General features: G+C 32.2%; 396 protein-coding genes, 10 tRNA genes, 3 rRNA genes, 1 other RNA gene and 9 pseudogenes (1 of these 419 only partly in view). 219 read left to right on the forward strand and 200 right to left on the reverse strand.

The window, feature by feature from the left end; genetic code table 11:
* The first annotated feature begins 91 nt into the window (after positions 1-91).
* Genes dnaA through GQR95_RS00015 form a run of 3 tightly spaced genes read left to right on the forward strand, consistent with a single transcriptional unit; the run spans position 92 to position 2,745 of the window.
* On the forward strand, positions 92-1,519 hold the full coding sequence (dnaA, locus tag GQR95_RS00005) for a chromosomal replication initiator protein DnaA (protein WP_159021226.1): 1,428 nt from the start codon (positions 92-94) through the stop codon (positions 1,517-1,519).
* Positions 1,520-1,546: 27 nt separating this feature from the next.
* Entirely contained in the window at positions 1,547-1,984 is a 438-nt protein-coding gene (locus GQR95_RS00010; RefSeq protein WP_159024184.1) for a low molecular weight protein-tyrosine-phosphatase, read from the forward strand.
* A gap of 44 nt (positions 1,985-2,028) precedes the next feature.
* Entirely contained in the window at positions 2,029-2,745 is a 717-nt protein-coding gene (locus GQR95_RS00015; protein ID WP_159021227.1) for an SAM-dependent methyltransferase, read from the forward strand.
* Between the two features lie 4 nt (positions 2,746-2,749).
* Here the strand turns inward: GQR95_RS00015 and GQR95_RS00020 are convergent, their stop codons facing one another.
* From GQR95_RS00020 to dapF, 4 genes are all read right to left on the reverse strand, one after another.
* Positions 2,750-3,421 (reverse strand): peptidoglycan-binding protein LysM, encoded by a 672-nt coding sequence (locus tag GQR95_RS00020; protein ID WP_159021228.1) that lies wholly within the window; start codon positions 3,419-3,421, stop codon positions 2,750-2,752.
* A gap of 222 nt (positions 3,422-3,643) precedes the next feature.
* Positions 3,644-4,687, reverse strand: coding sequence for an endolytic transglycosylase MltG (gene mltG, locus GQR95_RS00025; protein WP_159021229.1), 1,044 nt, complete (start codon positions 4,685-4,687; stop codon positions 3,644-3,646).
* On the reverse strand, positions 4,687-5,211 hold the full coding sequence (locus GQR95_RS00030; RefSeq protein WP_159021230.1) for a GNAT family N-acetyltransferase: 525 nt from the start codon (positions 5,209-5,211) through the stop codon (positions 4,687-4,689). The genes mltG and GQR95_RS00030 overlap by 1 nt, the downstream gene beginning before the upstream one ends.
* Positions 5,205-5,984, reverse strand: coding sequence for a diaminopimelate epimerase (dapF, locus tag GQR95_RS00035; RefSeq protein ID WP_159021231.1), 780 nt, complete (start codon positions 5,982-5,984; stop codon positions 5,205-5,207). Before dapF ends, GQR95_RS00030 begins: the two co-directional genes overlap by 7 nt.
* A gap of 148 nt (positions 5,985-6,132) precedes the next feature.
* Between dapF and GQR95_RS00040 the strand changes: the two genes are divergently transcribed.
* The 9 genes and pseudogenes from GQR95_RS00040 (at position 6,133) to GQR95_RS00080 (ending at position 15,521) form a co-directional block, all read left to right on the forward strand.
* Positions 6,133-7,536: a trypsin-like peptidase domain-containing protein gene (locus GQR95_RS00040; protein WP_159021232.1), complete on the forward strand. Its 1,404-nt coding sequence runs from the start codon at positions 6,133-6,135 to the stop codon at positions 7,534-7,536.
* A gap of 396 nt (positions 7,537-7,932) precedes the next feature.
* Complete coding sequence (locus GQR95_RS00045) at positions 7,933-8,553, forward strand: tRNA (guanine-N1)-methyltransferase (RefSeq protein ID WP_159021233.1); 621 nt, start codon at positions 7,933-7,935, stop codon at positions 8,551-8,553.
* A gap of 144 nt (positions 8,554-8,697) precedes the next feature.
* The gene (gene trmD, locus GQR95_RS00050) at positions 8,698-9,375 is read left to right on the forward strand and encodes a tRNA (guanosine(37)-N1)-methyltransferase TrmD (RefSeq protein WP_159021234.1); all 678 of its coding nucleotides are present in this window, start codon (positions 8,698-8,700) and stop codon (positions 9,373-9,375) included.
* 125 nt (positions 9,376-9,500) lie between these two features.
* Positions 9,501-9,854, forward strand: coding sequence for a 50S ribosomal protein L19 (gene rplS, locus GQR95_RS00055; RefSeq protein ID WP_159021235.1), 354 nt, complete (start codon positions 9,501-9,503; stop codon positions 9,852-9,854).
* A gap of 842 nt (positions 9,855-10,696) precedes the next feature.
* Positions 10,697-12,922 (forward strand): NADP-dependent isocitrate dehydrogenase, encoded by a 2,226-nt coding sequence (locus tag GQR95_RS00060; RefSeq protein ID WP_159021236.1) that lies wholly within the window; start codon positions 10,697-10,699, stop codon positions 12,920-12,922.
* A 111-nt stretch (positions 12,923-13,033) separates the two neighbouring features.
* Positions 13,034-13,855 carry an N-acetylmuramic acid 6-phosphate etherase gene (gene murQ, locus GQR95_RS00065; RefSeq protein WP_159021237.1) on the forward strand — a complete coding sequence of 274 codons (822 nt, stop codon included), beginning with the start codon at positions 13,034-13,036 and terminating at the stop codon, positions 13,853-13,855.
* Positions 13,842-14,078 carry a DUF6095 family protein gene (locus tag GQR95_RS00070; protein ID WP_159021238.1) on the forward strand — a complete coding sequence of 79 codons (237 nt, stop codon included), beginning with the start codon at positions 13,842-13,844 and terminating at the stop codon, positions 14,076-14,078. The genes murQ and GQR95_RS00070 overlap by 14 nt, the downstream gene beginning before the upstream one ends.
* Before the next feature lie 112 nt (positions 14,079-14,190).
* Positions 14,191-14,532 carry a transposase gene (locus GQR95_RS00075; RefSeq protein ID WP_159021239.1) on the forward strand — a complete coding sequence of 114 codons (342 nt, stop codon included), beginning with the start codon at positions 14,191-14,193 and terminating at the stop codon, positions 14,530-14,532.
* A 10-nt stretch (positions 14,533-14,542) separates the two neighbouring features.
* Positions 14,543-15,521: pseudogene (locus GQR95_RS00080) on the forward strand (transposase).
* 695 nt (positions 15,522-16,216) lie between these two features.
* Here the strand turns inward: GQR95_RS00080 and rrf are convergent.
* From rrf to GQR95_RS00110, 6 genes are all read right to left on the reverse strand, one after another.
* A 5S ribosomal RNA gene (gene rrf, locus GQR95_RS00085) occupies positions 16,217-16,323 on the reverse strand.
* Between the two features lie 211 nt (positions 16,324-16,534).
* Positions 16,535-19,368 (reverse strand): 23S ribosomal RNA (locus tag GQR95_RS00090).
* Positions 19,369-19,558: 190 nt separating this feature from the next.
* Positions 19,559-19,632 (reverse strand) — tRNA-Ala (locus tag GQR95_RS00095).
* Between the two features lie 79 nt (positions 19,633-19,711).
* Positions 19,712-19,785, reverse strand: a tRNA-Ile gene (locus GQR95_RS00100).
* Between the two features lie 91 nt (positions 19,786-19,876).
* A 16S ribosomal RNA gene (locus tag GQR95_RS00105) occupies positions 19,877-21,396 on the reverse strand.
* The 16S, 23S and 5S rRNA genes sit together here with 2 tRNA genes alongside, the layout of an rRNA operon.
* Before the next feature lie 795 nt (positions 21,397-22,191).
* On the reverse strand, positions 22,192-23,067 hold the full coding sequence (locus tag GQR95_RS00110; RefSeq protein ID WP_199269623.1) for a hypothetical protein: 876 nt from the start codon (positions 23,065-23,067) through the stop codon (positions 22,192-22,194).
* Positions 23,068-23,686: 619 nt separating this feature from the next.
* Between GQR95_RS00110 and thrS the strand changes: the two genes are divergently transcribed.
* From thrS to rplT, 4 genes and pseudogenes are all read left to right on the forward strand, one after another.
* The gene (thrS, locus tag GQR95_RS00115; protein WP_159021240.1) at positions 23,687-25,621 is read left to right on the forward strand and encodes a threonine--tRNA ligase; all 1,935 of its coding nucleotides are present in this window, start codon (positions 23,687-23,689) and stop codon (positions 25,619-25,621) included.
* An 86-nt stretch (positions 25,622-25,707) separates the two neighbouring features.
* Positions 25,708-26,202: pseudogene (gene infC / locus GQR95_RS00120) on the forward strand (translation initiation factor IF-3).
* Between the two features lie 60 nt (positions 26,203-26,262).
* On the forward strand, positions 26,263-26,460 hold the full coding sequence (rpmI, locus tag GQR95_RS00125; protein ID WP_159021241.1) for a 50S ribosomal protein L35: 198 nt from the start codon (positions 26,263-26,265) through the stop codon (positions 26,458-26,460).
* 103 nt (positions 26,461-26,563) lie between these two features.
* On the forward strand, positions 26,564-26,908 hold the full coding sequence (rplT, locus tag GQR95_RS00130; RefSeq protein ID WP_159021242.1) for a 50S ribosomal protein L20: 345 nt from the start codon (positions 26,564-26,566) through the stop codon (positions 26,906-26,908).
* Between the two features lie 1,156 nt (positions 26,909-28,064).
* Here the strand turns inward: rplT and dnaK are convergent.
* Positions 28,065-29,970: pseudogene (gene dnaK, locus GQR95_RS00135) on the reverse strand (molecular chaperone DnaK).
* Between the two features lie 623 nt (positions 29,971-30,593).
* Here dnaK and GQR95_RS00140 point away from each other — a divergent pair.
* The 15 genes from GQR95_RS00140 to GQR95_RS00205 all read left to right on the forward strand — a co-directional run bounded on the left by GQR95_RS00140 (position 30,594) and on the right by GQR95_RS00205 (position 52,264).
* Positions 30,594-31,637: an efflux RND transporter periplasmic adaptor subunit gene (locus tag GQR95_RS00140; RefSeq protein ID WP_159021243.1), complete on the forward strand. Its 1,044-nt coding sequence runs from the start codon at positions 30,594-30,596 to the stop codon at positions 31,635-31,637.
* 6 nt (positions 31,638-31,643) lie between these two features.
* Positions 31,644-34,724 carry an efflux RND transporter permease subunit gene (locus GQR95_RS00145; RefSeq protein ID WP_159021244.1) on the forward strand — a complete coding sequence of 1,027 codons (3,081 nt, stop codon included), beginning with the start codon at positions 31,644-31,646 and terminating at the stop codon, positions 34,722-34,724.
* Positions 34,725-34,728: 4 nt separating this feature from the next.
* Entirely contained in the window at positions 34,729-36,063 is a 1,335-nt protein-coding gene (locus GQR95_RS00150; protein WP_159021245.1) for a TolC family protein, read from the forward strand.
* A gap of 270 nt (positions 36,064-36,333) precedes the next feature.
* A complete protein-coding gene (locus tag GQR95_RS00155; RefSeq protein WP_159021246.1) occupies positions 36,334-36,984 on the forward strand; it encodes a response regulator transcription factor in 651 nt (216 codons plus the stop codon).
* A 121-nt stretch (positions 36,985-37,105) separates the two neighbouring features.
* Positions 37,106-39,364 carry a TonB-dependent receptor gene (locus GQR95_RS00160; protein ID WP_159021247.1) on the forward strand — a complete coding sequence of 753 codons (2,259 nt, stop codon included), beginning with the start codon at positions 37,106-37,108 and terminating at the stop codon, positions 39,362-39,364.
* Positions 39,365-39,729: 365 nt separating this feature from the next.
* Positions 39,730-40,164: a hypothetical protein gene (locus GQR95_RS17010; RefSeq protein WP_199269618.1), complete on the forward strand. Its 435-nt coding sequence runs from the start codon at positions 39,730-39,732 to the stop codon at positions 40,162-40,164.
* A 50-nt stretch (positions 40,165-40,214) separates the two neighbouring features.
* Entirely contained in the window at positions 40,215-41,030 is an 816-nt protein-coding gene (locus GQR95_RS00165) for an IS3 family transposase (protein ID WP_233266025.1), read from the forward strand.
* Between the two features lie 69 nt (positions 41,031-41,099).
* Positions 41,100-41,432 carry a hypothetical protein gene (locus GQR95_RS00170; protein WP_159021248.1) on the forward strand — a complete coding sequence of 111 codons (333 nt, stop codon included), beginning with the start codon at positions 41,100-41,102 and terminating at the stop codon, positions 41,430-41,432.
* A gap of 436 nt (positions 41,433-41,868) precedes the next feature.
* Positions 41,869-44,490: a glucosidase gene (locus GQR95_RS00175; RefSeq protein WP_159021249.1), complete on the forward strand. Its 2,622-nt coding sequence runs from the start codon at positions 41,869-41,871 to the stop codon at positions 44,488-44,490.
* A gap of 143 nt (positions 44,491-44,633) precedes the next feature.
* Positions 44,634-46,058: an L-serine ammonia-lyase gene (locus GQR95_RS00180; RefSeq protein ID WP_159021250.1), complete on the forward strand. Its 1,425-nt coding sequence runs from the start codon at positions 44,634-44,636 to the stop codon at positions 46,056-46,058.
* 137 nt (positions 46,059-46,195) lie between these two features.
* A complete protein-coding gene (locus GQR95_RS00185) occupies positions 46,196-47,638 on the forward strand; it encodes a lipase (protein ID WP_159021251.1) in 1,443 nt (480 codons plus the stop codon).
* Positions 47,638-48,933, forward strand: a complete 1,296-nt coding sequence (locus GQR95_RS00190) for a GDSL-type esterase/lipase family protein (RefSeq protein ID WP_159021252.1) — start codon at positions 47,638-47,640, stop codon at positions 48,931-48,933. The genes GQR95_RS00185 and GQR95_RS00190 overlap by 1 nt, the downstream gene beginning before the upstream one ends.
* Positions 48,926-50,584: an MBOAT family protein gene (locus GQR95_RS00195; protein ID WP_159021253.1), complete on the forward strand. Its 1,659-nt coding sequence runs from the start codon at positions 48,926-48,928 to the stop codon at positions 50,582-50,584. Before GQR95_RS00190 ends, GQR95_RS00195 begins: the two co-directional genes overlap by 8 nt.
* A gap of 126 nt (positions 50,585-50,710) precedes the next feature.
* The gene (panB, locus tag GQR95_RS00200) at positions 50,711-51,529 is read left to right on the forward strand and encodes a 3-methyl-2-oxobutanoate hydroxymethyltransferase (RefSeq protein ID WP_159021254.1); all 819 of its coding nucleotides are present in this window, start codon (positions 50,711-50,713) and stop codon (positions 51,527-51,529) included.
* Positions 51,530-51,565: 36 nt separating this feature from the next.
* Positions 51,566-52,264 (forward strand): RluA family pseudouridine synthase, encoded by a 699-nt coding sequence (locus GQR95_RS00205; protein WP_233265958.1) that lies wholly within the window; start codon positions 51,566-51,568, stop codon positions 52,262-52,264.
* Position 52,265: 1 nt separating this feature from the next.
* Here GQR95_RS00205 and GQR95_RS00210 read toward each other — a convergent pair whose 3' ends face one another.
* From GQR95_RS00210 to GQR95_RS00225, 4 genes and pseudogenes are all read right to left on the reverse strand, one after another.
* Positions 52,266-53,090, reverse strand: a complete 825-nt coding sequence (locus GQR95_RS00210; RefSeq protein ID WP_233265959.1) for a sensor histidine kinase — start codon at positions 53,088-53,090, stop codon at positions 52,266-52,268.
* The gene (locus GQR95_RS00215) at positions 53,087-53,812 is read right to left on the reverse strand and encodes a hypothetical protein (protein WP_159021255.1); all 726 of its coding nucleotides are present in this window, start codon (positions 53,810-53,812) and stop codon (positions 53,087-53,089) included. Before GQR95_RS00215 ends, GQR95_RS00210 begins: the two co-directional genes overlap by 4 nt.
* Before the next feature lie 9 nt (positions 53,813-53,821).
* Complete coding sequence (locus GQR95_RS00220) at positions 53,822-54,355, reverse strand: hypothetical protein (RefSeq protein WP_159021256.1); 534 nt, start codon at positions 54,353-54,355, stop codon at positions 53,822-53,824.
* A 362-nt stretch (positions 54,356-54,717) separates the two neighbouring features.
* Positions 54,718-54,834: pseudogene (locus GQR95_RS00225) on the reverse strand (ATP-binding protein); the annotation flags it as partial.
* Positions 54,835-54,917: 83 nt separating this feature from the next.
* On the opposite strand from GQR95_RS00225, the gene GQR95_RS00230 reads away from it, so the two are divergent.
* The 11 genes from GQR95_RS00230 to GQR95_RS00280 all read left to right on the forward strand — a co-directional run bounded on the left by GQR95_RS00230 (position 54,918) and on the right by GQR95_RS00280 (position 65,102).
* Positions 54,918-56,426 carry a recombinase family protein gene (locus GQR95_RS00230; protein WP_159021257.1) on the forward strand — a complete coding sequence of 503 codons (1,509 nt, stop codon included), beginning with the start codon at positions 54,918-54,920 and terminating at the stop codon, positions 56,424-56,426.
* 1,499 nt (positions 56,427-57,925) lie between these two features.
* Positions 57,926-58,513, forward strand: a complete 588-nt coding sequence (locus GQR95_RS00235) for a hypothetical protein (protein WP_159021258.1) — start codon at positions 57,926-57,928, stop codon at positions 58,511-58,513.
* Between the two features lie 100 nt (positions 58,514-58,613).
* Complete coding sequence (locus GQR95_RS00240; RefSeq protein ID WP_159021259.1) at positions 58,614-58,823, forward strand: hypothetical protein; 210 nt, start codon at positions 58,614-58,616, stop codon at positions 58,821-58,823.
* Between the two features lie 14 nt (positions 58,824-58,837).
* Positions 58,838-59,506, forward strand: coding sequence for a hypothetical protein (locus GQR95_RS00245; protein WP_159021260.1), 669 nt, complete (start codon positions 58,838-58,840; stop codon positions 59,504-59,506).
* An 84-nt stretch (positions 59,507-59,590) separates the two neighbouring features.
* Positions 59,591-60,160 (forward strand): hypothetical protein, encoded by a 570-nt coding sequence (locus tag GQR95_RS00250; RefSeq protein WP_159021261.1) that lies wholly within the window; start codon positions 59,591-59,593, stop codon positions 60,158-60,160.
* Between the two features lie 83 nt (positions 60,161-60,243).
* Positions 60,244-60,633: a hypothetical protein gene (locus tag GQR95_RS00255; protein ID WP_159021262.1), complete on the forward strand. Its 390-nt coding sequence runs from the start codon at positions 60,244-60,246 to the stop codon at positions 60,631-60,633.
* Positions 60,634-61,184: 551 nt separating this feature from the next.
* Positions 61,185-61,472: a hypothetical protein gene (locus tag GQR95_RS00260; RefSeq protein WP_159021263.1), complete on the forward strand. Its 288-nt coding sequence runs from the start codon at positions 61,185-61,187 to the stop codon at positions 61,470-61,472.
* Between the two features lie 363 nt (positions 61,473-61,835).
* A complete protein-coding gene (locus tag GQR95_RS00265) occupies positions 61,836-62,156 on the forward strand; it encodes a hypothetical protein (protein ID WP_159021264.1) in 321 nt (106 codons plus the stop codon).
* A gap of 462 nt (positions 62,157-62,618) precedes the next feature.
* On the forward strand, positions 62,619-63,575 hold the full coding sequence (locus tag GQR95_RS00270; RefSeq protein WP_159021265.1) for a hypothetical protein: 957 nt from the start codon (positions 62,619-62,621) through the stop codon (positions 63,573-63,575).
* 533 nt (positions 63,576-64,108) lie between these two features.
* A complete protein-coding gene (locus GQR95_RS00275; RefSeq protein WP_199269624.1) occupies positions 64,109-64,786 on the forward strand; it encodes a hypothetical protein in 678 nt (225 codons plus the stop codon).
* An 88-nt stretch (positions 64,787-64,874) separates the two neighbouring features.
* Positions 64,875-65,102, forward strand: a complete 228-nt coding sequence (locus GQR95_RS00280; RefSeq protein WP_159021266.1) for a hypothetical protein — start codon at positions 64,875-64,877, stop codon at positions 65,100-65,102.
* Here the strand turns inward: GQR95_RS00280 and GQR95_RS00285 are convergent, their stop codons facing one another.
* Both GQR95_RS00285 and GQR95_RS00290 read right to left on the reverse strand, forming a co-directional pair.
* On the reverse strand, positions 65,103-65,729 hold the full coding sequence (locus tag GQR95_RS00285) for a recombinase family protein (protein WP_159021267.1): 627 nt from the start codon (positions 65,727-65,729) through the stop codon (positions 65,103-65,105).
* A gap of 150 nt (positions 65,730-65,879) precedes the next feature.
* Positions 65,880-66,233, reverse strand: coding sequence for a hypothetical protein (locus GQR95_RS00290; protein ID WP_159021268.1), 354 nt, complete (start codon positions 66,231-66,233; stop codon positions 65,880-65,882).
* Positions 66,234-66,471: 238 nt separating this feature from the next.
* Between GQR95_RS00290 and GQR95_RS00295 the strand changes: the two genes are divergently transcribed.
* Complete coding sequence (locus GQR95_RS00295) at positions 66,472-67,290, forward strand: hypothetical protein (protein ID WP_159021269.1); 819 nt, start codon at positions 66,472-66,474, stop codon at positions 67,288-67,290.
* Between the two features lie 3 nt (positions 67,291-67,293).
* On the opposite strand, the gene GQR95_RS00300 is transcribed toward GQR95_RS00295, so the two are convergent.
* From GQR95_RS00300 to pabB, 4 genes and pseudogenes are all read right to left on the reverse strand, one after another.
* Complete coding sequence (locus tag GQR95_RS00300; RefSeq protein ID WP_159021270.1) at positions 67,294-68,139, reverse strand: hypothetical protein; 846 nt, start codon at positions 68,137-68,139, stop codon at positions 67,294-67,296.
* 109 nt (positions 68,140-68,248) lie between these two features.
* A pseudogene (locus GQR95_RS00305) lies at positions 68,249-69,676 on the reverse strand (YifB family Mg chelatase-like AAA ATPase); the annotation flags it as partial.
* A gap of 639 nt (positions 69,677-70,315) precedes the next feature.
* Positions 70,316-71,632: a tRNA lysidine(34) synthetase TilS gene (gene tilS, locus GQR95_RS00310; protein ID WP_159021272.1), complete on the reverse strand. Its 1,317-nt coding sequence runs from the start codon at positions 71,630-71,632 to the stop codon at positions 70,316-70,318.
* Between the two features lie 117 nt (positions 71,633-71,749).
* Positions 71,750-73,042, reverse strand: coding sequence for an aminodeoxychorismate synthase component I (gene pabB, locus GQR95_RS00315; RefSeq protein WP_233265961.1), 1,293 nt, complete (start codon positions 73,040-73,042; stop codon positions 71,750-71,752).
* Between the two features lie 216 nt (positions 73,043-73,258).
* On the opposite strand from pabB, the gene GQR95_RS00320 reads away from it, so the two are divergent.
* The 6 genes from GQR95_RS00320 to GQR95_RS00345 all read left to right on the forward strand — a co-directional run bounded on the left by GQR95_RS00320 (position 73,259) and on the right by GQR95_RS00345 (position 78,409).
* Complete coding sequence (locus GQR95_RS00320) at positions 73,259-74,149, forward strand: aldose 1-epimerase family protein (RefSeq protein WP_159021273.1); 891 nt, start codon at positions 73,259-73,261, stop codon at positions 74,147-74,149.
* Between the two features lie 41 nt (positions 74,150-74,190).
* A complete protein-coding gene (locus GQR95_RS00325; RefSeq protein ID WP_159021274.1) occupies positions 74,191-75,546 on the forward strand; it encodes a DEAD/DEAH box helicase in 1,356 nt (451 codons plus the stop codon).
* 16 nt (positions 75,547-75,562) lie between these two features.
* Positions 75,563-76,354, forward strand: a complete 792-nt coding sequence (locus tag GQR95_RS00330) for a S1/P1 nuclease (RefSeq protein ID WP_159021275.1) — start codon at positions 75,563-75,565, stop codon at positions 76,352-76,354.
* Between the two features lie 282 nt (positions 76,355-76,636).
* The gene (locus GQR95_RS00335) at positions 76,637-77,044 is read left to right on the forward strand and encodes a hypothetical protein (protein ID WP_159021276.1); all 408 of its coding nucleotides are present in this window, start codon (positions 76,637-76,639) and stop codon (positions 77,042-77,044) included.
* Positions 77,045-77,151: 107 nt separating this feature from the next.
* The gene (locus GQR95_RS00340) at positions 77,152-77,919 is read left to right on the forward strand and encodes a threonine/serine exporter ThrE family protein (protein ID WP_159021277.1); all 768 of its coding nucleotides are present in this window, start codon (positions 77,152-77,154) and stop codon (positions 77,917-77,919) included.
* Position 77,920: 1 nt separating this feature from the next.
* Positions 77,921-78,409 carry a threonine/serine exporter family protein gene (locus GQR95_RS00345; RefSeq protein WP_159021278.1) on the forward strand — a complete coding sequence of 163 codons (489 nt, stop codon included), beginning with the start codon at positions 77,921-77,923 and terminating at the stop codon, positions 78,407-78,409.
* A 128-nt stretch (positions 78,410-78,537) separates the two neighbouring features.
* On the opposite strand, the gene lpdA is transcribed toward GQR95_RS00345, so the two are convergent.
* Positions 78,538-79,938, reverse strand: coding sequence for a dihydrolipoyl dehydrogenase (gene lpdA / locus GQR95_RS00350; protein WP_159021279.1), 1,401 nt, complete (start codon positions 79,936-79,938; stop codon positions 78,538-78,540).
* A gap of 391 nt (positions 79,939-80,329) precedes the next feature.
* Here lpdA and GQR95_RS00355 point away from each other — a divergent pair, with 391 nt between their 5' ends.
* From GQR95_RS00355 to GQR95_RS00370, 4 genes are all read left to right on the forward strand, one after another.
* Positions 80,330-80,698: a 6-phosphogluconate dehydrogenase gene (locus tag GQR95_RS00355; protein ID WP_159021280.1), complete on the forward strand. Its 369-nt coding sequence runs from the start codon at positions 80,330-80,332 to the stop codon at positions 80,696-80,698.
* An 88-nt stretch (positions 80,699-80,786) separates the two neighbouring features.
* Positions 80,787-81,182 (forward strand): hypothetical protein, encoded by a 396-nt coding sequence (locus tag GQR95_RS00360; protein WP_159021281.1) that lies wholly within the window; start codon positions 80,787-80,789, stop codon positions 81,180-81,182.
* A 56-nt stretch (positions 81,183-81,238) separates the two neighbouring features.
* Positions 81,239-83,494, forward strand: a complete 2,256-nt coding sequence (locus tag GQR95_RS00365; RefSeq protein WP_159021282.1) for an FUSC family membrane protein — start codon at positions 81,239-81,241, stop codon at positions 83,492-83,494.
* Positions 83,495-83,576: 82 nt separating this feature from the next.
* Positions 83,577-84,815 (forward strand): DEAD/DEAH box helicase, encoded by a 1,239-nt coding sequence (locus tag GQR95_RS00370; RefSeq protein WP_159021283.1) that lies wholly within the window; start codon positions 83,577-83,579, stop codon positions 84,813-84,815.
* Positions 84,816-85,206: 391 nt separating this feature from the next.
* Here GQR95_RS00370 and GQR95_RS00375 read toward each other — a convergent pair whose 3' ends face one another.
* Positions 85,207-85,872 (reverse strand): M15 family metallopeptidase, encoded by a 666-nt coding sequence (locus GQR95_RS00375; RefSeq protein WP_159021284.1) that lies wholly within the window; start codon positions 85,870-85,872, stop codon positions 85,207-85,209.
* Between the two features lie 44 nt (positions 85,873-85,916).
* Between GQR95_RS00375 and GQR95_RS00380 the strand changes: the two genes are divergently transcribed.
* The 5 genes from GQR95_RS00380 to GQR95_RS00400 all read left to right on the forward strand — a co-directional run bounded on the left by GQR95_RS00380 (position 85,917) and on the right by GQR95_RS00400 (position 90,374).
* Positions 85,917-86,276, forward strand: coding sequence for a MauE/DoxX family redox-associated membrane protein (locus tag GQR95_RS00380; RefSeq protein WP_159021285.1), 360 nt, complete (start codon positions 85,917-85,919; stop codon positions 86,274-86,276).
* A gap of 35 nt (positions 86,277-86,311) precedes the next feature.
* Positions 86,312-86,875: an alpha-ketoglutarate-dependent dioxygenase AlkB gene (locus GQR95_RS00385; RefSeq protein ID WP_233265962.1), complete on the forward strand. Its 564-nt coding sequence runs from the start codon at positions 86,312-86,314 to the stop codon at positions 86,873-86,875.
* Positions 86,876-87,234: 359 nt separating this feature from the next.
* Positions 87,235-88,167 (forward strand): alpha/beta hydrolase, encoded by a 933-nt coding sequence (locus GQR95_RS00390; protein ID WP_159021286.1) that lies wholly within the window; start codon positions 87,235-87,237, stop codon positions 88,165-88,167.
* Positions 88,168-88,370: 203 nt separating this feature from the next.
* Entirely contained in the window at positions 88,371-89,636 is a 1,266-nt protein-coding gene (locus GQR95_RS00395; protein ID WP_159021287.1) for a DUF819 domain-containing protein, read from the forward strand.
* Positions 89,637-89,687: 51 nt separating this feature from the next.
* The gene (locus GQR95_RS00400) at positions 89,688-90,374 is read left to right on the forward strand and encodes a DUF4369 domain-containing protein (RefSeq protein WP_159021288.1); all 687 of its coding nucleotides are present in this window, start codon (positions 89,688-89,690) and stop codon (positions 90,372-90,374) included.
* 97 nt (positions 90,375-90,471) lie between these two features.
* Here the strand turns inward: GQR95_RS00400 and GQR95_RS00405 are convergent, their stop codons facing one another.
* The 3 genes from GQR95_RS00405 to GQR95_RS00415 are packed head-to-tail and all read right to left on the reverse strand — an operon-like array spanning position 90,472 to position 92,220.
* Positions 90,472-91,179, reverse strand: a complete 708-nt coding sequence (locus GQR95_RS00405; RefSeq protein ID WP_159021289.1) for an LrgB family protein — start codon at positions 91,177-91,179, stop codon at positions 90,472-90,474.
* A 9-nt stretch (positions 91,180-91,188) separates the two neighbouring features.
* Positions 91,189-91,551 carry a CidA/LrgA family protein gene (locus GQR95_RS00410; RefSeq protein ID WP_159021290.1) on the reverse strand — a complete coding sequence of 121 codons (363 nt, stop codon included), beginning with the start codon at positions 91,549-91,551 and terminating at the stop codon, positions 91,189-91,191.
* A gap of 15 nt (positions 91,552-91,566) precedes the next feature.
* Positions 91,567-92,220, reverse strand: coding sequence for an HAD family hydrolase (locus GQR95_RS00415; protein WP_159021291.1), 654 nt, complete (start codon positions 92,218-92,220; stop codon positions 91,567-91,569).
* Positions 92,221-92,543: 323 nt separating this feature from the next.
* Here GQR95_RS00415 and GQR95_RS00420 point away from each other — a divergent pair, with 323 nt between their 5' ends.
* The 3 genes from GQR95_RS00420 (at position 92,544) to GQR95_RS00430 (ending at position 94,893) form a co-directional block, all read left to right on the forward strand.
* Positions 92,544-92,921 carry a PH domain-containing protein gene (locus tag GQR95_RS00420; protein WP_159021292.1) on the forward strand — a complete coding sequence of 126 codons (378 nt, stop codon included), beginning with the start codon at positions 92,544-92,546 and terminating at the stop codon, positions 92,919-92,921.
* Positions 92,922-93,016: 95 nt separating this feature from the next.
* On the forward strand, positions 93,017-93,760 hold the full coding sequence (locus GQR95_RS00425) for a glycosyltransferase family 2 protein (RefSeq protein WP_159021293.1): 744 nt from the start codon (positions 93,017-93,019) through the stop codon (positions 93,758-93,760).
* A 194-nt stretch (positions 93,761-93,954) separates the two neighbouring features.
* Positions 93,955-94,893 carry a hypothetical protein gene (locus tag GQR95_RS00430; protein WP_159021294.1) on the forward strand — a complete coding sequence of 313 codons (939 nt, stop codon included), beginning with the start codon at positions 93,955-93,957 and terminating at the stop codon, positions 94,891-94,893.
* Between the two features lie 174 nt (positions 94,894-95,067).
* Here GQR95_RS00430 and GQR95_RS00435 read toward each other — a convergent pair whose 3' ends face one another.
* Entirely contained in the window at positions 95,068-96,108 is a 1,041-nt protein-coding gene (locus GQR95_RS00435; protein ID WP_159021295.1) for an oxidoreductase, read from the reverse strand.
* Positions 96,109-96,170: 62 nt separating this feature from the next.
* On the opposite strand from GQR95_RS00435, the gene GQR95_RS00440 reads away from it, so the two are divergent.
* The 5 genes from GQR95_RS00440 to GQR95_RS00460 all read left to right on the forward strand — a co-directional run bounded on the left by GQR95_RS00440 (position 96,171) and on the right by GQR95_RS00460 (position 106,280).
* On the forward strand, positions 96,171-97,382 hold the full coding sequence (locus GQR95_RS00440; protein ID WP_159021296.1) for an RsmB/NOP family class I SAM-dependent RNA methyltransferase: 1,212 nt from the start codon (positions 96,171-96,173) through the stop codon (positions 97,380-97,382).
* 112 nt (positions 97,383-97,494) lie between these two features.
* Complete coding sequence (locus tag GQR95_RS00445) at positions 97,495-99,732, forward strand: endonuclease (protein ID WP_159021297.1); 2,238 nt, start codon at positions 97,495-97,497, stop codon at positions 99,730-99,732.
* A 160-nt stretch (positions 99,733-99,892) separates the two neighbouring features.
* Positions 99,893-103,585 (forward strand): phosphoribosylformylglycinamidine synthase, encoded by a 3,693-nt coding sequence (purL, locus tag GQR95_RS00450; RefSeq protein WP_159021298.1) that lies wholly within the window; start codon positions 99,893-99,895, stop codon positions 103,583-103,585.
* A gap of 34 nt (positions 103,586-103,619) precedes the next feature.
* Positions 103,620-105,644, forward strand: a complete 2,025-nt coding sequence (locus GQR95_RS00455; protein ID WP_159021299.1) for a sensor histidine kinase — start codon at positions 103,620-103,622, stop codon at positions 105,642-105,644.
* A 3-nt stretch (positions 105,645-105,647) separates the two neighbouring features.
* A complete protein-coding gene (locus GQR95_RS00460) occupies positions 105,648-106,280 on the forward strand; it encodes a response regulator transcription factor (RefSeq protein WP_159021300.1) in 633 nt (210 codons plus the stop codon).
* Between the two features lie 265 nt (positions 106,281-106,545).
* On the opposite strand, the gene GQR95_RS00465 is transcribed toward GQR95_RS00460, so the two are convergent.
* The gene (locus tag GQR95_RS00465; protein WP_159021301.1) at positions 106,546-108,291 is read right to left on the reverse strand and encodes a chondroitinase-B domain-containing protein; all 1,746 of its coding nucleotides are present in this window, start codon (positions 108,289-108,291) and stop codon (positions 106,546-106,548) included.
* Between the two features lie 101 nt (positions 108,292-108,392).
* Positions 108,393-109,055 carry an RNA methyltransferase gene (locus GQR95_RS00470; RefSeq protein ID WP_159021302.1) on the reverse strand — a complete coding sequence of 221 codons (663 nt, stop codon included), beginning with the start codon at positions 109,053-109,055 and terminating at the stop codon, positions 108,393-108,395.
* Positions 109,056-109,116: 61 nt separating this feature from the next.
* Here GQR95_RS00470 and GQR95_RS00475 point away from each other — a divergent pair, with 61 nt between their 5' ends.
* The 12 genes and pseudogenes from GQR95_RS00475 (at position 109,117) to GQR95_RS00530 (ending at position 124,768) form a co-directional block, all read left to right on the forward strand.
* Positions 109,117-109,791 carry an NAD-dependent deacylase gene (locus tag GQR95_RS00475; protein WP_159021303.1) on the forward strand — a complete coding sequence of 225 codons (675 nt, stop codon included), beginning with the start codon at positions 109,117-109,119 and terminating at the stop codon, positions 109,789-109,791.
* A gap of 78 nt (positions 109,792-109,869) precedes the next feature.
* Entirely contained in the window at positions 109,870-112,086 is a 2,217-nt protein-coding gene (locus GQR95_RS00480; RefSeq protein ID WP_159021304.1) for a bifunctional (p)ppGpp synthetase/guanosine-3',5'-bis(diphosphate) 3'-pyrophosphohydrolase, read from the forward strand.
* 28 nt (positions 112,087-112,114) lie between these two features.
* Positions 112,115-112,570, forward strand: a complete 456-nt coding sequence (locus tag GQR95_RS00485) for a Fur family transcriptional regulator (RefSeq protein ID WP_159021305.1) — start codon at positions 112,115-112,117, stop codon at positions 112,568-112,570.
* A gap of 12 nt (positions 112,571-112,582) precedes the next feature.
* Positions 112,583-113,854 carry an adenylosuccinate synthase gene (locus tag GQR95_RS00490; protein WP_159021306.1) on the forward strand — a complete coding sequence of 424 codons (1,272 nt, stop codon included), beginning with the start codon at positions 112,583-112,585 and terminating at the stop codon, positions 113,852-113,854.
* Between the two features lie 129 nt (positions 113,855-113,983).
* A complete protein-coding gene (locus tag GQR95_RS00495) occupies positions 113,984-115,783 on the forward strand; it encodes an OstA-like protein (RefSeq protein WP_159021307.1) in 1,800 nt (599 codons plus the stop codon).
* 4 nt (positions 115,784-115,787) lie between these two features.
* Positions 115,788-116,969, forward strand: a complete 1,182-nt coding sequence (locus tag GQR95_RS00500; RefSeq protein WP_159021308.1) for an aspartate aminotransferase family protein — start codon at positions 115,788-115,790, stop codon at positions 116,967-116,969.
* 141 nt (positions 116,970-117,110) lie between these two features.
* Positions 117,111-118,496 (forward strand): tetratricopeptide repeat protein, encoded by a 1,386-nt coding sequence (locus GQR95_RS00505; RefSeq protein WP_159021309.1) that lies wholly within the window; start codon positions 117,111-117,113, stop codon positions 118,494-118,496.
* Between the two features lie 55 nt (positions 118,497-118,551).
* Positions 118,552-119,559: a DUF368 domain-containing protein gene (locus tag GQR95_RS00510; protein WP_159021310.1), complete on the forward strand. Its 1,008-nt coding sequence runs from the start codon at positions 118,552-118,554 to the stop codon at positions 119,557-119,559.
* Positions 119,559-120,578: a DUF368 domain-containing protein gene (locus tag GQR95_RS00515; protein WP_159021311.1), complete on the forward strand. Its 1,020-nt coding sequence runs from the start codon at positions 119,559-119,561 to the stop codon at positions 120,576-120,578. The genes GQR95_RS00510 and GQR95_RS00515 overlap by 1 nt, the downstream gene beginning before the upstream one ends.
* Entirely contained in the window at positions 120,547-121,308 is a 762-nt protein-coding gene (locus tag GQR95_RS00520) for a shikimate dehydrogenase (RefSeq protein ID WP_233265963.1), read from the forward strand. The genes GQR95_RS00515 and GQR95_RS00520 overlap by 32 nt, the downstream gene beginning before the upstream one ends.
* Positions 121,309-121,408: 100 nt before the next feature.
* The gene (locus GQR95_RS00525) at positions 121,409-123,328 is read left to right on the forward strand and encodes a DUF349 domain-containing protein (RefSeq protein ID WP_159021312.1); all 1,920 of its coding nucleotides are present in this window, start codon (positions 121,409-121,411) and stop codon (positions 123,326-123,328) included.
* 170 nt (positions 123,329-123,498) lie between these two features.
* Positions 123,499-124,768 (forward strand): annotated as a pseudogene (locus GQR95_RS00530) (NAD(P)/FAD-dependent oxidoreductase).
* Positions 124,769-125,008: 240 nt separating this feature from the next.
* On the opposite strand, the gene mazG reads toward GQR95_RS00530, so the two are convergent.
* The 4 genes from mazG to ruvX form a co-directional block, all read right to left on the reverse strand.
* Positions 125,009-125,782, reverse strand: a complete 774-nt coding sequence (gene mazG / locus GQR95_RS00535; protein WP_159021313.1) for a nucleoside triphosphate pyrophosphohydrolase — start codon at positions 125,780-125,782, stop codon at positions 125,009-125,011.
* A 96-nt stretch (positions 125,783-125,878) separates the two neighbouring features.
* Positions 125,879-126,325 carry a DUF5606 domain-containing protein gene (locus GQR95_RS00540; RefSeq protein ID WP_159021314.1) on the reverse strand — a complete coding sequence of 149 codons (447 nt, stop codon included), beginning with the start codon at positions 126,323-126,325 and terminating at the stop codon, positions 125,879-125,881.
* A 55-nt stretch (positions 126,326-126,380) separates the two neighbouring features.
* Positions 126,381-126,971, reverse strand: coding sequence for a peptide deformylase (gene def / locus GQR95_RS00545; RefSeq protein WP_159021315.1), 591 nt, complete (start codon positions 126,969-126,971; stop codon positions 126,381-126,383).
* A 506-nt stretch (positions 126,972-127,477) separates the two neighbouring features.
* A complete protein-coding gene (gene ruvX, locus GQR95_RS00550; RefSeq protein WP_159021316.1) occupies positions 127,478-127,888 on the reverse strand; it encodes a Holliday junction resolvase RuvX in 411 nt (136 codons plus the stop codon).
* Between the two features lie 141 nt (positions 127,889-128,029).
* Between ruvX and GQR95_RS00555 the strand changes: the two genes are divergently transcribed.
* Entirely contained in the window at positions 128,030-128,845 is an 816-nt protein-coding gene (locus GQR95_RS00555; RefSeq protein ID WP_159021317.1) for a 2,3,4,5-tetrahydropyridine-2,6-dicarboxylate N-succinyltransferase, read from the forward strand.
* Positions 128,846-129,122: 277 nt separating this feature from the next.
* Positions 129,123-130,061, forward strand: coding sequence for a Stealth CR1 domain-containing protein (locus tag GQR95_RS00560; protein WP_233265964.1), 939 nt, complete (start codon positions 129,123-129,125; stop codon positions 130,059-130,061).
* A gap of 50 nt (positions 130,062-130,111) precedes the next feature.
* Here the strand turns inward: GQR95_RS00560 and GQR95_RS00565 are convergent, their stop codons facing one another.
* Positions 130,112-130,945: a glycosyltransferase family 2 protein gene (locus GQR95_RS00565; protein ID WP_159021318.1), complete on the reverse strand. Its 834-nt coding sequence runs from the start codon at positions 130,943-130,945 to the stop codon at positions 130,112-130,114.
* Between the two features lie 113 nt (positions 130,946-131,058).
* Between GQR95_RS00565 and GQR95_RS00570 the strand changes: the two genes are divergently transcribed.
* From GQR95_RS00570 to GQR95_RS00580, 3 genes are read left to right on the forward strand one after another with little or no spacing between them, the layout of a single operon-like run.
* The gene (locus GQR95_RS00570) at positions 131,059-131,667 is read left to right on the forward strand and encodes a sulfotransferase family 2 domain-containing protein (RefSeq protein ID WP_159021319.1); all 609 of its coding nucleotides are present in this window, start codon (positions 131,059-131,061) and stop codon (positions 131,665-131,667) included.
* 41 nt (positions 131,668-131,708) lie between these two features.
* A complete protein-coding gene (locus GQR95_RS00575; protein WP_159021320.1) occupies positions 131,709-132,797 on the forward strand; it encodes a CDP-glycerol glycerophosphotransferase family protein in 1,089 nt (362 codons plus the stop codon).
* A complete protein-coding gene (locus GQR95_RS00580; protein ID WP_159021321.1) occupies positions 132,790-133,539 on the forward strand; it encodes a glycosyltransferase family 2 protein in 750 nt (249 codons plus the stop codon). The genes GQR95_RS00575 and GQR95_RS00580 overlap by 8 nt, the downstream gene beginning before the upstream one ends.
* A 2-nt stretch (positions 133,540-133,541) precedes the next feature.
* On the opposite strand, the gene GQR95_RS00585 is transcribed toward GQR95_RS00580, so the two are convergent.
* Complete coding sequence (locus tag GQR95_RS00585) at positions 133,542-134,300, reverse strand: lipopolysaccharide kinase InaA family protein (protein WP_159021322.1); 759 nt, start codon at positions 134,298-134,300, stop codon at positions 133,542-133,544.
* Between the two features lie 102 nt (positions 134,301-134,402).
* Here GQR95_RS00585 and GQR95_RS00590 point away from each other — a divergent pair, with 102 nt between their 5' ends.
* The 4 genes from GQR95_RS00590 (at position 134,403) to GQR95_RS00605 (ending at position 138,085) form a co-directional block, all read left to right on the forward strand.
* Entirely contained in the window at positions 134,403-134,963 is a 561-nt protein-coding gene (locus GQR95_RS00590; protein ID WP_159021323.1) for an L-threonylcarbamoyladenylate synthase, read from the forward strand.
* A 75-nt stretch (positions 134,964-135,038) separates the two neighbouring features.
* Positions 135,039-136,460 (forward strand): CCA tRNA nucleotidyltransferase, encoded by a 1,422-nt coding sequence (locus GQR95_RS00595; RefSeq protein WP_159024191.1) that lies wholly within the window; start codon positions 135,039-135,041, stop codon positions 136,458-136,460.
* Between the two features lie 52 nt (positions 136,461-136,512).
* Entirely contained in the window at positions 136,513-137,529 is a 1,017-nt protein-coding gene (locus GQR95_RS00600) for a COX15/CtaA family protein (RefSeq protein ID WP_159021324.1), read from the forward strand.
* Between the two features lie 37 nt (positions 137,530-137,566).
* Positions 137,567-138,085, forward strand: a complete 519-nt coding sequence (locus GQR95_RS00605) for a hypothetical protein (protein WP_159021325.1) — start codon at positions 137,567-137,569, stop codon at positions 138,083-138,085.
* Here the strand turns inward: GQR95_RS00605 and GQR95_RS00610 are convergent, their stop codons facing one another.
* On the reverse strand, positions 138,086-139,147 hold the full coding sequence (locus tag GQR95_RS00610) for a hypothetical protein (RefSeq protein ID WP_159021326.1): 1,062 nt from the start codon (positions 139,145-139,147) through the stop codon (positions 138,086-138,088). It lies immediately after the preceding gene.
* Between the two features lie 96 nt (positions 139,148-139,243).
* Between GQR95_RS00610 and GQR95_RS00615 the strand changes: the two genes are divergently transcribed.
* The 4 genes from GQR95_RS00615 to uvrB are packed head-to-tail and all read left to right on the forward strand — an operon-like array spanning position 139,244 to position 145,823.
* Positions 139,244-140,140, forward strand: a complete 897-nt coding sequence (locus GQR95_RS00615) for an ABC transporter ATP-binding protein (protein ID WP_159021327.1) — start codon at positions 139,244-139,246, stop codon at positions 140,138-140,140.
* A gap of 16 nt (positions 140,141-140,156) precedes the next feature.
* Complete coding sequence (locus GQR95_RS00620; RefSeq protein ID WP_159021328.1) at positions 140,157-140,981, forward strand: ABC transporter permease; 825 nt, start codon at positions 140,157-140,159, stop codon at positions 140,979-140,981.
* Between the two features lie 40 nt (positions 140,982-141,021).
* Positions 141,022-143,766, forward strand: a complete 2,745-nt coding sequence (locus GQR95_RS00625; RefSeq protein ID WP_159021329.1) for a T9SS type B sorting domain-containing protein — start codon at positions 141,022-141,024, stop codon at positions 143,764-143,766.
* A gap of 56 nt (positions 143,767-143,822) precedes the next feature.
* The gene (gene uvrB / locus GQR95_RS00630) at positions 143,823-145,823 is read left to right on the forward strand and encodes an excinuclease ABC subunit UvrB (protein WP_159021330.1); all 2,001 of its coding nucleotides are present in this window, start codon (positions 143,823-143,825) and stop codon (positions 145,821-145,823) included.
* A gap of 82 nt (positions 145,824-145,905) precedes the next feature.
* Here uvrB and GQR95_RS00635 read toward each other — a convergent pair whose 3' ends face one another.
* Positions 145,906-146,307 carry a TerB family tellurite resistance protein gene (locus tag GQR95_RS00635; protein ID WP_159021331.1) on the reverse strand — a complete coding sequence of 134 codons (402 nt, stop codon included), beginning with the start codon at positions 146,305-146,307 and terminating at the stop codon, positions 145,906-145,908.
* Between the two features lie 377 nt (positions 146,308-146,684).
* Between GQR95_RS00635 and GQR95_RS00640 the strand changes: the two genes are divergently transcribed.
* Positions 146,685-147,032, forward strand: a complete 348-nt coding sequence (locus GQR95_RS00640) for a DUF1456 family protein (protein WP_159021332.1) — start codon at positions 146,685-146,687, stop codon at positions 147,030-147,032.
* 45 nt (positions 147,033-147,077) lie between these two features.
* On the opposite strand, the gene sucC is transcribed toward GQR95_RS00640, so the two are convergent.
* Positions 147,078-148,268 (reverse strand): ADP-forming succinate--CoA ligase subunit beta, encoded by a 1,191-nt coding sequence (gene sucC / locus GQR95_RS00645; protein WP_159021333.1) that lies wholly within the window; start codon positions 148,266-148,268, stop codon positions 147,078-147,080.
* Between the two features lie 176 nt (positions 148,269-148,444).
* Here sucC and lysA point away from each other — a divergent pair, with 176 nt between their 5' ends.
* A complete protein-coding gene (gene lysA, locus GQR95_RS00650; RefSeq protein WP_159021334.1) occupies positions 148,445-149,650 on the forward strand; it encodes a diaminopimelate decarboxylase in 1,206 nt (401 codons plus the stop codon).
* A 135-nt stretch (positions 149,651-149,785) separates the two neighbouring features.
* Here lysA and nadB read toward each other — a convergent pair whose 3' ends face one another.
* The 5 genes from nadB to GQR95_RS00675 all read right to left on the reverse strand — a co-directional run bounded on the left by nadB (position 149,786) and on the right by GQR95_RS00675 (position 155,657).
* Positions 149,786-151,363 carry an L-aspartate oxidase gene (gene nadB, locus GQR95_RS00655; RefSeq protein ID WP_159021335.1) on the reverse strand — a complete coding sequence of 526 codons (1,578 nt, stop codon included), beginning with the start codon at positions 151,361-151,363 and terminating at the stop codon, positions 149,786-149,788.
* A gap of 8 nt (positions 151,364-151,371) precedes the next feature.
* The gene (nadA, locus tag GQR95_RS00660; RefSeq protein WP_159021336.1) at positions 151,372-152,361 is read right to left on the reverse strand and encodes a quinolinate synthase NadA; all 990 of its coding nucleotides are present in this window, start codon (positions 152,359-152,361) and stop codon (positions 151,372-151,374) included.
* A gap of 390 nt (positions 152,362-152,751) precedes the next feature.
* Positions 152,752-153,297, reverse strand: coding sequence for a hypothetical protein (locus GQR95_RS00665; protein WP_233265965.1), 546 nt, complete (start codon positions 153,295-153,297; stop codon positions 152,752-152,754).
* A 55-nt stretch (positions 153,298-153,352) separates the two neighbouring features.
* Entirely contained in the window at positions 153,353-154,723 is a 1,371-nt protein-coding gene (locus GQR95_RS00670) for a M28 family peptidase (RefSeq protein WP_159021338.1), read from the reverse strand.
* 55 nt (positions 154,724-154,778) lie between these two features.
* Complete coding sequence (locus GQR95_RS00675; protein WP_159021339.1) at positions 154,779-155,657, reverse strand: PPK2 family polyphosphate kinase; 879 nt, start codon at positions 155,655-155,657, stop codon at positions 154,779-154,781.
* 222 nt (positions 155,658-155,879) lie between these two features.
* On the opposite strand from GQR95_RS00675, the gene GQR95_RS00680 reads away from it, so the two are divergent.
* Positions 155,880-157,571 carry a CotH kinase family protein gene (locus GQR95_RS00680; RefSeq protein WP_159021340.1) on the forward strand — a complete coding sequence of 564 codons (1,692 nt, stop codon included), beginning with the start codon at positions 155,880-155,882 and terminating at the stop codon, positions 157,569-157,571.
* A gap of 88 nt (positions 157,572-157,659) precedes the next feature.
* Here the strand turns inward: GQR95_RS00680 and GQR95_RS00685 are convergent, their stop codons facing one another.
* The 6 genes from GQR95_RS00685 to GQR95_RS00710 all read right to left on the reverse strand — a co-directional run bounded on the left by GQR95_RS00685 (position 157,660) and on the right by GQR95_RS00710 (position 163,986).
* A complete protein-coding gene (locus GQR95_RS00685; protein ID WP_159021341.1) occupies positions 157,660-158,823 on the reverse strand; it encodes a sigma-54 dependent transcriptional regulator in 1,164 nt (387 codons plus the stop codon).
* 46 nt (positions 158,824-158,869) lie between these two features.
* A complete protein-coding gene (locus GQR95_RS00690; protein WP_159021342.1) occupies positions 158,870-159,724 on the reverse strand; it encodes a mechanosensitive ion channel family protein in 855 nt (284 codons plus the stop codon).
* A gap of 1 nt (position 159,725) precedes the next feature.
* Entirely contained in the window at positions 159,726-161,033 is a 1,308-nt protein-coding gene (locus tag GQR95_RS00695; protein WP_159021343.1) for an ABC transporter permease, read from the reverse strand.
* Between the two features lie 2 nt (positions 161,034-161,035).
* Positions 161,036-161,965 (reverse strand): ABC transporter ATP-binding protein, encoded by a 930-nt coding sequence (locus tag GQR95_RS00700; protein WP_159021344.1) that lies wholly within the window; start codon positions 161,963-161,965, stop codon positions 161,036-161,038.
* Between the two features lie 299 nt (positions 161,966-162,264).
* Positions 162,265-163,392 (reverse strand): molecular chaperone DnaJ, encoded by a 1,128-nt coding sequence (dnaJ, locus tag GQR95_RS00705; RefSeq protein WP_159021345.1) that lies wholly within the window; start codon positions 163,390-163,392, stop codon positions 162,265-162,267.
* Positions 163,393-163,449: 57 nt separating this feature from the next.
* Positions 163,450-163,986 (reverse strand): nucleotide exchange factor GrpE, encoded by a 537-nt coding sequence (locus GQR95_RS00710; RefSeq protein ID WP_159021346.1) that lies wholly within the window; start codon positions 163,984-163,986, stop codon positions 163,450-163,452.
* A gap of 152 nt (positions 163,987-164,138) precedes the next feature.
* Between GQR95_RS00710 and GQR95_RS00715 the strand changes: the two genes are divergently transcribed.
* Complete coding sequence (locus tag GQR95_RS00715; protein WP_159021347.1) at positions 164,139-164,813, forward strand: YceI family protein; 675 nt, start codon at positions 164,139-164,141, stop codon at positions 164,811-164,813.
* Positions 164,814-164,876: 63 nt separating this feature from the next.
* Here the strand turns inward: GQR95_RS00715 and GQR95_RS00720 are convergent, their stop codons facing one another.
* The 3 genes from GQR95_RS00720 to mnmD form a co-directional block, all read right to left on the reverse strand.
* On the reverse strand, positions 164,877-165,785 hold the full coding sequence (locus GQR95_RS00720; protein ID WP_159021348.1) for a TIGR01777 family oxidoreductase: 909 nt from the start codon (positions 165,783-165,785) through the stop codon (positions 164,877-164,879).
* Between the two features lie 94 nt (positions 165,786-165,879).
* Complete coding sequence (locus GQR95_RS00725) at positions 165,880-166,449, reverse strand: pentapeptide repeat-containing protein (protein ID WP_159021349.1); 570 nt, start codon at positions 166,447-166,449, stop codon at positions 165,880-165,882.
* A 12-nt stretch (positions 166,450-166,461) separates the two neighbouring features.
* A complete protein-coding gene (mnmD, locus tag GQR95_RS00730; RefSeq protein WP_159021350.1) occupies positions 166,462-167,139 on the reverse strand; it encodes a tRNA (5-methylaminomethyl-2-thiouridine)(34)-methyltransferase MnmD in 678 nt (225 codons plus the stop codon).
* A gap of 168 nt (positions 167,140-167,307) precedes the next feature.
* On the opposite strand from mnmD, the gene GQR95_RS00735 reads away from it, so the two are divergent.
* Positions 167,308-168,363, forward strand: coding sequence for a branched-chain amino acid aminotransferase (locus GQR95_RS00735; RefSeq protein WP_159021351.1), 1,056 nt, complete (start codon positions 167,308-167,310; stop codon positions 168,361-168,363).
* Between the two features lie 37 nt (positions 168,364-168,400).
* Here GQR95_RS00735 and GQR95_RS00740 read toward each other — a convergent pair whose 3' ends face one another.
* Positions 168,401-168,787: a nucleoside triphosphate pyrophosphohydrolase family protein gene (locus GQR95_RS00740; protein WP_159021352.1), complete on the reverse strand. Its 387-nt coding sequence runs from the start codon at positions 168,785-168,787 to the stop codon at positions 168,401-168,403.
* Positions 168,788-169,256: 469 nt separating this feature from the next.
* On the opposite strand from GQR95_RS00740, the gene GQR95_RS00745 reads away from it, so the two are divergent.
* The 3 genes from GQR95_RS00745 (at position 169,257) to crcB (ending at position 172,116) form a co-directional block, all read left to right on the forward strand.
* Entirely contained in the window at positions 169,257-170,564 is a 1,308-nt protein-coding gene (locus GQR95_RS00745; RefSeq protein WP_159021353.1) for a DUF5723 family protein, read from the forward strand.
* A gap of 97 nt (positions 170,565-170,661) precedes the next feature.
* Complete coding sequence (locus tag GQR95_RS00750) at positions 170,662-171,726, forward strand: SRPBCC family protein (protein WP_159021354.1); 1,065 nt, start codon at positions 170,662-170,664, stop codon at positions 171,724-171,726.
* A gap of 18 nt (positions 171,727-171,744) precedes the next feature.
* Positions 171,745-172,116 (forward strand): fluoride efflux transporter CrcB, encoded by a 372-nt coding sequence (gene crcB, locus GQR95_RS00755; RefSeq protein ID WP_159021355.1) that lies wholly within the window; start codon positions 171,745-171,747, stop codon positions 172,114-172,116.
* On the opposite strand, the gene GQR95_RS00760 is transcribed toward crcB, so the two are convergent.
* A complete protein-coding gene (locus GQR95_RS00760; protein ID WP_159021356.1) occupies positions 172,113-172,724 on the reverse strand; it encodes a DUF1684 domain-containing protein in 612 nt (203 codons plus the stop codon). The genes crcB and GQR95_RS00760 overlap by 4 nt on opposite strands.
* A 234-nt stretch (positions 172,725-172,958) precedes the next feature.
* Between GQR95_RS00760 and GQR95_RS00765 the strand changes: the two genes are divergently transcribed.
* A complete protein-coding gene (locus GQR95_RS00765; protein WP_159021357.1) occupies positions 172,959-174,170 on the forward strand; it encodes an MFS transporter in 1,212 nt (403 codons plus the stop codon).
* 9 nt (positions 174,171-174,179) lie between these two features.
* On the opposite strand, the gene GQR95_RS00770 is transcribed toward GQR95_RS00765, so the two are convergent.
* Positions 174,180-175,196, reverse strand: a complete 1,017-nt coding sequence (locus GQR95_RS00770; RefSeq protein WP_159021358.1) for a LacI family DNA-binding transcriptional regulator — start codon at positions 175,194-175,196, stop codon at positions 174,180-174,182.
* Positions 175,197-175,618: 422 nt separating this feature from the next.
* Between GQR95_RS00770 and GQR95_RS00775 the strand changes: the two genes are divergently transcribed.
* The 13 genes from GQR95_RS00775 to GQR95_RS00840 all read left to right on the forward strand — a co-directional run bounded on the left by GQR95_RS00775 (position 175,619) and on the right by GQR95_RS00840 (position 192,997).
* Positions 175,619-176,026 (forward strand): hypothetical protein, encoded by a 408-nt coding sequence (locus GQR95_RS00775; protein WP_159021359.1) that lies wholly within the window; start codon positions 175,619-175,621, stop codon positions 176,024-176,026.
* Between the two features lie 58 nt (positions 176,027-176,084).
* Positions 176,085-176,900: a hypothetical protein gene (locus tag GQR95_RS00780; RefSeq protein WP_159021360.1), complete on the forward strand. Its 816-nt coding sequence runs from the start codon at positions 176,085-176,087 to the stop codon at positions 176,898-176,900.
* 788 nt (positions 176,901-177,688) lie between these two features.
* Positions 177,689-179,488 (forward strand): long-chain fatty acid--CoA ligase, encoded by a 1,800-nt coding sequence (locus GQR95_RS00790; RefSeq protein WP_159021361.1) that lies wholly within the window; start codon positions 177,689-177,691, stop codon positions 179,486-179,488.
* A 311-nt stretch (positions 179,489-179,799) separates the two neighbouring features.
* Positions 179,800-180,516, forward strand: coding sequence for a VIT family protein (locus GQR95_RS00795; protein ID WP_159021362.1), 717 nt, complete (start codon positions 179,800-179,802; stop codon positions 180,514-180,516).
* Between the two features lie 150 nt (positions 180,517-180,666).
* Positions 180,667-182,532 carry a mucoidy inhibitor MuiA family protein gene (locus tag GQR95_RS00800; RefSeq protein WP_159021363.1) on the forward strand — a complete coding sequence of 622 codons (1,866 nt, stop codon included), beginning with the start codon at positions 180,667-180,669 and terminating at the stop codon, positions 182,530-182,532.
* A 55-nt stretch (positions 182,533-182,587) separates the two neighbouring features.
* Positions 182,588-183,274 carry a DUF4919 domain-containing protein gene (locus GQR95_RS00805; protein WP_159021364.1) on the forward strand — a complete coding sequence of 229 codons (687 nt, stop codon included), beginning with the start codon at positions 182,588-182,590 and terminating at the stop codon, positions 183,272-183,274.
* Between the two features lie 108 nt (positions 183,275-183,382).
* Positions 183,383-183,847: a hypothetical protein gene (locus tag GQR95_RS00810; RefSeq protein WP_159021365.1), complete on the forward strand. Its 465-nt coding sequence runs from the start codon at positions 183,383-183,385 to the stop codon at positions 183,845-183,847.
* A gap of 370 nt (positions 183,848-184,217) precedes the next feature.
* Positions 184,218-186,719, forward strand: a complete 2,502-nt coding sequence (locus GQR95_RS00815) for a TonB-dependent receptor domain-containing protein (protein ID WP_233265967.1) — start codon at positions 184,218-184,220, stop codon at positions 186,717-186,719.
* A gap of 67 nt (positions 186,720-186,786) precedes the next feature.
* Positions 186,787-188,565, forward strand: a complete 1,779-nt coding sequence (locus GQR95_RS16660) for a glycerophosphodiester phosphodiesterase family protein (protein ID WP_233265968.1) — start codon at positions 186,787-186,789, stop codon at positions 188,563-188,565.
* Between the two features lie 242 nt (positions 188,566-188,807).
* Positions 188,808-189,056 carry a hypothetical protein gene (locus tag GQR95_RS00825; protein WP_159021366.1) on the forward strand — a complete coding sequence of 83 codons (249 nt, stop codon included), beginning with the start codon at positions 188,808-188,810 and terminating at the stop codon, positions 189,054-189,056.
* A gap of 214 nt (positions 189,057-189,270) precedes the next feature.
* Positions 189,271-191,640 carry a TonB-dependent receptor gene (locus GQR95_RS00830; RefSeq protein WP_159021367.1) on the forward strand — a complete coding sequence of 790 codons (2,370 nt, stop codon included), beginning with the start codon at positions 189,271-189,273 and terminating at the stop codon, positions 191,638-191,640.
* A 29-nt stretch (positions 191,641-191,669) separates the two neighbouring features.
* Complete coding sequence (locus tag GQR95_RS00835; RefSeq protein ID WP_159021368.1) at positions 191,670-192,458, forward strand: DUF4625 domain-containing protein; 789 nt, start codon at positions 191,670-191,672, stop codon at positions 192,456-192,458.
* A 59-nt stretch (positions 192,459-192,517) separates the two neighbouring features.
* Positions 192,518-192,997 (forward strand): DUF4625 domain-containing protein, encoded by a 480-nt coding sequence (locus GQR95_RS00840; RefSeq protein ID WP_159021369.1) that lies wholly within the window; start codon positions 192,518-192,520, stop codon positions 192,995-192,997.
* A gap of 120 nt (positions 192,998-193,117) precedes the next feature.
* Here GQR95_RS00840 and GQR95_RS00845 read toward each other — a convergent pair whose 3' ends face one another.
* The gene (locus tag GQR95_RS00845; RefSeq protein WP_159021370.1) at positions 193,118-193,885 is read right to left on the reverse strand and encodes a DeoR/GlpR family DNA-binding transcription regulator; all 768 of its coding nucleotides are present in this window, start codon (positions 193,883-193,885) and stop codon (positions 193,118-193,120) included.
* 285 nt (positions 193,886-194,170) lie between these two features.
* On the opposite strand from GQR95_RS00845, the gene GQR95_RS00850 reads away from it, so the two are divergent.
* From GQR95_RS00850 to GQR95_RS00865, 4 genes are read left to right on the forward strand one after another with little or no spacing between them, the layout of a single operon-like run.
* Positions 194,171-195,730: a glycerol-3-phosphate dehydrogenase/oxidase gene (locus tag GQR95_RS00850; protein WP_159021371.1), complete on the forward strand. Its 1,560-nt coding sequence runs from the start codon at positions 194,171-194,173 to the stop codon at positions 195,728-195,730.
* Positions 195,731-195,758: 28 nt separating this feature from the next.
* Positions 195,759-197,255, forward strand: a complete 1,497-nt coding sequence (gene glpK / locus GQR95_RS00855) for a glycerol kinase GlpK (protein WP_159021372.1) — start codon at positions 195,759-195,761, stop codon at positions 197,253-197,255.
* A gap of 31 nt (positions 197,256-197,286) precedes the next feature.
* On the forward strand, positions 197,287-198,024 hold the full coding sequence (locus GQR95_RS00860; RefSeq protein ID WP_199269626.1) for an MIP/aquaporin family protein: 738 nt from the start codon (positions 197,287-197,289) through the stop codon (positions 198,022-198,024).
* A 22-nt stretch (positions 198,025-198,046) separates the two neighbouring features.
* Complete coding sequence (locus GQR95_RS00865; protein WP_159021373.1) at positions 198,047-198,814, forward strand: hypothetical protein; 768 nt, start codon at positions 198,047-198,049, stop codon at positions 198,812-198,814.
* 200 nt (positions 198,815-199,014) lie between these two features.
* Here the strand turns inward: GQR95_RS00865 and eno are convergent, their stop codons facing one another.
* Positions 199,015-200,304, reverse strand: coding sequence for a phosphopyruvate hydratase (gene eno / locus GQR95_RS00870; RefSeq protein WP_370514540.1), 1,290 nt, complete (start codon positions 200,302-200,304; stop codon positions 199,015-199,017).
* Between the two features lie 505 nt (positions 200,305-200,809).
* On the opposite strand from eno, the gene GQR95_RS00875 reads away from it, so the two are divergent.
* From GQR95_RS00875 to GQR95_RS00900, 6 genes are all read left to right on the forward strand, one after another.
* A complete protein-coding gene (locus GQR95_RS00875) occupies positions 200,810-201,139 on the forward strand; it encodes a hypothetical protein (RefSeq protein WP_159021375.1) in 330 nt (109 codons plus the stop codon).
* Between the two features lie 269 nt (positions 201,140-201,408).
* Positions 201,409-203,769 carry a TonB-dependent receptor gene (locus tag GQR95_RS00880; RefSeq protein WP_233265969.1) on the forward strand — a complete coding sequence of 787 codons (2,361 nt, stop codon included), beginning with the start codon at positions 201,409-201,411 and terminating at the stop codon, positions 203,767-203,769.
* Positions 203,770-203,794: 25 nt separating this feature from the next.
* Positions 203,795-204,382 carry a type 1 periplasmic binding fold superfamily protein gene (locus tag GQR95_RS00885; protein ID WP_370514516.1) on the forward strand — a complete coding sequence of 196 codons (588 nt, stop codon included), beginning with the start codon at positions 203,795-203,797 and terminating at the stop codon, positions 204,380-204,382.
* A gap of 610 nt (positions 204,383-204,992) precedes the next feature.
* The gene (locus GQR95_RS00890) at positions 204,993-206,168 is read left to right on the forward strand and encodes an efflux RND transporter periplasmic adaptor subunit (RefSeq protein ID WP_199269627.1); all 1,176 of its coding nucleotides are present in this window, start codon (positions 204,993-204,995) and stop codon (positions 206,166-206,168) included.
* A gap of 2 nt (positions 206,169-206,170) precedes the next feature.
* Positions 206,171-209,326 carry an efflux RND transporter permease subunit gene (locus tag GQR95_RS00895; RefSeq protein ID WP_159021377.1) on the forward strand — a complete coding sequence of 1,052 codons (3,156 nt, stop codon included), beginning with the start codon at positions 206,171-206,173 and terminating at the stop codon, positions 209,324-209,326.
* Positions 209,327-209,337: 11 nt separating this feature from the next.
* On the forward strand, positions 209,338-210,744 hold the full coding sequence (locus GQR95_RS00900; RefSeq protein WP_159021378.1) for an efflux transporter outer membrane subunit: 1,407 nt from the start codon (positions 209,338-209,340) through the stop codon (positions 210,742-210,744).
* A 102-nt stretch (positions 210,745-210,846) separates the two neighbouring features.
* Here the strand turns inward: GQR95_RS00900 and GQR95_RS00905 are convergent, their stop codons facing one another.
* From GQR95_RS00905 to GQR95_RS00940, 8 genes are all read right to left on the reverse strand, one after another.
* Entirely contained in the window at positions 210,847-212,106 is a 1,260-nt protein-coding gene (locus GQR95_RS00905; protein WP_199269628.1) for a DUF819 domain-containing protein, read from the reverse strand.
* A gap of 44 nt (positions 212,107-212,150) precedes the next feature.
* Positions 212,151-213,512 carry a serine hydrolase gene (locus GQR95_RS00910; protein ID WP_159021379.1) on the reverse strand — a complete coding sequence of 454 codons (1,362 nt, stop codon included), beginning with the start codon at positions 213,510-213,512 and terminating at the stop codon, positions 212,151-212,153.
* 4 nt (positions 213,513-213,516) lie between these two features.
* Positions 213,517-214,545, reverse strand: coding sequence for a dipeptide epimerase (locus GQR95_RS00915; protein ID WP_159021380.1), 1,029 nt, complete (start codon positions 214,543-214,545; stop codon positions 213,517-213,519).
* Positions 214,546-215,958, reverse strand: coding sequence for a RagB/SusD family nutrient uptake outer membrane protein (locus GQR95_RS00920; protein ID WP_159021381.1), 1,413 nt, complete (start codon positions 215,956-215,958; stop codon positions 214,546-214,548). It abuts the gene before it with no gap.
* Between the two features lie 12 nt (positions 215,959-215,970).
* Positions 215,971-219,225 carry a TonB-dependent receptor gene (locus GQR95_RS00925; protein WP_159021382.1) on the reverse strand — a complete coding sequence of 1,085 codons (3,255 nt, stop codon included), beginning with the start codon at positions 219,223-219,225 and terminating at the stop codon, positions 215,971-215,973.
* Between the two features lie 140 nt (positions 219,226-219,365).
* Positions 219,366-220,517, reverse strand: a complete 1,152-nt coding sequence (locus GQR95_RS00930) for a FecR family protein (protein WP_159021383.1) — start codon at positions 220,515-220,517, stop codon at positions 219,366-219,368.
* Between the two features lie 203 nt (positions 220,518-220,720).
* A complete protein-coding gene (locus GQR95_RS00935) occupies positions 220,721-221,284 on the reverse strand; it encodes an RNA polymerase sigma-70 factor (protein WP_159021384.1) in 564 nt (187 codons plus the stop codon).
* A 425-nt stretch (positions 221,285-221,709) separates the two neighbouring features.
* A tRNA-Ser gene (locus GQR95_RS00940) sits at positions 221,710-221,794 on the reverse strand.
* Positions 221,795-222,044: 250 nt separating this feature from the next.
* Between GQR95_RS00940 and GQR95_RS00945 the strand changes: the two genes are divergently transcribed.
* Together GQR95_RS00945 and GQR95_RS00950 are read left to right on the forward strand one after the other, a co-directional pair.
* Positions 222,045-222,674: an NAD(P)H-dependent oxidoreductase gene (locus GQR95_RS00945; protein WP_159021385.1), complete on the forward strand. Its 630-nt coding sequence runs from the start codon at positions 222,045-222,047 to the stop codon at positions 222,672-222,674.
* Between the two features lie 83 nt (positions 222,675-222,757).
* Positions 222,758-223,951: a DegT/DnrJ/EryC1/StrS aminotransferase family protein gene (locus tag GQR95_RS00950; protein WP_159021386.1), complete on the forward strand. Its 1,194-nt coding sequence runs from the start codon at positions 222,758-222,760 to the stop codon at positions 223,949-223,951.
* A gap of 475 nt (positions 223,952-224,426) precedes the next feature.
* On the opposite strand, the gene GQR95_RS00955 is transcribed toward GQR95_RS00950, so the two are convergent.
* Positions 224,427-224,500, reverse strand: a tRNA-Thr gene (locus GQR95_RS00955).
* A 61-nt stretch (positions 224,501-224,561) separates the two neighbouring features.
* Complete coding sequence (locus GQR95_RS00960; RefSeq protein ID WP_159021387.1) at positions 224,562-224,831, reverse strand: hypothetical protein; 270 nt, start codon at positions 224,829-224,831, stop codon at positions 224,562-224,564.
* 454 nt (positions 224,832-225,285) lie between these two features.
* On the opposite strand from GQR95_RS00960, the gene GQR95_RS00965 reads away from it, so the two are divergent.
* Positions 225,286-225,660 (forward strand): hypothetical protein, encoded by a 375-nt coding sequence (locus GQR95_RS00965; RefSeq protein WP_159021388.1) that lies wholly within the window; start codon positions 225,286-225,288, stop codon positions 225,658-225,660.
* A gap of 38 nt (positions 225,661-225,698) precedes the next feature.
* Here GQR95_RS00965 and GQR95_RS00970 read toward each other — a convergent pair whose 3' ends face one another.
* From GQR95_RS00970 to idi, 3 genes are read right to left on the reverse strand one after another with little or no spacing between them, the layout of a single operon-like run.
* On the reverse strand, positions 225,699-226,670 hold the full coding sequence (locus tag GQR95_RS00970) for a type I phosphomannose isomerase catalytic subunit (RefSeq protein WP_159021389.1): 972 nt from the start codon (positions 226,668-226,670) through the stop codon (positions 225,699-225,701).
* Between the two features lie 7 nt (positions 226,671-226,677).
* On the reverse strand, positions 226,678-227,088 hold the full coding sequence (locus GQR95_RS00975; protein WP_159021390.1) for a 6-carboxytetrahydropterin synthase: 411 nt from the start codon (positions 227,086-227,088) through the stop codon (positions 226,678-226,680).
* 4 nt (positions 227,089-227,092) lie between these two features.
* The gene (gene idi / locus GQR95_RS00980) at positions 227,093-227,614 is read right to left on the reverse strand and encodes an isopentenyl-diphosphate Delta-isomerase (RefSeq protein WP_159021391.1); all 522 of its coding nucleotides are present in this window, start codon (positions 227,612-227,614) and stop codon (positions 227,093-227,095) included.
* Between the two features lie 126 nt (positions 227,615-227,740).
* Between idi and GQR95_RS00985 the strand changes: the two genes are divergently transcribed.
* Both GQR95_RS00985 and GQR95_RS00990 read left to right on the forward strand, forming a co-directional pair.
* Positions 227,741-229,330, forward strand: coding sequence for a peptide chain release factor 3 (locus tag GQR95_RS00985; protein ID WP_159021392.1), 1,590 nt, complete (start codon positions 227,741-227,743; stop codon positions 229,328-229,330).
* 123 nt (positions 229,331-229,453) lie between these two features.
* Complete coding sequence (locus GQR95_RS00990; protein WP_159021393.1) at positions 229,454-231,073, forward strand: aryl-sulfate sulfotransferase; 1,620 nt, start codon at positions 229,454-229,456, stop codon at positions 231,071-231,073.
* A 40-nt stretch (positions 231,074-231,113) separates the two neighbouring features.
* On the opposite strand, the gene GQR95_RS00995 is transcribed toward GQR95_RS00990, so the two are convergent.
* The 24 genes from GQR95_RS00995 to GQR95_RS01110 all read right to left on the reverse strand — a co-directional run bounded on the left by GQR95_RS00995 (position 231,114) and on the right by GQR95_RS01110 (position 253,245).
* Complete coding sequence (locus tag GQR95_RS00995) at positions 231,114-231,431, reverse strand: DUF3467 domain-containing protein (protein WP_159021394.1); 318 nt, start codon at positions 231,429-231,431, stop codon at positions 231,114-231,116.
* 119 nt (positions 231,432-231,550) lie between these two features.
* Positions 231,551-235,855, reverse strand: coding sequence for a DNA-directed RNA polymerase subunit beta' (gene rpoC, locus GQR95_RS01000; protein ID WP_159021395.1), 4,305 nt, complete (start codon positions 235,853-235,855; stop codon positions 231,551-231,553).
* Positions 235,856-235,926: 71 nt separating this feature from the next.
* Positions 235,927-239,739 carry a DNA-directed RNA polymerase subunit beta gene (gene rpoB / locus GQR95_RS01005; RefSeq protein ID WP_159024197.1) on the reverse strand — a complete coding sequence of 1,271 codons (3,813 nt, stop codon included), beginning with the start codon at positions 239,737-239,739 and terminating at the stop codon, positions 235,927-235,929.
* A gap of 123 nt (positions 239,740-239,862) precedes the next feature.
* Entirely contained in the window at positions 239,863-240,234 is a 372-nt protein-coding gene (rplL, locus tag GQR95_RS01010; protein WP_159021396.1) for a 50S ribosomal protein L7/L12, read from the reverse strand.
* A gap of 63 nt (positions 240,235-240,297) precedes the next feature.
* Positions 240,298-240,819: a 50S ribosomal protein L10 gene (gene rplJ / locus GQR95_RS01015; protein WP_159021397.1), complete on the reverse strand. Its 522-nt coding sequence runs from the start codon at positions 240,817-240,819 to the stop codon at positions 240,298-240,300.
* A 19-nt stretch (positions 240,820-240,838) separates the two neighbouring features.
* Positions 240,839-241,528 (reverse strand): 50S ribosomal protein L1, encoded by a 690-nt coding sequence (gene rplA, locus GQR95_RS01020; RefSeq protein ID WP_159021398.1) that lies wholly within the window; start codon positions 241,526-241,528, stop codon positions 240,839-240,841.
* Positions 241,529-241,548: 20 nt separating this feature from the next.
* Positions 241,549-241,986: a 50S ribosomal protein L11 gene (rplK, locus tag GQR95_RS01025; RefSeq protein WP_159021399.1), complete on the reverse strand. Its 438-nt coding sequence runs from the start codon at positions 241,984-241,986 to the stop codon at positions 241,549-241,551.
* A 73-nt stretch (positions 241,987-242,059) separates the two neighbouring features.
* Positions 242,060-242,614 (reverse strand): transcription termination/antitermination protein NusG, encoded by a 555-nt coding sequence (nusG, locus tag GQR95_RS01030; RefSeq protein WP_159021400.1) that lies wholly within the window; start codon positions 242,612-242,614, stop codon positions 242,060-242,062.
* Between the two features lie 13 nt (positions 242,615-242,627).
* Positions 242,628-242,822, reverse strand: a complete 195-nt coding sequence (gene secE / locus GQR95_RS01035; protein WP_159021401.1) for a preprotein translocase subunit SecE — start codon at positions 242,820-242,822, stop codon at positions 242,628-242,630.
* Positions 242,823-242,843: 21 nt separating this feature from the next.
* A tRNA-Trp gene (locus GQR95_RS01040) sits at positions 242,844-242,916 on the reverse strand.
* Positions 242,917-242,980: 64 nt separating this feature from the next.
* Positions 242,981-244,165, reverse strand: a complete 1,185-nt coding sequence (tuf, locus tag GQR95_RS01045; protein ID WP_159021402.1) for an elongation factor Tu — start codon at positions 244,163-244,165, stop codon at positions 242,981-242,983.
* A 62-nt stretch (positions 244,166-244,227) separates the two neighbouring features.
* Positions 244,228-244,299 (reverse strand) — tRNA-Thr (locus tag GQR95_RS01050).
* Between the two features lie 9 nt (positions 244,300-244,308).
* Positions 244,309-244,381: transfer RNA gene (locus tag GQR95_RS01055), tRNA-Gly, on the reverse strand.
* A 67-nt stretch (positions 244,382-244,448) separates the two neighbouring features.
* Positions 244,449-244,530 (reverse strand) — tRNA-Tyr (locus GQR95_RS01060).
* 33 nt (positions 244,531-244,563) lie between these two features.
* Positions 244,564-244,637, reverse strand: a tRNA-Thr gene (locus GQR95_RS01065).
* A gap of 104 nt (positions 244,638-244,741) precedes the next feature.
* Positions 244,742-245,044: a ribosome hibernation-promoting factor, HPF/YfiA family gene (gene hpf / locus GQR95_RS01070; RefSeq protein WP_159021403.1), complete on the reverse strand. Its 303-nt coding sequence runs from the start codon at positions 245,042-245,044 to the stop codon at positions 244,742-244,744.
* Positions 245,045-245,083: 39 nt separating this feature from the next.
* A complete protein-coding gene (locus tag GQR95_RS01075; protein ID WP_159021404.1) occupies positions 245,084-245,974 on the reverse strand; it encodes a tyrosine-type recombinase/integrase in 891 nt (296 codons plus the stop codon).
* A 116-nt stretch (positions 245,975-246,090) separates the two neighbouring features.
* Positions 246,091-246,285: a 30S ribosomal protein S21 gene (gene rpsU, locus GQR95_RS01080; protein ID WP_159021405.1), complete on the reverse strand. Its 195-nt coding sequence runs from the start codon at positions 246,283-246,285 to the stop codon at positions 246,091-246,093.
* Positions 246,286-246,382: 97 nt separating this feature from the next.
* Complete coding sequence (locus GQR95_RS01085) at positions 246,383-247,804, reverse strand: carboxypeptidase-like regulatory domain-containing protein (RefSeq protein WP_159021406.1); 1,422 nt, start codon at positions 247,802-247,804, stop codon at positions 246,383-246,385.
* Between the two features lie 96 nt (positions 247,805-247,900).
* Complete coding sequence (locus GQR95_RS01090; RefSeq protein WP_159021407.1) at positions 247,901-249,067, reverse strand: acyl-CoA dehydrogenase family protein; 1,167 nt, start codon at positions 249,065-249,067, stop codon at positions 247,901-247,903.
* Between the two features lie 33 nt (positions 249,068-249,100).
* Positions 249,101-249,979 carry a helix-hairpin-helix domain-containing protein gene (locus tag GQR95_RS01095; protein WP_159021408.1) on the reverse strand — a complete coding sequence of 293 codons (879 nt, stop codon included), beginning with the start codon at positions 249,977-249,979 and terminating at the stop codon, positions 249,101-249,103.
* A gap of 9 nt (positions 249,980-249,988) precedes the next feature.
* On the reverse strand, positions 249,989-251,617 hold the full coding sequence (locus GQR95_RS01100; RefSeq protein ID WP_159021409.1) for a sodium:alanine symporter family protein: 1,629 nt from the start codon (positions 251,615-251,617) through the stop codon (positions 249,989-249,991).
* 113 nt (positions 251,618-251,730) lie between these two features.
* Positions 251,731-251,958: a PspC domain-containing protein gene (locus tag GQR95_RS01105; RefSeq protein WP_159021410.1), complete on the reverse strand. Its 228-nt coding sequence runs from the start codon at positions 251,956-251,958 to the stop codon at positions 251,731-251,733.
* A gap of 12 nt (positions 251,959-251,970) precedes the next feature.
* Positions 251,971-253,245, reverse strand: a complete 1,275-nt coding sequence (locus GQR95_RS01110; RefSeq protein WP_159021411.1) for a DUF2851 family protein — start codon at positions 253,243-253,245, stop codon at positions 251,971-251,973.
* A 96-nt stretch (positions 253,246-253,341) separates the two neighbouring features.
* Between GQR95_RS01110 and GQR95_RS01115 the strand changes: the two genes are divergently transcribed.
* Positions 253,342-253,737, forward strand: coding sequence for a DUF2721 domain-containing protein (locus GQR95_RS01115; protein WP_159021412.1), 396 nt, complete (start codon positions 253,342-253,344; stop codon positions 253,735-253,737).
* A gap of 20 nt (positions 253,738-253,757) precedes the next feature.
* Here the strand turns inward: GQR95_RS01115 and GQR95_RS01120 are convergent, their stop codons facing one another.
* The 3 genes from GQR95_RS01120 to GQR95_RS01130 form a co-directional block, all read right to left on the reverse strand.
* On the reverse strand, positions 253,758-256,388 hold the full coding sequence (locus tag GQR95_RS01120; RefSeq protein ID WP_159021413.1) for a carboxypeptidase-like regulatory domain-containing protein: 2,631 nt from the start codon (positions 256,386-256,388) through the stop codon (positions 253,758-253,760).
* 13 nt (positions 256,389-256,401) lie between these two features.
* Entirely contained in the window at positions 256,402-257,184 is a 783-nt protein-coding gene (locus GQR95_RS01125; protein ID WP_159021414.1) for a GLPGLI family protein, read from the reverse strand.
* Between the two features lie 245 nt (positions 257,185-257,429).
* Positions 257,430-258,665, reverse strand: a complete 1,236-nt coding sequence (locus tag GQR95_RS01130) for an ABC transporter permease (protein WP_159021415.1) — start codon at positions 258,663-258,665, stop codon at positions 257,430-257,432.
* Positions 258,666-258,674: 9 nt separating this feature from the next.
* Here GQR95_RS01130 and GQR95_RS01135 point away from each other — a divergent pair, with 9 nt between their 5' ends.
* A complete protein-coding gene (locus tag GQR95_RS01135; RefSeq protein ID WP_159021416.1) occupies positions 258,675-259,898 on the forward strand; it encodes an exo-beta-N-acetylmuramidase NamZ domain-containing protein in 1,224 nt (407 codons plus the stop codon).
* A gap of 76 nt (positions 259,899-259,974) precedes the next feature.
* Here the strand turns inward: GQR95_RS01135 and GQR95_RS01140 are convergent, their stop codons facing one another.
* From GQR95_RS01140 to GQR95_RS01150, 3 genes are all read right to left on the reverse strand, one after another.
* Complete coding sequence (locus GQR95_RS01140) at positions 259,975-261,225, reverse strand: outer membrane beta-barrel protein (RefSeq protein WP_159021417.1); 1,251 nt, start codon at positions 261,223-261,225, stop codon at positions 259,975-259,977.
* 83 nt (positions 261,226-261,308) lie between these two features.
* Positions 261,309-262,205 (reverse strand): hypothetical protein, encoded by an 897-nt coding sequence (locus GQR95_RS01145; protein WP_159021418.1) that lies wholly within the window; start codon positions 262,203-262,205, stop codon positions 261,309-261,311.
* A gap of 3 nt (positions 262,206-262,208) precedes the next feature.
* Entirely contained in the window at positions 262,209-262,700 is a 492-nt protein-coding gene (locus tag GQR95_RS01150; RefSeq protein WP_159021419.1) for a YkgJ family cysteine cluster protein, read from the reverse strand.
* Between the two features lie 68 nt (positions 262,701-262,768).
* Between GQR95_RS01150 and GQR95_RS01155 the strand changes: the two genes are divergently transcribed.
* Entirely contained in the window at positions 262,769-263,473 is a 705-nt protein-coding gene (locus GQR95_RS01155) for a bifunctional 2-polyprenyl-6-hydroxyphenol methylase/3-demethylubiquinol 3-O-methyltransferase UbiG (protein ID WP_159021420.1), read from the forward strand.
* On the opposite strand, the gene GQR95_RS01160 is transcribed toward GQR95_RS01155, so the two are convergent.
* The 4 genes from GQR95_RS01160 to GQR95_RS17015 form a co-directional block, all read right to left on the reverse strand.
* Positions 263,463-263,996, reverse strand: a complete 534-nt coding sequence (locus tag GQR95_RS01160; RefSeq protein ID WP_159021421.1) for a hypothetical protein — start codon at positions 263,994-263,996, stop codon at positions 263,463-263,465. The two genes, GQR95_RS01155 and GQR95_RS01160, sit on opposite strands and share 11 nt — an antisense overlap.
* Positions 263,997-264,155: 159 nt before the next feature.
* Positions 264,156-265,853 (reverse strand): TonB-dependent receptor, encoded by a 1,698-nt coding sequence (locus tag GQR95_RS01165; protein WP_159021422.1) that lies wholly within the window; start codon positions 265,851-265,853, stop codon positions 264,156-264,158.
* A gap of 84 nt (positions 265,854-265,937) precedes the next feature.
* On the reverse strand, positions 265,938-268,409 hold the full coding sequence (locus GQR95_RS01170; protein ID WP_370514518.1) for a tetratricopeptide repeat protein: 2,472 nt from the start codon (positions 268,407-268,409) through the stop codon (positions 265,938-265,940).
* An 89-nt stretch (positions 268,410-268,498) separates the two neighbouring features.
* Positions 268,499-268,957 carry a tol-pal system YbgF family protein gene (locus GQR95_RS17015; protein ID WP_370514519.1) on the reverse strand — a complete coding sequence of 153 codons (459 nt, stop codon included), beginning with the start codon at positions 268,955-268,957 and terminating at the stop codon, positions 268,499-268,501.
* Between the two features lie 186 nt (positions 268,958-269,143).
* Here GQR95_RS17015 and GQR95_RS01175 point away from each other — a divergent pair, with 186 nt between their 5' ends.
* From GQR95_RS01175 to GQR95_RS01185, 3 genes are all read left to right on the forward strand, one after another.
* Positions 269,144-269,830, forward strand: a complete 687-nt coding sequence (locus tag GQR95_RS01175; protein ID WP_159021423.1) for a cell division ATP-binding protein FtsE — start codon at positions 269,144-269,146, stop codon at positions 269,828-269,830.
* Positions 269,831-269,918: 88 nt separating this feature from the next.
* The gene (locus GQR95_RS01180) at positions 269,919-270,812 is read left to right on the forward strand and encodes a glycosyltransferase family 2 protein (RefSeq protein WP_159021424.1); all 894 of its coding nucleotides are present in this window, start codon (positions 269,919-269,921) and stop codon (positions 270,810-270,812) included.
* Positions 270,809-271,756 (forward strand): glycosyltransferase family 2 protein, encoded by a 948-nt coding sequence (locus GQR95_RS01185; protein ID WP_159021425.1) that lies wholly within the window; start codon positions 270,809-270,811, stop codon positions 271,754-271,756. Before GQR95_RS01180 ends, GQR95_RS01185 begins: the two co-directional genes overlap by 4 nt.
* Here the strand turns inward: GQR95_RS01185 and GQR95_RS01190 are convergent.
* Both GQR95_RS01190 and GQR95_RS01195 read right to left on the reverse strand, forming a co-directional pair.
* Positions 271,739-272,149 (reverse strand): FdtA/QdtA family cupin domain-containing protein, encoded by a 411-nt coding sequence (locus GQR95_RS01190; protein WP_159021426.1) that lies wholly within the window; start codon positions 272,147-272,149, stop codon positions 271,739-271,741. The genes GQR95_RS01185 and GQR95_RS01190 overlap by 18 nt on opposite strands.
* Positions 272,146-273,249: a glycosyltransferase gene (locus tag GQR95_RS01195; RefSeq protein WP_159021427.1), complete on the reverse strand. Its 1,104-nt coding sequence runs from the start codon at positions 273,247-273,249 to the stop codon at positions 272,146-272,148. Before GQR95_RS01195 ends, GQR95_RS01190 begins: the two co-directional genes overlap by 4 nt.
* Positions 273,250-273,282: 33 nt before the next feature.
* Between GQR95_RS01195 and GQR95_RS01200 the strand changes: the two genes are divergently transcribed.
* Positions 273,283-274,431 (forward strand): glycosyltransferase, encoded by a 1,149-nt coding sequence (locus GQR95_RS01200; RefSeq protein ID WP_159021428.1) that lies wholly within the window; start codon positions 273,283-273,285, stop codon positions 274,429-274,431.
* Here the strand turns inward: GQR95_RS01200 and GQR95_RS01205 are convergent.
* From GQR95_RS01205 to GQR95_RS01225, 5 genes are read right to left on the reverse strand one after another with little or no spacing between them, the layout of a single operon-like run.
* Complete coding sequence (locus tag GQR95_RS01205; RefSeq protein ID WP_159021429.1) at positions 274,428-275,771, reverse strand: O-antigen translocase; 1,344 nt, start codon at positions 275,769-275,771, stop codon at positions 274,428-274,430. The genes GQR95_RS01200 and GQR95_RS01205 overlap by 4 nt on opposite strands.
* Positions 275,772-276,872, reverse strand: a complete 1,101-nt coding sequence (locus GQR95_RS01210) for a DegT/DnrJ/EryC1/StrS aminotransferase family protein (RefSeq protein WP_159021430.1) — start codon at positions 276,870-276,872, stop codon at positions 275,772-275,774.
* Positions 276,869-277,846, reverse strand: coding sequence for a GNAT family N-acetyltransferase (locus GQR95_RS01215; RefSeq protein WP_159021431.1), 978 nt, complete (start codon positions 277,844-277,846; stop codon positions 276,869-276,871). Before GQR95_RS01215 ends, GQR95_RS01210 begins: the two co-directional genes overlap by 4 nt.
* 16 nt (positions 277,847-277,862) lie before the next feature.
* Positions 277,863-278,771, reverse strand: a complete 909-nt coding sequence (locus tag GQR95_RS01220; protein ID WP_159021432.1) for a hypothetical protein — start codon at positions 278,769-278,771, stop codon at positions 277,863-277,865.
* A complete protein-coding gene (locus GQR95_RS01225; protein WP_159021433.1) occupies positions 278,772-280,220 on the reverse strand; it encodes an MBOAT family protein in 1,449 nt (482 codons plus the stop codon).
* 325 nt (positions 280,221-280,545) lie between these two features.
* On the opposite strand from GQR95_RS01225, the gene GQR95_RS01230 reads away from it, so the two are divergent.
* Positions 280,546-281,835, forward strand: a complete 1,290-nt coding sequence (locus GQR95_RS01230) for a hypothetical protein (RefSeq protein WP_159021434.1) — start codon at positions 280,546-280,548, stop codon at positions 281,833-281,835.
* Positions 281,832-282,983 carry a glycosyltransferase family 2 protein gene (locus GQR95_RS01235; protein ID WP_159021435.1) on the forward strand — a complete coding sequence of 384 codons (1,152 nt, stop codon included), beginning with the start codon at positions 281,832-281,834 and terminating at the stop codon, positions 282,981-282,983. The genes GQR95_RS01230 and GQR95_RS01235 overlap by 4 nt, the downstream gene beginning before the upstream one ends.
* A 10-nt stretch (positions 282,984-282,993) precedes the next feature.
* Here GQR95_RS01235 and GQR95_RS01240 read toward each other — a convergent pair whose 3' ends face one another.
* Both GQR95_RS01240 and typA read right to left on the reverse strand, forming a co-directional pair.
* Complete coding sequence (locus tag GQR95_RS01240; RefSeq protein WP_159021436.1) at positions 282,994-283,224, reverse strand: YgjV family protein; 231 nt, start codon at positions 283,222-283,224, stop codon at positions 282,994-282,996.
* Between the two features lie 107 nt (positions 283,225-283,331).
* Entirely contained in the window at positions 283,332-285,131 is a 1,800-nt protein-coding gene (gene typA / locus GQR95_RS01245) for a translational GTPase TypA (protein ID WP_159021437.1), read from the reverse strand.
* A 580-nt stretch (positions 285,132-285,711) separates the two neighbouring features.
* Here typA and kdsA point away from each other — a divergent pair.
* The 4 genes from kdsA to GQR95_RS01265 are packed head-to-tail and all read left to right on the forward strand — an operon-like array spanning position 285,712 to position 288,680.
* Positions 285,712-286,530 (forward strand): 3-deoxy-8-phosphooctulonate synthase, encoded by an 819-nt coding sequence (gene kdsA, locus GQR95_RS01250; RefSeq protein ID WP_159021438.1) that lies wholly within the window; start codon positions 285,712-285,714, stop codon positions 286,528-286,530.
* Positions 286,531-286,548: 18 nt separating this feature from the next.
* The gene (locus GQR95_RS01255) at positions 286,549-287,406 is read left to right on the forward strand and encodes a hypothetical protein (RefSeq protein WP_233265970.1); all 858 of its coding nucleotides are present in this window, start codon (positions 286,549-286,551) and stop codon (positions 287,404-287,406) included.
* A 12-nt stretch (positions 287,407-287,418) separates the two neighbouring features.
* Positions 287,419-288,210 carry an META domain-containing protein gene (locus GQR95_RS01260; protein WP_159021439.1) on the forward strand — a complete coding sequence of 264 codons (792 nt, stop codon included), beginning with the start codon at positions 287,419-287,421 and terminating at the stop codon, positions 288,208-288,210.
* Positions 288,211-288,212: 2 nt separating this feature from the next.
* The gene (locus tag GQR95_RS01265; protein ID WP_159021440.1) at positions 288,213-288,680 is read left to right on the forward strand and encodes a GNAT family N-acetyltransferase; all 468 of its coding nucleotides are present in this window, start codon (positions 288,213-288,215) and stop codon (positions 288,678-288,680) included.
* Positions 288,681-289,098: 418 nt separating this feature from the next.
* Here the strand turns inward: GQR95_RS01265 and GQR95_RS01270 are convergent, their stop codons facing one another.
* Positions 289,099-289,461 (reverse strand): DUF1801 domain-containing protein, encoded by a 363-nt coding sequence (locus tag GQR95_RS01270; protein WP_159021441.1) that lies wholly within the window; start codon positions 289,459-289,461, stop codon positions 289,099-289,101.
* Between the two features lie 177 nt (positions 289,462-289,638).
* On the opposite strand from GQR95_RS01270, the gene GQR95_RS01275 reads away from it, so the two are divergent.
* The 7 genes from GQR95_RS01275 to GQR95_RS01305 all read left to right on the forward strand — a co-directional run bounded on the left by GQR95_RS01275 (position 289,639) and on the right by GQR95_RS01305 (position 297,466).
* Entirely contained in the window at positions 289,639-292,032 is a 2,394-nt protein-coding gene (locus GQR95_RS01275) for a TonB-dependent receptor (protein ID WP_159021442.1), read from the forward strand.
* Positions 292,033-292,040: 8 nt separating this feature from the next.
* On the forward strand, positions 292,041-292,757 hold the full coding sequence (locus tag GQR95_RS01280; RefSeq protein WP_159021443.1) for a DUF4198 domain-containing protein: 717 nt from the start codon (positions 292,041-292,043) through the stop codon (positions 292,755-292,757).
* Between the two features lie 60 nt (positions 292,758-292,817).
* Complete coding sequence (locus tag GQR95_RS01285) at positions 292,818-293,156, forward strand: hypothetical protein (RefSeq protein WP_159021444.1); 339 nt, start codon at positions 292,818-292,820, stop codon at positions 293,154-293,156.
* An 11-nt stretch (positions 293,157-293,167) separates the two neighbouring features.
* On the forward strand, positions 293,168-293,467 hold the full coding sequence (locus tag GQR95_RS01290; RefSeq protein ID WP_159021445.1) for a hypothetical protein: 300 nt from the start codon (positions 293,168-293,170) through the stop codon (positions 293,465-293,467).
* A 4-nt stretch (positions 293,468-293,471) separates the two neighbouring features.
* Positions 293,472-295,019, forward strand: coding sequence for a PepSY domain-containing protein (locus tag GQR95_RS01295; protein WP_159021446.1), 1,548 nt, complete (start codon positions 293,472-293,474; stop codon positions 295,017-295,019).
* Positions 295,020-295,322: 303 nt separating this feature from the next.
* Positions 295,323-295,718: a transfer-messenger RNA gene (gene ssrA / locus GQR95_RS01300) on the forward strand.
* Between the two features lie 512 nt (positions 295,719-296,230).
* On the forward strand, positions 296,231-297,466 hold the full coding sequence (locus tag GQR95_RS01305; RefSeq protein ID WP_159021447.1) for a site-specific integrase: 1,236 nt from the start codon (positions 296,231-296,233) through the stop codon (positions 297,464-297,466).
* A gap of 6 nt (positions 297,467-297,472) precedes the next feature.
* On the opposite strand, the gene GQR95_RS01310 is transcribed toward GQR95_RS01305, so the two are convergent.
* The gene (locus tag GQR95_RS01310) at positions 297,473-298,102 is read right to left on the reverse strand and encodes a TetR/AcrR family transcriptional regulator (protein WP_159021448.1); all 630 of its coding nucleotides are present in this window, start codon (positions 298,100-298,102) and stop codon (positions 297,473-297,475) included.
* A gap of 436 nt (positions 298,103-298,538) precedes the next feature.
* On the opposite strand from GQR95_RS01310, the gene GQR95_RS01315 reads away from it, so the two are divergent.
* The 4 genes from GQR95_RS01315 (at position 298,539) to GQR95_RS01330 (ending at position 301,372) form a co-directional block, all read left to right on the forward strand.
* Positions 298,539-299,384: an RteC domain-containing protein gene (locus GQR95_RS01315; protein ID WP_159021449.1), complete on the forward strand. Its 846-nt coding sequence runs from the start codon at positions 298,539-298,541 to the stop codon at positions 299,382-299,384.
* 301 nt (positions 299,385-299,685) lie between these two features.
* Positions 299,686-299,970, forward strand: coding sequence for a helix-turn-helix domain-containing protein (locus GQR95_RS01320; RefSeq protein WP_159021450.1), 285 nt, complete (start codon positions 299,686-299,688; stop codon positions 299,968-299,970).
* 3 nt (positions 299,971-299,973) lie between these two features.
* Complete coding sequence (locus GQR95_RS01325; RefSeq protein ID WP_159021451.1) at positions 299,974-300,726, forward strand: hypothetical protein; 753 nt, start codon at positions 299,974-299,976, stop codon at positions 300,724-300,726.
* Positions 300,710-301,372: an ATPase gene (locus GQR95_RS01330; protein WP_159021452.1), complete on the forward strand. Its 663-nt coding sequence runs from the start codon at positions 300,710-300,712 to the stop codon at positions 301,370-301,372. Before GQR95_RS01325 ends, GQR95_RS01330 begins: the two co-directional genes overlap by 17 nt.
* Before the next feature lie 109 nt (positions 301,373-301,481).
* On the opposite strand, the gene GQR95_RS01335 is transcribed toward GQR95_RS01330, so the two are convergent.
* Positions 301,482-302,066 (reverse strand): N-acetylmuramoyl-L-alanine amidase, encoded by a 585-nt coding sequence (locus tag GQR95_RS01335; RefSeq protein WP_233265971.1) that lies wholly within the window; start codon positions 302,064-302,066, stop codon positions 301,482-301,484.
* 236 nt (positions 302,067-302,302) lie between these two features.
* On the opposite strand from GQR95_RS01335, the gene GQR95_RS01340 reads away from it, so the two are divergent.
* From GQR95_RS01340 to GQR95_RS01380, 9 genes are all read left to right on the forward strand, one after another.
* The gene (locus GQR95_RS01340; protein WP_159021454.1) at positions 302,303-302,590 is read left to right on the forward strand and encodes a hypothetical protein; all 288 of its coding nucleotides are present in this window, start codon (positions 302,303-302,305) and stop codon (positions 302,588-302,590) included.
* Position 302,591: 1 nt separating this feature from the next.
* The gene (locus GQR95_RS01345) at positions 302,592-302,876 is read left to right on the forward strand and encodes a hypothetical protein (protein ID WP_159021455.1); all 285 of its coding nucleotides are present in this window, start codon (positions 302,592-302,594) and stop codon (positions 302,874-302,876) included.
* Positions 302,863-305,265, forward strand: coding sequence for a TraG family conjugative transposon ATPase (locus GQR95_RS01350; protein ID WP_159021456.1), 2,403 nt, complete (start codon positions 302,863-302,865; stop codon positions 305,263-305,265). The genes GQR95_RS01345 and GQR95_RS01350 overlap by 14 nt, the downstream gene beginning before the upstream one ends.
* Before the next feature lie 70 nt (positions 305,266-305,335).
* Positions 305,336-305,854 carry a conjugal transfer protein gene (locus tag GQR95_RS01355; protein ID WP_159021457.1) on the forward strand — a complete coding sequence of 173 codons (519 nt, stop codon included), beginning with the start codon at positions 305,336-305,338 and terminating at the stop codon, positions 305,852-305,854.
* 2 nt (positions 305,855-305,856) lie between these two features.
* Complete coding sequence (locus tag GQR95_RS01360) at positions 305,857-306,699, forward strand: hypothetical protein (RefSeq protein WP_159021458.1); 843 nt, start codon at positions 305,857-305,859, stop codon at positions 306,697-306,699.
* 11 nt (positions 306,700-306,710) lie between these two features.
* Positions 306,711-307,334: a conjugal transfer protein TraK gene (locus GQR95_RS01365; RefSeq protein ID WP_159021459.1), complete on the forward strand. Its 624-nt coding sequence runs from the start codon at positions 306,711-306,713 to the stop codon at positions 307,332-307,334.
* Positions 307,315-308,247: a conjugative transposon protein TraM gene (gene traM / locus GQR95_RS01370; protein ID WP_159024199.1), complete on the forward strand. Its 933-nt coding sequence runs from the start codon at positions 307,315-307,317 to the stop codon at positions 308,245-308,247. The genes GQR95_RS01365 and traM overlap by 20 nt, the downstream gene beginning before the upstream one ends.
* Complete coding sequence (locus GQR95_RS01375; protein WP_159021460.1) at positions 308,244-309,098, forward strand: DUF4138 domain-containing protein; 855 nt, start codon at positions 308,244-308,246, stop codon at positions 309,096-309,098. Before traM ends, GQR95_RS01375 begins: the two co-directional genes overlap by 4 nt.
* 97 nt (positions 309,099-309,195) lie before the next feature.
* Positions 309,196-309,471 (forward strand): hypothetical protein, encoded by a 276-nt coding sequence (locus GQR95_RS01380; RefSeq protein ID WP_233265972.1) that lies wholly within the window; start codon positions 309,196-309,198, stop codon positions 309,469-309,471.
* A 3-nt stretch (positions 309,472-309,474) separates the two neighbouring features.
* On the opposite strand, the gene GQR95_RS01385 is transcribed toward GQR95_RS01380, so the two are convergent.
* The 21 genes from GQR95_RS01385 to GQR95_RS01485 form a co-directional block, all read right to left on the reverse strand.
* Positions 309,475-310,212 (reverse strand): SOS response-associated peptidase, encoded by a 738-nt coding sequence (locus GQR95_RS01385; protein ID WP_159021462.1) that lies wholly within the window; start codon positions 310,210-310,212, stop codon positions 309,475-309,477.
* A 39-nt stretch (positions 310,213-310,251) separates the two neighbouring features.
* Positions 310,252-311,214, reverse strand: coding sequence for an endonuclease/exonuclease/phosphatase family protein (locus tag GQR95_RS01390; protein WP_159021463.1), 963 nt, complete (start codon positions 311,212-311,214; stop codon positions 310,252-310,254).
* Between the two features lie 1,012 nt (positions 311,215-312,226).
* Positions 312,227-313,585 (reverse strand): McrC family protein, encoded by a 1,359-nt coding sequence (locus GQR95_RS01395; RefSeq protein ID WP_159021464.1) that lies wholly within the window; start codon positions 313,583-313,585, stop codon positions 312,227-312,229.
* The gene (locus GQR95_RS01400; RefSeq protein ID WP_159021465.1) at positions 313,578-316,022 is read right to left on the reverse strand and encodes an McrB family protein; all 2,445 of its coding nucleotides are present in this window, start codon (positions 316,020-316,022) and stop codon (positions 313,578-313,580) included. Before GQR95_RS01400 ends, GQR95_RS01395 begins: the two co-directional genes overlap by 8 nt.
* Before the next feature lie 128 nt (positions 316,023-316,150).
* Complete coding sequence (locus GQR95_RS01405; RefSeq protein WP_159021466.1) at positions 316,151-317,803, reverse strand: type I restriction-modification system subunit M; 1,653 nt, start codon at positions 317,801-317,803, stop codon at positions 316,151-316,153.
* An 11-nt stretch (positions 317,804-317,814) separates the two neighbouring features.
* Positions 317,815-318,885 (reverse strand): AAA family ATPase, encoded by a 1,071-nt coding sequence (locus GQR95_RS01410; protein ID WP_047790785.1) that lies wholly within the window; start codon positions 318,883-318,885, stop codon positions 317,815-317,817.
* A 3-nt stretch (positions 318,886-318,888) separates the two neighbouring features.
* The gene (locus GQR95_RS01415) at positions 318,889-320,220 is read right to left on the reverse strand and encodes a restriction endonuclease subunit S (protein WP_159021467.1); all 1,332 of its coding nucleotides are present in this window, start codon (positions 320,218-320,220) and stop codon (positions 318,889-318,891) included.
* Positions 320,213-323,179, reverse strand: coding sequence for a type I restriction endonuclease subunit R (locus GQR95_RS01420; protein WP_159021468.1), 2,967 nt, complete (start codon positions 323,177-323,179; stop codon positions 320,213-320,215). The genes GQR95_RS01415 and GQR95_RS01420 overlap by 8 nt, the downstream gene beginning before the upstream one ends.
* A gap of 271 nt (positions 323,180-323,450) precedes the next feature.
* On the reverse strand, positions 323,451-323,867 hold the full coding sequence (locus GQR95_RS01425; protein ID WP_233265973.1) for a hypothetical protein: 417 nt from the start codon (positions 323,865-323,867) through the stop codon (positions 323,451-323,453).
* A gap of 110 nt (positions 323,868-323,977) precedes the next feature.
* Entirely contained in the window at positions 323,978-324,130 is a 153-nt protein-coding gene (locus GQR95_RS01430; RefSeq protein ID WP_159021469.1) for a hypothetical protein, read from the reverse strand.
* Positions 324,131-324,528: 398 nt separating this feature from the next.
* Positions 324,529-325,368, reverse strand: coding sequence for a class D beta-lactamase (blaOXA, locus tag GQR95_RS01435; protein WP_159021470.1), 840 nt, complete (start codon positions 325,366-325,368; stop codon positions 324,529-324,531).
* A gap of 131 nt (positions 325,369-325,499) precedes the next feature.
* A complete protein-coding gene (locus GQR95_RS01440; protein ID WP_159021471.1) occupies positions 325,500-326,759 on the reverse strand; it encodes a Y-family DNA polymerase in 1,260 nt (419 codons plus the stop codon).
* The gene (locus GQR95_RS01445; protein WP_159021472.1) at positions 326,759-327,205 is read right to left on the reverse strand and encodes a LexA family transcriptional regulator; all 447 of its coding nucleotides are present in this window, start codon (positions 327,203-327,205) and stop codon (positions 326,759-326,761) included. The genes GQR95_RS01440 and GQR95_RS01445 overlap by 1 nt, the downstream gene beginning before the upstream one ends.
* Positions 327,206-327,430: 225 nt before the next feature.
* Positions 327,431-327,829: a hypothetical protein gene (locus GQR95_RS01450; protein ID WP_159021473.1), complete on the reverse strand. Its 399-nt coding sequence runs from the start codon at positions 327,827-327,829 to the stop codon at positions 327,431-327,433.
* Between the two features lie 219 nt (positions 327,830-328,048).
* Positions 328,049-329,635, reverse strand: a complete 1,587-nt coding sequence (locus GQR95_RS01455; protein WP_159021474.1) for a type IV secretory system conjugative DNA transfer family protein — start codon at positions 329,633-329,635, stop codon at positions 328,049-328,051.
* Positions 329,636-329,642: 7 nt separating this feature from the next.
* On the reverse strand, positions 329,643-330,674 hold the full coding sequence (gene mobB / locus GQR95_RS01460; protein ID WP_159021475.1) for a MobB family relaxase: 1,032 nt from the start codon (positions 330,672-330,674) through the stop codon (positions 329,643-329,645).
* A gap of 11 nt (positions 330,675-330,685) precedes the next feature.
* Positions 330,686-331,066 (reverse strand): BfmA/BtgA family mobilization protein, encoded by a 381-nt coding sequence (locus GQR95_RS01465; RefSeq protein ID WP_159021476.1) that lies wholly within the window; start codon positions 331,064-331,066, stop codon positions 330,686-330,688.
* Positions 331,067-331,509: 443 nt separating this feature from the next.
* Positions 331,510-331,890 (reverse strand): DUF6876 family protein, encoded by a 381-nt coding sequence (locus GQR95_RS01470; RefSeq protein WP_159021477.1) that lies wholly within the window; start codon positions 331,888-331,890, stop codon positions 331,510-331,512.
* 80 nt (positions 331,891-331,970) lie between these two features.
* Positions 331,971-332,318, reverse strand: coding sequence for a single-stranded DNA-binding protein (locus tag GQR95_RS01475; protein ID WP_159021478.1), 348 nt, complete (start codon positions 332,316-332,318; stop codon positions 331,971-331,973).
* A gap of 1,106 nt (positions 332,319-333,424) precedes the next feature.
* Complete coding sequence (locus GQR95_RS01480) at positions 333,425-334,264, reverse strand: DUF932 domain-containing protein (RefSeq protein ID WP_159021479.1); 840 nt, start codon at positions 334,262-334,264, stop codon at positions 333,425-333,427.
* A gap of 273 nt (positions 334,265-334,537) precedes the next feature.
* Positions 334,538-334,921: a hypothetical protein gene (locus GQR95_RS01485; protein WP_159021480.1), complete on the reverse strand. Its 384-nt coding sequence runs from the start codon at positions 334,919-334,921 to the stop codon at positions 334,538-334,540.
* A 96-nt stretch (positions 334,922-335,017) separates the two neighbouring features.
* On the opposite strand from GQR95_RS01485, the gene xerA reads away from it, so the two are divergent.
* The 3 genes from xerA to GQR95_RS01500 all read left to right on the forward strand — a co-directional run bounded on the left by xerA (position 335,018) and on the right by GQR95_RS01500 (position 337,469).
* On the forward strand, positions 335,018-336,148 hold the full coding sequence (gene xerA, locus GQR95_RS01490; protein WP_159021481.1) for a site-specific tyrosine recombinase/integron integrase: 1,131 nt from the start codon (positions 335,018-335,020) through the stop codon (positions 336,146-336,148).
* A 127-nt stretch (positions 336,149-336,275) separates the two neighbouring features.
* Entirely contained in the window at positions 336,276-336,437 is a 162-nt protein-coding gene (locus GQR95_RS01495) for a hypothetical protein (RefSeq protein WP_159021482.1), read from the forward strand.
* A 315-nt stretch (positions 336,438-336,752) separates the two neighbouring features.
* Positions 336,753-337,469: a pentapeptide repeat-containing protein gene (locus GQR95_RS01500; protein WP_159021483.1), complete on the forward strand. Its 717-nt coding sequence runs from the start codon at positions 336,753-336,755 to the stop codon at positions 337,467-337,469.
* 79 nt (positions 337,470-337,548) lie between these two features.
* Here the strand turns inward: GQR95_RS01500 and GQR95_RS16665 are convergent, their stop codons facing one another.
* The 3 genes from GQR95_RS16665 to GQR95_RS01505 all read right to left on the reverse strand — a co-directional run bounded on the left by GQR95_RS16665 (position 337,549) and on the right by GQR95_RS01505 (position 338,824).
* A complete protein-coding gene (locus GQR95_RS16665) occupies positions 337,549-337,782 on the reverse strand; it encodes a hypothetical protein (protein ID WP_233265974.1) in 234 nt (77 codons plus the stop codon).
* A gap of 20 nt (positions 337,783-337,802) precedes the next feature.
* Positions 337,803-337,898 (reverse strand): group II intron maturase-specific domain-containing protein, encoded by a 96-nt coding sequence (locus tag GQR95_RS16670; RefSeq protein WP_233266026.1) that lies wholly within the window; start codon positions 337,896-337,898, stop codon positions 337,803-337,805.
* Positions 337,899-337,960: 62 nt separating this feature from the next.
* Positions 337,961-338,824: a reverse transcriptase domain-containing protein gene (locus GQR95_RS01505; protein ID WP_233265975.1), complete on the reverse strand. Its 864-nt coding sequence runs from the start codon at positions 338,822-338,824 to the stop codon at positions 337,961-337,963.
* 647 nt (positions 338,825-339,471) lie between these two features.
* Between GQR95_RS01505 and GQR95_RS01510 the strand changes: the two genes are divergently transcribed.
* The 3 genes from GQR95_RS01510 to GQR95_RS01520 all read left to right on the forward strand — a co-directional run bounded on the left by GQR95_RS01510 (position 339,472) and on the right by GQR95_RS01520 (position 341,714).
* Complete coding sequence (locus GQR95_RS01510) at positions 339,472-340,110, forward strand: hypothetical protein (protein WP_159021484.1); 639 nt, start codon at positions 339,472-339,474, stop codon at positions 340,108-340,110.
* A gap of 154 nt (positions 340,111-340,264) precedes the next feature.
* Positions 340,265-340,963 carry a hypothetical protein gene (locus GQR95_RS01515; protein ID WP_159021485.1) on the forward strand — a complete coding sequence of 233 codons (699 nt, stop codon included), beginning with the start codon at positions 340,265-340,267 and terminating at the stop codon, positions 340,961-340,963.
* 139 nt (positions 340,964-341,102) lie between these two features.
* Positions 341,103-341,714, forward strand: coding sequence for a hypothetical protein (locus tag GQR95_RS01520; RefSeq protein ID WP_159021486.1), 612 nt, complete (start codon positions 341,103-341,105; stop codon positions 341,712-341,714).
* Between the two features lie 98 nt (positions 341,715-341,812).
* On the opposite strand, the gene GQR95_RS01525 is transcribed toward GQR95_RS01520, so the two are convergent.
* The 5 genes and pseudogenes from GQR95_RS01525 to GQR95_RS17025 form a co-directional block, all read right to left on the reverse strand.
* A complete protein-coding gene (locus GQR95_RS01525) occupies positions 341,813-342,226 on the reverse strand; it encodes a transposase (protein WP_370514541.1) in 414 nt (137 codons plus the stop codon).
* Positions 342,217-343,389 carry a transposase gene (locus tag GQR95_RS01530; RefSeq protein WP_159021487.1) on the reverse strand — a complete coding sequence of 391 codons (1,173 nt, stop codon included), beginning with the start codon at positions 343,387-343,389 and terminating at the stop codon, positions 342,217-342,219. The genes GQR95_RS01525 and GQR95_RS01530 overlap by 10 nt, the downstream gene beginning before the upstream one ends.
* A gap of 913 nt (positions 343,390-344,302) precedes the next feature.
* Positions 344,303-345,439: pseudogene (locus GQR95_RS01535) on the reverse strand (IS91 family transposase).
* Positions 345,439-346,123, reverse strand: a pseudogene (locus tag GQR95_RS17020) (tyrosine-type recombinase/integrase). The pseudogenes GQR95_RS01535 and GQR95_RS17020 overlap by 1 nt, the downstream one beginning before the upstream one ends.
* The gene (locus GQR95_RS17025) at positions 346,083-346,355 is read right to left on the reverse strand and encodes a phage integrase N-terminal SAM-like domain-containing protein (protein WP_370514542.1); all 273 of its coding nucleotides are present in this window, start codon (positions 346,353-346,355) and stop codon (positions 346,083-346,085) included. The pseudogene GQR95_RS17020 and the gene GQR95_RS17025 overlap by 41 nt, the downstream one beginning before the upstream one ends.
* 249 nt (positions 346,356-346,604) lie before the next feature.
* Between GQR95_RS17025 and GQR95_RS01545 the strand changes: the two genes are divergently transcribed.
* Positions 346,605-347,156 carry a hypothetical protein gene (locus GQR95_RS01545; RefSeq protein ID WP_159021488.1) on the forward strand — a complete coding sequence of 184 codons (552 nt, stop codon included), beginning with the start codon at positions 346,605-346,607 and terminating at the stop codon, positions 347,154-347,156.
* A 104-nt stretch (positions 347,157-347,260) separates the two neighbouring features.
* Here the strand turns inward: GQR95_RS01545 and ltrA are convergent, their stop codons facing one another.
* Positions 347,261-348,541 (reverse strand): group II intron reverse transcriptase/maturase, encoded by a 1,281-nt coding sequence (gene ltrA / locus GQR95_RS01550; RefSeq protein ID WP_159021489.1) that lies wholly within the window; start codon positions 348,539-348,541, stop codon positions 347,261-347,263.
* A 648-nt stretch (positions 348,542-349,189) separates the two neighbouring features.
* On the opposite strand from ltrA, the gene GQR95_RS01555 reads away from it, so the two are divergent.
* Positions 349,190-349,993, forward strand: coding sequence for a DUF1963 domain-containing protein (locus GQR95_RS01555; protein WP_159021490.1), 804 nt, complete (start codon positions 349,190-349,192; stop codon positions 349,991-349,993).
* Positions 349,994-350,151: 158 nt separating this feature from the next.
* Positions 350,152-351,405 (forward strand): hypothetical protein, encoded by a 1,254-nt coding sequence (locus tag GQR95_RS01560; protein ID WP_111710331.1) that lies wholly within the window; start codon positions 350,152-350,154, stop codon positions 351,403-351,405.
* A 270-nt stretch (positions 351,406-351,675) separates the two neighbouring features.
* On the opposite strand, the gene GQR95_RS01565 is transcribed toward GQR95_RS01560, so the two are convergent.
* The 4 genes from GQR95_RS01565 to GQR95_RS16695 form a co-directional block, all read right to left on the reverse strand.
* Positions 351,676-352,815 (reverse strand): IS91 family transposase, encoded by a 1,140-nt coding sequence (locus GQR95_RS01565; protein WP_159021491.1) that lies wholly within the window; start codon positions 352,813-352,815, stop codon positions 351,676-351,678.
* Positions 352,815-353,579: a tyrosine-type recombinase/integrase gene (locus GQR95_RS01570; protein WP_159021492.1), complete on the reverse strand. Its 765-nt coding sequence runs from the start codon at positions 353,577-353,579 to the stop codon at positions 352,815-352,817. Before GQR95_RS01570 ends, GQR95_RS01565 begins: the two co-directional genes overlap by 1 nt.
* Positions 353,580-353,910: 331 nt before the next feature.
* Positions 353,911-354,543, reverse strand: a complete 633-nt coding sequence (locus GQR95_RS16690; RefSeq protein ID WP_233265978.1) for a group II intron maturase-specific domain-containing protein — start codon at positions 354,541-354,543, stop codon at positions 353,911-353,913.
* Positions 354,521-355,189, reverse strand: a complete 669-nt coding sequence (locus GQR95_RS16695) for a reverse transcriptase domain-containing protein (RefSeq protein ID WP_233265979.1) — start codon at positions 355,187-355,189, stop codon at positions 354,521-354,523. Before GQR95_RS16695 ends, GQR95_RS16690 begins: the two co-directional genes overlap by 23 nt.
* A 670-nt stretch (positions 355,190-355,859) precedes the next feature.
* Between GQR95_RS16695 and GQR95_RS01580 the strand changes: the two genes are divergently transcribed.
* Genes GQR95_RS01580 through GQR95_RS01590 form a run of 3 tightly spaced genes read left to right on the forward strand, consistent with a single transcriptional unit; the run spans position 355,860 to position 358,029 of the window.
* Positions 355,860-356,225: a transposase gene (locus GQR95_RS01580; RefSeq protein ID WP_159021493.1), complete on the forward strand. Its 366-nt coding sequence runs from the start codon at positions 355,860-355,862 to the stop codon at positions 356,223-356,225.
* Between the two features lie 50 nt (positions 356,226-356,275).
* Entirely contained in the window at positions 356,276-357,082 is an 807-nt protein-coding gene (locus GQR95_RS01585) for an IS3 family transposase (protein ID WP_233266030.1), read from the forward strand.
* A 53-nt stretch (positions 357,083-357,135) separates the two neighbouring features.
* Positions 357,136-358,029: an FRG domain-containing protein gene (locus GQR95_RS01590; RefSeq protein ID WP_159021494.1), complete on the forward strand. Its 894-nt coding sequence runs from the start codon at positions 357,136-357,138 to the stop codon at positions 358,027-358,029.
* Between the two features lie 91 nt (positions 358,030-358,120).
* Here GQR95_RS01590 and GQR95_RS01595 read toward each other — a convergent pair whose 3' ends face one another.
* Complete coding sequence (locus GQR95_RS01595) at positions 358,121-359,698, reverse strand: IS1182 family transposase (RefSeq protein ID WP_159021495.1); 1,578 nt, start codon at positions 359,696-359,698, stop codon at positions 358,121-358,123.
* Between the two features lie 210 nt (positions 359,699-359,908).
* Here GQR95_RS01595 and GQR95_RS01600 point away from each other — a divergent pair, with 210 nt between their 5' ends.
* The 5 genes from GQR95_RS01600 to GQR95_RS01620 all read left to right on the forward strand — a co-directional run bounded on the left by GQR95_RS01600 (position 359,909) and on the right by GQR95_RS01620 (position 364,350).
* Complete coding sequence (locus GQR95_RS01600; protein ID WP_159021496.1) at positions 359,909-362,023, forward strand: COR domain-containing protein; 2,115 nt, start codon at positions 359,909-359,911, stop codon at positions 362,021-362,023.
* Positions 362,024-362,244: 221 nt separating this feature from the next.
* Positions 362,245-362,610 (forward strand): transposase, encoded by a 366-nt coding sequence (locus tag GQR95_RS01605; RefSeq protein WP_159021497.1) that lies wholly within the window; start codon positions 362,245-362,247, stop codon positions 362,608-362,610.
* A gap of 5 nt (positions 362,611-362,615) precedes the next feature.
* Positions 362,616-363,338, forward strand: a complete 723-nt coding sequence (locus GQR95_RS01610) for an IS3 family transposase (protein WP_159021498.1) — start codon at positions 362,616-362,618, stop codon at positions 363,336-363,338.
* Positions 363,332-363,487 (forward strand): integrase core domain-containing protein, encoded by a 156-nt coding sequence (locus GQR95_RS17030; RefSeq protein ID WP_159024202.1) that lies wholly within the window; start codon positions 363,332-363,334, stop codon positions 363,485-363,487. Before GQR95_RS01610 ends, GQR95_RS17030 begins: the two co-directional genes overlap by 7 nt.
* Positions 363,488-363,549: 62 nt before the next feature.
* Positions 363,550-364,350, forward strand: coding sequence for a toll/interleukin-1 receptor domain-containing protein (locus tag GQR95_RS01620; RefSeq protein ID WP_159021499.1), 801 nt, complete (start codon positions 363,550-363,552; stop codon positions 364,348-364,350).
* 285 nt (positions 364,351-364,635) lie between these two features.
* Here GQR95_RS01620 and GQR95_RS01625 read toward each other — a convergent pair.
* From GQR95_RS01625 to GQR95_RS01635, 4 genes and pseudogenes are all read right to left on the reverse strand, one after another.
* Positions 364,636-365,772: pseudogene (locus GQR95_RS01625) on the reverse strand (IS91 family transposase).
* The gene (locus GQR95_RS16935) at positions 365,772-366,098 is read right to left on the reverse strand and encodes a tyrosine-type recombinase/integrase (protein ID WP_370514543.1); all 327 of its coding nucleotides are present in this window, start codon (positions 366,096-366,098) and stop codon (positions 365,772-365,774) included. Before GQR95_RS16935 ends, GQR95_RS01625 begins: the two are co-directional and overlap by 1 nt.
* A gap of 37 nt (positions 366,099-366,135) precedes the next feature.
* Positions 366,136-366,690: a tyrosine-type recombinase/integrase gene (locus GQR95_RS16940; RefSeq protein WP_370514544.1), complete on the reverse strand. Its 555-nt coding sequence runs from the start codon at positions 366,688-366,690 to the stop codon at positions 366,136-366,138.
* Positions 366,691-366,924: 234 nt separating this feature from the next.
* Positions 366,925-367,905, reverse strand: a complete 981-nt coding sequence (locus GQR95_RS01635; protein ID WP_159021500.1) for an IS110 family transposase — start codon at positions 367,903-367,905, stop codon at positions 366,925-366,927.
* 277 nt (positions 367,906-368,182) lie between these two features.
* On the opposite strand from GQR95_RS01635, the gene GQR95_RS01640 reads away from it, so the two are divergent.
* The 6 genes from GQR95_RS01640 (at position 368,183) to GQR95_RS01665 (ending at position 373,399) form a co-directional block, all read left to right on the forward strand.
* A complete protein-coding gene (locus tag GQR95_RS01640) occupies positions 368,183-368,434 on the forward strand; it encodes a hypothetical protein (protein WP_159021501.1) in 252 nt (83 codons plus the stop codon).
* Between the two features lie 937 nt (positions 368,435-369,371).
* Positions 369,372-369,737: a transposase gene (locus GQR95_RS01645; RefSeq protein ID WP_159021493.1), complete on the forward strand. Its 366-nt coding sequence runs from the start codon at positions 369,372-369,374 to the stop codon at positions 369,735-369,737.
* A gap of 50 nt (positions 369,738-369,787) precedes the next feature.
* Entirely contained in the window at positions 369,788-370,594 is an 807-nt protein-coding gene (locus GQR95_RS01650) for an IS3 family transposase (protein ID WP_233266031.1), read from the forward strand.
* A gap of 40 nt (positions 370,595-370,634) precedes the next feature.
* Positions 370,635-371,102, forward strand: a complete 468-nt coding sequence (locus tag GQR95_RS01655) for a hypothetical protein (protein ID WP_159021502.1) — start codon at positions 370,635-370,637, stop codon at positions 371,100-371,102.
* Between the two features lie 3 nt (positions 371,103-371,105).
* Positions 371,106-371,618, forward strand: coding sequence for a hypothetical protein (locus GQR95_RS01660; RefSeq protein ID WP_159021503.1), 513 nt, complete (start codon positions 371,106-371,108; stop codon positions 371,616-371,618).
* A 764-nt stretch (positions 371,619-372,382) separates the two neighbouring features.
* The gene (locus tag GQR95_RS01665) at positions 372,383-373,399 is read left to right on the forward strand and encodes a Gfo/Idh/MocA family oxidoreductase (RefSeq protein ID WP_159021504.1); all 1,017 of its coding nucleotides are present in this window, start codon (positions 372,383-372,385) and stop codon (positions 373,397-373,399) included.
* Positions 373,400-374,507: 1,108 nt separating this feature from the next.
* Here GQR95_RS01665 and GQR95_RS01675 read toward each other — a convergent pair.
* The 5 genes from GQR95_RS01675 to GQR95_RS01695 form a co-directional block, all read right to left on the reverse strand.
* Positions 374,508-374,966, reverse strand: a complete 459-nt coding sequence (locus tag GQR95_RS01675; RefSeq protein ID WP_159021505.1) for a hypothetical protein — start codon at positions 374,964-374,966, stop codon at positions 374,508-374,510.
* 12 nt (positions 374,967-374,978) lie between these two features.
* A complete protein-coding gene (locus GQR95_RS01680) occupies positions 374,979-375,341 on the reverse strand; it encodes a hypothetical protein (protein ID WP_159021506.1) in 363 nt (120 codons plus the stop codon).
* A gap of 6 nt (positions 375,342-375,347) precedes the next feature.
* Positions 375,348-375,665 carry a hypothetical protein gene (locus GQR95_RS01685; protein WP_159021507.1) on the reverse strand — a complete coding sequence of 106 codons (318 nt, stop codon included), beginning with the start codon at positions 375,663-375,665 and terminating at the stop codon, positions 375,348-375,350.
* An 18-nt stretch (positions 375,666-375,683) separates the two neighbouring features.
* Positions 375,684-376,304 carry a hypothetical protein gene (locus GQR95_RS01690; protein ID WP_159021508.1) on the reverse strand — a complete coding sequence of 207 codons (621 nt, stop codon included), beginning with the start codon at positions 376,302-376,304 and terminating at the stop codon, positions 375,684-375,686.
* 231 nt (positions 376,305-376,535) lie between these two features.
* A complete protein-coding gene (locus GQR95_RS01695; protein WP_233265980.1) occupies positions 376,536-376,760 on the reverse strand; it encodes a hypothetical protein in 225 nt (74 codons plus the stop codon).
* 466 nt (positions 376,761-377,226) lie between these two features.
* Here GQR95_RS01695 and GQR95_RS01700 point away from each other — a divergent pair, with 466 nt between their 5' ends.
* On the forward strand, positions 377,227-377,721 hold the full coding sequence (locus tag GQR95_RS01700) for a helix-turn-helix domain-containing protein (protein ID WP_159021509.1): 495 nt from the start codon (positions 377,227-377,229) through the stop codon (positions 377,719-377,721).
* Positions 377,722-377,724: 3 nt separating this feature from the next.
* A complete protein-coding gene (locus GQR95_RS01705) occupies positions 377,725-378,747 on the forward strand; it encodes an HNH endonuclease signature motif containing protein (protein WP_199269630.1) in 1,023 nt (340 codons plus the stop codon).
* Between the two features lie 470 nt (positions 378,748-379,217).
* Here GQR95_RS01705 and GQR95_RS01710 read toward each other — a convergent pair whose 3' ends face one another.
* The 8 genes from GQR95_RS01710 to GQR95_RS01745 form a co-directional block, all read right to left on the reverse strand.
* The gene (locus tag GQR95_RS01710; protein WP_159021510.1) at positions 379,218-380,597 is read right to left on the reverse strand and encodes a sugar porter family MFS transporter; all 1,380 of its coding nucleotides are present in this window, start codon (positions 380,595-380,597) and stop codon (positions 379,218-379,220) included.
* 114 nt (positions 380,598-380,711) lie between these two features.
* Positions 380,712-382,559 (reverse strand): family 43 glycosylhydrolase, encoded by a 1,848-nt coding sequence (locus tag GQR95_RS01715; protein WP_159021511.1) that lies wholly within the window; start codon positions 382,557-382,559, stop codon positions 380,712-380,714.
* A gap of 234 nt (positions 382,560-382,793) precedes the next feature.
* On the reverse strand, positions 382,794-385,142 hold the full coding sequence (gene bglX / locus GQR95_RS01720; protein ID WP_159021512.1) for a beta-glucosidase BglX: 2,349 nt from the start codon (positions 385,140-385,142) through the stop codon (positions 382,794-382,796).
* Between the two features lie 6 nt (positions 385,143-385,148).
* Positions 385,149-385,943 (reverse strand): prolyl oligopeptidase family serine peptidase, encoded by a 795-nt coding sequence (locus GQR95_RS01725; protein ID WP_159021513.1) that lies wholly within the window; start codon positions 385,941-385,943, stop codon positions 385,149-385,151.
* 22 nt (positions 385,944-385,965) lie between these two features.
* On the reverse strand, positions 385,966-387,330 hold the full coding sequence (locus tag GQR95_RS01730) for a glucoamylase family protein (RefSeq protein WP_159021514.1): 1,365 nt from the start codon (positions 387,328-387,330) through the stop codon (positions 385,966-385,968).
* A 57-nt stretch (positions 387,331-387,387) separates the two neighbouring features.
* The gene (locus GQR95_RS01735) at positions 387,388-388,800 is read right to left on the reverse strand and encodes a RagB/SusD family nutrient uptake outer membrane protein (protein WP_159021515.1); all 1,413 of its coding nucleotides are present in this window, start codon (positions 388,798-388,800) and stop codon (positions 387,388-387,390) included.
* Between the two features lie 20 nt (positions 388,801-388,820).
* The gene (locus GQR95_RS01740; RefSeq protein ID WP_159021516.1) at positions 388,821-391,919 is read right to left on the reverse strand and encodes a SusC/RagA family TonB-linked outer membrane protein; all 3,099 of its coding nucleotides are present in this window, start codon (positions 391,917-391,919) and stop codon (positions 388,821-388,823) included.
* 249 nt (positions 391,920-392,168) lie between these two features.
* The gene (locus tag GQR95_RS01745; protein WP_233265981.1) at positions 392,169-394,922 is read right to left on the reverse strand and encodes a helix-turn-helix transcriptional regulator; all 2,754 of its coding nucleotides are present in this window, start codon (positions 394,920-394,922) and stop codon (positions 392,169-392,171) included.
* Positions 394,923-395,456: 534 nt separating this feature from the next.
* Between GQR95_RS01745 and GQR95_RS01750 the strand changes: the two genes are divergently transcribed.
* Positions 395,457-397,679: a response regulator gene (locus GQR95_RS01750; protein ID WP_159021517.1), complete on the forward strand. Its 2,223-nt coding sequence runs from the start codon at positions 395,457-395,459 to the stop codon at positions 397,677-397,679.
* 86 nt (positions 397,680-397,765) lie between these two features.
* Here GQR95_RS01750 and GQR95_RS01755 read toward each other — a convergent pair whose 3' ends face one another.
* Positions 397,766-400,333 (reverse strand): chondroitinase-B domain-containing protein, encoded by a 2,568-nt coding sequence (locus tag GQR95_RS01755; protein ID WP_159021518.1) that lies wholly within the window; start codon positions 400,331-400,333, stop codon positions 397,766-397,768.
* Between the two features lie 481 nt (positions 400,334-400,814).
* Here GQR95_RS01755 and GQR95_RS01760 point away from each other — a divergent pair, with 481 nt between their 5' ends.
* The 9 genes from GQR95_RS01760 (at position 400,815) to GQR95_RS01800 (ending at position 408,832) form a co-directional block, all read left to right on the forward strand.
* The gene (locus GQR95_RS01760) at positions 400,815-401,762 is read left to right on the forward strand and encodes a sterol desaturase family protein (RefSeq protein WP_159021519.1); all 948 of its coding nucleotides are present in this window, start codon (positions 400,815-400,817) and stop codon (positions 401,760-401,762) included.
* Positions 401,763-401,816: 54 nt separating this feature from the next.
* A complete protein-coding gene (locus GQR95_RS01765) occupies positions 401,817-402,281 on the forward strand; it encodes a hypothetical protein (protein WP_159021520.1) in 465 nt (154 codons plus the stop codon).
* A gap of 204 nt (positions 402,282-402,485) precedes the next feature.
* The gene (locus tag GQR95_RS01770; RefSeq protein WP_159021521.1) at positions 402,486-402,884 is read left to right on the forward strand and encodes a VOC family protein; all 399 of its coding nucleotides are present in this window, start codon (positions 402,486-402,488) and stop codon (positions 402,882-402,884) included.
* A gap of 21 nt (positions 402,885-402,905) precedes the next feature.
* The gene (gene hpf, locus GQR95_RS01775; RefSeq protein WP_159021522.1) at positions 402,906-403,208 is read left to right on the forward strand and encodes a ribosome hibernation-promoting factor, HPF/YfiA family; all 303 of its coding nucleotides are present in this window, start codon (positions 402,906-402,908) and stop codon (positions 403,206-403,208) included.
* A 21-nt stretch (positions 403,209-403,229) separates the two neighbouring features.
* Positions 403,230-403,376 (forward strand): hypothetical protein, encoded by a 147-nt coding sequence (locus GQR95_RS01780; protein WP_159021523.1) that lies wholly within the window; start codon positions 403,230-403,232, stop codon positions 403,374-403,376.
* 351 nt (positions 403,377-403,727) lie between these two features.
* Entirely contained in the window at positions 403,728-404,384 is a 657-nt protein-coding gene (locus tag GQR95_RS01785; RefSeq protein WP_159021524.1) for a TetR family transcriptional regulator C-terminal domain-containing protein, read from the forward strand.
* A 9-nt stretch (positions 404,385-404,393) separates the two neighbouring features.
* Complete coding sequence (locus tag GQR95_RS01790) at positions 404,394-405,698, forward strand: AarF/ABC1/UbiB kinase family protein (RefSeq protein WP_159021525.1); 1,305 nt, start codon at positions 404,394-404,396, stop codon at positions 405,696-405,698.
* Between the two features lie 415 nt (positions 405,699-406,113).
* Positions 406,114-408,315, forward strand: a complete 2,202-nt coding sequence (locus GQR95_RS01795) for a heparinase II/III family protein (protein ID WP_159021526.1) — start codon at positions 406,114-406,116, stop codon at positions 408,313-408,315.
* 22 nt (positions 408,316-408,337) lie between these two features.
* Positions 408,338-408,832 (forward strand): DUF6265 family protein, encoded by a 495-nt coding sequence (locus tag GQR95_RS01800; protein ID WP_233265982.1) that lies wholly within the window; start codon positions 408,338-408,340, stop codon positions 408,830-408,832.
* 100 nt (positions 408,833-408,932) lie between these two features.
* On the opposite strand, the gene GQR95_RS01805 is transcribed toward GQR95_RS01800, so the two are convergent.
* Positions 408,933-409,622: a peptidoglycan DD-metalloendopeptidase family protein gene (locus GQR95_RS01805; RefSeq protein ID WP_159021527.1), complete on the reverse strand. Its 690-nt coding sequence runs from the start codon at positions 409,620-409,622 to the stop codon at positions 408,933-408,935.
* 213 nt (positions 409,623-409,835) lie between these two features.
* Between GQR95_RS01805 and GQR95_RS01810 the strand changes: the two genes are divergently transcribed.
* Positions 409,836-410,705, forward strand: coding sequence for an outer membrane beta-barrel protein (locus GQR95_RS01810; RefSeq protein WP_159021528.1), 870 nt, complete (start codon positions 409,836-409,838; stop codon positions 410,703-410,705).
* Between the two features lie 84 nt (positions 410,706-410,789).
* On the opposite strand, the gene GQR95_RS01815 is transcribed toward GQR95_RS01810, so the two are convergent.
* The 12 genes from GQR95_RS01815 to GQR95_RS01870 form a co-directional block, all read right to left on the reverse strand.
* Positions 410,790-411,152, reverse strand: coding sequence for a DUF1304 domain-containing protein (locus GQR95_RS01815; protein ID WP_159021529.1), 363 nt, complete (start codon positions 411,150-411,152; stop codon positions 410,790-410,792).
* A 63-nt stretch (positions 411,153-411,215) separates the two neighbouring features.
* A complete protein-coding gene (locus GQR95_RS01820) occupies positions 411,216-411,440 on the reverse strand; it encodes a hypothetical protein (RefSeq protein WP_159021530.1) in 225 nt (74 codons plus the stop codon).
* 550 nt (positions 411,441-411,990) lie between these two features.
* Positions 411,991-412,752 (reverse strand): SDR family NAD(P)-dependent oxidoreductase, encoded by a 762-nt coding sequence (locus GQR95_RS01825; protein ID WP_159021531.1) that lies wholly within the window; start codon positions 412,750-412,752, stop codon positions 411,991-411,993.
* 36 nt (positions 412,753-412,788) lie between these two features.
* On the reverse strand, positions 412,789-414,075 hold the full coding sequence (locus GQR95_RS01830) for an MFS transporter (protein ID WP_159021532.1): 1,287 nt from the start codon (positions 414,073-414,075) through the stop codon (positions 412,789-412,791).
* A 121-nt stretch (positions 414,076-414,196) separates the two neighbouring features.
* On the reverse strand, positions 414,197-414,901 hold the full coding sequence (locus tag GQR95_RS01835) for a FadR/GntR family transcriptional regulator (protein WP_159021533.1): 705 nt from the start codon (positions 414,899-414,901) through the stop codon (positions 414,197-414,199).
* Positions 414,902-415,018: 117 nt separating this feature from the next.
* Positions 415,019-415,939 (reverse strand): polysaccharide lyase family 7 protein, encoded by a 921-nt coding sequence (locus GQR95_RS01840; protein ID WP_159021534.1) that lies wholly within the window; start codon positions 415,937-415,939, stop codon positions 415,019-415,021.
* Between the two features lie 11 nt (positions 415,940-415,950).
* Complete coding sequence (locus GQR95_RS01845) at positions 415,951-416,889, reverse strand: PKD domain-containing protein (RefSeq protein WP_159021535.1); 939 nt, start codon at positions 416,887-416,889, stop codon at positions 415,951-415,953.
* A gap of 38 nt (positions 416,890-416,927) precedes the next feature.
* Positions 416,928-418,394 carry a RagB/SusD family nutrient uptake outer membrane protein gene (locus tag GQR95_RS01850; RefSeq protein WP_159021536.1) on the reverse strand — a complete coding sequence of 489 codons (1,467 nt, stop codon included), beginning with the start codon at positions 418,392-418,394 and terminating at the stop codon, positions 416,928-416,930.
* Positions 418,395-418,425: 31 nt separating this feature from the next.
* Positions 418,426-421,533 carry a TonB-dependent receptor gene (locus tag GQR95_RS01855; RefSeq protein WP_159021537.1) on the reverse strand — a complete coding sequence of 1,036 codons (3,108 nt, stop codon included), beginning with the start codon at positions 421,531-421,533 and terminating at the stop codon, positions 418,426-418,428.
* 642 nt (positions 421,534-422,175) lie between these two features.
* Positions 422,176-424,368: an alginate lyase family protein gene (locus tag GQR95_RS01860; RefSeq protein WP_233265983.1), complete on the reverse strand. Its 2,193-nt coding sequence runs from the start codon at positions 424,366-424,368 to the stop codon at positions 422,176-422,178.
* Positions 424,369-424,435: 67 nt separating this feature from the next.
* Positions 424,436-424,924: a hypothetical protein gene (locus GQR95_RS01865; protein WP_159021539.1), complete on the reverse strand. Its 489-nt coding sequence runs from the start codon at positions 424,922-424,924 to the stop codon at positions 424,436-424,438.
* Positions 424,925-425,262: 338 nt separating this feature from the next.
* The gene (locus tag GQR95_RS01870) at positions 425,263-426,603 is read right to left on the reverse strand and encodes a carboxypeptidase-like regulatory domain-containing protein (protein ID WP_159021540.1); all 1,341 of its coding nucleotides are present in this window, start codon (positions 426,601-426,603) and stop codon (positions 425,263-425,265) included.
* 339 nt (positions 426,604-426,942) lie between these two features.
* Here GQR95_RS01870 and GQR95_RS01875 point away from each other — a divergent pair, with 339 nt between their 5' ends.
* Positions 426,943-427,440, forward strand: coding sequence for a cytochrome c (locus GQR95_RS01875; RefSeq protein ID WP_159021541.1), 498 nt, complete (start codon positions 426,943-426,945; stop codon positions 427,438-427,440).
* Positions 427,441-427,506: 66 nt separating this feature from the next.
* Here GQR95_RS01875 and GQR95_RS01880 read toward each other — a convergent pair whose 3' ends face one another.
* A complete protein-coding gene (locus tag GQR95_RS01880) occupies positions 427,507-427,866 on the reverse strand; it encodes a hypothetical protein (protein ID WP_159024207.1) in 360 nt (119 codons plus the stop codon).
* Between the two features lie 231 nt (positions 427,867-428,097).
* Here GQR95_RS01880 and GQR95_RS01885 point away from each other — a divergent pair, with 231 nt between their 5' ends.
* Positions 428,098-429,120 (forward strand): LacI family DNA-binding transcriptional regulator, encoded by a 1,023-nt coding sequence (locus GQR95_RS01885; protein WP_159021542.1) that lies wholly within the window; start codon positions 428,098-428,100, stop codon positions 429,118-429,120.
* 14 nt (positions 429,121-429,134) lie between these two features.
* Here the strand turns inward: GQR95_RS01885 and GQR95_RS01890 are convergent, their stop codons facing one another.
* From GQR95_RS01890 to GQR95_RS01910, 5 genes are all read right to left on the reverse strand, one after another.
* Entirely contained in the window at positions 429,135-429,572 is a 438-nt protein-coding gene (locus tag GQR95_RS01890) for a universal stress protein (protein WP_159021543.1), read from the reverse strand.
* 100 nt (positions 429,573-429,672) lie between these two features.
* Entirely contained in the window at positions 429,673-430,671 is a 999-nt protein-coding gene (locus tag GQR95_RS01895) for a phosphotransferase (protein ID WP_159021544.1), read from the reverse strand.
* A 13-nt stretch (positions 430,672-430,684) separates the two neighbouring features.
* Entirely contained in the window at positions 430,685-430,930 is a 246-nt protein-coding gene (locus GQR95_RS01900; RefSeq protein WP_159021545.1) for a hypothetical protein, read from the reverse strand.
* Positions 430,931-431,069: 139 nt separating this feature from the next.
* A complete protein-coding gene (locus GQR95_RS01905) occupies positions 431,070-432,017 on the reverse strand; it encodes a hypothetical protein (protein WP_159021546.1) in 948 nt (315 codons plus the stop codon).
* Positions 432,018-432,019: 2 nt separating this feature from the next.
* Positions 432,020-433,438 carry an MBOAT family protein gene (locus tag GQR95_RS01910; protein ID WP_159021547.1) on the reverse strand — a complete coding sequence of 473 codons (1,419 nt, stop codon included), beginning with the start codon at positions 433,436-433,438 and terminating at the stop codon, positions 432,020-432,022.
* 443 nt (positions 433,439-433,881) lie between these two features.
* Between GQR95_RS01910 and GQR95_RS16700 the strand changes: the two genes are divergently transcribed.
* The gene (locus GQR95_RS16700) at positions 433,882-434,226 is read left to right on the forward strand and encodes a hypothetical protein (protein ID WP_233265984.1); all 345 of its coding nucleotides are present in this window, start codon (positions 433,882-433,884) and stop codon (positions 434,224-434,226) included.
* Between the two features lie 276 nt (positions 434,227-434,502).
* On the opposite strand, the gene GQR95_RS01920 is transcribed toward GQR95_RS16700, so the two are convergent.
* From GQR95_RS01920 to GQR95_RS01940, 5 genes are all read right to left on the reverse strand, one after another.
* On the reverse strand, positions 434,503-435,057 hold the full coding sequence (locus GQR95_RS01920; RefSeq protein WP_159021548.1) for an AraC family transcriptional regulator: 555 nt from the start codon (positions 435,055-435,057) through the stop codon (positions 434,503-434,505).
* Positions 435,058-435,170: 113 nt separating this feature from the next.
* The gene (locus GQR95_RS01925) at positions 435,171-435,518 is read right to left on the reverse strand and encodes a hypothetical protein (RefSeq protein WP_159021549.1); all 348 of its coding nucleotides are present in this window, start codon (positions 435,516-435,518) and stop codon (positions 435,171-435,173) included.
* An 89-nt stretch (positions 435,519-435,607) separates the two neighbouring features.
* The gene (locus GQR95_RS01930) at positions 435,608-435,814 is read right to left on the reverse strand and encodes a hypothetical protein (RefSeq protein ID WP_159021550.1); all 207 of its coding nucleotides are present in this window, start codon (positions 435,812-435,814) and stop codon (positions 435,608-435,610) included.
* Positions 435,815-435,839: 25 nt separating this feature from the next.
* On the reverse strand, positions 435,840-436,004 hold the full coding sequence (locus tag GQR95_RS01935) for a DUF1328 family protein (RefSeq protein WP_159021551.1): 165 nt from the start codon (positions 436,002-436,004) through the stop codon (positions 435,840-435,842).
* A 277-nt stretch (positions 436,005-436,281) separates the two neighbouring features.
* Positions 436,282-437,319, reverse strand: a complete 1,038-nt coding sequence (locus tag GQR95_RS01940) for an AI-2E family transporter (protein WP_159021552.1) — start codon at positions 437,317-437,319, stop codon at positions 436,282-436,284.
* 457 nt (positions 437,320-437,776) lie between these two features.
* On the opposite strand from GQR95_RS01940, the gene GQR95_RS01945 reads away from it, so the two are divergent.
* Positions 437,777-437,962 carry a CsbD family protein gene (locus tag GQR95_RS01945; RefSeq protein ID WP_159021553.1) on the forward strand — a complete coding sequence of 62 codons (186 nt, stop codon included), beginning with the start codon at positions 437,777-437,779 and terminating at the stop codon, positions 437,960-437,962.
* Between the two features lie 84 nt (positions 437,963-438,046).
* Here the strand turns inward: GQR95_RS01945 and GQR95_RS01950 are convergent, their stop codons facing one another.
* Positions 438,047-438,955 (reverse strand): YihY/virulence factor BrkB family protein, encoded by a 909-nt coding sequence (locus GQR95_RS01950; protein WP_159021554.1) that lies wholly within the window; start codon positions 438,953-438,955, stop codon positions 438,047-438,049.
* A 246-nt stretch (positions 438,956-439,201) separates the two neighbouring features.
* Between GQR95_RS01950 and GQR95_RS01955 the strand changes: the two genes are divergently transcribed.
* The 7 genes from GQR95_RS01955 to GQR95_RS01980 all read left to right on the forward strand — a co-directional run bounded on the left by GQR95_RS01955 (position 439,202) and on the right by GQR95_RS01980 (position 445,958).
* Entirely contained in the window at positions 439,202-439,483 is a 282-nt protein-coding gene (locus GQR95_RS01955) for a hypothetical protein (RefSeq protein ID WP_159021555.1), read from the forward strand.
* A 131-nt stretch (positions 439,484-439,614) separates the two neighbouring features.
* Complete coding sequence (locus GQR95_RS01960) at positions 439,615-442,452, forward strand: PAS domain-containing protein (protein ID WP_159021556.1); 2,838 nt, start codon at positions 439,615-439,617, stop codon at positions 442,450-442,452.
* Positions 442,453-442,592: 140 nt separating this feature from the next.
* Complete coding sequence (locus GQR95_RS01965; protein ID WP_159021557.1) at positions 442,593-443,039, forward strand: response regulator; 447 nt, start codon at positions 442,593-442,595, stop codon at positions 443,037-443,039.
* A 227-nt stretch (positions 443,040-443,266) separates the two neighbouring features.
* Positions 443,267-443,404: a hypothetical protein gene (locus GQR95_RS01970; RefSeq protein WP_159021558.1), complete on the forward strand. Its 138-nt coding sequence runs from the start codon at positions 443,267-443,269 to the stop codon at positions 443,402-443,404.
* Positions 443,405-443,462: 58 nt separating this feature from the next.
* Positions 443,463-444,485: a response regulator transcription factor gene (locus tag GQR95_RS01975; RefSeq protein WP_159021559.1), complete on the forward strand. Its 1,023-nt coding sequence runs from the start codon at positions 443,463-443,465 to the stop codon at positions 444,483-444,485.
* A gap of 172 nt (positions 444,486-444,657) precedes the next feature.
* The gene (locus GQR95_RS17035; RefSeq protein WP_199269631.1) at positions 444,658-445,092 is read left to right on the forward strand and encodes a hypothetical protein; all 435 of its coding nucleotides are present in this window, start codon (positions 444,658-444,660) and stop codon (positions 445,090-445,092) included.
* Between the two features lie 50 nt (positions 445,093-445,142).
* Complete coding sequence (locus GQR95_RS01980; RefSeq protein WP_233266025.1) at positions 445,143-445,958, forward strand: IS3 family transposase; 816 nt, start codon at positions 445,143-445,145, stop codon at positions 445,956-445,958.
* Between the two features lie 66 nt (positions 445,959-446,024).
* Here GQR95_RS01980 and rho read toward each other — a convergent pair whose 3' ends face one another.
* Entirely contained in the window at positions 446,025-447,770 is a 1,746-nt protein-coding gene (gene rho / locus GQR95_RS01985) for a transcription termination factor Rho (protein WP_159021560.1), read from the reverse strand.
* Between the two features lie 198 nt (positions 447,771-447,968).
* Here rho and GQR95_RS01990 point away from each other — a divergent pair, with 198 nt between their 5' ends.
* Positions 447,969-448,379: a DUF4293 domain-containing protein gene (locus tag GQR95_RS01990; RefSeq protein ID WP_159021561.1), complete on the forward strand. Its 411-nt coding sequence runs from the start codon at positions 447,969-447,971 to the stop codon at positions 448,377-448,379.
* A gap of 57 nt (positions 448,380-448,436) precedes the next feature.
* Here the strand turns inward: GQR95_RS01990 and GQR95_RS01995 are convergent, their stop codons facing one another.
* Entirely contained in the window at positions 448,437-448,928 is a 492-nt protein-coding gene (locus GQR95_RS01995; protein WP_159021562.1) for a metallophosphoesterase, read from the reverse strand.
* 74 nt (positions 448,929-449,002) lie between these two features.
* Between GQR95_RS01995 and truA the strand changes: the two genes are divergently transcribed.
* A complete protein-coding gene (truA, locus tag GQR95_RS02000) occupies positions 449,003-449,746 on the forward strand; it encodes a tRNA pseudouridine(38-40) synthase TruA (RefSeq protein WP_159021563.1) in 744 nt (247 codons plus the stop codon).
* A complete protein-coding gene (locus tag GQR95_RS02005) occupies positions 449,747-451,513 on the forward strand; it encodes an ABC transporter ATP-binding protein (RefSeq protein ID WP_159021564.1) in 1,767 nt (588 codons plus the stop codon).
* Here the strand turns inward: GQR95_RS02005 and GQR95_RS02010 are convergent.
* The 3 genes from GQR95_RS02010 to folP are packed head-to-tail and all read right to left on the reverse strand — an operon-like array spanning position 451,510 to position 453,750.
* Complete coding sequence (locus tag GQR95_RS02010; protein WP_159021565.1) at positions 451,510-452,295, reverse strand: diadenylate cyclase; 786 nt, start codon at positions 452,293-452,295, stop codon at positions 451,510-451,512. The genes GQR95_RS02005 and GQR95_RS02010 overlap by 4 nt on opposite strands.
* Before the next feature lie 35 nt (positions 452,296-452,330).
* Positions 452,331-452,975 (reverse strand): hypothetical protein, encoded by a 645-nt coding sequence (locus GQR95_RS02015; RefSeq protein ID WP_159021566.1) that lies wholly within the window; start codon positions 452,973-452,975, stop codon positions 452,331-452,333.
* Between the two features lies 1 nt (position 452,976).
* The gene (gene folP / locus GQR95_RS02020; protein WP_159024208.1) at positions 452,977-453,750 is read right to left on the reverse strand and encodes a dihydropteroate synthase; all 774 of its coding nucleotides are present in this window, start codon (positions 453,748-453,750) and stop codon (positions 452,977-452,979) included.
* Between the two features lie 131 nt (positions 453,751-453,881).
* Here folP and GQR95_RS02025 point away from each other — a divergent pair, with 131 nt between their 5' ends.
* From GQR95_RS02025 to GQR95_RS02055, 7 genes are all read left to right on the forward strand, one after another.
* Positions 453,882-454,421 carry a DUF1599 domain-containing protein gene (locus GQR95_RS02025; RefSeq protein WP_159021567.1) on the forward strand — a complete coding sequence of 180 codons (540 nt, stop codon included), beginning with the start codon at positions 453,882-453,884 and terminating at the stop codon, positions 454,419-454,421.
* Positions 454,422-454,462: 41 nt separating this feature from the next.
* On the forward strand, positions 454,463-455,569 hold the full coding sequence (locus tag GQR95_RS02030; RefSeq protein ID WP_159021568.1) for a BT_3928 family protein: 1,107 nt from the start codon (positions 454,463-454,465) through the stop codon (positions 455,567-455,569).
* Positions 455,570-455,579: 10 nt separating this feature from the next.
* Positions 455,580-456,656, forward strand: coding sequence for an ABC transporter permease (locus GQR95_RS02035; RefSeq protein WP_159021569.1), 1,077 nt, complete (start codon positions 455,580-455,582; stop codon positions 456,654-456,656).
* A 21-nt stretch (positions 456,657-456,677) separates the two neighbouring features.
* On the forward strand, positions 456,678-457,427 hold the full coding sequence (gene tpiA / locus GQR95_RS02040) for a triose-phosphate isomerase (protein ID WP_159021570.1): 750 nt from the start codon (positions 456,678-456,680) through the stop codon (positions 457,425-457,427).
* A 343-nt stretch (positions 457,428-457,770) separates the two neighbouring features.
* Positions 457,771-458,604: a 50S ribosomal protein L11 methyltransferase gene (gene prmA / locus GQR95_RS02045; protein WP_159021571.1), complete on the forward strand. Its 834-nt coding sequence runs from the start codon at positions 457,771-457,773 to the stop codon at positions 458,602-458,604.
* Between the two features lie 17 nt (positions 458,605-458,621).
* Entirely contained in the window at positions 458,622-458,897 is a 276-nt protein-coding gene (locus GQR95_RS02050; RefSeq protein WP_159021572.1) for an ATP-dependent Clp protease adaptor ClpS, read from the forward strand.
* Positions 458,898-459,053: 156 nt separating this feature from the next.
* A tRNA-Arg gene (locus GQR95_RS02055) sits at positions 459,054-459,127 on the forward strand.
* Positions 459,128-459,255: 128 nt separating this feature from the next.
* Here GQR95_RS02055 and GQR95_RS02060 read toward each other — a convergent pair.
* Positions 459,256-460,449: a WG repeat-containing protein gene (locus GQR95_RS02060; protein ID WP_159021573.1), complete on the reverse strand. Its 1,194-nt coding sequence runs from the start codon at positions 460,447-460,449 to the stop codon at positions 459,256-459,258.
* 401 nt (positions 460,450-460,850) lie between these two features.
* On the opposite strand from GQR95_RS02060, the gene GQR95_RS16570 reads away from it, so the two are divergent.
* On the forward strand, positions 460,851-461,373 hold the 5' portion of the coding sequence (locus GQR95_RS16570) for a hypothetical protein (protein ID WP_199269632.1). Its footprint extends 59 nt past the window's final position; only the first 523 of its 582 coding nucleotides appear in the window; its start codon is at positions 460,851-460,853; its stop codon lies beyond the right edge, outside the window.

Consider the following 461,373-nt stretch of genomic DNA (forward strand, 5'->3'; position numbering starts at 1 on the left):
TAAGATTTTTGTTCACATATTTGTCAAACTAAAAAACGAGGGAAAATTTTCAATATTCCTCACTAACTTTAACTAAATCTTTTAAAATATAATGAGTGTAACTGCGCAATCGGTATGGAGCAACTGTCTTGAATTTATAAAAGATAATATCCAACCGCAAGCATATAAAACATGGTTTGAACCTATTGCCGCAGTTAAATTAACGGACAATGCTTTAAGCATACAAGTACCGAGTAAATTTTTCTACGAATGGTTGGAAGAACACTATGTTAAAATTTTAAAAGTAGCTTTAACTAAGGAATTAGGTGAAAAAGCCAAATTGGTTTACATTATTAAAATGGAAAACACTTATGGTAATAAGCAACCTTTTACAGAACGTATTCCTAGTTCTAACAGATCTGCTGTAAAATCACAAAATGTAGACATCCCACTTAATAACAAAAATCCGGAATTACGTAACCCGTTTATTATTCCTGGTATTAGAAATGTTAAGATCGAATCTCAACTTAATCCAAATTACAGTTTCGAAAACTTTTTAGAAGGAGATTCTAACCGTTTAGCAAGAAGCGCTGGTTTAGCTGTTTCTGCAAAACCGGGAGGAACATCTTTTAATCCGTTATTAATTTTTGGAGGTGTTGGTCTTGGAAAAACACACTTAGCACACGCTATTGGTGTCGAAATAAAAGACAAATATCCTGAAAAAACGGTTTTATATATCTCTGCAGAAAAGTTTACGCAACAATACATAGACTCTGTTAAGAAAAATAATAGAAACGACTTTATTCATTTCTATCAAATAATAGATGTTTTAATTATTGACGATGTACAATTCTTATCTGGTAAAACAGGAACACAAGATGTGTTTTTTCACATCTTTAACCACTTACACCAAAACGGTAAACAAGTTATTTTAACAAGTGATAAAGCTCCTGTAGATATGCAGGATATTGAACAACGTTTATTATCACGTTTTAAATGGGGATTATCTGCAGAAATGCAAAGTCCAGATTTTGAAACTCGTGTATCTATTGTTAACAATAAATTATATCGTGACGGTGTAGACATGCCTGAAGAAATTGTTGAATATGTTGCAAAAAACATTAAAACAAATGTTAGGGAATTAGAAGGTGCTATTATTTCTTTAATTGCACAATCGTCTTTCAATAAAAAAGAAATCACTTTAGACCTTGCAAAACAAATTGTTGAAAAATTTGTAAAAAACACAAAACGCGAAGTCTCTATAGATTATATACAAAAAGTAGTGTCTGATTATTTCCAAATGAATGTAGACACACTGCAATCTAAAACAAGAAAACGTCATATTGTACAAGCAAGACAATTGGCTATGTTTTTTGCTAAGAAATACACCAAAGCATCTCTAGCGAGTATTGGATCGCAAATAGGAAAACGTGATCACGCTACAGTACTTCATGCCTGTAAAACAGTAGATAACTTATCTACCACAGACAAGCAATTTAAAAAGTACGTTGAAGATATTACTAAAAAGCTTTCGGTTTAAAACACATTTACAATGACTAAAATACTTATGGTTTGCCTAGGCAACATCTGCCGATCTCCATTGGCAGAAGGTATTTTAAGATCTAAATTACCTTACGAAGATTTTATTATAGACTCTGCAGGAACGGCAAATTATCACACAGGATCTAATCCAGATAATCGCTCTATAACTGTTGGAAATAAATACGGTATCAATATTTCAAAATTAATGGGAAGGCAATTTTCTGTTCGCGATTTTGACGATTTTGATATTATTTACGCAATGGATCGTTCTAATTTTGACAACATTATACGTTTAGCACGTAACCAAGCCGATAAGGATAAGGTAAAAATGATTTTAAACGAAGTTTATCCAGATCAAAATTACGATGTTCCAGACCCTTATCATGGCGGAGATCATGGTTTTGAAAACGTCTATAAAATGCTAGATGAAGCTTGCGATAATATTGCTGAAAAATTAAAATAACACATTTCAGTTTAACCTTATAAGCTGAATTAATCTATACAATTATGAAACCTTCTTTAGGAAAACTTTATCTTATTCCAACCACTTTAGGCGATAACGAACCTTTAGAAGTATTGCCTATCACTGTTAAAAACATTATTGACAATACAACTACTTTTATTGTTGAAAATGAAAAAACAGCTAGACGGTTTATAAAAAAGATTTCTCCAGAGAAAGTACAATCTTCTTTAGAAATGTTTTCTTTAAATAAGTTTACACAAGAAAGCGATTTACCTAGTTTTTTAGAACCTTGTTTAAACGGTACAAATGTTGGTTTACTATCGGAGGCCGGTTGCCCGAGTGTGGCAGATCCAGGATCTGATGTCGTAAAAATTGCACACCAACAAGGTATTCAGGTGGTGCCTTTAGTTGGCCCTTCTTCTATCTTACTTGCTCTAATGAGCTCTGGAATGAACGGACAAGGATTTTCTTTTAATGGGTATTTACCTATAGATAAAAGTGAAAGAAAACACGAACTAAAACGTTTAGAGCGTTTATCTTTAGAACACAATCTATCTCAAATTTTTATTGAAACACCATATAGAAATAATAAAATGCTTGAAGATATTTCTAATACCTTAAGTAGCGGTACTATGGTTTGCGTAGCTTGCGACATTACGTTACCAACAGAGTTTATTAAAACCAAGCCAGCTTCAGAATGGTCTAAAAACACTGAAGACCTTCATAAAAGGCCTTCAATATTTATAATTCATAAAAGTTAAAAACTTAAGCTTTATTTACTTTAGCTTTTTTGTTTGGTTTTACAAAAGAGGTATCATATCCAGAAAATTTCTTCATATAATGCTCTATTGATGTTCCGTAGGCATCAGAAAAACTTACAGAACCATAACTTCTCAAGTATTTCTTAACACTTCCTGGTCCTGCTAAATGTGCTGCTGCTAATATACCAGATTCGGTAATTACAACGCCATTTATTCTTTTACCTACAAACCTTTTAATGTCACGTCTTAAAATCCATTTATTACGTTCTGCATTTGCTAGAAATGCCTTTTCTTGTAATTCTGGATTTTTTAGAAACTGTACCGGATTATGAATACCGATAATTTTTAAAGTTTCTTTTCCAAATTGGTATTTTCCTAAATACCCCAGTGTATTCACTGTAAAATAATTTCCTCTAGATTCTTTAAAACCTAAAGCTTCTTTAAAACCTACATACGTTTTCCCTAAAGAAGGAGAAAACGAACTTGCAATATCTGTTTTTAATGCTTCTGCATTGTTATAGCTAATACTATCATTAACCATGTTATAGTTTAAGGCCAAGCCTGCTGTCAAATAACTGTCCCCTACTTTAAACGTTTCATCTGTTGAAAACGAAAAAAAAGCTAGAGAACATATTGCAAGGATTACGAATAAGTAACTTCCAATATTTTTTATCATACCATTTAATTTCTTCAGGTAGGTAATATATGTTTACCTGAAAATTTCAGTGTGCAAATGTACAACATATTTTATTAATCTGAAAACTAATCGATTAAGCACAAAACACCACCTATATCATGCTTAAAACCTACGTTTTAACCGAGTTTAGGTAGTGTTTTTAGATTATTTTACGAAAGAAAAATATTACATAATTTTTTGTTAAAATTCTAATTTAACAACTTAATGTGTAATTCCTTGACGATTTAGGTAACTTTGATATGCTCTTGCATTAGCATTATGCTGACTTAAATTTTTAGCGAATCTATGGTATCCCATGTGTTCTGCATCTGCAGCAAAATAATAATAATCGTGTTTTTCGGCATTTAAAACGGCTTTAATAGCTGTAAGATCTGCCATAGCTATTGGTCCTGGAGGCAACCCTTTATTTAAATATGTATTATAAGGAGACTCTATAGTTTTATGTTTATTTAAAACACGTTTTATAACAGTATTTTTATATTCTGGTAATTGGTAGGCTGCAAATTTTAAAGTAGGATCTGCTTGTAAAGGCATACCAACTTTTAACCTATTTAAATATACACCTGCAATTCTGGGTTGCTCGTCTGCTGCTTTAGATTCTTCATGTACTATAGATGCCAAAGTAATAACTTCGTTTTTAGACAAACCAATCGCTTTTGCTTTTGCAACTCTAGTTTCTGTCCAGAATCGTTTATATTCTGTTAACATACGATCTCTAAATTCTTCTCCAGAGGTATTCCAGAAAAACTCATAACTATTAGGAATATACATGCCTAACATCGTTGCTTTATTAAATTGGTTTTGCTTTAAAAACAAAGTGTCTTTCATGGCTGCAACAAGAGATAAACTATCTGCCTCAATTTGAGTTGAAATACGACCTGCTAATTTCTCTATACTTTCCTGATTATTAAAAGCCACTTGAATAGGAATATTATTAATACGTATAGAGTTTATAATATCGTTATTATTCATTCCTTTAGTAATACGAAACTTCCCAGCTTTAATATGTGTTATATATTGTTTACGTTCTGCCAAAGCATCAAACTTATCAATATCTTTTAAAAGGGGATTTAACTGTTCGCGAACATCTAGATAAGATGCTCCTGTTGGAATATAAATATATGCAGTCTCGTTATTAAAAGCCGTATTGGGCCTAAACATTGCAGAATACACAAAATTTGCAAAAAAAGCAGCAACTACAAGTCCAAGAAGCACTATGGCTACAATAATTTTTTTAATATACATTAGCTATTAATTAGTTGAAAAAGAAATTCGTTTTTATATGTTCCGTTTACAAAGTTCCAGTCTTTTTTTAATCCGACATTTTGGAAACCTTGATTTGTAAATAATTTAAGACTAGCCTTATTTTCTTCAGAAATATTACAATACACTTGGTGTAATTGAAGCTGAACAAAGCAATAATTTACCAATAAAGACAATGCTTGGCTACCATAACCTTTCTCGCGTTTCTCTACATCGTTAATTAAAATACCTACGCCTGCTTTTCTATTTCTAAAGTCGAAATCGAAAATATCTATCAAACCAATTGTATTATCTTCGTAGTCTGAAATCACTAAACGCAATTGTTTAACCTCGTAAATATCTAGATGTGCTTGTTCTAAATACTGTTTAATTAAATATCGAGAATATGGTGTTTGGGTATTACTTAGCTCCCAAATAGATTCGTCATTTTCAACTTTATGAATATAATCTAAATCTTCAGGCTCTAAACCGCGCAAATAAATATGCTCTCCTTTTAAGGTTACCATTCTATTTCGCCTTTAAAAACTTGTTTTGCAGGACCAATAAGCCACACATTATTATAACCCGCTTCTGTTTTAGTAAATTTTACTTTTAACGCACCACCCTGTACCTTTAAATTCACTGTGTTTTCTGGTGTTTCTCCTAAGAAATGCATAGCAATAGCGACAGCTGTTACTCCTGTACCACAAGATAAGGTTTCATCTTCTACACCTCTTTCGTAGGTTCTAACTTCAAAAGAATCATTAGATATTTTCTTTACAAAATTTACGTTAGTTCCTTCCTTATAATAAGGTGCACCATTTCTAATAGTCCGGCCTAAGGTTTTAATATCAAAAGTATCAATATTGTCTTCAAATTGAACATGGTGAGGAGATCCTGTATTTAAAAACACATATAATTTGTGGTCTTCTACCGCTGGCACATCTTGCATTTGTAATTGTACTAAATCACCATCAAAAACAACATGATGCATGCCATCTATCGCTTCAAAAGAGGCTTTATTATCTATTACCTTTAAATCTTTAGCAAACTGAGATAAGCATCGTCCTCCATTTCCGCACATGGTACTTTCATTTCCATCTGCATTGTAATACACCATCTTGAAATCTACCTCTGGATGATTTTCTAATAAAATTAATCCATCTGCTCCAATTCCAAATCGTCTATCACATAAGCGATTAATAAGTGCTGTATCTTGTTTATTGAATGTATTCTGACGATTATCTATCATCACAAAATCATTACCTGTTCCTTGATATTTATAAAATGTATGTGTCATAATTAGGCGCAAATATAGGAATATTAGATATTATTTCGAGTGTTAAAAACTCTTTAATAGTAAGTTAAATAGCGTTAAACTATTCCATCAATTACATTAAAGAATTAATTTTATTCATTATTACATAATAACCTAAATTACTTTTAATATGAAAAAAATATTAACCTTAGTCCTTGTGTCTGCCTTAGGAGGTATACTTACTCTTGGCGCATATAAAATGTTTTTAGAAGGTAACGATGCTCTCGTAATCACGAAAACAGAAAATTCATCTCAATTTATACCAACATCTAACGTTGCTAATACAAATGCTATTAATAACGCCCCCAATTTTACAACTGCTGCAGAAAATACTGTTCACAGCGTAGTTCACGTAAAAAATACATCTATTGTCTCTGGACAAATGACATATAAAGATTTATTCTTAGGAAGAAGCTCTGCAAGACCACAAGTAGGTACGGGTTCTGGAGTTATTATTTCTCCTGACGGATATATTATTACAAACAATCACGTAATTAATAATTCGCAAGAATTAACGGTTACTTTAAACGACAACAGGGAGTTTAAAGCTAAAATTATTGGTAGCGACGAAAAAACAGATATCGCATTACTAAAAATTGAAGCAGGTGAAGATTTACCATACACCGCTTTTGGAGACAGTGATCAAGCAAAACTTGGTGAATGGGTACTTGCCGTTGGAAATCCGTTTAATTTAACATCTACAGTTACTGCAGGTATTATTAGTGCAAAATCTAGAGATTTATCAGGAGATAGTTACCAATCTTTTATACAAACAGATGCTGCAGTTAATCCAGGAAACTCTGGTGGTGCTTTAGTAAATGCTAACGGAGATTTAATTGGAATTAATACTGCCATATCTTCGCAAACGGGTTCTTATATCGGGTATTCTTTTGCTGTACCTAGTAATATTGCAAGAAAAGTAATTGAAGATATTATGGAATACGGTAACGTACAAAATGGTATTTTAGGAGTTACAGGTGGCGCTTTAAATAATGCTTTCGCTGAAAAATTAAATATTGACGATACAGAAGGCTTCTATGTAGATGCTGTTGAAGAAGGCTCTGGAGCACAAATTGCAGGTATTAAAAAAGGCGATATAATAAAAAAATTAGATCAAGTAAAAATTACAAAATTTGCAGATTTAAGAGGTCATTTAAATACAAAACGTCCTGAAGATGTTGTTAAAGTAACCGTTTTAAGAGATGGCGATTTAAAAGAAATCCCTGTTACACTTATTAAAAATCAAACATTTACCATGCCTTTAGTTGGTGTGATTAAAAACACAGATAAAAAAGACTTGAAAAAATTCCATCTAGATAATGGTGTGAAAATTATCAGATTAAATGATGAATATGCTCAATATTGGAAACAAAACGGAATCATAGAAGGTACTATTATAACTGCCATAAACGCCCAAAAAGTAAACACTATTGATGATGTACAAAATATACTTAAAGAAAAATCGCCTAACGAACCTTTACAAATTGAATTAATTAATGCTAAAGGAGAAAAAGAGCGTTATAATTTTAGATAAAAAATACATCGTTTATCTATTTTAAGAAAACCCTGTAGAAAAGCTACAGGGTTTTCTTTTTATAAGACACTAATTAATAGTTACAGATATTTTTGTTGTTCTGCTACTCTTTTATCTAATAGTAAAACAACAATTCTGAGTCTAAAAAATAAAAAAAACATTTTTATATACCTGATACAATACCAAATACAGTCATAATCATTAAATAGTTAGACTCACAAAATATATGTATATAATTAGACGTTATACTTATTATTAAAAGCAATCATCCAAGCATTAATTTCTAACGTATATATAAAACCTCACATTTATGAGGTTTTTATAAATTATAATGCAGAACTTAAACATTATTTTTTAAATTCGTGACATCCTTAAAAACCAAATAAGATTTCAATAATGAATGTAGTAAAAACCATTACAACCACGCTAATTGCGTGTCTTCTTACCATTACTTTATCTGCTCAAACAAATAAAGAAAAAGATTCTAGTTCTAATTTATCTTTAAACGAAGGAACTTTAGACACCCAATTCGAATTTCTTATTCAAAAGTCTAATAACTATCAGAATTATAAGGTGGTTAAAAAAGCATGGTTACAAACATTAAAATCTCATACTCTAGATTCTTTACAAGCAATTAGAAAAGATTTAGTTGAAACACAAATTAATGTAGACCAACAAGCAAACGAAATTGCAACCTTAAAAACTAAATTAAACGAAACTCAAAACACCTTAGACCTTACTAACCAAGAAAAAGATAGTATGGAATTTTTGGGTATGCAATTAAGCAAGACAACTTATAACACGTTTATTTGGTCTATTATTGGCGGACTTCTAATATGCCTACTCTTCTTTATCTATAAATTTAAAAATAGTAACTCTATTACTAAAGAAGCGAAACGTATGCTTTCAGAAATTGAAGAAGAATTCGACGAACATAGAAAAACAGCTTTAGAAAGAGAACAAAAAGTACGCAGACAATTACAAGACGAATTAAACAAACAAAAAGGGAACTCTTAGTCCTTTAAATAAAAATACAATCGTTTATAAATTAAAGTCCATACAAAATGTATGGGCTTTTTTTGTAAATTGAATTTGGAGCTTAAATATCTTCGGATATTAAATCCATTCTTCGCATCTTTGCAATTGATTTAAAATGAAGCCATGCGTATAGATATTATTACTGTTTTACCGGAACTGCTTAAGAGTCCGTTTGAAGCATCAATTCTAAAACGAGCTATTGAAGCCAATTTAGTTGAAGTTCATTTTCATAATTTAAGAGACTATACTACAGATAACTACAAAACGATAGACGACTATCAATTTGGAGGAGGAGCAGGAATGGTAATGCTTGTAGAACCTATAGATAAGTGTATTACCAAATTAAAAGCAGAACGCGAATACGACGACATTATATATATGACGCCAGATGGTGAAACCTTAAAACAAGGTCTTGCTAACACATTATCTTTATCTGAAAATATTATTATTCTTTGTGGGCATTATAAAGGTGTAGATCAGCGTGTGCGAGATTTATTTATAACCAAAGAAATTTCTATAGGCGATTATGTCTTATCTGGAGGCGAATTAGGAGCGGCCGTTTTATGCGATTCTATAATAAGATTAATACCAGGTGTTTTAGGTAATGAAACCTCTGCCCTGACCGATTCTTTTCAAGATAATTTATTGGCTCCGCCTATTTATACGCGACCAAGAGAGTATAAAGGACTAAAAGTACCTGAAATATTATTTAGTGGTAATTTTCCCGAAATAGAGAAATGGCGTGAGAATCAAGCTTTTGAGCACACAAAAGAACGCCGTCCAGACCTATTAGAAGACTAATTAATTTTAATGCTAAAGTGTTGTAAATAAGAAATAAATCACTATTTTTGCAGCCAATTTCGAACCAACCTCTGGCGAAAATCGTGAATGTTGCTTTGGATTAACTATAATTAAACAATAAAGATATGGAATCTTTAATAAAATTTGTACAAGACGAATTTGTAACAAAAAAAGAATTCCCTGAATTCGGAGCAGGAGACACAATTACTGTATTTTACGAAATTAGAGAAGGAGAAAAAGTACGTACTCAGTTTTTCAGAGGTGTAGTAATTCAAAAAAGAGGTTCAGGTAGTTCTGAAACTTTTACTATCAGAAAAATGTCTGGTACTGTAGGTGTAGAACGTATCTTCCCTGTTAACATGCCTGCTTTACAAAAAGTAGAAATTAACAAAAAAGGTAAAGTGCGTAGAGCTCGTATTTTCTACTTTAGAGGTCTTACTGGTAAAAAAGCAAGAATTAAAGAAAGAAGAAACAAGTAGTAACCTACTTAATATATTAAAAAGTCCTAACAAAAATGTTAGGACTTTTTTTATGAACAAAAGTTAACAAGTATGGTTTATAACATGTTGATATATAAAACGTTAAAAAACATTGAAAAACTAAGAATATTCTTTATCTTTATAAAACAGATTAATACTCGAATATGATGTTTAAGTATTAAAATGTTCTTTGAAATTGTTTTTTGAGATTTTTAATAACATGTAGTGTTGTTAAAAATCATGAAGTTTTAAAAAGTAAAATTGCTAGACAATAAAAACTATTAAAACTGAAAGTTTTCGAAATATCAAAACAAAAGTTGATTTACAAATAAGAAAACAATGTTTGACCTCGTTTGTATAAAAAAAGGGAAACATCAAGAAAAACAATTAAAAGAGAAACATTTAGTAATTAGTAAATACATTTTGAACGTTACAGTAATAAATGTTTCATTTTTGAAATAGTTTATTTTAAATTAAACAAGTAAGATGTTAATCTGAACGTTATCAGAGTATAAAGATCTGATAAATTAAAATACTATTTCAGAGAAAGCCATATCAATATAGTTTATGCTATTGTGATATGGCTTTTGTTTTGTAAAAATGATATATAATTTATAAAATTAAAACGAAAAAAGCAATCATGTAATTATTGATAAATAAACTAATTACCCAAAATTATAATTTATCAATAACAAAAACATTAACTAAATAAATAAAAATTACATAAAAGCTATTTCTAATTTTAAATCGTTATAGTTAAACATTAGCTTTTTTGTATATTTGCATTCCACGAAAATTGTGTTACATTTTTCGTTCAAAAAAATTCTATAAAACAAATTAAAATGGCATACAGCTCTCGAATTATTTACACAAAAACAGACGAAGCTCCGGCTTTAGCTACTTATTCTTTTTTACCAATCGTTCAAGCTTTCTTAAGTCCTTCAGGTATCAATGTTGAAACTAGAGACATTTCTTTAGCGGGGCGAATTATTACTACCTTTTCAGATTTCTTAACTGAAGATCAACAATTACCAGATGCTTTAAAAGAACTAGGAGAATTAGTTAAAAACCCAGAAGCTAACATTATAAAATTACCAAATATTAGTGCTTCTCTTCCTCAACTTAAATCAGCTATTAAAGAATTACAAAGTGATGGATATAAATTACCTAATTATCCAGACGAACCTAAAACTGATGCAGAAAAAAAAATCAAATTAAGATACGACAAGATAAAAGGTAGTGCTGTAAACCCCGTATTACGTGAAGGAAACTCTGACCGTAGAGCGCCTAAAGCTGTAAAAAATTACGCTAAAAAATATCCACACTCAATGGGAGCCTGGAGTCCAGACTCTAAAACACATGTTTCAACAATGAGTGAAGGAGATTTTTACAATAATGAAAAATCTGTAACTCTAGACCACGCTACATCTATAAGTATCCAGTTAGAAGATAAAAATGGAAAAACAACAGTATTAAAAGATAAATTAGATCTATTAGAAGGTGAAATTATCGATGGTACTATAATGAGTAAAAAAGCTCTTTTAAAATTTTTAGAAGATCAAATTAAAGATGCTAAGGATAAAAACGTATTATTCTCTCTACACATGAAAGCAACTATGATGAAGGTTTCAGACCCTATCATTTTTGGTCATGCTGTACGTGTATTCTTTAAAAATGTTTTTGATAAACACGCTGAAACTTTAGAAAGTATTGGTGTAGACGTTAATAATGGTTTTGGAAACTTATTAAGCTCTATTGAAGTTTTACAAGAAGATAAACGTAATGAAATTCTTGCAGATATAGACGAAGCCTTTAAAAACGGACCTTCAGTAGCAATGGTAGATTCAGACAAAGGAATCACTAATTTACATGTTCCTAGCGATGTTATTATCGATGCATCTATGCCAGCGATGATACGTACTTCAGGACAAATGTGGAATGCAGCAGGCAAACAAGAAGACACGAAAGCTGTAATTCCAGATAGTAGTTATGCTAGTATTTACGAAGCAACTATTAATTTCTGTAAAGAACATGGTGCTTTCGATCCGACAACAATGGGAACTGTTCCTAACGTTGGTCTAATGGCTCAAAAAGCTGAAGAATATGGTTCTCATGATAAAACTTTTGAAATAGCAACAGATGGTGTTGTTCGTGTAATTGATGCAACCAATAACGTATTAATTGAACATACTGTTGAAGCTGGTGATATTTGGAGAATGTGTCAAGCAAAAGATGCTCCTATCCAGGACTGGATTAAATTAGCAGTAAATAGAGCAAGAGCTACAAACATACCAACTGTATTTTGGTTAGACAAAAACAGAGCTCATGATGCTGAATTAATTAAAAAAGTAGAAAAATATTTACCAAATCATGATACATCTGGATTAGACATTCAAATTTTATCTCCAGAAGAAGCGACTTACTTTACATTAGCTCGTATTAAAAAAGGAGAAGATGCTATTTCTGTTACAGGAAATGTTTTACGTGATTATTTAACAGACTTATTTCCTATTTTGGAATTAGGAACAAGTGCTAAAATGTTATCTATTGTACCATTAATGAATGGTGGTGGATTATTTGAAACTGGTGCTGGTGGATCTGCTCCTAAACATGTACAACAATTCTTAGAAGAAGATCATTTACGTTGGGATTCTTTAGGTGAATTTTTAGCATTGGCTGTGTCTTTAGAACATATGTCTGAAAAAACTAAAAATGATAAAGCATTAATTTTAGCAGATGCTTTAGATGAAGCTACAGGAAAACTATTAGATAACGGAAAATCACCTTCTCGTAAAGTTAAAGAATTAGATAACCGTGGTAGCCATTTTTATTTAGCATTATACTGGGCAGAAGCTTTAGTTAATCAAACTAAAGATGCAACTCTAAAAGCTACTTTTACAAATGTAGCAAAAGCTTTATCTGAAAATGAAGATAAAATTGTTGAAGAACTTAATAGTATTCAAGGTCAACCTGTAGATCTTAAAGGATATTATTTACCAAATATTAAATTAATTACAGAAGCAATGCGCCCTAGTGCAACTTTTAATTCTATATTAGAAACAATATAGGACGTAACAACTTAAATATACTATTAAAAAAAGACTCCTTCATAGGGGTCTTTTTTTTGCTAATTAATAATTAATTAGCATTCATTTTTTTAAAAATTTTATCTTTGCTCCATGAAATTTATTAAAACAACCGAAGCCAATTCTAAATATAATAATTTAGAAAACATGACTGTTTCAGATTTATTGATAAATATTAATAATGAAGATAAAACGGTGCCGCTAGCGATAGAAAAAGCACTACCTCAAATAGAAATAGTAATTCAACAAGCAGTTACTAAATTAAAAAAAGGTGGTCGTATTTTCTATATTGGAGCAGGTACAAGTGGTCGTTTAGGAGTTGTAGATGCTTCGGAATGTCCCCCAACTTTCGGAGTCGACTCAAATGTAATAATTGGTTTAATTGCAGGAGGAGATAAAGCAATAAGAGATGCTGTAGAATTTGCAGAAGATTCTAAAACTCAAGGCTGGCAAGATTTACAACAACATAATATTTCAACTAAAGATATTGTTATAGGTATTGCAGCATCAGGGACAACTCCTTACGTTATCTCTGCATTAGAGGAGTGTAATACTAATAAAATTATTACAGCATGTATTACATGTAATAAAAACAGCCCATTATCTTTAACAGCTCAGTATCCCATTGAAATTATAGTAGGTCCTGAATTCATTACAGGAAGTTCTAGAATGAAAGCAGGAACAGCACAGAAATTAGTCTTAAACATGATTTCTACAGCCTCTATGATTCAATTAGGCAAAGTGAAAGGAAATAAAATGGTAGACATGCAATTAAGTAATGATAAATTGGTAGACCGTGGTATAAAAATGATCATGTCTGAGTTACATATATCTTACACTGAAGCAGAACAGCTATTACACGAACACAAAAATGTAAGAGCATCCATAAATTATTATAACAATGGAAACAGATAAAACAAATAAAGAAATTCTTGTAAAAGGATTAAAAAAGATGGGGATTTCTTTAGCCTGTATGCTATTAGGCCCAACATTTCTACATATAGCACTTACAAACAGGGAAAAACCTTTATTTATACCTATATTAATATTTGGAATTATTATTTGCTTCTTAGCAATGTTTTTTGCTTTCAAAGGACTAATGACAATTATGGATAGCATTTTTAAGCCAAAGAAATAATACGACTTACATATTAAAACTAAAAGCCTAATACAATAATGTGTTAGGCTTTTTTGGGATCAAGTATAAAAGTTGGGGAGAATGTTATCTTTAAACAAAAAGTATTTCGATTTTGAATATAGAATTAGCCCGTTATTTATTGCCAGAAGGCCTGTTAGAATATTTTGATATTGTTTCTGATAAGAGCACATCACAGGAAACGCACTTCTACCTAGAAGAGAAAAATATACTTCCTCAAGAATATCAGTCAGAAATAGCGCAATCAAAAGGATTCTTGTCAGAAATCACTATTGAAGATTTTCCGCTTCGAGGAAAACCTGTACTTCTGCATATAAAAAGAAGGCGTTGGACACTCGTTGATACTGGAAAAATCATAAAAAGAGATTGGAATTTAGTCGCTAAAGGCACTCGAATTACTAACGAGTTTGCCTCTTTTTTTAAAGAACTCTCTTGATAATCATGCCATAAGCGCTAAACGCTTTGGTGATTATTACAAGATAAAAAGAAAAACACTTCAGTTTCACTATAAAAATCATCTCAGCGACTTTAAGGATTGGGCTCAAAAGGATCACGCTAGTGATTGGCTACTCTATGGTAAAAATCTAGGTAAATATCTGAGCTTAGATGAGACTTCGCTTTCTAATGGAGAACTTTACACCATTGTAACCAATAAGGATGCTCATGGTAAAAAAGGAAGTATTGTAGCTATTGTAAAGGGTACCAAAGCACAGGATGTCATCGATGTAATTAACCAAATCCCTATAGAAAGACGAAACATGGTTAGGGAAATGACTGTGGATATGGCGGGAAACATGAACTTAATCGCTAAAAAATGTTTTCCAAAAACAGATATCGTTACCGATAGATTTCATGTTCAAAAACTAGCCTCAGAAGCTGTTCAAGAAGAACGTATTCGATTAAGATGGGAAGTTATAGAGACTGAAAATAAAGTCATTGAAAAAGACCGAAATAGAGGAAAAGTATATCAACCTGAACTTCTTCAAAACGGGGACACACACAGACAGTTGCTTGCTAGAAGTCGATATTTGTTATTTAAACCAAGAAACAAATGGACTAAAACACAAATAGAAAGAGCTGAAATTTTGTTTCAACTATATCCAACTATTGAAAAAGCTTATAAGTTAGCTCAAGCACTAAGCTATATCTATGAAAACAACACCAATAAAGATGTAGCTAGACTAAAAATGGCACATTGGTACAACAAAGTAGAAAACTCAAGTTTTAAGTCATTCAATACCATTGCAAGATCTATACAAATGCATTACAAACCTATTTTAAACTATTTTAAACTATTTTAATAACAGAAGCACTAATGCTTCTGCCGAATCTTTTAATGCGAAAATTAAAGAATTTAGAGCGCAATTTAGAGGAGTCAGAGATGTCAAATTCTTCCTGTATAGACTAACTAAATTATATGCTTAATTTTCACTACTCCCCAGAAATATGTCTTGATCCCTTTTTTGTTATCCAGAAAGACAAATGAGTATAGTATATAATAAAAAAGAAGTTTAAACATAAAATTACTGTCAGAAACTAAACTAACAGCTATATATTAGATTATAATAGTTTTATAACCACCTATCATAATCTAATATATAGCCATAAAAACAATCATTAAATCAGTCTCATATAAATGATGTGTATTGTTATTAAAAGTAAACAGAAAGGAATCTCATCCATTAATATTGTTCAGCATCATTACATTATTTAAAGGGTGTAGAATAAAAAAATACAGAATAGGATTAGTATATTAAAACAAGTTTATAATAACCAATCATAATTTAATATATAGCAATATAGATAGCAGTTAAAGCTGTCTTAAATAAATGATGTCTATTCTTATTAAAATTAAATGAAGCATGATTAAAAGCTCTAAAATTAATTAAGCAGAAAAGGTTTACAATAAGGTGATACTATAACTAATAATGATAGTAAAAAATCTGTGTAACAACTCAACACACTAGAGAATGATGTGATTTAAAGTATTAGTAATTAATTCTAATAAGAAAGAGTAATAGATCTTTGGATAATAAAGGAAGGTAATAATCCAGGAGTTAAATTATTTGGGGTATAAACAAAAAAAATCCTGAACAAATTCATGTTCAGGATTTAATTAAAAAAGGCAACGTCCTACTCTCCCACAATGCAGTACCATCGGCGCTAATGGGCTTAACTTCTCTGTTCGGAATGGTAAGAGGTGAGCCCCATCGCAATAATCACCTTAAATTGTTGATCGTTAGTTGTATCATATACAATCTAATCAACCGCGCTCTTGCGCAAATATCTTAACATATTGAAAAAGGACGATAATCGTCTTTATTTTAAAAATACTACTTATAATAATTCTGTTATACTCTGTAAAAAAACAATGCGCCCCTCAGTATCTTTTCAAATACCTGTCCTCTATATTACTATAAAGTCAGAGGGGGCTTTTATACAATAAGCCTATGGGTTATTAGTACTACTCGGCTATGACATTACTGTCTTTACACCTATAGCCTATCAACGTGGTCATCTCCCACGACCCTTTAAAGAAATCTCATCTTGTGGTGGGTTTCGCGCTTATATGCTTTCAGCGCTTATCCCTTCCAAACGTAGCTACTCTGCAATGCTCCTGGCGGAACAACAGATACACCAGAGGTTTGTCCATTCCGGTCCTCTCGTACTAGGAACAGATCCACTCAAATTTCTAACGCCCACAGTAGATAGAGACCGAACTGTCTCACGACGTTCTGAACCCAGCTCGCGTGCCACTTTAATGGGCGAACAGCCCAACCCTTGGGACCTTCTCCAGCCCCAGGATGTGACGAGCCGACATCGAGGTGCCAAACCCCCCCGTCGATATGAGCTCTTGGGGGAGATCAGCCTGTTATCCCCGGCGTACCTTTTATCCTTTGAGCGATGGCCCTTCCATACGGAACCACCGGATCACTATGCTCTACTTTCGTACCTGATCGACTTGTAGGTCTCTCAGTCAAGCTCCCTTATGCCATTGCACTCTACGCACGATTACCAACCGTGCTGAGGGAACCTTTAGAAGCCTCCGTTACTCTTTTGGAGGCGACCACCCCAGTCAAACTACCCACCAAGCACTGTCCCTTCGTTGAAGGTTAGGCTCTAGATAAGCAAAGGGTGGTATTTCAACAATGACTCCACAACACCTAGCGATGCCGCTTCAAAGTCTCCCACCTATCCTACACATTACTTATCCAAAACCAATACTAAGCTATAGTAAAGGTGCACGGGGTCTTTTCGTCCCACTGCGGGTAATCGGCATCTTCACCGATACTACAATTTCACCGAGCTCATGGTTGAGACAGTGTCCAGATCGTTGCACCATTCGTGCAGGTCGGAACTTACCCGACAAGGAATTTCGCTACCTTAGGACCGTTATAGTTACGGCCGCCGTTTACTGGGGCTTCATTTTAGACCGTCGAGGTAAACCTCTAAGCCCACCATTTAACCTTCCAGCACCGGGCAGGTGTCAGGCCATATACGTCATCTTTCAATTTAGCATAGCCCTGTGTTTTTGATAAACAGTCGCCTGGACCTTTTCACTGCGGCCCCACCGAAGTGGGGCGACCCTTCTCCCGAAGTTACGGGTCTATTTTGCCTAGTTCCTTAACCATGAATCTCTCGAGCTCCTTAGAATTCTCATCCCAACTACCTGTGTCGGTTTAGGGTACGGGCTGCTTCTTTCGCTTTTCTTGGAAGTCGCTTTTCTGGATTATCACCTTGACCGTAGTCTCAGTGTACTATCGGAGTGTTACCACATCCTTCAACGAACTATTCCGTCAGTTCGCACCAAATTTACGCCTCCGTCACTTTTAGTAAGAGCAGGTACAGGAATATTAACCTGTTGTCCATCCACTACCCCTTTCGGGTTCGCGTTAGGTCCCGACTAACCCTCAGCTGATTAGCATAGCTGAGGAAACCTTAGTCTTTCGGAGTGCGGGTTTCTCGCCCGCATTATCGTTACTTATGCCTACATTTTCTTTTCTATCCGTTCCAGCATACCTCACAGTACACCTTCTACACAAATAGAATGCTCCCCTACCAGTTATAATAAATTATAAATCCATAGCTTCGGTAATATGTTTATGCCCGATTATTATCCATGCCGAATCGCTCGACTAGTGAGCTGTTACGCACTCTTTAAATGAATGGCTGCTTCCAAGCCAACATCCTAGCTGTCAAAGCAATTCAACCGCGTTTTTTCAACTTAACATATATTTGGGGACCTTAGCTGATGGTCTGGGTTCTTTCCCTCTCGGACATGGACCTTAGCACCCATGCCCTCACTGCTGATCAACATTTTATAGCATTCGGAGTTTGTCAGGAATTGGTAGGCGGTGAAGCCCCCGCATCCAATCAGTAGCTCTACCTCTATAAAACTATAAATCAACGCTGCACCTAAATGCATTTCGGGGAGTACGAGCTATTTCCGAGTTTGATTGGCCTTTCACCCCTACCCACAGGTCATCCGAAGACTTTTCAACGTCAACCGGTTCGGTCCTCCACTGTATGTTACTACAGCTTCAACCTGCCCATGGGTAGATCACACGGTTTCGCGTCTACCACTACTAACTAAAGCGCCCTATTCAGACTCGCTTTCGCTACGGATCCGTGACTTAATCACTTAACCTTGCTAGCAACGGTAACTCGTAGGCTCATTATGCAAAAGGCACGCCGTCACAACACGAAGTTGCTCCGACCGCTTGTAAGCGTATGGTTTCAGGATCTATTTCACTCCCTTATTCAGGGTTCTTTTCACCTTTCCCTCACGGTACTAGTTCACTATCGGTCTCTCAGGAGTATTTAGTCTTAACGGATGGTCCCGCCAAATTCACACAGGGTTTCACGTGCCCCGCACTACTCAGGATACCACTATCTTGCCAATCTTTACCTATACGGGACTATCACCCTCTTTGGTCTGTCTTTCCAAACAGTTCTAATTCATCATGGTTCAAATGTCGTGGTCCTACAACCCCAATAATGCCGTAACATCATTGGTTTGGACTAATCCGCGTTCGCTCGCCGCTACTTACGGAATCACTTTTGTTTTCTTCTCCTCCGGGTACTTAGATGTTTCAGTTCTCCGGGTTTGCTTCCCTAAGGATACTATATCTTCAATATAGTGGGTTGCCCCATTCGGATATCTGCGGATCAAATTGTATGTGCCAATCCCCGCAGCTTTTCGCAGCTTATCACGTCCTTCATCGCCTCTGAGAGCCTAGGCATTCCCCATACGCCCTTATTTAGCTTATTGTACTTTTTGCTTTTTTAATGAGTTTGTTATTAGTTAAAAGCTCGTAAACTTTAACTAACAACGAATTATTATTATTTTAAATAATTCCTGTTTAATACGTGCATACTAAACATTCGTTATTTAAATGTATTTTTATGTATCTTTTTCAATATGTCAATGAACTTTTTTCTATATTTAGAATATAGAATCGTGGAGAATATCGGAGTCGAACCGATGACCTCCTGCGTGCAAGGCAGGCGCTCTAGCCAGCTGAGCTAATCCCCCATGTAAAATCCTATCAATTAGTATTCTTCATGTGAATTTAGAATTCTCAGTTCTAGAATTTCCTCTTTATTATATTTAGTAGTCTCAGGCAGACTCGAACTGCCGACCTCTACATTATCAGTGTAGCGCTCTAACCAGCTGAGCTATGAGACTCTAACTATAATAAATTATATTTTAAATTAACAGCTAAGAATAAACAATCTCTTTTCCTTTTTTTTCAAATCCAATAGTCGTCTTTCTCTAGAAAGGAGGTGTTCCAGCCGCACCTTCCGGTACGGCTACCTTGTTACGACTTAGCCCTAGTTACCGACTTTACCCTAGGCCGCTCCTTGCGGTGACGGACTTCAGGCACTTCCAGCTTCCATGGCTTGACGGGCGGTGTGTACAAGGCCCGGGAACGTATTCACCGCATCATGGCTGATATGCGATTACTAGCGATTCCAGCTTCACGGAGTCGAGTTGCAGACTCCGATCCGAACTGTGATAGGGTTTATAGATTCGCTCCTGGTCGCCCAGTGGCTGCTCTCTGTCCCTACCATTGTAGCACGTGTGTAGCCCAGGACGTAAGGGCCGTGATGATTTGACGTCATCCCCACCTTCCTCACAGTTTGCACTGGCAGTCTTGTTAGAGTTCCCGACATGACTCGCTGGCAACTAACAACAGGGGTTGCGCTCGTTATAGGACTTAACCTGACACCTCACGGCACGAGCTGACGACAACCATGCAGCACCTTGTAAATTGTCCGAAGAAAAAACTATCTCTAGTCCTGTCAATCTACATTTAAGCCCTGGTAAGGTTCCTCGCGTATCATCGAATTAAACCACATGCTCCACCGCTTGTGCGGGCCCCCGTCAATTCCTTTGAGTTTCATTCTTGCGAACGTACTCCCCAGGTGGGTTACTTATCACTTTCGCTTAGCCACTCAGACCGAAGTCCGAACAGCTAGTAACCATCGTTTACGGCGTGGACTACCAGGGTATCTAATCCTGTTCGCTACCCACGCTTTCGTCCATCAGTGTCAGTTGATTATTAGTAATCTGCCTTCGCAATTGGTATTCTATGTAATATCTATGCATTTCACCGCTACACTACATATTCTAACTACTTCATAATAACTCAAGATAACCAGTATCAAAGGCAATTTTACAGTTGAGCTGCAAGATTTCACCCCTGACTTAATTATCCACCTACGGACCCTTTAAACCCAATGATTCCGGATAACGCTTGGATCCTCCGTATTACCGCGGCTGCTGGCACGGAGTTAGCCGATCCTTATTCTTACAGTACCGTCAAGCTGCTACACGTAGCAGTGTTTCTTCCTGTATAAAAGCAGTTTACAACCCATAGGGCAGTCTTCCTGCACGCGGCATGGCTGGATCAGGCTCTCGCCCATTGTCCAATATTCCTCACTGCTGCCTCCCGTAGGAGTCTGGTCCGTGTCTCAGTACCAGTGTGGGGGATCCCCCTCTCAGGGCCCCTATCTATCGCTGTCTTGGTAAGCCGTTACCTCACCAACTAACTAATAGAACGCATGCTCATCTTTTACCGATAAATCTTTAATATTTAAATGATGCCATTCAAATATACTATAAGGCATTAATCCAAATTTCTCTGGGCTATTCCTCTGTAAAAGGTAGATTGCATACGCGTTACGCACCCGTGCGCCGGTCGTCATCTGTGCAAGCACAATGTTACCCCTCGACTTGCATGTGTTAGGCCTGCCGCTAGCGTTCATCCTGAGCCAGGATCAAACTCTTCATCGTTAAATTTTTAAGTGTTTCCACTATTACTTTTAACAACTAATGGAATTAATTTGGTACTCAAAATGGTCTATTCTTTTTTGTTGACATTAACCGTTTCCAGTTAATATCTACGCTGTCAATTCAATATGTTAATGAACTTATTTCTCTGTGTGTCTTAACTCGTTGCCTCGTTAAGCGGGTGCAAATATAAAACCCTTTTTTATTCCTCACAATGTTTTTTTGAAGTTTTTTTTTAGTCCAGTTTCGCAACCTTTCCAACTCCAAACAAACACTAATTAAAGAACTTTTTTTGCTTAACTTACTACCGTAGTTGCGTCGCTAAGCGGGTGCAAATATACCACCTTTTTTCTTTACCAAACTAATTAATTTATAGCTTTTTTTGATTTATTTTGTAAACCATACGTTAAGAGTTTGTTACGCCTGCTTTTTATTTTTAAATAGTGTATCGCTATTGATTTTAAATAATAAATAAAGGTATTCCTCATACAAAACACACCTACTATACGGTTACTACATTATATAAGCAGGTAACAAACCTACACACAATACTCCTTATGTATCTTACTTAAGATAATCTTATTCTACATTTACAAAACCAAGGCATAACGACAAACACACATTAATTAAGTTACTTTAATAAGTGAGTCTATGAACTAACCTACAACAACTGTATCTATAGATAGACTATCTCTACTTCAACTTAAAATAAAAAAAGTATTCAGTTATACATAATATTAATCACACCTATATATAGGTAGCAAAAAAACTCTTTCGCTCTTATATAAAAGGACATTATTAAAACAATGCAATATCAAGTTGTAAAACTGTTTTCTCTTGCTCTGGATTCCACATACCTGTTACAGCAACAGGTAATTTATATTTTAGTACATTACAATCTTTAGTAAACGTAGCTCCAACATTAACAATGTTACCTACACCTTCTGTATAAAATGTCTTATCTGTAAAGAAAGACCAAGCACCTCCAACAAAAAGAGATAAATTAGAATTTTCATTTTCCCAAACCACACTGCTAACTTCTAAATATTGAGTCCAAGAATTTTTCAACTCTCCGTTATCTTGTATTTCATAATCACCGGCTCCTCCTCCAATTATAGTTGCTAGATAAAATAAAGTATTTGGATTTATATTATATCCAAAATTAACATCGACAAAATTATACCCTTGTGTTTTATCGTAACTCCAATAATGTAATTCATCTCCGCGCTCTTCTACTCCTGTATAATTGTTATGAGACACCGCTTCTACAAAGAAATTAGATGTTACCTTGTATTTTGCATATATAGAAAACTCTTTATAGTAAGCAGAAACATTTTCGGACAAACTCTCATTATAAACATCGACAGTAGAAAAACTAGCACCACCCCAAAAACCGAAAGTGAATTTTTCGTTACGCGAATTATATTCAATATTAGTTGCAATTACAGCACCGGGATGCACCACAGATCCATGCCAAGTATGCATGTTTTTTAAATGTCCGCCTATACTAAAAGGCTGATAATTCTCTGGAGTTGTTTCTATTTGAGCAGAAACAAAATTAAAACTGAATACAATTAACACATACACACTCCAAAGAGATGTCCGCTTTAAATACTCGACATTATACAATTTGTAAATGAAACAACCTCTTACGTGCTCTTTTTTAGTTCTCATGGTAGTTAGTTTTTAAATGTTTGTTTTACAAACGTCAATAACACGTTTGTTTTTCAAATATATTAAAACTAATCACTAAAAACCTAATTAACACCTAATAAACAGATGTTTTACAATGATTAAAGCAAGTTAATGATTTATAAAAACAGAAATTCACAATACAAATACACTCCAAAAAAAATGTCCATATAACGCTTAAAACAAAAACATTTAACTCTAAATTATTTATCCTAATTAAATCGGGTCACTTAATTCAAAAGTTTAGAAAACAAAAAATCACCTTCAAGTAGAAATTATAACTCTGTAATTTAAAAAGAAGTTATACTGATAATTAATCTAGCTTTTCTTTAATAATAATGAAAATTAAAAATATTAAATCAGCTTAAATTCAATTTTATAGAAATAGAAACACATTAAAATCTACAAAAAACACTTGATTGTCTCTTTTATAAAAACGTATCTATCACATTACATTACGATTACTTGTTATAGTTACTCCTGAAACAACATTTAAACCCCTATTAAATAAAACCTCCATTTAAATTGAATATAACATTAGATATTTTTGCATGAGTTTGATCATAGCATTATCTTTGTTAATTCAAATAAAATAATTAGTATGATACAAATCACTTTACCTGATGGAAGCGTAAAATCGTTTGAGCAAAACGCAACTCCAATGGATGTCGCTAAAAGCATAAGCGAAGGGTTCGCTAGAAATGTTATTTCTGCAAATTTTAATGGTACAACCATTGAAACCGTGACGCCTTTAACCACCGATGGTTCTTTGATTTTATATACCTGGAATAACGACGAAGGTAAAAAAGCTTTTTGGCATTCTTCTGCACACGTTCTTGCGCAAGCTATAGAAGAATTATACCCTGGAGCTAAACTTACTATTGGACCAGCAATTGACAATGGATTTTATTACGATGTAGATTTTGGAGAACACGTGGTGTCTGATAAAGACTTTAAAGCCATTGAAACTAAAATGCTAGAAATTGCTCGTGGTAAACATACCTTTAACATGAGACCTATCTCTAAAGCAGAAGCTCTAGAAACTTATAAAAATAATGAATACAAAACAGAATTAATTGAAAACCTAGAAGACGGTACAATTACATTCTGCGACCATTCTACATTTACAGATTTATGCCGTGGTGGACATATTCCTAATACAGGAATAATAAAAGCCGTAAAAGTATTATCTGTTGCCGGTGCTTACTGGAGAGGAGACGAAAACAAACCACAACTTACTCGTGTTTACGGAATTTCTTTCCCTAAACAAAAAGAGTTAACAGAATACCTTCACTTATTAGAAGAAGCAAAAAAACGTGACCACAGAAAATTAGGTAAAGAATTAGAGTTATTTACCTTTTCTGCTAAAGTAGGACAAGGTTTACCTTTATGGTTACCTAAAGGAGCTGAGTTAAGAGAACGTTTAGAAAACTTTTTAAAGAAAGCCCAAAAGAAAGCTGGTTACGAAATGGTTATAACTCCACATATTGGACAGAAAGAACTCTATGTAACTTCTGGACATTATGCTAAATACGGAGAAGACAGTTTCCAACCTATTAAAACACCTAAAGAAGGAGAAGAGTTTTTATTAAAACCTATGAACTGCCCACATCACTGTGAAATTTATAACAGCTCACAATGGTCTTATAAAGATTTACCTAAACGTTTTGCTGAATTTGGAACCGTTTACCGTTACGAACAAAGTGGAGAATTACATGGTTTAACTCGTGTAAGAGGTTTTACTCAAGATGATGCTCACATTTTCTGTACACCAGACCAATTAGATGAAGAATTTAAAAGTGTAATAGATTTAGTACTTTACGTTTTTGGATCTTTAGGTTTCGAAAATTTCACAGCTCAAGTATCTGTTAGAGATTTAGATAATCCTGACAAATATATAGGTAGTGTTGAAAACTGGGAAAAAGCAGAACAAGCCATTATTAGCGCAGCAAAAGACAAAGGACTTAATTACGTTATAGAATCTGGTGAAGCAGCCTTCTACGGACCTAAATTAGACTTTATGGTTAAAGATGCACTAGGTAGACAATGGCAATTGGGAACAATACAAGTAGATTATAACTTACCTGAACGTTTCGAGTTAACATATAAAGGAAGTGATAATGAAATGCACAGACCAGTAATGATACACCGTGCTCCTTTTGGAAGTTTGGAACGTTTTATCGCTATATTACTAGAACATACAGGTGGTAATTTCCCGCTTTGGCTAATGCCAGATCAAGCTATAATATTATCTATTAGCGAGAAATATGAAAAATACGCCGAAAAAGTTTTAAATGTGCTAGAAAATCACGAAATTCGCGCCCTCGTAGATCATAGAAATGAGACTATTGGTAAGAAGATTAGAGAAGCGGAGATGAAAAAAATCCCTTATATGATCATTATCGGTGAGAGTGAAGAGCAAGAGAATAAAATATCTGTACGTCAACACGGTGGGGAAGATTTAGGAAGTATTTCTATTGAAGAATTCGCCAAAATTGTCGAAACAGAAACGAATAAAACATTAAAACAATTTTAAATAAGTTTAACTAAAATTTTACAGCCATAGCAATACGTAGAAAAAAACAAGCCCCGAGAAGGGTTGAAAAAGAAGATCAGCATAGAATCAATTCTAAGATTAGAGTTGAAGAAGTTAGATTAGTAGGTGACAATATAGAAGTTGGAGTATATCCAACTCGAAAGGCCTTGGCCATTGCTGAAGAGCAGGAGCTTGACCTTGTTGAAATTTCACCTTAAGCGGTGCCGCCTGTTTGTAAGGTTATGGATTATAAGAAGTTTCTTTACGAACAAAAGAAACGAGATAAAGCTTTAAAATCCAAGGCGACTAAAGTTATAGTTAAAGAAATTCGTTTTGGTCCTCAAACCGATGACCACGATTATGAATTTAAAAAGAAGCATGCAGAAAAATTCTTAAAAGAAGGTGCGAAGCTTAAAGCTTTTGTATTCTTTAAAGGACGTTCTATTGTATTTAAAGAACAAGGTCAGATTTTATTATTGCGTTTAGCGCAAGATCTTGAAGAATATGGTAAAGTAGAACAAATGCCAAGATTGGAAGGTAAACGTATGACTATGTTTATTGCTCCAAAGAAATCGAAGTAAATCCTGAATAATATCAGGTTAAAAATAGTAAGCGAAATAATTTAAAACTAGGAGAACAAGATGCCTAAAATGAAAACAAAATCTAGTGCCAAAAAACGTTTCAAGTTAACAGGTACTGGAAAAATTAAAAGAAAGCACGCTTTTAAGAGTCACATATTGACAAAAAAATCTAAAAAACGTAAGCTTAAATTAACTCATGATGGTTTAGTTGCTAAAGCAGATGAGAGCAGTATTAAAGTAATGTTACGTTTAAAGTAATAGTATTTTAATCGGTTAAAACAATTTAATAACCCTGGAGTTAGGCAAAATTTATAAAAGAGTTAATTACAATTAACCGCCTACTACAAAACACATTTAAGAAATGCCAAGATCAGTAAACTCAGTAGCAAAAAGAGCCAGAAGAAAAAAGGTTCTTAAGCAAGCAAAAGGTTACTTCGGACGTCGTAAAAACGTTTGGACAGTAGCAAAAAATGCGGTTGATAAAGCAATGCTTTATTCATACAGAGACCGTAGAAATAAAAAGAGAACATTCCGTGCACTATGGATCACGCGTATTAACGCAGGAGCTAGACAATACGGATTATCTTACTCTCAATTCATGGGTAAAGTAAAAGCTAATCAAATCGAATTAAACCGTAAGGTTTTAGCAGATTTAGCGATGAACAATCCTGAAGCTTTTAAAGCAATAGTAGATAAAGTAAAATAAGGCGTTAGCCTAATTGTATAACATTTCGCTTATAAGATTAAACCGATTCTGAAAAGAGTCGGTTTTTTTTGTCTTTAATTTAAGTAGAGCTTCACATTGAAAACTTAATCATCGTTCCAATGGTATTCGAGCGGAGTCGAGAAATAATCCCGACAATCTAAAATTAAACAAATAACTTTCTATTTAAATATAACGCTACATACTCAGCATTAAATTAGAAGGGTTATACTTTGTTTTAATGTTCTCGACTCCGCTCGAACGCCATGTAACAACATCTGAACTTCATAATCTCAAATTTGATTTAAAATGGAAGGTTAAACAGTGTTCCAAGGGTATTCGAGCGGAGTCGAAAAATAATCTCGACAATCTAAAATTAAACAAATAACTTTATATTTTAAATATAACGCTACATACTCAGCATTAAATTAGAAAGGTTATACTTTGTTTTAATGTTCTCGACTCCGCTCGAACACACTACAATTACAAGAGATAACAATTTATATATAATACAAAACAGAAAGTAAAAGATTAAACATTGAAAACTTAATCATTGTTCCAATGGTATTCAAGCGGAGTCGAAAAATAATCTCGACAATCTAAATTAAACAAATAACTTTCTATTTTAAATATAATGCTACATATTCAGCATTAAATTAGAAGGGTTATACTTTGTTTTAATGTTCTCGACTCCGCTCGAACACCCTACAATTACAAGAGATAACAATTTATATATAATACAAAACAGAAAGTTAAAGATTAAACATTGAAAACTTAATCATCGTTCCAATGGTATTCGAGCGGAGTCGAGAAATAATCCCTACAATCTACAATTAAACAAATAACTTTCTATTTTAAATATAATGCTACATATTCAGCATTAAATTAGAAGGGTTATACTTTGTTTTAATGTTCTCGACTCCGCTCGAACACCATACAATTACAAGAGATAACAATTTATATATAATACAAAACAAAAAGTTAAAGATTAAACAATGAAAACTTAATCATCGTTCCAATGGTATTCTAAGAGACTCGAGAATGAACTACGATTATCTAAAATTCAATAGCCAATTAGCACCTATAACTTTAGAAACTCCTTAAACAAAAAAAGCAACCCAAATGGGTTGCTTTTAATATTATATAAAGGTGTTTTAGATTACTTAACTTCTTCGAAGTCTACATCTTCAACATCGTTACCTTCATTACCTTGTCCTTCAGTACTAGCGTCTGGTCCTGGTTGTGCTCCACCTTGTCCATCTGCTTGTGCTTTGTACATTTCTTCACTTGCTACTTTCCATGCTTCATTAATTTTTTCTAAAGCTGGATCGATTACAGTGATATCTTTAGTTTCAAAAGCTGTTTTTAATTCAGCTAAAGCATCTTCGATAGGTTGTTTTTTATCTGCTGATAATTTATCACCAAATTCTTCAAGTTGACTTTCTGTTTGGAAAATCATAGCATCTGCTGCATTTAATTTATCTGCAGTTTCTTTTGCTAATTTATCAGATTCAGCGTTAGCTTCAGCATCTGCTTTCATTTTTTGGATTTCTTCTTCTGTTAATCCTGAAGATGCTTCAATACGAATATCTTGAGTTTTACCAGTAGCTTTATCTCCTGCAGTTACATGGATAATACCATTTGCATCAATATCGAAAGTTACTTCAATTTGTGGAGTTCCTCTTTTTGCTGGAGGAAGACCATCTAAATGAAAACGTCCAATTGTTTTGTTATCTCCTGCCATAGCACGTTCACCTTGTAATACGTGAATTTCTACTGATGGTTGGTTATCTGCTGCTGTAGAGAATACTTGTGATTTCTTAGTAGGAATCGTTGTATTCGCTTCAATAAGCTTAGTCATTACATTACCCATAGTTTCAATACCTAAAGATAACGGCGTAACGTCTAATAACAATACATCTTTTACATCTCCAGTTAATACACCACCTTGGATACCTGCTCCTAAAGATACAACCTCATCTGGGTTAACACCTTTACTTGGAGATTTTCCGAAGAATTTCTCTACTGCAGATTGTACAGCTGGAATACGTGTAGAACCACCTACTAAAATAATTTCATCGATATCTCCTATAGATAATCCTGCTGCTTTTAATGCAGTTTTACAAGGATCGATAGTACGTTTTACTAAGTCAGAGATTAATTGTTCGAATTTAGCTCTTGTTAATGTACGTACTAAGTGTTTTGGTCCGCTAGCAGTAGCTGTTACGTAAGGTAAATTGATTTCTGTTTGAGCAGAAGATGATAATTCAATTTTAGCTTTTTCTGCAGCTTCTTTTAAACGTTGTAAAGCCATTGGGTCTTTACGTAAATCTATTTGTTCTTCAGATTTAAACTCTTCAGCTAACCAGCTAATAATTTTTTCATCTACATCATCACCACCTAAGTGAGTATCACCATCTGTAGATAATACTTCAAATACACCATCTCCTAATTCTAGGATAGATACATCATGCGTACCACCACCAAAGTCAAATACAACTATTTTTTGGTCTGTACCTTTTTTGTCCATACCGTAAGCTAAAGCTGCAGCTGTTGGTTCGTTTATAATACGACGAACTTTTAATCCTGCAATCTCTCCTGCTTCTTTTGTAGCTTGACGTTGGCTATCGTTAAAGTAAGCTGGGACAGTAATAACTGCTTCAGTAACTGTAGTTCCTAAATAGTCTTCAGCAGTTTTTTTCATTTTTTGAAGAATCATTGCTGATAATTCTTGAGGCGTATATAAACGACCATCAATATCTACTCTTGGAGTATCGTTATCACCTTTTACTACTTTATAAGGTACACGTTCTGCTTCTTTTAAAGATTCAGAATATTTATCCCCCCATAAAACGTTTAATAGAATAAACAGTTTTTGTTGGGTTAGTTACCGCTTGTCTTTTTGCAGGGTCACCAACTTTAATCTCACCGCCTTCTACAAAAGCAATTACAGATGGAGTTGTACGTTTACCTTCTGCGTTAGGAATTACTACAGGCTCGTTACCTTCCATTACAGACACACAAGAGTTTGTAGTTCCTAAATCGATTCCAATAATTTTACTCATAATTACTATATATTTTAATGTTGTTGAATTTATTTTTATTTCCCTTTGCTTATTTCAATCATTGTGCCAACTCTTTTTATACTGACAAGCTGTCACAAATCTATTTTGTCGTATTAGACATACAAGACAACATTGTCCTAACAGAGCTACATTAATCTTTAAAATATAATATACCTTAATTTATACTAAAAGTACACGCATGCTCTAGTAGTAAACACATATTAAAAGTAACATGCCTTTTGTCAGGATAAATGACAATACCCTTTTTGTTTTATTAAATATAGTTAACAAAACAAAAAACATACCTTATAATAAAACAAACACGTAGGTATTAAGCATACATTTTACGTGCAAGATTCTTCCTTTTTATAAAAACCAGGCAAATGCCTAGCATTATTAATAGTTCCTGCACAATTGATATGATAAAAACTGACAAAGTAGAGGTGATAAAACTGATGATAAAGTGTGATTATCTCTTCAATTTTGAACAAATAACAATAAAACAGCTTTCCGATAAAGAGGTTTTCTAATTCTACCTGTTTTTAAAATTCAACAAAAAAGTATTTATGCTATTTATATAGAAAATCGTACTTTTATGTGTCCTATTTAATGCAATATAAAAGATGCGATTAAACAAATTTACACCAATATTTACATTCTCCTTCATAACAATACTCTTGCTATGTTCTGGCTGTAAATCTAAACAAGAAGAACAAACAGAAGACGATCCTATTTATGTGGAGGTACTAAAAGTTAAAAACGATTCTGTTTTAAACACGATATCTTTAAGCGGAAATGTAGAAGCTAATACCACAATAAGGCTTGGCTTTATGGTTGCCGGTAAAATAAATTACATTGCCATTAACGAAGGAGAGTCTATAAAAAAAGGAGCTTTATTAGCGAGTTTAGACGATTCTGATTACCAAATCGGCTTAAAGGCTGCCAACGGAAAGCTGTTAGAAGTCCAGGACAAATACAATCGTTTAAAAATAATGCATGAACGCAATAGTTTAAGCGATGCAGATTTTGTACAAGTAAAAGCAGGATTACAACAAGCTGAAGCAAACCAGGAAATAAATACTAAAAACATTTATCACTCTAAAATTTACGCTCCAATTTCTGGTGTTCTTTTAAAGAAAGGCGTTTCTAAGGGAGAAGTAATAGATAAAGGCATGCCTGTTTTTGGTTTAGGAGATATAGATCGCGTAAAAATCAATGCTGCTGTTCCTGGAGATGAGATTAATTTAATTAAACTAAAACAAGATGCAGAAGTTACTATTTATGCTTTAGATTCTATATTTAAAGGAAAAGTAATTGAAGTAGGTTTAGCTGCCGAAGCAAAAACAAGAACCTACAATGCCAAAATAGAAATTGATAATCCGAATCATCAAATTTTACCGGGAATGATTGCTCAAATTGAAATTAATTCAGATTTAGAACAACAAAAACTTTTGGTTCCTGGACAAGCCATATTAAAAGACACAGATAATAAAGCCTATGTTTTTGTAGTAGACCAAGCCACTAATAAAGTTTTTAAGCGTGACATTTCTATAGGAAAACTCCATAAGAATAATATAGAAATCACTTCTGGATTAAAAGAAGGAGAAACTATTGTCACTTCCGGAGTACAAAAACTAACAGACGGAACGCTTGTAAACTATAATTAAGTTTCAATGAATTTAATAAAATCCTCATTAAAGTATAAACAAGTAACGATTGCAGTTTTAGCCATCATATTTGTAGTAGGTATTTTTTCTTTATTGACTATGCCAAGAAGAGAAGATCCTAAAATAACGGTAAGACAAGGTTTGGTACTTGCTTATTTTCCTGGTGCAAATTCTACTCAAGTAGAAGATCAGGTTACTAAAACCATAGAAAAAACATTGTTCCAATTTTCAGAAGTTAGAAAACGTAAAACATTTTCTACCTCTAGAGACGGGCTTATGGTTGTTCAAGTAGAATTAGAAGAATGGGTAAAAGATCCAGATGTATTTTGGAATAAATTAACCGTTGCACTTCAATTAACAAAAAAATTAGAACTTCCAAAAGGCGTTATTGGTCCCGTTATAAATTCAGATTTCGGAGATACAGAAGCTATTGTTTTAGGTATTACAGCTAAAAATGGTGACTATCTTGAGTTAGAAAATTATGCTAAAAAGATTGAAGACCAACTTAGAACGATAAGAGCTGTCTCTAAAATTAAACGTATTGGAGAACAAAAACAAGAAATTGTAATCACTTCTAGTTCGGAAAAACTGGCGCAATATGGTGTTAAATTTAACGATGTAATTAGAATATTACAGTCTCAAAACAATTTATATCCTTCAGGAAGCCTATCTACAGACCAAAACGAAGTTCCGTTTTACACCACAAGTTATTATGCTACAGAAGACGAAATAGCAGAACAAGTTATTGGTACTGCAGAAAATGGAGATGTAATACGAGTTAGTGATGTTGCCAATATAAAAAGACAATATGAAGAGCCTACCTCCTACACTGGAGTAAACGGAAGTCCTGCCATTATTTTATCTATACAGATGCAAGAAGGCAATAATATTGTAGATTTTGGCGAAGCTGTCCAGTCTAAAATTGATGATGCATTATCTCAAATGCCTTCAGATATTAAAATTGAAAAAATTATTGATCAGCCTACTATTGTAAATAATAATGTAGGCCATTTTATTAGAGAATTTTTTATAGCTATTGTAGCCGTAATTATTGTAATACTATTGCTTCTTCCTTTTAGAATAGCATTAGTAGCTGCCATGGCAATACCAATGACGGTGGCCATGACCTTTGCATCGCTTCATGTATTTGGTATTGAATTACACCAAGTATCTCTAGCTGCTCTTATTGTTGTTTTAGGAATGGTAGTAGACGATGCTATTGTTATAGCCGATAATTATGTAGAACTTTTAGATGAAGGTATGCCTCCGGCAACAGCTGCTTGGAAAAGTGCTACCGAATTAATTATTCCTGTACTTACAGCAACTATTACTATTATTGCTGCATTCTTACCTATGGTTATTTTAAGCGGATCTGTAGGAGAATTTATATTTGCACTTCCTATTACCGTAACTATAGCTTTAGGATCTTCCTTTATTGTAGCCATGCTATTCACACCTATATTATGTTATCAATTTATAAAAAAAGGATTACATCAGGAAGATGCAAATGAAGAAGATAAAAAGCCTTCGATTTTAGATCGTATGCAAAACATGTATAACATTATTATTGATAAATGTGTTACTATTCCTAAATCTGTAATAATAGGAAGTTTAATTGTTATTGCTGTTGGTGTTGGTATGTACTTTGTTATACCTCAAAAATTCTTCCCTGCTGCAGAGCGTAATCAATTTGTTGTAAACCTTTGGATGCCTACAGGAACTAAAATTGAAAAAACGCACGAAGCCATAAAAAAAATAGAAGAAACCATTAAGGGAGACGATAGAGTAACGTCTTACGCAACGTTTACAGGAAAAAGTGCACCGCGATTCTATTATAATTTTTCACCTGAAGTACCAACAACTAACTTTGCTCAGATCCTGATTAATACCACAGACGATCATACTGCAGAAACTTTAGCAGAAGATTTAACAGAAAGAACGAAACATTTAGTACCAAACGGACAACCAATAGTTCAGTTAATGCAACAAGGAACACCATATTTAGCTCCTGTTGAAATACGTGTCTCTGGAGAAGATATTAATACTATAGAAAAAATAAGTACTCAAGTTACAGAAATATTAAAACATACCGAGGGTCATTTAAATGTGCGTAATAATTTTCATGAGAATTATTATGGTATAGATATTAAGTTAAAACCAGAAGCTAGCCGATTAGGATTTACAACAGAAAGTATAGCAAAAACATTATATGTAGGATTTTCTGGGGCACCTATAAGTACAATATACGAAGGAAGCACTCCTGTTAGCTTGGTATTCAGATTAAGTGAAAACGATCGTAAAAACTTCGATAACTTAGCAAACACCTATTTACCATCTCCTGTTACAGGTGCTTCGGTTCCATTAAGACAAATAGCAACATTAACACCAAATTGGCATACCGGTCGTATTGTTCGCAGAAATGGAATTAGAACTATGTCTATTTTAAGCGATGTACAAAATGGGTATTTACCAGACAGAATTCGTAAAGTAGCTAAGAAAGACATTGAAAAAATTAAGCTCCCAAAAGGATATCATATTAAATATGGTGGAGAATATGAAAATAAAAAAGAAACCTTTAACCAAATGATTGTTGCTTTAGGTATTAGTATTGTTCTTATTTTTCTCATTTTATTATTTCAATTTAAAAATATAAAAGAAACCTTTTTAGTCATGCTTACTATTCCGCTAAGTCTCTTTGGAGCATTCCTTGGATTAGTAATTACTGGAAACGATTTTGGATTTACAGCTTTTGTAGGGTTAATAAGTCTCTCGGGAGTTGTCGTTAGAAATGCCATTATATTAATTGACTATACAAACGAATTATTAAAAAAAGGAGAAACAATCCCTCAGGCAGCTGTAGAAGCAGGAAAACGAAGACTACGTCCAATATTCTTAACAGCCATGGCTGCAGCAATTGGAGTATTACCAATGATTATATCTGGATCGCCAATGTGGAGCCCACTTGCTAGTGTTTTAGCTGTAGGCGTTATTTGGTCTATGGTAACAGCATTACTTAGCATACCTGTACTTTATATTTGGTTTATAAAACCTAAAGATCTGTCTCACCTTACCATCAAAGAATCTTAATATTATGATTAAGAAATCAATATACCATTTTTGTTTACTTTGTGTTACACTCCTATTTTCATTTGTAGTAAAGGCACAAACACAAGAGGTTTTATCTTTAGAAAAAGCAAAACAATTAGCTATATCTCAAAACAAATTACTTGAAATTCAGCAAGAAAAAGTAAACGAGCTAAATTTTAAAAAAGATGAAACAGGAGCAAATAGTTTGCCCATGCTATACCTAACAGGAAATTATGCACACACATTTAATGATGACAATAGTATAGTAATCCCTCAAGGTGCTTTAGGAAGTATTGGCGATTTTTCTATTCCAGGACAGAATTTAACCGTTTACGAAGGCAAGCAAAATATGCTTACAGGAGGCCTACTCGCCTACCAACCTTTAACACAATTATTACGCGTTAATAATGGAGTAAAAGCTATTGAAGCTCAAGCAAAAGTTGAACAATTTAAACTGAAGGCTGCACAATCTAAAATAGAAAATAGTATTGAAAAACTTTACTATGCTGTTAGGATTCAAGAAAAAAAATTAGAAACGGCCCAAACTAATATAGACTGGGCAAAAGCTAAACTTTACGATGCTGAAAGTGCTTTGCTTGCCAAACAAATTCAAAATGTTAACGTAATTGGACTTAAAGCAGACCTAGCAGATAAAAAACATGATTATTTAGTTGAAGAAATTGCATTAGATAATTATTTAGTAGATTTAAAAACAACACTAATGCTTCCCGACAGTGTAGATGTTAAACTTGAAGATCAGCCCATAAAAATCTATAATTTAAACTCTAAAGCATATTATTTAAGTCAAGCAAACAATAATAATGAACTCTTAGGTGCTAAAAAACAAATAGAAGCTGCAAACTACGGGACCAAAGCCGCTAAAAACGCATATTTACCAGATTTAGGTGTTATAGGAGGTGTTACTTATCAAAATGTAATATCAGAACTTCCTAGTACAAGCTACTACTTGGGAGTTAATTTTACTTGGAATGTTTTAGGTTTTGTAAAACACAGAGCACAGTTAGGAGAAAGTATATCTAAACAAAATCAAGCTAAAGCCTATGCCGAGCATACCATTTCTAAAATAAATGGAGCTATTGAAAAAGGATACCGTAATGCCATTCAGGCTCAGAAATTAATGGATGTTGCAGATGAAGCCTATAACTTTCGCTTAGAAGAATACAGAATTAAAAAAGACGGATTAGATTCTGGATTGCTTACTAAAAAAGAACTTTTAGAAACTAAATACACTTTAGATAAAGCAAAACAAGATGCTTTTTCTTCTCGCTTAAATTTTAATATGGCTGTTCTAGATTTAAATACACTAATTGGACTTTAAAAAATCTGATTAATTAAATTATAACACTTCAGTTAAAAACAGAAATCTCATTTCAACATTTCTATAATTTTAGACAACACTACAAAAGCGCAAAATATTAGCAGACCATATTCAGGAAAGGCTAATACTATTTTTAGTTAAGTAAGTAGTATAAACACATCTATGCTTATAAGCTAGATACAACACTAAAATTTAGAACAAAAAGAGCTTCAAAATTTAGATTAATTGTATAAAAAAACTGTACTTTGCAATTTACAATCATTCTAAATAATGCTTTCATTCAAAATATTAATAGCAGATTCACATACATTAACCCGAGAAGGCACTAAATCTCTCCTAACCAGTAAGAAGGATTTTAATATCGTGGGAGAAGCCATGGATAGTGAAGAGTTATTCGTTTTAATTCCTAAAACAAATCCAGATATACTTATAATAGATTTTAATATTCCTGAACATTTTAGTATTAATGATATAGCATCTGTTAGAGAAAAATATCCACAAATAAGTATACTAGTAATAACTACTAACACTTATAAAACGGATATTGTTAATGTACTTAACCACGGAATATATGCATATATTTTAAAAGATTGTGAGGAAGAAGAAGTAATACAGGCCATTTATGCATCGGCTAAAAAAGAAAAATTCTTTTGTAAACGCGTTATTAATGCTGTATTAAAAAAAGAAATCCAACCTAATAATACAGAAAACAATTGTCTTCCCATTTCATTAAGCGATAGAGAACTCGAAATTATAAAACACATTGCAGACGGTTATACCACTAAATGTATTGCATTAAAATTGTTTCTTAGTTTTCATACCGTTAACACACACAGAAAAAATATTTTTAAAAAATTAAACGTCCACAGTTCTTCAGAACTCATACTCTACGCTATTAATCAAGGCATTGTAAATACATAACTAACATATTAATTAAATTTATACTATTTGCTTAGTTATAAATATACCACATTAATGGTATTGTTTAAATTAATTCTAAATAAGAGCTTTGTCTCATCTTTAAAACTAATAATAAACAATAATGAATAGAATTAGAATTTGTATTACTACACTTTTAATTATGATTTGTGTAAATGGATTATTCGCACAAAACTCGAGTGTAATAACAGGTAAAATAACAGACCAACAAAACCAGCCGCTACAAGGTATAGATGTAAAAATAAAAAAAACATCATACGGAACTGCAACTAATGAGCAAGGATACTTTACAATTAAAAATATTCATGAAGGCACTTATACACTAGAAATATCTGCAATAAACTATCAAACTCAAAAAAAAGAATTTACAGTAACACATGGTAAAACAACAACTTTAAATTTCTCTTTAAAAGATAATACCTATAATTTAGAAGAAGTCACAATAACAGCAACAGGTGTAACAAAATCTACACAAAATATACCAGGTGCCGTTTCTGTTATAGATGCAAAAATAATTAAGGAATCTGGAGCACAAAACATTGGAGAAATAATATCTAGAGCACCAGGTGTAAATTTTCTAGATGAAGACGGTAGAGGTTTAAAACCTAATATTGGTTTAAGAGGATTAAACCCCAACAGAGACAGAAGTGCCTTGATTTTAAATGATGGAAAATTCCCTGTAGGAACCACATTATATGGAGATGTGGGAGCGTATTACTTTACACCTTTACAACAAATTGATAGAGTTGAAATAATAAAAGGTGGTGCTGCATCTGTTTTATATGGTGGATATTCTGTTGGTGGAGTTATAAATTTAATATCAAAAAAAGCGAGTTACAATCAAGAAACAAAAGCAGACCTTACTTTTGGAAGTTGGAATGGTTTAACTGCACAAATAACATCGGGACAAGACAATGGTAAATCTAGTTACTTTGTAAACGGAATACGAAGACAAGGAGATAGTTTTCGCGATAATGGCGATTTTGCTGTAAACGATGTATCTTTAAAATATGCTGTAAAACCAGATGATAGTTCTAAACTATCTGTATACCTAAACGGGTTTTCTGAAGATTCTGAAACACCAGGCGGACTTACTCAAGAACAATTTGAAGATGATATTACCCAAAGTAACAATCCCAACGATAACTTTTACAGTAAAAGATATAGCACAGCTATAGATTACTCTAAAAACTTTAATGAATTTAATAGTTTTAATGTCTCTGTTTATGGAAACTATTTTGAAAGAGATTGGTTTATTGCCTTACAAAAAGACACAAGAAGTGGTTATGTTCGTGATATTCATAATTTAGGAACTGTAGCAGATTATAAATTAACAAAAGATCTATTCGGGGCACAAAACTCATTAATCGTAGGAACAAGAATTCATACAGATAGAGTAAATAGTAACACGCTTCTACAAGAAACAGGAGACTTTTCTTCTAGAACAGGAACATTAACTGCAGCTACAGTAAGTACAAGTTTTATAAATGAATTTTATGCTTATGACGAATTTAACGTTACAGACAAGATAATTTTTTCTCCAGGATTAAGATATACTTCAATTAAATATAATAACAACAATTTATTTACAGCTACAGAAGACGAAACACATGTAGATGCTTTTGTGTATACTGCAGGTTTAGTTTATAAATTAAAGAATCACACTAGCATTTATGCAAATATATCTTCAGGATTTCAACCGCCACAACTTAGTAGTGCTTTAGCTCCAGGAACTGTTGCTGCAGGAGAAGATTTAGATTCTGAAACCTCTGTTAATTATGAAGCAGGAATAAAAACGAATCCAGCAAATTGGATTTCTGCAAGTGCAACAGCCTACTACATTCAATTTAAAAACAAAATTATTAGCGAAGGTGGTGTAAACACAAATTCAGGAGAAAGTTTACACAGAGGTATTGAAGCAGAATTAGAATTAGGTTCTTGGCATGGATTAAGTGTTTTTACCAATGCTACAATTCAGAAAGCTACATTTGCAAATAATGAAGAATTAGGAGGAAATATATTACCATATGCACCACAACAAATGTATGCCGCAGGTATTCGTTCTAAAATAAATTTAAAAAAGGGAGAACTAGTTACCAATATATTCGGAAACTATGTAGGTAAACAATATAACGATGATGAAAACACAGAAGCAGAAAGTGCAGATGGTATAGAAGGTGCAATTCCTTCTTACAAGGTAGTAAATGCAACCATAGGATATTCTCGAAAAAATTGGGGCGTTAACTTTTCAATATATAATTTATTAGATGAAAAATATTTTACACAACGTAGCTCATTCTTTGGAGGAATAATGCCTTCTCCCACTAGAAATGCACGACTTAATATTAGTTATAAATTCTAAAAAAACAAATTACATTACTCCAATATTCTTTTAGAATTGGAACTCATAATTAATTCAAAAAACACCTTCAGATCTGAAGGTGTTTTTTATATAGCCCTAACGTCATAAAGCTTACCAATATAAAATCATTATATTCATATTATATCGCGCTCTAAATAAGACCTCAACTTTATAAAAAAAACGTTACTCATTACCATACTCTTGTTAGCGAGTCTTAGTACTAGTTATGTTATGCCCAACAAAAACATACAGACCACACAAATAAAGCAGACCCTTAAAAGAAAAGCCTATTAACTTAACTGTAATGCCTTTTATAAGCTACAACTGTCCCGTCCTGAAATAGCGATACACTAAAATTTAGTGTAATGAAAACATCAGACCATTTAGGGCACACCAAGCGTACCCAAAAAGACTACTCTCTTTCTTTTAAACTTAAATTAGTTGAAGAATTAGAGCTTGGACTTCTTACAAAATCACAAGCTAAGCTTAAATATGGCATCCAAGGAGATTCTACAGTAACCAAATGGTTGCAAAAATATGGTAACTTTGATTGGGAACACCAATCTCCAAAAACGATGTCAAAAACTCCAGAACAAAAAATACTCGAATTAGAAGCTAAGGTTAAACTTCTAGAAAAGCAAAAGGCAAGAGCAGAACACCTTGCTGAACGTGCAGATAAGAAGGTTATAATTTTTGATATGCTCGTAGATATGGCTGAAAAGGAATATGATATCGAAATCAGAAAAAATTACAAACCCGAGTTATCAAAAACTTCAAAGAAGACCAAAAAGAGACCATAATCTCTTCCTGTGAATTACTCGGGGTAAATAGACAGGTTTATTACAGAGCTATAAAATCCAAAAAGCATAAGCAAAGCTTAGCAAAACAAGTTATAGCTATGGTACGTTCTGTTAGGAATTTAATGCCAAGGCTAGGCACAAGAAAATTATATTATATACTTAAAAATGAATTAAGCAAAGTACATGTAGGTAGAGATAAGTTGTTTAGAATACTCAAAGCAAACCACATGGTTATAAAACCTAAAAAGAGTTATCATATAACAACTGACTCTCATCATAGATTTAGAAAGCATAAGAATAAAATTAATGAGATAGAATTTAATCGTCCAGAACAGGTTTGGGTAAGCGATATCACCTACACTGGGAATAGAAAAAATCCGTCTTACCTTGCTTTAGTTACAGATGCATATTCAAAAAAAATAATGGGCTATGACATATCAAATAGTCTTGAAGTTGGAGGTTCTCTTAGAGCTCTTGAAATGGCTCTAAGAAAAAGAAGTTATAAAGACCAATCTTTAATACATCACTCAGACAGAGGTTTGCAGTATTGTTCTAATGATTATCAGAACTTGCTAAAAGACAAAAATATTATTACAAGTATGACAGAGAAATATGATCCTTATGAAAATGCTATCGCAGAGCGTGTAAATGGTATTTTGAAACAAGAATTTGCAATAGCAACTTACGATACCGATATAGAAACAAAGAAATTAATAATCAAAGATGCAGTCAATATTTACAATAGTTTAAGACCACATTTTTCTAATCATATGCGAACACCTGATATGATGCATAAACAACAAAAATTAAAAAGAAAACAGTATAAATCAAAAAAGCTGAACAATCTTAAGATTGTTCAGCTTTAATTAATATTTTTAATCCTTTAATAATCTGTATCGTTTATTCAGGACTAGACAAACAGAAATTTAAATTTTATGTTTGGAGCAATTCCTATGGCTATGTACAAATTAGATCGTACAGACACTATTTCTCCAAAATCATTATCAGGAATGTCTGCCGTTTATACTACAAACAGCTCTTATTTTATTTCTTTTTTCAATAAATGGTATTATAAAGAAGACACTTGGAAAGGTAAGTTTTTTGTAATGACAGGAGATAAGAATTCCCAATTTTACATGACTGATAATAAGCTCCACGGTTTTTACGATTACGGAATAGAAGTCACTTTAGTCAGTATTGGCGTACAAATAAAAATTATAGACAATTTATACGGAGGTGTTACATATACATTGGAAAGCCTATCCTAGCATAGGTATGGGTTATAGATATAGAGCTTTTGAAGCTGTAAAATTTAATATTGGTTTAGATGCTGCAATTGGTAAAGGAGATTGGGGAATTTACTTTAGAATTGGAGAATCATTTTAAACTATAAAAATCTAAAAAAGTAAAATTTTGTCTCCCTTTTGTCTATATAATGTATAAAGACACACTATTTTTAAATTGTATCACTTATACTTCTGAGCCTTTTTTTATAATTACTATTAGTTTTAGAAATTATAATATGACTTTTTTAAGAAAATGAAAACTATTTTATACTAACAATAGTAAATAAACAATACTGAGGTTGCATCTTATCTCATGTTTAAATAAATCTTACTTTTACCTATTACCAATTCATAAACTAAAATACGTTTTAAATGAAGTAGGTATCTAATTATTAATTCCAAAAAAATTAAAGTATATATGAGTAAAGTAACTCAGGAATCAGAACGATTAGCCGTTTCTGACACTTATAAAAATTGGAAAAAATGGGGACCATATCTTGCAGAAAGACAATGGGGAACCGTACGTGAAGACTATAGTGAACATGGCCATGCTTGGGATTTCGTAAACCATGAAAAAGCCCGTAGTAATGCCTACAGATGGGGAGAAGAAGGTATTGGAGGATTTTGCGATTCTAGAGAAATATTATGTCTAGCTCCTGCATTTTGGAACGGAAAAGATCCCATTTTAAAAGAGCGCTTATTTGGACTAACCAATAACCAAGGAAATCATGGAGAAGATGTAAAAGAACTATACTTTCATCAAGTCTCTACGCCTACCCATTCTTACTGTAAATACCTTTATAAATATCCACATAACGAATATCCTTACGACGATTTAGTCAATACAAAACGTAATCGAGAAGAATCAGAATACGAATTATTAGACACAGATGCCTTTAAAGATAATGCCTATTTCGATTGTTTTATTGAATATGCAAAAGCAGATGTAGACGATCTTTTAATGAAAGTTACCATTGTTAATCGTGGTAAAGAAGCTGCCGAAATTCATGTATTACCTCATCTTTGGTATAGAAATTTTTGGAAACACAACAAACGTTTTACGCGTCCAAGCATAGACTCTATTGCTAAAGATTGTGTAGAAACTAAAAGTGGAAGAAGCGGACGCTATTTTTTATATCACGAAAATGGAGAACAACTTTTTTGTGAGAATGAAACAAATAACGAGCGTATTTATGATGTTCCTAATATTGTAGACTATGTTAAAGATGGAATAAACGATTACGTAGTAAATAATAAACCAACCGTTAATCCTGAGAAAAAGGGATCTAGAATGGCGGTTTGGCATAAATTTAGTTTAAAAGCAGGTGAAGAAAAAAGTGTAAGAATTAGACTTAGTAAAAAACCTGTACAAGATCCTTGGTCTACCTTCGATAATATCTTTACACAAAGAATCGAAGAATGTGAAGATTTTTACAGTAGCATTATAAAAAAAGATATTCCAGAAGCACAACAAAACATTGCTAAAAAAGCATTCTCTGGATTATTATGGACCAAACAATTTTACTATTACGATGTCTTTAAATGGCTTTTTGGAGGGCCTACAGAAACACCTCCACATCGCGCTAGTGCAAGAAATTTTAATTGGCAACACCTTACAAATAGACATGTAATTTCTATGCCAGATAAATGGGAATATCCTTGGTATGCTGCCTGGGATTTAGCATTTCACATGGCTTCTTTTGCAGAAATAGATCCGTATTTTGCCAAAGAACAATTAATCTTGGTATTACAAGAAAACTACATGCATCCCAACGGACAAATTCCTGCTTACGAGTGGAACTTTAGCGATGTAAATCCGCCTGTGCACTCTTGGGCTGTATGGAATGTTTACGAAAAAGATAAAGAACGTACTGGTACAGGAGATACTGTGTTTTTAGAAAAAGCATTCCAAAAACTACTTGTAAACTTTACGTGGTGGGTTAACCAAAAAGATACCAACGGTACAGATCTTTTTGAAGGAGGATTTTTAGGCCTAGATAATATTGGCGTCTTCGACAGAAACCAGATGCCTGAAGGTATTACAAGAATGCAACAAGCAGATGCGACAAGTTGGATGGCCATGTTTACACTAAACCTACTACGCATGTCGTTAGAATTAGCAAAAACAAATAAATCTTACGAAGACTTTGCTGCCAAATTCTTCAGACATTTCTTAAATATTGCTTGGGCAATGCACCATATTGGTAAAAACAATATATCGTTATGGGATAATGAAGACAACTTTTATTACGATGTGGTAGAGATGTCTTCAGGCTTAACAGACCGTATGAAAGTAAGATCGTTAGTTGGAATTATTCCGCTTTTTGCTGTAGAAGTAATTAATAAAGAACTTTTTGATTCTCTAAAAGTATTTAAAGGAAAGGTTGCCGAAATAGTTAGAACACGTCCAGATTTAGCATCATTAATATCTCGTATTGAAGAAGCTAATCCTGATGAAAACTACCTATTTTCAATCATGCGTGGCTTTAGACTTGAACATGTTTTAAAACGCATGTTAGATGAAGATGAGTTTTTATCTGAGTACGGAATTCGTTCATTATCTAAATATCACGAAAAACATCCTTTTGTTTTTGAATATCACGGACATCACCAAATTCAATACGAACCAGGAGAAAGCAGATCTAATATGTTTGGAGGAAACTCTAATTGGCGCGGACCAATTTGGATGCCTCTAAATTATATGATTATCCAGTCGTTACGTAAATACTATTCTTTTTATGGCAATAAATATTTATACGATTTCCCTACTGGTTCTGGTAATAAAATGAATTTAAATGAAATAGCGAACGAACTTTCAGAAAGATTAATTAAACTTTTTGAAGTGAATGAAAACGGTAAATATCAATATCATTCAGACGATCCGAATCATTTATTTACTAAAGATGACGAATTTAAAAAACAGCATCTTTTTTATGAGTTTTTTGATGGCGATAGTGGAAAAGGCCTTGGAGCATCTCACCAAACCGGCTGGACAGCTTTAATTGCTAATTTAATCATGGATTTAGAAGAAAACAAATAATCAAATTATATTAAAAGGCCTGACCAGATAAGTATTGATTCGCTTATAAGGTCAGGCTTTTTTATTTCATATTTACACCTCAAATAACATATAATTCAAGAAAAAGTTCTTGTATATTTGGAAGCAACAAACAGATTTTGTAAATGGAAATTATTTCAGTTTTTGATATGTTAAAGATAGGCGTTGGCCCATCTAGTTCTCATACTTTAGGTCCTTGGCGAGCTGCCGAACGTTGGATTCTAGAGTTAAAATCAGCTAACAAATTTCAAAAAGTTGAAAAAATCACGATCGATCTTTATGGTTCATTATCATTAACAGGGAAAGGTCATGCTACAGATTTAGCCATTATGCTTGGTCTTACAGGAGCAGATCCTGAATATATTCCTACAGATTCTATTAACAGTATTATTACTTCAATTAAAACAGATCATATCCTTCATTTTAATAATGAAAAAGAGATTGCTTTTAATCCTGAAACAGATATTGTTTACAATAAGAAATTTTTACCCTTTCATTCAAACGGATTGTCTTTTTCTGCAACTATAAACGGACGAAAATCTAAATCTACGTTTTATTCTATTGGTGGTGGTTTTGTGGTCAAAGAAGAACGAAAATCTGCCAAAGCAAATAAAATTATTTTTTACTGTACACTCCCTTATCCTGTAGATAGTGGTGTAAAATTATTAGACTTTTGTAACCAATTAAATTTACCTATTTCTGGTGTTGTGCTTGAAAACGAAAAATCGTTACGAGACCCCGAGGTTATCGATTTTGAGCTAAGACGAATTTGGAATACCATGTTAGAGTGCATGTACACAGGTTGCCATACCGAAGGAAATTTACCTGGCGGACTTAATGTACGCAGACGTGCCTATGATATGCACAAAAAATTAAATGGCGATTTACCATATAGCGATCCAGAAGAATGGTTACAAACCATTAGAACAACAGAAGTAAAATTTAGACAAATTCTTAAATGGGTAAGTTGTTTTGCCCTAGCGGTAAACGAAGTTAATGCTTCACTTGGTCGTGTGGTAACGGCACCAACAAACGGAAGCGCTGGTGTAATTCCGTCTGTTTTAATGTATTATTTAGTTATTGAAAATCACGAGGCAAATTTCGAACACATTAAAAAATTCCTACTTGTTGCCGGAGAAATTGGAAGTCTCTTTAAAAAAGGAGCAACCATTTCTGCTGCTATGGGTGGTTGTCAGGCAGAAATTGGCGTATCATCGGCTATGGCGGCAGGTGCTTTAACCGAACTTTTAGGAGGCACACCAGAACAAGTTTTAGTCGCTGCAGAAATTGCAATGGAACATCATTTAGGTTTAACCTGCGATCCTATTGGTGGTTTAGTTCAAATTCCTTGTATAGAACGTAACTCTATGGGAGCTATAAAAGCCATTAACGCTGCAGAATTGGCTCTAGAAACAGACCCTAACAATGTAAAAGTTCCGTTCGACAAAGTTATTTCTACCATGTGGGAGACTGCTAAAGACATGAATTCCAAATACAAAGAAACTTCTGAAGGTGGTTTAGCCATAGGCGTGAATTTATCCGATTGTTAAACTATATTTTAATTTGTTTATATCTCGCATACATTATATATTTATAATATATAGTTATATAACATTCACTGCCTAATCTTTATATGAATTACAGTCCCTTTAAAATATGCTTATACATTAGTATCACGTTATTAATCATGTTTGGGGCCACATATTTTAGCACTTCAAAAACATTACCCAACGGAAAATCTGAAGAAGGAATTACACTTCTTGGACAAACTATAAAATACCCTACAACAGCTTCATTTTTACTAACTCCAAAGGCAGAAACTACTAAAAGTAAAATAAAAACGGTAGATAGTATTGTAAATAATATTGAAGTTATAATTGAAGAAGAGGAAGAAGATGTTTTTGTTGAAACAGAAAAAAAAGACACTGTTCCTAAAATCCCTAATCTTTCAAAAATTGATACCTCTAAAATCGAGCGTATTTCTTATCCAAAAAATAAGGATGCCTTTTTATCACATTTAAAATCACAACTTACAGCATCTACATGTCGTATTATACATTATGGCGATTCTCAAATAGAAGGCGATCGTATGTCTGGCTACATTAGAAATAAACTTCAAAATTTATACGGCGGAAATGGTCCTGGTTTTACTCCCATTGCTCAGGTTTACGATAATATAAGTGCTGTTGTTATAGCTTCAAACAATTGGACGCGTCATGCAATTTTTGATCGTAGAGCTGAAAAATTTGCTCATAAAAAGTATGGTGCTTACACAACATTTTCACGGTTTACACCTTATTATAATATTATAGCAGATAGTATTAATACAGATACATTACAACTTACAAAAGCTAAGATAACGGTTAAACCTTCTGTAAAAACGTATCGCCGTATGCGTAAATTTACCAATATTGGTTTTCATTACGGAAATGCCCAACTTCCTATAACTGTAAAAGTATTTGCAGATGGTACACTTATTAAAGAAGGCGTCTTGATTGCAGATGGAGAATATCACGATTTTAAAATAAAATTAGCAAAAACACCTAACGCACTAACTTTTGAATTGGAAGGAAAAATGAGTGCCGATTTTTATGGATTAACCTTAGACGGAGACAATGGTATTTTACTAGATAACGTAGCAATGCGAGGTTCTGCAGGAACTGTATTTGCAGGATTAAACAGTATAAACTTCTCTCAGATGTATAACGAATTAGATCCTAAAGTTCTAATTTTTCAATACGGAGGAAACTCGGTGCCTTATGTAAAGGATTCTTTAGAAGTAGAACAATATGTTGGTTATTTAAAAAACCACATCAATTGGTTAAGACGAAAAACCAATGATGCCAGCGTAATTTATATTGGCCCTGCAGATATGACTACCACAGAAAATGGGCAAATGAAAACGTATGCGCTTCTACCCTATTTAATAAACAGATTACAAGACATGTGTAAAAACAACAATGTAGCGTATTGGAATACTTATAATGCTATGGGCGGCGAAAATTCTATGCAATATTGGGTAGACCAAAAATTAGCAGCCAGCGATTACACACATTTTTCACTCTCGGGAACGAGAATAATTTCAGAATTATTCTACCTCTCACTATATATGGACTTAACAAATAAATAATGAAATTTAAAATCTTAGTACTTTCTCTTTTAATGTCTATGCCCCTTTTTGCGCAAGACTATATTTTAGACAGTATTACACCTAAGTACGGACATTTAATAAATTTTGAAGCAAACACCTTTCAATACGCGTCAGAATCACCTTATTTTAAAAAATTATTTAATGATTTAGATAGTGTTTACGCAGGTAAAAAGAAGAATATTCATGTTTTTCATATTGGAGGTTCTCATATACAAGCAGATATTTATTCAAATAAAATAAGAACCTATCTACAAAACATGAATGATGTCTCGTTGGGACAACGTGGTTTTGTTTATCCTTATCATTTAGCACATACCAACAATCCTACAAATTACAGAATTGAAGCCGATAAAAGCCAATGGCAAGGGTATCGCTGTTCGGTTAGAAAAGACAGTGTTGCTTGGGGATTATCTGGTGTAAGTGCTGCTTTTAGAGGAACTGAAGATAAAATTTATGTAAAAGCTAATTATAGAAACTATACTAAAAAACCCTACACGTTTAATAAGTTACGCGTGTTTTATAATACCTGGAAAGAAGACTACAATTTAAACATATCAGATTCTACTTTAGTGAGTTCAGACACTATAAATTATGATGGTATGTATAAAGAATATCGTTTTAACAGAACGGTAGATTCCGTTACTCTAGACCTTAAAATTAAAGACTCAACCTCTGTTTCTCCAGAATTTTTATTAATGGGGATGGAGTTTATGAATGACGATCCGGGAATTGAATACACAACTATAGGCGTAAATGGTGCTAGTTTTTACTGGTATGAACGTGCTGCCTATTTTGAAAAACAGCTTCAGTTATATAAACCAGATTTATTTATTATTTCAATAGGAACGAATGACGCCTATATGCCTAAAAAAGATTTTAATGCTGAAGAATTTAGAGCCTATTACGAAAGTTTTATACAAATGATTCAACGTGCCAATCCGGAATGTGCCATTTTACTCACTGTTCCTAACGACGATTATTATAAGAGAAGTTATGCAAACCCAAATACAGCAACTCAGCAAAGCATTATATTAGAGTTAACACGAAAATATAAAATGGCGGTTTGGGATTTATACAGTATTATGGGAGGTTTAGGATCTTCTAACAATTGGTATAAAGCCAAATTAATGCCTAGCGACCGTATTCACTTTACAAATTTAGGTTATAGTATAAAAGCCGATTTATTTATAAAAGCATTAGTAGATGCTTGGGCAGAATCTACAGGAAAAGACAAAACACTTTTACTAAAACATTTTAAAAATTTAGATGAATAGGTTATACGATATTTTTACCTTTTCGGAAGATTATCCTTTAATTTTTACGCAAGTAAATTTTTGGATTTTCTTTGCTGTGTCTTATTTTATATTCGCATTAGTTAATAAAAAAATACAGCTCCGTAATTCGTATTTATTTTTAATATCACTATTTTTCTATTACAAAACCAGTGGTTTATATATTGGAATTTTAATTTTTAGTACGCTAGTCGATTTTTTTATTGGAAAAACTATTTATAAAAGTGAAGGCAAAAATAAACGTTTAGCCCTCGTTACACTAAGTGTTTTTATTAATCTGTTTGTACTTTGTTATTTTAAATATGCATACTTTTTTACAGATGCATTTAACAGTCTGTTTAGTACAAATTATGAAGTCTTTAATCTTTTAGCACAATGGGGAAATAGCTTTAACGATCAGAATTATTTTACAGTCGATAAAATTATTCTACCCGTTGGGATTTCATTTTACACCTTTCAAACCATTAGTTACAGTGTAGATATCTACAGAAAAAAATTAAAACCATTACATTCTATTTTAGACTTTGGTTTTTTTGTTAGTTTTTTTCCGCAGTTAGTTGCCGGCCCAATTGTTAGAGCAGAAAGTTTTGTGCCTCAAATAACCAAACCAACAGTAATAACCAAACATCATTTTAATACAGGAACTTATTTAATACTAAAAGGACTTATTAAAAAAATGCTCTTTGCTGATTTTATTGCCATGCATTTTCTAGATCGTGTTTTCGATACTCCCGAAATGTTTTCTGGCTTCGCTAATATTATGGCCATGATTGGATATTCGCTTCAAATTTATGGTGATTTTTCAGGATATACAGACATTGCTATTGGGTTGGCTTTACTTATGGGGTTTGAGTTACCTGTAAACTTTAATTCGCCATATAAAGCTATTAATGCTGGCGATTTTTGGAAACGTTGGCACATCTCTTTATCTACATGGTTACGCGATTATTTATATATTCCGCTTGGCGGAAACAGAAAAGGAAGTTATGCATCTTTCATTATATTAAGCATTATTTTATTGGGTTGTATGATTGCTTTTAGAAACATGATTGTTGTATTTAGTATTCTAACCATATCATTTACTTTATTCATTATATCACTCTATAATTACAAAGTTAGAAATCATATAAATACCAATATAAACTTAATGCTAACCATGTTAATTGGTGGATTATGGCATGGCGCAGCTTGGAAATTTGTAATCTGGGGAGGATTAAACGGATTGGGTATTGTAGTTTATAAATTCTGGAGAAAAATAAGTCCTTACGAATTTAAAAATCAATGGTACGTTAGAGCCTGGAAAATATTAATCACCTTTATTTTTATCACGTTTACACGTATTTATTTTAGAGGAGAAAGTATGGGACACATTTCCAGATGGTTTTCTCAAGTTGCACATAACATGGATTGGGCACATGCCATAGATTTATTGGTACATTACCAAGCTGTATTTTGGGTTATGGCACTAGGCTATATTTCGCATTGGTTACCACAAAACGTAAAAAACGATATAGAAGCATTTTACGGTAAAAGCCCCGTTTTTGTAAAGATTATACTTGGTGCATGTGTGGGTATTATGTGTTATCAAGCATATTCAAGCGACTTTCAGCCTTTTATCTATTTTCAATTCTAAAAAACACCCTATTTAATTATTCATTATTTCACACCTATTTTTTTACACGATTTTTAAGGAATTAATAGAGATATTCTTTATTAATTCTCAAAAACTCAGTATTTTTACATTCTAAAAATTAAAAACATGTCTGCAGCACAAAAAGATTACAAAAAGGTCACTGTAAAAACATTAAGTGATATGAAAGCAAATGGAGAGAAAATTTCCATGCTAACGGCTTACGATTATACAATGGCTACAATTGTAGATGGTGCAGGATTAGATGTGATTCTTGTTGGTGATTCTGCAAGTAACGTCATGGCTGGTTATCAAACTACATTACCTATTACTTTAGACCAAATGATTTATCATGCCTCTTCTGTGGTTCGCGGTGTAAATCGTGCTTTAATTGTAGTAGATTTACCTTTTGGAAGCTACCAAAGTGACCCTAAAGAAGCTTTACGTTCTGCCATTAGAATTATGAAAGAAAGTGGCGCACATTCTATAAAAGTAGAAGGTGGTAAAGAAATTAAAGAATCTATTAAACGCATTTTAAACGCAGGTATTCCTGTTATGGGACATCTTGGTTTAACACCACAATCTATATATAAATTTGGTACGTTTACTGTTCGTGCTAAAGAAGAAGAAGAAGCTAAAAAATTAAAACAAGATGCTTTAATGTTACAAAAAGCAGGTTGTTTTGCTATTGTTCTTGAAAAAATCCCAGCTAAATTAGCTAAAGAAGTTGCCGAAAGTTTAACCATTCCTGTAATAGGAATTGGAGCTGGTAATGGTGTAGATGGACAAGTTTTAGTACTTCATGATATGATTGGAATGACTAAAGAATTTCATCCCAGATTTTTACGTCGCTATTTAAATTTATATGAAGATATGACTAACGCCTTATCTCAATATGTTACCGATGTTAAGTCTGTAGATTTCCCTAGCGAAGACGAACAATACTAGATTAATTAATCTCACAAATTAAACATTCGCAAATTAGTGGCTGATAAAATTCTATCCAACAAATCCAATCTCCAAATCTTATTTGAAGACAATCATATTATTGTAATTAATAAACGTGCTGGAGATCTTGTACAAGGCGATAAAACTGGAGACAAACCACTAAGCGATGTTGTAAAAGAATATATAAAAGTTAAGTACGACAAACCTGGAAATGTTTATTTAGGTGTTGTACACCGTCTAGATCGCCCAACAACGGGTTTAGTTATCTTTGCAAAAACAAGTAAAGCCTTAACACGGCTAAATGCCATGTTTGTAAAAAAAGAGGTAAACAAAACGTATTGGGCTTTGGTACATAATGCACCTCCAAAAGAAAAAGACACGCTAGTTAATTGGTTGAAAAAAAATCCGAAGAACAACAAATCTACAGCGTATATTAAAGAAATTAAAGATAGTAAAAAGGCTATTTTACATTATACGCTTCTAAAAAAATTAGATCGTTATATACTCCTTGAAATTGAATTAGAAACCGGTCGTCATCATCAAATTAGATGTCAGCTTTCTAATATGGGTTGTATTATTAAAGGCGATTTAAAATATGGTGCAGACAGAAGTAATAAAGATGCAAGTATACATTTACACGCTAGACACATTCAATTTGTGCATCCGGTAACTAAAGAAGATATTTATATTACTGCTCCGCTTCCTAAAGATCCTGTTTGGGATGCTTGCTTATAATTTAATTAGAACGGTACTTGTATTTTATTTCTAAATGCGTACCTTCTTTTAGTTTAGATGTTAAACTAAATTTAGCATCAATAAGTACTGCCCTGCTTTGCATATTTATTAAACCCGAGCCTTTTTCTATAGTATTTACATTAAACCCTACTCCATCATCATTTACGGTAATTAGTACATATTCTGGTTTAAAGTTAATATTTACATCTAGTAAAGCTGCTTCAGAATATTTAATGGTATTCGAGAAAAATTCTTGCAATATTCTAAATAGAATAATACTATCTTTTCCTTTTTTTAAATGACTAGAATCTCCATCAACAGTTAATTCGGCATTTATTAGAGCCAATTTATTAAACCTATGGATTTCTGTCTTTACAGATTCTTCGAGTCCACGATATACAATAACATCACTATTTAAGGATTTAGAGAGTGATCGTAATTCTTGTAAACTTTCTTTTACCAAGTTTTTACTTTCTGTAAAAGAAGGCTGTAATTCTGGAGCAACTTGTTGGGCTAACATACTAAGTTGCATATTTGCGACAGAGAGTAATTGACCTACGTTATCGTGTAAATCTTGTCCGATATTCTTTAAAATTTCTTCCTGAATTTCAATTTGCGTCTTAACTATTTCTTCTTCAAAAAGCTGCTGCTGTTTTAATTTTTCTTGTAATAATTTATTTTTTCGTTTTTGAAATACCAAAAAAAACAAAATCAACACACCAACTAAGATAATTAAAACACAAATCATATATATAAAAAAATGGCGTTGCGCATCGGTAATCATATCTATCTTCACATTAGAATTATTTAATATAGATAGTATCATACACGTAATGATTTTTCTGGTTTACAAAAAGCTAACGCTAAAACAAACGTGCCATACATTAACACATTAGCAAATAACCGCGTTAATTTTAATAAGTTAATAAGCGCTGTAGTATCTACAAAAACAAATTTTTGATAAAAATAAAGAGGCATTGTAATTATCCACCAAAAAAATAAAATCATACTTATATAAAAATAAATAGATTTATAAAACGATAAGATAATGTCACTCTGCAGCACATTCAAAAAATAGAGTACAATAGCCATTAAAATAATAATAGAACCAAATATTTTATTGAATGTGAGAACGGTTTTAAAAAATTGGTCGATATGCATTATGGTATAAATACTAATACAAACCACAAATATATAAGTGCTAATATTTAAAATTGTTCTATAGCTTTTAATATGTATAATTTGTTGATAAAAAAACGACCAAAATAAGACACTACCAATAGTCCAGAATAATCCATACCACCAATAGTTAGAGAAAAAAAACTTATAAGCTAACAAGTATTCATAATTTTCTAAAAGACCTCCAGGATATAACTGTCTAGGCACACTACCTCCCATCTCTACCAATACAGTGTAAAGTATAAATAATATAAAATATTTTATAGGTGTGTTTTTAAACTTCCTGTATGTTAAGAGCCCTGTAATAAGTGCAGCATACTCAAAAGCTTTAGTTAATACTGAATAGTTTTTAATAAGAAAATCGTCCATTATTTTATTCTAATTTGGATAAGCACTACTTGGAGGATCTCCAATTTCGCCTTCATTTAAAGGTGAACCTTCAGGAACATCGGCTATTTTTAATGCTGTATTTAAAGGTAAAGTACTGCTTTTAGAAATGGTAGCATCGTAAGTAGGTACCATAAATACAGTAGTATATCCTGCTTTGGCTTGATCTGTATTTTTATCGGGATAGGCTGCCAAGTACACGCGAATTCCATTTACAGTATATTTTTTATCTAATAAATTTTGAGCTTCATATTGTGTATATCCTAAAAACCCCTCCATCTCTGCTATAGAAAACCAAACCGAACGATTATCGTCTCTGTCTATACTATTACTTATTAATTTATATCTAGAGTCATAGCCCGCAGATAATTCTTTTGCCCGATCTTTTGTAATAATTCCGTTAGGCTTTTTTGCTACATGTTCTACTTTATCCTTCATTTCTGAATCAGGACGACTTTGTTCTATTAAATGAGATCCCAGTACGCCAATAAGAACACCAAATAACACAAATACTAATTTTTTCATTTCTGTTGGTTTTATTAATTATCCATTGTTGGCTCAACATTTATAAAAAACAATCACAAACTAAACTTTTACAAATCTGATTATGACCTATCTTGTTTATAAATTATATAACCTACAATCTTTTTGAAATGCTATTAATTAATCTGTATAAAAATGATTAAATATTTTCCAAGAGATTCCCTGAAAGATAACTGTATAAATATATGATTTTAAATTGAATAAAAAAGAAGATGTTAAGAGGCCGCATAACCATTAACTCCTTGTAAATCGCGCTATATAGAGATAATAGTATTGAAAAACATAAGCCAATAAGTAGATATAATTTCACTTTAAGCATAACACATGTTGTTTTGAAATCCCCATTACCCCAACCAACCATCGCGATCTAAACTTCTATACTGGATGGCTTCGCTTATGTGTGCTCCTTTTACATCTTCAGAATTTTCTAAATCCGCTATCGTTCTGGATACTTTAATCATTATTTTCTACATATAGCCGATAAAAAGTTTTTATCTTTATGATGAATTAAAGGTAAAACTTTAAAATTAAATCAGTTATAAAAATGGAGCACGCTGTAGCATATCTAAGAGTTAGTACAGAAGAGCAATCACTTGACAGACAATATGAAGAAGTAAAGGTCTTTGCTGAATCAAAAAATCTAAAGCTAGTTAAAATCTTTGAGGATAAAATTAGTGGGTCAAAAACTAAAGCGTCAGACAGAAAAGGTTTCAACCTCATGGAGAAACACCTTAATAAAAACGCAGATATAAAACATATTTTAGTTTTAGAAATTTCTCGACTAGGAAGAAAGAATTATGATATTCAAACGGTAATTGAGAAATATATTGAACTCGGTGTAAACATCCACATAAAAGATTTAGGACAATCTACACTTGATGAAAAAGGAAATAGGAATCTTGCAAGCGAATTAATTATATCTATGTTGGGTATCATGGCGGGTAATGAATCTCGTTTACTTTCGGATAGAATTAAATCGGGTAAGATGTCAAGAGCAAGACAAAACAAAGGATTTAATAGCAAGATAATTGGATATAAAAAAGGGGAAGACGAAACTCCAATAATTGACGAAGAACAAGCACCATTAATTAGAAGAATTTTTGAATTAGCTTGTCAAGATATGGGTATGAGAAGTATATCAAGCGTTATTCAATCTGAATTTGGTCAAAAATTTGCAATGGGAACTTTAGGTGGAATTATAAAAAACACGTTTCACAAAGGAGAGAGAAAATATAATGATTTGATATTAGAAGTACCTGCTATTGTTTCTCCAGAGATATGGGATAAAGCAAATAAATTAATACAATCGAGAAGCAAGTATGCTAGAAGAACGATTGTTAATCCAAATATAGTACAAGGTAAAATTTCATGTGGAGAATGCGGTAATATATTACATCAAAAAGTTATTCCTGATGCTAGATTAAATCAATTTATATGTAGTAATGATGATTGTAAAAATTCAATAAATCGCCCTTGGTTATTCACCATGGTAAAATTAGCTGTTGAAGAACATGGAAAACAGACAAGAGATAAACACGCTATTGAAAATTATAAAAACAAAATTTCATCAAATAAAGATATAATCAATCTTAATAAATTGGAGATAAAAAAGCGTGAAAAGAAATTATCTAAAATTCGTTTAATGTATGTAGATGATGAGTTTACAAAAGAGGAATATCAAGAATTAACCAAAGATGTTAAAGATGAAATTAAATCTCTTACAACAAGGATAAACACGCTTAATGATGAGATTACAGCGTATAAAAATGCTTTAACAAATCCGATTGAACATTTTAGTAATGATTACACAGTATTAAAAGATGAAATTAAAGATATCGTCCATAAAGTTGAAATATATAAAGATAGAGTTACAATCAATTTATTTGGTCACCGAATTTATGATTTACAAAAACCTAATAGTTCTAAACTTGGCTGGATGAGTAGGAAGATAAAAGAGGGTATTGAAATAAAATTAGAGCTTCCATTAAGAAAACCAATATCGGATGAACAAGTCGAATTAATGAAAGATGATTATATCCGTAACTTAAAATAACGTGTTTTAAAAGCGTTTCTTTTTGATTAAATATACTTAGCCATGTTTTACTATATCCTTTGTTAAAACATGGCTTTCTTATGTTAAATGCCTATTCTCCTTGCTTAATGATGGGTAAGAATATTCTTATATTATATATTATTTAAATCCTTTTCTTTTTTTCTTCTTTTTTGTTTTCTTCTATTACATTGAGTACAGATTTACAAAAGTTAAATTTTAAGAAATTCTCTTTAAAAATCACTTGTAAAATTGCCAAATAAAATCATTTGTTAACACATTGATTTTTAACGATATAATGTTGACTCAATGTAATAGAAGAAAGTAGTGCAAAGACAATCTGAAAAAAGTAAAACTTAAAAATCTACAACATCATGGCAAATTACGTGAATGAAAGTAAGACCACCGAACGTGGATTAGCACTCTTAGGATTATATTCAAATCATAGAAGAGTCATCCCGAGCATAGACATATTTGTGAGCGACTATTTTAAAATAGCTTCTCCATCCATGTCTAATAGAACATTGATTAGGGAGACCACGACCATACTAAAAGAAATTTATGAGGGATATAAAAAATGCCCTGATACAAAAATATCGATTTCCATAGTACTTTAAATTTCTGTTTTTAATTTAGTTTTAATTAAACTGTTTCCAGTTTATGGTTTAGCTGGAAGCTAGAAACCTACGTACGCCAAGCATTTTGACATAGATGTTTGGCGATGGTTTCTTTTTATATCAGATTTTTAAATCTCGAGTATTCAAAACATTATTAAATAATGTTTTTTGATATGATAGATGAGTTCTACTAAGTTTTTAGGTAATTATGACATAATAATGTAGCAAAAAATTTAAAACGTTTAAAAACGCTTTAAAACAATTTGCACACTAAATTTTTATAATGGCTTTATGAAAGGATTAGAAATAATATGTTTTAAATTCTGTATTTAAATATTTGACTTTATGAAATGAATTTAAAAGAGTGTGAACCTGACGAAGTCAAAAAGGTTCACTTCCTCTAATTGTTTTATTGTAATGATATCTGAATTTTTATGAAAGATATTATTATTATGAAATAATATATACATTAACTTTAATGGTGTGAACTCTCATGAAGTCAACAATAATGTGAGATAAACTACCGTATTAAAAATTATTCACAACATTAATTTTAATGGTGTGAACTTTTGAAACGCATAGTATCAGTGAGATTAACCGCTGTATCAAAAAATATGCAATTTCTATAAATAAATTATCAATTATAAACGGCTCTTCATGGAGCAAAAATCAATTTAACAATGAATGGTGAGAACACAAAAAAACAAACACACTATTACCTTTTCGCAGGAAAGCGTTATGAAAATATGAAAGATTGTCGAGAGGCAATCGGAGATGGAGTAAGCTCTAAATTTTTCAGACATTTAGTAATTAATGGAGTAGTACAGAAAGTACAAAAGGACGTCCACATAGACGCCGAATCAAAATCCCAAAGAAGAGAAACAAATGAATATAAAAAACAAAAAAAGACCGCCTAAGCAGAATTTTGATATTGAATTTTTTAAAATTGACGATAGTAATTTAACCAGAATAGAACAATCAATTTTAAAAACAATTCTCAACTGCCATAAAGCAAATTGTAAGAGAGAATATGAAAATATCTTGAATGATGACCTATGCAAATTCTCTAAAATAAGTGAAAATTCTATGCTTAAATATAGAAAATCACTAGAGCAAAAGAAATTTTTCACAATAGAAAAAAAGCGTGTTGGTAAATCGTTTGTATTGATATATAAACCCAATTGGAGTAAACTCGAAAGACTAAATTTCATCAAGACACATACGAAAAGTGAATTCTCTCCTGTCTTCAAAAAGAAAGATTCGGAACCAAGTTTAAAAAATGGTGATGAATTAACGTTGGAAAACACCAAGGATTTCGATGATGAGAAGACTTACAATGTCAAGATAATCTCTAATAGTTCAAATAGTAATCAGATGAAAACTATGTACGGAAGAGATATAAAGAGAGCATTAAAAGCTGAAGATAATAGATTGAAATATGGAGAGAGAGAAAATATTTATAAGTTAAAATAACACACACAAAACACACCTATTACCTTATGTCATGGGGTAGTATTAAAGGGCGATTCCATTAATTTGGGTCGCTCTTTTTCTTTTATAAAAAACTAAGATAATGCAAAATATAATTTTAAACGAAAACGAAACATCGGTTTATCTAGCGATATCAAATCAGCTAGAAAGGCCTAACAGGTTTCAACAAATTTCTGATGAAAAAATAATAGAGGAAAGTGGAATTGAACCAGATGGACTAATCCCGATTATAAAGAAACTCGTTTTAAATGGATTCATCCAAAAAGAAAATGGATGCTATCGTGTTGAATAAATAAAATCAAAATTATGAGTAACGAAATACAATTAAAAAAGCAAATCCCTTTAATGACCAATGACAGTTTAAAGGCGAAATTAGAATCAACCTGTAATATTATATTAGAAAAGATTGATACAGCAGTAAAACGCAGTAAAACGGACTTAGGAATCGATTTAAGCAATACTAATTACACAAAAGGATTCATAAAAAAATATAGTAAGTCAGAGGATAGCGAAAATATAGAATTTCAAAATGAATTACTCTTCATGAAATTTGAAAAGGAATTATCAAACTTTCAAAACGATTATCCAAGTGTTATCAAATCGAAAGCATTAGAAATGTTCAGCACCGATGAGGATAGAGAAAAAGCTAAAAGCATTATAAACCTATATGCTTCAATAAATCATAACATTAAACAACTAAGAATAGATGGACTTGATTTAGACACTTTCATTCTAGGAAATGAATTTATCTGGAATACGAAGATTGATACCAAGATTCGAAAAGCGACCACCACCTATTGCAAATCACAAAAGCAAGTAGATTTACTAGGTGTGGCTGAAAAAATTAGCGAAATAATTTTACACGCTCAAAAGATAGGATTGCTAGCTAATGACCGATTAGGAGTAAATGGTAGTAATCTCGTGGATATCGATACTGGTGAAATCAGATACAATGTAATTGGCTCGATTGAATAGCCAAATCAAAATATTCCCTTAACAAATAGATAATCGAGGGATATCTCATATAGCTATATGGGAACTAATTATTAATAAATAAATATGTCAAATTGTAATGGCTTATTAACAAAAGGTATCGGAAGAGATTGCGATACGGTTAACGCTGCTGTAGGCGTTGATAAGGATTTAATCCTAGTAAATTATGAAGATTTCGATAGAGAACTTACGTTTAATACTAGAGAGATCACAGACAGTAACAAAAACTTAGGTGGTTTAACAGCAATCGAATTAAAACAAGGTGCTGTACAATACATTTTCGAGGGTACAGATTACAGCGTAATTCCTAATATCACATCGGAGGTAAAAGATGATGGAGATTCATGGTTTTTACATTCATTAGCATTTACTGTTTACAGCAAAAAAGCTGACGATAGAAAAACATTAGAGAGTTTAGCAGAATCAAGAGTGATAGCAATCGCAGTAGATAGGTCTACAGGGTTATACGAATTATTCGGAGCTGACCAGGGATTAAAGTTAAGTGGATTAGAAAGAGCCTATACGGGTGCACAAAATTCAAACTTTTATACGATTACTATCGCAACACCTGATGTAGCGGTTATTCGTGAATCTACGATTGGAGAGTTAGCCGTTGGTGTTAATACAGCAGTTTAACGTCCTCTAAGAAATAAGGAACTCTAATAAGGAATATGCTACTTATTAGAGTCTCTTTTTTTAATTAAAACAAAATGAGAGTTATGAAAAGAAACGATTATAGAAAGAGGTTGTCGAAAGAAGCTAGAGAGGATTATTATATAATCACCAATAAATTACAACAGGTATTAAAAAACTTTGATTTCATAGCTAAGAAGGATGTAAGAATCTTCATAGAGTCGAACGGTGATTATGTAAGTTTAAATAAATTCCCCTATGAGCCGTATAATGAGGTACTGCTAATATTTGCCCAAATCGAAAAGGATAAACTACCACGTAATAAACAAGTTGATTACAAAAAATTCAGAGCAAGTGTAATGAATAAAGTGATTATGTATATCCACAAAGGGAAAAAGGAAAGGGTTCCAATATATAGACCTAGAAGAAAAAGGATTGGAACGGAGAAAATTAATATAGGAGAGTACCTAAATTAAATAAGGTTACAATAAAAAAAATCAAGAGAAAGAATACACCAATCATATAGACAAATCATATAGGATAACATAGAGGAAGTATAAAGCGTTTTTCTTTGTTTTAATAGGTTTTTCCCAATGGTTTTATCAAACATGAATATTTATACGAGATTTGAATTAAAATGGTATAAAACGCTTAATTTCAAGTCCTGTGTAAGCTACACTAGATAAAGGATAAATTATTTAAAATCACTGTGTTACAAAACATTATATGAAATCCTGATTTTGCCAGTGGGGGCGCAAAATTTTTTTTTATTTTCCAAAATCATTTTGTGATATTATTTTTCTCTCAAACCACACCCCACGTATAAAAAATTAATATCACAATTGGGATTCTTTTTCTCTATCGTGACACCAGTCATGAGAAAAAAATTCTATCACAAATACGATATTAATTTTTTATCATGAATAACACCACGAGTAGAAAATTCTATCATACTCCCCCATTCTATTTCTCTATCACTTTACAAAATCACAGAGAGAAATAATATCAATCCAAAAACACCAAAAATATGAGTGAAGAAAAAAAATCAGTCGGAAGACCAAGAAAATACGATAGAGCTCCAGATGATGTTCTAATACGTAGAAAAATGACAGGTGTCCTATCTAACTATTTTACGTCAGGACAATTTGTCGAAGATATGGAACTAGGTAAGGCTGGAGATAAAAGAATGAAAATTCATTTAGACTTACTTCCCTATGTCCTATCAAAGAAAGAGAGTATAAAATCATTAGTCCAAGGACTGGATGAAAAAGAGACCGACGACCTAGTTAAACGAATTAAAGCAGAAATAAAATAATGAGTTTAAAAGCTATCAGAAAAAAGTTGGAGGATTCCGAGATTATCGAAAACGATGGACCAAAAATAGTTTATCAACGTGGAGATAAGTACTACAGCGACATCCAAGGCGTGATTGAAATCCCCATTGAGCAAATCGAGGAACACCAACCAACCGTCCTACGATTTACAAAACAGTAAACGTTTAGAGTGTACGTTAAAAGTTAATATCACTTATATCAATTATGCATTGATTAGGCGACTAAAACCGTAGATAATATCCTAAACGTTTACACACCCTAAACGTTAATAACAATATTAACCAATCTGATTTTGGTAACCGCACTACTCCAAAATTGGGTTGGCTTAATTAATAAATACAAATATGACACCAGAACAATCAAGGTTAGTTAACCTAGCCGTAGGTCTTATCAATAAGACCAAACCTATTAACAGCGCACCTAAGGAAGATAATTCGTTAGACGAGCGTCAAAAACGTTTCCTTGATATAGTTGGAAAGGACTTGCAAGAGGATGAAAGAGAACAGCTAGAAACAAAGATTAAGTCCAATCCTGAGGTAATGGGTAATTACCAAAAGCGAAATATGCTAAAGGATGGAAAGACCAATAGATTATTAAATAGCAGACACTTTGCCTTTAACGTGGATTACCCATCAAGGGGATTCAAAGACGTGATTGCAAAATAATTGTGGTAAAATTAGGAATTGACATATCATGTGTTGATTCCTTTTTTTTACCTGTATGATTGAGAATAATACATTTTGATAAATTAACTTAATGAAATGATTTATCTCTCTTCATAAAGCCTAATACTTTAAATAATTGATTGTTTTTAAATGTTTTTACAAAGGTATTTATCAAACTTGGATAAGTATATCATTTTGAAAATACAATTCAGTAAAACGCTTTATAACAGATATTTGACAAGGTTTTTCAGAATAAAAAATCAGTATAAAAGCACTAAAAAATTTCGTTGAAATCAACCGATTACATGTATTTGGTGATATTCAATGGATTGTCTTTAATCATAAAAACAAAATACTTTAACTAAAGGTTATCATTGTCAATTTGATTATTAATAATAATCAGTACATTTAACAAAAGAGAATAATTAGGCAAAATTATAACTACTATTTTAATATTAATAAATGTCAAACGAAGTAATAAGATTTCATTTCTACTCATTAAGGTTTACCCCATACTCTGATTTAACACCTGAACACACTAGCTCTTCAATACTAAAAGATGTTATTATGTTCCTTACAAACGAATTAAAAGACGGAAAAGGTTATCTAATTGACAAGAATCGAAATAGACAGAAAGATGGCCCGAGAGAATTATTTATGACAAGTGCTGTTTTCATGCACAAAGAAAAAAGAATTAGATGTTCTTTTGCTCTTTTGCGTTCTGGAAGAATCCCTAAAATAAAGCCAGCCGATAAATTTGAATTAGTACCAATTGAAACTCTAGGTTCTATCGCAGAGGAAACTCATTTTTATATTGATTACAGTCGCAACTATGCAGTCGTGTGCATTGAATACAATCATTATGGACCGAGAATGTCTGATGTTGAGTATTATTTAAGAAATGTTGCAAAAGATAAGTTAAAACTTTCTAAAGCACTTGAAGTCAATTTATATATGACAAATACAATTGATAAGACTTTAGAAAACCTCAGAAATGTATTGAATATGCAAATTAAAATTCAACCCAATAAAATACCTCAAATGGATAATGACATTAAAGGTCAATTTTTTACAGGAATTAATACAATTGGCAATAGGTTAAAACCAAATTTTATAAAAGTGGAAACCTACTTCCAAACACCAGGTAGTAATGTAGAAAGTAAGGGATTAAATAAAGAAGCTAATTCTATGGTAGAAACTTTACTCAATAAATTTAAAACCCGCCCTTTTAACATTGATTGTTTTGACGATTTTGTCGTAAAGTATGAGGATAAGGAAGGTAATGAGGAAATATTTAACCTTTTAAAAGGTAAAAAAGAGTTAGAATACGACGTTGATATGAAGGCAATAAGCAAAAAACGCCAATTGTACGAATTGGTCGAAAAAGATTTTGATGAATTTATGATAACATTCAATTAATGATTTTAGACCTCTACTTTAAAAGGCCGATATTTTACGATTATATAATAGCTATTATAACAATTTCTTTTATATATATAATTGAAGTAAAAACTTGTTTTACTTTGCCAAAGTATGAACGTATATTAACAATTTCTTCCGATTTATCAAATATAAGTTTTACTGCTGCGGGGTTTATTCTAACACTTTTAACAGTATTGATTACTTTTAAAAGTAGTTCAACAATTTCAAAAAATAATTATAAAGAAGATGAATCTTTGTTCAATTTGTTTTTCGTTTCGAGTCTATATTTTCAGACAGTAAAAATTTTAAAGAACTGTATTAAGTCCTTAATTTTTATTTCTTTTATAGGTTACTCCCTAAAACTTGGATTACCCAAAAGTTATCTCACTTATATATTTTATTTTAATATTCTTGCCCTTATAGTAATAGTTCTAACTTTATATAGATGTTTATTATTACTTACAAAAATATTAAAAATGCAGGAGTGAGATTTACTTTTCCTCTTAAACCAATTATACCGAATAAAAAAAATGAATACACAAGAGAAATTGATTAAAAAACTCGAGGATTTACTTAATTTATCTCATAATTTATTGTCTAATATAACAGTAACAAAAAGCCAGTTTAACGACGGCTATGTAGATTCGGGAGGGTTTATAAAATTTAAAACCGCATCTCAATCATTTATAATCAACCTTTATCCTAATAAACATCCCTTCTTTACTGAGTTTTCTAGGCTTTGTATTAGACCAACACCCCACTCTGTGGAATGTGGTGTTGGAATATTGGAAGCTATAAAGGACGAGATTGAAAATGGTTGGTTGAATACTATTAAGGGAATCGTCTCTGCAGAAATCTTTACAGATTTCATTGAGGCAGCTGAACATTTATTAGAACAAGATTATAAAGACCCAGCTGCTGTTATGATTGGTAGTGTTCTTGAAGAGCACTTGAGACAACTTTGCTATAAAAATGGAATAGATACAACTGTTGAGAAACACGGGAAACAAATTCCTAAAAGAGCCGATTTACTAAACGCTGAACTATCAAAATCATTTATATATAATAAACTTGACCAAAAAAACATTATTGCTTGGTTAGATTTAAGAAATCATGCCGCTCATGGTAACTATTCAAACTATACGAAAGACCAAGTTAAAATTATGCTTAATGGGGTAATGGATTTTATAGCTAGAAACGGTATATAAAAATTTTTGAAGAGCATTTTTTTATATTCAATAATTAATTCTAATAAAGAAAAATCTTACTAATACATTCTACTAAAAAAGTAAAACTATGACACTACTAGAACTTGGTTCAAAACTTAGGGAGAACTACGATAAAGCACAAAAAGGAAATAAAGCATTAGCTATTTACCTATTTGGAATACAATATGCAAAAGAAATTAGAGGTAGCGAATATTCAATATTAGACATTTTAAAACAAGCAAATCTTCCCAAAGGTTATAATTCAATAATTAATGCAAGTATTAAATTAAGTGATTACGTGACTTTAAATAAATAATCAAACAGCATTTTCTAACCTTGTTTTTACTTTCTTGATTGTTACAAATGATTTCCCCGTATACTTAGAAATTTTATTAATAGATAAGCCATCTTTTAGAAGTTCTACGACATCTTTATGACGATTGAAATACTTATCATCTGATATTGTAGCACCTACCTTACGACCTTTATAAACGCCTTTTGCTTTAGCTATATTAATACCTTGTTTTTGACGTTCCTTAATAGCTTCAATTTCTAATCCAGCTACCGAACCAAGTAAATCGATAATCATTTTTGCGATACTATTCATAGAGCCATCATCATTCAATAATTCCATTCTGATGTTCTCCGCAAATATTTGCACACCATTTTCGATGAACCAATTAAGTTGTTTCTGCATTTCAACAACATTTCTCCCTAATCTGTCGACTGAATGAATAATGACGTAATTGATTTTTCCGTCTTGAATATCTTTAATTAATCTCTTTCCCGCTGGTCTTTCGTTGAATGGAATTAAACCAGATATCTTATCCTCATATAGCTTTACGTTATCATCTGTTTTTAGCTGTCTCCCTACATTTTGTTCCACAGTTGACACTCTAATGTATTTTGCTTTTTTAACGGCGTTTAAAACTTGATTTTCCATATATAATTTATTAAGGTGTTAATCTTTAGATTCTTATACCCTAAATATACATATAACAGATAGTTTAAAAAACGATTTTGTAAGAAAATACATCACCCATCATTACAAAATAATGACGAGTGATTTTTGGTTACTAAAATTTTATAAATTTTATAATTTAACAAACTCAAAATCAAATTTTCTCGGATATCTAATAAAACTCGGAGTCTCACCATTAATTTCCATTATATGAGAAAATCTATTTTCGATAAATAAAGCTACAGATTTATTACTCCCGTTACTATATCTTAAACTAATTCTTTTATCAAAAACTCTTCCCTTACCATCAACACCCATTTCTATAGGTTCACTGAAATATTTCGGATTTTTCTTACAACTCGAGATATGATTTTCGATACCTCTTTTAGTTTTCATTAATTTACTACAGTGAGGACATTGAAAAGCTGAAACCTTTACACCCATTTCTTTTACTTCTTTCCCTTCTTTTAATTCTAAATTTTTCATAAAAAAATAAATTTTAAATTTAAAATAAACACTTCGTTGCGCTTACCGAGGACAAAGGTATCAGCAACATGAAAAGAATCGATAAAATATAAGTGCCCTAAAAAATATAAAATAAGTAAAATTTCATAAAGTCAATTATAACAAGGGATTCAATATGCTATATATTAAAAAATATAAAAATTATCATATTTTATATATAGCATAAAATAAACTATATTTGACCTAAATAACATACTTTATGAAATCACGGGTAAGTTCAACAAGAGTAAATACTAATATCGTTCAGGGTAAAATATCATGTGCAGAATGCAATGAAATAATGCACCAAAAAGTAAATCAAAAAGCTAGAATTGACCTTTTTATTTGTAAAAATAAAGATTGTAAAAATACTGTTAACCGTTCGTGGTTATTTAAAATGATTCGACTAGCTATTGAACAACATGTAAATAAAGGGTATATCGATAATAAGATATATGAAAATGAAATTTTAAGAATACAGAAAGAATTAGAAGAAAGTTCAAATAATATTGAAAAGAAGAAAGCCGTTAAATTACGCTTATATATTGATAAAGCTGAAATAATTAGTTCTATTGATAGGTCTGCTTATGATCAAGCTTTAAAGGAAAAAGAAAATGATTTAACTAAATTAAAAAGTAAACATTCAAAACTAGCAGAACAATTACAATCGATTAAAGATGGTTTTAATTCTCGGAGAAAAAACTTTAGTAAATCATTAGATAAGTTTAAATTAGAAATTAAGGATATCTTACATTCAGTTCAGATAAATAAAGATGAAGCTATTATTAATATACATGGTTGGAGAATATACGATATCCCAAAACCTAACAACACTCATTTAGCTTGGAATAAACGAGAGGAAAACAAATTTGATATATATAGTTTACCTCTATGTAGATATGATACTGGCGATGAAAATTTAGACATGCTCGTTCATCAAGAAATAAACCCTAATTACGAAAATGAGCTTGATGAATATTTTCAATCAGAAGATTATAAAAGTAAAATAAAGGGTGTTAGCTCTTTAGGTTCTAATTAAAAATTATTTAAAATCCCAGCTTGAAGAATTATTAACTAAAAAATGTGAAGCATACTTATCCCAGAAATATTTTCCTTTTTTTGTTAGACTGAAATTATAATAACCACCTGATAATTTTGATTTTGCTAATTTTTCATATTCAAATTTCTCAGCCATATTGGAATCCATAAGTTCTCGTTTTATTCTCTCTTCAAAGAGTGAACTATAGCCTACTAATTTAAATTTCGGAAATAAAATAGACTTTTTAAACAATTCATATTCATTATCAAATTCCCTTTTTTCTTCATTGGAAACCAAGCGTTCTTCTACTTTTGTTTGAATTGCATAAATGTCATTATTTTTCCTATCAAGGTTACTTTTTAATTGCTTAACCTCGTTCTCCCTTTTTCCTAATTCAATATTTAGATTTTCGATTTTATCATTTAATTCTTGAGTTTCTTTATAATCAGCCTTAACATTTTCTAATATTAAACTTCTTCTTGTTATTTCAATACTTCGTTCAATTCTTTCTAAATCAGATTGCTTCTTATTATTTAACCTTTCTCTAATTGCTTTTATATACAGTTCCTCAAATAACCACATTAAATAAGGTAATACTATTATATAGATTAATGCAAAAAGCAAAGGATATATTAACGTATTTGTAATTGGCGAGAAGTATTGGGAAATTACTTGAATTCTTGACTCAATAGTATCTTTAGATAGGATGATATAAATAATAGGTTTCCAATTAAAGACAATCCAAGCAAATATAAATGAACCTATAAACGGGTTTTTTAATCTCTCTTTTGTAACATCTTTAAATGAATTTAGAATCTCTGTCATGCTAATTTTTATTATATATTTCAAAGTAAACTACTTTAAGCTAAACATCATGTTTAAAATCATTGATTTACTCAACAAGTTTTCAACAAAAAATCTCGTATTTTATCAACTATATATAGAAAAGTTTATTATTTAAAATACGGTCGTAGGCCCGAGCAGACAAGTTTAAACGCTCCATAGCAGTTTTTAATAACAATTTGGAAGTCTCGTCCATTTTACAATAAATACGAATATGTTTTGTATTCATTTGTGCATTATAATGTACGTTCTCGATATCTTTAAACCGTTCTGTTTGGCGTTCTCTTGCTTTGGTTACGCGTTCTCGAATAATAACCGAAGATTCTCCTTTTCGGTCTTCAGAAAGCTTTTCAAAAGGCACAGGAGTTACTTCTATATGAATATCTATACGATCTAATAAAGGCCCAGAAATCTTGCCTAAATACCGTTGCATTTCTGATGCAGAAGAAGTCACTGGCGCACTTGGATCGTTAAAATAACCACTCGGACTCGGGTTCATACTCGCAACCAACATAAAACTGCTAGGATACGTTACAGTAAATTTTGCTCTAGAAATAGTCACTTCCCGATCTTCTAGTGGTTGACGCATCACTTCTAAAACATCGCGTTTAAATTCTGGTAATTCATCTAAAAATAAGACGCCATTATGCGATAGAGATATTTCTCCGGGTTGCGGATAACTTCCGCCGCCTACAAGTGCAACATTAGAAATTGTGTGATGTGGACTTCTAAACGGGCGCTGAGACATTAATCCCAAATGGGCTTTTACACGACCAACTACAGAATGAATTTTAGTCGTTTCTAAAGCTTCATGCAACGTCATTGGTGGTAAAATAGAAGGTAAACGCTTTGCTAACATGGTTTTTCCAGATCCTGGCGGACCTATTAATATAATATTATGGCCACCGGCTGCGGCAATTTCCATACAGCGTTTTATACTTTCCTGACCTTTAACATCTGCAAAGTCGAATTCTGGAAAATCTAAGTTCTTATAAAATTCTTCTCGCGTATTAATTACGGTTTGTTCCAAAGGTTTTCCCTCTTTAAAGAAATCGATAACGTCTTTAATAGACGCGACACCAAACACTTTTAAATCGTTTACTATTGCTGCTTCTTTAGCATTTTGAATGGGTAAGATAAACCCCTTAAATCCTTCTTTTCTTGCCTGTAAAGCAATAGGCAAAGCTCCTTTTATGGGTTGTAATGTCCCGTCTAAAGACAGTTCTCCCATAATAATATAGTCTTCTAAACCTTCAGCAGGAATTTGTTTTGTGGCGGCTAGAATTCCTAAAGCAAGTGTTAAATCGTATGCAGAACCTTCCTTACGTAAATCTGCAGGAGACATGTTTATAATGATTTTCTTACCTGGAATTTTATAACCATTGTTTTGTAGCGCGGCGGCAATTCTGAAGTTACTTTCCTTAATGGCATTGTCTGGCAAACCTACCAAATGGTAACCAATACCAGAATCTACATTTACTTCTACCATAATGGTTGTAGCATCTACACCAAAGACTGCGCTTCCAAATACTTTTTTGAGCATAAAATAGTTCGTTTATCTAAAAATAGTGAAAAACAAACTAACTATCTGAATTAAAATAAATTAAAAAACAAAAATCAGATAAAAAATAGTTTTTATAAAAACATATTAATAACTATTTATAAACATTTTTAATTAAAATATTGGTGATAAATAATATCTAAATATTTAAACTCACTTATAGATTCAAATTATATTTGTATTATAAACATTTAGCTAATAAACATGGAGAAAAAAAAGAAGTCAAAATCTCAACCTTAATAAGGGATTATTAATTTAAATACTATCCAAAATGGATTCATTTAAAAGAAAAGACCACCCATGGTGGTACATTTTCAGAAAAGAGATAAAGCTGATATTGAGAATAACTATCAGCATTATCAAGACTATTTTTCTATAACTAGTCAATTCTGACCAAAATGGCAGAATTTAATTGTTAAACTATTAAATTTAGAGAAGTCTGTTGTTAGAGCAACAGGCTTTTTATTTTATAGTATCACAAATATATGATAGATGTGTGTTATATACAAGTATCATTTTTCTTTTAACAAAAAAATATTTAAAGAAAAACATTCTGTATCAAGTTGAATATAATATAAATAACTGATTAAATAATTTTTCAAGTAAACCTATTTAATAGGATTATTCAAAAGTCACTTTCAAAATCTGTTTTGTGTCTGCACTAACTTTAAATCTATTATCGCTTCGTCTTTTTATAACCCAAACAATATCTTTGCCAGAAGTTAATACCCAAACGTGTTCTTTTTCTAAAAGCGATAATTTTTCATCCTTAAAATATTTACTCAACTTCTTTTTTCCTCGCATTCCTAACGGAAAAAAATAATCGCCTTGCTCCCATTTACGAATGGTTAAAGGAAATTTCAGAAACTCTTTATCTACAAAAATAGTAGTATTTGGTGCAGCTTGTAATTCTGAAACTGTTTCAAAATGAAATGTTCCGAAAGATGTTTCTATAGAGTTTAAATCTTCTGAAATTTTATAATCTAATTCTAAAATGTTGTTTTGACTTCCTTTTAGACTTAAAATTAAAAAACCGCGATCTTTAAGCAATCTGTGCGTTTCCGAAAAGACTTGTTTTCCGGATTGTGCTTCTAATAGATTATAAATATCGTCCCAAGCGGTGAATTTATACGATTTAAGAAGTTCGTACAAATAAGGTTTTGGATTCGGAAATTTCAATAATTTAGAGATATTAAATTTTATATTATCTCCATCTAAAACAGCTATATCTTTATAGACTTGCGTCATATAATCATCTATTAACGTTTTAGAATCGTGTAAATGATCTTGAGTGTTTTTAAAATTCTGAAGCCATTTTAAATTAATCCCTTTTAATACAGGAATAACATCATGACGAAGTTTATTTCGTAAATATTTAGTCGAACTATTACTGCTATCTTCTCTCCACTTTATATTATTTTCTTTAACAAAATCAATGATTTCTGCTCTAGAAAACGGCAATAATGGACGTACAATATAATCGTTAACTTCAGGAATTCCGGTTAAACCTTCTATGCCTGTGCCTCGTGATAAATTAATTAAAAAGGTTTCAAGATTATCGTCTGCATGATGAGCCGTTAGTACATAATCGTAATGCTTTACGTTTACAAATTCTTCAAACCAACGATATCTTAGTTCGCGAGCAGCCATTTGTATAGATAATTTAGCATCTTCTGCGTACTGTTTTGTATTGAAACTTTCAATAAAAAGTTCTAAATCTAAATCTTTAGCTAACTGAACAAGAAAAGCCTGATCGCCATCGCTTTCTGCACCTCTTAAATTAAAATTACAATGTGCTAATGCTATATTTAATCCTAAATCGTGACATAAATGAGCCAAAACAACACTATCGATTCCGCCAGAAATTGTAAGAATTAATTTCTTGTTTTTCAAAAATGAAAGACTTTCATCTATATGCTTTTTAAATGTACTTATCATAACACAAAGATACACTTTTAAGAAAACGAGGATTTAAATATCAATCAATTTTACATCTAAAATTAATATACTTTTAGATCTTTTTTTTGAGGATTAAAAAATTAATAAAGAACACATCTAACGTTCCAAAACGTCTCGCATCGCTTTAGCTTTTACCAAACATTCTTCATACTCGCTTGCGGGATTGCTTTTAGACGTAATGGCACCACCAACAGAATAGGACACATATTTTTTAGACTGATTATACAAAATACTCCGGATAACGACATTAAAATCGAAATCGCCTTCTGGTGTAAAATAGCCAACAGTTCCTGAATATAAGCCGCGTTTGGTTGCTTCTAAATCTTCAATAATTTTTATAGCAGACAGTTTAGGAGCTCCAGTCATGCTTCCCATCGGGAATGTTGTTTTTAAAACATCGACGGGTTTTGTGTCTTCAGAAATTTTAGAAGTCACCGTAGAAATCATTTGATGGACCTGCGGAAACGTATACACTTTACATAGCTCTTCTACAGTAACAGATCCTTTAATGGCGGTTTTAGATAAATCGTTACGTACCAAATCTACAATCATTATATTTTCGGCACGTTCTTTTTCATTATGTTCTAAATTCTGTTTTAATTGTTCGTCTTCTAAAACATGCTCAGAACGTTTGGCAGTACCTTTTATAGGTTGCGAAATAATAGTCTTGTTTTCTTTTTTAATGTAACGTTCTGGAGAAGCAGACATTAAAAATTTATCGTATTGTTTTAAAAAGGTTGCAAATGGTGGTTTAGAGACAGAATTTAATTTTAAATAGGTCTCTAACGGATTAATTTTGGCATTTTCGGCATAAAACTCCTGACAAAAATTAGCTTCATAAATATCGCCACGATGTATATGTGCCAACATGTTATTTACCTTTTCAAAATAAGCTTCTTTATGAATGCGTAATTTTATTTTTATAGGACTAGATTCTGAAACCGTTTCTTGCTTCTTAAATTCACAAATCGCTTTAAAATCAGATTCAACTTCATCATCAACCATATTTAAATATTGAATTTCAAGCTGATTCCCTTTTATAATAAATATTTTTTTTGGCTGAAAAAAGAACACATCAGAAAAGTCTAAACCATCAAAATTATCAGATTTTAACCGTTCCATGCCATTCTTAACATCGTAAGTTAAATACCCAAAAATCCAATCTTTAGTAGATTCCTGATACTCTTGTAATTTATTAAAAGCGTCTAAATAATCTGTTTGTATACTTGTAAATCCATCTACTGCCAAAATAGCATCAAAACTAGAATACAACGTATTATATTGGTTAGAATCCATCCAAACAACCTCGTCGAACTGTTGGCTCCAATGCAAAAGTTTTTGCTTAAAGTCTGTTATATCCGGAATATGTCTGGTTGTTATGTGGCGCAAATTGTAAAAAATTTTAGATGTAAAGTTAGTTAGTTTCTTTAAAATAGAATCAGATTTGTATTTTTGTTTAAACCTTTTAACTAATAAATATAATTGGCTTTATATATTGTTACCTAAACTTGTTTCCGGATCTCACTTTAACAGATTTTAGTTATTCCACGAATAAGATGCAGAAATAAATTTAGCAAGACAACAGTTAATCAATACCCTTTTTAAATGTATACTTTAGAAAATAAATTATTAAAAATTGCAGTAAAACAAACAGGTGCAGAACTTTGCGAAATTAGTGCCGTAAACAATACTAATACCTTTATGTGGGATGCAAATCCGGATATTTGGGAAAACTTTGCACCTAATCTATTTCCTATAATTGGATCGTTAAAAGACGACACCATGATTTTTGAAGGCCAATCTTATAATATGACTAAACATGGTATTATAAGACACAATCCAGATATTAAGCTAGAAGAACAAACACCAACAAGACTTGCATTCTCTTTACTATATAGTGAAGCGTCTTTAAAAAAATATCCGTTTAAATTTAAGTTTACAATCACGTTCCAATTGACAGATAATACTATAAAAGTCTCTCATATTGTTGAAAATTTAGACGATAAAACATTATACTTTTCTGTTGGCGGACACCCTGCTTTTAAATGTCCTGTGTACAAAGATGAAGCTTACACCGATTATTATTTAGAATTTGAACAGAAAGAAACCGCTGAATCTTATGCCTTAAATATGGATTTAGGACTTGTTACAGACAACACTTTTCCGGTTATAACAAAAAGTAGTACCATACCATTGCACTACGATTTATTTAATGAAGATGCTTTAATTTTTAAAGATTTAAAATCTAGAAAAGTAGCCTTAAAAAGTAAAATTAACGGCACCATACTAACCGTAGATTATCCTGGTTTTCCATATTTAGGCATTTGGGCAAAACCACACGCTAATTATGTTTGTATAGAACCTTGGTTAGGAATTGCCGACAACGAAAACCATAATCAGGACTTTAAAAGCAAAGAAGGAATTCAAACTTTAGCGGCAAAACAAACATTTAAAGCCGCTTACACCATTGAAATAGACAAAAAGCATCTAGTTTAAAAGGAATAATAGTCCTAACTTCGCAGACTAAATTACAATACGTGAATTTTCAAGATTTAAATTTAAATACCCCATTATACAACGCACTAGACGATCTAGGCTTTACAACACCAACTCCTATACAAGCAGAAGCTTTTGGAGTGGTAAGTTCTGGAAAAGATGTAGTTGGTATTGCTCAAACTGGTACAGGAAAAACCTTTGCCTACATGCTCCCTATTCTTAAAAACCTAAAATTTTCTAAGCAAGATACGCCTAGAGTTTTAGTTCTAGTTCCTACTCGAGAATTAGTTGTTCAAGTGGTTGATGAAATTGAAAAACTTTCAAAATACATTAACACGCGTGTTTTAGGCGTATATGGAGGAACAAATATTAATACACAAAAACAGCAAATTGCTCAAGGTGTAGATATATTAGTTGCTACTCCTGGACGTCTTTACGACTTAGCAGTGAGCCGAGTATTACAATTAAAATCGATTCAGAAATTAGTGATTGATGAGGTTGATGTGATGCTAGATTTAGGATTTAGACATCAGTTAATTAATATTTTTGATATTCTTCCAGAACGTCGCCAGAACATTATGTTTTCGGCAACGATGACGCAAGATGTAGACGATTTAATTGACGATTTCTTTATATCTCCACAACGTGTATCTATAGCCATTTCGGGAACACCTTTAGATAATATTGAGCAAGAACGCTACAACGTCCCTAACTTTTATACTAAAGTTAACTTGCTAAACGCTATTCTTCAAGATAAAGAGACGTTTAATAAAGTATTAATTTTTGTTGGATTTAAACGCATGGCAGATCGCCTTTTTGAAGCTTTAGACGAGACCTTTAGCGAAGAAAGTTGTGTGATACATTCTAATAAGACACAAAATTACCGTTTAAGAAGTATCGAACAATTCAGAAATGGAGAAAATCGTATTTTGGTTGCTACAGATGTTATGGCGCGTGGTTTAGATATTGATAATATTACACATGTTATTAATTTTGACACACCAGATTATCCTGAAAACTATATTCATAGAATTGGTAGAACAGGTCGTGCAGAACGCGAAGGACATTCTATTTTATTTTCTACAGTTAAAGAACAAGATGCCTTAGAGCGCCTTGAAGAATTAATGAAAATGAAAATTCCTTTCACAGAAATTCCTGAAGACGTAGAAATATCTACAGAATTAATTGAAGAGGAACGCGTTAAAATTAAAGAACGTAATAACCCAACAAAACGTAAAGACCAAGATGCTCCTGGTCCTGCCTTTCACGAAAAGACAGAAAAAAACAGTAAAGAAAACTTAGGAGGTTCTTACCGTCGTGAAATAGCTAAAAAATACAAGAAGCCTAAAACACGAGGAGATAAAAATTACAATAAAAATAACAAATTCAAAAAATAAGTTAGATTTCACAATTATGAAATTAAAATATATTGCATTACTTAGTTTTGCCCTTTTAATAATTGCACCAATACAAGCCAATGTAAAACCAGCTCCAGAATGGGGACCAACAGGTCACCGTGTAGTTGGTAAAATTGCAGACACTTATTTAAAAGGAAGCACCAAACGTGCTATTGAAAAGCTATTAAAAAGACATTCATTATCTTTTGTGTCTACTTTTGGAGATGAAATAAAATCTGACGATCGTTATAGAGAATTCTATACTTGGCATTATGTTAATATGAAAGCCAATGAATCTTACGAAGACTCTGAAAAAAATCCGAAAGGAGATGCCGTTACAGGCGCAGAATATTGCATTAAAATTTTAAAAGATAAAAATGCAAGTGATGATGATAAGGCATTTTATCTAAAATTATTAATTCATATTATTGGAGATATTCACCAGCCTATGCATGCAGGATTAGCTGAAGATAAAGGCGGAAACGATGTTAAAGTAAAATGGATGGGGAAAGACACCAATTTACACCGCGTTTGGGATAGCGATATGCTTGAAGGCTATAATATGAGTTATACAGAATTAGCATCTAATGCAGATGCTTTATCTAAAGAACAAATTAAAGTTATAGAAGCAGGAACAATTACCGACTGGGTAAACGAATCTCATGCTTTAGCAAACACAGTTTATAAGAATGTAAAAAGGGGAGATAACTTAAGCTATAAATATGCTTACGACAATCTAACAATAGCACGCTCTCAACTTCAAAAAGGAGGTATTCGCTTAGCAAAATTGCTTAACGATATTTTCTAGTAAAACAGATTAATTATACAATACAAAAAAGCCAATGTAAAATATTTACATTGGCTTTTTTGTTGTCTTTTAGTTTTTATAAAACATATTTTTTAACCAAGTTAAAAAACTTAATCGCCTGACATGTTGCGAAAAACAATATTTTCTTAACAAAAAATACCATTTACCGACTAAAAACGTAAGATAAACAATTAAAATATATTAACCTATTTTTTTATTTTTAATCTTAATACCTTTGTATCATACACTTTAGCTATTAAATCAATTTTTTAAACCTTAAAAATGAAACGTTTACTTACATATGATTTTGGATCAGTAAAGCTTTATGATAATTATGTGTTATCACAAATTAATGAGGGCGCAATGATTACTATCAAAGACTGTGAGATTCTAGCAAAAATAGCTAAAGAACATTATAAAGGTTTACCATTTGCTTACGTTTCTATTAGAGACTCTTCTTACTCTGTAGATCCTGTAGTATATTTAGAGGCTTCAAAAATTGAAAATTTAGTTGGTTTTGCTATTGTAACACATATCCCTACAGCTTTAAATAATACTAAAATAGAGTGTATGTTTTCAAAAAAAATATTCACTACTTTTCAAATTATTTATGAAGCAAAAGTCTGGGCTAATTCTATAGTTAAGCAATCCAAGAAAAATTTAATGAAGCACAAACAAATATCTGCTTAATTGTACTATAATTAGACCAATTCTAACTTATTTTAAAAAATATTAAATCATTTAATTTATTCTAAACAAAAGGTTAAATTCGCGAGTAAACTGAATTGTTGCGTGATATGGATCCTTCAAAAGAAATAATAAAATCTACTACCCTACTTTTAGAAATCGCATCATTATTAATGGTTTCTGGAGCTAATACCATTCGTGTTAATTTAAACATTAAACGTTTTGCAGATAGCTTAGGCTATAGCGCCTCATTTTTTATCAGTCAGAAAAGTTTAATCATGACGTTGTACAAAGAAGATTCTTTAGAAAGTTGTACGCGTGTAAAAAACATTCCAGGACTAGCAATTAATTTTGCCGCAATTTCTGCTATTAGTAAAATAAGCTGGGAAGCCTTAAAAAATAATTGGAAGCCGAATAAAATTACAGAGGAAATTAAAAAAATAAAACAACTTAAAAGATATCCTCAAATTATAGTTACCATAGCGGTTAGTTTTGCTGGTGCTGGTTTTTGTAATATTTTTAAAGGAGATTATTTAAATATGCTTGTATCTTTTGTGAGTACCTTTATTGGTTTGCTCGTTTTACAATGGACACATAGAAAAAACTTTAATGTCTATCTCAGAATTTTTATAGGCTCTCTTGTAGCATCATCTATAGCTTCTATTGGAGTTAAATTAAATATCGGAGCAAAACCGTCTACAGCATTAGCAACTTCTGTTTTATACCTTGTACCCGGCGTACCTTTAATAAATTCATTTACAGATCTTATGGATAATAATATTATAAATGGATTAGTTCGGTTTACAACAGGCTCTATGATGGTTTTAGCAATTGCTTTAGGTTTATTTGTTTCAATGATAATTTTTAATTTAAACTAGCATGACAGAACTACTTTTAAAACTTGTTGAAGTTTCTATTTGGTCTGGAATTGCAGCTGTTGGATTTGGTATATTATTTAATATTCCAAAATCAACTATACTTAGTGTTTTCGCATTAGGCTTTCTTGCAGGGATAATAAAATTTACTTTAATACATTTTGGAGTGAGTATTATTCTAGCAACTTTTGTGGGTGTTCTTTTTATAGGCTGTATTGGCATGCCAATTGCTCATAAAATTCATCATCCGCCAGTTGTGTTTTGTATTCCTCCATGTATCCCCATGATTCCAGGATACTTTGCTTACGAAACGATTTTAGCCATTATGAACTTTTTAATTATTGAACAAGATGAAACTAAAAAAGCGGCATTAATTACAGATATGGTTTCTAACGGTTTTACCATGGTTTTTATATTAATCTCTATTGCAATAGGCATATCACTACCTCTACTTATATTAAGAAAAAACACTGTTAAAAAAATTGAAAAATAAAAACTCTTAACGCTACTTTATAGATTATAATACAAATCCATATTTAAATGTTAAGACGTACATTTTTATTATAAAAACATAAAAAAAGCGACCCAAATGGGTCGCTTGTATATTTATAAGAAATAGTCTTAAATATGTAAAGCACGATCTCCTGTTGCAGCTAAAGCCGCTTCTTTAATCGCTTCTGTAAATGTAGGATGTGCATGAGACATTCTAGATACATCTTCTGCACTAGCTCTATACTCCATAGCTACAACTGCTTCAGCAATCATATCTGCAGCACGAGCACCAACCATATGTACTCCTAAAATTTCATCAGTCGTTTTATCTGCAAGAATTTTTACAAATCCATCTAAATCCATACTTGCTCTACTTCTACCTAAAGCTCGCATTGGGAAAGATCCAACTTTGTATTCAACTCCTGCTTCTTTTAACTGCTCTTCTGTTTTACCAACAGTCGCCACTTCTGGCCATGTGTAAACAACTCCAGGAATTAAGTTATAATCTATATGTGGTTTTTGGCCCGCAATAGTTTCAGCTACAAATGTACCTTCTTCTTCTGCTTTATGAGCCAACATAGCACCTTTTACAACATCTCCAATGGCATAAATGTTAGATTCACTAGTTTGTAAATGATCGTTAACTTCAATTTGTCCTCGGTCTGTAAGTTTTACTCCTGCAGCTTCTGCGTTTAAACCATCTGTATATGGACGACGTCCAACAGATACTAAACAATAGTCACCTCTAAATTCTACTTCTTCTCCTTTTTTATTATCTGCTTTAACAATAACTTCATCGCCAACACGCTCTACAGATTTTACTTTGTGAGAGATATTAATTTTGAATTTTTGTTTCTTCAATACTTTATTAAGCTCTTTAGATAAACCCGCATCCATGGTAGGAATAATACGATCCATAAATTCTACAACAGAAACTTCAGCACCAAGACGTTTATATACTTGACCTAATTCTAAACCAATAACACCACCACCAATTACGATTAAATGTTTCGGAATTTCTTTAAGTTTTAAAGCTTCAGTAGACGTAATGATACGTTCTTTATCTAAATTGATAAATGGTAAATTAGAAGGCTTACTTCCTGTTGCAATAATTGTGTTTTTTGCTTCAATTTCTGTAGTTTCTTCTCCAGATATTGTAATATGAGTCGCATCTTTAAATGCACCAATACCTTGATAAACATCAATTTTATTTTTTTTCATCAAGAAGTCAATCCCACCTGTAGTTTGATCTACAACAGATTGCTTACGTTCTATCATTTTTTCTAGATTCACTTTCACGTCACCAGGTATTTCAATACCGTGTGCTTCAAAATGCTTAATAGCATCTTCGTAATGATGAGACGAATCTAGTAGCGCTTTACTAGGAATACATCCTACGTTTAAACAGGTTCCTCCAAGTGTTGAATATTTTTCTATAATTGCAGTTTTCATGCCTAATTGTGCGCAACGAATCGCTGCTACATATCCTCCAGGTCCTGCCCCGATAATGGCTACATCGTATGAATTCATAAAGTTATTTTTGATTCTTTTTTTATATGGTTAACAAAAATACAAATTTAGACAGCTTAAATAAGTTAAGATCATTAAAATTTTAAGCTATTTTTTCATAAATATTCAATGAAACACCTATTTGAACCAATATGTTCGTTTAATCTATATAAATCGTGTCTATTACATTTAAAAACAGAACATTATTACTGATTACAGAATAATATTATGCTACAAATTACAGACTTGCCATTTTATATAAAATAATGATTGATTGATTTTTACCTTAATTTATAATTAACAAAAAACCTTGTTATGTTATTAAAAAGATTAATTAAACACAAATAAAAAATTATCTGTGCTGAATGAAAAAAATACATTAGTTTTACTCTATATACCTTATATTTTTTTAATGAAGAAAACATTATTTTTAGTCGTTTTAGGCTTAGCAGTTATAGCCTCTGCATACATGGCTTTTATTTATTATGTCCCTTACAGTACTGGTACTCGAGCTGGCGAACTTATAAAAATAAGTCAAAAAGGAGTGTTTTTTAAAACTTGGGAAGGCGAAATAAGCCAAGGAATTAGCGGGGCTCAAATTTTTTCTTTTTCTATACTAGATGATGACAAAAAAGTCATTGAAAAATTAAACGAATTACAAGGACAATACGTTAAAATTAAATACACAGAACGTTACAGAACCTTTTTTATATGGGGAGATAGTAATCATTTTGTAACAGAAGTTGTTCCTGAAAAATCACCTCATATAGGTGATCGTTAATCTGATTCGAATATAAAAACTGAATTAAATTTTATTAGACTTTCTTTTATATTTTTCATAACTTTAAAACAATCAGCAATTTAAAGTTATGGAAACAATTATTCAAAGATTAAAACTATATAAACAAGATGAAGTTTTGGTATTAAACGAACCAGAAGAATTTTCTAAAATCACAAATTGTTTAGATTGTCCTGTAATAGGTTCTCTTATAAAAACATCTAGCGTGTCTTGCGCTGTATTATTTGTGACGAATAAAAAAGAATTGTTCGACCAAATGATAACACTATTCCCTAAACTTACAGACGATTCTATTTTCTGGATTGCCTACCCGAAGCAAACTTCTAAATCTTACATTTTAGAACTGTATAACCACGACGCCTGGGACGAAATTAAAGATTATAGTTTACAACCTATTCGTAAAATCGAACTTTCTGAACATTGGAATGCTCTTAGATTTAGAAAGATTCAATCTGTAAAAAACTAGAATTATTATATTGAAATAAAACTTTTGTAAGTTATCTTTACTCATGAATTACACACATGGTAGAGGACTATTTAAAATCAATCGAATTATTCTTTAAGGGATCCAATTTTTACAGAGGTCTGCTTATTACATTCTCTATCCTCATTCCCTTATTATTGTTTTACAGCATCGGCATATTTGCCTATGCCCCATCTGTTGCCATAGGTGTATTTTTAAACGCACCTAGTGATATTCCTGGCAGTTTAAAGCGTAAAATAAAGGGGATATTACTTAGTGTAATTATTACAACATTTACCACTGGCGCCATCCTTTTTGCTAAACCTTTTTTACCCACTTTAATTGTACTACTTACCATATTAACCTTATTTATTTCGTTAATTTCTGCTTATGGTTTTAGAGGTTCCTTAATTGCATTTTCCGGATTATTAGCTATAGTTATTGCTTTGGGTGTAAAAAAAGAAACACCTTCAGAAATTTTAATTCATACGGCTTTAACGGCTTGTGGTGGACTTTGGTATTTACTTTTTTCTTTGTTTTCGCATTGGATAAATCCTAAAAAAGATGAAGATCAGGTTATCTCGCAAACACTACTATTAACAGGAAAGTATCTTAAAATTAGAGCTAAGCTGCTCACAAAGAAAGCAAAGAAAACAGAACTTCAAAACCAATTATTTTCACTTCAAACCCAAATTAGTGAAAAGCATGAAACTCTAAGAGAAATGTTACTTACAGAACGTAAGCGCTCTGGACGTTCTCATTTTGATGAAAAACGATTATTAATTTTTATTTCTCTTGTAGATATTTTTGAATTAGCACTCGCAAACAATCTAGATTACGCTAAAATAAACACCCATTTTAGCGAACGCAAACAACATTTAAAACCCTTTAAGAATTTTAATTTTGTAATGGGAAATCATTTAATAATGCTTTCTGAATCTGTTATAAAAGGAGGCAAAATTCCAACAAAAAACAAATTACTAAAAGCGCTAAATAAAGCATCTAAAGGGATTAAACATTACGTAGACGATGTGCAACTTCCTAAAGCCAGAGAAGGCGCCATGATGTTACATAATTTATACGATTATCAGCAAAAATTACTTTACGAAATACGAGCTATAAGACGTGTTATGGCTAATGTAAATAATGCCTCAAATTTAAAATTAAAAAGCACAGAAGCGGTTCAGTTTATTACATCTCAGGAGTATTCTCCCACTATTTACTTTGAAAACATCAGTTTAAAATCACCTATTTTTAGACATACATTACGTTTAACCATTTCTATTTTAGTTGCTTTTTTACTGGGGCAATTTTTTGAAATTAGAAATGCATATTGGATTATTTTAACCATAATCGTGATTATGCGTCCAAATTATGGATTGACAAAAGAGCGTACAAAAAACAGAATAATAGGTACACTTAGTGGAGCCATTTTTGCGATAGTAATTATTATGCTCACTTCCAACCCAGCTGTATATGCCGTTTTAGCTGCTGTATCGCTTATGTTTGGTTTTTCATTAATTCAGCAAAATTACAGAGTTGGTGCTACCTTTATTACCATGTACATTATATTTGTATATGCCTTACTAGATCCTAATGCCATGAATGTTGTAAAATTCAGGGTTATAGATACATTAATAGGTGCTTTAATTTCGCTTTGTGCAACTTACTTTTTATGGCCAAATTGGGAATATAAAAACTTAAATGATGTGATTGAATCTGTGATTAAGAATAATACCATTTACTTAATTGCAACTAAAAATTTATATCACAGTAAAAAAACCGATAATATAAACTATAAAGTACCAAGAAAGGAAGCCTTTTTGGCTGTAGCCAACTTAAATGCGGCATTCCAAAGAATGACACAAGATCCTAAATCGAAGCAAATCGAATTAGATCTCTTTTATAGTATTGTAACTTTAAATCATACGTTTTTGGCTGCTGTAGCATCTTTAGGAAGTTTTATTCAGAATCATGATACGCGAGATGCTTCAAAACAGTTTGATACTTTTATCAATCATATTAAAAGGAATTTAGATTATACATTCGCTTTATTAAACAAGCAAGAGCCAAAGTCACTAGATGAAGACATTGATATTACTGAAGCTGAAGACAAACTGTTGTATAACTTTCAGAAGCTATCAAAAAAACGAAATAAAGAAATTGAAAAAGGTAAAACGAAAATCGACAAAGCATTACTAAACGATTTACAAGAAGCCTATTTAATTTATAATCAACTTATTTGGCTAAAAGGTCTTTCGGAAAATTTAAAAAAATCGACCGAAAAATACGTGAAGGTTTTTAACCAAATATAATCTCATTTTACCTAATTAATACAAAGTCACTATTTCTCTTGGCTTTTACACTATCTTTGCCGCAATCTTATTTATTAAATCTATGTCGTTTAAAGACTTACACCTTAACAGACCGCTTTTACGCGCTATTGCCGAATCTGGTTATAACGAACCAACATTGGTTCAAGAAAAAACTATTCCTTTTGTATTAGAAGGGCGAGATGTAATTACATCTGCACAAACCGGAACGGGAAAAACGGCTGCTTTTGCATTACCGATTCTTCAATTATTTTTCGATAATCAAGACGCGCCTAAACGTGGAAAAAAAATTAAGGCACTTATTATAAGTCCAACACGAGAATTAGCAATTCAGATTGAAGAGAATTTCAAAAAATATAGTAAATACACCAATCTAACAAGTACAGTTGTATTTGGAGGAACTGCTATAGAACCACAAATTGCGGACTTAAAAAAAGGGGTTGATATTTTAATTGCTACACCAGGTCGTTTGCTAGATTTACATAAACAAGATATTGTTAATTTAGATTTTGTTCAGACTTTAGTGTTAGATGAAGCCGATTTAATGTTAGACATGGGCTTTATAGACGATGTTAAAAAAATAGAACGCCTTTGTCCTGACGAAAAACAAGTTTTATTATTCTCGGCAACCATGCCTTTTAAAGTTGAGCAGTTAGCAAATACAATTTTAAAAAATCCAGAACGTATAGAAGTCTCTCCAACGTCTTCTGCTGCAAAAAGCGTTTCACAATTATTGTTTTACGTACCAAAACCTAAAAAAATAGAATTGTGTTTACACTTACTAAGAAACACAATAAAAGGAAACATGCTAATTTTTAGACGTACAAAATTTGGTGTCGATAAATTAGAACAAACCTTAACTAGAAATGGTTATAAGGTTGAAAGTTTTCATGGTGACAAATCACAAGAAGACAGACAAGCCGCTTTAACTAATTTTAAAAATGGTGATTCAAATATATTAATTGCAACCGATGTAGCTGCTCGTGGTATAGATATTGATAGTCTAGACACTGTTATTAATTTCGATATTCCTAACATTCCAGAAACCTATGTACACCGTATTGGACGTACAGGTCGTGCAGGAAATTCAGGAATGTCTTATTCTTTTTGCTCTGCAGACGAGAAAATGTATATTAAATCTATTCAGCAACTTATTCAAAAAGAAATAGCTGTAGAACAAGATCATCCCTACCTTCTTGATCCTAAAGCAAAACCAGAAGTTCACAAAAAACAAGGCGGAAGCAAATATAAAAAAGGACGTAAATCTGAAGCTTCTAAGAAGAAAAAGAAACGTTGGTATTAATTCCTTTCATTTTGAAGGGAAAACAATAAAAAATTAAAAAACGAGTAATCTTTTTCATGAAAAAGATTACTCGTTTTTTAGTTATTATTCTTCCTTTTAAACCGTTGAATAAATTTTATTATTCGAAACGTTATTCTAACGATATTTTTTTGCCATTTCTAACAAAGTAGAAGTAACATCTTTTAAACTTAATTCTAGATTTTTTTAGTTAACATAAACCTGCAACTGTACTTATTACGTAAATCGAGAACAAACTAATAGCAATTAAAACAACTATAACTGTGATAATTGTAGGTTTAATCCATCTTTTTTTACTCATTAAATAAGGATTTAATATTATAGAGATTAACAGTTGTAATTTTTTAATATTGCATAACTAAGCAATAATCTTTTACTCTACAGGAAAATTAAAATACTGATTTTTAAAAGGCTCATTTCTTAATGTAAAATGCCACCATTCTTTACTATAACTTCTAAATCCGTGCTTTTGCATAACACGTTGTAATAGTATTCTGTTTTGTTTTTGATCTGCTGTTAAATTAGCATAAACCACCCAAGAAGGTTCTCCAAAGAAATCGAAAGGCGATCCCATATCCAGGTTTTCACCAGTTTCTGCATTTACAATAGTTAAGTCTACTGTACTCCCGCTACTGTGTCTAGATTTAGAGGCAATATAACCATCTCTAAACAAATAGTGTTTATCTACATCTGGATAAAAATAAGGTTTCATTAATGTATCATTTACATTTTTTGCCCACTTTATAAAATGATTTACCGCTTCTTGTGGTCTATAAGCATCGTAAATTTTAAGAGATAAATTTTTAGTTTCTAGTTCTTCCTGAACAGCTTTTAAAGCTTCAGCGGTTTCTGCAGTAACAATACCTACAGCATTATAATAGCCATAAATAGGTTCTCCAACAAAATTATAATCAGTACAATAGCGCAATTCCAACTGTATGCTTGGCACTACATCATTTACATACACAAACCCTTTAGGCAATTGTGCAAAAACAGAACCACTTATTAGTAAACATAAAAAGGCAACTTTAAATTTCATGACATCGAGATTTAGCGCTAAATTAGATAAAATTATTTTCTTCTATGTTGTATCCTTGGCATTTATATCTCATGTCTTTTTTATATGTTGTGGCCGGAATTTTACATTTTGTAAAGCCTAAAACCTATTTAAGAATCATGCCAAATTATTTACCAAATCCAAAAGTATTGGTTGCTTTAAGTGGTGTCTTCGAAATTATTTTAGGTATTTCTATGTGCATTCCTAGTTTAAAAACCATTGCTATTTATGGTATTATCGCTATGTTATTGGTGTTTTTACTTGTTCATTTTTATATGCTGAAAAATGAACAAAACGGAGCAGGAATTCCGAAATGGATTTTAATTACTCGTATTCCACTTCAGTTTGTATTAATGTATTGGGCATATTCTTATTTAAACATATAATGATGTTGTTTGGAAATGACCCCATCATTTTAAACATGAAAGATGCAGAAGTAATCTATTTTCCCGAATTCTTCTCTCCTACCGAAGCAGATCAATTATATAATTCACTTTTAAATTCTATTGCTTGGCAACAAGATAACATCTCTTTATTTGGAAAAACACATCCTCAGCCACGACTTACCGCTTTATATGGCAATAATGAGAAACCATATACATATTCAGGAATACAGATGAAACCCAATACGTTTTCTGAAACATTATTAGATATTAAGATTAAAATTGAAACAGAAACACATCACAAATTTACAAGCTGTTTATGCAATTTATACAGAGACGGACAAGACAGTAATGGTTGGCATGCAGATAATGAAAAAGAACTAGGAACGCATCCTGTAATTGCTTCTATATCTTTTGGAGCAGAGCGAATCTTTCATCTTAAACATAAAGAAGATAATAGCCTAAAGCAAAAGTTAACTTTAAACCATGGCAGTTTATTACTCATGAAAGGCGAAACCCAACAGCATTGGCTGCACCAAATTCCTAAAACTAAAAAGAAGATTGGAAAACGAATTAATTTAACTTTTAGAACAATTTATTAAATAAAAAAACCGAGGTCCCTCAACCACGGTTTTCTATTATCTGCATGCTATATAATGTAGTTAGATTTGGGAATCCTCATTAACTATTCAATGCAAACATTAATTAATTAATCCGTTACTAAAATAATTTTAGTACACTGTAAAAATAAAACTTAAATTCAAAAACACAGACAAACGACGCCTTATTTCGATGAAATACATTTTATTTTAACAAAAATAGCCTTTAATAGAAGTAAAAACTTACAATACAGATTATATTGAATAGAAATAATTTTAAGATTTTTAATTTGATTATAACCTATTAGTTTAAATTTGATAAAACACTGATTTGCAATCTATTTAAAGCCCTTTTCAATACTATGAAATATCAAATTCTATTCATACTCTTAGTCTGTACGCTTATTGTACATGCCCAAGAAAAACAATTCAATACAGAAGATCTTAGTATAACAAACCTAATTGATGGTACATTATTAACACCATTAAATACACCAAAACCAAATCTTGCCATTATTATTGGAGGTTCAGGACCTACAGACAGAGATGGAAACCAAAGTTTCCTAAAAAATAATTCGCTTAAAAAATTAGCACAACAACTTACTCTAAATAATATTGCCTCATTTAGATACGATAAGCGTATTGTAAAGCAATTAAAGCATAACAACATTGATAAATCTATTACATTCGATGATTTTATAAGCGATGCAAAAGATGTATTAGACTATTTTAAATCTAAAAACACGTTTAATAAAATCTATGTTATTGGTCACAGTCAGGGTAGTTTAATAGGTATGATAATCTCTAAAGATAAAGCCGACGGTTACATTTCTATTTCAGGTCCAGGCGAACCCATAGATCAGGTTATTATACAACAACTTACCACTAATGCACCAATGTATCTTGAAGACTCTAAAAAAGTATTTGCTATTTTAAAAACCGGACAGACTACTACAGATTTTCCTGCTGCTTTGGCTTCTATCTTTAATATAGATGTACAACCTTTTATTTCAAACTGGATGAGCTATAATCCTCAAGAGGAAATAAAAAAATTAAAAATTCCCATATTAATTATAAACGGAACTAAAGACTTACAGGTAAAAGAAGAAGATGCAAATAAACTAAAAGCGGCTGCACCTCAAGCATCTATAAAACTGATAAAAAACATGAATCATATATTTGCTACAATTGAAGGAGAAAGTACAGAAAACTCTAAATCTTATAACGAACCAGAACGCGAAATAGCTCCTGAATTGGTTACTAGTATTGTTCAGTTTATTCAAAATAATAAGTAAAAAAAAAGCATCCTCTAGGGATGCTTTTTCACTAACTAACCAACCAATATGAAAAATTATTACTAAAATATTAAAGTAACCACACTCTAATATTTGTTATCATAATAATTGATATTTAAAAAGCAATCTTCGTGCCAAACTTTAAAACCAACTCCTTTTTTTTAATGCTCAAATTTGCTATTTTGCAACTTTAACAATTTTTTATGGAAAACACACCCCTATTTACTAATGATGCCATTGTGTTTGGTATTTTAATGCTTTCACTTGGATTCGTATTTTATACAGAAGCTAAAAAAACCAGGTTTTGGAAAACATTTTACAAGTACATTCCTGGCTTATTAATGTGTTATTTAATACCCGCCATTTTTAACTCTTTAGGGATTATTTCTGCAGACAGTTCGCAAACCTATTTTATTGCTAGTCGTTATTTTTTACCTGCAGCTTTGGTGTTAATGACTATTAGTATTGATTTAAAAGCTATTTTTAATTTAGGTTGGAAAGCTCTAATTATGTTTTTCACGGGTACTATTGGTATTGTAATAGGCGGACCTATTGCTATTTTACTTATTTCGGCTGTTTCTCCAACAACCGTAGGAGGCGCAGGTTTCGATGCAGTATGGCGCGGACTCTCTACACTTGCGGGAAGCTGGATTGGTGGCGGACCAAATCAAGCTGCAATGTTAGAAATTTACCAGTATAATCAAGAATTATATGGTGGTATGGTATTAGTAGATATTGTAATTGCTAATTTTTGGATGGCTTTAATTCTATTAGGAATTGGTAGACGTGAAAGTATAGACAAATGGTTAAAAGCAGATAATACAGCAATAGAAGAATTACAAAAGAAGGTTCAAAAATTTAGAGATAAGACAACTAAAATACCAACGCTAAATGATTACATGATGATTATTGTATTTGCCTTTGTAGCAGTAGGAATATCTCATCTTGGTTCAGAATTTATTTCATCCTTTTTAACAGAACATTTCAAAGCAGTAAGCGATATCAAAAGTCCGTTATCATCGTTTGGTAGTAGTTTCTTCTGGCTAATTACACTAGCAACAATTATAGGAATAGTATTATCCTTTACAAAAGCAAAAACTTATGAAGGCGCCGGAGCAAGTAAAATTGGAAGCGTTTTTATTTACATATTAGTAGCAACCATTGGAATGAAAATGGATTTAACTAAATTATTCGAGAACCCAGGATTAATCTTAATTGGTTTGGTTTGGATGACTATTCATGCCGTTTTACTTATAATAGTTGCCAAACTTATAAAAGCACCATACTTTTTCTTAGCAGTAGGAAGTCAAGCCAATGTTGGTGGTGCCGCCTCTGCTCCTGTTGTTGCGGCTGCATTTCATCCCTCTTTAGCTTCTGTAGGAGCACTTTTAGCCGTGTTTGGTTATGTTGTGGGTACTTATGGAGCTATTCTTTGTACTGAGTTAATGAAAATCGTAGCAGTGAACTAGTTTTTAACAAATAATTATAAGATATTTGCTTTCCAAAATTCAATAAAACAAATGAAAAACTTATCTATTTTACTCCTTTTACTCATCGTAGTTTCATGCGGAAAAGATCAGGGAAACTTAACGGTAAACGCACATGTTAAAGGTTTAAAAAAAGGAACTGTTTACCTTCAAAAAATAGAAGATTCAACTTTAATTGCTATCGACTCTATAAAAATTAATGGTAATGAAAATTTTGAATTACACGGACAAGTAGATTCTCCTGAAATTTATTATTTAGTATTAAACAAGCACGATAAATCTTACGAACGTGTACCCTTTTTTGCTGAAGCTGGATTAATAGATATAAAAACAACATTGAAACATTTTATTGTAGATGCTAAAATATCTGGTTCTAAAAATCAAGCGCTTTTAGACGATTACAATGCCTTTAATACAAAAATTAAAAATGCCCGTTTAGATTTAATTAAAGATAAGTTTGAAGCTGCTAAAGCAAAAGACTCTGTTAAAATAGACGAAATTAATAAATCCGATGCAAGTCTAATTAAACGTAAATACTTATTTACTGTTAACTATGCTATAAACCATAAAGACTCTGAAATCGCACCTTATTTAGCTCTTTCTGAAATTTATGATGCTAACATAAAATGGTTAGACACGATAAATGTATCGCTTACTCCAGAAGTTAAAGCTTCTAAATACGGTAAACAATTAGAAACATATATTGAAAGTATTAAGTAGGCATAAGTTTCTTTTAAAATTATAAAAAAGGCTTCACATTTTGTGAAGCCTTTTTTTATACCTAATATGTTCGTTTAGAACAGTTCGTTTTTTCAATCTAGAAATCGATCCAAATTCCTAAGAAGGCAATAATATAAGGCGCTAAAAAGGCTGTAAAAATTCCATTTACAATAAGGCCAATACTAGATAATGCACCAAAGTTTCCGCTAATTTCCATAGATTTTGAAGCTCCTAAAACGTGGGCAGCCGTTCCCATAGAAATTCCTTGAGCGATAGAACTTTTTATACGAGATATTTTCATGATTTCATATCCAAAAATAGAACCTAATATTCCAAATAAAATAACAACAGATGCTGTAAGCGGCGGAATACCTCCTAAAGTTTTAGACACCTCGATGGCGATGGGTGTTGTTACCGATTTTGGAGCAATAGAAAATATAATTTCTTTTGGAGCTCCCATAGCTTTAGCAATTAAGACTACAGATACAACTCCGGCTATACAACCTACTAATTGCGATACAATAATAGGAATAGCTTGTTTCTTGATTTTTCCTAGTTGCTGATACAAAGGAACGCCTAGCGCTACAATTGCAGGTTTTAGCAAGAATTCTATCATTCTACTTCCTTGATGATACGACTCGAAATCAATTTTAAAAACAGTTAAAAAACCAATTATAAATATAATTGCAACTAAAACCGGGTTTAAGAAAATTAATTTCGTTTTTCTCTGTATCCCTTGAGCCAAAAAATAGGCTACAAAAGTTAAGGTGAGAATAAAAATTTCTGAATTTAATATAGCATTCATAATTTGAAACTAAGATTTTTTACTTTTTTTAAATGTTATTTTGTGCTTAAGAAACAATTGATGTGTCCAACCTGTACACGCAAAAACTATTATTGTTCCTAAGGTAGATGATACAATTATTGGCCAAAAAGAAGCCTGAATCAAATCTAAATACAGCATAATAGCAACACCTGGTGGGACAAAAAAGAAAGCCATATTCTTGGTTAAAAAATCGCTTAAACCGCGAACCCATTCTAATTTTACCCATCCCATTTCTAAAGACACGGTTAAAAGCAACATACCTATTATACTAGATGGCATTTTAACGCCTGTGAGATACACGAAAAATTCACCAAAAAGTAAACATCCCGTAATTATTACAACTTGTCTCATATAACTTATAATTATTTATTCTAAAATTTTTAATATATCTAAAGGGTGCTTTACTATTGTTTTGGCACCATTAGCACGTAATTCTTTTTCGTCTCTAAAACCCCATAATACGCCAACAGCGTGCATACCTGCTTTTGTACCTGTTTGCATATCTACACCAGAATCGCCTACAAATAAAAAAGATTCGGGAGTCACACCAATAGCTTCACTAAATTGAATGGCTTTTAATGGATTTGGCTTTTTAAGAACTTCTGTGGTTAATCCGATAACAGCATCAAATGTCCATTTAGACAATACAACCTCAACAACGCGCTTTGTAAAATCTTCAGCTTTATTAGAAAACACACCTAATTTTAATCCTTTTTCAGATAGCGCATCTAATAAGTCTGAAATACCATTATATGCATGTGTTTTATTTGTACAATTTTCTGCATAAACGGCAATCATTTGGCTGTAATAAGTGTTAATTGCAGCTTCATTCCTTTCAGATTCTGGCAATGCCCTTTCTACTAAAGTGCGTATTCCATGTCCTATAAATGAAGGATAAGAATTAAGTAAATGGATTGGAAAATTGTTGTTTTTTAAAACGATGTTCATAGCGTCGGCTAGGTCTTGTATAGAATCTACAAGCGTGCCATCTAAATCGAAAATTACTGCTTCATACTTCATAAACAAAAATATATTTCGAAGTAAAACAGTCACATGAGATGTGATTATTTTACAAATCAAAAATACCGATTTATATACTAAAAAAGGGCTTTAAATCAATTGTTTTAGCCCGTTTTATAACTCTTGCATCAAAATAAATTGATTTTTAATCATATTCATTTTTTATGACTTTTAATTTTATTTTTTTCTGAATTTACTCATCAATACGACTTGAATCCTGTTAAAAAATCAGCGTTTATTTATTATAAAAAAAATATATTTGTAAGAAAGATTAAGATTACAACTAAGTGTAATCAAATCTTTTAAACAGAAACCAATACATTATGGGATTATTCAATAAAATATTAGGAAATGCTTCTGAAGTTTCTCCCGAGCAATTAAACGAAAAATACAGGCGATTACTTGTTGACGGTGAAGCAGTCGAATTAGGCTTTAAATTACTAAGAGATACGTTTATGTTTACAAATAAGCGCCTAATATTAATAGATGTACAAGGTCTTACTGGAAGCAAACAAGAATACAGATCTATGCCCTATAAAAGCATTTCTAGATTTTCTTTAGAAACAGCAGGAACCTTTGATTTGGATGCTGAATTAAAAATTTGGATTTCGAGTGAAAATTTACCTTCGGTAAGCAAAAAATTTAATAAAAGTATTAATGTATACGAGGTACAAAAATATCTTGCTCAAAAAGTGATGTAATTTATAAGCAGCTTTTATTACAAATAATGTATTTTAGTAACATTATAAATGTTGTTTACTTTTAACAAATTTTAGTTAGCAATTACAAAACCATAATGATATACAATAAAAAAATTGTTATTGTACTTCCTGCATTTAATGCAGAAAAAACACTTGAAAAAACCTTCAAAGAAATTCCTTTTGAAATCATAGACGATGTTATTTTGGTAGATGATTTTAGCAGTGATAAAACATTAGACATTGCAAACAAAATTGGTATAAACCATGTTATACAACATCAAAACAATTTAGGATATGGCGGAAATCAAAAAACGTGTTACAACAAAGCATTAGATTTAAATGCAGACATTATAGTAATGCTACACCCCGATTACCAATACACTCCAAAATTAATTCATTCTATGTGTTACTTAATTGCAAACGAGGTTTACCCTGTTGTTTTAGGTTCTCGTATTCTAGGCAGAGGCGCACTTGATGGCGGAATGCCAATGTATAAATATATTTCTAATAGATTTCTTACCCTATTCCAGAACATTTTAATGCGTCAAAAACTGTCTGAATACCATACCGGTTATAGAGCGTTTTCTTCAGAAGTTTTAAAAGAGATTAATTTTAATGCTAATTCTAACGATTTTATTTTTGACAATCAGTTACTTGCACAAATATGTTTTAAAGGCCATCATATTGCAGAAATTACTTGTCCTACAAAATACTTTAAAGACGCCTCTTCAATCAATTTAAAAAGAAGTTGTATTTATGGTTTAGGAGTTGTTAAAACTTCTATTCAATATTTCTTAGCCAAGAAATTAAATATTACTTCTAAAATATTTGTAAAATGAAAAGCTTAAAAATTAATATCTCTTTTTTTATTTTAATATTTATTAATTTTATTTTTCTGTACAAATACATTTCAAGATATTCGGAGTACGGATTATTAATTTCAATAATTTTATTAATTTTTCAATGTTTTGCTTTTAAGTTTAGCAATAAGATAACCTTACCACATAAGCTAAAGAACATTTTTTGCTACGGTTTGCTGGGACTTATAATAGGAGTAGCAATTATAAGTTATTTTAAAATCCCTTTAGAGACTTTAATGGTAGATAGATGGAGCGTTATTTCGTCATTCTTAACAGAACTCTACAACGGAAATTATCCTTACTTTGCAAAATCGCATAGAGGTAATTATCCGGGCCCAATGCCTATTTATTATTTAATTGCAGCACCTTTTCATTATATAGGAGAATTAAGTTTATTAAGTAGTTTAGGCTATTGCATAGTAACCGTAATACTAATAAAAAAGACGACAGCGACTAAACATCTAAATTTCTTAATTTTTTACATGTTCACTTCTGCTTATATGATCTGGGAAATTACAACTAGAAGTAATTTATTCACCTTTACAATGCTTGTTTTACTAGTACTAAATGCTTTTATAAATTTAGACAATAAGACGACGTTAAAATTTTACGGATTAGCTTTATTAACCGGTTTATTACTATCTACAAGAAGTGTTTATATCCTACCCTACGTTATCTTTTTTTTATCAAGCTTAGTAAATCAGGACATTACTTTTAAAAACATATTTCTTTTTCTTTCAATTGCCTTTATAGCATTTACAGCTACTTTTATTCCTTTTATTTATTTTTATCCTGACGATTTTTTTAAAATGAATCCTTTTATTATTCAGTCATCATTCTTAATTCCCACAGCATATACAATTGTATTTATTATAATAGCGATATTCTTAACTTTTTTAGTAAAAACAAAAACAGATAAATTTTTCTTTAGCGGTTTAAGTCTTTTTATTGCAATATTAATTTACGGAATTTATTATTTAGTTAATTATGGATTTGTAACCTCGTATATTAATAGTAAAATGGATATTTCTTACTTTATCTTTTGTATGCCCTTTTTTATAACGTATTTAATTTATGTTAATCCGGATAAAAAAACATTAGCAACACATTAAAGAATGACTGCTACATATACAAAACAAAACAGGCTTCAGAAGTAAAACTCTTGAAGCCTGTTTTATATGCTTTTAGTATTGATTTTTAAGCTTGCTACAACCAAAGCCTCATCATAACCAAACAACTCTATTTACTTAATAATATATTATCTGTATAGAAAGTTATAACAATATTTAATCTATAAAATCTATTTTAGAAATGCGTCCTTTTCCTGCTGCATACGCTAAAGAATCGTTTACAAATCGGATGGTATAAAACGATTCGTCACTAATATGTTTCCAAGATGTTCCGCCATTAACAGACACATCCATACCGTTAAAACTTACAGCGACTAAATTTTGTGCATCACTATTTGGCACATATTGTACGCAACTTTTATAAGCAGGAGCTTCACCATTTGCAACTATTTGCCATGTTTGTCCGCCATCTACAGTCTTCATCTTATTATTTGTATTCCCTTCAGGTTTAGTGTAATCTCCTCCAATAGCAAACCCCTTTTTATTATCGTAAAAATCTATAGAAAATATACCTTGGTTAGGTTCTGTATTCAACATGGGTGTATCAATTACAACCCAAGACTTTCCTTTATCTGCAGTATAGTAAATCGATCCGCTATTTGTAGCAACCCATGCTTCATCTCCTAAAACTTTAATATTTGTATTACTTGCCGCAAAGGCGCCTTCTCCTTCAATAGATTCTGGTAACACATCGCAAGCTAATTTTGTCCAAGTTTCGCCACCATCTCGTGTTATAATAATAGACAAACAACCATTAATACTATCTCCAACAGCAATTCCTTCTTTATCGTTCCAGAACGTCATGGCATCATAAAACACGCCTTCCCCGTCTTCTTTATAGACCAATTTCATTCGGCCATCGTCTCCCGTTTTATATAACAACGCAGGACTTTCAATACTCAGCATAAAAAAATCGTTAGTTGTATGTGCAACCGCTCTAAAATGTAATGGCACAGAATCGTGAAGTTGTTTAGAAGTTACCCACTGTTCCTTTTTTGAAAAATACAATCCATACATTCCCTTATCTGCTGCGAATGCTAAGGTTCCGTCGCCCATAAGCTCTATAGCACGTACACTTATAGAGTCATTATATATATCCTGAATTTTGATAGAATTATAAGTTTTAACAGGTTTTTGAACATCTTGTTTACAAGAACTTATCAAAAGAATAAGTAAAAGGCTAGCTATTAGTCGCATTTATTAAAATTTTCGCTAAAAATAATTAATTAAACTTACCTTTGTGTCCTTAAATACATAAAATGCGATTACATAGAAATTTATGCTTTGCGGTAGTAGACGGATTAATGCTAATTTTTAACGAAGGAATTTATGCCGACAAAGTAGTACAACAATTATTAAAACGCGATAAACGCTGGGGAAGTCGCGACCGTGGCTTTGTAGCCGAAACGACTTACGAAATCGTTCGCTGGAAACGCCTATATGCTGAAATAGCAGATGTAAAAGAACCATACGATAGAGATAATATTTGGAGAATGTTTGCAGTATGGGCTACATTAAAAGGTATAAAATTACCGGATTGGACCTATTTTGAAAACACACCTACACGTAAAATTAAAGGCCGTTTTGATGAACTTTCTAAAATTAGAAAATTCAAAGAATCTATTCCAGATTGGATGGATGAAATTGGGGCTAAAGAATTAGGAGAAGCACTTTGGACAAAAGAAATTGCTGCTTTAAACTTGCAAGCAGATGTTGTTTTAAGAACAAACACCTTAAAAGTTACAAAAGACAAGTTACAAGCAGATCTTTTTGATAACGATATTGAGACAGAATTTATTAAAGGTTATCCTGCTGCTCTTAAATTAAAAGAACGTGCAAACGTATTTACTACAGAATCTTTTAAAAACGGACATTTTGAAGTGCAAGATGCATCTTCTCAATTAGTAGCTGCTTATTTAGAAGTTAAACCTGGTATGCGTGTTATAGACACTTGTGCTGGTGCTGGTGGAAAAACACTACACTTAGCATCTTTAATGGAAAACAAAGGTCAGATTATTGCTTTAGACATTTACGCAAATAAATTGCATGAATTAAAACGTCGTGCAAAACGCGATGGTGCACATAATATTGAACCTCGCCATATAGATTCTTCTAAGGTTATTAAAAAACTTTACGACAAAGGAGACCGTGTTTTAATAGATGCACCTTGTTCTGGTTTAGGCGTTTTAAGAAGAAACCCTGATGCAAAATGGAAATTACAACCCGAATTTTTAGATAAAATTCGTGCAACACAACAAGAAATCATTCAAAAATATTCTAGAATGGTTAAATCTGGCGGACAAATGGTTTATGCCACATGTTCTGTATTACCTTCTGAAAACAGACAACAAGTTGATGTTTTCTTAACATCTGAATTTGGAAAAGATTTTACCTTAGTGCGCGACGAAAATGTCTATGCTCACAAAACAGGATTTGACGGATTTTATATGGCGTTACTTAAGAGACAGTAACTCTAAAAATATTCAACAATTATCACGAGCTAGTAAAGATTTTTCTTTACTAGCTTTTTTATTTTGTAAATTGATCAAAAATTTAAATTAATCTAACTTTAAACATCTCTCTATGAAACACTTTTACTTTTCTTTTTTACTACTTTTTACAACCTATTTGGGCTTTGCTCAATTAACTCCGCCGGATGACCTACAATCGTATTACAATACGGTTAATTTCTCTAACACAGGAGTAGACCTTAAAGCAGACTTAAGTGCTGTAACAATAGCAAAACACGTTAATGAATTATCATACACACCTGGTGTTTGGGAAGCTTTAAAAGTTACAGACCTTGATCCAGACAATAGTGACAATGTACTTTTAGTTTATGGATATGATGACACTGATGGAAGTACATCTACAGATAGAAGTCGTTCTAAAACGAATAACGGAGGAAGTACAGGACAATGGAATCGTGAGCACATTTACGCCAAATCCCTAGGAACTCCTAATTTAGGAACTAGTGGTCCGGGATCTGATGCACAAATGTTACGAGCTAGTGATATTGTAAGAAATTCTGACCGCGGAAGCTTAAAATTTGCAGATGGTACAGGAACATCTTTTGCAACTACAGATGGCTGGTACCCTGGAGACGAATGGAAAGGAGATTGTGCACGTATTGTAATGTACATGTATATTAGATATGGTGAACAATGTTTACCTTCAAACGTAGGTTTTGGTAGTTCTGCTAGCACTCCAGACGAAATGATTGATTTATTCTTAGAATGGAATGTTGAAGATCCTGTTTCAGAATTCGAAAAGCAAAGAAACACATACCACGGAAACACAGACAACACTTACGCACAAGGAAACAGAAATCCTTTTATAGACAACCCATACTTAGCTACTGCTATTTGGGGAGGAGATGATGCACAAAACTTATGGGATGGAAACACTGCTGTTGCTGACACAGAAGCACCAACAATGCCTACTGATTTGGCATATAGCGATGTTACAGAAACAAGCGCAACTTTAACATGGACAGCTTCTACAGATAATGTAGCTGTAGCGTCTTACAATGTTTATGTAGATGGAACATATTTAACAAAAGCATATACGAATACTATTACAATTTCAGATTTATCTGCTAACACAACGTATGAATTTTCTATCTCTGCAGAAGATGCAGCAGCAAACGTATCTGCAACAACAGCATCTGTATCTGTAACAACATCTGAAGCGGTAGTTTTTGATTACTGTACTTCTGAAAGTTTTGAGAATGTTTCTGGAGACATTAACACTTACTACGATGAGGTAACATGGACTGGAGACAATGGTTTAGAGTGGGCTGCTACAGACGCTAGGATTGATCAAACAATAGACGGTACTAAAACAATTTGTATTAGAGATGGTATTTTAACTGCTGCAGAAACTTCTGGTGGTATTGGTTCATTAACAGTAACAACTCTACGTGTGTTTGGTGGTGGTTCTGGAACGTTCGATTTAGTTGTAAACGGAACTGTAGTTGGACAAATTCCTTATACTGAATTTGCTGAAACGACTACTATCGACGATATTAATATTGCAGGTGATGTTTCAATAGTATTGAATAATAAAACAACATCTTCAGACCGTATTGCAATTGATGATTTAGCTTGGACGTGTTATGAAAATTCAAATTCAGATTTCTGTACAGAAGAAACATTTACAAACTTAACGTCTACTCAAGATGTAAACGATAGCCAATACGGAGCTAGAACTTGGACAGGAGATAACGGATTAGAATGGAATGCTACTGGCGCAAGAATAGATTTAAGTAATAATTCTAGTAAAGTAATCACTATTAAAAATGGTATTTTAACTGCACCTGAAACTTCTGGAGGTGTTGGATCATTAACAGTAACAACACTGCGTACTTTTGGTGGTGGTTCTGGAACATTCGACTTAGTTGTTAACGGTACTGTAGTTGGACAAATTCCTTACAGTGATGAAGAGCAAATTACAACTATTAAAGACATTAATGTTTCAGGAATAGTAACTGTCGTTTTAAACAATATATCTTCAGATTCTGATCGTGTAATGATTGATGATTTAAAATGGACCTGTTACGATGCTTCTTTAAGTGTAGAAGAAGATATTTTATCAAGCATTAAAGTATATCCTAACCCCGTAAATTCAACTTTAAATATTGCATTACCAAACGGTGAAGCAACACAAGTTAACATTTACAATATATTAGGAAAACTTGTTATTTCTAAAACCATACAAGCCAATACAAGTATCGATACTAGAAACTTGCAATCTGGTGTTTATATTTTAAGAATGACACAAAACAATGCAACAATAAGTAAGAAGTTAATTAAAAACTAACACCTACTCTAATTCATATAAAAGCGACCTTAACGGGTCGCTTTTTTTATGAAATAAAACCGCGTTTCCACTTTAAAAAAGACTGTATATTTTTTTAAAAAAATATCGCTAAAAAACACTAATTTTGTTCTTTCTAAAAACACAACACAAACCTCATTATATGATTCATTTCTTTGGAAACGTAAAAGGTAAATTATTTGCTGTACAAACAGTTAATGAATTATCTCCCGAAACCATTTCAAAATTAACATGGCTTTTTGGCAACCAGCCTAAGCTTGAGCAAGCATCTATCGATGCTTTTTTTGTTGGTCCTCGTGCGGCTATGATTACACCTTGGAGTACAAATGCAGTAGAGATTACTCAAAATATGGGTATTCAAGATATTATTCGAATTGAAGAATTTGAAGCTGTTGCTGAAGATTTCTCAGATTTCGATCCTATGATTTCTCATAAATACAACGCATTAAATCAGGAGTCTTTTTCTATTAATATTAAACCAGAACCGGTTTTAAATATTGAAGATATTGCCGCTTACAACACACAAGAAGGATTGTCTTTAAGTGATGAAGAAGTAGCCTATTTAGATGGTGTTGCTAAGAAAATTGGACGTCCGTTAACAGATTCTGAAGTCTTCGGATTTTCCCAAGTGAATTCTGAGCACTGTCGCCATAAAATTTTCAACGGAACATTTGTTATCGATGGTGAGGAAAAAGACGTTTCATTATTCAAAATGATTCGTGAAACATCAAACAAAAACCCTAACGATATTGTTTCGGCTTATAAAGATAATGTGGCATTTGTAAAAGGTCCAGTTGTAGAACAATTTGCACCTAAAACAGCAGACAAGCCAGATTTTTACGAAACTAAAAATTATGAATCTGTAATTTCATTAAAAGCAGAAACACATAATTTCCCAACAACAGTAGAGCCTTTTAACGGGGCTGCAACAGGTTCTGGAGGAGAAATTCGCGATAGACTTGCAGGAGGAAAAGGATCTTTACCTTTAGCTGGAACCGCAGTTTATATGACGTCTTATTCTCGTTTAGAAGAAAACCGTCCTTGGGAACAAAAATTAGATGCTCGTCCATGGTTATACCAAACACCAATGGACATCTTAATAAAAGCAAGTAATGGTGCTTCTGACTTCGGAAACAAATTCGGACAACCATTAATTACTGGTTCTGTATTAACTTTCGAACATAATGAAAATGCATCATCAAGCACAGCAAGCCCTAGAAAACTAGGTTACGATAAAGTAATTATGCAAGCTGGAGGTATTGGTTATGGTAAAGCAGACCAAGCTTTAAAAGACACGCCTAAAGAAGGTGATAAAATTGTAATTCTTGGTGGTGAAAACTACCGCATCGGAATGGGTGGTGCTGCAGTGTCTTCTGCAGATACAGGAGCATTTGCTTCAGGTATTGAATTAAATGCCGTGCAACGTTCTAACCCAGAAATGCAAAAGCGTGCTGCAAATGCCGTTCGTGGGATGGTAGAAAGCGAAGAAAATTTCATCGTTTCTATTCACGATCATGGTGCTGGTGGACACTTAAACTGTTTATCTGAATTAGTAGAAGATACAGGAGGAAAAATCAATTTAGACAGTTTACCTGTTGGAGACCCTACCCTATCTGCTAAAGAAATTATCGGAAACGAATCTCAAGAACGTATGGGATTAGTGATTGCCGAAAAGCATTTAGAAACACTTCATAAAATTGCAGACAGAGAACGTTCTCCAATTTACGATGTTGGAGAAGTTACAGGAAACGACCGCTTTACTTTTGAGTCCAAAACGACTGGTGAAAAACCAATGGATTTAGCTTTAGAAGATATGTTTGGGAGTTCACCAAAAACAATACTAACTGACAGTACGATTGTCAGAAAATATAAAAATCCACGTTATAAATCTAAAAACTTAAAAATCTATTTAGAGCAAGTGTTGCAGTTAGAAGCTGTGGCTTGTAAGGATTGGTTAACAAACAAAGTCGATAGATGTGTTGGTGGTAAAGTGGCGAAACAACAATGTGTTGGACCATTACAAATTCCGTTGAATAATGTTGGTGTTATGGCACTAGATTATAACGGAAAAGAAGGTATTGCAACCTCTATTGGGCACGCTCCTATTTCGGCTTTAATTCAGCCAGATGCAGGAAGTAGAAATGCCATTACAGAATCGCTTACAAACATTGTTTGGGCACCTTTAAAAGATAATTTAAAAAGTGTGTCATTATCGGCAAACTGGATGTGGCCTTGTAAAAATGAAGGTGAAGATGCACGTTTATACAAAGCGGTGCAAGCCGTTTCAGAATTTGCAATCGACTTGGGTATTAATGTACCTACAGGAAAAGATTCATTGTCTATGAAGCAAAAATATCCTAACGAGGATGTTATTGCTCCTGGAACTGTAATTATTTCTGCTGCAGGAAACTGTAATGAAATTTCTAAAGTTGTAGAACCTCTTTTAAAAGCTGACGGTGGAAATATTTACTACATCAACATCTCACAAGACGACTTTAAATTGGGTGGTAGTTCGTTCTTCCAAGCATTAAATGCCATTGGAAACGATACACCTGACGTTAAGAGTACAGATTTCGTTAAGAACGCATTTAATACGATTCAAGATTTAATTAAAGCGGATAAAATTGAAGCGGGTCACGATATTGCTTCAGGTGGATTAATCACAACTTTATTAGAATTGTGTTTTGCTGATGTGAATTTAGGAGCAGATTATGATTTCACATCTTTAAATGAAGAAGATTCACTTAAAATATTATTCTCTGAAAACGCAGGATTGGTATTCCAAGCAGATGCTTCAGTAGAAGAAAGCTTTGCTGCAAACGGTGTTGAGGTTTTCAAAATTGGAACAGCAAACAATTCAGGTCAAATAAATATTAAAAACAACGAAGACACTTTCTCTTTTAATGTTTCTGAAATGCGAGACGTTTGGTACAAAACATCTTACTTATTAGATAAAAAGCAAACAGCAAATAACGTTGCAGATGCACGTTACAAAAATTATAAAAATCAACCACTTCAATATACATTCCCTAAAAACTTTACAGGGAAGCTTCCTGTCATTGCGAGAGGAACGAAGCAATCTCGCCCTAAGGCTGCTATTCTTCGTGAAAAAGGAAGTAATTCTGAACGCGAAATGGCAAACGCGATGTATTTAGCTGGTTTTGATGTGAAAGATGTACACATGACCGATTTAATTTCTGGTCGCGAAACACTTGAAGATATTCAGTTTATTGGTGCTGTTGGTGGATTCTCTAACTCGGATGTTTTAGGTTCGGCTAAAGGTTGGGCTGGAGCATTTATGTATAACGAAAAAGCAAACACAGCATTACAAAACTTCTTTAAAAGAGAAGACACACTTTCTGTTGGAATTTGTAACGGTTGTCAGTTATGGATGGAATTAGAATTGATTAACCCTGAACACGACGTTCACGGAAAAATGTTACATAACGATTCTCATAAACACGAGAGTTCATTTACTTCAGTAGAAATTCAGAAAAACAATTCTGTGATGTTATCGAGTTTAGAAGGTAGCACACTAGGAGTTTGGATTTCTCACGGAGAAGGAAAATTCAACCTTCCTAAAGAAGAAAGCGAATACAATATTGTAGCAAAATACGGTTACGAAGGGTATCCTGCGAATCCTAATGGTTCTGACTTTAATACAGCCATGATGTGTGATGCTTCAGGAAGACACTTAGTAACAATGCCACATATTGAGCGTTCTACATTCCAATGGAACTGGGCAAACTATCCAGAAGGTAGAAAAGATGAAGTTTCTCCTTGGTTAGAAGCTTTTGAAAATGCTAAAAAATGGATTGATGGTTCTAAAGACTAAATTTTCACTACTTTAGTTTTCTCAAATCCCCTAAATGAAAACTATTTACATAGTATTTTTACTATTAATATATTCTATTACTTATGCACAAGACACAACGCATCAGCTTGAGGTTGATGCGTTGAAAGTGCAAATAAAATCTGAAACTAATAAAGGTCAGAAACTAAAATTACTTGATAGTTTAACAGACATTATTTATCAGAAAACAGAATTGGGTTTCGACTCTATCTCTAGATTCACTATAGATTATGCGATCCAATTAGATTCCTTTAATATTGCCTCTCGCAACACTCAAAGACTTATAAATTATTACAATAATGTTTTAGGACAACCCGAAGAAGGTGTTATACTTTTCAAAACCTATTTCAACACTTTTAAAAATCATTTAACCGACAGAAACCTTGCAGGAATCTACATCGATGCTGGAGATAGTTATTATTTCGTAAAAGAAGTCGACACCGCTATGTCTTATTATAGCAAAGCCAAAGACTACGCGACAAAAGCAGGTAACGATCACGTAAAGGCCTTTGCTATTTTATACCAAGGATACACCTACACCGACGAAGGTGATTTTGCTAAGGCATCTCAACACATACAGGAAGCATCAAAAATTTTTCAAAAAGTTAAGGACACCTTCAATATTATTACCTCAAGAAATGCCTTATCTACATTATATAGTGCCAACGGATTTTTAAAGGAAGCAGAGCTAGAACGTAAAGAAGCTATTGAGTTGGCAAAGCTTTCTAAAAATTACAAGGTATTAATTCCAATTTATCTCAATTATGCCATCGATAATAAGAAACAAGGTTTACAAAAAGAACGCTTAATTAATATACATAAAGCGGTTGTGGCTAGTGAAAAATCAGATCACCATGATTATTTTAGACCAATACTTCTACATGCCTTAGTTATTGCGTATGCGGAAAATGACAGTCTAGACAAAGCTAGATCGTATTATAAAACATTAAAAGCTGATAAAAGAAACACTGAAGGCATCTATGAAAGTAATTACTATAGAGCTTCTAGCCGTTTAGCTTTTGCTGAAAAGGACTATCCTTCTGCTGTAGAATGGGGTGAGAAATATCTCGATCTTGTTAAAGCGACAAACAACATTGACTACATAGAAGATGGCGAATCTTTTTTAGCTGATGTTTACGAAAAACTCAATCAATATAACGAAGCGTATACACATTTAAAAGCATCTAAAAAGATTGAAGATTCCTTAAAATCTGTTCAAAAAAACAATGCGTTAAGCTATTACCAAACACTTTACGAAACCAATAAGCGCGATCAGAAAATAAAGGACCAAAACAGTGAAATAAAATTATTAGACGAACAAAACAGTCGTGAAGCACAACTAATGTGGCTAAGCATCATTATTCTTATTGCTTTATTTTCAATTATTTATTTATGGCGTTCTCGTAAATATTCACGAAAAACAATTCAACTACAAAAAACTTTTGCTCAGGATTTAATACATAGTGTTGAAAATGAACGTAAACGTATTTCTAGTGAACTTCATGATAGTGTTGGACAAAGCTTACTACTCATTAAAAATAAAATTTTTCTAGAAAGTGAAAATAAAACCGATACGAGTTTAGTTGATAGTGCTATTGATGAGGTAAGAACGATATCGCAACAATTACATCCCTTCCAGTTTGAAAAACTAGGATTAATAAACTCAATAAAGAATACGATAGAAAGCTTTCAGAAAAATTCGACAATATTCTATTCGGAAGACATAGACCTAGAATCTTTAGATATTGAAAAAGATAAAGAGATTTTTATTTACAGAATGATTCAAGAATGCTTAAATAATGTTGAAAAACACTCTAAAGCAAAAGCTTGTATTATAAGTATTTATAATTTAAACAATGCTGTTATTTTTCAAATAAAAGATAATGGTATTGGTTTTGATGTTACAGAAAACACGAAACTACTTAATAGTTTAGGCATGAAAACCTTAAAAGAACGCGCAATACTTGTTAATGCACAATTAAGTATCGATTCAGTTAAGGGAAAAGGAACAACCATTCAAATAAAAATTCAAAAAAAATAAGTTATGCCTACCACTATTCTTCTTGCAGACGATCATCCTTTATTATTAAATGGCACCAAAGAGTTTTTAGAAAAAAAATGGTTTAAAGTTATCGCCACCGCAACAGATGGTAATTCAGCTTACAATAAAATTATAGAATTAAAACCAGATATAGCCATACTGGATTTTGATATGCCTAAATTAAACGGTTTAGAAATTGCACAACAAATTAAATGTAAAGGACTAAACACCAAAGTTGTTATATTAACGTTACATAAACAAGAATCAATTTTAAAAGAAGTTGGAAAATCCATTCATGGCTATGTGACAAAAGATAGTGCTTTAGAAGAACTAGAATCTTGCTTGGAAAGTCTAAAAAACAACACTAATTATATTGGTAAAAAACTACAAAGTAGTATCTCAGTAACTGGTGATTCAGATCCTATTCTTGAAAAAATGACACCTACCGAACTAAAAATTTTAAAGTATTTAGATAAGAATTTCAGCAGTCCTCAAATCGCAGAAGAATTGTTTATTTCAAAACGCACCGTAGAAAAACATAGAAGTAATATTATTAAAAAATTAGATATCGATACCTCTAGCCAAAATGCACTCTTTATTTGGTTAAAAAATCATCCAAATATTTTTAATACGTAAACCTACGCATTGTATCACCTATATAATATTTATACTTTAGCACTATCAAATAATACAAAAGTGCTATTAATCTATAAAAATCAGATTTGAACAATTTTGTTCGTAATCTGATTTTTTTATATATTCTAGTTTTAAGATCTAAGAACCTAAATGTAACAATCAAAAATTTTAAACGTATAAATCGATATATTTTGACATAAAAAAGGTGTTTTTATTCCCTCCCCTTTAACATTGATTAATTATTTTATTACAGCAAAAAAAAGACCTACTTAATTACTATCTTTTTAGAAACGTCTTGAACTTTCACTATATAAGTTCCCCTTTTAAGTGCATCAATATTTAGTTCTGCTTTAGTTGAATTAAAATATGTTTTTAGAATTAATCGTCCAGACATATCAGATATTTCTACATTTCCTAAAACCTGATTCCCTAAAGACAAGTTTATAAAATCACCATGTGATGGTATTGGATAAATAAGTAATTCGTTGTTCGTTTTAGTAGCTTCACCAATACCTAAAGTACTAGATCCTCCAAAACCAACAGCTACACCAACATCTGACTGGCTATATGGAAATGATGTTCCGCCTGCATTTAATTCTTCTGCACCAGCATCAAAATTGGTAGGTCTTGTACCACCAAGAATATCTTCAGTTAAAAAAGAATACGATCCCATTCCAGAATCTACAGCTGAACTCGTAGAAGTAATACGATAAAAACTAGAATTAGAAGCTAACAATCCTGATGACACAGAACTGTTTCCATCGTCTCCTGCGTCTATATCCCAAGATCCATTTTGTTTAATATTCCCTTCAAACTTAGACGAGGTTCCGATAGGATCTGTAGTGACTTGAATGGCTTTTGTTGTGTTTTCGTAAATCACGTTATTAGCTACAATTAAATTCTCTGGAGCCAGTGTATTTGTACTCTTAATTTTAGTCCCAATTCTTAATCCGTAATCACAATCTACAAATGTGTTGTTTACAATATTTACATTTTTAACCTGATAATATTCATTTAGAGCACTATTAGGTACTCCATTAGACACATTTATTCCGCCAGTTCCTCCAGATGTAGATCCGTCTAGTTTTTTAGAATTAACACCTTGAATATAATTATTATAGATATTATGATCTTCTCCCATAACACGAATTCCTCCGCTAAACACATTTTTATTCGCAAAAAAGAAATTATTATACACCTCACAACCATTTCCGTGACGTAAGGTTAAAGCACCCTGATAGTCTTCGAAGGTGTTATTATAGTATTTATTCTTTCCGCTTTTGTTTGAAATCACTTCAATTTCACCACTAAAATTATAGAAATAGTTATTGTAAACTTCGGTATAAGAATCTGATAAAGACGTCGAGCTACTTCCTAATCTAATAGCATCCTGATCGTTTAAATCATTGATCTCTCCTACGGGTGTTCTGTCGGCAAAATAATTATGATGAATTTTATGATAATTAGCAGCTGTAGAACTTCTGTTATCGTTAATAATACTACCAACGCCATGTTTACCTATAAAAGATGAATAACTCACTTCGTTATGTGTTCCTCTTAAGAGAATCCATTTAAAAGTGTCTTTTTCTTGAGACGTTGTGCCGTTGTACGAATCTATTTTAATATCTGTAACCGTACAATTATTACAATCTTGAGACGACTTAAACTCGATAACCGGAGTTTCTGTATCAATATTTGATGCATTCTGAAACACAACACCTTTAAAAATAACATAAGCGCCTCCAAGTCCTACATGCGAATTTCCTTCAAAAAACACGCTTCCAGACGTTTCTCCTTGAATAATTATAGGCTTATCTTCGGTTCCTGTTTTGTTAATACTTAACTCGACATCTGTCCATATTTTATTTGCTAATGTAATTGTAGTTCCTGCAGTTGCATTGGAAATTGCAGTCTCTAATTGAGCCGTTGTACTCACGACCTGACCGTAGGTAAAAACGGTAAACATAAGTCCAATGGCAGTTAAAATATTCGATAGTTTAGTTATAATCATAATAGTTAGTTTATAAATATAAAGTAGTCATTTTGAGACTTTAATAGAGGTTAAAGTTCATCCCGAAGGTAGATCAAAAATCGAACCATAATAACAAAGTACTATTTAGTCTTAGACTTATAATAGTGTTCAACAATCTCGTCGTAACTTTTAATTGTTTTTTTTATCCAATCCATACGTTTTTCCAGTTGTTCTTGCTCAGACAATCGCCACTCAATATTGGTCTGTTTTAGTTTGGTGGTTACATGCTGTAAAATAATAGCTGCAGAAACCGAAATATTTAAACTCTCGGTAAAACCAACCATAGGAATTTTTAAAAAAGAATCTGCTTCATCTATAACAATTTGCGACAAACCTTCTGTTTCTCTTCCAAAGAAAAAACAGGACGGTTTACTCACGTCAAAATCATGTAACTCACAATCGTTTTGATGTGGCGTAGTTGCTACAATTTGGTATCCTTTTTGTTTTAAATCTTTAATACAATCTTTCACGTGATTGTAGCGATTTAAATCTACCCATTTTTGTGCGCCCATTGCAATTTCCCGATCTATTCGTTTCGAGTTCTTCTCTTCAACAATATTTACTTCCTGAATACCAAACACATCGCAACTTCTAATCACAGCACTGGTGTTGTGTAGTTGGTAGACATCTTCTGTGGCTACAGTAAAATATTTGGTGCGTTCTGGTAACACAGTATCGAAACGGGCTTTGCGTTCTGGTGTAATAATAGACTCTAAATGCTCTAGAAGTTGTAAATCGATCATTAATATAAATTCAGGTTTATGAATCGTCGAATTTATAAAAATGATTTCTTATTTTTAAGTTATGAAACATATAGTTGTACTTAGCGGCGCCGGAGTTAGTGCCGAGAGTGGTTTAAAAACCTTTAGAGATGCAGATGGTTTATGGGAAGGCCATGACGTTATGGAAGTTGCAACACCAGAAGGCTTTGCAAAAAATCCCGAATTAGTATTAAATTTTTACAATGAACGCAGGAAACAACTGCTTGAAGTAAAACCTAATAGTGCGCATTACGACTTGGCCGCTTTAGAGAAAGATTACAAAGTAACCATTATTACTCAAAATGTAGACGATTTACATGAACGTGCCGGAAGCACAAACGTAATTCACTTACATGGAGAATTACTAAAAGCAAGACCTGTAAATAGTAATAACATTATACTTTGGAATACAGATATGAAACTTGGAGATGTAGATGAAAAAGGACGTCAAATTAGGCCTCATATTGTATGGTTTGGAGAAGCTGTACCTATGATAGATTTAGCTGTAGACGTTTGTAAAACTGCAGATATTTTAATTATTATAGGAACATCTATGCAAGTTTATCCAGCTGCTGGATTAAAAGATTATGTTAAAAAAGGAACACCTATATTTTATATAGATCCTAATCCTGCAGACATTCACGATAAACATGTTAAAACCATAAAAGAAAAGGCGTCTTCAGGTATGAAAACGGTAATAAAAGATTTAACTTCTTGATAAATACAACACAAAGCGCTTCTTTCAAAAAAGCTTAAAACTGTTGTAAATTAATATTCTTTAGACTACTTTTAATATATGACAGATGACGAAATAGAACAAGAAAACACAGCTATAGCAAGAGCTTATAAAGACCTTTTAAAAGTTAGTTACCGCACCCTGAGTGATGATGATAAGAAACTGATTCGGAAAGCGTTTGACGTCGCTGTTGAGGCCCATAGTGACCAACGTAGAAAATCTGGTGAAGCTTATATTTTTCATCCCATTGCTGTTGCTAGACTTGTAGCTAAAGAAATTGGATTAGACGCAACCTGTATTGCTGCGGCACTTTTACACGATGTTGTAGAAGATAATCCGAATTACACCATAAAAGACATAGAAAATCTTTTTGGAAAAACCGTTGCACGTATTGTAGATGGTTTAACAAAAATATCTTCCATGCAAAAGGATATGGAAGACGTATCCTTACAAGCAGAGAATTTTAGAAAAATGCTGCTTACTTTAAATGATGACGTCCGTGTTATAATTATAAAAATTGCAGACCGTTTGCACAATATGCAAACCATGGATTCTATGCGTCCGGACAAGCAAGTTAAAATTGCGAGCGAGACACTTTATATTTATGCGCCTTTAGCACACCGTATTGGACTTTATAATATTAAAACAGAATTAGAAGACTTAGGTTTAAAATACACCGAACCTGAAGTTTACTTCGATATTCTAAATAAAATAAAAGAAAGTAAAGAAGAACAAGACGAATACATTAGAGAATTTAACGAGCTAATCGAACACTCTTTAGATAAAGAAGGGTTACACTACACCATTAAAGGACGTCCGAAATCTATTTTTTCTATTCGTAGAAAAATGATGAAACAAGGCGTATCCTTCGATGAGGTTTACGATAAATTTGCCGTTAGAATTATTTACAAAAGCGATAAGGTTAACGAGAAATTTCTAGCCTGGAAAATATATTCGATCGTTACAGATCATTTCCGTCCAAACCCAATCCGATTACGCGACTGGATTTCTTCACCTAAATCTACAGGTTATGAAGCGCTTCATATTACCGTAATGGGACCAAAAGGACGTTGGGTAGAAGTTCAAATTAGAAGTGAACGCATGAACGAAATCGCAGAGAAAGGTTATGCAGCTCATTACAAATACAAACAAGGTACCAATAAAGAAGATAGTTTAGATACTTGGATTGCAAAACTGCAAGAAGCTTTAGAAAGTAACGAAACTAATGCCGTAGATTTTGTAGAACAATTTAAACTGAACTTATATTCTAAAGAAATATTCGTTTTTACACCTAAAGGCGATTTAAAATCGTTGCCAAAAGATGCAACACCTTTAGATTTTGCATTCAATATACATACCGAAGTAGGTATGCACACACGAGGTGCAAAAGTAAACGGAAAATTAGTCCCACTTAGTTACAAACTAAATAGCGGTGACCAAGTAGATATTTTAACTTCAGAAAACTCTAAACCAAATGCAAACTGGTTAGATTATGCCACAACAGCAAAAGCTAGAGGTAAAATAAAATCGGCTTTAAAAGAAGATAAAAAACTTATTGGAGAAGATGGTAAAGAAATTTTAAGACGTAAATTAAAACAACTTAAAATTGAACTCAACGAGAAATCTGTTAACGAGTTGGTTCATTTCTTTAAACTTAAAACCAGTTTAGATTTATTTTATCGCATAGGTTTAGGTGCGATAGACAACACCATGTTAAAATCTTATGCATCTTCTAGAAGTAATGCACTTGTAAGTTTCTTTAAAAATAAAATAACTAGACGTGCAAATGTATCTAAGGAAGATCTTGAGAAAGATGAAGTTATTGCAAAATACGATTTACTTGTTTTTGGAGACGAAGAAGAAAAACTAGATTATAAACTATCTAACTGTTGTAATCCTATTCCGGGAGATCAAGTATTTGGTTTTATTTCTGTGAATGAAGGTATTAAAGTACACAAGAAAAACTGTCCAAATGCCTTATCTTTGCAATCTAATTACGCATATAGAATAATTCAAGCCAAATGGATAGATTCGTCACAGCAAGCATATTCTGCGCAATTAATTTTATCGGGAATAGACAATATTGGTATCGTTAACGATATCACTAAAATCATTTCTTCAAACATGCATGTGAATATTAAAAGTCTAAGTTTTAAAACAAACGACGGCTTATTCTCAGGTAAACTGAATGTAATTGTTAAGAATAATTCAATGCTAAATAAATTAGTTACGAATCTTAAAAAAATTAATGGTATAGATAAAGTGTCTAGAGTCTAAAAATATACGTAAATTTACGGACGAAATTATGAGTTTAAAATCAGATACAAAAAATCAGGACATTGTAAAGAATGTCTTCATCAAATTCTTAGAAGAAAACGGGCACCGAAAAACACCGGAACGCTACGCTATACTTCAAGAAATATATGATAGTGAAGTGCACTTCGATATAGAATCTCTATATCTTAACATGAAAAACAAAAAATATCGTGTTAGTCGTGCTACTCTTTACAATACTATTGAGCTTCTTTTAGATTGTGGCTTAGTTAGAAAACATCAGTTTGGTCAAAATCAAGCACATTACGAAAAATCGTATTTCGACAAACAACACGATCACGTTATCCTTACAGACACCGGTGAAGTTATCGAGTTTTGCGATCCGAGAATTCAATCCATAAAAAAAACTATTGAAGAGGTTTTTGATATTGAAATTAAAAATCACTCGCTATATTTTTATGGCAACAGAAAAACAACAACCAAATAATATATCTTTAAAATGGCAGTAGATTTACTACTAGGGTTACAATGGGGTGACGAAGGCAAAGGAAAAATTGTTGATGTGCTTACCTCTAAATACAACATTATCGCACGTTTTCAAGGTGGTCCAAATGCAGGACACACTTTAGTTTTCAATGGTAAAAGACACGTTTTACACACTATTCCTTCTGGAATTTTTCATGAAGATGCTAAAAATTTAGTGGGTAACGGTGTCGTTATTGATCCAGTAATTTTCAAAAAAGAATTGGACAAACTTGAAGAGCAAAAAGTAGATTACAGAAAAACACTTCTTATTTCTCGTAAAGCTCATATTATTCTACCAACACACCGTTTATTAGATGCAGCTAGTGAAGCTTCTAAAGGAAAAGCCAAAATTGGTTCTACTTTAAAAGGGATTGGCCCAACTTATATGGACAAAACTGGACGTAATGGTCTACGTGTTGGAGATTTAGAATTAAGCGATTGGAAAGAACGTTACAGAGCTTTAGCAGATAAGCACGAAGCAATGATCGATTTTTACAATGCTGAAATTCAGTATGATTTAGCAGAACTTGAAACTGAATTTTTTGAAGCTGTAAAACTTTTAAAATCTTTAACTTTCATAGATTCTGAAGAATACGTGTACCAATCACAAAAAGAAGGAAAAACTATTCTTGCAGAAGGCGCACAAGGTTCTCTTCTAGATATTGATTTCGGAACATATCCTTTCGTAACATCTAGTAACACAACTGCAGCTGGAGCTTGTACTGGTTTAGGTGTCGCACCAAATCAAATTGGAGATGTATTCGGTATTTTTAAAGCGTATACTACTCGTGTAGGTTCAGGACCATTCCCAACCGAATTATTCGACCAAGATGGAGAAACTATGGCTCAAGTAGGACAAGAATTTGGAGCAACTACAGGACGTGCACGTCGTTGTGGTTGGTTAGATCTTGTGGGTTTAAAATATGCTTGTCAAGTAAATGGTGTAACACAACTTATGATGATGAAAGCAGATGTATTATCTGGTTTTAAAACATTAAAAGTATGTACAGCTTATAAATATAAAGGAGAAGTAATAGAACATTTTCCTTATAATATTGAGCCAGAAAATGTAGAGCCTGTTTACACAGAATTTGAAGGATGGAGTGAAGATTTAACAAAAATGTCTGAATACTCTCATCTTCCAAAAGCATTAAACACTTATATAGACTTTTTAGAAAAAGCCTTAGAAACACCTATTACTATTGTTTCTGTAGGTCCAGATAGAAAAGAAACTATTTTTAGATAAAATTTAGTTTTACAATCATTATAAAGACCTGTTTAAATTTACTTTAAGCAGGTCTTTTTTATCTTAAATGTTTTACAAATCGCTATCGAAAATCATTTATATCCTTATTTTTGCGACAAATATTTTAAATTGAAGACAGTTCAAATACGCTATATATATTTTATACTCTTTTTTATCTCGTTTATAAAACTGAATGCTCAGGAACAAAAACGAATTAAAATTGAATATTCTGGGTTCTTATCTTTTAGTGAGGAAAAATATCCTGATGCTAAAATTTTAACTCGAGATGATTCTGGCCAGATTCATATTATACACGAAGGTGTAAATATGTGGTGCGACCAGGCCATTTTTTACAGTAATGAAGATTTTATTGAAGCTTATGGCCATGTAAAAATGAAACAAGGTGACACCATTAATATGGACGCCAAATATGTAGAATATAGTGGAAAAACCAAATTAGCTTTTGCTAGTGGAGACGTTGTTTTAACAGAACCTAGCTCTGTATTAACAACAGACACACTATATTTTGATCGTGCAAAACAAGAATCTTTTTATAAAACAGGAGGAACTGTAGTTCGTGATTCTTCTGGAACTATAACGAGTAGAATTGGACGCTATTACATGAATACAAAAAAGTATCAATTTGTAAACGATGTTAAACTGGTAAACCCACAATATGTTCTAGAAACAGAACAATTAGATTATTACACCGAAAGTGCTTTGGCCTACATGTATGGTCCAAGCACAATTACAGGGTCTTCTTCTAAAATATATTGTGAACGCGGCTTCTACGACACCACAAAAGATATTGGTTATTTTATAAAAAATTCTCGCATAGATTACGATAACAGAACTATTGAAGGTGATAGTTTATACTTCGATAGAAATAAAAATTTTGCTTCGGCAACCAATAACATAATCGTAACAGATACTTTAAATAAAAGTGTTATTAAAGGACATTATGCAGAGGTTTACAAAGCAAAAGATTCCCTTTTTATTACAAAAAGAGCTTTAGCAATTTCTGTTCAAGAGAAAGATTCTTTATACATACATAGTGATACGCTTATGGTTACAGGAAAACCTGAACATAGAATTACACGAGCGTTTAGAAATGTTAGAATGTATAAATCGGATATGAGCGGAAAAGCAGATTCTATTCATATAGACCAACAAACCGGTTTAACTCAGCTTATAAACTTATCAAGATTATCTCCTAAAGATAATTTTGCGGTAAAACGCCGTCCTATTTTATGGAATTTTGATAATCAAATGACAGGAGATACAATTCATATTAGATCGAGTCCTAAAGAGGAAAAATTAGATTCTTTAATTGTATTCGAAAATGCTTTTATAATAAATAAGGATACTGTTGGCGATGGATTTAATCAAATAAAAGGACAGAGATTGTATGGATTGTTCAACGAGAAGAATCAATTATATCAAGTGGATATTATAAGGAATGCAGAATCTATTTACTACGCTAGAAATGACGAACAGGAATTAATTGGAATTGAAAAATCTAAATCGGCGAACATTTCCATGTACTTCGTTGGTAATGAAATTAATGAAATAAAAAAGATTAATCAAGTAGATGGTAGCCTATATCCTAAATCTAAATACCCAGAAAACTCAACAAAATTAAAAGGTTTTGATTGGCGAGAAGAAGAACGTCCAAAAAGTGTAGAAGATTTATTTAAAGACGATCCGCCGCTAAACCTTCCTGTTATAAAAGGGTTAGAAGATTATATTCCTCAAGAAGAGTTTTTTGATGACGAATTAATAAACCGTGCAGAAGAGGCAGAAGAGAACAATAAATCCAAAAACCTTAAAAACCCTTCTAAAGCATCAAGACACATACCTAGTAAAGATTCTATTCAAAACATAACAAAACCTATAAAGGAACCTGCAACATTAGAAAAAGCACCTTAATATAATGAAAGACGAATTTTTCAAATATCAAGCACAAACATCACCGTTTCCCTTGGCTATGGAAATATCTCACGCAAAAGGGTCTTACATTTACGACACGAAAAATAAAGCTTATTTAGATTTTGTAGCTGGCGTATCTGCATGTAGTTTAGGGCATTGCCACCCTAAGGTTATAAACGCCATAAAAGACCAATTAGAAAAGTACTTGCATGTTATGGTCTATGGAGAATACATACAAAAACCAGCTGTAGATGTAGCTGAATTTTTTGCCACTCACACTCCAGAACCTTTAGAACAAACTTATCTTGTAAATTCCGGAACAGAAGCCATAGAAGGCGCTCTAAAATTAGCTAAACGCGCAACAGGCCGCAGCGAAATTATAGCCGCAAAACATGCATATCATGGAAACACAATGGGGTCTATGAGTGTAATGGGATACGAAGATCGTAAACAAGCATACAGACCTTTAGTTCCTGGAACAAAATTAATTACTTTTAATAATGAAGATCATTTAAAAGAAATTACAACTAAAACAGCGGCTGTTATTTTAGAAACCATACAAGGAGGAGCTGGATTTATTGAACCTAAAAACGGATATTTAACTAAAGTAAAAGCAAGATGTCAAGCTGTAGGTGCTCTTTTAATTTTAGATGAAATACAACCCGGAATTGGAAGAACAGGAACCCTCTTTGGGTTTGAAAACTACAATTGCACACCAGATATATTAGTTACCGGAAAAGGCTTAGGTGGCGGTATGCCAATTGGCGCATTCACTGCATCTACAAAACTTATGAGTCTACTTAAAGAAGATCCAAAAATGGGGCATATTACAACCTTTGGCGGACATCCAGTAATTGCAGCAGCAGCTTTAGCAACATTAAAAGAAATTACAGAAACTAATTTAATGGCAGAAGCTTTAGAAAAAGAGCAACTGATTAGACAACTATTACAGCATCCATTAATTACAGAAATAAGAGGAAGAGGTTTAATGCTTGCTGCCTTAACAACAAGCGAAGACATTACAAATCAAGTTATCCTTGAGGCACAAAACCAAGGATTAATCGCTTTTTGGTTGCTTTTTGAACCTAGAGCAATACGCATTACACCACCTTTAACCATTTCTAAAGCAGAAATAGAAGCGGGTTGCAAGATACTTATCGACATTTTAAACACCATAAAACACTAAACCACAATAACATAAACAAAATAACATCTATAAAACAGCAACACTGTTCATTACTTTGTTGAAAACATTTACCCTTTTTTTTAATTATGCTTAAATTTGAGCATTACATTTAATGGTATAAGAAACCATATACAGCTGCCTATGGAGTTCAGTCCTAATAACAACGAATTACCTTTAACTAAATTTGAATCAATGCTTAAGACAAATCATGTCTTGTTTTTTGATTCTGAAGAGTTTGAAAATATCATCCATTATTATTTAGATTTAGGGAAAATTGCATTGGCTAAAAAAGCCATAAAATTAGGTCTAGACCAACATCCTACATGTACTAATTTAAAACTTTTTAAGATTGAAGTTTTTGTCTTCGAAAACAAATTAGAACAGGCAGACACGATGTTAAACGATTTGTATACGTTAGAGCCTCTTAACGAAGAAATTTATATTCAGAAAGCGAATATATTATCTAAAAGAGACCAACACGAACAAGCCATTAATGTCTTAAAAAAAGCACTTCATTTATCTGAAGAAACAGCAGATTTATATTCATTAATCGGAATGGAATATTTATTCCTTGATAAATTTGAAGAAGCAAAAGATAGCTTTATTAAATGTTTAGAGGAAGATCTTGACGATTACTCTGCGCTTTATAATATGATTTATTGTTTCGAATTTATGGAGCAATTTGAAGAAGCTATAAAATACCTTAACACTTATTTAGATCAGAATCCGTATAGCGAAGTAGGTTGGCACCAACTTGGTAAACAATATTTTGCACTAAAACGTTACAAGAAGGCGATATCTGCTTATGATTATGCTATTATTTCAGACGACACTTTTGTAGGTGCTTATATTGAAAAAGGGAAAGTTCTTGAAAAATTAAAACGTTTTGAAGATGCTATTGAAAGCTATTCTACGTCCTTAACTTTAGACGATCCTACATCCTTTGCATTATTACGTATTGGCCATTGTTACGAAAAATTAGGCAAGAACGTTCAAGCTATAAAATACTTTAAGAAAACAGTGCACGAAGACCCTTTATTAGATAAAGGCTGGGTTGCCATTACAAAATTTTACAGCAAACAAAAAAACTTTCAAAAAGCACTATACTTTATTAATAAAGCTATTAGTATTGATGGTGACAATGTAAAATATTGGAAACTATATGCTCAAATTAATCACCGTTTAAACTTTTTAGAAGAAGCTGAGAGTGGTTATAAAAAAGCAATAGAATTAGGTAACTACGAATTAAACACCTGGTTATCTCGTTGTGATATTTTAATAAAAATAGGAGAACCTGAAGCTGCTATTTACAATCTTTTACAAGCTGCAGAATTTTATCCTGAAAATGCAGAAATAGAATACAGACTAGCAGGTTTATACTTTAAAAGTAACGAGATAGAAAAAGCATCTTTTCATTTAAAAAACGGATTGCATTACGACCCTGAATATGTTTTTATTATAGAAGAACTTTTTCCTGAAACCTATAAATCTAAGCTCGTAAAAAAAGCACTTAAAGCTAAAGATTAGTTTATGCAATATGGGTAAAATTCATACCTTTGAATTTCGAATTTAAAACCTAAAAATGCAACGACAATTAAAAGACTATCTAATCATTTCTTTAAAAGGATTAGCAATGGGCGCTGCAGATGCTGTTCCTGGAGTTTCTGGAGGAACAATCGCATTTATTTCTGGAATTTACGAAGAACTTATCGCTACTATTAGCGGTGTAAATATTTCACTTTTTAAAACCTTAAAAGCTGAAGGTTTAAGTGCTTTCTGGACAAAACTAAACGGAAACTTCTTAGTCGCTTTACTCTCTGGAATTGTTGTTAGTTTTGTATCGTTTATGCGAGTTGCTAAATATTTATTAGAACACCACCCTATTCTTATTTGGTCTTTCTTTTTTGGATTAATTATAGCAAGTATATTCTTTGTTGGAAAACAAATTAAAAAATGGAATATAGCTACTGTAATTAGCCTTATTATAGGTACCGTTTTAGCATATTACATTACAACTTTACCTTCTTTAAATAGTACAGAAAATCCTTGGTTTTTATTTATTGCGGGAGCCATTGCTATTTGCGCCATGATCTTACCTGGAATTTCAGGATCTTTTATACTTCTTATTTTAGGCGCTTATAAAACACTAAGCGACGCTTTACATGATTTCGACATCAAGAAAATTATCTTATTTGCTGCCGGAGCATTAGTTGGTTTATTAAGTTTTAGTCATTTATTAAAATGGTTATTTAAACATTACCACAATACAACATTAGCCATTTTAACAGGATTCATATTTGGATCCTTAAACAAAGTATGGCCTTGGAAACTTACAACAACTGTTTTAGAGAAAAGCACAGGACATATTTTACCTTTTTCTAAAGTATCTAAATTAGGAACACTTTCTATCTTCGAACAACAAACGCAAATTAGCGATGTTTATAAAACAATTGTAGAACGTAGTACATTACCTTCTGTATATGCAGATATGAACCAGATTAATGCTCATCTAATTCCCGCAATTGCTCTTATGATTGCTGGTTTTTTAACTATCTTTATTTTAGAAAAAGTAGGAACTAAAAGAAGTTAATGGAAAGTACGAGAACATTATCAGATAAAATTTTCTTAGTTTTAAAAGGCTTAGGAATGGGAGCCGCAAATAAAGTTCCTGGAATTTCTGGAGGTGTCGTTGCTTTTGTGTCTGGTTTTTATGAAGAATTTATTTATTCGCTTCAAAAATTTAATGGTAAAGCATTAAAACTTCTAGTAAGCGGAAGGTTTAGAAGTTTATATCAATATATAAATGGTCGGTTTTTAACACTGCTATTTTCAGGAATGATTATTAGTTATTTTAGTATTTCTAAAATTTTAGACTACTTAATTAAGCATTACGAATTATATGTTTGGAGTGTCTTCTTCGGAATGATTATAGGCTCTATATACTACATTAGTAAAGATTTTAAAGATTGGAATTATAAAACAATAATTGCTTTAGTTATTGGTACTATTCTAGGAGTTAGTATTAGTTTTTTAGATCCTGCAAAAGAAAACGACAACCTTTGGTTTGTGTTTTTCTGTGGTATTATTAGTGTTTCTGGAATGACACTTCCAGGATTTTCTGGATCGTTTATTTTAATACTATTCGGAAATTATGTGCTTTTACTCGTAGATTCTGTGAATGCATTATACGATACTGTTGCAAATATTATTCAATGGAATTTCGAATTTATACACAACCCAATACGCATTAGACTATTAAAAGTTTTAACCGTTTTCACCTTTGGGTCTTTAACAGGACTGGTTACATTTTCTCATTTGTTAAGCTATATTTTAAAACACTATAAGAGTATTACAATGGCATCTATTATAGGATTTATTGTAGGATCTTTAGGTGTGGTTTGGCCATGGAAAGAAACTATTTTTAAAACATTACCATCAGGAGCGCTAGCTTTAGACTCTACAGGATCTAAAGTTATTACTAATTACACACGCTATATTCCGGAATTAAACTCTGAAACTTTTATTGCCATTTCTTTAATTATATTTGGAATTGGTATTGTATTGGCTTTAGAAATGTATGGCGAAAAGACACGATCAATTCATGAATAAACTAGGACTTTTAGGAAAGCAAATTTCATATTCATTTTCAAATACATATTTTAAAAAGAAATTTGAAGATTTAAATATTACAAATACGACGTATCAAAATTTTGATTTAGACAATATTTCTGAATTTCCTCTAATATTTAAGAACAATCCAGAGGTAAAAGGATTAAATGTTACCATACCTTATAAAGAACAAGTGATTCCTTTTCTTGATGAATTAGACGAACAAGCAAAAGAAATAGGTGCTGTAAACACCATTAAATTAACTAAAGATGGCAAGTTAATTGGGAGTAATACCGATTATTATGGGTTTAAAAAATCTATAGAACCGTATTTAAAACCCCATCACGACCACGCATTAATTCTAGGAACAGGAGGCGCAAGTAAGGCCATTGCATTTGCTTTAAAACATTTAAATATTAAATTTAAATATGTCTCTCGATCTCCAAAAAATGATAAAACAATAAGTTACAATACATTAATGTCTGAAGGTTTAGGAGAAAACAAATTAATAATTAACTGTTCTCCTGTCGGAACATTTCCTAATGTAGACGATTGTCCTAATATTCCTTATAGCGATATTACAGAAGATCATTTATTATTTGATCTTATTTATAACCCAGAAGAAACAACGTTCTTAAGAAAAGGAAAAGCACAAAAAGCAACCATTTTAAACGGGTATAATATGCTTGTTAATCAAGCAGAAAAATCCTGGGAAATCTGGGATTTATAAAACAATAAACAGTTTCATTTAAAATATAACAACACTTTGTAATTATAAGAGTTGTTAGTATCTTTAGAGACTAATAATAATGAACCAAACATTTTTTAAAATGTCAGAGCAAGATAACCTACAACACGTAGACGGAAACGAAGAGCAAGAAATAACAGCAATAACTTCGGAAGAAATATCACAAACAGAAACTACTACATCTCCAGAAGCAGATGTAAAAAATGAAGACGTAGTTTTTGAAGAGATAGAAGCTTCAAATGCAGAAGATGCAGAAGATGAAGGCAATAATGATAGACACACAATTCCTTTTTTGGAATACGGTGAAATGTCTTTAGAAGCCTTGGTTATAGAACTTGAAAAATTAGTTTCAAATGAAAAAGTTCAGGCAATTAAAGAACATGTTGATGGCATTAAAAATGAATTCAATTCTAAATTTAATACGTTAGTAGAGGAAAAGAAAGAAGAATTTTTAAACGAAGGTGGTAACGAAATAGACTTCTACTACTCTAGTCCTGTTCAAAAACGTTTTAAAGATGCGTATAAAGAATACCGTGGTAATCTTCATTCTCATTATAAAAACATAGAAAATAATTTAAAATCTAATTTAGATAATAGATTACAAATTATTGAAGAAATTAAAGGATTAATTAATGTAGAAGAAAACATTAATACAACCTATAAACATTTTAAAGATTTACAAGACCAATGGCGTAATGCTGGTCCTATTCCTAGAGATAAATACAATAATGCATGGAATAGCTACCACCACCATGTAGAGATTTTTTACGATTTTCTTCATTTAAATCGTGATCTAAGAGATTTAGATTTCAAACATAATTTAGATTTAAAACTAAAAATAATTGAACGTGCTGAAGAATTAGCTCAAGACGACGATACTAATCGTTCTTTTAGAGAATTACAAGTACTTCATAAAATGTGGAAAGAAGAGTTAGGTCCTGTCTCTAAAGAATATCGTGAAGAAATCTGGAATCGCTTTAAAGCCGCTACAAAAATCATACATAATAAGCGCCAAGCATATTATAATGAATTAGATAAGGTTTACGAAAAGAACCTAGAGAAGAAAACAGAAATTATTGAAAAAATTGAAGCTTTAACCGCTGCTGGAGCAAAATCTCATAACGGTTGGCAAGCTAAAATTAAAGAAATAGAGCAACTAAGAGAAACGTTTTTTAGTGCAGGAAAAGTACCTTTAAAAGTAAACGAAGCTACTTGGGCAAGATTTAAAGAAACAGTTAGAGCATTTAATCGTAAGAAAAATGTATTCTATAAGGACTTAAAGAAAGAACAATTTGATAATCTTCAAAAGAAATTAGATTTAATAAAAATCGCAGAAGAGAATCAAAACAGCGAAGATATAGAAGCGACTACTCCGTTAATGAAGCGCATTCAGAACGATTGGAAAAAAATTGGTCATGTCCCTCGTAAAGACAGCGACAAAATCTGGAAACAGTTTAAAGCTGCTTGTAACGGTTATTTTGACAAATTACATTCTAAAAAGAATGCAGAAAATGAAGTTGAAAACACAGCATTTAAAGCAAAAAGTGAGCTTCTAGACACTATAAAAACTATAGAATTTACAAACGACAAGGAAGCAGACTTAGAAACTATTAAAGCGCAAATTTCTGCTTGGAAAACAATTGGACGCGTACCAAGTAACAAACGCTTTATAGAAGGTAAATTTAATAAAGCTTTAGACGAACTTTTTAAACAAGTTAAGGTTGATAGTAACGAAGCCGAGCTCATTAAATTTGAAAACAAATTAGACGAGCTTAGTAACGCAGAAGATTCAAGATATTTAGATAACGAACGTTTATTTATTCGTAAAAAAATAGATGAAGTTAAAAGTGAAATTAATCAGTTAGAAAATAATTTACAGTTTTTTACAAATGTAAAAGATGATAATCCTTTAGTTAAAGAAGTACATGCAAACATTGCTAGACACAAAGATTCTTTAACCCTTTGGAAAACAAAACTTACTAAGATTAAAGCGCTATACTAAATCGCATATTTATACTATTAAAACGTCCATTAAATACAATTTTAATGGACGTTTTTTTATGGTTTAAAAACTTTATAAATATTTTATAATAATCTTATAACCAAGTATACTTTTTTTAGAAAAAACCACATTATCTTTGCGGCTAATTCAACTAAATTAACCTTATTATTATGGAAAATAAGAAAACAATTATAGTTGTTGGTGGTGGTTTTGCCGGTTTAGAATTCATTAATCAATTAAAACAAGCACATCAATACAAAATTATTTTAGTAGACTTAAACAATTATAATTTTTTCCCTCCTCTACTCTATCAAGTTGCCGCAGGTTTTATGGAACCTTCTGCTATTAGTTATCCGTTTAGAAAAATTTTAAGAAAGCATGACAATGTAAAATTCTACATGGGTGAATTACAAAAGGTAGTTCCGGAGGAAAACAAAATTATTTTAAGTAACGGAGAATTAAGTTACGACATTTTAGTTATGGCTTCTGGTGCCAGAAAGTAATTTCTTTGGCAACAAGAATATTGAAAAAAATAGTTTGCCAATGAAAACTATTTCTGATGCTTTAGCCTTACGTAATGTAATATTTACACGTCTAGAGCGCGCTACAAGGATACAAGACCCTGAAAGGAGAAAAACGTTACTATCGTTTGTTATTGCAGGAGCTGGCCCAACAGGAGTTGAGCTTTCTGGATTATTTTCTGAAATGCGTTCGCATATCTTAGAAAAAGATTATCCTGAGTTAAACACTTGCGATTTAGGTAACATTTACCTTATAGACGGACAAGATGCTGTACTGGCCGCAATGTCTAAAAAAACGCAAGGTTACACATACGAAAACTTAAAAAAATATGGTGTAGTTATAAAACTAAACACCTTTGTTAAGGATTTTAAAGATGATGTGGTTACGCTTTCAGACAATACAGAAATACATTCTAGAAACTTAATTTGGGCTGCAGGAATTTCTGCTAGAACATTTGAAGGTTTTAAAGAAGAAAATTACGGTCGCGGAAAACGATTAAAAACAGATGTAAATAATTTAGTAGAAGGATATAAAAATATTTATGCTATTGGAGATACATCTATTGTTATGGGAGATAAAGACTATCCTGGAGGTCACCCACAATTAGCACAAGTAGCAATTCAGCAAGCTAAATCTTTAGGTAAAAACTTAAAGAATAACACTTCAGAGCCCTTTAAATATACAGATAAAGGTTCTATGGCTATTATAGGTAGTAACAAAGCCGTAACAGACGGACCAGATCATAAATTCTTTTTAAAAGGATTTATAGCTTGGTGTGTATGGATTTTTGTACATATTATGTCTCTAGTTAATTTTAGAAACAGAATGCGTGCATTTTATGATTGGATGGGATATTACATTAATAAAGATCAATCTTTTAGAATGATTATTAGACCAAAAGAGAAAAACAAAAATTAATAACAAGACTTACAAAAGGCTTATAAAAACCAAATCCTACTTGATAACGTATCAAGTAGGATTAAATTATTAACTTAACTAAACCATTATTTCTTAACCTATATAGAAATAAAAGTGCTCTTAATGACATAGTTCTAATGTGAAGATTCTGCTATTAATCTCAATCTATAAAGATTTATGTCACTCTTATTATTATATACGCACAAATAACTGTCTTGGATTACGACTTATAAAAAATAATTATATTTTTTTCGCTTCTTCCCAAAACACATCCATTTCTGCAAGTGTCATATCCTTTAATGATTTGTTAATTAAAGCTGCTTGAACTTCTAAATATTCAAATCTTTTTTTAAACTTTTTATTGGTACGCTCTAAAGCATTTTCAGGATTAATCTTCAAGAAACGTGCATAATTAACAAGAGAGAACAAGACATCTCCAAATTCATTTTCCATTTCTTTTTGGTCGCCTTTATCTATTTCTACTTTTAATTCTGCCAGTTCTTCTTCTACTTTATCCCAAACTTGATGTGGTTCTTCCCAATCAAAACCAACTCCAGATACTTTTTCTTGAATTCGGCTAGCTTTTACTAAAGCAGGTAAACTATTTGGTACACCTTCTAGCACACTTTTATTTCCTTCTTTTAGTTTTAAGTTTTCCCAATTCCGTTTTACATCTTCTTCATTTTCTACTTTAACATCGCCATAAATATGAGGATGTCTGTGTATTAATTTTTCGCAAATTCCATTACAAACATCAGCAACATCAAAAGCTTCTTTTTCACTTCCTATTTTAGAATAAAAAACAATGTGTAATAGTACGTCTCCTAATTCCTTTCTAACTTCTTGTAAATCGTTATCTAAAATAGCATCGCCAAGCTCATACGTCTCCTCAATAGTTAAAGGACGTAACGTTTCCATGGTTTGTTTCTTATCCCACGGACATTGTTCTCGTAATTCGTCCATTATTGTTAATAATCTATCGAAAGCCTGAAGTTGTTGAGCACGTGTATTCATAATATTTTTAAATAAAATTATTTAGATTAGTTAAAGGTAATAAAAACAAAAGTCCGACTCTAGGTCGGACTTTAATATATTATATGAAGTTATAATTTATTCTTTTTCAGAAACAGCTTCTTCATTTACTTCTTCACTTTGCTCTTCAGATTCTGCTGTAAAATCTAAAAGATCATTTTTTTGAAGTAAATTATACCATTGTATTACTTTTTTAATGTCGCTTGGGTAAACACGATCTTCATCATATTCTGGTAAGATTTCGAAAAAGTACTCTTCTAATTTATCTTTACTGTCTTTATGACTAATACTTGAAGGGCCGTTACTCTCTTTATTAGCAATAGTTTCAAGTATTGTTTTTAAAGGCACTTCTTCTGTTAATGTATAAATAGCAATTTCGCTTAATACACTTACGTTATGATTCATTGTTACAGAAAGTCTTTTATTATCTAATAAAGATTCTGCAATAAATCCGTTTCGTGTTTGCATGATTAATTTATATAATCCTGGTTTTCCTGAAATAGCTAATACTTTATCTAAGCTCATAATTTATTTTTTAAAAGATGGCAAATATCTTGTGTTTGTATGTGTTATACAAATATTATCGTCTCTTTTTTTGCTTTGGGAAACGCATTTTGTAATCTACTCTAATTTTTCCTTTCGAAATATTATCTAAACGTCCTTTTATTAAACGTTTTTTTAATGTAGACAATTTTTCTGTAAACAAAATACCATCTATATGGTCATATTCATGCTGAATAACACGCGCCATAAGTCCGTCGTATGTTTCAACATGCTTTACAAAATTCTCGTCTAGGTATTCAATTTTAATAGAAGGTTTTCTAAATACATCTTCACGAACGTCTGGAATACTTAAACATCCCTCGTTAAAGGCCCATTCATCTCCTTCTTCTTCTATAATTTGTGCATTAATAAATACTTTCTTAAACCCATCTAAAGCTTTTTTCTCAGCTTCAGATAAATCGTCATCTTCTGCAAAAGGTGTAGTATCTAGAACAAATAAACGAATCTGTAAGCCAACTTGTGGCGCAGCAAGTCCTACCCCAAATGCATTATACATAGTTTCGAACATATTATCCAAAAGCTCGTTTAACTTCGGATATTCTGCATCAATATCTTCTCCTACTTTTTTTAATACGGGATCGCCATAAGCGACAATTGGTAAAATCATTTTTGTGCGTTGTAAAATTTGAAATACAAAAATACAACTCTTACCGTTAATAGCCTATAATATTAAATATCCTTTAAGATAGTGTTTTAAATTTTAAGAGCATTTTAGTGTTAGCAAGCCGCTATATCTCTTATTACAGTGAAAAAATTTAGAGAACATTTAATCTTAGAATTTACAATACTATTGATTAAATCTCGGTGTCTGTTTACTGTTTTTAGGGATTTGTTTTCTTTTACAAGAAAGGAATTAGAAAATAAAAGTTGTACATCTTCTATTTCTGTTGGAATTTTATTCTTTTTTTTAAAATCGATATTCTTAGCACTTAGCGGTAAAGCCGAAAAGCCTAAGACGATTATAAAAAAAAATAACTTATTATAGTTCATAGCATTAACTAATTTGAAACAAATATAGAGTCTAAAGGTCTGTTATTGTGAAAAATTTAGTTGAAGGCCATTTAAATACCGTTAAGTCGCTAAAAATTAACGAAAACAGGCTAAAATGTAGACTTATTTTGACGCCAAATAACTTTGTAATATTAATGTCGCACTAATTTCGTCTACTAGTGCTTTATTTTTACGTTGCTTTTTTTTCAATCCACTATCAATCATAGATTGAAAGGCCATTTTAGAAGTAAAACGTTCGTCTACACGTGCAACAGGTATTTGCGGGATGGCTTTAAGTAATTTTTGTAGAAAAGGTATAATTAAAGCTTCACTCTCTGAAGCTGTAGCATCCATTTGCTTAGGTTCTCCTACAACAAAAAGCTCAACATTTTCCTTAGAAATATAGTCTTTTAAAAACGGAATTAGCTCTTTTGTACTAACTGTAGTTAATCCAGAAGCTATCATTTGAAATTCATCGGTTATTGCAATTCCTGTCCTTACCTTTCCAAAATCTATCGCTAAAACACGTGCCATTCTTTATTTTTTTAAGCAAAGTTAGTGTTAAGAATTAAAAGTATAATAGATTCTATCTATAAAGATTTAGGTTTTTTTTATGTTTTCAGTTTCAATGAGATAAATTATAAAAGTATATTTGATAAATTTTAAAGATTAACAATGGAAGAATTACAATCTATCATAGAACAAGCTTGGGAAAACAGAGCTTTATTATCAGAAGAAAAGACAACAAAAGCGATTAGAAAAGTAGTTGCTCTCTTAGATGCCGGAGAATTACGTGTTGCAGAACCAACCGAAAATGGATGGCAAGTAAACGAATGGGTAAAGAAAGGTGTTGTACTTTATTTCCCTATTCAAAAAATGGAAACCATAGAATGTGGACCTTTAGAATTTCACGATAAAATTCCATTAAAAACAGGTTACGCAGAAAAAGGAGTTCGCGTTGTACCTCATGCAGTTGCTAGACATGGTGCTTACATTGCTTCGGGTGCTATATTAATGCCTAGTTATGTAAATATTGGTGCATACGTAGATGCTGGTACAATGGTAGATACTTGGGCTACCGTTGGTAGTTGTGCACAAATTGGTAAAAATGTTCACCTTTCTGGTGGTGTTGGTATTGGTGGTGTTTTAGAACCTTTACAAGCTTCTCCTGTTATTATTGAAGATAATGTTTTTGTTGGCTCTCGCTGTATAGTGGTAGAAGGTGTTCATGTAGAAACCGAAGCTGTTTTAGGTGCTAATGTTGTACTTACAATGAGTACTAAAATTATAGATGTTACCGGAGATACGCCAGTAGAAACTAAAGGTCGTGTTCCTGCACGTTCTGTAGTTATTCCTGGAAGTTATACTAAAAAATTCCCTGCTGGAGAATTTCAAGTACCTTGTGCTTTAATTATAGGTAAACGTAAAGAAAGTACAAATAAGAAAACCTCTTTAAACGATGCACTTCGCGATAACAATGTAGCTGTTTAATGTAATTATAAAAATTGTATTTTATAAAGAACCAGATTATTAAAATCTCAAATCAAAAAAGATTTGAGATTTTTTTTTTGATATCTTTGCACCCTTGAAATAAAATCCTTTTTAAGTCATATTTCTTTTACAAAAAGAATAATTATAACTTCTTCATAAATAATTAATTACTCCTAAGTTTACGTTGTAAAACAATTATTTAACAGATACACGAAGCACTGATTTTTTTTATGTATCTAAAAAAAGAGATCTTATTTCACGTATAAATAATAAAACTTTGGCAATAAATAATATACAACACCCTATAGATGCAGTAATTTTATGGGTAGATGGAAACGACAAAAACCATCAAGAAAAAATGTCTCAATACTTAGAGAAGACAGTTAACATTAATTCTACTAAAATAAGAACAAGATACGATCAGGTAAATGAAATTAAATTTACTGTAGATTCTATTTTAAAATACGCATCGTACATTAGGAATATTTATATCATTACAGATAACCAAACTCCTGATTTTTTAAAATTAAACACAACTAACCTTTACAAATCAGTAACTATTATAGACCATAAAACAATTTTTAATGGTTATGAAGAGTTTTTACCTACTTTTAATAGTATTTCGATAGAAACCTTAATGTTTAGAATTCCTAAATTAGCAGAACACTTTATCTACCTTAACGATGATTTTTTTCTAATAAATAAAACAGAGCCTACAGATTTTTTCAAGGAAGGCTTTCCCGTATTAAGAGGAAAATGGATAAACCTTGATAAAAATATTTTTTATAAAAAATTTATAAAACCTAGAAATGGACACAAAGCGGCTCAACAAAGAGCTGCACAAATGGTTGGTTTCAATAAATATTACAACTTTAAACATACACCTCACCCTTTTAGAAAATCGACATTCGAAACCTATTTAAAAAACAATGAACGTGTTTTTGTAAAAAATATTGATTATAAATTTAGAAGCAATGATCAATTTTTACTTCAAAGTTTAATTAATCATTTAGAAATAAAAAACAAGACTTGTATATTAAAAAAGAACTTACAATTAAAGTACTTCAGATCTTACAAGAAACCTTTACTTTGGTATAAATTCAAATTAAATCTAGAACACCCTAAAAAATTATTTTTAGGCTTACAAAGTTTAGATAGATGCCCTCAAAATAAGCTCGATTACATTATAGAATGGTTAGAAAATAGAATTGGATAATATATAAGAGTGTAACCTAACTTGTAAAATACTTTTTAGACCTTAAAATTTTAAGCAATAAGTATCATAATTTCTTTTTTAATTCCATTAGAAGTCCATATTGATTTAGAATCTCTTGTATATTTTCTAATGGCTTTATTTTTAGCGATAGATTCTTCAGTTTTATAACCTCTTTTATGGTCTAAATGTAAACAAACGGCACTATACCGTATTTGTTTAGACTTAATTCCGTAGTTAAATAAACGCTCGCCTAATTCTCTATCTTGGCCTCCGTATTGCATACGTTCATCAAAACCATTAACAGCTATAATATCGTCTTTCCACCCCGAAGAATTATGTCCGTTCCAACTTGTTTTTGTTGGTGTTACAGTATTTAAGAGTTCAGATTTAAACCCTTTCGCATTCAATTTATTATTTTTAAAAGAAGATTTTAAACCTTGTTTTTTAAGCCATTTTATTTTAAAACAAGACCCCGTGATTATATGTTTTTCTTTAATTTTTTTTGAAATCCCCATAGTCAACTTAAAATAGCCTCCAGATAAAAAATAACCCCGTTGTTTATATTTTGCATGCACTTCTAGAAAGTCTAATCTAGGAATGCAATCGCCATCACTCATTACAATATATTCGGCATCACAAGCAAGTATGGCTTTATTTAATATTTTAGATTTCTGGAATCCATCATCTTCTTGCCAAATATGAATTAATTGTAAACTCGTAGTCTTTTTAAACCTGTTTATTAAATCTTTGGTACTTGATTTAGAACCATCATCGGCAATTACAATTTCAAAATCTTTAAACGATTGAAGATTATAACCCCATAACACTTTTTCTAACCAAGCTTCTGCATTGTAAGTACTTATTATTACTGACATTTCGGGCATAAACAATTTCTTTAAGTTAAACACTAATCCAAAATCAAATTATATAAAGAACACCGTATTCTAAAAAAATAAGCTTAAACAATTTGTTATCTTTGCGTAACAATGTTATTAACATGAAGGCAAAACTTTATAAAAGAATTAATAACCGTATTGGTTTATTTTTCAACTCTCCTGTAAAAAGTGGAGAACATAAAAAATTTGTTTTTATACATATTGCAAAAACTGGAAGTACTAGTATTATTAGTATTACAGGGAAGGCACACCGCAAGCATTTAACAGTAAAGGAGGTTATTAAATACATTGGACAAAAAAAATGGGATCGTGTTTATAAATTTGCAGTTGTAAGAAATCCTTGGGCTAAGGTTGTATCTCAATATAAATTCAGAACAAAAACTAATAAATCTAATATGAAAGATACCCCAATATCCTTTAAAGATTGGGTAACAAAAGTTTTTGTAGAACAAGACGCATTTTATTATGGAAAAAGACCTTTATTATTTGCTCCGCAAGTATTTTGGCTTAAAAATAATAAAGAAGACATAGATTTAGATCGTATTCTGCATTTTGAGAATTTAAATGAAGAATTTAAGGCCGTTGCAAATACCATTGGGATAAACCCAGATTTACCACATCTTAATTCGACTAAACCAAATCATTACAAGGAGTATTATGATGAAGAAACAAAAAACATCGTTGCATCTTGGTTTACAGAAGATCTATAAACTTTTAATTATAAATTTTAAAGCACTTAATCAGTACATAGATGTCATATAATTTTTTAATATATATATCATATAGCTACGCTGTTCCTATTGGTAAGCCTTTAGAAAAAGAAATTAACAGACGTGGCCATACAGTATTCTGGTATAGTGATTTAGAAGACGGAAAAAAAGCACTAAAAGAAAAGAATAATCTTTTTATAGATATAAAAGATGTTGTAAAATATAAACCAGATATTGTATTAACGGCTACAAATGATGTTCCTGATTTTATTTCAGGGTTAAAAGTTCAAATATTTCATGGATTTAATGCTGAAAAAAGACCTGAAAAGAAAAATACATTTACACACTTTAGAATTCGTGGATTTTTCGATTTATACTGCACACAAGGACCAACAACTACCAAAGGCTTTTTAGAGCAACAGAAAAAAAACAACCATTTTGAAGTCATTGAAACAGGATGGAGTAAAGTAGATCCTATATTTCCATTATCCCAAATGGCACAAAGTACTCCTCCAGTGGTTATGATTGCAACAACATTTACAGAACGTTTAAGTTTAGCCTATAACGATGCTGTTTATAATGAAATTGAAAGACTCTCGACACATGGCATTTTTAATTTTATAATGGTATTACATCCAAAATTACCAGATGCTATTAAAAAGAAATGGAAAAAGCTGAATGGAGAATATTTTACATATCATGACACCACAGATTTAATTCCGCTTTTTAAAATTTCTGATATAATGTTTTCGGACACAACATCTGCAATTCAAGAATTTTTAATTCAAAAGAAACCTGTTGTTACATTTAACCATACTTTTAATCATAATTATTTAATTAACATTACAGATGCCGAAGCTATAGAACCAAGCATTAATTCAGCATTAACAAAACCTAAAACATTAATAGATAATATTAATACACTCGTTAATAATATACACCCTTATTTTGATGGCAAATCGAGTATGCGTATTATTGATGCTAGTATTTCTTTCTTACATAAAGACAAGAGTTACTTAAAAAACAAGCCCCTAAACCTAATAAGGAAATATAAAATAAGAAAACGTTTAGGTTATTTTACCCTAAAAAGTTTCAACACTCATTACACTATACCTACAAAAAATGACTAAAATCACAGCTATTATCCCCACAGGAAATGAAATTCATAATATAGATGCTGTTATTAAATCTGTAGATTTTGCAGATGAAATATTAATCGTTGATAGTTTAAGTACCGACGGTACTTTTGAAAAAGCACAAGAACTTGCAACTAAAGTTATCCGTCGCGAATACGAATATTCTGCGTCTCAAAAAAACTGGGCCATTCCGCAAGCAAAACACGAATGGATTTTATTAGTAGATGCAGACGAACGTGTAACTCCCGAATTAAAAACAGAAATTCTTGAGACGCTAAAATCTCCAGAACATGTTGCCTATTGGATTGGTAGAATGAACCACTTTATGGGAGAACGTGTACATTATAGTGGCTGGAAAAACGATAAAGTAATTCGTTTATTTAAACGCGATTTATGTAAATATGAAGACAAACATGTACATGCAGAGATAAAAGTAAACGGATCTATAGGAAAATTAGATCATAAATTTTACCACAATACCTATATCACCTTCGATAAGTATTTAGAAAAAATGAATCGTTATGCGTGGTGGCAAGCTAAAGATTACGACAAGAAAACAGGAAAATTAACGCCCTATCATTTTGTAATAAAACCGTTTTGGGGGTTCTTTAAACACTATATTATACAAGCAGGGTTTAGAGATGGTCTAGTAGGTTTTACCATTAGTAATCTACAAGCTTACGTTATTTTTATGCGTTATTTAAAAGTATGGTTATTAAGAAAAGGAAGAGAATAGACTTAGTTTTTCCAGAATCTTAGTTTCTTTTTCAAGGCTTTCTTCTGTTTAGATTTATCTTGAAATGCTTCCGTTTCTGTCCACATTAAAGAAAAGATCGCATTAAAATCTTCACCAGAAACTTTAGCATATTCATCGCTCATGGTTTCTACTATAGATTTATGAACCGTTAATCTCGAAAAGTTTTTAATGCGCTCTTCAAAAGACATGGGTTTAAATTCCATTCTATTTAAATCGACTAAATAAAAAGTATAATCAGCACCTTCTTTTTTAATCAATGTATTTCCGGGAGAATGATCTAAAAACTTAACATTACTCTCATGAAGTTTGTAAGTAAATCGTGTAAAAGCTCGTAAAACAGCTTCATGATCTGGATAATTTAAATCGCGTGTAAGTTCTCTATACGTTAAATCACAATCTAATTGAGCACTTATATAGTAACTCTTTTTAAACAAAAAAGGAGTAGAAAACTCGTAATAAGCAATAGGTTCTGGAGTATTAATTCCTAAACTTTTAAGCTTAGACGCATACTCGTAAGAACGTTGTGCTTTACTTTCTCTGAAAAATTTGTAAGCAATTTGATTAACTATATTGGGAACTTTAAAAGACTTAATATTAAAAGTCTCTGCTTCTAACTTAAATAATTTTAAAGAGTTTCTTTTTTGGTTACCAAAGTCCTCCCCTTTTGTATCAAAATTCACGATACAATCTGTTAAAAATTCTTGAGAGTTTAAATAGTTCTTATTTACTACATATTTCATAGCGCAAAATTACAATTACTTTTTTGCTTTTAACAACAATTGATTCTTATTTAAAATTGTTTTGGTTACTTTGTATTATAAAAATTACTTGTAATTAAAGTCATGAACACAGAAATAAAAAATGCAGTAGCCGTTCTTAAAGAAGGAGGCCTTATTCTATACCCAACAGATACCGTTTGGGGAATTGGTTGCGACGCCACTAATGCAGAAGCTGTAGATAGAATATTTAAACTAAAAAAACGTCAAGACAGTAAAGCACTAATTTGCTTGGTTGCAGACGATAGAATGCTAAAAAAATACGTAAAAGAAATACCTGAAGCCGCTTTTAGTATTTTCGATATTCATGAAGAACCTATTACAATTATATACGACCAACCTCAAAATTTGGCTCCTAATTTAATTGCAGAAGACAATACTATAGCTATTCGAATTCCAGACGACGAGTTCTGTTTTCAACTCTCACGAAAATTAAACGGTGCTATTGTCTCTACCTCAGCAAATATAAGCGGTTACTTTACACCAAAATCATTTAAAGAAATCGCTCCCGATATTTTAAAAGGTGTAGACTATGTCGTAAATTTGCACCACGAAAAAAAGAACACAAAACCATCGTCTATTATTAAGTTAAGCAACAGTGGTATTGTAAAAGTTATACGAGAGTAACGTCTAAAATTTCAGACACCAAGCCTCTAACTATTATATGTTAGAATTTTGGATTTGAAAATTGGAATTGAATACATGAATTACAAAGCAGCATTACAGAACCCCATATTTAAAATAATTTCGCAATCGGCTAAAGAATTGCATTTAGACAGCTACGTTATTGGTGGTTTTGTACGCGACTTTATATTAGATCGTGGTACAGCTAAAGACATCGATATTGTTGCCATTGGTAGCGGAATCGAGTTAGCCAGGCAAGTCGCAAAAAACTTACCTAACAAACCTAAAGTTCAAGTTTTTAAAACGTATGGCACAGCCATGTTACGTTATAACGATGTTGAAATAGAATTTGTTGGTGCTAGAAAAGAATCTTATAACGAAGATAGCAGAAATCCTATTGTTGAAGATGGAACACTTGAAGACGACCAAAACCGTCGTGATTTCACAATAAATGCTTTAGCTCTAGATTTAGACCAAGACCGTTTCGGAAATCTTTTAGATCCGTTTAATGGAATTCACGATTTAGAACATAAAATAATTCGTACACCGCTTAATCCAGATATTACATACAGCGACGATCCTTTACGAATGATGCGTGCCATAAGATTTGCAACACAATTAAATTTTATAATTGAAACCGAATCTTTAAATGCCATTACAAGAAATAGCGATCGTTTAAAAATTATTACTAAAGAACGAATTGTTGTAGAGTTAAATAAAATTTTAGAAAGTAGAGTGCCATCTATAGGTTTTTTACTTTTAGAACAAACCAAACTACTTTACTATATTCTTCCTGAAATTACGGCCTTAAAAGGAATAGACGAAGTTGAAGGACAAAAACACAAAGACAACTTTTATCACACTTTAGAAGTGGTAGATAATATTTCTGAGAACACAGATAATCTTTGGTTACGTTGGGCAGCATTACTGCATGACATAGGAAAAGCACCAACAAAAAAGTTTAGTAAAAAAGTAGGTTGGACATTTCACGGACATGAATTTGAAGGTTCTAAAATGGCTTTTCATTTATTTAAGCGTTTAAAAATGCCTTTAAATGATAAGATGAAGTTTGTTCAAAAAATGATATTTATGAGTTCCAGACCCATTGTCTTAGCTCAAGATATTGTAACAGATTCTGCTGTAAGACGCTTAATTTTTGATGCAGGAAATGCTGTTGAAGATTTAATGACATTATGCGAAGCAGATATTACAACCAAGAACCCGAAGAAATTTAAAAAATATCACAATAATTTTAAAATCGTAAGAGATAAAATTGTTGAAGTTGAAGCTCGCGATCATGTACGTAATTTTCAGCCACCAATTTCAGGTGAAGAAATTATGGAAACGTTCAATTTAAAACCGTCTAAAGAAATAGGTATCATTAAAGATGTTATTAAAGAAGCCATTTTAGAAGGCGAAATACCTAACGAATACGAAGCTGCTTTTCAATTAATGCTGAAAAAAGGTGAAAAATTAGGGTTAAAAGTTTCAAAAGAATAAGTTTCTAGAACATAAAAACAAACACAGTAAGCATAATTATAACCTTTTGGGCATGAAGACTAAAGACAACAAAAATGTAATATACTGGTTATTTACCGGGTGCTTTTTAATTTTTATTATGGTTATTGTTGGTGGTATTACACGCCTAACAGACTCCGGACTTTCAATTTCTAATTACAAACTTATTACAGGAACCATTCCTCCTATTGGAGATCTAGAATGGAAAGAGGCTTTTAAATTATACCAACAACACCCCGAATTTAAACAATACAATTCGCACTTTACAATAAGCGATTTTAAAAGTATTTACTTTTGGGAATGGCTACACCGTCTTATTGGGCGCGTAATTGGCTTAGTCTTTTTCTTCCCTTTTATGTACTTTTTAATTACAAAACAACTCAAAAAGTCGACTATAAAAAAATGTATTGTACTACTTTGTTTGGGTGCTTTTCAAGGTTTTTTAGGTTGGTATATGGTTAAAAGCGGATTGGTAGACATGCCAGATGTAAGTCACTTTAGACTAGCAGCACATTTAACAGCTGCATTTTTAACTTTTGCAGCAACACTTTGGGTTGCCTTAGATTTAATATTTACAGAGAAAAAAGTAGTAAATACTAAATATAGAAATCTTATTATTGGTACTTATATTGCATTATTAATTCAGATAATCTATGGTGCTTTTATAGCTGGCTTAAAAGCTGGATTACTACACAATCACTGGCCTCTAATGAACGATGGTAAATTTATACATCCAAGTGTATATGCTTATAATTCGTTTCTTGGCAACATTCTAGAAAACCCTAGTGGCATTCAATTTGTACATCGTATAATGGCTATTGTAGTAGTCTCTTTAATTGTAGCCTTATGGTATAAATCTAAAAAATTACAATTAACTAGTAATCAGAAAAAGGCTGTAAATGCATTACTTATTTTAGTATGCTTTCAGTTTTGTTTAGGTGTTTTTACACTTATTTTATACGTTCCCGTATGGCTAGGAGTTATGCATCAAGTAGGTGCTTTTTTCTTATTAACAGCCATGACATTTATGCTACATCGTTTTAGCAAGTAATCATAAAAATAGTATATTTGCCCATTAATTTTTCAGTATGATTTATAGATTTAGAGTAGTCTTAGACAACGACACAGAAGAGGATGTTTTTCGCGATTTAGAAATTCGAAAAGATGACACCTTAGAAGATTTACATAACATTATTACTCAAGCTTTTGGTTTTGACGGTAATGAAATGGCCTCTTTTTATAAAAGTGATGACGAGTGGAATCAAGGTGAAGAATTTTCTTTATTCGATTTAAGCGACGGACAAGACTCTGTTAGTTTAATGAATAAAATTACTCTAGATAGTATTTTAAATAGTACCGAAACTAAATTAATTTATGTTTACGATTTCTTCAACATGTGGACATTCTTTGTTGAGCTTGCTGAAATTGCAGAAATAGACGAAGGCGTAGATTACCCAAACTTAATGTTTGTTCATGGTCAAATCCCAGACGAAGTTCCTGAAAGAAACTTTGAAGCAGAAGATGACCTTGATGAGTTCGATGAATTTGAAGATGATCTTGATTTAGAGGATTACGACAATTTAGATTTCGACGAAAACTGGAACTAATTACATTAACTTTTTCATATTTACATCTTCATAATTACGTTTTATGAAGTCTAAACTATGCTTTAAAAGTTCTCCCATTGTTTCGCTATGTCTAAAATTCATATCTAACGTATAGTTGTAAATCACAGAGCGTAACTGCTCAAGATTTTCTTTTGTAGATAAGGTATCATTCATCATACAATAAATCAATTTTTTAAGGCGCTTATTATAACTTATAACACGTTTTGCTATAATAGAGCGCTCTTCAATTTTGTATTGATCTATAGAGGCGTCACTAATTTTTTCCTTCACCAATTTAACCATATCATGGTTTTCTTTAAAAAACTGAGGGCGATAAATATTAAACTTTCCTTCGTAACATTGCTGATCGAAATCTATAGCACGTACTTTATATACAATCTGATCGAAATCGTGGGTGGGAATTACTACATAATTATAAGAACGCATATCGCCTAATAAACGAATCATACAACGCTCATTAAACTTTACAAACTCTTTTGCAATTTGTGATTTTTCTGTTGGCGTACAATCTGGCAACATATCTTTTATAAATACGTCTCCAGGTATTCCTGCAATATGCTCTTCAATTAAAGTGTCTTTATAAACTAAAAAGTTAAGACTATTTGGAGATAGCATGTGCTCTAGCTCTAAACCATAAACACGAGAAGCATCTGCCTTTTTTATATAAAAATGAGTATAGTTATCATTTAAAATATTACGGACTTTAATACGAAATGGTTGCGAGTTTCCAAAAGTGCAGAAGTCTATAGTATCTACACTTAAAAACTGAAAAATCTTTTCATTACCATCAGACACCAAATTAGAATATACCCGTTTTAAAGCTAAATCTATTTCTGCACGTTCATGATCGTTATAATACACACGAAGCCAAAGCGTATCCTCATCGTCTTTATCATAGACTGTAATAGCACCTTGAAAACGCAATAAATCATCGTAAAAAATAGGCAACTCAAAATTTCTATTATATTCAGACAGATAATGATCTAACTTTTTAGTAATAGGAAATGAAGGTTTCTTTTTTGATATTTTTAAATCGTCCATAAATACAAAATTAATCAATTTTACGCTTTATTATAGTAGCTTGTAACAAATTTAATAGATATTCGTCTTACTAATATAACCACAAAACGATCCATTTTGGCAGGCATACTCACAATTCAGAATCTTACAAAAAAATTTGGTCCACTTACCGCTGTAAATAATCTTTCCTTTACCATAGAAAAAGGTAATGTTTATGGCATTCTAGGACCTAACGGAAGTGGAAAATCTACAACTTTAGGTATTGTTTTAAATGTTGTAAATAAAACATCAGGCGAGTTTAGCTGGTTTGGTGGTACTATTTCTACACACGAGGCATTAAAAAAAGTTGGAGCGATTATAGAGCGTCCCAATTTCTATCCGTACATGACTGCCTACCAAAACTTAAAATTAGTTTGTAAAATTAAAGGGATAGATTTTAGTAAAATTGAAGAAAAATTAGAAGTTGTTGGTCTGTTAGATAGAAAACACAGCAAATTCCAAACCTTTTCTTTAGGTATGAAACAACGTTTAGCTATTGCTTCGGCATTATTAAACGATCCTGAAATATTAATTTTAGACGAACCTACTAACGGATTAGATCCGCAAGGAATTCATCAAATTAGAGAAATTATAAGACAAATTGCACACAATGGAACAACAATTTTATTGGCTTCGCATTTATTAGATGAAGTTGAAAAAGTGTGTTCTCATGTCGTTGTACTGCGTAAAGGCGTAAAACTATATGCTGGCCGTGTAGATGAAATGATTGCTAGTCATGGTTTTTTTGAATTAAAATCTGATAACGAAACAGCTTTAAAAACATTTTTAGAAACAAATGATGCCTTCGGAACAATTACAGAAGAGCATGGTGTTTTAAAAGTCCTTTTAAATGAACCTTTAGAAGCCTTAGAATTAAATAAAATTTTGTTTGAAAAAGGAATTTTTCTATCACATTTAGTTAAACGTAAACAAAGTTTAGAAGAACAATTTTTACAATTAACAGATAACCAATAAGCCAAAAATCAAAATCATGTTAAGACTTTTAAATTTAGAATTACAAAAACTTCTACTTAATCGCGCCAGTAAAGTATTGATTTTTATTTCATTTATTTTACCTTTTACCGTATTAATATTATCATCTATAAAAATAAACTTCTTCGGCTTATTTACTTTAGAATTAGGCGAATTAGGCATCTTTAATTTTCCTATTATTTGGCACATCACCACCTTCTTTGCTTCACAATTTAAATTTTTCTTTGCCATTGTTGTGGTAAGTATGATAGGAAACGAATACAGTAACAAAACCATAAAACAAAACCTAATTGATGGGTTAAGTAAAAAAGAATTTATCTTATCTAAGTTCTATACCATTGTATTTTTCTCACTTATAGCAACCGTATTAATTGGCGTTGCTACATTATGCATTGGCTTATATTATTCAAGCTACACCGAATTAAGTATCATATTTAGAGAGACCAGCTTTTTACTTGCTTACTTTGTAAAACTTGTAGGCTTTTTTAGTTTGTGTTTATTTTTAGCCATGTTGGTTAAGCGTTCTGCTTTTGCTTTAGGAGCTCTTTTTGTTTTATATATAACAGAATGGATTGGTTTCGGAATTATAGCATGGCAAGCCGGTACTGATGTTGCAGAAAAGATTCAAGGTTTTTTCCCTTTAAAATCTATGTACAATCTTATAAAACAACCTTTCCAACGTGTAATGATGACTAAATTCCCTGATAAAACAGAAATGGTTTACGACTATGCGGTACATAGTACAGATATTCTTATTGTTTTAGTTTGGACTGCAATTTTTATATTTTTATCTCATAAATTATTAATGAAAAGAGATTTATAATATATTAGAGGAATACTAATAGCCAAGCTTCCTCTAATTTATGAAATACACTTTTATTGTTGTTGCATTCTTAATGCATGGACTTCTTTTTGCTCAATACGAAGCTGCCAATTGGTATTTTGGTGAGAATGCAGGAATACATTTTGATTCTAATACAGGAGACGTTTCTTCTTTATTAGATGGTAAATTAAACACTTTAGAAGGTTCCTCTTCTATTTCAGACAAAGATGGAAATCTTTTATTTTATACAGATGGTTCCATTATCTATAACAAAAATCATAATGTTATGGATAATGGAACTGGACTGTATGGAAACTCTTCAAGTACTCAATCTGCAATTGTGGTTCCTAAACCTAACGACGATACTATTTATTATGTATTCACTGTTGGATCTAGTGTAAATGGAGTAAGCTCTAATGATGGGTTTAATTATTCTATTGTAGATATTACCGAAAATGGGGGCTTAGGAAAAGTCACTTTAAAAAACCAGAAACTACTCGCTTATAGTTCAGAAAAAATAAGTGCCGTAGTTAAAGATTGCGAAACACAATCTATCTGGGTAATTACCTTGTCTACTGCCAACGGAACTAGCGGATCTGTATTTAACACCTTTTACGCCTATGCTATTACAGACAAATCTATAAATACAATACCCGTAAAATCTACAATTCCTGCGAACATATCCGATCCTCGTGGCGCATTAAAATTATCACCAGATGGTACAAAAATGGTAAGTGCAAACATGGATGATGGTTTATTTTTATACGATTTTAATTCAGACACTGGTTTAGTCACTAACCAGCAAGTACTCACTATAAACACCACATCAAGTAATAAATCTTATGGTGTAGAGTTTTCATCAAACAATAAATACTTATACGTAAATTCTTCAAACGATTATAATTTATCAGATTCTAATACTGCATCAAACCACAGATCTTCTTTAATTCAATACGACTTGGAAGCTGAAAATATTTCAGAATCGCAAGTCACTCTAGATAATAGAAGCCTATTTAGAGGCGCTTTACAATTAGGTCCTGATGGAAAAATTTACAGAGCACTTGCAGCATCTTATCTTGTTGGCTTACCATATTTAGGTGTGATAGAAACACCTAACGCGGCAGGAACAGCTGCCAATTACAAACACAATGCTATAGATTTAAACGGCAATAATTCTACACAAGGTTTGCCACCGTTTATTCAATCCTTTTTCAACCAAAAAATAGATATTATTCACGCTAGCGACGGTGTAGAAACAAGTATTTTACCTTTATGTACCGGAGACACTTATACACTACAAGCAGAAGAAATTACAGGCGCCAGTTACGTATGGTCTTTAAACGGAACAGCATTAACAAACACATCGGAACCTTGGTTATTAGAAGTGAGTGAAGATGGACTTTACAAAGTACTTATTACACCTAAAAACGCAACAATTTGCGAATTAATGGAAGGCGAAGCTTATGTAACGTATTACGATATTCCTGTAGCAAACTTAACCACAAGCTTAGAAAATATTTGTGATTTTGGTAATGATGGTTTAGAACAAATAGATTTAACCATTAAAGACGACGCTATTTTAGGCGATCAAGATCCGGAAAATTATCAAGTAGAATACTATGAAACACGAGCAGATGCAGAAGCTAATACAAATGTAATTTCGACACCTTCTAATTATGAAAACCTTTTTAATGAGCAAGATATTTATGCAAGAGTAGAGAATTTAAATAACACCAATTGTTACGCAATTACTACATTTTCTATTAAATTAATAGCATCTCCAGAACTACAAACACAAGACATCACAGCATGTGATATGCTTTCTCCTTATAATGATGGAATAACAGTATTTAATTTAACAAATAGCATAATAGAAACGAGTGCAGAGATCTCGTTTTATAATACCAACCCAGAAACAACATCTAGCCCTATCGCTATAGCAACTCCTAATGCTTATACAAATACCGTTAAAAATGAAACCATTTATGCTCGTGCTCTAAACAGTAAAACGGGATGTTACACAGACCAATCGTTTCTATTAATTTCTACAGATGCACCCACAACACTACAAACAATATATTATTGCACAGATACTTTAATAACTTTAGATGCAGGAATATCTACTTCCGAAATAAATAATTACACCTACCAATGGGTTAATAATAACGTGATAATTTCTGGAGAAACAAGTAATCAATACACAACAAATACTATAGGAGATTACGAGGTTGTTATTACAGATAAAGCCACTACTTGTGTGGCATTAACAACGTTTAACATAGAAGAATCTAGTCCTGCAACCATAACCAACATTGCAGTAAAAGATCTTACAGACATAAGTACAGTAACAGTTAGCGTTACGGGATTAGGTACTTATGAATATGCTTTATTTAAAGATAATATTAAATATACCTCTTACCAAAGCAGTAATTATTTTACAGACGTTTATCCGGGACATTATACCGTAAAAGTTAAAGATGTAAAAAACAATTGCGGAAATGCAGAAATGGATCTTGATATTCTAGGCTTCCCTAAATTTTTCACACCAAACGGAGACGGCTATCATGACACTTGGAAAATTAATAATGAATCTAATACACTAGAATTACAATCTACTATCTTAATATTTAACCGCTACGGTAAATTAGTGAAAGAATTAAAAACCACAGCAGAAGAATGGGACGGAACCATGAATGGCACACCTTTACCTACCGACGATTATTGGTTTACTTTAACATTAAAAACAGGAACCACATTTAATTCACATTTTAGCTTAAAACGCTAGTAAAACAGTCCGGCTTCTTTTATTTTTACTACACTCAAATTGTTTAAATTTGTACTATGCAATTTAAAATAAAATCTGAATTCGAACCTACGGGAGATCAACCTTCTGCGATTAAGCAATTAACTCAAGGTATAAACTCCGACGAGAAATACCAAACACTTTTAGGTGTTACTGGTTCTGGTAAAACCTTTACCGTTGCTAATGTTATTAAAGAAGTGCAACGTCCTACCCTAGTTTTAGCACACAACAAGACTCTGGCGGCACAGTTGTATTCAGAATTCAAGCAATTTTTCCCAGATAATGCTGTAGAGTATTTTGTTTCTTACTACGATTATTATCAGCCAGAAGCTTACATACCGGTATCAGGAACGTATATAGAAAAAGATTTATCTATTAACGAAGAAATTGAAAAACTACGTTTAAGTACAACCTCATCCCTACTTTCTGGACGGCGAGATGTATTAGTTGTTGCTTCAGTATCGTGTTTATATGGTATTGGAAACCCTGTAGAATTTCAGAAAAACGTGATTTCTTTAGAGCGAGACCAAGTTATTTCTAGAACCAAATTATTACACCGTTTAGTACAGAGTTTGTACTCTAGAACAGAAGCCGAGTTTAGTCACGGAAGTTTTAGAATAAAAGGAGATACTGTAGATGTTTTTCCAAGTTATGCAGACGATGCTTTCCGTATTCACTTCTTTGGAGATGAAATTGAAGAGATTGAAGCCTTTAATGTACAGACCAACGAAGTTATTGAAAAGTACGATCGCCTAACCATTTACCCTGCAAACATGTTTGTAACCTCTCCAGATGTACTTCAGGGAGCCATTAAAGATATTCAAGACGATTTAGTAAAACAATACGATTATTTTAAAGAGATAGGAAAACATTTAGAAGCGAAACGTTTAAAAGAACGTACAGAATTCGATTTAGAAATGATTCGAGAATTGGGATATTGTTCTGGTATAGAAAACTATTCAAGATATTTAGATGGAAGACAACCAGGCACACGCCCTTTCTGTTTATTAGATTATTTTCCAGAAGATTTTTTAATGGTCATAGACGAAAGTCACGTAACTATTTCTCAAGTGCATGCCATGTACGGAGGCGATAGAAGTAGAAAAGAAAACTTGGTAGATTACGGTTTTAGACTGCCTGCAGCTATGGATAACCGTCCGCTTAAGTTTGAAGAATTTGAGGCACTGCAAAATCAAGTTATTTATGTGAGTGCAACTCCTGCAGATTATGAATTAGAAAAAAGTGATGGTATTTTTGTAGAGCAAATTATTAGACCTACAGGACTTTTAGATCCTATTATTGAAGTACGACCAAGTTTAAACCAAATAGATGATTTAATTGAAGAAATACAGCTTCGCATAGAAAAAGACGAACGTACTTTAGTTACCACACTTACCAAACGTATGGCAGAAGAATTAACAAAATACCTAGACCGTATTCAAATTCGTTGCCGTTATATACATAGTGATGTAGATACTTTAGAGCGTGTAGAAATTATGCAAGATTTACGTAAAGGCTTGTTTGATGTTTTAGTGGGTGTAAACTTATTACGTGAAGGTCTAGATTTACCAGAAGTCTCTTTAGTAGCTATTTTAGATGCAGATAAGGAAGGATTTTTACGTTCGGCAAGATCATTAACACAAACGGTAGGTCGAGCCGCTAGAAACTTAAATGGAAAAGCTATAATGTATGCAGATAAGATGACGAAAAGCATGCAAAAAACAATAGATGAGACAAATTACAGACGAGAAAAACAAATTAATTACAATACAAAACATAACAAAGTTCCAACAGCACTAAACAAAAGTTTAGACAGTGCATTGGCAAAAAACTCGGTAAGTACGTATAGTTACGAATTAGAAGCTCTAAAAGCTGCAGAACCTGAAAGTGAATATTTAACTAAACCACAACTAGAACAAAATATAAGAGATAGACGAAAATTAATGGAAGCTGCTGCTAAAGATTTAGACTTTATGCTAGCTGCTAAAATTCGTGACGAGATAAAACACTATCAAGATAAACTCGACAAATTAAAATAACAGTTACGTTTTAAACGTATATAAAATAATTTTGATTTAGAGAGACGCCTCTTAGTAATCAAATCTATTTTATAACGTGATTTTAATTATACTGAACCTTAAAAATATCGATTAAAACATCTGGCGGAACAATTTTATTTGGAAAACCGTCCATTAAATACAACACCTTATTTATGCATTCATGACTTAATCCCATGCGCAATCCAAAGTTAAACAGTTTTATAACATCTTTTTTTGTACGTTCACGATCTAAGTTCATTAACAATACTAAACGATGAAACTGTACAATACGTTCACTATAAGACGCTATATGTTTGTAAGCGATAGGATGTTTCATTAAGTATTCGAAATCCTCTCGAGAGATATCTAATTGCTGAGATACACCTAATAGAAAATTATATTCTATAGATTTTATCTTGGTATCCGTTTTTGCAAATGCGATCATTTCAGACAGTAAACTCAATTTTTCAACACGATTTATCATAATGGAGGGCGTCTTTTTATTAATATTATAAAGTTAATTATAATAGATATTTTATAATCGTGGATATAATGTAACTTGTCGAAAAATTAAATGTATTTAATCGAATTTTATGAACCTTTATCTATCTCAAAGTTCTTAAAACATGATAGTTAGATTATTTTAATTAACGTATCTTAGTGTAATTAGCAACAAGAAAACAAACACAACACATTAATTACCAGCTAATTAGAATTATTTCGTTTTTGTAAAAATGAAATATATAAACGAATAAAAACACTGAAAAATTGGAATTATAATGAAAAAGCTATGAAACGTAGATTTACAAAATTTAAAATCCTTTTTTTGAAAAAAATAAATAAAAACTAAAACATAGTAATATGACAAATAATGATGTTCTTAAAAAATTACGTGTCGCTCTTAAGTTAAGAGATGATGATATCGTGAAGATTTTAGAATTAGTAGATTTTAGAATCAGCAAAAGTGAATTGGGAGCCTTTTTCAGGAAGGAAGATCATCCAAAATACATGGAATGTGGTGACCAGATTTTAAGAAATTTCTTAAACGGATTAGTTATTCATTTACGTGGGCCATTGCCTAAAAAAATAGCGCCTAAGGATAATGAAAACGCTAAAACATCAGATAAAAAAAATGAGGCTAAAAAAACGTCTTCAAGAAAATCTGATTCCAACAAAACATCATCAAAGAAAAAAGCGTCTAACAATTAAGTTAGACGCTTTAGTTTTATATAATAGTACTTACTTTATTTTAGACTATCCTAAAACTTGTTGTACTTTATCTGCAGCTTCTTGGAATTGAGTAGCACTCATTACATCCAATCCAGAATTATCAATTAATTCTTTAGCGATATCTGCGTTTGTTCCTTGTAAACGAACAATAATTGGCACAGAAATATTACCCATGTTTTTATAAGCATCGATAACACCTTGAGCAACTCTGTCGCAACGTACAATACCACCAAATATATTAATAAGGATCGCTTTTACGTTAGGGTCTTTTAAAATAATTTTAAAAGCAGCCTCTACACGAGCAGCATCAGCAGTACCTCCAACATCTAAAAAGTTAGCTGGCTCACCACCTGCTTGCTTAATTAAATCCATTGTTGCCATTGCTAAACCAGCACCATTAACCATACAACCTACGTTTCCGTCAAGATCTACATAGTTTAATCCTAGTTCTCCTGCTTCAACTTCAATTGCACTTTCTTCACGTATATCACGTAAAGCTAAATAATCTTTATGTCTGTATAATGCGTTATCATCAATAGTAACTTTAGCATCTACAGCAAGTATTTTATTATCGCTAGTTTTTAAAACTGGATTAATTTCAAATAAAGAAGAGTCAGACTTTACATAAGCTGTATACAGATTAGTAACGAATTTTGTCATTTCTTTAAATGCGTTTCCAGATAACCCTAAGTTAAAAGCGACGCGTCTTGCTTGAAAAGGTAATACACCTACAGCAGGATCTATTTCTTCAGTAAATATTAAATGCGGAGTTTCTTCTGCAACAGTTTCGATATCCATTCCACCTTCTGTAGAATACATAATCATGTTACGTCCAGTACCACGATTTAACAACACAGACATATAATATTCTTCTGTTTCTGTTTCTCCAGGGTAGTACACATCTTCTGCGACTAAAACTTGATGTACTCTTTTTCCTTCAGCAGATGTTTGTGGTGTAACTAAATCCATTCCTATAATTTCACCAGAAATTCTTTCTACTTCTTCTAGGTTTTTGGCTAATTTTACTCCTCCACCTTTACCACGTCCACCAGCGTGAACTTGAGCCTTAACAACAAACCAGCTAGTTCCTGTCTCTGTTGTCAATTCTTTTGCAGCTTCAACAGCGGCTTGAGCATTTTGTGCGACTTTCCCGCGTTGTATGCGTACGCCAAAACTATTTAAAATTTCTTTTCCTTGATATTCGTGTAAGTTCATTCGTTTTTAATTTATTGCCTCACAAATGTAAACAACCAATATGTTTTAACCAATATTTTTTATCATCTAATACATATATTATTAAAACTACATTCTTTTCTTTGATTTTTTGACAAATAATAAGTCCTAAACTGATAAAAACTTTATAAATTGCGGCGAATTTAATTTATCATAAAATGAATAATAACACTTTATTAAAAATTGCAAGCGACTTTGGAAGTCCGGTGTATGTGTACGACTCTGAAAAAATAGTGTCTCAGTATAAACGTTTAACATCTGCATTTAATAAGGTGAAACAGGTAAAGGTAAATTATGCTGTAAAAGCATTATCTAACCTAACGATCCTTAAATTGATGAAAAACCTTGGTGCAGGACTTGATACTGTATCTATTCAAGAAGTTCAATTGGGATTAAAAGCTGGTTTTTCTGCAGATCAAATTATATTTACGCCAAACGGTGTATCTCTTGAAGAAATTGAAGAAGCGTCTAAATTAGGTGTACAAATTAACATAGACAACCTTTCTATTTTAGAGCAATTTGGAACTAAGCATCCTGAAGTTCCTGTTTGTATTCGTATTAACCCACATGTTATGGCTGGTGGTAATGCTAATATTTCTGTAGGACATATAGATTCTAAATTTGGTATTTCTGTACATCAGATTCCTCATATTTTAAGAATTGTAGAAAATACAGGTATGCACATTAACGGAATTCATATGCATACAGGAAGTGATATTTTAGATATCGACGTCTTTTTATATGCTAGTGAAATTTTATTTGATACTGCTAAGCACTTTAAAGACTTAGATTTCTTAGATTTCGGTTCTGGTTTTAAAGTCCCTTATTCTAAAGGTGATATTGAAACTAATATTGAAGAATTTGGAACTAAATTATCTAAACGTTTCAACGAATTTTGTAAAGAATACGGTAAAGAATTAACTTTAGGTTTCGAACCTGGTAAATTTTTAGTGAGTGAATCTGGAGTGTTTTTAGCAAAAGTAAATGCGGTTAAACAAACAACTTCTACTGTGTTTGCACAAATAGATTCTGGATTTAATCACTTAATTAGACCAATGTTTTACGGGTCGCAACATGTAATTACTAATATTTCTAACCCAAAAGGGCGCGAACGTTTTTACTCTGTTGTAGGTTATATTTGCGAAACAGATACCTTTGCAAACAACCGTAGAATTAACGAAATTAACGAAGGAGATATTCTTGGATTCCAAAATGCAGGAGCTTATTGTTACTCTATGGCTTCTAACTATAATTCGCGTTTCCGTCCTGCCGAAGTACTTTGGCATAAAGATAAAGCGTTACTTATTAGAGCGCGAGAAACCTTTGAAGATATTATAAAAAATCAAGTCGAAGTGACTTTATAACTTATAAAGCGTTAACCTAAACAGTTAACGCTTTTTTTACATCTTTATTTAAAATAAAATATCCTGCTAGAAAAACAGCTGTAAGTACAACTTTGTTTTTTAGCAGGATTTATTTTTTATTGAATCTATAAGGAATTATTCCGTTTTAACTAAATCGGAATTATAAAAACCTCCCATATTTGTTTTACGACTTTCAGACTGCTCTACAATTAAATTTGCAATAGTATTTAAATTACGGAGTTCGCAAATCTGAACAGATAATTTAGATCCCACATATAAATCTCGTGTAGAATCTTCTACATAATGTAAATGTTTAGCAGCTTCCTTTAGTTTACTATTGGTTCTAACTATAGCCACTAAATCAGACATAATATGCTGAATCGTGTTTCTATAATGTGTAATTAAAATTAATTCCTTTGGTGTAGATGTTCCGTCGTCATTCCAATCGGGAGCACTTACATTAACAGGTTTAACCTCATCTACATGTTCTATAATATGGTCTGCAATATGATTTGCATATACCAATGCTTCTAATAATGAGTTTGAAGCTAAACGATTTGCACCATGTAACCCCGTACTTGTACACTCGCCTGCGGCGTATAAATCTTCAATCGTTGTTTCTCCTTCTGTATTAACCTCTACGCCTCCACATGCATAATGGCAAGCAGGAACCACAGGAATCATATGTTTTCTTATATCTATTCCTAAGCCTAAACACTTTTCATTAATATTAGGAAAATGTTTTAGAAAAGCATCATAATCTATATGCGTACAATCTAAATACACGTGGCGTTCACCAGTGGTATGTATTTCGTTATCTATGGCTCTAGCAACAATATCTCGAGGCGCTAATTCTGCGCGATCGTCAATAGCAAGCATAAATCGCTCTCCTTTTTTATTTTTAAGATAAGCACCAAATCCACGTACAGCTTCAGAAATTAAAAATGCAGGACTTTGCTCTGGCTCAAATAAAGCTGTAGGATGAAATTGAACAAATTCCATACCTCTAATATTAGCTAAAGCACGATACGCCATTGCAATACCATCTCCTGTTGCTATTAATGGATTGGTTGTCGAGGCATAAACCTGACCAATTCCTCCTGCACATAAAATAGTCTTACTTGCAATATAAGGCTCGATAGCATTTGTTTTCTGGTTCATAATATATGCACCATAACATCTAATAGTATCGTTACCAGATTCAGACTCTTTTAATTGATGATCTGTAATTAAATCTATTGCAAAATGATAAGGCAATACTTTAATATTATCTAAACTTGCTACCTGTTCTAAAAGCGTACGCTCAATTTCGAAACCTGTAATATCTTTATGGTGTATAATACGATTTGCAGAATGTCCGCCTTCTTTTCCTAAATCAAATTCTCCTGTTCCATCAGAATCAAAATCGGCTCCCCAAGACATAAGCTGTCGCATACAATCTGGAGCTTCTTCAATAACCATTTTTACAACCTCAAGATCGTTATGATATTCTCCTGCAATCATGGTGTCTTTAATGTGATCTTCGAACGAATCTAATTTATCCCAAACTACTGCAATTCCGCCTTGAGCATATTTTGTATTCGATTCGCTTTTATTCGCTTTAGTAACGACTAAAATTTCTTTATTTGGTAAAGATTTAGCCAAACGAATGGCTGTAGTAAGACCAGCAACACCTGATCCTAATATTAGGTAATCTGTATTATATTGACTCATTATTATTTTTAAGAAATTTCTAACATACGTTGAATAGGAACTAAAGCTTTTTTCTGAATAGCAGCATCAACCTTTACTTCTGGTAATTCATATTTCATACACGTGTATAATTTTTCAAGCGTATTCATCTTCATATAAGCACACTCACTACATGCACACGTATTATTCTCTTTTGCTGGCGCAGGAATTAAAAGCTTATTAGGGACTTCTTTATGCATTTCGTGTAAAATACCAACTTCTGTAGCTACAATAAACTCGTCTGCAGGACTATTTTTCACGTAATCTATAAGTCCAGCTGTAGACCCAACGTATTCTGCAATTTTCAATAAATGTGCTTCAGATTCTGGATGTGCAATAATCTTCGCTTTTGGATGTTCTTTATGAACCGCCAATATTTTATCCATAGAAAAGGCTTCATGCACAACACATGCCCCATCCCATAACACCATATCACGACCTGTTTCTTTTTTTATCCAAGCTCCTAAATTTCTATCTGGAGCAAAAATTATAGGCTGATCTAACGGTACAGAATCTACTATTTTTTTCGCATTAGACGATGTACAACATAAATCACTAATGGCTTTTACTTCTGCAGAAGTATTTACGTATGTAATGACAATATGGTCTGGGTATTTTTTCTTAAATGTTGCTAAATCTTCTGCAGAACAAGAATCTGCTAAAGAACAACCGGCATTTAAATCTGGTAAAACTACTTTCTTAGTCGGATTTAAAATCTTTGCGGTTTCGGCCATAAAATGCACACCTGCAAACACTATTAAATCGGCATCGGTTTCTGCTGCTTTATAAGATAATCCTAAACTATCTCCTACATAATCTGCTAGATCTTGAATGGCTGGTTCTTGATAATAATGCGCTAAAATAACAGCATTCTTCTCTTTTTTAAGCCTTTTAATCTCTGAGATATAATCAATATTCCTTGAGTCTTCCGACACTGGAATATACCCCAGTTCCTTTATACTTTCTTTTACAGAATCCATATTTGTTGTTAAATGAATGGTAAAATTAATGATTTTTATAATGTTTATTTAATGTTTTATTACAGTATTTTACTTTAACGAAAAATACTAACCGTTTTAAAAACAAATTTTAAAGTGTAGAAAAGAGTTTACAACAGTTTATAATATTTAGTATACTCATCGTTTAAATCATCCCGTTTAATTATAGATAAGATTTTTGTAAATCGGGATTTTCTTTTCCGACAGTAACCGGCTATCAAAATCCCGGACAAGTAGATCTCTTAAAAAATAAAGAAAGCGCTCTTGAATAGGTATCAAGAGCACTTTCTTTATATAAATAGTTTTCTACTTTATGTATTATATTGAAAATGAATTTAGTACAATACAAAAAACTCTAATCACAAATTAAATTTAATCTTTCACTGTTCCTGTAAAGTGATTTATGTTTGGATTAATCGGGTTTCCAGAAGCACGTCTAGACGCTGCTATTTGTCCGCAATGCCAAACGGAGTCTTCTATAGGACCATTTATTGCATTCCAAAACGGCACTATACGATTTTTTTCAACACCTTTAAATACAATATTAAATGATTCTAAATCGTCTGCTTCTTTAAAAATATCTGAAGCCGTTTTATAGTTATTTAATGTAAGCGTTCTTAATTCTGTATAAGACAAAGACTTTTTAAATGTTTCTCTTATATGTGGCACTTTTAAAGCAGCATCCCTAATGATACAAGACATGCTGTACACATGAGTCATTAAATCTAAAATGGGACGTCCATCTGCTTTTAATTTAAAATCTAAATCGGTTGGTGTTAAGCCTTCTGTTGCCCAATAAAACCGGAAGCCTAAACCATCAATCATTCGGGAAACAACAGTTCCTGCCGTATATGTTTCGGCATGCTTAGGAACTTCATGAAAAGGTAATTCGGTTGTGCTTTGAGCAAAAGTTGACATACTAAAAAAGAATAATGTTAGAAATAATAAAATTTTCATTTAGACTAATCGTTGATTAAATTCCATGAATATCGAATAAATACACAAGAGAAGCCATAGATGCTGCTCCCAATTCTAATTCACGTTTATTTACAGCATCAAAGGTATCGTTAGCTGCATGATGATGATCGAAATAACGCTGAGAATCTGGTCTTAGCCCAACAGTTACATTATCTGCCGTTTTTAATGGGCCAACATCTGCTCCTGTTCCGCCTTGCTCGAAATAGTGAATTAAATACGGTTTAAAAATGGGTTTCCAACTTAATACTTTATTAAAAGTAGCATCGCTACAATCAAAAGAAAATCCTCTTGGTGTAAATCCGCCAGAATCACTCTCTAAAGACACCACATGTTTTTCGCCTTTAGCCGTTGCCACTTTAGCATATTCTGTCGCGCCTCTTAAACCATTTTCTTCATTCATAAACATAACCACACGAATACTATGTTTTGGCTTAATTTTTAATGTTTTAAATAATCTAAGCACTTCCATAGATTGTACAATTCCTGCACCATCATCATGAGAACCGTCTCCTAAATCCCAAGAGTCTAAATGTCCTCCCACAATAATATATTCATCTGGATATTGAGATCCTGTAATTTCTCCTATTACATTGTATGTTTTCACATCTGCGAATTGTTTACAGTTTTGCTTAAAGTAAAATGTAAGTGTTTTATCTAACTTTAACATGCTACTTAAAAGGTTTGCGCCTTTAGTACTTATGGCTGCAGAAGGAATACGTTCAGACACCGGTAAGTCTCCATAAGTCATACTTCCTGCATGAGGTAAATCGTCTATATTTAAAGTCATAGAACGTACAATAACCCCACCCGCACCATATTTAGCAGCCTCTACAGCTCCCATATAACGTTGGTCTACACAACCACCATAAGCATCGAATGTATTAATTAAATCGGCTTGCATTGGTCTGTTATAAAATACTATTTTACCTTTTATTCCTGCTTCACCCAAAGCTTTTAAATCATCAAAGTTCTTAACCTCAACAACAGCTGCTGTTACTCCTAATGGATTTGTAGCAACAGAACCTCCTAATGCACAAATATTAACATCTGTAGTTTTGCCACTACCTGCTCTTATATAGGCAAACTCTTTTGCGCCTCTTACCCATTTTGGGACCATTACTGGCTGTAACCACACTTTATCTAGGCCTAATTCATCTAACTCTTCTTTACCCCAATCTACAGCGCGTTCTGCATTTAAAGATCCTGATAAACGACCACCAATATCTAGAGATAATGTTTCTAACCAATTGTAACTTTTACCTTCAAGTAAAGCCGATTTATAGATTTCTTTTACCATTTCGGCATCTGTTTGTCCGAAAACATGACAGCTCAAACTCAAAGCTATTAAGACTATTATTTTTTTCATAATTAAAAAAGGGGGTTGATAATTGTATGTATAAGACTAATTAGAGTTTACATTTTTACTCGTTCTCTAATTGTGTTTTATATAATTTAATATTAGAATGTGTTTCCTGATCTAATTCAGGTTCTTTAATATCCTTATATTTTTTAAGTGTATCGTAAATAATTTTTGCAACAATTAATCGCGCAACAGGCTTATCGTCTGCAGGAATATTATACCAAGGCGCCTCAGGTTTAGATGTTCTGTTAATAGCATCTTCATAACACACCTGATACTCGTCCCACAAGGCACGCTCTTTTAAATCGTCTGGAGAGAATTTCCAATTTTTATTCTTTTTATCTAATCTGCGAATTAATCTATCGCGCTGTTCGTCTTTAGAAAGGTTTAAGAAGAATTTAAAAATAATGGTTCCGCTAGCAGAAATATGTTTTTCAAAATTTATAATTTCTTCAAAACGTTTATTCCAAAAATCCTCATTAACATCAGACACCTCGTTTACAGTAGGAATATTTTCACCTAAAATATATTCTGGATGCACTCGAGTTACCAAGACGTTCTCGTAATGCGTTCTATTAAAAATTCCAAATTTACCACGAGCGGGCAAACGTGTATAATGGCGCCATAAATAATCGTGTTTTAACTCTAACTCTGTTGGAGACTTAAAACTATGGCAATCTATACCTCTAACATTAAAATCTTTAAAGACTTCACGAATTAAGCTATCTTTACCTGCCGTATCCATACCTTGAAAACATACTAAAACAGAATATTTACCATGTGCATACATCGTGTTCTGTAAGTCACCTAATTTCACCCTAATTTTCTCTAATTCCTTCTCGATCTTTTTATCTGAAGCAGATACATTAACTTTAGTTTCTAAGTCTTTTATTGAGATTTTTGAATCTATCTTGAAATCTTTAACGTGAATATCTTTCATAATATAAAAACGGTTTTAACCTTTAGTTCTACTAAAAAACGAAAATGCTTCTTATTAATAGCACGTTTGTTCATTTTTTTAGATTTTTTAACTAAACAATCTTTAAAAAATTATCGGATTGCAATTGTATTTATCTTTTATTCTTTCTCGAGAACTCTATAATCTATATCTTTAATTTTTAATACTTTTCATGATAAATATGAATATTTTTTAAGCCTAAAAATGAAGAAAAAACTACTATTTATATCAGTGTTATTACATTCTATAATTTGCTTTTCGCAAGTTTTAAATATTAACATTGAAGCACATAAATTTAATATAGATAAAAATGAAGCTTTAATTATTTCACAAATAGAACATATTGAAAATTATACCAACATAACCTCTGCATACAATGCAATTAGTATTACACTAAATAAAAAAGACTATCTTTTTACAGCCTTACCAGAGCAATTAACATACACAAATTCGTACACCGTTACAGATCCTGAAACCGCTACTAATTACACCTTATATTTTACGGCCTTACCACTTATAGCTATAACTTCGGAAAACACAATTGTAGACGAACCTAAAGTTTATGCCAATTTTTATTATGCAGATGATGAGCAAGTTCTAACATCTAAAATAGGTATAGAAATACGTGGTGGAATCTCTCAATATTATCCTAAAAAAACATACGATCTAGAGTTCTGGGAAGATGAATTGGGTGAAGAGACTCACAACGTTTACTTTGGAGATTTAAGATCTGATGATGATTGGATAATAGACGCATTGTACAATGAGCCATTAAGATTACGAAGTTATACGGCTAATAAATTATGGCTAGAAATACATACACCGACCTATTTAGATGAAGAACCCGATGCTAAATCTGGAGCAGACGTAAACTATGTAGAAGTGTTTTTAAACGGAAGCTATAACGGCGTTTACAATCTGTCTGAACAAGTAGATAAAAAACAATTAGAACTTAAAAGTTATAAAGATAATCTTAGAGGTGAACTTTTTAAAGGTGTAGGTAGAGGTGCATCTACATTCACAGACTTACCCAATTACGACAATTCCACAGACCTTTGGAGTGGTTATGAAGTAAAATACCCAAAAGCAGACGACATTATAGATTGGAGTAACATATATGGTTTTACAGATTTTGTAATGAATAGCACAGAAGCCGACTTTAAAACAAATATTTGGAACAGCTTTAACAACGATAATTATATTGATTATTTTATTTTTTTGAATCTAATTAGAGCCACAGACAACACCGGAAAAAATATTTACATAGCCAAATACACCACAGATGAACCTTATTTTTATGTGCCTTGGGATTTAGATGGTTGTTTTGGAACCATATGGGATGGATCAAATGAAAATATTACCAACGACATCTTAACGAATGGTTTTATGAGCCGAGTTTTAGAGTTAAATCCAGATAATATTGCCGATGATATTTCAAATAGATGGTTTACTTTAAGACAAGATTTACTTAGTAATGAAACTTTATTACAATCTATTTCTGATCGGTATAATTTTTTAAAGTCTAATAATATTTATGAAAGAGAAGCCTTAGTCTATTCTAACTACAACTTTAGTGAAGACGATTTATCTTATACCTTAACTTGGTTAGAAAACAGATTGACTTATTTAGACACTTACTTTGAAAAGGTATTATCGGTACAAGACACATCTTTAGAAACCAAAAAGCTAAACATTTATCCAAATCCAGCTAAAAACAGACTTAATATTTCCAATAACATAAAATTGAATGGTAAGACTTTTAAAATTTATAACAATATAGGACAACTTTCAAGCGAAGGTATAATTGATAATAATGCCATTACAATAGAAGATTTACAATCCGGACTTTACTTCTTAAACATAGAAAGCATCACTTATAAGTTTATTAAAAACTAAAATCTATAATTTAAATACACTTTTATAACACAAAAAAAGAGGTTCTAAACTTAAAGCTTAGAACCTCTTTTTAATGAAATAAATATTTTTATTTAGTCGCGTATAATTTTACGTCGCTTTCTTCTACCGTATTATCACTTAAAATAATTAAGCGTTCAACAACGTTTCTTAACTCACGAATATTTCCTGTCCAATCGTAAGACTGCAACAACTTTAAAGCAGATTTAGAAAACTCTTTTTTAGCGTTTCCATGCTCTTTTGCAATCTTGTCTGAAAAGAAATCTACTAACAACGGTATATCTTCTCTTCTATCGTTTAAAGTAGGTACCTGAATTAAAATAACGGCTAGTCTGTGATATAAATCTTCTCTAAAACGCCCTGCTTCTATTTCTTTCTTTAGGTCTTTATTTGTTGCAGCAACTACACGAACATCTACCTTAATATCTTTATCGCTTCCTACACGTTGTACACGACTTTCTTGAAGAGCTCGTAAAACTTTAGCTTGTGCAGACAAACTCATATCTCCTATTTCATCAAGAAAAATGGTTCCGCCATTGGCAGCCTCAAACTTTCCAGCACGATCTTTATTGGCACTAGTAAAAGCCCCTTTAACATGACCAAACAGTTCGCTTTCTATTAATTCGCTAGGAATTGCAGCACAATTAACCTCGATCAAGGCTCCTTTTGCGCGTTCACTTTTATCATGTAACCAATGTGCAACAAGTTCTTTTCCTGTTCCGTTTGCTCCCGTAATTAACACACGAGCATCTGTTGGTGCCACTTTTTCTATAATCTCTTTAATGCTTGCAATAGCAGGACTTTCACCAATCATTTGGTAATTCTTACTCACTTTAGTTTTAAGAATTTTGTTTTGCACAACTAATTCTTTTCTGTCTAAAGCATTTCTTACCGTATTTAATAATCTATTTAAATCTGGCGGTTTAGAAATATAATCGAAAGCTCCTAAACGCATAGTATGTACAGCGGTATCTAAATCGCCATGTCCAGAAATCATTACCATTGGAATTTCTGGTTTAATAAGTTTTGTAGCCTCTAAAACCTCTACACCATCCATTTTAGGCATTTTAATGTCGCATAACACTAAATCGTAATCGTTATTTTTAATCTTATCTATGCCTACTAAACCATCTTCTGCTTCTTCTAAATGATATGTTTCATTTTCTTCTGCTAAGATTTTAACCAAAACTCTACGAATGGCTGCTTCATCTTCAATAATTAAAATTTTTGGCATATACTTTATTTTTGGTATTGATTACACATCAATATAATATAACTTTTTAATTTTTTGTGTTTGGTTTTTCTAAACCAGGAGCCGTAACGACATGTAAATCGCGCTGTGGAAATGGTATAGAGATCTGATGTTCTCTAAACAATTTTTCTATTTTAAAACGTACATCGCTTCGTGGTCCTTCTCCTAAAAAACTTTCTCGTACGGTAAATACAACACGAAACATTAAAGCACTATCTCCAAAATCCATAAACAACACACGTGGAGTTGGTGTCTTTAAAATATCGGGATGATTTTTTACAGATTGTAATAATAATTTTTCAACCAATTCTACATTACTTCCATAAGCGACTCCTACGGTTACAGTGTCTTTGGTTTCATTTCCGTTTAGTGTCCAGTTATATAAACTACTGGTTAAGAAAATATGGTTTGGAATAATAAAGACTCTATTATTTAAAGTCACAGCTCTTGTTGTTCTTAGTTTAATTTCTTCAACACGACCAATTTTATTATCAATTTCTATAATATCTCCAACATGAACAGATTGATCTACAATTATAAAAACACCAGAAATAATATCCTGAATTAAGGTTTGAAGCGCCAAACCAACACCTATTAATAAGGCTGCTGAAGCTGCAAAAACAGCCGTAACATTTATACCAATAGAATCGAAAGTAATTAATAGAATAACCAGATAAACACCCCAGCTTCCATAAGAAAATAACATTTCAAATTTAATCTTATTTTCTTTAGGTAAATTTCTTGTAAGCAGTTTACTCAATAATTTAAGTAATCTAGAAGTTACTAAAATCACTATTATTATAACAAAAACAGCCTTTACAGACACCGAAATATCGTCTCCCAAATGGAATGTAAAATTTAGAAATTCTGAAAGCTGTTTCATTTTAATATTTAATCCATTTAAGTAATTCCTTGTATGTAGGTTTCTTTCCGTACATTAAAATTCCGACACGATAAATTTTTGCAGCAAACCAAACGGTTAACAAAAACGAACCTATTAAAAGCAATAACGACAATAGCTGTTGCCAAATAGGGACTCCAAACGGAATACGCATTAACATAACGACTGGAGATGTTAATGGAAAAAACGAAAATATAGTAGAAACTGTACCGTGTGGATCTTCTATAACAGTGAAAAATCCGATATAAACCGATAAAATTAAAGGCATTAAAATTGGAAACACAAATTGTTGTGTATCTGTTTCATTATCTACAGCAGCACCAATTGCAGCATACATAGAACTATATAATAAATATCCTGCGATAAAAAAGAATACAAAAGCAATAATTAAATTGGTTAGTGGTAAATGGTAGAACCCTGCTAAAACGGTTTCTATTTGTCCATTTAATTGCTGATCGAATATAGATTGCTGTATCACCTGTTGCTGCGGTGTTTGGCTCATATCTATTCCGAAAACAAATCCTACTAACCCAGTTAAAACGCCTCCTAAAATAATCCAAATAATTATTTGCGTGATCCCTGCTAAAGATGTTCCTATAATTTTACCTAACATAAGTTGCATAGGCTTTACAGACGAAATAATAACCTCGATAACACGACTCGTTTTTTCTTCAATTACACTTCGCATAATCATGTTACCATAAATAATAATAAACATGAATAGTAAATATCCTGCAGCACCACCAAAAGCAAGTTTTATTATACTTTCTATTTTAGATGTTTTCTCTCCAGAGAAGTTCTCTTGTATAATACTAACATCGATCTTAGCAGATTCTATTTTGTCTAAATCTACTCCAACCTGAACCAACTTTACATCGGTTAAAGATTTTTCAACCTTACTTTCTAAACCTGAAACTACAGATAACGAAGGTGAGTCTTCTGAATAAAACTTAACGTGATTTTCTAAATAATTTACATCAAGACTTTTTTCAACATGTAATAACCCATATTCGCCCTGAGCTTCAACCAATGCTTTTGCAGCTTCTAAATCTATATTGGTTAAGAATTTATACTTCGTTGTTTCTGTATCTTTAAAGGTATTTTTAATTAAACCCGATTCGTCTAAAATGGCTATAGTTCTAACTTTATTACTGCTTATTTGCGACAAATAGGCCACAGTAGCAATAAGAGCAATTAGCACAATAGGACTAATAATAGTCATTACAATAAATGCCTTATTTTTAACTTTCGTTAAATACTCTCTTCTTATAATGAGTGGTAAATGATTCATGATTAGCTATTATTCTGAATGGCTTTAATAAAAATATCGTTTGTGCTTGGCAACAATTCTACAAAATGAGAGACCTCACCTCTTGTGGTTAAATACTGTAAAAAATCGTTTGGCTTTTCTGTAGCTCCTAATTTTACATTTAACTTTAATTGATCGTCTATGGTTTTAAATTGTGCAGGAGACACTTCAAACTTTTCGGTTAATTCTTTATGCAGTGCTGCTATATTATCTGTTTTTACACCAACCTCGTAAGCATTATTTTTAAACTGGCGTTTTACCTCTGTTAGTTTTCCGTCTAATATTTTATTAGATTTATTAATTAACGCAATGTGATCGCACAACTCTTCGACAGATTCCATACGGTGTGTAGAAAAAATAATGGTAGAGCCATTATCTCTTAAACGTAAAATCTCGTCTTTAATTAAATTTGCATTTATAGGGTCGAATCCTGAAAAAGGTTCATCGAAAATTAACAATTTAGGTTCGTGTAATACGGTAACCACAAATTGAATTTTCTGTGCCATACCTTTAGATAGCTCCTGAATTTTTTTATTCCACCAATCTCCAATTTCCAATCGCTCAAACCAATAATGAAGACGTTCTTTAGCTTCGGCTTTACTTAACCCTTTTAATTGTGCTAAATATAATGCTTGCTCGCCAACTTTCATAGATTTATACAAACCGCGTTCTTCTGGCAAATATCCAATATCTTTTACATGATGATTTTTTAATGGTTCTCCATCTAAAATAACATGCCCTGAATCTGGCATTGTAATTTGATTTATGATTCTGATTAACGTAGTTTTCCCGGCACCGTTGGGACCTAATAACCCAAAAATACTTCCCTTGGGAACTTCTATAGAAACTTGATTGAGCGCTGTAAAATCTCCAAATTTTTTAGAAATAGTATGCGCCTCTAAAATATTATGCATTCGCGAATTTAGTTAATTATAAGGTGTAAATATATTAAATGTAAGACAAGAAGCTTAATATAAAATGCTAAAAAGAAGTTATTCCTAAAATCACAAAACCCATCCTTAAAAAAACTAAGGATGGGAAAAAAATTGCTATGAAAAAGAAAAACTTACTAAGTTCAATTAGTAATGTCTCAAATATAGCACTTTATATTAAAAATACTGTAATTATTTTAGATAAAATTTACGAAAAGCATAAAAACAAAAACATCCGCCTTAAAAAAGCGGATGTTTTATAAGTATTTTTAAGTTCACTTTTAAGAAAACATATCTTTTACTTTCTCGAAAAATGATTTATCTGTACTTTCTGGTTTTGGTGCGAAATGTTCATTTTCTCGCATCTCTTCAAAAAATTCTTTTTGTTGTTTATTTAACGTTTTAGGTGTCCATACATTTACGTGCACCAATAAATCTCCTTTGGCGTAACCATTAATGTTTGGAATTCCTTTTCCGCGTAAGCGTAATATTTTGCCAGATTGTGTACCTGCTTCAATTTTAATACGCACTTTTCCTGTTACAGTTTCAATCTCTTTAGAGGTTCCTAAAACAGCATCTGGAATACTTACGTATAAATCGAAATGAAGATTATCGCCTTCACGTTGTAAGCTGCTGTGATTTTCTTCTTCTATTGCGACAAGTAAATCTCCAGAAACACCCATTGCTCCTGGTGCTTCGTTTCCTTTTCCTGTAACCTTAAGTTGCATACCGTCTACAACTCCTGCTGGTATTTTAATAGATACAGTCTCTTCTTTTACAACTAACCCTTGTGCATCTGCATCGTTAGGTTTTTTATCTATAATCTGACCAGATCCACCACAAGATGTACAAGGCGAAGCTGTTTGCATACGCCCTAAAATAGTATTAGCAATACGTGTTACTTGACCTGAACCTTGACATGTAGGACATGTTTTATAAGATGTTCCTGGCGCTTGTACTTTACGTCTTACTTTTACTTTCTTTTCTACACCGTTAGCAATTTCTTCTAGAGTTAACTTTACACGAATTCTAAGGTTACTACCTTTTACTCGACGTTGACCGCCACCGCCGCCAAATCCTGAAAAGCCACCGCCGCCGAAGCCGCCGCCGCCAAAGATATCTCCAAATTGGCTAAAGATGTCGTCCATATTCATATGTCCGCCACCGTAATTACCACCGCCACCAGCTTCGAATGCTTGGTGACCAAATTGGTCATAACGTGCTTTTTTATCTTGGTCGCTTAAAATTTCGTAAGCTTCTGCAGCCTCCTTAAATTTATTTTCAGCGTCTTTGTTATCTGGATTTTTATCTGGGTGAAATTCTATAGCTTTCTTCCTGTATGCTTTTTTTATTTCAGCTCCAGTAGCATTTTTATCAACTCCTAATATTTCGTAATAATCTCTCTTCATGGTGTATGTGTCACTTTCGACCGTTAATATTTTTTACACTAGTATACAGTGTGTCTGTTATTGCCCAATTACAACTTTAGGAAAACGAATTACTGTTTCTCCTAATTTGTATCCTTTTTCAATAACATCTATAATTTTACCTTTTAATTCTGGTACTGGTGAAGGAATTTGAGTAATTGCTTCATGATGATCTGCATTAAATACATCTCCAGCTTTAACTTCTATTAATTCTAAACCTTTAGATTCTAATAGATTTTTTAGTTTATTACTAATTAATTCTACACCTTTTAAAAGGTCTTTTTCTTTAGTTTTAGCAATTTCACTATATGCGCGATCAAAATCATCTAACACTGGTAACATGGCTACCATGACATCTTTATTGGCAGTTTTAAACAAATCGATACGTTCTTTAGAAGTTCGTTTTTTATAATTTTCAAACTCAGCGAACAATCTTAAAAATTTATCTTTTTCTTCCTTCAATTTAACCTGTAATTCTTCCTCTACAGATACTTCTTGATTTTCAATAACTTGCTCTTCTACTTGCTCTTCTATATTTTCGACTTCAACGTCTTTTTGGTTCTCTTCTTTACTCATGTCTTCTAATTTAAAAATAAACACTATCCATTTAAGGCAAAAGTACTGCCATCTTTCAATATTTGCCAAAATGTCACAAATAAAATTCTTGTTTTTTTCTTGAAGCATTCAATTTTAATTATTTTTGAATATAAACATAAAAAACAATAATCATGAAAAATAAGATTTTAACCTTATGCGTTGCATTAGCTCTTGGAGCAACTGCAATATCTTGTAAAGAAAAAACGAAAGAAGCTGCAGAAGCTACAGCTGCAGAACCTGTTGCAGAAACAGTTATAACTGCAAAAAAATACAATGTAGATGTAAGTAACTCTACAATTGAATGGAAAGGTGCCAAACCTACAGGTGAACACTTTGGAACAATTGGTATTAAAACAGGAGAACTTAATACTGAAGACGGTGCAATAGAAAGCGGAACTATTGTTATAGATATGAATAGCATTACAGCTTTAGATCTTGAAGGTGATAAAAAGTTAAACTTAGAAGCACATTTAAAAGGTACAGTTGCAGGTAAAGAAGGCGACTTTTTTAATGTAAACGAATTTCCTACTGCTACATTTAAGATAACAGGAGTTGCTACTAATGAAGCTGGTAAAACAATACTTTCTGGAAATTTAAAAATGAAAGGTATTGAAAAAAATGTATCGTTTCCTGTTACAGTAACTTCTGAAGGAGATTCGCTAAGTTTAGTATGTGAAACTTTTGTAATAGATAGAACACAATGGAAAATAAACTTTGGTTCTAAATCTGTGTTTGATAATCTTGGAGACAAATTTATTAACGACGATATTACATTAACTATAAAAGTTAAAGCAACAAAAGCTTAAATTTAAATCTCTTAAATACGCTTTTAAATATAAAAGACTATCTGTAAAAAGATAGTCTTTTTTTTATTTTAATAATTCTAATAATGCGGGTTGCAGGTTCGGGTATTTAAACTCAAAACCTTGATCTTCTAATTTTTTACTACTTACACGCTGACTTGCATACATTAAATTATGCATTTCGCCTAAAACAAGTCTCATTACTCCTTTAGGAATTCCGGGTAAAAACATAGGTTTATCTACAACTTTAGCGATCGCTTTTATAAGCTCGCTTTGTGTTACCGGATTAGGAGCAACAGCATTAAAGGTTCCTTCGCCACAATATTTTAAAAGGAATATAAATACACGAACAACATCGTCTATATGCACCCAAGATTGCCATTGTTCTCCTGTACCAAAAACAGCACCTAAGCCTAAATCTATAGGTTTTTTAAATTCTGGTAAAACACCACCTTCTGTAGACAATACAAGGCCAATACGAACTTTAGCAACTTTAATGTTTAATCCAAAAAAAGTATCGACCTCGGCTTCCCAAGCTTTAACGACTTCGCCTAAAAATGAATGATCTATTTGAGTATCCTTCTCGTTATAGTATTTAGTTAACGAATCTGGATAAACACTAATACCACTTGCAGATATTATTTGAGCGACACTATGTTTAGGTAACGATTTTAATGCGCTATGTAATAATCGTGCAGATTGCACCCTACTATCTATAATTTCTTTTTTATTAGAAGATGTCCAACGTTTAGAAACAGTACCTCCGGCCAAGTGAATAATAACTTGCACGCCCTCGAAACAATCTGTATCTATTTCTTTGGTTTCTGGATTCCAATAATACCCTTGATAGTTCTTCTCACTTACAATCTTTTCTTTCCTGGTTGTTAAATATTTAACACTAACATCCTTGCGGAGACAACGTTCCACAATTTTAGTACCCAAAAGTCCTGTAGCGCCAGTTATTAAAACACCCATCTCTTAATTTTTTAACAAAAGTACAAATACATAAATACTTATAACTCACATTAAGTAAGGTTTAACACTAATCTGTAAAACAGCCTAATACGTATTAACTAATTTCAAGATGATATTTTTGTAGCAACCCTTCTAAATCATTCTTAGAAAACTTAGCCCCTTTCATTCTATTAAGTTCAGGATCGATATTAAAATTATATGCAGTTAAAAAAGTTACTCTTTCCAGATTAGAATCTATAAATTGAGTATTTAGCAAATTACATTTTTCAAAATCTGCACCTGTTAAATCACAGCCTTGAAAAGAAGCTTGTTGCAATTCACAATTTATAAACACACTGCGTTTAAGTTTTAAAAAATCGAATTGTGCCATTTGGAGATTACAATTACTAAATTTTATACGCATTAAAAACGTACTAATAGACTTAAAGTCTAATCCTAGTAATTTACAATCTGAAAAAACAACATCGTTAAAAGAGGTTTTTTTTAGTTTAGTATTGCTTAAGTTACAATCTATAAACTCACATTCGGTAAAGACAAACCCAGAAAGATCGCTATTAGACAAATCGCATTGCTCGAAAGAGCAGCCATCGTAATCGCCTAAAGGCAAAGGGTTAGTTTTATAGTCTTCATTTTTAAATAATAGGTCTTCAACATTTGTAGTCATATCGTCAATTTGTTAAATTTTACTTGCTCTCAACATCTCTCTTTTTCCTGGAGGTCCAGGAATACGAGCTACTGTAAACCCAACGGCTTGCATTGCTCTTCTAGCATTACCTTGTGCAGAATACGTTACTAATATCCCGCCTGGTTTTAAGGCATTAAACATAATTTTAAAAACAGCTTCTCCCCATAAATCAGGTTGTACTCGCGGGCCAAAAGCATCGAAATAAATAATATCATACAACGCATTGTCTGTGATATCATTAAAAGATTTTTGTTGTTTTAATAAAGAAAAATATTCTGAAATGTCTTGTTTTGACTCCCAAGCAACCTTATGAAGGGTATTAAAAACCGATTCGTTAGCGCCTTCGTTTATAGATTTCGAATAATTAATATGAAGTAAATCGTCTGCAGTTACAGGATATGCTTCTACACCTGTATAATCTATTTTGCAATTTAAATCTTTAGCTTGTAAACATGTTAAGAACGCATTAAGACCTGTACCAAAACCAATTTCTAAAATAGATATTGGGTTTAAATCAGGTTTTTGGTCTAAAGTATATTTTAATCCTTCCTTAATAAAGACGTGTAAGGCTTCTTGAATAGCACCATGTCTAGAGTGATACGTTTCGTCTAAATCTGGTAAATAAATGGTTGAAGAACCATCTGCTGTTGTAATATATTTGCGTTCCAAAATAATGAAGTTTGCGAAAGATTAATTAAAATATTAAAATCTCAAAAAGAAGGATTTACTAATTTAGATAATCAATTAATTCGAAACGTAAATATACGCGATTTTTAAAAATTTTATACTACTTTTATGCTATAATAAATACTGTTTAATCTAGTAAATTATAATATTTTGACAAATACGATTGAAATTACAAAAGCAAAAACAAGCAAGATACATGATGTGGATTTTGATAATTTGTCTTTTGGTAAAGTTTTCTCTGATCACATGTTTGTATGTGATTTTAAAAACGGCGAATGGCAGAAGCCAGAAATTACGCCTTATGCACCTTTAACTTTAGATCCTTCTGCTCGTGTTTTTCATTACGGCCAAGCTGTTTTCGAAGGCATGAAAGCATTTAAAGACGAAGCTGAAAATGTCTGGTTATTTAGACCTGAAGACAATCTGGAACGTATTAACAAATCTTCAGAACGTTTGGCTATACCTGCATTTCCAAAAGAAGTCTTTATGGAAGGCTTAAAAGCTTTGGTAAATTTAGACAAAGACTGGGTACAACCTGGCTTTGGAAACTCGCTATACATAAGACCTTTTGTTATCGCAACAGAACCTGCTATTGCAGCATCGCCTGCGTTAGAATACAAGTTCTTAATTATTTGCTCTCCTGCACAGTCTTATTACTCTGGAGATGTACGCGTTTTAATAGCTGAACAATTTAGTAGATCTGCTAACGGTGGTGTTGGTTACGCAAAAGCTGCAGGAAATTATGCTGCACAATTTTACCCAACAAGTTTAGCTAACCAAGAAGGTTTTCAACAAATTATTTGGACAGACGCAGACACTCATGAGTTCTTAGAAGAAGCGGGTACAATGAACGTCTTTTTTAGAATTAACGACACTTTAGTTACTGCGCCTACAAGCGAAAGAATTTTAGATGGAATTACGCGTAGAAGTATTATTCAAATCGCTAAAGATTCTAACATTGCTGTAGATGTAAGACCGATTAAAGTAAGCGAGCTAATAGAAGCTAGTAAAAATGGTTCTTTAAAAGAAATTTTTGGTTCTGGTACAGCTGCTGTAGTGAGCCCTATTTCTGCATTCTCTTATAAAGGGGATGTTTTTGAAGTTCCGAAAATAGATAAAAACTTCTCTGATATATTTAAAGAGAAATTATTAAATATTCAATACAACAAATCTGAAGACCCTTACGGTTGGAGACAAAGTATATAAAACTAAAAAGAGCGACTATTTTAAGTCGCTCTTTTTTTTACTTATCTAAAATAGATGCAATATCTGGTTTAAAATAATTTGGGCCTTTTAACACCTTTCCGTCTGCTCTATAAATAGGTTCTCCATCTGCACCTAGCTTACTCATATTACTGCGTTGTATCTCATTAAATACATCTTCAATTTTATGCTGTAAACCATGCTCTATTATAGTCCCACATAAAATATATAACATATCTCCTAAAGCATCTGCAATCTCTACAAGATCTTTATTATTGGCAGCCTCTAAATACTCTTCGTTTTCTTCTTTCATTAAATTAAAACGCAGCATATTTTTATCCGTTCCTAAATTGGCTAGCGGTGTTTCACTATACCCCAATTTATATGCGGTATGAAATGCTTTAACAGCTTCTATTTTATTCTTCATATTATTAAAATGTTATAATTTTGATTACATTTACAGACTTGATAATTTTGCAATTAGATTCTAATATTTACGCAACTTATCACGTTTTTTAAATTTTAGCATCATATTTTTAATTAATTCTCAGAGTACCCCATGTTTACAAAAGGTCAATTGATTTTTGGAGTCATATTTTTTATCGTTTTTGTTATCTCTATATTTTACACGTATAAAAAAGATTTCGCACTTCATAAAAAATATTACAATGGTAGTATCTGGGTGCTTGTTGCTTTTATTGCATTCTTGTTATTTATTATCAGTATAAAATTAATATTTAAAGGCTAACAATCTTTGCCTTTTACACAAAAAACAAACTGTTTTACTGATTTTTCATATTTTAAATCATAAAAAACCTATCTCTATCTTAAAAAACATCACTTTTTTTAGATAGCCTACATTTATTTTCCGTTCTTAATCAAAAAAAATAACGGATATGAAACCCTACTCCTCCCTTATAATCCTAGCTATTCTTATTTGTGCATGTAATACACTAAAAGCACAAAATTACATTGGACATACAATAGACAATTATGCAGGAATTCACAGCGTTATTTACAATCCTGCTACGAGTGTAGATTCTAAAATAAAATTAGACATTAATATACTATCTTTTAGTTCTTTTGCTGCAAGCGATTATTATGGAATTACTTTAAATGATTTAGTAAATTCCGAAAATCTTTTGGGCTCCGACCAAGACACTGAAACATTTCCAAAAAGCAAGAACAACTTCTTTGTGAATTTAAACGTTATGGGACCTTCTGTTATGTTTAATATTGATAAAAACAACAGTGTTGCTTTAATTTCCCGAGTAAGATCTTTTGTAAATATTAATAAAATTAATGGCGAATTGTTTGATAAAATTAAAAATGACTTCGATGAAACGGAAGATTTTAATTTTGAAAACGACGAATTTACAGGCTCAATACATGCATGGACAGAACTTGGTATTTCTTATGGTCGTGTTCTTCTAAATACTAATAATCATAAAATAAAAGGTGGAATAACCTTAAAATATTTACAAGGTATAGGATCTGCGTTTATGAGTACAGATCGTATGCAAGGAAACTACGATGCATCTGCTAACACACTTGAAACAAAAGGAAATTTAGCTTACGGTATAACTGGAGATTTTGATATTGAAAATCTTAAATATGAAAATTTAGGCACTGGTTTTGGTGCAGATATTGGATTTACTTACGAATGGAGCCAAAACAACTCTTTAGACAATATTCCGGCGGGCTACAAATTTAAAATAGGTCTTTCTGTTACAGACATTGGTTCTATAAATTATAAAGACACAGAAATATCTAATTACGATTTAAACGAAACCATAAATCCAGACGAATTTGATATTGATAATCTTGATGATTTATACGATTATACTTCGGTTATTAAAAATGCAAAAATAAAATTACCTACAGCCGTTCACTTACAAGCAGATTATAATATTGCTGAGCGTTTTTATATCGCTGCACAAGCAGATTTTTCTATTGCAGAATCAGATCAAGCTCAAACTTCTAACAGTTTAAACTCTGTTATATTTACGCCTCGATTTGAAATTAAAAGATTTAGCTTGTATTTACCGCTTGGTTTTAGAGAATATGCAGGTTTTGCAAGCGGGTTTGGATTACGAGCTGGACCGGTAACATTAGGATCTAGTTCTATTATTTCAAACTTAATTGCAAATACATCAAAATCTGCAGATGTATATATCGGTTTAAAAGTTCCTATTTATAGATAAAATGATTAAAAAGTATACATGTATAAAGAAGGATTAGGCTTTTTAAAAAATTGATGTAAAATTGATTACCTTTGATGTTATCACAATTTTTACATCAATGAAATCAACAAAATATATCTTGTTTTTGCTACTTATAGCGTTCATTGGATCTTCAATTTATATTGCTGTTCAACCAAACGAAATAAGCTTCTCAAGAACAAAAACAATAGAAGCTCCACAAGAAGTGGTATACGATTATCTTAATAATTTAAACCATTGGGAATCTTGGGTGCCTTGGAAAAAAATAAGCACAACAGACAATAACCAAAACAGCAAAGAATATACTTGGTTACAAGATAATTCTATAGGAAGAATTACGACTACAGAATCCTACAAACCTACACGTATACATCAAGAACTAATTTTTCACGAATACCCGAAATCTCAGTTAGATTGGAAAATTGATTCTATTTCAGAAAACACATCGTCTGTAACCTTAAGCATGACGAGTAAAAATATTCCGTTAAGAAAGAAAGCTTATTATGCTATTTTTGGCACACCAGAAGTAGATCTTGCTCCTAAATTTGAAAAAGGACTTACAAAATTAGATTCTGCCATTACAGAAAGTATGAAGGTGTATAGCGTTACAATAAATGGTATTACTAACCATAGTGGCGGTTATTACTTATACACAAAAACGTCTGCACGTATAGATAATTACAAAGATAAGGCAGAGATTATGATGTCTGAAATTACCAAATACGTAACAGAGAACCAAATTCCTATAGCTGGTTTTCCTTTTATTTTATTCAATAAATGGGATAAAGAGCACAACAGCGTAACGTTTTCTTGTTGTATACCTACAACTACAGAAATTACAACTACAGACAGTAAAATATTAACAGGTTTATTACCTGCTTTTAAAACACTTAAAACAACTTTAAAAGGGAATTATAATTATTTAGACAACGCTTGGAATACAACTTCGGAATACATGATTACAAACGACTTAGAAAAAGCAGAAAATAACATTATGTTAGAAAGCTATGTAACAAGTCCGAAACACAAAATTAATCCAGCAAATTGGGTAACAGAAATATATGTTGCCATTCATAGAGAGTCGGATTCTATTCCTATTACAGAAAATTTAGAAACTGTTATACCTCCTACAGAAGAAAACTAAATTTCTTAGACACAACAGATGAAGCAATTAATTTTGATTTTTATTGGTGGTGGCTTTGGTAGTGTACTACGGTTTATAGTGAGCAAATATTTAAACGATGCGAATACAGGCATCCCTTACGGAACCATGTTAGTAAATGTTACTGGAAGTTTACTTATTGGACTTGTATTGGGATTGGCTGCTAAAAATCATTATATAACCCAAAATCACACATTATTATTGGCAACCGGTTTTTGTGGTGGCTTAACAACCTTTTCTACTTTTGCTTTTGAAAATCATACCTTCTTAAAAACAGGTGATTTTTTAAACTTTACAATTTACACCTGTGCCAGTTTTGTACTTGGTTTTCTAGCTGTATTTTCGGGAGTGCATCTTGTAAAATATATCTAGTGTTTTTTAAAAACCTTCACTCCTGCTTTAATTTCTGTATTTAAAAAATTACTTCTAGGTACAATTGGGCACGAGAATTTTTCATTGTATGCACAATACGGATTATAAGCCGTGTTAAAATCTATAGTAATTACCGTATCCTTTTCTTTATTATTTACAAGCACTTCTATATAACGACCGCCTCCATAAGAAGAATCTCCGTTTGTTAAGTCTAGAAAAGGTAAAAACAAGTAATCTTCGTCTCCTTCTTGATCTAATAAATCTTGACTTTCGTAAATTTTAAGTTTAAAATCTTCACCCTTAATTTTAAAATTAACAATCCCAAAAACACGTTCTTTAGACATGCGTTCTGTTGTTGTTGGCATTTCAAAAAATGTACTATCCGGCGTATGCTCTAACCGCGCCTGAACAATGTATGTAGAATCTACTTCAAAAAAATCTAAACTTTTAAATACTTTTCTATCTTTCTTTTTTAACGGAGATTCGCTAGCGTCTTTAAAACTAGCATTTAATGCTTTTTGAAAAGGTGTATCTCCTATTAAAGGTTCTTTGTTTTGAAAACATGAACACAAACAAAAAAATAAGGCGATATATAAGAATGACTTCATTTTAAATAAATTTGAAATTCAAAAATACAACTTATCGTTTTTTTATCTAGATTTGAATCAGAAAATATATATAATCGTGTTAAATAGAAAAGTCTCTTATAAACTTACCCGCGTATCTTATTCAAGATACTGGACATGCTATATATAACACTTTCTAAATAGTATATAAAAAACGTCCAACCTAATTTATTAAGTTGGACGTTTTTTTTATTACACCAACCAAAACAAAAACCAATGAAAACTATTTTTAAAAATTACATAAACACCTTTAAAGGTCTATCTAACGAAGTTTGGTGGTTGGCATTTATTACATTAGTAAACAGGGCTGGCACCATGGTTATCCCGTTCTTATCTTTATACCTAACTAAAAACTTACATTTTACACTTATAGAAGTAGGTTGGATTATGAGTGCTTTTGGTGCAGGATCTGTGGTTGGATCTTGGTTAGGCGGAAAATTAACCGACAAAATTGGGTACTACAAAGTCATGGTTTTTAGTTTAATTACTTCTGGATTTTTATTTATTGCCTTGCAGTTCCTAACAACTTTTGTAGGTATAAGTATTGGTGTTTTTGTGTTATTAATGATTGCAGATATGTTTAGACCTGCCATGTTTGTAGCCTTAAGTGCTTACAGTAAACAGGAAAATAAGGTAAGATCTGTAACATTAATTCGTTTAGCAATTAACCTTGGTTTTTCTGCAGGCCCCGCAATTGGAGGATTAATAATTGTAACTCTAAGTTATGGTGGCTTATTTTGGGTAGATGGTATTACTTGCTTTTTGGCGGGTATATTATTACTAAACGTATTGCACCCAAAAAAGGTTAAAATTGCTGATGAAATTAGTGTTGAAAATCCAAAATCTGCATATAAGGATGTAAATTATATTATCTTCTTATTTGCCATGTTATTGTTTGGAATTGCTTTTTTACAATACTTCTCTACCGTACCATTATTCTACAAAGAAGTATATAGTTTATCAGAATTTGAGATTGGACTATTAATGGGAATGAATGGATTTTTAATTTTTGTATTAGAAATGCCACTTGTTAAATCTTTAGAAAAATCGATGTATTCTAAAACAGGATTAGTTGTTTTCGGAGCCATATTAACGGCCATAAGCTTTATCTTTTTAAATGTAAGCGGCTGGGCAGGCGTATTAGTAATAGGCATGTTATTTATGACTATTGGAGAAATGATTGCTTTTCCGTTTTCTAATGCCTTTGCCTTAGAACGCGCAAAAAAAGGAAATCAAGGCGAATATATGGCGTTGTATAGCATCTCCTTTTCTATTGCTCATATTATAGCACATAATTCTGGCATGCACTTAATTGCAAAATTGGGATACCAAGTAACATGGCACACCACAACCGTGATAATGCTTCTATGTATTAGTATTTTATACTATTTAAAATGGAGAATGATTAGACAAAAAGATAAGCAATAACAGTTTTAATTAACGTGTAGAATCACGTACAACAATATCTGTTTCTATAAATTCTGTAGTATAAGATTTTGCATCTTCTTTTTTCTCTAATTTATCGATTAGCTTTTTAGCAGCTACAGCTCCCATAATTTCACCATGCTGACTAACACATGTTAATCTAGGATTAGAATTACGAGCCAATATTCCGTTAGCAAAAGAAATGACAGCCAAATCTTCTGGCAATTTATAACCATCTTCTTTTGCTAATTTCATTGCTGAAAGCGCAGAAGATTCGTTCGTAGAAATTATTCCATCAATTTTATGATCAAACAACGGACTAATCATTGCATCGTAATCTTTGTAATTTACATTGCTCGTATTTATAACTAAATTAGAATCTAAAGCAATATTATTTTGCTCTAATCCTTTTTTATAACCTTCAAAACGTAAACGCCCAATACTTAAATTTTTAAGAGGAGATACAAATGCAATACGTTTACACCCTTGTTTTACCAAATAACTTACAGCGTCTGCAGAAGCATTTAAATCGTCTGTAATAATTTTATCACACTCTACATGTTCAGAAACACGATCGAACATAACAATTGGAAACCCAAACTTTACACTATCTGTAAAATGGCTATACTCACCATTCTCTTCCGTTTCTTTAGAAATAGCTAGTAAAAACCCATCAATACTTCCTGTAGATAACATATCTATAATTTCTACTTCTTTCTGGTAAGATTCGTTAGAAATACAAGTCATTATTCTATAACCATGGCTTGCAGCCTCCTTCTCTATACCTTGCAAGACTTGCATGTAAAAATAGTTAAGCATATTAGGAATAATTACACCAATACTTTTCGTTCTTTTATTCTTTAAACTTAAAGCATTATAATTAGGTCTGTAATTTTTTTCTTTTGCATAATTCTGAATTAAAATACGCGTTTCTTCGCTAATTTCAGGAATATCATGAAGCGCTTTAGATACTGTGGAAACCGATACATTTAATGCTTTTGCTATATCTTTAAGGGTGGTTTTTTTCATGAAAATGGCTATTAGTTTGAATTCGTGTTTTTAATAATCTGGCAAATTATACAAGAGCTAAAATTATAATAAATTTTTGGAACTAAAAAGCGTATAAATTTATTAATTCTTAAATTTTTGCCACTTTTAAAGAGACTTTACGGTACTATCTTTAAGTAATAGGTTATTTTTGATAGTATTAGCCTTTTCTTTTTGTGTTTTTAGTTTTTGGCATAGATTTACCCCGTTTATAAACAAGTCTAATCGATGCGTTTCTTTGAAAATTATTTCTAAAATTAGCATTCTATATCAAGCACTCTACTAATCTTTTATTAGCTTAAAAAATGTACTTCATTTTACTTGATAGGATTTATAATATTAAATTCAAATTTTAAATACATCGTTCCGGTTTAGTGTTTATTTTTGTACTAACTGAAAAGAAAATGGCCGAGTCACACAAAACAAACATTAAAGACTTAACAATCTACCAAAAGTCTTTAGAAATTTTTAAACTATCAAGACATATTGCATCTTACGTTACTCACGATAAAGATATTATAGCCATGCATACATCTAAAAATCATTTAGACAAATATGCAGACAAACTTGTAATTGATGCTTTAGAGTTAGTTCCTAAAATTATTGAGACGGAGAATGAAACAAATCATATTCAGAAATTAAAACATGCAAAATCTTTACGTTTCTTTATAGACAGATTATACACGAACACGAAATATTTAGATACCAATAAAACAAACAGCTCCGATTTTATAAAACTACTACGTATAGAACTTAAAAAGCTAAGAATTATACATAGACTTTATGTAAAGTCTTTAATTCAGCAAAATTAGATTTTAATTTTTTCGGAAGAATTCATTAAAAGCATTAAAACATGAATCAATAAAAAAAATGATAGAATTAATATTCTTAATTAAACTAATTGTAGCTATTGGTTTTGTTATTGGCTTATCTATTCTTGCAGAAAATGTAAGTCCTAAAGTTGCAGGAATATTATCCGGATATCCAACAGGATCTGCAATTACACTATTTTTCTTTGGGTTAGAAGTAAATCCAGAATATGCAGCAAAAAGTGCCGTTTTTAACATGGTAGGACTCGCAGCAACCTTAACCTTTGTGTACACATATTACATGGCATCTCGGTACTTTAATAAATACAATGTTATCTTATCGTCTTTGTCGGCTATATTAAGTTATTTTATAATAGTTTGGTTATTACATCATTTAGAAGTTAACACCTATATTGCTATATTAATCCCTATTGTATTTTCGTTTCTGTATCTCTATCTCTTCAAAAATATTAAAGAAATTAATATAAAAACAAAAGCAAAACTAAGTTATAAAACACTTTTTGTAAGAGCCTTTTTGGCTGCATTAATTATTTTAGTTATTACAAGTGTTCCCAAATTTGTTGGGCCGACTTGGGCCGGATTATTTTCTGCATTTCCAACTACCCTTTTCCCTTTACTATTAATTATTCATCTTACATACTCTAAAGAACACGTGCATACAGTTATTAAGAATGTGCCAATAGGTATGTTTTCTTTAATTATTTATTCCTTAACCATTTCAATAGTATACCCGTTATACGGTATATATTGGGGCACATTATTGTCTTTTGGAACAGCAACTGCTTACTTATTAATTTATAAAAAAATCAGAAGTCTAATAGATAAGTACAAACCTGTAGTTACTACAAAATCTTAATATTTATTAAACAACACATTCAACACCAACACAAAGAACATCTATTACAGATGGCTTATATTTGAGAAATGTAGTATGTGTATGTTATGTATTATTGTAAAAAACAAAGTTGAGAAATGGTTAAATTCAAATTTCAATAAAAATGAAAATTCAGAAATTAATCTAATACGTTTAGAGCATATTCCCAATGAAGTTTTTAGCGCTATATTTTAAATAAAGCTTAAACAAAATGCGTAGTATTACTAGATTAAACACAATCTAATTAATCTGTAAAAGCTATAAAACGTAGTACAAATAGAATCTCTAACTAATTATAAAAAACTAAAAAATGATATTAATTGCAATTTTACTTCCTTAGTTATCTTTCTTTTTAAGAGGGAAAATAATTTCAGGAATAGTCTGTTTAATTCTTCAAATAACAATTATTGGCTGGTTACCTGCTGACATTTGGGCTGTAGCATCAAGGTCTGATGGAAAAAACAAGAAAAGAATCGATCAAATGGAAAAAAGAATAATTAAGGCTCAGAACAACAAATAATGTAGAATTAGTTGATTTAAAATAAAACCTACTAAGTATGGTTTCTTATAAATAAAATGATCTGTATTCTAAAATAAAACACACCTTTTCCCCTATAAACGATAAGAAATGATTATCAAAATAATTATTTTAATAGTCTATAAAAATCTCAAACATTCATTTTAAGCAATAAGAAAACAATTATTCGTAACTTTGTAGCCATTAATTTAGGCAAAGTCCTCTTTTAATTTAGAACTACAATAATAGGGTCATGAATTACAAACATTTAGTAGAAGAGATAAAAGAAAATAGTCTGCGTTTTAAAAACAAGAACGCAATCTATTATAAAAATAATAAGCTTAACACATGGGAAGGTATTTCTTGGTTAGATTTCGAGTCTAGAATAGAAACACTTTCTAAGGCACTTTTAAACTATGGCATATCTGTACAACAAAACGTTGCCATTTTTTCTGAAAACATGCCAAATTGGATTATTGCAGACATCGCAATTATGCGTGTTAGAGCTGTAACTATACCCATTTATGCAACAAATTCTAAAAAAGAAGTTGAATATGTGGTAGATGATGCTGAAGTAAGTTTACTTTTTGTTGGCGACCAGAACGAATACGATAAAGCTTACGAACTTCTAGACACGTCCAAATATTTAAAATTAATTGTAGCGTTAACAAAAACAATTAAACTTCATGCCACAAATAATTCTGTTTATTTAGAAGATTTTATAGCATTCGAACCTAATGATAAAATAGAAACAGAACTTCAAAAAAGATATTACGAATGTGATTTTGAAGACACTGCAAGTATTATTTACACTTCTGGAACCACTGGAGAACCTAAAGGAGTGATGTTAGATTACACTAATTTTGGGGGCTCTTTAGTTGCTCATGATTATGAATTAGCTGTTTCTGATCAGGATGTATCGTTAAGTTTTTTACCATTAAGTCATATTTACGAGCGTAGTTGGGTATTCTTTTGTTTGAAAAAAGGAATTGAAGTATACTTTAATCAAGATCCTAAAAAGATTGTAGATGTTATAAAAGAAGTTAAACCAACCTTAATGTGTACAGTGCCTAGAATATTTGAGAAAATTTTTGCGGCAATTCAAGACAAAAGAAAAGAAGCATCTCCTACTAAAATGAAGATGGCAAGTTGGGCTTTGGGTGTAGGTAACAATTACTACAACAAGCACAAACGACTAGAAAAAGAAGTGCCATTCGGTTTAAATTTAAAATATAAAATAGCCGATAAATTGGTATTAAGCAAATTACGAGACGTATTTGGTGGACGCATAAAATTTATGCCTTGCGGAGGCGCACCTTTGGCTCCAGATATGGTTTCATTTTTTCATTCATTTGGTTTAAATATTAAATGCGGATATGGATTAACAGAAACGACTGCTACAGCTACTCTTTTTGGAGATACTAATTTCGAATTTAATTCTGCAGGAAAACCTATAGAAGGCACAGAAATTAAAATTAGTAAGAACAACGAAATTTTAATAAAAGGACCTGGAGTAATGAAAGGCTATTACAAAAAACCTGAAGCTACTGCCGAAGTTTTTGAAAATGGATGGTTTAAAACTGGAGATGCTGGTAAAATAGACGACAAAGGAAACTTAATTATTACAGATAGAATTAAGGATCTAATGAAAACTTCTGGAGGAAAATATATTGCACCTCAAAAATTAGAAACAGCCTTAATTACCGATTCATTTATTGAGCAAATTGCAGTTATTGGGGATCAACAAAAATATGTAACCGCATTAGCTGTTCCTAGTTTTGATAATCTAAAAAAATACGCTTTAGAACATAAAATTAACTTTAAAGACGTAGAAGATTTAATTACTAATAATCAGATTATAGCGCTGTTTGAAAAACGAATTGAAGAACTTCAAAAAGAATTTTCGAAATTTGAAAAAGTAAAAAGATTCACCCTACTACCTAAAGAATTTAGTATAGAAGCAGGAGAAATTACTGCGACATTAAAACTAAAACGAAAAGTAATTCAGGAAAAATATAAAGCACTTATTGACAAAATGTATTCTGATAAATAAATACTTTTAAAGAGTAACGTTATTGCTCTTTTTTTTAAAACACGATTAAAAGGTTATTGATATTTGTAAAACTTTATTACAAATATCAATAACCTTTATTTTTTTACCTCATCTAGTAGAAAACAAAATAGATTCGTGGAGTTAGAAAAACATAGAATTATAAAAAACCTATGCAAAACTCTGTATAAAAATCACTATTTTTAGTCTAACCAATGTAAGTGACTTTACGTATTTAATCTAGACTTATTTTTAGAAAACACGAACAAATAAGACAGACCGATAAACTATTATTAGTTACACAAACAGACTAAATGACTGAAAAAGAAGAAGAGTTAGATAATTATTTAGACAATCATTATATACACAGAAGTAATTGGTTAAGAGCAGCTGTGCTTGGCGCTAACGACGGTATTTTATCTACAACAAGTATTGCTATTGGAGTTGCTGCAGCAAGTAATATGCGAGAACCAATTATTTTAGCAACACTTGCTGGTCTTGTTGCGGGAGCATTATCTATGGCAGCTGGAGAATACGTTTCTGTAAGTTCGCAAACAGACATAGAACAAGCAGATATAGAGCGTGAAAAAATTGAATTAAAAGAGACACCCAAACTAGAATTACAACGTCTTTCAGAGATTTACGAAAAAAGAGGCTTAAAAAAAGAGACTGCACTAATTGTAGCTAAAGAGTTAACAGCGTTTGATGCATTAGGCACACATATTAGAGACGAATTAGGTATTAATGAAATTACTCAGGCAAAACCCTTTCAAGCAGCATCTGCCTCTGCAGCTTCCTTTACTGTTGGTGGCCTACTTCCTTTTTTGGTTTCTTTATTTCTACCATTAGAAAGCATGGAATATTCCCTTTATGGTTCTGCTTTATTTTTTCTTATTATTTTAGGAGCCTTAGCAGCAAAAGCAGGAGGTTCTAGTATAAAAAAAGCAATAATTAGAATTACATTTTGGGGAACTGTAGCCATGGGATTAACGGCTCTAGTTGGACATCTATTTAATGTAAACATTGTTTAAAACAAGAACACAATTCTTTATATATAACTCGCTATTTTTAGTTTAACCAACTTGAGTTCTTTTTTTTACTTGTTTTAAATTTTATTGTAAAAAATACACTCACAAAAACCGAACGCTTACCCTACACATAAGCTTCATCTTAAAAGTACTATGAAAAAAATTGCACTCATCATTCTATGTCTATCCTTCCACATTTCCTTCTCTCAAGAGATAGACCAAAAAATCATCAATTCTGAAATAAGTGAAGTCACCGTATTTATTAAGGGGGCTCAAATAATCAGAAAAAAAACTGTCGAATTAAAAAAAGGGAAGACTATATTAAAATTCAGCAATCTTTCTCCCTTCATTAATTCAAAAAGCATACAAGTAAAAGTTAACGGAAATGTAACGGTGCTGTCTGTAAATCATCAACAAAATTTTATTGACAAATTAGAAAAACAAGATGCACTTGTTAAATTAGAAACAGACCTAGAAAAAACAAAAGACGATTTAAAATTAGAAGAAACCTATTTAGAAATTTTAAAAGAAGAGTTATCCTTTTTACAAGAAAACAGAAATATTGGTGGTAAAAATGAAGAACTAAGCGTGACAAATCTTAAAGAAGCTTCTGTATTTTACAGTTCTAAACTCACCGCCTTAAAACTGAAAGAAATAGATAGAAATAAAAACTTAGCAAGCCTAAGAAAAAAAGAATTTGAGATTCAAAACCAGATAAAAACCATGACTAGCAAAAAAGCGTATGCTAATGGAGAAATTTTGGTTAAGGTAGAAAGTAAAAATGCTTCGAAATCTAATTTTGAAATTTCTTATGTTGTTGGAAATGCTGGCTGGTTACCAACGTACGATATTAGAGCAAAAAATGTAAACGAACCAGTAGAGCTTGTTTACAAAGCAAACATAAAACAGGACACTAAAATAGATTGGAAAAATGTTAAGTTAAGTTTATCGTCTGCAGATCCAAATTTATCTGGAGTTGCACCAGAATTAAAAACGTATTACTTAAATTATAATACAGCACCACCAAGTTACAACCGATCCATAAATCAAGTCACAGGAAAGGTTCTCGATAATGATTCACAACCACTGCCCGGTGTTAATGTTATAGTAAAAGGAACAACTATAGGCACAACCACAGATTTTGATGGTAATTACGCCATTACCATTCCCGAAACGTCTAGCCAATTAGAATTTACCTATTTAGGATTCGAATCTCAGGTTTTAAATACAAAAAAACCGATTCATAATATTCGTTTAAATGAAGACATCTTAGAACTAGAAGAAGTCGTTGTTGTAGGTTATGGAGCCAGTAAAAAAAGATCTGTATCAGACCAATTACAAGGGCGCGTTACAGGTGTTAACATTCGTGGCGCAAGTAGTACATCAATTCCGCTTGTACAAGTAGAAAATCAAACTACAGTTAATTTTAAAATAGAATTACCTTACACCATTGCGTCTGATAATAAAAGTTATGCAGTAAATATGGTAAGCTATAATTTACCTGCAGAATACCAATACTTTAGTGTGCCTAAAATAGAAAAAGAAGCTTTTCTTATCGCGAGTATAAAAGATTGGGAACAATACAATTTATTAGAAGGAGAAGCAAATATATTTTTTGAAGGTACTTATGTTGGAAAAACCATTTTAGATGTAAAATATGCTTCAGACAGTTTAGAAATTTCTCTTGGACGCGATAAAAATGTTGTTGTAGACAGACAAAAGGTCTCAGATTTTTCTTCTAAAAAATTAATTGGAAGTAAAAAAGAAGAAAATAGAGATTGGACCATTTCTGTTAAGAACAATAAATCTGAAACCATAAACATGCTAATTATGGATCAGATTCCTGTTTCTACATTAGATGAAATAAAAGTAGAACTATCAGAATTATCTAAAGGAAAACATAATTTAGAAACCGGAGAGATACAATGGCAGTTTAATTTAGAACCTAATAAAACTAAAAATATCGATTTAAAATATTCGGTTAAATATCCTAAAAGCAGAAATTTAATAATCGAATAAAACAATATTCAGTCTTAAAAAACCTCAACAGTTTTAACTTAAACGCATATATAAAATGAAAAACATAACCTTAGTCACATGTTTACTAATTAGTTTCTTATCGTTCTCCCAAGAATGGAGTTTTGAAAAACCTGATTACGAAACTATTGAAAAAAATATTCAAATTAACGACTCAAATCTATTTTACAAATCTTTAATGCAAAGGTATCAGGAAGCAGATTCTACCATGACATTACAAGAAAAAAGACACTTGTATTATGGGTACTCTTTTAACGAAAACTATGCCCCTTATTCTAGTTCAAACTACAGTGATAGTTTAAGCGTTGTATTACAAAAAAAGAAATTAGAACCTATCGATTTTAAAAATGTAATTACGTTTACAGACTCTATGCTTACAAACAATCCCTTCGATTTAAGAGCTATGGACTATCAGATGTATGCACTAAAAAAAACAGGAAATACAACTACTTATCAAAATAGAGTTATTCAATTCCGAACTACATTAGACGCCTTAATGAGTTCTGGAAATGGCGCAAGTAAAGAAGATGCTTTTTATGTTATTTACACCTCTCACGAATACGATTTATTGGGTGTAATTGGATTTCAATTTGCAGGTAGCCAAAGCTTAATTGAACACTACGATTATTTAACCGTTGCAGAAAATAAATCAAATATAGAGGGCTTATATTTTGATGTAAGTCCGTGTCTAAATGCTTTAAATAAAATGTTTGAAGAAGACTAAATGTTCTACAATAAAGTATAAAATTAATTACTAGTTTTAAGCATTAAAATACGTTCTAAAAGAAGACCAGCAAACAACTCGTACTCAATAGATACACTTTAAATTACAATGGTAAAACAACAAATAGTCTCTAATTTTAGTAATATAATTAGAGGAAAAATGTATTTCTTTCTAAAAAAATCAGTTTGGAAATATTTAATTTTAACTGGAATTATGGGATACGTAAATCCCATGCCAAATATGGGGCCTTTTGCAACAGCGGCACTGTATTTTCTAGGTGTTATGCTTATACTTTTACCTTTACAATATTTTAGTGCTAAAACCCTTGGTAAAAAAATTAATTTTGATGCCTTGGTAGAGTTCAATGAAGAAGATATTATAATAAATCACAATAATAAAGACGAGATTGAAACTAAAAACTGGAATTGGATAAGCGTTATAGATTTAAAAAAAGATAGAATTTGGCTAACTTTAAATCAGACTAGACCATTTGCAATCTCCATACCTAAATCAAAATTACAAGAATCGGAAATCGCCTTTTTTAAACAGAAACAAGCAGAAATAAACAAATAGCATACGGTTTTAATAGTACACCATTTATATTAAGCTTACAAATTCAAGAGATTGAAATTGTAAGCTTTTTTAATGATTAATTTTTTAAACATCTCCCTATTATATAATAGTAGTTTAAGTAAAAAACACGCTCCTATTTCAACAAAAAAAAACAAGTCCTTTAGTTATAAGCACATACATTTTCTTTAAAAACATTAAACATCAACCTAAAAGACAGACTAACAAATCATTTTATCTAATTGTTAATTATTTGTGAAAATCAGTCTGTATTCACTTCAAATAGTAATCATAGAATAATCTTGAATTCACACCAACATAATGTCTCATTAATAGTTTTGCAACGAATCAATCAACAATTAATTTAAACTAAATGAAGCTTAAAGTTATACTAACAATTTTAACCACATCCTTAATGCTTATTGTTAATGGGCAAAACAAAGGAGAATTAAACGGAACAATTAAAACAGAGCAAGGAGAGCCTGTAATTGGTGCTAATATTTCAATTAAAAGCATAAACACAGGAACCACAACAAATTTTGATGGTTATTATGCTATAAAATTAACAGAAGGAAAATCTTATAGTATAGAGATTTCATACATTGGTTACAACACCATTAATAAAACAGTAACAATTACTTCAGGAAAAACAACGCACGATTTCACATTATCAGAAAGCTCTTATATGTTAGAAGGCGTTTTAGTAACCTCTCAAAAAAGAGAACAAAAGAATAAAGATGTGCCCATTGCCATTACATCTTATGGTACAGAATTTATAGAAAACCAAGGTACTTTAGAATATGATGCTTTATCGGAATATGTTCCTGGCTTTCAAGTTCAAATTCAAAGTGTAAACAACCCTGGAATTGTAGTTAGAGGAATAACAAGTGATAGCGGAGATTCTAGAGTAGAACCTAGAGTATCTATTTTTCAAGACGGTGTATCTATTAGTAAATCTAGAGGTTCTGTAGTAGAACTTTACGATATAGAACGTGTAGAAATATTAAAAGGACCTCAAGGAACATTATTTGGTCGTGGTGCACAAATTGGTGCCATGCATATTATTCAAAATAAAGCTAAAAACGAAAATTCTGGATCTTTAAAAGTAGGATACGGAAACTTTAATCAGCTTTTAGCTACTGGAGATGCGAATACTATTCTAGCTAAAGACAAATTATTTTTACGTGTAGCAGGAATTTACAATAAAAGAGATGGTTATATAGAAAACCTTTCTGGAGGAGATTTAAATGGTAAAGAAACGTTAGCTTTTAGAACATCTTTAAAATATTTAATAAGTAATAACACATCTTTAGACGTTATTGCTAACTGGCAACAAGACACACCTCCTGGAACAGCTTTTAAAAGTGGAACTTTCGAACCAGCAGGCGGAGATTTAAGTCCGAATACTTTTGCCGATTTAGAACGTGGTGAAGACCTAGGAGTAGATAGAACGGTTTGGGGTGTTACAGGAATTTTAAAACATAATTTTAACGCTACTTGGGATTTAACATCTACTACTGCTTACAGAGAATTTGACTCTAATGAAGCTTTTGATGCTGACGGAACTGCTGCTCCTGCCCTATTTTTTAATGAAATATCTGAAGGAAAACAATTTAGCCAAGAATTAAGATTCAATTTTGATACTGATAATAAATTTAGAGGTTTTTTTGGAGCTAATTTCTTCTTCGAAGACGGTTCTCAAAGTGTACCATGGGAATATAATGAACAAAGTTTTGCTGTATTATTAGCGAGTCCAGAATTCTTTGTCATAAATGGAGTCCCTACATTAATACCAAGTATCCCTAACGATCCTGCTTACGGACCATTAGCCGGAGCACCTTTAAACGAATACAATACAGAAACATATACAAACTACGGAAAAAATTATTCTGGAGATATTTTTGCTGATGCCTCTTACGATGTTACAGACAAATTATCCTTAACCGTTGGTTTAAGAGCGACATGGGAAAACATTAATGCTGCATATGAAGTTACAGATGCAGAAACACCTTCTAACCTTGGCTTCTTAACAGGAAATTATCCTAATGTATTATACGCATCTACAAATGGCGAAAAAATAGAAGCTAGTGAAAACTTTTTATCTGCTGTGGGACGTTTTGCTTTAAATTACGACATTAATGATAACATTACATTGTTTGGTACAGCATCTAAAGGAAGAAGACCTAATGTAATTAATATTACTGCTACAGAAACAAACGTATTGTCTGATGAAACAGTATTATCTTACGAAATTGGAGCTAAATCGTTATTTTTAAATAACAGATTACAGTTTGATGTAAACGCATATATTTACGACTATTCAAACTTCCAAACTAGTGTAACAGAATTTGAAAACGGTACACTTACTGCAACAACTAAAGATAGTGGTAACGCAAGCACATTTGGTTTTGAAGTCGCAACACAATTTGCATTCACTAAAAACAGTAGTTTCTTTGCAAACTATAGTTATATAGATGCAAGTTTTGATGATAAAGATTCAGACGGAAATGAGCAAGAACTAGCAGGAAACACCTTTAGATTAACTCCTAAAAACTCATTCTCGTTAGGATTTAATATTAATCCTACAGTAAACAAAAACTTAGATGTATTTTTTAGACCATCGTACACTTATAAATCGAAAGTATTTTTTGAAGAAACCAACTTACCAGAAATATCTCAAGATGGTTACGGTTTATTAAACTTCAGAACCGGTTTACATTTGTATAAAAAATACGAAATCACATTCTTTATGAATAACGTATTAGACGAAGAATACATTATTGATGCAGGAAATACAGGAGAAGCTTTTGGTATACCTACTTACATTGGTGGTGCTCCAAGATTATACGGAATACAACTTAAAGCAAATTTCTAAAACAGAATACAAATCAATTGAAAACTACGCTACTAATAAGAGCGTAGTTTTTTAAATTTATATCATTATGAAAAAAACATATTTCTTTTTAATCCTTATCGTTGCATGTTTGTGTGTAACGACAGCTTTCTCACAGATACTGACTCCGCAAACAACGCTTTTAAATGTTGAAGCAGCCATAAAAACAGCAGAGCAACATACAGAAAACATAAAAACAGATAATGAAGCTCGAATTATTTGGGCTAAAGATTACAAGGCAAAACAATCGCCTATTGCATTTGTTTACTTACATGGTTTTGGAGCTAGTAACAGAGAAGGAGAACCTATTATGTCTATGCTCTCTAAGCAATATAATGCCAATGTATATCTGTCTCGTTTAAAAGAACACGGCCTAAATAGAGCAGATAATTACAAAAATTTAACTCCAGAGAACTATATTGCTACCACTAAAGAAGCTTTAGAAATTGGTAAATTATTAGGAAAGCAAATCATATTAGTAAGCACATCTACAGGTGGTACCTTAAGCTTAAAATTAGCTTCAGAAGATGCTTCTATTGCTGGTCTTGTTATGTATTCTCCTTTTATTGGTCTTAAAAATCCGGCCTTCAATGCCATTCTTACTCCAGAAGGAAAAGCTGGTTTTACACAAATGAATGGAGGAGAAATTATGAAACAAAACAGAGGCGAAGCCGAAAGTAAATATTGGTCTACATCTTACCATATTGATGGGTACGAAGCCTTAATTAAAATGCTTAATAGCACTGCAACTGTAGAGACCTTTAAAAAAGTAAAAGCTCCCGTTTTTGTTGGTTATTATTATAAAAACGAGAAAGAACAAGATCAAGTTGTTTCTGTTCCTGCAATATTAAATATGTATGACAACTTAGGAACTCCTAAAGACAAGAAAGAGAAAGTTGCTTTTCCTGAAGCAGGAAATCATGTTATTGCTTGCGATTTAAGATCTAAAGATTACATGAATGTTTACAATAAAACAGTAGACTTTATAGACACTGTTATTTTAGAAAAAGAACGTCTTTATAATTTCGAATTACAAGGACACAGAGGCGCAAGAGGTTTAGAACCTGAAAACACCATTCTTGCCTTTAAAAAAGCTTTAGACTTAAAAGTAAATACCCTAGAATTAGACGTTGTTATTACTAAAGATAAAAAAGTTGTAGTTTCTCATGAACCTTGGTTAAACTACGAAGTAACCTTAGACGCTAAAGGAAATAACATTACAAAAGAAGATGCTTTAGCATTCAACATCTATAAAAATAAATATAAAAAATTAAAACAATACGATGTTGGATCTCTAGGAAACCCTAAGTTTATTAAGCAAGAAAAAATTGCAGCACACAAACCTTTATTATCTGAGGTCATAACTTATGCTGAAGGAATAAATTCTGAAATTCTATATAATATTGAAATAAAAAGCACACCTACAGATGAAGCTAACGGATTTCAACCAAGTGTAAATGAATTCTCTGATTTATTAATTACAGAAATAAAGAAGGCAAACTTACCATTAAATAGGGTTGTAATACAAAGTTTTGATCCTCGCGTTTTAGAATATCTACATAAAACATATCCAGATTATACGCTATCCTTTTTAACGTATGAAAACGATTTTGAAACCAATATGAATATCTTAAGTTTTGTACCTGAAATTTACAGTCCGTATTACATATTATTAAATAATCAGGAGGTAAAAAATATTCACGCCAAAAACATGAAAGTATTTCCTTGGACCGTTAATACAAAAGACGACATGATTAATGTTCTAAAAATGGGTGTAGATGGTATTATTACCGATTATCCAGATATTGCGCTTCCATTAAGACAATAATATAAATATTAATTATCGCCTAAGAGCTACCTTTTTAAGTCTTTTAGGCGATAATTTTATCAACACCAATCTAACCAAGAGCACATTACACAACGAGCACTTCTAGCTCCTTTTATCTATTAACATTTCTTTAACATTTTATTTAATTTTTATTTAATGAAAATTGATATTTTCGCTCACTAATGAAACTCAGTTGCATTAAAAATAGCGTCACATATCTTTTCCTAGTCCTTTTTATTTCAATGAAATTGGTTGGGCTTCATGCTTTGTCTCATATTGATGATGACGATCATGATTTACATTGTGTGATTTGTCAGCACACAGCTACTCAGAATTTAACACCAGTATTAGCTCCAGATTTACATAATTACGACTTAGAAGTTCCTGTGTTTATTGTAGAAAAAGAGTTGACTAAAAATTATAGTTTCAGTATCTCTAACTCTCTAGATATACATCAGCTTTTTTCGCGTCCTCCACCATCTCTTATATAACTATTTCTATACATTTAATTATAATTATTTAGCAACAACACATTATCTAATGGTGCTGTGTTAGTTTGTTAAACGATGATACATACTTGTGTGTCATTATTATAAATATTAACTAGTTGTGGTGATTTTATAAATCTATCATCGTTATATGTGTAGGCACAGTGAATAGTTCTTATTTCCAGAACATTTTTTTCTAATCTTATAGTATTTTAATATGCTTAAAAAAACACTTAGTGTGTGGCTATGCTTTAGCCTATGCACTATTGCGTTTGCGCAAGACTCTTGGTTAATTAAGGGTGTTGTGTTAAATGCCAACACGTTACAGCCTATAGATGGGGCTTCAATAAGTAGAGGGAATTTATTCTCTATATCATCTGATACAGGCGAATTTACACTGAAAAACGTTAAACAAGGTAGTTATGATCTTGTTGTGTCTAGCATGGGATTTACATCAAAAACCATCACTATTCAGGTAGATTCTAAGCTAAAAGATGTCATTATTTACCTAGAAGAATCAGCTACAAATCTGGACGAAATTGAAGTACTCGGAAAGTCTAAAAAAAGAGAACGCATGGAAACTCCTGTCGTTTCTTATAATGTTTCTGAAACTTTTTTAGAAGAAAACAGAGAAAATAGTTTAATGCAAACCCTAAGTAAAATACCAGGAGTTAGCACCATAAATATTGGATCTGGACAATCCAAACCTGTCATTCGAGGTTTAGGATTTAATCGTGTTGCTGTTGTACAAAATGGAATAAAACACGAAGCACAACAATGGGGAAATGATCATGGTTTAGAAATAGATCAATACGGTATCGAGAACATCCAAATTATAAAAGGCCCCGCATCTTTAGTCTATGGCTCAGATGCTATTGCTGGTGTTGTAGATATTCAACCCAATGCGATTCCTGATATACATTCGTTTTCAGGAGATATAAATCTTTTAGGAGAAACAAATAATGATTTGTTAGGCGTATCTGCTGGTGTACAAGCTAGAACTCATAATTGGTTTTATCGCGGTCGACTTACCTATAGAGATTATGGCGATTATAAAGTACCAACAGATCAAATTAGTTACGAAAATTACATATTCAATTTACACGACAATAATTTAAGAAACACAGCTGGAAAAGAAGCAGATGCAAGTTTTAGTCTAGGTTATATTAATGATAATATACAGTCTGAAACTACTTTTAGTAATGTAAATGCTAAAAACGGTTTTTTTGCCAATGCACATGGTTTAGAAGTAAGAACTTCAGATATTGACTATGATAGTTCTAATAGAGATATTGATTTGCCTTACCATAAAGTAAATCATTTTAAAATTACTAATAACATAACTATTTTTAGTGAAGACCATACGTTTTATTTCGATTTAGGTTATCAAAACAATCTAAGAGCAGAACATTCAGAAGCTGTACCTCATGGCTATATGCCAAAACCAGCCAACACAAAAGAGCGAGTATTTAATAAAAACACATACGCCTTAAATGTTAGAGATGCTTTTAAACCTAATAATGCTCACGACATTGTTTTGGGCGTAAACATGGAGTTTCAGGATAATAACATTGGCGGCTGGGGCTTTTTAATTCCAGAATATAACCGTTTTACTTTTGGCGCTTTCGCGTTTGATACGTTTAAAATTAATTCAGACTTACACCTTCTAGCAGGTATTCGTTACGATTTTGGACGTGTAGATACTAAGGCGTATTACGATTGGTTTCCGTCTACAATCAATAATGAAGACGGATCGACATCTTATGTGTATTTGCAAAGAGCACAAGATAAATCTTTAGACTTCGGAAACTTTAGTGGCTCTGTAGGCTTGAGTTACATTTTAAATCATACCACATTTAAAATTAATGTTGGAAAAAGTTTTAGAATGCCTTTAGCAAACGAGTTGGCTTCAGACGGAGTGAATTACCACATGTATCGTTACGAAAAAGGAAATTTAGATTTAGATCCAGAAGCATCCTACCAAATAGATTTAGATATCGACCATACAACCAGTGCTTTTAGTATTGGCGTGAGTCCTTTTGTTAACTTTTTTGAAAACTTTATTTACCTAAATCCCACATCTGGTTATTACGAAACGCTACAAATTTACGAATACACCCAAAGTAAAGTTTTTAGAATTGGAGGAGAAATTAGAGCCAGTACTACGGTTTTTGAAAACCTAAAATTAGACGCTTCTGCAGAGTATGTGTATTCTAGACAAACTAGTGGTGCAAAAGAAGGGTTTACTATTCCGTTTTCTCCACCGTTATCAGGTTTGCTTTCTGCTAGATATCAATTTAAAGACCTATTGTTTTTAAGTAAACCTCAGCTTATAGCAGACTATAGAATTACAGCTTCTCAAGAGGAGATTGTTCCGCCAGAAGAAGTTACAGATGGTTATCAATTATTCAACATGTCTTTTCTAGCAGAATTAAATCTATTCAAAAATAATTCGCCTGTAGAAATGCGTGTAAAATTAAACAATGTATTCAATACAAAATATTTCGATCATACCAGTTTCTATCGCTTAATAGATGTGCCAGAAGCCGGAAGAAACCTATCCTTATCATTAACAATACCATTATAAATATTAACAATCAATTTAAATCAACAACAATGAAAACAAGAATTATGAAAACAAATTTTAAATTTTTAGCCATTGTCCTTTCTCTAGGATTATTTTTACAATCATGTAGCAGTGACGATGACAACGCTGTAACAAGTGCTCCCGAAGTTTCAGGTTTTGAATATGGCGCAGGTAGTGACCACTCTACAGATCAAGTGGCTTATAAAGGATCTAATATTCATTTAGAAGCAGAAATTTATGCAGAAGCTACAGTGAGTAGTATTACTGTGTCTATTCATGCACACGACTTAGAACTTGCAGATGGTGAGGTAGATTGGGATTTCGAACAAGTATTTACAGATAGTAAATATTTAGCCATAAACCCTACGTTTCATGAACATATAGATGTCCCTACAGATATTCCTGCAGGAGAATATCATGTTGAATTATTAATTACAGACGAAATTGGAAATAGTACAGAAGTAGAAGGTTACATCCAGATTTTAGATCTTATTACGTTAAGCGATATTTCTATAGATGAAACTGTAGTTCGAGGAGAAGATTTTCATACCGAATTTATGATTAATGCGTTTAATGGAATACATTCTATAACTGTAGATGCGCATGCACACGGACTTACTTTAGCTGATGGTGAAGTTGAATGGGATTACGAAGAAGAATTTTTAGAAGGTTACCATGAAGAAACAGAAGTAGAATTCCATGAGCATATTGATGTTCCTTTAACTGCTCCTGCTGGAGAATATCATATCATTTTTACAGTTGAAGATGAAGATGGTAATACAAAAGAGTATGAAACACATATAGATGTTACAGCTTAATTAAAAATTTACACCGCATAATATAACTTTATATTATGCGGTTCTTATACCCTTATAAAATGCAATTTACCTTAAAATATTATTACTTTATTTTATCTATGCTTCTAATAGCGTCATGTTCTAGTGACGATAGTATTGATAAAGATGAAGAAAAACCAACGATTACCGTTAATTATACAGATGGATTTCCGCAGGGCTGCTCAGTACTTACAAAAGGAGAAACTTACAATTTCAGAGCTCAGGTTACAGACAATAAAGCATTGGCATCTTATAGCATAGATATTCATAATAATTTTGATCACCACACACATGACGATCAAGTCACAGAATGTGATTTAGAAGAGATAAAAGATGCTGTAAATCCATTTATTTTAATGGAAAACTATACAATAGAGAACGGATTAACTAGTTATGAAATTAATGTTTCGGTAACTATTCCTAACGATATAGATGCCGGAGATTACCATTGTGCGTATTCCGTTACCGATGAAACAGGATGGCAAGCCAGAACATCTATCGATATAAAAATAACCGATTAGACAACTTTAACAATAGGCGCTTTAAAGTAAAATATTCAAATAAAAAGAAGCTTACAGGTTCAAGAGATTGAAATTGTAAGCTTCTTTTTTTATATGCTATAAAATATTTTTTGGATTCATTTATACAATAATCAATTCCATGCCCATATCAATCAATTTATTTTTAGTGCGTTCATCAATACCTGAATCTGTTATAATTTGATCAACATCATCAAGTCCACAAATTCTACCAAATCCTTTTTTATTGAATTTTGAAGAATCTGCTAACACTATAATTTTTTGCGCCGCTTTAATCATTTCTTTATTTAAAGACGCTTCCATTAAATTTGTAGTTGTAAGCCCATAATCAAGATCGATACCGTCTACCCCCAAAAACAATTTGGTAAAAGTAAATTCTGACAACATACGTTCTCCAATAGGCCCTATTACAGATGCAGAACTCGACCTTACCATACCACCTAGTTGCATAACATCAATATCTTTAATCGCTGCCAATATTACAGCAGTATTTAACGATGCGGTCAATACCGTTAACCCTTCTAAAGGTTTAATATGTCTGGCAAATTCAATAACAGAAGTCCCAGAAGCAATGATAACACTATCGTTTGCTTCCAATAGTTCTACAGCAGCCATCCCTATTTTCTTTTTTTCTTTAGCATGTATCTTCTCCTTAATATTTACAGGATTTTCTGTAATATATGGATTTACAGAAATTGCTTTTCCATGCGACCTAAATAACAATTTCTTTTCTTCAAGAAGTTTAAGATCCTTTCTAATAGTGACTAACGACACTTTAAACTCATCACTTAGCTCGTTAACGCTAACAAATCCCTCTGCTTCGAGTTTCTCTAATATAAATTTGTGGCGGTCTATAATATTTAGTGGCATCTGGTTTCGTTTTATACAAAAATAAAGATTACTAATATCATTACGAATACGAAAAGTACATTTTTTAATAAATTATCAATTTCAAAACGAAACTACAATTTCATATTTCAAACAAAAAGCACCATAAAAACAAAAATATGATAACCAAAGACCCTCATTTTTATTAAAATAAGTTAAAAAAACATAACAAATAAAAAAATAACAAATAAAAACTTTTGTTTTGTTTCGTTTTGTTGTAAATTTATTCAAAATTAAAAAGGCACTAAGAATATAAACTAAGGAATCATGAACAGAAAAATAATGATAGATAAGTTAAGAAGTAATTCTAAAACTTACGATTTCGTAATAATAGGAGGCGGAGCTACCGGTATTGGTATTGCGCTTGAAGCCTCTGCAAGAGGTTACTCTGTTGCTTTACTAGAAAAATCAGATTTCACAAAATCAACATCAAGTAAATCTACTAAATTAATGCACGGTGGAGTTAGATATTTAGCACAAGGTGATATTGCTCTAGTTCGTGAAGCCGCTGTAGAACGTGGTTTAGCACTAAAAAACGCACCACACATTACTAAAACACAGTCGTTTATAATCCCAACACATGGTTTGTACGATGAAATATTATATACTATTGGATTAACCTTTTACGATTTATTAGCAGGAAAACTTAGTCTTGGAAGATCCAGACGTATTTCGAAAGCCAAAACTCTAAAACGTATTTCACTTATAAATCCAGATAAAATTTCTGCAGGTGTAGTTTATTACGATGGTCAGTTTGACGATTCACGTATGGCTATCAATGTATTACAGTCTGCAGTAGAAATGGGAGCTGAAGTTGTCAATTATTGTGCTGTAGATAATTTAATAAAAGACGCAAACGGAAAAACCATAGGTGTTAAAGCTCACGATGAAATAGATGGAACACAATTCGAAATAAAAGGAAAGCAAGTAGTAAATGCTACAGGTGTCTTTGCAGATGATATACTACAAATGGATTCTCCTGGAGCAGAAAAAACAATTGCACCTAGTCAAGGTGTTCACTTAATATTAGATAAATCCTTCTTACCAGGAGACGATGCCATTACCATTCCTAAAACAGACGATGGTAGAGTATTATTTTTAGTCCCTTGGCATAACAGAGTTATTGTAGGAACAACAGATACTCCATTAGAAAAAGAATCTCTAGAACCTGTTGCTTTAGAAGAAGAAATAGGATTTATTTTAGCAACTGCTGGTAGATATTTAACAAAAGCACCTAAAAGAAGCGATGTCTTAAGTGTATACGCAGGTTTACGTCCGTTAGCTGCTCCAAAAAAAGAAGGAAGTAAAACAAAAGAAATCTCTCGTAGTCATAAAATTTACACTGCAGCATCTGGACTATTAACCATTGTAGGAGGTAAATGGACAACTTTCAGAAGAATGGGACAAGACCTTGTAGATAAAGCTGAAGAAAACCACAGCTGGAAACATATCCCTTCAAAAACAAGACATTTAAAAATTCACGGTTATAAAATCAACCCAGATTATAACAATCCGTTACATGTTTACGGAAGTGATGAAGCTAACATTTTAGAATTATCTAAACAAAACGGATGGGATACATCTATTAGTGATTCTATGGGTGTAATAGAAGCTCAAGTTATTTGGGCAGTAAGAAAAGAAATGGCTTTAAACATAGAAGATTTTCTAGCCAGAAGAGTGCGTTGTCAATTATTAGATGCAAAAGAGAGTATTAAAATGGCTCCTAAAGTTGCAAAAATAATGGCAAAAGAATTAGGTAAAGATGATGCTTGGCAAACCAAACAAGTAGCAAATTACATAGAGGTTACCTCAAATTACGTATTATAAGTTCAACAAATCAAACAACTACATTGACATGAAAAGTAAATTAATTTTAGCCTTTGACCAGGGGACTACATCGTCTCGAGCTATTTTATTTAACCATGATGGAGAAATCGTAAGAGTGTCTCAAAAACCATTCGAACAAATTTTCCCTAAACCAGGTTGGGTAGAACATAACCCTAACGACATTTGGTCTTCACAAATATCTGTAGCCGCCGAAGTTGTAGCGCAACAAGGTATTAACGGAACAGACATTGCCGCAATTGGTATTACCAATCAAAGAGAAACCGTTGTAGTATGGGATCGCGAAACCAGCGAACCTATTTATAACGCAATCGTTTGGCAAGACAGAAGAACATCTAGATACTGTGACGAGCTAAAAGATGCTGGACACACAGATCTTATTAAAGAAAAAACAGGTTTAGTTATTGACGCCTATTTTTCTGCAACAAAATTAAAATGGATTTTAGATAACGTAAAAGGCGCTAGAGAAAAAGCAGAAGCTGGAAAACTATGTTTTGGAACGGTAGATTGTTGGTTAATCTGGAAACTAACCAGAGGAAAAATGTTTATTACAGATGTTTCTAACGCAAGTAGAACCATGTTATTCAACATTCACACCATGTCTTGGGACAAAGAGTTAATGGAGTTATTTAATATTCCAGAATCTATGCTACCAGAAGTAAAACAAAGTAGCGAAGTTTACGGTACTACTGCAACTACACTATTCTCAACAAAAATTCCAATTGCAGGTATTGCCGGAGACCAACAAGCAGCTTTATTTGGACAAATGTGTACTAAACCAGGAATGGTTAAAAACACATATGGAACAGGTTGTTTCCTATTAATGAATACAGGTAATAAAGCGGTGTATTCTAAAAACAATCTATTAACAACTGTAGCTTGGAAAATTAACGGAGAAACAACATACGCCTTAGAAGGTAGTGTCTTTGTAGGAGGAGCAGCAATTCAATGGATACGTGACGGTCTAAGAATGGTAAGAACGGCTCCCGGAATAAATCATTTAGCAGAAATGGCTGAAGATAATGGTGGTGTGTATTTTGTACCTGCATTAACCGGTTTAGGTGCGCCTTATTGGGATCAATATGCAAGAGGTGCTATTCTTGGAATTACTAGAGGAACTACAGATGCACATATTGCACGAGCTACATTAGAAGGTATCGCTTTTCAAGTGTATGACATTGTAAAAGCAATGGAAGCAGATGCTGGAGAAAAAAGCATTGAACTTAGAGTTGATGGTGGTGCAACTGCTAGTAACTTATTAATGCAAATACAATCTGATTTATTTGGATTTAAAATTATAAGACCTAAAACTCTTGAAACTACCGCAATGGGTGCTGCATATTTAGCAGGACTAGCCGTTGGTTACTGGGACAACATAGACGACATACAATCGCAATGGATTGTTGATAAGGAATTCTTTCCAGAAGCTCCTAAGGAGAAAGTAGACAATATGTTACACTATTGGCATAAAGCCGTTAAATGTACACAAAATTGGATCGAAGAATAAACTATAATCAACAACCATAAAACTTGAAATTATGTCAATTTTAGTAGCTGAAATATTAGGTACCATGTTAATGATTCTATTAGGTAACGGTGTAGTCGCTAATGTCGTTTTAAAAGGGACAAAAGCAGCTGGAGCAGGATGGATTGAAATCACAACAGCATGGGCCTTAGCCGTATTCGTAGGTGTAATTGTTGCAGGCCCATACAGTGGCGCACATTTAAACCCCGCAGTAACCATAGGTTTAGCAATAGCCGGAAAAGTCTCTTGGGCTTTAGTTCCCGAATATCTTGCAGGAGAAATGATAGGTGCTATGTTAGGAGCCTTCTTTGTATGGTTATTTTACAAAGACCAATTCAAAGCAACCGATGACGAAAGAGGTATGTTAGATTGTTTCTGTACAGGACCCGCTATTCGAAATCCTTTATCAAACTTAACAAGTGAAATTATAGGAACGTTTGTCTTAATTTTTGTAATATTTTACATCACAGGTGCAAATGTTAATTTAGGAATAGAAGGAGATCCATTAACACCTATAGGTTTAGGTTCTATTGGAGCAATACCAGTAGCTTTCCTTGTATGGGTAATCGGTTTATCTTTAGGAGGTACAACAGGATATGCAATTAATCCTGCTCGAGATTTAGGACCAAGAATCATGCACGCTATACTACCTGTAAAAGGTGGAAGTGATTGGGGATACGCTTGGATTCCTGTAGTAGGTCCAATTATAGGTTGTGCTATTGCAGCATTCTTATATATGGCCGTAATGTAAATATTCCTTTAAGAAAAACACCATGAAAAAAATACTCATAATATTCGTAACACTGCTAGCTATGCAAATTAGCAATGCCCAAGAAACAGAACTTAAAGACAGCCCAATAGACTTTAATGTAGATGTGAAAACAAACCACTTATGGAGAGGTTTGGTAATTACAGACAAACCAATGGTTGCCGTTTTCTCAAAAGTAAATTTGGAAAAAACAGGTAGTTTTACAGCTGGATTTTGGGGTGGAATGTCCTTCTCTAATGAAAGTGACGGCACGTCGTATAAAGAAATAAACTACTATGCCCAATATGCAAAAAATGGATTCTCTATAGGAATTTGGGATTTATTTAATACCCGTAGTGTTGAAAACCCAGACGTCTGGAACTATGACAAAGAAACCACCACTCACCTATTAGACCTAAGAACATCTTATACTTTTAACGAGAATTTTCCTCTACGTTTAGAAGCAGATATTTTACTATATGGTAGTGGAGATTCTCAAAGAGATGATAATGGCGATTACGAACAACGTTACTCTACTTATGTAGAAGCATCGTACCCTATTATTAAAGACTCTAAAGTGAATTTAAATGGTTATGTAGGCGCTGGTTTTTCTCTAAATGGAGATACTCATTTATACGGAGATGGCGAACAAAATTTCGATTTAGTAAACGTAGGTTTAACAGCTTCAAAAACGCTTAGATTTTCAGATTTAGCTTTCCCTGTATCTGCAACAACAATGTGGAATCCTTCACTAAAAATTGCAAGAGTACAATTAGCGGTTAGTTTATTTTAAAATCATAAAGTAAATTCTTAAATATTAAAAAGTCCCTTTCTCTTTAAATTATTAATTAGAAAGGGACTTTTATTATTCTACAGCACACAAACTTCTATTTTGTATTTACAACAAAAGAGATTACAAACTGTACACAACTAAAAAGCCCTTAACAGGGCTTTTTTCATTATAAAATTATTATATAATGTTATCGCTATATTTTACAACCCTGCATTTTTAAAAGCTTTAAGACCTGCAAAACGAGATGCTTTTCCCAATTCGTTTTCAATACGCATAAGCTGATTGAATTTTTCAATACGTTCTCCACGACAACCACTACCTGTTTTTAAATGACCTGCATTAAGTCCGACTGTTAAATCGGCTATAAAAGTATCTACAGTTTCTCCACTTCTGTGAGAGACAAAACAGTTATATGCATTTTTATTAGCAAGCTCCATGGTTTCTAGTGTTTCGGTTACTGTTCCAATTTGGTTTAATTTAATTAGAATAGAATTTGCAACACCTTTATTTATCCCTTCTGTTAGAATTGCTTTATTTGTACAAAATAAATCGTCTCCAACAACTTCAATTTTATTACCAATAGACTGTGTCATGTTTTTCCAACCTTCCCAATCATTTTCTGCTAAACCATCTTCTAATAAAACAATAGGATATTGGTCTACCCAACTTTCCCACATTTTAATCATATCGTCACTTGAAACTAATTTCTGAGAACTTTTAAAAAACTTATACTTACCATCTTCCCACATTTCACTACTTGCAGGATCTACACAAATACTTACATCTTTTCCTGGTGTATAACCAGCTTTAGTGATACCTTCTAAAATCATTTCAACAGCTTGTTCATTAGATTTTAAATCTGGAGCAAATCCACCTTCATCTCCGACACCTGTACTAAAATTTTTAGCTTTTAACACGGCTTTTAATGAATGAAAAACTTCTTCTCCCATTCTAATAGATTCTTTAAAAGATGCTGCATTATGAGGTGCAATCATAAATTCTTGAAAATCTACCGTATTATCGGCATGTCTTCCTCCGTTAATAACATTCATACAAGGAACAGGCATAACATAAGCATTACTTCCTCCTAAATATTGATACAAAGGCATGTTAGAACTTAATGCTTTAGCACGAGCAAAAGCCATAGACACACCAAGTATGGCGTTGGCACCTAACTTAGACTTGTTGCTTGTACCATCTAACTCAATTAAAAAATAATCTAACTCGCGCTGATTGGCAAAATAGGTATTAACAACCGCTTTTGCGATAATGGTGTTTACGTTATTTACAGCTTTTAAAACACCTTTACCTCCGTAACGTTTTTTATCGCCATCTCTTAACTCTGTAGCTTCACGCTCTCCGGTCGATGCACCACTAGGAACCATGGCTCTAGAAACGGTTCCGTCTTCTAATTGTAAATCTACTTCTACTGTTGGATTTCCTCTGGAATCGAGGATTTCGATTGCATGAATTTTTTGAATTTTCATAATCTAAATGTTTAGTATTTAAATCAGTTATATTTTTTTTTAAAAACCAATAGAAATCAAAACTTATTTTTTGCTATTAAACAGAAAAATGAGAGCATGAAATCTGATTAATTTTTAACTTAAATTATAATACAAAGTTAGTCGTTTTTTAGCTCACGAATAAAACTTAAACCATTTAAAAACAGATTTTTGAGAATTAAAAAAGCAAACAAAAACCTAAAAAACAGAAGCAATTAACCTTTATTTAACGTGGAAAAACTTAAACAATAAACACAACTATCTCTATCCATTTATTTATGATAATTTTTATAAAGTAAGGTTAAATTTAACACCAAAACAGCTATACTTATACGCAACACTAAAGGCTTAAAAAAGCTTCAATTTTAAGATTACGTGTGAATTTGAAATTAAACATAATTAAAAGTTAAAATTTAATTTAAAAAACAAATTGCAATACAAGTACCACAATATTTCATTAATTTGGCCGCATTATTGTTCAAACAAAAGGATGGATCAGAAAAAACAACTCGGCAAAAACATAGCCTCATTATTGCTTTTTATAGCTTTAATGTTGCCTACTGCCGTGAAGTTTGTTCATATTTTTGAAGGACACGAGCACTTTACATGTACAGAAACTAGAACACATTTACACAAAACAGTTTCTAGATGCGAAATTTGTAGTTTTCATTTAACATCATTTAAATATGATATTTTTGAATATCCAGACTTACTGGTTTCAGAAACATTACAAAAAACTGTAGCAGACTTTTCTGCCCTTCAGTTACATTCTTTTAAGATTACCAACACTCAACTTCGGGCACCACCCACATTATCTTAATTAACAAACTGTAATTATTTATTAATTCTTAGAGAGCTCCCAGAGGTTACTACGTCTGCTTTATAATGACATACGCCCCTATATTACTGCTTTCTTATTAATTTATAATCAGTATTTCTTAAGCTAACCAAAACAACAAGTACAAATTACACTCTGTTAATACTATTATTTATCAGAGTCTTACTCTTCTGTTTTTATTCATTAGCACCCTAATTTTAATTAAATTACATATGCGTATTTATGCACTATTCATACTGCTACTTTGTAGTATGACATCGATATCACAAAATTGTGATAATACCTTTTCGGGTACAGTAAAAGATCTTCATGACGGCTCTTTACTTGTAGGCGCAACAGTAATTGTTGCGGGTTCGGAAAAAGCAGTACAAACAGATTTAGATGGTAAGTTTTTGTTTACCAATATGTGTGATGGCACATACTCTATACAAATATCTCATCCATTTTGTGCAACACAAGGCTTTACATTTAAGGTGTCTGGAAACACAGAAAAAACATTTAAGTTAGAACATCATTTAGAAGAACTTAACGAAGTTATTGTTCAAGGAAAAGCTTTTAGCGATAAATCTAAAACACTTGTAGAGAACACCATTTCTAAAGAAAAGCTAGAACAATTTAATGGAGCTACACTAGGCGATGCTTTAAATAGTTTAAGCGGAGTATCTTCCCTAAACGCAGGAAATGCAGTTGTAAAACCCATAGTTAATGGGTTACATAGTAGTCGAGTTATTTTAATTAACAACGGCGTACGCATGGAAGACCAAGAATGGGGCGTGGAACATGCTCCAAATATAGATGTTAATTCTGTTGGTAACCTAACCCTTATAAAAGGTGCAGGAGCATTACAATATAGCGGAGATGCAGTTGGAGGTGTAATTGTTGCAGAAGCAGATAAAGTACCTGTAAAAGACACGCTTTACGGAAAAACAATAATTTCAGGAGCATCTAACGGGCGTGGTGGCTCTGTAACATCACAATTAACCAAGAGTTATAAAAATGGATGGTACGGAACTTTACAAGGAACATGGAAACGTTTTGGTGATTTTGAAGCACCAGATTATGTATTAAGCAACACAGGAACATCTGAACGTAATGCCTCTCTTAACATTGGGTTCAATAAATTTGATTATGGCGTAGAAGCCTATTATTCTTATTTTAAAAATGAACTCGGTATTTTAAGTGCATCTCATATTGGTGGCGCCTCAGATTTAGTTAGTGCTATAAATAGTGATGTCCCTCTAATTATTAATGATTTTACTTATGATATTACAGAACCACGACAAGATATTACCCACAATTTAGCGCGTATAAAAGCATTTAAAAAGTTTGACAATCTTGGAAAACTGAGTTTACAATATGATTTTCAGAAAAATAACAGACTAGAATATGATATTAGAACAGGGTCTGATAAAGGTAAAGCTTCTGTAGATCTAGAACTTACAACACATACTTTAGCACTTGATTTAGATTCTCATTTAAAAAATGGACTAAAACTAAAAACAGGAATTAAAGCCAGTTATCAAGATAATTTTGCCGATCCAAATACCGGTGTACGACGCTTAATTCCTGATTACGACAAATATGATTTAGGTGCATATGCTGTATTAGATTACCCTATTAATAACGATTTAGTGGTCGAAGCTGGAGGGCGTTTTGACTACACTTACGTGGATGCTTATAAATACTATAAAACATCGTTCTGGGAATCTAGAAATTATGACGAATTGTATCCAGATATAGTAATTGAAGAATTCGATAATCAGATCTTAACACACCCACAATTAAATTTTTATAACCCGTCGTTTACCGTAGGATCTACATATTCTTTCGGGAAAGATTATCAATTATTTTTTAATTACTCTTTATCTTCTAGAGCACCAAATGCTTCAGAACTATTTAGTGAAGGCTTGCACCATTCTGCTTCTAGAATTGAATATGGAGACTTGAGTTTTGATTCGGAAATCGGACATAAATTCATATTAACACTTCAACGTAATAATAAAAATTTCAACTTTTCTGTAAGTCCGTTTATAAATACAATTAAAGACTTTATAGTTATAGAACCTACATCTATAGAAACTACAGTTAGAGGTAGTTATCAGGTTTGGGAATACAGACAAACCAATGCTCAGCTTTTTGGTGTAGATATAGATGCATCTTATGCTTTTACAAATAATTTTCGTTACAACTATCAGTTTTCATTAGTTAAAGGTTACGATCGTTCTCAAGACGAACCATTAATAAGTATGCCGCCTGCAAACATGAAAAATGAAATTGTATATCAGAATCCGGAAATACATAATTTAAGATTAGCATTACAAAGTGAATATGTATTTCGCCAAAACGAATATCCAGACAATAATTTTGAAGTCTATATTCCCGAAACAGAATCTACAGAAGTTGTAGAGATTAGTACACCGCCAGATGCTTACCATTTGCTTAATTTTAATTCGAGCATAGACTTAAATGTCAACGATAAATCAAGACTTACTTTAGGATTTGGAGTTACAAATCTATTAAATACATCCTACAGAAATTATCTAAATAGCATGCGTTATTATGCCGATGATGTAGGTAGAAACTTTTTACTAAACATTAAATTCAATTATTAATTATTAATTATTAAAAACAACAACAATGAAAAAAGGAAATTTATTAAACTTAAACAAAATGAAAACAGCAAAATTATTTACAGCAGCCTTATTTGCAACTGTATTATTCACATCATGTTCTAGTGACGACGACACACCAGAAATAGTAAACGAAGAAGAAGTAATTTCTACAGTAACTGTAACTTTAACAAATAGTGAAGATTCAGATGATGTTGTTACATTACAAATGCAAGATTTAGACGGAGATGGACCTGAAGTTCCTGTATACACTGTAGAAAATTTATCTGCTAACACAACTTACACTGGTAGTATTGTACTTTTAAACGAAACAGTAGATCCTGCAGAAGACGTTACTGAAGAAGTTAAAGAAGAAAACACAGATCACCAATTTTTCTATACTGTTGGTACTGGTTTAGACATTACAACAGAATACATTAACTATGATGATGATGGTAACCCTCTTGGAACTGAGTTTACACTTACTACTGGAGAAGCAGGTTCAGGTAACTTAACTTTCACATTAATACACCAACCAACAAAACCAAACACAGGTTTAAGCGATGCTGATGGAGAAACAGATGCAGAAGCAACTTTTAGTGTAACTATAGAATAAACATAAGTAAATTTATTACTTCGTTTTAATTTAAAAAGCCCTTTACTTAATAAAAGTAAAGGGCTTTTTTTTTCGCAAAAGAATGTCCTATTTAAAAATAAAGACACGCTAAATCTTTATCTTTTTTACCGTTTTGTTTCACATAAACACTTCTTAGACTACAGTATAAAAAAAAACATATCTCTCTTACTATACAAGACATATTGCTCTTTATTGAATAAATAGCACACTAAAACCTAAATATTAATCTATTTCACCTAAATAGTAATATACAGTAAAAACTATTTCACCTATACATTTGTGTACATATAAAGCACGGCGTCAGAAAAACAGGAATACCTACAATAAAAAAGGTTAGAAAAATAAAATCAAAACTTAATTACAAATAAATAAACCACATGTATTTACAGATATTCAAAATAATTTAATCTATAAAATACTCCCATACTAAGATAAAATGTAATGGTTTATATATCTAATTAGGTAGAATGTGATAAAAACTGAAATTTTAATGCTTTAAAAGACGTAAATAGATTAGAATTATAAACTCGGAATAGAAATTCTACTTCTGATTTTTCAAATTAAATTAATAAGAAATAACAACAAATCAATGAAGACTAGAGCTATTAACTTACACATCTTGTGTATTGGATTATGTATAGGCTTAATATCAATTTCGTGCAATACAAATAAAGACAAAAACACAGAAGAAGTTTCCGAATACAACGTTTTAAAAGTATCTCCTAAAACAATAGAACTTTATAAAGAATTCCCTGTAACTATTGAAGGTATTGAGAACATTGAAATCAGACCAAAAATAGAAGGTTTTATAGAAAAGGTTTGGGTAGATGAAGGAGAATTAGTAAAAAAAGGACAATTACTTTTTACACTTAATGCACCAGAATACGAACAAGAAGTGCTAAGCACCAAAGCAGCTATAAGTAGTGCTAAGGCAGAAGTAAGCACTGCACAATTAGATGTAGAAAAAGCAAAACCTCTAGTAGAAAGAGAGATTATAAGTAGTTTTGAATTAACCGCTGCACAAAATGTAGTTACCGCAAAAAAAGCCGCTTTAGAGCAAGCCGAAGCTAATTTATCAAACGCAAGAAGTAACCTTAATTATACACGTATTACTGCTCCGGTTTCTGGTTATATTGGTTCGCTTCCGTATAAATTAGGGAGTTTAGTTAGCAGTAGCACAACAGATCCTTTAACAACAGTATCAAACATTAAAAAAGTATATGCCTATTTTTCTATTAATGAAAAAACATATTTAGAATATTTAAAGGATGGCCTACTAAAAAATATGTCTGACGTTACACTTTTACTTCCTGACTACACCTTATTTAATCAAAAAGGTAAAATACAAACCGTTAGCGGACAAGTAGACGAAGATACAGGTTCTTTTAATGTGCGTGCCATTTTCGATAACCCAGAAGACTTATTAAGAACAGGAAATAGCGCCACAATACAACTTCCTAGAATTATAAAAGACGCATTACTTATACCTCAATCTGCAACTTACGAAATTCAGGGTGATGTTTACACCTATATAGTAGATGACCAATCTCAAGCAAAATCTACAAAAATAGAAGTAATACCTACAACGTCTGGTAAAGCCTATATAGTAACTAGCGGAATTAAAGCAAACGACCAAGTGATAATAGAAGGGATAAACACACTTTCTACAGGAAAGAAAATTAAGCCTGTTGCTGTAAATGCTTCCGAGATAACCGCTTTACAAACAGAAACATCAGCGGCTAAAAATTCATCTGAAACTAAATAATTATGTTTAAAAAATTCATAAAAAAACCGGTACTTTCTTCGGTAGTTTCCATCATCATTCTGATTTTGGGCGTTATAGGAATTACAAGTTTACCAATGTCTCAATACCCAGACATTGCACCACCAACCGTACAAGTTTCTGCCTCTTATGATGGTGCAAACGCAGAAGCTGTATTAAATAGTGTTATTGTTCCTTTAGAAGAAGCTATTAATGGTGTAGAAGGCATGACCTATATGACGTCTACCGCAAGTAGTGGATCTGCAAGTATTTCTGTGTATTTTGCCTTAGGTACAGATCCGGATATTGCAGCCGTAAATGTTCAGAATAGTGTGTCTACAGCAACTAGTGTATTACCTTCAGAAGTCACACAAGCTGGGGTAACAACAGAAAAGTCACAAAGTAGTAATGTACTTATTATTGGTTTGTATAGTGAGAATGCCGATTACGATGAAGAATTTGTACAGAATTATGCTAATATTAACATTATTCCAATCTTAAAGAGAATAGACGGTGTTGGTAGTGCTGAAGCATTTGGATCGAGAGATTATAGTATGCGTATTTGGTTAAAAGCCAATATTATGGCAAATTATGGTTTAGAACCTTCAGATATTAGTACAGCGCTTGCCGATCAAAATTTAGAAGCAGCACCAGGAGAATTAGGATTACAAGGCGATCAAGCCTATCAATATACTTTAAAGTATAAAGGAAAACTGGCAAATGCATCAGAGTTTGAAGATATCATTATTAAAACTACAGATGATGGTAGAATATTAAGATTAAAAGATGTGGCTAGAGTAGAATTAGGTTCTCAATCTTACAGTACCTCTACAATGATTAATGGACATCCAGGAATTGGTGTTGCCATTGCGCAATCTTCAGGATCTAATGCACAAGAAGTGGTAGAGAATTCTATTGCAACTTTAAAAGCAGCTTCTGTTAATTTTCCAGAAGGTATTAAATATGTCGAATTGGTAAACGCCAATAATTTCTTAGATGCTTCTATTGAAAAAGTAATTCATACGCTTATTGAAGCTTTTCTATTGGTGTTTTTGGTTGTTTTTATTTTCTTACAAGATTGGCGTTCTACTTTAATTCCGGCAATATCAGTACCGGTCGCCATTATTGGAACCTTCTTTTTCTTAAGCGTCTTTGGTTTTACAATTAACTTATTAACGCTTTTTGCTTTAATGCTGGCCATTGGTATTGTGGTAGATGATGCTATTGTGGTGGTAGAAGCCGTACATGCCAAGCTAGATTCTGGTTATACGTCTTCACGAAAAGCCAGTTTAGATGCGATGAGTGAAATATCTGGAGCCATTATTTCGATAACCTTAGTCATGTCTGCGGTATTTATTCCGGTAACATTTATTAGTGGTTCTTCGGGCGTGTTTTATCAACAATTCGGAATCACCTTAGCGATAGCCATTATATTATCGGCCATAAACGCTTTAACGCTGAGTCCTGCTTTATGTGCCTTATTATTAAAACCACATGATGAACATGCTAAAAAGAGCTTTATAGATCGTTTTTATATCGCATTTAATGTTGGATTTGAAAAAACGACTTCAAAATATAAAAAATCAGTGTCTTTCCTTATCAGAAAAAAGGCTATTGCTATTGGAATACTTTGTGTATTTATTGGTTTGTTTGTGTATCTAATGAATACTACTGCAACTGGTTTTGTACCAGATGAAGATCAGGGAACGATTATGGCTGATATTAGTTTGCCAGCAGGTACGTCCTTAGAAAGAACAGCAGAAGTAGTTCAGCAAGTACAAGAATTGGTACAAGATATGCCGGAAGTAAATAATGTATTGCGTACTACAGGTCGTGGAATGCTTAGTGGAGAAGGCTCTAATTACGGAATGGTTATTTTAAAGCTGAAAGACTGGAGTGAAAGAACAGATGATGGGCAAGATGTACAATCTATTATTAAACGCTTATTTGCCAAAACAGCCGATTTTAAAGATGCCAGAATCATCTTTTTTGCTCCGCCAACTATAACGGGATTTGGAATGAGTAATGGATTTCAGATGCAATTACAAGATCAAAGTGGTGGAACGGTAGACGAACTTTATAAGGTGAGTCAAGATCTTATTTCCGAATTAAGTAAACGACCAGAAATACAATATGCCAATACCACATTCGATCCTACTTTTCCACAGTATGAAGTGGTGGTAGATGTTGCTAAAACTAAGTTAGCAGGTTTAGATGTAGAAGGTGTGTTAACTGTAATGCAAGGGTATTTTAGTGGTGTGTATGCTTCTAACTTTAATAAATTCGGAAAACAATACCGTGTTATTTATCAAGCGGAAGCTAATTTTAGAGACAATCCAGAAAGTTTAAATGCCATTAAAGTGAAAAAAAGTAATGGTGTAATGGCGCCAATTACAGAGTTTGTAACGCTTAAACGGGTGTACGGACCACAAAGTCTTACGCGTTTTAATTTATTTACAGCAGCTAGTATAACGGGGACTCCTAATCCAGGATATAGTTCTGGAGATGCTATTACGGCGGTTAAAGAAGTAGCTGCAGCAACATTACCAACAGGTTATGGTTATGAATTTTCTGGAATGACGCGTGAAGAGATTTCGGCAGGTAGCCAAACCGTTTATATTTTTATGTTGTGTTTTATTTTTGTGTACTTCCTATTATGTGCGCAATATGAAAGTTTCATTTTACCAATAGCCGTTTTATTATCTGTTCCGGCAGGTTTATCTGGAGTCTTAATTTTTGCAAATCTATTCGGAATTAGTAATAACATTTACATACAAATTACATTGGTAATGCTTATTGGATTACTTGCCAAAAATGCGATTTTAATTATAGAATTTGCCATACAAAGAAGACGACAGGGAGAAACCATTGTACAGTCTGCTATAGATGGTGCCATAGCGCGGTTTAGACCCATTTTAATGACCTCTTTTGCTTTTATTTTCGGACTACTTCCTTTAATGATAGCAACCGGAGCTGGAGCAACGGGAAACAGAGCCATTGGTACAGGTGCTATTGGTGGTATGCTTATAGGAACCTTATTAGGCGTATTAATTATTCCTGTTCTTTTTGTGATTTTCCAAAGCTTACAAGAACGTATTGTTGGTAACACCGACCATGATTGGGGAGATGATGAAGACAATAAATTACCTTTAAAGAAATAAAAAACATAGACATGAAATTTAAATCTTATATCATTCCAATTACTGTCATTGTTTTAATCATGAATTCTTGTGGCGTTGTAACCAAGAAGTATGAAACACCAGATGATGAATTTGCAGAACACTACAGAGATACTTTAGTTCAAGATTCGACATCTATTGCAACCTTACCTTGGAAAGAAATAATATCTGACAGTACATTACAAGCATTAATAGAAGAAGGGTTACAAAACAATCTTAATTTAAAATCTGCTTTAGAAAATATAAATCAGGCACAATCAAGTTTAGTTCAAGCAAAACTAGCTTTTTTACCTAGCTTGGAAGGTTCTGCTCAAATAACACGATCTAAAACCTCTCAAGCATCCTTAAATTTAGGAGGTGTAACTGGTATAAATTTAAATACCACATCGTATTTAGGGCAATTTACTAGTAGCTGGGAACTTGATGTATGGGGAAAATTACGTAGTAATAAACGCTCTGTATTGGCTTCATTCCTAAAAACACAAGCTGCAACTAGAGCTGTACAAACGCAATTAATATCGGATATTGCTGTAGGATATTACAACCTATTGGCTCTAGACGCACAATTAAAGATTACAAAAGAAACACTTGAAAACCGTATAGGCGATCAAGAAACCATGAAGTATCTTAAGGAATCTGCGGTTGTAGATGGTGCTGCTGTTGTACAAAGTGAAGCAAGTAGATATGAAATAGAAACATCTATTCCTGATATTGAAACGAATATTCTAGAACAAGAAAATGCGCTCTCTATACTATTAGGACGAGCTCCTGGACATGTAGAAAGAACGTCTTTAGAAAACCAAACAGTATATTCCGATTTAAAAATAGGAATTCCTACCACTCTATTAAGAAACAGACCAGACATCCAGGAGGCAGAAATGACTTTTAGAGGTGCTTTTGAAGATGTTAATGTGGCTAAAACTTATTTTTATCCATCATTAACCATTACTGCCAACGCCGGAGTTTCTTCATTAAGCCTAACCGATTTCTTTGATAATTCTATCTTTTATAATTTAATAGGCGGTTTAACACAACCTATTTTTTCTAAAGGTAAAAATAAAGCCCTATTAAAAATTAATAAATCAGTACAACAACAGGCTTTTTACAATTATAAGCTTGCTTGGTTAACGGCTGGAAGTGAAATTTCTAATGCTTTATTTCTTTATAAAAAATCTAAAGAAAAACAAGAATCTAGAATGCATCAAATTTCGGCATTAGAAAAATCTGTAGATTTCACTCAAGCACTTTTAGAATATTCATCGTCTACCAATTATACAGATGTACTTACAACCAAAAACAGTTTATTATCTGCACAATTAGATGGTGTTAGTGATAAATTACAAGAATTACAATCAGTTGTACAACTATACCACGCACTAGGTGGTGGTTGGCAAAATTAAAACATAACTTGTATTAGTTATACCCTCAAAACTAAAACCAAAGCCTCGTAACTATATTGTTACGAGGCTTTATTTTTATCCTGATACGGTTAAATTTATAAACTAACTAATAATCATAAATATCTCATACAACAATAATCCACAGACATAAGACCCATAAGTACCAACAGCATATCCCAGAACAGCTAAAAGCACACCCACAGGAGCTAAAAACGGACTAAATGCAGCAGCGACAATAGGTGCAGATGCTGCGCCTCCAATATTTGCCTGACTACCAACAGCAACATAAAAGAACGGTGCTTTTATAATTTTTGCCACAATAATCATAACAAGAATATGTACTGTAATCCAGATTATTCCAACTAAGAATAATAACGGATTGTCAAAAATAGCCGTTAAATTCATATGCGTACCAATCGTTGCCACTAAGATGTACAAAAAGACAACACCTACTTTAGAAGCGCCATAACGTTCTATTTTTCTCACTTTAGTAAAAGATAATGCAACACCTATTGTTGTGGTAATGATAACCAACCAAAAGAACGTATTAGTAAAAGAATATTTCTCTAATTCGGGATAATTTGCTTTAAAAAACGGCGCTAAAATATCTGCAAAAAAATGTCCGATACCAGTAACACCAAAAGCAACCATTAAAATAATCATTAAATGATTAGCAGTTAGCGATTCTCTTTTTCCAGATTGTTCTTCTTCTAATTTACTTTCTAAAGCTCTAATTTGTGTATTATCAGCTTTAAGCCATTTATCTATTTTATCCGATTTCTGAGCACCATATAATAAAAAGCCCATCCATAAATTAGCAACTAGCACATCTACCGCTATCATTTGTGCAAACATCGTTTTACTTGCTCCAAAAACTTCTAGCATCGCTGTTTGATTTGCTCCGCCTCCAATCCAACTTCCTGCAATGGTTGCCAAGCCTTTCCAAATTTCGTCACCATTGGTTGATACGATTTCCGGAAACAAACTCCCTACTGTATATAACGCTATTGGCCCACCAATAATAATTCCCAATGTTCCTGCTAAAAACATAATTAGGGCTTTACTTCCTAATTTTTTTAATGCTACAAAATTAATACTCAACGTTAATAACACTAAACTAGAAGGCAATAAATACCGTGAAGCTATAGCATACAAATTTGAAGTTTCTCCAGATATAATATTGAATGTATTAAACAGCGCAGGAATAAAATAGCACAATAACACTGAAGGAACAATACCGTAGAATTTTTTAAAGAAAGGTTTTTGGCTTGAAGATGTTATAAAAATAACGCCAAGCACAGTGATTAGTATTCCCAATACAACAGCATCATTAGTTATTAAGGCAGTAGGTTTTTCTATCATAATTGATTTTAAAATTTTTAATTAAAATGAAGAGAATAAAATGTTTACAATAGGTTTTTATCTGCTTGAACAATTCTAATAAGTACATTTAACATGTCGCTTCTGTCTGTTTCCCCAACTTTTAAATAATCATTCTGAAGTTTTAGTAAGTTTTTTAAATCCCAATCTATATCCTTATGATCCTTGTACCATTGATCTAGAGTCTCGACTTCCATATCACAAGAACTTAATTTAAATAATTCACTAGCTTTTACTTGAGGTAATTGCAACGGTTCATTATTTAAAAAGCCATTAATGCTGGCTCTTATTTCTTTTAAATACCCACTATTATGAGTGTTGTTTACAATAATTACGAGGTCTTTTGTGTCTAAAGATCTGCTGATATACGTTAAATTTCCTGCCCAACTTCCTGTATGGAACACCGTTTTGCCATGTAAACTATCATTTTTAATATGCCAACCGTAACCATAATCTGAATCTGCTTTTGTTGGCGGATGCGGTGTAAAAGCCAATGCCTTTGAATCTGCGTTAAAAATAGAATCACTATATAAAAACTGATCCCATTTTATTAAATCGTCTACACTAGACGATAATCTTCCAGATCCTAAACGTCCGCTTAAAAAACGGTAATAGCCTTTATTTGGTAGTGTTTCAGGAATTACATACTCACAGTTCACGATATTAAACATATAACCTGGTGCATAATTGTCTTTATCCCAAATACTGTCTCGCCCAATAAAGAAGGTCTCTTCCATGTGCATTGGAGTAAATACTTTTTCAGATAAATAATCTGCTAAAGTCATTCCGCTTGTTGCATTTACTATTTCTGCTAAAAAGATGTAACCTGTATTTGAATATTTATATTTTTCTCCTGGAATACTTAAAAGCTCTGGTTTACTTGTTTTATAATACTGAAGAATATCTTTATTATACGCAATTTTTGACGGATCCCAATGTGCCTTAAAATAAGTAGAATAATCTGCTAATCCTGAAGTGTGAGATAACAGTTGAGAAATTGTGATGCTTTTATACGGAAAATCATCACCTAAATATTTATATGCAAAATCTGTAACTTTTAATTTGTGGTCTTGCTGTAATAACAAGATTGCTGCTGCAGTAAATTGTTTAGAAACCGAAGCTATTTCTAAAGACGTATTTGGTAAAAAAAGGGACTGCTCTTCTAAGTTTGCAGTTCCATATCCTTTTTTAAAAATTAATTTGCCCTTTCGTTTTACAGCTACTGCACCGTTAAACATTTTGGCTTCATATAATTTTGTAAAATACTGATCTAAAGTATCGTTTTGTACCGTATCATTAATTTTATCAATCGGCTCTTGTTGTTCTTTACAATTACTGAATATAAGTGTTAAGCATAAAAAAAAAGCAATCTGACGTAGTTTACACATAAATTTAAATCTTGTCCCAATCGGGATTAATTAATCCAATTCCGCTGTTATCATTAAGGTGAATAATTCCGTTTTTCACTTCATGTCCTTGATAAGGGTCGTTAGTTACTCCTAAATTACCATCTAAATCGATCCAATCTGCCATCGCTCCCAAATGTACTGCAGCACCTATTGCACACGAGGTTTCGGACATACATCCCAACATTATTTTTAAGTCTAATGATTTTGCCATTTTAGCCATTTTAAAAGCTTCATGTAATCCAGTAGATTTCATTAATTTGATATTAATACCATGATAAAATTGACTCGCCGTTTTTACATCGTCTAACCGTTGTATCCCTTCATCTCCAATTAATGGCAACGGACTTCTAGAGACCAACCATTCCATATCCGAAAAGGCTTTTTTGGGCATAGGTTGCTCGATAAACACTATGTTTTCTTCCTTTAGCCATTCTATTTTATCAAGTGCTTCTTCTTTATTTTTCCAGCCCTGATTGGCATCTACAAACAAAGGTTTATCGGTTACATTTCTTACGGCTTTTATAATTTCGGCATCATTATCGCCCCCAAGTTTAATTTTTAGAAACTGAAATTCATCAGCCTCAGCTACCCGTTCTTCAATAACTTTAGCACTATCTATACCTATTGTTTTACTGGTCTTTAATTCTGCTTTTGGCAAATTAAAATACTGATATAAAGGCAGCTGTTCTATTTTACCAATAAGATCATGCAATGCCATATCTATAGCCGCTTTAGCCGCAGTATTTCCTTTTGCATGACGATCTAAATACACCGAAATATGTTCTAAATCAAACGGATAAGAAATATTACTAAAATCTAATGTTTTAATAAACCCTTCTGCCGACGCTATAGTTTCACCATAAAGAGGAGGCATAGATGCCTCCCCATAACCTTCAAAATTGTTATATTTTAATCTGACTAATACAACAGGAGTGCTCGTGCGAGCTCCTCCTGCTATTCTAAACACGTGCTTTTTAAGTAATAAGTACGGTTTAACTTCAATTGAAATCATTTAATATCCAGGGTTTTGTGGTTCAATATTTGGATTTGAATTAATTTCTGATAATGGAATTGGAAGTATAAATTTATCGTTTGGATAACTAACTACCAACTCTTTATCTGATTGAATAATTGTAACATCCATTTTATTTCTATTTAAATCAAATAGTCTGTGTCCCTCGAAAGCCAATTCTTTTCTTCGTTCTACAAGAATACGATTTAATAAATTCGTTCCTGTTTCTGTAATGTCTAAAGCATCTGGATTCGCTCTTTTTACAATAACATTTAAATCATCCTGAGCTAAAGTTGTTTGCCCTTCTTTAAGATAAGCCTCTGCTCTTATTAAATACTGTTCTGCTAAGCGTAAGATCTTAATATTATCGTCTCCAGTAGTTCCATTAGGAAATTTATTTACAAAAAGTGCGTCTGTTTCTGCACTTGGTTTTGCTCCAGAAAGCACTGCCTCTGCCCTAACATCCTGATCTCCGTAAAGATTATATAAATCTGTAGTCACTAAAGCATCTGCATAACCATCTACACTAAAAAAGTGACCAAGACTGTTACTTCCTTCGTTATCTGAAACTGTATTTACAATTTCAAAAAGCGTTTCAGAATTAAAATCTGAACTCCAAAGTGTTGTATAATCTGTATTAGAAATTAAAGTATATCCACCAGTATCGATAACTTCAGAACTATATTTAATAGCATTTACATTATCTTCTTCATATAAAGCAACTCTAGCCATTAATCCGTTTACTGCACCTTTAGAAAACGTACCTTCACCTTTATCATCTTCTAATAAATCTAAAGCTGAAAGTAAATCGGCTTTAACTTGTGTGTACACTTCGTTCACTGTATTTCGTGATGGAGAAGTAACATCGATATTGACTTCCGTAATTACAGGAACAGCCAAATGGCTAGCATCTGCAGTATAATTATACGGTTGCGCAAACATTCTTACTAAGTCAAAATACGTTAATGCTCTAATAGCATAAGCTTCTCCTACCAATTGATTAATAGCACTTTGTTCTAAAGCATTAGACGTTTCTATTTTTTCTCCGCCATCTATAGCACGGTTTGCATTTACAATAACTTCGTAACTTGCATCCCATAAACCTTCTACCTCTGTATTTCTTTCTGAGACTACAAAGTTTTCGAATTCTAAATAACGTCCAGTATTTCTTGAACTCAGATACAGGTTGTCTGCCATTAATTCCGGAACCACATACATGGTTCTTCCATAATAATCAGTACTCTGTAATTTACTATATACACCATATATAGAGGTTTGTAAACTAGATAGATCTACAATAGCATTTTCTGCTGCAATACTTTGTTCCGGATCTATATCTAAAAAAGATTCACTACAAGACACGGTGAATAGCGCTGTAGCAAGAATTAATATATATTTAAATTTTACGATCATGTGTTTTTGTTTTTAAAATGAAAAATCTAATCCCATTAAGAATTGTCTAGAAATTGGGATTCTTAAGTCTGCTGTACCATCAATACCAACTTCTGGATCTATTTCTAATCCTTTGTCTTTTACCCATGTTAACGTATTAGTTCCTTTAACATAGAATCTAATGTTACTGACGTTCAATTTTTCAACCAATTCACTCGGGAATTGATATGCTAGTGTAATATCTCTTAATCTAAGATATGTCCCATCGTATAAAAAGCGTGTTGAATGTTGATTAGATAAACCCGATTGTGTATTTCCCCAAACTACTTTTGGCACATCGGTAACATCTCCTGGTTGTTGCCATCTGTTCTCGTAAATTTTACGTGTCATATTACCACGATCATTTAATTCGGCACTTCCATCAGTGGATACATATCTTCCCCAAGTATCGTATACTTTATTTCCTTCGTTTAAGAATACCATAACAGATAAACTAAAGTTTTTATAGCTAAAGGTATTTGTAAATCCTGCATAAAAGTTAGGTAAAGCACTTCCTTGCTCATAAGATTCTGCTTCGCTATATTCACTTGTTGTTGCTGTTTCAGTACCATCTGTATACCACAATGCGTTACCATTTGCACTATCTACTCCGGCATAACCAGGCATATAAAAGGTATAGAAATCGCTACCTACTTCACGAATATAATTATCACCAACTATAGATTCGTCATTAGTTAGTTTCGTGATTTCATTGGTATTTGTTGTAATATTAAAATCTGATTTCCATGAAAATCCATTAGGATTATCGAATATTCTAGCAGATAAAGACACCTCTACACCACTATTTTTCATTTCACCTACATTATCTAGGTAGCTAGTAAGACCATTAGTTGAAGATATTGGCACTTCAAACAATAAATTAGATGTTTTTCTGGTGTAATATTCTACTGTACCAGACAAACTGTTAAAGATCCCAAAGTCTAAACCAACATTAAAAGGTTTATTCTTTTCCCATGTTAAAGACGGATTAGATTGCTGACTGTAAGAATATCCTGGTTCACCATTATAATCGTCTCCCGTACTATACAATCCTCTTGAAGCAAAATTGCCAATTTCTTGATTTCCATTTATACCATAACTAGATCTTAATCTTAATTTATTAATGAATGAAACATCTTCCATAAACGCTTCTTGATCAATATTCCAACCAGCTCCTACAGAACCAAAATTTGCATATCTAACATCAGCCCCAAATCTTGAAGATCCATCGCGTCTTGCTGTTACATTTAAATAGTATTTATCCTTAAACGCATAACTTACATTAAAGAACAAAGACGATAATGAAGATGCTGTTTCTGTACTAGATGCATCTTGATATACCGAAGCATTATCAAGTGTGGTTAATCCTTCTGCGCCATAATTGCTAGCATAAGCATACACAGAATTACTTGTTATTTTTTGTGCTTCCTGACCTAATAAGAAGTTAAAGCTATTATCTTCATTTAAGTCTAATTTATACTTCAATAAGTTTGTTACATTCCAGTTTAAAACAATATTGTTTGAAGATTGACCACGACCACCATCATTTCTACCGGCTCCAAAATAAGGATTATCGTACTGAAATTCATCAGCTAAATTGAAATCAATATTTGCTTTCGTTTCAAAAGACAGATTCTCTGTAAAGTCATAATTCACACCAACATTCCCTAAAATACCATATAACTTAGATTCTCTTTCGTTTTCTTCGACTAATCCCACAGGGTTGTAGGTTAGTAAAATATCTGTATTATAAGATCCATCATCATTATAAACCGGTTGCCAAGGCACTTCTCTGTACATGGCTCTAACTGGATTATATGCACTTCCGGCTTCACTAATTGTATGTAGTACTTGATTGCTCGCAGAGACACCAAAATTCATAGATAATTTATCGTTGGCTTTATGATTCACATTCAGTTTTGCATTCAACTTTTTATAATCTACACCAATAATAACCGACTCTTGATCGTAAATTCCTACTGAAGAATAAAATACCGTATTTTCATTTCCACCACTAGCACTAAATCCGTATTGTTTATACTGTCCCGTTCTTGTAATCACATCTTTCCAGTCTGTGTCTACAGTTTCGTCTACATTATCATAAATGTAATCTTCTGCATCTTCAAAACTCTCACCATTATTTACACGACTTTCTATTAATAACTCAATACTTTCTGCGGTATTCAATAATTTGTTTCTATCAGAAAAAATCATTTCGCTTACACCATATTGTGTACTAAAATCGAATTTAGTTTTCCCTGATTTTCCTTTTTTAGTTGTGATTAAAATTACACCATTTGCACCTCTAGATCCGTAAATAGATGTTGCAGATGCATCTTTTAATACTGTAATAGTTTCAATATCTTTAGAATTAATTCCTGCAATGGTATTAGAACTCGTTGCTATTGTAGAGATATCTCCAGAAACAATAGGAATTCCATCTACCACGTATAACGGATTAGAATCTGCATTTATAGATCCTACACCTCTAATTAAAATATCTTGCGAATATCCGGGTTGCCCACTAGCAGACGACATTTGCACTCCCGATACATTACCTTGTAAAGTCTCTTGAAAAGAAGATGTTGGCATTTCTTCAACCTTTGCAAGGTCTACACCTACAGCCGAACCTGTGAATGAACTTTTACTTTGCTCGCCATAAGCTACAACAAGAACTTCATCTAAATTTTCAGCATTTTCTTTTAAAACTATTTTAAGATCACTAGTAGAAGTTACTGTAACTTCTTGTGGCAAATACCCTAAAAAACTAACCACTAATATGGTGTTTTCTTTACTGACGTTAATTTTGAAATCTCCATCAAAATCTGTGGTCACACCATTGCTTGTACCTTTTTCAATAACAGAAGCTCCAGGCAAAGGCATCCCTGTTTTGTCTACAACACTACCTTTAATTAGTAATTTCTGGACGTTACTTACAATGACCTTGTCCTTAATTACAATAGTTTTTTCTTGTGAAAATTCGTAGATAAAATTGCCATTAGACAATGTTTTCTCTAATAAATCTCCGGCTTTAATACTTCCTTTTTTTAAACTGACTTTTGGATAGTTTTCAAACAAATCTGCTCTATAAATAAAGGTGTAATCTGTCTGGTTCTTAATCATTTTAAACACCTCATCTACTGAAAGCAATTGATTGTCTGCTATTTCAATTTTAGTATTTTGTGAAAATCCATTTTTAGGAGATAAACTAAAAACAGACATCGAAAAAAGAAAAATAAATGTTTTCATGATGAGCGTTAAAAACCTCCTCTTCGCAAAGAGAAGCGGATTAGTAATGTTTTTTTTCATAAATTTACATATTGGTTAATTAATCAATTACATAGGGGATATAACTGGCTGTGAGATGTTACGTTTTATCCCTATTTTTTTTATTCTATAACTATTTTATTACCTTCTATTTTGTAGGTCATATTGTTCGTGTTTTTTATAATATCTAATATATATTCTATAGACTGACGCTTACTAATTACACCTGTAAACCCAACGGTTTTCATGTGTGTGTTTTCAATTTCAATATCTACATCGTACCATCTAGAAAGCACTTTCATAATATCTTCTAAAGATTTATTAGTAAAACTAAATTCGCCATTACGCCAAGAAATATGCTCATCTACATCTACATTGTAAATTTTAAAATCGTTTTTAGTTTGAGATAATTTTGATTGTTGTCCTGGTTTTAAGATGTTTTTACTAATTCCATTACTAACAGAAACGCTACCTTCAACCAAAGTGGTTAGAATATCTGTTTCATCTTTATACGCTTTAACATTAAAGATTGTACCTAATACTTTGATGTTTTGTTCGTTAGTTTTTAAAATAAATGCATCGCCATTGTGCTTATAACTTTTAGAAACTTCTAAATACGCTTCGCCATACACCAATTCTATTTCTCTAGATTGTCCAGCAATAAAATTCACCGGATATTTTAATTTAGATTCTGAATTTAACCACACTTTTGTACCGTCTGATAGTGTTACAAAAAACTGACCTCCTCTAGGGATGGTTAAATAATTATACTCTAATCCTATGTTTTGTTTATCAGATTTATTATAAATCAACGACTTGCCGTCACTCGTTAGTTTTTTAGATTGATACGTGCCTTCCTTATCTAAAACAACATTTGTCCCATCTTCTAAAGTTAATGTGGCCTTATCAGACCCTATAATAATTGGAGTATCTACAACACGAATAGGCACTTCTGTACTCTCATTTTGTTTAAACAGAAAACCAAGAGAAACAAGTAATAAGACAGATGCTGCCACAGCATATTTAAATACCGCTTTTTTATAAAAAGGAATAGGTTTTGTAGATTCTTCAGATTGAATCGATTCTAGAATATTAATAAGAACTTTATTTTTTATAGCATGTTCTGCACCAAGTTCTTCAACCCAATCATGATTTTCTTGAAAACTTTCATAATAATTCACAAGCTTTTTTACTTCCTCGATTTTAATTTTACCATCGAGGTATTTTTCTATTAAGTCTTGAAAATCTTGATTTGTATTTTGCTGGTATTCCATAAAATGTATGCGAGAAACTTTTGTGTTATATAAGGTAAGTGTCTAAAAAACGGAATACCCCCTAAACAAAATTCAATTATTTTATAATTTTATTAAAAATAATTAACCAAAACACAGCAAAACACTACATTATACACACAAATTACAGGTAAAACATATTAAAAATTCAGAGTAAAAAATTAAAAAAAAGTAAGATTAGGACATTAATAATTGAAGAAAAGTAGGATAAATAAAACCTGTCCTAGAGAAGCTCTTAAAACACGAAGTGCATTAGTGATATGGTTTTCTACGGTTTTAATAGAAATATTTAATTGCTTGGCAATTTCTTTATGGCTTAGTTGTTCGTTTCGGCTTAGCTTATAAACTCTTTGGCATTTTTCAGGTAAACTTTCAACAACAAATTTAATATGTTGTTTAAGTTCTTTATGCATAATTTTTGTTTCCGGTGTGGCATATTGCATACGCTTATCCAGTTCTTCGAAGAGTTCTACTCGCATTATTTTATTAGACCTAAATTCGGCAAACACCTTATATCTAACACAAGCGTAAAGATAACTTTGCAGCGAAACCTTTATTTCTAGATCTTTTCGCTTATTCCATAAATCTATAAATACGTCCTGAATAATTTCTTCGCAAACTTCTTTATCTTTTAAAAGGTTATAAGACGAAATAAAAAGCACTTTCCAATACGTATTATACAACATGGTTAAGGCTCTTTTATCGTCGCCTTTTAAACCTTGTAAAATCTCTATATCGGAATTGAACATAAATTATATTAAGTATAGTTTAGAAAAAATTATTATAAACCCGATTTTGAAGTTTAACTAAACGTTAATTTTACACTAATATATATTTAATTAGCGAATAGAATGAGTCATACTCATAGAGAAAGATACAATAAGGTTACATTTTTATGAAATTAATAAACAAATTCGTGTTTTTATATTAATTCAAACGAAAGAAAAGTCGTTTTCTTATCATGGTAAGCGCTACAACTACGGCATTCATAGTAAAATCAAGAGTACTTATGCTTGATTTTACTGACGTTGCTCATGTTAAAAAGGATAAATAATATTTTTTTTTAAAAGTAAAAATATGCCAAAATAGTTACATTTTTAAGAAGTGTAAATATTGTATTAAGTAAGATATATAAAATACAAAACCCCATAACATTACTGTTACGGGGTTGTTGCGGAGAATGAGGGATTCGAACCCCCGGAGGTGTAACCCTCAACAGTTTTCAAGACTGCCGCATTCGACCACTCTGCCAATTCTCCTGAGTGCCTTATCAGATATTCCCTGAATGCGGGTGCAAATATAAGACGCTTTTTCGGTTTATTCAAACAAAAAAGAATAAAAATCAAAATATTTTACAAACACTACTCTAATAAATTAAATTTCAAATAGTTGTAAAATCATATTTTAATACATTCAATTCACTTTTATTCGGATTCCGGATAATAATTCATACTTATATGAAAGAAAGTCGGTTTCAAATCCTATTTTTGACATCTATTAAATCAATGTATGGATATTATTAAACAGTTGCAATGGCGGTATGCAACGAAAAAATTCGATAACACTAAAATTATCGACGACCAAAAAATCAATATTCTTTTAGAATCTTTTAATTTAACAGCAACCTCTTATGGTTTACAGCCTATAAAATTAGTTGTTATAAAAAATAAAACATTACAAGATCAACTTGTGCCGGCTTCTATGAATCAGGAACAAATAAGACAAGCGTCTCACGTTCTGGTTATTTGTATAGAAACGACTATTAATAAAATATTTATTGAAAATTATTTCTCAAGAGTAAAAGCATTGCGCAACACACCTGATGCAGTGTTAACACCCTTTAAATCATTTTTAATAAACGATTTTGAAACTAAAGAACAATTAGAGATTGAAGCTTGGGCTAAAAAACAAGCTTATTTGGCACTAGGAAACTTACTTACTGTTTGCGCAATAGAAGAAATTGACTCCTGCCCTATGGAAGGTTTTATCCCCACAGAATACGATAAATTATTACACCTTGAAGACAAAGGGTTAAAATCTGTTTTAGTACTTCCTATTGGGTATCGTGCAGAAGATGATATTTTTTCTGATTTGAAAAAGGTAAGAAAACCTATTTCAGACAGCATCATTCATATGTAAGTTTTAAAGATTAAGAATCTTTTGCTCAACTTTTTTATTACTTGCTTTAATCGTAAATTTGAAATCAATTTTAAATAGACCTCATGCCTGGATTTGAACTTTTTGGAAGTGCAGAACAAAAAGAAGTACACGATGTACTTGATAGTGGAATTTTAATGCGTTATGGCTTTGATGCCATGAGAAACGGACATTGGAAAGCCAAAGAATTAGAAACAGAATTACAAACGCAAATGCAAGTAAAGCATGCGCAATTGGTATCTAGTGGTACAGCTGCAGTTTCTGTAGCATTAGCTATTGCTGGTGTAGGTGCTGGAGACGAAGTTATTTTACCAACCTTTACATTTGTAGCAAGTTTTGAAGCCGTTTTAATGTTAGGAGCCGTTCCTGTACTTGTAGATATAGATAGTACATTAACATTAGACATTACTGCTGTTAAAAATGCAATTACTCCAAAAACAAAAGCGATCATGCCTGTACATATGTGCGGTGGTATGGCGCATTTAAAGGAACTTAAAGAAATTTGTAAGACTCATAACCTGAAATTAATTGAAGATGCTTGTCAGGCTATTGGAGGAACTTACGAAGGTAAACCTTTAGGAAGCTACGGAGATGTTGGTTGCTTTTCTTTCGATTTTGTTAAAACAATTACAACTGGAGAAGGTGGTGCAATAATTACAAATAATGACGATTATGCAACATGGGCAGATCATTACAGCGATCATGGTCACGATCATGAAGGTTCTGATCGTGGTGCAGAAACACATCCATTTTTAGGATATAATTTCAGAATATCAGAGCTTCATGCTGCTGTTGGTTTGGCTCAGGTTAAACGTTTAAATGATTTTATAGCCATTCAGAAAAAACATTACACCGTTTTAAAAGAAGCTTTAAGTGCAATACCTGAACTTACGTTTAGAACGATTCCTGAAGAAGGTGTAGAAAACTATTCGTTCTTAAATTTCTTTTTAACAGATTTAGAAACGACTACTGCTGCTATGACCGCTTTAAAAGAAGCAGGAATAGATGGTTGTTTTCACTACTACAATAACAATTGGCATTATGTTAGAAAATGGGAGCATTTAAAGCATGCTAAAACATTATTTCCTATGCCAGCAAATACAAAAGAAGTATTAAGCTCGTTAAGCTCTAAAACATTTGAAAAATCGGATTATTTTATAGCAAGAAACATCTCTTGCTTAATTAAACTATCTTGGACAGATGAAGAAGTAAAACTCAGAGCTTCAAAAATGGTAGAAGCCATTAAAAGTGTTTTATAAAAAATTCAAACTTTTTTTTTAAAATAACAAACCCACACTACAAGTATAGTGTGGGTTTCTTTTTATATTTTATTCTTAATTTTTTTGTTTCTACAGCAGCTAGTTTACTTAGCTTTTTTTTAGTAAAAGAATCAATTTTAAGCACTTTAACGGCTCTTTAAGGTTTAGATGTATCTTGTTTCTCAAATCCGCCAGATATTGCAATAATAAAGAGCTAAAATAGCCTTAATACTAGGTTTACAAATAATATACTCCTATTTGTTATAAATAAATCTTGAATATTCTAATTATACTTTTTTTAATAGTCTAAACTGAAGCTTGTATTAAAAGCACATTGCACAAACCATCAATATCCATGTATTAAATTTTGAATGATATAAAATGGTTTTAAAGATATTTTTAAATGAAGAAAAAGGGATGAAAAAATATTAGAGCAAAAAAAAAGTTCAATGTGTAAAACATTGAACTTTTAAAGAGCCGATGGAGGGACTCGAACCCACGACCTGCTGATTACAAATCAGCTGCTCTAGCCAGCTGAGCTACATCGGCCTGAAAATCGAGTGCAAATATAAGGACTTTTCTCATATCTGCAAATCTTTTTCAAAAAAATTTAGCTTAAATTATTAATTTTATCAATTAACGCAAGACCTTTAGTTTCTAATTCTTGGTTAATTGCCTTAAAATGAGCTTTTTTGTTTTCAGCTGTCTTATCATTAATTTTTGTAATTAATTCATCAAAAGTAACGATTGCTTCATCTATAATTGCTTCACTTTGCTTAGTATCTTTGTCTGTGTTGGTATATTGCCAAACATAAACAGCTTCAATAATATCTCCTAAAACGAAATTAATGTCCTTTTTAAGATCTCTAACATTTGCCATAATATAATATTGTATTTATTTGAGCACAAAATTACGTTAATCCTAAATATAATTTGTTATAAATACATTTTAATTATTGTTTGATTGAAATATAATTCCTATTTTTATAACATGAATATAAACAAAATGCATATTAACAGAACGTGTAATCGTATTTCACTACAGTGGAAGTCGATTGTCATTTTTATGCTTAAACATAAGCATCCCGTGCATCTTGAACTGAGTTAACTATTATATAATATAACGATAATCAATAAAGGTGCTTTTTTAAAGGCACCTTTTTTATTTTTAATCAATTACTAATATAAATTTTAAAATCATGAAAAACTTAAAAGCAATTAAAGGAAATTCCCAGAAGTTTATTAGTTGGTGCAATCGTATTAACGTCATGTTCCACACGTATAACAACTATTACTTGAGTCCCACTTTAATATATCCTTAAATACAACCAATTATGAACACACATATAAACACCAACGTACCTTTTACTGTAACAAAAAATGTAAGTAACGCAAACGGTTTTTTATTACCGCATAATCTTTATAGCAAAGTTAAAATTGTTGCAACTTACCCGATTAAAGAATTTTATTTACAAGATGTCCCTGATCTTGAGGATTTTAAATTTAAAATGCATAAAAATGCATTTGTGAATGATGAACTAATAATTCAAGCACAATTGATAAAAAAAACAGATAATAATTATTTAGTTAACGTCATTGTAACCAAACCTAAACCAGAAAGCAATAATCATCATGAAACGATTTGTAGTGCGCTATTTGGCTTTTCTTTAGATAAGGAATACTTGAAAGAAACAAAAACAGCTTGTTAAATAAAATTCCCGAGTGTTACACCCGGGATTTTTTTATTTTATACATAAACTTCTAAAAGCTTAGCTTGTTTTGCTGTAATTTGGTAGTCTTCTGTAGCTGCAGGAAGTAAAACGGTTTCTCCTGTTTTTAAGGTTTCTGAAATTCCATTTGCTGTAATTGCTGCTTCCCCTTCAACACACATATATATTAAAAACGAATCATGAATATTACTTTTAGATATCGTTTCTGTAACCTCTAGAAATTGAGTTGTAAAATAAGGACAACTAACCATTTCGTTAGACTCATTCTTAGTCTTTTCGTAAGACACTTTAAAGTTATCTTCCATATCAAAATCTATGGCATCTAAAGCTAATTCTGTATGCAATTCTCTTTCATTTCCTTCTGCATCTACACGTTTCCAATCGTAAACACGATAGGTAATATCGCTTGTTTGCTGTATTTCTGCAAGCATCACTCCTGCTCCAATGGCATGTACACGACCAACTTCTATAAAAAAAGTATCTCCTGATTTAACGCGTTCAGTATTTAAAATTTCGGGAAGTGTTTTGCTTTCTAAATGTTCTAAATAGTTACCTGGATTGACTTTATCTTTAAAACCAATAATTAATTTAGAATTTTCATCGGCTTGCATCACATACCACATTTCTGTTTTTCCGAAAGAATTATGACGTTTTGCTGCCAATTCATCATTTGGATGCAATTGAATAGATAAATCTTCTTTAGCATCAATAAATTTAATTAGTAAAGGAAATTTATTTTTAAAAATTCTATAGTTCTGAACACCTATAAGATCTTGCTTATAAGTTTCTAAAAGGCTTTTTAAAGATTTTCCTTTTAATGCTCCATTAGCAACTATTGAAGGCTCACCTTCTACATCGCTAATTTCCCAACTTTCTCCAACATCTGTGGAATCACTTTTCTTATTTAATAAAGATTTTAATTTTTCACCGCCCCAAATTTTTTCTTTTAAAATCGGTGAGAATTTAATTGGGTAAACTAAATTGTCCATAATATATTTATTTACCTGAGTAACTTACAAAGTTTCTCGGTGTTTCGTAAAGAGTAATTTCCAACTGTAGATGTGGCTCTAATTTAGGATGTAATTTATTGTAAATTACAACTGCAATGTTCTCTGCAGTAGGATTAAGATCCTTAAATTCTGGTACATCTAAGTTAAGGTTTTTATGGTCAAAAGCCTCTTCTATTTCATCTTTTATAAGCTGTTTCAAGATCTTTAAATCAATCACAAAACCAGTTTCTTTATCGATTTCTCCAGAGACACTTACAATAACATCGTAGTTATGCCCGTGGTAATTTGCATTGTTACATCTACCAAAAATTAACTGATTTTTTTCATCGGTCCAATCTTTTCTGTATAACCTGTGGGCTGCATTAAAATACCCTTGTCTACTAACTTTTGCTATCATTGTATTACGAGATATTTATATAATCATAAAACTTATCAAAAATAATTTTAAACCAAGACGTATAAAGTTCTGGATGTAATTTAATATCTGCTTTTACTGCATCTAAAGACATCCATTTCCAATCTGCAACTTCTTCAGGGTTTATATCGGGCTCTCCGCTAAAATATCCAATTAAAATATGATCGTATTCGTGTTCTGTTAATCCGTTTTCAAAAGGCGATTTATAGACAAAAGAAGTCGATTCTTCTATTGCTGTAACAAATCCCATTTCTTCTTGTAAACGTCTTCTTCCTGCTTCAACATTAGATTCTCCTTCACGTTGGTGACTACAACAGGTGTTGGTCCATAATCCAGGTGTATGATATTTATCTAAGGCACGTTGTTGCAACATTAATTCATTATCATTATTAAAAACAAAAACAGAAAAGGCTCTATGTAATACACCTTTTTCGTGTGCTTCTAATTTAGGCATAAGCCCTATTTGTTCATCTTTTTCGTTAACTAATATTACGTGTTCTTCTGTCATAATGTAAAAGTACCAAGTAAAATTATAAAATACGTTAATGTGAAGATAAAAATGAAAAGGCACGGCATCATTTATTACATTTCTTACTAATAATAGTATCTTTGCGACCTATTTTCAAGAATTATTATGAGTTTTAAAAGTGAAATAAACAGACGTCGTACCTTCGGAATTATATCGCATCCCGATGCCGGAAAAACGACATTAACAGAAAAATTACTTCTTTTTGGTGGAGCAATTCAAGAAGCTGGAGCCGTAAAAAGTAATAAAATTAAAAAAGGAGCTACGAGTGACTTTATGGAAATTGAACGTCAGCGTGGAATTTCTGTAGCAACTTCTGTATTAGCTTTTGAATACAATGGCATAAAAATTAATATTCTTGATACACCAGGACACAAGGATTTTGCTGAAGATACCTTTAGAACACTTACTGCTGTAGATAGTGTAATTGTTGTAATTGATGTTGCAAAAGGGGTCGAGGAACAAACTGAGAAATTAGTTGAAGTTTGCCGTATGAGAAACATTCCTATGATTGTTTTTATAAACAAAATGGACCGTGAAGGTAAAGATGCTTTCGATTTGTTAGATGAAGTTGAACAAAAATTAGGTTTAAAGGTCGTGCCATTAAGTTTTCCTATAGGAATGGGTTACGACTTTAAGGGGATTTACAACATTTGGGAAAAGAACGTAAATCTTTTTAGCGGAGATAGTAGAAAAGATATTGAAGAAACTATAGAAATATCTGATTTAGCGTCTCCCGAACTAGATAAAATTATTGGAGAAAAAGCAGCAACTACACTAAGAGAAGAAATTGAATTGGTAGATGGTATATACCCTAAATTTGATAAAGCAGCATACTTAGACGGACAAATACAACCTGTCTTTTTTGGTTCTGCCTTAAATAATTTTGGTGTTCGCGAATTATTAGATTGTTTCGTAGACATTGCACCAAAACCAAGAGCAAAACAAAGTGAAGAACGTTTAGTACAACCAGATGAGAATAAATTTAGTGGGTTTGTATTTAAAATTCATGCCAACATGGATCCTAACCATAGAAACCGTTTAGCTTTTGTTAAAATAGTTTCTGGAGAATTTAAACGTAATGCGCCTTACTTACATGTAAGAAGTAATAAAAAAGTAAAATTTTCTAGTCCAAATGCATTCTTTGCTGAAAAGAAAGAGATTGTAGATATTTCGTATCCTGGAGATATTGTAGGTTTACAAGACACCGGAAGTTTTAAAATTGGAGATACATTTACAGAAGGCGAAATTATAAATTATAAAGGTGTACCTAGTTTCTCTCCAGAACACTTTAGATATATAAATAACGCAGATCCTTTAAAATCTAAACAACTAAATAAAGGTATAGATCAATTAATGGATGAAGGTGTTGCCCAATTATTTACACTAGAACTTAACGGAAGAAAAGTAATAGGTACTGTTGGAGCATTACAATACGAAGTTATTCAGTACCGTTTAGAACACGAATATGGTGCAAAATGTACGTATGAAAACTTAAATGTTTTTAAAGCGTGTTGGGTAGAACCTGCAGATAAGAAAAGTGATGAATTCAAAGAATTCTTACGTGTAAAACAACGTTTCTTAGCTAAGGATAAAAGAAACCAATTGGTATTCTTAGCAGATTCTCAGTTCTCTTTACAAATGACGGAACAAAAATATCCGAATATTAAATTCCATTCGGTTTCAGAATTCAATTAAACACAACTTAGCATATAAAAAAGCCCTTTGAAATATCAAAGGGCTTTTTAATTTGTAAATTTTGTTAAAACTTATAAAACCATCTTCATTCCGCTATATAATTCTATTTTTGAAATAAAAAGAATGAAAAGAAATTACACCATTCTATTATTAATACTGCTATTTTTCAAATTCTCCTTCAGCCAGAACACTATTGGACTACTAAGTAATACAGATCAAGCCTACGATGGCTATACCCTCTTTACACCAGAACAAAGTAATTCAGTGTATTTAGTAGACAATTGCGGTCATAGCATAAACACATGGACATTTAGTGATAATCCTAAATACACCTGTTACTTACTGGAAAACGGGAATTTATTAAGAGCAGGCATCGATGTCATTGAAATCCGAGATTGGGATAATAATTTGATCTGGAATTATAATTTAGCGGTTAATAAAGGGATATATCAACATCATGATATTGAACCATTGCCAAATGGGAATATATTATGTTTAGTAAACAAATCTGTTTCGGAGGCAGACCAACTGGCTTTAGGAAAAGATCCTGCTCTCTTAAACGGTCCATTAACCTCTGAACGGATTATTGAAATTGAACCTGTAGGAACTAATAACATAAACATTGTCTGGGAATGGCAGTTTATAGATCATTTAATCCAGGACTACAACACTACAATACAAAACTTTGGAGTTGTTGATGCTAATCCGCAACTAGCCGACTTTAATTATACAGATTCTAGCGTAGATCACTCTGACTGGTTACATCTAAATAGTATTGATTATAACCCGTTATTAGATCAAATTCTATTTTCTTCAAGAACACTTAGTGAAATATTCATTATAGATCATAGCACAACGACTAGTGAAGCAGCAAGCCATAGCGGAGGAAACCAAAACAAAGGCGGTGATTTTTTATGGCGATGGGGAAATCCACAAGTGTATAGACAAGGTACTGCAAACGACCAGAAATTAAATGGCCAACATGATGCAAAATGGATTCCTGAAAATTATACAAACGAACATAAAATAACGGTGTTTAATAACAATAATACAGATGGAACGAACGCTTTTAGTTCTATACATATTATATCGCCCTATTTAGATGAAGATAACAATTACATTTTAGAAGATGATGCCTTTTTACCAACAGATTACTTTTGGTCCTGGCAGGGAGAAATACTTGGAGAAACTGTTTATGAAATTAAAAAAGGTGGTGTTCAAGCTTTAGAAAATGGGAATCTCTTATTATGTGAAACTACAGCAGGACGACTTACCGAAATCACACAAAATGGCGAGATTGCTTGGGTTTATAGAAATCCAGTAGGTACTACAGTTTATGATCAATACATAACAGACATAGAAATGTTTCTAGCAAATAGTATTTTTAGAGGCGAAAAATATCCTAAAAACTATGCTGCTTTTACAGAGCGAGATCTCACTCCTGGTAATACACTAGAAAATATTAATACCCTTTCTGATGCTTGTAATACATTGTCTATTTATGAAGAAGAGACCGTTAATAAAATCGCATTTACAAACCCTATAGAAAACAATACCATTCAATTTTATAAGGTCTTAACTAATGTCCAAATTAGTATATATAATGCTTTAGGGCAATTACTATACAATACAGAAAACTTTAACGGAAATGAGCTCAGATTAGATAATACATCTACTGGTATTCATTTTATTTCTATTGAAAACAATGGGGCACGGCAAATAGAAAAAGTACTTTTTAAATAAAAAAATCCCATTGAAATATTCAATGGGATTTTTTATTTTTTTAAGCTTCACCTGTTGGACCAAAATTTAATGGTATTGGAGGTTGCTCGTAATCTTTAATTTCACCGTGAGCATTTTCAAATCTGTTTACGTTATCAGCAAGAGCTTTTAATAAACGTTTAGCGTGTTGTGGTGTTAGTATAATTCTAGATTTTACTTTACTCTTAGGAGTCCCTGGCATAATGCTAACAAAATCTACTACAAATTCTGAAACGGAATGATTAATAATCGCCAAGTTAGAATATATCCCTTCTGCAATTTTCTCGTCTAATTCTATATTTATTTGTCCCTGTTTACTAGGATCCTTTTCGTCTGCCATATCTATTATTTTTTATATAAAAAATCCTGCTCAATTACATTGGGCAGGATTTAAAAATTTTTAAGAAAACCCAACCTGCGTTGGGGAAAAACAGTCCCGCTTACACGGGATTATTTATATTAATTAAAATTAACTTCTTGTTTTTTAGCTTGCATCATTTCGTCAAACTCTTCTTTAGATCCTACGATAATATGATCGTATTTACGCATACCAGTACCAGCTGGAATTTTGTGTCCTACAATTACATTTTCTTTAAGACCTTCTAAGTAATCAATTTTACCTGCTACGGCTGCTTCGTTAAGAACTTTAGTAGTTTCCTGGAACGATGCGGCAGAGATAAACGATTTTGTTTGAAGTGACGCTCTTGTAATACCTTGTAAGATTGGCGTAGCCGTTGCTGGCTGTGCATCTCTTGCAGTTACAAGTTCTTTATCTTCACGACGTAAGAATGAATTTTCATCTCTTAAAGTAAAAGGTGTAATTAATTGACCTTCTTTTAAGTTAGTAGATTCACCAGCACTTTCAACTATTTTTAATCCGAAAATTTTATCATTTTCTTCAATAAAGTCAGCTTTATGAGCCAATTGATCTTCTAAGAAGATTGTATCACCAGAATCAATAATTCTAACTTTACGCATCATTTGTCTTACAACAACTTCGAAGTGCTTATCGTTAATTTTCACCCCTTGTAAACGGTATACTTCTTGAACTTCGTTCACTAAGTATTGTTGTACAGCTGAAGGGCCTTTAATATTTAAGATATCGTTTGGTGTAATAGAACCATCAGAAAGAGGCATACCCGCTTTTACGAAATCATTCTCTTGTACTAAGATCTGATTAGATAATTTAACTAGGTATTTCTTAATATCTCCTAATTTAGATTCTACAATAATTTCACGATTACCACGCTTAATTTTACCAAAAGTAACAACACCATCAATAGCACTAACAACTGCTGGGTTAGAAGGGTTACGTGCTTCGAATAATTCGGTAACTCGAGGTAGACCTCCTGTAATATCCCCTGCTTTTGCAGATTTACGAGGAATTTTTACTAAAATTTTACCAACTCCAATCTTTTCACCATCATCTATCATTAAGTGAGCTCCAACTGGTAAGTTGTAAGAACGTATAGGGTTCCCTTTAGCATCATCTACATGAAGTGTTGGAATTAATTTTTTATTTCTAGATTCAGAAATTACTTTTTCTTGGAATCCTGTTTGTTCATCAATCTCTACTTGATAAGTAATACCTTGTTCGATGTTTTCGTAACGTACTTTACCAGCAAATTCTGAAATAATTACACCGTTATATGGATCCCATTGACAAACTACATCTCCTTTTTTAAGTTCAGCTCCGTTACCTACATAGACAGTAGAACCGTAAGGAATATTGTTTGTACTTAAAGTGATTCCAGTTTTCTTATCAATAAGTTTAAGTTCAGAAGTACGAGATATTACAATATCAATTGCTTTACCTTCTCCATCTACACCTTTAACCGTTTTAAGTTCTTCAATTTCTGCAACTCCATCAAACTTAACAATAAGTTTATTGTCTTCAGAAATGTTACCTGCAATACCACCTACGTGGAATGTACGTAATGTTAACTGTGTTCCTGGTTCCCCAATAGATTGAGCAGCAACAACACCAACAGCTTCACCTAATTGAACCATTTTATTGGTAGATAGGTTACGACCGTAACATTTAGCACAAATACCTTTTTTAGCTTCACAAGTTAATGCAGAACGAACTTCTACAGCATCTAAAGGAGATTGGTTAATTTTATCTGCAATTGCATCATCAATTAATTGTCCTTCAGAAACTAATAATTCTTCTGTTAATGGGTCGAAAACATCATGTAAAGATACACGTCCAATTACGCGTTCTCCTAATGATTCCACAACTTCATCATTTTTCTTTAATGCTGTAACTTCTACACCTCTTAAAGTACCACAATCTTCACTGTTAATAATAACATCTTGAGATACATCTACCAAACGACGAGTTAAATACCCTGCATCGGCAGTTTTAAGAGCGGTATCGGCAAGACCTTTACGCGCACCGTGAGTAGAGATAAAGTATTCTAAAATTGAAAGTCCTTCCTTAAAGTTAGAAAGAATCGGGTTTTCAATAATTTCTCCACCACCTGCATTCGATTTTTTAGGTTTAGCCATCAATCCACGCATACCTGTAAGCTGACGAATCTGTTCTTTAGATCCACGGGCTCCAGAATCAAGCATCATGTACACTGAGTTAAATCCTTGTTGGTCTTCACGAATACGTTTCATTGACAATTCAGTCAATTCAGCATTGGTAGACGTCCAGATATCAATAACTTGGTTATAACGTTCGTTGTTTGTTATAAGTCCCATGTTATAGTTACCCATAATACCATCGACTAAGCCATTAGCTTTATCAATCATACTTTGTTTTTCTGGTGGGATAATAATATCTCCTAAACTAAAAGATAATCCACCTTGGAATGCAAATTTATAACCTAATGTTTTAATCGCGTCAAGGAAATCTGCTGTTTCAGGAACAGAAGTTAATCTTAAGATATTACCAATAATATCTCTTAACGATTTTTTAGTTAACACTTGGTTAATATATCCAGCTGCATGAGGTACATTATTGTTAAATAAAACACGACCTACAGTAGTTTCTATAATTTGTAATACAATTTCTCCTTCTGCGTTAAAATCGTAAGTTCTTACTTTAATACTAGCATTTAAGTCTACACTTTTCTCGTTGAAAGCAATTTCTACTTCTTCTGGAGAATAAAATGTTAACCCTTCACCTTTGATATGTACTTCTGGAGTCGATTTACGAGGCTTAGTCATATAATAAAGACCAAGTACCATATCCTGAGAAGGTACAGTTACTGGAGAACCGTTTGCTGGGTTTAATATGTTATGAGACGCTAACATTAACATTTGCGCTTCAAGAATAGCTTCTGGTCCTAAAGGTAAATGCACAGCCATCTGGTCACCATCAAAATCGGCATTAAATGCAGTACACACTAATGGGTGTAATTGTATCGCTTTACCTTCAATTAATTTTGGTTGGAATGCTTGTATACCAAGTCTGTGTAATGTAGGAGCACGGTTTAGTAATATTGGATGTCCTTTAAGAACGTTTTCCAAGATATCCCAAACTACTGGCTCTTTTTTGTCTATAATTTTCTTTGCAGATTTTACAGTTTTTACAATTCCTCTTTCTATTAATTTTCTAATAATAAAAGGTTTGTAAAGCTCTGCTGCCATTCCTTTTGGCAATCCACATTCAAACAATCTCATTTCTGGTCCAACAACAATTACAGAACGTGCTGAATAATCTACACGTTTCCCTAATAAGTTTTGACGGAAACGACCTTGCTTACCTTTTAATGAATCTGATAAAGATTTTAAAGGTCTGTTAGAATCTGTTTTTACTGCTGAAGCTTTTCTAGTGTTATCGAATAACGAATCTACAGATTCCTGTAGCATACGTTTTTCGTTACGTAAGATAACTTCTGGTGCTTTAATCTCAACAAGACGTTTTAAACGGTTGTTACGAATAATTACACGACGGTATAAATCATTTAAATCTGAAGTAGCAAAACGACCACCATCTAAAGGCACTAACGGACGTAATTCTGGTGGAATTACAGGTATAACTTTCATAATCATCCATTCTGGACGATTCTCTCTATTCAAGTTAGATTCACGTAATGCTTCTACAACTTGTAAACGTTTTAACGCTTCAGTTTTACGTTGTTTAGAAGTTTCTGTATTCGCTTTATGACGTAATTGATAAGATAATTCATCTAAATCTATACGAGCTAAAAGGTCAATTAAACATTCAGCACCCATCTTCGCTAAGAATTTATTTGGGTCTGTATCTTCTAAATATTGGTTATCCTGAGGAAGTGTTTCTAAAACATTTAGATATTCTTCTTCAGTTAAGAAATCCATTTTTTGTAATGGTTCTCCTTCTTCATTTTTAGCATTACCTGCTTGAATTACTACATAACGTTCGTAGTAAATAATCATATCTAATTTCTTAGAAGGTAATCCTAATAAATATCCTATTTTGTTAGGTAAAGAACGGAAATACCAAATGTGAGCAACAGGAACAACAAGATTAATGTGTCCTACTCTATCACGACGTACTTTTTTCTCTGTTACTTCAACACCACAACGGTCACATACAATACCTTTGTAGCGGATACGCTTATATTTTCCACAAGCACATTCGTAATCCTTTACAGGACCAAAAATACGCTCACAAAATAAACCATCTCGTTCTGGTTTATGAGTTCGATAATTGATAGTTTCTGGCTTTAACACTTCCCCTTTAGACTCAGCTAAAATAGACTCAGGAGATGCTAACCCAATTGAGATTTTATTAAACCTCTTTACTGTATTCTTATCTTGTTTTCTTGCCATAATATATGGTGATATCGAATTATTTGTAAACTTAGACCATCAGGTTTAAAACAAACCTGATGGTCAATATATTATTCCTCTAATCTAATGTCTAGTCCTAAACCTTTCAATTCGTGCATAAGTACGTTGAAAGATTCTGGTAATCCAGGTTCTGGCATTTGCTCTCCTTTTACGATTGCTTCGTAAGTTTTAGCTCTACCAATTACATCATCAGATTTCACTGTCAATATTTCTCTTAGGGTTGCAGATGCACCATATGCTTCAAGTGCCCATACTTCCATCTCTCCAAAACGCTGACCACCAAATTGTGCTTTACCACCTAATGGTTGTTGTGTAATTAAAGAGTATGGTCCGATAGAACGTGCGTGCATTTTATCGTCAATCATATGACCTAACTTAATCATATAAATAACTCCAACGGTTGCTTTCTGGTCAAATCGTTGACCTGTTCCACCATCATATAAATACGTATGTCCAAATTCAGGAACTCCAGCTTTATTTGTTAATTCAGTAATCTGATCAATAGTAGCACCATCAAAAATTGGTGTTGCATACTTCTGACCTAATTTCTGACCTGCCCAACCAAGAACAGTTTCATAAATCTGACCAATGTTCATACGAGAAGGTACCCCAAGTGGATTCAATACAATATCTACAGGTGTTCCGTCTTCCAAGAAAGGCATATCTTCTTGACGAACGATACGTGCAACAATACCTTTGTTACCGTGACGTCCTGCCATTTTATCCCCTACTTTTAGTTTACGTTTTTTAGCGATGTAAACTTTAGCCAATTTAATAATACCTGCTGGTAATTCATCTCCTACAGAAATAGTAAACTTCTCACGTCTTAAAGAACCTTGTAAGTCGTTTTCTTTAATCTTATAGTTGTGAATTAAATCTGCAACTAATTTATTAATATGGTCGTCTGTTGTCCATACACCAGATGTTAAGTGAGTATAGTCCTCAACAGAGTTTAACATTTTAAGTGTATATTTCTTACCTTTTGGTAATACTTCTTCACCTAAATCGTTAAAAATACCTTGAGCTGTTCTACCACCTACTAAAGCAAATAACTTATCGATTAATATGGCTTTAAGTTCTTCGAACTTAGCATAATAAATCGCTTCTAATTGCGAAATATCTTCTTTATCTTTAGCTCTTTTACGTTTATCTTTAACCGCACGAGCAAATAATTTTTTCTCAATTACAACACCATTTAATGATGGAGAAGCTTTTAAAGATGCATCTTTTACATCTCCTGCTTTATCACCAAAAATAGCACGTAATAATTTTTCTTCTGGAGTTGGGTCTGATTCACCTTTTGGAGTAATTTTTCCAATAAGAATATCACCAGGTTTAACTTCTGCTCCAATACGGATCATACCGTTTTCATCTAAGTCTTTAGTAGCTTCTTCAGAAACGTTAGGGATATCATTAGTTAACTCTTCGTTACCTAATTTTGTATCACGAACTTCTAAAGAATACTCATCAATATGTATAGATGTAAAGATATCTTCACGTACAACTTTTTCTGAAATCACAATCGCATCCTCAAAGTTATACCCTTTCCAAGGCATAAAGGCTACTTTCATATTTCTACCTAAAGCTAATTCTCCATTTTCAGTTGCATAACCTTGACAAAGTACCTGACCTTTTTCAATAACATCGCCTTTACGAACTATTGGTTTAAGGTTAATAGATGTACCTTGGTTGGTTTTTCTAAACTTAACTAAAGGATATGTTTTTGTTTCAGCATCGAAACTTACAGAAGCTTCATCTTCTGTTCTATCGTAACGGATAGTAATTTCGTTAGCATCTACATATTCTACAACACCAGAGCCTTCTGCATTAATAAGTACACGAGAATCTTTAGCCACTTGGCGTTCTAATCCTGTACCTACAATTGGTGCATCTACTCTTAATAATGGTACTGCTTGACGCATCATGTTAGATCCCATCAATGCACGGTTGGCATCATCATGTTCTAAGAACGGAATTAATGAAGCCGAGATTGACGAAATTTGGTTTGGTGCAACATCTGTATAATGAAGTGCTGTTGGTTCAATTACAGGGAAATCACCTTCCATTCGGGCAATTACCTTATCATGAATAATTTTAGCATTTTCATCAATTTGTACAGTTGCCTGTGCAATTAATTTTTCTTCTTCCTCTTCAGCACTTAAATATACTGGAGGGTTAATAATGTCTACAACACCATTTGTTACGGGTCTATATGGTGTTTCGATGAATCCCATTGAATTCACTTTTGCGAATACAGAAAGTGAAGAAATTAAACCAATATTTGGTCCTTCAGGAGTTTCAATCGGACAAAGACGACCATAGTGAGTATAGTGAACATCACGTACTTCGAAACCAGCTCTTTCTCTTGATAAACCACCTGGTCCTAATGCTGAAAGACGACGCTTGTGCGTAATCTCTGCAAGAGGATTCGTTTGATCCATAAATTGAGATAATTGGTTTGTTCCAAAGAATGAATTAATTACTGAAGATAATGTCTTCGCATTAATTAAATCTATTGGAGTAAATACTTCGTTGTCACGTACATTCATACGTTCACGAATAGTACGTGCCATACGTGCTAAACCAACACCAAATTGAGAAGATAATTGTTCACCAACTGTACGAACACGACGGTTAGATAAGTGGTCAATATCATCAATCTCTGCTTTAGAATTGATAAGCTCAATTAAATATTTTATAATAGTTATAATATCTTCTTTGGTAAGCACTTGCTTATCCATACCGATATCTAACTGTAATTTCTTGTTCATTCTGTAACGCCCTACTTCACCTAAAGAGTAACGTTGGTCTGAGAAGAATAATTTATCAATAATTCCTCTTGCAGTTTCCTCATCTGGCGGCTCAGCATTACGTAATTGACGGTAGATGTGCTCTACAGCTTCTTTTTCAGAGTTTGTTGGATCTTTTTGAAGCGTATTATGAATAATAGCGTAATCTCCTTGTTCAGCACTTTCTTTATGTAAAAGGACAGTCTTTACATTAGCTTCAAGAATTTCTTCAATATTATCTTTATCTAAAACAGTATCTCGATCTAATACAATTTCATTACGCTCAATAGAAACTACTTCTCCAGTATCTTCATCTACAAAATCTTCGTGCCAAGTGTTTAGTACACGTGCAGCTAATTTACGTCCTTGGTATTTTTTTAAACCAGATTTAGACACTTTAATTTCTTCAGCAAGATCGAAGATTTCAAGAATATCTTTATCACGTTCAAAACCAATAGCTCTAAATAAAGTAGTTACAGGTAATTTTTTCTTACGGTCTATATAAGCATACATAACACTGTTAATGTCTGTAGCAAATTCAATCCAAGAACCTTTAAATGGTATAACTCTAGCTGAATACAACTTCGTTCCATTTGCATGGAATGATTGACCAAAGAATACTCCAGGAGAACGGTGTAATTGAGAAACAACAACACGTTCTGCACCGTTAATACAGAATGTACCACTAGGTGTCATATAAGGTATAGTACCTAAATACACATCTTGAACAATAGTTTCGAAATCCTCATGTTCTGGATCTGTACAGTACAGCTTTAACCTTGCTTTAAGAGGAACGCTATAAGTAAGCCCTCTCTCAATACATTCTTCTAAAGAATATCTTGGTGGATCAACAAAGTAATCTAAAAATTCTAGTACGAATTGATTACGCGTGTCTGTTATTGGAAAATTCTCCATGAAGGTGTTATATAAACCTTCATTACCTCTTTCTTCAGATTTGGTCTCTAGTTGGAAAAAATCCTGGAAGGATTTTATCTGAATATCCAAGAAGTCTGGATACTCTGTTCTATTAACAATAGACGAGAAATTTAATCTTTCAGCTTGTGTTACTAACATCAATGGACGAAATTTTGATTAAAAATAATAGTGTGTGCGCATGTAAGTTATATATACGCAAAATGGTTTAGGTCTTGAAGTACTACTCCAGACCTAAACCTTTATGTTCTTTGGTAAGTAAGCTTACTTAAGCTCAACCTCAGCTCCTGCTTCCTCTAATTGTGCTTTTAAAGCTTCTGCTTCATCTTTAGAGATTGCTTCTTTAATTGGGCTTGGTGCATCATCAACTAAACCTTTAGCTTCTTTTAAACCTAATCCAGTTAATTCTTTAACTAACTTTACAACAGCTAATTTAGAACCACCTGCAGCTTTAAGAATAACATCAAATTCAGTTTTTTCTTCAGCAGCTTCACCTGCAGCAGGTCCAGCAACAGCAACTGCAGCAGCAGCAGCAGGCTCAATACCGTACTCATCTTTTAATATAATTGCTAATTCGTTAACTTCTTTTACAGTTAAGTTAACTAATTGTTCTGCGAAATCTTTTAAATCTGCCATTTTCTATCGTTTTAATAAAATTTTAATATAATATGTGTGTGTAATAATGCGTACTATTTAAGATTATCCTTCTTTCTCAGATAATGTTTTTAAGATGCCAGCAAGTTTTCCTCCACTTGATTTAAGTGCAGATATAACGTTCTTAGCAGGCGATTGTAATAATCCAATGATATCTCCAAGTAACTCTTCACGAGATTTGATATCTACTAAGGCATCTAATTGGTTGTCACCAATATAAACAGCTTCTTCAATAAAAGCACCTTTTAATAAAGGTTTTTCAGATTTTTTTCTGAAAGCTTTAATTACTTTAGCTGGAGCGTTTCCAGTTTCAGAATACATTACTGAAGTGTTACCTTTTAAAACAGTTGGTAAATCTCCAAATTCTCTATCTGAAGCTTCCATTGCTTTTGCAAGTAATGTATTTTTTACTATAGCTAATTTAATGTTAGCTTTAAAACAAGCACGACGTAAGTCTGACGTAGTTACTGCGTTTAAACCTGAAATATCTGCTAAATAGATATTTGCGTTATCGGCTAATTGTGCAGTTAGTTCTTCAATTACTTGTGATTTTTCTTCTCTTGTCATAATAAAAGTTTTTAACTAATTAACCAATTTTAGGCTCAACAGCAATACTTGGGCTCATTGTAGAAGACATAAATATGCTTTTTACGTAAGTTCCCTTAGACGAAGTTGGCTTTAATTTCATTAATGTTTGTAATAATTCGTTTGCGTTACCAGCAATTTGTTCTGCACTAAAAGATGCTTTACCAATAGCTGCGTGAACGATTCCAGTTTTATCAACTTTAAAGTCAATTTTACCAGCTTTCACTTCAGTTACTGCTTTTGCAACATCCATAGTTACTGTACCAGTTTTTGGGTTAGGCATTAATCCTCTAGGTCCTAATATACGTCCTAATGGTCCTAATTTACCCATTACACTTGGCATAGTGATAATTACATCTACGTCTGTCCATCCACTCTTGATTTTGTCAAGAAATTCATCTAAACCTACGTAATCTGCTCCAGCTTCTTTAGCTTCTGCTTCTTTGTCTGGAGTTACTAATACTAAAACTTTTACATCTTTACCTGTACCATGAGGAAGAGATACTACTCCTCTTACCATTTGGTTAGCTTTTCTAGGATCTACTCCTAAACGAACTGCTAAGTCTACAGATGCATCAAATTTTGCATTTGTTATGTCTTTTACTAATGCTGATGCTTCAGTAACAGAATAAAGTTTACCTTTTTCTATTTTTGCTAAAGCTTCTTTTTGCTTTTTTCCTAATCTTGCCATTTTAAATGTCTTTTTCTAGATTAATTTGGCGCGTTTCCGGTTACGGTAATTCCCATAGACCTTGCGGTACCTGCGATCATTCTCATTGCTGATCCGATTTCAAATGCATTTAAATCTTGCATTTTATCTTCTGCAATAAGTTTAATTTGATCCCAAGAAACTTTAGCTACTTTTTTACGGTTTGGCTCACCAGACCCCTTTTTCAACTTAGCTGCTTCCAATAATTGGACTGCTGCTGGAGGTGTCTTGATTACAAAATCAAATGATTTGTCTTTGTAAACAGAGATCACAACCGGTAATACTTTACCTTGTTTATCTTGGGTTCTAGCATTGAATTGCTTACAGAACTCCATGATATTTACACCTGCGGCTCCTAAAGCGGGTCCAACCGGTGGCGACGGATTCGCTGCACCTCCCCGAACTTGTAACTTAACTACTTTACCTAATTCTTTTGCCATTTTTAATAATTTAATTTTGATGTGCTTCTACTGTTGGAAGCGGTATGACACATCGGGTATACTTGTAACAATATTATACTTTTTCAACTTGCATATAACTTAATTCTAATGGTGTTTTTCTTCCAAAAATCTTAACCATTACTTCAAGTTTACGCTTTTCTTCGTTAATTTTTTCAATCGTACCATCAAATCCATTGAATGGTCCGTCTATAACTTTTACTGTTTCACCAATATTGTAAGGTATTGCTACAGTAGTTTCTGTATCTACAGTTAATTCATCAACTTTACCTAACATTCTGTTTACTTCAGATTGTCTTAACGGTACAGGATCTCCTCCTTTTGTTTCACCTAAAAAACCAATAACGTTAGTTACTGATCTAATAATGTGAGGTACTTCTCCTGTTAAATTAGCTTGAACCATAATGTAACCAGGAAAAAAAACTTTTTCCTTAGCTACTTTCTTTCCATTACGGATTTGCATTACTTTTTCCATAGGAACTAGTACTTGGTCTACATAATCTTGCATACCTAAACGGGAGATTTCACTCTCGATATAAGCTTTAATCTTATTTTCTTGACCACTTACAGCTCTAACAACATACCATTTTTTAGCACTTACTTCAGACATAAAAATATTTTTTTTAGTTGATTAAATGAAAATAGTACGAGATAACTTTGCTGAATACTGTATCTACTCCCCATATAGCTATAGAGAACACTGTAGAAAATACAGCTACCAAAATAGTTAAGCTTTGAGCTTCTGCCATAGTTGGCCAAGACACATCATGCTTTAACTCTCCGAACGATTCCTTTATGTAATTTACAAATCCAGCCATTATTTTTCAAAACTTTATTAGCACGGGCGGAGAGACTCGAACTCCCGACACCTGGTTTTGGAGACCAGTGCTCTACCAACTGAGCTACGCCCGTATAAAAGTCAAGGTGTTTCTAATTTGAAATACCTTGACTTTTTATAGTATTAAACTTAAATTTATTATAAAATTTCAGTTACTTGTCCTGCACCTACAGTTCTACCTCCTTCACGGATTGCAAAACGTAAACCTACATTCATTGCAATTGCTTGGTGTAATTCAACTGTAATAGTTAAGTTATCTCCAGGCATAACCATCTCAACACCTTCTGGTAAAGTAATAGTTCCTGTTACATCAGTTGTACGTACGTAAAACTGAGGACGGTAGTTGTTATGGAATGGAGTATGACGTCCACCTTCTTCTTTTTTCAAAACGTAAACTTCTGCTTTGAAGTTAGCGTGAGGAGTTACAGAACCTGGCTTACAGATTACCATACCTCTTTTAATATCTTCTTTAGCAATACCTCTTAATAAGATACCTGCATTATCTCCAGCTTCACCTCTATCAAGGATTTGACGGAACATTTCAATACCAGTAATAGTAGAAGTTAATTTCTCAGCTCCCATACCAATAATATCTACAGAATCTCCAGTATTTGCTACTCCAGTTTCGATACGTCCAGTTGCTACTGTACCACGACCTGTAATAGAGAATACATCTTCGATAGGCATTAAGAAAGGCTTATCTACTTCTCTTACTGGTTCTTTGATCCAAGTATCACAAGCATCCATTAATTCCATAATCTTCTCAGACCATTTTGCATCACCGTTTAATCCACCTAAAGCAGATCCAGCAATTACAGGTCCGTTATCACCATCATAGTCATAGAAAGAAAGTAAGTCTCTTACTTCCATCTCAACTAATTCTAATAATTCTTCATCATCAACTAAATCTACCTTGTTCATGAAAACAACAATACTTGGAATACCAACTTGTTTTCCTAATAAGATATGCTCTCTAGTTTGTGGCATTGGTCCATCAGTAGCCGCAACTACTAAAATAGCACCGTCCATTTGGGCAGCACCAGTAACCATGTTCTTTACGTAATCCGCGTGACCAGGACAGTCAACGTGAGCGTAATGACGATTAGCTGTAGAATACTCAACGTGAGATGTATTAATTGTAATACCTCTTTCTTTTTCTTCTGGAGCGTTATCAATCTGATCGAAGTTCTTTACTTCTGAAAGTCCTGCAGCAGCTAGTACAGTAGTAATAGCAGCAGTTAAAGTTGTTTTACCGTGATCTACGTGTCCAATTGTACCTATATTTAAGTGTGGTTTGGAACGATCAAAAGTTGCCTTTGCCATGTTTTAAAATTTAATCTTAGTTATATAATAATATTAGTGTATTCTATTTTATGTCTTTCTTGAGCCAATGACGGGAATTGAACCCGTGACCTCTTCCTTACCAAGGAAACGCTCTACCCCTGAGCTACACCGGCTTAAAATTGAGCGAGAGACCGGGTTCGAACCGGCGACATTCAGCTTGGAAGGCTGACGCTCTACCAACTGAGCTACTCTCGCATTATTTTAATTCCTGTATTTATAATTATAATCACTTTTATAATATTTTACTATTATAAAAATAATGTGGGGAGAGCAGGATTCGAACCTGCGAAGACGTAGTCAGCAGATTTACAGTCTGCCCTCGTTGGCCGCTTGAGTATCTCCCCAATTATAAATTTTTCACTCTTTAAAAGAACTTGAGCCGATGGAGGGACTCGAACCCACGACCTGCTGATTACAAATCAGCTGCTCTAGCCAGCTGAGCTACATCGGCTTTTTAAACCTTTTTTTTAATCACAAAAAAAGTCCGCTATTTCTAACGGACTGCAAATGTATATATTTATTCTTTTAATCAAAACATTTTTGCAATTAATTTTATTATAAATGTGATTTTAATTTTTCTTTACGCTTTTTTAGCTGTCTTTCTAAGGAAGAAGCGGCCGAATCTGCACCTTCTTCAAAAGACTTACATTGTTTTTTAACAACAAAGCTATCCCCAGGAACATTAACTCGAGCTTCAAAAATTTTGTTTTCCTTATCGCTGGTGTTCTCAACTTTTAAATAAACATCGGAACTTATTACCTTATCATAAAACTGATCTAATTTATCCATACGCTTTTGAACAAAGTCTATCAATGATTGGTCTGCGTTAAAATTAACTGATTGAATGTTTACTTTCATATTTATTACTTTTAATATTAAACAATAGGTCCTTGCGTACTATTTCTTATTTCTTGGATGTGTATTTAAATACACTTTCTTTAATTCTGCTATACTATTATGCGTGTAAACTTGTGTCGACGCCAGACTAGAATGCCCTAGAAGTTCTTTAACAGCATTCAAATCTGCACCTTGATTGAGTAAATGAGTTGCAAATGAATGCCTTAATATATGCGGGCTCTTTTTTACTTTTGAAGATGCTAAACTAAAATAGTTATTTATTATTCTGTAAACAAGTGTTTCATAAATTTTAACTCCTTTTTGGGTTAAAAACATATAACTTTTATCTGTGATGTTATCTAACGTATCTCGCACTTTTAGATACTCCTGAATAACTATTATTACTGACGGCAATAAAGGCACTAAACGCTCTTTATTACGCTTACCCAGCACCTTTAAGGTTTCACCTGTAAGATTAAAGTCTTCTAACTGTAATTGCACAAGTTCTATACGCCGAATCCCTGTAGAATAGAATAATTCGATAATTAACCGGTCTCGTAAACCTTCAAAATCATTTTCGTGTGGAAAATGATCTAACACAGATTTCACTTCTTTTTCTGAAAACGGAATCTGAATATTCTTCTTAACCTTTAATGCTCTGTGTTTGGCTAATGGATTTAGATCTAGATCTCCAACCTTCATTAAAAATTTATAATATGTATTTAATGCTGAAATTTTTCTATTTACACTTCTGTTAGACAAACCGCCCTCTACCAAGCTAACAATCCAACGTCTTATTTGCGGATAATTTACATCATGAATTGTTTCCTGCTTATATTCTGAAATTATAAATTCCTGAAAATCATGCAAATCTTTCTGGTATGCATTAACCGTTAAAGCAGAGTAATTTTTCTCTAACAGTAAATAATCTAAAAAGGAAGAAAAAGTCATATAATTAGCTTCTGTATTATTGCTAATATAGTAAGTTTAGATCGAGAAGTTGTTAAATAAAGTGCAAAAAAAATCCTGCTAATGCAGGATTTTAATGTATTAATTAGATATAAAGATTAAGCTTGTTCTAGATCTCTTAATCCTTGTACGTATTGTGCTTTTTGATTTAGTACTCTATTCTCTACAGAGGGTTTAACAAACTGCTTACGCGCTTGTAACTGACGTCTAGTACCTGTCTTATCAAACTTACGTTTGTAACGCTTTAGCGCTCTATCTATATTTTCTCCTTCTTTAATTGGTATTATTAACATAGTCCTTAACCTCCTCTCTTTTAGCATTCGGGCTGCAAAATTAAAAATTAATTTAAATTATCCTATTAAAAAAAATAAAATCTTTCTAACAGGTGTTTTAATCCTTAAATAGAGATGATCTTTTAGTTAGATCTTGAATTAATTTTTCATCTTCTTCACTTTCTAAAAGTGTATTATAATTATCCCAAAAGTCTTTATTATATGGTTTGATTGAAAATATATTAGAATCCCAATCACTATGCAAGGTAGTCTCCACTTTCTCTGGATCTAATATAACTTCTGTAAATAAAATTTCTTGTGTTGTTTTATAGTAGCGTTCGTCTTTAGCGCGCTGTTCTGCTTCTTTATCTTTAGATTTTGATGTATTAGAGCCTACATTAACCAATTTAGGCGTTTCGTAAGATATGTAGTTTGTATACATCTTACCATCGTACTCCATATAGGTAACTGTTAATTTATGATTAACCTGAGTATCAAACAGTATTTTACTTCTATTTTTCTGAGCTTCTGAAGCTGCAATTAATTCATACTCTATTTTCTTTACCGCATAAGTATCCCAATACACATAAAGCCACCCATTGGCAATATAACCCGCATCGAAAATGCCTTTAGTTTCAAGATCTATATAATCTTTACCTGCAGAAATTTTAATTTTATATATTTTTCGTTCATTATCTACTAAAACAGTATCTAACTCGAATTGATGATAATCTAAAATATGCTCGCCAAATAAAGCTCTTGGTGATTTTGTATTTCTAAGTAAATTTAATTTTCCTATAAATAAATTTTTAAGTCCGTTGGTTCTTATATCATTCCACTTAATAGCCTTAACCAAAGATGCAGTTTGTATAGTATCGCGTTTTAAGTTTTTAGCTCGAAGGCTTTTATTCCCGTTTTGTTTTAAATATGCTGTGTAGGCAAGCAAACTATCTACATCGCGTAAATCGTAACTTTTACGCATCTCGTCTACATTAATTTTTAAATTTTTATAAGCTGGAGATTGCGCACTAGAATCGTAAAGCGTGATTGCACTTTCTATTAACCATTTAAATTCTTTCTTGTTTTGTTCTTTATGACGAAGAAATCCTTTTTCTAAATAAGGCAATTCAGGAAGATTGTCTGGAAGTTTACTAATCATTTTTAGCACAATCTCGTTTGCTGTTTTCGGGCGTGGTTCTCCAACAAGCAATACCTCATCTAACGAAGCAATATCTTCTTCTAGAAAAACCTCTTCTGTATTATCGAAATCTTTAACTAATATTTTAAAGCTTTTATATCCAATAGAAGAAATAACAAGTGTATCGTTCTCCATAGTATTTGGAACAAGCAACACAAACTTACCATCTGCATTACTAATTGTACCTGTAGTTGTATTCTGAATATAAATACTGGCACTTTCTATAGGAATCATAGTCGAAAAGTCGACTATCTTATTTTTAAGTTCTGTTTGCGAATATGCTGAAATAAAAAACAGACAAACTAAAATGGTTAAACTATATGTTTTGTTGATGATATTCATGTTCAATACTTTATAATTTAACCATTAAGATATTAATATTTATGTTGCATTTTGAGAAAAAGTTCAATAATCAACATTAAGAATGTTTAACCTAGATTAGGTTGCAGGTTTATAATCTTTTTTATCTAAAACCATTTTTGCAATAATTTCTTTTAAAATTTCAGAAGTTCCTCCTCCTATTGGCCCTAAACGACTATCTCTTAATAAACGTGCTAACGGATAATCTTCTATATAACCATAACCACCTAAAAACTGCAGACATTGGTAAATCACATCATCTGCCATTTTAGTCGATTTCAATTTAGAAATAGTAGCTTCTTTTACTACATATTCCCCTTTATTTAATTGATAAGTTACCGCGTAGTTAAACGTTTTACAAATAGTCATCTCGGAATATAAATCGGCAAAACTATGACGTAACGCTTGAAATTTATCTATTGTTTTTCCAAAGGCCATACGCTCGCTCATGTATTTCTGTGCATACTCTAAAGCATATTCTGCTCTTGCATGTGCATTAACTCCCATAATTAAACGTTCTAAAGCAAAATGTTGCATAATATATGGAAACCCTTTCCCTTCTTCTCCCATTAATTGAGACGCAGGAATAACAACATTATCGAAAGCAATCTCTGCCGTATCTGAAGCTCTCCAACCTAATTTATTTAATTTAGTTGCAGAAATCCCAGGTGTATTTCTATCGATAACAAAAATACTAATAGATTTATGCGCTTCTTCTTGACCCGTTTTAGCAGACACTACTAAATAATCGCTATATACACCATTTGTAATAAACGTTTTAGATCCGTTAATGACATAAGTATCTCCATCTTTTACGGCCGTAGTTCGCATTCCTGCCACATCGCTCCCTGCAAAAGGTTCGCTTATACACAAGCATCCTATTTTATCTCCTGCAATACTAGGCGCTAAATAGTTTTGTTTTATAGTTTCGTCTCCTTCTTTTTCAAGATGCGTCATTGCTAAATAAGCATGTGCCCACATTGCAGCAGCAAAACCACAAGAGTCTATTTTTTGTAATTCTTCTAAAAAGATTACTGTATAAAAAAGGTCTAAATTTAATCCACCATAAGCTTCAGGATAGTTAATTCCGAAGTAACCCATATCGCCAAATTTTTTCCAAATAAAGCGTTCTATAGTTCCCGTTTCTTCCCATTTATCAATATGAGGAACGACTTCTTTTTTTAAAAAATCTTGAAGACTTTTTCTAAACAGTTCATGCTCCTCGGTGAAGTACATTGTATACATATATAAGTTATGTTTTAATCCTAAAGTACAGGATTAATTGATCGCCAAATATAGCTTAATTATCTCTAATTTCTGAGACGGAAAACCCTTTACTTTCAACAATTCATCTAAATCATTAAAGCCTTCGTGTAGTGTTCTATAGTCTAAAATTTCTTTAGCTAACGGATAATCAATATGTTGTATTTTAACTAAATCGTTTGTATTAACCGTATTTAAATTAAACTTTACAACTGCTCTTGGTGTTTTTACTGTAAATTTATTTTTAATGTTTTCGATAACTTCAGGAGTCAATCCGTACACATCTTCTAATTGCACATCTGCGATAAAGCCTCCTTCAAAAGAATTTCTAAATTTTATAATACGTAAAGACAGCTTTTCTCCTATGCCATAAACCGATTGCAATTGAGACGCTGTGGCTGTATTTAAGTCTAATTTCTCTTTAAATGTGAGAGGTCTGTTGCTGTCTTTCTGAAATGATTTTTTTTGAGAAGTATTCTTAGTTACCCATTCTGGGAACTTAAAAAAGGGTGATAAATTTTGAAGTAAAGAATCTGAAACTCCAGTAACCTTCTGAAACTCTTCTGTAGAATTCACCCATTTATTCTGATCTCGATATGTATGTAATTTATCGATTTCTTCATTTGTCATCCCTAAACTATAACCTTTAAAATCTGTTATATAATTTGGATTAAATGGGAATAATTTTGGTTTCGCTTTTTCAATTTCTATAGCTTTAAGCGAATCGATTTCTTTTTGAAACACTTTTAAATCTTCTTTAGTAACCTCAGGAACATTAGAAGATGTATTCCAAAAGAAATACACACATTGAAGGATTATAATAATTAATAGCAATAAAAAAATCCCATATCGCTGTTGTTTTGAAAACACGATATGGGATTTAAATATTTTCATATTTCTATATTACATATGTTCTGTAAAATCTGTAGCACCATCTTCAATAGCGTCATCCTTCTTAGAAATTGCATTCATATACTTATCTAATTCGCGTTTAACCACTGGTGTTAATAAAACCACACCAATAATATTTGGTACCACCATAGCAAAGATCATGGCATCAGAGAAATCGATAACCGCACCTAAACTAATAGAAGCACCAACAACTACGAAAAATAAGAATAATATTTTATAAACTAAATCTGTAATTTTTCCTTTTCCAAAAAGGTAAATCCAACCTTGCATTCCGTAATAAGACCAAGAAATCATGGTAGAGAATGCAAATAAAATTACAGCTATTGTCAATACAATTGAGAAGTGAGGAATCACACTATCGAAGGCCGTAGCAGTTAACTCTACACCTTCTGAAATTGGCACTCCGTATTCCATAAACTGACCATCAAAATTTGTAATAATAATTACTAAGGCTGTCATTGTACAAATTACAACTGTATCTACAAAAGGTTCTAATAAAGCAACAATACCTTCACTTGCAGGATAAATTGTTCTTACTGCAGAATGCGCAATAGCGGCAGAACCTACACCAGCTTCGTTAGAGAATGCTCCACGACGAATCCCCTGAATCATAACTCCTACTAAACCTCCAGCAATTCCTAAACCAGAGAAAGCACCTTCGTATATTAACATAAAAGCATCTCCAATATGTGTGTAATTAGCTCCTAAAATAATTAAAGATGCCAACACATATATACCAGCCATAAACGGTACAATTTTTTCTGTTACAGAAGCAATACGCTTAATACCTCCAATAATAACTACAGCAACTATAGCTGCCATTACTAATCCGAAATACATACCTCCGTTAGATCCTTCAATACCTGCTAGTTTTACAAACTGTGCAGCTGCTTGATTGGCTTGGAACATGTTACCACCTCCAAAAGAACCACCAATAACAAAAACAGCAAATACAACAGCTAGTACTTTTCCTAATCTGCTATACCCCTTTTCAGCAAGACCTTTTTTCAAATAGTACATTGGTCCTCCGTAAACAGTTCCATCTTCACCTACATCACGATATTTAACACCTAATGTACATTCTGCAAATTTAGAAGCCATTCCTAAAAATCCTGCTACAATCATCCAAAATGTTGCTCCTGGACCACCAATAGATAAGGCCACTGCAACACCTGCAATATTTCCTAAACCTACTGTCGCAGATAAAGCTGCAGTTAATGCCTGAAAGTGAGACACCTCTCCATCTGCACCAGTTTCATCATCATTTAATGTTTCAATAATATCTTCATCCTCATCTGAAGAAGATTCACCATATAAATTTTCTGCTCCGTGCTTCTCAATATCATGATATTTATCCTGAACAACATCTATAGCAGTTCTAAAGCCTGTAAAGTTTATAAATTTAAAATAAAATGTAAAGTACAATGCTCCTCCAACTAATACGATTAACACCCAAGGTAACTGAAAAGTGTCTGTAAAAGGAATTTCATAAAAAATTGCGTCAACAAACCATCCTGTGTAATCTTTAAAGACTATGTCAATCTTTTCTGATGTTGTTTGTTGCGCAAATGTTAAAATAGGTAGAATAAGTGTAAAAATAGAAAGAAGATACTTCTTCATAATTGTTTTTAATGTTAGTTAATATTTGAGGAGGGAGCCTCGTTAAGTGTCTCAAGTTGATAAAAAAATTTATCTTAAAAAAATAAATTTTCATTCATGAAATTAATAATTAATTACAAATCAAACACAGATGTACGTTTTGTATACAACATATCTTTAATGCGGATCCAAAAAGCTAAAAATAAATATAATGCAAAGCCAAAGCCAACGGTTACAAAAGTGAGATATATAAAAGATGTTCTTACCACTTTTGCTCTTAATCCTATGCGATCTGCGATACGCTGACAAACGTAAAAACCACGTTTTTGAAAATAAAGTAAAATCTTATACAAAAATTTCATGTTGCAATATAGCTAAAATCGGTTTAAAATGGTATTTCCTACAGCACAATGCAAGCATTTTTTAGAATTACAGTATTCATTTTTTAACTGAATTAGTCCTTGCGTTTGCAATGCGGATTTAGAAAACGACTTTAAACTTTCAAATTTTTTAATAATTGAATTATTCTCAGGATCGAGCTCGTTAATTAACACAATTAAATCTTCAGTATTAATTTTACCTAAAATTTTAGAATAACTAAATTTGATAGGGATAATTGTATTTATAATTAACAGATCGATAAAATTCTTAGAAGTCGACTTCTTCGAAAAGTTTGATGTTTTCTGAAATGTATAATGTGTTTCCCAATATTTTGAAGTAGAAACAGTGAACATGTCGTAAAATTCTTGCTTCGTATTTGCTTCAATAATTTTTGATAAAAAATTTTGATTTTTAACATAAATTTGAGCTAATTGGGACAATCTAATGGTAGGAAAATTGGGCGGACGCAGCCTAAAAAACTGAAGAGGCGACACGTGGTCTTCCGTTACACTAAATTTTTGTTTTAAAAACTGATATTCTTTTTGAAGTGTAATGTAATATTCATCTTCAATATCTGCTTCTAACAAGCCACTTTGTCCAAATAATAAAGCTTCTAAAACATCTGGTTTACTCTGTGTTTTTCTAATAATCCCAAAATCTATAGAATTTGCCAAACTAAAAAAAGCTTCGCCATTCACTTTTAAACCAAAATTCTTAGCCAATAATTTAAAAAGTACGGCTTCCCAATCATTTTTAGATGTAGACAGAAGCATTTCAATCTGACTGGATTTACGTTCTAAACGCTCAAAAAACAAACGTTCTAACCAATTCTGAAGTACAAAATCGTCTACCGAAGCAAAATCAGACTCACAATTAATCCATTTTTGTGCTTTCGAAAATAATTGATGATAGCCATTTAAAGCCGATTTAGAAACCACATCCTTTAAAACTAACGTTGGAATTACAGAATTATCTTTTCTGAAGATATCTACATCATGTTCCCAAACTACATGAAGAATCACATTATCGTAAGCGGGATCTATTTCGTGATGGTGCACATACCAATCTGATGTCTTTATATGAATTTCTACATTCCCGGCCCAAAGCTGATTGTTAATTTTAAGTTGGGCATTAAAGAAGTCTGGACCAGAATTAAAGTTGTGCTGACCAACATTAAGAAGTTGCACAGCCTCACCAAGAACAGTCTGTAACTTATTAGTATCGAACTTTTTATATTTCCATAAATAATGTAAAAAATCTTCTTGCATAGCTAAAGATAGAATTACAATATAAAAACACCAAATTTTGAATACTAATTCTATAAAGACATCTAAACTTATTAAATTTGAAGAAAACATCTTAACATGAACGAACTTACGCTAACAACTCCTGCCCTATTATTCTCTGCAATATCATTAATAATGTTAGCCTATACCAATAGGTTTTTGGCCTACGCAGCAGTAGTACGTGATTTACATGCAAAATATTTAGAAAAAAAAGATGAGCGTTATATTGTACAAATAAAGAATATAAAAAAACGCCTGTACTTAACACGTTCTATGCAAATTGCAGGAATTTCTAGTTTATTACTTTGTGTAGTGACTATGTTTTTAATTTACATTAATCAGCAATTTATAGCCGTTTGGGTATTTGGAATAGCCTTAATATTATTAATTGTGTCTTTAACTTTATTAATTATGGAAATACAAATTTCTGTAAAAGCTTTAGAACTCCATATTAGCGATATTGAGAATAGTTAATTCCATAAATACCAATTCTATTAAAACCGATACTTTACATTTAGAAGTACATACAAAGGTAAGGTGTTAATACGCGTTTCATTTCTTTGAAATTCTGAAACATAAACATTATTAAACGCCTTAACATTTAATAGATTATTAGCAGACAAACGATATGACCACCGGCTATTTTCTGGCGTATAATTCACATTGAAATTAGAGAACCAATAGGTGTTATGATTAATTGAATAATAGGTATTCTCGAATTTACATAACCATACATCTGAAAATCTAAAAGTAGCATCTACATTGCTTTCGTAATAATGATTTGTAGTTATTTGTGAATCGAATTCACCTTTAGCATAATTATATTGGAATCCGAATTTAAAATTGATTGGTAATTTAAAATAGGTTGTCCCTTGTAACCTATAGTTCGCAGAATAATTAATAGTTGGGCTTGGTATAGTATTAATAATAATTGGATTATTTGTCCAATTGTGATTTGTAATTATTTTTAAAGTACTAGAAAGCGGCGAAAGATATTTTGTTATGCTTAAATTATAATTTGTAAATCTTCCTCCATCTATAACCGTATAGGCACTAAAATTACTTTGTTCTGTAACCTGACTGTTTAAACCATATCCCCTATCAGAAAAACTATGCATAACCATTGAATTAATTAAAAACTGTTTTTTATAATTATTAAACGTGTAATAAAATCCAAAATTATGGTTGTTTATTTGCTGAATTTCAGCTGTACCTTTAGTAAATATTCTGTAGTTTTTTAATATATAATCTTCGGTTAAATATCTGGAATTTGGCAAATCACTTTTATAATTATAACTCACTCCAAAATTCCCGATTTTTGTTTTTTTAGTGTGTAACCTAATTCTAGGGTTCACAAAAAAGAATTGTTGTTTAGCAGTATTCAGCTCTAAATAATTTTGAGAAAACCGTAATGAGCTACTCAACTTTAACAGCCTAGAAATGGTGTAATTATATTTTAAAGTGGCTTCAAATTTTGTATTTCTATAGCTTGTATTATTACTTAAACTATCTATTATAGGCGCATTATCAAACCTAAATGCGCTTTCAACATCATCTATATCAACAGTTGCAGAGAACTCTACGCCATATTCAGACTTATTGTGTTTTCCTTTTAATTCAGAAATTAAACCATAATACTTCAAAGGTGTTTCGCTTTTTTGATTGATTTGAGCGTTGTCTTCATTGTTAAAAACATCACTTAAAACATTTGGTAAAACACTTAAGGTTTGTTTGGTTTTATTTATGCCAAAATACACATAGTTTAGCCATAGTATTTGGTCTGATATTTTTTTAGTGACCTTTAAATGATTGAACAGATTATACTTTTCATCGTCCTGAACTTGAGAAATCCGTTCTGTATTAAACAATACATGATTTCTAGTTTGTGTTGGGTTATTTTCAAAAGCGAAATCGTACGTATAATACGTTTCATTTTTAGAGAAATGCTTCAATTCTAATTCTGTCGCAAAAGATATATCTTTAATCTTAATATTATTTTGTTCTGAAAATGTAATAGATTCTGGTGAAATGAAATATTCGGTAAGATTTAAATTTTGTTTCTCTATTTCATCAAAAGTAAAATATGTATGACTCCTTAATTTTGTATGATCTGATAAACTGGTGACAAAACTAAGTGAATTTAAAAACGAGGTATTAAATACATCTTCATTATTAGAGAAGTTCGTATCGGACACATTATCTACGTTAACAATTTCATTATTACGCTTTTCTATTTTTTTGTCTATGTTGGCACTAGATATATTAATAGTTTCGCTAGATTTAACTTGAGAGGTTGCTGTAGTACCAATAGTATTACCATTAGTTAAATTAAGAACTTTAACTTTCTTTTTAAGTAATCCTACACTTGCACTACTATTAAAATGATTTTCTACACCAAGTCCCACATCTACATTTCCAAACCATACGTTTTTCTTCTCCGCTTTTAACTTTAGGTTGAGTGCGACTTTTTCAGAATCTTGAAATTTTTTCAGAACCGGATTATCTTCAAAATTATTAAGAACCTCCACTTCATTAATAACATTGGCATCTAAGTTTTTAGTAAGTAACTTATATTTATCATCAAACAAATCATCAGCCTCAATAAGTAATTTATCAATATTTTTACCATTTACTTTTATATTCCCATCTGATGCAATTTCAATTCCGGGAATGTTTTTAAGTAAATCTTCTAGAACTTGTTCCGAACCATCTTGGAACGCTGAAACTTTATAAATAATGGTATCTGTTTTTACGGAAATTTTCTCCCAAGCCTCTAAAACCACTTCGTTAAGGTCTTCTAATTTCTCTTTTAAAATAAAATCGACTGTAAATTCGGTATCCTTCCCTAATCCAATTGTTTTTTCTTGTTGCTCGAATCCTAAACCGTTTGCAACTAGTTTTAATGTATCCGACTCTGAGTTTTTAAACTGAAATTGGATTTGGTATGCTCCGATTTCATTAGAATACCCAAAAGCAACAATTTTTTCATTTTTATATATAATTACTGTTGCATTGGGGATTGCTACATTTGTTTCAGACCGTAAAACACCTTCAACTTTTATGGTTTGTGCTGTTATATGGCTACACCAAATTATAAGAAAACATAATACCAAATATTTACCCATTTAGGATTTGGCTTTAATTTTCATCAAACACTTCTATATAAGAACCTGCCATAGATTTTTTTCCTGTACTTTCTTCTGCATCGAAGTCTTCCATAAACATCCTACCATTCTCAATTGCTCTGTTATGAGCTTCAATTAATCCTTGTTTGTACTCTGCAAATGATATCCAATCTTTTTGTTCTGTGGTTGGGTCTAGAGCTAGTATGGTTGTTTTAGTTTCTAATGGATATTTAATAGACTTAAAGTAAAAATATACTTCTTTATCTGTGTCGTAAGCTTCCAAAATTAAACCTGGCAAACCTTGTAATTTCCATGGCCCATAAGGCAAAGGTATTTCGGTTGTAAACCAAGCCGTATACGCTCTACCTCGAAACGCAGCCGTAGCTTTTATACAATTAAAATTACCTATGGATTTAGTGTCTTCAGAAATTTTCCAATGCATCTCTGGGATGGGTTCTTTAATATAGACAAGCCCCAAATCTCTAGACATTAAGGTTTTGGTCTTTCGATCTATATAATATTGAAATCCTTCGGGCAAGCTAAATTTTTGTTTAACGAACACTTTATTTTTATTCTTACGGATAGTTTCTGTTTTATTTACAGATCCGCCTTCTAAAGCATCTTGCGCGAATATATATAGCGAACAGGTTGTATTAAATTGTAACGCCGCATTATAATCTATCCCTATAGGCGCTCCCATCCCCATACTTTGCTTGTGCCCATAAGTTACTAGTCCATTTTGCGATATACTATTTGAACCCCATAAGACAGTTAGTATTAAAAATAGATGTTTCATACTATTTAAACGTTTGAAGATATAAGCAAAACACTGCACTAAGTCTCTTTACAACCTAAGATTTTACCTATAATCGTTTAAATTTAAATAAATAGCATGTTCATTTTTGTTAAAAAAATGTGAATTTTTCAGAAAATAGAAGTAATTATAGTTTTGCTTTACGGGAAAACCGCAATAGCCTTTATAAAGCTCTTAGAAACCTAAGGCTTTGAAAATTTAAAAATGAATAGTATTACACTGAAAACCTACTCGAAACGCATCGCTTTTACCGGAGATATTTTGGTAATTATATAAGATGGCACTAAAAGCATCACTAAACACAGTACAAATGTCCCAATATTTAACGCGATAATATAATTAAGATTAATGTAGACGGGAGCTTCAGTAACATAATAAATACTCGGGTCTAATGGAAAAAGTTTTAAATATTTCTGAGCAAAGAGCAATCCAAGTCCGATAACATTTCCCCAAAACAATCCTAAAATAATTAAGTAAGAGGCATTAAATAAAAACAATTTTCTAATACTCCAATTATTACTTCCTAAGGCTTTTAAAACACCAATCATTTGGGTGCGTTCTAAAATAAGGACCAGTAAAGCCGTAATCATATTAATTCCTGCAACCAAAATCATGATCCCGATAATGGCATAAATATTATTATCGAAAATCTTAATCCACTCGAAAATAGAATAAAATTTATCAACTATAGTTTGAGTATTTAACGTAGGTGGTGTGTTTTTATAAACTTCGGTTCCAATCTCTTGAACGCGATCAAAATCATCTATAAACACTTCAAAATCGCCAACTTGTGTGGCTTCCCATTTATTTAATCGTTGTATGTGTCTAATATCTCCAATAATATAAGACGCATCGAATTCTTGAAATCCCGAATTATAAATCCCTACAATGGTATATGTAATAATACTTGGTGGTTTATTGGTATCGTCTTTAATAAAATAGGTATTAAATTTATCGCCTAATTTAAACCCCATTTTATTAGCAATAAACTGCGACATTAATACATCTTCATTTCTATCTTTTGTATAATCTGGGAGTCGACCTTCTATTAAAAAGTCTTTAAAATATTTCCAAGTAAAATCTTTACCAACACCTTTTAAAATAACTCCTTCAAAATCTGTAGCGGTTCTAATCACACCAAATTTGGTTGCTACGGCTTGAATGTGATTAATACCATCTATACTATTAAACTCTGGATAAAAATCTTGTTGGGTAGAAATAGGAACAACACTTTCTTGAGAATTGTTACTATCGAAGTTAGAAATTATAATGTGTCCGTTAAAAGCAACAACCTTATCTCTAATTTTTTGTTGTAAACCAATTCCTGTTGCAATGGCAATCATCATGACCACAATACCAATTGCAATTGCTGCGATTCCAATTTTTATTATTGGTGCCGAAACACTACTTTTATACGCTTTACTGCCTATTATGCGTTTAGCTAAAAAAAATTCGTAATTCAAATTATTGGTATGCATTTAAATGTCCTCAAAAATACAGTTTTATTATCGGTTTTCATCATGATTTCTTTTGGTTGTCGTGCAATCTCTTCTACCGGAAATCTAAATCAAGAAAATTTAGTCATTAAAAATGACAGTACAATTATTATTGGAGCTAATAGAACCGAAGCTTACCTTCCGCTTTTAGAAGGGAAAAAGATTGGTGTTGTAGCGAATCAGACTTCAGTTATTTTTAAAGTTAATGACTCGTATACGCATTTGGTAGATTCACTTTTACAATTAGATGTTAATGTAACCAAAGTTTTTTCTCCAGAACATGGTTTTCGTGGCACTGCTGATGCAGGAGAAGTTGTTAAAGATGGTATTGATACTAAAACAAAATTGCCTATAGTTTCGCTTTATGGTTCTAACAAAAAACCTACAGCAGAACAACTTAAAAATATAGACCTACTAATTTTCGACATTCAAGATGTAGGCGCACGTTTCTATACTTATATTTCTACATTACATTATGTAATGGAAGCTTGTGCAGAAAACAATATTCCGGTATTAATATTAGATCGTCCAAACCCGAATGGTCGTTATATTGATGGTCCTATTTTAGAAATGGAATACAAAAGTTTTGTTGGTATGCATCCAATTCCTATCGTTCATGGTATGACAATTGGTGAGTATGCGCAAATGATTAATGGACAAAAATGGTTAAAAAACGGAGTACAATGTGATATTACTGTAATTAAAATGAAAGATTACACACACGATGCCTTATACCATTTACCAATAAAACCATCTCCTAATTTACCAAACGATCAGTCTATAAACTTATACCCTAGTTTATGCTTTTTTGAAGGAACAAACGTTAATGCGGGTCGCGGTACAGAAACACAGTTTCAAGTGTATGGATCTCCATTTTTAAAAAACCAATCTTTTAGTTACACTCCTGAGTCTAATGCAGGTGCTAAACATCCTAAACATGAAAACAAAGTATGTTATGGTGTAGATTTAACATCAGAAAAAGAACAGAATCAGATTAACTTAGCTTACGTTATTAAAGCGTATCAGGCGACAGATAATAAGTCGAAATTTTTTAATTCATTTTTCACCAAGTTAGCGGGATCTAAAAAACTTCAGAAACAAATTGAAGGTAATTTAAGCGTTACTGAAATTAAACAATCTTGGAAAACAGGACTAGACACTTACAAGAAAATGCGCAAACATTACCTATTGTATAAATAATTTAAATGCTGTAAAAAACAAATATTGAATTTTACAGCATTACCTATATTATATGGGAATTATCTTTTATTTAAACTTAGAATATTTTGTAACTCGCTAAAATTCCAAAACCATTAATTTTGGAAGTGGCTCCAGCTTCATTAGAAGACATATTACTACTTAAATCGTATCTTAACTCGCAAGCAAAGCTTTTATAAATAACACCTATACCCATTGGGAAATTAAAATATGCCGATTTAAAATACAATGCATCTTTATATTCTACAACCTGTCCTGTTCCTGCTCTTACCTCTACTAAATCTGATTTGCTATTTAAATCTAAACTTAAACCAATACCTAAATTTACAAAAGGCATTAAACTGCTGTTTTTTAGTTCGAACTTATGGCGCAACATTGTAATAAATTGTAAAGTTGTAGTCTGAAACTCCATATTTAAATCGTTAGTTAAACTATTATTTGTCTCAGAGAAGGATTGCGAATAATTAATATCGCTTTTCATTGATCTATAAGTTAACTCGGTATATAAAGACCACTTTTTTATATCTTCTTTAAAATTAAAATCTGCAGCTAATCCAAATACGGGAACGGTAAAGCTTTGATCAGGAAATCCTCTTAAAGCTCCTTCTTGATCTTCTACCTTGAAATTAGTAAACAGCAAACCTCCTGTTACATATAAATCAATTTTATCATGTTTAATATCTCTTATATATTCACTACCTGTAGAAACACACGCATTATATTCATTAAAATATTTCTGAAGTTGTTTATTATTATAATCAAAATCTTTTATAGTCACAGTTTTACAATCTGAAAAATATAATCTAAGCTGACCAAGATATTTTTTATATTCAGATTTAATCGTTTTAGAATTCCCATTTATGGTCTCTTTTCTTAAAATATCTCTATTGATTAGCTCTTGAAATTCATCTCCAATTTTTATAAAGAAATGAGGTCTATAATCTCGATACTCATACAGTCCTGCATGACCTTCTACAAGCGTATTTAAGAAGATACGTTTATTTTCAAACTTAGCTTCATCTCCAATTTTCATTTGGTTTAAAGTTTGGTTTGTTACATCTAAATTAACAGTTTCGGTAATAAAACGATCGTTTTCAATTTGAAACCCCAAAATATCATTTGGCGTATAAACACTATTCTGATCTCCTTGTTTAAACTCTATTTTAGAAGGCGTACTTTTCCATTGTTTATCATTTATAAATCCATTTAAAGATTCATTATTATTTGTAGTAATTTGTCCTTCGACCCAATTCGTTTGTGAAAAGGACGTAAAGAAGCTCAATAAAAAAAGAAGGTTAAGATATTTCATTAAAAATGTGGTTAGGTTTTAAATGTAAAAAAAAAAAAAAGAATTCTAACAATTATTAGTACAACTATGCGTCTTTTATAAATTTAATTCAATCCATTATTAATCATACTAATCAATTTTTTCTTATCCCAAGAAGACACTTGCTCTTCCCAAATAGCACCATTTGGTTCGTCTTGCAACAAGGTATAAGATGCTAAATATAAAAACGACCGCAGACCTGTATTAACATTAGTAATTTCTAAAGTTTTAATTCTATGTAATTTTCTAAGCACTTTTTTAGGATGCTGTAACAACAAATCCTCTTGTGCTTTTAACAAATCTATTCTTTGTTTTAAAACAGCTTTATTTTCCAGACTTTCTACATCTAAAAGCTGAATAGCTTCATCTAGATATATAGAAGCTAAACCAACAAATTCTGGTCTTATATTAGACTTTGTAAAAAATGCAAAATCCATATATTTAGCCGATAAAAAAATAGTAGAATAAAAATCTGGATTACGCTTATAATTTTCTAACGAGGAATTTAGAAAAGTCATATCTAAACTATAATTACGAATAAATTCTTGAAGATTTAAAACAAACTTGGTATCGTAAATATTTAAAATATTGCCATTAGCATCTAACACCTTTAAGCTGTCATCATTAAACTTTTCAATATAACTCTCAGATTTTTTATTTTTTATTTTTTCATAAAGCTTAGAATAGTTATCCTCACTTAGTATTACAGGCACAAAACGGTCCCAAAGTAAACTATCTATAACAGGCTCTTCAAACATATTGTCTACTAAGACTTCTTGTCCAACACTATCGTTTACATAGATAGGGATACCTTTATTATAGGCATCTTCCCAAACCACAACTAATAATTTGTTTTGTGTTAAAGCTAAACGTTCTGCAACTTCCAAATTTGTCATCCATTCTTGGGCAGAACTTATACCAAATGAAAAACTTAATAAAATAAAGAGTAAAAATCTGTTCATAATTTACTTAATACGTTTTTTCATTTCTTCTACAATATTAAAAGCTGCAGGACAAATAGTCACATTTTTTAAGGTAAGATTAGAAATTTGCTGAAACTTTTTTCTGTCTGTATGCGGAAACTCACGACAAGCTTTTGGTCTAACCTCGTAAATAGAACAATAATTATCTGCTCCTAGAAATGTACACGGTACACTTTGCAACACATAATCTTTATCTTCATCTACGCGTAAAAACTGTGCGATAAACCGTTGGGGTTTCATTTTAAAATGTTTAGAAATACGCTCTACATCCTTATCTGTAAATAATGGTCCTGTAGTTTTGCAACAATTTGCACACTCTAAACAATCTGTTCGTTTAAATTCTGCATCATGCAATTCCTGCATAATATAATCTAACTGCTTTGGCGGCTTCTTTTTTAGTTTTTTAAAAAAGCTAGTATTTTCGTTATGCTTATCTTTGGCCTCTTTAGGCAGATTTTTTAATATGTCTTGCATGTAACAAAAATACGATTTAATTAAAATAAATCATTTTTAGACCACGAATAAAATCGATACAATTTATTATGAAAGACCTTTTAGGACAAGCACTTTTAGATTACCAGAATGGTAATTATACCGAAGATATAATCACCTCAACAAATATTTCGGACGAAGACACACTGCCTATTCCTTATTTGTTTCGAGAATATAAAGATATGCCACTATTAGAAAAAAAAGCGCTTAAACTGGCTAAAGGTCATGTTTTAGATGTAGGTTGTGGTGCTGGCGGACATAGTTTATATCTTCAAGATAAAGGATTCACTCTTAAATCTATTGATATTTCTGAAGGTGCAATTTCTGTATGTAAAAGCCGTGGCTTAAACCATGCAAAAGTGGCTTCTATTTTAGATGAAACCGAACAATTTGATACTATTTTACTACTAATGAATGGTACTGGAATTTTTCAGAAATTAAGTTATGTTACTAAATACTTAACGCATTTAAAATCGCTTTTAAAACCCGACGGACAAATATTGTTAGATTCGTCGGATATTCAATACATGTATGAAGATGAAGACGGCGGGTTCTGGATTGACACCAATGCCAATTACTATGGCGAACTTCATTACTATTTAAGTTATAAAGGTAAAAAAGAAGAACCTTTAACGTGGTTATATTTAGATTTTGAAACCTTAAAAACAGCCTGCCTTACTGTAAGTTTAGATTGCGAAAACATACAAGAAGGCGACCATTTTGATTATTTAGCAAAACTAACTATTATCGAATAGAAAAGCCTTTAGCTTCTAATTTCTCGTTCACAGATTTATACATATCGCCACACCAGAAATCTGAAATCACTTGCATTTTTTTTTTCATACCAGATTGAGAACTTACAATCTTTTTTCCTGTTGCTGTTTTATAAAACTTATCGATTTCTTTTTTGTCTTTTTTAGTTAATGCATTCGGATTACTAATCATAGTTTGTCCTGCATGAGATGTATATAATGTATTCATATTTTGAACATCTTCAAGTGTAAAAAAATCTGAATATGCAGAAACTAATCTAGCATTTACAGCTTGCATAGCTTCGGGTTTTACTGTTTTTAATTCAGCCCAAGTTTCTGCTGGGATATCTAATTTAGTGTATTGATCTTGCATTTGTTTAAAACAAGATTCGTAAATGGTTTCATAGTACGCATAAGTACCGTTACTTTTAAGACATAGTGTTGCCGCTTCTGAGTAGGCTTCTGTTTGCGAAAAAACAGAGATAGAACACAGTAAGCTAATACAAAAAGTTAGCATTAATTTCATAGGGATTGAATTTAATTAGGGTTAGTTTTTTAACGAAATAAATATAGTAAAAAACCACAAACTTGACTTTTAAATAATATGTTAGAATCTTTAATATATAAAAACAAAAAAAGCATCCATAAGGATGCTTTTTTTGTTAATCGTATTTTGTTTTCCGTCTTAAAAATCGAATTTATAAGTTGCTCCTCCTAATATCTGAAAGCCTTGTACGTTATAATTACTCCAACGTTCGTAACTATCTCCGGCAACATTATTTAGGTTTAGAAATACTGTAAATCTATTACTAAAATTATAACCTGCATTAAAATTAATGTCTACATAACCATCTAAACTAATAACGGCATCTGGAGTTATAACATTATCTCCTGTTAACACATTTAGGTCTTTACGTTCTCCTACATAGAAAATTTTTGCTCCAGCAAACCAACTATCATCAGACATATAATCTGCAAAAACAGACGCTTTAATATTAGGTAAATTCCACGCTTCTTCTTCAAACTCTGTATTGTAGTTCATATACTCTGCGCGTAATCCCATTTTTAAATTTCTGTTCATATCTACGTTTACCTCAACCAAAGCCTGTATGGTTTTAATATTATCGTAAACTACCATAAATGAATTTCCGTATTTAAAAGAATCTGTGGTTCCCATAGTTGTTCCACTTGCCTGAAAAGTATTCTTTCTAAATAAAGCCTTATCTTTTTCTGAAGAATATCCTATTTTAACGTTGTATCCAATATCGTTTGTAAATTTCCCTAACATACCTGCATACGCGTTAAAACTGTTATCTGTAGGTCTCACACTTATAGTAGGTGATAGAAATTGGTTAGTCTGAGCAAAATCACGATATGTATTCTGTATAACATCACCAGTTAATCCTCCATAAGCAATAACAACATCATCTACAATTCTAAAAGATCCTGTAATATTAGGAAACACATAAAGGTTACTCTCTGTATCATTCTTTCCAATCATATAATATGCAGAAGCTCCAATATTTAAAGTTAAATCGTCTCGACGCAATTGATATGATGGAGATACCCCAAATAATAAGCCTCCATATTCTGCTGGATTTTCTGTACGAACATATGCTTCTCCTGCATGACCGCTAAGATATTCTAGTCTTACATCGGTAGTAATTTCTTCGTCCATAATAGGCAAATCTACTTTACCCTTAAATTTTAAAAGAGTTTCTCCCGATTCAAATTCATCGTAAAAACGTCTTAATGTAACACTTCCAGATTTCACATACGTATAATCGAAAGCGACATCACCAATGGCATATAAATCATAAAAATTATGACTTACAGACGTATTATCGTCTGAGGCATTTTGGTTAGTCGCATTTTCGTAGCGATCCTCGATACCATACCAATTATATTTCTGACGTTCTAATCCTCCTTTAATACTCCAAGTAATATCTCTTTGTCGTTTAATGTATTCTAATTCTACATTTGTATTTGTGAAAGAATTATCTAAAATCTTATCATCAATACCTCCATTAGACATCTCTTGAGTTAATCTAGCTCCAAAAGACCCGATACGATTAAATTCTTTAGTTACATATAATTCGGAAATTAAATCACCATAAGATCCGTAACCTAGAGTAAAATAATTTTCGTAAAATAACTCAGGCTTTTCTCTTTCAACCTTAGCTGCTTTTCCTTTTGTAGGAATAAAAGTAGAAGCCACTGGCACAGAAAGAATGTTATAATCTACATCTTTTTTTGCTGTTGTAGCATTATCGTCTAAATCAGGTGTTGTCTTAATTTTAAAAGCGTCTGAAATAGTTGGTGTGTATGGTTTAACCACATTAATAACATCTGTTTGGATGGTATCTTTCTCCTGTGAATACATTAGAGTAACACTAAAGAGAAATATTAAAGGCGTTAATATATATTGAAATGTCTTATACATGATATAAGTAGATTTATTACAAGTTTAATTTTGGGTTTGTACTGAAGAATTGGTTTTAGCCTGCTCTTTTTTAATTTCTGTAAGTTGTTTATTCGCTTCTGAATAAACATCGCTATACATTTTGAAATTTTCAATTACACTTTCAAGAATATAAGTGGCCTGAAAGGCATCTCCTAATTCTTTATAATTCATAGCCATAATAATTAAGCCTTTTGCACTAAAATATTTATAGCTAGAATAGTCTTTAGCTAAACGCTGAACAGCAACATTAGATCCTTCGTAATCGCCATCTTTATGTTTAAAATACGCATTGTAAAATAAAGCTTCTGCAGCAGTTTCTCCCGTTGCAACTTTACTAACTTCTTCGTAAGCTTCTTTTGCAAGCTCTAAGTCGTTAGAGTTAAACGCAGATCTTGCAATAATAATATGAGCATCACTCTTAATTTTATTATCGATGGTTTTATTTGCTAATACTTTATTTGCATAACTTACTGCACTCTTGTATTTACTTAATTGATAATTTGCTTTCATTAAGTTTGATTGCGCAAAAATAACATTCTGAGGAAAATCTGCTTCTGCTTCTAAGCGCTCTAACACTGGAATAGCATCTATCCAACTTTTCCCATCAAGATAGCTTTGAGCCAAATGCATTAATGATTCTTCTGTAAACTCACTTCTTGGAGCATCTACAACATATTTATAATGTGGTGCAGCATTTACTTTTAACCCTTTTTTATAATATAATTGTGCTAAATAAAAGTGAGCTTCTCTGGCGTGTAATCCGTTTTCAAATTGACTTAAATAGCCATTAAACTGTTTTATTGCTTCGTTTGTATTGTTGTCTAAATATTTTTTCTCGGCAGCCTCGTAAGTAGAGTTATCTAAATCTGCGTCTGATACGCTTACATAAGCTAAAGTGCTTACCCAAGCCGCATAGGTATCTACTTCACCCATATCAATATAAATTAAACGCGCTGTAGCAACTGCTTGAATGGCTTCTGGTGTACCTGGATAATTTGTTGCAACAGTTTCAAAACGAGCTAAAGCACCTTCGTTTTTACCATCGTTATAAAAAATTAATCCTTCTCGAAGCATTGCTTTAGGTGTTAACGAACTCATTCTATATTCAGAACTCAACCTGTTATACATTTTTACAGCCTTGTCTATCTCATTTGATTTTGTGTATGAATTTCCCAACTCATACATCGCATCGTCTCTTAATTTAGATTTAGGATAAGTATCTATGAAATTTTCTAAATCTGAAACTTTGGTTTTAGAATTCCCGATATATCCATAACTCATCGCTTTTTGAAACGCTGCATAATCTGGTTCTATTTGATCTAAATTAATAGCAGAATTATACGCTTTTGTTGCACTATCATAATTACTAGACACAAAGTAACTATCTCCTAAACGTAAATAAGCATCGTTTAATTTAACCTGATCTTCGTTGTAATTTTGAGTAAAGGTTTTAAAATGCGTTGCAGCTTGAGAGTATTCTTTTTGTTTAAAGTAAGCATAACCTAAACTGTAATCTACTGTTTTACTTTCTTGGTTAGTTGTTCCTGTAAATTGTAAGAATGTTTTAAAATCTAAAACAGCATCGTCATAATTATTTAAGCTATAATTACATTCTCCTCTCCAAAAACTAGCACGAGCAGTATACTCTGGATTTATTGGTTCTTTTAAAGCTTTATCGAAGAAACTTAATGCATCTTCATATTTTTCTTCCCTAAGTAATTCTTGTCCTCTATAAAAAGCTACCTTTTGGTAAGCTTCTTTACTTGCTGTATCTTTTTTATCTTTTAATATTTTTAATGCGGCTGTGTAATTTTTAGATGTGATATAAGAATCTACTAACAAGCCTTCTATTTCTGCACGGTGAGCCGTTTCTGGATACGCTGTTAAATAACCTGATAACACAGAAGGAACAGATTCGTATGGGTTTCCTGTTTCGTAACTAATTTTAGCATAATTATACGTAGCATCTTCTTGAATTTGTGCTACAAAATCCATTTGAGAAGCATTTCTAAAAGCATTTAAAGCTTCTGTCTTTTTACCTAAATGAATATAACTTTCTCCTAAATGATAGTATGCATTTTGTGCAACACTATTTGAACCACTAATAATTTTACTAAACTCAGAAATTGCACTTTCGTAATCTCCTTGTTTGTAGTAAGCATATCCTAATAAATAATAATCTGTATTACTCCATTTTCCTCTTTTACCTTCGTATAAGTTTAAATATGGAATGGCTTCACTGTAATTACCTAAATTAAAATAGCTCTCTCCTACTATTTTATTTAATTCAGATTCTTCTTCTCTGCTACTATATGGTATTTGTTCTTTTGATAATGCAATCGCTTGCTGAAAATTCCCTAATTTAAAATTTAAATCGGCTTTATAATAAGACATTTTCTCTTTGTATTTCGCTTGATCTTTTACTTGATCGAAATACTGATTTGCTTCCTTAGCATCGTCACTATCGTATGCCATATAACCAATATAATATTTGGCTTGTGCACCGTAAGTACTAGAGTTTTCTACTTTAGCTAAATATTTTCTAGCGTTTTTATAATTCTTAGTTACAAATGCGGTATAACCTTTATTAAAATTATATATCTATCCTTTTCTAAAACAGTTAAAGCACGTTCGTCTACACGATCGTACCATTTTTTAGCACGCGCATATTTTCCGCTTTTAAAATAAAAATCTGCAACATCTATATAAGCAGAGTTTCGTTTTGGGCTTGTTGGATATTCAGTAACAAACTCTTCAACCAAATCGTCTGCTTTAATTTGATTTAATCGAATGGCAGCACTCGCAATGTAATATGCACATTCCGATTTCATTACTTCTTCATTGGTCTTCTTCTGTATACTTGTAAATATATTCTGAGCAGCCAAATATTGTTTACTATTATATAAAGACAGTGCTTTTAAGTAATCTGCCTGATCATTCGTATATATTGCAGTTTGTTGTGCCAGCATATGGCCGCTCATAACAATTGCAAATAAAAATAGTATAATGTTACTTCTAGTCATTAACCTTAAGTTTTATTTAAATCAAAGATAATTTAATTACATCCTTTAACGAAAATTTACGAAAATATTATTCATTAAAAATACAAAATTGAAAAATATTTTTTTTTAATAAAAAGCAATCTATCTCTATTTTATAAGTTATTATAAAATGATACATTTACAACACTTAAAAAACAATCTATTATTATGCCACAAACTGTTCTCCAATTAAAAGATGTTTCTATATTTCAAGGCGATAGTCTTGTACTTTCTAATGTAAATGTTGAAGTTTTCAAAGGAGATTTTGTGTACTTAATTGGGAAAACGGGAACAGGAAAAAGTAGTTTCATGAAAACCCTTTATGCAGATTTACCTCTTACACAAGGTGAAGGTAGCATTGTAGACTTTGACTTAAGAGCTTTAAAGGAAAAAGAAATTCCGTTTTTAAGACGAAAATTAGGTGTCGTTTTTCAAGATTTTAAACTTTTAATTGATAGAAATATTAATGAAAATTTACGTTTTGTACTAAAAGCTACCGGTTGGAAAGATAAAGCAGCTATGCAAGGACGTATAGACGAAGTTTTAGAAAAAGTAGGAATGAAAACAAAAGGCTTTAAATTTCCTCATGAGCTTTCTGGAGGCGAACAACAACGTGTTGCCATTGCCCGTGCTTTACTTAACGACCCAGAACTTATTCTTGCAGATGAGCCAACTGGAAACCTAGACCCGCAAACCAGTATAGAAGTTATGAAAGTACTTCTAGATATTAATAAAAACGGAAATACCATTTTAATGGCAACTCACGATTATGCACTGCTTTTAAAATACCCAAGTAAAACATTAAAGTGCGATAACAATCAGTTATTCGAAGTGGTACAGCGTAAAACAGAATAATGAAACAGTAATATTTACACAAAAAAAACATGTCTCCTTTTAATTAAAAAGCACTGTTTTACATGTATTACAGCTCACCCAATTTAAAATGTTATCAGTATTAGTTCCTATATATAATTATAGTGTTGTGCATTTAGTTACAACACTTCACAAACAACTTACTGCTTGCAATATCCCTTTTGAAATTCTTTGTTTAGACGATGGCTCTGACAAAGAATATGTTTTAAAAAACAAGGTTATTGAATCTCTTATCCATACTTCTTTTTTTAAATCTGAAGAAAATAAGGGTAGAACAGAAACAAGACAACGCCTTTCCTATGCTTCAAAATTTGATTGGTTACTCTTTTTAGACTCAGATACACTTCCTAAAAACAATACATTTATAGCAAATTATATTTCTCATTTAAATACAGATATCGATGCCATTTTTGGAGGAATTACATACAAAGACACGCCTCCGAAACCTGAATTTCTTTTACGTTGGAAATACGGTATAAAATACGAATCTCAAACAGCCGAAACAAGAAAACCTTTACCGTTTAAAAACATTGTTTCTGCAAACATGTGCATGAGAAAACACGTGTTTAATGCCATAAATACTAATATTACTTACAACGCTTATGGGTTAGACAATTATTTTGGGTCTAAACTAAAAGAAAATAAGGCTAAAATCTTACACATAAATAATCCGGTTTACCATTTAGGACTAGAAAGTAATAACGTATACTTACTAAAAAAGGAAGAAGCAACACAAACACTTTTAAAGTTAATTCGGGAGAATCTTATTAAAAACAAAGACAATAAGATCTTGTGTTTGTTTCAATTATTAAAAAAAACGCATCTAAATCATCTCTTTTCTTATATTTACAAAACATCACATCCTGCAATAAAAAAACAGTTAACAAGTGAAAACCCATCAATTTCACTATTTCAATTTTATAGAATTGCATATATGTGTTATGTAGATAAAAAGACTAAATGAAGCCTTACTTTTCTATAATTATACCCCTTTACAATAAGCAGAATCATATAAAACACACGATTAACACTGTAATTAATCAAAGTTTTAAAGATTTTGAAATTATTGTTGTAAACGATGGATCTACAGATAAAAGTCAAGACATTGTAAGCAACATTAATGAGTCTCGAATTTCAATATTTACCATAAAAAATCAGGGTGTTAGTTTTGCTCGTAATTTTGGAGTAAAAAAAACAACTTCAGATCGTATTGTATTTTTAGATGCAGACGATTCTTGGGAAACAAATCACTTAGAAACTCTTTTTAATTTATATCAAGAATATCCTAGTTGTGGTTTATACTGTACCGCATATCAGAAAAAAATAAAACATAAGATTATCCCATCAACCTATAATAGTATTCCTAAAATCACAGATTGGAGTGGTATTATTCCTGATTTTTTTGAAGCCAGTTTTATAAATTGTATTGCATGGACTTCTGCCGTTTCTATTCCAAAACGGGCGTTTATTGCTGTACATGGTTTCGATGAAAGTATTACTTTAGGTGCAGGAGAAGATACAGACCTCTGGATAAAATTAGCCATTAATTACCCTGTCGCTTTTACAAATACCGTAACAGCAACTCATAATTTATATGCAGAAAACAGAATTTCTAATAGCAGTACAAGTCTTCGGAATTTTATAAACTTAGATAATTATGAAGCTGCTGCCAGAGACAATAAATCGCTTAAAAAATATATAGATTTAAATCGATTTGCTTTAGCTTTAAAGTATAAAGTAGACAGAAATGAGCTTAAATTTAAAGAACACCAGAGTAAAATAGATTTCAAAAATTTAAATTGGAAACAAAAATTAATACTAAAATGTAACCGTACGTTGTTAATTACTGCAAAAAATATTCAAGTCTTTTTACAACAATCTAATTTGTTTTTAAGTTCTTTTAAATAACACGTAATCTTCGTAATCTCTTATATAATCGTCTTCATTAAATTCTGCTGAAGCTAAAACTAAACAGACAGATCCAGAAGAAAAATTTTCGATTTCACGCCAAATTCCAGGCACAATTAACAAACCAATATCCGGTTTATTTAAAGTAATTAAACGCTCTCCTTCTCCGTCCTTTACACGAACCTGAAAACTACCGCTTACCGGGATTAAAAACTGAGACAAGGTTTTATGTGCATGACCACCACGAGAGGCATCGCTAGGAACATCGTACAAAAAATATACGCGTTTAATTTCAAACGGAATACAATCCTTTTCTATCACCGCTAAATTCCCGCGAACATCTTTAATCTTCGGAATTTCAATACGCTGTAAATCGGTTACTTTTGAAGTCATATTTTGTCTAATAGTAGTTTCCAATCGTTTGTTATGTTTTTAACCGCAAATCGTTGCACACTTTTTTTCGCATTAGATTTACAAGTTTGATATAAGGTATTGTCTAATATAAAACTATTCATGGCTTGGGATAGCGCTTGAGCATTAAAATTTTCTACCAATATCCCATTATATCCAGATGTAATTACTTCGCTGGGGCCAGAATTACAATTTACAGAAACCATAGGAGTTCCTAAACCTAATGTTTCAGGTATAACCATAGGAAAACCTTCATGCCTACTGCTTAACACAGCAAAACGCGCATGCTTAACATAAGGATACGGATTTAATGTAAATCCTTTAAATACAACTTTAGCATCTAAATTTAATTTTAGCACGTAATCTTGAATCATTTTTAAATCTGTTCCATCGCCAACAATCAATAATTTTATGTTTTGTTCTGGTAAATTAGACCGTTTATACGCGTCTAACAACAGTTTTAAATTTTTAGGTTCGTCGTGAATTCTTCCAAAGAAAATAATATAATTTTCAATATCTAGATCTTCTACTTTTATTGCATCTGCTTTCACATTTAGCATCTCAAAATCGAAGCCATTATAAATACATTCAACCTGATTTAAATGTAATGTGCTTTTAAAATGCTGAGCAGCTGTTTTAGAAACAGCAACCATCTTTTCATTTTTATATAAATAAGAATTTAACCACTTATAAGGCGTAAACGCAATAGAAACATTATAACAATGAAGTACATAAATTACAGGAATATCAGCATAAATCCATTTAGAAATTAAAAATTCCCGATAGGCTTGCACTCGAGATCTTCCATCTATAACGACATCAAAATCATGTGTTTTTAAATACGTTTTAAAATGTTGCAAACGCTTAAATCGTCCTAAAACAGTATTATCCTTATCTTTTAAAGCTCCTAAATTTAAGAGCGTGCCTTTGTATTCAAAATCGATATGATTTAGTACAATTACAATATGCACATCGTAATTTAAACGGTGTAACATTACAGATAATTGCGCAGCCGAGCGTTCTGCTCCTCCTTTTCCTAAAGAGGATGCTACAATACATATCTTTTTATTGTTACTTTGCAATGATTAAGGGTTTAAAACGATCAAATATACTAAATGAAAATCTTATTAATAGGAGAATACAGCCGACTTCATAATTCTTTAAAAGAAGGTTTAGAGAAATTAGGTCACGAGGTTACTATTATTGGTTTTGGAGACGATTTTAAAGACTATCCGGTAGACATAAAACTCTATGAAAATTACCAAACACCTTGGGTTAAGTTCATAAAACATGTTATCTATAAACTTTTTAAGTTTGATTTAGTTTCTCACGATATTGAAAAACAATTTTACGCCATAAAAGATAAACTTAAAGGCTATGATGTTGTTCAGTTAATAAATGAAAATGCGTTTAACACGATTCCTAAAACAGAAAAAAAGCTGCTAGAATACATCTTCAGGAATAACAAAAATGTATTTTTACTATCCTGCGGAACAGATTACAGCAGTGTAAATTTCGCTTACAATAACGGTTTTAAATATTCTATTTTAACACCATATTTTGAAGAAAAAGAATCTAAGAAATCTTTTTATTATGCTTTAAAATTTACTTCAGAATCTTATAAAAACTTACATCAATATATTTATAAAAATATTAAAGGTGTCATTGCCTCAGATTTAGACTATCATATTCCTTTAAAAAATGAATCTAAATATTTAGGCCTTGCTCCTAACCCAATAAACACAGATGTTTTAGAGTTTACACAAGTTTCTACGTCTAAAAAAATTGTAATATTTCACGGAATTAACGCATCTAAATACTATAAAAAAGGAAACAATTTCTTCTCGGAGGCTTTAGAAGAAATTCAGAAAAAATATAAAGATAAAGTTGAAATTTTAACGGTTACAGATCTGCCTTACACCGAATATATTGAAGCGTTTAATAAAGCACACATTGTCTTAGATCAGGTTTATGCTTACGACCAAGGTTTTAATGCACTTGAAGCTATGGCTAAAGGAAAAGTAGTCTTTACAGGAGCAGAACAAGAGTGGTTAGAGTATTATAACTTAAAAGAAAACACTGTTGCTATAAATGCATTACCAGATGTAAACTATTTAATAAATACTTTAGAATGGCTAATTCTGAATCCGAATAAAATTGAATCTATTTCTAAAAATGCGCGCCATTTTATTGTAGACAAACATTATTATATAAACGCTGCGAAGTTATATTTAAACTTATGGAATAGCCAGTTAGAAGATTAATCTTCTTCTTTATCCTCATGATCATCATCGCCCTGATGAAGAATTCCGTCATCTGGTATTACACCAAATAATGATGAACTAAAAATAAGTAAGATAATCCCGTAATACATAACATAAGTTACAAAGTGAGCTATTGTAGCTCCTTTAACGCCATACAGATCTATAAAATAAACACTTGTTAAATACAACGTCATTACAGAAAATGCTTCTGTAATAATGTAATGCCAAAACATCTTTTTTGCTAAAAATTGATACGATATTACAATAGAAAGTACTTTTACAAAATCTCCTAAAAGTTGCCATAAGAATAAGTCTTCAACAGGTTTAAACTCGTCTGTAAACACAATAGCAACAATAAAACGTCTTAATAAAAAGATAACTAACAACCCTAATCCAAACACAGGAATAATGGTTTTATAGAACCCAAAGACTTCATCTCTAAACTCTTTATTATTGTCAATTTCAGAAAAACGAGGCAAAATATAAAGCGACATTAACGAGCTAACAAACATTAAATAGTATTTAGAAATCCTGGTCATTGCTTCCCAAAAACCAGCATCTTTAAAACCAACATTATCAATAATATATGTTCGTATAGAAATGGCTACAAGTGGCAATACAATGGCTGTAAATAAAGCCATTACAGAATAAGAACTCAGGTTTTTTATACTTGTAAAACTAACCTGACTAGAGCGAATAAGCGGTATTAAACTTCGCTGATTAACAACCCCCACTAAAGTGATTAAGAAGATAATAGATTCTGCAATAACTATAGAAATTAATGCACCATCTATTTTATTTTGATAAATAAGAATTAAAGTGATTGAAGATCCTAAAATCTGACCTATAATATTAATAACCAAAAGCATTCTATACTTTGAAAAACCATTCATTATAGAATACGCAAACATATTCATAGAATAAAACGGTAGTGCAACGGCCATAATACGAATTACATAAGCATAATCGTTATACGTAGGAAATATAAGTGTGTTTATAAATTCTGCATTAAAATAACACACAAAAGAAACAATTATGGTCGAGATAAACCCAATGTAAAACGATGTAGATAATGTTTTACTAAGCTGGACGGTATCGTTTTTAAACTCGGCAATATACTTTACCATACCGTTATACATTCCTAAAATAGCAAAGGATTGCATAGAGCTTACAAAGTTTCTTAAATTCCCTATTAAAGCTAGACCTTCTGCGCCAATAAAAATAGCGATCGCTTTTGAAGTTAAAAAACCTGTCACGATTTTTATAATTACAGATGCCGAATTTAAAGAGGCAACTTTAACTAAAACATTATTATTTATATAATCTATTAATTTCTTCAATTAATATGCGTTTAATACATTTATTAAATAATCCACATCATGATCTTCCATGACTGGACTTATGGGCAAACTTACAATTGTATTATGAATTTGCTCTGTTATTGGAAGTTTTAAATGATTAAAATCACTTAAAGCCACTTGTTTGTGAGGTGGAATTGGATAATGATTTAAGGTCTCTATCTTGTGTTTTTTAACATAAGACACAAAATCTTCCCTTTGGGCAACTCTAACTACAAATAAATGAAATACATGCGATAAAGAACCAGGGTATAAAGGTAAAATTATTTTATTATTTTTAACATTTGCAAGGTATCTATTTGCAATTCTTCGGCGCTTATTATTATCAGACGCTAATAAATTTAATTTTACACTTAAAAACAAGGCCTGAATTTCGTCTAACCTAGAATTACAGCCAACTAATGCATTTACATACTTTGAAGTTGTTCCATAATTTCGGAGTTTTTTAACGGTACTAGCAAGATCTTCATCGTTAGTGGTTACAGCTCCTCCATCTCCTAATGCGCCTAAATTTTTACTCGGATAAAAACTAAAAGCTGCAGCATCTCCTAAATTACCAGCCTTTCTACCATCATGATAAATGGCTCCATGTGCTTGTGCGGCATCTTCTATAATTAATAAGTTGTTTTGATTTGCTAAATTATTAATGGCGTCCATTTCTGCCAATTGTCCATATAAATGAACCACTAAAATAGCTTTTGTTTTCGAAGTGATTTTTTGTTCTAAATCGGAAACAGACATATTATAACTAGCAAGATCCGGCTCTACAAATACAGGTTTTAAACCTGCTTGAATAATTCCTAAAATACTCGCGATATATGTGTTTGCGGGTACCAAAACCTCGTCTTGTTCGTGTAACTTACCTAAAGCGATATATCCTTTTAAAATAAGTGTAATCGCATCTAAACCATTACCAACACCAATAGCTTGGGTTGTACCACAAAATTTAGCAAACTCGGTTTCAAAAGTTTGAACACCTTGCCCTAGAATGTAATATCCTGAATCTAAAAACTCTTGAAATTTTAATTGAAATTCCGGATGAAAGCGTTCGTTAATTTTATGTAGGTCTAAAAATTTAATCATATAAAAACATCTTCTAAAGCTTTAAAAGTTTTTGTTTCTAACGTATAAAAGTCTTGAATAATTGTACGCGCACCAAAACCTTCTTTCCAAAACTGGAGTCCTTTATTAATGTGTTTCCCTACATTTTCATTAGAAGTTCCGAAATCGAAATACAATTTATCTTTAAACACAGTTTCTATTAAGTGTGCGTGTAAAACATCTAAACTTCCTATTTCATTTTTTAAAACATTTCCCGAAATGTATTGAGAGTGAGCAACATGATCTGTTACAAACACTGTAGTTCCTGCAACAAGATTTTGACCTTGATACACATTAAACTGACGAATATTTTGAGGAAATTTAGATTTAAGTAAGGTAATTTCTTCTAAACTATGCACAGGAGAAGCGTGGTGCTTTTCAGATAAATTAGGAATTAAAATAATATTCCAAAAGGCATCAAAAGTATCGACTTCTTTAATAATTAACTCATGTTTTTTAGCGCGTTTACATCCTTCTACTCTACTTTTCGAGAATGTAATGGGCGATTTTAAATTAATAACAGACAAAGCATCGCGACGGTATAAATCTGCATGCAGCAAAAACATTAAATACAACACTTCGTCGTTTGGCAAAGCAGTATAAATTGTTGGTAACAGCTTTATATTTAAAGTAGAAATTCCTTCAAAAGACAACCATTCAAGTAATGCCTTAAAAATATTGAAAACAACTTCAAACTTTGTTTTAGGCTCTACTAACAAACCACCATAGGTTAAACCTTGATGAGAATACAATACCTTGTCTTTATAATTTGCGGGTAAAAGTGCTATTAATTTATCGTTTTTAAAAATTAATAAAGAATAATCGTCGAACCTGTCTTTATGATATTCCATAAAATCTCTATAGAATAGAAAGGTGGCATTTTTTGCTTTAGACACAAAAGCATTCCATAGCTCGAAATCTTGCGCTTGGTAACGCTTTATTCTAAATTGATTCATTACCTAAAAATACATTTTATTGGGTAAGTATACTATCAATTACTTTTGAAAATTTTTCCGCACCTTGTTCATTTAGATGATCTACGTCTATAAAATCCTGTCTTCCAAAACGTTTATCTTTTAAAAAATTAAAATACAAACAATTACTGTAATTATTTTGCATTAAAACTCCTACAGAAATTGTTTTTTCTAGTTGTAAACTATCCAGTTTATCGACATAATCACGATAAGCGGGCGTAGTAATTAGCACAATTTTAATGCCTTTATCGTCGCATTCTTGTATAATTTTATCCAGATATCTACAATTATCTGCATATAAATCATCCGTTTTTGCGGTGTGTTTCTTGGCAATTAATGTACTTAATGCTTCTAATTTTTCAAGGTTATAATGCGAATTGTTAGTTGCCCAACCCGATGCATTTACAAACTCGGGGGTTTCATTTAAAATATAAAAATTATAAATCTGTTCTAAATTATACTTCAGCTTAACACTAAAAATTTCAAAATGATGTTTCATTTTAGAATCCAGGTTTACATCTGTATACATCGTGTAATTTTTAATTCTCCAACTTTCGTCTCCTGCTTTTAACTGCTCAAAAAGTGTTGTATAAGACAGACGTAATACAACAGTATCTAAACTGTCTAATTTAGTTATATTCTGATGTATAATATTGTAATCTATATCTATTGTCTGAGATACATTCCCATAATTTAGTGCTTCTTCTGTTAAAAAATCGGGATTAACACCATACAAAATATGAGAACTTCCCACTAAAAGTGTTTTTATACTTGTCTGATGTGTATTTAGGTAATCTGATTTTACTTGATATTGGTTGGGAATATGCCGTAATAAAAATTCCATAGTGCAACCAACCACTAAAATAGGCAGAGCGAATAACAAGAATAGATTTAAGAATTTTTTCATTTAAAATTGAAAATAAATAAACTGTTGTGGTTTGGCGTAAAAGTAAAAGATACAAAATACAAGTACGTAATAGAATGCCCATCTGTAGTGGCGCTTCCAACGCCCTCCTATTTTTTCTATGGCATATTCATTTGTTTTTCCCACCCATTCTATAGCTAGAAAAACAAGAATACAAAGAAAGACAAGAATCGCACCTGTTCTATTTGCAAACTGCGGAATAGAAAATAATGATGCTGAAAATATTTTACCTAGATAACTTATGGCCGTTTGCAAATTGTCTGCTCTAAAAAACACACGCACCAAAACCAAAAAACTAAATGTTTTTAAAATACCTATTAGCTCTGCTTTACTAGGAATAAGATGATTTGTTTTCTCCTTTTTTTTGTCTGTTCGTTTTCGTCTCCATAGAATTAAAGGCAAAAAATATAATGCATTTATAAATCCATAAACAATAAATTTCCAAGCTGCACCATGCCAAAATCCTATTAAAATAAAAAGTATGATAACATTTCTAACGTGAAACATTTTAGATCCTTGATTTCCTCCTAACGGAATATATACATAATCTCTAAACCAAGTGGTTAAAGAAATATGCCAACGACGCCAAAACTCGCCTATATTTTTAGCAAAGTACGGAAAGGCAAAATTCTTAGATAAGTTAAATCCGAATAATCTTGACACTCCAATGGCAATGTCTGAATACCCTGAAAAATCGCAATAAATTTGAATAGTGAAGAAAAACGCACCTATTAACAACGTACTTCCTGAATATGCCTCATGATTACCGAAAAACGTATCGACGTAAAAGGCACAATTATCTGCAATCACCATTTTTTTAAACAATCCCCAAAGCACCTGTTTTAACCCATCTACAGCTTTATCGAAATTAAAAGTCCGTTTAGCTTCAAACTGAGGTAATAATTTTTTAGCACGCTCTATCGGACCAGCAACCAACTGAGGAAAGAAACTGACAAAAGCCATAAAACTGACAAAATTCTTAGTTGGTTCGAGCTGCTTTCTATAAATATCTATAGTATAACTTAATGTCTGAAAGGTGTAAAAACTGATTCCTACTGGCAGAATAATGTTTAACGAATTATAACGTAAATCACTTCCGAATAAAGAAAACGCATTCACAAAATTTTCGAGAAAGAAATTATAGTATTTAAAAACGCCAAGCAAACCTATATTCACAGCAATACTAATCCATAATAATACTTTTCTTTTAAAAACATCTTGCTGCCTAGAAATAGCTAGGCCTATAATATAATCTACAGACGTACTAAAAAAGATAAGAGATAGAAAACGCCAGTCCCACCAACCATAAAAAAAATAACTTGCAGTAACGATTAGTACATTTTGCAACCCTAAATTACGATTACAGACAAACCAATAAAGTATAAAAACTATGGGTAAAAAGACTGCAAAATCTAAAGAGTTGAATAGCATAAATAGTAATCGTCTGCATTAACCGTTAGACTTACAAATAAGGCATCTGTAAATAAGGTTAAAAATTATAACTTAAATTGTGAATATTTATTTAATCACGAATATAATTATTTAGCAATGAGTTTTACTTTATTTACTTAAGCATTTCATAATTTAAAAGAGAAGATTTCTATGTCTTGTTAAATTTTGTATGCCGCTTTTAAAGTCTAATCTTTTTACAATAATTCAGTTTTAAAAACCACAAAAAACAAGAACAATCATTTGTTTTTCTATTGCAGGTTTTACTTTTCACTTATATTTACAATAACATAAACCAAAACTAAACGTGACTTATAAACTATCTGAAAAATCATTTTTAATTAGTATTCTTTGTACATTCTTAATAGGTTTTGGTATTGTATTAAACCGCCCCATTACGTTATCTAATGATTCTGAAGGCTATTTAAATATGGTTATCACACGATCGGCTAGTTATCCTATTTTCTTAGATATTATGCGCTCACTTTTTGGTTCTTTATTTAATATTGCCACCATAACTATTCAATATTTACTAGGCATAAGTGCAATTTATTATTGTATTTCAACCTTAAAAAAGCATTCTAAATTAGAAACTGTTTGGCTACTACTTCTCAATGTTATTTTGCTTATTCCTTATCTTTACAATCATAAATTAGCAAACGTATTTTTATCTGAAGCACTCGCTTATCCGTTGTATTTAATAACGGTTAGTCTGTTTTTAAAAAGTATATTTTTATCTAAAGTAAAACCTATCGTCATTGCGCTTCCTGTGCTTTTAGTCTTGATACAGACACGGAGTCAATTTTTATTTTTAATTCCTATTGCCATTGGTATACTATTATGGTTTTGGTTCGAGAAGAAGAAACTAGATCACAAATGGGTCTTGGTTTTGCTTATTTTATTTCCTATAATTAGTACGGTTACAGATAAAACATACCATAAACTGGCACACCATCATTTTGTATCTACACCTTGGACGGGGATTCATTTATTAACACCTGCTTTTTTTGTTGCAGATGCTGAAGATTATACCATTTACGATTCTAAAATCGAACAAGAATTTTACAAAAAGACCTATTTAAGTTTAGCTGAAAAACATTTAAATATTCATGAATTTAATACAGAATCTAACCACACAGACGCACTTGCTATTTACGTAGAGCATTATCCAGACATAGCAAATTACACCATTTTACCTACAGGTTTACAACTTGTAGATACATTGAAAACTAATGATGAAAAATTAATAGCAGTAGACCAACTCACTAAGAGCATGAGTATTCCTTTGGTTCTTAATAATTTTAAACCTTGGTTAAAACTCTACATTAAAAATTTTACATACGCTTTTGGAAATGCAAAATACACCTTGCTCCTGTTTATAATTTTAATTTTCAGTTTTATAAAAAGCATCAAAACAAAACAAATAGCCTATAAACTTATTCTATTTGTTTCATTATTAAGCCTCTTAAATGTTGCTCTAATTTCTATAGGTATGCATACATTAAAACGGTTTACTTTTTATAACGACTGGGTACTTTTTCTTATTGTCTTTATTTTAATCAGCTCTGAAAACAGTGTAAACAAATCAAAATTATGAGTATTGAATTAACGGTTGTTATGCCCTGTTTAAACGAAGCTGAAACTTTAGCAATCTGCATAAAAAAAGCACAAGCATTTTTTAAAACACACGCTGTTAATGGCGAAATTATTATTGCAGACAATGGCAGTAAAGATGGTTCTATACAGATTGCAGAGCAACTTAACGCTACACTTGTACATGTTACAGAAAAAGGATACGGAAGCGCTTTAAAAGGCGGTATTGAAGCTGCTAAAGGCAAATACGTAATTATGGCAGATGCAGACAATAGTTATGATTTTTCTGCATTATTACCTTTCTTAACCCAATTACGTGCGGGCTATGATTTGGTTGTAGGAAACCGGTTTAAAGGCGGCATAGAAAAAGATGCGATGCCTTTTCTTCACAAGTATTTAGGAAACCCTGTATTGTCTTTTATAGGAAAGTTATTTTATAAAATTGAAATTGGCGATTTCCATTGCGGACTGAGAGGCTTCTCTAAAGAGGCATTCTTGAAAATGAATTTAAAAACTTCGGGAATGGAATTTGCATCTGAAATGATTGTAAAGTCTAAACTTAAAAATTTAAAAATAACAGAAGTTCCTACGGTTTTATATCCAGATGGTAGAACGCGAAAACCACATTTAAATACCTGGCAAGATGGCTGGAGACATTTACGCTTTCTATCGCTTTACAGTCCCAATTGGTTATTTTTATACCCCGCAATATGCCTTATGGTATTGGGTTTAATAAGCTCGACACTTCTTATTATAAACCCGATACAAATTAAAAATATCATTTTAGATATTCATACCTTATTATACACGTCTAGCTTTGTTTTAATCGGATTTCAATTTTTGGTTTTTTACTGTTTAACCAAAATTTATGCGGTAGAAAACGATTTGTTACCAAAAAGTAAACGCTACAACAAAATGTTTAAATACATTAATTTGGAGCGCGGTTTAGTACTTGGTTTTTTAATTCTAATTGTAGGCTGCGGACTCAGTTATTACGGCCTATTTATTTGGAAGAGTAAAGATTTTGGAAACTTAAATCCGACCAATACATTACGTATCGTTATTCCAGCTGTGTTTACTATTTTACTTGGTATTCAGGTTATTTTATTTAGTCTTTTTTTCAGTATACTCGGACTAAAAAACAATCATTAAATTAAAATTATTACTTCTTTTTAAAAAACAAATAATAAATATTTATAAAAAAGATAGAGCCATTAGTAATCACTAGAGGCCAAGATATATCAAGCATAAAGCCATAAACAACAAAGAGTACACACCCAACAGAGTTAACTATTCTTAGCTTTTTAACATCTTTCATTGTAAACGCTATTAGCAACAAAAACGATGCTAAATACCCTACCCATTCTGTCACAGAAACTCCTAACACATCCATAAGTTCACTTTTAAAGTAAATAGTAGAAAATTAAAAAGAGGAATCCGTATGGATTCCTCTTTAAATATATAGATTATCTTACAATAACTATTACTAGTCTGTAACTATTATATAATTTTATTACGTTTACGATCTGATTCTGTTAAGTAAATTTTACGAATACGTAAGAAATGAGGTGTAACTTCAACATACTCATCTTTTTGAATATATTCTAAAGCTTCTTCTAAAGAGAATTTAATTGCAGGTACAATTTTAGCTTTATCATCTGCACCAGACGAACGTACGTTACTTTGCTTTTTAGCTTTAGTAATGTTAACAGTCATATCGTCTTGACGAGAGTTTTCACCAATAACTTGTCCTTCGTAAATATCTTCTCCAGGTTCAACGAAAAACTTACCTCTATCTTGTAATTTATCAATAGAATAAGGAATAGCTTTTCCGTTTTCCATAGATACTAAAGATCCAGAAACACGTCCAGGAATTGGCCCTTTTACAGGTTGGTATTCTTTATAACGGTGAGACATAATAGCTTCACCAGCTGTTGCTGTCAATAATTGGTTACGTAAACCAATAATACCACGAGAAGGAATTAAGAATTCGCAAATCATACGCTCTCCTTTTGCTTCCATAGATAACAATTCTCCTTTACGTAATGATACGAACTCTACAGCTTTACCAGATACAGTTTCAGGAAGGTCGATTGTTAATTCTTCCATTGGCTCACATTTAACACCATCAATTTCTTTAATGATTACTTGTGGTTGTCCAATTTGTAATTCGTAGCCTTCACGACGCATTGTTTCAATTAATACAGATAAGTGTAATACTCCACGACCAAATACCATGAATTTATCTGCACTACCTGTTTCACCTAAACGAAGTGCTAAGTTTTTTTCTAATTCTTTAGCTAAACGATCTTTAATATGTCTAGATGTTACAAACTTACCGTCTTTACCAAAGAAAGGCGAATCGTTAATTGTAAACAACATACTCATAGTAGGCTCATCAATAGCAATTGTTTTTAAACCTTCAGGGTTTTCAAAATCTGCAACAGTATCACCAATTTCAAAACCTTCAAGACCAACAATCGCACAGATATCTCCTGTTTGAATTTCGTCAACTTTTTTACGTCCTACACCTTCGAAAACGTGTAGTTCTTTAATTTTATTTTTAACAACAGAACCATCACGTCTAACTAAAGATATGTTTTGTCCCACTTTTAATTCTCCTCTTGTTAAACGTCCAATAGCAATTCGTCCTGTAAAAGAAGAAAAGTCTAAAGATGTAATTAACATTTGTGTCGTTCCTTCAACTATTTTTGGAGCAGGAATATGTTCGATAACCATATCTAATAATGGCTCGATGTTATCCGTTTCATTTCTCCAATCATCACTCATCCAGTTGTTCTTTGCAGAACCGTATACTGTAGGGAAATCTAATTGCCATTCTTCTGCACCTAATTCGAACATTAAATCGAATACTTTTTCATGTACTTCTTCTGGCGTACAGTTTTCTTTGTCTACTTTATTTACAACAACACAAGGTTTTAAACCTAAGTCAATTGCTTTTTGTAATACAAAACGCGTTTGAGGCATAGGGCCTTCAAAAGCATCTACCAATAATAATACACCATCGGCCATGTTTAAAACACGCTCTACTTCACCACCAAAATCGGCGTGACCAGGGGTATCAATGATATTGATTTTAGTATCTTTATAAATAACTGAAACGTTTTTAGAAGTAATAGTAATTCCTCTTTCACGTTCTAAATCATTACTATCAAGGATTAAGTCTCCTGTATTTTCGTTATCACGAAATAAATGACAGTGGTACATAATTTTGTCAACCAACGTCGTTTTCCCGTGATCTACGTGTGCAATAATTGCAATGTTTTTAATATTAGCCATAATTGATGCCTTATTTAAGCGCGCAAAGGTACATTATATTTTTATAGATTAGTTAATTAATTGTTATTAATTAACCTTAACTTAATTTTAATCTCTACCTTCATGTTTAATTTTGTTGTAAAAACAGCAAATCACCTCCGTTTTTACGCCTTTTTAATTGTATATCAAAATGTTAAAATAAAAAACACATTTTCTACCTATGCCAAATCTATCCCTTATTAGCTTTTTATAAGTCTAACAATATGCCTAGTTTCCTTAATAAATAGGTATAGCAGACTAACTCCACACCTTAATTTTACTCTTTAGAGTTCTTTTTATATGGCAATTAATTCTAAATAACAATTACTATTATTTGTCTGTCTTCATCTTTACTATTTGTCTTTTTAGTACACATTGTTAGTATAATTTACCAAGTTGCATATCCTTTTTAATTTACTATTGTTGGATTCCTTTTAAACTTAATGATATCGCGATGACTATTAAAAACCTTTAAAAAAAACAGTAATAAACTCCTTAATATACATTTATAAAACCGTATTAATTTTGCGTAACTTTGTCCCTTAAAAAAATTTAATTACATATGAACCTTTCAGATGTTCCTCAATTAAAACATATAGATGCTAATAATTTTTTCTTACTTTCTGGACCTTGTGCCATAGAAGGGGAAGATATGGCGTTACGTATCGCAGAAAAAATTGTAACGATTACAGATGCTTTACAAATACCATACGTATTTAAAGGTAGTTTTAAAAAAGCTAACCGTAGTAGAATTGATAGTTTTACAGGTATTGGTGATGAAAAAGCGCTTAAAATTTTAAAGAAGGTTTCAGATACATTTCATATTCCAACAGTAACAGATATTCATGAAGTGTCTGATGCTGCTATGGCTGCAGAATATGTAGATGTCCTTCAAATTCCAGCTTTTTTAGTGCGCCAAACAGATTTAGTAGTTGCTGCTGCAGAAACTGGGAAAGTTGTAAACTTGAAAAAAGGACAATTTATGAGTCCTGAAAGCATGAAACATGCCGTACAAAAAGTAAAAGATTCAGGAAATAATAAAGCTTGGGTTACAGATCGTGGTACTATGTTTGGTTACCAAGATATGATTGTAGACTTTAGAGGTATTCCTACCATGCGCGAATTTGCTCCTACCGTTTTAGATGTTACACATTCTTTACAACAGCCAAACCAAACAAGTGGTGTTACTGGAGGAAGACCAGACATGATTGAAACTATTGCAAGAGCTGGTATTGTAAATAATGTAGACGGATTATTTATTGAAACACATTTCGATCCGGCTAATGCAAAAAGCGATGGTGCAAATATGTTACACTTAGATCACCTAGAAGGGTTATTAAAACACCTTGTTGCTATTAGAAAAACCATAACTGCGTTTTAAATTTAGATTCCTTTTTAAATGAAAATTCAAACTATTATATTTTTAATAGGAAGTACCGTATTTCCCCTATTAAATGCAACTGCCCAAGATACAGAAACCCTAAAATATACCGATTCTAACAAAGGAAAATTCTTTGTGAGTTGGGGAGGAAACAGGGATAAATTTTCTGAATCTGATATTACCTTTACCGGAGACGATTACAATTTTACACTTTACGATGTAGAAGCGCATGACAAACCCAAAGGATGGCATGTAGATTATATTAACCCTGCAAGCATGACTATACCACAAACTAATTTTAGATTGGGGTATTTTATTAACGATCATTATGCAGTGACAGTAAGTTTAGATCACATGAAATATGTAATGACCCAAGAGCAAACCGTACGAGCTAACGGATATATAGATATTCCTGAAGACCAAGAAAGTTCGCTTTACAATAACAGTTTCCAAGACGATCCTGTTTATTTAAGTAAAGGCTTTTTAACCTTCGAGCATACAGATGGTTTAAATTACATACATACAGAGATTGCGAGATTCGACGATATTTCTCAGCTTTTTGGTATTAATAATACAGATGTATTTCAAATTAAATTAACCGAAGCTGTTGGTGGTGGTGTTTTATATCCTAAAACAAACGCCAAGTTACTAGCTTACAACCGTAACGACGATTTTCATATTTCAGGTTACGGCGTATCTGCAAGTGCTGGTTTAAACTTAACCTTCTTTAAACATTTTTTTATTCAAGGTGATTTAAAAGGTGGTTTTATAAACATGCCCGATATTAGAACAACAGAAAATCCTTCAGATCGTGCTTCTCAACATTTTTTCTTTGGAGAAACCATTATTAAAATTGGTAGTATTTTCAGAATATAATTCACATTATTAATGCTGAATATATTAAAAAACAGTATCGTAATTATTATTTTAATTACAGTTTTTAGTTGCGGACAATCCAAAGAAGAAACTGTAAATAAAATAAGCGATACTGTTACAAATTCGGCTTTAATAAAAACACAAGAAAACACTGCTAAAGTGTTTTTTAAAAGTTCAGGTACATCACCTAATTGGAAACTTCTGTTAAGAGAAAATGAAATTCAATTTTCTTTGGGTGCAGAAACATTTAACTTCCCTTTATCCCATTTTAATCAGGCTGCAGACTCTAATATTAAAATATACAGTGCGCTAACCAAAACCTCTCATATTCGAGTTAAAATTGCGATGCAAGCTTGCAAAGATTTAGAAAACAATACACATCCGTATACGGTTTCAATAGATTTTAAGCAGAATTCTGAAACAAATTTCACCGCATATCAAGGTTGTGGCGAATACATTACAGACTATCGTTTACACGACATTTGGGTTTTAGAAACAATTGCTAATGACGTTGTAAATGCAAAACAGTTCACTAAAGAATTACCTAATATTGAAATTAACGCCAAAGCGAATGCTTTCTTAGGTTATGCTGGATGTAATACTATAAATGGCTCTATTTTTTCTGAACAATCTAAAATCAGGTTCACCAAAATTGTGACTACTAAAAAAATGTGTCCTACTTTAGATAACGAAACTAAATTTATAAAAGCCTTAGAACGTAGCACGCAATTTAAAATTGAAAACAACCGCTTATATTTATCTAATCCCGACGGAAATACACTGACGTTAAAAAAAGTAGATTAATTATGAATATTGACATCAGACAAGCTACTGCGAAAGATTTAGCAGACATAACCTCACTTTTTCGAGATACAGTTTCCACAATTAATACCAAACATTACAACGCAAAACAAATTACAGTTTGGGCTTCTGGATCAGACGAAACTGAAACTTGGTTGGAACGCATATCCGATTTATATTTTATTGTAGCAGAAATTGATGCTGTAATTGTCGGCTTTGCGTATTTAAAGAAAGGTTATTATTTAGACGGTTTATTTGTACATAAAGACTACCAAAGACAAGGCATAGCCTCTTCCCTATTACGCACAATTGAATCGCAAGTTATTGCAGAAGAGTTTCCTGAAATCCGTTCGGATGTTAGTAAAACAGCTTTACCTTTTTTTGAAAACAAGTATTACGACATCGTAAAAAAGCAGAAAAAGTCTTTTAAAGGTTTAGTATTCGAGAATTATATTGTGAAGAAAATACTTTAGAAAGTAATATTTCATCCATTGTTAAAAACAATAAAGTTATATATTTGTATTAAATTTAAAAGCTCTGAAGAATATCTCCAGAGCCAAATAAAAAATTTTAACTTTTAAAAGTCAGTCTCATAATAATAAGACTCTGTAGTAAAATAATTAATTCGAACATAGAATTATATTTTTAGGGGGTTACCTCACATAACTCGAAGTTACGACCTTCGAGTTTTTTTTATGTAAGTTGTTAAATTATTTAACATTGTAAAGATAAGCAAGAATTTGAAACAATCGATACAAGCAAAACCTCTCAATTGTCGACAACTTAAATCAACAATCTGAAAAACAATGATTTACATTTTTATTAACAAGGAATAGTTAACAAATAGTTATGGGTTGTAGTGGTTAAGCATTATGTGAAAATCATAATATTTTATGTAACATCATTACTTTTCACCTCAGCAGCATACTGCAACAATTCAACAAACCGTAATTCATCTAAATCTTCTAAACGTTTAACAGGAATAGATCGCACACGTTTCCGTTTATTACAGTCTTGTAATTCGGGAAATTTAGTTTCTAGAAGAGCACCATCCATAAAAACCACATCTACATAATTGGTACCTTTTAAAACATTAAGAAACACAAAAGGCTTTTTCTTATAATAATAAAACGGCATTTTATAACTGTATTTTTCTTCAACCGCTAAGGTTTTCATTATAACACTCCGCACATACAGCATGATAGATTGATACGGTTCTGGCTGATTTAATATATGTTCTTCTGCAGGTTTCATCTGTTTTACAATATAATTTTAGGTTTCAATATAACATTAACCACTAAAAATCAAGGCCTGATAAAGTTTATTATATTTTTATTTAAATTAATTATAAATAAGCTTTGATAATATAACACTCTAATATACATTTGTCGAAAAAATTTACACAATTAATAATAAGTCTAAATAAAAACAATGAAAACATTATTCAGTTTTGCTGTGCTATTACTAACATCTTTTGTTATTAATGCACAACAAATAATTGTAAACGGTACAGTTACAGATGCAGAAAACACACCAATTGCAGGTGCAAATATTTCATTAAAAAACTCAACTAACGGAAGTCAAACAGATATAGACGGACAATTTGAAATTAAAAACCTTGGATCTGGAGATTACACAGCGGTAGTATCCTATTTAGGTTACAAAACCAAAGAAGTCGCTTTTACCGTATCTAACAGTAACCTGACGTTATCAAACATTACACTTTACGAAGGCCAAGAAATCCTATCTGAGGTTGTTATAGATGGAAAACGCCGTAATATGTTTGCGAGAAAGCAAACAGCTTACGTGTCTAAATTACCATTAAAAGATTTAGAAAACACACAAGTTTATTCTACAATAACTACAGATATCTTAGAATCTCAAATTGCAACTAATTTTGAAGATGCATTAGATAATGCTACGGGTATACAACAACTATGGACCTCTACAGGACGTGGTGGTGATGGTGCAGGATATTATTCACTACGCGGATTTAGTGTACAACCACAATTAGTAAATGGTGTTCCTGGATTAACTAACGGAACGATTAACGCTGCCAATATAGAACGTATTGAAGTCATTAAAGGCCCATCGGCTACATTGTTTGGATCTTCAGTAACCTCTTACGGTGGATTAATAAATGTGGTGACTAAAAAGCCTTATAAAGGATCTGGCGGACAAGTATCTTATACAGCAGGATCATATGGATTAAATATAATTACAGGAGATTTTAATACCGCTTTAGATAAAGATGAAAATCTATACTTCAGATTAAATACTTCTTACCATACAGAAGATAGTTTCCAAGATGCTGGTTTTAAAAAATCATTCTTTGTTGCGCCTTCTTTATCTTACCAAGTAAATAACAGATTATCATTCTCGTTCTACGGAGAAATTTCTCAGTCAGAAAAAACAAATCCAACCTTTTTATTCTTAAGTCGTGCCGGAGCACTGCAATATGAAGACTTAGATGATTTAGGATACGATTATAAGAAATCGTACACAAGTAATGCACTAACTTTAGAAAATCCGACACAAAACTACCGTGTAGAAATGGATTACAAATTATCTGATGCTTGGAACTCACAAACTATAGTATCTAGAAGTGTAACATCTACTAAAGGCTATTACACCTATTTATACGATTTAACAGGTGCAGGAACATTCTCTCGTTACTTAAACAAACAAGATGCTTTAAGCAGAACTACAGATATTCAACAAAATTTTAATGGCGATTTTAAAATCGGAAATTTAAGAAACAGAATTGTTGCTGGTTTAGATTATTACAGCGTAACAAGCATTGACAACGGAAGTAGTTATGCCTATTACGGATCTGTAACACCAAGTACAGGTGAGGAAGCAGATGGCTATCCTTTAACAACAGCTGGTGTAGATGCCGCTTTAGCAGGATCGTCAATAAACAACTACAAAACACGTACAAATGTTTATAGTGCTTATGTTTCTGATGTATTAGATATTACATCTAAATTATCTGCAATGGCAAGTGTTCGTTTCGATCAATTTGACAATGAAGGTGATATTACAACAAACACAGACGATTACGATCAGTTTGCTATATCTCCTAAATTTGGGTTATTATACCAACCTATTGAAGACAGATTATCTGTATTTGCAAACTGGCAAAACGGATTTACAAACATTGGCCCACAATTAGTAGGTGATGCGAGTTCTACAGAAGGTCAAACCCTTAAAAACTTTGAACCAGAAGAAGCTAACCAAATTGAATTTGGAGTTAAAACAAACTTCTTCAACAACCGTTTAAACGCGACAGTAAACTACTACAGCATTTTAGTAAGTAACAGATTAATGACAGATCCTAACGATGCTTTTAACCAAATACAAGATGGAGAAGTATCTAGTAAAGGGTTCGAATTAGAAATTAATGCAAATCCTATAGATGGTTTAAATATTAGAGCTGGATATAGCTATAACGATAGTGAAATTGAAAAAGCAAGCACCGAATCTACTATAGGAGAACGTCCAGTAGATGCAGGTTCTGATATTGTTTACAATTTATGGGCAGATTATATTTTTGAAACAGGAACTTTAGAAGGTTTCGGAATTGGAGCTGGATTTAACGGAGCAAGCGAACGCGATATTATAAATGCTTCAGGATATACGTCTGGTGTATTTAGTGTACCAAGTTATATTGTTGCAAATGCTTCTGTTTACTATTCTGCAGATAAATACCGTGTAGGTTTAAAATTAAACAACATGTTTAACGAAGAGTATTACTCAGGTTGGTCTACGTTAACACCACAACAACCAAGATCTGTATTAGCTAATTTCACATTTAAATTCTAATTATTTTTATGAAGAAAATAATTCTAACACTCGCTCTTTTAGTATGTGTTGCTACACCAAGTTTCGCACACTATTTATGGATAGAAACCAGTGCCGAAGGTAAAGTAGGAACAGCACAAGAGGTACATGTATTTTACGGAGAATATACCTATAGCGTTATTGAAGATGTGGAAGGTGAAAATTTTCCAAATGTGAAAGATTTTACGCTTTGGGTTGTAGATGCTAACGGAAAGAAAACGCAATTACAGGTTACAGCAAAAACAGATCGTTATGTCGCTTCATTTACACCGTCTACAAACGAAACATATACTATTGTTTTAGATAACGATAATATTGAAGTGATTGATTATACAGAATATGATTTTGGTATTTTTAAAACGCATTATAATGGCTCTGCAATTGTACAAGTTGGTAAAAAAGCAACTAATACATCAAACATAAATGAAACAGGAATCTCTGTGGTTGAAGTTGCTAATGATAGTGACGACGTTAAACTACAGGTTTTATTTAAAGGACAGCCTTTAGCAGTACAAGAAGTTGATATCTTTGTAGCCGATAATTGGTCTAAGACATTAACAACAGACACCAATGGGTACGTGTCTTTTAAAAGACCTTGGAAGACAAAATACATTATTGAAACTACAAAACAGGAAGATGTTCCTGGCAAATTTAAAGGTAAAGATTACCAATTTATTTGGCATTGCGCAACCTATTGTATTCAATAAAACAATCTTAAAAACAACTCTAAAATATCCCTTTTAGAGTTGTTTTAATTTATATAATATATGATTACGCTATCAATTTTATTAGTCATTTTAGCATTCTATTTGCACTATACGACTTCAAAAAAAATGGAGTCTCAGGAATTATTAGGTTTCGAACACCTACTAATTCAGCATAAGAATCTGTGTAAAATTATAAGTTTTATAGTGTTAGCTATTTCATGCATCCTTACCATTAAAGTCTTTGGTTTAGGTGCTGGAATTTTTTCTTTTTTTATCTATCTCATGACTTTTGGAAGTCTGATTGTATTGTTAGCGCCATTAAAAATTTTCAATTACAAATCGCTTAGTGTATTTCTTGTAGTCTGTTTTGTTATTGAGTTTATAGTACTTGTTCCTTAAATCTGATTATTATGCCTGCAAACAAAAAATATCTTTCTACATCTTCTTGGCAACGTTTTGCCAAAATAACAGCTGGATTTTTTGGTGGTTATTTTGTAACCATGTCTTTACACTTGGCATTAACCGCCTGGACAGATTCTACTACTGTTATTATAACCTCAGCTTTTTCAGCATTTATATTATGGGCTATACTTTTAATGCTTGCCTTTTTAGCCAAAAGCGGATGGAAAATTTGGAGTATTTACATTGCGCTTACTGCGGTATTTTCAACACTAATGTATTTAGGAGATTTATATAACCCAATAGTTTAATATTATGAACGACAAAAGAATTTATAACATTCTATTTCATACACATACTATTAGTGGTATTGTAATAAGTGTATTATTATACGTGATTTTTTTCGCAGGATCTTTCTCTTTTTTTAGAGACGAAATTATTAATTGGGAACGCAATAACACCGTTAATAATACAGAAGCACTTCAAATGGATTTTGATGTAGCTTTAGACTCTCTAAATACATCTTATAATTTAAATAGTAGGGATCTTGAACTCTCTAAACATTTTATCGAGCAACGTATAGGTATAACAATGTCTGCGCCTAAAGACACGCTAAATCTAGCTAATATTGAAACTCCTGACTATTTTACTTTAGACACCAAAGACTATTCCGAGAAGACTTATGCAGAACAATATACCTTAGGTGAATTTCTTTACAGACTCCACTTTTTTGCCCAAATGCAACCCATTGGCTATATTCTTGCTGGCTTTGTATCCTTCTTTTTTCTCTTTGCTATTATTACAGGAGTCATTGTACATTGGAGTAAAATTGTCTCTAACTTTTATACGTTTAGACCTTTAGCAAAGCTGAAAACTTTATGGACAGATGCACACACTGCTTTAGGTGTTATAGGTTTACCGTTTCAGTTTGTTTATGCCGTTACGGGAGCTTTTTTTATGATAAAAGCCATTATTATTGCGCCTACAGTCATGTTACTTTTTCATGGAGATGATGCCCGTTTTTATAAAGATTTAGGATATTCACATCCAGAATACGAATACACAAATACACCTTTAAACAAAGAATTTAGTCTAAATTATTATGTAAATAAGACAGAAGATTTATGGCCTGACTTTGATGTGACACAAATACATATTTTTAATTATAATGATGCCAATATGCATGTTATGATTGAAGGACATTTAAAGTACGAAAACAAATACACTGCCATTGGTGAAGCTATTTACAAAGTAGACACAAATGAACTGATACACGAAAAAAATCCTTATCAAACTGCCACCTATTTAGATGGTGTAAAAAACGTAATGTTTAGATTACACTATGGAGATTACGGAGGCATTGCTTTAAAGTTGGTCAGTTTCTTACTCGGAATAATTTCGTGTTTCGTTATACTTTCTGGGGTTATGATTTGGGGCGTTGCTAGAAACAAGAAAACCACTTCTGAAAAGAAAAGACGTTTTAACGAATGGTTAGTCCGCATTTATCTTGCTGTTTGTTTAAGCATGTACCCTATTACAGCTTTATCTTTTATAGCTGTAAAAATAAATGCACCAGCAAGTATGTCGTTTATTTATAAGTTCTATTTTATAGGATGGTTAATATTTACCGTGTTTTATGTTCTGAGAAAGGACAACTATTTTACGAATAAAAACACATTATTATTAGGTTCTATTTTCGGTTTTTTAATTCCGATTACAAATGGAGTTATGACAAATAATTGGATTTGGTCTAGTTTTAAAAATCAACAATTCCAGATCTTTTTTATCGATGCATTTTGGATTGTATTATCTGCAATTACATTCTATGTATATTTTAAATTGAAGCAAAAACCAAAAGCATAATTCTACAATAAAAACACAAAAAAGTAAAACAAGAGTGCTTTTATAATCGTGAAATTGATAATAACAGATTTAAAGACACTGACACGATATTGTATTGGCATAACTTTTGCACTAAATTAGATAGAATTGCGAGTTTAAACATTTTTTTTTATAAATTTGCAATCCTAATTTTTTTCTTATTCTATTAAGATGAATTTTAGTTGCGTTAAGGGTTGAAGCGGCATCCTTTTTAATTTTTTTTAATTAAAAAGATATAGCGGAAGACCTGACCCGGAGGGGAACGCCCAAAATACTTACTACAATGGGGTCGACTGGTTTTGACAGCGAGATTTATTGAACGGTAAGCACGTCGTGTAATGATTTTGATACACGTAAAAGGCTAGATCACACTTTTAAACGGCGAGAATAACTACGCTTTAGCTGCTTAATCCGAATTATAGTAGGATTGGCCTAGGTACACCAGGTGTACAAGCTTTATGTCTCCGGAAAGCCTTGATTGACGGCGTTCCATTTTGAGATATCGTAAATGTCAATATAGAAAGTGAGGCGCTTTGACTCGCTTTTGAAACTAAAGAAGATAAGTTGTAAGTGGGTTGTCTTTAACCAGCTTACAAACGAAAACCCAAGAAAAGAATAAGCGTGTAGAAACCCCTTTGATGACTTGTTTGGACGAGAGTTCGATTCTCTCCGACTCCACTAAAGGCCTATTAAAAAGCCTCATAAACCCCAAAATCTCTTTGATTTTGGGGTTTTTTATTAGTATTGATATAATTTGAAGCCAAATGATATCAATTAAAAGGTGACCTATTCGGTGACCTATCACAACTAAATAAAAACAGGTCACCCAATCACACCCAAAAAATTGACAACCAAAATGTTACAGATATTTTTTAACATTTACATTATTGTTATATTTTTTCATTTCATTCCTTATTATAGACTATAATTCTTCTATTTTTTTATATAAAATTTGATTTTCATTAATTAAAAAACCAATTTAAAACACCTAAAGCTTAATTGAAAGAAACAAAGAATAATCCTCATCCTCGGGTGACCTTTTCGGTGACCTATTTCAATTTCTAAAAATGGGTCACCGAAACACACCTAACCTATTGACATAATGCTTCTTACGTAAGACAACCAATTTTAAAGTTTGTAAAAAATAATGTAACTTAGAAAGTAAAAGAAAAAAACTTCTAAAATTAAACGTTATGAATACAGATTTTCACACCCTGTTTCACTTATTAACATCGAAAACAAATAGCAAAGGATTAGCTCCAATTTATATGCGACTTACTGTTGCAAAAAAACGTCTAGAGTATAGTATAACCCGGAGAATCGATCCGAAACGATGGAACTCTAAACAACAAAAAGTTATTGGCAAGGATAGAGATGCTATTGAAATAAATAATCATATCAATAACCTAAAACATAAATTATATAAAATTCATCAACAGAAAATTGATGAAGATGATCGTATAACCGCAATTTCATTAATGAACGCTTTAAAAGGTGGAGGTAAAAAATCCAAATATCTCCTTGAAATCTTTTTAGATCACAATAACAGAACAGACACCTTAGCAGGAAAAGATATATCTCTTAGTACAGCAAAACGATATTGGACATGCTATGATCATGTAAAACAATTTATTGAAGAAGAATACAAACAAGAGGATCTGAGATTAAGAGATATTGATAATCGATTTATTGTAAAATTTGAGTTTTTCCTAAAAACGGTAAGAAAATGCAACCATAATTCAGCATTAAAATATATCAATAATTTAAAGAAAATAATACGGATAGCCCTAGCCAATCAATGGATGGATATTGATCCTTTCTATAATTATAAGGTTCAGTATGAAACTGTAGAACGCGAGTTTCTAAACACAGAAGAGGTCGATGCCCTATATTATAAAGAGTTGCATGTAGATCGGCTACGATTAGTAAGAGATATGTTTATATTTTCATGCTATACAGGTCTAGCCTACTCTGATGTTGCCAAGTTAACAAAATCTGACATTGTAATTGGCTTGGATGGTGGAAAATGGATTCGTATAAAACGTACCAAAACCAATACATTAAGTAGTATTCCTCTTTTACCAATCGCGGAAGAAATTATAGAACGCTATTCAGATCATCCAGAAGTAAAGATTAATAATCATATTATACCTGTGCTCAGTAACCAAAAATCGAATGCATTTCTAAAAGAAATCGCCATAATGTGCGGCATCGAAAAACCATTGACAACGCATCTGGCCCGCCATACTTTTGCTACTACCATAACTTTAACCAACGGCGTTCCTATTGAGTCTGTTAGTAAAATGTTAGGTCATAAATCTCTTAGAACAACTCAGCACTATGCAAAAATTGTTGATCGTAAAGTCAGTGAAGACATGAGTGTCTTGAGAGAAAAATTAAATAATAAGTCAATCAAAAAACAGAAATAAACAAAATTAATTACATAAAGTTTTATCCAAAATAAAACTCATAGTATCTTTTATACCGTTCATTCCTTGCTCCATATTAACATCTATGCCGCAAAAAAGAGAGTTTGTAGATTTTCCATGAAGCACCAGATAGTAGGATCCTGCAAGTAGTAGAGCTAATATATCACGTAAATCAATTTTTTCAGATTCTACCCTTTTGTCAGTTAATTGAAATATCTCTAAAAGAAGTTCTTCTCTTTCCTTACTTACACTTTCTAATAAATCGGAGTTCTGACTGAGTTCCCATAGCGTGAGCTTTTGTAATTCTGAATTATTTTGAAAGTATTCCAATTGATTTTTAAGCAAGATATCTGCGATCTCATTAGTAGATAAGCCTTGTTTCCCTTCTAGCAATTGCTTTACCGTTCCCAAAGCATCAGGCCAATAATTTTTTTGTTTAATATAGGTTTCCACCAAATTATCTACAGAATCAAAGTAAAGAGAAATAAGCCGTCTATTCAAATCAGCTTCCTTAGCTATTTTAGTAGCTGTCAGACCTGTATATCCTTCACGTTCTAGCACCTTACCAACTGCATTAATTAGCCTTTGTTTTGAACGTTCTTTATCATTAACAAGCCCTTGATATTTTTTTGTCATTGCGTTTATCGTATTGAAAAATTAAAACCAAGAGATAAAGCAGTTTAAATTGAGGTAGATTACACAGGAGGCAGTAGAAAATATTCGTTCCATAAAAGTAATTATAATCCCTTTACTAGACTAGCAAAACAAATCTTTAACTAAAAAACCATATAATTTAAGAACTATTTTAATTAAATTATCATTATTTACGAGTTAAATATATTTAATTCTCAAAATGAACCCTAATTATTTAGCTTTCCTCAATTCTATAGTTGAACAATATTTATTTTTCTCGTAAACGAGAAAAACACTTATATTTATAATTATCAGGCAATTACACAGTTCAAGGGCATACTTATTTCTCAAACAAACTAAAATACCTAGAAAATTATCTGTTAACATTACTTTTTTAAAATGCATTACGCATTCATATTAACAACCTAAAACCAATAATATGAAGCAGAAACTACTAACTGAATTTAAAGAGAAACTATTATATATTGAAAATTCTTCCCATGGAATTAAACCACGAGCAATGCAGTCTATTGAATTATCAAGACGTGTATTACGGCTTCTTAGAAGAGATGTCATTTCCTATGGGTTTAAATCTACTCAACATGAAATTGACTTTTTCAAATACACCAAAATTATTCCTCAAAAAGAACTTATTTACTTCTTAAAAGTAATTAATTTCGAACAAGAGTTACCTAAAAGCGACAAAGAATCACAACGCCAGTTAATTGAATTTAAACTGCAACGGTTTAACCGTTTCTTTTTGCGCCACATAGATTTCGGTCAATATTTAGAATTAGAGAATACTCACTTTGACGAGCATTATTTTACGAGAAAACACAATTCGGATACCCGTTTGGCAATTTCAAAATTATATAATGAAGATTTACTTTTTAATACTCCAAAAAGCACGCTTCTTGCAGAATTCAAGGCTTGCTCTGCCTTTGTTGGCTATCTACAAAAGAGACTATTCCATATTGAAAATCCCACACTCGTGAAAGACCCAAAAGAAAACACTAAACTAATATGGCCGTTTGGTTTTTCTGCTTTTGTTGAACTTATCTCTTTACTTAGTGCATCAGGACTTCACACCAAAAACAATATAACTATTATAGATTTAGCACGAAAATTTCAGGAAATAATTGATATTGAAATGAAAGGTTTTTATAATACTCGTAATGAAAATGCTACAAGGTCAAAAGGACCAACTCAATTTACAGATGCTATGTTAATCGCATATTTAAATGAACTGAGTAAAAAAGATGAATTAAACCCTAATGACCAATAGTTTTCTATAGTTCAATTACCTCCCTATTACTACCTTATAGGGTGTTTTTCTTGTGTATAAGCCTTCCGCACCTAAATCCCCATAAAACCATTCATTTTTCTGCATTTTCATCTTAATTAACGGTCGAAAAGCTTACAAAACCCTCCATTTTGATAAATGTTAAATTATGGCATTAGTAGAGCTGTGATAGAGTAAAAATTACCCTAAACTAACCCAAATTTGTCAAAAGAAGCTCAATTCACTCCAAAGCACATCACTCTTAAGTATTGAAGCTTATATGTTTAATTAAAAATCATTCATTATGCCAACAAGTATCATCACCACCGACGATCTTCATGAATTCAAACTAGAATTAATCGACGACATCAAGCGATTGTTTGCAGAACAATCTAAAAGACAATTAAAAACCTATCTCAAATCAACAGAGGTTATGAGTTTGCTTAAAATAAGCTCCGGAACTTTACAAAATTTACGCCTTAATGGAACTATTCCATACACACGTATTGGTGGTATAATCTACTATTCTGCCGAAGAAATACAAGCTGTTATGATAGAAAACAAAGTAGATATTGACAAAAATATGTAGATTATGAATTACATAAAGTTACTTCATGCAGCTTTCGAAAAATTCCATCTTGATACAAGATTGAATCCAACTCATATCAGCCTTTATATGGCCATGTTTCTGGAATGGAATAGTAATCGTTTTGTAGAAGTATTCTTCATTAATCGAGGCGATTTGATGCAAGCATCAAAAATCGGCTCAAAATCCACATATCACAGATGCATTTCCGACCTAAATTCTTGGGGATATTTAAGCTATTTTCCATCTCATAATCCATACAAAGGAAGCATGGTAAAAATGACTGTTTTAGATTCAAATGACTCCATTAATTCCGAGCAAGAGTGTCCCACATCTGGACAAGTAGAAGTACACAACAATCCCAATAATGGACAAGCTCCGGTACACTACAGTCCCATGAGAGGACAAGCATTGGTACACAACCGTCCCATTAATGGACAAGCACTGGTATCTACTATAAACATTACTAAACAAGTAAACAATATAAAACAGCCAAAGGGCTGGCAGGAGGTAAAATTATTTTTTATTGAAAAAGATTTTAATGCTGATGAAGGAAAAAAATTCTTCGAGTATTACAAAAACCGAGACTGGAAAACTAGCGATGGAAATGACATTCGAGATTGGAAATCTATAGCCATAAATTGGATGGACAGAACTGAGCTATTCAGCCTAGGAAAACAATCAATCAAAAAACAAGTATCCCATATTAAGGACAACTTACGAACCACTAAAGACAAAGACTATGGACAACCCCTCTAAAATTACAGAAGGTGGCATAGAATATGCCCTAGGAAAATTTGATGGCAAAAACGTAATCTACGATTTTGATCTAATTTTGATTTACTTGAACGCCAAAGGAAAATTACTTTTTGGTGAGCATTTTAAAATATATAATCACGACCATGTTATTATTCGTAAGCTGTGCTATTACCTGATCAAGGATCACCAAAATTGCAAAAAAGATAACATCGATCCAGACAAAGGCCTACTGCTATCGGGACCAGTAGGCTGTGGCAAAACGAGCCTAATGAAACTCATCCGACATCTCACCCCCTTGCAACGGCCTTATGAAATCATTCCCTGTCGCAATATCGCTTTCAGCTTTAATCACCTGGGATTTAAAACCATTGAAGATTACGGCAACACAAAGTTTTTCTGTTTTGATGACCTCGGCATTGAGCCTTCAGGCAGGTACTATGGCAAGGATTTAAATGTTATGGGGGAAGTGCTTTTATCACGCTACGAGCTTTATCTACAAACCAAACACAAGATTAAAACCCATGCCACCACCAACCTCAATGCTGAAGAGCTGGAAGAACGCTACGGGAACCGAGTTCGAAGTCGAATGCGTGAATTATTTAATTTAATTGCTTTTGATAAAAACTCAAAAGACAAACGCTCCTAGGGATTTTTATTAGAGTTTTTCCATTTTAAAAATTCTAAGATCAAAGCTTTGGCTATGGCTTTTAAGCAATTTACAATTTCTAATCCCAGGTCTTTCATGATCTTTTATTTTAGTAGGTTTCTAGAATGTTTAGGATAATTAAAGCGATTCTTGTGGCATTTTCTTTAGAAGACAGAAAGCTATTTTCATCTGCATTAGATAAAAACCCCAATTCCAAGAGTAGCGCAGGACACTGTTTTGCAGTGTCTCGTAACACCTGAAAATTTGCAAACTTCACACCTCGACTCTCAAAGCCTAATTGTTTTTTAAATTGGTTTTGCAACTGGTAGGCCATCCAAACGGCAGTCTTGGAATACTTGAATGGATATCTATAAGCAAACACTTCAACTCCCCTAGCCCTATGGTTTTTAGCATGATTACAATGCAAAGACAAAAACAAATCGGCATCTAGCGCCATAGCCAATCGGGTTCTATCACCAAGCGAAATCAAAGTATCAGAGTATCGGGTTAAAAAAATGAGATGGGGTTCTTTTAGGCTAGAATTTAATCGCAAGACCTCTTGAGCCACATTCAAAACAATGTCTTTTTCCTGAGCTCCATTTCTAGCTAGAGCTCCTGAATCTATTCCTCCATGACCTGCATCAATTACAATGCGTTTTTGAGCACCTAGGTCTTGACCAAAACAGATGCACATTTGGAAGAGTAAAATCATAAAACTGACGTTTTTAAGCCCTTTTTTCATTTTTAAATTTCGAGTTTCTCACTAGTGCCTGGTCTGAAATCATAAATTTTGATATCATTTGAGATGAAATAAAACCAAGCTAATTCAAACAAAATTATTTATTTAATATACTGATTAACAGTATTTTAAAGGCAAATATATGTAATTTACTGATATCAAAATAAATACAAATTTTAAAACCAAACGTGATGAAAAAATCAATCTATTTTACCGCAGTGCTTTCGCTATTATCCACAACGCTTTTCGCACAAATTGGAGGCATTGAAGCTTCAGTGGATGATGTATCGAATACCATTCGAACCATTTTCCCAATCATTCTAGGGGTTATTTTTCTAGTTGGATTCTTATTTAATGCTGGTCATTTTTTTGGAGAAAACGCCGATTTAAAAAAAGGAATTACCAGAGTACTGGTCTTTGTTTTAATAGCCGGTGCTGTTGTTGGAATTTTCACTTACCTAATCGGAATCGTCGTGTAGCATGAAACAATTTGAAGTGTATAAAAACATTAGAAAACGAGCCGTTATTTTTGGTTTACCCATTACCCTTTTTGCGTTAATGATGGTATCTATTCTAGGTTCCTTACTGATAATCATTTTCTCGTTGAGTTTTAAAATGATTATAACTGTACTACTTTTAAATGCTACACTTTATGTAGTGCTTACTCGAATTAGCACTAACCCGAGCTTATTTCAATTTAGCAAAGCATTTCCTAAAATTATTAGTAACAAAAAACATGTTGACTACGATTATGAACAAGATTAACCTTTCAGCACATCATCCCATATCCGATATTCAGGATCACATCATTTTTGCCAATAATGGTAATGTGATCTTCTGCTATGAAGGATATTTACCTGAAATCTACTCGCTTTCAGAAAGGGATTTTGAAGATTTACATGGCACCTGGTTTCAGACTTTTAAATCGCTACCTGTTGGAACCGTTGTTCACAAACAAGACGTGTACTTAAAAACAGCCTTTACCGCGAGTCAACTCCCTAATGATACGTTCTTAGAAAAGGCAACACATGCACATTTTAAAGGTCGGGAGCAGATAGAACACAAAAGCTATTTATTTTTTGTTTTAACCAAGAATAAAGCACTTAACAGTCCTAAATATGTCAACCCTTTTAAAAATATTTCTAAAAAGATAGTGCGGGAATTGGATGAAAACACCAAAAGCTTTGAGAATGCTGTTAGAGATGCGATTTCCTTTATAAATAATAGTCGAAAAACAACGTATTACCCGCTTAAACCTCAAGATATCCATGAGCTCACTACAGTGTATTTTAATGGATTTAATGAGGGATTTGATACAGACATAATTTTAGATAAAAAAAGTGTCAATATAGGTGAAAACCATTTTGATGTCCTAGCCATCAATAGCGAACTGTGCTTTGGCGAAAGTGTACAAAGTAGCAAAACCAATGAGAAATTCACGTCTGACGATTTTGTATTTCATCAAGGGTTTGTTGATGGTTTAGGACTTACGCTAAAGGAAAACCACATTGTCAACCAAATTCTATATTTAGATGACAAACAAAAATGGCGAAAGCAACTTGACAAAAAAGTAGAGGAGCTTAACAAAAGTTCAAACTTTGGATCTCAAAACAAGGTTATACTTGGAAAAATTCAGCATATACTCCAGCAGATTAATGCAGATGATAATGCCAGAATAATTCGTGGTCATCTAAACATCATCTATTGGCATAAAAATCCTTCTGAATTAGAAAAAATAACCTCTAAAGTTAAAACTGAATTTAAGGAACTGGATATCATGCCTTACTATCCGCGTGGGGAAGAGCGTAAGAATTATATTTTAAATAGTTTCTGTTGCTTCTCCTCTAATTTTTCGAATGCAGATGTATATGTTACCGATTTAAAACACGCCTTATGTTTATTTATAAATAACACCAATTACAAATCGGATAAGCAAGGCATCATTTTTAATGACCGAGAACATAACATCCCTGTTTTAAAAGATGTCTGGGACGAACATAAAAAAAGAATTAAAGCTAGAAACTTTGCCATTTTCGCCCCCACGGGAGAAGGTAAATCCTTTTTAGCCAATAACATTTTACGCCAGTATTTTGAAAGTGGTGTACGACTAGTTATAATAGATCTCGGTGGTTCGTATACCAAATTCGCAAAACTGTATCCTGAAAAGTATACGGTACTGCGTTACGAAAGTGGAAAAAACCTCGGTATTAACCCATTTTACATTAGTAGTGAGAACGACCTTACACCTGAACGCCTTGAGGATTTATCTGTGTTTTTATTTGAATTATTTGCTTCAGATTTAAAAGTAACTAAAGCACAATCTGTATCTATCAAGAAAATATTGCGCCATTATTATGATAACACCCTAGACAATCACTCCCTAGATGATTTTTACAGCTTTATAGAAGGGGATCAAAAAGACCTTTTGAAAACCCTAAAAATCCATCCCGATTATTTCAACATTACAAACTTTTTGCACATAATGTCGGAATACGTTGGAGATGGTCTATATAGTTTCCTCTTTGAGCTCAGCGAAGACCAGACCTATAAAATTGAAGACAAGCGATTAATAGTTTTTGAATTAGATGAAGTAAAGGATAATAAGGAAATTCTATCTGTAATGCTGAAACTTATTAAATCGGCTATACAGCGTACCATTTGGAAAAACCGTGCAGAGAAAGGCATCATTCTTTTTGATGAATTTGCTAAACAACTCAAGTTTGACAATGTTTTGGAAAGTGTTGAATTTTACTATCAAGCTATTCGTAAACAAAATGGAGCTATTGGTATTATTCTACAGTCCATTAATCAGCTTCCAGACAATTCAACGTCGGCTAGTATACTTGAAAACACACAGGTTATCTATAGTTTGAACAATGAAAAAGGATACGATGAACTCGTTAAGAGACTTCACTTATCTAGTCACGATTTAAATCAACTAAAATCTATTAAGAACAATCTTTCTGGTCCTCGAAAATACACCGAGATGTTTATCAAAATCGGAAAGGAAAGCAACATTTTCAGGCTAGAAGTTCCTAAAGAAGTTTACGCTGCTTACCTCACTGATGGTAAAGAAAATGAAGAAATTATGACGCTTTATGAGCAGACTCATGATATGGAAAAAGCCATCAAAGTATTCACCTCTAAAACCTAATATTATGAAACATTTTAAACGTACTTCAATTTTTTTTATACTCACCCTTGCCCTTCTATACTGTACAAGAATGGAAGCTCAAGGTATGCCTACCTACGACAACACCAATTTTGTAAGTCTTGTAAAACAACTTATAGAATCCGGAAAACAAACGGCAAACATAATAAAGACGGTCGAATTTCTAAAAACTCAAAAAGAGAACATCGAGAAGGTAAACGATGTGGTAAAGCAGCTAAAAGCTGTACGTGAAATTGGACAAAATAATCAGCACCTGATTACGGCACTTCAAGGCGATTTAAAAGATATTTTGGACAGTCCTTATATAAAACCCGATGAAGTCGCTCGAGTCTCGAACTCCTTTACGGCCATAGTCGAAAACTCTTTAGATGTCATGGATTTTATAGACCAAATTCTATCTAGTGATTACCTAAAAATGAGTGATGCCGAACGCACAGAAATTCTAAATCAAAAAGAAGAGGAATCAAAAGAAATGGTTGCCAGTGTGAGTACTAAAACTAGGCGATACCAAGATATTATTTCATTCAGAAAAATGCAGGATAAAATCAATAACCGAGACACCCAGTATTAAAAATGACAACAACTATACTATTAGGAATCGGGCTAGAATACATCGATTCGGTGTTTCAAACCATACAAAGCAGTAGTTTCTCGCAATACACGATTGCCGGGATGAAAACACTTGCTGTTATGTTCTTTCTAGTTAATATTTTGGATAAATATAATCAAGGCGTCGCGAATAAAGAGGGGTACACTTGGGGATTAAGTCCTGGAGATTTGATGAAAAATTTCGCCGTTGTTCTGTTGGTGATCTTTTCAACTCAACTACTAGGCTTTTTTGATGCTATCCTCGTTTCTATAGAAGCACAGTATCGTGGAACGGCTCCCGCCCTGCTTCCTTTACAAATGCAAGACCTTCCGATAGAGGAAGACATCAACTTGATGGATGCCGCTAAAAAAGGTATGACCTTACTTTATGAAGCCTTAGTAACACCTTTGTATGGCTTCAAGATTTTCGCATTTATTGTCAGTCTCTTTCTTTGGATTTTAGACCTGTTTATTTATCCGCTGTTCTTAGCCGAGCGGTATTTCCTATTAGGGATCATGCAGGCATTTTTTCCACTTGTAATCAGTTTATCTGTTTTCACAGCCTTTCGGTCTTTGGCATACACTTTTTTCAAATTATATGCTGCAGTCTATATGTTAGTACCTGCTTTTTTCTTGGTCAACGTGTTTATAAATGCCATTTATACCGAAATCAATACTTCATTTTGGACCAATTTATTTGGTACAGATGTCGGCCAAGGCTTCTTTGCTCCCGTGGTACAATTGGGATCTGTGGGTTTTATTGTATTTCTAAAATTTAAACTATACAGACGAGCAACCTCCTTTACGCTTAGATTATTTACCAACTAATTCTAGTCGAAATGAAAACACCTTATAAAAACATTTATACCATTTTAAAACTCAATAGACTTATAGTTTTAGCTGTCATAATCTGCACATTTCTAACCTGTACTTTTTCAGTTTGGATTGCGTTTTCCACCAACAAAAAAGCGCTTAATAGTGCATTTGCCATCAATACCGATGGTAGTATCATTCCGCTAAAACTTGTGACTCAAAAAGAAAATTTCAAGATTGAAGCTTTAGCACATTTAGAATTATTTCACACCTATTTCTATAATATTGATGCTAGCAATTATGAGCGTAATTTAGAGAAAGCACTGTGGTTAGGCAACAGTGCTGTAGATAATTTATACCGACAAAAGAAAGCGGATGGCGTATATAACCGCCTACTTCAATACTCTTTGGTACAAAAAGTTTTAAGTATAAATTCTAATATTGTTGAAACTGATGGCACATACCAATTTACCACCACTACCATTTTTGAAATTAATAGAGGATCTATAATTGACACTTATGAACTGGTTTCTACAGGTCATCTTATGGTCGTGAACAGAAACTTTCCTAACAACCCACACGGATTATTGATAACAGATTATTTTGAAAACACTCTTAAAAAACTAAATGATGAAAATAGAAAAAAATAAAATCGTGTTTGCTACGGTTTTGGCCGTAATCGTCATTTTCCTCATATCATACGCTGTCATGATTATGGGAGAAGACGACAATGAAACTGGAAGTCTTCAGCAAACCGAAGTACCTGAATTGGAAGCTAATCAAAAAGAATATAATTCTAAGTTAGACGCTATTAACGATCTTAAAGAAGTTCGTGAAACTAATGCACCCAGTATTTACGATGAAAAACTTATTGACTCCTTAGGCTTTTTCGATCCTGAATTACCAGAACGTGAAAAAGAACGCATAGTAGATAGTATTTATGCTTCAGAAAAAATTAAATATTCAAAAGTAAGCTATCAAAATTTAGGTCAGAAGCACTTCAAACCTAAAATAGTTCAGGTCGTAGATTCTATAGCTATAAAAAAGAACCAACAGATTGCAGCCAAGGAACTAGGTTTAGAACATCAATTATTTTTTGCAGCTTCTCCAAAATCAAACGATAATTATATAACCGCAAATACCGATACATCTATTTATGTTGTTGTGGATGGAGATCAGGTAGTTAAAGCGAACAGCAGATTACGGATGCGGTTAACTGAAGCGGCTTTAATTAATAACAAAATTATGCCTAAAAACATGCTTGTCTTCGGATTTATAACCTTTCAGACGAATCGTGCTTTAATTAAAATTAAGACCATTAATCATCACCAAACAGACCTAAAGGCATTCGATGTTCAGGATGGCAGTGAGGGTATTTACATTGAAAATAATTTTAGAGGTGAAGTTTCTACTGAAGTTATAGATGATGTACTTGGTGATATCAATATTCCCAGTGTGCCTCAAGTAGAAAGTATTACTAAGGTTCTAAAACGCAATAACCGGAACATAAAAGTGACGGTTTTAAACAATTATAAACTCATTCTAAAACCAACAACGTTATGAGAACTTATATTTTAACACCAATACTAATACTCGCTTTACTTCTTTCAATGACGAGTTTAGCACAAAGCTCCATACATAAACCTATACCTCTGGATACTATTTATGCCAATGACACTAAAAATGTAGCGCTCTTTTTTCCTGAGCCTATTCGTCAAGGCATAACTGGTGCCGATCATTTTGTTTTTACCTTTAACCGTGAAACTCAAAACTATTTAGGTTTACTACAAGCCAAACCAGGAATTGACAGTAATTTACTGATAATCAATCAAGACGGTTCAATTTTTTCGTATATTGTAAAGTATAAAAGAGAGTTATCGCAATTCAATTACTTTATTCCATTGTCTAATAGCATTGGAAATGAAAGACCTGAAACGCTTAATCCAAAACCTATTGATTCTGTTGAACCTAAAATTAATAGTAGAGATTATTACTACCAAAGGTTCTGTCGTTACCTTTTTAAAAGGCAACAACGTATTGGTAAGATTAAAAAACAATATCAAGGGATAGAACTCAATGTTGAAAACATAGTTTTTGATACTGAAGAATTGTATTTCGTGATTCAGGTTAAAAATAAATCAAGCTTAGATTACGATTTGAATTTCTTGAAGCTTTCAGTTGAAACCCGACAAAAAGGAAAACAAAAATCCTTACAACGCCTATACCTCGAGCCTATTTACATAGAGAATATGCCGTCAAAAATTGCCCGATATAAAACGACCAAACTCGTGTATGTATTACCCAAGTTTTCGTTATCCGATGACCGGAGAGCCGTATTAGAGCTAAATGAAAAACAAGGAGAACGCAACGTAGAATTAAAAATATCGCACCGATTTATTAATCATCCAAATTAACAACATTATGAAACATCTCATCTTTATCATTTCCGTCCTTATGTTTTTATCTTGTTCTGAAACCAAAACATATTCCCCAGCTGAAACCGCAAAACTTGTGGCCACAAGTTTTTATCATGACGATGCACCAACAATGAAAAAACACACCACGGCTGCAGGTTATTCAAATTTGCTTAACATACAAGCTCTATTTCTAGAAAGTGACTCTTCCAAAATGAATTTTAAGATTATCGACGAGGCTGTAGATGGCGATGTTACTTGGATAAAATACAGTACGGATTACGATCCTACTCCAGGAGTTTTTAAATTAATTCAAGAGGATAATCAGTGGAAAGTTGATATGGAGGGACCTCATAAGCGGGGGCCTTTTTAATCATCAAAACAACGCATTAAACTCTGGGTAATACACACGCTCTATAATACTTGAAATATTACTATCTTCTTTAGGGCTGAATAATGCCTTACTAACTGGATATGTTTCTAATAAAGATTCTGGGTAACTAAATTTGAGGATATCTTTTACGTGATTTTCATGAGTGTCATTTGCCAACCAATACCCTGACTGTTCTTCATCTAATAATAAAGGTTGTCTATTTTTTTTGTTATGAATTTTAGCAAATAAAGGAGAAGCTTCCTTTGTTAAGATTGTAAATGTTATAAAGGTATCTATTACACTATATAATCCAGCAAGGGCCATGGGAGAATCATCTTCATTTTTAAAATGATACGGATACTTTTTCCCTTTATATTCATGTGGTTCAAAAAAACCTGATACTGGAATTATGCAACGTTTTTCCAATATCGCGTTTTTATAGACGAAATGCTGAAACGCTTTTTCGGAACGTGCATTTAAACCGCCTCCAAATTTTACTGCTTCTTTATAATAACTTGTAATCTCGTCTTTATTCTTATTTTCAGGGACGATACCCCACACACCTGGGGCCAATACCTCTGATTTTTGTTGAGGAATCACTAACATATTTGGATGTGCAAAACCATTTAAATGATATTGTGGTTTATCGAAATGATCTACTAAAGCTGCATCACTTATTTTAACACCAAATCTTTTTTCTAAGGTCTTAACTTTTTTAGTTTGTGAGGTGTGGAAACACATGGTTGGTTATTGGTAAAGTTAGATTTTTCTTATTGAAGCTTATAATTCAAATTCTGCCCATAAAGGATAATGGTCTGAAATATGGTAGGACAAACTAAGTTTAGACAAATCCCTATTTACCAAAGCCTTGCCCACAAAATCGTAGTTACCCCCCTTTATAAATTCCATTGATAATTTAGGTTGATTTTCAAGACCATTAAACCAAGCAATTTGGTCGTAATATTTTGTTTCATTAAAAATGGATCTCGTAACATTTTCATTTTGTAGTTGTGGCGGCACATAAAGGCCTTCTGAGAAAAAGGTTTGATCTAAAATATCACCTCTTTTATCAATATTAAAATCCCCTAACGCAATTAGGTTTTGATGATATGCATTAATGTCTTTAGCCCAATCTGCTAACCATTTTGCAATTCCTTTTAATTCGTTTACTCTATCACTTGATTTTTTGCCATATAAAATATGAAGTGTAATTAAGATGAAGGTTTGATGGTTAGATTTAAAACTTACAGCATAAGGAGTTCTTACAAACTGTTCTGTTAATGCCTCCTGTGATGCTGTTTTCACCCATTCATTTGGCACTACTAATTCTCCCGCAAGTCCCGACATTTGCACCCTTCTTGTATCGAATAAATACGCCATGCGTTCCCCATTACCAGAGTCTCCTTTATTTACATCTGATAATATTAAGGACCAATTGTTTCCTAAAATTTTTAAAGTGTCTCGAAGGGCTCTGATATTTGCTTTTACTTCTTGTATAGCAATAACGTCAAACCTTTTTATGATTTCTGCGATGCATAATATGGCATGTAAGTCGCGTTTGGGGCTATCATCATCATCGCTTACCCATTTTCGTGTTAAATTGCCAAAGGCTCTTATATTCCAACTTGCAATTAGTAAATTTTCGTCTAACTTCTTTGAAGGGATTTTATTATCCAGGTCATCTTTTAATAGTTCAATATTTTTTTGAACATCAGTAGGTGGTATGTTATCTATAGTTGGCATCGCTTAAAAATAAAACTATTATTTCAATCAAACAAATACAATTCACTGAAAAACAATATTTTAACTAACATATTAATGTGATTATAAGTTAAAAAATACTGAATTTTATTTAAACAAAGCAGGTAATCCAGAAGGCTCGAGCCGACTGCGAGCGGCACTTGGGTGATTTGGGGAGTAAGCACGTTGCCTTAAGCATAAGTGCGCCCCATAGCTATGTTTACACGGGCTGGCGCCGTTTTTGCTTTTATTTTTTTACCTTTCATTTGATGTTCAAGATAAGTGCCTGTATTGGCATAACGTGTTGTCCGGGACGGCAACGCATCTTATAAATACAGGCTCTTACTTACTAGGGGTTTAGGTTGATGGCATCGCAACATTATTCATTGTACATTATGCTTTATTTATGCCATTGTACTAAAGCCCATTATGTAGACACGTTATCATGATTATAATAGCAAAAACTGTGACAGCTGTACGCCCAAAACCTTTGTTCCAATTTTAGTCAATTTTTAATCCAGATTATATACACTTAAGGATTATACGGAGTTTGAATGATTGTGTTTTGGGTGGCGCCCATTGTGCCCCGCAGGCTCGCATAGCAAGAAGTAGCGGTTGTACCCCAATTATATATTACACGTACTGCATTACATATTTGCTTTACAGTATGTCTTAATTTGATACCTTGTATAGGGCTGAATGGTATTTAAATTATGCAGTACGCCTACCTTTTGGGGTTTGGGGTACAAAAGTAGCTACGGGTGAGGTTGTTGTGGCATGTGTGAAATAAAACAAATAACCAGAGCCAACGAGGATGTGTCACCGCAGTGGTTTTGGTTATGGTATATGCAAGCCTTTGTTTACTATAGGTTTCTAGGTTATGAGATCTCTTGACTGCGCTCGAGATGACAACGGCATACAAAAATGGGCTTGCAAATATGTTTTATGGAGCAAAATAGAGCGACAGCCGAACACCTTATTACCTGCCCACAAATGATATTTAACCAAAGCTTATTTATAACTGTAGAGTTATTTTAATGGCTTTAATGAGTTCTAATTTGGTTTGTAAAAAATCAGTGGTAAGTGTTGCTGTACCTTGAAATTCTTGGTTAAAAAGATTTACATTAATTATAGGCAATTGATGCGATCTAATTTCAATGGTTTTACTTCCTGCCAATTCATCTACAATTTTAATTTCGGATACTTTTTCTTGATATCTAGTTATCGTATTCGGATAATATAACAATACCTCATCTACATTGTTTCTAACAGCATAAGCTAACATTTGATATAGATCGTTTTGAGATATCCCTTTCTTGGGATCTGTTTCATCAGTATATACAATTTTATATTTGGTATCGGCAATGCATTTGCGATCTCCTATTTGCAAAAATAAATCGGGTTTCAGTTTAAAGTTTTCGTCTACATCTAGATAGTTCTTGCTTACTTGAGCTTTTGCCTTTATGTCTTCAATTTCCTTATCGATAAAACCAAATATAAAGTCTTCGAACACATATTCCATTGGTAACAGAAAAGCGAATAATTTTAAATCGCTTTTATAATTAAACGACACACTATTCTCTAAAAACAATATGCAATAATCGCGAATAGTTTCAAAACTTGAAAACATTGGATTAAAGGACATTCTTTTCATTTGGTCTGAAGACACGGGCTCACCTTTTACCTCATTTAGAATAAATATTATATCATTTAAAAATCGCCTGCTTTGGTCTTCTTTTGTTAACGACAATAACAGTTTAGACACATATTTAACACCTCTATTAAATTCATTATCCATTATAAACGCATCAAAAGCGCAGGATACTTTATGGTTTCTAGCCCGAGATAGATTATTCTTAATATATGCCGGAAAATCAATACGTCCTTTTACATAAGAAAGCTCCTCATTAACATCTGAGTAGTTTTGATATATCGCAGAGTTTAGTAATTCTCTGGTATATTTACTAAACAAATACACAAGGATTTCGAAGAAATCGGCCTTTTCTTTATTTAAGCTAGAGACATAATTAGGAAACTTTAATTTCCTGCAATAACTTAACCACCACAGAATATGTTTATTTATAGTTTTAACATCATTCTCTGTCGGCTCTTCTCCTTTATAAAAAATCTTTGGTAATAGATTAATGGTTTGCTCTTTAAAATGAATTACACCAACATATTTATTAGACTTTAAGGTTTTTGTTTTGTGTAAGAATTGTATAAATCGTTGTTGTTCTACTCTATTATCTTCTTCAGTATTATAATAGTTTGACTTTTCACGTTTAGCCCAAATATCGTCCAAGAATACTTCCAAATCATCGAAATACTGATGGGGAAAATCTGATTTATTTTTATATTCGAAGAGGTTAATCATTACTCACGTATCTCATTGGCCATCCATCTACAATAATCTTAGCTAGCTGCAATATTTTTTTAACCTCTTCAACATCATTCATAAAATACTCTAAGAGTAAAGGCACTACCTTATTATTTATGGTATTTTCTAAATTATAATCCTCTCCCATAAAATAAGAATGACCAATGGTAAAATCATACCCTTTTCTGGATATAACTTCTTTATTTATGGCATCAAGGATTGTTACATCATATACTATTTTATCTGGTGTAGATTGAGAGTTCGGATACATAGGCACAAATTCGAAACGTCTTCTTAGTGCTATATCTAAAAGCGCAATAGACTTATCTGCCGTATTCATAGTACCAATAATATATAAATTAGAAGGTACAATAAACTTATCGCCAGATGGCAAGGTTGCCATAAGTGGTATTTTACCTTCAGAGCGTTTGTCTTTTTCAATAAGCGTTATTAATTCGCCAAACACCCTTGAAATATTGGCTCTGTTTATTTCATCTATTATAATGACGTAGTTCTGCTTTATAACTTGTTCTACATTTCTTTTTCCTTGCTGTAACAGTTCATTTAAAATGGGATTATAATAGGGCTGAAGCCCTCCTAAAATAATTTTATTTTCACCTGCGTCATACATTTTTTTTAAAGTAGCAATACTAAGCGAATGTTTAGATTCTCCTTGATTTTTTCTAAATTCTATAGATTTTTCTCCAACTTCTGTAATGTAAAATGAAGTCTGTTTCATCTTAACCTCTACTTCATTAGTGTCACCTTCTTGAAGTGGTTTTATTAACTCCATAAAAACCTCTAAAAAATCTTTTTTGGCTGAATCAGGATTTTCAGAATCTTTAGCATTTTTTAATGCTCTATCTGCTATTTTCTTAAAAACACCATCACTTTTAAAAAATGATAATTCACCCCCAATTTCAACATCTGGTCTCAATCCTTGAATAAAATCTTCGTAGCTATAGTTTTGATGAAAAGTTATGAACTCTATTTTATCACCTAAATTATCATTAAAGACTTGTAAAGCTTCAATATAATTTATTGATGCTTCTTCCTTAATTATTTTAGCCGCTTCTAAAATCGTATTATAGGTTTTACCTGTTCCTGGAGGCCCGTAAAAAATTTGGTTTAAGGGCGCTTTATAGGTTTCTCTAGGCTCTACACTTATCTTGTTAGAATTGTGGTCTTTCATTATGTTTTGCATATCGATATTTTCAGCATACGAAATTCCTAATTGAGTGAATATTTTCATACGATACTCTTTATCGAAAACAGATTTTCTAAAAGCACTATTATCATATTCTTTAGCATCTGTATGCTTATCTCTTTCTATTTCATTTTCTACGGCTCTTTTAATATCGTCATAATTACTAAGCACCATGTCAATTTTTCGCTCTTTATACAAATAATCGCTCCCTGTATTACTCGTAAATATTTCTTTTTTCCCCTGGTCCTCTTCTATAACCTCGTTCGAAATAAAATCGAACACCTCTTTTTTCACATTTAAGCAATAGCGTTTTCCTACCTGAAAACTCAACCTTTTCTGAGCCGTACTAAATACCAAATTCTCCTGGTCCTGTAATTCTAAATCTGATTTAAATTTATCTATCACAGCATAGTATTGCCCTAATGCTATGGTATTGATGTTCTTTAATACCTTTTTAAAAATATTCTCATCGTTTATAAATATAAAATTAACGCCTTCATTACTTTCTTCCCAAAGTGTTTTGTTTTGCTGTGTATGTTTTATAAAATCAGTCCAGGATGTAAATTTTTCATCTTGATTTAAAAATTCCTGCTTTGTTAGGTTATGCCCTTTATGCACCCCACCAACAATACCATTTTTAGTTATGGAAAAAAACAACTGATACGCATATTGCACACTTGGTGAAGACTCGGGTATAATGGCTACCCACACACTATCTGAACCATAGTTATTTGAACCTTGAAAACTTACTTTATGTTTTTGAATATTTTGTAGATTGTTAGCTTCAACAATCTCATTAGCCATTACTTCCAACTGCTCCTTTATTTGGACATTATCGGAGATGCTGTAAACAAAAGGAAATAGTATTTTGAAAGCATCTTTCCAATTAGGAAACATACCCGATTTACTATTTTTATAATTGGTTAAACTTTGTTGAAGGGTTTCGTTAAAATGGTAATAAGCAGAGATATCTCTATTTTCGATAGCTTGTTTTAAATCATCAATCTCTGTTTTACCAATGGTCTTTCCTTGTCTTAACTCGTTAGCTATTAAAAACCGTAAGGTTTTAACAGGTCTAAACTCGGATACTGGCGTATACTGCTCTATTACCTCTTCTAAATTATCATGATTTTTATTTACATACTCGAAAAGACTAGCCTCATTAACTTTAAGCTTATTTAATCGTTTTGCTTTTTCTATTATGTTATTTACTAAAATATTTTCCATTATAATTTTATTCCAAATCGGTTTTTAAATACTCTAAGTCCTTTTAATTCTTATTTGGAATCAAGGTGTATATTGACGGTCAGTTTTAAACCTAATTTCTATTTACTGAGCAATGCTGAATCGTAAAATTAAATCTTCTCCAATCCCAACTCCTTTAAATACTCATTATGTTCATTCAAAGCTTTTGCTGCTTTCTTTTCTATATCAGCAAGTTTCTCATTCACTTCTTTTAAGTTAATGATTGACTCTGGTTTTGCTGTACTAACATACCTAGATATATTAAGATTAAAATCGTTTTTTTCGATTTCTTCCATTGATACTCTACGTGCATAGCGTTCTATTTTCTCTGGCCTGTTTTTATAGGTGTCTACTATTTCTTGAATATCATTAGGCTCTTTTGGGTCTATTGCACCATCTACCGTACCATCACGTAAAATATTTTGACGCTTTTCTTTTTTATAATGTTCACTCGCATTTATAAATAATACATCATCATCTTTTTTACATTTCTTCAACACTAATATACATACAGGAATACCAGTTGAAAAGAATAGATTTGAAGGTAAACCAATTACTGTATCTATATTTCCATCTTTCAGTAGTTTTTCTCTTATACGTTGTTCTGCACCACCTCTAAATAAAACACCGTGTGGTAAAATAATAGCCATTGTACCTTCATCACTTAAAAAGTGTAAACCGTGCAATAAGAAAGCAAAATCTGCTGCTGATTTAGGTGCTAAACCATAATTCTTAAAACGGAAATTTTCACCCATTGCTTCAGATGCATCCCAACGTAAACTAAATGGTGGATTTGCTACAATAGCATCAAAGGTTGTTTTTTTAGCTGGATTCATTTCATTTAATAAATCCCATTCGTTTTTTAAGGTATCACCGTGAAATATTTCAAATTCTGAATCTTTTACACCGTGCAATAACATATTCATACGTGCTAAGTTGTATGTTGTTATGTTTTTTTCTTGACCGTAAATTCTACTAATTGTACCGCCTCCTTTTTCTATTTTGTCTTTTACATTTAAAAGTAAAGAACCTGAACCACAAGCAAAATCTAGTACTCTATTCAGTTTTTTCTTTTTACCTGCTTTTGGATTTTGACTATCTAATGTTACTATTTCGGATAGGATTGTAGAGATTTGTTGCGGTGTATAAAATTCACCTGCCTTTTTACCAGAACCTGCTGCAAACTCACCAATTAAATACTCGTAAGCATCACCAAGTGTATCGCTATCTGTTGAAAAATCGGCGATACCTTCTGATATTTTTTGAATGATTTTACACAGCTTCTTATTTCTTTCTTCGTAAGTTTTTCCTAGTTTTTCTGAATCTAAATTAATTTCTGAGAATAAGCCTTTAAAAGAACTCTCAAACGAATCATTTTCGATGTGTTTAAATCCTTTTTGTAAGTCCCTTAATAAATCTTCATTTTGAGTGCGTGCTAATTCAGAAATACTATGCCATAAATATTTAGGCTCTATAACATAATGCACTTTTCTACGCATTTGTTTTTCGAAAGGCTCTATATCACTTGGATTATTTTCATACCAAACTGATAGCGGTGTACGTTTATCATCCTCAACCAAGTTTGGATAATCTGAACCTAATTCTTTTTTTACTGAACCTTCATAATTATCAGATAAATACCGTAAAAATAAAAATGAAAGCATATAATCACGAAAATCATCTGCATTCATTGCACCTCTTAAATCGTTAGCTATATCCCAAAGTGCTTTACCTAATTCTGCTTGTTTTTGTTTTGCTGTCATAATTAATATTTTTAAGCAAATTTAAATTTGCTATCAATTGCATCCATTACATCTATAATTACTTGCTTGTCTGGTCCATCTAAGAAAGATGCTTTTTGATTATAAAACTCGTGAGACCTAGCATTTATAATATCTGTTTTTGTACTAGGTTCTGAAACTTCTAACTTTTCTAATGCATAACTGAATCTAGGCTTACCTAAAAAAGAACTTATTGTTTCTAACAACTGCCTTAAAAAAGCAAAATGCTGAAAATCTAAATCATCTGATGCTACAGCTTCTTTAAGAATGTCAACCAAAACCAAATGGTAAAAGAAGCTTCCTTTTTTTGTTGATTTAAGTTTATAATCTTCATCTTTTTTCTCAAGTATTCTTGCTATAAATTTATTGATTTCGTTACCTTTTTCATCTTTAGTTTTAAAGATTGCAGCATTGTCCCCCTTCCTTAACCAACTTGTCAATATAGAAAATAAACCTGCGTGATGAGTAGTTAGTACTATTTTAGTGCCATCAACTTTTTCTTTAAAAAGGTCTAATAATAAACGAGCAGTATTAAAAATGTTATTGTCATCTAAACTAGATACAGGATCATCTATAAAAATATATTTATCTTGACTTTCAACTAATTCATTGACTTCAAATAAAGTTAAAAACCAACACCAAATAAATATTTTTTCTTCACCTCTTGAAATTTTAATATTCGCTTCTTCGTCATCAGGTCTAAAAAATGAAACTGACTTCCATCCCAATTCTGGATTATCATCCTGTACAAGATTGAATCTGAAATCAAAGCTTATATCATAATATTTAAGTTTATTATGAACATCAACCTCAGTACCCATATATTGATGATAGTCACTTATCGAACTTTGAATTATATTTAATTCAATTTTATCATTATCCCAAACAAATAAATCTTCACTATAAGCATTGAAATAAACACCTTGATGGGAACCATCTTTAAGTTTTAATGAATCCTTTAAGTTTACTGACAATCGAGTTTTACCAGTACCATTAAAAGCATATACTAAATATATATTTTCTTTTGCACTTATGAAATTATCTGTAACTTCTTGTAATGTCATAATTTAAATGTTTGTTGTTTTAGGAAACATCTGCTGCATTAAACCTTTTTTGTGAGCATATAAAGTTTCTATTTTATTTTTTTGTGCTTCTATTAAATCGTCTGCACTAGATAAACAATTGGCTATTTTTTGTTGTTCTTCTTTTCTGATTGGTTTCCAAAATTTTGTTTTTCTTGCATTACTTATTGTGTAAGTGCCAACTGTTGAAGCAGAGGATTGTCCAAAGATTTGCTTTTGGAAAAATTTGGTATGAAAACAATGTTTGAAATAATCTGATACAATGCCACTCATAAGTTTAAACCATATAACATTACCATCTTTAAAGTAAAATTTGTCATTTTCTTTTACTTGATATAATATGCCAAGTGTACCAACACCACTAACTAAAAAATCACCAGCTTTTGGAATACCATATTTTTTAGAAAGCTCTAAAAATAATTCTTCAGATATGTAGATTTCACTACCAAACGGTTCATTTTTACTCAACGAAACCAACTCTCTGGTTCTATAAAATGGAACCCCTTCTTTTATCCAGTCTTTCTGTAAAACGCGCTTACTCGAGCCAACTTCAAAAAAATCATTTACACATTTCTCTTCCCAATCTTCATCATTCTCAAACTCTGAAAAACGAAATTGCGGTTTTGTTTCACCAATTGCAGGAAATAGCTGTTGTAATAACCCTTTTTTATGGTCTTTCAAACAGTCTAGTTTTTCGGTTTCTGCTGTTATTAGATTGTCTAATGAAGATAGACAATTGGCTATTTTTTGTTGTTCTTTTTCGTTTTCAGGATAATAAATATCCAAATTAGCAAGCCTCCCTTTCGATATGCCCAATACTTTAGCTCCTTGTGCTTCTTTTTTTATTTGAATTATAATACCTTCGGATTTAAACAAATGACCGCCGAAACTAATTGTAATTTTAGAATTAATTGGTCTTGCGAGAAAGGTATGTAAACCTGCAAGTAGCTTTTCTTTATTTAAATTTATTATTTCAATACTTTTACCAATATCATCTATATCTTCAGAAGCATCGGCAATTACTAAATCTCCTTCTTCACAATAATTTTCTTTATCTATTCTTTCAATAGATATATCTGGATTAATATATGGTACGTTTTCTTTTGTAATATCAAAATGTGTTGAAAACTTAGTATGTATATCACCATAATGAATGTTTTTTACTGTTCCATTTTCGTAGTTTAATTTATCTCTAGAAAATGAATTAGTGATTTTAAAAGAATACACTTCATTAAAAGGTTCAATTGTCCAATCCCCATCATTTTTAAACTCAGGAAAACGCAATTCAGGAACTAGTTTTTGTTTTTCTTTATTCATAAGCATTTAATCCAGCTATTTCCCGCCCTTGGGCTAGTTTATTTAATAAAGGAATTAAGTCTTCCATTATGGCTTGTTCTTTTAGGCTTCGGTCTTTCCAACCTAACTCTAAAGGTTCTAATAAATCGGTTAGTTTTTCGCCATCAAAAATTATACGATTTAGTATTTCCTTTATAAAAGCATTTAGGCTTTCGGCTGTTAAACCGTGTTTATTTGCAATAGTTTGTATTTCTTTTGCTGATTTTTCATCTTTAAATTTTTGATATCCCTCACGTATGTCTTTTTCATCTAAACTCACACCAACCTTTAAGCTGTTTATATAGGCAATAATATCTTCACGTTCGTCCATTAAATTGGCACTAGAACCTAATAGGTTTATTAGTTCTTCACGTGTCATTTTATGTTTAGATGGTTTGTTTTGCGTGTATTTGGCTATTAAACCAATGATATAATCGTAATCTATTACTGCAGAAGAAAAGAGTACAAATTCAAAATCTAATTGTTGTACATCATCTGGAGCTTGGTCTCCCTTTTTCTTTTGTTCTGCCTGTAAACGTTTAGCGGTATCTAAATACACCGATTTAAAAGAACGCAAATCATCTGTAGGTAATAATGCTTCAATTGTTTCAGCTTGTTCTACTCCTAAGTCCGTATATTGGTCTAATTGTGTTTTATAACGTTGTATTTCTTTAAACGCATTTATAAAACCTGCACGAGCCTCATCTCCTTTTAAATTGCCCACTTCTGAAGGTGAGCAGTCTAAACCTTTTGCCTGCATAAATTGGTTTAATTGTTCTACAGCCTCTTTATATTTTTCTATTACTTTAGGTGCTGCATCTACTAGCCAAATTTCTTTTGCTTTTTCTATTTTAGCTCCAGAGAAACGAATCATTGCTTTATTTACTTCTTCTTCCTGGTCTCTAAACACTAAAATATTACCATAAGGCTTTGTATCGTTTATTACTCTATTGGTACGAGAATAGGCTTGTATTAAACCGTGATATTTTAAATTTTTATCTACATATAATGTATTTAAATACTTAGAATCAAAACCAGTTAATAACATATCTACCACTATCATCACATCAATTTTGTTTTTGTGAGCATAGTCTGCATTTGTATATTTTTGGTCTTTTATACGTTGCTGAACATCTTGATAGTATAAATCGAAATCTGCTATTCTATGGTTTGTATTGTATTGCTTATTGTAATCTGCTATAATAGTATTTAAAGCTTCTTTCTTTTTATTAGGTTCTACTGTATTATCTGCTTTTTCTTGAGGTAAATCCTCTTGTAATTGCTGAACATCTTTATTGCCTTCTGCTGGTGGTGAAAACACACACGCTATTTGTAAAGGTTTATAATCTTCATTCTCCTTTACTTTCTCTGCTTGTAGTTTTTTAAAGGTTTGGTAATACTGAATAGCATCATTTATAGAAGCAGTAGCAAATACCGCATTGAAACGTTTGTAATGTGTTGCTTTATCGTGTTTCTCTAGTATTGCTTTTGTTACCGCTAACTTATGTAAATCATCACCTACCGTTACTTTTTCTTCTGGTTTAAAATAGTCGATATGAAAACGTAGTACATTTTTATCTTCTATTGCATTGGTAATAGTATATGCGTGTAATTCTTTTTGAAATACATCTTCTGTAGTTTTGTAGGATGCTGTTTCTCCTTCAATAGTTTTATAAGTTGCATTTTCCTCAAAAATAGGTGTTCCTGTAAAACCGAATAGTTGTGCTTTAGGAAAGAACTCTACAATTGCTTTATGGTTTTCTCCAAATTGTGAACGATGACACTCGTCAAAAATAAATACTACACGTTTATCTTTTAGAGGTTCTAAATGTTCTATATAATTTTTATCATTGTTAGTATCTAACGCTAAACCTAATTTTTGAATCGTTGTTACAATTACCTTATCTGCATAATCTGTAGACAACATTCTTTTGACCAATGTTTTTGTATTGGTATTTTCCTCTACACTACCTTCTTGAAATTTATTAAATTCTTCTCTTGTCTGCCTATCTAAATCTTTTCTATCGACTACAAACAAACATTTTTCAATATCATCATTATCTTTTAAAAGTGTAGAAGCCTTAAAAGAAGTTAGTGTTTTTCCACTTCCTGTAGTATGCCAGATATATCCGTTACCTCTGTCTTGTTCAATACAATCTACGATAGCCTTTACTGCATAAATTTGATACGGTCGCATTACCAATATTTTCTGTTCGGTTTCAACTAAAACCATATAGCGACTTATCATTTCGCCTAGGGTACACTTTGCTAAAAACTTATCGGTAAAATCGAATAGATTATTGATTTTAGAATTATCTTCTTTTGCTAAGGTGTACACAGGTAAAAACTGCTCGTCTGCATTAAAAGCAAAATGTTTGTTGTTATTATTAGAAAAGTAAAAGGTTCTTGATTGATTACTTACTATAAATAATTGCATAAAACACATTAACGAACTGGTATATCCGTTTCCTGCATCATTTTTATAGTCTACTATTTGTTGCATTGCACGATTAGGACTAATCTCTAAAGTTTTTAACTCAATCTGTACAAGTGGTAATCCGTTTATCAATAAAATAACATCATATCTATGATTACTATTTTCTGTATTCATACGAAGCTGATTGATAACTTCAAAATCATTTTTACACCAATCTTTTATATTTACCAGCGTATAATGCAATGGTGTATCATCTTCTCTAATAAATGTATTTCTTTTTCTTAAATGATTAGAGGCTTTAAATACATCTGGATTTATTATTTCAGTCAGTAATTTATCAAATTCAGCATCAGTTAACTTAACCCTGTTCAATGCTTCAAACTTCTCTCTGAAATTTAATTCTAAAGCACTTTTAGTTCTAATATCTTTACGATAGGTGTATTTTAAGTCTTGTAGTTTTCCTACAAGTCCATATTCTATATCTGATTCTTTTAAGATATTCATTTGTTAATCTTTGGTATTTGGCTCTTAATTCTGATTTTAAAAGATTTAGGTTTAACCTTAAAAAACACAAAATTGGTATTTCTAATTTCAATATTAATAGCCATTAAATATATTGTTTTTGAGTCAATCTATATTAAAGATACCCGTAAAACTTATGCGTTTATTGCAATTATCTTATCTACTGCGGGAGAAGCGCGTTAGGATAAACATTCTTGTTTCTTTTTTCATTGGAGGCCAAGTGATTGCGATCCTGAACTGTTTTAATATTAAATTAACCTATATTTATAGATAGTCTTTTAGTGATATCTGCAAAAACTTCTCTGTCTGCTATTGAAAACAGTAGCATCTCTGTATAATATAACATTTTGGCTTTGTCGCTATCCCAGAGTTTAATGCTGATGTCTTTGATTAACTTATTTAACTCCATATAAGCTTCTTGTTCTGGTATGTATAAGGACTTATCTTTTGGGCTAATGAACCGTTTTTTATCCATGTCGCTAATGCTTTGTGGCGCATAGTGTTCCGTGTTTTTTAAGCGTATTAACACATTCATATCAAATGCTATCATTTTTGAATTTCGGCCACTAGGAATAGGGAAAAAATGAGCTCCTGCATTTCTTGAAAGGATAATCCAGTTTAAAGCATACGCTACCCTTGAATCGTAAATGATGTATTTTTCTGGATACATATAAGCACCTACTTTAGATGCGCTTGCAATTCTTTTATAGCTTGGTTTATCTGATTGTAAGAATTACCGGTTATAGTAACACTACTTGAGCGCGTGAAATATTGTTTTATTTAATTACAACCCGCTTTTGATTTCATTTCCTCATATTCACGTTTAATTTCATTTATAGCATCTGGATTTCCTCCAGCATATTCTAAAGCTTTTACATATAGTTCGTTAATTTCCAAACATTCCTGGTTTTCATCATCACTTGAACAGGACATAAGGACTGAAATCAGGCAAAAAAATAATATTTTTTCATGTTAACATATAGTGTTTTTCCAATAAAGTGTTTACATTTCTTTTAGTATAGCGAACCAATTGGTTGTTTAGACTAACTAAAAAAAATGAGCTTTCTTCTGATTTTTCTGTAAGAAGAAAGGAAATATCGTTAGTTTCAGCACTAAATGTATTACTTTCTATTAGCAGAATATTACGGAAAACCGTATAAGGGTAACATTTTATTTTAAATGAATATAACTTCATCTTAAACTGAATAATATCATTAGTATGCTTAGAATACGCTTGTAGATAAACGTTCTTGCTTCAGCTTCTATTGGCTCCCTAGAGGTTGAGAATCGAACTTTACTTTATTGTTGCCTTTGGCATGTGTTAGATGCATTTATTTTAGGATATTCAATTTTTGAAAAGCCAAACGTGTTAAACCTATCCTTTTCTTTATAAACTCATCCAAATCGAATGCTTTTTTAGGCTCCAAATTTGTTGCAAACACATAGGTCTTATTTTTTAACTCTAAATACCCAACAAACCAACCATTATACCTTCCCTTGTCGGTTGACAAACCTGTTTTTCCACGTAGTTTATATTGATCTGTTTCTTCCATGACCATGATTTTCTTCACAATTTTTTCAGTTCTTTCAGAAATGGGTAGTTCAGAATTATAGAACCTCTTCAAAAAGTCAATTTTTTGCATTTGACTAATTCGAGACTCTCCCCTTAACCAGAAATTGTCGACATTAACTGAATCAATTTTTAAGTCACCATAGTTTAATTTTTGAACGTATTCATTCATTCTTTTCACTCCTATTTTTCTGGCAACTTCCTGATAGCAGGGTACGCAAGAATACTGGAAGGCATCTTTCAATACTAAATCCTGTTCCCATTCTTTCAACCACTTCTTTTCTCCATCCCATTTAAATATAGTAGTATCACTTTTAATCACACCAGTTTCAAGTCCTATTATGGAGTTTACAATTTTAAAGGTAGAAGCTGGTAAATTACTCTTATTTGACCACTCAAAGTTATTAGAATAATATAGATTCTCATCTAAGTCATAAATTAATATTGAGCCTACAACATTAGAAGAATCTATGATTGACTGAAATTCAGGTATTAATATATTCTTATTTCCTAATTGCTCGTTCTCTATACTGATGGTGCCTTTATTTTCTTTACAAGAAATAAATAGCATTAAAAATATTGCTAATGATGTTATTCTCATCTTTTTTTAGTGCTTGATAGCTCTATATTAATCAAATATCAACTATAATCAAAAACCACAGTTATTTTAATTACTATACATTTAATGTTCCTTTTAGCTAAAATTGCGGGTTTCTCTACCTCCACTAATAATCACACCTTTACTCGAATAATATCATTGATATGCGTAGAATATCTTGGAGATAAGCGTTCTTGCTTCATTTTCCACTGGCGGCCGAGGGATTGAGAGCCAAACTTTACTTTATTGTTTCCGTAAGACATATTTAACCTATCGACTATAACCATTAGGGGTTGGTGCTTTGGATTCTCGTGAGAGAATAGACTAAATTGTTTTTGGTCTTCTGGAGTGAGGTTCATTACAATTACTCCGGCTTTTTTATAGTGTAGGCCTTTTTTATAAATAGACTCAAGCGCTTTATGGGCGGTCTTTATAAGGTCGAAACTTGAATTTGTTGGGTTTTCTGTTTTGATGACCACATTACGATAGTATTGTGGTAGGTCTTTACGGAACCCGTTGGTATGCAAAAAGACCATGACCGCATTAGTATGAGAGTTTTGGTGACGTAATTTTTCGGCACAAGAAATGGCGAATGTTGCCACACGTTCTTGGAGATCTGCATAATCTGTAATCATCCCTTCGAATGACCGCGTAGTGGCAATTGATTTTTTTGTGTTTGGGCTTTCTAAATCTAATGTTGGTTTCCCTTCTAAGTCGTGTTTTAACCGAAGTCCGATAACAGACATATTTTTACGTACCCAATCATCTGATTGTAATGTGAATTGATAGGCATTATTTATGTTTAATGCTCTTAAGCGTTTGGCGTGTTTTCTACCAATGCCCCAAACATCTTCTATAGCGGTCCATTTAAGTGCTTTTACGCGCTTTTCTTCAGTATCTATGATATAGACACCTTTAGTGCGCTCTGAGAACTTCTTAGCTATTTTATTGGCCACTTTGGTTAATGCTTTTGTAGGAGCAAAACCAATGCTAATAGGAATACCTGTACCTCTAGTTACTTGTTTTCTCATGGTCTCCCCTATTTCCTGAATATTGAAATATTGGAATCCGTCAAACTTTAGAAAGGCTTCGTCTATACTGTAGATTTCGATATCTGGAGAGAAGTTGGCAAGCAAGCTCATTACACGACTGCTCATATCTCCGTACAAGGCATAGTTGGATGAAAAAACGTGAATATTGTGTTTTATAAATAGGTGTTTGTATTCGAATGCCGGTGCCCCCATAGGAATACCCAAAGCTTTAGCTTCGTTAGACCGTGCAATAACACAGCCATCGTTATTTGATAGTACCGCTATAGGCTTACCATTTAGAGCTGGGTTAAACACGCGCTCACAAGAGGCGTAGAAATTATTACAGTCGACCAGGGCAAACATTAGAAGTATTTTATAACATTAATGACGATGCCCCAAATGACAAATTCATTATTTTCTGTTACAAGTATCGGTTTGTAAGCTTTGTTTTCGGCAATTAGCCATATGCAGTCCTTTTCAATTTTAATTCGTTTTACAGTAAATTCACCATCGATAAAACACACAACAATTTTATTATCTTTTACTTCTAGACCTTTATCAATAATTAGTAAATCTCCATCATTTATTCCTGCATCTATCATTGAATTCCCACTAACTTTTCCATAAAAAGTCGTACTAGGGTTTTTAATGAGGTGCTTATTGAGGTCTATATTAATATCTAGAAAGTCGTCTGCAGGCGATGGGAATCCTGCACTAATACCATTAACAAAAGGGAGTTCTATAGCCGAATTGTATTCGGGTATAAAAAACGTAAGTGGTTTTATTTGATATAACTTTCTAATTTGCATGCTACAAAATTAAACAATAGATATGTAAAAATGTAGCAGTGTTGATAAGTTTAATTAATAGTTTATTTATTGAAAACTTTATGTGGTAAGATAACCAATACATCACCTTAGAGAGGTCTAAATAATATAATTTCTGAGTAGGGATTTTTAAACTTGTTTGAAGGTTTAGTTTAGAAAAATGTTATATATTTTCTCATAAACATGAATACTGTAATTTGAAGTATTTTAATAAATTCTAAAAAATACTCTATTTTTTTCTTTCGTTGACCATTGTACTTGCCACGCTCTACCGTCTATTTGGTCGAGCAAAATGAAATTATACATATTAGTTGTTGGATAAAGAAAAAACCTACCATTTATCTCTTTTTCTTCATTCACAAGGGGAATATCTGACAGAGTAGTCTCGAACCTATAATCGCTTCCTTTAGTATTCCATTGAACTTGCCACATTCGTCCATTTCTTGTATCTAATTTAATAAAGGTGTACATATTTCGTGTAGAGAAAAGCCTATAAGCAACATTACTATCTGTAGAAATATTTTGTACAGGAACTTCCGATGTACTTTGACTAAACGAAATTGTTGTAAAAAGTACAAAAATTAAAGTGATAAATTTTGACTTCATAGTATAGGTGTTATTAAGTATTTTTTTATCAAGAAAAGTTAGAAATTTTATTGCGATCAACCTTCTAACTATAAAACGTTTATACAAAAAAACATCATGAATCTAAGCATTAGAACTATAACTTTCTTTCAAGATATTAACAGCCCTAAATTTAAAACAAAAAACTAAGAGTATATTATAGTAATAAAAATAACATCTCTATCTAATATTTACAATTCCTCATCCCTGAAACAAAAACCGAACATCTTCATAAATGCTTTCAAAGTTAGCCGCGATTTCTTCATCTGAATACACTTTTAAATCCCGGGGAAGTTCCTTTTTAATTTGCTGTAATGTGAACTGTACTTTTTTATCCTTCCCATCTGCATAGGTTATAAACTCACCTTGCTTCAATCTAAAAAACACATCAGCCCTAATTTTGGGAATCTCCTTTTCTCCTGTGGTGACTCGCGTATCAAAATCAAGGTTATGTCCTCTACTTACACTTTTGGTTGGGTCCTTAATAATTTCAAAAAAACGTTCGTAATATTTAGCGGTGTCGGGGTCATTCACTTTGCCGAAGAATTGATACGATAGATTGCTCAATATGGCTTTGCTAGCCTTATCACCATACATCATATCGTTTTGGATCTTGTCCTGCATCACATAAATTGTTGAGATGTTATAACTCCTCAAAGTCGCAGGAATGCGGTGCATATTCAATAAGCGGATGGTTGGTGCTTCCTCCATCAACAAAAAAGAAGGCTCTGAGTTCCGAACACTCATTTGCTTGGTAATGGTATGCACAATAGCTGCAATAACTGGTGAATACGAGGTTTCAAATTTGGGATTATTCACCACTGAAATCACACAGGGGTTTTCTGAACTATTAATATTCAGGGGTACTTCATCTGCCGATAACGTCATAAAAATACGTTGCGTACTAATTCGTTTTAGGGCATTGGCCAAGGTGCTTTTCACACCTGCCGTTTGGCGTTCCGAATCCTTTCCACTAATAAATGCATCTGCCATCGCTCTAGAAGTGGTATTCGTTTCTAAAAACGCAATAAGACTATCGGTATCGATATGCTGATAGATCGCAATTAAATGCGGTAGTGTACAGTATTTTGGATAATCCGTTTTTAATTTCCAAATCAAGCCTCCAATCAAGCCTTCAGCAGCATCATTAAAGAACTTTGTGGTTCCTGAAGCTCCAGATTCACGTTGTTCCAATAGATTTTCAATTAAAACCCTAGAGATTTCATTGACACTTTCTTCGTTCTCCAAATATCGAGGTGCTATTGGATTTACACGGTGTACAATCTTATCAAATGAAATAATTTTAAAAGGTATCCCACTGTCCTTAAAAAGCGGATAAGCCATTTCTGTTAGTTCAAAATCCTTATAATCATGGATAATACCACAAAACTTTGCTTGACTGAAATGTTTTAAAATACCATAGACTACACTTTCTGTCTTACCACTTCCTGCAGATCCTATTACCGAAGCACCACGTTTAATGTTATCTAGTTTAAAATTCCCTCTAGTCGTATCAAAATTGATTTGATATCTTATGTTTTGATTCTTTGGCTGCTCCGTGTTATGCAAAAACACATACATCACCACATTCAATAATATAAGCGGACAACTAATATAAAGCATTATAAAAACCCAATGCATTGTTGAACTTAATGCAAATACATATGCACCTAGCATCAGAAAATTGATTATAAAAGCATACCTACTGATCCGATACATAATATAAAAGACCACGCAAACCAAACCTGTAATTACCCCCCATATGATTTGATTTTCCTGCAACATCATTTTAATTTTAAATTCCGATAGAGCTCGATTTTATAGCGACCTCTACCCCTTTCCGTAGTTTATTAAATAGTTTTATAGCCAATTTATTTGGCGTAACTGGAATGCTTGGTAGCATAGGAATATCTCCTGCCCTCATTATTTTTAAGGCTATTGCCTTTTCGTTTGTTGGCAGTTTCATAAGCGCCGTGAAATACAGTTTCGGATGCTTTATAAAATTATTCCTAGCGGTATAGGTTTCTGCAAAATTCCGTTGATACCCGTATAAAGTATCAAATCGTTTTTCTGCATTCTTAAAGAATCCATCCCTATCGAAACCACGTTTTACTGTTCTACCATGCATCTCTGCTTCTGAAGTTTTATACTTACTTCCTGGTGAAAGACTAAATGTATTCGAAGCATCTTTACGACTCACGATAATATGAATATGCGTTTGATCTCCACCTTTTGCCATACCTTGAACAATACGTTTACCATCTAATTGATGTGGCGCTGCTTGTTCTAATTTTAGAATCTCCGCTTTCATTTTGGATATATTCCCTTCTAACCGCCCCTCTTTTATGTTTCGAATAGCGGTCTTGAGATCTAGTATTTTAGATGCATAGGGTTGATTTTCTTTTACCACTTTATCCGTGCCTTTAAAAGTTCTTTGATGCTCGACTTTAGCATAATATTTTAGATCATAAATTGTAATCGGTTTTCCATTGATTTCTCGATTAAAAGACCTCACATAATCTTTCATGAGCTCCCTCGTATACGTTTTTAAATCAATTGTACTTTGTTCTATCCGTTTCAATTCATATTTTGAAGGACTCACAGTAATAGAATAAAATTTTGGTTCCGTTTTCTTTAGTTTTGCCCCATTCCCATCAATATCTTTGATAACATCCTCTGCTGAAATTTCATCTCCATACTGATTAAAAAAGTGTTCCAAATCTTCCTGCTCTAGGCCTTCATTTTCTTTCTCTAAATAGCCTACAAAATCTGCCGAACTCTGTGAATACGTGCCTCCTAATTTTTGGGGTGTAATGGTTATATACATCGCTTTAAATTTTAAGATTCTTTGCTTAGATTAAGCTTTTCTTTAAAACGTATTTCCTTTTTTTCTTCCTTTAATAGCCGACCTGAATGCGATGTAGTTTGAGATATTTCATCATTTTGAAATAACAATTCCATCATGGCAACAGTGGGTTTGGTTTGCGTCTTTTCCATATCACGCATAATGGCAATTACCGCATTAATACGTTTCTTCAGGGAAGCTTCAATAGTACGCCCTGTAGGTCCAAATGTTTCCTTTGGAGAGATTTCATTATAGAAGAAAAAATCAAGCATAGAAGACATTGCCTCAGTATGCGATTTAAAATGCGTTCTTGAAAATTCTTGAAAACGATTAGCTGTTTCTTTTTTGAATCTAATACCAATAAATGAGTCCATAATTCGCCGGTTTGTCGCAAATTCTTCCCTAAAACTGGGCCTTCACAAGCTATTTGTCGCAAATTGCTGAGAGTCAAGAAATTAAATATTTTACAAACAACTGATTTACAGTGTTTTAAAATAGAAAAGGAGTCTGAAACATCGCTCTGCGTGTTACCCTCTTGCTACTCCTTTTCGTTCGCCCCAGGCGAACAAAATTTCTTACAATCTGGCTAAGAAGCCAATTGCCCTTTTAGGAAAATAAATTTCCAATACATTATTATTTCTGATGAAAACGGATCCCGGCGAAAGTAGAATTGAGATATCCGTACACTATTTTTATACTGAAATTCAGTCTTTTAAAGATACACTATTTTTATCAATTGAAAATTAAACTCAAAAAAAAAAACCTCCAAAATTTTAGAGGTGATTCATTTAAATTTTAAAATTAATATCATCTAGATTTAATATTCGCCCGGTAACATCAGCATATTATCTACAAAATACAACCGTAATTTTTGAAGCGGAAAATCCGTTACTCTATACGTCTGTGTCTCTAAAATAGTATCATTACCATCAGAGTAAATAACGTGTGCTTCGTAGCCTTGCCGTCTTTGATCTTCTTCAGACAACCGCTTAAAATCGATGGTTATAAAATATGATTTTTTCATCAATTGTTTTCCTATAATTGATGCGTCTGTTATCAGCCAATGACATTGCCCGTGTTCAGCTAGGTATTGAATACCTTCTGTGTAGTTCGTATTAATTAACGGGATTTTAAAACATTCCATCGATCCATGAAATTGTTGTAATCCTGCTTCTAATGTGTTAACTTTCGTGTTCATTTTCAAATTAATTAAAGGTTAAAAAATTAAAAGAGGGTTTTACTGTCCAAGGTTCACCCTCTTTTTTTTGATTTCAAATTTTAGGCTTTATCAGGTTTAGAACCCAACAATAGAATCTCGTCGGCAACTACTTCAGTGATGTAATGCGTTTGATTGTCTTTATCTGTATAACTTCTAGTTTTCAGTTTGCCCGTAATGCCAACTTCCTTACCTTTTTCCGTATACTTTTCTACAATGTCTACAATACTTCCCCAAGCAACTATGGCATGCCAAGAAGTTTCAGTTTGTTTTTCGCCTTTAGCATTTTTAAAATGCTCATTCGTTGCTAATGAAAATCGGGCTACTTTTTTACCGTTTTCAAGATTGGTGATTGTTGGATCATGTCCAATGTTTCCAATTAACTGTACGTGATTTTTGATACTACTCATAATAAAAGATTTAAAGATTAATTAAATTACCATCCGAACCATTCAGACGGCTTGTGTCTATATTTTTTTTAATGATTTACTTATTATATCCTGAGCGTTTTCCTTTTTTGTTTGTTTTGGTGCCGCTTCCTTTTGTATGTTTTTGCCTGATTTCATAAGATTCATTTTAGATTTACTTCCCATAGTGCCCTCACTGTTACCTTTTTTTGTTGCTTATACCGTTTCAATATTTCGAATTGATAAAGACTTATAAAAATGAAGCACAGCGCAATGGTTATGCAGTCTGTTCAACTTCTAAATGTTGGTATTTTGCTATCGAAAAAAGGGAAGTCATAGTGAGGGTCACGGATGTAAAACTAAAGACTATGGTGAAGTACAAACACATCGGAAGCTGTACCAAATGAAGAATGGAATTCTGATTAAGCGAACGCTATTCACCATTTTCGCTCTGGAATGAAGAGTCCTTCCTGGCGTAGCAGGAAGGGTAACGCAATGAAAAGCTAAAATTGGGGATTGTGTTCAAGACTTATGTAGGTAAGCTCTTTTTCCGAAATGAAGCTTTTGCGGAATGTAGAAGGAATGGGCTTACCTGTTTTTAAAACGAAATCATCTTATTAAAGTAGGATGCCTAGCGGACTTATCCCTAAGGCTGTAAATTGGAATGGAGTGTGATCGCTTCCCGTATTTTCTCGGGATCTAGCGAACACGTGAAATGGAAATCGAAAACTTTAGGGTTGTGTCTAAGATTCTGGTAATCATGCTCTTTTTTATGTAATGAAGTCCTTACGGAATGGAATAGAAATGTGCATGATGGGATTAAAACTCGAATTTTGGATTCACCGATGCACAAAGCGAACTTCTCTTTTTATTATTGAAAACGCTACACTTCATTTAACCTATAAAAATTCTGAAAGACATGATCTCTATTTAAACCACAAAAGAGATGTTCAAGATCATTTTAGAAGTAAGTCCTTTTACTGATATGGAGTTTTTACGGAATATTATGTAGAAGGTCTAACTGGGTTTTTAGTTTATATGTTTCTACTTAAAAGATAAGTACTGTTAAAAAACTCCAGTTTTAAGGTACTAGAGAAACCTTAATTATCTTATGAAATCATTTCATAAATGGAATTAAACAAGGTCTTATCCCATTTTTCCTGTTGAGAAAATGTCTTTTTAAGTGTACGATGTAATACTGCATTGAACGCGTTGTACCCTAACCATAAATTCGGTTCTTCGTTTAGCAACATCGCTTCATAGTTAAGAACTTCTATCACTTCTCTTGATTTCTTAGACGGATTTTCATTCTTATCACTGCATTCATATCGAAACAATTTAGAACGTTCAAGAATAGATTTCACAAACGCTTCAGTATCGATAATTTTAATATCCTTCATACTATTAAATTTATGAATGATGGTATAAAATTCATTATCTAGAAACTTTTCAAACAGCTGATATAATCTCGGCATAATCAGTTCTGTATTATTCCGATTATGTTTTATGGAAAAAGCTATTTCAGCTTGAGACACATGTAATCCGTTAGAACATACTTTTCTATAGAAACCAAAATGTCCTGATGTCTTTTCACTACCATCATAGGAGTTTTTAAATCGTAGCATCGGTAGTATTAAATCATCATCATTTTTCACTTGAAACTGATTTTCATCTTCAATTATAAAATCTGTAATAAACGATCTATCATTTCTATTGATACTTCGTTTATGAAATTTCAGATCGGATTCTTCAAGCATCGTTTCTGCTTTCTTAAAAAACAATTCATTTGGAATATGTCCGTAACTGTTGGACACAACATTCACGACCTTACCATTCGAGATGATAACGTTTTCTAGCCCTCTACGAGAAGGCATTTGGATCAGACTTTCTAAACTAGTCATTTGCGATGGCACAAAAATGTCATCCTGTTGTAAATTACTTAAATACATAACTTTTGATTTTAAACCCATCTTACGATAGGCAGATTAAACAATAATGCGCTTAATCCAAACGGAAGCTAAAATCTCAGCTCAAAAGGAAACGGAATAAATGAGTAATGGAGCTAGTGGTGGCTTTATGCCGTAGTCTTTTTATGGGAGTATTTTACGAGTTTAACTTGCGTGGCTATTGTATATGTAATCTCTACCTCCAATTTCTCTATAAACTACTTACCACAAATTAGTTTTTCAAAAAAGAAAGACTCTTATAATTAGATAATAATTTTAAGATTTACTCATATAATCTTGCCATTTTATTAGAACATACTTATCAACATTATGCTCTTTAAGTTTAAGAAACCCAAATTCATACACAAACAAATAGACAGATCCTTTTGAATTTTTCCAATAATGAGTAAAGAAGTTTGGATTAAACCCCTTCTCTTTTAATAGTTCTGCCCTTACAATTACCTTCCCTCCTTTATTAAATTCTTTTAATAGTTTACGGTTAAGTTTAAGCTGATTATCTACCGTATTATAAAAGCGTTCAGGATGTTTTTTTGATTGTTGATATTGATAAGCACTTTTACATTGCGGATCACAAAACTTTTTATCAGTTCTTCCTATTAATTCATTTTCACAATACAGACATGTTTTTTGAAATCTCATACATTAATCAATTTAAACGTATAATATACGCATCCTATCCGAATAAAACACCACTAAATCATTTACATACAGTAAATTGCAATAAAATGATGTATTATGGAGAAGGGAAGAAATGTTACTTTAAAACATCTTTTAATTAAAGAAAAAAGGTATATCGGTTTACAATTTAATACCGACAAGATAATCCATGCATTAGTTAAACAATTACCAGATGTAAAATGGAGTAATGAGTTTAGCATGGCATATGTGGTGAATACAAAACAGAACTTGAGTTCAATTTTTAAAATTTTCAGTGGAGTGGCGTGGGTTAACTGTAACTATTTTTTCGATCAAAAAACTATAAATGAAAATAATGCTCCAATAGATATAACCTGGTTTCGTAAACGGGAAAAACCTAAAACATTCCGTCAATGTCCCACAACCTATTTAGATAAATTAGAATTAAAGAAATATGCTAATAATACCGTCAAAGCTTATGTAACGGCTTTCGAAACCTTTATAAATCATTATAAAACCAAGGAGTTAATACAGATTAATGAAAATGATATTAGACATTACATTCTAAAGCTGATTCAAGAAAATAAATCCGATTCTTATATAAACGTAACTATTAACAGTATTAAGTTTTACTATGAATCTGTACTTGGTATGCCTAATCGATTCTATCAAATAGAAAGGCCTAGAAAAACACAAAAATTACCTAAGGTTTTATCAAAATCAGATATTTTAAAGATTATTGCCAATACTAACAACCTCAAACATAAGTGTATTGTTAGCCTACTATATTCCGCAGGCATACGCAGAAGTGAATTAATAAATTTAAAAATTTCAGATATAGATAGTAAAAGAATGTTAATTCGTATTGAATCAGCAAAAGGAAATAAAGATCGCTACACTATCCTTTCATATTCCATATTAAAAGATTTAAGAGCCTATTATAAAGAATGGAAACCTGAAAAATATATCATTGAAGGATTGTACGGAAAACAATATTCAGGACAAAGTATAGGTAAGATTGTTGTAAATGCAGCAGAAAAAGCAGGGATTAGGCACAAAGTAACACCACATATGCTTAGACATAGTTTTGCAACTCATCTTTTAGAAGATGGTGTAGATCTAAGACAGATCCAGGTACTATTAGGTCATAGTTCTACTAAAACTACGGAAATATATACTCATGTCGCGACAACTACTTTTAAGAAAATAAAAAACCCTCTTGATAATTAACAATTACATAAAAGATATATAGAACATATGTTACATATATCTTATATTTGAGATATATAGCACATATGTGCTATATACAATTGTTGCCATTCATTAAAAAACGCACTCAAAATCGAAAAAATAAATTATGAATAGAATAAGAATTATTGGTTTAATTATGTTGATAATTGGAATTGTTTTACAATTTTATTTTGAAAATGACGGAACAGATTTCCTTACAGGACTTTTAGCTGGTGGTGGAATTGGACTACTCATAACTGGACAGATTAAATCGAAAAAGAAATCCTAAAGCAGAATCTGAATTTTAGCTTGTTTGCGGAATAAAAACTCAACAAACATCTGACTGACCAAAGCAGTGCGCAACTGTTGCGACGGACTGATTAGCGAAACGCACAAAAAAATGGATTTACGACTAACGAAAAACTGTAAGAAAAAAACAACGAAATGGCAACACCGTATATAAAAAATTGCTTAATTAGTGCTTAACCAATGTAAGTTGCTTTGTTTGCTTGCATCCGATTTTCCTTCGGAAAATCCTCGCACTCAAACACGCAACTTTCCATATACATAAACGTTACCTGCAAGCTGAAAATCAGAACTCAAAATGAAATCAAGAACTGAAATTGAACAATATTATTTAAGTGGAAAAAGATTCTTCAGGAATATTGATTTTGATTTTGGAGAGTGTTTTGAAAACTCGAATTTTGAAAACGCAATATTTGAATACTGCTATTTTGGAGTTGAATTCAATAATTCAAATTTTAAAAATGCGAAATTTATTGAGTGCAATATGAAATCAACGAATTTTACTAATTGTGACTTTTCAAATGCCGAAATTAGAGAAAGTTTAATGGAAGCAATTGACTTTAAAGGCTCTAAAATTCCAAATCTAATATTTGAGAATAATACAAGCTATGGTGAAAAAGTCAAATTGAACTCTGAAACATTGGAAATTGAATATAATATTCACCAACTGAATTCTGAACTGTATGAATATATACCTGAATTTGAAAAAATTGCTGACCATTCAAGTGATGAACATTTATATTCTGTCTTTGGAGATTTAAGTATTGTTCTTGCAAACGAAATTATTAAAAACGAAAATCTGACTGATTTAATTACGAATTCTTTTAGGTTCATTAATTATTTAAGTGATAAAAACGATAAAGAAATTGATAATTTATTGGTTGTAGGAATTTATGAAGGGTTATATCATTCTGAAAAATGTAATAAAATTGCAAAAAAATTATTAAATGAAAAGGCAAAAAAAGCTTATGAATTTAATTTAGAAAACGGAATAATGAATAAAGCCAGCAGGTAATCGAGTAGACGGGTGACAACTTAAAAGTCGTCACTGCGCCTCTCACACCACCGTACGTACGGGTCTCGTATACGGCGGTTCACCAAATTGAAGTTTGCGTATTATTAATGTAATCTAACAAAGGTTTATACCCTTTTCGTTTAAGTCTAGAAACTGTAATAGTCGTCTTTAAAATAGGACTTTGAGCAACTGCCCAGCCTCCCATTCTTGTTCTACTCCAAGCATAGGCTTGTCCGATTTCTATACCTAATTGAATGAGGTTTTTACGTTTCCGCTCTAGCTTTTTCCAATCATGCCAAATACAATAGCGCAACCGATTTCTTAGCCACTCATCTAGCTTTTTAACTTTTGCATAGATGTTAAGCGGTAATTATTCATCCAGCCTCGACAGACTTGATTAAGCCGATCCAGACGTTCTAACAACGACATGGGTTTGGTTTTCTTGGTGATACTTTTCAGGTTACGTTTAAACTTTGCCCAACTTTTCTTGGCTACCACAAGTACATATTGTCCTTTGACTCCCTTTTTATAAACAGGTACAAACCATGTCCGAGTAACTCAAAATTTACAGGTCTGCGGATGCCACTTTTGGCTTTATTTATAGGTAATTTAAGTTTATCTCTTAAAAAGATAAACAGTTTATTTCCTATAGTTTTTGCCTCGCTTTTACTTTTTGCGTAAACGCTAAAGTCGTCTGCATAGCGTACATAAAGCAAGCCCATGCTTTTCATTTCTTTATCCAAAACATCTAACATAATGTTAGATAATAAGGGACTAATGGGGCTACCTTGCGGGATACCTTTTCTGCGCTTTTTGAGTGTTCCATCTATTAAGATGGGAGCTCTTAACCATTTTCGGATTAATCGCAAGGTGGTTGGACATTTTACTTTGCGGTAGATAAGTTGAAGTAAAATACAGTGGTCTACTTCATCAAAGAATCCTTGCAAATCAATATCTACAATATCTTGGTAACCAGAATTGATATACCCTTGAGCTTGTAATACTGCTTTTTGGATGTTCTTTTGTGGGCGAAATCCATAACTAACGGGCTCAAAATCATATTCAAAATGAACCATTAATTGTTGGCTTACCGCCTGTTGTAGCCACCTATCTACTACCGTTGGTATTCCTAATAGTCGGGTTTTACCCTGTCCTTTTGGAATCTTTACTCCTAAAATTGAATTTGGAACATAGCTATTTGTGCGAATAGCAGATAATATAAGCGAACGGTTTTCTAATATGTATGCCGAAAGTGCCGTTGTTTTCATACCATCTACGCCGCTCGCACCTTTATTGCGCTCCACTTGGCGTGTTGCTTTATAAAGATTTGTTGCTTCTAATACCTGTTCAATCATAGATTCAATAATTCGTGTACTCCTGTTGGTTTAAAACTAGGCTAGCTAAGCATCCTAATCGAATTCCAACGTAATTTAATGTTCTGTCCTTCCTTACCCGTGAGACCTGTACAATTCTTGTTGCACCTCGTTTCCTGTAAGTACTATGACTTCTGCTGACTTCTCTACATAACCAACTCGTAGTTGTAGAGACCTCCCCAGGTAATGGCATCTTCTTTCCCTCAATTCCTGCCGTATCTACATACTTACCCTTTTGTTAATCTTAGGGCGTTACAATGATGTGGTTGCTTACCCGAGTAAATATGCCTCTGTATACGATTTCTGTTCGTCAGTACCGAGTTTTGTAGTTCCGCTTCCTTCAGATAAAACCTCACGGTTTTCACCCTTGCGACTTACTAATGCTTCAGAACGTTACTCCTGCGCACAAGGGACTTGCACCCTCTAGATTAATTATTTACCTTTCGGTAAATAAAAGATGCCCATGCTGGGCACACACACCGTATATAATTTATTGCTAGTTCTAGCCTACTTATGAAAGTCCTCGCGGACTTTCTTTGTCCGTAATTATTTACTAAATTAGTTGCTTGAAACACGCAACAAACCATATACAACAACGTTAGGCACAAGCTAAAAAAATCGCGAATAAAATGGCAATTTGGCAATACCAATTGAACATAATACCAAAAAAAGCTATACTTAAAAAGTATGGAGAAATACCAGATACTCTTTTTATCGATTTTATTAATTGGAAAATTTATTGGGAAAATGTAACTTATGACAATGGTTATCCAGAACCAAATTTTGAGGATGCAAGAACAATAAAATGGTGGAACAATATTAAACTCGATATTAAAAAAACTTCGGAACAAATTGACCAATACGTTACACGTGGAGATTGGAATGATGATGGAGAAAGAGGATTTATCGGTTGGAAAGGAAATTCAGAAAAAGAAGAAGATAATGACGCACATATTGCTTACGACAAGAAAACAAATATAATTTCTGAATTTCAATTTAGAACTGATTTGCGAAATAAAGAAAATGCAATGAAATTTTTAAATGGTATGTTGAATGTATGCAGTCAAAATGATTTAATGGTTCTAAATACAGAGGGAATTCTATTCGAACCACAAACTGAATTGATTTTTGAAGATATAAAAAACTCAAATGCTGTGAAATTCTTTTCTGACCCAATCGAATTTCTTGAAAAAATCGGAAAAGAAGAAGATAAAAGAAAACTTAAAGAAGACAGTTTTTGGTCGAAAATAAAAGCACTTTTGGAATAAAAAGCCAGATGCCTAACACCGTGTATAATTAATTGCTTTATTGAGCTTACTTGCGAATATTCCTGCGGAATATTCACGGGTTCGTAAAAGTTTACTAATTTAGTTGCTGAACCACGCAACTAACCATACACAAACACGTTAGGCAAAAGATAAAATGAAGACGAAAACTAAAATCATAATTGGATTATATTTATCAATCTTAATTGTATTGTTGGTTAATTTTATATTTGCAGAAATCAATGAAATTTTTAAATACGGAAATGAAATTGGAGAAATTTTTTCAAATTTAAGTTTAGCATATATTGCAAGTTTTATTTTTTATAGAATTGTAGTCGTTGAAAGAGAAAAAGAAATTAAGAAAACAGTTAATAAGTCTGTAAATCCATTAACGAAAAAACTTCTATTCAATGGTTATTACATTTTAGATGTATTAACTGAAAATGAGAAAAATGATAGATATACTATTCATAAAAAACGAAAAACAATAACTGAATCTGAATATAAAAAACTTTGTGAAACAATAAATCCAAACTCGCTATCTCGTTTCACTGAACAAATTGACCAACTAAAATTAAAGAAAAATTCTAAAGTTGAGAGTTTACACATTCAATGTATTAAATCTGTAAAAGAACATTTGGAAAAAATATATACTTTTCTACCTTATCTTGAAGATGAGAATATTGAAATTCTCAATAAAATTAGAGATAGTAAATTTATAAACTTGGACAATGGAATATTTCTTGCCCGAACAAATACAAACTTTAAAGTCTTTGAAAATTATATGTTTGAATACTTTGAATTAATTTTAGAATTGGAAAAATATTATGAACTAAAAATCAAATCCTTTGCCTAACACCATATATAATTTATTGCTGGCTTCTTGCCTACTTGCGAAAATCCTCGCGGATTTTCTTGGTCAATAATTATTTACTAAATTAGGTGCTTAAACACGCAACAAACCATATATAAACACGTTGTAGTGCATTTGAGAAATGAATACCGAAACCAAAATATCAAGAACTGATTTAATTGCAAAATGCGACCAATATCTGAATGGAGAACTTAAAAAGTCTGATTTGGAAAATTACGCATCGGATTTAATTGGAAAAGATTTCTTCGATTGGGACGACGAAATTATTTCAGACATTATATTTCAATGGGATAGTCAAGAAATCAATTTCCCGATAAATAAAAAGAATATCGAATTGTGGAAGCACCAATTAGAAACGGAAGAAAATTTATTAGCGGATTATAATTTATGGAATGTGCATATTGACCGACAAAAAGCAATTTGCGAAAAGTATAAGTCAAAATGGAATCCGATAAATAAGAGATTAATGGTAGGTTGCTCAACTGACTTATTATCTGACCCATTAAACGGACTTCGTCATCCCAAAGAAGGAATTATTACAACAGGTTGGTATATTTGGAGCGGAGAATGGTCGGATAATGCGGATTTTTTTAAACCAATCTGCGCAGAGCATTTATTACAAGAAAAACCTGAATTAATTAAATATCTCGGACTTGATGTCGGATTTAGATTTTTAATTGGAAAAGATAATTACGAAGACGTTTGGTATGACGAAAAACTAAAGAACGTCTGAAAAGAAAAAACGCACTACAACACCGGTAATCGTTGCACAAGTCTATAATACATAGTTCAACTATAATAAAAAACCGTCTTTAGAGACGGTTTCTGTTTTTATACAGTTAATATTATAGTTGATTTACAAGGTCTTAAAAGCGTATTAATAGCTTTATAGAGGGTGTTTTTGAGGCTAAAATAAAGCGCAAGTACTCTTGCATCGCTTTTAGTACGTTTTTCAATAAATTTCATATATTTTTTGAGATTGTAAGCAATAGCGGAGAGTTGCATACATTTATTAGCTTGCTTGATACCAATAGTATTAACCTTGTTTAACCCCATAAACTGAGTCAGAGTGCCAAATACGGGTTCTACGGTACTTTGCCGTTTTCCTTTCATATAGCGTCCTTGATTACTTTCTACTCGGGCTATATTCCGCTCGTATTCCTCTCGATAATACGTAACTGTAAATTTCTTTTCTTGAGCTGATTTTCCTAAACATGCTGTGCGGATTGGACAGTCTATGCACAGCTGTTTTGATCCGCGATATTCCTTCTTTTTGGTATTGTTCTTTTTTTCAACAACACCTTTTTAAACGGTATGGTTTTACCTTCTGGACAGGTGTAATGATCCTTGTCCTTATCATAAGTAAATCCATCTGGCCCACCTTTATAAGTGCCATGAGCGGGTATAAAACTTTTTAAACCTATAGCTTCTAGAAACGCATAATTCTCACCGCTACTATAGCCTGTGTCGGCTACACAATTTTCCCAAACCAGCTGTGATTTCCACAGTCGTTGTTTTACACGCTTAACAATATCTGGTAAGTGCTGACTGTCTTTACCGTCTGCATGGTACGCTTTTATATCGCTTATAACATGGTTTGCTGTATCTACAGTAAGCTGACTAAGGTAATTAAGTTTTCTTGCTTTACCGGGTTTTACACTAATACGTGCGTCAGGATCTGTGGGACTATAATGTGTTTTGTTACTCGTATAACGACTGCCTTTAGCACCGGCTCCTGGGCGAGCATCTTGATCTTTTGCCCATTTGGTATTACGGCTTTTTATAGCTTGTAATTCCTTGTGAGATGCAGATAATGTTTGTTGGTCTTTATCTGCTTTATTTTCTTTAGATTGCCTTAAAGGTTTGTTTTTGTCTCGATTGCTAATGTTACGAATTTGACGTAGGTGATCTTCTAAATCTGCTTCAGGAATTTTAAGTTCTAAAGTATCCATGGAAGCATTGGCTTTTACAGGAGCAGAATCTATTGTTTGCGTGTGTCCAGCGACCATACCTGCGGATACACAGAGTTCAAAAACCTTTATAAAAACAGATTCAAAAACGTCTTCTGGAAATAATTGTCGTGTACGGCTAATGGTAGAATGCCACGGTAATTCTTCGTCTATATCATACCCTAAAAAATACAATATATCCAAACGCATGCTACAATGTGCAATAAGCTTGCGATGGCTAGTTATATTTTCTAAATAGCCCACTAAACAAAGTTTAAAAAACACAATGGGATCGATGCTTTTTTGTCCGCTTGATCCATAGAATTTTTTGGTAGTTTTATAAAGAAAATTAAGATCTATAGCGGTATGAAGCCGACGGTAGAAATTGGCTTCTGGCACACGTTCGCTAAGTCTAAATTGATTGAATAGCTTCTCTTGATACGTCTTTTTTCCCTGCATACATAAAGATAAGAAACGTTCGTTTTTTAAGCAATTGCATTACTACTTTTTTCTTAACTTGTGCAACAGGCACACCGTATAAAAATAATTGCGGTTTAGTGCTTAATCAAAGGTTGTTGCGTGTTTGTTACGTCTGATTTTCCTTCGGAAAATCCTCGCATACAAACCCGCAACTATTCTTATACATAAACGTTGGCATTCATTGAAAAACGAACATAAAAACAAAAAATATGATAAAAAGAAACATCTCATCAATCTTGATAATAATAGCAATGACTTTAAATATATTGAATTTTAATTTTTCAAATTTCAATCTTGAATCAAAAAAAACTTGGTTGTTTTTAGGTGCTTCAATAATTATTATTGCTTCGATAATATTAATGTTTATAAACGAAAATAAAAACAATAAAAAGATTTCTGAATAGTAAAAACTAAACAGATTTTCAGCAAGTTGAGGAATCGGAAATTGAATTAATAAACAAAGAACTTAACTGAATGTGGAATTTAGCCAGATTCGGAATTGCCAACCAAATCGGAATTGAAAACATTTGCGGAATAAATCGCTGAACGAATTCACTCAAACGCTGGAAAAAAAAATTAAGCCGAATAATTAAAAGTCTGAATATAAACAACGAAATGCCAATAACTAAGTATTCGGCTCGCCGATAGGCCAGAGCTGAATATTGTGTTGACGAAGTCGGCAGAAGATGTCTCTTATGGGGAAAACGATGTGTTTAGGGAAGGATGCTTTGGTAATCGATTGTAGTTTACATGTTTAAACTACGCTGATCAGTCTTTATTTGGAAGAGATTGTTTCTTTTTTCGGTAACACTTAATATAATTTCACTTTATAATGGCTTAAATTTTAAGTTTAGCCATTGAGAGGTCTGTCCGCGCTTGCAGATTGTTTTTTTTAATTGACCCTATTTAATTTTTTATCTCTTAATAATACCCTCCAATTTTCGGGAGGACCACGATCGTTAAATAGTAGTATGGTATGTAGTTTTCCTTTTTTACAAACGGGACAACGACGGTGTAAAACAGGTTCGACTGTTTTAATACTCACTATCTTTTTACAAGCCAGTTCGGCTTGTAGTCTCGGTAATTTCTCTTTTTTCCAGCTGCTGCTTAAAATACCGTAATGCCGTATGCGTGTAAAGCCTTGGGTAAAATATGCAAAGCAAAGCGTCTAACAAATTCTTCACTGGACAAAGTCAACTTTATCTTTTTAGCTTGGTGCCGGTAATCTTTCGCGGTAAAAGTCACCGTTTTATTTTCACGATCTACAGCAATAATACGATGGTTACTTATTGCAATTTTATGCGTGTATCTGCCTAGATATTCAATAACATATTTTGGACTTCTAAAAGATTGTTTCGCATAGATCACCCATTTTTTACTGTACACTGTATTATAAACTTTCTTTGGGATTTTTACTTCACTTTTCCTAAGTTCAGAGATAAATTTAGCCTTAAACACCTTGCTCATAGATTTTACATTGAATAGATATTTACCTTTATTTTTTGCACTTTTCCATGTCCCTGATTTACGCCATCCACCGCCAGGAACAATACAATGCAAGTGCGGATGTAGGCTCATGTTTTGTCCCCAGGTATGAAGTATAGCAATCATACCCAGTTTAGCGCCCAAGTGTTTGGGGTTGTCTCCAAACTGTTGCAGGGTTTGCCATGCGGTTCTAAAAAACTGCTATAAATTACTTTACCATGACTCAGGCGTAGGTATTAAACTCACTTGGAAGCGTAAAAACGATATGAAAATAAGGCACATTTAATAGTTCGCCTTCTCTGGCTTTTATCCACTGTTCACGTTTGTGTCCCTGGCATGTTGGGCAATGTCTATTTCTGCAACTGTTATAACTAATGTGTAAGGCTTGGCAACAATCGCATTTATCAATATGGCCACCCATAGCTTTGGTGCGACACCTTCTTATGGCTTGTAACCCACGGTAATGCCAAGAGGTCAGACTCAATGTTTTGAGCTGTAGCTGTTCCATTTCTAAAATGTCAGCTACTTTATGTTTACAAAACATTAATCGTAAAGTTTATCCAAGGGAGAAAATTTGGAACCACTAGGCAAATTGGCAACATGAAGATACGTGAGTGTCATCTCGATATGTGCATGTCCAAGAAGTTCCTTTAAACTGACGATATCAACACCATACTCTAATAAATGTGTAGCAAACGTGTGCCGTAAAGTATGGGCAGTTATCTGTTTAGAACTCCCTATTTTACTTCTGTTTTCTTTAATAATCCAGCGTATACCGTTGGTGGTTAATCCGCGTGATTCTCCAGCTTTAGAAACTTGGCTATTAAAAAGATGTCCCTGAGGGTTTTCTGTTGTGATGTATTTTTTTAATCCCCTAATCAGAAGCGGACTCAAAGGCACATAGCGATCTATTTTTTTTTTTCTTAGGAATAAACACGGTTTTACGCTCAAAATCGAGATCAGATAATTTAACAGCGCAGAGTTCGTAGCTACGCAGTCCACAACCGTAAAGCATACCTATTATCAAACGATGCTTAAGATATTTAGGCGCTTTTAAAAGGCGCTTAACTTCCTCTTTATTTAGAACACATGGTAGTTTAATATCTCTTTTAATTTGAGGAAGCGCTACACGTTTGGCTTCCATGCCCATCACTTTGTAGGCTGCTCTGAGTCCGAAAATGGTGTGTTTAAAGAAACTCTCGGAAGGTGTTTTGTGAAGTTTTGGCATGGTAAAGATAGTTCTGAACGTGTTCTACCGATAGTTTTTCAGGACTTCGGTTGTAATGCAAAGCTAAGTGTGCCAAGCACCGGAGATAGTTGTTTAAAGTGCTTTTGGCTTTGCCATTAATAGAGAAACTCTGTTCGAGTTTGGTTTGAAGATGACTGAAATCCTTTACATCTGAAAAGGCGCGTTCAGCAATGGTTTTACTTTTTTTTAAACATAATAATAGATTTAAAATTTACCCATAAGTTAATAAATCTATTACTTTTACAAAAGAACAACTTATTCTGAATCAGTCAGGAGGGCTTCCGACCGATAGGGAGGATTCGTTCAACACCGTATAAAAATAATTGCGGTTTAGTGCTTAATCAAAGGTCGTTGCGTGTTTGTAACGTCTGATTTTCCTTCGGAAAATCCTCGCATACAAACCCGCAACTATTCTTATACATAAACGTTGTAAAACATTTAAGACAAACATTACGCTGAATTGAAAAAACTCAAATCTGACTTCTCAATAAACGAAATTGGAACATTAAGATTCTATAGCGGAATTATTGTTGGAATCGGATATTGTTTAATTTTTAACACTCTACTGCGAATAACTTTAAGGCTTTGTAATATTGGAGACAATATAGAAGCAATGAATTGGTTGAATATCATAAACTATGAGTTTTCGGCTTATTATTTGACTTTAATCGGAATTGCTTCTGTTGGATTTTCTTTTTGCTTTACGACTTATTTGTGGATGAGTAAACCATTTGCAACAAACAGAAGAAAAACATTGAAATTAAGAATGGCTCAAATTAATCCGATTTGGATTTTATTTGGAACATTACTTTTTCTATTACGAATGTTTTGGTTTATTGCTGGTGTCGATTTGACAATTGAAAAAGACTTTGCGTATTTGGGATTTATGATTCCAATTTTCATTTATTTGTATTGTTGGAATTTAATTTCGGATATTTATAAAAGTAAAAAACCGTTTCTGATAACTTCGCTGATTATTATAATTATCGGAATTATCTTGAGCGGAATTTAGAAAGTGAAATAAAAACGTTTTACAATCGAGTAGACGGGTGACAACTTAAAAGTCGTCACTGCGCCTCTCACACCACCGTACGTACGGGTCTCGTATACGGCGGTTCACCAAATTGAAGTTTGCGTATTATTAATGTAATCTAACAAAGGTTTATACCCTTTTCGTTTAAGTCTAGAAACTGTAATAGTCGTCTTTAAAATAGGACTTTGAGCAACTGCCCAGCCTCCCATTCTGGTGCGACTCCAAGCATAGGCTTGTCCGATTTCTATACCTAATTGAATGAGGTTTTTACGTTTCCGCTCTAGCTTTTTCCAATCATGCCAAATACAATAGCGCAACCGATTTCTTAGCCACTCATCTAGCTTTTTAACTTTTGCATAGATGTTCGTTAAGCGGTAATTATTCATCCAGCCTCGACAGACTTGATTAAGCCGTTCCAGACGTTCTAACAACGACATGGGTTTGGTTTTCTTGGTGATACTTTTCAGGTTACGTTTAAACTTTGCCCAACCTTTCTTGGCTACCACAAGTACATATTGTCCTTTGACTCCCTTTTTATAAACAGGTACAAAACCATGTCCGAGTAACTCAAAGTTTACAGGTCTGCAGATGCCACTTTTGGCTTTATTTATAGGTAGTTTAAGCCTATCTCTTAAAAAGACAAACAGTTTATTTCCTATAGTTTTTGCCTCGCTTTTACTTTTTGCGTAAACGCTAAAGTCGTCTGCGTAGCGCACATAGCGCAAGCCCATACTTTTCATTTCTTTATCCAAAACATCTAAAATAATGTTAGATAATAAGGGACTAATGGGGCTACCTTGCGGGATACCTTTTCTGCGCTTTTTGAGTGTTCCATCTATTAAGATGGGAGCTCTTAACCATTTTCGGATTAATCGCAAGGTGGTTGGACATTTTACTTTGCGGTAGATAAGTTGAAGTAAAATACAGTGGTCTACTTCATCAAAGAATCCTTGCAAATCAATATCTACAATATCTTGGTAACCAGAATTGATATACCCTTGAGCTTGTAATACTGCTTTTTGGATGTTCTTTTGTGGGCGAAATCCATAACTAACGGGCTCAAAATCATATTCAAAATGAACCATTAATTGTTGGCTTACCGCCTGTTGTAGCCACCTATCTACTACCGTTGGTATTCCTAATAGTCGGGTTTTACCCTGTCCTTTTGGAATCTTTACTCCTAAAATTGAATTTGGAACATAGCTATTTGTGCGAATAGCAGATAATATAAGCGAACGGTTTTCTAATATGTATGCCGAAAGTGCCGTTGTTTTCATACCATCTACGCCGCTCGCACCTTTATTGCGCTCCACTTGGCGTGTTGCTTTATAAAGATTTGTTGCTTCTAATACCTGTTCAATCATAGATTCAATAATTCGTGTACTCCTGTTGGTTTAAAACTAGGCTAGCTAAGCATCCTAATCGAATTCCAACGTAATTTAATGTTCTGTCCTTCCTTACCCGTGAGACCTGTACAATTCTTGTTGCACCTCGTTTCCTGTAAGTACTATGACTTTTGCTGACTTCTCTACATAACCAACTCGTAGTTGTAGAGACCTCCCCAGGTAATGGCATCTTCTTTCCCTCAATTCCTGCCGTATCTACATACTTACCCTTTTGTTAATCTTAGGGCGTTACAATGATGTGGTTGCTTACCCGAGTAAATATGCCTCTGTATACGATTTCTGTTCGTCAGTACCGAGTTTTGTAGTTCCGCTTCCTTCAGATAAAACCTCACGGTTTTCACCCTTGCGACTTACTAATGCTTCAGAACGTTACTCCTGCGCACAAGGGACTTGCACCCTCTAGATTAATTATTTACCTTTCGGTAAATAAAAGATGCCCATGCTGGGCACACACACCGTATAAAAATAATTGCGGTTTAGTGCTTAACCAAAGGTCGTTGCGTGTTTGTAACGTCTGATTTTCCTTCGGAAAATCCTCGCATACAAACCCGCAACTATTCTTATACATAAACGTTACCACACATTAAAAACTGAACTCAATAACAGATGAATATATTTAAAAAACTATTTGGAAAAACTGACAAACCAAAGATTGAGGTTGAGAATTATTCAGATTCTATTGATATTGAAAAGGAATATGAAAGCACTATAAAATTACTTGACAAATTCAAGAAAAAAGCTTTCTTGCCAACTACTAAAGAAAGTGGGAATACATTTTCTGAGAAATCAAAAATAGGTGGATTTCCTTATTTGAGGAACGAAAATGATTGGCCAAAATGTCCGAATTGCAAAAAGAATATGCAACTATTTCTTCAATTAAACCTTCAGGAATTACCAGAAGATAAAAAACAAGGTTTAATTCAGCTATTTTATTGCACTACAAGTGAACCTTTGTGCGAATCTGATTTAGAAGCGTTTTTCCCTTTTTCCAAATCTGTAGAATGTAGAAAAATTGAAATCAATGGAGAATCTGCTTCTATCAAACCACAGATAGACGAATTATTTAATGAAAAACTAATTACCGAATGGACTTTTAAAGATGACTATCCGCATCCAGAAGAATATGACCAATTAGGAATTGAACTGGATTTAGATGATGATGTTTATGAATTAATGGAAGAAAGAGGAATTGGATTACCTATAGAAAAAGACAAATTATATGGTTGGCCATATTGGATACAATCTGTTGAATATCCGTTTGACCGAAAAACAGAAAAACAAATGGAATTACTATTTCAATTTGATTCCGAAGATAATTTACCATATATGTTTGGAGATGCTGGAATTGGTCATTTAACACAAAGTCCTGATAATGAAAATGAATTAGGCTTTGGTTGGGCTTGTTCGTAGAAAAATAACGTGTGGTAACACCGTATATAATTTATTGCTGGCTTCTTGCCTACTTGCGAAAGTCCTCACGGACTTTCTTTGTACGTAATTATTTACTAAATTAGTTGCTTAAAACACGCAACAAACCATATACAACAACGTTACCCACAATTTGAGAAATGAACAATAACGAATACGAATTAAGAGGATTTTATAAACCTCATTTCTTTTCTATTTTCCTAAATGGAGAATTTGATATTGAATTTCAAAATTTGCAGAAAAATGATTTGGGTACATTTGTTCACGAATACACTCATTATCTTCAAAACATAACAACCATATTTGGATTAAAAAACAGCATTTTCTACTTCCATTATCTCTATGAAGTTAAAAAGCATATAAACGAATCTAAACAGCTAACCGTTCCGATTGAGAATATACCATTTAGCAATGGGATTTTAGACGGAAAAGCTGTTTTTGATAGATATTATGGCACAAAAAAGTCCTATAGTCCAGAATACGACAAAATAACTGTCTACCTCAAAGAAAATATTGAGAATGACAGACCATATAAAATGGTTCTTTTCGAATTGGTCAAAGGAGGGAAAGTAATAGAAACTATTGAATTAGGGAATTTATGTGTAAAGGAAGGAATGGCTAGATTATGCCAACTAAATTATGACGATGAAGTTAATCATCCTACTTTTCCATATAAAAGTGTAGAATTACTTTGTGAAATTCTTAATCCAGAATTGCTAGAGGATAAAAGAAAATTAATAGCATTATGTATCCTAGCATTAAACTCGCAAAACTGTGCATTAACACTTTACGAATTATTAATAGAAGTAAGAACAGAGCCCGAATTGAATGGGTTAGAAATTTACCAAAAATATTTAGTTGAACGATGGATTGTTCACAAAGAAAAAAAAATATCTATTCAAGACTTTTTACTTTCCACTATTAATGAATTTAAAGAAACTCTTACTGGTTCAATTTATGCAGAATTACATCATTTTGAGAAAATGTTTGAAAATATAATTCAGTCAGTTAAAGCAAACACTTCACCTCTACTTGAATTGTTATATTCAGAAATAGATAACAACGAAAAATTAAAAAATTTGATTGATTTCTATGGTATTCCTCATATAAAAACGATTTCAGGTTACGAATTTTATCCTTTAGGTTCTAAAGAAGGAAATGAGGACAATCCTGCTTTAGAATTCCTTGACCTTTTGGGACAAAGTATTGTTATTGAAAGAGTATTAGATTATAATAATGATACAATTTGTTCTCTTTATGCTCAATGCCAAAGAGCTGAAGAAGATATAACAGATGAACATTGCTTTGAGAATCAATGGATGAGAGTAAATGCTTGTCCATTTAAAATCGTTAGTGATAATTGGAAATTAAACGAAAAAATAAACTGTGGGTAATAACTAAGTATTCGGCTCGCCGATAGGCCAGAGCTGAATATTGTGTTGACGAAGTCGGCAGAAGATGTCTCTTATGGGGAAAACGATGTGTTTAGGGAAGGATGCTTTGGTAATCGATTGTAGTTTACATGTTTAAACTACGCTGATTAGTCTTTATTTGGAAGAGATTGTTTCTTTTTTCGGTAACACTTAATATAATTTCACTTTATAATGGCTTAAATTTTAAGTTTAGCCATTGAGAGGTCTGTCCGCGCTTGCAGATTGTTTTTTTTAATTGACCCTATTTAATTTTTTATCTCTTAATAATACCCTCCAATTTTCGGGAGGACCACGATCGTTAAATAGTAGTATGGTATGTAGTTTTCCTTTTTTACAAACGGGACAACGACGGTGTAAAACAGGTTCGACTGTTTTAATACTCACTATCTTTTTACAAGCCAGTTCGGCTTGTAGTCTCGGTAATTTCTCTTTTTTCCAGCTGCTGCTTAAAATACCGTAATGCCGTATGCGTGTAAAGCCTTTGGGTAAAATATGCAAAGCAAAGCGTCTAACAAATTCTTCACTGGACAAAGTCAACTTTATCTTTTTAGCTTGGTGCCGGTAATCTTTCGCGGTAAAAGTCACCGTTTTATTTTCACGATCTACAGCAATAATACGATGGTTACTTATTGCAATTTTATGCGTGTATCTGCCTAGATATTCAATAACATATTTTGGACTTCTAAAAGATTGTTTCGCATAGATCACCCATTTTTTACTGTACACTGTATTATAAACTTTCTTTGGGATTTTTACTTCACTTTTCCTAAGTTCAGAGATAAATTTAGCCTTAAACACCTTGCTCATAGATTTTACATTGAATAGATATTTACCTTTATTTTTTGCACTTTTCCATGTCCCTGATTTACGCCATCCACCGCCAGGAACAATACAATGCAAGTGCGGATGTAGGCTCATGTTTTGTCCCCAGGTATGAAGTATAGCAATCATACCCAGTTTAGCTCCCAAGTGTTTGGGGTTGTCTCCAAACTGTTGCAGGGTTTGCCATGCGGTTCTAAACAAACTGCTATAAATTACTTTACCATGACTCAGAGCGTAGGTATTAAACTCACTTGGAAGCGTAAAAACGATATGAAAATAAGGCACATTTAATAGTTCGCCTTCTCTGGCTTTTATCCACTGTTCACGTTTGTGTCCCTGGCATGTTGGGCAATGTCTATTTCTGCAACTGTTATAACTAATGTGTAAGGCTTGGCAACAATCGCATTTATCAATATGGCCACCCATAGCTTTGGTGCGACACCTTCTTATGGCTTGTAACCCACGGTAATGCCAAGAGGTCAGACTCAATGTTTTGAGCTGTAGCTGTTCCATTTCTAAAATGTCAGCTACTTTATGTTTACAAAACATTAATCGTAAAGTTTATCCAAGGGAGAAAATTTGGAACCACTAGGCAAATTGGCAACATGAAGATACGTGAGTGTCATCTCGATATGTGCATGTCCAAGAAGTTCCTTTAAACTGACGATATCAACACCATACTCTAATAAATGTGTAGCAAACGTGTGCCGTAAAGTATGGGCAGTTATCTGTTTAGAACTCCCTATTTTACTTCTGTTTTCTTTAATAATCCAGCGTATACCGTTGGTGGTTAATCCGCGTGATTCTCCAGCTTTAGAAACTTGGCTATTAAAAAGATGTCCCTGAGGGTTTTCTGTTGTGATGTATTTTTTTAATCCCCTAATCAGAAGCGGACTCAAAGGCACATAGCGATCTATTTTTCCTTTTTTCTTAGGAATAAACACGGTTTTACGCTCAAAATCGAGATCAGATAATTTAACAGCGCAGAGTTCGTAGCTACGCAATCCACAACCGTAAAGCATACCTATTATCAAACGATGCTTAAGATATTTAGGCGCTTTTAAAAGGCGCTTAACTTCCTCTTTATTTAGAACACATGGTAGTTTAATATCTCTTTTAATTTGAGGAAGCGCTACACGTTTGGCTTCCATACCCATCACTTTGTAGGCTGCTCTGAGTCCGAAAATGGTGTGTTTAAAGAAGCTCTCGGAAGGTGTTTTGTGCAGTTTCTGGCAATGGTAAAGATAGTTCTGAACGTGTTCTACCGATAGTTTTTCAGGACTTCGGTTGTAATGCAAAGCTAAGTGTGCCAAGCACCGGAGATAGTTGTTTAAAGTGCTTTTGGCTTTGCCATTAATAGAGAAACTCTGTTCGAGTTTTGGTTTGAAGATGACTGAAATCCTTTACATCTGAAAAGGCGCGTTCAGCAATGGTTTTACTTTTTTTTAAACATAATAATAGATTTAAAATTTACCCATAAGTTAATAAATCTATTACTTTTACAAAAGAACAACTTATTCTGAATCAGTCAGGAGGGCTTCCGACCGATAGGGAGGATTCGTTCAATCGAGTGGATGGCTCCGCCATCAAATGACGGAGTGCACCCCTCACACCACCGTACGTACGGGTCTCGTATACGGCGGTTCACCAAATTGAAGTTTGCGTATTATTAATGTAATCTAACAAAGGTTTATACCCTTTTCGTTTAAGCCTAGAAACTGTAATAGTAGTCTTTAAAATAGGACTTTGAGCGACTGCCCAGCCTCCCATTCTTGTTCTACTCCAAGCATAGGCTTGTCCGATTTCTATACCTAATTGAATGAGGTTTTTACGTTTCCGCTCTAGCTTTTTCCAATCGTGCCAAATACAATAGCGTAACCGATTTCTTAACCACTCATCTAGCTTTTTAACTTTTGCATAGATGTTAGTTAAGCGGTAATTATTCATCCAGCCTCGACAGACTTGATTAAGCCGTTCCAGACGTTCTAACAACGACATGGGTTTGGTTTTCTTGGTGATACTTTTCAGGTTACGTTTAAACTTTTCCCAACTTTTCTTGGCTACCACTAGTGCATATTGTCCTTTTAGACCCTTTTTATAGACAGGTACAAAACTATGCCCAAGTAATTCAAAGTTTACTGGTCTACGGATGCCACTTTTGGCTTTATTTATAGGGAGTTTCAATCTGTCTCTTAAAAAGACAAATAGTTTATTTCCTATAGTTTTTGCCTCGCTTTTACTTTTTGCGTAAACGCTAAAGTCGTCTGTAGCGTACATAAAGCAAGCCCATGCTTTTCATTTCTTTATCCAAAACATCTAACATAATGTTAGATAATAAGGGACTAATGGGGCTGCCTTGCGGGATACCTTTTCTGCGCTTTTTGAGTGTTCCATCTATTAAGATGGGAGCTCTTAACCATTTTCGGATTAATCGCAAGGTGGTTGGACATTTTACTTTGCGGTAGATAAGTTGAAGTAAAATACAGTGGTCTACTTCATCAAAGAATCCTTGCAAATCAATATCTACAATATCTTGGTAACCAGAATTGATATACCCTTGAGCTTGTAATACTGCTTTTTGGATGTTCTTTTGTGGGCGAAATCCATAACTAACGGGCTCAAAATCATATTCAAAATGAACCATTAATTGTTGGCTTACCGCCTGTTGTAGCCACCTATCTACTACCGTTGGTATTCCTAATAGTCGGGTTTTACCCTGTCCTTTTGGAATGTTTACTCCTAAAATTGAATTTGGCACATAGCTATTTGTGCGAATTGTAGATAATATAAGCGAACGATTTTCTAATATGTATGCCGAAAGTGCCGTTGTTTTCATACCATCTACGCCGCTCGCACCTTTATTGCGCTCCACTTGGCGTGTTGCTTTATAAAGATTTGTTGCTGATAATACCTGTTCAATCATAGATTCAATAATTCGTGTACTCCTGTTGGTTTAAAACTAGGCTAGCTAAGCATCCTAATCGAATTCCAACGTAATTTAATGTTCTGTCCTTCCTTACCCGTGAGACCTGTACAATTCTTGTTGCACCTCGTTTCCTGTAAGTACTATGACTTCTGCTGACTTCTCTACATAACCAACTCGTAGTTGTAGAGACCTCCCCAGGTAATGACATCTTCTTTCCCTCAATTCCTGCCGTATCTACATACTTACCCTTTTGTTAATCTTGGGGCGTTACAATGATGTGGTTGCTTACCCGAGTAAATATGCCTCTGTATACGATTTCTGTTCGTCAGTACCGAGTTTTGTAGTTCCGCTTCCTTCAGATAAAACCTCACGGTTTTCACCCTTGCGACTTACTAATGCTTCAGAACGTTACTCCTGCGCATAAGGGACTTGCACCCTATAGATTAATTATTTACCTTTCGGTAAATCAAAAGATGCCCATGCTGGGCACACACACCGTATATAATTTATTGCTGGTTTACTGCCTACTTACGAAAGTCCTCGCGGACTTTCTTTGTCCGTAATTATTTACTAAATTAGTTGCTTAAAACACGCAACAAACCATATACAACAACGTTAGCAACAATTATGACCCGTCCTGAAATAAGGCTACATAATTTTAAACATTATGTACAAAAATGACAAAGTAATTAGAAGGTATTCAGAACCTTTCAAACTGAAAATTTTAGCCGAACTTACAACAGGAAAATACACCAAGAGTGATCTATGTAAACTCTACTCAATCGCTCCTACAACGGTTAATGAGTGGATTAAAAAGTACGAACGTAAAGACTTAATGAACACCAGAGTAAAAGTGGAAACAAAAGACGAAATTACAAGAATCAAAACGTTGCAAAAAGAAGTAGAACAGCTTAAAAAACTACTTCTTAAAAAGGATCTCGATGCTATGGTAGAAGAATCTTACCTGGAAGTAGCGGCTGAAAAATTAGGATACAAAAATGTCCAACAACTCAAAAAAAAACTCAATATCTAGCCTTAATAAAAGCAAAAGATAAAGCTAAGGGATTTGCTTCTTTATCAACTATATCCAGTTGTTTTGGACTAAAACGAGATGCCTATTATAAGTTTAAAAACAGAGCTGATAAACGTTTAAAACGAGAACAACAGATTATTAATATAGTCAAGAAAAGACGCAAATCGCTTCCTAGAGAAGGTGTTCGTAAACTTATAAAATCATTAAATGATGAGTTTACAAAGATTAACCTAAGAGTCGGTAGAGATACGCTATTCAAGGTGTTAAGGTCTCAAAATATGCTCACTTTAAGAAAGAAATATAGTTCTAGAACAACCAACTCGCATCATCGTTTTTATAAATATAACAACATCATAAAAGATCTAGAAATCACAAAACCTAATCAGGTCTGGGCATCAGATATTACATATATCAGAACAGTAAAAGGCTTTTGCTATCTGGCTCTCATTACGGATATGTATTCTAGAAAAATAGTGGGTTACGATCTAAGTGATAGTCTAGAATTAAAAGGATGCGTGAGAGCTCTTAATAAGGCTATTTATAAAGCTAAAAACGTGACTGGACTAATACATCACTCTGATAGAGGAATACAATACTGTAGTAATGTGTATACACAAATATTAAAGAGAAAAAAGATAGATATTAGCATGACTCAAGAAAATCATTGTTACGAAAATGCTATGGCTGAACGTGTAAACGGAATCTTAAAAGATGAGTTTTACCTTGACCAGACCTTTACTGACGTGCAACACGCAAAAAGAGCTACAAAAAATGCAATTAATCTATACAACGAAATAAGATTACATTTATCTTTAGATTATAAAACACCTAATATGGTATATCAATTATCAGCCTAAATTCAATTTTAACCTGTAGCCATATTTCAGGACTAGACATTAAAATAAAATTAATGAATAAAGAAAAATCAGCTAAAACAGTTTCAGAATTTATTGATTTAATGCACGAAAAAATTGCGACTATTTCAACTCCAAGTGAAATTAAGAATATTTGGTTTAGAGGAGAAGGAAGTAATAATATCTCGACACCACTCGTTCCAAAAGCATTTAGACAAAGAGGAGGTTCATTAAATGATACTTTTACAAAAAAGACTGCTTATGAAGATGTCATAAATATTGAAAGCAACTTAAAGTCTTCATTTTTTCGTGAAGCTGAAATGTTTTTAAATAAAAAAGGAATTAACAATAATGAATGGAATAAGTACTTTCTTATGCAACATTATGGCATGCAGACAAGGTTATTAGATTGGACTGAAAGCGCATTAATCTCATTATACTTTTCAATTTCTGACAGTCATTTTAAAGAAGACGATTCTGTTGTTTGGTTATTATCTCCACATAGCTATAACAAGTCTGTGCTAAGTAAATTATCAAATGGAACAATTCAAACAGGAAGTATTTACTTCCCACAAAAAGCTAACAAAATAGAGTTAATAGATAAAAACGGGGAATTTAATCGTGACGAATTGTTTCGGATGTATTTAAACTTGGATTTTGAACATAATCATAAATCTTATGAAAAAGAATTTTATCCACTTGCCATTTACCCATATCTTTTAGACGAACGAATGAGAAATCAAAAATCATGTTTTACTATTTTCGGAAATGAAGTTAATGGAATATTAGACTTTAAAGACAATCACAAATTCTTGACAAAGATTATAATCGATAAAAACTCAAAAATAAAAATCAGAAAAGAACTTGAATTGTTAGGTATATCAGAAAGAGATATCTATCCTGATTTATCCGGAATAAGCAAATCAATCGAAAATAAGTATAGCTTTTAAAAACTGTTACCAACAATGGTAATCGTTGCACAAGTCTATAATACATAGTTCAACTATAATAAAAAACCGTCTTTAGAGACGGTTTCTGTTTTTATACAGTTAATATTATAGTTGATTTACAAGGTCTTAAAAGCGTATTAATAGCTTTATAGAGGGTGTTTTTGAGGCTAAAATAAAGCGCAAGTACTCTTGCATCGCTTTTAGTACGTTTTTCAATAAATTTCATATATTTTTTGAGATTGTAAGCAATAGCGGAGAGTTGCATACATTTATTAGCTTGCTTGATACCAATAGTATTAACCTTGTTTAACCCCATAAACTGAGTCAGAGTGCCAAATACGGGTTCTACGGTACTTTGCCGTTTTCCTTTCATATAGCGTCCTTGATTACTTTCTACTCGGGCTATATTCCGCTCGTATTCCTCTCGATAATACGTAACTGTAAATTTCTTTTCTTGAGCTGATTTTCCTAAACATGCTGTGCGGATTGGACAGTCTATGCACAGCTGTTTTGATCCGCGATATTCCTTCTTTTTGGTATTGTTCTTTTTTTCAACAAACACCTTTTTAAACGGTATGGTTTTACCTTCTGGACAGGTGTAATGATCCTTGTCCTTATCATAAGTAAATCCATCTGGCCCACCTTTATAAGTGCCATGAGCGGGTATAAAACTTTTTAAACCTATAGCTTCTAGAAACGCATAATTCTCACCGCTACTATAGCCTGTGTCGGCTACACAATTTTCCCAAACCAGCTGTGATTTCCACAGTCGTTGTTTTACACGCTTAACAATATCTGGTAAGTGCTGACTGTCTTTACCGTCTGCATGGTACGCTTTTATATCGCTTATAACATGGTTTGCTGTATCTACAGTAAGCTGACTAAGGTAATTAAGTTTTCTTGCTTTACCGGGTTTTACACTAATACGTGCGTCAGGATCTGTGGGACTATAATGTGTTTTGTTACTCGTATAACGACTGCCTTTAGCACCGGCTCCTGGGCGAGCATCTTGATCTTTTGCCCATTTGGTATTACGGCTTTTTATAGCTTGTAATTCCTTGTGAGATGCAGATAATGTTTGTTGGTCTTTATCTGCTTTATTTTCTTTAGATTGCCTTAAAGGTTTGTTTTTGTCTCGATTGCTAATGTTACGAATTTGACGTAGGTGATCTTCTAAATCTGCTTCAGGAATTTTAAGTTCTAAAGTATCCATGGAAGCATTGGCTTTTACAGGAGCAGAATCTATTGTTTGCGTGTGTCCAGCGACCATACCTGCGGATACACAGCGTTCAAAAACCTTTATAAAAACAGATTCAAAAACGTCTTCTGGAAATAATTGTCGTGTACGGCTAATGGTAGAATGCCACGGTAATTCTTCGTCTATATCATACCCTAAAAAATACAATATATCCAAACGCATGCTACAATGTGCAATAAGCTTGCGATGGCTAGTTATATTTTCTAAATAGCCCACTAAACAAAGTTTAAAAAACACAATGGGATCGATGCTTTTTTGTCCGCTTGATCCATAGAATTTTTTGGTAGTTTTATAAAGAAAATTAAGATCTATAGCGGTATGAAGCCGACGGTAGAAATTGGCTTCTGGCACACGTTCGCTAAGTCTAAATTGATTGAATAGCTTCTCTTGATACGTCTTTTTTCCCTGCATACATAAAGATAAGAAACGTTCGTTTTTTAAGCAATTGCATTACTACTTTTTTCTTAACTTGTGCAACAGGCACAATGTGTATAATTCATTGCTAGTTATAGCCTACTTACGAAAGTCCTCGCACTTTCTATCTGTGATTTATTTGCTAACTTTAGTGCTTAAAACACGCACCTAATCTTATACAAGCACGTTGTGCATAATACCCGAAAAATGAACGACAAACAAATAATAAAACAATTAGAAAAAGAAATTGGTAAACAATTACCAATTATCAAACTAAAAAATGTAGGTAATTCAAGAGCAGGGTATTTCATTAATAATAAAGGACTTATTACTGGATTGAACCTTTGCAGGTTAGAATTAACAGAAATACCTTCAAATTTATTCAAACTAACCAATCTAACTCAACTTAATATTGGTATAAATAACATTGAAAATGTTGAATTCTCATTTTCAGAATTAGATAAATTGAAAACAATAGGTATATATGACAATCAGATAAAAAAGTTTCCTTACCAATTACTGTCAATAAAATCAATTAAAAATTTATATATCCAAGAAAACAACATTGAATCTATTTCGAAAGAAGAATTAGAACTTTGTAAATTAGAACTATTTGATTTAAGTAAAAACCCCTTAAACATACCTCCTGAATTTCTAAAAAGAGGGACACCTACAAAAATTATCACCTATTTAAATTCAATTGGAGAAGATAGTAAACCTTTCAATGAAGTTAAAGTAATACTTGTTGGAGACGGAGCTACAGGTAAAACTTCACTTGTAAATAGGCTTATAAACAAAAGATATAATTCTAGAGAACCACAAACACATGGAATTAAAATAAACTCTTGGGTTAGCGAGCCTACCGGAACTGAAGATATAATTAAATTTAACTTTTGGGATTTTGGCGGTCAAGAGATAATGCATGCTACTCATCAATTTTTCATGTCCAAAAGGAGTATATACATTCTTGTCTTAAATGCAAGAGAAGAGCCAAATCCTGAATATTGGTTAAAAAGTATTGAAAGTTATGGAGGGAAATCGCCAATATTAGTAGTGGTAAACAAGATTGATGAAAACCCTTCTTTTGATTTAAACAGAAAATTTCTTTTAGAAAAATACCCAAGTATTCTTAATTTTTATAGGATATCGTGTTCAACTAATGAGGGAGTTCAAGAATTTTCAAAATCCCTTGTTGAATCTATAAATAATGTTCCTCATATTTCTAATGTCTGGTCAAATAATTGGTTTAATCTTAAGAACTCCTTAGAAAATATTTCAGCACCTTATATATCTTATGATGAATACATCACTAAATGCAAAAAAGAAGGAATCAACGAGCAATCTGACCAACAAATAGTTTTAGAATTTTTAAATGATTTAGGAATTATTCTACATTTTAAAGATTATAGTTTAAATGATACTCACGTATTAGACCCACTATGGGTAACAGGTGGAGTTTATAGAATAATTAATTCAAAACTTCTTAATGACCAAGGTGGTATTATTGGATTTTCAGATTTAGAGAAAATTTTGAAAAAAAAGGATGATGACAAATTTATTTATCCTAAGTCAAAATTCAAATATCTTGTAGAACTAATGAAAAAATTTCAATTATGCTATGAAATTGAAAACCAAAAAATTCTAATTCCAGATTTATTACCAGTTCAAGAACCTGATTTCAATCTTGATTTAGATAATCAAATAAAGGTAATAATCGAATACGACTTCCTTCCTAAGTCAATACTACCTAGACTTATTGTTAATCTTCATATGGACATTAAAGATGGTAAAAGATGGAGAACTGGAGTTGTTCTATATGACAATAGATTTAACTCAAGTGCAATTGTCAAGGCTGACTATGAATCTAACATCATTACGGTTCAAACATTTGGAAATAATAAAAGAGATTACCTTTCTGTTATCTTACATTTCTTAAGAAGTATAAATGCAAATTTTGAAAAGTTAACAGCAATTGAAAAAATACCGCTCCCTGACAATTCAGATTTAAGTATTAGTCTAAATCATCTTTATAAATTAGAAGAAATGGGTATAACAAAATATTTTCCAGACGGAGCAATTAAAGAATACAATGTAAAAGAATTATTAGGCTCAGTAATCAACCAAAATTCAGCAGAAAAGGAACTAATGAACTTATTAGAAAAAGTTGCTAGTAAATTAGACAATACAGAATCTTTACTTGAGAAAGCAAATTCAATAGTACAATTACAACCGAACTTTTTTGGTCTTGGAGTTAATCTGAATGCGATAGTTGATAAATATCTTAAAAAGAAAAGTACTACAGCTAACAATGGCTATAATTAATACGGGTTTTGGTGCTTAACCAAAAGTGTAGTGCTTTTTAACTAAGTCTGCCAAATCTTTTTAATTTGGCTTTAAAAGAAAAAAGATAAAACAAAATAAAAAAATTTGGCTAAGTGCTTAATCGAAAGTTCACTACTTTTAATTCCCGTACTAACCATAGCCTCAACGTTGTGTGCAATTATGACCCGTCCTGAAATATGTATACACTAAACCAAATGTATATGTATAAAAATGATGGATATGTAAGACGTTACAGCGAAAGCTTTAAACTCAAAGTTCTTGATGAACTTGCTAAGGGAAACCACTCTAAAAGACAAGTAGGACTGCTCTATGGCGTCCAATCCAGTACCATTAACGAATGGATAAAAAAGTACAATCGTAAAGATTTAATGAACACCCGTGTAATCGTGCAAACAGATGATGAACTTACCAAAATAAAAGCCCTCCAAAAAGAGCTTAAACAGCTAAAGGAACTTCTCATAAAGAAAGACCTCGATAAGCTTATTGATGATAGTTACCTCACTGTGGCTGCTAAGAAACTAGGCTATAAAGATGCTTTAGAACTCAAAAAAAAACTAAACATCTAGCACTAATGGAGACTTTAGACAATAATCCAAAAGAAAGACCTTATAGTATAGCAACAATCTGTAAGGGATATTTTCTAACTCGTGATGCGTTTTATAAATACAAAAAGCGATACGTCAAGCGAATAAATATTGAAAACCAGGTGTTGGAAATCGTTCATAAAAGAAGAAGGACTTTACCAAGAGAAGGCGCTCGAAAGTTGATGCGGTCCCTAAAAACGGACTTTAAAAAACACAACATCAAAATTGGTAGAGATCAATTGTTACGTGTCCTTAGAGATAATAATCTCTTGATACGGAGAAAGAAATATTCGTCCAGAACAACAAACTCACATCATAGATTTTACAAATACGATAATAGCATTAAAGATGTAGAAATAGTTAGATGCAACCAAGTGTGGGCTGCAGATATAACTTACATCAGAACTATTAAAGGATTTTGTTATCTAGCACTCTTAACAGATATGTATTCACGTAAAATCGTAGGATATGACCTAAGTGACAGCTTAGAGCTAACCGGTTGTGTTAGGGCACTTAAAAAGGCAATCTATCATAACAAAGGACTCAAGAATCTAACCCACCACTCAGACAGAGGAATACAATATTGCAGCAATGTATACACCAACGAGTTAAAGCGAAAAAAGATAGCAATAAGCATGACAGAAGAAAATCATTGTTATGAAAATGCCCTAGCAGAGCGGGTAAATGGAATTTTAAAAGATGAATTTTAAAAGATGAATTTTACCTAGACCAGACCTTTGCCAGCGTAGAAGATGCAAAAAGAGCAACTAAAAATGCAATCAAATTATATAACTCTAAAAGATTACATTTATCTTTAGACTATAAAACACCTAATAACGTGCACCAAAATGCAGCTTAATTTTAATCAATAACCTGTAGACGTATTTTAGGACGAGACATTAAAAAAAATCGAGATAAAAAATGAAAATATTTATAAGTTGGTCAGGAGAACAAAGTAGATTTATAGCCAAACTATTAAGTGAATGGATTGAACAAGTTATCCAAGTAGCAGAACCTTGGATTTCAACCGACATAGAGAAAGGTAAAAGGTGGAATGCTGAAATTGCAGGAAAACTTGAAGAGTCAAAAGTTGGAATTTTTATAATGACACCATCAAATTTATCTTCTGAATGGGTTCATTTTGAGGCTGGTGCTATATCAAAAACTCAAGACGCCTATGTTTGTACACTTTTATATAAAGTTCATACAACTGACGTTTCTTCAGCACTTTCACAATTTCAAGCGACTAGACTAGAAAAAGAGGAAATGCTGACATTATTAAAGCAGATAAATAACCAGATAGGAAAAACTGGTGCAAAATCTTTAAAAGAAAAACAAATTGAAAATATATTTGAATCTTTATGGCCTGAATTTGAGGGAAAATTAAAATCAGTTCCTGAAAGCGAAAATGAACCTGAAATTAGAACTGAAAAAGAATTGATGGAAGAGTCCTTGAATATTTTGAGATATTTAAAGAATACAGCTGAAAATGGCAATGGGACAACTGTAAGTGAAAGTGATATGGATGAAATTGTAGATTGGTGGATTGAAAAATATGCAAGCACAAATAAACTTGACCTTACCAGTTACGATTTAAGAAAAAAAGAAAGTGAAATTTATGATTTTATGATGAAATTCCCAGAAATCAAAAAAATATTTACATCATCGAGTCAATTAAAAAACAGAATAATAAGCCGAACAGATAAATTATTACCATTCTAAAATAACTGCACACAATAACTAAGTATTCGGCTCGCCGATAGGCCAGAGCTGAATATTGTGTTGACGAAGTCGGCAGAAGATGTCTCTTATGGGGAAAACGATGTGTTTAGGGAAGGATGCTTTGGTAATCGATTGTAGTTTACATGTTTAAACTACGCTGATCAGTCTTTATTTGGAAGAGATTGTTTCTTTTTTCGGTAACACTTAATATAATTTCACTTTATAATGGCTTAAATTTTAAGTTTAGCCATTGAGAGGTCTGTCCGCGCTTGCAGATTGTTTTTTTTAATTGACCTTATTTAATTTTTTATCTCTTAATAATACCCTCCAATTTTCGGGAGGACCACGATCGTTAAATAGTAGTATGGTATGTAGTTTTCCTTTTTTACAAACGGGACAACGACGGTGTAAAACAGGTTCGACTGTTTTAATACTCACTATCTTTTTACAAGCCAGTTCGGCTTGTAGTCTCGGTAATCTCTTTTTTCCAGCTGCTGCTTAAAATACCGTAATGCCGTATGCGTGTAAAGCCTTGGGTAAAATATGCAAAGCAAAGCGTCTAACAAATTCTTCACTGGACAAAGTCAACTTTATCTTTTTAGCTTGGTGCCGGTAATCTTTCGCGGTAAAAGTCACCGTTTTATTTTCACGATCTACAGCAATAATACGATGGTTACTTATTGCAATTTTATGCGTGTATCTGCCTAGATATTCAATAACATATTTTGGACTTCTAAAAGATTGTTTCGCATAGATCACCCATTTTTTACTGTACACTGTATTATAAACTTTCTTTGGGATTTTTACTTCACTTTTCCTAAGTTCAGAGATAAATTTAGCCTTAAACACCTTGCTCATAGATTTTACATTGAATAGATATTTACCTTTATTTTTTGCACTTTTCCATGTCCCTGATTTACGCCATCCACCGCCAGGAACAATACAATGCAAGTGCGGATGTAGGCTCATGTTTTGTCCCCAGGTATGAAGTATAGCAATCATACCCAGTTTAGCGCCCAAGTGTTTGGGGTTGTCTCCAAACTGTTGCAGGGTTTGCCATGCGGTTCTAAATAAACTGCTATAAATTACTTTACCATGACTCAGAGCGTAGGTATTAAACTCACTTGGAAGCGTAAAAACGATATGAAAATAAGGCACATTTAATAGTTCGCCTTCTCTGGCTTTTATCCACTGTTCACGTTTGTGTCCCTGGCATGTTGGGCAATGTCTATTTCTGCAACTGTTATAACTAATGTGTAAGGCTTGGCAACAATCGCATTTATCAATATGGCCACCCATAGCTTTGGTGCGACACCTTCTTATGGCTTGTAACCCACGGTAATGCCAAGAGGTCAGACTCAATGTTTTGAGCTGTAGCTGTTCCATTTCTAAAATGTCAGCTACTTTATGTTTACAAAACATTAATCGTAAAGTTTATCCAAGGGAGAAAATTTGGAACCACTAGGCAAATTGGCAACATGAAGATACGTGAGTGTCATCTCGATATGTGCATGTCCAAGAAGTTCCTTTAAACTGACGATATCAACACCATACTCTAATAAATGTGTAGCAAACGTGTGCCGTAAAGTATGGGCAGTTATCTGTTTAGAACTCCCTATTTTACTTCTGTTTTCTTTAATAATCCAGCGTATACCGTTGGTGGTTAATCCGAGTGATTCTCCAGATTTAGAGACTTGGCTATTAAAAAGATGTCCCTGAGGGTTTTCTGTTGTGATGTATTTTTTAATCCCCTAATCAGAAGCGGACTCAAAGGCACATAGCGATCTATTTTCCTTTTTTCTTAGGAATAAACACGGTTTTACGCTCAAAATCGAGATCAGATAATTTAACAGCGCAGAGTTCGTAGCTACGCAGTCCACAACCGTAAAGCATACCTATTATCAAACGATGCTTAAGATATTTAGGCGCTTTTAAAAGGCGCTTAACTTCCTCTTTATTTAGAACACATGGTAGTTTAATATCTCTTTTAATTTGAGGAAGCAGCACACGTTTGGCTTCCATGCCCATCACTTTGTAGGCTGCTCTGAGTCCGAAAATGGTGTGTTTAAAGAAACTCTCGGAAGGTGTTTTGTGAAGTTTTTGGCAGTGGTAAAGATAGTTCTGAACGTGTTCTACCGATAGTTTTTCAGGACTTCGGTTGTAATGCAAAGCTAAGTGTGCCAAGCACCGGAGATAGTTGTTTAAAGTGCTTTTGGCTTTGCCATTAATAGAGAAACTCTGTTCGAGTTTGGTTTGAAGATGACTGAAATCCTTTACATCTGAAAAGGCGCGTTCAGCAATGGTTTTACTTTTTTTTAAACATAATAATAGATTTAAAATTTACCCATAAGTTAATAAATCTATTACTTTTACAAAAGAATAACTTATTCTGAATCAGTCAGGAGGGCTTCCGACCGATAGGGAGGATTCGTTCAACACCGTGTATAATTAATTGCTTGGGCAAGTGCTTATCTGGAAAATTCCTTCGGAATTTTCTCGCGTTAGTTTTTGTTTACTAAATTAGTTGCTTAACCACGCAACTAACCAAGAACTGTGTTAATAAACAAGTATTTATTAGTTTAATTTCACTAAAACACTTCTATAATTCTTATCATATATCAACCCTGATTTTGCCAAGGCAAATGCCTGTTTTAAAAGCTTATTACAGACAGCTATTAATGCCACTTTTTTACTTTTCCCTTTTGCTACAATTCTATCGAATATTTCTTTACACGCTTTATTATATTTCTTAGCGGATAGACTACACATAAATAAGGTTTTCCTCAATCGTCTATTTCCCATTTTACTTATCCTTGATCTAGATCTTATACTACTTCCTGATTGTCTAATCATAGGTGTTAAACCCGCAAAAGAACAAAGCTCTGAGGATTTATTAAAACGTTCAAATCCTCCGGTTAAAACGATCAATAACACACTTGACTTTCTCCCTATTCCAGGAATACTCTCAACCCTAGTAAGTAAATCTTGATTATCTAGTTTTACTAGCTCTAGTAATGAGTCTTCGAGCTTATCTATTTCATTTTTCAAGTGTTTTAAACTTCTTTTTAAGGACCGTATCACTTTTGAACATGGAGATCCCATTGACTCCTCTGTTTGTAACTTATTTTTAAGTGCTGTTGTTTGTTTAGTATACAAGTTGGTTAGGCTTATTATTTGATAACAAGCTATTTGAGTTTCACTTTGGCCTTTCCATAAACGAAGTTCAACCCCAGAGTTTACAGCATACTCATAAATCATTTGAGAGTCTCTTTTGTCTGTTTTTATTTTTGTTAATCGCATTTGTATAAAGCGTTTTATGGACAAAGGATTCTCTACACTTACAGCTATTCCTTTTTCTTCTAAATAATAGCACAAACGTAAATGATAAACTCCCGTAGATTCCATTACACAATGAGAAAACTCATTAGTTAAACGCAATAACTTTTTAAAGCCTGATAAGTCATTCTTAAATTGATGATGATTACCATCTGCTCCACTAACATCAAAGACATCCTTACTGATATCTATTCCGAAATAATTTGTATTTTTAATCATGTATATGAAATTTACGAAAGAAGTAGTCTACTAGCTTTTCTGCATCTTAAAAACGAGATCTAAAGTCTCACAGAACTGTTCGAAATAATAGTAGAAAAGAGAGGGGATTGTCATGAAAAACGAGATCGCAGTCTCAATACACAAAATAACCTTAATCCTCTCTTTTTATTCTTTCTGATTTGACACTTAATTTATAACTTATATTTGATAAGGCTAACTTAAGATACACAATCACGTTGCCATTCATTGGCGAAACGAACTAAAACTAAAAAAACAAATGAATAAAATAAAACTGACTTCAATTTTTTTGCTATTATTCTCTTTAGAATGTTTTAGCCAACAAACCGGGAATAATGGAATAACACAAACTGCTGTTAAAAACGGAATTGGAATTGGAAGCGCAATTGCTATTGTGGTTTCTTGGGACAGAAATAAATCAATTCTTTATGCATTATTACACGGAATTTTGGGCTGGCTTTATGTTATCTATTTTGTAATAGTCCGTGAAAGTGAGGAAAAGAATAAATAATCAAAAACCTAATTGAATGCTGAATTTAGCAAGTTTCGGAATTGCGCACTCAATCGGAATTGAAAAATATTGCGGAGTAAAACGCTGACTGAATTTACTCAATCGCTGAAAAGTGGAAAACGGAATTTAATCGGATAATTTGAACTCTGAAAAAACAACGAAATGGCAATCGAGTGGATGGCTCCGCCATCAAATGACGGAGTGCACCCCTCACACCACCGTACGTACGGGTCTCGTATACGGCGGTTCGTAAATCATCACACCAAAGCTCTTTTCACCCTTGGCACTATCTTCTAGTTTAAGCATAGGCTACCACTAGGGCTCCTATGCGAATTTTGAAGAGAATTACGTTCAGTCCTTCCCTACTTGTGAGTCCATCGGAGGTATTGCCTCTGCTCGTTTCCTGTAAGTACTATGACCTCTGCTGACTTCTCCAAATAACCAACTCGTAGTTTTGGAGACCTCCCCAGGTAATGACATCTTCTTTCCCTCAATTCCTGCCGTATCTACATACTTACCCTTTTGTTAATCTTGGGGCGTTACAATGATGTGGTTGCTTACCCGAGTAAATATGCCTCTGTATACGATTTCTGTTCGTCAGTACCGAGTTTTGTAGTTCCGCTTCCTTCAGATAAAACCTCACGATTTTCACCCTTGCGACTTACTAATGCTTCAGAACGTTACTCCTGCGCATAAGGGACTTGCACCCTATAGATTAATTATTTACCTTTCGGTAAATCAAAAGATGCCCATGCTGGGCACACACACCGTATAAAAATAATTGCGGTTTAGTGCTTAATCAAAGGGCGTTGCGTGTTTGTAACGTCTGATTTTCCTTCGGAAAATCCTCGCATACAAACCCGCAACTATTCTTATACATCAACGTTGTACATAATTATGACCCGTCCTGAAATAAGGCTACATAATTTTAAACATTATGTACAAAAATGACAAAGTAATTAGAAGGTATTCAGAACCTTTCAAACTGAAAATTTTAGCCGAACTTACAACAGGAAAATACACCAAGAGTGATCTATGTAAACTCTACTCAATCGCTCCTACAACGGTTAATGAGTGGATTAAAAAGTACGAACGTAAAGACTTAATGAACACCAGAGTAAAAGTGGAAACAAAAGACGAAATTACAAGAATCAAAACGTTGCAAAAAGAAGTAGAACAGCTTAAAAAACTACTTCTTAAAAAGGATCTCGATGCTATGGTAGAAGAATCTTACCTGGAAGTAGCGGCTGAAAAATTAGGATACAAAAATGTCCAACAACTCAAAAAAAAACTCAATATCTAGCCTTAATAAAAGCAAAAGATAAAGCTAAGGGATTTGCTTCTTTATCAACTATATCCAGTTGTTTTGGACTAAAACGAGATGCCTATTATAAGTTTAAAAACAGAGCTGATAAACGTTTAAAACGAGAACAACAGATTATTAATATAGTCAAGAAAAGACGCAAATCGCTTCCTAGAGAAGGTGTTCGTAAACTTATAAAATCATTAAATGATGAGTTTACAAAGATTAACCTAAGAGTCGGTAGAGATACGCTATTCAAGGTGTTAAGGTCTCAAAATATGCTCACTTTAAGAAAGAAATATAGTTCTAGAACAACCAACTCGCATCATCGTTTTTATAAATATAACAACATCATAAAAGATCTAGAAATCACAAAACCTAATCAGGTCTGGGCATCAGATATTACATATATCAGAACCGTAAAAGGCTTTTGCTATCTAGCTCTCATTACGGATATGTATTCTAGAAAAATAGTGGGTTACGATCTAAGTGATAGTCTAGAATTAAAAGGATGCGTGAGAGCTCTTAATAAGGCTATTTATAAAGCTAAAAACGTGACTGGACTAATACATCACTCTGATAGAGGAATACAATACTGTAGTAATGTGTATACACAAATATTAAAGAGAAAAAAGATAGATATTAGCATGACTCAAGAAAATCATTGTTACGAAAATGCTATGGCCGAACGTGTAAATGGCATATTAAAAGATGAGTTTTACCTAGACCAGACCTTTACTGACGTGCAACACGCTAAAAGAGCTACAAAAAATGCAATTAATCTATACAACGAAATAAGATTACATTTATCTTTAGATTATAAAACACCTAATATGATATATCAATTATCAGCCTAAATTCAATTTTAACCTGTAGCCATATTTCAGGACTAGACATTTGACGAAACCAATAAAAATAGAACTGAATTTAAGAAATCCGAAAAATGGATGGCTACCGATTGAATTAAAATCCGCGGAATTTGAATTGGAATTTAATGCGTCAAATATTCCTGAAAATCCGACTGACAAACTTTGCGAATCTTTGCTTTTAGCAATCAACGGAATTGAAACGGAAATATGCTGGAATTTGGAACCTGAATGTTATTTCTTTGAACTAAAACAAAGCGGAAAAGAAATTGAGCTGAATATTTCAAAAAGTGGAGGAATAACAAAAAATCGTAATCTGATTTATAAACTGACTGGAGATTTTGAGTCTGTGATTTTACCAATGTATCGGAGTTTGAAAAAGTTCAATACGTTGGAATTTGACAAAGCTGATTGGAAAAAAATTGACCAATTAAAACTGAATAAATTAACAGAATTAGTAAAACAAAGAAAAACTACTTACAACACTATGTTTAAATAAATTATGAGAAAAACCTATAATATTATAGAAAAGACGATAAGCATAGTTTTAATTGTATCTGGAATATTTATTTTATGGCTCTCATTGGATTTATTACTTGACAAATTGGATATTGTTGTAAGAAGTAATGACAATTCATATTCTGGTTTATCTCACTACTATTATGGGTATTTTAGAGATTTTCATCTCGTCGTGATTTTCGCATTACTATCTATAATTTCTGGAATATTACTTTTAAAGAGTAAAAAAAATGGTTGGCTTTTATCAGCAATTGTGTTCATTGGATTCCCAATCAGTATTCTATTGCGTAACTGGTTAAATCCTGAAAGTGATTTTCATAATCCAGGTAACTCAACAGTAATTGCTATTGGAACAACAATTCTGTTATTATTAGTTGGTGTATTACATTTTGCTAAACCATTCAAAAAAAAGTACAATGTCAATTCAAAAGATATACTATTTATACTTTTGGGATTAGGAATAATAATTGTTGATATATATGTTTTTAAAAAATAAAAAACTACTTACAATCGAGTGGATGGCTCCGCCATCAAATGACGGAGTGCACCCCTCACACCACCGTACGTACGGGTCTCGTATACGGCGGTTCGTAAATCATCACACCAAAGCTCTTTTCACCCTTGGCACTATCTTCTAGTTTAAGCATAGGCTACCACTAGGGCTCCTATGCGAATTTTGAAGAGAATTACGTTCAGTCCTTCCCTACTTGTGAGTCCATCGGAGGTATTGCCTCTGCTCGTTTCCTGTAAGTACTATGACCTCTGCTGACTTCTCCAAATAACCAACTCGTAGTTTTGGAGACCTCCCCAGGTAATGCCATCTTCTTTCCCTCAATTCCTGCCGTATCTACATACTTACCCTTTTGTTAATCTTGGGGCGTTACAATGATGTGGTTGCTTACCCGAGTAAATATGCCTCTGTATACGATTTCTGTTCGTCAGTACCGAGTTTTGTAGTTCCGCTTCCTTCAGATAAAACCTCACGGTTTTCACCCTTGCGACTTACTAATGCTTCAGAACGTTACTCCTGCGCATAAGGGACTTGCACCCTATAGATTAATTATTTACCTTTCGGTAAATCAAAAGATGCCCATGCTGGGCACACACACCGTGTATAATTAATTGCTGGGTTCTTCCCTACTTGCGAATATTCCTGCGGAATATTCACGGGTTCGTAAAAGTTTGCTAACTTAGTTGCTGAACCACGCAACTAACCATACACAATCACGTTAGCTGTAATTTAAAAGGATACTATTACAAATGATTAAGAAAGCGATAAAAACAGGTATTTTGTCTTTTGGGATGTCGGGAAAAGTATTTCATTCCCCTTTTCTAAACGAACATAAAAATTTCGAATTACATGCAGTTGTAGAGAGGACTGAAAAGAAGGCACATCTTATTTATCCTAATATAAAGAGTTACAATTCGATTGGGGAGCTTTTAGCAGATCCGGATATTGAACTAGTAATAGTTAATACTCCCAATGCCACTCATTTTGATTTTGCATTAAAAGCAATTAAAGCGGAAAAGCACGTCTTAATGGAAAAACCTTTCACAGTAAACTCTTCAGAAGCAAGACAACTATTTAAAGAAGCTAAGAAATTTAATTGTTGTATTCTTCCCTATCAAAACAGACGTTACGATAGTGACTTTCTTTCTGTTAAAAGTGTACTGGACTCTGGAAAATTAGGAAAATTAGTGGAGTTTCATCTTCGGTATGATAGATATAAATATACTATTGGAACTAAAGCTTCGAAGGAAACACCCGTTCCTGGCAGTGGTTTAGCCTACGATTTAGGCCCACACTTGTTAGATGCAGTAATTTCTGTTTTTGGAAAACCACTAGAATGGAGAAAAAACCTGGGTCATTTTCGTCCAAAGACTCAGGTAGATGATTATGCTCACTTTCATTTGTTGTACCCCGAAGGGCTTCAGGTATTTATTACAATGAGCATGTTAGTTGCCGAATCACAACCAGCATTTATTCTTCACGGCACAAAAGGCTCTTATGTCAAACAACGTGCGGATGTTCAAGAACAACAACTATTGGAAGGCACAACTCCTTCGAGTTCTCTATACGGCATAGAAGAGCCAAGTAAACATGGTGTTTTTACTTCATTATCTAATGATGGATTAAAAATCCATGAAAAAATAATATCTCCAAAATCTTCCTACATGCGTGTATTTGATGATGTTTATAACACAATTAGAGAAGAAAAACCCTATACAGTAACAGAAAAAGAAATCATACAACAATTAGAAATTTTAGAAGGATAAAAAAACAGCTAGTCGAGTAGGAAGAGGGGAATTTCACCCCTAAACCTCTCACAGAACCGTACGTGAACCTCTCGATTCATACGGCTCTTGTTATACTGTCGATAAAGTCTAAATAAATTTAGACCAGTTTGTATATCAATTCCCAATGGTAAAACAGGTTTGGATATGGCTTTGCAATAGACCTTAGCCATTTTACAGCTTTGATCTTGCTTCCTTTGAAGCTTTTATACTTGTTCAATATCCATCTAATTATACGATTGTGCAGGTAATAGAATACTGGTTGCAAACTCCTACGACTTATCTTTCCGTAATACTAGATCCAATCACGAATTTTTGGGTTCAGAAGATTTGCTAAATCCTGTATCCCGCGTTGAGTTTTGTTATGGAAAGCAAGTTTTCGGAGTTCTCCCGTGTTTCGAACTTTAGACTTTCTGCCCATTTTACAATCAAACTGAAGGAAACTTCCTCCCCTTTTCAATCTGAACCGCATTGGCTGAAAACTGAAACCTAGGAAATCAAACTTTGTAGGGTAGCCTTTGAGTTCTCTGCCATCTTTCTTTCAGTACACTATTTTGGACTTTTCAGGGTGTGCGGTCAGGCCGCATTCTGTTAGAAGTTTTTTATAGCTGTAAGAGTATGGACAGCTTCCTCATGACTCCTACAATGTACAATCAGGTCATCTTGTATACTTCACTTAATTAGGACACCTTAAAATTCGACAAATTATTATTAAGATCAGATTTTATTAATATACAATGATAAGTTAATTCCTATTTTACCTATAATTGCGTCTAAACACAGAGTGAGATCATTATCTTTAACCCACGTTTATTTTGCTTAACATATAGATCAGAAGCTATAAGTTTACTAGGATAATAGTTAACTTATTTAATTTTCGATTAAATAAACAGTGGACCTGAATTTAAGGGTTGTATTTGTAATGCCGTCTAGTCGCTTCACGAAAAAATCAGGTATTGGCAAATAAGTACAAAAGAAATTGGAAGCCTTAACGTTATTTTCAAGGCTTTATAAGGATGCCCTTTTTCCGAAATGAAGCTTTTCTCGCAATCTAATGGAAATGGGAGTTTATCTACTACAACATAAACGATTAGTTACTAACAGCATTTTTAAGCAGATACTCTGTTACAGTTACCCAATCCGGAAACTTATCTGTTCCAAAATGAATATGTTCTCCTGTAAATTTATTTACACCGTTTTTTAATCTATCATCAATCAAATAATCTCCGACATTCAGATTTTTATGATGAGATAGAATCAACCTTTTATAAGCAACTTTTCCAAGATATTTTTTTACCCAGTTTAATTTGTCTGGACCCGCTGTTTCATTTTCCCATGGTGAAGTCGATAATAAGTAGGTGTCATAATGTTTGGCTAACTCTTCGTAAGATTTTATAGCATCTTTCATTGGCTCCATAAGACTAAAAATACCTGGAACTTCATCTAAACGACCTTCATATTCGTTTAATTGACTTTCATCAAGTTTATCTATTCCAGATTTAAAATCAACCAAAACATTATCCATATCTACATATAATACTTTTTTCATTACTTCTTTATTTTATTTAAATAATGATTTCGGCACTTTATAACTTGCGGCATACATTAAGTTTTTTTCTTTTGCTCTAAATTCACTAAATGCTTTTTTATACCATTTTGGGTCGTTTCCAGCAGTATTATACTCTTCGTAAGTTGTAACATCATAATACGCTCCATCTAGCCAAGGTTCAATTCCAAATATAGAAATGTTATTTTCTTCTACCCTATCCAGTAAAATTTCAAAATCGGATTCAGAAAAATAATATATGTACTCCACATCAAAGCCGTTATTTAAATTTTTAAGTCCTACATATATATTATTTACTAAATATTCCTGTTCCAATAGCGCCTCTTCATCGCTATAATTTTTTGCTTCGGATTCCATGTTTTATTATTTAGAATTGTTTTTAAAGAATGACGAAATATTCATTTGATTCTTCAACTTAGTTTCATTGCTAAACTCCTTAGTTGTTCTAAGAACATGATTCAAAATTAAATTTTCGATATAAACCTCTGATGAATTATCCATAGGTAAACCGCTAGAATTAAGATTAGACATGCCTAATTTTTCTCTTTTAAAATTTATTTTAGCAGTATATTCCTCAGACATTGGACTAACGCCATTGCTTCTATCTGCAGCATCTAATCTACTATCGTACATATAATCGAATTCTTCCGAAAAAATTTCGGCATGTAATTCTATTTTCAATCTATTTATTTAAAAGCCTTATTTTGAAGATCTTCTATTTTTTTTCTCCTCATGTTGTTTTATTATTTTTTTCTTTTTGAGAGCAATAGACTGATCGACATCTAACTCGTTTTTTATTAAATTCATTAAGTCTTCATATAATTCATGAAATTTATCTTGATCACCATCCTCTTGATCCCATGAAAATAAATTATCCCAATTTGAGTCCCAATTAGGTAATATTTTGCGTTTTGAGAGATTCATTTTTATCTTCCCTTTATTATCACCCCCTGTACCTGTATTAAAGCAATAATGAATAAAACTATAATACGTGTCACTTAACCCCTCTGAGTCCTTAAATATGTATAAATATATATTAAATGATTTATCTAATTTTCTTTTTTTTTGAATGATATCAATTGGAGTCAGCTCCTTCCAATTCCCAAAACAACGATAATAACAATACAAGTCATTTAAATCAGGTACAACGAGATCATAAAACTCTAGTCTTTTTTCAATTATTCGTTGACTTGTCCATTTTTTCTTTTCTATTTTAGATAATCTAAAAGCAATTATACCTCCAATTACGGGAGTTGCAATTAAGATTAAGGTCTTGGCAATATCTAGACTATTCCAAGCGTAATCTGTACTGTATTCCATGTTTGTGTTTTTGCAGACTTTCCCCTAATGATAGGCTTCCCTTTTTTAGGACACTTTAAAATTCGACAAATAATTATTATTTAGCCAAGTTTTGATTAATAAACTATAATAAATTAATTCCTATTTTACCAATAATTGCATCTTAATACAGATTGAGATCAAAAATGATGTACTAAAATCTTTACCAACGCATATTTATTTTCTAAAAAACAGATCAGGAGTAAATGGATTTTATACAGAAACTTGTATCCCAGATTCAAGTAAATAATAGGCCAATTGATAGTGGTAGTATCCCGTAGCTTCCATAACACAATGATTATCTAGACCTAAGAGTTTAATAAACTTTTTAAAGCCTAATATCGAGTTTTTAAATTGGTAATAATTACCATCTGAATCTGTAACATCAAAAACCAAATGGCTAATGTCTATTCCAAAATATTTAATATCTTTATTCATAAGAAAATGATTTTTGAAAGGACGACTACTCGAGTTTCAACGACTTAAAATCGAGGTCTAAAAGCCTCATAGAACTGTACGAAATCTGTGTAGAAAAAGAGAAGGGATTTTCAATGTTGACGAGATCTGTAGTCTCTCCGTATATAATAACCTTATTCCTCTCTTTTGTTCCTTCTAATTTATAGGTCTTAATTTAGTGTTTTTATTAAAATGCTAACTTAAGCCGTGTATAATTAATTGCTTGGTCATCGCTTATCTGAAAAATCCTATCGGATTTCCCAGCGTAGTTTTGTGCTTTTAATGGTTTGTGCCGAGACACACAACGGCTCATACACATCAACGTTGCACCTAATTTCTCACTCAACAACTCAGTAATTGGCGTATTTGCCAATTCATATTAGATTTCCTATATTTGTTTCATAACTTTTAAAGTGACGAGCAACACGTAAAACACGGCAATTTAATTATGATAAGAGTAACATTTGTAGACGACAATTCTATTGAGGTCGTTGCCTCAAACGGAGAAAAATTCATTTGGAAAACATTTTTCCCAACTTCTAAACAACGCCAAAAATACTATACTGAAAAGTTACAATATTATTATGAAAAATATATCAAAGAAAATATTGGACATAATACTGGAATGGGAATGGCATATTGGGTTTGGATAAGAATGAATTATGACGAAGGTTTAGGAATCTATGGTGGCAAGGGAGATCGAGATGATCAAAAAATTTTTCAAAAAGAACAAAGGGTAAGAATTGGAGAAAAAATACGTGAATTAAGAAAAGAAAAAAATATTGAAGCAAAGAAACTTGCTCAAATAGCTAATATTGATGCCGCAAACCTTAGTCGAATAGAACAAGGGCGCTATTCTGTTGGTCTAGATGTACTATCGAATATCGCACTAGCACTTGGTGCAAAAATAGAATTGAATATCGTTGAACATAAAAAATCTTAAATTATGGTCAATATAGATTCCTTTAACAAACAATGTCAATGCATTTATAAAAGTGAAAAATATTTAGTCAGAGACAATGGTTCCATTTTCAGATATAGTAAACCAAACAAAAGAAAAAGACCATTAGATGAAACATGGACTTTCGGTAAACCATGGAAACATAAAGGTTACATGAACTTCTCATCAGAAACAGTTCATAGAATTGTGGCAACTGCTTTTCATGGAAACCAACCTTCTGAAAAGCATATTGTCGACCATATTGACACTAACAAAAAAAATAATAGACCTGAAAATTTAAGATGGATTACTAGATTGGAAAACATTTTACTTAATCCGATAACTTTATCAAGAATAATTTTCAAGTACGGAAGTGTTGACAATTTCCTTGCAAATCCATCCAAACCAATTGACGGAGAACTTGAACAAAATTTTGAATGGATGAGAACGGTTACAAAAGAAGAATCGGACAACACCAGAAAGAATTTAGAAAATTGGGCTAAAGAGGGTAAAATCCCAAAAGGAGGTCAATTAGGAGAATGGATATTTAGGCAAGGTATTTATCAAGAACCATCTACTCCAACAATCAATTACATAGTATCTAAAACTCCTAATGCAGCACAACGGATAATTTTCTATAATGATAAACCAAACGAATTCCCTTGTACTCCAGAAGTTATTGATGCTAATCCCTTAAAAACATACTATGAGAATTTAAAAGAAGGTGAGATTTTTTTTCGAAACCACAATGGTGAATATGTAGTTGTGAACAGTGGATTTTCTAAAGACAGTCAATCTATTTATATATTAACAAGGGCTGATTATGTTTATAGAGAGAATAAGGATGGAGAACACAATGCTGTTCCAATTTCCAAACTTCAAGAAAAAGTATCTATTAAGGATTTACCTCATGCACTTACTGAAGTAACTTATGAAGATAATTTATTTGTTCATTCAAAAGTAGAAACAGGTTTCCATCCAAGGGAAGAGCTAGAACAAATATTTTATGATTATACACAAAGCAAATAATTAAAATATGATTGATGGCTAGAATAATATAAAAACTAGGTACAACAAAGTACTGTGGTAAAAAACAAGTAAAAACGCATTAACTTTTCACTTAAGTGGCAGTATCTCATAAACTGTGTAAGTTTTAAAATCTCAGGTTAAAAATTAATCAACTCAAATTATCTGTTCATATTGGTCTTGTCAATCTTCTCCTTACGATAAACTATCACAGCTAATAAAATTTAATATGATTTAAGCTCATTCGACCTCAAATCATATAAAAAAGAGAAATACCCTACAAATTTGATTAAAAAGTGTTAAAAAGTGACCAATTCGGTTACCTATAAATATAAGCAAGCTTTTATACCCTGTAAACACTCAATTTCTCGTTTTTAGGTCGTTCTCTCCGACTCCACAAAAAAAGCCCTAAAACGAATTATTTGTTTTAGAGCTTTTTGTTTTTAATAATTTAGAAGAAAAAAAACTATAAATTATTTTTTCCAGAAACCTTCAATCTCTTCAAGAGATTTTCCTTTTGTTTCGGGGATAAATTTATATGTTATGAATACAATTATTAAAATAAATGCTATAAATATATAATAGGGCAAAGAACCATTCCAAGGTGCGCTATTATTAGTTTCACTTCCCATAACTACAGGAAACGATTGTGAAACAACGTAATTTGCTGCCCATTGTGCAGCTACAGCTACAGACATGGCAACACTTCTTATTTTATTGGGGAACATTTCGGCTAATAAAACCCACACAACTGGCCCCATAGACAATGCAAAAGAAGCTATAAATACTAACACGCCTATTAAAGATAACACGCCAACATTTTGTTGTTGTAATGTAATTCCTAAAAGAAGGAAACCAACAATCATCCCAACAGAACCTATGTAAAGTAATGGTTTTCTACCAAATTTATCTACAGTAAACATAGCCACAAAAGTGAATACTAAATTTACAAAGGCTAATAATATTTGTTGTAAAAGCACATCTTCTTTTCCAAATCCAAGTGCTTTTTCAAAAATATCTGCACCATAATATAACACGGCATTAATTCCTGTAAACTGTTGCAATACCGAAAGAATGGTACCAATTGCAATAATTCCGAGTATGGCTTTAGAGAAATAACTCACCTTAACCCCGTTGTTAACTTCATTTAAAGAGGCCTTAATGTTAATCATTTCTTTTGAAGCGACTTCATATCCATTAATTTTTTGTAACACCTCTAAAGCGTCTTTATCTTTTCCTTTTAAAGCTAACCATCTCGGACTTTTAGGCACAATAAATAAGAGTACTAAGAATAAAATACTTGGAATTAATTCTGACCAAAACATACGGCGCCATCCAAATTCTATATTCTCTGCAACGCTTAAATCACTACCAATAAAATAAGTTGCTAAAAACACAACAAAGAAACCAATAACAATGGCTAATTGATAATATGTAACCATACGCCCACGAATATTTGAGGGTGCAATTTCGGCGATATACATAGGTGCATTCATAGATGCAACACCAATCCCTAAACCTCCAATAATTCTAAAAACAACTAACATACTTACCGTTTGCGGAAACAATTCTGGCAAACCTGATCCATAAGCAGAAAGTGTGAAAAATATAGCCGATATAATTAAAGATTTTTTCCTACCAATTTTAATACTTAAAGGTCCTGCAATAATGGCTCCTACAAAACACCCTAATAGAGCGCTTCCTACAACCCATCCTTTTAACATGTCGCTTAAATGAAAATACTCAGTAAGATAAAATTGCGCGCCGTTAATAACTCCAGTATCATAACCAAAGAGCAAGCCTCCTAAAGCGGAAACTGCTGCGATTAATAACAAGAAAAGACTTTTTTTCATTTTTTTTTAGTTTTAGTTTATTTGTCTGTTTGAATAAAAATTAAAAGCAACATCTAAAATTATCCCGTTTTTATAATGTTTTAGAGTGCCTAAAATTATGAGGTTTAATATAATTTATTCTGCAAAAATAATCTCACTTTTTTCAGAAATTCCGTTTTCACTATATGCTTCAATCGTGAAATAATATGGCGTATCTCGATCTAAACATCTCATAAAATGTTTATTTGTATCGTAAACTTGCCATGACTGGTATAATTTATCTTTTGCGATTCCCCAACGGATATTATACCCTTGAGCGCCTTTAACAGGATTCCACGAAAATAATACATCTCTGCGATCTTCTTCTCTTTTTACTTTAAATCCTGTAACCTTCTCTGGTTTATCTTCAAATCCTAATCCAAAAACTCTAAACTCAGACATTGCAAAGTTTGCTCCAGGTACTTTTATATTGTTATAACGTACATATTTTGCTTTTATGGCTTCATCTAATACAATGTAAGCGTTTGGTGTATCTTTTCCGCTTTTACTTCTATCTACAACTGTTTTCCAGTTAACGCCATCTTCAGAAGTTTCAATAGTAAATTGATGTTTTAATCCTTCGGTACGTGTATAAATCCCTGATTCATAGTCGTGAAAATTTAATTGAAAGGCATTGATGTTTCCTGGCTTCAGCATTTCAATAGTTACCCATTGTTTATCATCATTAGCATCTGCAACCCAAAATGTTTTAGGATTCTCATCTGTTAATACTTTAGATATTATTTGACCTTCATTTTTTTTTTCTAAAGGTAATTTTGTGACTTCTACAGCATCATCATCAGACGTAAATTTCTTTACCTGCATTAACGAAGAAGAGACTGTAACATCGCCTTTATACGACAATAACATCCAACCATTATGTTGCCCTGCCTTTGTAGGATGATTGGCTCCAAAACGCGGATAATCTCCATAAGCGGTATTGGTGTACATTAATCCGTCGTCGTCAAAATAAGCAGGAAACATACATAAACGACGTTCCCATTGCGAATTAGAAGCAAGCGCCATCGTGGCAAAGTGCCAATATTGCCCATTGGTTTGCTTCACCGTTATTCCGTGTCCTGCACCATTTGTAAATCCGCCTGGCTTGAAACTCATCGGATTGTTTTTCATATATTTAAAAGGACCTAATGGCGTGTCTCCAATATAAACACCATCTGCATACACATTAAATTGCGTCCCTGGCGCGGCATATTGTAAATAATATTTTCCGTTGTGCTTTGTCATAGAAGCGCCTTCCATATAGCCTTCTTTTAAAGTTGGGTGAAAGTTATTTTCGCCAAAACGTTCCCATCCGTGTTTTTCTTCGTCGAGATTAAACAATTCTTTACGCACACCTATTTCTAAAAAACGATCGTCTTTATTCAGCATTTTTACATGAAGCGGATTCACATTAGAAGAGCCCCAATACAAATAGGTTTTTCCATCATCATCTATAAATAATTCTGAATCTTGAATATCTGTAGATATCGATGCTGTCGGTTCCCATTTTCCACTTTTTGGATCGTCGGTGTAAAGAATACTTCCGTAACCAGCAGGATTACCTGCAAAATATACTAACGAATCTTTGTAATTAAAAGCTGTTGGTGCATTACTACCTTCAAAAAACCATTGTTGTGGTTTAATAAAATTCCAATTAACCAAGTCTGTAGAATGCCAATAGCCAAAAGAACGAGTAACGAACATATAATACTCGCCTTTAAATTCTATAACTGCAGGATCCGCACCAGAACGGTACGATTTATTCTGGCTTGAATTATAAACCATATAGGTATAATCGATATCCAGAGGATTAATATACGTATCAGACCTTTTTTTTATTTCTGCTTTTTCTTTTGAATTAGAAGGCTGTTCTGCATTCTCATTCTTTTCTTTATTACAAGAAAAAAGAAATACTATAGTGAATAAAAAAAGTAAATTTCTCATGATATATAATTTAGTATCTTTTTCGATTAACGAATTACAAGACATGCCTTATTAAAGATCTTTAAGTATTAGTTTTTTAATTAATGTTCACTTTAGAAAACTCCACTCCAAATTGCGAACATAAAATGGTATTGTAATCTAACAAGTAAAAGCCACACAAAATAATAAGAATAGAAATTGTAACTTAAAAAATATGTGTGGCATAAAATTATTATTTGTTAATTATGATGTTTTTTATTTAATCAAATCAAAGGCTTTCATCATTTTGGTATCTGAATTTGTTCCTACAAATACTTCAAATTCGCCTGGTTCTGCAACAAAATCTAAATTAGAATTATAAAATTTTAAATCTTCAACAGAAATTTTGAATGTTATGGTTTGTGTTTCACCTTTCTTAATTAGTACTTTTTGAAAGCCTTTTAGTTCTTTTACAGGTCTCGTTACAGATCCTACAAGATCTCTTATATACAACTGAACAACTTCTTTTCCGTCGTAATCACCAGAATTAGTAACATCTACAGAAACATTAATTTCGCCAGCCATATTCATGGTAGATTTATCTAAATCTAGGTTACTATAATCGAATGTGGTGTAACTTAAACCATATCCAAAAGGATATAGAGGTTCATTACGAACATCGATATAATTACTTTTAAATTTTTCGAATTTCCCTTCTGAATTTCCAAGTGGTCTTCCTGTATTTTTATGATTGTAAAACAATGGCACCTGACCTACATTACGTGGAAACGTAGCCGTTAATTTACCAGAAGGATTTACATCTCCAAACAACACATCTGAAATTGCTAAACCAGCTTCACTACCCGGAAACCAGGCATTAAGTATTGCCGGTACATTTTCGTTTTCTTCAACTAAAACCAAAGGTCTTCCTGTAAACAACACTAAAACAACAGGCTTTCCTGTTTTTAATAACGCGTTTAATAAATCTTTTTGAACTTGTGGTATTTCTAAATCTGTTCTACTACTACATTCTCCACTTAACTCTGCAGACTCTCCAATAGTAGCGACAATAACATCTGATTTTGAAGCAACCTGAAGCGCCTCGTCTAACAACTGCTTATCTGTACGTCCGTCTCTTGGGATATCTTTACCAAACATTGTTCCGCGTTGCTCTAGGCCTAAATCGTAAGAGATATTACTTCCCTTAGCGTATAACATCTTTGCTTTATCTCCTATAACTTCTTTTAAACCATCGAAAACAGAATTAGAATTTTCCTGATCTGTAGCGACACTCCAAGTTCCAGCCATATTATTAGTTGCTTTTGCTAGCGGACCAATTAAAGCAATAGTTCCCGATTTTTTAAGCGGAAGTAATTGATTTTCGTTTTTAAGTAACACCATAGATTCTGCAGAAACCTTACGTGCAAATGCTTTATTTTCTGGTGTGAATATTTCTGTTTTAGCACGATTAACATCGCAATATTTATAAGGATCGTCAAACAATCCTAGTTGATATTTTGCAGTTAATATACGTTTTACAGCAGTATCAATATCATCCATAGAAACCTTACCATTTTCGTAAGACTCTTTTAATGTTTTTACAAAAGCGGCTGGAATTGAAGGCGAATCTCCAGCCATATCCATATCTACACCTGCTTTTAAAGCTTGCTCTGAAACTGCATATTTATCGCCTACACCGTGCGCTATCATTTCATAAATTGCAGTATAATCTGTTACTACAAATCCATTAAAACCCCAATCGTCTCTTAACAAATCTGTAAGCAACCACTTATTTCCTGTTGCAGGAATACCATCTACTTCATTAAAAGAAGCCATTACAGATCCTACTCCAGCATCTATAGCGGCTTTATAAGGCGCTAAGTATTCATTATACATTCTAATGCGGCTCATATCTACCGTGTTGTAATCTCGACCCGCTTCTACAGCGCCATAAAGTGCAAAGTGTTTTACACAAGACATCAATGTATTGTTTGCAGATAAATCGTCTGACTGATATCCGGTTACCATGGCTCTAGCAATAGCACTTCCTAAAAAAGGATCTTCTCCATTACCTTCAGAAACGCGCCCCCAACGCGGGTCTCTAGAAATATCTACCATTGGCGAGAACGTCCAGTTAATACCATCTGCACTCGCTTCTACAGCTGCTACTCGCGCTGTTTTTTCAATCATGTCCATATCCCAAGAACTAGATAGTCCTAAAGGAATTGGGAATGTTGTTTTGTATCCATGAATCACGTCCATTCCAAAAATTAATGGAATACCTAATCTACTTTGTTCTACAGCAATTTTCTGAACTTCATAAATTTTTTCTGCTGTTTTAATATTGAATAAACCTCCAACTTTACCTGCTTTAATACGTTCTCCAACATCAGAACCTTTTGCGGCTCCGGTTGTAATATCTCCAGAAGTTGGTAAATTAAGTTGCCCTATTTTCTCGTCTAAAGTCATCAATTTTAAAATTGAATCTACTTTGGACGCGAATGGATTTTCTGTAGCCGCTGTTGTTTTAGAACTCGCATCTACATTACTTTTAGAATTACAGCTAAAACATGTTATTGCTATAACTAGAATGCTTGTTATTTTTAAAATAAATTGTTTTGTCATTATATTTTATTTTGATTTAGAGAAAAGCCATGTTAACAATTCAGGTTCTGCTAAAGCAGGATCCCAACTATTATGGTTTGCAAAGTCGTATAATGTAAATCTTGGAAATCCGCCATTATTAAGAATTTTAGAGACCATATTTATAGATAAGTTTGGATCTACTACATCGTCTTTTGCTCCATGAAAAACCCATAACGGAATAGTTTTAGCGTATGCCAATGCAGATTCCGGATTTGCACCACCACAAATAGGAATAGCAGCTGCGAATAGCTCTGGTTTTCTATAGATAATTTCGAATGTTCCCATACCTCCCATAGACAAGCCCATAACATAAACTTGATTGGTTTTTACAAATGGTTTTTCAACCAGTTCATCCATTAAATCCATGACTAAAGCCATTGGTTTAGTAGGAGCTTCTTTGTATTTATAATTAAATGTAATGGGTCTAGTAGAGCGGTCTGCATCTACTTTTGCCCAATACTCGTTTTTAGGACACTGCGGGAAAATAACTATTGCAGGAAATGAATCTCTAGTGGTTTCATTTAAAAACAAATCACCTCCATTTACTAGCTGTGTTTTATTATCGTTACCACGTTCTCCCGCTCCATGAAGAAATAAAACCAATGGATATGTTTTATCTTCAGAAAAATTTTTAGGGAATAACACTCTATATTTAAGCGTATCTGTATTTACAATATGTGTTTTATTTAGAAACAAATCTTCAGACTTTTTTAATTGCTGTGCGCGCATTAAAAAAGGTGTTACAAACACAAGATATAGTACTATTACGAAAGACTTCATCTTTTAAATTATTTCAAAATTATTAATAACTAAATCCAAGGGCATCTAACCCATTTTGTACATCGCTATTCTCCATAAATAATTGCCACAATAAACCTGATCTATAATTTTCTATCATTACAGGAATTGGACCTTGATCTATGGCTAAATATCTTTTTGTGTACCAATTATCTTCAAAACTAAAAGCATCATACGGGCCGTATTTTCCAACAAGACTATCGTGATTTTTATAAATATTTTCTAAAACATTCATACTCTCTGTTGGAGTGTATGGAAAAGACGATAATGCTGCGGTTGGAGAAATAACACCTATATCGTTTCCGGGTCTATGAGCATAATAACCATTTATAGAATAGCTTGACGTTAATCCCCAAAGGCTATCTCCATACCCTTTAAAATTAAGCGGATTATCTACTGCATATTTATAATGAATTATAGCTTGGTTTTGTGTTAGTGTCCAATAATTTGCATATTGATCTGATAAGTTTCGAGGATCTAAACCTAAGTAAGAATAGTGTGCCCAAAATAATGGTCCAACGAGATCCTTATCATTATAAAAATAGTTTAAAACTAAATTTTCATCATAATAAGTTTTACTAGAAACAATACCTCCATTTCTTGCCCAACCTTGTTCGTAAACAGATTTACTTATTGGATGCGTGGGTGATGCTGCTGCAAGCACATACATAATTAGGCATTCATTATAGCCTTGAACAGGCATATTCATATCCCAACCATAATCTGGCGACCAATGCCAATACAAAACATCTTCTCCGTCTTTAGTATACCAGTCCCACTCTACAGCTCTCCAAAGTGCATCGATTTTAGAAACCAATTCTTTTTCTTCTTCTGTATCGCCATCAAAATATTCGGAAACTGTTAATAAGCCTTGAATAAGAAAGGCTGTTTCTACAAGATCTCCTCCATTATCTTTTTCACTAAAAGGATATACTTTCCCCGTTTCTCCATTAATCCAGTGTGGCCAAGCGCCATGAAAACGATCTGCTTTATCTAAAAATTCTACTATTCTTCCAAATCTTAAAAGAGCAACTTCTTTAGATATAAAACCTCTTTCAACACCTACTAAAATAGCCATTAATCCGAATCCGCTTCCACCGGTAGTTACAGTATTTATTGGCGATTCTAGATACACATTATCCATATGAATTCTCTCGCGTGCTAAACCAGAATTAGGTTCTGCACCATCCCAAAAATAATTTATGGTTTGTTCTTGAATACGATCTAAAAGGGCATCGCTAGAAGGAACATCTTCTACAACGGTGTCTTCTGTAGTTTGTAGATTTTCTTCTTTTTGATTGTTACAACCAAATAGAACTAACGAGAAAATACTTATTATAAAAAAATTTCGAGCACATAGTATCGTCATAAATAATAAATTAAATTTCAGCTACACCTAAAGATTAAGTGTAGCTGAAAATTTATATTACTCCCATCCTGGATTTTGTTCCATTTCTGGGGTTTGCACTAATTGATTGTAAGGAATTGGCAACAATTCGTGTTTACCTACTATAAATGTTTTACCATCTGCAGCCATTGCTTCTTCTGCTTGTCCGGTTCTAATAAGATCAAACCAACGATCGTGTTCCATAGCTAATTCTAAATGTCTTTCATTCCAAATTTGCTCTAATGTAGGATCGCTAATTGGAGCTAAACCAACTCTACTTCTTACTAAATTTAAAGGTGTAGCAGCATCTCCTCCAAGGTGTTTTGCTGCTTCAGATTTAATTAATAATATTTCTGCGTAACGTAATATTCTTATGTTTTTATCTCCATCGTCTGCTCCTGCAGAAGCACTAGAATATGCTTTTTCATTATATCTAGGGTTTTCAACATCAAAGACTTCACGACCATCCCATAATGTTTCTCCTTGAAAAATAATAGATGCATTCATTCTAACTGTATCTCCTTCTGCTTCGTAAGCCTCTACAAGTGTTTCAGATGGCACGTTATACCCCCATCCCCAACCGTCGGCACCTCTAGCACCTTGAGTTTGTGAATATTGTTGAACACCATGAGCTACGGCTTCTCCTCTTGCTTGAACTTCAAAAATAGATTCGATACCATTTTCTGTTGAAGCTCTCCATAATTCTTCATAATTAGGGTGTAATCCATACTCTCCAGAATTAACAACATTGTTTGCCATATCGTATGCTTTTTGCCATTCTTCTTCATAAAGGTAAACTTTAGATAAAAGAGATTGAGCAGCTCCTTTTGTAACACGACCTAAATCGTCTGAATCGTATTCACTTTTAAGTGGTAGTTTATCTATAGCATCTAATAAATCTGCTTCTATATAAGCATAAACATCTGCTACAGGTTGTCTTTCTACTAAATCTATATCTTGTAATGGTACAGCTCCAAAAGATCTTACCAACCAGAAATAATTTAAAGCTCTTAAAAACTCAGCTTCTCCAACTAATCTATCTTTATAATCGGTGTCTGATAAGCCATAATCTTCTGCATATTCTATAGCAGTAGATGCTCTGTTTACAGATTTATACCAATTATCCCACATGTCTAGAATAGAACCAGCACTACTTGTAAATGTTAATGCATCTAGTACATCTTTATCTGATCCGGTATCTGTTGTAGAACTTCCTTTATCTGCATTGTCTGATATGATTTCTGTTATTCCAAGATAAGAAAATGCATAAGCCCATTCTGTTAACATACCATAAACACCGTTTACCATTTCTTCGGGTGTTACGGTTTCAGAATCGTCTTGTTCTAAGGCGTCTTTACTATCTACATCTAAATAATCTTCACTACAAGATATCGTAAAGAAAAGCAATCCAAGAAAAAGTAGACCTTGTATATATTTAATATTAATTTTCATGATAATTGTTTTTTAAAGTTTTATAAATCGATGTTTACACCAAATAAGAATGTTTTTGTATTTGGATATGCAGAAAGCTCTATACCAGAAGTTCCGCTTGCTCCAGTAGACCCGCTTGAACCAACAATTTCAGGAGTGAAACCTGAATATTTGGTAAACATAAATGGGTTTTTAGCAGAAGCATAAATTCTAATTCTAGAAACTTGATTTATTACTTTAGGTAAAGTATATCCTACTGTAATATTATTAATTCTTAAATAATCTCCATCTTCTAAATAATAACTTGAAGCGTAAGAATCTTTGTTCGCTCCAGGATTTACATTTGTAGATCCTTCTCCAGTCCATCTGTTAGCAAAAGTATCTTGAGCAATATTTTCACCTCCATCTATACTTGTTCCTTTTAAGCCATTATATACTTTATTTCCTCCTGCTCCAAAAGCATCAAGAGAGAAATCGAAATCTTTATAGTTTACAGCTAGATTAAATCCGAAATTGTATGTTGGGATATAAGAATCGAAGAATTTTTTATCGTCATCATCTATAACGCCATCATCATTTTGATCTTTATAACGTAACTGTCCTGCAGATGGTGTACCGTAGTGCGCATTGTTGTCTATTTCGTCTTGGTTTTGCCAAACACCGTCTGCTTCCCACATCCACCATGCATAAATAGGCTGACCTTCTTCTAATCTCTTAGTTACTTGACCATTCGATAAACTACCTCCGGTTTGTCCGTCGTAAGCAGATTTTACATTCTCTACATTATTTTTATTGTTAGATAATACAAAACCTACGCTGTATGATAAATCTTTAGAAATATCGTCTTTCCAATTAAATTCTAATTCGAAACCTTTATTTAATACTTCTGCACCATGATCGTAATAATTAGATCCTTCTCCTGAAGTATATACTGGTGTTACATTTAAAATTGCATTTTCTGTATTTCTGTTGTAGTAATTAAAACTACCTGAGAATCTAGAGTTATATGCTTGAAAATCTAAACCTACGTTTGTTTCTTTTGTAATTTCCCAAGAAATAGGATAGATAGAAGCTCCTAAAGCAGCTCCATAAACTAAATCTTGATTTGCTCCGAATACATAATTTACATTACTACTTCCTGTAGACGTTGTATATGTAGAAACGTTAAAAGGCACGTCTGAGTTTCCTAATTTACCCCAACCTACTCTTACTTTTAAGAAGTTTAAATTTTCTATATTACTTAAGAAAGGTTCTTTAGTTAACACCCAACCCGCACTAAAAGAAGGAAAGTTTCCAAAATACTCTGTATTGTTATCATTATTAAATGTGCTTATTCCATCTCTACGAATATTGGCTTGTACAAAATATTTTTCGCTAAAGTTATATTGTAATCTTCCGTAATAAGATAATTGATGTGTAGGTGTTGAGAAATATTGTTCTGAAGTCTGATCGTAATCTTCTGAAGCAAAGTTTATATTCCAATATTGTTCTTTCTCTGGAACATCGTAAGCTAATTGATACGTATTAAATATATCGTTTTTACTTCCTTTAGTAAGACCAGCAACAACATTAATAGAGTGTTCTCCTATTTTTTTATCGAAAGTTAAATAGTTATCCCAGTTATATCTATAACTTTCTGAAGTTGTATAAGACAAACTGTTGTCTGCATATCCTGTAGTTGTTGGATTTGCTTCTTTTAAAGCTTCAAAATCAGCTTCATCTAGTCCGGTGTTTGAGGTTAAATATTGACCTTTAATATCGTTAAACGTTCTAGATTTATAATACGATTTTGTTGCACCAAAACGAGAATTCGCCTTTAAGTAGTCTGTTAATTTAACTTCTAAATCAAAAGAACCTTGTAAATCTGTTGTTTGGTCTTTTTGATTGTAATAATAAACTGTAGCTAAAGGGTTACCAATAGAGTTTAAACTATTACTTCCTTGGTATGCAACAAGACCTGTAGTTGGGTCCCAATCTGACTGACCAAAACCACCATTACTATAATATGCTGGCACTATTGGAGCTTGTTTATACGCTTGGTCAAATGCAGAAGAAGGCTTTGGAGTTTCTTTTGATAACGCCGCACTAAGACTTTGTGTGAATTTTACTTTATCGTTAAAAAGATTAAAAGTTGTGTTAGATCTTAATGTATTTCTAGTTAAATTTTGACCTTCTAAAATACCATCTTCATTATAATTATTTAAACTGAAGAAGTAATTAACATGATCATTCGCTCCAGAAATAGACACATTATTACTGTTAGATAAACCAACTTGTGCCAACTCATCATACCAATCTGTGTTATATGGTTGATCTGCTGAAAGTAAACCTGTAGATCCTAATGCTGTCTGAACTTCGTTATAATAAGTAACATACTCTGAAGCATTTGCCATTTTTACAGGGTTAAGCATACTTGTTGCTCCATAATAAGAACTTAAAGATATTTTTGCTTTTCCTTGTTTACCTTTTTTTGTTGTAATAAAGATAACACCATTTGCAGCATCCATACCATAAATAGCAGCAGAAGCAGCATCTTTCATAACATCCATAGTTTCAATATCTGCAGAGTTAATGTTGCTAATACCGCTTACTTGAATACCATCTACAATATAAAGAGGTGTTGTTCCTGACGCTGCAGTACCTAAACCTCTAATCATTACTACAGGATCACTACTAGGATCGTTAGTATTAATAATACTAACCCCAGATAATTTTCCTTGAATAGATTGTGTTGCATTTACAGCAGGTTGTTTTAAAAGTTCCTCTGTTTTAATACTAGAAACGGCACCTGTAAGATCTGATCTTTTTTGTGTACCATAACCAATAACAACAACTTCATTTAAAGCTTCTACATCTTCTACTAACACAATATTAACAACGTCTTGGTCTCCCACAGTCACTGTAATTGTTTTAAAGCCAATGTAACTAAACTCTACTTCGTCTCCCTTATTAACGGTAAGTGAATACTTTCCATCAAAATCTGTTGACGCACCATTGCTGGTGCCTTCTACAACAATATTTACTCCTGGTAAAGGAATACCATCACTTTTACTTGTTACCACACCATTAATTTCCATGTCTTGTGCAAAAGCAGAAAATGAAAAAAACAGCATCAATAATAGACTAATCTTTGTTTTCATATTAGTTTAATTAATAATTAAATACTCAGTTTGTTTGTGCTACTAAATTATAACCTATTGTTAAATAAAGTTAAATTCTCTTTACATTTTAAATACGCCATTAGCGACGTACAATGTTAAAAAGCATCAAAAAACTCGTTTGACGTACGTTAAACTTTCTAAAAAAACGTTGTAGTTGAATATTAATTAGACTAATGACGTAGTATTGACGTAGTGCTAAATTATGAATTAGATAAAAAAAGGCTATTCTTATTTAAGATTTAACAAGTAGTCGGCTACAGAAATATCATTTTCCAAATCTAATTTCTTTTTTAATCTATATCTATGCGTTTCTACCCCTCTAGAAGAGATATTCATTAAAGGAGCAATCTCTTTTGAAGACAAATTCATTTTGATGTATGCACAAATCTTTAAATCTTTAGGTGTAAGCTTAGAATGTTTTGCTTTTAATGTTTCGAAAAACTCATCGTGAACTTGACTAAAATTGTTTTCGAAAACTTCCCATTCATCTTTAAGTACAATAGAATTGTCTAGCTTTTTTAAGAGTTTTTTGAAAGAATAATGACTATTAAAACCTTCTTTATTAACCATAAGATCTTTCTTAATTTCCTGAAGTGTTTCATTCTTTTTCACCAAAGCCATAGCATTATTTGCTAGCTGTTTACTTTTAAGTTTAATTTCTCTTTGTAAAGATTCATTTTTAAGCTCGATAATTTCTTTTTCGTTTTCTAACGTTTTTTCTCGCAATAATTTTTCCTGTTCTTTCTGATATTTAATTTTAATAAGACGTTGTTCTTCTGCAATTTTCTTATTCTGCATAACAAAAAACAACACCACAATTAAAATAATAATAAACGCATAGAGTAAAAAACCAAAAGTATCTCTATACCAAGGCGGAAGTACATCTATATGTAAATCCCGAGTAGGAGACACATTTCCAGAATTCCCTCTTGCTCTAAAAGAAATAGTATAATCGCCATCTTTAAGACTAGAAAACTCTGCTTTATTACCATCTACTTTGTACCATAAATTATCTGTATTAGAAATTTTGTATTCGAAATAATGATTTAAAGATTTTGCAGAAGACAACTCTACAGTAATATTTTCATTAAAATTAAAAGACACCTCATCATTCGTAATTTTAGATAATTTAATAGGAACACCTCCTACAGATACAACTTCTATTTTAGGCTTTTGTAAACCATTATTAGAAGACGTGGTGTTATTAATTATCATAAAACCATTATCTAAATTTAAAGCCGAAACAGAATCATTTATTTTAGACACATTTTCATAACCAACAATATATCTGTTTTTCAAAAAATCGTCACTTAAAACAAGTTGCTCATCATCATTAGAAAGTGATTTGAAATTAATAAAACCTGATTTATTTTTTAAAGCAAAAAGATTAGTGTGATCTTCAGAAATAATATAGCTATCCTTTCCTAATTTTTTGTTGAGCAATTTATAAGGAATAATAGAATCTAGAATAGGCTCATATTTCTGCCATCCTTCACTAGTTTTAAAACTAATATTATTCTTAATATTATAAACTCTTATATTATAGTTAGAGTTTAGGCCCTTATTTTGATAATTTTCTACACGCTGTATGGTTTCATAATCTTTATCGAAACTAATCTTATAAACGCCTTTAGTTTCATGAGCAACCCAGGCGGTGTAAGGATCTTCGAACACTAAAAAACGAGTTGGCATTATGGCTTTATCAAAGTGTTTTGTAGTCCAGACTCCATCTATCTTTTCAAACTTAACTAATCCAGAATACGTCCCTTGAATGTATGTATTATTACGTTCAGGAACTTTTTTTATAGTCCATCCTCCGGTAAAACTAGAAATCTTGGTAAAGCTATTGTTATCTACTAAAAAAGTGCCCTCATTATGTCCGCAAAAAAGCACGTCTCCTATTATTGTTAAATCCCAGACTTGACCTTGAGATCCTTCTACAAATTCTAACTTATCGTTAGCATCTAGCCTAAAAAGACCGGTATTAGTTCCAATATAAATAACACCTTTATACTTTATAACATCATAAACGGCACCTAATTTTCCAGAAACATCATTAAAAAAATAATTACTACTATTTAGCTTAATACTAGCAATACCATTATCTAAGCCTAACCAAAGATTATCGAATAGGTCTAAAGATTGTCCTAAAACAGTATTGTTTAATAAACCATTTTCTTTACTAATATGAAATTTTATATTACCCTTATTATCTGTTAAGAACACACCATCTTTTATGGTTCCGAAAACCATTTGTCCGTTTCTTAAAATAGAAAAATCATTTAGCTGATGTAATTTTATTTTTTCATTTACAGGAAAACGTGTAGGTATTAATTTTCCATGGCTCAAGAAGAAGCTTCCTTTTAGAGACGTCATTACCAAAAGCTTATCATCATATTTATCTATAGATATAATTTTAGTATCTACAAGTAAATCGTTAAAATAAAAAGGCACGAGTGTGTTCTCTTTTAGTAAAAAAACACCTTCTGTTAACGTACTTACATATAAATTATCTTGAACAATACTAAAAGATATAAGTATTGAATTGGACTTTAACTGCACAATACTATTATAATCGTAGATGTAAATATTTAAAAAAGAGCGGAAAATTATTTTATCCTTAAACTTTACTATCCCCCATATTTCTTCATTAGGAGAAATTTTATCCAGTATAGTGTCGCTTAAAGAGTGATATTTTAGTCTCCCAAAATCGTCTTTTTTCCAATACCCAAATTCTTCGTAAGATCCGGTGTAAACAATATCATCTACCGCTAAAACAGACCTAACTGTTGTTTTATTAGGTAATTGAAAAAGTTTCCAAATCATAGCGTCATACTGCAATAAGCCACTACTATTAGCCACATACACTTTACCGTTTTTAGCTGGTGAGACATCCCAATTTTGGTTACCTGCTTTATATTCGGCTAAAGTATAATCTTGAATACTAGGAGAAAACTGCGCATGTCCTGTAGAAAGAAACATACTATAAAAAAGTATAGTTAAAATTATTAAACGTTTTATCATTCTGCTATGCTACTTATATGTTTTAGATTAAAACACCAGATAAAATGTTACCATAAATAAACTCTTATTCCTACTTATAGCAACCTCTAATTACAGATTAAAGGTAAAAGAAAATTAAGACATAGTGTTAGTAGATTAATTGATATAATATGGCACATATTTTTTTTGTCCATCGCTATTAGCTTTAAACACTCCTATTGTATAGTTCTAATTTTTATTGTTAACCTCGATATAATCATCTAAAAAAAGACAAAACACTCTTATTGTTATACTTAAACTAAAAAAAACAGAAACCAATATTTAAAACAAATACCAATATGGTAAGAACAAGTAAACACATAATTGTAGTAAGCGTATTATATTTTAACTTTATAAAAATCAACAAAAACAGTAAAAAATAATAGCATCTTGTATAAATCTGAACTAAAAAAGATAGTCTTATCATAATATTTTAGTATTTTAAAAATATTTTAAACATTTAATTAGATTTAAATGAGAATACAACTACTAGCCATAATATTCTTATTCTTACAAAGCAGCCTCTATGCTCAAAAAAACGAGGACAAACATGACGTTTTAGAAAACACTCCTGAATCTGAAATTATAAATCATCTTGATTCCATTAAAAAAATAATGACAACCAATTATTATAAGGAAGATTATAACTCTGTAATAATTACTGCCAACAAAATTTTAAAAATTGCGCAAGACAATAAGCTTCCTCTAGAAATTATTAATATCAATAGTTATTTAGCTAATTCTTATTTACAGATAAGTGATTCCATAAAATCTATTGCGTATGCAAGAAAGAACATTGAATTGTCCAAACAGACACAAGACACAACTGCGCTAATAGGTGCACGAATTGACATGGGTAACATTTACATTGGCACAGGAGCAGCTAACAAAGCATTAAATGCGTTTAAAAACGCTATACCACTTGCTACAGCGCAAAACAACCATATGGCTCTTTTTATTATACACTATAATATCACCGATATTTTTATTAATCATTTTAAAGATCCAGAAGGCGCAAAACCATATCTAGATAATGCAGATAAAAATATACCAGAAGGGTCTAAGTTTGGGCTTACAGGACTTAACTTATTTAAAGCACATTATGCGTTTTACACTAAAAATTATGATTTAGCATCTCGTTTATACCAACAGACTATTAATATGGCTAAAGAAATAAACTATATACAAGTCTTAAGAGAAAGTTATGTAGGCTACATTAATTGTCTTGTTAAAGAGGGAAATTACAAAGAGGCGTACGAAATTGGAAAAATAGAAGACAGTCTTTCCCTTGCAAGAAGTAAAGATGAAATCGAGAAGTCTGCGAAAATATTAACTACCGGACTTAAAAACGCAAGAATACAGGACGAACTTGAAAAAAAAGAATTAAGACACAAGCTTATAACAGAACAAGCAGAAGCTCAAAAAAAACTTTTAATTATTAGCTCCTTGGTTTCATTACTGCTTTTAAGTCTCCTATTTTACCTTCTAAGAGTGACTAAAAACAGAAGAAAATTAAATATTAAGTTAAAGCAAAAGAATCAAGAATATCTGGAAGCCAAATTAGAATCTGAAAAACTAGCTCAAGCTAAATCACGTTTTTTATCTACAATGAGTCACGAATTACGCACGCCACTTTACGGTATTATAGGATTAAGTACGGTTCTTAATAATGATGATAAACTAAAATCTCATAAAACTGAGTTGCAAAATTTAAAATTTTCAGCAGACTATTTACTTAATCTTGTAAATGATGTCCTGACTTTAAATAAAATGGACTCTAAAGAAAAAAATAAAGCAGAATCTAAAGCCTTTCTTCTAAAAGATTTTCTTAATAACATTAAAGAGTCCCTAGAATATATTACTGGACAAACTAATAATGATTTTATTATTTCCTTAGCTCCTAACATTCCTGATTGGATAAAAGGAGACCAAACTAAACTCTCGCAAATCCTTATTAATTTACTGGGAAATGCATTAAAATTCACAGAGCATGGGCAAGTACAACTTATTGTTACCTTATTACAAAATGCAGAAAATAAGGTAACCTTAAAATTTGAAGTTAAAGACAATGGTAAAGGAATTTCAGAAAGTGATCAAGAAAAAATATTTAAAGAATTTAAACAACTAAAACACCAAGGTTATTTTCAAGGCTCTGGATTAGGACTTACTATTGTTCAAAAACTACTTTTAGATATGGGCTCTAAAATACAACTGGAAAGTGTTGTAGAAAAAGGATCTAATTTCTATTTTGAAATGACATTTGGTATCGCTAAAAAGAAAATATCTAAAGATGATATTTGCAACAAAAACTCTATTGAAAAACTTCAAGGAAAGAAAATATTGGTAGTAGATGACAATCATATTAATCTTTTAGTAACCAAGAAAACATTAGAAACCCATGGTATACTTGTAGATATTGCAACTAACGGTTTAGAGAGTTTAGAACAAGTAAAACATACAGATTACGACATTATACTTATGGATGTTAATATGCCAATAATGAATGGTATTGAAGCAACTAACAAAATTCGCAAACTAAATAAGCCTGTTACCATTATTGCACTTACAGCAGTTACACAAGACGAAGAAGAAAATCGTTTTGAAGATGCACAATTTGACGATGCTATTGTAAAACCTTATAAAATGAATGACTTTTTAAAAACATTAGCGTCTAACCTTTGTAAGAATAAAGTTTAGTAATATAAAAATAGACTGCTTAAAAAACAAACCCCAGAACATTAATTGTTCTGGGGTTTTATATAATTGAAAATTTAAAATATTAATTATTTTGAAATAACAATTTTTGTTACAGATCTGCTGCTTCCTTTTGTAACTTCAACAAAATATAATCCTTCAGAAATTGCAGATACATCTACAGATTCTTTGCTTACTGAAGCACTTAAATTCTTAGTTAAAACCACTTTTCCGGAAACATCGTAAATAACCAAATTATCAAAATTATTAGATTGTTTACTTAAGTATAAAACTCCTTTGGTTACTGGATTTGGGTATAATTTTATGTCTGTTGTAGCCACATCATCTATAGATAATGTAGATGATATTCCATAAAATTCAATTTCTCCAATCGAAGTCCAAGCACTTTCTCTGTTATTTCCTTCAGCATTAAATCTACCATATCCCATTAATTTTACATAACGTGCTTTAGCTTCAACTTCATATTCATTAAAATCTGTAGTTCCTGTCGCTGGAAATAATAAATCTCCTGAAGTTGGTAAGATGACAGAAAAATCAGAATCATCTGTTCCTGTAGTAGATACTAAAATTTGAATTCCGAAAGCATCTGATTTATTTGTGGTATTAAATTGAATAAAATCTAAAGTATATTCACTTCCTAAATCATAAATAATATATTCTCCATCGCCTTTGTAATCTCCAGACAAAACACTTCCATCTTGAGCTGACCAAATTGATGTTACATCTTTATCTAAGGTATTAATTGCAGCCTCATTTTTTGAATCTGTAACATTTTCACTTGAGATTGAATTTATAACAACAGGATCTGCATCGTCTCCAGTATTAATTAAATTTGTACGAGGTGCAGCTTCTTGAGTTACAATTAATTCTTTTACAATATTATCTCCTCCTGGAACTTGTGTAAAAGTTACAGAACCTGTTCTACCCATTGTATTTGTATTTTCTGTAACAGTTACTAATACCGTTTGATCGCCATCTCCAGAAGTTACATCTATAGAAATCCAATCATCGTTAGACGCTGCAGTCCAGCTTACATTAGCATTAACTGTTACATTGTAACTACCAGCATCTTTTGCAAGTGTTTCCAAGCTACTAACAGTTAATGTTTCTCCAATTGCAATAGTACAATCTGTACCTGTGATTTTAGTTCCTATATTATTTAAAAAACAAGCACCTATTCCTGAACCTACCATATCGTCTGTAATTGGTGTATTACTCCCTAAATTGGCACCTTTACCATCTGCTCCAGAAAATGTAAAAATTTCGCCATCTGCAGTAGCTGTTATCTCAGACTCTTCAGAAAAACCTGTATTTGTTACACCTAAAACCGTTCCTGTATAAACGTTTCCTATATAATCTAAAGCTGTCCCTAAATCACTATAAGAATCGTCTGTATCACCAGTAATAACATCTGTAATATTTGAATTCCCTGCAGTAAAATAAATTAAGTTATTAGAAACAGCTCCTGTTACTTTATTTTTTCCTTTATCTGTGTTATAAAACAAAGGGGCATTTGTATTAACAATCGTGTTATTGGCGAGTGTAATATTTTGCGCTTTTTGATATCCGTTTGACACACTTGTAGACGAACAATCAACCGCTGAGCTATCGCCTCCTCCTAAAAAGGTTATTCCGTTATTCCACTTTGCTTGCTCATCAATATTAATACAATCTTGAATATAATTATTAGTAATTGTATGGTCGCTATCTACAATTCTAATTCCTCCTGTACCTTCAACATTTTCACCTAAAAAGAAGTTACCATCTACTGTTGCATTAGAGCCATGACGAAGCACTAAAGACCCACGACTTTTTCTAAATGTATTATTTGTGTAAATGTTATTTTTACTTTTGTTAGTAATGATTTCATTTTCACCATCGGCTTCAACAAAATAGTTGTTAGTTACCGTAGTATTACTATTTACATTTTGATATTCGCTAGTTCCTACACGTATTGTTTCACTATCTCCAGAATTACTTAAGCTTGAATCTATTTTAGAATATTTATAAAAATAGTTATTACTAATTGTGTGCCCCACAACATCGCAACGTGTATTTGTTCCATCGTCGGGCGAAGCATTATATTCTAACTCTACCAACACTAAGGCTCCTGCACTTTCTTTATTCATAAAAGTACAGTTAATTACGGTATTATATGTTCCGTATAACACAACCCATCTGTGTTTTGTTATAGAATTATCGGCTAGATCGTCTGCTTTATCGTCTGGTTCTATTTCTAGTCCATCGATTGCACAATTTTGAATTGTACTATGGTTAGCATAATTGTAACCATCTCTAAATTCAATAAAATTACTAGCTCCATAACCCCCTTTCCAGTAGAAACCATCTATAATAACATAGTCACCACCAATACTCATTTTTAAACCTCCTGTAAACGTAACGCCTCCTGGAGTCTCTGGTCTAAAAGTAATAGGTAAAGCAGCTGTACCTGTAGTTGGTGAAAATTTAATTCTTTCGTCTGAATCATATTCGCCATCTGCTAAAATAACAGTGTCACCTGCGGCAAGGCTCTCAGACAAATCACTAAGATCCTCAGGGTCGTCAATATAATGTGTAGTTTGTGCTATTGCTGATATAGAACACAGTAATAGAAAAAATAGTGTGATTTTTTTCATTGGTAAAATCACTTTTAAGTTAATAATTTAGTTTATTGTAGTTTGAACAGCATAAATTTACATTTTTAATATAAATTAAACTGTTTTTTTATCAATAAAACAATCACAAAATGTAAAAAAAGACCTACATAATATTAAAATAGCTTTTCATTTTCATAGATACGATTTCAGATTACCCCAGCAACCACCTACACTTTATTAAACACCTGTAATACAAAAAATTACACACATTAAAACAAAAATTATCTATAAATAAAAACAATTAAATTCTCAGCACTGAGATAGAAATCACTAAACTTAGCGATAAGGACTTTCTGTTTTATTACTAATTAAAATTGTACATAAAAAATATAAATATATACAGCCTAATGCCTTATAAATACTAATATTATTATTAATAAAGCTTTCAAAATCTAACACTATTTACCACAGGTTTAGTTTAAAGAAAAATAAATCTTACATTGCGACAAAAGATATTTTTATGGATTTCACGAACCCTTTAGTATACGGAGTTCCTTGCTTTTTAGGCTTTATTGCCTTGGAGCTTACTTATAGTAAAGTATTTGACAATAATAAAGAACTATATAATAAAAGAGATTTAATATCCAGTTTATCGCTTGGTATCGGATCTGCAGTAATTGCTGCACTTGTAAAAACAGTCTCTGTATTATTGGTATTTAGATTTGCTTACGACTTGTTTAATCCTATTGTAGATGGAGTTCGTACTAATATTATGGGATGGGAATCTTTTGGCTATGCTTGGTATTTTTGGGCAATATGTATGCTTTTAGACGATTATACTTATTATTGGTTTCACAGACAAAACCACATGGTTCGTTTTTTATGGGCAGCACATATTGTACACCATTCTTCAGACAATTTTAATTTTGGTACTGCTGTACGAAACGGTTGGTTTACTCTTTTTTACAAACCCTTCTTTTACGTTTGGATTATAATTATAGGTTTCCCGCCAGAGATGTTAATGGTTTGTTTAGGGTTTGAATCGCTATGGCAATTTCAACTACACACTCAGTATGTTAAAAAACTAGGGATTTTAGACAAGTTCCTAAATACACACACTATGCACCAAGTACACCACGCAAGAAACTTGGAGTATATGGACAAAAATCATGGAGGAATTTTAAACATTTTCGATCGCGTTTTTGGAACATGGAAAGAATTAGACGAAACAATAGACATTGAATACGGTGTAACAAGTCCGCCAGATTCTTATAATTTATATATCATTCTAACTCATGAATATAAAAATATTTGGGAGGACATGAAAAAATCAAAAAACTGGTATCATAAATTTATGTATGTATTTGCACCTCCAGGTTGGAGCCACGATGGAAGTACATTAACAGTAAAACAAATGAGAGCAGAAATTGCTAAAAACGAAGCAGAAGCTTCTTTAAAAACGGTTTAGTCTTAAAACTAAAAACAAATCAAGCAAAGACAGTAACTTAAAAAATTTCTTGTAATGAAAAAGATAGTCATCTTGCTCGCTATTTTAATACCTTCATTTTTATTCTCCCAAAACCAGATAAATAATGATTATGCAGATGTATATATTGTAATTGCAGATACATCTAATGTATACCAAGATTTAAAGCTAGAAATGAGGAGTATACACAAGAAAACAGGTCTTAAGATTGATATGATGGATCGAGAATACAATCCAGCAAAAGACTTAATCTGTCTTCCTGAAGATGCAGAAGACGACATGTATGCAGGCAGCTATTTTCCAAGAAGAGATCCTTCTGCAACCCTGAGTATTGAATATTTAGGGTTCTACGATCCAAAATTCGACAAAAAAACTATGGGAATAATTACAGGTCTTTTTAGTAGTCAGACAGAAGCAGAACAACAATTGGTTACAATAAAAAAAATAGAAAATAAAGCATACGTGTTAAAGGCAAATATTTATGTTGGTTGTATGCACTAATAAATACGTTTATCCTTTTCTTCTTAACATAAATACCTGATTTAGTTTAAAACTGATTTTAAACACAGTTAATCTTATTTACATCTTCCTATAAAATCACTACACCTCTAATAGTATTGATTTGAGGTAAAAATGAAAGTTTTTAAGTCAACCAAAGCCTTAGAAAGCTTATATCTTAGTTCGTGAACAATAAAAACAAAAATCATGAACATACAAGCTTATCTTGCTTTTCAAGGCAACTGTAATGAAGCACTCAACTTTTATGGTGACACATTTAATGCTCAAATAAAAAATAAACAAACCTATAAGGATAGTAAAATTGATGTTCCTTCAAGCTATCGCCAAAAATTGCAACATGCAGAATTAAAAGGTAAAGGCATACATATTATGGCTTATGATGCTTCTCCAGATACACCTATAAATCACGGAAATCAAATACATATGAGTGTTAGTTTAGATTCTAAAGAAGAAGCTGAACATATTTTTGAAACGCTTTCTGAAAACGGACAAGTACACCACGATTTTAGAGAACGCGAGTGGGGTTACTTTGGAAGATGCTCAGACGAATACGGTATTAATTGGATGATAAACAGTGAGAAATAACCTTTAAAACAAGCTACAACTATGCAAATAATATTTGAATATCACGACGTAACATCTAGCGATTCCTTAGAACAATTAACAACGGAAAAACTTGAAAAATTAGGATTAAAATACGACATGGTTATCCGTGCAGATGTGTTCTTTAAAACAGAGAACACAACGTCAGACCAAACTGGTAAAATTTGTAACATCAGATTAAGTTTACCTGGACCTCGTTTATTCGCAGAAGCTAGTCACGACAATTTTACAGATTCGGTATCTGAATCTATAAACGATTTAGAACGCCAATTACGTAAACGTAAAGAAAAAATGAAAACGTATTAATAACATCTAAAACTCTAAGACATGAAACCATCTATTTTATTAGGAGCTGCTTCTGCAATAATGAAGAGTAAGAAATTAAAAATAGTATTTGTTGCCTTACAATTGGGCTATCTGGCTTATACGTATTTAGAAAATAAATCTGAAAAAGGAAACAGAGAAATAGCTTAATAAAGAGAAAAAAAATAACACTAATTAATTACTTAAAATCGTTCATAAAATTATTTTATGGACGATTTTTTTTTAGATCTATCTAAGAACCAAAATTTATTGTGTAGGAAAAAACGAGATCAAACGCGACATAAAAAAAAGGCAAAATCACCTTAACACATATACATATTAAGATTATAAACACCTGTGACTGTTTACTTTTGTCTAACATTAATAAAAAAAGCAAACACCAAAGTTAACCGACTTTAACGAAAGCGTTAAATTCAATATAAAACCTTACAAACTATTCTATTTCTAAATATTTAGGTTGTAATTTTATAAACAACCCGTTTTAAAACACATCATTTTATTATGACAAAAAAGAAAACTCTTACACAAGAACAGATTATAGATTTATATATGGATTATGTTTTAGAACATAACCAACAACCAAAAACAGTATACGCTTTCGCTAAAGAAAATGCCTTTGATGAATCGAAATTTTATGAATTTTTCGCGTCATTTCAGGCTATAGAATCTCATATTTTTAAAGCGTTTTTTGACAATACATTAACGGTCCTTCACGAAAGTGATAGTTATGAATCTTTCGATTCTAGAAGTAAATTATTAAGCTTCTATTTTACGTTTTTCGAAAACTTAACAGCCAACAGAAGTTATGTTATGTTTGCTTTAAATCAGTATGAAAACAAATTAAAGAATTTAAAATGTTTAGTAAAATTACGACAAGAATTTATACGCTACATTTCTAGTTTAAATATTGAAGTTATTGAAACTAAACAACAACACATAGATAAATTTCAAGAGAGAGGATTACAAGAAAGTGCTTGGGTACAACTTTTAGTGACTTTAAAATTCTGGATGGAAGACGACTCTACTGGTTTTGAAAAAACAGATATTTTTATAGAGAAATCTATAAATACTAGTTTCGAGTTTTTAGATGTAGCACCACTTAAAAGCTTATTAGATTTAGGTAAATTTTTATTTAAAGAAAAAATGCAAATGCAATAGGACGACGATATGAAAGCAATAAATAAAATTCCGACCTCTAAAATAGAGAGGGCATCAAAATTAGTATCTACAGGAGCTAAAATTGGTGTGAATTACATTAAATATTACGGCGATAAAATAACTAAAACAGAAGTAGAAGCAAAAGATAGATTAAACGAAAATAATGCTTCAGACATTTACGATGGTTTAAAACAACTTAAAGGAAGTGCGCTTAAAGTGGCACAAATGTTAAGCATGGACAAAAGTATTATGCCTCAAGCTTATGTAGAAAAATTTTCTTTAGCACAATTTTCTGTTCCGCCTTTATCTCCGCCTTTAGTATTAAAAACATTTAAAAAATACTTTGGAAAAATGCCAGAAGAGATGTTTGATGCTTTCGATGTGAATTCTGTAAATGCAGCGAGTATTGGGCAAGTACATATTGCCGAAAAAGAAGGTAAAAAACTAGCCGTTAAAATTCAATATCCAGGAGTTGCAGATAGTATTGCGTCTGATTTAGCAATGGTAAAACCTATTGCAATGAGTATGTTTAATATTAAGGGAGAAGGTTCTGACCAATATTTCAAGGAGGTTGAAAATAAACTTATTGAAGAAACAGATTATATTTTAGAGGTTAAGCAAAGTAAAGAAGTCTCTGAAGCTTGTGCACATATTCCGCATTTAAAATTCCCTAAATATTACAGTGAATGGTCGTCTGAACGTATCATTACTATGGATTATATGGTTGGCGAACATTTATCTGAATTTACAGCACATAACACCAGCCAAGACTTATCTAACCAATTAGGGCAAGCACTTTGGGATTTTTACATGTATCAAATTCATATCTTGAAAAAAGTACATGCAGACCCGCATCCTGGGAATTTCTTAGTCTCTAAAGCAGGCGATTTAATTGCTTTAGATTTTGGTTGTATAAAACAAATCCCGAACGATTTTTATATTCCATATTTTGAATTGGCTGAAGAAGGAAACATGAATAATCCTGAATTATTTCAGGCGAAATTGTACGAATTAGAAATATTAAGAACAGACGATAGTAAAGAAGAGATTACCTTCTTTACCGCTATGTTTCACGAAATGCTAAGCTTATTTACACAACCTTTACACAAAGAAGTTTTTGATTTCTCTGATGCAGGATTCTTTGGTAAAATAGCAGATTTAGGTGAAAAATACTCTAAAGACACGCAATTAAGAAAATTGAATGCAAATCGTGGTTCTAAACACTTTATTTACATGAATCGTACCTTCTTCGGACTTTATAATTTAATGTTTGATTTAAAGGCAAAAGACATAAAAATTAATACCTGGGAATAAATCACCTAACGTTTAATATATTTTAATTCCTCTGTTGTTTATTTTATAAATGGCAGAGGAATTTTTTTAACTCTACTAAATACTTCTATTTTCAATTCTTCTCAAATAGGAAAAAGACATCAATACAAGTCTACTTTTTCTTCTAAATAAATAAGGTGATATACTTTTAAAATTATCAGATAAATTCTACAAAAAAACAGCACTTTTTTTTTGTGTTAATAAATTATAGCACAGTTATTTTCCTACAAATCTGCTTCTAATTTTTTATATTTGGAATAACTAAACAAATTAAACAAGCTTACAAGATTACCTCAGAAAAAACAACTACATGACAAGACTTTTTAGTACCTCAACCTATCCTTTTTTTCATCAACTCACTCACCTTAAAAACTTAAGTTTAACCTGCATTCTTTTAATGCTTTTTACTTCTAATCTTTCCGCACAATCCCTATCGAGTAAAGAAGTTGTAAACATTAAAAATTTACATAAATATTTAAAAACAGAAGTCAGCTCGCAATTAAAGGCTGAAGGCAAGCTAACAGAAGCAGGCATAGCAGAATATTTTAGAGAGAAATTTTCTGAACGTTTTTATTACGATTACAAAACCTTTAACGAACGTTTAACCACTTATAATGCTATATATGATAATGAAGCCGAACATAAAACTAGAGCTTTAGATCATCTAAACAAATTCTATGCTGACACCCAATGGAAACTCCCGTCTTATTATAAAAACGGAGATCCAGTAGATGCATATGCGCTTAGACATTTGGCCAGACAACATAAAATGGTAGATATTGCCCTACTCTATTTTAACGAAGGAAAGAACCCAGAATATATTAGATATTTTGTAGACCAGATGGAGTCTTTAAATAAAGCACTTAAAGCGAATAGATATGAAACCATTAAAGATGGAAATGGTGTTTATGAGGTTTACAGAGCTGGATATAGAATAACCAATTGGCTTTGGATTCATAATATGTTTTTAAGTGACAAGGCTTATACAGATGCAGATCAGCTACGAACCATTGCGACTTTATTGCAACACGGACAAAGTTTATACGAAAACAATGCGAAGTTTCATGCTGGAAATCATCAAACAAAAGGAATGTCGGCTTTAGCTGCAATCTCTATTTTATTTCGTGATTTTGAAGGCACAGATAAATGGTACGACAGAGCCATGTCTAGATTAAGCGAACATTTAGAAAAAGAAATTAATCCTGATGGCTTTCAGTTTGAACGTTCTGTACATTATCACATGGCAGACATTAACAACTATTTTTATGCATATCAGTTAACAAAAATTAATAATATAAAAGTAGATCAAGCTTGGGAGGATAAATTACATTCTTTATTTACAACACTTCCTAAAATTGCTTATCCAGACAAAAATGCTCCCGTACTTCAAGACGATACAGATAATCCGTGGGCAGAAACAAATGACATTTCTGGAGCACTAACTCTAGGCTATTTATTATACGACGATCCTAGTTTTGGATATTTTGCGACTAATAAAGTAGATGCTGGCATGTATTGGTTTTTAAGCAACAAACAAGTGGCACAACTTAACAATATAGAAAAGAAAACACCTGAATATGGTTCTTTAGCTTTTAAAGACACCAAATACTACATAATGAGACAAGGTTGGGAGGCCAATGATGATATGATGATTATTAGTGCTGGAGTAGATGCAGACAAACCAGACCACCAACATGGCGATGTGTTAGGAATTCAAGCCATGGCAAACGGACACGTTATTTTACCAAATTACCAAGTGCGTTATTCACTTAAAGATTTTGATCTATTCAAGAATTCTATGGTGAAAAATGTAGCGCTTGTAGATGATGAATTAATAGGAAAAGAATGGACGTCTAACAAAGGAGGAAGTGGTTTCGGAAAATTTAAAAACCTACCTACTCCAACTGTTATTACTTGGAATACGAATGACAAGTTCGATCTTTTTATAGGAAGTCATGATGGTTTTGAAAATATAGATGTAACCTATTCGCGTCAGGTAATTTATTTAAAAAATGATTTCTGGATTGTAAAAGATAATTTTAAAGCACCAACAGCTCACAATTACAAACAAGTTTGGCAAGGTCATTATACTACAGAATTAGGATCGGATCTTATTCGTGCCTCTTTTCCTGATGCAGCGGGAACAGATATTTTTCAATTAAATGCAACAGATACTGTTGAAACTTCTGGAGCTAACGGAAAAAACTGGACTGTAGTTTCTAAAAAAGGCGAAAATGAATTCAACTTTATAACTGTAATTTTACCTTACCAAGGTTATAATAACGGAATAGATAAAGATCAGAAAACATTAAAATTAAAAGATTGGACTGTAAACACGCTTGCTTGGGGAACAAACGGCAGTAACACCACTGTAATTGCTAATAGAGATAAATGTTATGCCTTTGGAGTGAAAAAAATGGTGCAAAAAAGTATTACGCTTGAAGCTTCTGTAGAAACAGATTTATATATGGAAGCAGAAAATGGGACCTTACATGTAAATGTCCTTGGAGACAAAGAAACGACTATTACAGTAAACAATAATTCTAATAGTAAAATCACATTAAAACCTGGAGATCATCATATTTTTAATATAAAATAGAAGTACAAAACACCGAAACCTTATGAGGAAACTGTTAATTATATGTGTAGGATTATTGCTGTGTGCTTGTAATCAGAATAAAAAAGAAATGCCTAAAGTTGAAGAATCACCCGTTACTACTACAACAGAACAAGCGGAAAACATGGATTGGTTATTAGGATCTTGGAAACGCCTAAATGAAGAAGCAGGTAAAGACACGTTTGAACATTGGAAAAAGATAAGCGCAACTGAATATTCGGGAATAGGATTTACAATGCAAAATGGAGATACCATTAAGCAAGAACGCATACAATTAATAAAAGTAAAAAAATCGTGGAATTTAAAGGTAAAAACTCCAGACGAACAAGACTGGATTACGTTTAAAGGTACTGATCATAACTCTAAAAATTTCACATGTAAAAACACCGAAATAGAATTTCCGAATCAGATAAAGTACTGGATAAACGGAAACACTTTACATGCCATGGTTTCAGGAGAAGATATGGAAATTCCTTTCGAATTTAAAAAAATGAAGTAGAATGCTATACACTCGTAAATAATTATTAAAGCCAGAATAAAAATGAATTGCAATTCATTTTTATTCTGGCTTTTTAAGATCAATATCTAAACGGTATATTTTAAATATTCAATAAAATATTAGGGTCTGGACAATTTTCTGAATAAAAGTCTAAATCTAACTGACAACAAACTCCAGGATAATCGCCAGAATACTCTTGGATATCTTTTATAATTTGAAAATGTAAATGAGGTGGATAATCTCCATTCACATCAGAAGCTCCTAATTCAGCAATCTTTTCACCTTGATTAACAGTTTGCCCAATTTCTAAGGATGCAATAGAATCTAAGCTTAAATGCCCGTAGAGTGTGTAAAACTCAAAATTAGGATAAGTATGTTTCAAAATTATGGTAGGCCCGTAATCTCCATGATTTGTATTATTATTAAAACTATGCACAGTACCATCTAAAGCAGCAAGGACAAAAGAACCAGCTTCGCACCACAAATCCATTCCTATATGAATGTTACGCTCAGACAAATTATCTTCAGAATTAAAATAAGTACTACGTTTATAAATATCTCGCACTTCTAGATAACCACCATAAGCTAATTTCTCATGATGTTCTTTTAAATGAGAATTTATATAGGAAGCTAACTTTTTAGACGAAGAAACATCAACTTTCTTCAAATCTAAATTAGAAGGAGACAAATCTAAAGGTACATAATTTTTTGTATTAATTTCAGGAGCTAAAACCTGTATCGGTTTTGTAAACACACTTTTAATCAAGGTTCTAAAAATAGTATTTGGCATAAATAAGCATTTATTCAAAAATAAATAAACTTTCACTTCATTTATCATTTTAAACAATTTGTTATCTCTTTTTACAAGTATTTAACAAAAGTGACACTTACTAAAGTATTATGCATATATAATAAAATATACCCTTTTAAATTAAATATTATTCAAAGAATGTTGCTTAATATGATTTATTTTCTATTTTTGCTTAAATTAAATTCAATTTTTATGATAAAAAGGATACTATTTTTAGGAGTCTTACTAATAAGTACGATGTCTTATGCACAATTCGAAATTTCGGCAAGTACAGGGTATGCTATTGGAAGCGCAGGAATGAAATTGGGAGAAGAAATAAATTCTACTAAAACAAGCAACACTTACGGTAGTTATGGTGAAGGTATAAATGTTCAATTAAGAGGAACCTATTTTTTTAACGATACATTCGGAGCAGATTTAAGCTTAGGATATTTACATGGTTCAGATCAAACAGTCTCTAACGTAGATCTTGATAGCCAACAAGTAGATGCTATAGCTAGAGCGCGTGCTTTTGGAGCTGCTGCATCTTTAGTATATAAGTTTACAAATAATGTTTACGGACGTTTTGGGGCTTTAATAAAATTAGGTGGAAAAACAGAAGCTGTTGTAAATAGTCAAACTGTATTCTCTGATGCTGAAGCGACTGCTTTAGGACTTCCTTCAGGAACGTATTCAGATACTGATTATGTTGAAGATTTTCACGGTGTATTTCCTTTAGGCTTTGTTGCCGCTATTGGATACAAGTATGACTTAAATGAAAAATTTAGCTTATTTGTTGAAGCTGAATATTATGGAATTAGTTTAAAACGTAAAGATTCTGAACTTCAAAGTTTCAATACAAACATTGTATTACCTGACGGAACAGTGGCTGTAGAAGGGTATTATACTTTAGACAACTTACCTGATGGTTACGTAATAAAAACAACGTACGAAGATGATATCGAACATACAAATACAGATACGTCTAAAGAATTGGCTGTAAAAGTACCATACTCTTCTTTCGGACTTAATTTTGGTGTGACTTATAAGTTTAAAGGAAAAGGAATCTCTAAAGCAGAATAACTCCTTTTGAAGTAAAAGATATAAATAAAAAGGTGAGGATGTACATCCTCGCCTTTTTTATGCATTTTAAACAAAAATGATATATTATGAGAGCAGCACAAAAATTAATGCTAGAATGGCTGGTACAGCTTGAACCACAAATATCTTTTTAGCAATTGTTTTTGCTCCATAGATTCCTGCTAGTATAACACAGCAAAGAAAAAATATACGAATATTTTTTATCCAATTTGGATCTGAGATAAAGAACGACCAGATTAATCCTGCAGATAAAAACCCATTATACAAACCTTGATTTGCAGCCAATACAGTGGTAGACTTAAATAAGTCTTTTGGTAACGTATCGAAAGTCTTCTTTCCTGCAGTTTCCCAAGCAAACATCTCTATCCATAAAATATATAAATGTTCTACAGCGACTAAGGCTGTTAATATTTGAGCGATTAAATACATGCTTTTTTTATTAAGAATTAACTACTAAACTATAAAAGCAAATCTAACAAACTAGACCTACTCTTAAGCTATTGAAATTGGCTTTTTTAGAAAAATCCAGATTAGCTGAGTATCTACACCCTTTTTCTGCACTCTAGGAGCAAAAATAGCCGTAAGTACACCAGAAATCATAGCGCGATATACAGCTTCTAAAGCATAAAAAAAATAGTTTAAAAGACTATAAAAAATATAGAACATTACCATAAAAGCAATAAAACAGAAGACTTTATTTTTTGTAATTCTAGTCATAATACAACTGAATATTTAAGTAAATAAAATTAAGCCTTTTTACAATATTACACGATTCACTACAGCATAAACACAAGGAAACCCAATATAGATTGAAGTCACTTTTATACATTAAATTGTAATTAAGCGATGCACACTAGGAAATGAAATTTCTAATATTTTAAACCAAATGTTTTTTGAAGAACTCTAAAAACTTAATTTGTATGGAGAAAGTATTTGTATAATTATATCCAATAAAAAACTTTAGTATTTAAAATAGTCTTTTGAGAATCTTAAAAAAAACACAAAATGAAGAAGTTAAATTAAGAAATAAAACACAGTAAACTAATTTAACTTCTATACTCTGACTAAAATAAATACTAAAGTTTAGAAAATTGAATAACCCTAACATTAGGGGCAACAAACAAACAGTATTATAATAGAGAACGAACATCACCGTTGGTTAACTATTAATAAAACATGTACTTTAAAATTTAGAAGGCCGTTAAACGACCTTCTAATTATGTATAAATGCTACAAAAAGAAAGGCAGCATTATATATTTAATCTTATTAGATACCTAAAGCTTGACCACCACCAATCTGAACAGTTTCAGCTGTCATGAAAGATGCATCTTTACTAGCTAAGAAAGAAACTACACCAGCAACTTCTTCTGGCTGACCTAATCTTCCTAATAAAACACTATTAGCCCAAGAAGCAAAAACTTCTGGTTTAGTTGCTTTAATTTGTGCATGGAAAGGTGTATCGATAGTACCAGGAGATACTGCGTTTACTCTAATTCCGTATTCTGCTAAATCTTTAGCTAAGGCTCTAGTTATAGATTGCACACCACCTTTAGATACTGAATAAATTCCAGCTCCTGGTCCTGCACCATTCCAAGCTGCATTTGAAGTATAGTTTATAATTGACGGATTTTCTCCTTTTTTAAGGAAAGGAATAGCTGCTCTTGAAGCAAAAAATACTGAATCCAAGTTTAAAGCCATAACAAATCTGTATTGTTCAGTTGTCATTTCTTCAAATCTAGCTCTAACACCAATACCACCTGTATTATTTACAAGCACATCGATTTTACCGTATTTTTCACCAATTTTAGTAATGTTTTCAGTTACAGCTTCATCTTTAGTCATGTCAAATCCAACATATTCAGCAGTAATACCTTCAGCTTCTAGTTCTTTAACTCTTTCAGCACCAATTTCATCTTCTATACCGTTTAAAACTACAGTATAACCATCTTTACCTAATCTTTGAGCTACAGCGAAACCAATTCCACCTGTAGCACCTGTAATAACAGCTACTTTTTTTGAATTACTCATCTTATTATATTTAATATTTAACTTAATTTTATTTTTTTATTGTTCTACGTTCTTGATATCTTTTGCGAAATAATAGATCGCTCCAACACCTAGCGGAACAAATATTGCAATTGCAATAAATATTGGTGTGTATGATACTTCGGCAACAATAGGAACTAAAAAGTTCATAATAATTACAGAGAATACACCAACCATTCCACCTAATCCTGCTAACGATCCAACGTTTTTACCATTGAATAAATCACTAGGTAAAGTTTGTACGTTACCAATAGCAAATTGGAATCCGAATAATACTACGAATACAATACCTACAAAACGTAATGGAGTGTTACCAAATAATACAGTAGCAACTAAACCTAAGAACATTATAATACCTCCAATTAAAATTGTGATTTTTCTACCTTTATCTATAGAGTTTGTTTTAGAAATAATTTGTCCAGATACATATCCTCCTGCGATACTACCAATAGCAGCACCAACGTAAGGTACCCAAGCAAACATACCTACTTCTTTTACATCGAAACCATAAATATCGAATAAGTAAATTGGCATCCAACCTACAAATAACCACCAGATTGGTTCTAAGAAAAAACGACCAACTACGATAGCCCAAGCTTCTTTGTGAGATAAAATTTCTGATAATGATAAACCTTTATCATCTTCTTTCGCATCACGATCTGCTTGACTTTGACCATCTAATATATATTTTTGCTCATCTTCAGTAATCCAAGGGTGTTTCTTTGGTCCTGCTTTGTTAATAAGGAACCAAGGAATAATCCACATCAAACCAAAAGAACCAACGACCATAAAGGTTGTTCTCCATCCGTATGCTACGAAAATCATTGCAATAAATGGTGGTGCAATTACAGAACCTATAGAGGCTCCTGCATTAAACAATCCTTGTGCAATAGCACGCTCTTTAATCGGGAACCATTCGGCATTACTTTTAACTCCACCTGGCCAGTTTCCTGCCTCAGACAAACCTAATGTACTTCTAAAAAATGCAAGGCCAATAAATCCTCTTACTGTAGAATGTAAGAAAGAAGAAAGTCCCCAAACACCAATACTTATAACATAACCTAAACGTGTTCCTACTTTGTCAAATAACTTACCTGAAAACAATTGTCCTAAGGCGTAAGCCACCATAAAAATGTTAAGAATATAACCATAGTGTATTTTGGTTAAACCTAAATCATAAGAAATAGAACCTGGAAGGTTTTCATTTCCCCACATTACTGCTAATGCACTTCTGTCGATGTAGTTAATTACCGAAGCTAAAAATATTAGCCCAATAATAAACCACCTTAATCCTTTTACTTTCATAATACTTCTTTAGTTTATTGGAAGAAAAAAACATAAACTATTAAACATACATCACGAGGTAAATAAACGTGATAAGTAAATTTAGTTTACAATTCTATACCTTCCTTTTAATCATTAATAATTATTCTATGTTATAACAATATTGATATAATGTTTTAAAGTGAACCTTCATTATTTGTCTTGCCTTCTGAGTTTCTTGGTTTTTAATAGCCTCATATATTGCTTTATGTTCTTGAATTGCGACTACCGATAATTCGTCTCCGCAAACATGATACTTTTTAAAATTGGTAATAATCTCTGGTGTTATTTTTAACATAAACCCATTAAGTGTACTATTACCACAAGTATTGGCTATTGCCAAATGAAATAACAGATCTTCTTGAACTGCGTTTTCACCATTTAAAACTTTCTCTTCAAAAGCATCTAAAGCAGCTTTTATATTAACTAAATCTTCATCAGTTCGTCTTAACGAAGCTAATTTTACAATTTTTAATTCTAAAAGAATTCGAGTTTCTACTAACGATTTAAAATCCGGATCTTCTAAACCTAGAATGTAATCAATCATACCATTCATAGCGGTTACGCCTATATCTGCAACGAAAGTTCCGCTTTGAGGAATTGATTTTAATATCCCGTAAAATTCCAGTTTATTAATCGCTTCTCTTACTGCACTTCTGCTAACCTCTAATTTCTCAGACAACATACGTTCTGAAGGCAATTTATCTCCAGGCTCTAAGTTTTTTAAATTAATTAGCTCAGTAATTTGAACTATAATTTTATTATGAATCTCTTCGTTATCGTTTTTAGATAGAACTCCTACTTTCATTTATTTCATAAATTGGTTTACCAGATTAGAAGTCGCAAATTACAAAAAAATAAAAAAAATTTGCTGCACTACATTCCCATATAAACGTTAATAAAACACTAATAATTATAATTGTCGTTAATGTTTAACTTCTAATTCGTAATATTTTACTTTTGCGTAAGAACCTTCGTCCCTAGACTGAAAGTAGTTTCCTGCTTTAAAGTAATTTTCAAAAATGCCCCATCTTCTCATGTTAACATCTTCATAAACGGCATATTCATTTTTATTTAGAATAACTACCATTTTTCCTTCTGAAATTTTTACTTCTAAAATAAATTTGCTAAATCCTACTTCTTGCTTAAATGTAAATCCATCATCGTCATCCCAAGCATGTTTATCTAACAACTCTTCATCTGTAGCACTTATATTTTTAAGTTTTTTTGTCTTAACACGTACTTTTCCATTTTGCCAATAAATTTTTAAAATGGGTGGTGCATTATTATCTTTCTGACCAATTAAATCGCGTTGCTCATCTGTTAACCGACCATGAATTTGCATGATAATGGCTTTATGATATTTACCATCAGAATCTTTCGAGATATCTTCCATGGCTAATTTTCCTTTCATATATGCACCATCTGCAAACGTCCAGTTCTTATCATTATCTCCTGGCACCATTTGTTCTCTTAATTCACATCTGGTGTATTTAGTATTTGCAGTTGTTGCATTACTTGGAAACGAATAAAAAACTAAAGCTCCGTTAACAGAATCGTTATACATGTAAGGTATTAACCTATCGTCTGTAGCATAATTCAAAATTTCTGGTGGCTCAACATTCATAGCGCCTCCCTTCTTGTTAAGTTCTGGTGTTGTAACACTCCAATGACTTAAATCAATCTTGGGTAATTTATACTTTTTCTTCTTCTTTTTCTTTTTGTCTTTTTTTTCAACCTTAGAAGAAGAATCTGTAGCGCTACTTGCCTTTTCTTGACAAGTAGCGTTAACAGATAGAAAAACGATTACCAATAATGCTAATATTTCTTTACTGAAGTTTTTCATATTTAATTAATTTATTCTACTGGATAAACCTTAACGTTATCTATAAATAATTCGTCATTAGTAATGGCATACATTAATATAGATATTTCTCCAGTTGCATTAGAAGAGAATACTTTCATAGCTGATGTAAAGTTACCTTTACCTGATGCTGTAGCGCCTTCTAAAGTAAGTATAGGTGTACTTGCTGCTGCATCTGCTGCATCTTCATAAGCACCATCTAAAATACTAATAACAGCACGATCACCTCCTTCGATATCGTCTTTATCTGTTTTAATTGCATACTCATATTCTAAAATATAGTTAGTATTTGGAGATACAATTAATGTTTGGTAACCATATCTTGTATCACTACTTAATGAAGGTCCTGCAGATGTAGAACTTGTATATTTAGCTCCTGCTGTTTTGCTTAATCCTGAATCTGATCCATCATATAGAAGAGAAGATCCGTCTGAACTAGCATTAAATGCATTTTTTGAACATCCTGTACATTCTGAAGGTTTCCATCCACTTGTTCCGTCTTCAAAATCTCCATTGATAACATCTGGATAGATTGATGGCGGAACTTCTGGCTCTACAACTTCAATATCCATAGAAAATGAATTTGTTAATCCATTATTATCTGAAGCTGTTAAAGTAACCGTATAAGTTCCTTCTACAGGATACGTATTTTCACCATCTACAGTGGTTCCTGTGTTACCATCTCCATAATCCCATACATATTCTGTAGAACTAGAAGATGTATTAGCAAAATTGTAAGTTAAATAATCTGAAGAAGATTCTGTTTCTGTAAAGCCTGCAGTAGGAGGCGTTAAATCTTCTTGAGAATTTGCATCTGGTAAGTCAAATTCTAAAGCATCAATTGAAGGGTCGCATGCTGTAAGTGAAAGACCAACTGCAAGAGTAAAAACTCCTAGTCCGATTCCAAATACGTATTTTTTTAAATTAATCATTGTTTTCATGTTTTAAATAGTTAATTAATTTATTTTAATTAGTAACCTGGGTTTTGTTCCATAACACCGTTACTTAGATTTATTTCATTTTGCGGAATTGGCAATAATAAATCTGTAGAAGTAAACGTGAAACCATTTGCTGTAGCGAATGCAGAAAGCTTAGATTGTGCTTCATTAAAACGAAGTAAATCAAATAATCTCTGATTTTCGAACGCTAACTCTACACGTCTTTCTAGTAATAGAGCATCTTTAGAAAGGCTAGAAGGACGATCTGTAACAGCATCGAATCCTGCTCTTTCACGAACTTCCATATAAGAGTTTATAGCGCTAGAACTAGATGTACTTGATGATCCTGCTAAAATAGCTTCAGAATGCATTAATAACACATCTGCATAACGTAACACGATCCAATCGTTACCTGCTAATTGAGGTAAGCCTGTAAATGTTTGTCCGTCGCTTCCTCCTGTTTCACCGTCAGGAAAATATTTACCTACTTGGTATCTAATTGTTCCTCCAAATAATGTAAGAGGATCTTCTCTGTAAGATACTTCTGTTCTATTTCCTCCATTTGCATCAATAGCTGCTTTAGCATCTGTAGTTGCATAGTTAACACCACTTGTATTACCAACAGCATTCATCCAATCTGCAGAAAATATCTGACTGTTATCTTGAATACCACTATTATATCCTATAGCAAAAATAACTTCATCATTTAATTCTGTATAGAAAACATCATAAAAATCACTTAATAATTTGTATTCTCCGCTGTTTATAATTTCCTCACATAAAAGTTGTGCTTTTGTATATTCTGGAGTTTCTAAACTTAAATATACTTTTGCTAACAAGGCTTTTGCGGCATCTTTAGAAGCTCTAGTTTTATAACCATGATCTTCTATTCCATCTATAGCGGTTAGTAAATCTGAAACTATTAGGTCGTAAATAACACTTGTATCTACTCTTGTAAATTGAGCTTCAGTATCTGCAGGATCTAAAATATGATCTACATAAGGTAAATCTCCAAATAAACGTACTAAATTAAAATAAGAGTATGCTCTTAAAAACTTAGCTTCACCTTCAATAGCAGCTTTAGTAGCTTCATCTTCTACAACATCTATATGTTCTAATATAACATTAGATCTATAGATTACTTCAAAAGAACTTGTATAGTAGTTTAAAATAAAGTTGTTTGTAGGAAGTACATCAAAACTTTCCATTTGTCCTGCATCTGATGCATCTTCAGAATCTGGACTTTTAGTACTTGTATTATCTGTACGCATTTCTGTTAAGTAATACTCCCACTGTACACCGTGATTGTCTTTCTTATCATTACTATTAACTCCTTTAATACCAGCGTAAGCTCCAATTAAAGCTGTTTCTAACTCATCTGCTGTAGTATAATAATTATCTGTAGTAATAGAAGAACTTGGTGTTGGCTCTAAAAAGTCGCTACAAGAAATGAAGGTATTCCCCATTAATATTAAAGCGATATATTTAAAATATTTCATAATATTATTTATTAAATCGTTAAAAAAATTATTAAAAATCTAAATTTAAACCTAAAGATATCGTTCTATATATTGGAGAACCTCCTCTTTGGTAACCTGCTTGAGTAGGACTTGTTTTATCAAGTGCTTCAGGATTCCATCCTGTATAATCATCTGCAGTTTTGTAAATTAGATTCTGACCCGTAGCATAAACTCTTAATCCTGAAAGTTTAAGTTTATCTAAAGTATCACTTGGAAAGTTATACCCAATATTTACGTTTCTTAAAGCGATGTAAGACGCATCTTGCACAATACTATTTGTAAAATATTTATCTGCTAAGAATTCTTGATTTGGAGTATTTTCTAATACCGTTCTGTTATTACTATGACTAAACATGTAGTAATCTCCAATATTTCTTACTTCTGCTCCATGAGAACCTTGGAACATGAAAGAGAAATCGAAATCTCCATAACTAAATTCGTTAGTAAAACTCCAAATTAATTCTGGATAAGGATTTCCCAATTCTGTTTTATCTTCTTCATCTAAAACACCATCACCATTTAAATCTTTAACATATACTAAACCTGATTGTGCTCCTACATGTCTGTAAGGTCTATCTCTGTATTCTATCTCGACTTCTTTATCTACAACATAACCATAGAACTGAGAAATTGGTTGCCCTTCTAAGTTAATCCATTCTGCTGGTCTACTTGGATCTAAACTTGTAATTTGTCCATCAGAATCTGCAAAATCTACTAATGTATTTTTGTTAGTTGTTGCTATAATTGTAGAGCTCCATCTAAATTTCTCTGTAGAAATGTTTTTTGTTCTTAATTCGAATTCCCAACCTTCATTTCTTACTTCACCAAGATTAACTAAGGCAGAATCAAATCCTGTTGTTACAGAAACTGGATTATCTAGTAATAATTGATCACTTGTTCTTCTATACCAATCTATAGAACCTGTAATTCTGTTGTTTAATAATCCGAAGTCAATACCAGGATTAATTTCAACTAAACGTTCCCATTTTAATTGTGGATTAGCAATATTTACAGGAGAAAATCCTGCAGTTACTGTTCCATCTACAGTATAACTATTTCCTGATGCTCCTAATAAAGATAAGTAAGGATAATAATCTACTAAGATATTACCTGTACTTAAATTTGAAGTACTTCCATTTGCATCTGGATCTACTGCACCAGTATTTAAACGGTCGTTACCTGTAACACCATAACTAACTCTAAATTTCAAGCTATTAATAACATCGCTTTCAGACATAAAATCTTCTTTAGCAATATTCCATCCTACAGATGCTGCTGGGAAGTTACCATATTTATAATCAGATCCGAAGATTGAACTACCATCACGTCTCATACTTAAAGACGCTAAATATTTATTATCGTAAGCATATGTAAGTCTAGACACGTAAGAAATACCACGTTTTTGCCACTCAAAACCGTCAAACTCAGAAATTGCAGTTGCATTTGTAATTTGCATTACAACATCGTTAGCATATCCTGTTCCTTTAAAACCTGAGTAGAAATAATTTCTACTTTCAACAGACATACCTGCAGTAACACCTAAATCGTGTTTTCCGAAAGATTTGTTATAGTTAAAGAAGTTATCAAAAATTAAGTAATTATCTTTTTGAGAAATCTCTTGCATGTAAGCGTCTGTAACACTTTCTCTAGCTTGAGTTCCCATATAATCTGTTCTTTTAGTATCGTTATAAGATCCTGATAAAGATGTTTTAAAATTAAGACCTTCTATAACTTCATATTGTGCATAAAAACTTCCATATAATTGAAACTTTTTATCTGTTCTATTACGCTCTACAATTCTTGCATAAGGGTTTGCGTTATTACTGTTACCTATATTAGTAAGAATGTCATCAATTTCACCATCATCATCTAAATCGAATATAGTAAAGTGATCTTGTCTTGCGTAATCTCCAACTTGAATATCTTTATAAGCTCCATTAGGATCTACATGTAGAATAGATTGTTCATCTTGATAAATAGGCAACCATGGTTGGTGTCTAGCTACGTTATGTATGTTTTCAGAAAATCTTCTTCTATTAGTGTAAGATGGACTAAAACTTGCTCCAATTTTAATCTTATCGTTTAATTCACTATCTACTTTTAATCTTGTACCAATTTTTTTGTAATTATCTACTAGCATTACACCTTCATCTTCTGAATAGTTCATACTGACAGTAAATTTAGTTTTTTCGTTACCTCCTCTAATAGATAAAGAGTGATTACTAATAGTACCAGCTTCAAAAAACACATCTTGCCAAGAACGGTCTGTTCCAATTTGCAATTGAGCTTTAGTATATTCAGATATTACACCGTTTTCTTTCATTTGCATATCTGCCCAACCTTGTGTAGTAAATCCGTAAGCATCACTTTTTCTAGCAGTTTTCATACCTGTAAATGTGCTGTAGTTAACTCTTGTTTTTCCTGCAACACCAGATTTCATACTAATCATGATAATACCATTAGATCCTTTAGAACCATAAATAGAAGAAGATGCTGCATCTTTTAAAATCTCAAAAGATTCTACATCATTCATATTTAAAGATCCTAAGAAACTTGAATCTACAATAACACCATCTACAACAATTAATGGAGTAGAATCTCCTGCCATAGAACCAACACCTCTAATAGTAATGGTTGGCGCTGCACCAGCTTCACCATCTGTAGATTGAATATTTACACCAGATACTTGACCTACCAATGCATCATCTACCCTAGATACTGCAATTTGATCAAGATCATCATTTACTACTTTAGAAATAGCTCCTGTTAGGTTTGATTTTTTTTGAGTACCATAACCAATCACAACGACCTCATCTAATTCACTTAAATCTTCTTGTAATATTACGTTTAAAGTTTTCTCATCACCAACGGTTATTAGCTTAGTAACAAAACCTATGTAAGAGAAATGTAAAACTTCTCCTTTCTCTACTTCTAAAGAAAAATTTCCATCAAAATCTGTTGACGCACCTCTTGTTGTTCCTGCTACCAGAACATTAGCGCCAGGTATTGGAGCGCCTTGAGCGTCTGAAACGACACCTGTAACCACATCCTCCTGTGCAAACGCAACTGCGTTTAGCAACAGAAATACATACAATACTAATTGTTTTTTCAAATTCATTTGTTGTTGTTTTAATAATAAATAATAGTTTAGCTTTGATTAGTATGTTTTCTTAAAACCATATCCATTTTATTCAAAAAAAATAGCCTTTATCATTAATTAGTTAAACAAAGCATAGAATATTTAATTTTCCTTTTGCCATGTTTTACACGCTTAATTAGGCGAAACAAACACTTCTCTTTTTCTTTAAAGCATTTGTAAAAAAAAGAAACACCTTTCTTTTTCTAATTTTTTTATTTTAAAATGAATAAGAACTAACCAATTTTTTATTTGTTTGGTAAACCAGATTGGTTACCCAGTTTGGTAATCCAAATATATATTAATTATTTGTTAAAAAAAAATCATTCCGCAAAAAAAAGCGCCTTTTAATGTTAAATATTAAAAAGCGCTTTTATTAAAAGCGTATTTATCAATTATAGACAAATACTGTATTTTATATAAGAAATATTATTTCCTAAAATCTCCCTGAATTAGACCGAAAACATCAAGACATTTTCTTGTTTCAAAACTCATATAAATAGCTCTAATATTATAATCACTATCTATTTTTATTTCTAAACCACTGACCAACTGTTTCTAATTTTATTTCGAATACTATTAAAATTTATTTATTTGATCCGAATCTTTCTATAATTTCAATTTTTATTGTTTTGAAAAAGAATAAACTCCTGTCCAGCTATACGTTTTATCGCCTACTGTTAAAGTATGTTTTTCTGTTTTAGAGTCGTTTGAGTTTGCCATAATAAATACAAAAGCATCTCCATTTTCCATGTTAATTTCAACTGCAGAATAATCTACAGAGCTTTTTAACACTGTTAATTTTTTAACACTTGAAAATGCATTTTTCGCCAATTCACTTACTGTACTATAAGTACCATGAGTTTCTATTACGGAAGCAAATAATGCATTATCTGTATTTTTTCTTACCATAAATACAGGATCTGGTCTTAAGTTATATTCAGGATCATGTGCTCCAATACGTCCAAAAATTAATTTATCATCGTCTGAAGTCGTCGTTGTTATTGTATAAAACACACTGTCGTGTCTCCATGTTAAAGAAGCATCGCCTTTAGCAGAAGATCCTTGTCCTTCTTTCCATAAATGCTGGTAACCAAAAGCCTTACCTAAAGGACTTAACGTTTCGTATTTTTTATAATCAAAATTTGTTGAAATAATCTGACCAAAATAATAGAAAGGTAAATCGAATTGGTGCTTCGCTTCAGAGTTTACTTGCATTAAATCTAAAACAACAGGTTGTTCAAAATCTTCATGATTTAACATTACCATTGTACGTTGTAATAACGTGCCTGGATATGCATTCTTTTCTTTAGCACTTACAATTTGAATATCTGGATTTTCTACATCAAAAACATACATGTCTGAGTGATGCTTACTTCCTGTTTCGTAATCTCCGTTAAACTGAGATGTTTCGTCTTGAATAATAGTGTTATGTGCAATAGTTTGTTTTGCCCATGTTTTATTTTCCTTTAAATAACCACCACCATTTTTTTGTTCAATGTTTACAAAACGAGCTAAACCATAATCTTGTAACATTTCATGTCCTTCATGGAATAATGAGAAAGATAATTTATCGTAATGTCCATGGCTTAAACCTTGTGCAGCATTCTTCATTACTAAAGTATACGTATCGTTTTTTGTAGAGCGTAAAATTCCTATAGCACCTTCGTCGCCTTTAGAGCCATCTCTTAATAATTTAGATTTTTTCACGAATGGTTTTTCTTTTCCATCACGAACAGCTACTGCTACAGCTAAACCTGTTTGATCTAATTGTACACGGCCTTGTTCTTTAGCGATAGACAATAAGCTTGCGTCTTTAGAACCGTAATAATATGCAATATCTACAGCAGAGACTAAAGACTCTGTAAAGTAAGACATTCCTTTTTGCGAATCATTCAAAGCAAAAAACTCACCATCTTTATCTGTTAAATTCAATAAAGCATCTACACCTTTTAATAACACACCATCTTTATATTCGAATGGTTTAGTTTCAGGTTTTACATTATGTAAAGCTTCTGCAAAAATCATGAAAGGATACATCGCGTAACGTTGGTAATATGCACCTTCTGTATAATAACCATCTGGAGAGAAAGGCTGTTCTAAATTTGCTAAGAACCCTGCTTTTTGGCCTTTAACAAAAATATCGCCACCGTCGTTATCTTTACCAGCGTCTAATTTTAAATCTTTAATTCCGTAAAGCGCTCTATCTATTAACTTATCATCATCCATTACTAAAGCAATCATACCAACTGCGACATTACCCCAAGTACTGTGGTTATGAATTCTGTTGAAAAATTGAGGTGTATCTATAGATAAGAAATCTGCCATAGGTCTAAACAATTTCTTCTCTAAGTGTTTTACTTCTTTTTTAGATAAGTAATCGTAAATACAATCGTAAGCCTGAGCTGTATATACTAACCAGTTAGAATCGTTTAAACATTGCCAGAATAATTTACCTCTAGCATAAGAACGTTCTTGCGGGTGTCTTGGCAACCCAGGATATAATTCTGCATATGCCATTAACATATCTCGTACATAAATAGCATACGTTTCGTCTCCTAAAATTTGATACAAAACACCTGCTTCTTGCATTGTAATGTAATTTAATTTATGACGTTCGTGAGTATAACCTCCGGCCATATCTTTAGGCACAGGAACTTCTATTCCTATTTTTATCTGAGCATCTACTTTAGCTTTAACTTGCGCCAAAGTTGCATCAAACAAAGGTATATTACCCAATTGCGATTTTATATCTTTAACCCCTTGCTTAGTTAAGATTAAATTCGGATGTTCCTGAGAAAATCCGCTCTGCGCCATAAGCACACAACAAATTAAAACGATTCTTTTTAAATACAACATACTCTCTTAATTTACTTTATGATTCCTAAATCCTTACCATCTGCACTCTCCCTTTTAAAGATGAGTTATTAGCCAAAACAAAAGCAGTATTAGTTGCTAATTTAAAATGGACAGACATACTATTTTTAACTGTGTTTTCTTGATTTTTAGATACACTTGTTATACCAACTTTATTTAAAGTATTGGTTACGATATGTACCATAGATTTTCCTGCTATTCTAAAGTTTGAATAGTTTTCAGGAATTACGCGTGTCTTATCTTCTCCAATACGTGTAGCAATATGGTTTGCTAAGTTGTAATCTTTAAAAACAAGTTCGGTGTTTTTCCAAACGCCTGTAACCAATATAATAACATTGCTAAGCTGTGCATTTATTACAGCAGTATTATAAGTCTGTACAGTAAGCACTGTATTTTGCGACTTAGATTTAGCACTCCATAAAGTAAATAACACACCTCCTACTATAAAGAAAAGTAGACATGTATTTATAAATATCCTTTTAGAGTGATATTGCATAGTTATTTGTTTGTTTATGTGGGATTGTAAAATTGGTTTACCACACTGGTTTACCAAAAATAGGAATTTTTTTATGATTACAAAAGTTAAAAGGAATATATTAATGAATTTGACAAAAAAAGGAATTAAAAACTGTACAATATTAAACATACAGTAAGATAAGGCTACTTTTTCATTTTTACCACCTACTCCAGAACAGGAACTAAAACACTGCTATATAGTCTTTTATATTTTGAAAGAAAATCTAATTTAAATCAATTAAAAACGAAGCGTATTAAAATATAAAATGTTTAAAATATTGTCTTAATAAATCTCCCAAAAGGACAAAGTACTCGTAATTAATTTAAGGTTTTAGTTTCTATAATTTTTGTTCTTGGTAATTCTCTAATGTCAATAGAATAAATATCTGAAACAGGCTCTATGGCATAGTTGTAAGTTGTATTCCCCCCAACTAAAAACAGTTTATTTTCAGCATAAAAAAGTGAAGCATTATATAAATCTAGATCGGTTTTATAAGCATTTAAAACCTTAGTTAAGGTATTATAAGTTAACAACCTATCATCATTAAATATATAAATAATATTATCGTGCTGCGTTAATGCAGGATTATCAATACCTTTAAACAACTCGCCTTCGTTATGCCAAATTCCTTGTTCTAAATCGTAATATTCTATGGTTTTTAAAGCCATCTCATTAAATCCGCCAATAAGATAAATCTTCTTATTTACAAGTACACCTTTTACCTCTTTAGGCTGAGTCATGTTTGCTAATTCGTACCAATATCCAGACGTTATATTATAAATGTATGATTTATCGCTATATGTTTTTTCGTTAGTCCTGCTTCGCTCTGTAGAACCGCCCATTACAACAAGGTTATCTTGATAAGAAACTGCTGCAAAATTTATGGCTTGATGCGGATACGTCTGATCTAACTTTAGTTGGTTAGTCCCCAAATCAAGAACTTCAATATTATTTTCTAAATATTCTTTTTTCTGATTTTTAGACAGTGTTTTCCCTCCTAAAACATAAACCGTATCGTTTACAGTAACTGCTTCGTGATAAGCTCGTTTTTTAAACTCTAAATCTGAAACGTAAACAGAATCTTTAATAACATCGTACACCTGTAATTTATCGCTATAGTTTTCCCAAGTCATGTTTAATTTCAACATTTTTAAAAACTCAGAAAAATCTAGTGCAGTTTCCATAGCGCGTTTTTCGTTTCCGTCTATAATCGTTCTATCTCCTCCAAAAACATAAATCTTATTATGAACTAAAACAGAAGCAAAATACGCGACACCAAAATCTAAATCTGCTACCTTATTATATTTTAATTCCGGATGTAATTCCAAATCAGACATTACAATAACCTCATCTAAGACTTCTTCTTTTTTAACTAAAAACAATATACAATTCCGTGATTTTACATCTTCTACACTATATTCTAAAGTGGTATATCCTAACATTGAGAACAAAATAACATCGCTAGAACGACTCTCTTTATTTAGTTCTAACTCGAACATACCGCTGGCATCAGACACTGTTCCATTATTTTTATTGCCTTCAAAATAAATATTTACATCTTCTAAAGGTGTATTGGTTTCCCTATCTAAAATTTTACCTGTTATGTTTTGAGCTGTTACTGTAAAAGCTAAAAAAAAAAGAATAAAAGTAAATCTCATTTGAATTGAAGTTTTAATTTTTCGGAAATACATCTATAGCCATTTTACAATTAGTGATGTTTTAAAGGTAGTATATTATAATAAAATTTAAAGTCCTTTATATATTACCAAATAAAAATATAATCTATTCATTAAAAACTGTTATACAGAAAAGAGACAAAACACCAAGACAACCAACTACTTACTTTTAATTACACACTGTTCTAAATAGATATAAAAACGAGTCTCTAATTAAATAAAATTGACACGTAGAAATACATGAGAATTGTCATTTTATGAAATTATAACAATTTGTAATTTTATAAAACTTAAATTGTGACATCTAAAAACATAATCTATATGAAAAACGTATTATTTATTGCATTAGCACTTCTTATTTTTAGCTGTGGAGATAAAGCTGAAAAAAAGAAATTTGAATACAGCGCACCTAAAGCGACAACACCCGTAGAAACCACTACAAAAACGGAAGCAGCTATTGCATATGAAACTTTAGTAGATTTAGAAAACAAAGGTATTGGCCCTATAAAATCTGTTGAAATAGGAGATACTGTAGATATGGATTTAGCTAAAAAAGGAGAAACTTTTTTTAATACAACTTGTGTGGCTTGCCATAAAACCGACAAAAAATTTATTGGTCCTGCTTTAGGCGATGTTACCACTAAAAGAAGTCCTGAATGGATTATGAATATGGTTATGAATACAGCAGAAATGACAAAAAAAGATCCTCTAGCTAAAGGCATTTACGAAGAGTATAACAAAGCTGTAATGATAACTGCTCCTGTAAGCGAGGACAACGCCAGAGCCATTGTAGAATACTTAAGAAGCTTAGAAAAATAGAAAATATTGCATAAATTATTATCGTTAACTAAAACAGGTTTAGTCTTAAAAAAGATTAAGCCTGTTTTAATTTAATAACTCCTGTTCTGTAGTAACTCTAAAACAACGCTCTTCTCCCAAATACAAAGGATCTCCGTGTTTCTCCGACCAGAAACCATCTAAAAGATTTGCTGTTAAAGCACGATACACAACAACACCTTTAAATTTTTCATTGTTTTCTCCTAAATAATAAAAATTAATTACTAGAATATTATCTTTAAAAAAACCTGTTCCAAATTGTTCTTGTTCGTTATTAATAAGCCATTTAGCGCCTACTCTATAGTCTTTATCTAACCACAATTTAAGCGTTCCTCTATATTCATGTCCTCCGTCTTCCTGGTTTGTTCCGCTAACAGAAAATGTCCCCACTAAATCTTCAACTGTCATGTTTATATTTTTTACGCCTTTAAAGATACAATGCGTACTCATCTTTACAAATTAAAAACAGTACTTACATAGAGCATAGATTTACTAAAACACCATTAATTATAATTTAGCAAACACATTACGCTTACCAATATTAACATTAACAACCTGATTTTAAATGAAAATAACATATTTAGCGACCATTCTTATGTGGTTTTTTCACTATTTTGCACCCCTATTAAAATTCATAAAATGAGCGATAAAGCAACGATTTATGACATTGCTAAAAAATTAAATATTTCTGCAGCCACTGTATCGAGAGCTTTAAACGATCATCCAAAAACGAGCGCTAAAACAAAAAAACGTGTTCAGGAAATAGCTTTAGAACTAGGTTACGAACAAAACAGATTAGCGTTAGCCTTAAAAAGCGGGAGAAGTAATAACATTGGCGTTATTGTACCTAGAATAGATATTAATTTTTTTGGATCTATTATTCGTGGTATAGAAGATGAATTATACCCGAAAGGATACCATATTATTATTTGCCAAACGCATGATAATGAAGAGAAAGAAATTCAAAATATTAATGCGCTTTTAAATGCTCAAGTAGATGGTATTATAACATCTATTACAAAAAACACTCAAGATGTATCTGTATTCGAGAGGATATTAAACAAAAATACTCCCTTAATTTTTGTAGATAGAAAGCTAGACTTAAAAGGCGCTAGCTCTGTTACTTTAGACGATTTTAAAGGTGCATATTTAGCAACACAACATTTAATAGAGCAAGGTTGCACACGCATTGTACATCTTACCGTATTAAATTACCAAGCTGTAGATATTTACAAAAAGCGATTGAAAGGCTACAAACAAGCCTTAGAAGACAATAATATTTCTTTTGATGAAGCTCTGGTTTTAGAAACTAAAAACGATTTAAGTGGCGGAAAAAGAGCGGCTCAAAATATTTTTAAATTGAAGACCAGACCAGATGGCATCTTTTCATCGAGTGACTTTATGTTATTAGGTGCAATTAAGGAACTTAAAGCAAATGCTGTAGCTATCCCTCAAGATATTGCTGTGGTTGGATTTAGTAACGAACCATTTACAAAATTTATGGAAAACCCAATTTCCTCTGTAGATCAATGTCCACTAAAAATGGGAAAACTTGCTGCAAAGGTATTCCTAGATCAAATTAATAATCCGGAGTTATTAAAGGTTGAAAAAAACGTAATTCTTGCTCCTAAATTAAAAATTCGAGATTCTTCTACAAGATAGACTCTGCAAAAAGACTAATCTCCCAATAGCACAATTAATATAGGAATTTTAGATTCGCCTATAAGCTGACTAGAAGTGCTTCCTATAATGGCTTTGTAAAAGAATCCATGTTTTTCTCGCCCGGAAATTATTAAATCGGCATTTAGGCGTTCTGCTTCTTTTAATATTGTTGAAATTGTTACGCCCTCTACTAACAAGCCTTCGGTTTCTACATGACGTTCATTCATTTCAAAAGCATATTCACGTAGCTTAGCATGTTCGTCCTTTAATTCTTTAGCTCTAGAATTACGAACTTCTATCGGACCAGCATCATAACCTACAAAATCTGGATCTGGAGCAGCAATGTGCATAATCCATAATTTAGAATGAAAAGCAGATGCTAACTCGTATGCTTGTTTAAGTAAAATTCTTTCTTTACCATTAAAATCTATAGTAACTAAAATATTTTTCATAATTAATACTTTAAAATAAACAGCAAATGTTTTAGTAACTCTAAGGTACTAAATATTAATCTTACATGCTATTTTAAGACCTTAAGCTGTTATTAATTAATTACTTTTTTTTTACAAGATATTTTTTTTCAGAATACACTTGCCAAGACTGCATTTTACCAATATACATTTTTAAATAATTTTCGGTTAGAAAAATATTAGACCAATCGAAACGGCGAGATTGCACTCCTAAATAGAAAATCCAAACAGACATGCCTGCTGCTGGAATTAATTGTAATTCGTCTTCAGATAATTTTAAAACACTTTGGTAACCTTCTAAAAATTTAGCTTTCTTTAATTCGTAAATAGATTTATCTGCTTCAATATGAAATAACTGTTTACAGAAGTAGCCAACGTCTAGAATACAAGAACCGTTTCCGCAGAAATCGAAATCGAAAACAGTCATTTCTTCACTATTTTTCACGCTCATATTATCGTACCAAATATCTAAATGTATAATTCCAGATCTTACGTTTTTCTTATTTATGTTTAAAAATTGTGCCTTAATAGCTTCAGATTGTGCCTTAATAAATTGCATTTCAGGAAGCGTCTCTTTAAAATAAGCATTGGCATATTCGAAAGGTAAATCTAACAACGTTTCTGTCGTGTACGTCATACGTTCTATAGATTTGCTTGTGGTAACATTATGAAATTTTGCCATTAATTTACCAATAGAAAAACAAGTATCTTCATTCATAAAACGCAGCTTTTCCCCTTCTGCAAACGAAAATAAAACCCCATATCTAAGTCCTTCTGGCGCTTCAATATCTTGAATTAATTTTCCTTCACAATCGGGTATAGAATACGAAATACTAATCGCATTGTCTTTAAGCATGTCTAAAAGACGAAGCTCTTCTTTTATTTGGTTTTTAGTCCGCCATTGGTAACTATACACCCTAAACACATACTTCTTGTTTTTATTGGTTACAAAATAGGTGTGATTCATTCCGGTTCTATACAATGTGCAAGTACTTGCCTCACTAAAACGATATGTTTTAATTAAAAACTGACCTAATGCAGATGCAGAAAGTGTAGATGTAATAACAGGAAATACAGACATAAATTATAGAAAATTAAGTTGAATACGTAACAGTATTCTGAGACAAAAAGCTTATGATAAAAATTATTAGAGAACTAACTAGCAAGACTGCTCCTGGCCCAAGAACAGAGGTTAAATTAAACCTATGCGTTAAAGCATGACCTAACGGCATTAAAATGGTTAAAGCTTTTCCAAATAAAATTAATAAAATAAGAATCGGGAGCACAACAAAGAGCGTTCCTGTAATTACATATCTTAAAATTAACTTATAACTTTTCATAAAAACAGACCTCTTTTTAATGATTTTAAAGGCTGAAGGTAATAAAACCTAATCATTTTAAATAAATGAAAAATTGAAAAACATAAGATAAAAAGAACAAACTTCTAAATTAAGAATGTATACAAGCTACAACTACTATTTAATTTGCTTTTAGAACAATTTCTTTGACTGCTTCAGACAGTTTTTCTGCTCCCAAATGAGATAAATGTGTTTTATCTTTCCAGTATTTTAACTGATTATCATCTTTAAAAAAGTCGGTAAAATCATAATACGTTAATCCTTTAGCGGTTAGTAAGGCCTTAAATTCAGCATTAGCCTTCTTGCAAGGATATTGGTATTTAGGAGATGTAAACAGTATCAATTTCTTGTTATTAGCATCGCAAAACGCTTTTATGTCTGATAGTGTCTGACTATAAGTTGCATTGATATTATAATGGGTTCCGCAAAAAGTATCGAGATCTATAACTTCGTTTCTATGTATAATATTTTCGAATATGTTATGTTGTATTTCACTTACATAAATAGGCTCGTACCCTAAGCGTTCTGTATAATCGTTTTTAGGATCTAAATAGTTTTTTAAAATCCCAAGTACTTTTCCATTATAGCCTAAACTCCAATAAAATTTCTGAAGGTTATTATTTTTATTCAACTTATCTATTCCAATTTTTATATCCTTATTTCTATTGTATTTTGAAGCTAAAGCCATAACATCTTCGCCATCGTACGACTCATTAAACGCATAATTAGAATCTATATGCAATAAAATAGTTTGCTGCTTGTCTTTAGGAAGTAATTGTATTAACACTGCCGAATAGGCAATTTTAACACCATCCATTCCCATATTAAAACTTTTTTTTGAGATGATACGAGGATCTATATTATGATTCGCTCTTGAGCTTCCAAAAACAACAAAATCCACACTATCTTTAACCTTTAAATACTGGTTAAGCTTACCAATACTTTGTCCAGAATATACGTTATCGCTAATGGTATTAAGGGCTAGAAAAACAACTTTATCTACAATAAAGGAAACCACAATAACCAATAGCGTAATCTTGACTAGATATTTTAAATGTTCTTTATTCATATTTAAAATTGGAAATAAATAAAGTTGTTAGAAGAGGAATAAAACAAATTAATTAAGGTAATTATAACCGTGGCAATTACAGCCATTTTAACACCGCTAAAATTTGCACCAAAATCTTCTAAATCTATCTTTTTATTAAACAAATACAAATCAAAAAGCACACCTATAGTTAGAACAAAAACAGAAGAAGCCATAACATTTAAGTCTCCTATATACGGCATAGATAAGTCTAATTGAAAAATCTTTTTAATCGCTAAACCTGCCGATTGTAAATCTTGTGCTCTAAAAAACACCCACGAAAAAAGCACTATTATAAATGTAATTGGATACCCTAAAAATCCAAATCTTTTAAATTTATTTATAATTCCCGTGGTTTTTAAATACTTCTCTAGACTTAATACAGTTCCGTGAATACCTCCCCAAATAATAAAATTCCAAGAACTACCATGCCACAATCCGCCCAATAACATCGTTAACATTAAATTACGATATGTAATTCTTATTCTTTTTCTACTTCCTCCTAACGCTATATATAAGTAATCTCTAAGCCAGTAAGACAAAGACATGTGCCATTTTCTCCAAAATTCTGTAAGTGATTTTGAGAAGTAAGGAATATTAAAATTCTGATAAAATTTAAAACCAAGTAATTTCGCTGTTCCTATAGCAATATCTGAATATCCCGAAAAATCGTAATAGATTTGAAACGCATAGAAAAATGTTGCAATAATTATGGTGGTAGTATTATAAAGGCTCACATCTCCGTATACCAAATCTACGTAAGTCCCAATAGTATCTGCGATAACTATTTTACGAAATAACCCAACCAATATTTGAATAACACCTGCATTAAACCATTCTTTTTTAAAGGCTCTGCGTTTCTCCATTTGCGGCAATAAATTAGAGGCTCTTTCTATAGGGCCAGCAACCAATTGCGGAAAAAATGCGATGTATGTAAAAAAAGAAACCCAGTCTTTAGTAGGCTTAAATTCTTTTCTATAAATATCTATAGAATAACTTAACGTCTGAAACGTATAAAAACTAATTCCTACAGGAAGAATTATATTTAATGTAAGATCGTTAGGTTGCCATCCAAAAGCATGCATTAAATCTGAGAATGATTCTGCAAAAAAATTGTAGTATTTAAACATACAAAGCATTCCCAAATTGGCTACTAAACTTACCATGAGCCAGCGTTTTCTTAAGCGCTGTGTTTGTGCTTTAAATATTTGTAAACCGGCAGTAAAATCTATTAAGGAGCTTACAATAATTAAAGAAAGAAACCTCCAATCCCACCATGCATAAAAAACATAGCTACAGATTAGCAATAATATATTTTGTTTCTTCAGATTGTTATTTAGTAACCAATAGGCCACAAAAACAAGTGGAAAAAAAATTAAAAACTCAAAAGAATTAAATAGCATTCTGAAAAATATTCATTTTAAAACTGTAACATTAAAAACAACTATTGGTAATAACTATTTTCAATATCTCTTTTTTTATCAATATAATTAAACACTAAACTAAAAAAAGAAAACAGACTGCAAATATGCTCGTATCGGTTGAATTTTCAAAATTAAAGAGCAACATTATAGATACAATAATTAGAGCAAAATATAGACCGTTTTTCGCATTTATAATGGATTAAGTTTAATGATTAAAAAAATGAGATATTTAAGAAACACGAATCTGATCTCTTAAAAAGAAACAAAGTATTCACGAAAATATTATATAGAAACACATATATAAAATTACTAAATAACAGTACATTACACAGAAACAGATGTTTATCTAATAATAGTATAAATGCACTGCACTACAAAAAAATATAGTATTTTGATTTTTATTAATTCAAAAAAATAAACTAATGAAATCCTTAAAAAACATATTCCTTTTACTTCTTGTATGTAGTATCTCTGCGACCTTAAATGCACAAAGTAAGAAAGACACAAAAGTGATAAAGGAATCTGAAACAGCAGTAACAACACTTTTAGAAGTTAATCCGGCTTTAAAAAAAAATTTCAACAACTCTGCAGGCTGTGTAATATTTCCTAATGTTGGTAAAGGAGGTTTTATTAATGGAGGTGCTTCGGGAAATGGTGTTTTATACCAATATGGACATAAAAAAAGTATGGCAAGTTTAAAAGAGCTTAGCGTAGGTTTACAAGCTGGAGGACAAGATTTAATTGAAGTTATCTTTTTGAAGCTTTAGAAGATGTTGAAAAATTTAAAGAAGGAAATTTCGAATTCGACGCAGGTGTTTCTGCTGTAGCTTTAAAATCTGGAGAAAGTTTAGATGCGAAATATAAAAATGGAGTTGCTGTGTTTACACACTCTAAAGCAGGATTAATGGATGAAGCCTCTGTTGGAGGTCAAAAATTTAGTTATAAAGCATTCGAATAATTAAGACCTATTCTGTAATAGAAAAAGGTTCGAAATTATAAACTTCGAACCTTTTTTATATTACATTATTTCAAAAACATTAACTTTAAATACGTTCTCTACGCTTAGCTATAATCTTCTGAAAACTAGACGGTGTTAATCCTGTTATTTTTTTAAACTGCCCCGATAAATGTGCAACACTACTGTATTGTAAACGATGCGCAATTTCTGTTAATGTTAAACTGGTATTACTAGACATTAACTCTTTTGCGTAATCTATCTTTTTTAAGATGACAAAATTCTCTATTGAAGAATACGTTACTTCAGAAAACACACCCGACAAATAATTATAAGAATAATTAAGATGAGCTGTAAGCAATGTAGATGTATTATAGTCTTGATCTTCTTGAGAATTATAAATCATGTCTGAAACAAGATCTTTAATACGTTGTACCAGAACATCTTTTTCGTCCTGAATAATTTCAATTCCGTAAAATTCTAAACCAGAAATAAGCGCCTCTTTTTTATCTGCTTGCAAACTAGAAGATAATTCAACCTCTCCAATTCCGTTTAATTTATACGGAATATCTAGCTCATTTAACTGCGCTTCTAACACACGTTTACAAACCACTTGGTAATCGAATTTAACGAATAATTTCATAAAAGCCTTATATAATTAACTTCAGCAAAATACAAATATCTTAACCATAATAATGATTTAAATTTTGAATTTTATTTCTGATAAAATCAATAAGACTAATTCCGTTTTTATCCTTAATCTTTAGACAAGACATTTGCCTTATCTGAATAATTTGCATCTGGGATGCCCTTAAAAAACGCTGCATCGTCTAAATTTGCAGAAGGTCCAAATCCTGTTAAAAACGTTCCTTTAGATGCTGTTGGCGTTTCTAAAACATATAAAATAGACATGTCAGACGGATTACTCATACCTTCATACCGGTGTTCTGCAACCACTTTTACATGGTCTGCGTTAAAGGTTTCTTTAGTGTCTAAGTCTACCAAAAGTCCATCCCGAACCTGATAACTCGCACAATATCCTTTCTCTTGATATTGTTTTATAAAATCACTTTCATGTTTAGCGTATTGGTTTAATTCTGTCATAATTATTCTTTTAATAAATTAATAAAAAAAGGTGCATTCCGAAGAACACACCTTGTTACATAATATTAGAAAGTAAATCTTTTTCTTTCTTAATCTACAGCGTCTTCAACATCATCGGCTGCATCTTCAATGCCATCTCCTACATCATCTGCAGTATTTTCAATGTCATCACCAACAGCATCTGCTGCGTCTTCAATTTTATCTCCTGTTGTTTTTTGTTCTCTACAACTAGTAAAAGCCGATAGAGATACCATCATGGCAATAGCCATAAAAAAAATATAAGCTGATTTTCTCATTGTTGTGGTTTTAAAAAGTTATTGATTATTTTATGGGATTTCTACCTGTAAATAGCGAGATTACAAATAGTACTAAAAATATAAAAAATAAGATTTTTGCAATTCCAGCAGCTCCTGCTGCGATTCCACCGAATCCGAAAATACCGGCGACTATTGCTAAAATTATAAATGTTACTGTCCAACGTAGCATAGTATATGGTTTTAAATGGTTAATATTAATTTGAAATAACTGTTATATTATTTCGTTACTGTAAAGGTATAGCAGAAGCTAAAGACCACTTAACTGTATCAATTCTAAACTTAACGCAAACAAACCACACATTAACAGTTACTTACATACAAATACCTGTTTTTAATATAGAATACACCTATGTTATTTAGTATATATGTAAAAAGTCTAAACCAAAATTTACATCTCAGTTTAGACTTTTATATATTATTTAAAAAAATATTTTACACAAAAACAACTAGAGCCTCATTCCATCTGTATTTGGATTCTCCTGGCCATACTTCTGTTTATAAATACGTAAAACAAGTAAAAATAAACTAATTAATAATGGACCAAAAACAAGTCCTATAAAACCAAATAAAGGGACACCTACAAGCACTCCAAAAAGTGTTATTAAGGGATGAACATCGTCTAAACGTTTCAAAATAAATAATCGAAGTAAATTATCTGTAGAGCTAATAACAACTAGACCATAAATTAAAATGCCCCAGGCTTGTGTATCATTTCCGCTTAAAAGAGATAGAGCAAAAACAGGTAAAGTCCCAATTAAAGTACCTACAAACGGGATCATAGATCCTACAAAAACAATAACTGCCCAGAAAAAGGGGTCTTCAATTTTAAAAATAAGAAAGCCTATTAAAGCAACAATTCCTTGTGCAAAAGCGACTAAAGGAATACCAATGGCATTAGATTTTACCATGGTTAAACTATCGCGACCAATGATACGTAAATTATCGTTACCAATAGGAATATAGTCTAACATCGCTTTTTGCAATGCCTTACGGTTACTAAGCATAAAATACAACATTACATACATAATAGCAATCCCGATAACCATATTAAATGTGCTACCAAGAAAATCCGGAACGTTATTAGACAGCCAATTAGAAATTGATGAGCCATCGATTTTTGAAGTAAATTGATATCCTAATTCATGCTCCCAGGTAAACACTTGCGATTTAATTATTTTTACAAAATCTTCAGATTTAGATATCGCTCGCTCTACACGACTTCCTAATAACAGAAGCGTAATTGTTATAGGAATAAGAATTCCTATAAAAGACAAAAACAATAATAATGTTGCTGCTAAGGATGGTCTCCAACCTCTTTTTAACAAAAAACTCATCGGTTTTTGTAATAAAACGAAAAATGTAATTGCGCCTAAAATACCAGATAAATACGGAACTAATTCCAGAAATATCATAAGTGCAAAAGAACAAATAAGTAACAAAATAAAAATTTGTCTAATAATACTTGTAGAGATTTTGTTATCCATATGTTTTGGTGATAATAATTAGTAGCTATATAAATGTAATTAATTTAATGATTGCACAATGCAGAAATATATTCCTTTTTCTTCAATATAAATAAAGCTGAAACATCTAAATACTTGGCTTAACAATATTATTTTAAGTTTTTCTAAGCATTCAGAAAAGTTAACTTCTACTCACCTTTTTCATGAATAGAAAGTCATTACTCTTATAACCGTATTTCTTAAAGCATTCTATTCTGCCTGTTTTAAATATTCATTTTACTTTAACCGCATGACTAATAGTAAAGCATACAAATTTCAGGAGAACGCACTAAACAGATTGATTCTAAAACATTAAATATTAGCTGTAACAAATCACTAAATACATTTAGTGATTGCGTTAAAAAATAAAGCAAAACAGATAATCACACCCTTAGATTTAAGGTAATTTTACATCAGTATTAACCATAAAAACAAAGTCATGAACAAAGATCAATTAGAAGGAAAATGGAAACAAGTAAAAGGTCAGTTTAAACAAAAATATGGTGAACTTACTGAAGATGATTTAACATACTCTGAAGGAAAGTTTGACGAAATGGTTGGAAAACTTCAAGAAAAAACGGGTAAAACCAAAGAAGAAATTCAAGATGAAATAAGTAATTGGTAAAATTTTTGTTAGTTAATTTTTAAAAAGTGAGCCTCGTTTAATTATATATTAAACGAGGCTTTTAATGTATAGGAGATTTGTGGTTTAGTTCTTCGTTTTTAATCTAGCGTGATCTGTTGGCGTAATATCTATAGTATAATGTTTAGCATATACCCAAGTAAACTGAGCCCCAAAAAACAAAATAAGACAAGAATAAGATACCCAAAGCAACAGCAAAACAACGGTTCCTGCTGCACCATAAGTAGATCCTGGATTTGCTTTAGCAAAATAATACCCCAATAAAGATTGCCCCACAACAAATAAAACTGCTGTTAAAAAACCTCCAGACCACACGCTTTTCCAAGGAATTATTGCATTAGGCAAGTATTTAAACATTAGCGAAAACAATGCAGATATTATAATTATAGACAAACTAAAATCTGTAATATAGGCAGCATACAAAACAACATCTGGGAAAAAATTCTGAATATAATTATTTAAGATTGAAATACTCGCAGACACCATAAGACTCACCAATAGCAAAAAACCAACTACCAAAATAAAAGCAAAACTACGAGCTCTACTTATTATGATTTGATAAAAATTAGACCCAGGTTTCATTTCAATACCCCAAACATCGTTTAAAGATAATTGCAATTGATAAAATACTCCTGTAGTTCCGAAGAGCAACGTTCCAATCCCTATAATTGTAGACCATATATTGTTTTCAGAATTCTGAGTTTCGGCAATCATAGTTTGTATTGAAGATGCTGTATCACGACCTAAAACATCAGCAATTTGCCCTGTTAACTCACCCTCAACAATTTCTGTTCCCCAAACCGAACCAATTACATTAATTATAATTACGAGAAGTCCTGGAAGCGATAAAATAGAATAATATGCTATAATCGCACTTAAGCGCCACGGGTCACTGTCCAACCATCTATTAAAGGTTTCTTTAAACAGAAAAGGGACATCTTTTAATTTAAATGTATTTTGAAATTTATGACTCATAATGTACAGGCAACTTTAGAAGTTTAAAAATAGAGATTATAATGTACTCTAAAATTTAGATGTTAACGCAAATAAAAATTAACAAACATTTACGATTTGAGCACATCTAAAATGCATTAAAGTCAAAGCAATTAAAGTACTTCGTCTACTTTTGTTAAGTTGAATGGTCTAAAATAACATCTTGTAAAACAAAAGATAAGGTTTTTAGATTACACTAAATTTTAATCAAAAAAAAGAAGCAAGGTCATGGAACTACAATTTGAATATGTGAACATACCTAAAAATAATTATTTCGAATATTTAGTTGAAGAGCACTTAAATCCGCTTGCTAAAAAATTCCCATTTGTTCTTGGGGCAAGTGTGTTTTTTAAAGTCAAAAACAAATCAAGCGATTTAGATAATGTATGCAAAATAAAACTGAACACCATAGAAATGCCCATATATGCTATTGCCGAAGAAAGGTCTATAGAATTGGCCATTAAAAAAACATCTGAAGCCTTAGAATCTAAATTAAAAGCAGCGAATTAATAATAGTAAACTCGCAAATGCAACACGAGAAATTTTATTAACTTGAACCTAAAATAAATCTGCATTATAAAACCTTCTCGTTAAGTTTTGAGGCTTTACGTTTCAATATGTTTTAGCAGTAATTTTAAAACATGGATACAGCACAAAACAAATTATTTACGCCGTCTGAGACTGGAACAGTATTAAATTACAACCAAAACATCTCTAGCGTTTTAGGACCTACAGAGACTTGGCCACCGTATTTAATTTTCACACTAAACATTATACTTAACAGCAAACAACCTCAGTTTTTATGTTGGGGAACAGATTTGCTTTTCTTTTATAACGATGCATTTTACAAGAACTTTATACAAAAAAACAAAGTACACAGTTATCTAGGAAAACCTCTTAATTCTTTACATCTAGATCTATTCAACATATTAATTCCAAGTATAAAAAGCAGCCTAGACTTAATAAATACAGAAGCACTAACTGGTATTGAATACAAAAAATCAAATCAGAATAAAACCTATTGGAGTTTCAATTTCACTGCGCTACAAACACAAAGCAATACAGCTCTATGCGTATTGGTACATTGCCAAGACGACACCTTACTTATTAAGGCAAATAAAAAAGTAAACAAATTAACCACTCGGTTTCTTAATATTGTAAAACAAGCACCGATAGGCGTATTAATTGTATCTGCAAAAACGCAAACTGTAGATACCGTTAATAAAAAATATCGAGAATTATTTAACGATACAAATCCATTTCTTATTGGAGATGCTTTTGAAAATGCCATTCCTAAAACATCTTTAAATTTAAAACAGGAAATTATTACAGCTTTAGAAACTGGCGAAAATTTTCAGTTAATAGAAATTCCGATTCCCATATGTAAAGACGGCACAAATAAAACACATTATTTTAATTTTTTAGGTGAAGCCATAAAAGATGATAACGATAACATTTCTGAGTTAATTCTTGCCACGACAGAGGTTACAGAATCTGTTATTGCTAAACACAGTGTTTTAGAGAGTGAAAATAAATTCAAGAAAGTAATCTTACAAAGTCCAATTCCTATTGCCGTATTTCATGGTCCAAATCATGTGATTAAAATTACAAATCAGACCATGCTTAACGATATTTGGAGGAAAGATTTAGAAGATTGTATAGACAAACCTTTAATAGACGTTTTTCCTGAGCTTAAGGATCAAAGATTCCCAAAATTATTAAATAATGTGTATAACACAGGAATATCTTATAGCGAAAAAGAAGCGCACGCCTCTGTAGAAGGAAATGACGGTACTAAAGATTTTTATTTCGACTTAGATTATTCTCCCATTATAGAAAACAAAGATGCTGTTACCGGAATTATAGTGACAGCTGTAGATGTTACAGAAAAAGTAACGTCTAGAAAAAAGATTGAAAAAACAGAAACCCGTTTACGTATTGCCACTGAAGCTGCAGATTTAGCAACTTGGGAATTAGATTTACACAACAGAGACATTACATACAGTAAGCGTTTACCTAGTATTTTAGGATATCCAGAAGATTATATTTTAACTAAAGAATTTATAAGAAGCAGAACCGTTCCTGAAGATTTAGAAACCATATTACTCCCCGCTTTTGATCGGGCTTTAAAAACAGGGACCTATTTTTACGAAGTTAGAACACGAAAAAAAGACGATACTGTAATCTGGATTCGTACACATGGAAAAGTTTTTTACGACGAAGCAGGCGTCCCCGTAAAGTTATTTGGAACACTTAGAGAAATAACAATAGAAAAACGCAACGAACAGCAACTTATAGAAAACGAACAAAAATTTAGACTGCTAGCAGATTCTATGCCTCAAAAAATATGGACAGCAAATACAGAAGGCCTGTTAGATTATTACAATCGTACGGTTTACGAATTTACAGGACACACACCAAAAACTTTAAATCCGTCTAACTGGTTAACAATAGTACACCCAGACGATCGTGAAGAGAATGCTTTTTTATGGAATAAATCTATAGAAACTGGAGAAGATTTCTTGTTCGAGCATCGTTTTATAAGACACGACGGCCAATACAGATGGCAGTTAAGTCGTGCCATTCCGCAACGTGACAACAACGGAAAAATACAACGTTGGGTAGGAACAAGTACAGATATTCAGGATCAGAAAATGTTTTTACAGGAACTTGAACGCCAAGTAAAAGACAGAACTAAGTTATTAGCAGAAGCAAATTCTAAATTAGAAAATTCTGTTGAAGAATTACAGCGCATGAACGAAGAGCTACAATCTTTTGCATATATTTCTAGTCACGATTTACAAGAACCACTTCGTAAAATTCAAATTTTCTCATCTCGAATTTTAGACCTAGAGAAAGACAATCTTTCAGAAACGGGAGCAGGTTATTTTAATCGCATGCAAAATGCAGCACACAGAATGCAAGTCTTAATTAAAGATTTACTAACGTATTCTAGAACAAATACCTCTACGCGTACTTTCGAAAAAACAGATTTAAACATTATTCTAGACGAAGTTAAAATAGATTTAAAAGAACTTATAAAAGAACATCAGGTTACCATAGAAGTTGGAAATTTATGTACCGTTTACATTATTCCATTTCAATTTATTCAGCTTATGAATAACTTAATAAACAACTCTATAAAATTTGCTCGAGAAGGCGTCCCTCCTATTATAAAAATAGACAGCGTTATAGACAAAGGATCTGCTTTTAAAATAGAACAATTGGTTGCAGATGGTGAATATTGCCATATTAAAGTGAGTGATAATGGTATAGGATTCGATCCGCAATACAGCGAACAAATATTCGATGTGTTTGAACGTTTACATACCAGAACAGCCTACGAAGGCACAGGAATTGGCCTAGCCATAGTTAAAAAGATTGTTGAAAACCATAATGGATATATTTTTGCTCAAGGTGAAGAAAACAAAGGCGTAACCTTCAACATTTATATTCCTATAAACACTGCTTTAGTTTAGGATTTATTTTTGAAATTAAAGAGAATTAATTCGTAAATTTACGTTTTACATTTTGCTCAATTTTGATTAATAAGAATTTAACTTAAAGCAATTTATAACATACTAAACATCAAAATGTTGTTATAAATTTAATTGTTTTTATGAACTTACAAAAACTAAAAGTCGCATTAGTAGACGACGATGAAGACGATCGTTTTCTATTTAAAGAAGCAATAGACCAAATTCATATTAAAACAGAATTGTCCTTGTTTGAAAATGGGCAAAAATTCATGGATTTTTTACTACAGCCCGAAATTATTTTACCACAAGTGGTATTTTTAGATTTAAACATGCCTGTTAAAAACGGACTAGAATGTTTGCAAGAAATACGCAATACAAATCATCTTAAAGATTTATCTGTTGCTATTTACTCTACATCATCATCAGAAAATGATATTGACGAAACCTTTATTAATGGCGCTAATATTTACATTAATAAGCCAAACGATTTTGGAAAATTAAAATCTGTTATAGAAAAAGTGCTTCAAATTAATTGGCAATACAACACGTCTAACTTCAACAAAGAAAATTTTATAATGCGCCTTTAATCACTTAATAAAGACTCCTTTTTATACGTAAATAAAAGCTCAAAATGTTAATTACTGTTAACTTTTGGGCTTTTTCTGTTTTTACACATAAAACACAAATAACTAAAAACCAACAACATAAAATTAAAATAATAAAATTATATAACAGATTATGAAAATTATGTAACACTTACGGCTTAGTATTTTAAGAGATTTGTGGTATACAATAACAAAAACTATTTCAAAATATGAAACAGACTTCAAATCAAAATGCGCGTATAGGGAAAGTAATGAAGCCATCACATGTTAAAGTATTTAACCTACACGGAATTCTTAACAGAATAGACAACTCTAACACACTTGTTACAGGATTTAAGGTCAAGTAACTCAAGATATACAATGTAACCAGCAATTATACATCACCTTTTAAACTCAAAAAAAATCATGAAAACACTACATATAAAATCAACAACTGCCCGTAAAATGATTAACGATCTTCAAGTTCACCTTGGAGGAGAGACATCTTCAATAAATAAAGAATATGTTTTAACGGTAGATAATGACTTAGCTTTAGGTACAATTAGCGCTGTAAGTGTTAAGAAAAGCATTACATATATTGCTTTCAATATTGAGTTTAAAAAAGATTTTAAATTAGTGAATACTATTTTAAAATCTTCTCCTATATATTTTACATATTGTTCTGAAGGCCATGTAGAACATAGTTTTTCTTTAACCGGAGAAACAAATACTTTAGATGCTTTTCAAACAGCAATTTTAAGAAGCGGAGAAACGGTAAACAATGTTTATCATTTTAAAAAAGATACGTTATTCAATTTCTCTACAATTGTAGTGAGCACAGACGATGTATCTATAGCAAATAGTGATTTAAACGCGAAGTTGAATCAGATCTTTACAAGTAATAAGCATACAGATCATTTTACATATTTTGGATCTTACAACCTTAAAATATCTGAAAAGATTAAGCAATTAGAAGCTATTAGTCAGCAAGGTGTAGTAAGAAGTTTATTGGTAGAAAGTACTGTACAAACTATTCTAGCATTAGAAATACAACAACATACAGACGATGTTGAGTTTGCAAAAAACAAATTTGGATCTTTAAATAAAGAGGAAATGGAGATGGTAAAAGATATATCCTTGTTTATTTCTAATTATCCAGAAAAGCAATACACTTTAAAGTATTTAAGTACAAAATCGGGATTAACGCCTTCAAAATTACAAGAAGGATTTAAGTTACTACACAACAGAACGGTAACAGATTTTATTAGAAATGTACGTGTAGAAACGGCTGAAAACCTTATAAAAACAACAGATTTAAATATCTCTGAAATTGTATACACTGTAGGTTTAACAAGCAGAAGTTATTTCTCTAAAATATTTAAAGAAAAATATAATTGTAGTCCTAAACAATATCAGGATAATCAAAATTCGTTAGCTGCAACAGCATAACTTATATATATAAATCGCCCATGTAATTAATTACATGGGCGATTTTGTGTTTTACAAGTTTAAAACAAATCTCATTATATATTACAAAAAAAAGCGGTCATCTGTATAAGATGACCGCTTTTAGTATAGTATTGTCCCGTCCTGAAATAGCGATACACTAAAATTTAGTGTAATGAAAACATCAGACCATTTAGGGCACACCAAGCGTACCCAAAAAGACCACTCTCTTTCTTTTAAACTTAAATTAGTTGAAGAATTAGAGCTTGGACTTCTTACAAAATCACAAGCTAAGCTTAAATATGGCATCCAAGGAGATTCTACAGTAACCAAATGGTTGCAAAAATATGGTAACTTTGATTGGGAACACCAATCTCCAAAAACGATGTCAAAAACTCCAGAACAAAAAATACTCGAATTAGAAGCTAAGGTTAAACTTCTAGAAAAGCAAAAGGCAAGAGCAGAACACCTTGCTGAACGTGCAGATAAGAAGGTTATAATTTTTGATATGCTCGTAGATATGGCTGAAAAGGAATATGATATCGAAATCAGAAAAAATTACAAACCCGAGTTATCAAAAACTTCAAAGAAGACCAAAAAGAGACCATAATCTCTTCCTGTGAATTACTCGGGGTAAATAGACAGGTTTATTACAGAGCTATAAAATCCAAAAAGCATAAGCAAAGCTTAGCAAAACAAGTTATAGCTATGGTACGTTCTGTTAGGAATTTAATGCCAAGGCTAGGCACAAGAAAATTATATTATATACTTAAAAATGAATTAAGCAAAGTACATGTAGGTAGAGATAAGTTGTTTAGAATACTCAAAGCAAACCACATGGTTATAAAACCTAAAAAGAGTTATCATATAACAACTGACTCTCATCATAGATTTAGAAAGCATAAGAATAAAATTAATGAGATAGAATTTAATCGTCCAGAACAGGTTTGGGTAAGCGATATCACCTACACTGGGAATAGAAAAAATCCGTCTTACCTTGCTTTAGTTACAGATGCATATTCAAAAAAAATAATGGGCTATGACATATCAAATAGTCTTGAAGTTGGAGGTTCTCTTAGAGCTCTTGAAATGGCTCTAAGAAAAAGAAGTTATAAAGACCAATCTTTAATACATCACTCAGACAGAGGTTTGCAGTATTGTTCTAATGATTATCAGAACTTGCTAAAAGACAAAAATATTATTACAAGTATGACAGAGAAATATGATCCTTATGAAAATGCTATCGCAGAGCGTGTAAATGGTATTTTGAAACAAGAATTTGCAATAGCAACTTACGATACCGATATAGAAACAAAGAAATTAATAATCAAAGATGCAGTCAATATTTACAATAGTTTAAGACCACATTTTTCTAATCATATGCGAACACCTGATATGATGCATAAACAACAAAAATTAAAAAGAAAACAGTATAAATCAAAAAAGCTGAACAATCTTAAGATTGTTCAGCTTTAATTAATATTTTTAATCCTTTAATAATCTGTATCGTTTATTCAGGACTAGACATATTGAAAAGTATTTCTAACTGTTCATAGAAATTAAAAACTCTTCATTATTTTTTGTTTTCTTAAAGCGATCGTTAATAAATTCCATTGCTTCAACAGGATTCATATCTGCAAGATATTTACGCATAATCCACATACGTTGTACCGTTGTTTCGTCTAATAAAATATCGTCACGACGTGTACTCGAAGAGATTAAATCGATAGCAGGGAAAATTCTACGGTTAGCAATACGTCTGTCTAATTGCAGCTCCATGTTACCTGTTCCTTTAAATTCTTCAAAAATAACTTCGTCCATTTTAGAACCTGTATCCGTAAGAGCGGTTGCAATAATAGATAACGATCCTCCATTTTCAATGTTACGCGCAGCACCAAAGAAACGTTTTGGTTTATGTAATGCATTGGCATCTACACCACCACTTAATATTTTACCAGAGGCTGGTTGTACCGTGTTATAGGCACGAGCTAAACGTGTAATAGAATCTAATAAAATAACCACATCGTGACCACATTCTACTAATCGTTTTGCTTTTTCTAAAACAATATTAGCAATTTTTACGTGCTCGTGAGCTTCTTTATCAAATGTAGATGCTACAACTTCACCACGCACATTACGTTGCATGTCTGTAACCTCTTCAGGACGTTCATCTATTAATAAAATAATTTGATATACTTCTGGGTGATTCGCTGCAATAGCATTCGCGATGTCTTTTAACAACATCGTTTTACCTGTTTTAGGTTGCGAAACAATCATACCACGTTGTCCTTTACCTATTGGGCAAAATAAATCCATGATACGTGTAGAAATTGTGCTTTGTTTTTCAGCTAAAATAAATTTCTCTTCAGGAAATAATGGCGTTAAATGTTCGAAAGAAACACGGTCTCTAACTACACTAGGATGCTGACCATTAATTTTATTTACTTTTATTAAAGGGAAATATTTTTCTCCTTCTTTAGGAGGTCTTACCTGTCCTAGAACAGTATCTCCCGTTTTTAATCCGAATAAACGAATTTGAGATTGCGATACATAAATATCGTCAGGAGAAGATAAATAATTATAGTCAGACGATCTTAAAAACCCGTAACCATCTTGCATGATATCTAAAACACCTTCACTTTCAATAATGGCATCGAACTCATATTCTGGTTCTTTGTAACGGTTTCTAGTATCTTTATTTCCGTTATTAGAAGGATGTTGGTTACCGTTAGACTTATTATTTTGTCTAGGGTTTGGACCATCTTTCTTTTGATTTGGATTTTCTCTTTTTGGACGATTAGGCTGATTTTCCTTTTTAGGAGCATTTGGCGCTTTATCATCTTTATGTGCAACAGCTGGCTTATCCTCTTTTGCTTGAGGTGCTTTAGCTACTACAGGCCTCGGATTAGGCTTTCTTTTTATAGGCTGTCTTTTTACAGGAGCCGCTTTTGGTTCGTCCTTTACTTCAGGAGTAGCTGCTGCTTCTGGAGTAACCTCTGCAATTGGTTCAGGAATTGTATTTGTATTTGGTTTTACCGCCTTTTTAACAGGAACACGTTTTTTTACACGTTCACGTACAGGTTTTGAAGCTTCTTCTGCAGGAGCTACGGTATCTTTTGTATCTGTTTTAGCTTCTATAACCGCTTTAGGGTTTGTAGCCTGATGATCTAATACTTGATATACTAAATCGAGTTTTTTAAGAGTACGAAACTTTGGGATATTTAATTTTTTGGCAATTTCCTGCAATTCAGGAAGTTTCATTTCTTTTAATTGAGTGATTTCAAACATTGATGTTCAATTGAATATTTGATTAGAATTTAAATATTGAATTATTCTGAAGAAAATTTGATCTTATTCTGAAGAATTAACAATCTAAAACAAAGAGTGTTGTACATTGTTATTGCAATTATACGACTTTTATTTTAATTTTTTATATAAATAATCTCAAAGAAACTGCTATTTTTGCAGTCTAGTTTAGAATAACGAATGATACAACGCATACAAACTATTTATCTTCTTTTAACTGCCATTGTTAGTGGCGGACTTATATTTGTCTTCAATTTATGGGCAGATACAGAAGGCCATTTAGTTTTTGCAAAAGACAATATTATGTGCTTAGCCGTATTTTTAGGATCTGCACTGCTTGCTTTAGTATCTATATTCTTGTATTCTAACAGAAAGCTTCAATTTGTATTGGGGCGCCTAAACATTATATCAAACTTTTTTTTAATAGTGTTTTTCGTTTATCAATCTCTAAACATATCTGGAGAAACTAACGTTTCAGAGAAAGGTATTGGGATGTTCCTTCCTATTATTTCTATCGTGTTATTAGTGTTAGCTAATAAGGCCATTAAGAAGGATGAAGATCTTGTAAAATCTGTAGATAGATTACGTTAAGCCTTATATCTTAGTAGTATTAGTGCGTGTAAAAACCCGGAGGTTGTGCTTCGGGTTTTATTTTTTAAATTCTATAACCTCTAAGTCTTTTATATTGGTTCCTTCTATTACAAATCGCAACATCGTTCGCACTTTATGAAATCCGTATTTACCAATAGCTCCAGGATTCATGTGCAGTAGTTTCAATTTCTTATCTGGCATTACTTTTAAAATATGAGAATGCCCGCAAATAAAAAGTTTTGGCGGATTCTTATATATTTCATCTCTAATTAATACATTATATCTGTTCGGATATCCACCAATATGCGTCATCCAAACATCTACACCTTCGCACATAAAACGGTTGTTTTCGGGAAATACTTGGCGCACTTTAGCATCGTCTATATTACCATACACAGCACGAAGTGGCTTTAATGCTTCAATAGCATCTGTTACTTTTAAATCGCCAATATCACCGGCATGCCAAACCTCATCGGCTTGTTTAACATATTTCAATACATCGTCATCAATATAACTATGCGTATCAGAGAGTAAAAGGATTTTTGTCATTAAGAGAATATTGTGAGTTGAAACTAGTAAAACTAATTATCTTTGTAGATTCAATAACAAAAATACGATTATTCTTGAGATATTTTTTAGAACTTTCTTACAACGGAACAGCTTATCACGGTTGGCAAAATCAGCCCAATGCCATTTCTGTGCAAGAGGTTATAGAAACCGCTTTATCTGTAATTTTAAAAGAGAAAATTGGGATAATGGGAGCCGGAAGAACAGACACCGGTGTACATGCAAAACAAATGTTTGCGCACTTTGATTTTGAAGGCCAATTTAATGACACAGAATTGCTGTACAAGTTAAATTCGTTTTTACCTAAAGACGTGGCGTTACACCGTATTTTTAAAGTAAAACCAGATGCACATACCCGTTTTCATGCAGAAAGCAGAACGTATCTTTATCGTATAGCATTACAAAAAAATGTTTTTAATTTTACAGAAGCTTATTGGGTGAAACCTAAATTAAATATTGAAAACATGACTGCGGCAGCTAATTTGTTATTGAACTATAAAGATTTTCAGTGCTTTTCTAAAACGAATACCGACGTAAAAACGTTTAATTGTAATATTATGGCCGTAAATTTAGAGATTGTAGATACGGAATTACACTTTACAATTACAGCCGATAGATTTTTAAGAAATATGGTTCGCGCTATAGTTGGCACGTTAATAAATGTAGGTTTAGGAAAACTTGAAATAGACGATATTCACCGTATAATTTCGTCTAAAAACAGAAGCGAAGCAGGATATTCAGTCCCTGCAAGAGGACTGTATTTAACCAAAATAATTTACCCAGAATCGATAGTATTATAAATGGATACCACAAAAAAAAATAATTTTAATCTTAGTTTATTTAAACGTCTTTTAGAGTATATAAAACCGTACAATAAAGTGTTTATTGGGGTTTTTATATCTGTTATTTTATTAGCTTTTTTTAGCGCGCTAAGACCATACATTCTTCAGCAAGCTATAGATAATAATATTGCAACTAAAACACTAGAAGGCTTCTTCCCGTACATTTTAATCATGTTAGCGCTTTTGGTTTCCGAAGTCGTTTTTCAGCTTATATTTATATATTATTCGGGTTGGTTGGGACAAAGTGTTGTTAAAGATATTCGGGTTAAATTATTTAATCACATGCTTCGTTTTAAAATGAAGTATTACGATAATTCTTCTGTTGGAGTACTTATTACCCGATCTGTAACAGACATGGAACGTATTGCCGATATTTTTGGCGAAGGTTTATTTATGATTTTTAGAGACTCGCTAACCATGGTTGTTGTAGCCGGCGTTATGGTGTTTATAAATTGGAGGCTAAGTATAATTGTATTTTTAATGCTTCCGCTAGTTTTATACGCAACACGTATTTTTCAGAAATACATGAAGAAAGCTTTCGAGGAAGTACGTACAGAAATCTCTAACCTAAACTCGTTTGTACAAGAGCGCGTTACAGGAATGAAAATTCTTCAACTATTTACACGAGAAGATACAGAATACAAACATTTTAAAGCCATTAACGAGCGCCATAAAAAAGGGTGGTTAAAAACAGTGTGGTACAACTCCATCTTCTTCCCTATCGCAGAACTTTCAGGTTCTATAACCATTGGACTTGTCGCTTGGTATGGCGGATTAGATGCTGTAATGCAACACTCATCGTCTTTAGGAGATTTAACGGCATTTGTCATGATGATTCCGATGCTTTTTAGACCTTTAAGACAAATTGCAGATAAGTTTAACACCTTCCAGATGGGAATGGTTGCCGCGACTAGAGTATTTAAAGTTATAGATACTAAATCTCAAATAGACGATTCTGGGACTTTAATAGCCAATCAATTTAAAGGTAATATTTCATTTAAAAATGTACGTTTTAGTTATATTGAAGACGAAGTGGTTTTAAAGGATATTTCTCTTGAAGTAAAAGCAGGGCAAACGGTTGCTATTGTTGGAGCTACCGGAGCAGGAAAATCGACAATTATTAATTTATTAAATCGTTTTTATGAAATTGATAAAGGTGAAATTGCGATAGATTCTACAAACATTAACAACTTTACTTTAGAATCTTTACGATCTCAAATTGCGGTTGTACTTCAGGATGTGTTTTTGTTTGCAGATACTATTTTAAACAATATTACCCTTAGCAATCCTAATATTACAGAAGCTCAAGTTATACAAGCAGCAAAAGATATTGGTGTACACGATTTTATTTCAAGTTTACCAGAAGGCTACAATTACAACGTTAAAGAACGCGGTGTGATGTTATCTTCCGGTCAGCGACAGTTAATTTCTTTTTTACGGGCTTATGTTACCAATCCAAGTATTTTAGTGTTAGATGAAGCAACTTCTTCTGTAGATTCGTATTCAGAACAACTCATACAAAATGCAACAGATAAGATTACAAAAGGTAGAACATCTATAGTAATTGCACACCGTTTAGCAACCATAATTAAAGCCGATAAAATTATAGTAATGGATGCTGGAGAAATTGTAGAACAAGGCACACACAGCGAACTTCTAGAAAATGAAAATGGGTATTACAAAAACCTATACGAAGTACAATTTATAAAAGAAGTTTCGTCTTAAACAAGATCGTTTTTAATTAATTCTTTAAGCTCTACAATAGATTCAAACATTATAAATTCGCCACTTTTAAAATAAGAAATCTGTCCTGTTTCTTCACTAACAACAAGTGCTAAAGCATCTGTTTTTTCGCAAACACCAACTGCAGCTCTATGTCTTAAACCGAAACGCTGAGGCAAGTTTTTTTCATTATTAACAGGAAGAATGACACGGGTTGCTTTTATAATATTGTTAGCAATAATGATAGCACCATCGTGCAACGGACTATTTTTAAAGAAGATACTTTCTATAATAGGTTCTGTTACTGTAATATTCATTTCGTCTCCTGTTTGCCCCAAGAAATCTAGATTATTATTACGTTCAAAAACAATTAAAGCACCTGTATTTGTAGACGCCATTTTTGTACATGCCGAAAGAATAGCATCTATATTTGTATTATTGCTACTCTCTGTTTGAAGAAATTTTAACTGCTTAAATAAATGTGCACTTTTACTAAAGTTTGTAGATCCAATCATTAATAAAAACTTACGGAGTTCTTGCTGAAAAACAACAATTAAAGCAAACATACCTACGCTTATAAAACCACCTAGAATGTTACTTAACAATTGCATGTGCAAGGCTTCTGTAACCTTCCAAATAATGTAAATAATAACAATACCTATAAAAATATTAATAGCCACCGTTCCTTTTACTAATTTGTAAACATAGTAAAGTAATAAGGCTACTAAAAAGACATCGATAATGTCTATTAATGTAAATTTTAAAAGGTCTCTAAAGATTTCCAAAGGACTATTTTTTTTATAAATGTAACAATCTGTGACTAATATATAAATTCGGTTGTATGAATTAACACCTGCGGATTTTTAACCGTTAAAAGTAAATCTTTTATGTGTAAATACTCTTGAAAAGTTAATTGATTTTCAAAATTCAAAACAAATACATGACGCTCGTTTGGCATACTATTTAAATGCGCAACAAAGTCTTCAATAGTATAAGTAGCTCCTAAAAACGAGACTCCTGTCTTACTAAATATTAATACTTCTGCTTGATCTTCTAATGTTTTTAAATACGCATTAACCTTAGTTTTTAAGTCGTAATTTACGTGTGTAAATTCAACAAAACATAATGATTTCACCTCCGGATTAAAGGCTGTAAAATAGTTCTCTACACCTTTTTTCTTATGCGATGCATTTCGTTTTTTCTTCTGTAACGCCATTAAAACGGGAATAGCCTGTTTTAAGGTTAATCTATTATCTACATTTACCAGCCAATTGGTTGTGCTAATTAAATTTTGTTTATTTAACTCTACACTATCTTCTGCTTTTGTATTGTAAAATATATACGCCGGAGACACATCTAAAACTTCTGTGATTTTAGAATGTTCTATTTCTGGTAATTTTAATTCTTTATCGTTACTGCAAGACAAACACAGCAGCAAAAGCATTATTAAAGACAATTGTTTCATACTATTTTTTTAAAGCGTTTATAAGTGTAATACATTCCATAGCTTCTTTAACATCGTGCACTCTTAAAATAGAAGCTCCTTTTTCAAGGCAAATGGTATTAATTACTGTTGTACCATTTAAAGCCTCTTGTGGTGTATTATCTAAGGTTTTATAAATCATAGATTTTCTTGAAGCCCCAACTAATACTGGTAAATCTGTAATATTTAAAAGTTCTAATTTATTTAATAACTCAAAATTTTGCTGCAATGTTTTAGAAAATCCAAAACCAGGATCTACAATAATGTCTATTATTCCGTGCTGTCTTGCCAAAGCAATCCGTTCGGAAAAATAAAACAACATATCTTTTATTAAATCGGAATAATTGGTGTGCTGCTGCATGGTTTGTGGCGTTCCCAACATATGCATCATAATATATGGCACTTTTAATTTACCAACAGTTTCTAACATTAACGGATCTAATTGCCCTGCAGAAATATCGTTAATAATCGCTGCTCCAGCTTCAATACAAGATTTAGCGACATTGCTTCTAAACGTATCTACAGATAATATTAAATCTGGAAACGTTTTAATAAGCAAGGTTACAACAGGCAAAATACGAGCCAACTCTTCAGACGCACTAACATGATCTGCATTGGGTCTAGAACTATAAGCACCAACATCTATAAAAGAGGCTCCTGCGTGCAGCATAGATTGGACCCACGTTATAATATCACTTTCGTTTTTATAGCTTCCGCCATCGTAAAAAGAGTCTGGTGTTAGGTTTAAAATCCCCATCACACTTGGAGAAGATATATCGATAAGTTGACCTTTACAATTTATTGTTTTATTCAAAACAGATATAGAAATGTTTAAAGTTTGTTATTCCATTAAATTATGCGAAATTTACGGAAAATTCGATTCAATTTATGCAAGATACCTCAAAACAATACGACGCTGTAATAAACATTTGTAGAAACTTGTTTGTCAACAAGATGCAAGATTACGGTTGCGCTTGGCGTATTTTAAGACTTCCATCGTTAACAGATCAGGTTTTTATAAAAGCACAACGTATACGAGGTTTACAGGAAAATGAAGTTAGAAAAATTGATGAAGGTGAAGTTTCAGAATTTATTGGCATTATTAATTACTGCATTATGGCTTTAATTCAATTAGAAAAAGGAGTAGCCACACAACCGGATTTAAGCACTGTTGAAGCTTCAGAACTTTACGATAATATTATTGAAAAAACCAAGCAGTTAATGATGGATAAAAACCATGATTATGGAGAAGCTTGGCGAGATATGCGTGTAAGTTCTTTAACAGATTTAATTCTTCAAAAATTACTTCGTGTTAAACAAATAGAAGACAATAAAGGAAAAACCTTAGTAAGCGAAGGTATAGATGCAAATTACCAAGACATGATTAACTATTCTGTATTTGCATTAATTCATTTAAATGCAGAATAAATAAAAACAATTAAGCGTACAAAAAAGAACATCCCTAATTCATGAAAAAAATAGTAAGTGTAAGCAGAATTTTAGTTGGTGTATTATTCATCATTTCAGGTTTAATTAAACTGAACGATCCCATTGGATTTTCAATAAAATTAGAAGAATATTTTAGCGCAGCTGTGCTTAATCTTACCTTTTTAGAGCCTTACGCTTTAGTTATTTCTATTTTAGTTGTTGTTTTTGAAGTTCTTCTAGGAATCTTTTTACTTATAGGCTACAAACCTAAATTTACCGTTTGGAGCTTACTCCTCATGATTGTGTTTTTTACGTTCCTAACCTTCTACTCTGCTTATTTTAACAAAGTAACCGACTGTGGTTGTTTTGGAGACGCTATAAAGCTTACGCCTTGGCAAACGTTCTCTAAAGATGTTGTGCTCTCAATATTAATCTTAATTATATTTTCCGGAATCCGTTTTATAAAACCTGTATTTAGTAATTTTCAAACTACAATATTTGCTTTATTTGGATTTATAGGCTGCTTAAGCTTTGGCTACCAAGTGCTTATGCACTTACCTGTAGTAGATTTTAGACCTTATAATGTTGGTGCTAATTTATGGGATAATATGAATGTTCCTGAAAACGCTCCAAAAGCCGACATAGATTATATGTGGAAATTTAATGTTAACGGCAAAGAAGAAATTATAACTACAAAAGGCGCCTACCCAACTGTAGATGGTACTTTTATTAGCGTAGACACAGATATTATAGATCCCGGTTATGTTGCACCAATACACGATTTCTCTATGGAACGTAATGGTGAAGATATTACTGAAGATGTTTTACACGACGACCACGTGGTTTTATTAGTTGCTTACAACTTAGAAAAATCTGAAAAACCAGGATTACAAGCTATAAAAAACGCATCAGACAAAGCCATTAAAAACGGCTATAGAGTTATTGGATTAACAGCGTCTGGGCACGACATACAAGAGAAACTAAAAAAAGAATTTCATTTTAACTTCGACTTTTACTTCTCAGACGAAACTGCTTTAAAAACCATAGTACGCTCCAACCCCGGAATTCTAATCTTAGAAAAAGGTACGGTAATACAAAAAGTACATTGGAACGATGTGGACGATTTAAACCTAATTAAAGTGAATTAATCTAGACGCTGTGTTAAACTACATTTTAAATAAATTATTTTATGCATTACTCACATTGTTTGGGGTAGTTACAGTTATCTTTTTTTTATTCAATGTTTTACCTGGAGATCCCGCACAAATGATGTTGGGGCAAAATGAAGACAGTGCACAATTAGCCATTATTAAACAAAAATATGGCTTCGACAAACCACTTACTGTTCAGTTTGGCTATTATGTAAACGATTTATCTCCATTCTCTTTTCACTCTACAAATCCAAAAGATTATACTTTTTTAAGACAAGGAAAATATAACGCCGCTTCATTATTTAAAATAGGCGAAACTCAAGTGGTATTAAAACTGCCATATTTACGAGAATCCTTCACTAAACAAGGTAAAAAAGTAAGTAGTGTTTTAGCAGAAACCTTACCAAACACTTTTGTTTTAGCAGTCTCTGCTATTATTATTGCTATTATTATTGGCGTAATTCTGGGTATTGTTTCAGCCTTATATAAAGATACCTTTTTAGATAAAAGCATACAATTTTTAAGCACTATTGGTATGAGTGTCCCTTCTTTTTTTAGTGCTATTTTATTTGCTTGGATTTTTGGTTATCTGCTTCATAAATACACCCATTTAGAAATGACAGGGAGTTTATATGAGCTAGACGATTTTGGAGAAGCGATGCATATTAAATGGAAAAACTTAATACTTCCTGCTTTGGTTTTAGGAATTCGCCCTTTAGCAGTTGTTATTCAGCTTATGCGAAACTCGTTGTTAGAAGTCTTTAATCAAGATTTTATTAGAACCGCAAGAGCAAAAGGATTAACAGAATTTCAGATTATAAAAAAACACGCCGTAAAGAATGCATTAAACCCCGTTGTAACTGCAATTTCGGGTTGGTTCGCCTCTATGCTTGCTGGAGCGGTGTTTGTAGAATACGTCTTCGGATGGAATGGTTTAGGAAAAGAAATTGTAAACGCGTTAAACACGTTAGATTTGCCCGTTATTATGGGTTCTGTGTTAATTATAGCGCTTTTATTCATAATAATCAATATTTTTGTAGATATCATTTACGCTTGGTTAGACCCCAAGGTAAAACTTCAATAATTTATTAATACAAACAAAACTATGAGAAAGAACATCGTTGCAGGAAATTGGAAAATGAACAATGATTTATCACAAACTGAAACATTGTTAACCGCACTAAAAAACAAAACAATAACATCTAATGCAGAGGTTATGGTAGCACCTACTTTTACAAACCTATGGTCTGCTTATAATTCGTTAAAAGATAATGTTATTGAAGTTGTTGCTCAAAACATGCATTTTGCAGAAAATGGAGCTTATACTGGAGAAATTAGCGCGAGTATGTTAAAAAGTGTAGGTATTAAAACTGTAATTTTAGGCCATAGTGAACGTCGTGCTTATTTTAACGAAACAGACGCATCTTTAGCTAAAAAAGTAGATGCAGCATTAGCTAACGATATGCGTATTATTTTCTGTTTTGGAGAAGAATTAGCAGACAGAAAATCTAAAAACCACGAAACAGTTGTTGGTAGTCAAATTAAAAATGCATTATTTCATTTAGACGCAGCTGCTTTTAAAAACATTGTTTTAGCTTACGAACCTATTTGGGCTATTGGAACCGGAGAAACAGCTAGTCCAGAACAAGCACAAGACATGCATGCTTTTATTAGAAAAACATTAGCAGATAAATACGGAGCAGAAGTTGCAGACAACGTTTCTATTTTATACGGAGGAAGTGTAAAACCAGCAAACGCTCAAGAAATTTTCTCTAAACCAGATGTAGACGGTGGTTTAATTGGAGGAGCTGCATTAAACGCAGACGATTTCTTTGCCATTGTAAATGCGTTCTAAAAAACAAAATACATTACAACAAAAGGCTGCCTTAATAATTAAGACAGCCTTTTCTATTTTAAATTCCTATCAATAATTACAACCCTATTCTAAGTATAAGTATTCCGCTCTAAGACATACAGCACGCTTAAATACAACTTCCAAACAAAACTTCGCTATACCATTACCAAAACACCAATATAACAACGTAGCAAGCCTAAAAACACATTGTCTATATTTATTTTTAGAAGCAAGCCCCAACGTGAACAATACAAGTACACACTAATTTTATTTAAGCACTCTAATTTTACAACTAAAACCATACTATATGCGTAATACTTAGTAAATTTGACAAAAAAAATAAATGGCAGAAATATATATAGGATACGATTTTAAAGTAACCCCTTTACAACCAGGAGTAGAAATATTAATTGCTGAACTTGGTTATGCTGGATTCGAGAGTTTTGTAGAAACAGAAACAGGAGCAACAGCATATGTACAAAAAGAAGAATGGAACGAAAACATTCTTGAAGACATACAAATTCTTGAGTCTGATGAATTTGAAATCTCTTATACCTTCGAAGAAATTAAACAAACCAACTGGAATGAAGAATGGGAAAAGAACTTTAATCCTATTGTTGTAGATGATGTTTGTGCTGTACGAGCACCATTTCATGATAAATTCGATACAGAATACGACATTATTATAGAACCAAAAATGAGTTTTGGAACCGGACATCATGAAACAACACACATGATGATTCAGCATATCTTAAAAACCGATTTTAAAGGTAAATCTGTTTTAGATATGGGCTGCGGAACTGGAGTTTTAGCTATTCTAGCAGAAATGAGAGGTGCAAAAACTTTAGATGCTATAGATATAGATAATTGGTGCTACCTAAATAGTATTGAAAACGTAGAGCGCAATCACTGTAAAAACATAACCGTTTACGAAGGTGACGCGAGTTTATTAGCAGGAAAAACCTACGATATTATTATTGCTAACATTAACAGAAACATATTATTAAACGATATAAAAACCTACGCATCTTGTTTAAATGCAAATGGGGCATTATTTTTAAGCGGATTTTATAATGACGATATTCCTATAATAGAAGAAGAATGTTCTAAACATATGTTAAAACTAAGCGAAAAAATAGAACGAAATAAATGGGTTGCTCTAAAATTTTTAAATTAGCAAAAAAGTAAAAAAAAATGAGCACTAAGGAAGAAGTATTAGAAGAGGTTCTCGTTGAAACCGAATCTAAAAATGAAAATGAAATTGTACTGTATAATGACGATGTAAATTCCTTCGATCATGTTATAGAGACCTTAATTGCTGTTTGCGGGCACACATCTGAACAAGCAGAACAATGTTCTATAATTGTACACTACAAAGGAAAATGCACTGTTAAAACAGGAGCTTATAAAGATTTAGAGCCACAATGTTCTAAATTATTAGAAGCCGGTTTAAGTGCAGAGATTGTATAACACAACATTGAATTAAACTGATTTTCAAACCGTTAAAATACGTTTGTTTTCACTTTAATTAATTTATCTCTTTAAGACTATTATTTAAGTTTAAAAAAAGTTTAAAAATGTTTGGTTAACACCAATAAAGCTCATATATTTGCACCCACAAAAAAGGGCCTCGTGGCGCAACTGAATAGCGCACTTGATTACGGCTCAAGAGGTTACTGGTTTGAATCCAGTCGAGGTCACATAGTATTAAAAAGGGTTTCAATTTCTTGAAACCCTTTTTTTATGCCTTTTATTCTCGCTATTTGAACGCTTTCAGAAAATTAAATATTAATAACTTACTAAATCAATTTATATATGTCCCTAATTATTAAAATTGACTCTTTTTAGCTTGCACCATAACAAGTTCTCCTTTCGTATTTATGTAACCATAAATATATTTTTTATTCTCATCACGTAATCTAACACGTGCTAAACCTGAATTAAATTTGCCAATATAAGTAAAGTCTGTTTTTGTTATTTCGCCTGTATCTAAATTTAAAATAGATTTATTAAGAGAGTTTGGACTAGTTAACACCATAATTGTTCCACCTTCAATCAAGCTATGGTTATAATAATCCGATGGTACTGAATAGGGCTTAAAAGCACCCAGATCATACAATATTTTCCCTGTATTATCAATTACTCTATATCCATTATTAATTTTTCCATCAACACTTTTAATAACATAAATTCTTACTACAGCCCTATTGTTCTCAAAATTATATGCATTGATATACTCAACATCAATTGCAACATTGTTAGCCTTGTCTATATACCCAAATTTTTTATCTGTACTTTGCACTACAGCTAGACCATTATTAAATGGACCAGGAGCATTGGTATAATTAAAATCGATTACAATTTTTCCTTTCTCATCAATAAAACCCCATTTATTCTTCCCTTCGCTTTCTATAAATTTAGTTGCTCTAATTAATCCATCGTCGTCAGGCTTTACAACTTCATTATAAATATATTCTGTTTCTTCTTTTGTATCTAGAAACACTAACTTATAAAGCACAGGTGATTTTAGATTAGAAATAGCCATAATATTATTAGAGATAGGGTTAATAGCAAATTTATAATTACCAGGTAATGTAAAAACAGCTTCTCCTTTCTCATTTATAACCTCGGTCTCTAATTTCTCACCCTTTTTTAAAGCCCAGGAATCTCTAGAATCTAACTTCAAAAAAAGATCATTTTTAACTATTATTTTATTGTCTTTCGGCTCTATTACAACTTCACCTGCAACATTTTTCACCCCTTCATTCTTATAATCTTCTTGAATTACATAGAAACCATTTTTTTGCATTTTCACATACCTTGACCCTGATTCTTTTTTTAACTTAAAATCCCCTATGTCTATATTTTGACCAAGAGAATCTATAAAACTAACTTTAGAACCATTCTTAACAATAGCATAACCGTTGCTAAAGTCGCCTAATTCGTCGTAAAACAACTTTGTTTGACTTATACACGAGAATGATAACAACAAAAGAGTAATTAGTAGAATTCTATTTTTCATATTCTAACATATTTAGCTTAAAAGTTTAATTCAATAAATATAAATGATTGACAAACAATAAATTGAATATAAAGAAGAAAATTAAATCTTAAAAAACAATTCTATATTTTATATCAAAGTTGTTTTTAACAGAAAGCATAATTTATACAGGGGTTTAGAGAGGATTGCACATACTAACAGTACTTGACAAATTGTTAATATAATTGAATAAATATCAGACACATAAACGCTCTAAAACATTTTATCAAAAAAGAGAACAACTATTATTTAATCAAAAGATAGAATTATTACTAACTACAGAGATCTAAAAAAAACCAACAAACCCTCTATTCTATTTATATTTATATTTACTAAATTAGATACTTAATAAACCTACTCCATGCAAATACATTCGTAACTCTATGAAGAAAACCGACGAAGGACTAATTAAAAATTCATACGAAAATATTATTGGAGAATTACAAACCATAATAACAATAGCCTATATCTTAACAGTAGGAATTGGCATGTTATTTTCTTTTCAAAAATACAGACCTTTTGGAATAAATATTTTTGAATATTCTGATATTTTTGATTTTTTAATCACACCATTTTCAGATTTTAAAGTTTTAGGTTTTTCTATCATATCACTTATATTAAGCCTTATTATTATTAAAATTGATGTTTATATAAAAAGGAATAAACCTAAATTCTATTCGAAAGTAAATATGGGATTAGACAAAAAAAAATGGTTTGAACCTGTAATGTTTATATTCTATACAAGTTTAACTTTAGGCTACCTTTATACAGCATCTATATTTTACGGCAACACAGTAAAAAATGAAATTGAAAAACAACCTGAAATACAAGTCAAATTTATTGATGGAGAAGTAAAAACAGGAACCCTAATTGGAAAAACAAGTGAAATATTGTTTCTTAAAAAGA

This window comes from Formosa sp. L2A11 (genome assembly GCF_009796865.1).
Lineage (GTDB): Bacteria > Bacteroidota > Bacteroidia > Flavobacteriales > Flavobacteriaceae > Formosa.

Excerpts from the sequence above, each read along its gene's own strand:
- bglX (WP_159021512.1), bottom strand. The coding sequence starts at position 385,142 with ATGACAAAACAATTTATTTTAAAAATAACAAGCATTCTAGTTATAGCA.
- GQR95_RS00445 (WP_159021297.1), top strand. The coding sequence starts at position 97,495 with ATGAAACACTTTTACTTTTCTTTTTTACTACTTTTTACAACCTATTTG.
- GQR95_RS01085 (WP_159021406.1), bottom strand. The coding sequence starts at position 247,804 with ATGAATATCATCAACAAAACATATAGTTTAACCATTTTAGTTTGTCTG.
- GQR95_RS00590 (WP_159021323.1), top strand. The coding sequence starts at position 134,403 with ATGAACACAGAAATAAAAAATGCAGTAGCCGTTCTTAAAGAAGGAGGC.
- GQR95_RS00575 (WP_159021320.1), top strand. The coding sequence starts at position 131,709 with ATGTCATATAATTTTTTAATATATATATCATATAGCTACGCTGTTCCT.
- GQR95_RS00195 (WP_159021253.1), top strand. The coding sequence starts at position 48,926 with ATGAATAGGTTATACGATATTTTTACCTTTTCGGAAGATTATCCTTTA.
- GQR95_RS01165 (WP_159021422.1), bottom strand. The coding sequence starts at position 265,853 with ATGTATTCACAGGAGAAAGATACCATCCAAACAGATGTTATTAATGTG.
- GQR95_RS00905 (WP_199269628.1), bottom strand. The coding sequence starts at position 212,106 with ATGATAGAAAAACCTACTGCCTTAATAACTAATGATGCTGTTGTATTG.
- GQR95_RS00255 (WP_159021262.1), top strand. The coding sequence starts at position 60,244 with ATGAAAAGAAACGATTATAGAAAGAGGTTGTCGAAAGAAGCTAGAGAG.
- GQR95_RS01220 (WP_159021432.1), bottom strand. The coding sequence starts at position 278,771 with ATGAAAAAATTCTTAAATCTATTCTTGTTATTCGCTCTGCCTATTTTA.
- GQR95_RS00420 (WP_159021292.1), top strand. The coding sequence starts at position 92,544 with ATGGGATTATTCAATAAAATATTAGGAAATGCTTCTGAAGTTTCTCCC.
- GQR95_RS01295 (WP_159021446.1), top strand. The coding sequence starts at position 293,472 with ATGAACGACAAAAGAATTTATAACATTCTATTTCATACACATACTATT.
- GQR95_RS01635 (WP_159021500.1), bottom strand. The coding sequence starts at position 367,905 with ATGATTAAAAATACAAATTATTTCGGAATAGATATCAGTAAGGATGTC.
- GQR95_RS00465 (WP_159021301.1), bottom strand. The coding sequence starts at position 108,291 with ATGATTATAACTAAACTATCGAATATTTTAACTGCCATTGGACTTATG.
- GQR95_RS01215 (WP_159021431.1), bottom strand. The coding sequence starts at position 277,846 with ATGAATCAATTTAGAATAAAGCGTTACCAAGCGCAAGATTTCGAGCTA.
- GQR95_RS01100 (WP_159021409.1), bottom strand. The coding sequence starts at position 251,617 with ATGAAGAAGTATCTTCTTTCTATTTTTACACTTATTCTACCTATTTTA.
- GQR95_RS00480 (WP_159021304.1), top strand. The coding sequence starts at position 109,870 with ATGACAGATGACGAAATAGAACAAGAAAACACAGCTATAGCAAGAGCT.
- kdsA (WP_159021438.1), top strand. The coding sequence starts at position 285,712 with ATGAACCTTTCAGATGTTCCTCAATTAAAACATATAGATGCTAATAAT.
- GQR95_RS01815 (WP_159021529.1), bottom strand. The coding sequence starts at position 411,152 with ATGTATTTAATCGCTCAAATATTAACAGCCTTAGTCGCTGTAGAACAT.
- GQR95_RS01360 (WP_159021458.1), top strand. The coding sequence starts at position 305,857 with ATGACAACAACTATACTATTAGGAATCGGGCTAGAATACATCGATTCG.
- ltrA (WP_159021489.1), bottom strand. The coding sequence starts at position 348,541 with ATGATTGAACAGGTATTAGAAGCAACAAATCTTTATAAAGCAACACGC.
- GQR95_RS00240 (WP_159021259.1), top strand. The coding sequence starts at position 58,614 with ATGCAAAATATAATTTTAAACGAAAACGAAACATCGGTTTATCTAGCG.
- GQR95_RS00160 (WP_159021247.1), top strand. The coding sequence starts at position 37,106 with ATGAATAGAATTAGAATTTGTATTACTACACTTTTAATTATGATTTGT.
- GQR95_RS00965 (WP_159021388.1), top strand. The coding sequence starts at position 225,286 with ATGAACACACATATAAACACCAACGTACCTTTTACTGTAACAAAAAAT.
- GQR95_RS00170 (WP_159021248.1), top strand. The coding sequence starts at position 41,100 with ATGTTTGGAGCAATTCCTATGGCTATGTACAAATTAGATCGTACAGAC.
- GQR95_RS00975 (WP_159021390.1), bottom strand. The coding sequence starts at position 227,088 with ATGATAGCAAAAGTTAGTAGACAAGGGTATTTTAATGCAGCCCACAGG.
- GQR95_RS16660 (WP_233265968.1), top strand. The coding sequence starts at position 186,787 with ATGAAAAAAACATATTTCTTTTTAATCCTTATCGTTGCATGTTTGTGT.
- GQR95_RS00775 (WP_159021359.1), top strand. The coding sequence starts at position 175,619 with ATGGCCGAGTCACACAAAACAAACATTAAAGACTTAACAATCTACCAA.
- def (WP_159021315.1), bottom strand. The coding sequence starts at position 126,971 with ATGATTTTACCAATTGTCGCTTATGGCGATCCCGTATTAAAAAAAGTA.
- GQR95_RS01845 (WP_159021535.1), bottom strand. The coding sequence starts at position 416,889 with ATGATTAATTTAAAAAAATACGTATTTGGAATCGGACTAGGAGTTTTT.
- GQR95_RS01140 (WP_159021417.1), bottom strand. The coding sequence starts at position 261,225 with ATGAAATATCTTAACCTTCTTTTTTTATTGAGCTTCTTTACGTCCTTT.
- GQR95_RS00840 (WP_159021369.1), top strand. The coding sequence starts at position 192,518 with ATGCAATTTACCTTAAAATATTATTACTTTATTTTATCTATGCTTCTA.
- GQR95_RS00580 (WP_159021321.1), top strand. The coding sequence starts at position 132,790 with ATGACTAAAATCACAGCTATTATCCCCACAGGAAATGAAATTCATAAT.
- GQR95_RS00555 (WP_159021317.1), top strand. The coding sequence starts at position 128,030 with ATGGAAGAATTACAATCTATCATAGAACAAGCTTGGGAAAACAGAGCT.
- idi (WP_159021391.1), bottom strand. The coding sequence starts at position 227,614 with ATGACAGAAGAACACGTAATATTAGTTAACGAAAAAGATGAACAAATA.
- GQR95_RS01665 (WP_159021504.1), top strand. The coding sequence starts at position 372,383 with ATGATTAAGAAAGCGATAAAAACAGGTATTTTGTCTTTTGGGATGTCG.
- GQR95_RS00760 (WP_159021356.1), bottom strand. The coding sequence starts at position 172,724 with ATGAAGTCATTCTTATATATCGCCTTATTTTTTTGTTTGTGTTCATGT.
- GQR95_RS01235 (WP_159021435.1), top strand. The coding sequence starts at position 281,832 with ATGAGTATTGAATTAACGGTTGTTATGCCCTGTTTAAACGAAGCTGAA.
- GQR95_RS01705 (WP_199269630.1), top strand. The coding sequence starts at position 377,725 with ATGGTCAATATAGATTCCTTTAACAAACAATGTCAATGCATTTATAAA.
- GQR95_RS01765 (WP_159021520.1), top strand. The coding sequence starts at position 401,817 with ATGAAAAAGATAGTCATCTTGCTCGCTATTTTAATACCTTCATTTTTA.
- GQR95_RS01255 (WP_233265970.1), top strand. The coding sequence starts at position 286,549 with ATGAAAATTCAAACTATTATATTTTTAATAGGAAGTACCGTATTTCCC.
- blaOXA (WP_159021470.1), bottom strand. The coding sequence starts at position 325,368 with ATGAGAATAACATCATTAGCAATATTTTTAATGCTATTTATTTCTTGT.
- GQR95_RS00425 (WP_159021293.1), top strand. The coding sequence starts at position 93,017 with ATGATATACAATAAAAAAATTGTTATTGTACTTCCTGCATTTAATGCA.
- GQR95_RS00675 (WP_159021339.1), bottom strand. The coding sequence starts at position 155,657 with ATGAAAGATATTCACGTTAAAGATTTCAAGATAGATTCAAAAATCTCA.
- GQR95_RS00620 (WP_159021328.1), top strand. The coding sequence starts at position 140,157 with ATGTTAAGACTTTTAAATTTAGAATTACAAAAACTTCTACTTAATCGC.
- mltG (WP_159021229.1), bottom strand. The coding sequence starts at position 4,687 with ATGTATATTAAAAAAATTATTGTAGCCATAGTGCTTCTTGGACTTGTA.
- GQR95_RS01465 (WP_159021476.1), bottom strand. The coding sequence starts at position 331,066 with ATGGACTCATTTATTGGTATTAGATTCAAAAAAGAAACAGCTAATCGT.
- GQR95_RS01910 (WP_159021547.1), bottom strand. The coding sequence starts at position 433,438 with ATGCTATTTAATTCTTTTGAGTTTTTAATTTTTTTTCCACTTGTTTTT.
- GQR95_RS00070 (WP_159021238.1), top strand. The coding sequence starts at position 13,842 with ATGGAAACAGATAAAACAAATAAAGAAATTCTTGTAAAAGGATTAAAA.
- GQR95_RS00285 (WP_159021267.1), bottom strand. The coding sequence starts at position 65,729 with ATGGAAAATCAAGTTTTAAACGCCGTTAAAAAAGCAAAATACATTAGA.
- GQR95_RS00600 (WP_159021324.1), top strand. The coding sequence starts at position 136,513 with ATGAAGACTAAAGACAACAAAAATGTAATATACTGGTTATTTACCGGG.
- GQR95_RS01330 (WP_159021452.1), top strand. The coding sequence starts at position 300,710 with ATGGACAACCCCTCTAAAATTACAGAAGGTGGCATAGAATATGCCCTA.
- GQR95_RS01485 (WP_159021480.1), bottom strand. The coding sequence starts at position 334,921 with ATGAGATTTCAAAAAACATGTCTGTATTGTGAAAATGAATTAATAGGA.
- GQR95_RS00185 (WP_159021251.1), top strand. The coding sequence starts at position 46,196 with ATGTTTGGGGCCACATATTTTAGCACTTCAAAAACATTACCCAACGGA.
- GQR95_RS00805 (WP_159021364.1), top strand. The coding sequence starts at position 182,588 with ATGAAAAACATAACCTTAGTCACATGTTTACTAATTAGTTTCTTATCG.
- GQR95_RS00150 (WP_159021245.1), top strand. The coding sequence starts at position 34,729 with ATGATTAAGAAATCAATATACCATTTTTGTTTACTTTGTGTTACACTC.
- GQR95_RS00390 (WP_159021286.1), top strand. The coding sequence starts at position 87,235 with ATGAAATATCAAATTCTATTCATACTCTTAGTCTGTACGCTTATTGTA.
- GQR95_RS01975 (WP_159021559.1), top strand. The coding sequence starts at position 443,463 with ATGAAAACACTACATATAAAATCAACAACTGCCCGTAAAATGATTAAC.
- GQR95_RS01150 (WP_159021419.1), bottom strand. The coding sequence starts at position 262,700 with ATGCAAGACATATTAAAAAATCTGCCTAAAGAGGCCAAAGATAAGCAT.
- GQR95_RS01890 (WP_159021543.1), bottom strand. The coding sequence starts at position 429,572 with ATGAAAAATATTTTAGTTACTATAGATTTTAATGGTAAAGAAAGAATT.
- GQR95_RS00110 (WP_199269623.1), bottom strand. The coding sequence starts at position 23,067 with ATGAGAACTAAAAAAGAGCACGTAAGAGGTTGTTTCATTTACAAATTG.
- GQR95_RS01390 (WP_159021463.1), bottom strand. The coding sequence starts at position 311,214 with ATGCCAACTATAGATAACATACCACCTACTGATGTTCAAAAAAATATT.
- GQR95_RS01750 (WP_159021517.1), top strand. The coding sequence starts at position 395,457 with ATGAGAATACAACTACTAGCCATAATATTCTTATTCTTACAAAGCAGC.
- GQR95_RS01780 (WP_159021523.1), top strand. The coding sequence starts at position 403,230 with ATGAAACCATCTATTTTATTAGGAGCTGCTTCTGCAATAATGAAGAGT.
- rplT (WP_159021242.1), top strand. The coding sequence starts at position 26,564 with ATGCCAAGATCAGTAAACTCAGTAGCAAAAAGAGCCAGAAGAAAAAAG.
- GQR95_RS16670 (WP_233266026.1), bottom strand. The coding sequence starts at position 337,898 with ATGTCGTTGTTAGAACGTCTGGATCGGCTTAATCAAGTCTGTCGAGGC.
- GQR95_RS01790 (WP_159021525.1), top strand. The coding sequence starts at position 404,394 with ATGAAAGCAATAAATAAAATTCCGACCTCTAAAATAGAGAGGGCATCA.
- GQR95_RS01945 (WP_159021553.1), top strand. The coding sequence starts at position 437,777 with ATGAACAAAGATCAATTAGAAGGAAAATGGAAACAAGTAAAAGGTCAG.
- GQR95_RS01180 (WP_159021424.1), top strand. The coding sequence starts at position 269,919 with ATGTTATCAGTATTAGTTCCTATATATAATTATAGTGTTGTGCATTTA.
- GQR95_RS00670 (WP_159021338.1), bottom strand. The coding sequence starts at position 154,723 with ATGAAAAAAATAATAGTCTTAATAGCTTTGAGTTTGAGCTGTCATGTT.
- GQR95_RS01605 (WP_159021497.1), top strand. The coding sequence starts at position 362,245 with ATGTATAAAAATGATGGATATGTAAGACGTTACAGCGAAAGCTTTAAA.
- GQR95_RS01120 (WP_159021413.1), bottom strand. The coding sequence starts at position 256,388 with ATGGGTAAATATTTGGTATTATGTTTTCTTATAATTTGGTGTAGCCAT.
- GQR95_RS00710 (WP_159021346.1), bottom strand. The coding sequence starts at position 163,986 with ATGAGTAAAGAAGAGAACCAAAAAGACGTTGAAGTCGAAAATATAGAA.
- GQR95_RS01365 (WP_159021459.1), top strand. The coding sequence starts at position 306,711 with ATGAAAACACCTTATAAAAACATTTATACCATTTTAAAACTCAATAGA.
- GQR95_RS00375 (WP_159021284.1), bottom strand. The coding sequence starts at position 85,872 with ATGAAATTTAAAGTTGCCTTTTTATGTTTACTAATAAGTGGTTCTGTT.
- rplS (WP_159021235.1), top strand. The coding sequence starts at position 9,501 with ATGGAATCTTTAATAAAATTTGTACAAGACGAATTTGTAACAAAAAAA.
- GQR95_RS01770 (WP_159021521.1), top strand. The coding sequence starts at position 402,486 with ATGAACATACAAGCTTATCTTGCTTTTCAAGGCAACTGTAATGAAGCA.
- GQR95_RS01315 (WP_159021449.1), top strand. The coding sequence starts at position 298,539 with ATGAAGCAGAAACTACTAACTGAATTTAAAGAGAAACTATTATATATT.
- tilS (WP_159021272.1), bottom strand. The coding sequence starts at position 71,632 with ATGATAAGTACATTTAAAAAGCATATAGATGAAAGTCTTTCATTTTTG.
- GQR95_RS00140 (WP_159021243.1), top strand. The coding sequence starts at position 30,594 with ATGCGATTAAACAAATTTACACCAATATTTACATTCTCCTTCATAACA.
- GQR95_RS00060 (WP_159021236.1), top strand. The coding sequence starts at position 10,697 with ATGGCATACAGCTCTCGAATTATTTACACAAAAACAGACGAAGCTCCG.
- GQR95_RS01725 (WP_159021513.1), bottom strand. The coding sequence starts at position 385,943 with ATGAAGTCTTTCGTAATAGTACTATATCTTGTGTTTGTAACACCTTTT.
- GQR95_RS01830 (WP_159021532.1), bottom strand. The coding sequence starts at position 414,075 with ATGAAAGTAAAAGGATTAAGGTGGTTTATTATTGGGCTAATATTTTTA.
- GQR95_RS00860 (WP_199269626.1), top strand. The coding sequence starts at position 197,287 with ATGTCAATTTTAGTAGCTGAAATATTAGGTACCATGTTAATGATTCTA.
- GQR95_RS00765 (WP_159021357.1), top strand. The coding sequence starts at position 172,959 with ATGAAAACTATTTTTAAAAATTACATAAACACCTTTAAAGGTCTATCT.
- dnaA (WP_159021226.1), top strand. The coding sequence starts at position 92 with ATGAGTGTAACTGCGCAATCGGTATGGAGCAACTGTCTTGAATTTATA.
- GQR95_RS01755 (WP_159021518.1), bottom strand. The coding sequence starts at position 400,333 with ATGAAAAAAATCACACTATTTTTTCTATTACTGTGTTCTATATCAGCA.
- nadB (WP_159021335.1), bottom strand. The coding sequence starts at position 151,363 with ATGAGTCAATATAATACAGATTACCTAATATTAGGATCAGGTGTTGCT.
- GQR95_RS01885 (WP_159021542.1), top strand. The coding sequence starts at position 428,098 with ATGAGCGATAAAGCAACGATTTATGACATTGCTAAAAAATTAAATATT.
- GQR95_RS00625 (WP_159021329.1), top strand. The coding sequence starts at position 141,022 with ATGAAATACACTTTTATTGTTGTTGCATTCTTAATGCATGGACTTCTT.
- GQR95_RS00245 (WP_159021260.1), top strand. The coding sequence starts at position 58,838 with ATGAGTAACGAAATACAATTAAAAAAGCAAATCCCTTTAATGACCAAT.
- rplJ (WP_159021397.1), bottom strand. The coding sequence starts at position 240,819 with ATGACAAGAGAAGAAAAATCACAAGTAATTGAAGAACTAACTGCACAA.
- GQR95_RS01480 (WP_159021479.1), bottom strand. The coding sequence starts at position 334,264 with ATGTATTTAAGTAATTTACAACAGGATGACATTTTTGTGCCATCGCAA.
- GQR95_RS00605 (WP_159021325.1), top strand. The coding sequence starts at position 137,567 with ATGATTTATAGATTTAGAGTAGTCTTAGACAACGACACAGAAGAGGAT.
- GQR95_RS01900 (WP_159021545.1), bottom strand. The coding sequence starts at position 430,930 with ATGAAAAGTTATAAGTTAATTTTAAGATATGTAATTACAGGAACGCTC.
- GQR95_RS02030 (WP_159021568.1), top strand. The coding sequence starts at position 454,463 with ATGAAAAAAATAGTAAGTGTAAGCAGAATTTTAGTTGGTGTATTATTC.
- GQR95_RS00320 (WP_159021273.1), top strand. The coding sequence starts at position 73,259 with ATGTATACTTTAGAAAATAAATTATTAAAAATTGCAGTAAAACAAACA.
- GQR95_RS00155 (WP_159021246.1), top strand. The coding sequence starts at position 36,334 with ATGCTTTCATTCAAAATATTAATAGCAGATTCACATACATTAACCCGA.
- GQR95_RS01850 (WP_159021536.1), bottom strand. The coding sequence starts at position 418,394 with ATGAAATATTTTAAATATATCGCTTTAATATTAATGGGGAATACCTTC.
- GQR95_RS01440 (WP_159021471.1), bottom strand. The coding sequence starts at position 326,759 with ATGTTTGCCCTGGTCGACTGTAATAATTTCTACGCCTCTTGTGAGCGC.
- GQR95_RS01530 (WP_159021487.1), bottom strand. The coding sequence starts at position 343,389 with ATGCAGGGAAAAAAGACGTATCAAGAGAAGCTATTCAATCAATTTAGA.
- typA (WP_159021437.1), bottom strand. The coding sequence starts at position 285,131 with ATGGCTAATATTAAAAACATTGCAATTATTGCACACGTAGATCACGGG.
- GQR95_RS00190 (WP_159021252.1), top strand. The coding sequence starts at position 47,638 with ATGAAATTTAAAATCTTAGTACTTTCTCTTTTAATGTCTATGCCCCTT.
- GQR95_RS00875 (WP_159021375.1), top strand. The coding sequence starts at position 200,810 with ATGGATCAGAAAAAACAACTCGGCAAAAACATAGCCTCATTATTGCTT.
- GQR95_RS00270 (WP_159021265.1), top strand. The coding sequence starts at position 62,619 with ATGTCAAACGAAGTAATAAGATTTCATTTCTACTCATTAAGGTTTACC.
- nadA (WP_159021336.1), bottom strand. The coding sequence starts at position 152,361 with ATGGATTCTGTAAAAGAAAGTATAAAGGAACTGGGGTATATTCCAGTG.
- GQR95_RS01895 (WP_159021544.1), bottom strand. The coding sequence starts at position 430,671 with ATGTCTGTATTTCCTGTTATTACATCTACACTTTCTGCATCTGCATTA.
- GQR95_RS01455 (WP_159021474.1), bottom strand. The coding sequence starts at position 329,635 with ATGATGTTGCAGGAAAATCAAATCATATGGGGGGTAATTACAGGTTTG.
- GQR95_RS01870 (WP_159021540.1), bottom strand. The coding sequence starts at position 426,603 with ATGAGATTTACTTTTATTCTTTTTTTTTTAGCTTTTACAGTAACAGCT.
- GQR95_RS00180 (WP_159021250.1), top strand. The coding sequence starts at position 44,634 with ATGGAAATTATTTCAGTTTTTGATATGTTAAAGATAGGCGTTGGCCCA.
- GQR95_RS00265 (WP_159021264.1), top strand. The coding sequence starts at position 61,836 with ATGACACCAGAACAATCAAGGTTAGTTAACCTAGCCGTAGGTCTTATC.
- GQR95_RS00990 (WP_159021393.1), top strand. The coding sequence starts at position 229,454 with ATGAAAAGAAATTACACCATTCTATTATTAATACTGCTATTTTTCAAA.
- GQR95_RS01450 (WP_159021473.1), bottom strand. The coding sequence starts at position 327,829 with ATGAAGTCAAAATTTATCACTTTAATTTTTGTACTTTTTACAACAATT.
- GQR95_RS01125 (WP_159021414.1), bottom strand. The coding sequence starts at position 257,184 with ATGAAACATCTATTTTTAATACTAACTGTCTTATGGGGTTCAAATAGT.
- tpiA (WP_159021570.1), top strand. The coding sequence starts at position 456,678 with ATGAGAAAGAACATCGTTGCAGGAAATTGGAAAATGAACAATGATTTA.
- GQR95_RS01960 (WP_159021556.1), top strand. The coding sequence starts at position 439,615 with ATGGATACAGCACAAAACAAATTATTTACGCCGTCTGAGACTGGAACA.
- GQR95_RS00680 (WP_159021340.1), top strand. The coding sequence starts at position 155,880 with ATGAAGAAAAAACTACTATTTATATCAGTGTTATTACATTCTATAATT.
- GQR95_RS01565 (WP_159021491.1), bottom strand. The coding sequence starts at position 352,815 with ATGTTTTGTAAACATAAAGTAGCTGACATTTTAGAAATGGAACAGCTA.
- GQR95_RS01515 (WP_159021485.1), top strand. The coding sequence starts at position 340,265 with ATGAAGACGAAAACTAAAATCATAATTGGATTATATTTATCAATCTTA.
- GQR95_RS00490 (WP_159021306.1), top strand. The coding sequence starts at position 112,583 with ATGGCAGTAGATTTACTACTAGGGTTACAATGGGGTGACGAAGGCAAA.
- GQR95_RS01375 (WP_159021460.1), top strand. The coding sequence starts at position 308,244 with ATGAGAACTTATATTTTAACACCAATACTAATACTCGCTTTACTTCTT.
- GQR95_RS01320 (WP_159021450.1), top strand. The coding sequence starts at position 299,686 with ATGCCAACAAGTATCATCACCACCGACGATCTTCATGAATTCAAACTA.
- GQR95_RS01290 (WP_159021445.1), top strand. The coding sequence starts at position 293,168 with ATGCCTGCAAACAAAAAATATCTTTCTACATCTTCTTGGCAACGTTTT.
- GQR95_RS00690 (WP_159021342.1), bottom strand. The coding sequence starts at position 159,724 with ATGAAACAGCTTTCAGAATTTCTAAATTTTACATTCCATTTGGGAGAC.
- GQR95_RS00220 (WP_159021256.1), bottom strand. The coding sequence starts at position 54,355 with ATGAAAAAATTAGTATTTGTGTTATTTGGTGTTCTTATTGGCGTACTG.
- GQR95_RS01305 (WP_159021447.1), top strand. The coding sequence starts at position 296,231 with ATGAATACAGATTTTCACACCCTGTTTCACTTATTAACATCGAAAACA.
- GQR95_RS00015 (WP_159021227.1), top strand. The coding sequence starts at position 2,029 with ATGAAACCTTCTTTAGGAAAACTTTATCTTATTCCAACCACTTTAGGC.
- GQR95_RS02050 (WP_159021572.1), top strand. The coding sequence starts at position 458,622 with ATGAGCACTAAGGAAGAAGTATTAGAAGAGGTTCTCGTTGAAACCGAA.
- lysA (WP_159021334.1), top strand. The coding sequence starts at position 148,445 with ATGAATAATAACACTTTATTAAAAATTGCAAGCGACTTTGGAAGTCCG.
- GQR95_RS00890 (WP_199269627.1), top strand. The coding sequence starts at position 204,993 with ATGAAGACTAGAGCTATTAACTTACACATCTTGTGTATTGGATTATGT.
- GQR95_RS01595 (WP_159021495.1), bottom strand. The coding sequence starts at position 359,698 with ATGCAGGGAAAAAAGACGTATCAAGAGAAGCTATTCAATCAATTTAGA.
- GQR95_RS00895 (WP_159021377.1), top strand. The coding sequence starts at position 206,171 with ATGTTTAAAAAATTCATAAAAAAACCGGTACTTTCTTCGGTAGTTTCC.
- GQR95_RS00745 (WP_159021353.1), top strand. The coding sequence starts at position 169,257 with ATGAAACCCTACTCCTCCCTTATAATCCTAGCTATTCTTATTTGTGCA.
- GQR95_RS16695 (WP_233265979.1), bottom strand. The coding sequence starts at position 355,189 with ATGATTGAACAGGTATTATCAGCAACAAATCTTTATAAAGCAACACGC.
- GQR95_RS01445 (WP_159021472.1), bottom strand. The coding sequence starts at position 327,205 with ATGCAAATTAGAAAGTTATATCAAATAAAACCACTTACGTTTTTTATA.
- GQR95_RS00565 (WP_159021318.1), bottom strand. The coding sequence starts at position 130,945 with ATGCCCGAAATGTCAGTAATAATAAGTACTTACAATGCAGAAGCTTGG.
- GQR95_RS00010 (WP_159024184.1), top strand. The coding sequence starts at position 1,547 with ATGGTTTGCCTAGGCAACATCTGCCGATCTCCATTGGCAGAAGGTATT.
- hpf (WP_159021403.1), bottom strand. The coding sequence starts at position 245,044 with ATGAAAGTAAACATTCAATCAGTTAATTTTAACGCAGACCAATCATTG.
- GQR95_RS01420 (WP_159021468.1), bottom strand. The coding sequence starts at position 323,179 with ATGAATATCTTAAAAGAATCAGATATAGAATATGGACTTGTAGGAAAA.
- GQR95_RS00460 (WP_159021300.1), top strand. The coding sequence starts at position 105,648 with ATGCCTACCACTATTCTTCTTGCAGACGATCATCCTTTATTATTAAAT.
- GQR95_RS01675 (WP_159021505.1), bottom strand. The coding sequence starts at position 374,966 with ATGAAAAAAGTATTATATGTAGATATGGATAATGTTTTGGTTGATTTT.
- panB (WP_159021254.1), top strand. The coding sequence starts at position 50,711 with ATGTCTGCAGCACAAAAAGATTACAAAAAGGTCACTGTAAAAACATTA.
- GQR95_RS01110 (WP_159021411.1), bottom strand. The coding sequence starts at position 253,245 with ATGCAAGAAGATTTTTTACATTATTTATGGAAATATAAAAAGTTCGAT.
- GQR95_RS00915 (WP_159021380.1), bottom strand. The coding sequence starts at position 214,545 with ATGATTTCAATTGAAGTTAAACCGTACTTATTACTTAAAAAGCACGTG.
- GQR95_RS01800 (WP_233265982.1), top strand. The coding sequence starts at position 408,338 with ATGAGGAAACTGTTAATTATATGTGTAGGATTATTGCTGTGTGCTTGT.
- GQR95_RS00370 (WP_159021283.1), top strand. The coding sequence starts at position 83,577 with ATGTCGTTTAAAGACTTACACCTTAACAGACCGCTTTTACGCGCTATT.
- rplA (WP_159021398.1), bottom strand. The coding sequence starts at position 241,528 with ATGGCAAGATTAGGAAAAAAGCAAAAAGAAGCTTTAGCAAAAATAGAA.
- purL (WP_159021298.1), top strand. The coding sequence starts at position 99,893 with ATGATTCATTTCTTTGGAAACGTAAAAGGTAAATTATTTGCTGTACAA.
- GQR95_RS01640 (WP_159021501.1), top strand. The coding sequence starts at position 368,183 with ATGAATAAAATAAAACTGACTTCAATTTTTTTGCTATTATTCTCTTTA.
- GQR95_RS00210 (WP_233265959.1), bottom strand. The coding sequence starts at position 53,090 with ATGATACTATCTATATTAAATAATTCTAATGTGAAGATAGATATGATT.
- glpK (WP_159021372.1), top strand. The coding sequence starts at position 195,759 with ATGAAAAGTAAATTAATTTTAGCCTTTGACCAGGGGACTACATCGTCT.
- GQR95_RS01660 (WP_159021503.1), top strand. The coding sequence starts at position 371,106 with ATGAGAAAAACCTATAATATTATAGAAAAGACGATAAGCATAGTTTTA.
- GQR95_RS00930 (WP_159021383.1), bottom strand. The coding sequence starts at position 220,517 with ATGGAATACCAGCAAAATACAAATCAAGATTTTCAAGACTTAATAGAA.
- GQR95_RS00515 (WP_159021311.1), top strand. The coding sequence starts at position 119,559 with ATGGAAAGTACGAGAACATTATCAGATAAAATTTTCTTAGTTTTAAAA.
- GQR95_RS00435 (WP_159021295.1), bottom strand. The coding sequence starts at position 96,108 with ATGCGACTAATAGCTAGCCTTTTACTTATTCTTTTGATAAGTTCTTGT.
- GQR95_RS00415 (WP_159021291.1), bottom strand. The coding sequence starts at position 92,220 with ATGAAGTATGAAGCAGTAATTTTCGATTTAGATGGCACGCTTGTAGAT.
- GQR95_RS00485 (WP_159021305.1), top strand. The coding sequence starts at position 112,115 with ATGAGTTTAAAATCAGATACAAAAAATCAGGACATTGTAAAGAATGTC.
- GQR95_RS01225 (WP_159021433.1), bottom strand. The coding sequence starts at position 280,220 with ATGCTATTCAACTCTTTAGATTTTGCAGTCTTTTTACCCATAGTTTTT.
- GQR95_RS00510 (WP_159021310.1), top strand. The coding sequence starts at position 118,552 with ATGCAACGACAATTAAAAGACTATCTAATCATTTCTTTAAAAGGATTA.
- GQR95_RS01785 (WP_159021524.1), top strand. The coding sequence starts at position 403,728 with ATGACAAAAAAGAAAACTCTTACACAAGAACAGATTATAGATTTATAT.
- GQR95_RS00845 (WP_159021370.1), bottom strand. The coding sequence starts at position 193,885 with ATGCCACTAAATATTATAGACCGCCACAAATTTATATTAGAGAAACTC.
- GQR95_RS00380 (WP_159021285.1), top strand. The coding sequence starts at position 85,917 with ATGTTGTATCCTTGGCATTTATATCTCATGTCTTTTTTATATGTTGTG.
- murQ (WP_159021237.1), top strand. The coding sequence starts at position 13,034 with ATGAAATTTATTAAAACAACCGAAGCCAATTCTAAATATAATAATTTA.
- GQR95_RS01825 (WP_159021531.1), bottom strand. The coding sequence starts at position 412,752 with ATGAGTAATTCAAAAAAAGTAGCTGTTATTACAGGTGCTACAGGTGGA.
- GQR95_RS00410 (WP_159021290.1), bottom strand. The coding sequence starts at position 91,551 with ATGAGACAAGTTGTAATAATTACGGGATGTTTACTTTTTGGTGAATTT.
- GQR95_RS01410 (WP_047790785.1), bottom strand. The coding sequence starts at position 318,885 with ATGACATTACAAGAAGTTACAGATAATTTCATAAGTGCAAAAGAAAAT.
- GQR95_RS00880 (WP_233265969.1), top strand. The coding sequence starts at position 201,409 with ATGACATCGATATCACAAAATTGTGATAATACCTTTTCGGGTACAGTA.
- GQR95_RS17035 (WP_199269631.1), top strand. The coding sequence starts at position 444,658 with ATGAAAACATCAGACCATTTAGGGCACACCAAGCGTACCCAAAAAGAC.
- GQR95_RS01095 (WP_159021408.1), bottom strand. The coding sequence starts at position 249,979 with ATGAAAATATTTAAATCCCATATCGTGTTTTCAAAACAACAGCGATAT.
- lpdA (WP_159021279.1), bottom strand. The coding sequence starts at position 79,938 with ATGAATTCATACGATGTAGCCATTATCGGGGCAGGACCTGGAGGATAT.
- dapF (WP_159021231.1), bottom strand. The coding sequence starts at position 5,984 with ATGACACATACATTTTATAAATATCAAGGAACAGGTAATGATTTTGTG.
- GQR95_RS00360 (WP_159021281.1), top strand. The coding sequence starts at position 80,787 with ATGGAAACAATTATTCAAAGATTAAAACTATATAAACAAGATGAAGTT.
- GQR95_RS01940 (WP_159021552.1), bottom strand. The coding sequence starts at position 437,319 with ATGGATAACAAAATCTCTACAAGTATTATTAGACAAATTTTTATTTTG.
- GQR95_RS00995 (WP_159021394.1), bottom strand. The coding sequence starts at position 231,431 with ATGGCAGACGAAAAGGATCCTAGTAAACAGGGACAAATAAATATAGAA.
- GQR95_RS01310 (WP_159021448.1), bottom strand. The coding sequence starts at position 298,102 with ATGACAAAAAAATATCAAGGGCTTGTTAATGATAAAGAACGTTCAAAA.
- GQR95_RS00275 (WP_199269624.1), top strand. The coding sequence starts at position 64,109 with ATGAATACACAAGAGAAATTGATTAAAAAACTCGAGGATTTACTTAAT.
- GQR95_RS00960 (WP_159021387.1), bottom strand. The coding sequence starts at position 224,831 with ATGGCAAATGTTAGAGATCTTAAAAAGGACATTAATTTCGTTTTAGGA.
- GQR95_RS01880 (WP_159024207.1), bottom strand. The coding sequence starts at position 427,866 with ATGACAGTTGAAGATTTAGTGGGGACATTTTCTGTTAGCGGAACAAAC.
- GQR95_RS00045 (WP_159021233.1), top strand. The coding sequence starts at position 7,933 with ATGAATGTAGTAAAAACCATTACAACCACGCTAATTGCGTGTCTTCTT.
- GQR95_RS16690 (WP_233265978.1), bottom strand. The coding sequence starts at position 354,543 with ATGTACGCTACAGACGACTTTAGCGTTTACGCAAAAAGTAAAAGCGAG.
- GQR95_RS01740 (WP_159021516.1), bottom strand. The coding sequence starts at position 391,919 with ATGAAAACAAAGATTAGTCTATTATTGATGCTGTTTTTTTCATTTTCT.
- GQR95_RS00770 (WP_159021358.1), bottom strand. The coding sequence starts at position 175,196 with ATGAAAAAAACCACCCTTAAAGATATAGCAAAAGCATTAAATGTATCG.
- GQR95_RS01175 (WP_159021423.1), top strand. The coding sequence starts at position 269,144 with ATGCCACAAACTGTTCTCCAATTAAAAGATGTTTCTATATTTCAAGGC.
- GQR95_RS00250 (WP_159021261.1), top strand. The coding sequence starts at position 59,591 with ATGTCAAATTGTAATGGCTTATTAACAAAAGGTATCGGAAGAGATTGC.
- rpoB (WP_159024197.1), bottom strand. The coding sequence starts at position 239,739 with ATGTTAGTAACACAAGCTGAAAGATTAAATTTCTCGTCTATTGTTAAT.
- GQR95_RS01620 (WP_159021499.1), top strand. The coding sequence starts at position 363,550 with ATGAAAATATTTATAAGTTGGTCAGGAGAACAAAGTAGATTTATAGCC.
- trmD (WP_159021234.1), top strand. The coding sequence starts at position 8,698 with ATGCGTATAGATATTATTACTGTTTTACCGGAACTGCTTAAGAGTCCG.
- thrS (WP_159021240.1), top strand. The coding sequence starts at position 23,687 with ATGATACAAATCACTTTACCTGATGGAAGCGTAAAATCGTTTGAGCAA.
- GQR95_RS00280 (WP_159021266.1), top strand. The coding sequence starts at position 64,875 with ATGACACTACTAGAACTTGGTTCAAAACTTAGGGAGAACTACGATAAA.
- GQR95_RS01645 (WP_159021493.1), top strand. The coding sequence starts at position 369,372 with ATGTACAAAAATGACAAAGTAATTAGAAGGTATTCAGAACCTTTCAAA.
- GQR95_RS01925 (WP_159021549.1), bottom strand. The coding sequence starts at position 435,518 with ATGACAGAATTAAACCAATACGCTAAACATGAAAGTGATTTTATAAAA.
- GQR95_RS01965 (WP_159021557.1), top strand. The coding sequence starts at position 442,593 with ATGAACTTACAAAAACTAAAAGTCGCATTAGTAGACGACGATGAAGAC.
- GQR95_RS00700 (WP_159021344.1), bottom strand. The coding sequence starts at position 161,965 with ATGCATAATATTTTAGAGGCGCATACTATTTCTAAAAAATTTGGAGAT.
- GQR95_RS02060 (WP_159021573.1), bottom strand. The coding sequence starts at position 460,449 with ATGAAAAATAGAATTCTACTAATTACTCTTTTGTTGTTATCATTCTCG.
- GQR95_RS00330 (WP_159021275.1), top strand. The coding sequence starts at position 75,563 with ATGAAATTAAAATATATTGCATTACTTAGTTTTGCCCTTTTAATAATT.
- GQR95_RS00340 (WP_159021277.1), top strand. The coding sequence starts at position 77,152 with ATGGATCCTTCAAAAGAAATAATAAAATCTACTACCCTACTTTTAGAA.
- GQR95_RS01835 (WP_159021533.1), bottom strand. The coding sequence starts at position 414,901 with ATGAAAGTAGGAGTTCTATCTAAAAACGATAACGAAGAGATTCATAAT.
- folP (WP_159024208.1), bottom strand. The coding sequence starts at position 453,750 with ATGGGGATTTTAAACCTAACACCAGACTCTTTTTACGATGGCGGAAGC.
- dnaJ (WP_159021345.1), bottom strand. The coding sequence starts at position 163,392 with ATGAAGAGAGATTATTACGAAATATTAGGAGTTGATAAAAATGCTACT.
- GQR95_RS00030 (WP_159021230.1), bottom strand. The coding sequence starts at position 5,211 with ATGGTAACCTTAAAAGGAGAGCATATTTATTTGCGCGGTTTAGAGCCT.
- mazG (WP_159021313.1), bottom strand. The coding sequence starts at position 125,782 with ATGAATACACGTGCTCAACAACTTCAGGCTTTCGATAGATTATTAACA.
- GQR95_RS01335 (WP_233265971.1), bottom strand. The coding sequence starts at position 302,066 with ATGTGCATCTGTTTTGGTCAAGACCTAGGTGCTCAAAAACGCATTGTA.
- GQR95_RS01185 (WP_159021425.1), top strand. The coding sequence starts at position 270,809 with ATGAAGCCTTACTTTTCTATAATTATACCCCTTTACAATAAGCAGAAT.
- GQR95_RS01745 (WP_233265981.1), bottom strand. The coding sequence starts at position 394,922 with ATGTTTCTTTCTACAGGACATGCGCAGTTTTCTCCTAGTATTCAAGAT.
- GQR95_RS01680 (WP_159021506.1), bottom strand. The coding sequence starts at position 375,341 with ATGGAATCCGAAGCAAAAAATTATAGCGATGAAGAGGCGCTATTGGAA.
- rho (WP_159021560.1), bottom strand. The coding sequence starts at position 447,770 with ATGTTTGAAATCACTCAATTAAAAGAAATGAAACTTCCTGAATTGCAG.
- GQR95_RS00455 (WP_159021299.1), top strand. The coding sequence starts at position 103,620 with ATGAAAACTATTTACATAGTATTTTTACTATTAATATATTCTATTACT.
- GQR95_RS00235 (WP_159021258.1), top strand. The coding sequence starts at position 57,926 with ATGAATATAAAAAACAAAAAAAGACCGCCTAAGCAGAATTTTGATATT.
- GQR95_RS01170 (WP_370514518.1), bottom strand. The coding sequence starts at position 268,409 with ATGGCATACGATAGTGACGATGCTAAGGAAGCAAATCAGTATTTCGAT.
- GQR95_RS01240 (WP_159021436.1), bottom strand. The coding sequence starts at position 283,224 with ATGGATGTGTTAGGAGTTTCTGTGACAGAATGGGTAGGGTATTTAGCA.
- GQR95_RS01160 (WP_159021421.1), bottom strand. The coding sequence starts at position 263,996 with ATGAAATTAATGCTAACTTTTTGTATTAGCTTACTGTGTTCTATCTCT.
- GQR95_RS00290 (WP_159021268.1), bottom strand. The coding sequence starts at position 66,233 with ATGAAAAATTTAGAATTAAAAGAAGGGAAAGAAGTAAAAGAAATGGGT.
- GQR95_RS01340 (WP_159021454.1), top strand. The coding sequence starts at position 302,303 with ATGAAAAAATCAATCTATTTTACCGCAGTGCTTTCGCTATTATCCACA.
- GQR95_RS00610 (WP_159021326.1), bottom strand. The coding sequence starts at position 139,147 with ATGGACGATTTAAAAATATCAAAAAAGAAACCTTCATTTCCTATTACT.
- GQR95_RS01075 (WP_159021404.1), bottom strand. The coding sequence starts at position 245,974 with ATGACTTTTTCTTCCTTTTTAGATTATTTACTGTTAGAGAAAAATTAC.
- GQR95_RS00440 (WP_159021296.1), top strand. The coding sequence starts at position 96,171 with ATGCGATTACATAGAAATTTATGCTTTGCGGTAGTAGACGGATTAATG.
- GQR95_RS00835 (WP_159021368.1), top strand. The coding sequence starts at position 191,670 with ATGAAAACAAGAATTATGAAAACAAATTTTAAATTTTTAGCCATTGTC.
- GQR95_RS01990 (WP_159021561.1), top strand. The coding sequence starts at position 447,969 with ATGATACAACGCATACAAACTATTTATCTTCTTTTAACTGCCATTGTT.
- GQR95_RS00345 (WP_159021278.1), top strand. The coding sequence starts at position 77,921 with ATGACAGAACTACTTTTAAAACTTGTTGAAGTTTCTATTTGGTCTGGA.
- GQR95_RS00825 (WP_159021366.1), top strand. The coding sequence starts at position 188,808 with ATGAAATTGGTTGGGCTTCATGCTTTGTCTCATATTGATGATGACGAT.
- GQR95_RS01285 (WP_159021444.1), top strand. The coding sequence starts at position 292,818 with ATGATTACGCTATCAATTTTATTAGTCATTTTAGCATTCTATTTGCAC.
- GQR95_RS00475 (WP_159021303.1), top strand. The coding sequence starts at position 109,117 with ATGAAACATATAGTTGTACTTAGCGGCGCCGGAGTTAGTGCCGAGAGT.
- GQR95_RS00215 (WP_159021255.1), bottom strand. The coding sequence starts at position 53,812 with ATGGACGATTTTCTTATTAAAAACTATTCAGTATTAACTAAAGCTTTT.
- GQR95_RS00740 (WP_159021352.1), bottom strand. The coding sequence starts at position 168,787 with ATGAAGAATAAAATAGAAGCTGTTAAAGCATTTCATACCGCATATAAA.
- GQR95_RS00720 (WP_159021348.1), bottom strand. The coding sequence starts at position 165,785 with ATGGGTGTTTTAATAACTGGCGCTACAGGACTTTTGGGTACTAAAATT.
- GQR95_RS00665 (WP_233265965.1), bottom strand. The coding sequence starts at position 153,297 with ATGTCAACTTTTGCTCAAAGCACAACCGAATTACCTTTTCATGAAGTT.
- GQR95_RS01795 (WP_159021526.1), top strand. The coding sequence starts at position 406,114 with ATGCTTTTTACTTCTAATCTTTCCGCACAATCCCTATCGAGTAAAGAA.
- tuf (WP_159021402.1), bottom strand. The coding sequence starts at position 244,165 with ATGGCAAAGGCAACTTTTGATCGTTCCAAACCACACTTAAATATAGGT.
- GQR95_RS02005 (WP_159021564.1), top strand. The coding sequence starts at position 449,747 with ATGGATACCACAAAAAAAAATAATTTTAATCTTAGTTTATTTAAACGT.
- rplK (WP_159021399.1), bottom strand. The coding sequence starts at position 241,986 with ATGGCAAAAGAATTAGGTAAAGTAGTTAAGTTACAAGTTCGGGGAGGT.
- GQR95_RS00900 (WP_159021378.1), top strand. The coding sequence starts at position 209,338 with ATGAAATTTAAATCTTATATCATTCCAATTACTGTCATTGTTTTAATC.
- GQR95_RS01415 (WP_159021467.1), bottom strand. The coding sequence starts at position 320,220 with ATGAATAAAGAAAAACAAAAACTAGTTCCTGAATTGCGTTTTCCTGAG.
- GQR95_RS00800 (WP_159021363.1), top strand. The coding sequence starts at position 180,667 with ATGAAAAAAATTGCACTCATCATTCTATGTCTATCCTTCCACATTTCC.
- GQR95_RS00640 (WP_159021332.1), top strand. The coding sequence starts at position 146,685 with ATGACAAATAATGATGTTCTTAAAAAATTACGTGTCGCTCTTAAGTTA.
- GQR95_RS01715 (WP_159021511.1), bottom strand. The coding sequence starts at position 382,559 with ATGAGAAATTTACTTTTTTTATTCACTATAGTATTTCTTTTTTCTTGT.
- GQR95_RS01810 (WP_159021528.1), top strand. The coding sequence starts at position 409,836 with ATGATAAAAAGGATACTATTTTTAGGAGTCTTACTAATAAGTACGATG.
- GQR95_RS01590 (WP_159021494.1), top strand. The coding sequence starts at position 357,136 with ATGAATAAAGAAAAATCAGCTAAAACAGTTTCAGAATTTATTGATTTA.
- GQR95_RS01190 (WP_159021426.1), bottom strand. The coding sequence starts at position 272,149 with ATGACTTCAAAAGTAACCGATTTACAGCGTATTGAAATTCCGAAGATT.
- GQR95_RS17015 (WP_370514519.1), bottom strand. The coding sequence starts at position 268,957 with ATGACTAGAAGTAACATTATACTATTTTTATTTGCAATTGTTATGAGC.
- GQR95_RS01325 (WP_159021451.1), top strand. The coding sequence starts at position 299,974 with ATGAATTACATAAAGTTACTTCATGCAGCTTTCGAAAAATTCCATCTT.
- secE (WP_159021401.1), bottom strand. The coding sequence starts at position 242,822 with ATGGCTGGATTTGTAAATTACATAAAGGAATCGTTCGGAGAGTTAAAG.
- rpsU (WP_159021405.1), bottom strand. The coding sequence starts at position 246,285 with ATGTTAATAATACCAATTAAAGAAGGAGAAAATATAGATAGAGCGCTA.
- GQR95_RS01735 (WP_159021515.1), bottom strand. The coding sequence starts at position 388,800 with ATGAAAATTAATATTAAATATATACAAGGTCTACTTTTTCTTGGATTG.
- nusG (WP_159021400.1), bottom strand. The coding sequence starts at position 242,614 with ATGTCTGAAGTAAGTGCTAAAAAATGGTATGTTGTTAGAGCTGTAAGT.
- GQR95_RS01555 (WP_159021490.1), top strand. The coding sequence starts at position 349,190 with ATGAATATATTTAAAAAACTATTTGGAAAAACTGACAAACCAAAGATT.
- GQR95_RS02015 (WP_159021566.1), bottom strand. The coding sequence starts at position 452,975 with ATGAAACAATTGTCTTTAATAATGCTTTTGCTGCTGTGTTTGTCTTGC.
- GQR95_RS00830 (WP_159021367.1), top strand. The coding sequence starts at position 189,271 with ATGCTTAAAAAAACACTTAGTGTGTGGCTATGCTTTAGCCTATGCACT.
- GQR95_RS01610 (WP_159021498.1), top strand. The coding sequence starts at position 362,616 with ATGGAGACTTTAGACAATAATCCAAAAGAAAGACCTTATAGTATAGCA.
- GQR95_RS00715 (WP_159021347.1), top strand. The coding sequence starts at position 164,139 with ATGAAAAATAAGATTTTAACCTTATGCGTTGCATTAGCTCTTGGAGCA.
- GQR95_RS00145 (WP_159021244.1), top strand. The coding sequence starts at position 31,644 with ATGAATTTAATAAAATCCTCATTAAAGTATAAACAAGTAACGATTGCA.
- GQR95_RS00520 (WP_233265963.1), top strand. The coding sequence starts at position 120,547 with ATGGCGAAAAGACACGATCAATTCATGAATAAACTAGGACTTTTAGGA.
- GQR95_RS00295 (WP_159021269.1), top strand. The coding sequence starts at position 66,472 with ATGAAATCACGGGTAAGTTCAACAAGAGTAAATACTAATATCGTTCAG.
- ruvX (WP_159021316.1), bottom strand. The coding sequence starts at position 127,888 with ATGGCACGTGTTTTAGCGATAGATTTTGGAAAGGTAAGGACAGGAATT.
- GQR95_RS01345 (WP_159021455.1), top strand. The coding sequence starts at position 302,592 with ATGAAACAATTTGAAGTGTATAAAAACATTAGAAAACGAGCCGTTATT.
- GQR95_RS00920 (WP_159021381.1), bottom strand. The coding sequence starts at position 215,958 with ATGATCGTAAAATTTAAATATATATTAATTCTTGCTACAGCGCTATTC.
- traM (WP_159024199.1), top strand. The coding sequence starts at position 307,315 with ATGAAAATAGAAAAAAATAAAATCGTGTTTGCTACGGTTTTGGCCGTA.
- GQR95_RS01430 (WP_159021469.1), bottom strand. The coding sequence starts at position 324,130 with ATGTCCTGTTCAAGTGATGATGAAAACCAGGAATGTTTGGAAATTAAC.
- GQR95_RS00470 (WP_159021302.1), bottom strand. The coding sequence starts at position 109,055 with ATGATCGATTTACAACTTCTAGAGCATTTAGAGTCTATTATTACACCA.
- GQR95_RS01865 (WP_159021539.1), bottom strand. The coding sequence starts at position 424,924 with ATGCAATATCACTCTAAAAGGATATTTATAAATACATGTCTACTTTTC.
- GQR95_RS01855 (WP_159021537.1), bottom strand. The coding sequence starts at position 421,533 with ATGAATTTGAAAAAACAATTAGTATTGTATGTATTTCTGTTGCTAAAC.
- GQR95_RS01730 (WP_159021514.1), bottom strand. The coding sequence starts at position 387,330 with ATGACGATACTATGTGCTCGAAATTTTTTTATAATAAGTATTTTCTCG.
- GQR95_RS01405 (WP_159021466.1), bottom strand. The coding sequence starts at position 317,803 with ATGACAGCAAAACAAAAACAAGCAGAATTAGGTAAAGCACTTTGGGAT.
- GQR95_RS01425 (WP_233265973.1), bottom strand. The coding sequence starts at position 323,867 with ATGTATCCAGAAAAATACATCATTTACGATTCAAGGGTAGCGTATGCT.
- GQR95_RS01510 (WP_159021484.1), top strand. The coding sequence starts at position 339,472 with ATGGCAATTTGGCAATACCAATTGAACATAATACCAAAAAAAGCTATA.
- GQR95_RS01840 (WP_159021534.1), bottom strand. The coding sequence starts at position 415,939 with ATGAAAAACTTCAGTAAAGAAATATTAGCATTATTGGTAATCGTTTTT.
- rpoC (WP_159021395.1), bottom strand. The coding sequence starts at position 235,855 with ATGGCAAGAAAACAAGATAAGAATACAGTAAAGAGGTTTAATAAAATC.
- GQR95_RS00685 (WP_159021341.1), bottom strand. The coding sequence starts at position 158,823 with ATGCCAAAAATTTTAATTATTGAAGATGAAGCAGCCATTCGTAGAGTT.
- GQR95_RS00935 (WP_159021384.1), bottom strand. The coding sequence starts at position 221,284 with ATGTTCAATTCCGATATAGAGATTTTACAAGGTTTAAAAGGCGACGAT.
- GQR95_RS01115 (WP_159021412.1), top strand. The coding sequence starts at position 253,342 with ATGAACGAACTTACGCTAACAACTCCTGCCCTATTATTCTCTGCAATA.
- GQR95_RS00985 (WP_159021392.1), top strand. The coding sequence starts at position 227,741 with ATGAGTTTTAAAAGTGAAATAAACAGACGTCGTACCTTCGGAATTATA.
- GQR95_RS01930 (WP_159021550.1), bottom strand. The coding sequence starts at position 435,814 with ATGAGAAAATCAGCTTATATTTTTTTTATGGCTATTGCCATGATGGTA.
- prmA (WP_159021571.1), top strand. The coding sequence starts at position 457,771 with ATGGCAGAAATATATATAGGATACGATTTTAAAGTAACCCCTTTACAA.
- GQR95_RS00885 (WP_370514516.1), top strand. The coding sequence starts at position 203,795 with ATGAAAAAAGGAAATTTATTAAACTTAAACAAAATGAAAACAGCAAAA.
- GQR95_RS00505 (WP_159021309.1), top strand. The coding sequence starts at position 117,111 with ATGGAGTTCAGTCCTAATAACAACGAATTACCTTTAACTAAATTTGAA.
- GQR95_RS01955 (WP_159021555.1), top strand. The coding sequence starts at position 439,202 with ATGGAACTACAATTTGAATATGTGAACATACCTAAAAATAATTATTTC.
- rpmI (WP_159021241.1), top strand. The coding sequence starts at position 26,263 with ATGCCTAAAATGAAAACAAAATCTAGTGCCAAAAAACGTTTCAAGTTA.
- GQR95_RS17010 (WP_199269618.1), top strand. The coding sequence starts at position 39,730 with ATGAAAACATCAGACCATTTAGGGCACACCAAGCGTACCCAAAAAGAC.
- GQR95_RS01400 (WP_159021465.1), bottom strand. The coding sequence starts at position 316,022 with ATGGAAAATATTTTAGTAAATAACATAATAGAAAAAGCAAAACGATTA.
- GQR95_RS01805 (WP_159021527.1), bottom strand. The coding sequence starts at position 409,622 with ATGCCAAATACTATTTTTAGAACCTTGATTAAAAGTGTGTTTACAAAA.
- GQR95_RS01135 (WP_159021416.1), top strand. The coding sequence starts at position 258,675 with ATGCATTTAAATGTCCTCAAAAATACAGTTTTATTATCGGTTTTCATC.
- GQR95_RS01600 (WP_159021496.1), top strand. The coding sequence starts at position 359,909 with ATGAACGACAAACAAATAATAAAACAATTAGAAAAAGAAATTGGTAAA.
- GQR95_RS01200 (WP_159021428.1), top strand. The coding sequence starts at position 273,283 with ATGAAAATCTTATTAATAGGAGAATACAGCCGACTTCATAATTCTTTA.
- GQR95_RS00395 (WP_159021287.1), top strand. The coding sequence starts at position 88,371 with ATGGAAAACACACCCCTATTTACTAATGATGCCATTGTGTTTGGTATT.
- GQR95_RS00950 (WP_159021386.1), top strand. The coding sequence starts at position 222,758 with ATGCCTGGATTTGAACTTTTTGGAAGTGCAGAACAAAAAGAAGTACAC.
- GQR95_RS00400 (WP_159021288.1), top strand. The coding sequence starts at position 89,688 with ATGAAAAACTTATCTATTTTACTCCTTTTACTCATCGTAGTTTCATGC.
- GQR95_RS01580 (WP_159021493.1), top strand. The coding sequence starts at position 355,860 with ATGTACAAAAATGACAAAGTAATTAGAAGGTATTCAGAACCTTTCAAA.
- GQR95_RS01350 (WP_159021456.1), top strand. The coding sequence starts at position 302,863 with ATGAACAAGATTAACCTTTCAGCACATCATCCCATATCCGATATTCAG.
- GQR95_RS16700 (WP_233265984.1), top strand. The coding sequence starts at position 433,882 with ATGAAATCCTTAAAAAACATATTCCTTTTACTTCTTGTATGTAGTATC.
- GQR95_RS00020 (WP_159021228.1), bottom strand. The coding sequence starts at position 3,421 with ATGATAAAAAATATTGGAAGTTACTTATTCGTAATCCTTGCAATATGT.
- xerA (WP_159021481.1), top strand. The coding sequence starts at position 335,018 with ATGGAGAAGGGAAGAAATGTTACTTTAAAACATCTTTTAATTAAAGAA.
- GQR95_RS00815 (WP_233265967.1), top strand. The coding sequence starts at position 184,218 with ATGAAGCTTAAAGTTATACTAACAATTTTAACCACATCCTTAATGCTT.
- GQR95_RS01145 (WP_159021418.1), bottom strand. The coding sequence starts at position 262,205 with ATGAACAGATTTTTACTCTTTATTTTATTAAGTTTTTCATTTGGTATA.
- GQR95_RS00780 (WP_159021360.1), top strand. The coding sequence starts at position 176,085 with ATGATAGAATTAATATTCTTAATTAAACTAATTGTAGCTATTGGTTTT.
- GQR95_RS01860 (WP_233265983.1), bottom strand. The coding sequence starts at position 424,368 with ATGGCGCAGAGCGGATTTTCTCAGGAACATCCGAATTTAATCTTAACT.
- GQR95_RS00925 (WP_159021382.1), bottom strand. The coding sequence starts at position 219,225 with ATGAAAACATTTATTTTTCTTTTTTCGATGTCTGTTTTTAGTTTATCT.
- GQR95_RS01275 (WP_159021442.1), top strand. The coding sequence starts at position 289,639 with ATGAAAACATTATTCAGTTTTGCTGTGCTATTACTAACATCTTTTGTT.
- GQR95_RS01265 (WP_159021440.1), top strand. The coding sequence starts at position 288,213 with ATGAATATTGACATCAGACAAGCTACTGCGAAAGATTTAGCAGACATA.
- GQR95_RS01520 (WP_159021486.1), top strand. The coding sequence starts at position 341,103 with ATGAATACCGAAACCAAAATATCAAGAACTGATTTAATTGCAAAATGC.
- GQR95_RS01495 (WP_159021482.1), top strand. The coding sequence starts at position 336,276 with ATGAATAGAATAAGAATTATTGGTTTAATTATGTTGATAATTGGAATT.
- GQR95_RS01935 (WP_159021551.1), bottom strand. The coding sequence starts at position 436,004 with ATGCTACGTTGGACAGTAACATTTATAATTTTAGCAATAGTCGCCGGT.
- GQR95_RS01395 (WP_159021464.1), bottom strand. The coding sequence starts at position 313,585 with ATGATTAACCTCTTCGAATATAAAAATAAATCAGATTTTCCCCATCAG.
- GQR95_RS00525 (WP_159021312.1), top strand. The coding sequence starts at position 121,409 with ATGTCAGAGCAAGATAACCTACAACACGTAGACGGAAACGAAGAGCAA.
- GQR95_RS01105 (WP_159021410.1), bottom strand. The coding sequence starts at position 251,958 with ATGAAATTTTTGTATAAGATTTTACTTTATTTTCAAAAACGTGGTTTT.
- GQR95_RS00750 (WP_159021354.1), top strand. The coding sequence starts at position 170,662 with ATGAAATCAACAAAATATATCTTGTTTTTGCTACTTATAGCGTTCATT.
- GQR95_RS00795 (WP_159021362.1), top strand. The coding sequence starts at position 179,800 with ATGACTGAAAAAGAAGAAGAGTTAGATAATTATTTAGACAATCATTAT.
- GQR95_RS00355 (WP_159021280.1), top strand. The coding sequence starts at position 80,330 with ATGAAGAAAACATTATTTTTAGTCGTTTTAGGCTTAGCAGTTATAGCC.
- GQR95_RS01355 (WP_159021457.1), top strand. The coding sequence starts at position 305,336 with ATGGAAGCTCAAGGTATGCCTACCTACGACAACACCAATTTTGTAAGT.
- GQR95_RS00945 (WP_159021385.1), top strand. The coding sequence starts at position 222,045 with ATGGATATTATTAAACAGTTGCAATGGCGGTATGCAACGAAAAAATTC.
- GQR95_RS00260 (WP_159021263.1), top strand. The coding sequence starts at position 61,185 with ATGAGTGAAGAAAAAAAATCAGTCGGAAGACCAAGAAAATACGATAGA.
- GQR95_RS00500 (WP_159021308.1), top strand. The coding sequence starts at position 115,788 with ATGAAAGACGAATTTTTCAAATATCAAGCACAAACATCACCGTTTCCC.
- GQR95_RS00335 (WP_159021276.1), top strand. The coding sequence starts at position 76,637 with ATGAAACGTTTACTTACATATGATTTTGGATCAGTAAAGCTTTATGAT.
- GQR95_RS01760 (WP_159021519.1), top strand. The coding sequence starts at position 400,815 with ATGGATTTCACGAACCCTTTAGTATACGGAGTTCCTTGCTTTTTAGGC.
- GQR95_RS01920 (WP_159021548.1), bottom strand. The coding sequence starts at position 435,057 with ATGAAATTATTCGTTAAATTCGATTACCAAGTGGTTTGTAAACGTGTG.
- GQR95_RS01155 (WP_159021420.1), top strand. The coding sequence starts at position 262,769 with ATGAAAGACCTTTTAGGACAAGCACTTTTAGATTACCAGAATGGTAAT.
- GQR95_RS01710 (WP_159021510.1), bottom strand. The coding sequence starts at position 380,597 with ATGAAAAAAAGTCTTTTCTTGTTATTAATCGCAGCAGTTTCCGCTTTA.
- GQR95_RS00385 (WP_233265962.1), top strand. The coding sequence starts at position 86,312 with ATGAAAGATGCAGAAGTAATCTATTTTCCCGAATTCTTCTCTCCTACC.
- GQR95_RS00970 (WP_159021389.1), bottom strand. The coding sequence starts at position 226,670 with ATGGACAATTTAGTTTACCCAATTAAATTCTCACCGATTTTAAAAGAA.
- GQR95_RS00175 (WP_159021249.1), top strand. The coding sequence starts at position 41,869 with ATGAGTAAAGTAACTCAGGAATCAGAACGATTAGCCGTTTCTGACACT.
- GQR95_RS01970 (WP_159021558.1), top strand. The coding sequence starts at position 443,267 with ATGAAACAGACTTCAAATCAAAATGCGCGTATAGGGAAAGTAATGAAG.
- GQR95_RS01700 (WP_159021509.1), top strand. The coding sequence starts at position 377,227 with ATGATAAGAGTAACATTTGTAGACGACAATTCTATTGAGGTCGTTGCC.
- GQR95_RS01560 (WP_111710331.1), top strand. The coding sequence starts at position 350,152 with ATGAACAATAACGAATACGAATTAAGAGGATTTTATAAACCTCATTTC.
- GQR95_RS01270 (WP_159021441.1), bottom strand. The coding sequence starts at position 289,461 with ATGAAACCTGCAGAAGAACATATATTAAATCAGCCAGAACCGTATCAA.
- GQR95_RS01690 (WP_159021508.1), bottom strand. The coding sequence starts at position 376,304 with ATGGAATACAGTACAGATTACGCTTGGAATAGTCTAGATATTGCCAAG.
- GQR95_RS00850 (WP_159021371.1), top strand. The coding sequence starts at position 194,171 with ATGAACAGAAAAATAATGATAGATAAGTTAAGAAGTAATTCTAAAACT.
- GQR95_RS00910 (WP_159021379.1), bottom strand. The coding sequence starts at position 213,512 with ATGTGTAAACTACGTCAGATTGCTTTTTTTTTATGCTTAACACTTATA.
- rplL (WP_159021396.1), bottom strand. The coding sequence starts at position 240,234 with ATGGCAGATTTAAAAGATTTCGCAGAACAATTAGTTAACTTAACTGTA.
- GQR95_RS01875 (WP_159021541.1), top strand. The coding sequence starts at position 426,943 with ATGAAAAACGTATTATTTATTGCATTAGCACTTCTTATTTTTAGCTGT.
- GQR95_RS01385 (WP_159021462.1), bottom strand. The coding sequence starts at position 310,212 with ATGTGTTTCCACACCTCACAAACTAAAAAAGTTAAGACCTTAGAAAAA.
- GQR95_RS00585 (WP_159021322.1), bottom strand. The coding sequence starts at position 134,300 with ATGAAATATGTAGTAAATAAGAACTATTTAAACTCTCAAGAATTTTTA.
- sucC (WP_159021333.1), bottom strand. The coding sequence starts at position 148,268 with ATGAACTTACACGAATATCAAGGAAAAGAAATTTTAAATAGTTTTGGC.
- GQR95_RS01280 (WP_159021443.1), top strand. The coding sequence starts at position 292,041 with ATGAAGAAAATAATTCTAACACTCGCTCTTTTAGTATGTGTTGCTACA.
- GQR95_RS01090 (WP_159021407.1), bottom strand. The coding sequence starts at position 249,067 with ATGTATACAATGTACTTCACCGAGGAGCATGAACTGTTTAGAAAAAGT.
- uvrB (WP_159021330.1), top strand. The coding sequence starts at position 143,823 with ATGCAATTTAAAATAAAATCTGAATTCGAACCTACGGGAGATCAACCT.
- GQR95_RS00865 (WP_159021373.1), top strand. The coding sequence starts at position 198,047 with ATGAAAAAAATACTCATAATATTCGTAACACTGCTAGCTATGCAAATT.
- GQR95_RS00810 (WP_159021365.1), top strand. The coding sequence starts at position 183,383 with ATGGTAAAACAACAAATAGTCTCTAATTTTAGTAATATAATTAGAGGA.
- GQR95_RS00405 (WP_159021289.1), bottom strand. The coding sequence starts at position 91,179 with ATGAATGCTATATTAAATTCAGAAATTTTTATTCTCACCTTAACTTTT.
- GQR95_RS00790 (WP_159021361.1), top strand. The coding sequence starts at position 177,689 with ATGAATTACAAACATTTAGTAGAAGAGATAAAAGAAAATAGTCTGCGT.
- GQR95_RS00725 (WP_159021349.1), bottom strand. The coding sequence starts at position 166,449 with ATGACTACAAATGTTGAAGACCTATTATTTAAAAATGAAGACTATAAA.
- GQR95_RS01475 (WP_159021478.1), bottom strand. The coding sequence starts at position 332,318 with ATGAGTAGTATCAAAAATCACGTACAGTTAATTGGAAACATTGGACAT.
- GQR95_RS01695 (WP_233265980.1), bottom strand. The coding sequence starts at position 376,760 with ATGAATAAAGATATTAAATATTTTGGAATAGACATTAGCCATTTGGTT.
- GQR95_RS00695 (WP_159021343.1), bottom strand. The coding sequence starts at position 161,033 with ATGAATCATTTACCACTCATTATAAGAAGAGAGTATTTAACGAAAGTT.
- GQR95_RS01950 (WP_159021554.1), bottom strand. The coding sequence starts at position 438,955 with ATGAGTCATAAATTTCAAAATACATTTAAATTAAAAGATGTCCCTTTT.
- mobB (WP_159021475.1), bottom strand. The coding sequence starts at position 330,674 with ATGTATATAACCATTACACCCCAAAAATTAGGAGGCACGTATTCACAG.
- GQR95_RS00570 (WP_159021319.1), top strand. The coding sequence starts at position 131,059 with ATGAAGGCAAAACTTTATAAAAGAATTAATAACCGTATTGGTTTATTT.
- GQR95_RS00595 (WP_159024191.1), top strand. The coding sequence starts at position 135,039 with ATGAATTACAAAGCAGCATTACAGAACCCCATATTTAAAATAATTTCG.
- GQR95_RS01905 (WP_159021546.1), bottom strand. The coding sequence starts at position 432,017 with ATGAATAAAGAACATTTAAAATATCTAGTCAAGATTACGCTATTGGTT.
- GQR95_RS01470 (WP_159021477.1), bottom strand. The coding sequence starts at position 331,890 with ATGAACACGAAAGTTAACACATTAGAAGCAGGATTACAACAATTTCAT.
- GQR95_RS01995 (WP_159021562.1), bottom strand. The coding sequence starts at position 448,928 with ATGACAAAAATCCTTTTACTCTCTGATACGCATAGTTATATTGATGAC.
- GQR95_RS01505 (WP_233265975.1), bottom strand. The coding sequence starts at position 338,824 with ATGATTGAACAGGTATTAGAAGCAACAAATCTTTATAAAGCAACACGC.
- GQR95_RS00230 (WP_159021257.1), top strand. The coding sequence starts at position 54,918 with ATGGAGCACGCTGTAGCATATCTAAGAGTTAGTACAGAAGAGCAATCA.
- GQR95_RS00635 (WP_159021331.1), bottom strand. The coding sequence starts at position 146,307 with ATGATAAATCGTGTTGAAAAATTGAGTTTACTGTCTGAAATGATCGCA.
- GQR95_RS00365 (WP_159021282.1), top strand. The coding sequence starts at position 81,239 with ATGGTAGAGGACTATTTAAAATCAATCGAATTATTCTTTAAGGGATCC.
- GQR95_RS01260 (WP_159021439.1), top strand. The coding sequence starts at position 287,419 with ATGCTGAATATATTAAAAAACAGTATCGTAATTATTATTTTAATTACA.
- hpf (WP_159021522.1), top strand. The coding sequence starts at position 402,906 with ATGCAAATAATATTTGAATATCACGACGTAACATCTAGCGATTCCTTA.
- GQR95_RS01820 (WP_159021530.1), bottom strand. The coding sequence starts at position 411,440 with ATGACTAGAATTACAAAAAATAAAGTCTTCTGTTTTATTGCTTTTATG.
- crcB (WP_159021355.1), top strand. The coding sequence starts at position 171,745 with ATGAAGCAATTAATTTTGATTTTTATTGGTGGTGGCTTTGGTAGTGTA.
- GQR95_RS00540 (WP_159021314.1), bottom strand. The coding sequence starts at position 126,325 with ATGAGCTTAGATAAAGTATTAGCTATTTCAGGAAAACCAGGATTATAT.
- GQR95_RS01210 (WP_159021430.1), bottom strand. The coding sequence starts at position 276,872 with ATGATTAAATTTTTAGACCTACATAAAATTAACGAACGCTTTCATCCG.
- GQR95_RS00040 (WP_159021232.1), top strand. The coding sequence starts at position 6,133 with ATGAAAAAAATATTAACCTTAGTCCTTGTGTCTGCCTTAGGAGGTATA.
- GQR95_RS01500 (WP_159021483.1), top strand. The coding sequence starts at position 336,753 with ATGAAATCAAGAACTGAAATTGAACAATATTATTTAAGTGGAAAAAGA.
- GQR95_RS02025 (WP_159021567.1), top strand. The coding sequence starts at position 453,882 with ATGCAAGATACCTCAAAACAATACGACGCTGTAATAAACATTTGTAGA.